This is a genomic window from Chitinophaga sp. XS-30, assembly GCF_008086345.1.
Taxonomy (GTDB): Bacteria; Bacteroidota; Bacteroidia; order Chitinophagales; family Chitinophagaceae; genus Chitinophaga.
The window spans coordinates 4,210,018-4,671,390 of record NZ_CP043006.1; the positions used below are offsets into that span (position 1 = coordinate 4,210,018).

The following is a 461,373-nucleotide window of genomic DNA, read 5'->3' on the forward strand; positions in this document are numbered from 1 at the left end:
TTCGGGCAGCGCGAAGCCGCGGTGGAAAAGGCGGCCGCTCAATACAAGCTGGCTGGCAGCCAGTACAACGATGCCCTTTTCCGGCAACAGTATGCCGTTATCTCCGCTTACCTGGATGCCGTGTACCTGTTCAAACTGATGCAAAGCAGCAAGGGAAATATCGAACGCAGTAAAACAGGATTGGAGCAATCCCTCGTGCTGGCAAAAGAAGGGTTGCGCCCCGGCATAGATACCGCCCAGTTCCAGTCCGCACTCGCCCAGGCGGAAATAGACCTGCTGACCCTGCAAAGGAAATACTTTGAGCAGCTGACGGAACTGGCAAGGCTCACCGGCGTTCCGGACCAGCCGAAAGCATGGCTGCTGGCGGATACATTCCTGGTTCATGACCTGCCGGCACTCCCGGATACCAGTGTTGCCGCAGCGATGCATCCTTTGTACCAGGTCTACCAGGACAAACTGGACGTCAGCGAGGCGGCACTGAAAGCGGTGCAGCGGGAATGGCGGCCGAAACTGGACATCTGGGCCAATGCCTATGCGCGCGGCTCTGGCGTTGCCGCGGACGGAACGGTGAACAAGGCAGACGGATGGTCGCTCTCCCGCAATAATTATGGCGCCGGCATACAACTCAGCTTTCCCGTGCTCGGTTTTTCGCGAACCGGCCTGCGCAAAAAACAGTACCAATCCCTCCTGCGCTCAGACGAAGCGCAACTGGAACAGGTCAAACTTGATCTGCAGCAACAGCGGAACAATGCCGCTTTCAACTTCGATCAGCAACTTGGCATTGCGCAACACTCGCTGGTACAGACACGTACCGCGCAGTTCGCCTATACCGGCCTGCGGCTGAGCTATGAGAACGGCCTGACGGATTTCACCCGGCTGATGCAGGGACAGTATGAATTGCTGAAAGCCGAGAGCTTCCAGGCCGGCGCCTTCGTTCAGGCATGGCGTGCGCTGCTGGATATATCGGTGGCCAATGGCAACCTGGACGTTTTTATTGACAACCTGAAACAATGATATGAAGCTGATCATCGCAGCATTACGGCATCCTGTTACAATATTGGTCGCGGTAATAGCCATACTTTTTTTCTCCTTTCTGTCTATCCGCAATGCAAAGGTGGATATCTTCCCGAAGCTGGGTTTGCCGGTGGTGTATGTAGCACAGCCTTACGGCGGTCTTTCTCCGGAGCAGATGGAAGGCTTTGTGACCTCTTATTATGAATACCATTTTCTGTATATCACCGGTGTGAAATATGTGGAATCGAAAAGTATTCAGGGCGCTGCCATTATCAAGATAGAATTTAACGAAGGTACCGACATGAGTCAGGCCATGGCGGAAGTTGTGGGATATGTGAACCGCTCCCGCGCATTCATGCCGCCGGGAACGGTACCGCCTTTTGTCACCCGCTTTGATGCCGGCAGCGTGCCGGTAGGCCAGCTGGTATTCAGTTCAGATACCCGTTCCCTGAGCGAGATATCGGATCTTGCCTTATTCCGTGTGCGGCCGATGTTCTCCACGCTCCCCGGCGTGTCTGCCCCGCCGCCATTTGGCGGCAACCAGAAGACGGTGCTCGTGACGGTTGACCCCGAAAAACTCCGTGGCCACAACCTTTCGCCGGACCAGGTAGTGCAGTCGCTCGTGAAATTCAACAGCATTGCCCCGGCGGGGAATGTGCGCATTGGCGACACTACTTACATCACGCCGCAGAACAGCATGATCGAAACATTGGAAGACCTGCAGGATATACCGCTTCATCTTGGCACGGGCCCTTCCGTGTATGTAAAGGATATTGCCACGGTAAGTCTTGGTGCGGATGTAACAACGAGCTATGCGCTGATCAACGGCAAACGCTCCGTGTACATTCCGGTAACCAAACGGGCCGATGCCTCCACCTGGGATGTGGTACAGCGTGTAAAAGCGGCGTTGCCGGACATGCAGGCATCCATTCCGGAAGACATTAAGGTCACTTACGCTTTCGATCAATCGGGTTACGTGATCAATTCCCTCAAAAGCCTTTTATTCGAAGGCGGTCTCGGCGCCATCCTCACCGGCCTGATGGTACTGCTTTTCCTGGGCGACCGCAGGAGCGCGCTTATCGTGATCATGACCATTCCGCTGGCGCTGTTATCCTCTGCAACATTGCTATACCTCACCGGGCAAACGATCAATATCATGACGCTCGGCGGCCTGGCTTTATCGGTAGGCATTCTGGTGGATGAAGCCACAGTAACCATTGAAAACATCCACCGGCACATGGAAAGCGGTAAAAGCAGGGCGAGAGCCATTGCCGATGCCACCCGCGAGATCGCGGGGCCTAAACTGCTGATCCTGCTGAGCATCCTGGCTGTATTTGTACCGGCGCTGTTCATGAACGGCGTGCCGAGAGCGATGTTCATGCCGCTGTCTCTCGCCGTAGGTTTTGCGATGATCGCATCCTTCCTGTTATCACAGACCTTTGTGCCCGTCGTCTCCAACTGGATGCTGAAAGATCATCTGCCAAAGGAAAACAGGAACGGCTTCTTTGAAAAGATAAAAGCACGTTATCATACAACGGGGCTGCGTTCGGCCGCGAGATTCAGGGTCTTTACAGCACTGTTCCTGCTCATTTCGGCTGGACTGGTGGTGTTGCTGCTTTCTGCTACCGGAACGGAGCTCTTTCCGCCGGCAGACAGCGGGCAAACGCAGGTGCGCCTTCGCATGCCGGTAGGCACGCGCTTTGAAAGAACGGAAGACGCTACGCGAAAACTTCTTCAGCTATGCGACAGCATTGCCGGAAAAGGCAACACCGAAATATCCTCCACTTTCATCGGCACGCAGCCTTCCAGCTACCCGGTCAACTATATTCATTTATGGACGGGCGGTCCACATGAATCCGTTACCCGCATCAAAATAAAAAGAGGCATTGTCCCCATCACTGCCTTTAAAGAAAAATTGCGGGAGGCTGTCGGCAAGAACATGCCAGGCGTAAAGATATCCTTTGAGCCGGGAGATATTGTGGAACAGGTATTGAACCTGGGCAGCACGAACCCCGTTGAAATAGCCGTCATCAACCGCAACCTGGAAGCCGGCAGAAAAACAGCCGTCGAACTGGTAAAAAAATTGTCCGCCATCCCTGCCCTGCGCGACATTCAAATAGCCACTCCGCTGGATTATCCGGCCATCAGGCTGGAAGTGGACCGCGTAAAAGCAGGGCAGCTGGGCATCACCAGCGAACAGATCGCCAGAGCCACCACAACGGCCACATCCTCCAGCCGTTTTACCGCACCCAGTTACTGGCTGGATAAAGTGACCGGTACCGCTTACCAGGTACAGGTGCAATACCCTGAATACCGGATGAACAGTACCGCGCAGCTGGAAGCCATTCCTGTTTCCGGCGGCGCAGGCACCACTCATTATCTCAGTGAAGTGGCTTCCTGGAAATACGCCACCATGCCCGGGGAATATGACCGGCTGAACCAGCAACGATATATTACCGTAACGGCCAATGTACACCGGGAAGATCTCGGCGGTGTTTTCAAACAGGTAGATCAGGCCATTGGCAGCCTCGGCAAACTTCCGAACGGCGCAAGGATCGTCATGCGCGGCCAACCGGAGCTGCTGCGGCAAACGCTCACGAGCCTGCAGTTTGGCCTGCTGATCGCCGTAGTGGTGATCTTCCTCGTGATGGCCGTGTACTTCCAGTCGTTCCGCGTAGCGCTGACCACATTGTCCGTAATCCCCGCGGTGATTGCCGGCTCCCTTTTGCTGCTGCTCGTCAGCGGCCACTCATTGAACATTCAGTCCTACATGGGCACCATTATGGCAGTGGGCGTAGCCATCGCAAATGCGGTGCTTTATATTACCCATGCGGAACAAAACCGGAAAACGGGGATCGCCGGCGCGCACATGCAGGCGGCGGAAGCAAGGCTCAGGCCTATTCTGATGACAAGTCTGGCTATGATAGCAGGCATGATGCCGATGGCGCTGGGCATCGGAGAAGGCGGGGACCAGACCGCCCCCCTGGGTGTAGCCGTGATCGGCGGGCTGTTATTTTCAGCGATCAGTGTATTGTTCTTTCTTCCTCATGTTTACCAGCTGCTGACCGGCAGAAGGTCTTACCAGTCCGTGTCCCTTGACCCGGATGATGAAAACAGCAAAACTTATGACAAACAATAATATGCGCGTTATTTCGATACTATCAGCCGCCATCTTCCTGGTTTCCTGTGACAGCGGCAGCAAAAGCCCGGCTTCAGAAACGCCGGGAACCGACACTGTTCCCGCCTTCATCCTGAAAGCGGACACCGCCAGGAAAACAGTGGAACTGCCTGCAGAACTGCTTCCCTATGAACAGGCTGTGCTGTTTGCAAGAGTGGAAGGTTTTGTACGATCGATGAAAGCAGACCTTGGTGATAATGTAAAAAAGGGACAGGTGCTGGCGGTCATCGAAGCACCGGAAGTCTCCAGCCGCTTCGCGGAATCCGAAGCCACCCTGCTTTCGGCCAAAGCGAAATGGGCTTCCAGCCGGGACAATTTCGAGCGGCTGTACCGGGCGTCAAAGGCGGAGACACCGGGTATCGTTGCCCCGGCGGACCTGGAGCGCAGCCGTCAGCAAATGCTGGCAGACAGCGCCGGCTACGAAGCAGCGGCCAGGCAATCACAGGCATACAAAGCCGTATCCGGCTACCTGCATATCACCGCGCCGTTCGACGGCGTGATCACCGCGCGCAACGCTGATCCCGGAACGCTAGTGGGAAGCGGCGCAATGCTGTTCACCATCCAGAACAACCGCACACTGCGCCTGAGGGCGGCGGTGCCGGAAGTGTATGTGAACACCGCAGCATCGCTGAAGGAAGTTGCTTTTACCGTAGATGCCTGGCCCACACAACAATTCACGGCAACATTAACCCGTAAATCCGGCGCCATAGATCCGGCCACACGCACAGAGCTGTGGGAATTTAAAGTGGACAACAGCCGCCAGCTGCTGAAGGCCGGCGCTTTTGCATACGTGAAGATCAGCATGGAGCGCCAGGGAATATCTTATGTGGTGCCAGCCCCGGCCATTGCCACCACCCAGGAACGGAAGTTCGTGATCGTAGTAAAGCATGGCGAAGCGCAATGGGTGGACGTGCGGCAGGGCATGGTCACCAATAAGGGCGTGGAAGTATTTGGCAACCTGAACGAAGGAGATACCGTGCTGGTGAAAGGTACCGATGAACGGAAACCCGGTACGTCCGCTCACTGGAAGGTACAACGATAATACACTCCAGGCACTCCATCGTTTGTTAGCCCATCCCGCTGCTGCCCCTTTCAAATAGTCAACCAAATTGTCAATCTTTTGTTAATTTCCTGATACCCCTTACAATTTGTCATAAATAATGTGTCATTTTGCGACCGAATGAACGTTCAATTGACAACATCGGCAGCTACCGAAAAGAAGCAGGCCATTTTTGAAAGCACCCTGAAGCTGATCCGTGAATTCGGCTTCCACGGCACTCCCGTCAGCCAGATAGCGCAACATGCCGGCGTGGCCACCGGCACCATTTATCATTACTTCGCCTCCAAGGATGAACTGATCATAGCACTTTTCCGTTATAGTAAGCAAAAGATACATGACGCCACTTTCCGGGACCATAACCCGAATGATACTTACCGCGACCGGTTTGTCAGCATCTGGATCAATCTGGTGAATTATTATAGCCGCTTCCCCGAAGTGCTGAGCTTTTTTGAGCAGTTCTACTCCTCCCCCTTTGTCCGCGAGATCTTTACGGACGAAACCATGTGTTTCCAGGATGAAGTATCGCTTTTCCTCAAAGAAGGCATCAACAGCGGGCATATCAAGCAGCTGGACATCAATATTATCAGCGCTGCGTTCCTCGGAACGGTGATTGCCACGGCCAAAAGAAGCAATAACCCCATGTTCAGGTTCAATGAGGAAGACCTCCGGAACATGGTAGGCATCATCTGGGACGGGATTAAAAAATAGGAACGATTACTTTATAGGAAACCGGCGTGATTAAAATTATCATTGAACAGACAGGGGAATGATCATTTTAATCATCGAAGGCTGACCCGTAAAAAATAAATATGAACAGATGAAATAGCATTCCATCTGACCCGAAAAAAATAAATGTCAACAGATGAAATAACATTCCATCTGACCCGTAAAAAATAAATATGAACAGATGAATATCAGGAGTTTATTTCTCACCGGCTTATTCATGGCCGCTTCGTTAACCATGCATGCGCAGGAGCAACAGCCTTCCACCGGCCTGCCGCCAAAGGCAAGCCTTGAGCAGTGTATTGATTTTGCGCTGCGTAACAAGGCGAATGTAAAACAGGCGGCCATTGACCAGGAGATCGGCGAACGGGATATCGCCTCTGCCCTCTCCGGCTGGTTCCCGCAGATCGGCGCAACCGGTACTTACAACAACAATATCATCATACCCACCGCCGTGATCGGAGACCAGGTGATCCAGATGGGGCAAAGGAACGTAGCCGCGCTCGTATTGCAGGCGGATCAGCAGATCGTCAATCCTGCACTGCTGCAGGCATCCAAAGCCGCCAAATACGTGCGGCTGCAAAATGAGCAGAACACGGAAAATACGAAGATCAACACGATCGTTGAGGTCAGCAAAGCGTATTATGATATCCTGACCAGTGAAGAGCAGCTCTCCATCATCAAAGAGAACATCGCCCGGATCACCAAACAGCTGCAGGATGCAAAGGCGCGTTATGAGACCGGGATCGTGGACAAGACCGATTTTAAACGTGCGCAGATCACACTCAGCAATTCCAATGCAGACCTGAAGCGCACCGCGGCGATATTGAAGTATAAATACGCATACCTGAAGGAAGTGGTGGGCCTTTCCCCGGAAGCCCCGTTAACACTGTCGTTCGACAACACCTCCATGGAAAGCGAGATATCGCTGGATACCACCGTGGCATTTGACTACCGCAACAGGATAGAATACCGGCAGTTGCAGACACAGCGGCAGCTGCAGGGGATCAACACGCAATATAATAAATGGACGTACCTGCCTTCTCTCTCTGCCTTTTATAATTATGCCTGGGACTACCGGAACAACAGCTTTTCGAAATTGCTGGATGTGGATTATCCCCGCTCCGTTTTCGGCCTCACGCTGAACGTACCGATATTCCAGGGAATGAAACGGACACAGGAGATCCGCAAGTCGCAATTAATGGAAGAGCGGATAGACTGGGACCTGGTCAATCTCCGCAACCAGATCAATTCCCAGTACGAGATGGCGATGGCCACTTATAAAGCCAACCTGAACGACTGGGTGACCGCCCGGGAGAACGTGGAGCTTTCGAAAGAAGTGTACAACACCATCAAGCTGCAATATGACGAAGGCATAAAAACTTACCTGGACCTGATGACGGCGGAAACGGACCTCCGCACCACGCAGGTCAACTATCTGAATGCGCTCTATGCGGTACTGTCCGGCAAGCTGGATGTACAGCGTGCAGTAGGCACCATTCAAACAGCGCGATAAAGCAAGAACATTATACGAACAACCCGTTGAGATAATTACCATGAAGAGTATCAACATTGCAACATTTATCCTCCTCGGCGCCAGTGCAGCCGTATCCTGCGGAGGCAGCCAGCAACAGCAGCGCCCCGCCCAGCAGGCTATTCCCGTATCCACCGGCAAGGCCGCGGAACAATTCGTGACCGGCGCCAGCAGTTATCCCGGCAGTGTGGTACCGCTGAACCAGACGGACCTCCGCGCGGAAGTCAGCGGTTATATCACCGGTATTTTTGTGGCGGACGGCGCTACGGTCTCCAAAGGCCAGCGGCTTTACGAAATAGATCGTACCCGTTATGCCGCGGCACAGGAACAGGCCCGCTCTGCGCTGGCCATCGCAGAATCCAACCTGGCCAGGGTGAAGCGCGACCTGGAACGCTACCGAAAGCTGGCCGAGCAGGACGCCATTGCCAAACAAACGCTGGATTACGCGGAAACCGATCTGAGCAATGCAGAAGCCCAGGCCCTTTCTGCCCGCGCAGCACTCACCACCGCCACCACGGACCTTAACCGTTCCGTGATCATTGCGCCGTTCAACGGTACCATCGGGATGTCCCAGGTACGCATGGGCGCATTGGTCAGCGCAGGGAACACCCTCATCAACAGCATTTCCACCACCAATCCTATTGCGGTGGACTTCCCGGTCAACGAACAGGAGATCCAACGTTTTCTTGCCCTGCAAAAAAGCCCGGCAGTGGAAAAGGACTCCCTGATCACACTGGTGTTGCCCGGCGGAGCGCCGTACCCCGCACCCGGCAGGATATCCGCGCTGGACCGCGCGGTAGACCCCGGTACCGGCACCATCACCGTCCGCGCCACATTCGCCAATCCCGATGGACTGCTGAGGGCCGGAATGAACACCACCGTACGCATCCTCAGCCACTCCCCGGAGAAACAACTGGTCATCCCCTACAAAGCGGTAACGGAACAGCTGGGCCAGTCATCCGTGTACGTGGTATCCGACAGCAGCACGGCGGAACAGCGTACTGTTGTATTAGGGCAAAAGACAGGTGATAAAGTAGTAGTGGCCAGCGGGCTGTCCAATGGCGAGACCATCATTACAGACGGGCTGATCAACATCAGGAACGGCGCCAAAGTAGCGCCCCAACCGCAGCAACAACCCAAGCCCTGAAAGAAGACTTGAGCATTTGAATACGAACAGGAACTTTTCACATTGCACGACATATGATATCAGAAGTATTTATAAGAAGGCCGGTTACCTCCATCGTTATATCCATACTGATCGTACTGATAGGGGCAATTGCCATTACCACGCTGCCGATCAGCCAGTACCCGAACATTGCGCCGCCTACCGTAACGGTTAGCGCCACGTACACGGGTGCGGATGCGCAGACCGTGGAGCAAACGGTGACAACGCTCATAGAAAGCCAGATCAACGGTACGCCGGGCATGACTTACATGTCATCCAACAGTACCTCCGACGGCCGTTCCGCTATTACCGTGACCTTTGATGTGGGCACAGATATAGACATTGCGACACTGGACGTACAGAACCGGGTAGGCATTGCCGAGCCGGCACTGCCCGAAGCGGTAAGGCGTCTTGGTGTTACCACCCGGAAGGCCAATACAGACGTATTGATGATGGTAGCGCTGGTATCCCCCAACGGCACCCGCGACCAGAAGTTCCTCGCCAACTACGTGAACCTTTATGTGCGCGATGCATTGATGCGCGTGAAAGGTGTGGGTGATGTGACCGCGTTCGGCCAGCCATTCAGCATGCGTGTATGGCTCGATGCCACGAAGCTCTCTTCGCTGGGGCTCACACCGGCCGACGTCAATACCGCCATCCAGGAACAGAATACCCGGATCCCCGGCGGCAGCGTGGGCGCCAGGCCGCAGACCTCCTCGCAGGTCTTCGAGTTCCCCGTGATCCTCGACGGCGACCTGAACACAGAAGAACAGTTCAACGAGATCGTTGTCAAAACCAATGCAGACGGTTCTATCGTGTACCTGAAAGACGTAGCCCGTGTGGAGCTGGGTGAGTTCGCTTACAACATCACCAGCAAGGTAAACGCCCAGACCTCTTCCGCGATGATGATCGCGCAAACCCCCGGGGGCAACGCCGTGGAAACAGCTGAAGGCCTCTACGCCGCGCTGGAAAGACTGAAAGCACAGTTTCCCAGTGATGTGGACTACGTGGTAGCATATGAAACCGTATCCGTGGTAAAGGCATCGATCAACGCCGTACTGCATACCCTGATAGAAGCACTGATACTGGTGACCGTAGTGGTATTCCTCTTCCTCCAAAGCTGGAGGGCTACGCTCATTCCCATACTCGCCATCCCGGTATCGATCATCGGTACCTTCATTCTGTTCAACCTCTTCGGCTTTTCCATCAACAACCTCACGATGCTGGCGTTTGTACTGGCCATCGGGATTGTTGTGGATGATGCGATCGTGGTGGTGGAAGCCGTACAGCACTACATCGACCACGACAAACTAAGTGCGCCCGAAGCTACCCGGCGGGCGATGAAGGAGATCACGGCGCCGGTGATCGCCATTGCGCTGATCCTTGCGGCGGTATTCGTTCCGGTGGGCTTCATCCCCGGCATGGTGGGCCAGTTGTACCAGCAGTTCGCCATCACCATTGCTGTGTCCGTACTGCTGTCCGCTTTCATCGCATTGTCCCTCACCCCGGCATTGTGCTCCATCCTGCTCAAGCCGTCCACATTAGGCGCCAACACCAAAGGCTTCAACAGGTTCTTCTATAAGTTCAATGTGTGGTTCGACAAAGTGACGAGGCGTTATTCCAAAGGCGTGAAATGGTCTATCAAACGCGCGCCATTGCTGATCATTCTGCTGATCTGCATCTACGCCGGCACGTTCGGGCTGTTCTCCGCCAAGCCTTCAGGTTTCATACCCAATGAGGATGCGGGCATCTTCATCGCCGGGGTGACCCTGCCGGAAGGCTCCTCCTCCATCCGCACCACGCAGGTGATGGACGAGATCACGGCAGACCTGCAGAAGGATTACCCTGAACTGAAGAATATCAGCGCCATCTCGGGCATCAACCTGCTCAACCGTTCCTTCAAGCCGAATGCAGGCACCTTCTTTGTGCAGCTGCACTCCTGGGAGGAAAGGACCCGTACCGTCAACGAGATACTGGCGGGCATCCAGGGAAAATACCGGGGATACCAGAAAGCATCCATCCTCGCCGTTTCTCCGCCGGCCATTCCCGGTCTTGGTGTAAGCGGCGGCTTCTCCATGCAGATACTGGACCAGCAGGGCGGCGATATCAAAACGTTCGAAGCAGCCGTAGGCAAGTTCCTCATGACCGTGAACCAGCGCCCCGAGATAGGTATGGCCTACACGCTTTTCAATTCCAAAACGCCTAACTACCTGGTGGAAGTCAACCGGGACCAGGCGAAGAGAATGGGCGTGTCCATCGGCAGTGTGTACAGCACCATTTCCGGCTACCTGGGCAACAGTTACGTGAACGACTTTACGAAGTACGGCCGTAACTTCCGCGTGGTGACGATGGCGGACACCTCCTACCGTATGGATATCAGCGACATCAATAAACTCTATGTCAAAAATATGCAGGGCAATCCTGTTCCGCTCAGCGCACTGGTCACGCACAGGATGATCGAGAACCCATCCATCGTGAACCACTTCAACATCTTCCGTTCCATTGAGGTCGGCGGCAGCGCCGCACCGGGGTACAGCAGCGGTGATGCTTTGAGGGCGCTGGAAGAAACGGCGGCGGAAACACTTGGCGCAGGTTATACCTACGAGTTCGCCGGCCTTTCCCTGCAGGAAAAAGAATCCGGCAATGCTACCCTGATGATCTTTGCCATCTGTATTATTTTCGTATTCCTGCTGCTGGCCGCATTGTATGAAAGCTGGTCGGTCCCCTTCTCCATCCTGCTCTCCGTACCATTGGGTATCTTTGGCGCGATCCTGACGCTGACTTTCCTGCCGAAGCTGGATAATAATATCTACGCGCAGATCGGGCTGATCACCATCATCGGTCTTGCTGCGAAGAATGCCATCCTGATCGTGGAATTTGCGAAAGAACGTGTGGATATGGGCATGGAACTGATGAAGGCTACCATGGAAGCGGTGAAGCTCAGGCTGAGACCGATCGTGATGACCTCGCTGGCGTTCATTCTCGGTATTATGCCGCTGATGTTCTCCGGCGGCGCAGGCGCCATCTCCCGGCAAACCATTGGCTGGACGGTGTTCGGGGGTATGCTGATCGCCACCCTGTTTGCCATCTTTATTGTGCCGGTGCTGTTTGTGCTGATCACAAGGATAGCATACGGCAAGAAAAAGCTGGCCGCGCTTACCGCCAATTACCGGCCGGAAGAGCACCAGGATATCCTGCATGCGGACCCCGACGAGGACTGACCGTTATGGTAATGTATACGAAGCCCCCAGGTATGATACCCGGGGGCTTTCTATTTTTACCTGACCATGATCGAAGCTCATTTGTATCTTCCTAAAGCTTCCTCATCACTTTCACCAACATATCCGCAATGATCCTGTTGCCTTTATCCGAGGGATGAAGACCATCGTAGGTGATATCGATGGCTTCCTGGGGATAAGGGTATTCCGCTGTTTCAGGATCAAAAGGAACGCCGATAAAATCCGGATAACGATAATCCCGGTATGCTCCGGTTGACGGGTCTTTCAGCCGTTTGAACTTCACCAGGTCCTTCAGGGACATCCTTTTTTGGTGGTAAAGATCGATCAGTCTGACATCTTCATGCCTTGCGATCATTTTTACCGCTTCGGCAAATTGGGCCAGCGACTGTCCGTTCTTTTCCTTATACGAACCCCAGGCGTTGTTCTTCATGTTCTGCAAATACACAAAGTCCACCCGTTGCATGGGCGTGATGAGTATGATCGCCGCGCCCTCATTCAGTGTACGGACCTTGTTGATGATCGTGCGGTAAGCACCATAAAAAGTGCCATTACCCGTATTGCCGAGATAGTCCTGGAAAGTCCCCAGCGGCAGACCCGCCCACCAGTCGTTCGTTCCGAGAAAAACGGAATAGACATCTGCTTTTTCCAGCCCGAGGTTTTCGATCTCCTTTGCCACCCGTACCGCCGTCCAGCCATTATGCCCCTGGTTGGTGTAACGGATATGCTTCAGTTTACCGGTAACACGGCTGAGGTACCCTTCGGTTACGCGATGGCCGGTCTCATCAGGATGATCGTTCAGATAAGTGATCGAATCCCCGATGGCCGTCCAGGACAACTGGCGCGGTGCGAAGGAGGTGAATGCAAGGATGATCCCCAGGAGGATGAGCAGTTTATTCATGTTCGGTTGATTGGCGATAATTCCCGTAAATATATAGTTATCTCTCCAATCCCGCACCCCGTCTGATCGCTATTTCCACAGGAGAAAAATCATCTCCCTCCCGGAAAACATCAAACTCCCCCCGTGCGGCAAGCGGCGGCTGTGCCAGAAAGCGGGGATGCCTGCCATGATGAGGCTGCGCCGCGTGTGCCATGAAAGGATGACATAAATACACCGTACCGGCCCTGCCTGTTGCCAGCGCTTCCGGACGCCCGGCCGAAACATCCAGCTTTTCCGCCAGCTCCATGAAGGACAATCCGGCTTCCCCCGCCGGCAACAACAGTTTCGCCACATCGAGGTGTGATCCTTTCCGTAAACGCGTAGGCGCATCATCCGCTTCCACATCAGAGAAAAGAAATAACATCAGCAGCGCACGGCCTCTGGATCTTATATTGGACCTCCAGGCGAAAAAATCATCCGGGTCCTCTCCCGGAAAACTCACATCCACATGCCAGCCCGTATCCCCCGGGTCCTCCGCAGCGGGAAAACGGACCGGAAAAGTACCCATCGTAAAACGGGGAAACCAGGTACCGGCGCCAGCCAGCTGGTCATAAGCGGACAGCAGCAGGGGCGTATTCGCGGCCTCGCGGAATGGCTCCTGCGCATACTGCCCGAGCCGTATCACCGGTTGCGTCCATGTAGCGGGATCATCGGGATCGCAGCCCGTATCCTTCCATAATATTTCCCGGCATTGGTTCGCCAGTGTAGTTGAAAATGCATTGTCCAGACGAACATAACCATCCTGCACAAATTGCTGAATTTGCGCGTTATTCAGTTTTTCCACGATTGTAGTTTTTTTGCTTTAAGAAAAAGAAGTATCGTCTCCGGTAGCCGGAGAGAGCGTGTCAGAACGACAAGAGAGGATGTATTAAAGCATTACTGTGAATGTCATGGTTCCTTTTGTGAGAATCTGGGGCGAAAATAAGTATTTTGGGGATAAAATTATCCCTTTATGTCAACGGAACGATTCATCAAGCTGATTCCCCTGCTCACCGTGGTGTTGTTCAGCATCTATCTGCTACTGGTAACAGGCCTTACAGAAGTTATGCTAATGAAAAGCCATATTGTAGGGCTGGTAACGCTGGGCATTGTGATCATTATACAGTTGATACACCGCGAAGCGGGATATTATGCCACCCTTTTTATGAATGCGATGGGTGCGGCCTGTATTGCCGCTTTTACACCGACGGTGTACACGATCCGGTTGTTTATTATAATTAAAATTGACTGGATCTGCCTGCTGCTGCTGATCCAATCCGTCATTGTACACCGGCAGCTGGTAGCAGGGATATTCAGGGAATACACAAAAAAATAACCTCACATCACTTTCTCCTCCACCTTTACCTCCATCCTGTTCAGCACCACCGGCCCAAAATGGCTGGCAAATGCCACATCCGCGGCATCCCGCCCGTAAGCCACATTGATCCTGTTGCCTTTCGGTTCGGTCTGGGTGGCATCGAAACAATACCAGCGGCCCTCAAGATATGCCTCAAACCAGGCATGCAGGTCCATCGGCTTCAGCCCATACAGGTAACCGGTGACCATCCTGGCCGGAATATCCAGCGCCCGGCAAAGCGAAATGCCCAGATGCGCAAAATCCCGGCACACGCCTGTTTTTGTAGACAGGATATCCCATGCCGATGTGGAACTGTTCGTAGTGCCGTACTGGTAGCGGATATTGGAATGCACCCATTGCCGGATCGCTTCCACCTGGGGATACCCCTGTTTGAAGTCTTTGGTGATCTCCGCGGCCAGGTCCGCCATTTTATCCGACTCGCAATACCGGCTCGGCAAAAGGTAATGAAGCATAAAATCGGGCAGGTATTCGATAGCGGTCCATCCGGCATTGTGATCTACTTCGATGGTGGGCATGCAATCGGCCAGCACACTGCTTTCGATCCTGAAATTCCCTTCCGGCAGCACGATGCGCTGACAGAGATTGCCGTAGTTATCCGTAAATTCCGTCATTGTCCGGAACGGACTGGTATGCAGCTCCTCTTTGATGACGAACTGCCCTACTCCGCTTCTCGCTCTTAACATGAATGTAGTGGGTACCTGGGTTGTGCAGGTAAAATCGAGCAGGCAGGAAGCTTGAATGAGCATGCTGCAAATTAGGGAATTAAAATTTAAATATCTTTATGCTGAATAAAGCAGAACGGACCATGAACTTTACACTGGAAAAAATACCCGAACGCACGAAAAAGCCCCGCACTTACGGGCTTACGATGATCACAGACAAAGGCCTCAGCCTGCAGGAGACGAAGAACTTCATGTCCGCCGCGGCGCCGCATGTGGATATGGTGAAGCTGGCCTTTGGCACAGCCTATGTGACCCCCAATCTCGGGGAGAAGATCAAGATATACCAATCCCACAATATTCCTGTTTTTTTCGGCGGACTGCTGTTTGAGGCATTCCTGATCCGCAACCAGTTTGATGACTATGTGAAGACCATCAGGGAATACGGCATCAGCCATATGGAAGTATCAGACGGTTCGCTGGACATCCCGCATGCCGAAAAATGCGGATATATCGAGAAACTGGCGAAGATCGGCACCGTGCTGAGCGAAGTAGGGTCGAAAGACAAAGACCGCGAACACATCACCCCGCCTTATAAATGGATCGAGCTGATGAAGGCAGAACTGGAAGCCGGCGCCGAATACATTGTGGCCGAAGCCCGGGAAAGCGGCACCGTTGGGCTTTACCGGGATTCCGGAGAAGTGCGGGAAGGACTGGTGCAGGAAATACTGACGCAGATACCGGGAGAAAAGATCATCTGGGAAGCACCACTCAAAAGCCAGCAGCTGTACTTCCTGGAACTGACCGGCTGCAATGCCAATCTGGGCAATATAGCCCCCAACGAGATCATTTCCCTGGAAGCCATGCGCGTTGGATTGCGCGGCGACAGCTTTCATTTTTATCTCGATGGGGAATAGATCCCTATCATGAAATGCATACTTTTCCTGCCGCCGGTAGTGCCCGGCGAAGAAAGGACCGTAACCGCCGGCGGCACGGAACACATTAAATATTTCCTATCTTGAGCCGGAAACGGACAACTGAACGTGATCAGCATTATCATTCCCACACTTCATGAAGCGCCGAACATCGCCCGCTGCCTGCAAAGGCTGCATGCAGGCGATGCTGCGTTGATAAGGGAGATCATTGTGGTAGACGCGTCCAGCAAAGACGATACTGCCGGCATAGCCAGGGCAAACGGCGCAAAAGTGGCGGTTGTAGCGGCAAGGAGCCGCGCCTTTCAGATGAATGCCGGCGCGGCGATGGCAACAGGCGATATCCTCTATTTTGTGCATGCGGACGTATTGCCCCCCACTTCCTTTGCCGGAGATATCATGCAGGCAATCAATGAAGGCGCGGAAATGGGGCGGTTCCGCTTCCGGTTCGATTCACCCCGGCTGATGCTGAAGATCAATTCCTGGTTTACGCGTTTCGACCGGACCTGGGTCAGCGGAGGGGATGAAACATTGTTCATCCGCAGGGATGTTTTCGGGCAGCATGGCGGATACAACGAACGATTCATTATCATGGAAGAATACGATCTTGTAGCCAGGGCCAGGAAAACGGCGAAATATACCGTGATACAGAAAGATGTGCTGGTATCCGCCCGCAAATACGAGCATAACAGCTGGTGGGCCGTGCAGCGCGCCAATCTGACCGCTTTCCGGATGTTCAGGCAGGGTGCGGAACCCGCGGCCATCAAACAGGTTTACCACCGGATGATCCGTCATCCCAAAGACATTTGAATGGAATTCTATACTGATAAAGTGGTCTGGATCACAGGGGCTTCTTCCGGCATTGGTGCGGAACTGGCCATCCAGCTTTCAAAACAGCAGGCTGCGCTCATTCTCAGCGCCCGCAACCAGGAAGCCCTGCAGGAGATACAACGCCACTGCCTGCAATACACCACCCGCTGTACCGTACTTCCGGCAGACCTGACGGATGCGGCGCATCTGGACGGACTGGTGCAACAGGCGCTGCAAACCTACGGGCACATCGACATCCTGATCAACAATGCCGGTATCACGCAACGGGCCTTTGCGGAAGATACCTCGCCGGAAGTGGACCGCCGCATTATGGAGATCAATTTCTTCAGTCCCGTTAACCTCACAAAATTGCTGCTGCCGCACTTCAGGGCCAGGAAAACCGGGCAGGTAGCCGTTCTCAGCAGCATGGCCGGACTAATGGGCTTTCCGCAGCGTACTGCTTACGCCGCGGCCAAGCATGCATTGAAAGGATATTTTGAAACGCTGCAGGTAGAACACTCCATCCCCGGCTTTTATGCCACCATCGTCAGCCCCGGACGCATTCAGACGCCAATCTCCCTCAACGCCCTTACCGCCTCCGGCAAACCGCATAACAAGATGGACGCCGGCCAGCAGAACGGCATCCCCGTGACCGTATGCGCGCAAAAAATACTCCGCGCCATCGCCAGGCAGCAGCATCACATCGTTATCGCCCGCAGTGAACGGATACTCTGGTGGTTCCACAAATGGTGCCCGCCGCTGTATTACCGCATCGCCAGAAAAGCAGGATTGAAAGAGGGGTAAGACAAAACAGTTTGTCCTCCACTTTCAAACATATCTTCCCGGACCAATGGCCGGGAGCACGGAATAAACGATCTTCGGGAAAACCGCCGGATGACGCGTGCCGTACATAGCTATATGAAGATGACAGTTGCATTATGCCTGTTGCTATTCCAGGCAAATGAACGCCCCCCATTTGATCAAATCAACAAAACCAATTCGGAAATGAGCCTGGTGGAAATTTCGCAGGAACTGCTGTATGCGGCAAGAACCGGCGAGCCGGTAGATACATTCACCCATATCCTTAAAAACATTCATGAAAAAGCACTGGAACAACTGCAATCGGACGAGCAGAAAAAGGCATTCTGGATAAATATCTATAACGCCTATACGCAGATCATCCTGCGTGATGAGCCGGAACAGTATAGCAACCGCAACCGGTTCTTCAGAAGCAAACAGATCGCCATTGCCGGCCATATGCTGAGCCTTGATGATGTGGAACATGATCTGCTCCGCCGCTCGAAGATAAAATGGAGCCTCGGCTACCTGAACAAGCCATTTCCTTCCCGCTTCGAAAAAAGGAACCGGGTGAAGAAACTCGACTGGCGCATTCATTTCGCGCTGAACTGCGGGGCAAAGAGCTGTCCCCCTATCGCCTACTACAAACCGGAGGGACTTGGCCGGCAGCTTGATATTGCTACTACCGTGTACCTGAGAGGGGAATGCAACTGGCGGCCGGAGGACAATATTGTGGAAGTTCCCGCCATCATGGGCTGGTTCCGGCGCGATTTTGGCGGCAAAGACAGTATGCGCACATTGCTGAAGCTCATGGAGATCATCCCTCCGGCCAGCAAGCCGGCAATCAGGTTCAAAGCTTACGATTGGGAATTGTTCCTGCAAAACTATAAAAGCGAATAAACATGGCTAATCATTACTACGATGCAGCAGACCTGCAAAAATTCACCGCCATTGGCGAATATCAGCAAGAGCTGGCAGATAAATTCTTTGGCTGGTATGGCGAAGTATTCAAAGACAGCGCGCTTACTGCAAAGGAGAAATCCCTGATCGCGCTGGCGGTGTCCCACGCGGTGCAATGTCCGTATTGCATCGATGCCTACAGCGCTGACGCCTTTGAAAAGGGATGGAGCGAAACGCAAATGATGGAAGCCGTTCATGTGGCCGCTGCCATCAAAGGCGGCGCCGCGCTGGTACACGGCGTGCAGATGATGAATAAAACCAAAGCCATTTCGATGTAGGCCTGACCCGTAAATGAAATGCATGAAATCACTGAAAGCGCTTCATCATCAATTGGCCAGCTCCACCGCACAGATCGCGGTGCTGGAGAACGGTACGGACCATACCCTGCCGCTGTTCAGCGACAAGCTCAGGGCAGAAGAGCTTTACCCGCTCCGCCCTTCGGAGATCACCATATTCCAGGTGAACGTGGGCAAGATGTGCAACCAGGTCTGCAAACACTGCCATGTAGATGCGGGGCCGGACAGGAAGGAGATCATGACCCGGGAAACCATGCAGCTTTGTCTGGATGTACTGGCAGCAAACCCTTCCCTGCAAACGGTAGACCTCACCGGCGGCGCTCCCGAGCTGAATCCGGATTTCCGCTGGTTTGTGGAGAACATCCGGCAACTCGGCCGGCATGTGATCGTACGTTGCAATCTCACCATCATTTTGTCCAACAAACGGTTCTTTGATCTGCCGCAATTCTTCCGGGAACACCGCATAGAAGTGGTCTCTTCCCTGCCCTATTTCACGCAGGACAGAACAGACCGCCAGCGCGGGGATGGTGTATTTGATGCCTCCATCCGGGCGCTGCAGCTGCTCAACGAAGCCGGGTACGGCATGCCGGATACCGGGCTGCAGCTGAATCTCGTCTATAATCCCGCCGGAGCCTTCCTGCCCCCTGCGCAGGAAACCCTGGAAAAAGAATACAAAACGGAGCTGCTCAAACGCTTCGGCATATCATTCAACCAGTTGTACGCCATCACCAACATGCCCATCAGCCGGTACCTGGATTATCTGGTGGTTTCCGGCAATTATGAGCAGTATATGGACAAGCTGGTGCGGGCATTCAATCCCGCCGCGGCGCACAGCGTCATGTGCCGCAACACGATCTCCGTGGGCTGGGACGGACAGCTGTATGACTGCGATTTCAACCAGATGCTCGACCTGGAAGTAGCCTGTGAAAACTCCCGCCACCTTTCCACATGGAATATGGCAGCACTGCAGCATCGGGAGATCGTCGTCAACCAGCATTGCTACGGATGTACTGCCGGCGCCGGTTCCAGCTGCGGCGGCACGGTAACCAAATAAATCATATGCACAAAAAAGCGCTGATCATTTTCGTTCGCCATCCCGTCCTCGGCAGGGTAAAGACCCGTATAGCCGCCACATTGGGAGAAGAAACGGCTCTTGCCGTCTACAGGGAGCTGCTGGTGCATACTGCTGCCATCACCCGGCCTGTACAGGCAGACAAGTTTGTTTTTTATGCGGATGGAACTCAGGAGAACGATCTGTGGGATGCTGCTGTTTACCAAAAGAGAGCACAGGCTGACGGAGATCTGGGAGAAAGGATGCAACAGGCTTTCCGGGAGCTTTTTGCAGCAGGGTACCAGCATATCGCCATCATCGGCAGCGATTGTTTTGCACTGGGTACGGCTGTTATTGACACTGCGTTTTCATCACTCCAATCCTCCCGGGTAGTGGCCGGCCCATCTACCGACGGCGGGTATTACCTGCTGGGAATGCGGGCCTTCGCCCCTTCCCTTTTTGAAAATAAAAGATGGAGCACCGGCAGCGTCATGAGTGACACCCTGCAAAGCGTGCAGGCCCTGGGATGGGATTATACGCTGCTGCCCACCCTGAGCGATGTGGACGAAGCCACTGATATTCCGGCGGAACTGAGGAAGAAGCTGCTTCTCTGAAAAAAACACGATGCATCGTTATCGCGAAACAACCAAAGATGTGTGCCGTTAAGCAGCGGACAACGGCGGATGCCAGCCTGACACTACCGGGGTGCGTGCAAAACGGCCCGGCAGGATTTTGCGCGGGAAACATGATAATATCCATGAATTGCTATATATTGACTGCGTAGAAATATGTGCGATCAGATTAAGCTAAATCCTTTCATTTGCTGTATGCATTCGTAAAAATCCTGTCACGCCTCGCCCTGAAGCTTTTTTGCCGGCAGGTTACCTTCAGTGACAGGGCATTGCTGAAAAGCGAGGGGCCGTTGATCCTGGCCTGCAATCATCCCAATTCATTTTTTGATGCCATTCTGCTCGGCAGTCTGTTTGAGCGGCCGGTACATTTCCTCGCGCGCGGGGATGCCTTCCGCAAGCCGCTGGTGCGCAAGTTCCTATCTGCCCTCCGGATGATCCCGATCTACCGGCTGAGCGAAGGCCGGGAATACCTCGCCCTGAACGACAGCACTTTCGAGCGCTGTCAGGATGTGCTGCTGCAGGGCGGTATTCTGCTGATATTCTCCGAAGGGCTTTGCAAGAACCAATGGGACCTCCGGCCATTGAAGAAAGGCACGGCCAGGATCGCGCTGGAGGCATGGAAGAATCCAATCCTGGCCAGGAACTGTGCGGTGCTGCCGGTGGGACTGAATTACAATTCCTTCTCCGGATTCGGAAAAAGGATACTGGTGCATTTCGGGGAAAAGATCAGGGAAGAAGACATACCAGCGACGCTTTCCATGAGCGAACGCATACTTCATTTCAACACCTTGCTGACCGCGCAGCTGCAGCACAGTGTGCTTTCCGCCCACGGTAATGATGAGCTGGCACAGATGCTGATCAGCAATCATACCCGTATACCCGGCTCCAGCCATACGATAACATCGCTGAAAGACATACAGGCCAGAATATCACCGCACCAGGCGGAAAAGGTCGTGGCACAGCTGAAACCTCCGGCGCTTTCCCCTGCCAATACCGCCTCTTTTGCGGCGGACCTGGCAGGGATCATTTTACTGCTGTTGCCCGCCGCCGCAGGGTGGATACTCCATATCCCCTGCTATCTTTTGGTAAAACGGTTTGTGGTACAAAAAACAAACGGAACCGTTTTTTACGATTCCGTGCTGTTTGGCTTGCTGTTGCTTACCTATCCTTTATACTGGATGCTTTTGAATATTGCGGGAATGATATGGCTGGATCACTGGTATGTGCTGCTTTTCATTCCTTTTCTGGCCTGGACCACATTAATCTGGCTGGATTGCCTGAACCGCAGTGTCAACTTCCTCCGGTTGTACTCCCGGGAAGACGGCCGCGCTTTCGTTAACGTATTTTATTCAGCGCCATCATCCCGATAACCCAGTCCGGCAGCCGTTTATCGCCTTTTTCCTTTCTCTTTTTAAGATTGAGATACCAGCCGAATTTTTTCAGCACAGGTACCTTATGAGTTTCCACCAGTTCTATCAGGGTACCGTCCGGGTCTTCCACATAGCAGAACCGTCCTGCTGCCTCCCCCATATCGAACGAGTTGGCGCTATCTACGGTAAAACAGTATCCTGCCTTCGTGGAATCGGATTTCAGGCCATCCATATCCAGTGCATCGAAACAGATATGAATGAAGCCGCAATCTCCCCAGTAGCGGTTATCATAGATCTTTTGCGGACTGATCACCGTATTCTGGATCAGTTCTATCTGTACGGCGCCGAGCAATTTGCTGAACGCCCCTTTGTTGGCCACCTGTTTTTTCAGCAGCACACGCTTGCAGGTTTCGCCGGAGGCCTGTCCCTGGGGAACATCCTGCATGGGCGCCTCCCCGCTGTAGACCACTTCGTCGATCCCCAGCACGGACCGGTAGAAGTGCAGGGCCTTGTCCATATCACTCACCCCGATCACCGCGCCAACCACGCCGCCGCAGATGCCTTTATCGGTCTTGAACCATTCATCGCCTTCTACGATATTGAAATGATTGCCGTAGGGGTCCGTCAGCCAGAAATGAGGGCGATCGTCGGGAGAAGTATAGATATCGGAAAGCTGCACATTACTCAATGAGCTGAAATATTTATGCGCCGTTGGCACGTTCCGGGATTTGATCTTTACGGCAAAAATGCCCAGATCTCCCAACCGGGGAAGCACGGCCCTGGTAACAGGCTCTCTGGAAGTGAACTGCCATATCTCGAATCCACCGCCACCGGCCATGTTGAGTGACAGGATCGCATGTCTGTGGTGTACTTCTGTGCCGGTGTAACGGGTCATCAGAGCAGCCGCAGCCTTATCTTCAAAGATCAGTACATCCATCCCGAAAAGGACTTTGTAAAGATGTTTCGCTTCACAGGCATCTTTCACACCAATGCCCACCTGTTGAATACCAGTAATAAATTTCCCCATATGCTTTAAAGATAACAGAAAAAAATTACCAGCAAAACAAAATAAAAAGCGATTTATACTGTTCCCGGAACATTCCCGCCGCGTTGCGCCAGGCGTAATGCCACAAGCTGCATTTCCTTCTGCTTGCCTTTCAGCCGGATAGTGCCCAGCGTTTGCACCGCATAATGCGCCGTCAGCCGTAGTTCCGCCATCAGGTCAGCCGATACGATCACTTCTTCATTGAACTCCCTGCACATGCTCTGGATACGGGAGGTCGTGTTCAGTACATCACCGGAATAGGTGATATCCCGCTTGATGATGCCTATTTCACCGGCCACCACTTTTCCGCAGTGGATGCCGGCCTTGAAGGAAGGCGCCAGGCCGTATTCCGCTTTGTACTTTCCCTCCAGCTGCCGCAGGCGCTCCTTTATATCAAAGAAACACCGGATACACCGGATGTTATCGATGCCATTACCGTACTTCCAGGCCACGATCACCTCATCACCCACATACTGGTATATCTCCCCTTTGCTGTCCAGGATAGGATTGGTGATATCGGAAAAAAGGTCTTTGAGAAAGGCATGATACTTTTTATCACCCAGCTGTTCGGCAATGGTCGTGGAGGAATTGAGGTCGAGGAACATGAATATCCTGCGCTCCTCCCTGGGCGTGCTGTATTTTCCGCGGAGGAAATTCCAGAATACGCCCTGCCCGAACTTGCTGTTGATCTGCAGGAACAATTGTGTGATGGCCAGTATCACGGCCCAAACGAGACTGTTCTTGAAAAGGCGGTACATATCCGGCTCTTCCATGAAGGCCCGCATCACGATGTTCACCAGGAAAACCACGCCGGCAAATGACAACATCACCACCATTACCGTTGCGCCATAAGAGCTGTCCCGGAAGCGGACGTTCACATAAAAAACAAGGAGACTACCGCCCACCAGCGCACCGATGAGGCCAGTGCCCATATTCATCAGCACAGACACCAGAAAAGAATAGCCGGGCGCAGGCCCGGCCGAATGATTGGTATGCAACACAAAGTGTTCGTACACAGCAATAATAAATCCCGCTATCAGCCAGGTGGCGATGACAATGGAAAGTTGCCTGAATTTATAAACAGTACTTCTCTTCATGGATCAAGGTTCTGCCTTAAATTAAAGAAAAATGCGGACAGGCAACATTTCTTGAACGTCAGATCAGCTTCAGCACCTCTTCGCCTATAGCCGCCGTACCGAGTATTTTATCGGCGGGCGTCTGGCTGTTGGCAATGTCCCGCGTGCGGAAACCAGCTTTGAGCACCTGGTCCACCGCATTGATCACAGCATCCGATTCCGCTTTCAGGCCGAAGGAAATATCCAGCAGCAGGGCGGCGGACAGGATGGATGCCAGCGGATTGGCAACGCCTTTGCCGGTAATATCATGCGCAGAACCGTGAATAGGCTCATATACGCCCGTACCGTCACCGATCGATGCGGAAGCGAGCATGCCCATGGAACCGGCGATCTGGGACGCTTCGTCCGTCAGGATATCGCCAAAGAGATTGGCGGTCACCACCACATCAAAACGGCGGGGATCTTTGATCAGCAGCATGGCGGTAGCATCTACGAACTGATGTTCTACCTCCACATCAGGGTATTCCAGCGCAACCTTCTGCACCACTTCCCGCCAGAGCCGGGAGGTTTCGATCACATTGGCCTTGTCTACCGAGCACAGCTTTTTGCGCCTGGTCCTTGCGGCATCAAATGCCTTGCGGGCGATGCGCTCTACTTCATAACGGCTGTATTCTGCAATATCGTAAGCGGTATCACCATCGTTCTTCCTGCCTTTTTCACCAAAATAAATATCACCGGTCAGCTCCCGGAAGAAAAGGATGTCCGCGCCTTTCAGTATCTCCGGTTTGATGCTGGAAGCGTCCAGCAGCTCATCGAACAGTTTGATGGGGCGGAGGTTGGCATACAGGCCAAGTTCTTTCCGCATTCTGAGCAAACCCTGCTCCGGCCGTACTTTGGCGGAGGGATCGTTATCGTATTTCGGATGGCCTACCGCACCGAACAGCACGGCATCGGACTTCCTCATTTTCTCGAGGGACTCATCCGGCAGGGGATTTCCCGTAGCCTCAATGGCAACATGCCCGATCAATGCTTCATCATACGTAAAGGTATGCCCGAACTTTGCCGCTATCCTGTCCAGCACTTTTTTGCCGACTGCGGTTACTTCCTGTCCAATTCCGTCTCCCGGAACAATTAAAATATGTTTGCTTGCCATAAAGGTGTATTAGATGAGATTCAACATTTTTTGTGTGGCCTTGATCGCCGAAACGGTCTGATCACTGTCCAGCCCCCTTGTTTTGAATTCCTTGCCGGAAAAGCTCCAGGTGATGATGGTTTCGCACAAGGCATCGCTTTTGCCGCCGGGCGGTATGCGCACCGCATAATCCGCCAGCAGGGGCAATTCCTGTTTCCTTCTTTTGTACACCTTTTTCAGGGCGTTCATAAAGGCGTCATATTGACCGTCTCCCGGGGCATGTTCCTCAAACAGTTCTCCCTGCACGGAGATCTTTATCGTCACGGAAGGCTGGAGGTTTTTGGAATGGGTGAGCACGTAATCCTGTATCTGCACTTTTTCGTCGAAGCGGCTGCTGTCCAGAATATCGGAGATAATGTAAGGCAGGTCCGCCTGGGTCACCATTTCCTTGCGGTCGCCCAGTTCAATGATCCGTTGTGTGACCTTTTTCAGATCAGGTTCGGAAAGCTGGATGCCCAGCTGCTGCAGGTTATTTTCGATATTGGCCTTGCCGCTGGTTTTGCCCAGGGCGTATTTGCGCTGGCGCCCGAAACGCTCGGGCATCAGATCGCTGAAATAGAGCTTGTTCTTTTTATCGCCATCCGCATGGATGCCGGCCGTTTGCGTGAATACGTTCTCTCCCACCACGGGCTTGTTGGCCGGTATGCGGAAGCCGGAGAAGGTTTCTACAAGCTTGCTCACATGATAGAGCGATTTTTCGGCCACGGCGGTCTTCACTTCCGGCATAAAATCATGCAGCACAGCGATGGCGCTGGCCAGCGGCGCATTCCCTGCCCTTTCTCCCATCCCGTTGATGGTCAAGTGAATGCCATGCGCACCGGCTTTTACGCCTTCCAGCACATTGGCGGTACCAAGATCGTAATCGTTATGCGCATGAAAATCGAAATGCAGTGCAGGATAGCGCTGTACGATGGCGGTAACGTATTCCTGCACTTCAGAAGGCACCAGCACACCGAGGGTATCCGGCAGCATGACCCTTTTAACGGGTTGCTGCTGCAGGAAATCCAGGTATTGGAATACATAATCCCGGGAATGGCGCATACCATTGCTCCAGTCCTCCAGGTAAACATTGCATTCCAGTCCTTTTTTCTGCGCAAGGACGATCACTGCGGCCACTTCCTCGAAATGCTGCTCGGGTTTTTTCTTCAGCTGATGCGTCAGGTGGTTGAGCGAACCTTTGGTGAGGAGATTCATGACCTTTGCACCGGCCTTCTGCATCCATTCTACGGAAACGGCGCCATCCACAAAGGTGAGCACCTCTACCCTGTTCAGGAAACCCTTGGCTTTGGCCCATTTGGTAATGGCCTTTACCGCGGCAAATTCTCCTTCGGACACACGGGCGGAGGCTATTTCAATGCGGTCTACCTTTACTTCGGTGAGTAAAAGCTGGGCAATGGTCAGTTTTTCTAACGGAGAAAAAGAAACGCCGCTGGTCTGCTCACCATCGCGGAGCGTGGTATCCATGATCTCTACATAACGCTGGACTGGCATAGTCTTGAAGGCTGTTTTAATACAAACTCTTTGCGGCGAATGACTGTATCTCGTCTTTCATCGCCTGGAGATAATCGATATCGTCAAAACCGTTTGTGAGGTTATGTTTTTTGTAGCTGTTGATATCGAATGATTCGCTTTCTCCTGTTGCCAGGATGGTGATCTTTTGTTCCGGCAGGTTCACTTCCAGTTCCGTAGCCGGATCGGCCTCGATGGCCGTGGAGATCTTGTCCAGGAACGCCGGGCTGACGGTAACGGGCAGTATGCCGATGTTCAGGGAATTATTCTTGAAGATATCCGCAAAGAAGCTGGACACGACGCAACGGAACCCGTAGTCGTATATCGCCCAGGCTGCGTGCTCCCGGCTGCTGCCGCTGCCGAAATTCTTGCCGCCCACCAGTATTTTGCCGGAATAGATGGGATTATTGAGCACAAAATCGGGCTTGGGAGTGCCGTCCGTATTATACCGCCAGTCGCGGAACAGGTTGTCCCCAAAGCCTTTGCGTTCGGTTGCTTTCAGAAAGCGCGCGGGGATGATCTGGTCGGTGTCCACATTCTCGATGGGCATCGGAACAGCGGAGCTTTTTAAAATCGTGAATTTATCGTAAGCCATGATGAGTTGATCGTTTTTATGAATTTTCAGATATCGGGGCGTTGGAAACCGCCCGCATTTCCGGTTGGTGCCTGTTGCCTGCCGGTGTTCCAAGCCCGGCCTGCCGCCATGCAGCCGGATCAGTCCGCCAGCAGCACCCGTGGGTCCGTTACCACACCGGTTACGGCTGCAGCTGCGGCTACGAGGGGGCTTGCCAGCATCGTCCGGGAGCCGGGGCCCTGGCGGCCTTCGAAGTTCCGGTTGCTGGTGCTCACCGCGTATTTGCCTGCGGGTATCTTGTCGTCATTCATAGCGAGACAAGCGGAACAACCCGGTTGGCGGAGCTGGAAACCCGCCTCTGTCAATATATCCAGTATGCCTTCTTCCTTGATCTGCTGTTCCACGATATGCGAGCCGGGCACGATCCAGGCCGTAACATGGTCCGCCTTTTTCCGGCCTTTAACGATAGCGGCAAAAGCGCGGAAGTCCTCAATACGGCCATTGGTACAGCTGCCGATAAATACGTAGTCTACTTTCTTGCCCAGCATTCCTTCTTTTTCGTGAAAACCCATGTATTCCAGGGACTTTTCGTAGCTGGCTTTGCTGCCGCCGGTGTCGGCCGCAACAGGGATGTGTTGGGTGATGCCCATGCCCATACCTGGATTGGTGCCGTAGGTGATCATGGGTTCTATATCTGCCGCGTTGTAGTTGTATTCGATGTCGAAAACCGCGCCTTCATCCGTCTTCAGCGTTTTCCAGTAAGCCAGCGCTTTATCCCAGGCTTCGCCCTTCGGCGCTTTATCACGACCTTTAATATAAGCGAAGGTGGTTTCGTCCGGAGCGATCATACCGCCACGGGCGCCCATTTCAATGCTCATATTGCACACGGTCATACGGCCTTCCATGCTCATGTTCCTGAACACTTCACCCGCGAATTCCACAAAGTATCCTGTGGCGCCTGCCGCTGTGAGTTGCGAGATGATGTACAGCACCACATCTTTGGATGTAACACCTTTATCCAGCTGGCCATTCACATTGATGCGCATTTTCTTAGGCTTGGGCTGCATGATGCATTGGGAGGACAGCACCATTTCCACTTCAGAGGTGCCGATACCAAATGCGATAGCGCCAAAAGCGCCATGGGTGGAGGTATGTGAGTCCCCGCAAACAATGGTCATACCCGGGAGGGTGATGCCGTTCTCCGGGCCTACCACATGTACAATGCCGTTCTTGGGATTACCCAGCCCCCAGTGGGAGATGCCGTATTTGGCGGAATTGGTTTCCAGGGCTTTCAGCTGATTGGCGGAAAGCGGGTCCTGCACCGGTAAGTGCTGGTTGATGGTAGGTGTATTGTGATCGGCCGTAGCAAATGTTTTCTCGGGGAACATCACCTTCACCTTCCTGTTCTCTAACCCCAGAAATGCTACAGGGCTCGTTACTTCGTGGATAAAATGCCGGTCGATAAAAAACACATCTGGTCCGTCTTCAATTTTCCTGACCACATGCGCATCCCATACTTTGTCAAATAATGTAGTGGGTATTTTGCTCATTTTTTCATAATTTAAAAGGTAATGGCAAAATTCTTAAAATTTGTCCATAAATTCTGCTTTTTTGTCTGATTTTTTCTAATATGGCAGTCGAAAGACGGTTAATATTGGTATGTAATTGATTATCAACAAATTACACTAAAGACAATAAAAAAGCAGCGGGGATACCGCTGCTTGTTATGTGTAAATAAAGATGTGGTTATATCAGGACGGGCATCAGTCGATCAGCTCCAGTTCCTTCAGTTTTGCCACCGCTTCTATCAGCATGGCCCCGCTCAGTTGTGTGGAGAGGTCTGTTGTTGTCAGCGGCACCGTCCACCGGGTGCCGAAGAGTATCTGCGGTCTCGATGTGCCCTGCAGCCACAGGGTTTCAGCATTCAGCTTGAGAAAATTGACGAATTTCGCCTGGTCTGTGCTGTTCAGGAAACCATCTGTGATCAGCAACATCATATACCGCACCAGGATACCTTTGAACAGGCCGCCATCTCCCCCGCCTTCATCTTTCAGCACATTTCCCTGTGTCATATCGCCGGTGAGGGAATTGTTGGCGGTCTTCAGCGCATCATTGAGGTAGACGTTCTCCCCTGTGATCTTGTACAACTCGATACCGGCGCCGATGTACACCCCCTGGTTGTAGGTGAATTTCCAGTCTTTATTGGTCCCGGTACCATCCAGCCCGTCCCATACCAGGCCGGTAACCGGGTCTACGAGGTAGGTCTTTTGCCACTGGTAGATCCGTTTGGCCCAGTCGAGGTCCGCAGGGTCCTGGTTAAGCTGGTACATTCGTGCCGCAATAATGGCGGCAGGAGCATTGGCGGGGGTATTCTTATTTCCCCGGTCTTTGTTCCAATAGATACCGCCGCCCCAGGTTTCATCCCAGCCGCCTTTGATATCCGTCCACAATTGCTCCGCCACTGTCTTGAATTTTGCGTCGCTGGTGGTTTCATAGGCACGCAGGCAGGAGAGCGCCATCCATTCCATATCATCATAAAAATGATTGACATAGGTATTGCCGTTCTTTGCTTTCATGCCATCCAGCAACTCATCCATCCGGGTCCTGACCTGCGGGTCGTTTGTCCGTTGGTACGCGTCTACCAGCACATCCAGCACATGGGCATTGCGCCAGTAGTGAAAATCGGTCTTTCCTGCGCTGTTCTCGTTATAGTATTTGCCCGACTGGTTATAAAAATTAGCGATCAGGGAAGTGTAGGATGAATCCGCTATCGCGGGCCAATTGTACACGTAAGCTGTTTTCCCCGCACCCGGTCCCGGGCCATCGTCCACCGGTTCCTTGAGACAGGAGCTCAGCGAGGCGGTCAGCGCCAGTGCAAATGATACGTTCTTGAATAAACCCTTCATGCGTCAGTTATTTTATGATTACTTCATGCGTGTAGTTCTTGTCTGCCTGGAAGTACACTTTTACGTCGCAGGCCTTTGTATCCACTTCGGTCATGAACTTGTAGCAGTAGTTCCAGCGGTCGTTATTCGTGATAGGCTTCAGTTCCCAAAAAGACAATGGTGTGGCGCTGGTGGGACGGCTGTTATCCGCATTGGAGCTGCCTACCCATTCCTGGCCATCCACGCCTTCCGCATCCTTCACGTTCAGGCGGAACTTGTACCGTTCATCGCGGCCCCAGGACTCCTGTCTGAAGGTGATCACCTTGTCATGGAAAGCCCAGGTGCTGTTGCCTTCATAGGCAAGGTCGTACATGATCTCGTCATTGGGCGCAAACCACAGGCCGATGCCGGTGATCTCGGTGGCGGTGACCGTAGCATTGTTGAAGTCCAGCCGCAGGCGGTACACTTTGGTGCCGCCGCTGTGGGTGCTTTCACCGTTTTCTCTCAGCAGCGCCCCTTCCATGTAGAAGGTGTTGGGCGTACCGGTATTACGGTCAATGAACTGGAATGTACCGTCTTTCAGGGAAGTATAGATCTCGAAAACGCCGGCGGTGAGGGCTTTCATTTTTTGTGCGTTGGCGAGGTCTGCTCCCGCTTCGGTCGCTTCACCGGTCAGGAAAACGTCCACCGGAATTTCAGCAAAGCCGTTTGGCCGCTCTACTTCGATGGTACGGGTTTCCTTGGAAGCCTGGATATTGAATCCTTTCGAAGCATATACCGCCCATTTCAGCTTGCCGATGCCGAGAGCCGGGATGCCCGCTTTACCGGCCATGCTGTTCAGGTCCTTGTGCGAAAGGGTCAGTTTGTTCTGAATGCCGCCGCCGTCTGACGCGATCCTGGCCACCGGCTCGGAGAAATCGCCATCGGCTTCATCGAACACCACTTCATACAAAACGAGGGAACCGTCTTCCGCCCGTGCCTGCTCCCATTCAAAGCTAACCGTAGCGCTGGTGGCAGGTTGCAGCTTGGTGTATTTATCATTTACCGGTGCGGTGAGCTTTTCCACCGGCATGATATTCGTATTCAGTTTATAATCGTCTCTTTTACAACCGGCGAAAATGGCAGGCAGAGCGATGAGGAATGCAGCTATATATCTTTTCATAACAGTGAGTTTAAGATTGATGGATTATTGCCAATCCGGATTCTGGCCCAGGTTTTTATTCTGATCGCGTTCAAACGTAGGCACCGGCCACAGGTAATGTTTCGGATCTTCAAACCGCCGGCTTTCCACGATGATATAGCCATCCGGGTCTTTGTTAAAGGCGCCGGAGCTGACTTTAATGCCTCTCACCGGCCGGTTCATCACCTCATCGGAGATCTTCCAGCGGCGGATATCAAAAGCACGCACGCTTTCAAATGCCAGTTCAGACCGTCTTTCCCGGCGTACGATCGCTCTCATCTGCGGCTGCGTGGCCGTAGGGAATACGGTAGCGCCGGCATCCGTAAAACCGGCCCGGATGCGCAGTGCACGGATGGTCTTGTTCCAGATATCCGCATTCATTTCGTTCAATTCTGTCATTGCTTCCGCATACATCAGCAATACTTCCGCGTAGCGGATCATCGGGAGGTTGAGCCCGGAGTTGTAATTCGGCGTTGTGGGATCGTAGTGCTTCCTGAAATAGTAACCGGTAGGCGAAGCGCCCTGATCGTCCACGCTGTTGGTGGAGGGAACGGAGCCGGGCTGGGTAAGGATGGTCTGTACCTGGCCTTCAAAATCGGTGATGGTGGAGCCGTGATGCAGGATGGTGGCCCTGAAACGAGGGTCCCTGTTCACATACGGATCGTTCTCGTTATACCCTGAACCGCTTTCGCGGATGGCTTTTCCGTTCATCATGATATAGTCGTCCACCAGGTCCTGCGTGGGCACCAGCGTGCTTCGCAGCAGGGCTACGGTCTGCGGGAGAAAGCTGCGTTGCGTGCCGAATGTTCTGCCACCGCCATACTGCAGGTCCAGGATCACTTCGTTATTGAATTCATTGGCTACGGTGAACAGGTTGGCGTAATTGCCCAGGAGACCGTAGGTGCCGTTCTCTGTAGAATTGACCAGCAACTCGCATTCCTTTTTCACTTCTCCCCACTCTCCTTTTTTGAGGCGGACCTTTGCGCTGAGCGCGATGGCGGCGCCACGGGTGATACGGCCCCTGTCCTTCTCGGCATACTGGGTATTCACGGGCAGGTCGCTCCGGATATCTGACAGCTCATCCAGTATAAAATCCAGCACGGAGCTTTGGGCCGTGCGGGCGATGGACCTGGATTCATCTACAGAGATCAGCGTAGTGAAAAACGGCACATCACCGAACCAGTCGGTCAGCTCAAAGTAGGAATATGCGCGGATGAACCGGGCTTCTGCGATGATGCGGCGTTTCAATGTTTCATTGATCACCGGCACCTTGTCTATATTCTCCAGTACGATGTGACATTTACGGATGGCGCCGTAGCGGTATGACCATTCGCTGCTCACCCGTTGATTGGCGGGATCATAGCTGCCTCCTGCCACAAGCGACACGCCGCTGAATCCGGTTCCGGCCACATAAGCATTATCGCTCAGGGCTTCGTTGCCGAAATAATAGAAGTCGTTGGACATGTTCTCATAACAACTGGCGAGGGCATCAAGCGCATCCTGCTCATCCCTCCAGTAAGCCTCTTCAGTGAACTCCCGCGTGTTCGGCTGATCCAGCTTGCGGCAGCTGAACAGTGCGGAGGTGCAACATATTATCAGGAATAATTTTTTCATAATTCACTTGTTTATCAGAATTTGATATCCAGCCCGAATGCAAACGTGGCTGCATTGGGATAGTTACGGCCTGCAATGGCGTTATAGTTGGAAAACCCGAGCTTGTCGTCATACTGCGTGAACTCCGGATCAACACCCAGTTCCCGGAAACGGCGGGGGGTGAAGGTCAGCAGGTTCTGGCTGGTGAAATACAGCCTGGCGCCCTGCAGGTTCACTGCGCTGGTAACGGATCTGGGCAATGAATATCCAAGTTGGAGATTCTTCAGCCGCAGATACTTCGTATCAAACATCCAGTAATCTGAATAAGCAAAGTTGTTGGCGTTTGCGGTACCGATGGTCAGGCGCGGATAGGTGGCATCGGGATTGGTCGGCGTCCAGCGATCGATATGTTGTACGAAAGCATGGTCTTCATTATTATGAAATGCTTCCACAATATCCCCGCGAAGGAACTGGGAGCGTTTGCCTACGCCCTGCCAGAACATGGTGAAATCGAAATTCTTCCAGGTGGCGTTGTAAGTAAATCCGAATGTATAACGGGGGAATGGATTGCCGAACACAAAACGGTCATCCGCATCGATCACCCCATCTTCATTCCTGTCGATATAACGAATATCTCCGGGCTGTACCTGCTGGTTGTTCGCGAAAGGCACTTTCGGCGCATTCTTGATATCGTCCAGGTTCTGATAAAGCCCGTTGGATTTGTATCCGAAGTAGGATGCAATAGGGAAGCCTTCGCGGATGATATAAGAATAGTCGGAACCACGGATGGACTCCTGGCCGAACCGGATCACCCGGTTGAGGTTATCGGAAAGATTGGCGCCGATGCTGTGGTTAACAGCACCGGTCTTTGTACGCCATGATACCGCCAGTTCCCAGCCCTGATTTTCCACTTCGCCCACATTCTGCAGGCTGGAACCGATGCCGGCAGTGCCCGGCACCACCTGGAAGAGGTAAATGCCGGTGGTGCGTTTGTTGAAGTAGTCGAAAGACACCTGCAGCCTGTTGTTCAGGAAATCCGCATCCACCCCGTAGTTGCTCATCGTGGAAATTTCCCATTCCAGCTGTTCGTTGAAAGCTGTGAAGTCTGCACCGGGATTGGCGGTGTTGTTGAACGGATATTTGTTGGGGTTCAGGGTCACCCTGGCGAGGTAGTTGAAACCGCCGATGTTGGAGTTGCCCACCTGACCCCAGGAATAGCGAAATTTCACATTGCCGAAGCGGTCCCGGAAGCCCTGCAGAAAATCTTCATCCGTTACGCGCCAGCCGAGTGAAAAGGCCGGGAAGAACTGCCAGCGATGGCCGGGGGCCAGCTTGGAAGACCCGTCGTAACGCCAGGTGAATTCCGCCAGATATTTGTCGTTATACACATAGTTCACCCTGCCGAAAAGGGAATTCAGTGCATAGAGATTGGGATTTCTGATATCGTTGTATTCTCCGATGGTGGCATAATCCAGCGTACCATCCGGCCGGGGGATATATCCGCCGCCAATGCTCCAGTCGGGATCCAGGTTGGTAACGCCATGCCGCCTGGCCATCAGGCCATAGTTCTCATTCATGGCATCGCTCCTGGCCCCAACCTGACCTTTTACATAATGCCTGCCGAAAGTGTTTTCATACTCGGCTGTGGCAAAAACGTTGGTGGTCAGGTCTTTGTATTCGGAGATGGTTTGCGAGTTGTAAATGGGTGGATTGGCCGTGGTATAATACGGCGCATAAGTGTATTTATTTGTACGGTTGTTATCGTTCGTGATCGAGTAAGTGCCGGAGGCATTGAGGTTGATGGTAAAATGCTCCAGCGGGGTGATGGCAATGTTGAGCCCGCCCAGCAGGTTATCCCTTTCACGGCGGTTGTAGCCGCCATATTCCAGCTGTGCGATCACATTATTGCTGTTCAGCGCCGGTACTACATAGTTGCCGAGCGAATCCTTCACCGGGTAGATCCGCGGTGTACGCATGGCATCTCGCATCAGCAGACCGATATCCGCCTGCTGGCGGTTGAAATAGGATTTTGTGTAGGCCATATTCACATCCACACGTACAAATTTGCTGACCTCTACGGACATGTTCGCGCGGGCGTTGTAGCGTTTGTAGTTGAAGTCCGCATTGGAAAGGTAGCTGTTCTCCAGCATGTTCCCCTGGTTCACATATCCCAGGGAGAGCAGGTAGCTGCTGCTTTTCCCGCCGCCGGTGAGGTTGATGTTGTGGTTCTGCTGCGGCGTGAATTTGCGCAGCATTTCTCTCAGATATGCCGGCTCGGAGCCCCGTTGCTGCCAGTGGGCGATCTCCTGCGGGGAGAACTGGGGCGTTTTGCCGGAGTTCACCAGCGCTTCGTTCTTCAGCGTCATATATTCCCATCCTTCTACCTGCCGGGGTAAGGAAGTGGGCATTTGCCAGCCATAGAGACCGTTGTATTGCACAGCTGGCTTTTCATCTTTTTTACCTTTTTTGGTAGTGATATAGATGACGCCATTAGCCGCCTGAGAGCCGTAGATAGCGGAGGACGCTGCATCTTTGAGCACAGAGATGCTTTCTACATCGTAGGGATTGAGGTTTTGCAGGCCTTCGTTGCTGGCCTGCACGCCATCGATGATGATAAGCGGGCCATTGCCGGTGAGACTGCCCACTCCGCGGATGTTCAGCGTGAGCGCGGCGCCTGGTTCGGCCGTAGCCTGCTGCAGGGTGAGGTTGGGGGCGGTGCCTTGCAATGCCTGGAACATATTGGCCACCGGGCGGCCTTCAATATCTTTGGTGGAGATGGTACTGATCGCCGCGGTCACATGACCTTTTCGCTGGGAGCCGTAAGCGGTGATCACCACTTCGCTCAGTTCTTTGGAATCCGTACTGAGCAGAATGGTGAGGGTAGTGCGGCCATTGATAGGTACGGTGGCCGGTTGAAAGCCCACGGATGTGCAAATGAGCGTATCATTTGCCCGGTCCGCCGGGATGCGCAGGGTAAAATGCCCTGTTTCGGTGGTGACAGTGCCGATATTGGAGGCACTTTGCAGGCGAACGTTTACTCCGGGAATGCCCTCACCGTTATCACTCACTACCCGACCGTTAATGGTCACGTTCTCCTGCTGTGAATAAACGGCGGCGAACACGTTTCCCTGTTTCAGGATGATCTTGTTGTTGATCAGTTCAAAGCGGATATCCAGTGGGGACAGGATCATCTCCAGTATCTCTTCCAGTTTCTTTTCCCTGACGTTCAGGGAAACTTTCCGGGATGCGCTGATCTCATCATTCGAATATACAAACACATACTGTGTCTGCTGCTCGATCTTTTCCAGCACATCCACCAGCTTTTCATTTTTAACCAGCAGGCTGATGCGGTTCTCAAGCGGTTTCCTGGTATCCTTTGCCTGTTGTTCCGGCTCCGGGCGCTGTATGTTGGAGGCATAGGCCTTTTGCGCTTTAAGATCCAGCATGCACAGAAAGGTCATGCAAAGGATCATTGGAAGGGACAACGAACGGAAAGGCCCCATCAATTGCAATGGTCTTTCTTTCATAACGTTGTGAAAATTGGTTGTTAAATACTGATTGCTACTTTTGATATACTATAGTCGTGATTACTCGCTGATCAGCAGAAGACTGTCCGTGATCGTGTATTTGAACGATTTTGATTTTGCCAGGTAGTACATGATCTCCTGAAGGTTATTATTCTGAAATGCGCCGGTCATCCGGTATTGACGTGGTTTATCCGAGTTGAAGGTTACTTTTTTGCCGAAGGTCCTTTCCAGTTCGCGGCAGATATCTTCCAGGGAAACATCCCTGAACACCAGCCGTCCTTCCGTCCAGGCTTTGTCATCTGCTCCCGAGGTCGCTTCTTTCACAATGTTATCGACCGTGTGACGGAACGTTACTTTTTCATCAGGCGTGATATAAAAGGTATCAGGCAAGTGGTCCGCATCCCCGTATTTGGGAATAAAGGCCACTTTACCGGTGGTCACGGAGGTTTGCACCGGCTCATCGTCATACGCACGAACATTGAAGGAAGTACCGAGCACTTTTACCATACCTTTCGCCAGATGCACGATGAACGGCCGGTCTGCACTTCCGGCCACGTTAAAAAAAGCTTCCCCGCTGAGGTACACTTCCCGGCTGGCTTTGCCGAAGACTTCGGGATAGGTGAGTTTGCTGTCCGCGTTCAGCCATATTTTGCTGCCATCCGCCAATTCAATGACGGCGCGGGTAGCCTTTCCATTCTCCCTTTTGAGCCATAGCGCAGTGTCTGAAGCCGCTGAAGCCGTTTGCCCCGTACCGGCGTGCCTGCCCGGCCAGAATACGGTCAATGCCACCGCTATTCCCGCGAGCGCAGCAGCTGCGGCTGTCCATTTCCACCACCGGTTACGCTGGTTCAGCGGCGCCTCCTCCGGGCGCCGGAGCTTCTGCAGTGTACGTTGCAGCGCCAGCTCCGTGTCTGCCGGCGTATGCTGGGCAGATTCCCGGAAATACTGCTGCATGAGCAGGTACCGGCTTTGCAGGACCTCATGTTGCTGCAACAGCTCATCCAGCTGCTGCAGTTCGGCAGCGCTGGCCTCACCCGCCAGTTTCCGGGCGGCTAAAGTGATGAATAGTTCTTCGTTGGACATCATAACAAGCCGTTGTAACAGGAAGGACAGGCAAAAAGGAAAAAATACTTACAAGCGCGAAAAAAAAGTTCAGGAAGAAAGTGAAAGACCGGGAGGTTCATCCCCGCAGGGTATTCATTAAAAGGAGCAATGGATAGTGCTTTCAGTAGAAGAAAGGCAGCAGGGAGAGCAATATCAGGAATGGCGGCTCCATCTTCCCGGGCCGGGCTTTTTTGGGCCGGTAATGACCGATCGCCTCATTCAGCCGCCGGATGGCGCGGAACAGCTGGGTCTCTACCGTACGGGGAGAAATATTGAGGATAGCGGCTACATCCCGGTATTTAAAACCCTCCTCCCGGATAAGCCGGAATACTTTCCGGCATTGGTCCGGCAGACGGTTCACTTCGATATCCAGCTTCAGGAGCATTTCCTTCCATTCCATCTCCTTTTCCGGATCCAGGGAAGTGCTCAGCTCGGCAAGCCCGTTATCGATCGGGGTGATGCGTAAGGTGGAATATTGTTCAAGGTAATTGAGCGAATGATTTTTGACGGCTACAAAGAGATAAACCTCCAGATTCTCCACCTGCATCAATTCAGCACGGCGATTCCATATCTTCACAAATACATCGGATACGATCTCTTCGGCGGCTTCCGGGGATTGCACATACTGAATGCAAAAACGGAGCAGGCGGTCATACAAAAGCCGGAACAGGTCGGCAAACGCCTGCTCATTTTCGTAACGTGCAATTTGCAGTTGCAACTCCTTTATGTGCGAATTATTCTCTATCATTTCCCATAACCCCGTTGCCGGCAGATGAACTGCCTCGTTATCAGGACAGGTAATCCGGCAAAATTACCTACAAAAGGTAAAAAAAAATCCTGATACGGGCGGAAAGGGAGCTTTTCCGGCCCCGGAAACCGTCTACTCCCCTATTACAGCGTTAATTGCCCCAAGCAGAGAGTTGTCATCCCGGCTGTCTTGTTTCAGTTCCCATATCATCACGCCGCCGGCTTTTTTGCCCAGCGCCAGTTTAACCTTTTGCCGGATCGTAGCGGGACCGTTATAATAGATCCTGCCACCGCCGGGCACGGCAATCTCGTCCCCATTTTCAGCACCCGGGAATTGGGTGATCAGGTCTTTGTAGTGAATGCTTGCCGGTGCGTTGGTCCCGAATCCGTATCCGTAGAACGGCAGCCCGATGAACAGTTTTTCGGCTGACAGCCCGCGGGTGATGTGGAAGTAACGGAAGTCCGTTTCCGCCATTTCAAAGGGCGAATGCGGTCCCGGGTTGGCAGGGTTCCAGGGGCCGGTTTTGTCGTACGACATGATATTGATGAAATCGTACAATGCGAGTGTGGCGTCCGGTATCTTGTGCGCGTTCCAGGAAGCCAGGGCTGCCGTCATGAGCTTTCCCTTTGCCTTCAAAGCGGCGCCCAGGGCGTTTACAAAACCCGCGTAGTGTTCATTGATCAGGTCATTCTCCAAGTCCACGTCCACCCCATCGAAGTTGTGTTTATCCATGAGGGCGGTGATGCCCGATATCAGCATTCCGCTGTTTGCCGGCGTGATCATCGCAGCCAGATGCGCAGGCGGCTCTCCGCCGCCGATGGAAATGAATACCCGTACCTGCCGTTCATGCGCTTTTTTCACGAGCTGATGTACATTGTCATTGACGAAGAATTGTCCCGATGCATCCGGGTTCATAAAAGCAAGGTTGAGGTCAGTGATCTTTGACAGATCGATGGATTCCGCATCCGCCACCCAGTTATTATGGCTCATGAGATAGCCGAGGACGCGGAGTTTGGCAGGTCTGTCCGGCGATGGGGATGATCTTTTGCTGCAGGCGAGGGAAATGGCGGAGAAAAGGGCACAGTAAAGCAGCAATGAAAACTTGTTCATAGTGTTGATTTGGAATGTTGATGTGAATAAGCTGAGCGGAAGAAACGAACAGGGTATCTCCCATCTCTCCATACAGCTACTGCGGGGTACACAATAACGCCTGCCCCGGGAGATCACGGGCGGAAATCGGGTAGCGCAGAAAAGTATGGATTTTGATTAATGAGAGCGAAACGAAGGTATGAATAGATTCGGGGATAAACAACAAATTGTAAATCCTGGAAAAAAATATTTTATATTGGATAATTATTAATGTTATCCTGTTTTACCCATGAAAAAAAGTTTCTCTACTTGTTATCCCTCCCTTGGTATTCCAAAATTTTACTGCCCTGCAGAACCTTTTCCGCAACTTGCTACCAACAACATCAATTAATCTCTTCTACTAAATAATCCAGAGAGTAACAATCCTTGATATATGCAACACAGAATCTATCTTTTGACCCTCACGCTATTGCTGACCGGCAAATGGTGTTTGTTTGGCCAATCTTACATCAACAACCAGCTTGACCCGGTTCAGTCCGATGCGAACTTTTCGATCTCGGGAGACGGCCGGGCCTCAAGGTTTCTTACCGCGGCTGGCACACATGAGTTGGGGACTCCGCATATTGGTCTAAATATGGGCAGTTTCTCTACCGGATCACGGCGTTGGAATATAGGGCTATTGGGAACAGAGAATGGTAACAATAGCGGTTCAAATTTCGCGATATGGGGATATGGCGATGCGGGCGCTAATGCATTCCTGCACACGTCGCTGACGATACAAAGGGCAACGGGATATATCGGTATCGGCGCAATCACACCCGCTGCGAGACTGCATATAGTCAATGGCCAACAACAGATACTGCTGGCGACAGGAACTAGTACTTCCGGTTACAACCTGAATATAGGTGTAAATGACGACGGTGTCAATCTGTCCAATAACTCTTCCGTTAGAGGGTTCAATTTCAAAAATTTCACCGGCACGCTGATGACCATCCTGGCAAACGGGAAAGTCGGTATCGGCACCACTAATCCAGGCCAGCACAGGTTAGCCGTAGAAGGCTCCATCGGCGCAAGGAAGGTAAAAGTGACACAGGGCACCTGGGCGGACCATGTATTTGCCCCTGACTACAATCTTCCCTCCCTTCAGGAGGTTGAAAAATACATCCTGGAACACCGGCATCTGCAGCATATACCCAGTGAGCAGGAAGTAAAAGAAAATGGACTAGACCTCGGTGAGATGAACAGCAAACTGCTGCAGAAAATAGAGGAACTCACCCTCTACCTGATAGCGCAGCAAAAAATTAACGATCAACAGTCTAAACGGATCGAAAAGCTGGAACAGCTTATTACAGAAAAAAATAACCACTAACTTTTATTACTGATGAAACATTTACTTTCTTCCATTTTATGGTTTATTACAACTATGCCGGTATTTGCCGCAGAAGTAACCGGATCATTTGTTGTGAATGGCGACACGGATAAATTCTACCCGGTAACATTCCTTGATGCAGGTTTTACGGCAAACGCCGCAACGGAACTGGAAATAGGCAGATCAAGCGTACACATGGATAATTCCTGGCACGGCGCGCTCATTGCAAAATTCAGGTTCCATACTTACAACTGGGGAAATGCAGTCAACTTTATTGATGCCGATCTCCGCCAGAATAACGTGCCCAATGCCACCAACAAGATATTCATTGCCGGATGGAAAGATGCGACATTATCAAACAGCACAGCGCGCATCATCATCTGGCTCAGAGGTGGACAGACTACTTATCATTATAAAGCCAACTATACCGTCACTCCCGTTGTGTACGATGGTGTGCAGAACCCGCTCCCCTTCCAGGAGCCAAACGGCCCTGCCATCACGTTTAAAACGGCCGCAGACACGAGTGTAAACACTACCGGCCTGAACTATAATCATACCATATACGCCAATGGCGTCGGACTCAACTATTTTGCCGGGAATATCGGCATCGGCACAAAAAACACCGGTACGCACAAGCTGGCTGTTGAAGGTACCATTGGCGCCAGAAAAGTAAAAGTGCAACAGGGCACCTGGGCTGATTTTGTATTCTCACCTGAACATGCATTACCATCGTTGTACGAGGTCGAAAAACATATCAACGCACACCGGCATTTGCAGGGAATACCTTCGGAAGCGGAAGTGAAACGTGAAGGCATTGATCTCGGCGAAATGGACAAACTATTACTGCAAAAGATAGAGGAACTGACCTTGTATATGATCGAATTAAAAAAAGAGAACGATCTTTTGAAAAGGAGGCTGGACAGCCTTTCGCTTGCAAAATAAAGCCTGCTGTATGTAAGCGGTCCATTGCCTTTTCAATTTACAAATTTGTTTGTGTGTATTGGTGAAAAAAAAATTTGCAACAGTTTGGGATGAATATACTTTCGATGTAAATTGCAACTCATTGTTTGTTGATTCAACTCAATCATATGCATCTTGACAAATATGATTATATAGCCGACCATACCTGTGGAAGCTTCACTTTTGAAAGCAACGGCCCACGCGGATCCATCAAAAAGATTGTCAACTATCAGGAAGCGTTTTCGTTTCCGGATGGCAAACCGGTGATCAATCTGGGATTCGGCAACTGGTATGAAGCAGAAGGCAAAGTAGATGATTATGCTATATCCAATAACCGGGACAGGGATAAGATCCTGGCAACAGTTGCATCTACCATTATTGCATACACAGATGTACACGGGAAAGTACCGGTGTATGCGCAGGGAAATACACCGGCAAAAACAAGGCTCTATCAAATGGGGATCAATGCAAATTTGCGGGAGATAGAAAATTTGTTCCGGATATTCGGGCTTAAGGAAGGACGCTGGATGAAATTTGAATCCGGAATTAATTACGATGCATTTTTAGTTGTCAGAAAATAGTTTTAGTTTTGAAAAAATAAAAAGGAGGTCTTTATGTTTTCACGGATTTTCAAGAAAGAAAAGAAACAACATGAAGTAAAGATCAGCAGCGCTGTAAGAGATTATAGCAAAGAACCTTACTTCGTAAAGAAAGCGGAAGCTGCCAGAGCGGTTTTATCCCGTTCCGTTTTCCCAAAAGATTTGCTAACCACCTGACCTGACTTATTTCATTCTCAAAATCCTCCGGATCATCCGGGGGATTTTTTGTTAGTGCCGGGTGTTCGTCAAAATAGCCCGGATTCAAATTTTCGGTTCCTCATAGCAACTCTTTCTGATCCGACCGCTGTTTTGCTTTGCAAGGCCCCGGACGGCCCGGCGGCGCATGCATGTCTGGCATGTAAAAATTGGTCGTATCAGTAGAGAATTTTGCCGGAAATCATGATGATGGCAGTTCCACCCTGATCTCTGTGCCTTCGTTCATCCGGCTGTCTACAATGATCTCCCCTTTATGCATGCGGATGATATTGTTCGTCAACGGCAGGCCGATGCCATATCCTTTGAAGGACTGGGTATTGGACGCACGAAAAAAGGGCGAAAATATATAGGGCAGATCTTCTGAAGGAATACCGATCCCCCTGTCCCGCACAATGATGATATTCTTTGAGTTGGTTGCCGCCAGCGCCAGTGAAACCGGGCTGTTGCTGGAATATTTCACGGCATTGCTGACAATATTGCTCAGCGCCAGTTCCAGTAACTGGAAGTTGCCGGGGATGCTCATTTTTTCTTCTTCTTCAGGGAAAAGACTGTAATCGATCTCTACTTTATTCTCCGGTGTGATCCGGTCTATCATATGTTTGACAGAAAAGAGCAATTCGTCGGTACGCACCATTCCCCAATCCTGCTTCTTGCCGTCAAAACCCGTTTGCGCCAGATGCAGGAGGCTCCGGGTAATATGTTCCAGGCGTTCGGCCTCACGGAGCATGTTACGGATGGAAACCTGGTAGCTTCCGCAATCCCGCTCTTTCGTCAGCGCCAGTTCTGCTTCTCCGATGATGGCGGTCAGCGGCGTGCTCAACTCATGAGATGCATTACTCACAAAGTTGTTCTGTGTTTCAAATGCCGTTTCAAGCCGGTCCAGCATATTATTGAAAGTAGCTGCCAGCTCGCTCATCTCATCCTGACCGGCGTTCGCTTCCACCCGCATGTGCAGATTCCCGGAGCTGATATTCTTTACCTGGTCCATGATCCGGTGAATGGGCTTGAGGATATAGTGGGAAAAAAACAGGCCCGCGCCGATGATCACAGTGGCGGCAATGATAAAGCATACCAGCAATATTCTTCGCAGCTCGGCCATATATTGCGCGCGATACTCATTGACCGCGGATACGATCACAATATAATTGCCGTCCGTATGGGCATAAAGAATGCCTTCATAAAAACGTTCTCCTTTCCGCAGGGTTTCCTGGCCATTGCGGATAATGCTTTCATAGAAACGTTGCGGGAGATCAAGTTCGGGATGTGGTCTCAGGCTGCCGGATGGCTTGACGGGAATGATGTACTCCTGCTCTGAAGGCAGTTTTTCCAGATGACGGTCCCGGATGTAATTATAGGCCAGCGTATCTGTGCCTATTGGCGGAAAGGCGGCGTGGGCGGTCAGGTAGGCGCGTATCTCCAGACGTTTGTAAAAGTCCTCGAATGAATGCTGGTTGGCGAGATAATACACAAAAAAACTCATGCCTGTGATGATCGACACGGTCAGCAGCGCAAAGAGCAGCATGATCTTGTTACTGATTTTCATCTGTCAGCGTTTCCTTCAACATATAGCCATGTCCCACTACGGTATGAAGCAGTTCCGGCTCGTTATTCCTGTTTATTTTCTTCCGGAGGTAATTCACGTACACATCCACAACTTTGGTGTTCATATTAAAATCGATGCCCCAGACGTGCTCCAGTATCTCTACCCGGGATAATACCTTGCGGGGATTTCGCAGAAGGTATTCCAGCAGCCGGTATTCTGTGGCCGTCAGCATAATATTCCGGCCACTCCTGGCAGCCTGCTTCGTATCAGTATTCAGTTCCAGCTCCGCCAACCGCAGAATATTGCCCGGATGCGGTACGGGCTGACCATTGTATGCCGGCGCCTGCCTTCTCATCAGCGAACGGATACGCGCTTCCAGTTCCTGGAATTTGAAAGGCTTGGTCAGGTAGTCATCCGCGCCACTATCCAGCCCCACTACAACATTCTCCGTGGTCCCCAGAGCGGTCAGCATCAGTATCGGCACACGCACGCCTTCGGACCGGAGTTGCCGGCAGACCTCAATGCCATTCCTGCCCGGCAACATCACATCTAGGATGATAAGACCGAAGTTATTCTTCCTCGCCATGTCCAGCCCAATTACCCCATCCGGTGCAACGCTGATCTCGTAGCCGGATTCGGTTAATCCCCTGGAAATAACGGACACCACCGCCGGTTCATCTTCTATTAGTAATATTCTCATATGAATCAATCTGTTCAAAATTAAGTGCAGAAGAGGAGAAAAAGACTTGAAAAGACATTCTCTTACCGGATTTTAACCTTTTTTAACCAATATTCTAACCATTTTTCAGCAAAACCCTAACCTTCCATTTACCAGCTCTTAACCCCACACCAATAGTTTTGCCTTAAAATTAAATCGCTCATGAAAAACATTCTTGTACCCACAGATCTTTCCATCCGCTCTTTAAGTTATTTACACAGCTTGGCAGAACAGCATAATGAGGAGCTTAATATCACGCTGATGCATGCCCTCAAGCTGCCTGACTCTATCCTTGATTTCTGGGTCTTCTCCAGGTCTCCAAAACATTATGCTCTCGTGAGCAATGAATTCCGGGAAGCCTGCGAAGTCATGAAAAATAAATACTCCGGCGTGATCAACACCCTGCAGGTAGAATTCTTTTATGGCACCACCACCCCGGCATTACGCAACTTCCTGAAAGCGCACGAGATCCACGAAATAGCGCTGCCGGAAGGATTGCGTTACCAATGCCCCTGCAATGACAGCTACAATCCTGACCGGCTCATCAAAAAATGCAAGCTGCCGGTAAAGCACCTGAAAATGACCGTTCAAAAACAGGTGATCACCGCAGCGACCTCTATTTCCGAATTGCTGGTGGAACAACACTGAAGTTATGCCCTCAACTGAGGCATACGCAGGCCCACCTTCCTTGCAACATTAAACCCATTGGCTATGCTACTGAAGAAAGGAATACCGCTGAATTATATATTCGGCAAGATCAAGTACGAAATACTGGCTGTAACAGTTTACACATTGATCATTAATGTACTGTACTACCAGTATGGGCTGAAGAATATTTCCATTCCCCTTGCGGTACCCATGGTGCTGGGTACAGTCCTGTCCCTCCTGCTGGCGTTCCGCTCCAACCAGGCATATGACAGGTGGTGGGAGGCGCGCACGATCTGGGGAGCCATTGTGAATGATTCCCGTACACTGGTCCGGCAACTCACGTCCATGATGGATAATACCAACGAATCAGAGGAGACCAGGCATTTCCGGGACCAGTTCGTCAAAAGACAGATAGCATGGAATTACGCCCTCGGGCAATCGCTCAGGAAAAAGGACCCGTTAAAAGGACTGGACCGGCTGCTCTCCCGCCGGGAACTGAATTACCTGGCTAAATTCGACAACATTCCGGCAGGTTTGCTGCAGATGCACAGCCGCGACCTGAAATATGCACTGCAGCATGAATGGGTGAATCCGTATCAGCAGGTGGAGCTGGACCGGACCCTGACGCGCCTTTGCGATTCGATGGGACGGTGCGAAAGGATCAAAAACACGATTTTCCCGGCTACCTACAGCCTGTACACCCACTTTGCCGTTATATTCTTCATTCTGCTGCTGCCCTTCGCCCTGATCGATTTGCTGGGAATTGTGGAGGTTCCGCTGGTTGCTGCGATCTCCGCCTCCTTTTTGCTGATCGAGAAAATGGCCATCAATCTGCAGGACCCATTCGAGAACAAACCCACAGATACGCCCATGACGGCCATTGCCAGAAGAGTGGAACGCGACTTGTTACAGATGATGGAAGAAACGCAATTGCCGGAGGAAGAAATCCCTCAAATGGACAGTCAGGCGTACTATGTACTGTGATTTTATCCAAAACTTTGTTAAAACCGCTATAAAATGCCGCCGTTTAAACATATATAATATTCGATTATATGAAGTTTACCCACAATACATCCGGAAGTTTTCATAAAGCGAAATACATTGTCCTCAAGACGGCCAGCCGGGATAACATATAACACGAAAAAGGGACGGCACAGATCATATATAATGGATAATTTCATGCGAAACCGGAATTATTCACATGATATTTATCATGTTACTATCTTTGCCAAAATGTAAATTTGTATCAGCACCAAAACGATAACATATGAAACGAATACTCCTCTCCATTTCCGTGGTATCGCTTACCCTTCTTAGCTTTCAGACATTTGCGCAAAGCGGCGTGTACCTGAGCGCGGAAGACTTTGAGAATGCAAAGCTCAGTCATACAGCACACAAGATCAGCGCGTACGTGCCTTTACGTTATTCCAAAGTAAAAGTGAATACACCAGGTGAAACCCTGTTGCTGGACAAAAGTGAGATCTTTGGTTTCCGCGATGAAAAACAGCGCGATTACCGCTTCATCAACAATCACGCATACCTCATCCTGGATCACAAGTATTTTCATGTGTACAGCCGCGAGGTAGAGGTGTCAAAAGGTAAAGGGCGCATCAAGGAAACGAAGTATTATTTTAGTACTAACGCTGGCGCGGATATTCTTCCGTTGACAATCGCCAATCTGAAAAGAGCGTTTCCCGAACACAAGCGTTTTCACGATCTGCTGGACCTGCAGTTCAGGCATGATCCTGAGCTGGTATGGTATGATCAGCATGCGCAGCAGTTCAAGGTGAAGTCTATCTTCGAGCAATCGATATAGGGCAAACACAGGACGCCGGCTGCATAGACAGTAACAAATTTTTAAACGGGTGTATCAAACTTGATACGCCCGTTGTCCATTTATGCCTGTCCGTTTACGTGATCTTCAGTCCTTTTCCCTTCTAACCCTCACCGCGAAGGCCTCCACCGGGTTCCGCATCAGCACCTGCTCCACATCCTGGCGGGAGAATCCGTTTCGCAGCAACAGCGGAATGAATGCATTGAATATTTCGGTATAAGGACGATAAGGCCCTCCGCCCGGGTCGCCCACGTAATACCAGCCACTGTCTTGCGACAGCAATACTTTATGCAGCAGGCGATGCGCTTTCATATATCCCAGAAAGCGGAGGTATTGGTCGTGATTGTCAGTTTTCAAAGCATCGAACTCTACCCAGGCGCCGGCTTCCGTCATTTCCCGGAAGATGGAAAAATCCGTTTCATTCTGGGCATGTATCCAAACGAATGCGGCCGGGGCAACCCCGTGCCCCCGGATGATCTGCAATTCTTCCCGCGCCGCAGCGCCATCACCGGAATGCACGGCAATCGTAAGACCGGTTTTCAGATGTGCCATAGCGCCCGCGTGTATGAGCTTTTGCTGCACTGCCGTTAGCGGGCCTTTATCTGCCGCCAGCTTGATAAATCCGGGACGCACGGCAGTGCCTTCAATACCTTCTTCGTATTCCCGCACCCAGCGTGCGGAAAGCTGCTCCGCCGTTTCGGCGTACGCGTGGGCCGGCAGATGTTTTTCTTTACTGGCACCGTAATAGCCGGTGTTGGTGACCAGTTGGAGGCTTGCGCCGTTGGCAAGGCGCTGCAACAGTTGCACATCCCGCCCGAGGTAGGCCGGGGTACACTCGAACATGGTTGCACATCCCGCCTTTCGGAGATCGTCCAGAAAAGGCAGGGCAGTGCGGTACACTTCCTCCGCATCATACCGGTCTTTACTGATCTTTCCGGCTTCAATAAAATCCACCATCACATGCTCATGCGTGAGGCAATAGCCAAGGCTGGATGCCGGTATCCATCCATTCACCCCCATGATGCGGAGCTTTGGCCTGGCGGCGTTTGCCAGAGAAGGCAACAGCAGCAGGGAAGCGAGGGACTGTAGGAAGGCTCTGCGATTTTTCATGCTGCTCCGAAGGTACAAAAATCAGCCGGGCCATGCCAGTCACCCGGCCCATTCCGCCATCTGCCGCCCAATACCCGACATGCGTACTTTTACGCTTGACACGATGTCGTGCAATACATAACTTCGTTGATATCGTTATTACAGACCCCTATTGTCAATCCCCATACCTGATTCATAACCCCCAAAAAAATCCACATGAAACAGCTAAAAACGCTGATGTACGTGCGTGCTGAAAACAACGGAGCCTTTGACGGCTCAGTACATGGCTCGCAGGTAACACTGAGCGGCAGCATTGCCCGCGCAGAAACAGAGAACCAGTTCCTTGTAAAGAAAGGCTTTATCAACATGGGCCGTATCCCGGAAGTGGAAAAGAGCGGCACATTCACACTGGAAGCCATTGTGATCCCGGATGCGGTAAAAGGCAGCCGGCAGAACATCATCGAATCCCAGTCCCCTCCCGCCGCGCTTTTCATTGATGCCAAGGGGCTGCTTACCGGCAGTGTGCATATCAAAGGCAGCGGCTGGAAGAGCCTCGCCGCCAAAACCGCACTCACTGCGGGGAAAACGCACCGCGTCAGGTTCTCCCGCGATGAGGCGGGCAAACTCGCCCTGGAGGTAAATGACAAAGCCGTGGCCTCGCTGAAGGTGACCGGCACGCTCGAACCCGTAGGCAAGCTGGGCTTCAGGGCGGGTGCGGGAATGGACGGCAGAAGCTACCAGTTCAAAGGCAAGATCGGTGACATCATCATCCGCGAAGGGGCCTTCACTTCAGCGGCCTGGAACACCCGCGTCAAGGCTGCAAAAACGCTGGAAACAAAGATCAAAGCAAAGATCGGCCTCAATGCCATCGTCAACGTGATCGCCAGTCTGGATGAAAGCAGGGCCCGTCTGCAGCCGGTCAAAGAGATCATGAACGCAGCCGGTGTGGAAAAGATCAGCGACCTGTCCACCCTTCAGATCAAAGTACCGACCTCCATCCCCAAAGGGAAAGTGCTGATCGCGCCGAGGAAACAGAAAGAAGTGAAAGTGAACTGGGGCAAGCTTGCCACCAGCTTTACGCAATTGACCGCGGCACAGAAGAAACAGCATCTTGCCCGTTACCTGCCGAACCGGAACAGTACGGCGGTACTAAAAACGGCTACGGCCGCTGCACCTGCTCCCTTAACCCCTTCGCGGCCGGTTGGCACCATCAATGCCACGGGCCTTTCCAGCCGGCTGGATGCGTTGACGGTACTTAACAGAACAGGTGTGCGGCTCTCCCGCGAAGCGATCAGCACCAGCCCGACCATAGAAGCATTCCGCAGCAACATCAGCCTGAACGAGGTCGTGCAGTTGACGGGAACAGGTTTAAAGCTGAACAACAAAGAAACTTTCCTGAAGCAGATTGCGGCCTTCAAGCCGGAGGCCTGGCCTTCGCTAACGGAAAATGTGCGGCCGCTCATGCTGCGCACGCTGCCGGTGAACACTTCCGTGATCATTGCGGGCGTGCTGGACCTTACCAATACACAGGTGATCATAGAGCCCGACGTGGAAAAACTTTATATCATTGCCGAGCGGGTGATCTGCGGCAGCAATGCGAATATCACCTGGCGCAGGCCGGGCGGCTCCACCCCTCCCCGGCTGGATGATCCCGGCCTGAACGGCCGCGGATGGAACGGCATCCATACCAAATCCGGTTCCCGTCACGGGCTGGATGGTGAAAACGGCAGAGCCGGAGCCTCCGGCATCAGTGGCGCAGCCGGCCGCAATGCTCCTGCCCTGGAAATGTGGGTAAAAGATCTCACCAACATCCCCAATATCGATCTGAACGGTGAAAACGGCATCAAAGGTGGTACCGGCCAGCGAGGTGGCAGCGGCGGCGATGGCGCCGATGGCAGCGGCGGAAAACGCGCCTGGTTCTTTGGATGGCATTGCGTGAGCGACCCGGGAGACGGCGGAAACGGTGGCAATGGCGGGCGTGGCGGTGATGGCGGACGTGGCGGCAATGGCGGTCACGGCGGCGGCATCACCATCGGCGTGCTGGACGGCACATTGGCCACTACCGTCACCAATAACGCCTTCCGCCTGAAGAACCAGGGCGGCCAGCGCGGGCGCGGCGGCAATGGCGGCAGTGGCGGACGCGGAGGCAGCGGAGGACGCAGCGGCAACGGAGAAACCTGCCGGGATGCCCGCAACGGCGTGAGCGGCGCACAGGGCCAACCCGGCGCCACCGGCGCCGACGCAGCACTGGCAGGCCAGGACGCCGAAAACCGTTTCTTCCAGTTCTCCGAAGATGCCTGGGAAGAACTGCTGACCCGTCCGTTCATCACGGAGATCAACCCTTCCGAAGTATTCCCCGGCAACAACATCACACTGCGAGGCACACAGTTCGCGAATAACGACCGGGTGATCATCGATGGCGTAGCCACGCTGGTACCTGTCATCAATCCGGACGAAAGCATCACTGTTACCGTACCTTCCAATATCGCAGGAGGGCAGAAATCAGTGTACGTCAGGCGGGCATCGGACGGCACTGAAAGCAACCGTGTGCCGCTCCGCATCAAGCCGCAACTGGATACGCTGCCTGCCGCACTCGCACCGGCCACGGATATCACCATCAGCGGCAAGGCATTTCTGGCGGGCGCATCCGTGCTGGTGAACGGCGCTGCCATTCCGGCTTCCAGCGTTACACCCACCCAGATCATTTTCCTGATGCCCGGCACCGGCGGAACCGGCAGCAGCGGCGGCAGCGTAAGCGTACAGGTGAGGAATCCCGATGGGATGGTGAGCAATAGCAGGACAGCCACCAAACCCCGGGTGCTGGAAATACCCTTCACCTACGGCATCCATAATCTGCCTTTCAATAACTTCAAAGACGGCATACCCAGCTGGGGAACGTTTGAAGATACTTTCGGCGCGGCCGAGGTCTGGCATGAATTGCTGGACCCGGTATTCGGGCATCCGGTACTGACCGCTGCCTATTATGTTTTCTATGAGCATTTTCTTAAGGGTCAGGACAATGGCGGGCTGGCTACCGGTTTCTGTACTTCCCTCGCCAGCCTGGTGGCCGATAAACTGTGGAAAGGCGAAACGAATGCCATTACCACCACCAAAGCCAGTGTGCATAAAATGCTCACCGCCATACACGGCAAACTGCTGAGCCGCGAAAGCCTGATCCACTTCCACGACCAGAGCCGGGAGGGCACGGCGCGGGTAGAGCAAACGGCCAGAGAGATCGAAAGGGCTTTCCTGACGGGTTGTGACCGCAATGTGGCCCCGCTCCTGTTCTTCATCCCCTCCGGCGCCATTTGGGATGCGGGGTATATCGATGGGCTGAGCGATTCACACTGCATCATGCCTTACCGTTTTATCTATCCCGCAGGCCATCCCGGCCCGCAGCTCAGTCCTGACGGCTCTACCACCATTGGCTCGCTGGATGGTGTGCAGCTGTTCTGCTGGGATTGCAATCATGCCGATAATCCCAACTGCCGCCTGCAGTTCCGGATGGATGGCGGTGTATTGCATTATGATTATTTCAATGGCGGCGCCGGTGTTAAATTCAGCAGCAGCGATGGTATCACCCTGGGCCAGATGAGCAACGGCGATTATATGCTGTCCGATCACGACCTGCCCTTCGGTGGCCCGTTCGGCCTGACCAGCTTTATCATTGACTTCCTGTTAAGCCCGGCGGATATCGAGATACTGGACGAAAACGGCCTCCGAGCAGGAAATTTCAACAACAGGATATACAGCGAGATCCCCGGCTCACATCCCTGCTACCTGTTGCCCGGGGCGTATCTGTTGCCTGTCAACAGAAGTTACACCCGCCACATCGTTGGCAATGGCGCAGGGAACTACACGTTCAACAGCATCATGCCGGATGGCACAACGATCAAGCTGGAGAATGTGCAAACACAACCCGGCCACAGAGATTCGCTGATGGTGAATGCCGATGCTTCGCAGATCCGTTTTGCGCCACATATGGAGAAGGAATTTACGGTAACATTCTCCCGCCTGGTCGGCAACCAGATGCGGTCGCTGGCGATCAGCGGCGTTGGCGGCGGTCCCGGTACGGAAACGGACATCACCGTAGCGCCGGACCTCAGCCTTTTCCGTCTCGGCAACCGAAGCTCGTTGAAGAATGTACAGGTGCAGGCGTTTTCGATTAACCGGACGAGCAATACGCCGGTCAATAAAAAAGTAAATGTGAGCCTGCCCAAGGATCACGACCTGGTGGTATCTGTGGGGAACTGGAATACCGTGAATTTGCAGGCCGAAGCTTTGGAATTTTAGGGATATTGTGAATTGAAGGGGGCTGTCTCAAAAGTAATTTTACCCGTTTTTATCCGGGTACCTGATGGAAAGTATTTTCGTCTACGCGATTCTCCAGCCGATCAAATTACTTTTGAGACAGCTCCCTGTTTTTTATGCCGGTTTTACAGCAGCCGCTCCAGGACTCCTTTACGTTTGACGATGTTTTTGTAGTCCCACTGGATCAGCCGCGATTTCTCCAGCCAGCGCTTCAGGTCGTCCGTATCGATCTGGCTTTCATCGGTGTAACGCGCTTCGGCAGCCTTGAAAGATCCTTCGGGGAGGAGGCCTTCTTCGTCAAAGGATTGGCCGCTCCAGAATAACAATCTGACACTGTCTTTCAGTTTGCTATAGCCAACGATCGGGTTGCCGTTCAAAAACCAGACAGGGTGCCGGTGCCAGATCTTGCTTTCCGCTTCAGACAAATGTTTATCGATCTCCTGCGCCAGTTTTTGGCAGATTACCTTGTCTGTGTTGGATTGGGAGTCGTTGTAGGATTTTATTTCTTTATTCATTGGCTTCAATTTTAGTATTCATAAAGTGGTTTAAAAATAAATTGAAAAAACCAGTCTGCTTTGTACATCTAACCTAAGAAAAATAGTGCGTTCCCCCTCAACTCTGCTGACATAAATGTATCCGGTACATCTATTATATAAAAAAGAACCGGAATTTTCCCACATCACTATAGGATTATCTTTATTTAAACTTACATATACGCTGTAATTTCCGACATCATTATTTTATATATTTGACCAGTAATCAGGTTGGCGAACCAAAATCTATGAGAGTACTACCAGATACCACAGACGAAGCATTATGCGCGATGATCCGTGATGGAGATCAAGCGGCTTTCAGTATTTTATACGATAGGTACCGCAACCAGGTCTATGGTTATGCGTTGAAGCTCTGCTGCTCACCGGAAGTAGCGCTGGACGCAGTGCAGGAGGTATTCATGAAGATATGGGTCCGTCACGAAGCGCTGGACCCATCACGCCATCTGAAGGCCTATCTGTTCCGATCCGCCCGGAACTATGTGTTCGACTATCTGAAAAAGGCCGTCCATGACGAGAAATTCCGTAAATGGTTCCTGCATATTTACGAAGAGGGCCTTAACCTCTCCGAACACCAGCTTTATACCAAACAACTTGAGCATCTGCAGATGAATGCAATATCGTGCCTGCCTGCCCAGCGGCAATTGATCTACAAAATGAGCAAGATGGATGGCCTCAGCAATCAGGAAATCGCGGGGCGTCTCGGTATCTCCGTTAACACCGTCCGGGACCAGCTGGTAAAGGCCTCCCGTTTCGTCAGGGGATATCTCCTGCGGTATGCTGATATTGCCGTACTACTGGCTGTTTTCCGTATTCTTTAACTACTGCCGGAAAAAAAAGTTAGCCCCGGATCGTCCTGACTGTTTCTTCAATCGTATTGTTATATATCAGCTCAACCCAATGTCGGAGGATCAAAACGAAATAAAAAAAATATTCATCAGGCTGGCAGATGGAAAAAGTACGCCGGAGGAGCGTGCGCAGTTGCTTGCATACCTGCAGCATCAGCCTTCCCTCAATGCCATTCCCACTGTGGAGGAGCTACCGCCTGACGAAAGCTGGCCGGTTATGCCTGATTGGGCCGCGGAAGCTGTATTGACCTCTATTCTTAACCTCCCGGTCACCACCCCGGTAATCCCGCTCTGGAAACGGACCTGGATAAAGATTGCGGCAGCCGTCATACCCGTGGCCGGTATTGCCTTGCTCGTGACATTGCAATACAACCGGAAAAACAATCTCAGACATTATTCAAACAGTTCCAGGGCAGTACAGACCATCCAATTGGGAGACGGCACAGTGATCAGCCTGAACCAACGGGCCCGTCTTTCTGTAAACACCAGCAACCGCGAAGTGTGGTTACAGGGCGAGGCGTTCTTTTCTGTTAAACAACAGGCTGCAAAACCCTTCATTGTGCATGCATCGGGTTCGCTTGACGTCACCGTGCTCGGCACTGCATTTAATGTGAATGCAAAGGATGAAAAAACACAGGTAGTACTGAATTCGGGAAGTATAAAAGTTGACGCCGGAGAACAAACCATGATCTTGCAACCTGGCGAAATGGCGGACTATAACACTTCCACACAGAGGCTCTCCAGGCAAAAGGCGGATACCCTGCTTTACACTTCCTGGAAATACGATCTGATTGCTTTCAGGGGAGACCCTTTGAGCGTTGTCATGCAAAAACTCGGAGAACAATATGGACATGAAGTGGTGTTTGATTATCCTGATGCAGCTAACCTGCCTTTTACCGGGTACCTTGCATCTAACGATCTGCAGCAGGCATTGACAACGCTTGAACAAACTTTCGCGCTCAATATTCAATTACAAAATAACCGGTTATACGTCAAGAAATAGCATCCTTCCAATATTCAAAACTTCAACTATGAGAAAATCAAGATCAGTCTTTTTTCGGCTGATACCAGCTATTGCATGGCTGTTGTTCCTGCAGTTGCCGGCTGCCCGGTCAGGCGCCGGCGGCGTACTCAACACACAGCCGGCGACCGTATCACTTGTGTCGGTCATCAATGAGCTGGAAAGCCGATTCGATGTCCGTTTCAACTACAACACCGAACTACTGAAAGGAAAACAGATTACGGCGCCGGACAAACGAGCATTCAAAGCAGCGAATATTGAAACGGTGCTGAACAAGTACATCCAGCCGCTGGGCCTTGTTTGCCAAAGGATCGCCGGCAGGTTGTATGTTGTCAAATCAGAGCAGCAGGAAGCCGCCGGGCTGCCCCGGTATCTATCAGCAGAAACGCAGCAAATACCTGTAAAGGGAATTGTGAAAGACTCAGCGGGTAACGTATTACCGGGTGTGAGCATACATATAAAGGGCAGTTCCAAAGGAACCACCACCGATGCCAATGGCCGTTTCAACCTGGAGTTGGTCAATGACGGCGATGTGCTGGTCTTCAGCCTGATCGGGTACACTACAGTTGAACATACGGTAAGCGGCCAACAGCCCGTCGAAATCACATTGATGGAGTCTGCCATCTCACTGGATCAGTTCGTAGTCACAGCACTGGGAATCAGGCGGCAGGAAAAAGCGCTTGGTTATGCTGTGCAAAAGGTACAAGGCGATGCCGTACAAACGGTGAAAGGGGTGGATGTAGCCACCTCGCTAACCGGACAGGTGTCAGGGCTTGTGGTCAAAAATTCGACCGAGTTCTTTGCCCGGCCCACAATAGAGCTGCGGGGTGAAAGTGCTTTGCTGGTGATAGATGGCGTACCCTATGGCAACACCAACCTCCGGGATCTCCCGACAGACGACATCGAAAGCATGGATATCCTCAAAGGGCCCACTGCATCAGCATTATACGGCTCCAGGGCCGCGGGGGGCGTAATCCTCATTACCACAAAAAAGGGGGCTGGACGCGGGCTTGCTGTAGCTGTCAATAGTAACACGATGTTGCAAAACGGTTTCCTGGCCATTCCAAAAACACAAAGCGCTTACGGCCGCGGACAGAACGGAGAGATTGACAATGATTACGTATGGGGGCCAAGACTTGGCATAGGTAAAACCGCGCGTGACTGGAACCCGGAAACCAAACAATTTGAAGACGACCGACCTCTCAATTCCATCGGAAAGGATAACCTGCGGAATTTCATGGAGCCTGGCGTGATCACCAACAATAATATCAACGTATCCCAAAGCGGCCAGTACGGCAGTTTCCGGGCTTCACTGAACCATATATACAATAAAGGCCAGTTTCCCAATGCGAAGCTGAACATGTTCAACTTCACACTGGGTGGAGAACTAAAGGCCACCGATAAATTCACGCTGGAAAGCCATGTGGGCATCAGCAGAAGAACAGCACCGCAAATCTGGGGCTCCGGATATGGCAACCAGGGCTATATTTATCAGCTTACAATGTGGACCGGACCGGAATATGATATCCGACAGTACCGTGACTACTGGAAAGTACCTTACCAGACACAAAACTGGATGTACACCAACTGGTACGACAATCCTTATCTCATTGCCTACGAAAAGCTCAACGGTATTCAGCAAAGTACGGTGAACGCCAGCCTTACTGCCAACTACAAATTCACACCAGAACTGAATTTGCTGCTGCGAATCGGTTATGATGTGTATGATAACAAGGAGACCTTTTCCAACCCGACTGCCAATATCTATTCCACCCGCGGAGGCTGGAATGCGCGAGGGCTTTACCGGATCGACAAGGACTATGGCTGGAGTACAAATGATGATATCATGCTGAGCTACCAGAAAAAAGTGAGCGACTTCACCATCGACCTCATGGCCGGGAGCACCATCTATTATTGGGTAGATGAAAGCCTTTCCGCCGCCACCAGGAATGGACTGACCTCTCCCACTTTCTACTCACTCGCCGGTTCCGTTGAACCGCCCACGATCACACCGGGTTACGCCAGAAGGCAAGTAAACAGTCTCTATGGCAGGGCCGCCATCGGCTGGAGAAACGCCGTGTTCGTTGAAGCAACAGGCCGCAACGACTGGAACTCCGCGCAGCCGGAAGAGAACCGGGATTACTTTTATCCATCTATCGGCTCCAGCATCGTCTTGTCAGAACTAATTGAAATGCCGGCTTTCGCTGATATGTGGAAGATCCGGGGCTCCTGGGCAACATTCAAAACTCCCGCCGATGTCTATGCCATCAACCGCCTGTATTCTACCACCACTTCCGCATGGAATACGTTAAACTCGGCCAGCTATCCCGGCAACCTGCTGGGAGCAAGTCTGCTGCCCAGCTCGCAACGCACCTGGGAGATCGGTACCGCTGCTTATCTTTTCAAAAAACGCCTGAATCTGGACATAACATATTTCAACAAGTATTACTACAATCGTCAGATATCCGTTTCCATCCCCAACTCCTCCGGATTTTCCAGCACATTGGTCAATACTGACGAAACATATGTCCGTAAAGGAATAGAGATCACCCTCTCGGGGTCGGTAATCAAAAAACGGAAATTTGAATGGGTATCCACTATCAATTTTTCCAACCAGCATCGCTATTATAAAAACCTGGATTCCGTGTACTCCGCAAAAAGTCCCTGGGTAAAAAAGGGAGAACGGCTCGACGCTTATACCGACTACTATTGGCTGAGAGATCCACAGGGTAATGTAATTCACAATAACGGCTATCCCGTTGAAAGCGACTATGTAATGAAATACGGATACAGGGACCCCAACTTCAGCTTTGGTTTTATCAACACGTTCCAGTTCGGGAATTTTATGATGGGATTGAATATTGACGGGCGTATTGGCGGTTTGATGTATAACTATATCAACGACAAGATGTTTGATACCGGAACACATCCTGACACAGACAATTCCTGGCGTTACGATGAAGTGGTGAACGGGAAAACAAACTATGTCGGCAACGGCGTAAAGGTTACTTCCGGAAGCGTTACTTATGACAACTTTGGTAACATAGTTAGCGATACGCGCAAATACGAGACGAATGATACGGAGGTTTCTTATCAGGATTATACGCAGAACTTCCGGGCGGGTGATTATGGCGTGCAAAAGAAATCTTTTGTCAAGGTCCGTGAAATGTCTTTAGGATACCGGATCCCAGCTAGTGTGCTCGGCAAATTCCTCATCAGGAATGCATCTGTTTCCATCACCGCGCAGAACCTCTTTCTGTTTACGAAATTCAGGTTCTCTGATCCGGATGTGGACGATGAAAACCTCAACTCGCCCTCGCAACGGATGATCGGCATTAACTTCAAGGCAGGGTTTTGATCAGCATCATTTTATCAAAACATTACAACATGAAACATACAAAGCTCAAATATATTTTATCGATCCCGCTGGCGATGGCGATTGGGTCAGGATGTTCGAAGTTTAACGAGATCAATACCAATCCCAACAAGACCACACAAGTTACGTCTGCCATGCTGGCCACCAACATAATCCTGAGCATAACAAAGAACAGTATCGGCAGTACAAAAGGATTCATGCAACCATACCTGCTTGGTAAATACCTCACCTGGGGTGAGGGACAGGAAAATCTGCAATACAACAGGCTTGGAAGAAGCAGTTTTGACCGCCTGACCTTATTACGGAATGTTCCGCCTATGATAGCGGCTGCGCAAAATGAAGGCCAGCAACGGTCCTTTAAAGCGCTGGGACATTTCGTACGGGCGTGGCAGTTCTTCCACACCACCATGCAGGTAGGTGACATCCCATACACAGAGGCCGTAAAAGGAGAAACCGATAATATCATCCAGCCGCGCTACGACACGCAAAAAGAAGTATTTATGGGCATCATTAACGAACTGGATAGCGCCAACAATCTCTTTGCGCAAGGCGCCGACTTTTCCGGGGACCCTGTTTACAACGGAAAAGCCGATAACTGGCGGAGGCTGGCCAACAGTTTTCAGTTGCATGTGCTGATGAATCTGCACCGAAAAACAGGAGATGCCGATCTGGATGTAATAAACCGCTTCCGGGAGATCGCAACCAACCGTCCGCTGATGCGCAGCTACGAAGATAATTTCGCGCTGGCCTATAATGCGACGGCCGGCCAGAACTATCCCTGGTCCGATGTGCCGGCGGGTTCAGGAAATTCTTTTGTAAAATCAAACTACACCATGCTTTCAGCTACCCTCATCGACCCGATGAAGGCAATGAACGATCGCCGGCTCTTTTATTACGCCAAGCCCTCTCCCGTTAAAATTGCGGGAGGCATGCAGCCATCCGACTGGAACGCATACCGCGGTGCAGAACCCTCAGATGCATTCCCTGTGCTGCAGGATATGCGCGTGTCAAAAGATTACTCAGACCTGAATAACCGGTACGTAAACCTCGTGAATGCCGAACCGGTGAGCGTATTTAGCTACCAGGAGCAGCAATTCATCCTGTCAGAAGCCGCTGTCCGCGGATGGATAACGGGAACACCTGCGCAGGAATACTACGCCGCCGGCATTACCAACGCTATGAAATTCACGGCGGCATATACGCCCGATCTCACCGACTATCATCACAACATGAAGATCGATGATGCATATATACAGGACTATATTACGGCCAACACCCTGACCGGCAGCGAACAGAACCAACTGAAGCAGATCATCACGCAAAAGTATATCGCCGGATTTCTGCAGGGATGCAATTACAATGCCTGGTATGAACAACGGCGTACGGGATATCCGGAGTTCGTGCTGAATTCCAGTACCAACCTGAATACTCCCACCACGCAATTCCCCTTACGGTGGCTTTATCCTTCCAACGAACTGAGCTATAATACCAAAAATCTTGATCAGGCCATCCAGCGGCAATTCAGCGAAGGTGATAACGTGAACGGGGTGATGTGGATATTGAAAGACTGATAAATTATCAAGGCAGTCCCGGTGAGATTGTTGTGACTTAGATTCCGTCGTAGACATTGTATGACAGGAGGGTGATGAAGATCAACAAGCGACCTGTCTCTCATCACTGTAAAGCAAAGGTTGTCCGGGATATCCGGATAACCTTTGCTTTACAATTTCTTCCTTCTTTCACCGACTATACAATATCCTGCCGTTGCTCCCCTGGTTTATGATACCCGGCGACATTACCTATCTTATCAACCCCATCACCTCCTCACCCCTCCACTCCACCACCGGCTCAAAATCCCCGCTATTCATATACCGCTCCAGACTGTACCTGAACTGCCTCGCCGCATGCCGTTTATCCAGATCGCGCTCCAGATCTATCGAGGTAAGCAACAACTTCCCCCTGCTCACTTTCACCTCGATCACATTCGCCATCTTCCGGTTCCTGAAGAAATTATCGATTACCCGCACTACCGGCGTCACCTCCGGCAGCGAATCAATGATCATGGTCTTTGACGATGTGATAAGGTCCCACCATTGCCAGTCGCTGTAGAACGCCGTGGGGAAATGCCGGAATGCCGGATGGGTGGGATCACAAAGTATCCCCATTGTACCGGGTTGCGCCGGAAAATGCACAGGGCTCCAGAACACCGGCGCAAAACGGCCCTCCACGCCTTTCAGCACCAAGGTATCAGGATTGAGCAATACGTTCTTCCCCTGCTCCAGCAACCGTAATGCTTCTGTCACGGAACGCGTATATATCGCATCCCTTGGCGAAACAGCTGATGCGTGCCCGGCAATTTCGCCTGGTATATCGGTGGCATGCGCGGCTCTCATCGCAGGCACCTTAGCCGGATACACCCAGATGCTCCAGCGATTGCGGTAGCCCGTCCCTTTCAGCGATAGGGTAATGGTGAGCGCTTTGGCTGTTTTAACGTCTTTTAGATCGAAAGAAAATGTGCCGAGCGTTTGTCCGTTACCGATAGCGATCTGCTGAGGGGGCAATTCACCTCCGGCGAGCTGTCTGCTGGACTGATCATGCACAGCCCATATCGCCGTACTGTTCAGTAGTGCACCTTTGCTGAAGTTGGCGACCTCTGCCGCTGCTACGAAGGTTTCTGCATTGGTATAAACAGCTTTGTCAAAGCGCAGCAGCGGTACAACAGCACCGCAATATCGCCTGTGCTCTTCCGCAGCAACCAGCCCTTTACTATCCCAGAACGCATCCAGTATGCCAATCAGGGCTGTACCCTGGCCGGGGAAATCATGCAGGTCCAGCAGCTGAAAGCCGCTCATGCCCTTTGTTTTCAGCGCCCTTTCGATCTCTTCCTTATAGAGATTGGCGGCAAATTTTCCGCTGGCCATAAGATACTGTTCCGCCAGCGGCAACAGCCCTTTCCTTTCCAGGTCTTTACGTATAGCCTTGAAGTTTAGCGGCTCCAGCACACCGGTGTATTTGCTGATCTCTTCCATATTCGGGAACACGGAATACTGACCGATCTCATGGGTAATGAGCGGCACGGGAAGACTGTCGGTCGCCCTGGTATAATCCGTGATGAAATCCGGGGGAATGGTATTGAAGATACCCTGCCCGCGCACCCATCCTTTTTTGGTGTATTGGGTAATAAAAAAGTCGTCTTCCGGCTCTGGCCAGCGGCCATGATCACGCTGAAATGAAAAAGAAGTGGTGGTATAAAGATGACGCGGGTCCTGCTTTTTGAGGCGGGTCACCATAGCCGACAGCCAGGAAAAATCACCTTCGAGTTCGTTCCCCATCGACCAGAAACAAAAGGAAGGATGATTGCCGTATTCACGGATGATGTGTTGCGCTTCGGCGGCCAGCCAGGCATTCATGCTTTCATCCTGACCAGCATTTTTGTTCCAGAAAGGCAACTCTATCTGCAGATAAAAACCCATCGAATCGGCCACCGCGAATGCGGCTTCCGGTGGGCACCAGGAATGGAAACGCAGATGATTCAGTCCGTATGCTTTTGCCGATGCAAATACTTTCTCCCATCCCTTGTGGTCCATGGGCGGATAACCCGTCAGCGGGAAAATGTTGCATTCCAGTGTGCCGCGCAGGAATATGCGGCGGCCGTTCAGCTGCAGCAATCCTTTATCATTTGTGAGCGACCGCATCCCGAAAGTAGTATTGCGGGTATCCGCCACCCCGGATGTCAGTGTAGCCCTCAACGTGTACAGGCAGGGATCGAACTCATCCCACAGTCCCGCATCTTTCAATGGAATATCCAGTTCCTGTACAGCCGCTCCGGTCTTGATGTTCACCGGCATCTCCCTGGCATATACCCGCCTGTTGTCCCGGCCTGTTACAATGACCTTCAGCCGTGTCTGCTTTGCCCGGCCCGAGACATTCCGGAACGAGATCACGGCCCTGGCCTTATTGCCTTTCACATCGGGATACACCTGCAACTGTTCGATAAACACCGGCTCCCTGGCGCTCAGCTCCATGCGGCCGATCACGCCATTCCAGATGATCTGTGTGCCGTTCGTATAGGCATGCGCCATATCCCTTGTGCTCATATCGTATCGCTTGCGGTTGTCTATGCGGATAACAAGTTTATGCCGGCCCGGTGTCAGTAGCTTCCCCAGATCGTAACGATGCGGCGCGATCAGGCTCTCCTGTGTTCCGGCTTCCTGTCCATCCACCCAGATCCGTGTATCCCATAATACCCGCTCCAGTAAAAGCTCAATATATTTCCCTTTCCAACCGGCAGGTATCACCACATCCTTACTGTACCAGGCCGGACCGATGTATGAATGCCGGCGCGTCAGCATCAGCAACACTGCTTTATTGACCGATTCATCGTTCAAGGAAGATGCCGCACCGATGCCGGCATCGTCCAGCGTACCGGGCAGGGTAATGCTCCCGGCAAAATCCTGCAGGAACCATTGTTGCTGAATACCGGTATCCTGCGGGTCCAGCCGGTACTGCCAGCGGCCTGCCAGCGAAAGCGTTTGTGCAGACGCGGAAACCGGCAGAAGGAAAAATATTCCCAACAGCAGGAAATACCATTTTTCCGCTATGGACAATGTGTGTAATGTGCTTATCAGTCTTGATTGCATGATATCGTTTAATGTCCGGTTAATTGATGTTCCAACTGCTCTAAAGTCTGCCCCTTTGTTTCTTTCACTTTACTGCGAATGAACAGGAACCCGAGCGCACATATCCCCGCATACAGATAAAATGGCCCGTATGTGCCAAGCTCCTCCGCCAGCACAGGGAACGTAAATACCAGGATGAAATATGCGCCCCAGAGTGCGAGCACCGCAATGGAAGAGGCCACTCCCCTGATCCTGTTAGGGAATATTTCCGATATCAGCACCCAGGTAACAGGCGCGAGGGATGTGGCATACATAGCGATCGCCAGCAGCACAAAAAAGGATATCCATCCTGTTGCTGCCTGGTTGCGCAGCAGGAATGCCAGCACAATGTACACGACCGACAACCCCAGTGAGCCTGCCAGCATCAACGGCCGCCTCCCCAGTTTATCTACCTGCCACATGGCTACCAGCGTGAATACCAGGTTAACGATACCGATGAAAATGGTCTCGGATAGCTGCGTATTCAGGTCCGCCCCTACAGATGCAAATATGGTGGAGGTATAATTGAATACGATATTGATGCCGCAAAGCTGTTGAAATACGGCCAGCGTTATACCCACAATTACAGCGGGGCGAACGGCCTTTTCGAATACCGCACGGTACGACTGGCTCAGGGTGCCTTTCAAGGATGCCGTGATGTCACTGAAAGAGGCCCGTACAAACTGTTCATCCCCGATCCTCCGCAGGGTACGCTCCGCCTCTTCCGTTCTTCCCCGGCCGATCAACCAGCGCGGGCTTTCCGGCAGCCAGGCTACGCCCAGCAGGAAGAGCAGCGAAGGCACCGCACCAAGACCGAACATCCAGCGCCAGGCTTCATCTCCCTTGTCCGCCAACGTGTAATTCACCAGGTTCGTAACGAGAATACCGGTAACGATCGTTAGCTGATTGATGGACACATTACGGCCCCGCACATGCGCAGGCGATATTTCCGCGATGTAGAGCGGGCTGAGGATAGATGCCATACCTACGCCTATACCGGCGGCAAACCGCATGATCACAAAAACGGTTAGCCCGGAAGAGAGGGCCATGCCTGTTGAGGAGATGGTGAAGATCAGCGCTGCCAGCATCAGCCCGGGTTTGCGCCCGTAACGGTCCGCCATTTTACCGGCAGCCAGGCATCCCACCATACAGCCTAATGCCAGGGAACCGGTAAGGAATCCTTCCCACCATGCGCTCAATGCAAAGGTGATCCGCAGGAAAGGCAGTGCGCCGGAGATCACCGCGAAATCGAATCCAAAAAGATAACCGCCCAATGCGGAGATGAATGATATGCCGGTGATATAGCTGTAATTGAATTGCTGAGCCATGATCTGATCTTATAGGAACCATTATAGAAAGCCGTCAGCGATCAGCTGATGATCCTTTTATCATTGATAAGTGCCGGTCAGCGTTACGATGGACTTTCCCGGAATGCCGATATCGTTTACCATACATTGTGTTCGCTTCAGACTGCGGGTGGCATCTGTTGTGTACTGCGCAAAAGTACTGCCCAGCGGGCCTTCCAGCTGGAGGTTCTTTTCTTTCGATTCCGGGTTCACGATCACGACCACCAGCTGTTTCGCGGCCTCATCCTTATAAGCGGAAACCATCAGCGTGGCGGCGGCAACGGCGGGATCGTTGTTGCCCTCAATAGTCGTCTCCACCCGCTGCATACCGGGGCGGATGAACCTGGCGTAGTTGCCGAATGCCCACAGCTGGCGGGAGTCCAGCACAATACCATCTGTTTTGCAACCACGTACATTGATATTACCGGCGGGATCATTGATGTACACGAGTGCATCGCTGTAGTTATACGGACCGATGGCCAGCCACCATTGCCAGGAGGTCATATTGGCGATCACCAGATCATGATGCAGCACTTTGGCCACATAAAGACCGTATTCGATACCGGTATTGCGCGGCGAGCCGTTGTACCGGCCGCAGATATCGCCAAGTATGCCAAACTCCGTCTGCCAGGCCTCCAGCGAAGCATCTACCTGTTTGATCCTGTTCAGTAATTGTGTGCGGACGTTGATGAGGTTATTGTCCGGACAGGTGGTGAAGTAACTGTGCCCGCTGATGATATGCGCCACATTGGCCTGATCGCCCACATAATTTGCGGAAGCCGGGCTGAAGAACTGGCTGATCTGATCTCCCCGGTTATCCGTATTCCGGCCGTACAGAAAATCCAGCTGTCCCGCTTCACCGATCACGACTTTGGCGCCTGTTCCGGCCAGTTGCTGCGATAGCAGCCGGGTTAACGCCGCCACCTCGTCATTGGCAGCCGGCGTGCCTTCCTGGGATGCCTTTGTTGCCGTGCCCCAGGCCCATTGCGGCTCGTTCACTGGACTGATATAATCGAAACCGAAGTGTCTGGTGACGGTCGCCATAAAACCGGCATATGCATCCATTTTCCCTTCCTGCAGATTGAGCCTGGTGCCGCCCGAACTATTGAAAGCCTTGCCGTTCTTCGTCAGATGCACCGGCGCGGAGTTCGAAAATCCCAACGTGTACTTCACGCCTCTCTGCTTTGCGGCCTGCAGGAACCATTGCGCGCCCTGCTGTTTCGACCAGTCGTAGCTTCCATCAGCCTGCTGAAAACATTCCTCTCTGCGCCATTCATCGGTGATGCGGCTGGCATCACCCTGCTCAAAGCTCCCGGCGCCGATGTTAAAGCGCCAGAGCGACAGGCCGATCCCTTTCGGCGTGCCATCCGCCGTTGTGTCCATACTGAACAACAGGTCAGCTACCCGGTCTTTCTTTTGTACATCCTCCCATTTACCAATGAATTTGGCAGACCAGCAATCCGAAGCGCCGAAACTGTGGATCGTCTGCTTTGTTTTACCGGGGTGAATGGTGATTTTTGCAGGGGCGGTCTGCCCGCTGGTATCCACCCCGGGATAAATGCTGGGCGAAGGCTCGGGCGGAGGCGCGGCCGTCCCCCTCCCCTGGCTGGCGGACAAAATGGCGAAGCAGATAGCTGAAATGGGCAATAAATTCATCGTTCATTTTCTTTAAAAGTATCCGTAATGCTTTTCCACGGCTCCTTCTGCGAGGAGTATGCGGCTGACCGGCACAGGCCCTGGCAACATGAATATCCGGACTAAAACTATAACCTTTGTTTTGCAATTCCAGCGTATTGTTCAATTCTCTTTCTAGCTTTGCACATGCTTCGTAAAAAAGAAGGGTTTGAAGGCCAGCGCGCCATCGTATTGCCCGGCAAGATCATATCGGACCTCTGTGAGGATAACCCCGTCACCGGTGGATTATTTGTGACGGACATCGGGTATTATCCCAAAGCGAAATATCACTTCCGGCAGCGCCTGCAGGGGATAGACCAGCATATCCTGATCTATTGCCAGGAAGGCAAAGGCACGGCACAGATCGGCAGGCAGCGGTATTCCCTGCAGCCGGATACTTTCGTGATCATCCCCGCGGGCAGTACTCACAGTTACGCAGCCGACGAGAACGACTCCTGGACCATCTACTGGACGCATTTCAAAGGGCCTGCCGCCAAAGCGATCGCGGAAGCGGTAAAACGCCAGTACAACGGTTATCAGGGGGTTATTACCTTTCAGCAAAAAAGGATAGACCTGTTCGAGGATATTTATGCCAGCCTGGAAAGAGGTTACGGGAACGATAATATTTCCTATGCCAATATGTGCCTGTGGCATTACCTGTCCACTTTCCTGTATGACGACAAATTCAATCTTTCCGGGAAAAAGACCAGCTCCGATGCTGTGGAGTTATCTATCAGCTACATGCAGCAACAGTTGTCGCAGATGCTTTCGCTCGAAAACATCGCCCGTTCCGTCAACCTCTCCGTATCTCACTATTCCTATGTTTTCCGGAAGAAGACCGGCTTCTCCCCAATGGAGTACTTCAATCATCTGAAAGTGCAGAAGGCCTGCCAGTACCTGATCTTTACAGACCTGCGGGTGAAAGAGATCGCGTACAAGCTGGGCATGGACGATCCTTATTATTTTTCAAGGATGTTCAATAAACTGATGGGCATGTCCCCCAACCATTACCGGGCAAAACGGGAAACATAAAAGATAAAACCCTTCGGGTATTTTATTAATTTTGACCGCCAGGGATCAACCATCATACTGCGGGGGAGGCAGGAATTCTGTAATGCACGACATCAAAGGCCAGGACACAACACTTTTGCACCTGCTCTCACAGGGAGATGAAACCGCTTTTCGCCGTCTTTTCGATACCTATCATCAGTTCATTTATTCTTTTGCACTGCGGATGACCGATTCCGAGGCGATTTCGCGGGATGTGGTGCAGGATGTGTTCGTCAAAATATGGCTGAACAGGCAGGAACTCACTGCCATACAGCACCTGCCGGGATATATCAACCGCCTTACCCGTAACCATGTGCTGAACGGCATGAAAAGAAAAGCCATGGAAACCGGCCTGCTGAAAGACCTCGGCGCACCCTTTTCCGCCACCCATCATGATCCGGAGGAACAAGCGCAGTTCCGTGAGCTGGAAACCCTGCTTGCCAAGGCTATCAACCTCCTGCCGGAGCGCCAGCAACAGGTGTACAGGCTCAGCCGCCAGGATGGGCTGAAGCACGAGGAGATTGCCGCACAACTCCGGATTTCCCGGGAAACCGTCAAAAAACATATCATGGCCGCACTGCTCCATATCCGGAATTACCTCCGGGATAACGGCCGTGCATTGCTATGGCCGGGCATTCTGCTATACGGATGCTGCTCCTGAAATTTTTCTTTGCCCCCACTACCCCTTTCCGCTTTCCCGATTGTCAATCATATAACCGGTCAATTTTTTACTATGCCATCAGCCAGATTAAATTATCTGCTTCACAGATATTATGATAAAACCTGTACACCTGCTGAAAAAGCGGAGCTGCTGACCGCCATCGGCAGTGGCCTCCAGGATGAGCCGGCAGCTGAACTGCTGGATGAATTGCTTACTGAGCATATGCCCGATAGCAACACTTCCGCTGAACAGGCGGACCAGCTGTATGCGGACATCCTGGCTGCCGTACAGCCCCGGAAGAAAAACGTTACCATCCAGCGGTCATGGTGGGCCGCCGCCGCTGCTGTGCTATTGCTCGCAGGCGCCGTGGCGCTCTGGCCGGGATCGCTCCCCCGGAAGCATTTTGCCGTGAAACCATCCACGGATGTAGCTCCCGGCAAAAGCAAAGCTGTGCTCACACTGGCGGACGGCTCGCTTGTAACGCTGGACAGCGCCATCGGGCAGGATATTCAACAGGAAGCCGCCACCGCCCGCCAGCAGAACGGGCAACTGGTATATGAACCTGACGCCACCGCAACCGCTATCATCCAATACAATACCCTCACTACGCCCCGTGGCGGGCAATTCCGGCTGGTACTGCCGGACGGCACGCAGGTATGGCTGAATGCCGCATCCTCCATCCATTATCCCACCGTATTTACCGGAAAAGAAAGAACAGTCACCATCACCGGAGAAGCCTACTTCGAAGTCACCAAAAATGCCGGTATGCCGTTCCGGGTAAATACTTCCGGCGGCACAATGGTGGAAGTGCTGGGCACCCGCTTCAATATCAATGCTTATGCAGATGAAGACGCGATACGCACCACCCTGGCTGAAGGCGCCGTAAAGGTCAGCAGCGGGAACGAACAGGTGATATTGCAACCTGGCCAGCAGGCGCAGGTAACAGGCAGGCAGATACAGGTTCTCCGGCCGGACATGGCGCAGGTGCTGGCCTGGAAGAACGGCATTTTCAATTTCGAGAACAGCAGTCTTGAAGAAGTGATGCGGCAACTCTCCCGCTGGTATGATGTGGAAGTGGTGTACAAAGGCCGGATACCGGACCGGGTTTTCGGCGGAGAACTGCAGCGCAGCCTGCCATTGTCCCAGGTACTGGAAGTGCTGCGGGACATGAAGCTGAATGTACAGCTGACAGCAGAGAGAAGGATTGAAGTAATGCCATAAAAAACCGTTCCGGTTGCAGCCGGAACGGCGGATCATGGCCGATCAACATAAGACAAGTCTGGGCAGACTATTTATTTAATCAACCATTAACTCTTGCGAAAGTATGCAAATTAATGCTCTTTGTAAAGGCCGGCCTTTGTGCGGCCTGGTGTCAACCAAAATTGTGCGTGTCATGCGTTTAACCGCTTATTTAATGCTCACCTTTTGTATGCATGTATCGGCGAAAGGCGTTTCTCAAACCGTGACCTTCAGTGGCAGTAATGTGCCCTTGAAACAGGTGTTTGCGGAGATAAAGGAACAGACGGGCTATCTCGTGTTCTATGACCGGGAGGCCCTTGTTCATGCCAAACCGGTTACGCTGCGGGTGAAGGACGCCCCGCTGCAGTCGTTTTTACAACAATTGCTGGCCGGGCAGATGCTGGATTTTTCGATCAGGGAGAAGAATATCATCCTCCGGAAAAAAGATATGCCGGTAGCGTCCGTTATCATGCGGGTGGATATCACCGGGGTGGTCGTGGATAAGAACGGCGCTTTGCTGCCCGGGGCCCTCATCCGGGTAAAAAATACCAAAAAGGCCATTTTCTCGGACGGTGATGGCAAATTCGTGATCAATGCGGAAGAAGGCGATGTATTGGAGATCACTTTTCTTGGATTTGAGAAAAAGGAAGTGCCCGTGGGTTCCCTGAAAATTATGCGGATCGTACTGGAACCTGCCGTTAGCGCGCTTGACGAAGCTGTGGTACAGGCATATGGCCGTACGTCCAAAAGGACCAATACCGGGAATATCGACAAGGTCAACGGAAAGGAAATAGAACAAACACCGGTGAACAACCCTATCGCCGCCTTGCAGGGCCGCGTTCCGGGAGTGGTGATCACACAGGCCTCCGGTGTGCCGGGCGGCGGATTCAAAGTGCAGATCAGGGGCAATACACAGGTAGACCCCAACGTAGGAGCCAGCGATGAGCCGCTCTATATTGTGGATGGCATTCCCCTCGCCAGCGGCGAGAACCGCCTTAACCGCATCAGCTCCGCCATCAATGGTTCCAGCGTAACGGACGGGCTGAGTGCATTGGGAACCATCAACACCGCAGACATCGAGAGCATCGAAATTCTGAAAGATGCGGACGCCACCGCCATCTACGGCAGCCGCGGCGCCAGCGGCGTTGTGCTCATCACCACCCGCAGAGGAAAATCCGGGCAGACCAGCGTGAACGCCAACTTCTCCACCGGCTTCAGCAAAGCGCCGATGCCTGACCTGTTGAATACGCAGCAATATGTTGCCATGCGCAAGGAAGCCTTTGCGAACGACAACCTTGCGATGACCAATTCCAATGCCTATGATATTCTCCTCTGGGATACCACACGCGATAATAACCTGGCCAAACAGCTGATCGGCGGAACCGCCCGTATGACCAACGGGCAGATCGCCATCTCCGGCGGCACGGACAGAACACAGTATCGCGTCAGCACCGGTTATACCCGTGAAACAGATGTATTCCCCGGCGAAATGCCGAATGAAAGGTTCATGGGCAATTTCAGCCTGAATACCCGTTCCGATAATCAGAAATTCAATGCTGCCATTACCGGAAGTTATACATCCAGCATCAACCGCACGGCGGGTGCGGATCTTTCCAGCAAGCTCAACCTCCCGCCCAACTTCCTGCTGTACGATTCCCTCGGCAACCTTGCCTGGAACGAAGGTGGTGTAACGGCGGTGGATAATCCGCTCGCCGCCCTGCAGAAAAAATACCGGGCCCGTACGGATAACCTGAATGCCAACGCCATGTTGTCCTACCGCGTATTACCGGACCTGGTGATCCGCAGCAGCTTCGGGTATAACAGCATCAAGGTGGATGAACTGAGAATAGATCCGATTGCTTCCCAAAACCCGGCCAAAGCGAATGCTACCGGCTCCACCAGTTTCGGGAAGAACAATTTCCAGAGCTGGATCATAGAGCCGCAGGCAGAATATTTCCGCAACATCGGCAAGGGCAGGCTGAATGCGCTGGCAGGCGGCACCATTCAAAACCAATGGAACGAAGGGTATAATTTTTCTGTAAATGATTATACGAGCGATGAATTCCTGGGTTCCCTGACCGGCATCACCGGCATCTCTTTCGCAAATCCTTCCAGCAATCTCAACCAGTATAAATACGCTGCCTTCTTTGGCCGTATCAATTACAACCACGATAACAAATACATCCTCAATCTCACCGGCAGGCGGGACGGATCCAGCCGTTTCGGGCCCGAGTTCCGTTTTTCCAACTTCGCCGCTGCCGGCGCTGCATGGCTGTTTACCAGTGAGCCGTTCATGCAGTTCCTGCCCGCGCTCAGTTTTGGCAAGCTGCGCGCCAGCTACGGCGTTACGGGGAATGACAAGATCGGCGATTATAAATACCTGGACGCCTATACGGCAAATGCGTTCTATCCAAACTACCAGGACTCCGCAGCTTTTGTTCCCTCGGGGCTTTTTAAACCGGACCTGCACTGGGAAAGGAACGTGAAGCTGGAATTTGCACTGGAACTGGGCTTCATGAAAGACAGGTTGCTGGTATCCGCGGCCTGGTATAAGAACCGTACCAGCGATCCGCTGGTGAACTATCCCCTTCCGCAAACAACCGGCTTCTCCGGCATCTCCGCCAATCTGAACGGTGTGCTGGTAGATAATAAAGGCGTTGAGCTGATGGTGACCAGCCAGAATATCCGTAAAAAGGACCTTAACTGGACGACCAGCTTCAACATTACGGTTCCGGACAACAAGCTCATCGCCTATCCCGGGCTTGCCCAATCCAGCCACGCCAACAGGTACGAGATCGGCAAATCGCTTAACCTGGTGCGGATTGCGCGTTTTACCGGTATCGATCAGCAAACGGGCCTCTGGATGATCGAAGATGTGGACAAGGATAACCGTTTTACCACTGCCGGCGATTTCCAGTCACTGTTTGATACCGATCCGGAATTTTATGGCGGGCTGGATAACAATATCCGTTACAAAGGGCTGCAGGTGAGTTTCCTGCTGCAATTCACTCGCCAGATGGGAAAGAACTGGATGGCCTCCCAGGCCACTTCCGGGTTCCAGACCATGACGGTGGGCGGTATGCAGAACCTTCCTTCGGAGGTGCTTACCCGCTGGCAGCAAGAGGGCGATATTACCCGCATCCAGAAGTTCACCACCCGCAGCTCCACATCCACCTCGCTGACGGGTAACTATGCCGCCAATTATTCCGATCTGGGTTATATGGACGCAGCGTATCTCCGGCTGAAAAATGCATCCATCTCTTACTTCCTGCCGGAGCGCTGGATAAAACGGGCGAAAATGACGCAGGCCAGGATATATGCCCAGGGGCAAAACCTGCTGACCTTTACACCGGTTAAAGGCACAGACCCCGAGACGGTATATCTTTTCAGGCTGCCGCCATTGCGCACGGTGACTTTTGGGGTACAACTTTATTTATAAACTATTTCAATCTTCATATATGAAAAGTCTTAACAGGCTCTTTATTATACTCATCGCAGGAACGGCAATAACAGGCTGCCGCAAGTTTGTGGACGTTCCGCTGCCCATTACGCAGCTCAGCACCGAATCCGCTTTTTCCACCGATGCAAAGGCCAATTCCGCCATGCGGGGCATTTACGCCGGCCTGGTATCCGGCTGGGTAGCCAGTCCGTTTACCGGCGCTATGACGGGAAACCTGGGCCTCAGCGCTGACGAACTGGAAAAAACTTCGCTGACCGGGGAGTTCCCGCTTTTCTTCGAGAATAATCTGAATGCCTCTATGAACACGATCAACGGTGCATTATGGGGCTCTTTTTACAGCACTATCTACCAGGCAAACAATGCGATTACGCATATCGGCAACTCAAAGGGCATCGCCCCGGCGAACAAGGAATTCCTGACAGGCGAAGCGCATTTCCTTCGTGCGTTGGCCTATTTCTACCTGGTGAATATGTACGACTCTGTGCCACTGACCACAACAGCAGATTACCGCACCAATGGACTGCTGTTCCGTGAATCTCCCGAAAAGGTCTATGAACAGATCCGGCAAGACCTCCGCTACGCACAGGAAAAGGCCGGCAACCAGCATACCGGTACCGGCTTTCGGGCAAGAGGCAACCAATGGACAGCGACTGCCCTATTGGCGAGAGTACAATTGTACACCGGGAATTGGGAAGAAGCGGAAGCCGAAGCCACAAAAGTCATTAACGCAGGATTCTACAAAATGGGGCCGCTGGAAGAAACATTCCTTGCCACTTCCGGCGAAGTTATTCTCCAACTGGGCAATGCCGGCGCCAATTTATATACTTCGGAAGGCAGTGCCATCACCAGCTCGCAAGTCAATCCCACTTACCGTTTCAGTACCTGGCTCGATGCCGCCTTTGAGCCCGGGGACCTTCGTACGGATGCCTGGACCCGGGTGGGTGCAAATGGCTTCCGCGGCCCCGCGAAATACAAAACTTTTTCCAACACGCAGGCCAACGCCAAAAAAGAAGGCACCGTAGTGCTTCGCCTCGCAGAGCAATACCTCATCCGCGCAGAAGCCCGCGCCATGCAGGATGATCTCTCCGGCGCCATCGCCGATGTGGATACCGTTCGTAGCCGGGCCGGACTGCCCCTGTTATCCGACATCAGTCCGGATATCGCCAAAGAACCGCTGCTGGCCGCCATCATGAAAGAAAGAATGACGGAACTGTTCGCCGAATTCGGGCACCGCTGGTTCGATGTGAAACGAACCGGTCAGGCGGATATCATCTTTGGCGCCCGTAAACCCGGCTGGCGGACGGAAGCCGCGCTGTTTCCTATTCCGTTCAAAGACAGGCAATTCAACCCTAACCTTGGTCAGAACCCGGGTTACGAATAATCCATAAAAACACCGTATGAAAAAATATCTGTTATACTTATGTGCCGCAGCGCCGCTTTGCGCTTCCGCACAGGAAAATTTTCACATCAAAGGGAAGATCTCGGGCTGGAAAGGAAAAGACAGCGTGTTCATCAATTATATGGATGATCAAAAACAACTGTCGGATTCAACGGTAGCCATCAACGGACGGTTCGAGTTCCGCGGCGTTGTAACGCAACCAACGCTGGCTTACATCAGGCTTGAAAAACCCATCCTGCGGACCCAGCGGAAAGATTCGCGGAAATTTTACCTGGAGGATGGCCTTATCTCCATCACCGGCAAGGATTCCATTCGTTATGCCACTGTAAAGGGCACAAAGGTCAACCAGGATGCTGAGCATCTGGAGAAACAAACTTCACCTGTGCTGAGCAGGCTGGTTGAGCTGAGAATGAGCGCCGCACGCACGCCTAGGGAAGCGCAGCAGACCGATGCATTCAAAGGCCTGCAGAACGAATATTCCGCACTGCTCGATTCCATGCACAATGTGCGCGTCCGGTTCATCCGCGAACATCCAGGCTCGCATATCTCCGTTGAAACACTGGCCCAGATAGCCGGGGCCCAGATCGATTATGCGAAAATATCGCCTTTGTACAACCTGCTGGATGAAGACATCCGCAACACCCCCACCGGCCAGGAACTGGCGGAGCGGCTGGCTATGGCAAAGAAGATACAGATCGGCAGCGTTATGCCTTCCTTCTCTTCACTGGATACCGCCCGCAATCCCCTCAACCTGCAGGAAGTGGTGAAAAGCGGAAAACTTACGCTGGTGGATTTCTGGGCCAGCTGGTGCGGCCCCTGCCGCGCGGAGAACCCGAATGTTGTGAAGGCCTTCAATGCCTTCCACGAAAAAGGCTTCAATATCATCAGCGTTTCGCTGGATGACAATGCGGACTACTGGAAACGGGCGATCATCAAAGACGGTATGCCCTGGTACCACGTATCCGGCCTGCAGAAATGGCAGGAACCCGTAGCACAGCTATTTGGCATCAACGCGGTACCGGACAATTTCCTGCTGGATGAAAACGGTAAAGTGATCGCCAGAGGATTACGGGGCCAGGCACTGTACGACAGGGTAATGGCGGAGATCAATAAATAATCTGTTTCCCATCGCTGTATATAGATGAGGTTGTCCGGATACCCCGGGCAACCTCCTTTTTTCACGCTTGCAATGGTTTATATGATACCTCATGCTTCGGGGTCTTTCCCTTTCGACCCCACCACATAATTTCCCGCCTCCGGATTGAACGATTTCATCAACCGGTTCCAGGAATTGATCTGGGCCACCGCTACAGAGAGCAGCGCGATCTCCTGTTTGGTAAAATGCAGAAGCAATTCATCATGCAGCCCCTCCCCGTCATCTCCTTCCGGCATCCTGGTCAGCCTTTCCGCAAAAGCCAGTACGGCCCGTTCCACCGGTGAATAGTATGGCGCTTCCCGCCAGGCCGGAAGAGAGATCAGCCGCAACGGGTCTTCCCCGGCATGTACCGCTTCCTTGAAATGCATATCCAGGCAATACACACAGCCGTTGATCTGGGACACGCGTACCCGCATCAGATCAAGCAACAGGTGATCAAGGCCAGACTTGTCAATATACGTCTGCACCGTTCTCATGGCCTGCATCAGGCCGTCCGGGTATTCCCGGTAATTGATCCTTTCCATGGTTTCGAAAATTATTTGCGTATAAAGACAAACAAGCGGTGCGAAACGTGACAGGTTCCGGGATTTTTTTTACAGAGATTTTCTCATATCCTGCAATCATCATAATGCTTTTGCAAAGTGCGCAGCTTATCCGGGTTACGGACGATATAGAGTTCCGAGATGCGGTCGCCCGCAAAGGTGAATATCTGGCAGCTGACCAGCTGATCTCCGATGAAAATGAAGAATGCAGGCTGATGATTGATCATGCTGATCGTTATAGCTGCATCGGCATAAAATTTCCTGAATATGCCCAGCTGCATGGCCATAACGGATTTCCTTCCGCATACCGGGTATTTGCTGGCGGTTACTTTTCCGCCGCCATCGGCCTTCAGCACCACATCTTCATACAACATCCGTTCAAGCCGGGTTACATCGCCCTGCCGGATCACCTCCAGGTACTTTTGCATATCCGCGGCGCTTGCATCCTGCCTGTCTGCATTCCGTTCCAGCGCCAGCTGCTTTTTTGCGCGGCTCAGTATCTTGCGGGAATGTTCTGCGGTGATATCAAGCACAGCGGCTATTTCCGCATGCTCATAGTCGAATGCCTCTTTTAAAATGAATACCGCGCGTTGCCGGGCATCCAGCTTTTCCAGCAGCACCATGAGGGAATAGGACAATACATCTTTACGGTCAAGCATTGTGTCCGCGCGCTCCGTGGCTACCGGCTCGGGCAACCATTCCCCATAATAGGCGGCGCGCAATTTCTGCTGCCTGTGCTTGCGGTTAACGGACAGGTTGATGACCGTGCGGATGAGGTAAGCTTTTGGCTCACGTATATCTTCTTCATCCAGGCGCATGAATTGCAGGTATGCATCCTGTACAATATCTTTTGCTTCTTCGAGTGAACCGAGAATATTATAAGCGTAAGTGGTGAGCAAGGCTCTGAGTGGTTCCATCTTTCACACAGGTTTGATTTCCTGTTCGCATGTTAAAAATCGGGTAGAAGATACGATGCTAATTTTTATTCATCATATCCGGCTTTGATGATCCTTACGGTAACATGCAGCTGCCCGATATGCCGCATCGTATGTTCCGCAGCATGCACCAGCAACCCGATAACGGTAGATGGCAACTGCTTCCGGCCAACTCCGCGAAAATCCGTCAGTATGCTTTCATCTGTTCCCGAAAGTTGCGCCAATGCTGCATCTACCTGAATACGAAAACGCATGACCAGATTTTCAACTGTAAGTGCAGGTTGAGATGCAACACCTTCCAGCCGTAATAACTCCAGTTGTACTGCAGACAAGGCTTCCCCGCGTGCATAGGTAAACACCCTGTCCACCACACCGGAAAGATGCTGCAAGTGAAAGGCAGGGGAAGCCACACCTGACGGCTGTTGCCAAAGCCATGCATCTGCGAATCCTCCCATCAACGCTTCCAACTCTTCTCTTGCCTGCAACAGTGCATGGGCCACGGGCTGAAGTAACGGCGGGATACCTGGTACCGGCCCTCTCTGCCAGACTTCCGGCAGTGATGCGCGTGATGCCATTTCGTTTTTCATCATAAGATAAAGATAAGCAATACCGATCTGCAAAATCACAGGCTGGCTTATACAACGCTTACGCACCCTGCTTATTAAGCTTACTTTAACATTTCCTCCAGGTTACATCTTCCCCGCAACCGGCATAAAGAGAAAACTTACCCTATGCGCTCTCTTTTCTATTACCTGGCCGTACCGGCCATACTGCTCTCGGCATGCCAGTCCGGAGCAGTGAACGAAACCGCACAAACCACAACAGCCTACGCCGAAGCGGCAGATTCCATCGCATTCCCGAATGATATGGCCCTGCTGCATTCCCCATCCAGGAAGCGGGTAAGATCTGCCGATGTCCGTTGCCGGGTCAACAACGTATTACAGGCTACTTCCCTGCTGGAACATACCGTCAGCGGCATGAACGGCATGATCGTGGAAAGCAGCATCCGGAACGAATACGGCGCAACGCGGGATATGCCTTATACCCGGGATTCCCTCAAACGCGTCAGGCTTTACACACCCACCGCCAGCCTTACACTGCGGATACCGGTGAGCGGCCTCGATTCCGTTGTGCATCTCCTTACGGGAACGGCCGCCTTCATTGAATACCGCACACTCCGGGAACAGGACAAGACGCTGGACTATCTCTCCAATGCCTTGCGGAACAACGAAACACCCGCAACGGTGAAACCGGACAAGAAAAATACGGCGCTTGACATTGCCACGTATGAGGATATACGAAAAGACAGGAAGATCGACCGGCAGATCGCCAACCTTGGCATACAGGACGACACGCACTACGCCACTTTCAGCGTGGAGCTGTTCCAGCCGGCTGCGGCGGATGTAGTAACAATCGTTCATCCGGGCCAGATCATCCGGCCGGCTTTCGGGAAGGAATTCAGTTCCGCACTCCTCAACGGTCTGGATGTCTGCCGGAGCATCCTCCTGTTCTTCGTGCGTTTATGGCCTTTCCTCCTGCTGCTCCTTGCCGGATGGATAGGGTACAAGAAGCTGAAAAACCTGCGGTTCTGATGCCATTCATCCGCCTATGCCTATTTTTGCGGGGCGGATGGGGTCTAACAGCTTCACCATAAAATAATGCGCCCGATTTCTCTTCTTTATCAATATTTTATATATTTATTGCCACTATCCAATTCAAACCGTGTATTTATGAAGGTATCAACTATTGCATTCCCTAGCGTGTTCGAATCCGCATTCGGCAACAATGAAAATTCCTCCAAAGACCTGTTGAACGGCTTAAAGATCAAAAAGGACGAAAAATGGTATCTGGTGGGCAACCTCGCCAAGAGAGGCGGGATCAACCCGGGCAGGATCACCAACGCATCCCCTTCGGAGGAGGATTATGAGATACTGTTCAAAGCTGCCCTGCTGAATACGCTGGATAAAGTGCAGCAGCCCATCTCCATTACCATGGGATTCCCGTTCTCTACCTACAATGTTTACAAAACAGCCGCAGAGCAGTTCCTGAATAAAAGGCACTTCCTGGTGGATTATGATACGCAGACGTTCAATAACAACGGCGCTTTCAAAAAAGGCATGTTCGATATTGAAAAGTTTGAGGTGATCCCCGAGATCGTAGGCGGCATTATTGGCCTGAAAAAAACGACCAACAATCCTAATCTGGACAATTTCATTGCCGTGAGCTTCGGTTTCGGCACCGTGGAAGGCGGCATGGCTACCGGCGATGGTCTGGTGCACCGTACCTGTTTCAGCTCCCACGGCATCCGCTACGCGATCAATAACCTCACCCGGGAACTGAACCAGAAGTATTACCTGGAAATGAAGAATGAGCACCAGGTAGATGATGCTTTCATGAAAGGCTCGATCTTCACCAACCGTAAACGGATAGACCTGCGGGAAATGCGCAAAACGGTGCTTACCCAATATTACCGGGAAGTGATCTCTCCGCTGATGCGCAGCTATTTTACAGATCTCGATTATGAGAACTGCGAAAAGATCTACCTGATGGGTGGCGGTGCGCACTACAAAGAATTGACGGATGCCTTTATCGAGGAGTTCCGCGATTTCATTCCCGTGGAAGTAGCGCCGGAACCTGAAAAGCTGATCAGTATCGGTTATCTTTACAATTCACTGCGGATATCCGACAACAAGGCTGCCAGAAGCGTTGGGCTGGATCTCGGTAATTCCAGTTCCATCATTTCCATTTTCGAAAACGATACCCATACTACTACAATCCAATAACGTGTCGATCTTCAATTTTTTAAAGGGACAGGGCCCGGCAAAAAGCTTCGTTTTGCCCAGGGAAGTGACGGTGAGCGGCGGTCTTGAAGCGGCCATTCCCGGGCGTATTGAAGGCCGGGTGAATGGCGATGTGCGCTCCACGGGCCAGATCGTCATCGGGGAAGAGGCCGTTGTACGGGGGCATGTATATGCCCCGGATGTGATCATATGGGGCAAGGTGCAGGGCGATGTGCAGGTGACCAACAAAGCTGTGATCTGCGACAAGGCGCATGTAAAAGGTGATGTAACTGCCATGACGATGGAAATCAGGGAAGGCGCCGTGATCGAGGGCGCCATCCGCAAAGATGTACTGCATCCCCCGGCGGAAATCCCCGGGGAACCTAAACCCGATCCCGAGGAAACCCGTGAACCGGAATCAGACGGGCAGGTGAACACCTGGTTCTGACGTATTCCCGGGTCTTTGCAAGACCCAAGGTCAGGGTTTTACAAACGGCTTGCCGGAAGCCTGCATACAGCCATACAGCCTGCCGCAACACTATTTCCTTTCCACACTTTCAATCCCCAGCACCTTTGCTTCGAACTGCCGCGGTATCCGCACCGTAATACCTTTTTCCAGCAAGTCCTGCCCGTTGTATTCCCCGAAAACAGAACCGGTTTCCGGATCAAACAATCTGTAGCGGTGCAACGCATTCACCAAAGGCATCGCAAACGTCCGGCTGGTATCCAGCGATCCGTTGCGGTAAAAGAACAGCACGCCGCCGTCTTTTTCCCGGTTGAACTTGTAACAACCGTCCCAGTTGCCGGTACCGGCCCGCGGGAACACATCAGAAGTCTGCGAAAAACGGGTGAACTGGTATCGCGCATCCATCATTTTAAACCAGGCATTCCATTTGGCATACCAGCTTTTCAGCTCAGGCGTCAGCTTTCTCGCGTCACCTACAATGATCGGTTTACCGGATGCCAGTGAAAGGAAGGTATAACGGGAAAAATCCGTGTCGATCAACTGATTGCCGATCAGGTTGGTGGCCGCGGGTATGACCTTTGCCCGGTCGTAGCACATCTGGCGGATCTTGATCGGCCCCAATGGCGGATCTTCGTTGTAATTCGTCAGCCAGTCGTAATCCGCGTGCTGTATCAGGGCAAAATCATTGATGTAGTACTCTCCCCAGACCTCGTAGGTACAGTCTATCAGCAGATCCGGGAACTCGGCATGCAGAGAATCAAATATCCGCATGGCGTTCTCATAGGCAGCGTAGTAGGAGCTTTCCCGGTCAGGGGCGCCTTTCTTCGCGCCATAATCCCCTTTGCGCGCATAATCCAGCACATAGGCGGAATTGATAATGGCAAAGTCCAGCTTCAGATATGCCAGCCGGTTCTCCCTTACCAGCGCTTTCATTCGTTGCAGGATATGGTCTGCATACCCTGTCGATAAAGACATGGTGCAATGTTCATTGGAATTCACGTGCAGGTAAGTGGGTTTCCCCGCTTTGTCGAGCACCGCCCATTCCGGATGCTCCTTGAACACCCTGCTTTCCCTGCTCACGGTAGCCAGGCTCAGCCAGAGGCCGGGCTTCATGCCTTTTTCGATGATATGGTCGCATACCGGTTTCAACCCGTCGGGAAATTTTACGGGATGCGCTTCCCAATCCCCATGGCGGGCCTGCCAGCCGTCATCGATAATGAACAGGTCGGTCCCTGATCCGGACAAACCATCCGCCAGCTTTCGCACCAGTGTATCGCTGATCTTTGTAAAGAAGGGCCGCCAGGTGTTGTAAAAAGAAAAAGGTATTTCATCCCGTTTGAACAGCTTGACTCCCAGCCGGGTGCGGACGAAATCGGCAAAATGCCCCTCGAACGCATCTTCCCATTTATCCGATTTAACCATGCAGATGAAGGCTTTCGGGCTGGTAAAACGTTCTCCCGGCGCCAGCCATTTTTTAAAGGGATAGGGATGACCGATCTCGTTCATCCCGATGGAAACCCGGAGGTTATGCCGGAAGACCTCCGTTTTTTTCAGCACGCTGGGCGCCTCATTCCCCAGAATGAAGCCTTCACGGTCGTAAGTATGGTACACCATTACCGCAGCATCGTGGTGGTTCCCGTCATAAGGCCGCCAGGTGAGGTGGGTGCCGTATTCGGAAATGATGTCCGTCATCTGCTGGCTGATGGGCTCCAGGTTCAGCCGTTCCACTTCCAGGTCCGTGATGGCCACCGGTTTTTGCGTGTTATTGGTGATGATGAGCTGTTTGCGGATAACCGGCAGTTCGTCATACAACTCGTACACCAGTTCCACGGATACCTGTTCGCCCTTCATCAGGACGCGCAGCTCCTGAGCGCTGTCCGGTCTCCGGTGCAGGGATTTGCGGGTAACAATAAAGGTAGCATCTGTGCCGCTGACGCTTCTGCCGTCCACAGCAAAATAAAATTCTTCGGACCCCGACCGGTTATAGTTGCGGCCGGACAGCTTATTCACAAAAACCGCCGTATGGAACCCGTTACGGTCGATAACGAATTGCCTTTGCAGGAAGCGGTTGCCGATCATCGTGGAATCCTGCGCCGTAGCGCTTGCCATAATAACCTGAACAATACATAACAGCAGTACCGGTTTTTTCATTATTCCTGATTATATTAAGCGGGGCTGGCCGGACAGGCCGGTGGAGACTCGCGGATCAATACTTTTCCTCCACACCTGCCCGGGACAGCCCCCCGTTCCGATAATATTGTCATCCTGCTGCCTGCTGGCAGAAAGAGAAAACCTGCGCATCGGAAAACCCGTTCCGATAATATTGTCGCCCTGCTGCCCCGCATCCCCTACGCGGGGAAAAACGAAACCGCCGCAACTTGTCAAGCCAGCGCTTCCTTTCGTGTAATTCCCCTGTCGCCGGAATACCTTACATTTAACTTACGGTATGAACATCCTTAAAAAGATCATCGACTGGCGGCTGCACCATGTGCTGTTCTGGATCGCATTCTTTGTGGTATGGATGGCCCTGCGGATAGATGATTATCCTGACCTGCAGCCCACCGTCCTCGCCGGCCTGCTGAAAGTACTTTCCCTGGCTGCCGCCGTATATTTTACCAATTACATCCTCATCCCCCGTTTCCTCTACACCCGCCGTTACGCCGCATTCGCCCTGAGTTTCACAGTGCTTGTCCTGTTAACGGGTTTTATCGTTATCCGGCTGCTGCACCTCATTCTGCTCCCCTATGCCTCCAGCATCACCCACTGGCCCAATGCCACTTTCCGGGCGCAGGTGTATGATGTGTATATTCCGCTGTTCTTCATGGTGGGCGCTGCTGCCGGAATAAAATTCTATATCGATCAATTGCGGACCTTACACCGCCTGCAAAGCGCACTGAGGGCCGGTGCAGAGCAGGAACTGCAGTTCCTCCGCTCCCAGATCAACCCCCATTCGCTTTTCAATTCCCTGAACACCATCTACTTCCTGATTGATAAAGAGAACCGCCCGGCCCGCGAAACACTGATGAAATTCTCCGAGTTGCTCCGCTATCAGCTGTACGACTGCAATACGGAACAGATCGATATTGAAAAGGAAATACAATACCTGGAAAACTATGTAGCCATACAAAGGCTCCGCCACGATGAGCAATATACCATACAATTCAGCACCGGTGCGGAAGTGAAGGGCTTTCCCATAGCGCCGTTGCTGCTCATCCCTTTTGTGGAGAATGCATTCAAGCACCTCTCCACCCACCATCACAGCGCCGTTCGTATCAGGATGGAGAAACAGGGACAGCAGTTCCGCTTCTCCGTGTTCAATACCACGGAAGAGAAAGCAGCGCCTTCTCCCGGTGGTATAGGACTGGCCAATGTAAAACGGAGGCTGGAGCTGCTGTATCCGGACAAACATGATCTTCAGATCGCGATCAATGATAGCACCTGTAATGTTCAACTAACCATCAATATATGATGAATATCCGCTGTCTCATTGTGGATGACGAGCCACTTGCCCGCAAAGGGCTGAAAGAATATATCGGTGATGTGGATTTCCTGGAGCTGGCCGGGGAATGCGACAGCGCCCCCAAAGCTGCGGCTATTTTGCAGTCACAGCAAATAGATCTGATGTTCCTGGACATCCAGATGCCAAGGATGACGGGCCTGGCATTCCTGCGCACACTGCCCGCGCCGCCGCTGGTGGTGCTGACAACGGCCCATCCTGATTATGCGCTGGAAGGCTTTGAGCTGGACGTGCTCGATTATCTTCTGAAACCCGTGCCATTCGAACGTTTCCTGAAAGCGGTACTGAAAGCCAAAGCACAGCTCAATCTCCGGCAGAAAGGCCAGGCGGACTGGTTTTTCATCAAATGCGATAACAAGCTGGAAAAGATCGCCTTCAGCGATGTGCTGTATGCGGAAGCCCTGCAGAACTATGTGGCTATACACACCACCTCCCGGAAATTCATCACCTACCTGACATTCAAAGGCGTGGAAGATTATCTGCCGGGCGAACGATTCGTAAAAGTGCACAAATCCTTCATTGTGGCCGTGGAGAAAATAGACAGCATCGAAGGGAATGAACTGCTGGTGAACGGGCACCACATCCCCGTCAGCCGTAACCTGAAAGACGAAGTAATGCAGAAGATATTGAATAACCGGTACCTGAAAAGGTAAATCACATCAACCCTTCAGCCGGCGGCGGCTTTTATTGAACAGCATCAGCCCCTTGTCCACTCCTTTCCGCAGCTGCGCCTGTTCTTCCTCAGGCAGTGCCAGTATATCGGTACAGGCTTCGCTGCAACAGCCGTTGTATTTTGCCGCACATTTTTCGCATTGAATGAACAGCAGGTGGCAGCCTTCGTTGGCACAATTGGTATGGGTGTCACAAGGCTCGCCGCACTGGTGGCACTGGCTGATAATATCTTCACTGATTCGCTCCCCGAGACGTTCGTCGAATACGAAGTTCTTGCCGCGGAACTTGTTGGGCAGCCCCCATTCCTTAGCTTTGTTGGCATACCCGATAATGCCGCCTTCGAGATGAAAAACGTTACGGAAACCTCTGTGCAGCATATAGGCCGAGGCTTTTTCACAGCGGATGCCACCGGTGCAGTACATGATGATATTCTTGTCCTTGTAAGGCTCCATCATCTCCGCAGCCATAGGCAGCTGCTCGCGGAAGGTATCCGAAGGCACTTCCTGCGCACGCTCAAAATGCCCCACCTCAAACTCGTAGTGGTTCCGCATATCGATGATCACCGTATCCGGGTCTTCTGCCAGTTTGTTGAACTCCCTGGCATTCACATACCTCCCGCGGTTGTCCATATCGAACGAAGGATCGGTAATCCCGTCCGCCACGATCTTCTCCCTCACTTTGATCCGCAGTACCCAGAACGATTTGCCGTTGTCGTCCACCGCAATGTTCAATCGCACACCGTTGAGAAACGGAATGGAATACAGGTGTTGCTTAAACGCCTCAAAATGATGCTCGGGAATACTGGCCTGCGCGTTGATACCTTCGTGCGCTACGTAAATACGGCCGAAAACCTGTAATTGAAACAGTGCCTGGTACAGCTCATCACGAAAAAGCTGTGGGTCTGCTATTTTGGCGTACTGGTAGAAGGATACCGTTACCCGCCTGAATGTTTCCGCTGCCAACCGGGCTTTCAGCTCGGTGGCAGACAATCTGTTATGTAATACCATGTTGAAATTTTAAGGACCAACGCCGGTGGAACAAAATTTCTGTCACACTAATTTGTGACATGACGCCGCAAATGTACATAAAATACTTATCCACAGCTGAAGCAAACCCGATCATCTTCATTAATATATTGAGAATCAAAACAAATTAGGGGTAATTTATATTTATATGCCTTGTGGGTGTGAACAACCATTGAAAATTGTGGCACGGAATTGGAAAATACGGTTTTACAAGAGGACAGTACCCCGTGAGGAATGAATTGTCACTAACCCTAAATAGGACCTATATGAATATTTATGTTTATTACTTCTTTGCCATTGTGATCGGTTTATGGGCATACCGCCTGTGCGTTTATTTTTTTGGAAGTGACAATACCAAAAAGGCAAGAAGTTATAGAAGACGAGGATAGCATTATCCGGCAAGCAAAAAACAGGGCTGTACGATCATCATCCGTACAGCCTTTGTATTTTATTCGATCCTGAACGCACCGCCGATGATCCCGCCGAAGCCTACCCTTACTCCTACACGCGTGGGCAGCTGACTCTGATACCCTGCTACCACATCCACCCTTATCATCTTGAAAATGTTCTCCAATCCAGCTGATATCTCCACGTAATTATTGTCGCGGTTCACATAAAAAGCGTTGGAACCTGCTACAAGATGCCATTTCAGGCGGTTGAACAAGGGTATCTTGTTCGTGAGCAGGCCATTGAAATGATGCTCTACATTGGCTGTGGCATACAATTTTGCTGATGTGCTGTACTGGTAATAAGGCGCCACCTGAAAACTGTTGAGATAGCGGATGTTATAGAAAGTCCTGTTGCCATTGAAATGCTGAAGGTCGGGGATGCTGACAGCACGGTCGTTCAGGAAACCGCCGGCGGACAGGTTATAGCGCAGCTCACCGAACAGTTTGAAATTCATGTTGTCCCGCATCGATACTTTCCATTTGTCGAAATCAGCATCCAGGAAACCTTTGGTGTACATCACCGAAAACGTGGGGTATTTTGAGCCTATGGCTACGCGGCTGCGGGGATATTCAATGAACCGCTGCCCCGGCTGGTAACTGAGTGAAACGCTGGTGGTCAGCACCTGTTCCCGTTCAAAAGGTAAAGCGGCCAGCTCTTCGGGATGATTGGGGCTAAATATCTTCTTTTCATTTTTGAACAAAACAAAGTCCGTGGTATTCTCCACCGGTATGCGGTCCTCATACAGCGCATTCACACTGAGGCGCAGGGTACTGGGGAACTGGCGGTGAAAACCCAGGCTGCCGAACCAGTTCTCATACAGCTTCATGTAATTCTCTTTCACCAGCAGGGTATAAAGGGAATTGGTCACCGGCCCGATCGGCCCTTCCCTGTTGAACTGCGATATTCTTTTACCACCGCCAACCGTCCATATATTGCCATTGTTCCTACCCCGTCTGCTACCGCCGTAGGTCAGAAACGTGTATGCATTCAGGTGAGTATTGCTGAAGCCGTAGCGAACGACATTGCTCATCTGGAGCCTTTTATTGCCCGGCAGGCTGAAGGTCAGCGAGGGCTGCAGGTTTACGGCCAGCCCTTCCACGGTGTTGTAACTCAGCGCACTGATCAGTGACCGCATGGAAAAGGAATGTGAGGCGATCACCGTATCCCGCTTGAAATACCAGTTATGCCCCCAGGTGTTCATCAGGATGTCCGTCACCTTCACCTTTTGCGGTTTACGGCGCAGGGAATCCAGGTGATAGCGGGAGCGGCTGGAATCCCGCTGGACCTTTGCCGTTGAATCCTTTACCCGGAAGTCCCGCAACTCCTCTTTTTCCAGCGGCATGGGACGAATGCTGTCCCAATATCGCAAGTCCCGCTCATTCACATCCTTCTGGTATTTGATCACTACTTTCCCGAAATATCCTTTGGGGAAAACAGGTTGCAGGTCATAGTTGGAATATACATTGACGAAATTGCCTGCCAGATCGAAGCCGAACTTTTTCAGCACAGCATAGACCACCTGGTCTTTCGTCCGCCAGACCTCTTTGTTCACCGGTACATGCGTTTGCCTGATGATCAGGGTATCCGCCAGCTCCAGCTGATATTCCTTCGTCAGCATAAGATCTGTGCTGTGGATGCGCCAATCTTCGTCGGTAATATAAATGTACCCGGCAAAGAGCGGTTCATATTTGCGACGGGGCATCACTTTGATCTTGTGCACCATTTTTCCGTCTTCCATGAATGAGCCTTCCAGGCGGTAGCGGTAATATGCCAGGGCATTCTCCGAGATGGGGGAAATAAACCCGCGCGGCCCTATCTGCGAGGTTACCGCTTCCACATTATTGTCATAAAAACTGATCGTAACCGGGATACTGAAACCCAGCCCTCCCCCGCTTTGCCTGGATGAGATCACATCCAGCTTCGTATCCGGTTCGCGGTGCGATATTTTTGTGACGGATTCTGATAACATGATGATGCCTTTGCCGGTGGAATCCACGCCCATGTCCTCCCGGTCTATCTTCTGACCAAAGAATTTCGTGGGCGTGCTGCGCAGCTTGAACTGGCTTTTGATATAGGCGTCCGCGGTATAGGCCTTCACCTGGTGCTGATAGAAGCTTCTTTTTTTGATGGCCTCCCGGATAATGGCATAAGCGGGGTCTTCCCCTCCGGACTTCACCACTACTTCCCGGATCTGCATGCTGACCGGTTCCATGGCGAACGATACCTCCTGTTCCGCATCCGCTACCTTCACCGTTTTTTCCGCCTTCCGGTAGCCCATGTACTGGCAGATGATGGTATGCTCGCCGGCCGGCAGCTCCAGCTGGTAAACGCCGTTCGCATTGGCGGTGGTACCGTTGGTGGTGCCTTTGATCATGACGGTGGCGTAGGGCAGCGCTTCACCTTTATTGTTGGTAATAAGACCTTTGATGACGCCGGCCTGGGTTTCAACGGCCAGCACAATGGAGAGGGAAAGGAGTAGAATTTTTACCATATATCAAATATAGCAGCCTCCTTTGCAGATTATATGGTTTTTGATGGTTTTAAAGGAACTTTAACAGAGTATGCTCATGCACGCCCAACTTTCTTTCTCCGCAACATACTGGCGGACAACGCGCTCAGCGCGCCCACAATACCGCCCAGCACGGCAGTGATCATCACCATCGCGAAGGGGGAAGCAGACTGAAGAATAAGTTTGCTCATGCGGGTGGCAAGAATGTGATCGTTGCGCAGGTCCATCACTCCCGCCATCATGCCCCACAACAACGCAATACCCAGGAAGCCGCTGAAGAATGCTTTTCCCGGCGTTTGCGGCAACAACAGGGCAATGGCAAATGCGGCGAGCGCAATGCTCCACCAGTCCAGGAACAGCCCCAGGAGGTAAGCGAGGGCCGCAGTGAGTATGAGGGTCAGAAAGAAACGCATATCTGCATGTAAAGGGTTACGAATTGATTTACTGCCAAGTCCGGCGCTGCCGGGAACTCCGGTCTTCCTGACGCCGCCTGCACATTTTCGTGGTCTCAGGATGACATCCCGTCCGCATTCAACAGCTTTTCGCGGCGGCTCTACGCCTTGCTGGCTTCCAGCGCCTGTTCAATATCCGCAATGATATCGCCGACATGTTCCAGTCCCACTGATATCCTGATCAAACCCGGAGTGATCCCCACATTCAGCCTTTCTGCCTCGCTCAGTTTGGCATGCGTGGTGGATGCGGGATGAGAAGCGATACTGCGGCTGTCTCCCAGGTTGGCCGTCAGGCTCAGCAGCTCCAGCTGGTCCAGGAAACGCCGGCCTCTTTCCAGCCCGCCGCTGATCCCGAAACAAACGATCCCGCCACCTGCGGTCATCTGCTCCTTTGCAATGGCATGTTGCGGATGACTGGTCAGCCAGGGATATTTCACCCATTCCAGGTGAGGGTTGCCTTCAAGGGCTTTAGCCAGTGATAATGCGCTTTCGGAATGACGGGCCATGCGGATGTGCAGCGTTTCCAGGCTTCTGCTCAGCACCCAGGCATTAAAGGGTGACAGCGAAGGGCCGGTGCTGCGGCAAAAGGCATACACTTCATCCACCAGTTCTTTGCGCCCCAGCACAATACCGCCCAGTACACGTCCCTGCCCATCGATCCATTTCGTGGCGGAATGGGTTACCAGGTCCGCCCCCAACGCCAGCGGTTTTTGCAGTACCGGAGTGGCAAAGCAATTGTCCACGTTCAGGATGATCTTATGCTTCTTTGCAATAGCTGACAATGCCGTCAGATCTATCACATCCAGCCCGGGATTGGAAGGCGTTTCCACGAAGATCATCTTTGTATTGGGCTTTATCAGCGCTTCGATGGTCTCCGGTTTCGTCATATCGAAATAGGTATGTTCAATGCCCCATTTCGGTAAGAACTTTGTGATAACGGTATGCGTAGAACCGAAGATAGATTGGGAAGACAACAGATGGTCCCCCGTTTTCAGGAATGCCATGAAGCTGCCGAATACGGCGCTCATGCCTGAAGCGGTGGCAAAACCGGCTTCGGCGCCTTCAAGGGCGCACATCCGCTGAATGAACTCCTCTACAGTGGGGTTGCTGAAACGGGTATAGATAAAAGCATCGGTTTCATCCGCAAAAGCGGCGCGCATGGCCTCGGAATCTTCGTAGCAAAAGCTGGAAGTGAGGTACATCGGCGCGCTGTGCTCCATATGCGAAGTGCGTTCGGACTGGATCCTGACTGCTTGTGTTTCCGGGTGGTATGTTGGCTTGTTCGTTCTTTGTTTCATCTGTTTATCCTCATTTTTACGGGTGGATGGAGCCTGCGGTTTGCCGGCTTCATCTGCGGTATAAATCTGTATGATCCGTCGCTTTATGCAGGCAGACGGGATCAGCTATTGAGCTTCACCTCCCAGGTCAATTGGGTTTTGCCCTGACGGAGTGTTTCTGCCACTGAACAATATTTGTTCATGGACAGTTCCACCGCCCGCGATGCTTTATCAGCATCAACATTCCCGCTGATATAAAAAACGATGTGCGCTTTTTCCCATAAAGATGGCTCCTTCCCTTTCTCCCGCTCCGCTTCTATCTCGATGCGGAAGTCCGTGACCTCCTGGCGCTGCTTCTTGAGGATCATCACCACGTCTATCGCCGAGCAGCCGCCAAGGCCCATGAGCAGCATCTGCATGGGGCGTACGCCATTGTTCTTGCCACCGTTCTCCACGGAGGAATCCATTAATACTTTGTGGCCCTGTTCGTCCACAGCTTCCATATTAAACCCGTCGTCAATTCTTTGTAAGGCGATCTTCATAATGCAGTGATGTTAAAAATAATATTCAAAGATATGGCATATAGCGGAAAAACCCGAACCTGACGAACGGCATTCGTAATCCGGGATTTGTAAATCGTCCGCGACTTTTGTAGGTTTGCGCAAAATTCAGAACGGAGTTGTCATTGCATATCCACCACAGCCACCAGCCTTTCCATCTTGAGTCCGGCGAAGTTCTTCCGGGGCTTGACATTGCTTATCATACTTACGGTACGCTCAATAAACACGGCGATAACGTGGTCTGGATCTGTCATGCCCTGACGGCTAATTCGGATGTGGCCGACTGGTGGCAGGGCCTGATCGGTGACGGCCGGGTTGTTGATCCGGCAAAGCACTTCATTGTCTGCGCCAATGTCATTGGCTCCTGCTACGGTTCCTCCGGACCGCTGACCGTCAATCCCGAAACCGGGCAGCCCTACTACCGGAATTTCCCGCAGGTGACCATCAGGGACATTGTGCATGCCCACATCCTGCTCCGCAAACACCTGAACATCGAGCGCATTCACCTCCTTGTGGGCGGGTCCATGGGGGGATACCAGGTGCTGGAATGGGCGCTGATGGAAGCGGAACGCATCGGCCGCCTCTTCCTGTTATGTACCGGCGCCGCTGAAAGCGCATGGGGCATTGGCGTACATACCGCCCAGCGCCTCGCCCTGGAAGCAGACCCTACCTGGGAAGAGCCCCGCCCGGACGCCGGCGCCAAAGGCCTCAAAGCCGCCCGGGCCATCGGCATGCTCACCTACCGCAACTACCAGACCTTTGTGCGCATGCAAACCGATCCCGACAAAGAGAAAACGGATAACTTCAAAGCATCTTCCTATATCCTTTACCAGGGCGATAAACTCGTGAAGCGTTTCAATGCCCAAAGCTACTGGCTGCTCACCAAAGCCATGGACAGCCACAACATCGCCAGAGGACGGCATGAAGAGGTCGCCATCACCCTCCGCCAGATCGAACAGCCCACGCTCCTGATCGGCATTGCCAGCGATATCCTTTGCCCGCCCGAAGAGCAGCTGACCCTTGCCGAACATATGCATAATACCATCTATCATGAAATAGATTCTCCGTACGGCCACGACGGTTTCCTCATCGAATTTGAAAAGATCGGACGCATCCTGGAAGACTTCCTGTCAAAACCATAAACACCAGCCAAATAACCTGCAATCAATTGCATTTCAGACAATTGACAGAAAACTTTTCGGAATCCCAAAAAACCCTTAACTTCTCTGTATAATTTGAACAGGCCCTGAACAATATGCTTATTTAAAAAAAACAATATCCGAAGTCAGCCAGAATTCCTCATTAAATTCTCACATTATGAAAAGTACTTTACCAAAGTATTGTTGGCTCATCGTATTGCTCTTAGCTTCATGGCAATCTGTGCTGGCACAAAATCAAACCACGATCAACGGAACGGTAGTTGACGCTACTACCACGCAGCCCCTGCCGGGTGTATCGGTATCTATCAAAGGCGCTACAGCGGGCGCCATCACTGCCGCAGACGGGAGCTTCAGGATCAATACCTCCCGCTCCCTGCCCCTGACCCTCACCTTCTCGTACATTGGTTATTCCCCCCGGGAAGTCACGGTGTCCGATGCCTCGGCAAGCGTCAACGTCCAGCTGTCCTCCACCGAAATACTCGGGCAGGAAGTAGTGGTATCCGCCAGCCGCGTACCGGAAAGCATCCTCCAGTCTCCCGTTTCCATTGAGAAGCTGGACAGTCGCGCTATCAAAGCCACCCCCGCGCCCACTTTCTACGATGCACTGGCCAATATGAAAGGCGTGGAGCTCAGCACCCAGAGCCTTACCTTCAAATCCGTCAACACCCGCGGCTTCAACAGCAACGGGAATACCCGCATGCTGCAACTGATAGACGGAATGGACAACCAGGCTCCGGGGCTTAACTTCTCCGTAGGCAATATCGTAGGGATCACCGAACTGGATATGGATAATGTGGAGTTGCTGCCGGGAGCCGCCTCAGCCCTGTACGGCCCCAACGCCCTGAACGGCATCCTCCTGCTGAACAGCAAAAGCCCCTTCCAGCACCAGGGCCTCAGCGCCAATATCAAAACCGGCATCCTGAACGAATCCGGCCGAAGCTCCTCCTCCACCGGCTATTACGATGTCAATGTCCGCTATGCCAAAGCCTTCAACGATAAATTCGCCTTCAAGGTGAACCTGGGATATATCAAAGCGGACGACTGGCAGGCGTATGACGACCGGGACCAGAGCGTGCTCAACGGCTACAACCTCAAATCCGGCAGCCGCAGCGCTAATCCGGGTTATAACGGGGTGAACATCTACGGTGATGAGACCAATGTGAATATGTTCGGCAGCCTGAGACCCGTGGCCCTCAATCCCGCCCCGGGCAATCCGCTCGGCCAGGGTATCGCACAGTTCTCCGCCCAGACGGGAATACCGGCCGCAACAGTCTTCGGCGCATTTATGCCGGACAGTGCCAGCACCTTCGTATCCCGTACAGGTTATGAAGAACGCGCGCTGGCCGATTACGATACCAAAAACCTCAAGGCAAATGTGGCCCTTCACTATAAATTCAACAGCAACCTGGAACTGCTCGCCCAGGGCAGCTACGGTACCGGTACTACCGTGTACACCGGGGCAGACCGGTATTCCATCAAGAATTTCCGGATGGGCCAGTACAAACTGGAACTGAGAAGCGATAATTTTTATGTGAGGGCCTATACCACCCAGGAGCGCTCCGGCGATTCCTACGCCATCGGCACCCTTGGCGCTGGCATCAATGAAGCCTGGAAGCCCAGCACCACCTGGTTCCAGGAATACTTCGGCGCTTACGCCGGTGCAGCATTCCCCGCTTTCGTGACCGCATTCCAGCAGGGTGTGGGCGGCGGACAGAACCCGCAGGAAGCATTTGCCGCGGCCGCAGCCGCCATCAAAGGCAACTCCCCCGCCTACCATGAGGCCGCCAGGGATGTGGCCGATCAGGGCCGCCTCATACCCGGGACCGCAGCATTCAACACCGCTGCACAAACGGTAAAAGATAAACCCATCCCCGGAGATGCCAATGGCGTTGGCGCCAAGTTCCTGGACAAAACCAACCTGTACCAGGCGGAGTTCATGTATAACTTCAAGAACCAGATCGATTTCATGGAGCTGATGATCGGCGGCAACTACAGGGTCTTTGCGCTCAATTCGGAAAAGACCATCTTTGCCGTGGATGATAACGGCGATGAATTCCGGGTCAACGAATTCGGCGGTTACCTCCAGGTGGGTAAAAGAGTACTGAACGATCAGTTGAAGCTGACCGGCGCATTGCGGTACGACAAGAACGAGAATTTCGAAGGCCAGTTCAGCCCCCGCCTGTCCGCCGTGTACACCTTCCTCAAAACGCATAATATCCGCGCCTCTTATCAGACCGGTTTCCGCATCCCGCATTGCCAAGACCAGTATATCGATCTGAGAACGCCCCAGGCAAGGCTGCTCGGCGGCCTGCCCTTCCTGCGCGAACGGTACGGTCTGAACGATGTGCCCGTATTCACGCTGGAATCCGTACAGGCCGGTGCGCCACAAGCCTATACTTTCCGGGAGTTCAAACCGGAAAAGATCATCGCCTTTGAAATTGGCTACAAGGCCCTGATAGCCAACAAACTGATGATAGACGCTTATGTGTACACCAACACCTTCCGGAATTTCAACGGTTCCCAGGTACTCATCAAATCCACCACACAGGAAGTATTTTCCATCCCGGTCAATTACGACCAGGATATCAAATCATGGGGATGGGCACTGGGCCTCGATTATAACCTGCCGCAGCAGTTCGTGGTGGGTGGAAATGTGTCCTACAACGAGTTAAGCAACCAGGAAGACCTCGGCAACTTCCAGGCCATGTACAACACGCCCAAGGTGCGGTATAACCTGTATGTAGCCAACCGGAATATTGCCCGTTCCAACTTCAGCGCCAATGTCACCTGGCGCTGGCAGGACAGCTTCATCTGGTCTTCTTCCTTCGTAGGGCCGGTTGTACGGGCGCTGAACCTCGGCGAAATACCCGCCTTCGGCACGCTGGACGCCCAGGTGAGCAAATTCTTCCCGCAGCCGAAAGTAACCGTGAAGATCGGCGGCTCCAACCTGCTGCAGAACGCTTACGTGCAATCATGGGGCAACCCCACCGTAGGCGCGCAGTGGTACGCCTCCATCGGCTACAATCTCTAAGTTTTCAGTCTTTGCCATAAATAGCGAAAGCCCCCGGAAATTCCGGAGGCTTTCTTATTTTGTTGTAACCCTCATGATCAACTCATGGGTATCTTTGGTCAGACGTTGAAACGGAAATGCATCACATCACCATCACTCACTACGTATTCCTTGCCTTCGATCCTTAAACGGCCGTTATCTCTTGCAGCAGCTTCCGATCCGTACTTCACAAAATCGTCGTAAGAGATCACCTCCGCCTTGATAAAACCTTTCTCGAAATCCGTATGGATCACACTGGCTGCCTGCGGCGCTTTCCAGCCCTGGTGGATCGTCCATGCCCTTACTTCCTGCACCCCGGCAGTGAAATAAGTGATCAGGTCCAGCAGCTTGTAAGTAGAACGGATCAGGCGGTGCAGGCCCGGTTCTTTCAAGCCGTATTCTCCGAGGAACATTTCCTTGTCCTCCGCATCTTCCAGCTCCGTGATCTGCGCTTCAATGGAATTGTTCATCACGATCACTTCCGCATGCTCTGCTTTTGCAGCGGCGGTCAGCGCTTCGGAGAATTTGTTGCCGGTATGCAGTGAGGCTTCATCTACATTCGCTACATACAATACCGGTTTTTCCGTCAGCAGAAAGAGATCGGCAATAGCTGTGCGCTCTTCTTTGGACAGCGCCAGTTCGCGGATGTTCTTCCCTTGTTCCAGATGCTCCTGGCAGCGTTTCAGTATCTCGAACTCCGCTTTTGCCTTGGGATCGCCACCGGTGCGGGCCATCTTTTCCGTACGCGCCACTTTCTTCTCCACACTTTCGAGGTCCTTCAGCTGCAGCTCGGTATCAATGATCTCCTTGTCGCCCACCGGGTTGATGGGGCCTTCTTCACGGAGAATATTATCATCTTCAAAACAGCGGATCACATGTACGATGGCATCCACTTCGCGGATGTTGGCGAGGAATTTGTTGCCCAGACCCTCCCCTTTGCTGGCGCCTTTAACAAGACCGGCAATATCCACGAACTCGATGGTGGTAGGCACCGTGCGGTTAGGCTTTACCAGTTCTTCCAGCTTCGATATCCGCGCGTCCGGCACATCTACGAGGCCAACATTCGGTTCGATCGTGCAAAAGCGATAATTGCTCGCCTGTGCTTTGGCGCTGTTAGAGACAGCATTAAATAATGTGGACTTCCCTACGTTCGGCAATCCTACAATTCCTGCTTGCAAAGCCATTTCTTAAAAAAATTTGCGCAAAGATAGTGCAATTCAGCGAGTAAAGCGTGTTAAAATTTACTATTTTGGGCGCCGGAACCAGTGCAAAGGGCTAATCCGCTGATCCGTAAGGCATAAAAGCGGGAGCGGAACAACTACATTCAAACCGATAATCATTCAAGATGGCATTAAACTACGTCTGGATCAGCTTTTTTGTGATAGCATTTATAGTGGCGCTGTACCAGCTCATCTTCGAAGGCAATACCGAGGTCTTCGCCAAAATGATGACCAGCACCTTCGAGAACAGCAAGACCGGCGCAGAGATCGCCATCGGGCTGACCGGGGTGATGACCCTCTGGCTCGGTATCATGAAGATCGGTGAAAAGGCAGGAATGATCGAAAAATTCGCAAAGTTCGTCAATCCCCTGTTTTCCAGGCTCTTTCCCCAGGTGCCCAAAAAAGCGCCGGCCATGGGCTCCGTAGTGATGAACTTCTCCGCGAACATGCTGGGGCTGGATAATGCCGCTACACCACTCGGGCTCAAAGCCATGAAAGAACTGCAGGAACTTAATCCGCAGAAAGATACCGCCAGCAACCCGCAGATCATGTTCCTGGTGCTGAATACCGCGGGGCTGACCATCATTCCCACCAGTGTAATGGCCGTACGCCTGGCCATGGGCGCGGCCAATCCGGCCGACATCTTCATTCCCACCATGATCGGTACATTCATCTCCTTCATGTCCGGCATGATCGCCGTGGCCGCTTACCAGCGCATCAACCTCTTCCGGTTGCCGGTGCTTGTTTTCATCGGCGGTTTCCTGCTGCTGATGTACGGCCTTTATGCCTGGATGCATACCATGCCTTCGGAAGATATCGCCACTTACACCGCCATGATCGGCGGCCTGATCATCTTCTCCGTGATCATCCTGTTCCTCGTTGCCGGGGCCAGGCGGAAGATCAATGTATATGAAGCATTCATAGACGGCGCCAAAGAAGGCTTCACCACCGCCGTGATGATCATCCCTTACCTCGTAGCCATACTGGTAGGCATCGGCGTGTTCCGCGTAACAGGCTGCCTCGATTTCATCACCAATGGCATCGCGCTGCTGGTAGGATGGATGGGACTGAACACTGACTTTGTGCCGGCATTACCGGTAGGGATCATGAAAACCTTCAGCGGCGGCGGCGCACGCGGCCTGATGATAGACCTGATGAAGCCGGAGAACTACGGGCCGGATTCCTTCGTGGGCCGCCTGGCCTGTATCATGCAGGGTTCCACGGAAACCACTTTCTATGTGCTGGCGCTTTACTTCGGGTCCGTCAACATCAAAAAAACGCGGCATGCCCTGGCATGCGGACTGATCGCAGACGTTGTGGGCGTTATTGCCGCCATCATCATCGGGTATATTTTCTTCCACTAACCTTAGTACACAACAATAATGCAGCGAAAACCATTACATGAAGACTGGATTGCGGTGATCATCGCATTTCTCAGCATCGGGCTGATATGCCTGGGCTTGCATCCCTCCATGCCTAAATTCAACTGGAACAGCAGCGATACCCTGATGGCGAAACTGGGCAGTTCCGACAATCTCTATCATGCCGGGGGCCTCTTCCTCTGGGTGCTCGGCAGCCTGCTGCTGGCCGGCCTGCTGAGCAGGAAACGCTTTGATGTGCGTATCGTCACGGGGCTGATCGCCGTCATGGCGATCTCCATGTTCGCGCAGGTATTCACCGGCAATGCCGTGATCAAAGACCTTGGGATAGAGATCGTATTGTTCAGCCTCCTGCTGGGGCTTTTCATCAGCAATGTGATCGGCCTGCCGGAATGGTTGCGGCCGGTGCTGCAAACGGAGCTTTTCATCAAGATCGGGCTGGTGATGCTCGGCGCGGGCATTATTTTCCAGGAGCTGGTAAAAGGCGGCGGCCTGGGCGTATTGCAATCCGTGGTAGTAGTGTTCACCGTCTGGTATTTCACGTTCTGGCTGTGCAAACAGTTCCGGCTGGATGATGAATTCAGGATGATGATCTCCAGCGCCGTGTCCATCTGCGGCGTATCCGCAGCCATCGCCACTTCAGGAGCCATTGAAGGGGATAATAAAAAACTCTCGCATGTGATCTCGCTGGTATTGATCGTGGCTATCCCCATGATGATCTTCATGCCCTATATCGCCAAATGGATGGATATGTCCCCCGCAGTGGCCGGCGCCTGGCTGGGCGGCACTATAGATACCTCCGGCGCTGTTGTGGCCGCCGGTACCATGCTTGGGGACGAAGCCCTGAAATACGCCACACTGGTGAAGTTCTCCCAGAACGTATTGCTCGGCCTCGCCGCATTCTTCATTTCCGTATGGTGGACCTATTCCAAAAAAGAGACCAACCAGCCGAAACCCGGCCTCCGCACCATCTGGGACCGCTTTCCAAAGTTCGTGCTGGGCTTCATCATCGTCTCGCTCGTTTTCTCTTTCCTCCTGCCTTCCACACTGGTAGCCTCCGTAAAAGGCAATATCAAGGACCTGCAGACCTGTTTCTTTGCCATCGCATTTGCCTGCATCGGCCTGGAAACGAAGTTCACCGACATTTTCAGGATGGAGAACGGCCGTCCGGCCATGGCCTTTATCATCGCCCAGGTTTTCAATATCCTTGTGACGCTGGGGATGGCTTACCTGGTATTTGGTCATTTGTAAGTGACAAGGGGTTGTCTCAACAGTAACCTGACGGGCTTGAGAATCGCGCAAACGAAAATTCTCTCCATCAGGCACCCGGATAAAACCGGGTGAATTACTGTTGAACACACCCCTTGCCCATTTACAGACAGATCATTGCTTCCCTTACTGATCCCACCACAATTTCTGGTTCAGGTTCGTTACCGGCGGCACATTGGCCGAGTTGCGGCTGGTTTCGGTGCTCGGGTACGCCACTCTCCGGATAAAATCAGGCAGCAGTGCGCCCACGGGCAACCCGAAGTTCATGTACTGATAGTCGAAGCGGCGTGCATCCGCCCAAGCCTCCGGGTGAAGGAACATGGCCACATACTTCTCTTTCATGATCAGCGCCAGGGTGATATTGTTCTCTCCCACCGATACCGCGGCGTTATTGATGTAAGCGGATTTCTCCGGTCCGGGAACGCCGAGTTTATCCATATGCGCGGCAATGCCGGCAAGATATGCATCATACGCATTCTTCATGCTGCCTGCACGGAAATGCGCTTCTGCCGCAATGAACTTTGCTTCCGCAAAGGTGGCGATCTGCAGGGGCGCACCGGCTTTTGAATAGAACCCGTCCAGTGAAAGATAACATTCCTCATCATCCGTTCCGGTACCGATCCTGCCCTGACCATTCGGCGTACCGCGGTAATCGCCAAACTGAGTAAGGTCTGTAATGTACGGCAGGCGCGGGTCGAGCATACCGAAGTCGGTACCATCCATCGCATTGACGAACTGCTCGCTGAGCCAGCCATCCAGTGAATTCCGGCTGTTGTTCACTGCGGCAGCATTCCAGGGGCTGAGTGTCTGGAACGCCGTCAGCTGTGCATCATGGCCGTTGCCGGTGTAGCTGGCGGAAAGAGCGGTCAGAATATTCGTGGCATTGTAGGTCGCTTTGCGGGAATAATGATTCAGCAAGCGGGCTTTAACAAGGTTCGCGGTACGCTTCCAGGCATCCAGATCGCCGCCGTGTATCAGGTCCTGCGCAGGTTTCAGCACCAGTTTGGAATCCGTTTTATTCAGCTCCGCAATACCATCGTCCAGCAGTTGCAGAGCGGCGTTATATACTTCTTCCTGAGTGTCGTACGGCGGTGTGAGGGTTTCGGGATCTGTAGAGCTAGCTACAAAAGCCTTGCTGTAGGGAATATCTCCCCAGAGATCGGTAGCCATCTGCAGGTTCATGGCCATCATGATCTGCGCTACGCCCAGATGCTGACTGGATCCCTTCGCTTTCGCCAGCGCGATCATGTCATAAAGGTCCGTCATGTTGTTGTAGAGATTATACCAGGTGGTGCCGTAATCCACTTCGTCGTACACATCGGATCCACTGGCTACACTGGGCGAGGCCAGGTGCTGCACGAAGTAGGATGTCATATTGCCGGTGCGGTACACATTATACCCGGTATTATAGCTGGTACTGGCCAGCAGGCCATCGATGGGCGGCTCTACTGCCTGGTTGGGATTGGTGTTGACGTCCAGGTAGTCCTTACAGCCCGTCATCGCCAGCAATCCGGTCAAACATAATATACTAAGGATGTTCTTTTTCATAATCAGCATGTTTAGAACGAAACATTAAGGGTGGCCAGATAGCTTCTCACAGCGGGATAGGTAAATCCTGCAAAGGCAACGGTGTTGCTGCTTGCGCTGAAGGAGCTGGATTCAGGGTCGTAGCCGGTATATTTTGTGCTCAGCCAGAGGTTATTGCCGGTGAGCGTAAGCGTCACATCCCGGAGGAACCCTGTTCCGGACACCAGCGCGGAGGGCAGTGAATAAGACAGGCTCACATTCCGCAAACGGATCCAGGAGGCGTCTTCCACAAAATTTTCCGTTACCCTGCGGTACACCGTGCGGTAATAGCCCTCATTGTAGTTCCGGCCTTCATGGATATCCTGCCCGAGGTACACCGGAATATTATTAGGCGTGCCATCTGCAAATACCCCATTGAAAGTAGTGACGGTATTACGGTTCTCTGTGAATTTAGCAATGCCGAAGGCGGCCATGAAATTCGAGAACTGGTTGTATTTCTCCACACCCTGGCGGGTATCGAACATAAAGGAAAGATTGAACTGTTTGTAGCGCAGGTTATTGGTAATGCTGCCGATCCATTTGGGCAAGCCGTTGCCCAGGTATTTCTGACCGGCATTGTACACGGGGAAACCGCGGAGGTCGCCTGTCTGTGCGATCAGCAATGGCCTGCTGTGATCGATCATAATGCTTTCATCCCTGTCTGACCCGAAGTAGCGGCTGTAATGTGAACCGAAAATAGCACCTGCGGGATACCCGACGATATACTTCTGGGTAGCGGTGGAGCCGGTGTATCCAAAGTGGGTATTGACCACGATCTCATCCATCCCTTCGCGGATCGCCAGTACTTTGTTGCGATTGGCGGAGTAGTTGACCCGCACATCCCAGCTGAAATTCCGCGTAGATACGGGAGTGCCGTTCAGCGACAGCTCTACGCCCTTGTTACCAATAGAACCGGCATTAGTATAGAACTGTTCCGAACCGCTCGGCAACGGCAGGTACACCGGGATCAGGAGATCTTTGCTTTTAGAGGTGTACCAGGTGAAGTCCACTCCTATCCTGTTCTTCAGGAACTTCAGTTCCACGCCGGTTTCAAAGGAGGTAGTGAACTCCGGCTTCAGGTTGGGATCGCCCAGCAGGTCCTGCCGCGTCCAGCCGATGACACTGCCGATGGGTGTGGCCAGCGTACCATACCCGGCCGCTGTTTTGTAAGGCTGGGCATCCTTGCCTATCCTTGCCCATGATGCCCGCAGTTTACCATAGTCCAGCCAGGATGTTTTCAGATGCTCGGAAAAGATGTAACCGAGACTGGCGGATGGATAAAAGAAAGAGCGGTTTTCCATGGGCAGTGAAGAAGACCAGTCGTTACGCCCGGTAAGGGAAAGGTATAACCAGTCGTCCCAGGACAGGGTCCAGTCCCCGAAAAGGCCGATGATGCGGTAGTCTTCCAGGTATTGCGATCCTCTTACCAGCTTGGCGTTCTGCAGCACGAACAGCGTCGGGATGTCCAGCGTATCGCCGGTGGTAGAGGTACGTTTCAGTTTATTATCATACAGGTCGTGCCCAACCTTCAGATCGGAATGCAGCTTTGACGTGATCTTGTTTTTAAAGTTCAGCATCAGGGTGGAGTTCAGGATACGGTTATTGAGATTGTACTCATTGATAAAACCGAACCTGTTATCGCCATAGACCAGCTCATCCGGCACACCCAGGCGACCGGGTGCGGTATGGGTACGGGCATCGTTATACCAGTCCGCACCAATGCGGTAGTTGATATCAAGCCAGCTTACGGGAGAATACACAAAATTGGTGCTGGCGATGATGCGGTTCACATTGTCTTCGAACTGGTTGGAATACAGGCCGTATATGGGATTGCTGGTGGTGCCGTAGGAAAGCATGGTGCCGTCCGGCTTCAGGAAATCCTTCACATCGTGCGCAGGCGCCCAATAGGTCAGCTGCTCATTAAAACGGTCTGCATTGGCGCGCAGCCCCCCGGAGTTGATATAGTTGAGCGTAGCATTCAGCCGGAATTGCGGACTGAAGCGCAACTCTCCGTTCACACGGGCGGAATAGTTCTTGTAATCGGAAAAAGGCATGACGCCATCCTGGTTGAACTGTGAAAAAGACGCTGCGAACAATGCCTTTTCCGTTCCGCCGCTGAGATTGATGGAGTTCCTGAACTGGCTGCCCTGTTCATAACCGCGTTTGTAATGATGAAACAGCTTTGCCGGATGGTCCGGGTCCAGCTGACGGGCCTCGTCCACTGTAGGGCCCCAGGTAGGCCAGAAATTGACGGGATCGTAAACGCCTTTGAAACCCTGGGTGTAGGTGGACTGGACATCGGGAAATTTGTTCACTTCATCGATGCCGTAGGAGCTGGTATAACTGATACGCACCTGTCCCGCTTTGCCGGATTTGGTAGTGATCACCACCGCGCCTCCGGCCGCGCGGAGGCCATACAAGGCTGTGGCAGCGCCACCGCGGAGGATGGAGATGCTTTCGATGTCGTCTGGATTGATGTCGCTGGCGCGGTTGCCCATACCACGGATGCTGTTGGGATCGCCGGTAGTGTAAGTGCTGTTGTCCATCGGCACGCCGTCTATGACAAAGAGCGCCTGAGCGCTGCGGCCGGCATCGAGGGAGTTGATGCCGCGGATGACGATGCTGGCACCCTGGCCCGGCGCTCCGCCGCCTGCGGAGATCTGTACGCCCGCCACTTTGCCCTGCAGGGCATTGACGACATTGCTTTGCCGGGCGGTCACCAGTTCCTCGCCGCTAACATCCTGCACGGCATAACCGAGGGCGCGCTTTTCCCGGCGGATACCCAGCGCGGTCACTACTACACCCTCCAGGTTGCGGGTGTCCAGCTCCAGCTGCACGTTCAGCGTACCTGCACCTGACGGCAGCTCTTTGGTGAGGTACCCGACATAACTGAAAACAATAATGGCATCGGCGCTGTTTACCGTGATCCGGTAATTGCCTGATGCATCTGTGGTGGTACCGGTGGAAGTACCTTTGACCTGTACGGTCACTCCGGGTAGCGGAGCATCATTTTCGCTGGCTGTTACTTTTCCCGAAACAGTGCGTTGCTGCGCAAACAACAGTTGGGGCAAAAGCAGGCAGCACGTTACGATCAAATGGTAGAATCGTTTCATGTGCAGAAATTTAGATACTTGGTTGCGTAATTGGGTTGCAGCCTTAATTTAACGCATCCGTACCGTACATTCTAGCACTATATTATTCCACAGCAGTAACGGTTTGACCCGTCAAGATTGTCTCGCATCGTACTTTTCCACTTTTTCCTCCATGGTCACATCGCTGTTTTTGCGTATCTGCATTTTGATGTACACGAGCACCTGTTCGGCGCCGGCATCAAAGCAAACTTCCTGGGCTTTTTTTGCTACCGCCATCAGTTCATCGTATGTTCCTTCCATCACTGTTTCAAAAGGGCATACCCGGTATTTCACACCGGAGTTGTGTATAACGGCAATGGCTTCGTCCACTACGGCATATGCCCTGTCTGAGGACACCTGGGGAACGATCTGCAGGGCGAGGTTGATGGTATGCTGATGCATGGTTATTCCGTTTTTTTTGTTTTCAATCTTACTTCGTAGAGGTCGTGACGCATGTCTTTCAATGTTTGTACGCTGCCGAATGCATGCAGTTCTTTCAGCAATACCAGGTCCACATCCGCCACCACGATCATTTCAGTATTGGGTGTGGCATCGGCCTTGATGCCGGTGACCGGGAAGGCAAAATCCGAAGGCGTGAACACGGCGGACTGGGCATATTGCAGGTCCATATTATTAACGCGCGGCAGATTGCCAACGCATCCGGCGATAGCCACATAACATTCATTTTCGATGGCACGGGCCTGGGCACAGAAACGCACACGGTTGTAGCCGTTCTGCGTGTCCGTCAGGAAAGGCACGAACAGTATCTGCATGCCCTGCTGCGCCAGGATGCGGGAAAGTTCGGGGAACTCCACATCATAGCAGATCAGGATGCCGATCTTTCCGCAATCCGTATCGAACACCCGGATGTCGCTGCCTCCTTTCATGCCCCAGGAATACACTTCGCTGGGCGTGGGATGGATCTTTGTGAAATGGTCCCAGGTACCGTCCCTGCGGCAGATGTAGCTGACGTTATACAGCTGTTCATCGATCACGATGGGCATGCTGCCGGAGATGATATTCACGTTGTAGGAAACGGCCAGGCGGGAAAATTCCTCGCGCAGCTGATCGGTGTATGTAGCGAGACCGCGAATGGCCGCCGCCGGGTCCAGCTGGTTGAACTCCAGCATCAGCGGTGCATTGAAAAATTCCGGAAATACCACGAAGTCCGCTTCATAATCGCTTACCGCATCCACAAAGAACTCCACTTGCTGCAACAGACCGGCCATACCGCTGTAGGTACGCATCTGCCATTGCACCAGGCCGATGCGGACGGTGGATTTGTTGTAGCGGATGGTATCCCTGTCTTTCTCATAATAGATATTGAACCATTGCAGCAGGGTGGCAAAACCTTTACTGGCGGCATCATTCGGCAGATAGTTGCGCAGTACTTTTTTTACGATGAAGTCGTTCGAGAACTGGAAAGTAAGCGTAGGGTCGTAGATCTCTTTGTCATGCACTTTCTCGATATATTCCCGCGGCGTCATTTTATCCGAGAATTTCTCGTAGTTCGGGATGCGGCCACCGGCAACGATGCCTTCCAGGTTGAGATGTTCGCACAAGGCCTTCCGGGCGTCGTATAACCGGCGGGCAAGGCGTTTGCCGCGGAAATCCGGGTTCACAAACACTTCAATACCGTAGAGCGTGTCTCCTTTGGGGTTATGGGTATTGAAGGTGTAGTAGCCGGTGATCTGTTCGTAAGTGTGATCGTCACCGAATTTTTCATAGTCCACGATGATCGCCAGGGCGCAGCCCACTACTTTCCCGTTAACGGTCACGGCTATCTGTCCCTCCGGGAAAAGGTCTATCAGCCGCTGGATGGTGCCCTCGCGCCAGTAGTTCCCCGGCATATCCGAGTATGCGGATACCATGGACTCTTTCAGATCTAAGTAATCTTCCGCCGTCAGGAGGCGGACATCTATTGTTTCTTCTGCCATTCTACGCTGTTTAAAAAAGATAAAACATGTTGTACAGCGTAAAAGTTAAGTAAAAAAGGTGAATCAGGGAGATTTCACTTTGGTGGCCAGGCAATTGTATTCATCCAGCGCCTGGAAAGTGAAGTCTCCCAGGGAAGCCAGCTTGTCGTTGACCGTATTGTCGTTCTCATATCTTTCGAAGATGATGCGGAGGTTGGCGGCCTCGCTGATGAAGTTCCGCGCGCCTTCCAGCACTTCGGTTTCCATCCCTTCCACATCCAGTTTTACGATGATATTGCCGGCGGGCTCCAGCTGGATCCGGGAGATCAGGTCATCGAGCCTTTCTATGCGAATATCCCCTTCGCCACTCTCCCGGTCGATATAACTGGAACTGGTCACGGTTTGCATGATGTTGAACTTCACGTTTTCCGTTTTGCTGCCGAGGCCGCAATTGAAGACGGTGATGCGGTCTCCCAGTTCATTCAGGCTGATATTGGTATGGATCGCTTCATAGTTCACCGGTTCAAAAGCGATGCATTTTACGCCTTTGCGGGCCAGCCATATGCTGTATTCACCAATGCAGGCGCCGATATCCATGAATACATCCAGGTTGCCGTTATCCGTTTCCCGCTTCAGGTAGTCACGGATCTTTTTCTCATAGGCGTAGTTCACGAACTGAAAATCCGTTGTGCCGCTTCTGATGCGGAATTTCCCCAATGCGCTGGTAGCGTCCCAGCATTCATGGGTGGGCTTGTTGAAGAATACGAAACGAAGCGAGGCGCGGAGTGATTTCCAGTCGGCATAGCGGATGTACTCGCTGAAATAGCCGAGGTATTTGCCATATTTGGCAAGATTTGTCCATGAGGGGTAGTATGCTTTGTCTTTCATGACCTTGAGATGTGAACGTGAAACGATCAGGTCATTCAGAGGAAATGGTAAAGGGAGCTGACGGGGCTTGAACAGTCTGTTGATTTCTTCAATCCAAATATAAAGAATTGTCTTTAAATTTGCTATTTCTATCAAACATTTATTAATCGCCGCCAGCAGCCACACCGGTCAATTATGATCATTCAGAACAGAGACTTTGTTATTATCGGCCTTCAGCAATGGTACACCCCAATAGGCAGCAACTGTAAAAATATTGCTCTTCAGCTTGCCAGGCATAACCGGGTATTATACGTCAACTCCCCGCTGGACAGAAAAACGATCCTGCAGTCGAAAAATGACCCCAATGTCGTGTATCATCTCCGCGCCATAAAAGGCGAAGTGCCGGATATTGTGCCCATTGGTGAAAATCTCTGGAACCTTTATCCATCCTCGATCCTGGAGTCGATCAACTGGATACCGTTCACATCGGTATTTTCCTGGTTCAACAGGCAGAACAACAAAAAATTCGCTGCGGACATCCGGCTGGCTATCAATAAAATGGGGTTCAGGGATGTGATCATTTTCAATGATAATGACATGTTCCGTGGATTTCACATGAAAGCGCTGCTGAAGCCGGAAACCTATGTGTATTACAGCCGGGATTACCTGCTTGGCGTGGATTACTGGAAAAAGCACGGCAGCCGTCTGGAGCCGCAGCATATTGCCGGGGCGGATGTGGCAGTAGCCAATTCACTCTACCTGGCCGATATGTTAAAGCAGTACAATCCCCGCAGTTACTATGTAGGCCAGGGCTGTGACCTTTCCCTTTTTAATGCTGATGAGAAGCATCCGCTTCCGGCGGACCTGGCGCATGTGCAAGGCCCGGTTATCGGCTATGTAGGCGCATTGAACACCTTGCGGCTGGATCTTCGCATCCTGGAAAATATAGCCAGGGAGCGCAGTGAATGGAGCCTTGTGCTGGTGGGGCCGGAAGACGAGGCTTTTCGCAGCAGCTCCCTCCATCAGTTGCCCAACGTACACTTCCTGGGCCGTAAGGAAGTAAATGAGCTTCCGTCCTACATCCAGGCATTTGACGTCTGCCTTAACCCCCAGTTGGTCAACCCGGTCACTATTGGCAATTACCCGTTGAAGATCGATGAATACCTGGCCATGGGTAAGCCGACCGTAGCGACCAACACTAAAACGATGAGCCTGTTCAAGGACTATGTGTATCTGGCAGATCAGCCGGAGGAATATGTTGGGTTGATAGAAAAAGCATTGCATGAAGGCCCTGATCTAAAAAAGGCAGAACGGATCCGCTTTGCCCGTTCCCATAGTTGGGAAAATTCAGTGGCAGGTATTTATGAGGCCATTCATTCATACGAATCCAGATGAGTTTCAAAGAAAAGATAAAACAGAATGCCCGGCTCAAACAACTGGCGCTTCGCCTGTTGATGCCGGAGAACCAGGCACGCCCGCGCTTGTGGGTACGCTGGTTCGTGAACCCGTTCTACCATCATAAAGGTAAAGGCTCGCTGATCCGTCGCAGGACCAGGATAGATGTGCTGCCGTTCAATCCCTTTGTGTTAGGCGCCCATTCTACGATCGAAGATTTTGCTACCGTGAACAATGGTATGGGAGGTGTCTTCATTGGAGAACATGTACGCGTGGGGATCGGTAATGTGCTGATTGGCCCGGTAAGGATCGGAAATCATGTGATCATTGCACAAAACGTTGTTATGTCAGGACTGAACCACGGCTATCAGGATCCGGATATGCCCATTTCATTGCAACCCTGCGAAACAGCAGAGATCAATATTGAAGCGGATTGCTGGATCGGTGCGAATGCCGTGATCACCGCCGGAGTCAGCATAGGAAAACATTCCGTTGTAGCAGGCGGCAGTGTAGTCACCCGGGATGTTCCCCCATTTTCCATTGTTGCCGGCAATCCCGCCAGGATCATTAAACAATTCGATCCCGGAAGCAATACCTGGAAAAAAGTCTGATTTTCACTGTTATTATCTGATCTTCAATATCTTCCTGCTCCAGCGGAAACCGTTTTCCCCGCGGAGCTCAAGGATAAAGTAGCCATTCGGCAAATTGCTGATATCTACCTGGTGCCGGGACTGGCCGCCTTCTGGATAAGTGGCAAGAGACTTCAATTCTCCATTCATATTATATACAGAGATCTGCAGTTTTCCTTCGATCCGGAAATTGATATCCACATACACCACATTAGACGCCGGCGTCGGGAATGCCGTAATTGTGTCGGCCTTCACCTGGTTATCACCCAGTACGATAACTTCAAATGCAGCGCTGCCTGTAGCTCCATCGTCATCGGTCACCGTCAGTTCAAACATATAGTTACCCGCTTCCGTCAGGTTGATGATACGCGTTGCGGAAAGGCCGGGATTGACGATGGAAACCCGGGCGGGACCGGATAATTGTTTCCAGGCATAGCCTTGTATAACCCCATCAGGATCACTGGAATTCCTGCCGTCCACTTCCACAAAATCATTGGGCAGCTGCAATTCCTTTTCATATTCCACGACCGCTACCGGTGGTTTGTTTTCAACAGGTTCACCAGGGAGAACGGTAACGGTGACCTGAGCGGAATCTTTGGCTCCATCTGAATCTGTTACCGTCAGCCTGAAAATATATACGCCTTCAACAAGGTGGGAAACGGTATTGATCGCTGCGGAGGAATTCGAGAACTGGAAACCCGAGGGGCCCGAGATCTTCGTCCATTGATATGCTGTGATCGTACCATCAGGATCACTGGAAGATGCCCCGGTCAATGTCAGGGTATTGATCGGTAATGTAATGGTCTTGTTCTCTCCAGCATTCGCTACCGGAGGTTTATTGGCAGGCAACTCCTCGGGCAGAACGGTAATGGTCACCCTGGCGGAATCTTCCATTCCCGCGGGGTCAGTCACCAGCAGTTGGAACACGTATACGCCTGCCACCATCTGGGTAACTGTATTGACAGCAGCAGCAGCATTGGAGAACTTCACATCAGACGGGCCGGTGACCTTCAGCCACCAATACGTCAGTGCATCGCCATCCGGATCGGATGAAGAAGAACCATCCAGCACAGTGGAATTTTGCGGGAGCGTAATGGTAACATTGCTGCCCGCTATAGCCTTGGGTATGTTATTTCCGCTGACATTAACAACTACGCTCACCGTTGCGGTATCAGCATCGCCGCTGTCATCTTTAACGACAAGCCTGAAATTATATACGCCACTCTGCAGGTTGCTTACTTCGGTTGAGGCTGCCGAGGGATTGGCTATATCTGCCGTGCCTCCGCTCAGTTTGGTCCAGGTGTAAGAAACGATCTCTCCGTCTTCGTCTGCAGAGGATCCCCCGTTTAGTGTTACCGTATTTTGCGGCAACGTGATGGCTATACTACTGCCGGCATCGGCTACCGGAGCTTTGTTAGGTGCCGGATTTACTTTAACGGCCACCTGGTCTGTTGCAGTCAGCCCTTCATTATCAGCAACCGTCAACTCAAAAATATAGTCGCCCGCCGCAAGACCGCTGACATTTGTTTTGGCTGATGAAGCGCTGGCGATGCTTTCCCCGGCCGGCCCGCTGACTTTTTTCCAGGCATAAGAAGCGATCTCTCCGTCTTCATCCGCAGAGGATTCCCCATTGAGTGTTATCGTATTTTGCGGTAATGTAATGGTTATATTGCTGCCGGCATCGGCTACCGGAGCTTTGTTGGGCGCAGGATTTACCTTAACGGCCACCCGGTCAGTTGCAGTCAGCCCTTCATTATCGGAAACCGTCAACTCAAAAATATAGTCGCCCGCCTCAAGGCCGCTGACATTTGTTTTGGCAGATGAAGCGCTGGCAATGCTTTCCCCGGCCGGCCCGCTGACTTTTTTCCAGGCATAGGAAGCAATACTCCCTCCGGGATCGGAAGATCCGGAGCCATCCAGTTGAATGGCGGTGACAGGGAGGGTTATCGTCATATCATTCCCTGCATCTGCAATTGGCGGTGTATTGCCAGCTGAAGTACGCTGCTCAAAAGCACCCACATCGTACTTCCCTTCCTGCGGCCGCGCTACATTATCGTAATCCGTCAGCAATTCCAGATCCTGCATATCCCTGCCAGTATTTACAGCCGGAGATTCCGCTTTCAGATGAAAATCCCCGCCTGCGGCATTTACAAGTCCCGCCGCATCCCCTGTACTGAATTGCAGATTATTGCCGGATTCCAGCAATATTGCCTGGTCTCCTCTGATATAAAGGCCTTTGGACGGATAGTCATAAGCCGTTCCGTTAACAATGCTCAGGTTATTATAAACTTTATGTGCGAGTGTGGTGCGGTAGGCAAATATCTTGACGGAATTTCTGCCAGCGTCCGTATTTGAGATCGTATTGTTATAAATGTAGGCGGTGGGGGCCGGAAAAAGCGAGGCATCCACACCAGCGGGTATTTTGTCCGATACGCTGATCCCTTCATAGGTGATATTTTCAACAACGTTATTATACACCTTGTTAACGCCGCTGCCAAAAATATTAATGCCCGGCATATAACCGCCGGACACATAATTATTATAAACGCTCACACTGCTCCCGCTGCCTATCAGCAATCCATAGCCATGAGCATCATTTTTATTCAGCCCGTAATTGACCAGCCTGTTGTTATACAATTTATTATTGCCATTCCTGGTCATGCTGATCTGAATGCCGTCACTGCCTATATTCTCCAGGTCGTTATCATATACTTCCAGGTTCTCGATCCAGTGAGACCGGAGATTGGTACAAGTACCGTCGTCCCAGAAATAATGGGTATTACCGATATAAAACCCTTCCCATTGGGCATTCCTTGCTTTAACATGGTGTATTTTGACATTCCGCATTACAAAGCTCCCTTCCAGGTATTCGGGTTTGTCGCATGACTGCAGCGTCTTGGCCTGCAGCAGAATGCCGCCATCGTGGATAAACACATGATGAATATCAAAATCAGTACTTCCGCTTCCCAACGTCATGCCAAATATCTTTGCGCCGGTCACGTTCGTACCATTCAGGTCAAAACCGTATTCCACGCCGGCGGCACCGTTTCCGGCGATCTCTATGAATTTGCAGGAGGAAAGGCTCCAGACCGAAGCGGTACCCTGGTTTTTTATGCCCAGTTTCACCAGCCCGCCGCAATTGGTGATCACTATCGGTTTCTCCTGCGTGCCCGCGAGATTGCCAAAATGAATATACTCATATTCACCGGCCGGGATACACAGCGTGTCCCCCGGGCTTACATTTAAAGTTTCCTGTACTTTGGGGTAATAAATTTCCATTCTACCGTTGGCCGAATTGGATACCGGCACCACGATCCTTTTGCCTGCAGCTACCGGCGGCGGTACCGGATCATTCGAGCCCGGCTCCCGGTCTGCGGTATATTGCAACATCCATTCGTACACATTCATCCCGTTTTCCCGGTAGTTGGGATCGTATGCCTTCGTCCATGCATCATGACCATAGGCATCAAAAATTGTGACGCGTGCCAGCGGGTTGGGTGCGGGCTGAGAAGCATTGATCATATTTACCCAATCGATAGAAAATTGGGCTTTAGTTGCCGGATTATCATCATACTTGTTGTGCAGCGCCCATACGGGGATATTGCTGGAAGCGATACTTGCAGCCAATGCCGTTGTGGGCTGGTACGCACCGCAGACAGGCACTGCCGCGGCGTATTTCACCGCATTTTCCTTGCTCTCGGATATCGCGCCCCAGGTTACGCCTCCACCCATGCTAAGGCCCGTAACATACACTCGGTTCATGTCTATCCGCAAATCCTTCGCCAGGTATTCGATCAGCCGGATGGCGTCAATAGAACCGGGCCAGGTTTTAAATTGCGGTGAGATGACAATGAAAGCATGTTGCTGACCGTTCACCGTAAAAGATTCAGGGAACTTACCCTGACTGATCAGCTTGGGGATGCCGTTTGCCAGCACCGCTGAGAGCGGTTTTCCTCCATTCTGCAATTCCCCGACGCCGTGAATAAAAACGATCACCGGATACTTCTTTGTACCGGTTTCGTATCCTGCGGGAAGATACCGGTAATACCCGGCAATATTTGATAGCGTGCTTTCGTTGAGGGTTACGGGTACCTGCTGCTGCCCTGATCCCAACAAGGGCAAGGATAGGAATAAAACTAATATATGCAGCACACGTAGTTTAGGCACGATTTTATACAACGATAATTGGTTCTTCATGGTTTTGATATGGTATGGTATCGCTCGTAAAACTAAAACTGGAAACTTTCGATTGCATATGAATTTGATTCAATAAAATCAATAAGTAATATGCATCTATACAAAGAAAACAAAATTTCAGTAACAAATAGTAAAAAAATAGAATATTTATTATATCTATTCATAAAGTATTGGGAAATTACATACATATAAAACTATTTATCAAATAGTTATTCAGAAAAAAGAAACCCCGATTTTATAAGAATTCACGTAAAATTATATTTACTTTGCGCAGGCAAAATTACCTGCCCGCCCCTTGCTGTCTTCTTTTTATGAAAGATTTATTTCTTTAATGTGACCAGTTGTTTTAAAATGAGCCATGGCTTTTAAGTTTTTATCAGTTTTCAATAACAGGCATTTTCACTCACTGACAGGCAACCTGGTTACCGCCTTCTTTAATGTTTTATCCTTTGCATTATTAGTCAGGATATTATCACTGGATGCATTCGGAGAATGGGTGATCTTCCTCGGTACGTATAATGTGCTGGACCAGGTACGCACGGCATTGCTGCAGTCCGGCATCATTAAATTCTACGCAGGCGTGGATGAAGATACGGCCAAACAGGTGGCTGGCGCTGCATGGTATCTCTCCCTGGTAGTGACGGCCATCTTCGTTGTGGCATCGTTCGCTGTATATTTTATCGGGTACAATTATTTTGAATCCACCTGGCATTTCTTTATCCGCTGGATCGGGCTGCTGACCTTATTTTCCCTGCCTTTCAACTTCGCAACCTGGGTGCTGCAGGCCAGCCACCGTTTCAACAAGATCGTGCATATCCGCATACTGCAGAATGGCTCTTTCCTGGCTTTCCTGATTGCCCTGTACCTGCTGGAACAGGTGTCGCTGGAAAACGTCTTGTATGCCTATGCACTGTCGTTGATACTGGCCAGTGCCTACAGCCTGGTTTTCCGGTGGACGCTTATTCGCAGCATGGCTTTCCGCACAAAAACACAGGTACTTGAACTATACCGTTTCGGCAGGCTGATCGTGGGCAGCATGCTCTCCTCTTCGCTGCTGAACTATTCGGATAACATGATCATCCGGGCCATGATCAGTCCTGCTGCCGTGGCGATTTACAGCATACCGCAGAAGTTCATGGAAGTGATAGAGATCATCCTCCGCAGCTTCGTGGCTACCGCGCAGCCAACCATTTCTGCCGCCGCCAACCGGAAGGACTGGCCGGAAGTTGCCAGGGCATTTGCACGCTACACGGGTATTGTAACGATAATGATCGTTCCGTTCATATTCCTGTTATTCATTTTTACCAAACCGCTCATCCTGATATTGGCTGAAGAGCAATACCTGAACGCCACCATACTGGTGAGGATCATCCTGCTATCGGCCATTCTTTTTCCGATCGACCGCTTTATCGGCGTTACACTGGACATGATCAACAAGCCGCAGGTGAACTTTTACAAGAACCTGCTGAAACTGATCCTCAATATCATACTGGACGTTACACTGGTGTGGGCTTACACTGATGTCAGCGCGGTGGCGGTCGCGTCTGTTCTCAACCTCATATTTGCAGTGGCGTTCGGCTACTATTTCCTCCGCAAATACATCCATATAGAATTTAAACAGATACTTGTTGCCGGCTGGCAGGATATCAAAATGCTGATCGGGAAAAAATTATTCAAATGAAAATAGCGTTCGTTATTCTTTGCCACAAAAATCCCGGGCAACTGGAGCGCCTGCTTTTACGTCTGCAGCATCCACGTATCGATTGCTACATACATCTGGATGGAAAATCCAGCCTGAGTGAATGGGAAACGAAGATCAATCTGCCCCGCGTCCGTTTCATCCGGGACAGGGTTAAAGTCACCTGGGCGGGCTACGGTACAATAGCTGCAGCTTTTAAAGGAATTGAAGCCGTACTCGCATCAGAAGAACCTTATGCGTCCATTCATCTCATCAGTGCGCAGGACTATCCACTCGTCAGTGCCGGAGAACTGTACGATTTTTTTGCGGCCAATGCCGGTAAAGAATACCTGGACATTCTCACGCCTGCCGAGCTGAAAAGGGTCATCTCCAAGATCACACAATATCATTTTGAAGATCTGCGCATACCGGGGAAATACCGGCTGACCAAGCTAGTCAATCAAATATTGCCCGCGCGCAAACACCCGCTGGGGATGGAGGTTTTTGGCGGCTCCCTCTGGTGGAGCCTCACCCGGGAGTGTGCTGCTTACTGCCTTGACTTTGTCCGCCGCCATCCTGCGCTGGTGCGTTTTTATAAATATACCTGGGGGGGAGATGAATTTATCTTTCAGACGATCATCATGAACAGTCCCTTTCGCGAACAGGTGGTGCAGGACAATCTGCGTTATATCGACTGGTCTGAAGGAAATGCCAACCCCCGGACCTTCACCATCGAGTATTACGATACTTTAATGCATTCGGGTAAGCTGCTGGCCCGGAAATTCGATCTCGACAAAGCGCCTCTGCTGCTGGACAAAATCGATGCCGCGCTGGACCATGCATAAAAAAGCCGGCAGCGTCTCCGCTATCCGGCTGAAATATCACGTTGGCATGGCGATGGCAGGAATATTACTCCGCCTTCTTCTTCCACAAGGTATTGAATCCGCCTGTAAAGCTGTAGGGAAGTATTTCCGCTACCTGGCAATCCAGCGTCTGCAGGAATTTGATCCTTTTGGAGAAAAGAGAGAAAGGGAACACATCTTCAATAAAATTGGTCTTGGCAAAGCGGATGATCTTGAAATTATTGTTTCCCGCGAGTTGCAACAGGTCACTTTTGGTAAAGAACTGAACATGGTCCAGGTTATCTGCCTGTGACTGTGCTGTAGTGCCTTTAAAGCCAAGAGCGTTCTTGATCTTGTTAATGAATTTCCAGACCCTGGGATTATTGCGGGCCTTCAGCATTGGTTTTGTAACGAACATTTCACGCGGGCCTTTGCCATTAGGTACCGTTACCACCAGCAGGCCATCGTCTTTCAACGATGCGTAGATGGTTTTGAGCAGACCACCGGGATGGTCCAGGTGTTCCAGCACTTCGCTACAGATCACGGCATCATATCTTTCGCCCTGCGCAGTCAGTGCTTCGGCGCTGATGGCCTCAAAGCGAACATTGGGGTACTTGTTGCGGGAACGCGCTACATCTATGGTCTTGTCACTGATATCTATCCCCAGCACATCATATCCAAACTGACCCAGATGGCGGCTGATCACGCCATTTCCACAACCTACGTCCAGTACACGCCCGTTTGCGGGAATTTCCTTCTGCAGGCTGTCGGTTATAAAATTCAAACGCTTGATATCGGCAATACGATCGTATTCGTAAGTAATCGCAGTTTGTGTCATATCTAAATTTAGTGTTGAAATCATGTTGTTCTTGCTTTTTGATAAACGTCTTCGATCTGTCGCGTCATCTTATCTACGCTGAAGTTTTCTCTTACCGTTGCATTGGCGTTGTTGCCAAGCTGCTGTCGTAATGAAGGGTCCTTTGCCAGCCTCACCAATGCGGCGGACAATGCTGGAATATCATTGGCTGTCACCAGCACGCCGTTCTCTTCATGTTTCACCGCTTCCCGCGTTCCATCCACATCACTGGCGACTACTGCTTTTGCCATAGCCATGGCCTCCAGCACTCCAATCGGGAATCCTTCCCACAGGGAGGGTAAGCAGTAAATATCCACTGACTGCAGCACAGCCGGCACATCCTGGCGGAACTTGTCGAATATCACCCGGTCCTCTACACCCAGGTCTTTGGCTAGCGCTACTGCATCCGCTTTCAGTTCCCCGTCCCCTATCATCAGCAAGGTCAGTTCCGGTGCATCCTTCGCCGCCATGGCCAATGCCCTGATCATATTCAGCGGGGCTTTTTGCAGGGTCATTCTGGCAATGTAACCGATCACCACCTGGCTGTCAGGTATGCCATATGCTCTTCTTACACTGTCAAATGCTTTAGAACGATCAAATTTACGCAAGTTCACGCCATTCCGGATCACCACTGCATCAAATCCGCCAAAAGCACTGATCCCGGTCTGCCGGTTGGATTCCGAAACACAGATATTCGCTTTCGTTCTGCCGGTGATAAATTTTTCAGCCGTTATACGCGCTTTTTTCATTAACGGGTTAAGCCCTTCATGAAAAGACCAGCCGTGAACGGTATAGATCACCGGCAGTTTCAGCCGGCGCGCCGGCCAGAGAATATTGGTGCCGGCTCTTGTGCCATGCATATGCACCAGGTCTATCTGCTTATCTATGATGAACTGCTTCACTTTTTTCCAGACAGCGAGATCGAATGCTTTCTCACTGGCGATCACGTGCACAGGGATATCCAGTTGCTCCAATGCGGTGATCATCGGGCCATCCGTGAAAGACAGTACTACAGGATCATATTTGGTACGGTCCAGCGTTGCGACCAGATCCAGTACATGCGTTTCTCCACCGCCGATCTTGCCCTGGCGGATAGCCTGCAAAACCTTTATTTTTCCATTCTGCTGCATATGAGCCTATAGTTTTTCGATCCAGCGGTCATACCAAAGCTGGAACACCAATATATTCCAGAGTTTCTGGTAACTTATCTTCTCCCCTGCCAGATAGCGTTTCAACAGCTGCTGCACATGCGCGGCATTGAAAAGTCCGGTCCTTTCCAGGCGTTCGGGAGACATGAAATACTGCATCCTGTCCGTCAGGTCTTCCCGGAACCATTCCTGCAAAGGAGCTATGAACGGCCGTTTCGGGCGATCCATCAGGGACTTGGGGATGTATTTATGTACAATAGATTTGAGTATATATTTGTTGACGCCGTCCTTTACCTTGATGGAAGCCGGCACCTGTGCAAGGTATTCCACGAGGCGATGATCCAGCATCGGCTCACGGCCTTCTATACTCACAGACATTGTAGCCCGGTCTACTTTTACCAGGTTATTATCTACCAGGAAGGTTTTATAGTCAATAGCCAGCAGACGGTTCAGCGGGTCATTCATGTCCGCCAACTCACCGTTGAGGTCAAAATTGGTACGATATCCTTCCGTTTTTCTTCCCATGTAATAGCTGGCTTCACTTTCGGTAAGATACTGGCTGATGTACTTCAGCGCTTCCTGCGGTTTACCGGATCCCCAGATCAGCTTCATTTTCTCATACCGGGAAGCAAAGTTGTACTTTTTATTAAAGAATGGGATAAGTTCGGGATTTACCAGACCCATACCATAGCTGAGCATGCTTTGCACACTTTTCGGGAAACGGCTGGTGAAACGCAATGCCTGGTTAAACTTGTTGTAACCGGAAAACACTTCGTCACCGCCATCGGCCGACAGTGCCACTTTCACCTCCTTGCTGGCCAGCCTGCTGACAAGTGTTGTAGGCACAATAGAATTATCAGCGAATGGTTCATCATATATCTCGGGAAGCGATTCCATGACATTCCTCGCATCATCAGGCCCAACGATCCATTCGTGGTGATCGGTCCCCAGATGCCGCGCGATCTTTCTTGCTTCTGCGGACTCATCCCATTGCTGCTCTTTAAAGCCTATCGTAAAGGTTTTGATACGGCTGCCGGAATCTTTCTGCAGAATGGCAGCAACGCTGGCACTATCGTATCCACCACTCAGGAATACCCCTACCGGCACATCTGCTACCATACGGTAGTTATATGCGCTTTTCATCAGCGCTTCAGTCTCTTCCAACACCTTATGTTCGGGTATCTGCAACAGCGGCTTGCGGTATGCATCCAATACGTCCCAATAAGTATGCTCCTGCACACTGGCGGATGGGAGTTGCACCCTCAGCAACCGGCCCGGAGGAAGTTTGTGGGTATTTCGGTAGATCGTAAATGGCGCGGGAATATAGCTGTATTGCAGAAAAAGGGATAAGCTGTTCTCATCTATATCTTTACGGAAAGCGGGGTGTTCGCAAATGCCTTTCAGCTCGGAAGCAAACAGCAATACCTGTTCGTGCCAGTAATAGTACAAGGGTTTTACTCCCGCTCTGTCGCGACAGAGCAGCAGGCTGCGTTTTTCCCGGTCGTAGATCACAAAGGCAAACATGCCGATGCAACGATCCAGAATGGCTTCCCCCCATGCATCGTATCCTTTCAGCAGTACTTCCGTATCTGATCCCGACTGGAAAGTATAACCAAGTTCTTCCAGTTCTTTCCTGATGGATTTGAAATTATACACTTCGCCATTAAAAATGATGCTGTAATGCCTGAAGTGCATTGGTTGGTGACCGGAAGCGGAAAGGTCCTGGATGGAAAGGCGGCGCTGCCCCAGCCCTATAACGGCTGATGCATCTTCATATGTTTCGTATCCGGCATCATCAGGACCACGATGCAGCATGGCATCGGTCATCCTGCGCAGGATGCCTGCATCTGTTTTTTTGGTAAAATCGATAAACCCGGCTATACCACACATGCGTTAACTTTTTTAAGGTGTTTCAGATTCCAGAAAATACCGTTCCAGAATGCTTTCAGGTGAACTTTCTCCTTTTTCAGCATGAACTGCAGGGTATTTTTGGGTATTGTAAACAGTACAAGATAAGCCATAAAAAACGCCCGTGAAGGGAGTTTTACGTTACGGCGCATGAACAATATCCTGTTACGGGTAATATAATATGTCTTCAACGGGCTGTTCTTGCCGGTTGTCATGGATTCTTTGTGATAGATCAGGGATTTGTACTGGTAATATACCTTGTATCCATGTCTTTTGAATTGTTCGCACCAGTCGAATTCCTCATAATACAGGAAATACACTTCAGGCATCAGTCCAACCTTTTCCAGCGCCCGGGCCGATATCATCATTCCTCCTCCATGCGCATAATGTGTTTCGGATACTGCGTCATACTGGCCCTGATCGGGTTCCCGGCATCCAATCATACTATTCCTTCCGGTGAACATATCCACCTGCCGGTAACCGGCGTATTCGATCGTTCCCGGCTGGAAAAAGTAATGAAACTTGGGGCTGGCCACACCGGCATCCGGATAGTCCCTGAATACTTCCAGCAGTCCTTCTATCAGGCCGTCGGTAAATTCAGTATCATTATTGACAAGAAAAAGATATTCTCCTTTCGCGGCTTTGATGCCAAGGTTATTACCTCCGGCGAATCCTCTGTTCTCCTCACTTTTGATCAGTTGCACACCGGCATATCCCTTCAACGCGTCGGTGGGATCTTCCTTCGATGCATTATCCACTACGATCACCTCCATGTTCGGATAACTGTTCTGCTGCAGCGATGCCATCAATTCACAAGTCACAGCGGTGTTATTGTAATTAACGGTGATGATGGAAACCAGCGGGTAATATGGGCTATTCTCTGGTTGCATTTAATAGTGGATTATCGATCGCTGTTTTGGTATGTTTCGTGTGTATGAAGGTCTTGTTCGCGCCTTTCAGACGGAACAGCAGCAGTACCATGATCCCCATTGCCCGCGGCAGGCTTAGCATAGCCGTGAGCAGATATTTGGAAAAGAACTTCCGGGGGATGGGCAGCAGCAGACTGACTCCGTTCAGCACCAGCGCCGCCAGCCACCATGTTAAAGGGATTTCCAGGTAGCGGAAAAGCAGCAGGTAAATGAAGGTGCCGCCCAGCAATGCTGCCAGCAGCAACATACGCGGCAATAACAGGTTCTGGCAGACGGCAAGATTGAAATAATCAAGGTTGCCGCGGAAAAGCGCCTTCCATCCCCTTGTCCAGTATGTACGCAGATATACGAACTGGCTGGACATCCAGCGCTTGCGCTGGTTGCTGAATGTGGCGGAGCTTTCTACCTTCTCGTCGAAAATATGCGCATCCTCAAGGTAGTAAATCGAATACCCGCGGGAAACGACCAGCAGCTGCAATACCTTGTCAAAACCTCCGGTGGCATCAATTTCCTTCATAATATCCCGGATGAGCGGGAAATGAAAGGCCATGCCCGAACCGATCACGGAAGAGGACAGTCCCAGCGAATTGGCGCCTTTGCGGTATATATGATTGGCAATGATCTCGTTGGCAGCATCCAGCACGGCAAACGGCGTATCCAGGTTCTTGGCTACCCTTTGCGCCTGGATGACATATTCCCCATTCTGATAAGCTTTGTTGATTTTCAGCAGAAAATCCGGCTCCAGTACATTATCAGCGTCACAGATCAGGGCGATATCATATTCTTTCTGCAATTGGGCGAATGCGGCATTGAGGGACCGCGCCTTGGTGCTTTTGTCAAATGACACGCTGATAGCCCGGATGCCGGATGCTTCCAGCGAAGTCAGGGTCTCCGGCTGCAGAGAGTCCGCAATGACAACAAGTTCGTATTTGTCTTCAGGATAATTTAAAGCTGCATAGCTCGTTGCGGTGGAGAGAATAATGCTGTCCTCTTTGTATGCAGGTACCAGGATAACAATCCTGCCATAGGTGGCTTCAGTGAGTAATTCGGTCTTCTTTCTTCTTTTAACACTGCCAGCAATGGCAAAAATCAAATTAAACAGTACGCATCCGGCTAAGTAGGTAAAAATTATCGCTTCAATAATAACTGACATTACACATTATCTTTTTGGATCAATGCCAATGGCGTATTCACCATTAGCCAAAGGTCCATGGAAAAGGAGTACTTCTGGGCGTAGTTGATGTCCAGATCAATTCGCTCCTGGGCTGACATTTCCTTGTTACCTCTTTTGCTGACCTGCCACAAACCGGTAATACCGGCGGGCGCCAGAAATCTTTCCGCACACTGATCGGTTACCAGCGTAGTAGCTTCATACAATGGAAGCGGACGGTTACCTACAATGGACATGTCTCCCTTCAATACATTATAGAGCTGAGGTATCTCATCCAGACTGGTGTTCCGGAGGAATTTGCCGAAACGCGTAATACGGGGATCGTTAGAAACCTTGTAAAATACCGGCCCATTGGAATCAGCAGAATACTGGTTCAGATGCTTCAGCTTGTCCAGCTGCTTGTCCGCATCCGCTACCATGGTACGGAACTTGTAAAACTTGAATACCTTGTAGTTTTTTCCTGCGCGGCGACCAGCATAGAATACAGGACCACGGGACTCCAGCTTCACGGCAGCGGCGATCACTATCAGCAATGGAGACAGCGCCACAAGCGCCAGGCCGGATACAAGTACATCGAACGAGCGTTTGCCAATGTTCCCAAGGCGTTTCTTTTGATAACCTGCTTTCAATTGGCGGGCATTGAAGGCGCTCAGTTGCTTGAACTTGTTTACAAAACCGATCTTCCTGTTCAGCAGACCGAAGGTTTCATCAGTAATAATATCATCAATAAAGCCAAATTGTTTTATAACGGATTTGATATTCTCGTTAATAGATTCCGGATGGATGAAAAAAGGTAAGGAAAGCAATGCCTTGTTGGATGCAAAATACTTTTTCCATTCTGTCAGCACGGCCTCAAGATCTTCGCCTGCCTTGCAGATAATGGCTGCAGGAGCGCGGTGATGGATATTGAGCAATTGTCCGATGACAAGCTGAACGTCTTTTACGGTTGGTACGATCACATACCTGAAATCCGTTTTGTTGGAAGGAACCGATGCTCCCGAAACACCCACAAGTAAAACAAATCGCTCTCCCGGCATAATATCAAGCCGGTTGCGGGAGTCCTGAACAACGGTATCTTCTTTAGCGTCTGCAGCGCAAACTAAAACAGGTGTAGATGTCTCCATATTGCAGCGTATTAGTGTATTGGTTTTTGAGCCTAATCAAACAATAGTAAAAAAGATCCTTAACCTGCTATCGTCAGGGCAGGATTCAGTATCCGGGAAACAGTCCCCATCAACGTCATGGGATCAAACGGCTTTTGGGAAACAGACTGCACATTTGCATACTTCACAGGTAGAGCGTTAAGATTTTCGAGATTGAAACCTGAAATAACAACTACCGGAATATCCTGGTATAGATAACTGCCGGATAAAAAGTCAAGCAGTTCTTCTCCATTGATGTTCGGCATCTCCATATCTGTAATGATCAGATCTGCTTTATTCCCGCTCGAAAGCCATTGCATTGCAGCAAGTCCGTCAGATGCTGACACTACGCTGTATTGCTTTGAAAAAATTGCTTCCAGTAACATCCTCAGTGGCAAGCTATCGTCAATAATTAAAATTTTCTTTTTCATCCTTTATTAATTTTCAGTTTATCCGTTAGGGCAAACAGGCGATCGCCAGTGAGCCGGTTAAATGTTTAAAATTGAGGTATGTATTCATTGAAAAATACGCACCAGGTTTTAAACGGATAAGGTCCAAAAATTACACGGTAGCTTTTCAGGGGATGATGGCAGAATACTTGGAATGGTCGATGTATTAACCGATTTGTACTGTAAACATATGTATAATGTGTTTACAATCGTAATAGCTGGAACAAAAGTAAAACATTCTCCGGAATACATTTATTTTTTTTGTGAATGGTTTGATTTGACCCGTAAAAGGAGGAAAATTTAGCATAAACGAAAATTAGCTCTGTAAAATCACCCAAAACCGGGTAAAACGATGTCCACCGGTTGCATATGACCGAAATTGTAATAATTTTGTGCGCGGTTTATACCCCTTTATCAAATACATCTGCATGGAATCCTGGTTTTTTTTCATTTTCTGGATAAGCCTGTTCATACTTTTTTACAGCTATATCGGCTACGGTATATTATTATATATAGTCATCCGGGTGAAAAGGCTTTTTTTCCCGTCCGGATCGGAAAACCAGGAAGAAGTATCTTTTAGGCCTAAAGTCACTTTTATGGTGGCAGCTTATAATGAAGCGTCATTTATCCGGGAAAAGATTGCCAACACCCTGGCACTTGATTATCCGGCAGACCTGCTGGAGATCATTTTTGTAACGGACGGCAGCACAGATGGAACGGACGCGATTATTGCGGATTATCCGCAGATCCGTGTGCTGCATGAGCCGGCGCGGAAGGGGAAAACCGTTGCGATCAACAGGGCCATGAGCTTTGCCACTGCCCCGTATGTGATCTTCTCCGATGCCAATACGCTGTTGAACAAGGATGCGGTCAGCCGGCTGATCTCCTGGTTCCGGGATCCGGCTACCGGTGCGGTAGCCGGAGAGAAGAAAGTGATTGCAGCGGCTGATGATGCGGAGGGCATGGGGGAAGGCGCTTACTGGAAATACGAGTCTCTCCTGAAGAAATGGGATGCAGAGCTTTACAGCGTAATGGGCGCCGCCGGAGAACTGTTTGCCATCCGTACGGAGCTTTATGAGCCGATTCCTGCGGATACCATACTGGATGATTTTGTGATCTCCTTCGGTGTGAATATGCGGGGATATAAAGTAAAGTACGCACCGGATGCATACGCCATGGAAACGCCCTCTGCTTCCCTCGGGGAAGAATATAAGCGGAAAGTGAGGATCAGTGCGGGGGGATTTCAGTCCATGGGGATGCTGCTGCCGCTTTTTAACGTCTTCCGGTATCCCAGGATCACCTGGCAGTATGTTTCCCACCGGGTGCTCCGCTGGACGCTTGCACCATTATGCCTGCCGCTCGCCCTCCTCTCCAATATTGCCCTGGTCTGGCTTCAGGCCGGCAACCTCTACACACTTGTACTGGGCCTTCAACTTGCCTTTTATATCGCATCGGCTGCCGGATATATCCTCGCCAGGAAAGGTATCAAGGTGCCCTACTGCTATATCCCTTTTTATTTCCTTTTCATGAATATTGCCGTGTATCACGGCTTTTCCCGCTTCCTGAAAAAACGCCAGTCAGCCGTTTGGGAAAGGTCTGAGCGCAGGATCAATTTTTCCTGACCACCCGTTTTCAGCCATTCACCGCCTAAATACCGCAGTTCATGAACCAAAACATGCTGTTAACAAAAAAAACGTAACTCATATTACTTTCTTTATTTATTTTCGCACATCATAAGGAGAATTGTTTGTCATTTTCAGCAAAAACAGTTCTCATCCCTAACCACTTCCTTCTTAAAACCAACAGCAGCTGCGGATTCAACTCCAAAGAACTGCGTATTTTTTTTCCATTCCTCTGAACTTCTCGCGATCCGATCGCTTTTATGACATGACTTTTCATGTCCTGACGTTGGTTTATTACATACATCTACTATATATACAATTTTATTCATTCGTCTATGAAACGATTTTTACACCTCCTGCTTTTGCTCCCGTTATGGCTGCTGTCTGGTACTGCCGGGGCGCAAACTACCCTTGATCCAAGCGATCCTATCGTCATCTACAACTCCAGCAATCCCCCTGTTGAGCCGCAATGGGGTACGATCGGCAAGTGGGTAAAGACCAACAGGATGAGCTGGACGACGACCTCTTACAAGGCGTACATCTACAAGGGTATGTGTTTCCGGCTTAAATTCCCGAAAACGTACCAGCATGGTGTGTCCGATGGAAAAAAGTATCCTGTCTACCTGTTCTTTCACGGGCTGGGTGAGAAAGGAACGATCTATGACAATGAATTCCAGTTGTTGCACGGCGGCAAGAAATTCAGCGACCTGGTGGATAACGGCACCTTTGATGGTTTCCTGATCTACCCGCAAAGTAAAGGCCTCTGGGGCAACAGTGAGTATGATAACGTGAAGGAACTGCTGGATTCCATGGCTACCTTTACGAAAGCAGACCTGGACCGTGTGTATGTAAACGGTCTTTCGTCAGGCGGACAGGGAACATGGGCATGGACTATGCGTTATCCCCAGCTGACCGCGGCGTCTTTACCCATGAGTGCTGCATCCCTGGATTACATCAACAGCATCAATACTTATAAATTCCTGCCCATGTGGCTGTTCCAGGGTGGCCAGGATGGCAACCCTGCCCCTTATACTACAGACCAGGTAGTGGCAGCCATCAATAACGCGGGAGGTAATCTGAAGTTCTCCTTCTATCCAACTGCCACACACGACAGCTGGACCCGTGCATGGCAGGAAGCGGACTTTGTACCCTTCATGCTCCGGGCCAACAGGCTCAAACCCTGGCCGCTGCATGGCGACAGCCTGATCTGCCCCGGTACAAGCGTAACGATCGGTATTTCTCCAGGCTTTTCAAATTATGAATGGCGGAAAGATGGCGTAGCCATCCCCGGCAATACCAACCAGGTTGTGGTAAACACTCCCGGGGCATACAGCGTCAGAGCGCTCTCCAATCATGGATGGACCGGCTGGTCTCCCGTTCCGCTGAACATTGCCTACAAGCCCAATACATCGGCACCGGTAATCACTACCTCCGGGCTCGCATCGAATGTAATACCGGCGCCAGACGGCAGTACCAGTGTTAATCTGACTGTACCCGCAGGCCTTGAACAATATGAATGGAAACGGGCGGGGTATGCACCTGTGATCGGCACAGGTAACAGCATTACTGCTTCTACTCCCGGAAAATATACCGTTCGTGTACTCGCAGCAGACTCCTGCATCAGCGAATCCTCCGATACCTTCCTTATCGTGAATGCCAATGGTATCAACGGTCCTGATGCTATCAGCGGACTGATCGTTTCAGGTTTCACCCAAACATCTGTCACCCTCAGTTGGGCACAAAGCCAGGCGCCTGCGCATAATGAGAAATTCTTTGAAGTGTACCGCGGTACACAGCCCGGCGGGCCTTATGTACTTGTTGCCAAAGTAGCTGCGGATGCAACCGGTTATACAGATGAAGGCCTGTTTCCCGACAGCAGCTACTATTACAAGGTACGCCCGGTAAATGATAATGCCGCTGCGCCGGTATCCGCAGAGGTTAAAGGCACCACTACGGCTGATAATGCTACTCCTGCAGCGCCAACCGGTCTTGCCGCCAGCTATATCACCACCAACTCATTCATCATTTCCTGGAATGCTGCAACAGATGATGCCGGTATCGGCGGATATGATGTTTATGTGAATGGCGCGTTGCAAGACTCTACAGGCGCAGCTACGCTCCGGGACACCATTACCGGCCTTACTGCCAACACGCCCAATACCGTGTACATTAAAGCGAAAGACGTTACCGGCAAAGTATCTACTGCCAGCAGTCAGCTGACTGTAGTGACCAAACGCGGGCAACTCGCCTATAAATATTATAAATACTCAGGAACCTGGAACAGTCTTCCTAACTTTGCGAACCTCACTCCTACTGAGACCGGAAGGTCGGCTACTCCCGATATTTCAGCAAGGCCGAACGGCGTGACCACCAAGTATGGCTTCCTGTGGACAGGATATATTCACATTCCGGTTGCCGGCACCTATATTTTTGAAACCAACTCAGATGACGGCAGCAAGTTGTATTTCAATATGCCCTACAGCCACAGCGCCACCGCTACCGTTAATAACGACGGAAATCATGGCGCTCAGTACCGCAGCGGTACAGTGACCGTAGCAGAGGCCGGGGTGTACCCGATCGCCGTTACCTTCTACCAGGGCACCGGAGGCCACTCTCTGGGTGTGTACTGGACCAATGCAGCGGTAGGTGCAACCACCCGCCAGCTCATTCCTGCCCAGTATTACATGGATGACCCGGGCGTAACCGGCACCAACCCGGCAGCCCCCACTACACTCGCTGCCAGCACTGTGAACCACAGCAAGATCAGTCTGACGTGGACGGATAATAGCAACAATGAAACCGGTTTCGAGATCTACCGCGGCCTGAGTGCAGCCGGAACATTCGAAATCGTTGCTACTGCCGCCGCCAATGCAACAGCATTTACAGATTCATTGCTGGATGCGTCCACAACTTACTATTATAAAGTACGGGCTATCGGAGCCGCCGGCGAATCCGCCTACGGCAATACGGCCAATGCAACAACGAACCCGCTGCCTACGCCTCCGGCAACACCCTTCAACCTTTCCGCTACCCCGCTGTCTGTTTCTGCCATCAGCCTTACATGGTCTGATACCGCAAACAACGAAAGCGGATTTGAAATATATCGCAGTTTTGCTCCAAGTGGCTTCACCCTCCTCCATACAATAGGTGCCGTAACCAACGGAACAGGAGCTTACACAGACTCCACCCTGGTAGCCAACACCCTGGCCTACTACCGGATCCGTGCAATAGGGGAAGGCGGAACTTCCGGCTATGCTGCGTACGACAGTGCGAGAACGCTGACCAATCCCCCTGTAATATCCCCCATCAGCAGCCAGACCGTACGGTATGGTACAACGGTGAATATACCGGTGGTAGCAACGGATGAAGATAATGATCCGATCACGTACAGCCTCCTGAACGCACCTGCCTTCATATCTGTATCAGCAGCTCCGGGAAACGTTCACCTGGTGGTGTCTCCGGCTTCCAATGAGCAGGGCACTTATAATAATATCGGTGTGATTGCCAAGGACATCTATGATGGTGCAGATACTGCATATTTCGATCTTGTGGTGAATGACAATTATGCGCCCGTGATCACTCCGATGGAAGCGTTCAATGTGAATGAAGGTGCTTCCGATACCGTGAAGATCACGGTAACAGATCAGAACCCGGGTGAATCCTTTACCTGGTCTGCGATCGACCTGCCTGCTTTCGTAACGCTCTCCAGCCAGAACGATACAGCGTTGCTGGTTATTGAGCCTGGCTACAGCGCATCCGGTACTTATAATATAAAAGTTGGCGTAACTGATAACCGCGGCGGGATAACAGAGCATACCTTTACATTGAATGTAACGGACATGCCTACACCGGATTATAAATTGTTCCTGAACTTCCGGTTGAACCAGGATGCACCGGCGCCGTGGAACAATATTGCGGACAAGGTGACCAACAATCTCCTCAACGAAAACGGTGAAGTGACGACTGTTGGCCTCGAATTCACCGACTGGTGGTGGGCTGCAGGTGTAGAAGGCGCTACAACTTACAATAACAGTGGTGTTTACCCGGATGCTGTGATCAGCCAGTATATCTACTTCGGTACACTGGAAGGCTTCTTTAGCGGAGCTACTACGATGAACGGCAAGCTGACCGGCCTGGAAACAAACCGGCCGTACAGCATCAGGTTCTTCTCCAGCAGCAAATGGTGGGCCCCGCAACCGGATAACGGCAGTACGGTATTTACCATCAACGGTGTAAGCAAAACACTGTATGCACATAATAACAGTTCCAACACTGTCATCTTTGAAAATCTGATGGCTGATACCAACGGCGAGATCAGCTTTGTGCTGAGCCTCCCTCCCGGCGGCCAGGTAGGATATCTGAATGCCATGGAAGTGAATGCCGGTGGTGCTGGCACACCGCCTGTGAACCGTAAACCGGAGATCACCGCCATCGCAGATAAATCCGTACAATCCGGCACTACGACCTCCATCCCGATCAGCGCGACCGATCCGGACGGAGATGTACTCACTTACAGCACCGAAAACCTTCCGTCGTTCGTTACGCTGGTACAGTCTCAGGGTAACGTATCCCTGACCGTAGCACCGGGTCTGACCGATGAGGGTGTTTATAATGATATCCGTGTGATCGCCACCGATGCGGGTAGCCTGAGCGACACTGCCAGCTTTAATCTGGAAGTAACCAGCGCCCCGCCGCCGACAGCGGACTATAAACTGATGCTGAATTTCAGGCTGAATGCAGATGCTCCTGCCCCCTGGAACAACATTGCTGAAAAGGAGACCAATGACCTGAAAGACGAGGATGGCAATACCACAAGTGTGTCGCTTATATTCGACTCATGGTGGTGGGCATCCGGTGTTGAAGGCGCCACAACCTACAATAACAGCGGCGTGTATCCGGATGCGGTGATCAGCCAGTATATGTATTTCGGCTCACTGCCGGGATTCTTCAACGGTGCCCTTACCATGCCGGGCAAACTCACCGGGCTGGATGCCACCAAATCTTACAGCATCAAATTCTTCTCCAGCAGCAAATGGTGGGCGCCACAGCCGGATAATGGAAGCACCATATTTACCATTAACGGTGTAAGCAAAACGCTGTACTCACACAACAACAGCACCAATACAGTAGAATTCACCAACCTGACACCTGATACGAACGGCGAGATATCCTTCGTACTCAGCCTTCCGGAAGGCGGCCAGGTAGGCTACCTGAATGCCATGGAGGTGACAGCGGGAGAAGGTGGTCCGGTTGAACCGCCGGTAAACCGGGCCCCTGTGATCAGCGCTATCGGCAACCAGGCTGTACAGGCTGGCACTACCGGCAGCATCCAGATCAGCGCTACCGACCCTGATGGCGACATGCTCACTTACAGCACCGAAAATCTTCCGTCATTCGTAACCCTGGTGCAATCTCAGGGGAACGTGTCTCTCAGTGTGGCACCTGGCCTGGCCGATGAAGGCGTTTATTCCGGTCTCCGCGTGATTGCCAAAGATCAGGGCGACCTGGCTGACACAGCAACGTTCGACCTTGAGATCACCGGTACACCGCCACCTGCGCCGGATTATAAACTGATGCTCAATTTCAGGCTGAATGCAGATGCTCCTGCCCCCTGGAACAATATCGCTGAAAAAGTGACCAATAACCTGAAAGACGATCAGGGGCAGACCACCGGGGTATCGCTGGTATTTGACTCATGGTGGTGGGCTGCCGGCATTGAAGGCGCCACAACCTATAATAACAGCGGCGTGTACCCGGATGCAGTCATCAGCCAGTACATGTACTTCGGCTCACTGCCAGGGTTCTTCAATGGCGCACTCACCATGCCGGGCAAACTTACCGGTCTGGATGCAGCTAAAACTTACAGCATCAAATTCTTCTCCAGCAGCAAGTGGTGGGCGCCGCAACCGGATAACGGAAGCACAGTATTCACCATCGGTGGAGTAAGCCAGACGCTTTACGCCCATAACAACAGCGCCAATACCATTGAGTTTACAGACCTGGTGCCGGATGAGAACGGCGAGATATCCTTCGTACTCAGCCTGCCGGAAGGCGGCCAGGTAGGTTATCTGAATGCCATGGAAGTGAATGCTACCTCCGGCGAACAACTGGATAATAATGCCCTGATGATCAGCAGCCCCACACAGGCAACAAAAGCTGATCCGCTGTCCGCAGAAAACGACGGTATCCGGATGCTCGCCTACCCGAATCCGTTCTCGAACCTCCTGGCAGTGGATGTAGAGCTGAAACGGGCTGGCAATGTGAAACTGGAGATCGTGGATATGACCGGCAGACTGGTGTACACGGAAAACAGGTCAGATATGCCTGCAGGCAAATCTACCATCCGCTTGACCACCGGTTCATACATTCACGCTTCAGGCATCTACCTGCTGAGGCTTGTGCAGGCTGACGGCACTGCAAAAACGATCAAAATACTCAGAAAATAGAATCGGTCTTTTGAAGGACTAAAGGGTTGCATCAGATCTGATGCAACCCTTTTTCTTTATCAGGGCCCTTAACTGTTCCCATTGGTTTCTTCACTACTCGCCCTTTTCACCATTTTCACTGCCTAAATACCCGCGTTCCCTAAATATTTCAGGTATTTCGCATGGATTAATTTTTTTTTAGGTCGTATTGATATAAATTTGCATTTTAAACCGAATATACTTTTGCCCTGCATGCTGCCATGCAGATGAGAGATAGTTATTGACGAATTGGATCATTTTCCCAAAGGTATCTTCCCGGTTTGTTTTGGCTCTTGACTTTTTTCAACTATTTTTGCTTTTCGAAATAACCTCATCCTTCAAAAAACCAGGCATGACCACCGGATATCCCATTCCGGCCTTGCTTTCATTATTTTTTACCATTCCTCTGAACTTCTAACCGGTACCGGTAAGTGCCCCGGAATTTTGTATTCCCTGTCACACACGGGTATCCTGATGTAACACCGGAAAGCCGGATACATCTATTAATGATCTGGATTTCCAGATTTTTTTTGAAAGATATAGTTAATAAAAAATTATAAATAGTATGGATATAACATATTTCATAAAGGCCCTGCTGAAGAAAAAGTGGTGGATCATTCTGAGTACATTCGGCGCTATTGCGGCAGCTTTTGTATTCACAATGGGCAGGCCTAAATTGTATGTTTCTTCTGCACAGATGTCTACCAGTTTCACCACAAACGATCAGATCAAACTGAGAGAGGAGAACGTCAATCTGTTTGAAGCCGATGTGAAATTCGACAACGTGATCCAAACTATCAACTCACCGCTTGTCATAGGTCTTCTGTCCTGTAATTTGCTGATACATGACCTCACATCCAACAAACCGTTCACTCATCTTACGGAGAAAGAACTGAACTCCGACGCATATCGCAGGGCCAATAAAGAAGCTATGCTGACCATTTGCCAGCAGAAGCTGGATTCCTTGCAGATGCTTACCTCCTACAACGAAGATGAAAGAAGGGTATTAGAATACATGAAGTTATATCGCTATGACTATGAGTCTATCCGGAAGAAGCTATATGTCGGCCGCCTGCAGCGGACTGACTATATAGATATCGTGTACCGTTCAGAGAATCCTGAGCTCTCGGCTCATGTTGTGAATACGCTTTACCATGAATTTATCCGTTTTCACCGTAGTTCGCGTACCGAGCGGTCCGTTGAAAATATCGGAACTTTCCAGTCATTGGTAGAACAAAAAAAGCTGGAACTTGATGCAAAGGTAGAAGCGCTGCGAATGTATAAATCCTCGGAAGGTCTGCTGAATGTGGAAGCGGCCAGCGGCAACGAGTGGGACCTTATCAAGCAATTTGAAAAGGCCCTGTATGATGAAAGGGCAAACAAGAATACTATAGAAGCCGCACTGGGAAATATAAATGATCAGATGAAGCAGATCGCGGGCGGACAGACCATATATAATAACCAAAACAGCGAGATCATTTCCCTTCGCAAACAGATCAATGAGCTGAACGATGAATATATTCGCGGAGGTTCCAAAGACGATGATCTGAATCTTAGAATAAAGAACCTGCGGGCTGAACTTCAGAAAAAACTCATCAGTGTGTCTGTCCCTACAGGTAAGGCCGTAACACGGGAAGAACTGGAGCAGCAACGCGCTTCTTTACAGGCAGAGCTCAATGCTTCCAGGCAAAATGAGCAAAGCCTGGAAATGAAGATACGTACCCTCAGATACTCCGTTGGTTCTTACGCCAACAAGGAAGCCACGGTAACCTCACTTCAGCAGGAAGTAGAACTTGCGCAGGACGAGTACAACAAGCTGAAAGAAAAACTGAATTCAGCCCTGGACAACCGTTCAGTACAGCAGGATGACTTCCGCCAGACGCTTAAAGGGCAACCGGCATTCAAGCCCGAATCCTCCAAGCGCGTCATCATCATGGGCATGGCCGGTATTTCTGTACTGATGCTTTCATCCCTGCTGTTCCTTTTCCTGGAATTTACAGATTCTTCCATCAAATCTCCCTCCATATTCGGCAAACATGTAGCCCTGAAACTGATCAACACGATCAATCATGCCGATCTTCACAAATACAGCATTCTGGAGGTGCTGCAGAAAAGAGTAGATGATGATGAGCAATTGAAAAAAAGACAGAACATTTTCCGCGAGTTGATGCGCAAGCTGCGTTTCGAGATCGAGCACAGCGGTCGCAAGATATTCCTGCTTACCAGTACCAAGCCGCAGCAGGGAAAGACCACACTTACCCAGGCCCTGGCTTATAGCCTCAGCCTTAGCAACAAGCGTGTATTGGTCATCGATACCAACTTTTGCAATAACGATATCACCGTGCAAATGGAAGCCAAGCCTTTGCTGGAATCTTTTTCCGTTCCACCAAGCGAATTCAGCTATGAAAAGATCAGGGATATTGTTACTACTTACGCGATCGATAATATTGAGGTAATTGGCTGCAAGGGTGGGGATTATACACCTTCCGAGATACTTCCCCCGAATCACCTGCTGAATTACCTGGACGAACTGAAAGCACATTATGATTTTATTTTACTGGAAGGAGCACCGTTAAATGACTATACCGATAGCAAGGAACTTTCTGAATATGTAGAAGGAGTAGTTGCCATATTTTCATCCAAGGCTTCCCTCAACCAAATAGATAAGGATTCTATCGAATTCCTTCACCAACTGGGTGATAAATTCATAGGGGCCGTATTGAACAATGTGCGGGAAGACTTCCTGGAGCATTAATCCCCAAAAAAAACTATTGTGAACGTCCAACATGAGCTCAAAAATTTATTCCACATTGGCCCGAGAGTAAAAGATGACCGATACGCATGGATTGACTATGCCAAAGGCATCGCTATTATTCTGGTGGTGTACAGGCATGCCGCCTATGGTCTGATATCCAGTGAGATAGTCGTCAAGCCCTGGGTAATCGACCTGAACAACGCCTTATATAGTTTTCGTATGCCGCTGTTTTTTTTACTTTCAGGATTGTTCTTTAACAGAAGCCTGCTGAAACGCAGCCCAAAGAACTATGCTATTGCAAAGGTAAATACCCTCCTGTACCCCTACCTGCTGTGGGCCGTCATCCAGATCACCCTGCAGATATTATCTGGCGGCGGTTATGCAAATGCAGACAGGAGCAGTGCTGATTACCTCAACATATTTGTGCAGCCCCGCAAGCTGGATCAGCTCTGGTACCTGTTCGCGCTGTTCAATGTATCCATGCTCTATCTGCTCACAACGGTTGTGCTGAAGACCAAAGGGAAATGGCAGTTGCTGATTGGTCTGGTGTTGCTGGGCATCGCCCCTTTTCTGAAAAACATCAGTACATTCTATGACATTGCGTTGCACTATATCTTCTTTTCCATCGGCAGCGTATGCGCGGATTTCTTCTTCAGTGAAAGGTCCAGGGGACAACTTTCTTCCTTTTCCTCTTTGCTGTTGCTGTTGCCGCTGTTTGTTGTTTCGCAGTACTATTTCCTGCGTTATCCGGAAATGAACCTCTACCTGTACGCTTTTGTAGCCATCGCCGGCAGTATTTTCACGATCGTGCTGTCATTTATACTGTCAAAATACCAGGTAATGGACTTCCTGCAGATGCTGGGGCACTATTCACTTTATATCTACCTGATACATGTGTCTGTAGGGGCTTTCATAAGGTATCAGCTGATAAACATCGACTGGTTCAGGGAACATACGACCGTTTTCCTCATTGTAATGATCATTACAACCATCCTGTTATCAATATTGCTCTACAGGGTGCTGACAATGATCGGAATGCAATTCCTGTTTAAAGGCAGTTTCAGGGAAGTAAAACATACATCAGTTATAAATAATCAACAAGCATGAAAAAAGAGGAGAAGAAAGTGATCAATGAGAAGTTACATCAGGGACTCATCCTTTTTTTTATAGCGATGACCATCGGGATGATCATTTTTAAAATCATGTTTCTGTAAACGAAGTTCGAATGCAAACCGGCACAAAAAATATCTGGCAGATACTGGGAATTATCGCCTGGGTACTCTTAATCCCGGCGATAACCTATGTGGCCACTATTGACTACAAGATGAGCCTTGTGCTGTTTGGCGGCATCATCGGAACAGCGATGGTGGTTGCTACCCTGCTGAATTTCCGGTTGGGGTATTTTATGCTGCTGACATTCGGCCTGACGGTCAGGGTGGTGGAACGGATGTCCGGCATGGAATTAAGTATTGGCGTACCCATGGATCTCCTCCTGTTTGTGGTACTGATAGGCAGCCTGATCAACAATAAAGACAAAAGCATGTCCAAAGTGGATTTTTTCCGGGATCCGCTGCTCATCACATTCTACGTGTATATTGCCTATCTGCTGATCCAGTTTTTCAACCCCAACATCTTTCAGCGTACGGGGTGGACCACCTTTATGCGGGTATTCATGCGCAATATGCTGTTCATTTATGTGACCATGAAAATGATCCGGTCCATGAACGATGTAAAGCTGTTCTTCAAGTTCTGGCTTATCATCTCCACGCTGGCCGCACTGTATGGCTGTATTCAGCAATGGTTCGGGTTAATGCCTTTCGAAAAAAACTACATCGCCCTTTACCCTGAAAAGTTCAAGACAGTGGTGATCCTTACCGGCATACGCATCTTCTCCTTCATGTCCGACCCTGCGGTGTTTGGCCTGTTGATGGCTTGCGGCATCATCATCTGCGTGATTCTGCTCACGGCAAAAAAGACGGTTATCAGTCTACCGGTGAAGCTGATGCTGTTGGTCTCCCTTTTCCTCCATATGATGTCACTCGGTTATTCCGGCACCCGTACCGGATATGTTATGGTACCAATGGGACTGCTGATATTCTTCCTGGCCAACCTTCACCGGCGCAATACCGTTATCATGGCCGTAGTATTCGGTATGTTTGCGGTGCTGGTCCTTTACGGGCCGTTTTATGGCAGCCCGACGATCGTTCGGGTGAGAACAGCTTTTGTGGGGTCGGAAGACGCCTCGCTGAATGTAAGGGATATCAACAGGCACCGGATACAGCCATATATCTATACGCATCCGATCGGTGGCGGCGTGCTCACCTCGGGAGAAGAAGGCAAAACCTATAACCCGGGCCATGTGCTGGCCGGGTTCCCTCCTGACAGCGGCTACCTGAGGGTGGCACTGGAAATGGGCTGGATAGGCATCATCATCGTCGGTATCAATACATTCCTGGTATTGCAATATGCCGTCGTCAATTACTTCAGGAGCAAAACGGAACTGGACGGATTGCTCCTCATCAGCATAGCAGCCGTAGTTTTCTCCATGGCAGTCGGCCAATATGCGCAGGAAGCCGCCGGGCTGATCGAATCTGCATTCCTGCTGAATGCGCTTACGGGAATTTCTATCAAACTAAAATATCTACAATTAAATAACAAACAATGAAAAAAGAACTCCTTACACTACTGTTAATTGGTCTGGGATTCGTATCCCAGGCGCAAAGAACCGATACGACCATACTGATGGTCCTGCCTGCTGATCAGCCAACCGTGGCAAGATTAAAAGTAAAGCTGGTTGAGCTGGCCCTCAACAATCCTGACATGAGGGTCCATGATCTGAAAAAGCTGGCTGCAAAATATGAGGCCAATCGCGCCAAAGCGGAATGGTTGAACCATTTTGTGGCTTCCGGCAACCTGAATGAGTTCACCATCAAGAACGGCAACAACAATACATTCTTTCCGCGCTACAATTTCGGCGTATCCGTTCCGCTTGGCAATTTCATCGGTATCCCCAATGCTGTTAAAATGGCAAAAACCAATGGAAAGATTGCTGAAGAGCAGAAAAAGAGTGACGCCCTGGAGTTGAAGGCCATGGTATTGGAAGCTTATGAGGAATACGCCGCTAACAAACAGCTGCTTGAACTTCAGCTGCCCCTGCTGGAAGATGCGCTCAATACATTCCGCCAGACAGAAGAGCAATTTTCCAACGGAGCAGCGGGTGTTACCGTGGAAAATTACAACGCCACCTACAGGCAATACAATACAGAAATGGTACGTAAGGTGGAACTGGAAAGAAACCTCCGCAAGTCAAAGATCACACTGGAAGGCATGATCGGCATGACCCTGGAAGAGGTGCTGCTGCAATTATAAGCACATGAAAAAATATCCGTTACTGACGGCATCAGGTTTACTGATCATATTATGCGGTATCATATTGTGGCAGATGCAGGGATACACGCAGGGCGTTTTCTCATACCCGCTGGATGATACTTTCATCCATATGAGCATTGCGAAGAACCTTGCTTTGAACGGCACCTGGGGCATTAATGCCGGCACGTTCAGTTCCACTTCTTCTTCCCCGCTGTACACGCTGCTGCTGGCTTTATTCTTCAAGGCCGGCTGGTTCCCCGATATGCTGCCGTTCTGCCTGAACCTCCTTTTCGGACTATTGACACTTCATGCAGCCAACAGGTTGCTGGCCTATTGCGGAATTGCTGATGGGCACAGGTTATGGATATTGGCTGCGGCCGTACTACTGACCCCAATACCTGTGCTTGTGTTTTCAGGGATGGAACATATGTTGCATTGCTGGATCGTTTTGCAGCTGATGCTGCATACACTGCAGTTGCTGGCAGGCAACGGTAATATCAAAAAAGCTGCAACGGTAGCAATACTTGGAGCGCTGGCCGTGATGGCGCGTTTTGAATCACTTTTCCTGGCAGGCGCCATCGTACTGCTCCTGGTATATTACCGGCATTGGGCTAAAGCGGGTTTGTTGCTGCTGGTCTCGCTGCTTCCCGTCAGCCTGTTCGGCTGGTGGTCCATACAGCAGGGCGGATATTTTTTCCCCAACTCTGTGCTGCTTAAAGGGAGTAACCTGTCCGGCGGGATACAGCAACTAAAAGCATCCGCGCAGGAAATACTGGTATTCAAACTGATGTACGGCAATAATACGCTGGCCAATCTTTTCAATCCGAAATTTGCGCCGACCGGCGCCTCTTCCCTCTCCGGCACTACCCTGCTCAGGCTGATCATTCTTCTGCCAGTACTGGCCCTTTTTACAGGTTCGCAAAAGGAGGCGGCATCCCCCCTTCGTAAAATACAGCACCTGGCTTTCATCGTTGTTACCGGCGCGGTCATGCATCTGGCTTTTGCCTCTGTGGGCTGGCTTTACCGGTATGAAGCCTATCTTTTGCTGCTGGGTATTCTAACGGCAGGGGCCTTTACCGCATTACAATACCAGCACATCAAAAACTGGTTCTCCGCCCAATGGCTCCCGGGCAAGTTCATGCTGGCCCTTCTCATCTTCTTTATCGCTACCCCCTTCCTCCTCAGGGCTGTCTCCGCCGGTGCGATGCTGCTCCCGGCCAGCAGAAATATCTACGAGCAGCAATACCAGATGGGTGCTTTCCTTCGGCAGCATTATCATCATACATCCATTGCGGTTAATGACATTGGCGCTGTCAGCTATTACGGCAACAATCAAATTATTGATCTCTGGGGCCTGGGGGACAATGAAGTTGCCGGGAATAGGCTGCGGCATGCATATACGCCCGATTATCTCCATCAGCTTACGCAAAACCGGCATGCCCGGATCGCTATAGTGTACGAAGAATGGTTTGAACCGGAATTATTGAACCGGTGGACAAAAATAGCCACCTGGCAGATCAGGGATAACGTGATCTGTGGCGGGGATACCGTCACTTTTTACGCTATTGATCCCGCAGAAGCCTCCGCACTGAGGGACCATCTTCAGGCATTCAGCCGCCAACTGCCGCCGAGGGTCATCGTAAAATTTTACAATTAGTCAAGATATGAAACTAGTCACCTTTTTACTTCTTTTGGGATTGCCGGCCTTCGCGCAGCAACAGGCCAATCTCACCCCGTTCCAACCCATAAAGGTCAGAACAACTCCCTGGCATGAGTTGCCGGCATTGCTCTATCTCCCGGATGAAAATGTTACAGGGAAAAAATATCCGCTCATTATTTGCCTCCATGGAAGAAGCATTGCCGGAAAAGACCTTTCCAAGATATTCCGGGAAGGTGTTACCAAGCAAATGCATGCCGGCAAGAAAATCGACGCCATAAATAAAGTGGACGGCAAAAAATATAAATTCATCGTACTGGCTCCTCTCGCGGAAAGCTGGTCACTCGGCCCCGAGCATCTGGAAAGTGTGCTGGATGACGTGGTCAAACGATATCCGATAGACCGTTCAAGGGTGTACATAACCGGTTATAGCGCCGGGGGATGGTCTGTTGGAATGGCCGTAACACACCCCAGCCTGGCCAGGAAGATCGCCGCAGCCATCAATATGTCACCGGCGACTATCGACGAAAAAAATCTGAAAAGCTTCAAAGTTGCGGCTGATGCCAATGTACACACCTGGTACTTTGGCGGAAAGGAAGAACCCGTGTTCCTGGGGAATTCCAGGTTGTATGCAGACAGCACCAATAAATACAAGCAAGGATTGTCCAAACTGACCGTGGGTGATCACGGCCATTGCTGCTGGTCACAATACTTTAATCCCGCTTGGCGGGAGAATGGTTTCTCCATCTATGAATGGCTGCTGCAATACAGCAAACCGGCATTATTGAAATAATGTGTCCCGGTTAAAAATGGAAAGAGCCGCGCTAAACAGTGCGGCTCTTTCATTATGATGATCTTCCGGTTGTTACATTCATCACAACCCAAACGCCGCCTTCACCTTTTCCACATAATCCAGCTTCTCCCAGGTAAACAGCTCCACTTCAACTTTCTTCTCCGTTTTCTTTCCGGCGTTGAACACCTTCGTTACCACCTTGCTCTCCCGGCCCATATGGCCATAAGCCGCTGTTTCCCCATACATCGGGTTACGCAGTTTCAGGCGCTGTTCGATCGCATAAGGGCGAAGATCAAAGATCTCCTCCACTTTCCGGGCAATCTCGCCATCGTTCATCTTCACCCGCGCGGTGCCGTAAGTATCTACGAACACACCGCAGGGCTTGGCTACACCGATAGCATAGGATACCTGTACCAGCACTTCATCGCAAACACCGGCAGCTACCAGGTTCTTCGCAATGTGACGGGTGGCGTATGCCGCGGAACGGTCTACTTTCGAAGGATCTTTACCGGAGAATGCACCACCGCCGTGCGCGCCTTTACCACCGTAGGTATCTACAATGATCTTGCGGCCGGTGAGGCCGGTGTCGCCATGCGGACCGCCGATCACGAACTTCCCTGTGGGGTTGATGTGATAGGTGATCTTGTCCGTAAACAGGCTTTGCAGTTCAGGCTTCAGCTGCGCTTTCACGCGGGGGATCAGGATGTTGATCATATCCTGCTTGATCTTGTCCAGCATCTCCTTGTCATCCGCAAAATCATCGTGCTGGGTAGAGATCACGATGGTGTCGATGCGTACAGGTTTGTTATCGTCGCTGTATTCGATCGTTACCTGGGATTTGGCATCCGGGCGCAGGTAGCTGATATCTTTATTTTCGCGGCGGAGGGCGGCCAGCTCAATGAGCAGCTTGTGGGCCAGGTCCAGCGCCAGCGGCATATAGTTTTCGGTTTCACGGGTGGCATAGCCGAACATCATACCCTGGTCGCCCGCACCCTGCTCTTCAGGATTTTTACGGTCAACGCCCTGGTTGATATCGGGGGACTGCTCATGGATCGCGGAGAAGATACCGCAGGAATTGGCTTCGAACATATACTCGCTCTTGGTATATCCGATCTTGCGGATCACCTCACGGGCAATGTCCTGCACATCAAGGTAAGCTTCAGATTTTACTTCGCCTGCCAGTACCACCTGCCCGGTAGTAACGAGTGTTTCGCAGGCTACTTTGGATGAAATGTCGTATGCAAGGAAATTGTCGATGAGGGCGTCTGATATCTGGTCGGCAACTTTGTCAGGGTGGCCCTCAGAAACGGACTCTGAGGTAAATAAGTAAGGCATAAAACGTCGATTCTGATGATTATAGTTGAGTGTAAATGATTCTGAGTTTCACATTTGCCGGCGGGGTGGCATTGCCGCCGCCTGCTTTCACACCGCGCATATCAATGCTGTACCTGCCGGAGATGGCTTCCAGCTTGAACACTGAATTTTCCAGCTTCTTGTCGACAATGAACTGCATATGCCGTGCAATATTAAACTTATATTGAACAACTTTGATCCCTCCGGGTAAATCAATGACAGTTTTATTACCGCCGTAGTAAGCCAGATCGGGGTTGTTGGGATTACCGTAGTCAACAATATAGCCCAGGCTGTCGTGCGTGATATATCTCCACAGGAAGAGCCGGTCCGGCTCCGTAAATATCGTGCTGGGTGTTGTGCCCGTAGATATCTGGGTTACGACCAGTTCGGCCTTGTTGATAATGGCCTTCGGGAAGTTCTCCAGGTCCGGGATGCGGAGCTGGGCGAAAATGCCGGGTGCTTCCTGCAGGAAGATCTGGTTCTCTCCCATCGGTTTGTCCGTATTGAGATACGGCGCCACTTCGGAACCGGTATAATTCCGGGTGAAGAAGTTGGCATGTGCACTGGAATATTGCTGGAAAGGGAAATTCGCGGTCAGGGAATCGTCCGTGGAGTTCCTGTAGTACACCGTCAGGCGGGTATCGCCGCTGTTGAGGTTCGGGAACAGCATGGTCTTGCCATTGATCGTGTCCGGTACAATAGCGAAGCCTTTCAGGTACACCCGGAATGCGGAGTCAGACAGGAAAGCTGCATCCGCACGCTGTTGCAGCAATTCGTTCCCGAATGCATTGCTGAGCTTGAAGCGCAGCTGCGGGGGATATTTTACGCCGTAGATGGACAGGGAGTCCTTCGGGTACACGGGATATATATTCTGATCTGCCAGCAGTTCAGCGGGATTATAACTTAAAGGACGGGTATAGCTGTAATTGGAATCGATCTTGAAATCAGGTTCATTCATCCGGTACACCTTGTAATTGACCGGGGCATTTTCCCCATACCAGATCGTGTCGCACCCCACATACAATACCACGGAATCCAGCACATGGCCGGTACCCGCGAAAGTGAACTCATTGGAAGAAAGCCCTACCTGGGTGTACAGAAAGCCGTGGGATTTGCCGAACACCGGGTCATGGGTGATGCTGCCCATGGTTGCCCTGTAATTGCCCTGGCCGGTGCGGATGCTGGAATCTGCCCTGTACACACTGGAAGTGATCAGGGTATTGATAGTGGTGTCCTTTACATTTACTTTATCGGCATCGGGAATAAGATCCTTCCCCAGAATAGTTGATTCATTACAACCCGAAAGGGCATACAATACTGTCGAAAATACAGCTACACAGCCAAGGTTCCTGAAATTGATCTTCACTTAATTAAATTGAAAAGTAAAAACTTGATATTTAAAGCTATGCCTCAAAAATAAAAAGTTAAAAATAAGCAGTAATAACCAGTAACTGTAATGTTGCCAAGTTTTTACGTCTGATTTTAACTTTTTACCGCTGATTTTTAACGTTTACTTTGCTCCTAATAATTGTTGATAAAGTTGCAGGTAGTCTGCCAGATCTTCATTCTCTTTTCTATACGGTACCAGTATCTTGCCTTTTTCCGCTTTCAGTTCCTCCACCAGTTTCTTGTCCGCTTTGTCACTGGCCAGTACAACGGCATCGGCATATTTGCTGGCGCCCTTGTTGAGAGCGGCATTGGTGCCGTCTTTATACAGCTCCAGGTCTTTTTCCTTGATCTGGTTGCTGATGATCGCTTTTTTCACAAAGGAAGCGCCCAGTTTCTCCTTGAAAGAAGCCGGCTCCAGGGAGAAGACGGTTTTGGAATGGGCAAATACAGGCTCCTTTTTATAGGCTGTTTTAAGATAAAGGGGTATCAGAGAGGTCATCCAGCCGCTGCAGTGAATGATGTCCGGCGGCCAGCCAAATTTCTTCACGGTTTCCAGGGCGCCCTTGCAAAAGAACACCTCACGGGCGGCATTGTCATCATAAAACTTGCCGTCATCGTCATGGAAAACCGCTTTCCGCTTGAAATAATCTTCATTGTCCAGGAAATACACCTGCAATCGTGCATTCGGTAAAGAAGCCACTTTAATGATAAGCGGGTAATCGTCCCCGTCTATCACAATATTGATACCCGATAAACGGACCACCTCATGCAAACGGTGCCGCCGTTCGTTAATGCTTCCAAACCTTGGCATGATAACCCTCACTTCCAAACCTGCCTCATTAGATCTGATCGCCATCTTGTTGACCATCGCCGCATAATCACTCAGTTCCAGGTACGGCGACATCTCTTGGGCGATAAAAAGAATTCTTTTCTTTGTGGACATTTAATGCTGATTATTAATGCAGTTATTTTTAATTTGGCTTGCAAAACTACGAAATTTTTAGGTTAAAAGGGCCAATTTGTCACTTTTAACATCCTTTTAAGCATACCTTTATGTATCTATTTAAAGAAATTGCCCGTCTGCAGGAGGCTTTGGAACAGGAAAAAACGGCAGGCAGGCGGATCGGTTTCGTGCCAACCATGGGCGCCCTGCATGAAGGGCATATTTCCCTTATCCGTACCGCCCGATCCGTCTCCGATATCGTCGTCTGCAGTATTTTTGTAAATCCTACACAATTTAACGACCCGAAAGATTTCGAGTTATATCCCGTTACCATTAAAGAAGATATACTCAAACTGACCGGCGCCGGCACCGATATCCTTTTCCTCCCCTCCGTGAACGAAATGTACCCTGAAGGCGTGAACGCAAAGCACCGGTATTACGACTTCGGTTATCTGGAAACCGTGCTTGAGGGTGCCTACCGCCCCAACCACTTCCAGGGGGTGGGCGTCATTGTACACAAACTGCTGGAGGCCGTACAGCCGGACGATCTGTTCATGGGGCAGAAAGATTATCAGCAATGCATGATTATCAAGCGATTATTGGAGTTAACGGCAATTCCGTCTAAATTACACATTTGCCCCACCCTGCGGGAAGAAGACGGCCTGGCCATGAGCAGCCGGAATATGCGCCTCGATCCCCGGGCACGGCAGATCGCCGCACAGATCAGCCAAACATTGCGCTACGTAAAGCAAAATGTCAGGTCCATCCCCTTTCCTGACCTGAAGCAGAATGCTGCCAAACAACTGCAAAATGCTGGTTATCAGGTTGATTACATAGAAATTGCTAATGCGGACGACCTTGCATTGCTGAACGAACCGGTTGCGGGGGAAATGGTGGCGCTGGCGGCCGCCAAACTGGGAGAAATACGGCTGATCGATAATATGATCATCGCCAAACCGTAGTATACCCATGGTATAACCATAGCATAGCCATAGCATAACCGTAGCATACCCATGGATCCCCCCGGGGTCTGCTGCCCCGGCTGTCAACAAAATGATAAATACGGGCGGGCGGCCTTTCTGTTAATTAAAATTCCTCTACCTTTGCGGACTACACCAGAAATATGTTGATCGAAGTACTCAAATCAAAGATTCACAGGGCGGTAATTACGGAGGCCAATCTGAACTATGTGGGCAGCATCACGATAGACGAGGACCTGATGGATGCGGCCAATCTCATACAAAATGAAAAAGTGCAGGTGGTGAACGTAAATAACGGCGAACGCCTGGAGACCTATATCATTAAAGGTAAACGGGGCTCCGGCGTTATATGCATGAACGGCCCTGCCGCCCGGCTGGTTGCCGTAGGGGATATTGTGATCATCATATCCTATGCCACCATGGATTTCGAGGAAGCCAAACAACATACTCCCATAGCCGTTTTCCCGAAGGAAGGCAACAAACTGTAAACCCAGCCATTACCGCTCATGCCAAAAGCGCTCAAAAACATTCTCAAATTCCTGGCTTTTCTGAGCATTGGCCTTTTCATGATCTGGCTTGCCGTCAAAGACATGACGCCCGAACAGTTCCAGGATGTGAAACGTGCTTTCCTGAGCGGCAATTACTGGCTGGTGGTCCCCGCTTTCATTATCGGCATCGGCAGCCACCTTTCCCGGGCCCTCCGCTGGAAAATACTCATTGCTACCCAGGGGCACCGGCCCGGTACCCTGAACACCTTCTTTGCCGTCATGGTAGGTTATCTCGTGAATATGGGCGTACCGCGCCTGGGTGAGATCGCCCGCTGCGGCGTGCTCGCCAATTACGAAAAGATACCGGCGGACAAGCTGATCGGCACCATGATCGCGGAACGGGCGCTCGATCTCGTTTGCCTTATGCTGGTATTCCTGCTTTGCCTGGTGTTGCAGCTGGACCTGGTGACCGGTTACCTCTCCACAGAGGTCTGGCCCTCCCTGCAAACCAAGCTCGCCAACGCGGATGCCGGGCAATGGCTGATCATACTGGCCATCGCCGCCGCCGTCATCGGCATCATCATCTTCCTGTTCAAAAGATTTGCCGCTTCAAAAGCTGCTATCAAGGTCAGGGCCCTGATGAGAGGGGTGTGGGACGGCTTTTCCTCCATCGGCAAAATGGATCGCCGGAACCTGGGATGGTTCATTTTCCACACCGTCTGCATCTGGTTCCAGTACCTGGCCATGTTATATGTGGGCTTCCTCTGCCTCCCCGCCACCCGCGAACTGGGTTTTACCGCGGCGCTGACGGTGCTGGTGCTCGGCAGTGTAGCCATGATCGTTAGCCCCGGCGGCATCGGCGTGTACCCCTTCCTCATTCAGAAGACCCTGCTCCTTTATAATATCCCCGAAACCACCGGCGTTGCCTTCGGCTGGATCATATGGGGCGCACAAACGCTGCTGATCTGCATCCTGGGCCTCCTCTCCTTCATCTGGCTGCCTATTCACAACAAAAAGTCGTAATTTAATATTAAGTTAACACAGGCAATTAGCCCGGCGCACGCTTTTTTCTAACTTTTGTGATCGTATCCCTATGCCAACAGGGATACATGTTAAATCATGTGATATGACTATGGACCAGAATGCCCTCGCTATAAAGCCGGTGAAAGAAAAAAAAGCTCCGGTGAAAAGAGTGACCAAACAGCAACCCACGATAAAAAAGAGAAAGACCATAGTTCGCGACATCAGCTGGCTGTCCTTCAACGCCCGCGTATTACAGGAAGCAGCGGATACGACCGTTCCCCTGCTCGAAAGGATCCGCTTCCTCGGCATCTTCTCCAATAATCTCGATGAATTCTTCCGGGTACGGGTAGCTACCCTCAAACGCATGAGCAGCGTGGGCCGCACCGTCAGAATGCACCTGGAGGAGAATGCAGACCAGATACTGGAAGACATTCAGAATACCGTGATCAGCCAGCAGCAGGAGTTCAACCGCATCTGGAAAGAAATAGAAGACGAACTGAAACGGGAAAAGATACACCTCCTCACCGAAAAGCAACTGAACCGCGATCAGCAAAAATTCGTGACCGGCTATTTCAATGAGGAAGTGCGCACCAATATCATCCCCCTGATGATCGAAAGCATTCCGCAAATGCCCTATCTGCGGGACAAGTCGATCTACCTGGCGGTAGTGCTCGCACGGGCGGACAATTCCATCCGCCAGAAGTTTGCGCTGATAGAGATACCCACTTCCACCCTGCCCCGCTTCATTATCCTGCCTTCGAAGGAGCATGAGCATGCCATCATTCTGCTGGAAGATGTGATCCGCTTCAACCTGCCGCATATCTTCTCCTATTTCGGATACGACAAGTTTTCCGCTCATATCATCAAGGTAACGCGGGATGCTGAGCTGGATATTGACAATGATGTTGCCACCAGCCTCATTCACCAGATCGAAAAAGGCCTGAAGGCCCGCCGCAAAGGCAAGCCTGTACGCTTTATTTACGATCAGCAGATCGATGCCCTGCTGCTCGAATACCTCATGCGCCGCATGGGGTTGTCAAAAAAGGATAACCTGATCCCCGGCGGCCGGATCCACAACTTCAAAGACTTTATCAATTTCCCGGAACAGGTGTTCACCCGCGAACGCACCCGCCGTAAAACCTTTATCCATCCGCTTTTCCAGAACGCCCCCAGTGTCATGCAGGTCGTTGCCCAGCAGGATGTGATGCTGCACTTCCCCTACCACGCTTTCGATACCATCATCGACCTGCTCCGTGAAGCGGCCATGGACCCGAACGTGACCACCATCAAGATCACCGCATACCGGCTGGCAAAGAACAGCCGCATCATCAACGCCCTGGTCAATGCCGTGCGCAACGGCAAACAGGTGGTGGTAGTGCTGGAGCTCCGTGCCCGTTTCGACGAGGAAGCCAATCTGAAATGGAAGGAAAGACTGGAAGAAGAAGGCGTTAAAGTGCTCTACGGCATCCCCGGCATGAAAGTACATGCCAAGCTCTGTGTGATCAAAAAGCGCCTCGGCAACACTACCGTGCAATACGGTTTCGTCAGCACCGGCAACCTCAATGAAAGAACAGCCCGCATTTACGGCGATCATTGCCTGCTGACCACCAACCGCAATATTATGGCGGATATCAACCGCATCTTTTCCTACCTCGAGAACAGTCGTCACGACGAAAAACTGCTGCATGCCTGCAAAACCCTTGTGGTAAGCCCTTTCAACATGCGCAAACATTTTCTGAAGATGATAGACCGCGAGATACGCCATGCCAGCCATAAAAAACCCGCCTCCATCATCCTGAAAATGAACTCGCTGTCCGATGAAGAACTGATCGGCAAACTGTACGACGCGGCGAGGGCCGGCGTGGAAGTAAAGCTGGTCATACGCGGCATCTGCTGCGCCTATACGGAAAATAAAAAATGGAAAAAGGATATTGAAGCGATCAGTATTGTAGATGAATACCTGGAGCATGCCAGAGTGTTCATTTTCCATAATAACGGCCACGAAAAGGTCTATATCGCGTCTTCCGACTGGATGGTGCGCAATCTGGACCATCGCGTGGAAGCGGCCGTGTCCATTGAAACGCCCTCCATCAAACAGGAACTGATAGAGATACTCAATATACAGCTGAACAGCAACGTAAAAGTGCGGGTGCTGGACAATGAGCAGCAGAATGCATACAAGCATTCCAGCGGCAGGAAGAGCCGGGCGCAGGTGGAAATATATAAATACCTTCACGAAAAAACATACCTTTGACCTCATTACGGATTGGTCATTTTCCGTAACAAATCATACACAATCCGTATTTGAGTTATGAAGCTGGCAGCAATAGACATCGGTTCCAACGCCGCACGTTTGTTAATATCTGACGCATCTCCCAAATCCAACGGGGAAATGGATTTCACGAAGGTGAACCTGGTACGTGTACCATTGCGTTTAGGCATGGACGTGTTTTCCGGCGGCAGCATTTCCGAAAAACGCGCCGAAAGCCTTATGAACACCATCAAAGCATATAAACTGCTGCTGGATGTATATGAAGTAAAATACCTCAAAGCCGCAGCCACCTCCGCTATGCGCGATGCCAGCAACGGGCTTCAGATACTGGAAAAAGTGAAACAGGAAACCGGCATCGACATACAGGTCATCACCGGACAGGAAGAAGCCTCCTACATCTACGAGAACCATGTGGCGGAGAACCTTGACAAAACCAGAAGTTATTTATATATAGATGTTGGCGGCGGCAGCACGGAACTGACCCTGTTCAGCGGCAACCGGCTCGTATTCAAGGAATCCTTCAACATCGGCACTATCCGGCTGCTGCAGGGGATGGTAACCGAGCAGCACTGGCAGCAGATGAAAGACTTCCTGAAACAGCAGCTGCGCACCTCGGGGTCGCAACAGGTCATCGCCATCGGCTCCGGCGGCAACATCAACAAAATATTCTCCCTCTCCAAAAGAAAAGAAGGAAAACCCCTCTCCTTCGATCTGCTGAAAGACTATTATAAAGAGTTCAGCAGCTTCACTGTGGAAGAACGCATTCATCTCTACCACCTCCGGGAAGACCGGGCGGATGTGATCGTTCCCGCGCTCCAGATATATGTAAATGTCATGCGCTGGACGGATATTGAAGAGATCTATGTTCCGAAGATCGGCCTGGCAGACGGCCTCGTCCGCTCCCTCTACAAGGAGATCAAAAGCTGAAGTCCGGCCTGCGGCCAATTACCGCCCGTGTAAAAAACGGCAAACCGCAGCAGATTATCACTTAATCCTTTACTTTTACCCTTTATTTCAATTCCTTACTTTTCAATTTCCGATAATGTCTGCTGTTAATAAAGAGATCAAGCGCATTACCACACACATCCTGCAAAAGATGAAAACCGACGGTGAACGGATATCCATGCTCACCGCCTATGATTTTTCCATGGCCAGGATACTGGATGATGCCGGGGTGGATATCCTGCTTGTGGGCGACTCCGCCTCCAACGTCATGGCCGGCCACGAAACCACGCTGCCCATTACGCTGGACCAGATGATCTATCACGCCGCGTCCGTTGTACGCGCCATCCGCCGCAGTTTTGTAGTGGTAGACCTTCCCTTCGGCTCCTATCAGGGGAACTCCAAGGAAGCCCTCAGCTCCACCATCCGCATCATGAAGGAAACCGGCGCACACGGCATCAAGATAGAAGGCGGTGAAGAGGTCATCGAATCCGTGAAACGGATCATTTCCGCAGGCGTACCGGTAATGGGCCACCTGGGCCTCACCCCCCAGTCCATTTACAAATTCGGCACCTACGCCGTACGCGCCACAGAAGATGTGGAAGCGCAGAAACTGCTGGCAGACGCCAAACTGCTGCAGGAAGCAGGCGCATTCGCTATCGTGCTCGAAAAAATACCCGCCCTCCTGGCCAAACAGGTAGCGGAACAACTGACCATTCCCACCATCGGCATCGGCGCGGGCAAGTATGTGGACGGACAGGTGCTGGTCATGCACGACATGCTCGGCATCAACAAGGAATTCAAGCCCCGCTTCCTCCGCAGGTACCTGAACCTCTACGATGATATCTACAAGGCCACCCAGCAGTACATCCACGATGTCAAAAGACGGGATTTCCCTAACGACCAGGAACAATATTGATACCGCTGAGCGGGAGTTTTAACAAAATTCAATGCGTTAAACTCCCGTTTCACTTTTCGAAAAACCTTATATTCGCTGTAATGAACGCATTGTTGAACATACAGCTTTCACTCCTCTCTTTCCTGCGCAGCACCTGCTCGCATGTGCCATGATGGTCCTCTGTCCGCCAACCATATTCGCATCACATCTCCAAACCATCAAAAAAGCAACATGACAGCACTGGAAACAGTATTGGATGGCCTCATGAGCCGTTACAGGGAACGCGTACCCGATGTGGGCGCCATTATAGATGCCATGATAGCAGAAGGCATTATCGGCAAGGCACAGGATATAGAGAACGACCATATCGCCTTCCGCACACTTGGCGTGGAGCATCTGGGCATTTCGTCCCTCGAAAAGATATTCCTGCATTACGGCTATACGAAACGGGAGTATTACAACTTCCCGGAAAAGAAACTGGATGCTTACTGGTATGCGCCTCCCTCGGAATCTTACCCACGCATCTTCATCAGCGAACTGCGTGTAAAAGACCTGAGCGAAACCGCGCAACAGATCATCCGCAGTTATACCGCCGAAGTAAAACAGGACCCCGTGGACGGTCTGGACCTGAACAACGGCGAAGCGGTGGATATTTTCCTGCACAGCGCGCTCTGGCGCACCCCCACGCTGCAGGACTACCGGACGCTGGCCGCCGAAAGCGAATATGCCGCCTGGGTGATCTACAACCGGTATTACCTCAACCACTTCACTGTAAGCGTCCATAATCTCCCACCGGGATATAATACCATTGCGGACTTCAATGCCTTCCTGGAGAAAAAGGGCTTCCGCCTCAATGATGCCGGAGGGAAGATCAAGACCAGTCCGGATAACGGCCTGCTCCAGAGCAGCACCATAGCCCGCATGATACCGGCCGCTTTCGCCAATAACGAAACAGACAGGATCGCCGGATCATATGTGGAGTTTGCGGAACGCAGGGTATTGCCGCAGTTTGCGCATCTCCCCGCTTCGGAGATCAAAAGGGCGCACCGGCGGGAAGGATTTGAAGCGAACAATGCCGACAAGATATTTGAAAGCACCTACTCGGCGCAGACAGGGAAGCAATAGGTCCGCGCTTTTGACGCTAGTGCGGCAGCTTGTCCTTCAGCCATCCATACGCCCAGGTGCCGGCAATGGCGCTGAAAAGGGTAATGATCACCACCGTGAACCCGCTGCCTACCTGTGCGAACAGCGGCCCGGGGCAGGCGCCTGTAATCGCCCAGCCCAATCCGAATATCAGTCCGCCGAAAATATTGCCTTTGGTGAATACCTTTTTCGGGATCACAATGGGATCGCCGCCAAGCGTGCGGAGATGCAGTTTCCGGATCAGCAGTACGCCCAGCGCACCCGTCAGCACCGCACTGCCGATCACGCCGTACATATGAAAGGATTCCAGGCGGAACATTTCCTGTATGCGGAACCAGGAGATCACTTCCGATTTAACGAGGATGATGCCGAAAAGGGCGCCCATCAGGAGGTATTTCAGGTTTTTCATAACAGCAGCCATTTCATCAGGTGAGGTAGAATTAAATTGGTCATGATAAAACCTCCGGCCATAAAACAGACGGTGGCTACCAGGGAAGGCCATTGCAGCGTGGACAGCCCCATGATGGAATGGCCCGAGGTGCATCCCCCGGCATAACGGGTGCCAAAGCCCACCAGGAACCCGCCCAGCACAAAGAACAACAGGCCGGCGGGACTGGCCACACGGCCCCAGTTGAAGATATCGCCCGGCATCAGTTCATCAAATTCCCTGACGCCCGCAGCCTTCAGTGCTGCGATAGTAGAGGGGTCCAGCTGTACCGGCTGACCATTGTGAAAAAAGGCCAGGGTGATGACCGCTCCGAGGCAGATGCCGCCCACAAAAAATAAATTCCAGCTTTCTTTTTTCCAGTCATACTGAAAAAAAGGAATTTTGCCGGGGAAACAGGCCGCGCAGATATGCCGGAGAGAGGACGATATGCCCAGGGCCTTGTTGCCAATGATCAGCAACAGCGGCACCGAAAGCCCGATCAACGGCCCTGCGACATACCAGGGCCAGGGTTGGTGGAGGAAATTCATCTTTAAATTTACTAATTATCGGCATGGCCCGGTAATTGACAAATAAAACAGCTATGCAAAACATCCTGAAACAGTTCAACATCAACGCCGTTAACAGCGGAGCATCCACCGGCACACAATGGCTGTCCGGCGGCGGGAACCAGATCGTATCCTCTTCCCCGGTGGACGGGAAGGACATTGCCGCTGTGCGCACCGCCAGCCGGGCCGATTATAATGCCGTAGTGAGCAAGGCCGGTGAAGCTTTCCTGGCCTGGCGCCAGTGGCCGGCGCCGCACCGGGGGGAAGTTGTGCGCCAGGTAGGCGACGCGCTCCGCGCCAACAAGGAAGCGCTGGGCAAACTCGTATCTTACGAAATGGGCAAAAGCCTGCAGGAAGGATATGGCGAAGTACAGGAGATGATCGACATCTGCGATTTTGCCGTTGGGCTCAGCCGGCAGCTGCACGGGCTCACCATGCACTCGGAAAGGCCCGGCCACCGGATGTATGAGCAGTGGCACCCCCTGGGTATCACCGGCATCATCTCCGCTTTTAACTTCCCGGTAGCCGTATGGAGCTGGAACGCTATGCTGGCCTGGGTATGCGGCAACGTCTGCATCTGGAAGCCCTCTGAAAAAACACCGCTTACGGCTATTGCCTGCCAGCATATCACTGCAAAGGTATTTGAAGCGAACGGCGTGCCCGAAGGTGTGAGCAACCTCATCATCGGGGAACGCGAAGCCGGGGCCTGGCTGGCAGAAGATACCCGCATCCCGCTGGTTTCCGCCACCGGCTCCACCCGTATGGGCAAGAGCGTAGGCGCTGCCGTAGGAGCGCGCCTGGGCAGGTCTTTACTGGAACTCGGCGGCAACAACGCCATCATTATTTCCCGGGAAGCGGACCTGGATATGAGCCTTATCGGCTGCGTATTCGGCGCCGTAGGCACTGCCGGGCAGCGCTGCACCTCCACCCGCCGCCTCATTATCCACGACAGTGTGTATGATGCCTTCAAAGAAAGGCTGGTGAAAGCGTACGGCCAGCTGCGCATCGGTGATCCGCTGGACGAACAAAACCATGTGGGGCCGTTGATCGATAAACACGCCGTACAGGCTTACCTGGAATCTATCGAAAAATGCAAGGCCGAAGGCGGCACCTTCGTGGTAGAAGGCGGTGTGCTGGAAGGCAAAGGTTATGAATCCGGCTGCTACGTGAAACCCGCGATAGCAGAGGTGGAGAACAGCTACAGCATCGTACAGCACGAAACATTTGCACCCATCCTCTACCTGATGAAATATAACACGCTGGAAGAAGCGATTGCGCTGCAGAACGGTGTACCACAGGGGCTTTCCTCCGCTATCATGACGCTGAACCTGCGGGAAGCAGAGCAATTCCTTTCCGCAAACGGCTCCGACTGCGGTATTGCCAATGTGAATATCGGTACGTCCGGTGCGGAGATCGGCGGTGCTTTCGGCGGAGAAAAGGAAACGGGAGGCGGTCGTGAAAGCGGCTCTGATGCATGGAAAGCGTATATGCGAAGGCAGACGAACACCATCAATTACACGACAAAATTGCCATTAGCACAGGGAATAAAGTTTGACCTGTAACAGTTGCAGGAGAATTAGCGGGGTTGGAGAACCCCGCTTTTTCGTTAAACGGAAACCATGCTTATGAGAGAGTGCCAATGGCACTCTCTGGTATAAATATTACACTTTTTTTTGGAAATTCATATTCAACTTTTGTGCTACTGCCTCCCCGATCCACCAGACGTTCACGAGCAACACTTCATTAAAGGTGCCATTCCCCTTCCGGAGCGCCTTTTCGCGGATACCCAGCATGCCTGCCATGATCTTTATGCTCTCTGCCGGCGCACAGATCACTACGGCCTTTCCCTTGTGTTTTTCCATCATAACATCCAGGATGTGTTTCATGACATCCGGCGCTTCAACGGTAGCATCCCGGAAATACTCCACCTTGCGGCCCTGGGCGCTGGCAAGGGGTTGCACCGTTTCTATCAGGCAATGGCGATACGGAACATACACCGCAGCTACTTCCGTATCGGCAAGAAATGCCTGCAGCGCAAGCGCCTGCTCCCGGCCGGTGGGACTAAGCGCTTCCCCTGCGGTTTCGGCGCAGTGAATAAAAAAGAATGTGGTGGCGGAACTCTCCCGCGGAACAAGGCCCGCAGGCTTTTGTACGACTGTGGATGGCAACCCATCCGCTGTGCTCCACATGAGCAGCAGGAATAAAAGAATTCTAGACATGGCGGAAATTTAATATGTGAAAAAATAGAATGGTCAGATCGTGAAACTTATGTTAAAGGCTGGGCGGATAACGATTTTAAACGGAACTTTGCCCCTTTTTCCCGGAGATTGGTTGATGGGCTCGATCAGGAGACTGGTTGACGGGTCAGTTAAAAGTACGGGATAATCAGCATGCCATCGGGAGTTTATGACAAATGGTGCAGGAAGAGGCTGAAGCTGCGGAGCTGGACAAGTAAGGGCCGCCATTTTTTCTAGTGCAGCCAGACCAATGGTCACCGTGCTACGCCGCTCACCACATCAAAACGCCTGTTATAACGCATTTATCATATTTTTAACCAATTGTGGTATCTGAATTGTAATCTATAGGAAAATTATACAAAAATGAGATTCATCTGCAGAGAGCTGGCAGTTGTTGCATGTGTACTAATCTTGACGTCTGCACAAAGTTTTGGCCAACAAAGAGCCCCTGTTCCGAAGAACTGGCAATTGCTGAGTTATGATACGGACAGTGTTTACGGGATTGGTGTGGAAAAAGCATACCGCGAGCTGTTGAAAGGCAAAAAAAGCCAGACGGTGATCGTTGCGGTACTGGATTCAGGGATCGATACCACGCATGAGGACCTGAAACCCGTGCTTTGGCATAATCCCCGCGAAATCCCGGGCAATAACATTGATGATGACGGAAATGGATATGTGGATGATGTGTACGGCTGGAACTTCCTCGGCGCCAAGGATGGCAGCAGCGTGAAAGAAGATTCCGATGAGGCTACCCGCGAATATTTCCGCATGAAGAAAAAGTATGTGGACCCGGATTCCGCCCTCGCGCCGGACAGCAAGGAGCTTGCGTACTGGAACCGCCTGAAGGACCGCATCGAACGCCCATCATCCCAGAACAAATCCAACTACAAAATGATGCTCAAGGTGCAGGAAAACCTCCTGCAATGCGAAGCCATCCTCTCCGAATACCTGAAAACGACCGATTTCAGCCTGAAGCAGCTGGACACCATCCGCAGCAATGACCAGGACGTGATGCTGGCCAAAAGCTTTGCCCTGCGCCTCCTCAACAGCACCGGCGAAGAAGGCATGACCTACCAGGCCCTGAAAACCGACCTGGCCGAATACATCAAGGACCTGAAACGCAAGGCCGATTTCTCCGGGCAGGAACCGAAGGACAAACGCGCCACCATCGTTGGCGACAACCTGAATGATATCAACGACAAATATTATGGCAATGCCGATGTAATGGGTCAGTTCGCCACACACGGCACGCACGTTTCCGGTATCATCGCCGCCGCACGCGGTAATGAACTGGGTATCGACGGTGTGGCGGATAATGTGCGCATTATGACCGTAAAAGTAGTGCCGGAAGGTGACGAGCGGGATAAAGACGTGGCCCTTGGTATCCGTTATGCGGTAGACAATGGTGCGCAGATCATCAACATGAGCTTCGGCAAAGGCTTCTCTCCGCAAAAAGAGTGGGTAGACGACGCTATCCGTTATGCAGAGGAAAAAGGCGTGCTGCTGGTGCATGCGGCCGGTAACGACGGCGCGAACAATGACGAAGTGGAAAACTTCCCGAAAGATACTTATAACGATGGCAGGGAAGCCAATAACCTGATCACCGTAGGCGCGCTCGGCAATGGCCGCACCGGCAGCAAAATAGCCGGTTTTTCCAACTATGGTAAAAAGGAAGTGGATGTATTCGCGCCGGGTGTGCAGATCTACTCCACCATCCCCGGCGGCAATAAATACAACAATGCCAGCGGCACCAGTATGGCTTCTCCGGTAGTAGCCGGTGCAGCGGCGCTCATACTCTCCTATTACCCGGACCTGAGTGCGCGCCAGCTGAAGGAGATCATTGAAAAAACCGCTTCTCCCCTGCCGGAAAACCTGGTGAACAAACCCGGTGCGAAAGATGAAACGATCGATTTTTCGGAGCTATCTACTTCCGGCGGTATGGTGAATGTGTATGAAGCGCTGAAGCTCGCCGCAAAAACGAGAGGCGAAAACGCCAGGGAAAACCGGAGAAAAGCCCGGTTGGCTCCTGCGGCGAGAGACTAGTCAATATGCACAGCAGCATAAAAAAACAGGTTGTATTCATAGCTGATACAACCTGTTTTTTTTATTGTCTATAAGGATGGCTCGCCGCCCGCAGCGCTGCCGGATCATTTTATCAGCCGCAGATTCACCGGGTACCGGTAATGCGTACCTTTATTCGCACTGACCGCCGCAATGATGGAAAAGATCACATTCAGCAGCCATACGAGCTGCATCAGGCCAAGCAGTGAAAACACCCTGTAGCCCACATTGGGAACATCAAAAAAGTCCGGCCCGCTGAACATCCGGCCGAAAGACCAGAAGCCCCATTGGATGCCGTTAATGATGGCAATGGCCACTTGTATGATGCTGACCGTGATCTGGAAATTCAGGGCTTCTTTCCCTTCTTTCTCCATAAAAGGGGATTCGTTACGCCGGATCAGCCAGATGACCAGTGCGCCGATGATATTGCCGACCATGGAGATCAGTACCTGGCCGATGATGCCGCCAAGGTGCACCAGTGCTCCCCAGGTGCGGTCATCTTTCATTTGTTGCTGCTGCTGAAATTGCTCAAATTGTTCCTTGTCCATCAGGTATGGTATTTAGGGTGAGGATTCGGGGTAAAAAGGTAAAACCACCCGGCACAGCTTATAAGCCGGATTCTGTATCCCGGTTTGCACCGGAACTGCTATCATTTATCTGCGACGCCCATCACTGAACGCCTGTATCTGCCTACCCTCGGTCATCGGACGGGCCGCCCTCGAACGACCGTTTACATGGCATTTCAGCACGCAAGGTTTACCCGCCATACCAGTTGCCTGGCACAGCCGTGGGCGCTTACCCCACATTTTCACCCTTACCCGCCGAAGCGGGCGGTTATTTTCTGTGGCACTGTCTGTTACCCCGCCGTAACGGGGCACCCACCCGTTAGGTGGTGCGTTGCCCTGTGCTGTCCGGACTTTCCTGCCTTCCGTTGCCGGAAAGCCGATAGCACAGCTGTACCGGGTGGTTTTACCAGAGGGCAAAGTTACTTAAAAAATATCTCCGTGGCCCCATAACCATAGAACGGGTGGTACTGGTTCACAAAGTACTTCACCTCCGGCACCGTTTTCAGTATCTCGTGCACTTCATCACGCAGTTTCCCGGAGCCTACGCCATGGATCACGATCATGCCGGGCTGGTGCTGGGCTATCGCCAGATCGAGATAATGCTGGAACTCATTGAGCTGTATGCCAAGCATCTCCAGGTTGCTCAGTCCCTTCCAGTCGTCCGTCAGTTTCTCAATATGCAGGTCTATTTCATACTTGGCGGTTACGGGCGTGGTCTCCTTGACGGAAAGATGGGATGTGAGGGCGGAAAGTTTCTTCAGGTCCTGCGGACTGAAGCCGTAAGCATCCTTTTCCTCGCGCAGGGGGTATTTGTCGAATAAGGTATAATCGATCGTGGCTTTTTGTTTCTGCTGCAATTCACCCAGTTGCTGGAACAACTGTCTGGCCTTTATCTTCCACGTTTTATGATAGGACGCGGCCAGTTTCAGGTCCGCCTCCTGCGGCACGAACGTGAACTCAAAGCGGGGATTGTCATTCAGCTGGTCGAACTGCAGGTCCGCCAGGTAAGTATGCTGAAATGGATGCACTTCCTGCTTCAGCTCCAGGAAAAGGGAATTGTTCAGCCATATCTCAAAATGATAGCTGTAACTGCTGCGGGTCTCATTAAGGAGATGAAATTTCAGGGTAGATACCACATCATCCATCCCGTCGAACTCAAATACCGGCAGCATACTGAGAAACATGCCTTTTTCGGGCTTATTTACGGGTGCTGGCTTCTCCCTGCGTATTTCCTCTCCGGGCGTTCTTTTGGCCGGGATCGGGGTCTTTTTCTGCGAGAAACGGTGAAAATAGGGAAAGTCTATCTGGTCCAGATACACCGGGAAGCTGGTACCATTGATCTCCACCATCACCATGTTGTCATTGATGATATCCACTACCGTGCCTTCCTCTTTGGAATGCAGCAGCAGGATCCTGTCGCCTGTTTGATACTTCATAACAGGCAAAAATACAACATGGCTGGCTTATCCCGGCGTTTTCTCCGGGTGACGGCGCATATATTCGTCGACCGACAGCTTTCCGCTGCCTTCCACGAGAAAGAACAGCAAGAGGAAAAGCACGAGAATGGACAACGCCAGCTCCGAATGCACGGAGAACAGCTGCGTGGGGGAATTGATAAAGAATACGGCGCCGAGGAGAATGGGAATATTGGCGATGATGGCCACACGGGTCAGCAGGCCGATGGCAATGAGCAGACCACCCAGGCTGTGTGCGAACACGATGATATGCGCCAGCCAGAAAGACAATGCGGTCAGGAAAGGCTGTTCTGTGATGCGCACCTTCAGGAGGTCGATATTTTGTACAAACTGTATGCCTTTCCACATCAGGATCAGCCCGAGTAGCATTCTCAGCCCGTCTATCCATTTGGGATGATGCGTTTCACCCCAACGGTCAATGCGTTGCAGGAGGTTCATAACATAAGTTTTAAAATGATCAAAGAACTGTACTACCTGTAAGGTACGAAAAAAGAAAGGGAATACCGGATCCGGCATTCCCTTTAATATCATTTGCATTTTTTAAGTCAGGTCAGTGAAGCGATGGCTTGTTAGTGTAGCCCATTTCTTTAAGTAACTTATTGGCCCGGGCTACTTTTTCCGGAAAAGAAGTTTCTCTGAATTCTGTACGTACAGTAACCGGATAAGCTTCTTTCAATTTTGAAGTTCGATTTTTAAACAGTTTCATCGTACCTAAATTTTAATCAAAATTATTTTCTTTTTACCAGAAAACCTAAAAAATTTCCTTCAGCTTCCGGATCAAATATTGATTCCAGCGGTTCGTTATTTACAGTCTGAAAAGCAATGATCTGGAAGCTGAAGGAAAACCGTTCATGATACCTTTTCAGGATTAGCTGATAAACATTCGTTCGCTGCGGAGAGCTGCCCGAAAAAAATAGCGATGCATTCGGATGTGCATGCAGAAATTTTTCCATGACTTCAATAACGGTAGAAAACACACGCGGCATATCGCCGTTATTCGTTTCCGCTTCATCGTCTATCGTGCCATCTGGCAGCAGGTCTCCAAACGCGAAGTTATATATGCCCGGGACTTCCAGCGGAAATATTTCCACTCCCTTTTTAATGGCTCCTTTGGCGCCAATGCTTTCAAACTCGTATTTGGTCAGGCCTTTCGCCTGAATTTTGTACGGGCTAACGTTCAATGTATTCATTTTTTGGTTAGCTGCAATTTAGATAATTATTTCAAACAGAAAATTTTAAAAAAACCGTCCGGAAATTTCCGGACGGCGCTGTTTATTTTTATAAAATAATTGAAATACTACGATCGCTGCGGAGCCAGCTTGCTCTTCCAATACCCATACAGGAAATACACGATCAACCCTCCGCCCATCCAGCAGAAAAATACCAGCCAGCTTTTCACGGGGATCTCTATCATCAGGTACAGGCAACACAACATCCCCAGTACGGGTATCAGCGAATAACGTTTGATAAAGGTCATCACCGCAATGAAAGCGCCGAGCACCAGAAAAATATTGAACAGGATATGCTCATGATCGAATTTTCGGAAATCAACTTTCTCCCGGAAGAAATAACAGAATACGATAAACAGTACCGGAATGATGAAGCGCCCGTTGATATAAGGCAGATTGAACCGCTTCGTGCTTTTGTCCACCGGCGGCAGCAATAACACGCCGCCGCATACCAGCACAAATGCAAAGAGGGTACCGATGCTGGTCAGATCGGTCACAATACCGCTTTCCACGAACAGCGAAGGGATCGCTACAATGAAACCGGTAACAATGGTGGAGAAACCCGGGGTCTGGTATTTAGGGTGCACTTTGGCGAAACGCTTCGGCAGCAGGCCATCCCGGCTCATACTCATCCAGATGCGGGGCTGCCCGATCTGGAACACCAGGATCACACTGGTAGCGGCCACAACGGCGCTGATGGAGATCACGTAACCGATCTCTTCCATATTCAGCATCTCGAATACATAAGCCAGCGGATCGGATACATGGTTGAATTCCGAGTAATGCACCATACCGGTGATCACGAGGGTGATCACCACATATATGATCGTACAGATGATGAGGGAATAGATCATGGCGCGCGGCATATCCCGTTGCGGGTTAGCGCTTTCCTCTGCGGTGGTGGAAATGGCGTCAAAGCCGATGTAAGCGAAGAACACCGCCGATACGCCTTTCAGCACCCCTTCGAATTTATTGGGCATAAAGGGCGTCCAGTTATCCGTATTGATATAGAACACACCGATGGCGATCACCACCAGCAGCACAATGATCTTTAATCCCACCATGGCATTGGCGCTGCGTTTGCTTTCGCGGATGCCGATATAGGCTACAATGGTGACGAGCACCACGATCAGGAATGCCGGGATGTTCATGATCACGCGCCAGTTGCCGAGCAGAGGGGCGGTTGACCAGGCGGTAACGTCCGCTCCCGCGCTGAACTGCGCTTTCGCCGTCTGGTAGTCCGTTGTCAGCCATGCCGGCAGATGAATGTTCATGCCTTCCAGCACATTATTGAAATAACTGCTCCAGGAAATGGCCACTACGATATTGCCGATGGAATATTCGAGGATAAGCGCCCATCCGATGATCCATGCGGCCAGTTCGCCAAAGGTCACATACGAATAGGTATAAGCGCTGCCGGCAACGGGCACACGGGAAGCAAATTCAGCATAACACAGGGCGGTGAACCCGCAGGTAACCGCGGTGAGCAAAAAGAGAAAGATCACGCCGGGACCGCCGTTATAGGCTGCCTGCCCGATGGTGGAGAAGATGCCGGCGCCGATCACGGCGGCTACGCCCATCAATGTAAGATCACGTACATTCAGGACCTTTTTTAATCCGGAGCTGCCATGTGCATCAGCATCACGGGTTTTGGCCTCCTGCAGGATGTTGGTCAGGGATTTTTTCCTGAAAAGCGAGTTAGACATTCGTTGATTTTAGGTCAATAAGTACGCTAATTTACAAGATATCGGGGAATGGGGCGAAGACTTACCGTTTAAACCGGAATTTCCTGATGCGCGCCGCTCTTGTTTCCCGCAAAGTGGTATCAGGTTCCGCCCCCGGCCGGTCCGCTTTCGGCACGGCAATACGTTGCGCGCTGTAGATGCCGGAATGCCCGCTGAAATAATACGCGGTAAAACAGGCGATCGCATAATAGAGGAGATTGTCTGCGCCGAACAATTCCACACCCATGATAGTACAGGCGATAGGGGTATTGGTAGCGCCGGCAAATACGGCAATAAAGCCCAGGCCTGCCATCAGGTCCACCGGGGCGCCACCCAGCACTGCCAGGGTATTGCCGAGCGCAGCGCCAATGAAGAAAAGCGGGGTGACCTCTCCGCCTTTGAATCCCATGCCTAGTGTAACGGCCGTGAACAGAAGTTTCCAGAACCAGCTGAATGTTCCGGCTCCGCCTTCCCGGAAGGAGGAAAGGATAGACACTGCAGCGGGATCAGGATTGGAGACGCCCAGGCTGAGGTAATCCTGCGTGCCGGTAAGCCAGGTCAGTGCGATGACGATGAGGCCCCCGGTAGCCGGGACCATCCATTTCACCTTTATCCACTTATTGCTGTAATCCTTGATGGTATGGGAAAGCTCGGCAAACATATAGCTGGCCAGTCCGAAGCATACACCGGCGATAACCACTTTCAGCAGCAGCAACAGATCGAAATGCAGAAAAGAGAACAACATCTCTCCTTCCAGGAGTTTGCCGATCTGGTAGTGCGTATGGTGCGCCCCCCAGGCGGAACAGGTAATATCCGCCAGTACGCTGGCCATGAGGCAGGGCAACAATGCATTATGCCGGATGCGGCCAAGTGCTATCACCTCCAGGGCAAAAATGGCGCCCGTCACCGGTGTGCCGAAGACGGCACCGAAACCCGCGGCAATCCCGGTCATCAGCAGCAGCTTCACATCTTCCGGCGCCAGTTTCAGCTTCTTCGCAAAGAATTGCGCCATGCTGCCTCCTATCTGTACAGCCGTACCTTCCCGGCCTGCGGATCCGCCGAACAAATGGGTGATCACCGTCGTGAACAGCACCAAAGGGGCCATCCGTACCGGAATGCCTCCGCCTGGCTGATGGATCTCGTCCATGATGAGGTTGTTGCCCCCTTCGGAATTCTTGCCGGTGTACCGGTACAACAGGTAAATAAAGATACCGGCCAGCGGCAGAAAGTATAGCAGCCAGGGATGAACGAACCGCAGGTTGATGGCTTCATCCAGCAGCCAGAGAAAAAGCGCCACCAGTGAACCGGCGGTAATGGCTACGGGTAGCACCAGCAGGGTCCATTTCAGCAAGTGGGACGCAATAAAAAATTGTTCAAAGGAGTTCTTGAGCCTGTTCATACCTACAAATCGGGATAGATATTAATATACGTTATTAATACTTTGTAGGCGCCATCAGCTCTGTTCAGGAGCGGTTGTGACAGGAAGACACCATTTCCTGTAATTCATATGTCGCACAAAAATAGTCTTTTTTCCAGTTTTTCATAGCGCCGGGCAGAGCGATCCTTCATCCGCCCGGCGGTTTACGGTCAATGCTGCCTTGTGAGCAGATAATCCGCCAGTTCACGCAAGGGCTCCTTGCGTTTTGACAGTACGGCAATATCATCCAGGTGTTCGAAAGCGGCGTTGCAGAAACGTTCTTTTTCCTTCTCCGCCCAGGTATCTACTTTGCAATCGTGGAAGACCTGCAGCACTTCAGCGATCTTGTTTTCCGGGTTGCGTTCCATCAACTCGTGCAGATGTTTCTTCTGCGCGGGAGTGCACAGCTCCAGGGCTTTGAGCAGCAGGAAGGTCTTTTTGTTGATGAGGATATCGCCCCCCTGTTGTTTCCCGAATTTTTCAGGATCTCCGAACGCATCGAGATAGTCGTCCTGTATCTGGAAGGCAATGCCCACGTTCTTGCCGAATTCATAAAGATGCCCCTGGTTCCCTTCACTGCCGCCGCCGATGATAGCGCCCATTTGCAGGCTGCCGGCCAGCAGCACCGATGTTTTCAGCGCGATCATATTTACATAATCCGCATAATTCACCTGTTCCGGCGACATCTGTTCCAGGTCCATATCCAGTTGCTGGCCTTCGCAGACCTCCCGGGCCGCTTTATTGAAAACGGCCGTGATCTTATGCTGGAGACGCAGCTGTATCTTGTTGAGGTAGTCGTAGCAGTGGATCAGCATCACATCTCCGGCCAGGATGGCGGCGGAATCGCTGTATTTGGTGTGTACGGTAGGGTTGCCCCGGCGGAGAGGCGCCTTGTCCATAATATCATCATGAATAAGCGTGAAATTATGGAACAGTTCCACCGCATTGGCGGCATGGTAAGCATCCGGATGTATTTCGTCAAACAATTCATTTCCCAGCAATGTCAACACCGGTCTTATCCTTTTACCGCCGATCCCCAGGATGTACTGGGCGGGATCGTAGAGGTTCGCGGGAAAATCCGGGAATTGTCTTTTGCCAAACTGTTGTTCGAATTTCTCTGATAGCGCTTTAAATGAATGCATGACGGATATTTTGTTACTTCTTTTTCCTGGTTTTGGGTTTCCCCCTGTGCTCCGGTGCGGAGCCGCGGGATCTTGTGCCTGTGCGGGAGGCAGGTTTGGATGGCCTTGCCGCCGATGCGCGCCGGGGTACGGAACCATCTGCCGCGCCGCCGTCCACAAGGTCGTAATCCAGCTGGCGTTTGGCGAGGTTAGCGGCTACCACGCGGATCATCACCTTGTCGCCTATACGGTATTTTTTTCCTGTCTGCTGACCGATCAATGCGTATTCCGATTCCGAATGTATAAAATCTTCGGCAAGGTTGTGCAGGCTCACCAGCCCTTCACATTTGGCGTCCACGGTTTCCACCCAGAAGCCGAAATGCGCCACACCGCTGACCACGCCTTCAAATTCCTCACCGAGGAACTGCTGCATGTATTCCACCTGTTTGTATTTGTTGCCCGCACGTTCCGCTTCCATGGCCTTGCGCTCCATGTCCGAAGAATGCTTGCAGCGGTTTTCCAGCAGCTTGTCGATCTTCACTTCATCGGCCAGGCATTGGGCTAGTATGCGGTGCACCAGCACATCGGGATAACGCCGGATGGGTGAAGTGAAATGGCTGTAATGCATGAATCCCAGGCCGTAGTGACCGATATTCTCCGTGGTGTACACCGCTTTGGCCATCGTACGGATGCCCAGTGTTTCCAGTACATGCTGCTCGGGTTTGCCCTGCACCAGCTGCAACATGGTATTGAATGACCGCGCGATGGATTCCGGTGTGTTCACATCGAATTTATACCCGAACTTGTTGGCGAACACGGCGAACACATGCATCTTTTCCTCATCCGGTGTATTATGCACGCGGTAAGGGAATGGCACCGGCTGTTTGTTCACCCGCTGCTTCGATGCATATTCCGCTACCGTGCGGTTAGCCAGCAGCATAAACTCTTCGATCAACTGGTGCGCTTCCTTGCTTTCCTTGATGGTTACCCCAATGGGCTTCCCGCTGGCATCCAGCTGAAAGCGCACTTCCTGCGAGGAAAAATTGATGGCTCCTTCACTGAAACGTTTGCTGCGCATGGTCTGCGCCATTTTGTTGAGCAGCAACACTTCCTGGTCATACGGTCCCTCTCCCGCTTCTATCACTTCCTGCACTTCTTCGTAGGTAAAACGATGTGCGGAATGGATAACGGTCCGGCCCAGCCAGAATTGCTTCACTTCCGCCTGTTCATTCATCTGGAAAACGGCGGAGAAGGTGAGCTTGTCCTCATGCGGCCTTAGCGAGCAAAGCTCGTTGGAGATCTTCTCCGGCAGCATGGGCAGCACGCGGTCCGGCAAATACACGGATGTGGCGCGTTTCTCCGCTTCCTTGTCCAGCGCCGTAGCCGGCAATACGTAGTGGCTTACATCGGCGATGTGCACCCCTACTTCATATAAACCGTTCTTCAGTTTACGGATGGAGAGCGCATCATCGAAGTCCTTGGCGTCAACGGGGTCTATCGTAAAGGTGAGTATCTTGCGGAAGTCTTTCCGTTTTTTGATCTCCGCAGCGGTGATCTTCTCTTTGATGGCGGCCAGTTCCGTCATCACATCTTCGGGGAAATGGAGCGGGAAGCCGCTTTCGATGAGGATCTCCTTCATCGCCAGGTCATTCGTATCCGTAGCGTCCAGTATTTCCACGATCTCGCCGACGGGCTTGCGGGACTTTTCCCCCCATGCCACGATCTTCACTACGGCCTTGTCGCCATCTTTCGCCTCTTTCAATGAATTTTCCGGGATGTAGATATCAGGCACGAAGGCGCCTTTCTCCGGCACGAGGAAAGCGAAGTTCTTGTTCAGTTGTATGGTGCCGGTAAATTCGGTTTTTCTTCTCTTCAGCACATCGGCTACAAATCCCTCCATACGCGCGGTCCGGCGGGCGGGCGGGATCACATTCACCAGCACCTCGTCGCCATCCAGGGCGGTATTGAGGTTTTTCTGCTTGACGATGATATCGCTGGCCAGACCTTCCACGGCTACATATGCCATACCCGAACGGGTGATGTCCACGATGCCTTTGTAGGTCTTTTTCTGGCTGCTGTCTTTTTTGGGTTTCTTCTTTTTTGTCATGGTTTGTTTTTTGGGTGGCGGCGCACATTTGTTCAGCTTATTCATTCTCAGCCGCTAACATGGCATCTGCAACGTAATCAAAAATATAACTATTAAATGAATCTGCTCCATCAAAGAGGAACCGCACTTCTACCGGCATAACGGCAATGGGCAGCTGCATGGCTGCAATGCTGTCTTTCAGCAGATGGAGGCGAACGGCGTCCTTTTCGGTGGTAATGATATGTTTTGCCCCGCCGTCCATATGGTCCAGCTCCATTTTGATCTTGTCCAGGTCTTGCTGTGTATAATAGTAATGGTCCGGGAAGGAAAGCAGGTGAACATTTGCGTAGTGTTGCAGCAAATGATGTACCAAAGGTTCCGGCCGGGCGATCCCGCATACGACCAGGATGCTTGCGCCCGGGGGCGGCGGGGCCATATCCGGTTGCAGCATGCCGTAAGGCTGACCGTACTGCAGGCAGGTAAAGAACAGGCGCTGGTGGGGATAGGGCGCTATCTCCCGGTAAATGGCCTCCTGCTCCTGTGTGGATAGCTCCGGCGGGCATTTGGATACAATGATGCCGTCCGCCCGGTAATATCCATTCCTGCCTTCCCGCAAACGCCCGAAAGGCACCACATGGTCCCGTGTAAAAAGGCGGCTGTAGTCCGTCACCATCAGGTTGAGGCCGGGTTTGATGGAACGGTGCTGAAATGCATCATCCAGGAGAATGACCTGTGTTTCCGGGCGGTCGCCCAGCAACTGGGGCACGGCCAGCATCCTTTCTTCGCCAACACATACCGTGATGTCCGGGAACTTCTGGTGGAACTGCATAGGCTCATCCCCGATGTCTGCCGAAGTGCTGTCCGCCTTCGCCAGCAGGAAACCCCGGGTACGCCGGTTATACCCGCGGCTTAGCGTAGCCACGCGGTATGCCGCTTTCAGCAGGCGTATCAGGTATTCCACATGAGGGGTTTTGCCGGTCCCGCCAACGGAAAGATTGCCTACGGCGATCACCGGCAGATCAAATTCCACGGCTGTGAGCATACCGTTATCGTATAAACGGTTGCGTATCCATAATACCAGTCCGTATAACAGGGAAAAAGGATATAAAAGATAATTCAGATAACGCCACACAGGCTTGATATTTTAAATGATGAATGTTGATGTTGACATGCTGCTGCAAGGCCTGCGGCCGCCTGTCCGCATTACCTGGCTGCCGGCATTTTGCTGTAATGAACTGCCGGCATATGACGGGAGCCCTCAGAAATACCAGGTCCGCTGTGGCGTAACCACCATATCCAGCGGCACATCTCCGGCATACACATCCTCAATGGCCGGCAGCGGCGGGAACAGGCATAACCCTATTTTCCTGACATTGGCCCGGCATTGCCGGAGGAAGGTGTCATACATGCCTTTGCCATATCCCACACGGTGGCCCTGTTCATCGAAGGCCAGCATCGGTACGAATACCAGGTCTATTTCCTCCGGTGCTACCAGTCTGCCGCTCTCCGGCTCCGGAATGCCGAGGGAGTTGTGCACCAGGCTGGTACCGGCTTCCCAAAGATAGTGCTGCATATTGCCCGTGGCCAGGTAGGAACGGGACAATACCAGTTGCATGCCCGGGTATCTTTCCCTCAGCCAGTCCGCCAGCGGCCATGTATCGATTTCTTTTTTTGCCATAATGGGCAGGAAGAGATGCGCTACATTTACATCCTCCAGCGGCAGTTGCCGGCATTGCTCCAGCAGGGCGGCATTCAGCTCAGCTGCCGTTTCTTCCGGAAGGGACTGCCGTTTGGCAAGATAGGCTTTTCGTATATCCTTTTTAGTGACCATCAGGCAGACAGGCATTGCAATAAAGCAGGCTGCAACAATTCCGCCTGCATGGTAACAAATTCGCGGGTCACCCTGCGCACGCGCGGAATGCGCGCGATGCGGGGATACTGGCTCCAGGACACGATATCATCTTCATTCGTATGATGGTCTCCGCTGAAGATCCAGCCAACCACCGGAACTGCGGCCTGCTTCAGGGCCATGGCCGTCAGCAGGCAATGGTTGATGCTGCCGAGATAGTTTTGCGCAACGATGATCACCCTGGCTTCCAGCGCCCTGATCAGATCGATCATGAACACCTTTTTGCCGAGCGGCACCATGAGGCCACCGGCACCTTCTATGACCAGCGGAACATCAGGCTGCTGCAGTTCTTTCGCCCGCTGTACGATCTTGTCTTCCTGCAAAGTGATCCCTTCCCTGGCAGCGGCCAGATGCGGGGATGCCGGCATGCGGAGCCGGTACAGTTCATCCCTGACATGACTGCCGTCACTGAGCAGCGAGCGCACGGTCTGCGTATCCGTTGCATCCTGCAGGCCTGCCTGTACGGGCTTCCAGTAATTAGCGCCCAATGCTTCCGTAACACAGGCTGAAGCGATCGTTTTCCCCACGCCTGTGCCGATACCGGTGATGAAGATGTTATTCATAGAAGCAAATATAAACCATCATTCAACCAATTACCTTAATTTCGTTACCCAAGCATCAAGATTATGAAGTATTGCGAAAATATACTGGAAACGATCGGGCACACGCCGCTCGTGAAACTGCACCGGGTAACGGCGGAACTGCCGTGCACCGTACTCGCCAAAGTGGAATTCTTCAACCCCGGCAATTCGATCAAAGACCGTATGGCCATCAAAATGGTGGAAGAAGCGGAAAAACAGGGACTGCTGAAACCCGGCGGCACCATCATCGAAGGCACATCAGGCAATACCGGTATGGGACTGGCGCTGGCCGCCGTGATCAAAGGATATAAATGCATCTTCACCACAACAGACAAACAGTCGAAAGAAAAAGTGGACATCCTGAAAGCTGTTGGCGCCGAAGTGATCGTATGCCCTACGAATGTGCTGCCGGAAGATCCGAAGTCGTACTACTCCGTATCCCGCAGGCTGAGCAAGGAGGTACCGAATTCATTTTACGTCAATCAATATGATAACCTCGCCAACCGCGATGCCCATTATGAGCAGACCGGCCCGGAAATATGGGAACAGACAGACGGAAAGGTCACCCATCTCGTTGTAGCTACCGGCACCGGCGGCACCATCACCGGCACCGGCAGATACCTGAAAGAAAAGAATCCCGCCATCCAGGTATGGGCAATAGACAGCTATGGCTCCCTGCTGAAAAAATTTCATGAAACAGGTGAGCTGGATATGAATGAAGTATATCCTTATATCACGGAAGGCATCGGGGAAGATTTCGTACCGCAGAATTACGACATGAGCGTGATAGATCACTTTGAAAAAGTGACCGATAAGGATGGGGCCGTTATGGCCAGGCGCATCGCCAAGGAAGAAGGCATCTTCGTGGGATACTCTGCCGGTTCGGCCATAGCGGGACTGCAGCAGCTGAAGAGCCGGCTCAAACCGGAGGACGTGGTGGTAGTGGTCTTCCACGATCACGGCAGCCGTTATGTGGGAAAAGTATATAATGATCAGTGGATGATGGAACGCGGGTTCCTGGATGTGAAAACGGTGAAAGACATTGTGAACAGCCGCCGTAACCTTCCGCTGGTCACCATTGCACCGGAAGAGACCGTCAGCGGCGCCATCGCCAAAATGAAGAAATTCGATATAGAGCACCTGCCCGTAACCGCCAATGGTGAATACATCGGCGCTATTTCCGAAGGCGGCCTGTTCAGCAAACTGATCGATCAGCCGGAGCTGAAAGAAGCGCCCGTTAAAGCGGTGATGCATAAAACCTTTCCCCTCGTGTCCATGGATACGCCCATCGAGAAGCTCACCATGTACATCAACAAGGAAAACGGTGCCGTGCTCACACAGGATGAAAGCGGCAATGCGCATATCGTCACGAAATACGACATCATCCAGGCATTGGGAAGCTGACCATGTTATTTACAGATCAATTAGGCAGAAGCGTGGAGATCCCCTCTCCTCCCCGGCGCATTGTATCCGTAGTGCCGTCGCAGACCGAGCTGCTGTATGACCTGGGCGTCAGCGTAACGGGCATCACCAAATTCTGTGTGCATCCTGAAAGCTGGTTCCGGAGCATTACCCGCATCGGTGGTACGAAGCAGCTCAATATCGAAAAGATCATTTCCCTGCAGCCGGATCTCATCATTGCCAACAAGGAGGAAAATGAAAAAGCGCAGATAGAAGCCCTCGCCGCAAAATTCCCCGTCTGGATCAGCGATATCCAGAACCTGGGAGATGCCTGCAATATGATCCTTTCGCTGGGAAACATCCTGCAAAAAACATCCGAAGCCCTGTCCATAACATCCCGCATCAAAGAAGGGTTCGCGCGGCTGCAGCCCCCATCTCTGGCTATCCCTGCGGCGTACTTCATCTGGCGGAACCCATGGATGATAGCGGGCGGGGATACCTTTATTCATGAAATGATGCATGCCTGCGGTTTCCGCAATGTATTTGAAGACATGCCCCGCTACCCTGTTATTTCCCTCGCACAACTGGCAGCCAGCGGATGCCGGCTGGTACTGCTGTCCAGCGAGCCTTACCCCTTCTGTGAAAAACACATCGCAGAAGTGCGGGAGTATCTGCCGGATGCGGACATCAGGCTGGTGGATGGCGAGATGTTCTCCTGGTATGGCAGCAGATTGCTGCATGCGCCGGAATATTTCCGGGAACTGATGGTATCGTTACAACACTGATTCCCCCGGACCCGCCGCCGCCCGCTTCCACCAGGCTGTTATCCCCTTCCGCGCGGTTTCCTGCCGCTACGCCGCAGGAACGAGGCAACCCCGAAAGATACCGCTCCGTAATACTTGCAAACAAACCACTCAATTTATGGAAAGAAGAGATTTTTTGTCCAACATGGGCATAACGCTTGTTATTGCCTGTGCGGGCGGGATAGCGGCTTGCAGCAAAGGCGGGGACACCCCGGAACCTGCACCGAATCCAAACCCGAATCCCAACCCGAATCCCGGTGGGGCCCGGCTTACCGTCAACCTGAATTCGCAGATCCCGAATATCGGCGACTACATTATCAGCAGCGGCGTGGTATTGATCAGGCTTGCCGCAGGCAATGTACCGGCATCCTTTTCGGCGCTCACCAGTACTTGTACCCATGAAGGCTGCACCCTGTCCAACTACGCCTCCGCAACACAAAAGATAGAATGCGGCAGTTCCTGCGGGCATGGCAGCCGTTTCAATACGGATGGCACCGTGAGCAACGGCCCTGCCACCGGTGCATTGACAAAATATACGGTGGAGATCAGCGGCACTACCCTGACGGTGAAATAAATCCCTCATTAAACAACAACAAATAAAACCAGTGCTTTTTTAGCCATAGCAACCGTTTGCAGGCCATATTCCTGTAAATTTTTCAAAAAAGATGCATCTACGCCGCAAAATCTTGCAAAATTGCAAAATTTGAATTCCCTATATTTGCTTTCCTTAAATCAAAACAGAAACATATCATTTATGGGAAAGTACAAAGCCGGCGTATTATTCGGTGAAGAGCTGGAAGCGCTCTACAATGATGCCAAAGAAAATGAATTTGCTATGCCTGCGGTAAACGTGGTAGGCACTGACTCCGCGAATGCAGTGCTCGAAACAGCCGCCAAGGTTAATTCTCCGGTGATCATCCAGTTTTCTAATGGCGGCGCCCAATTCTTCGCTGGTAAAGGAATGCCCAATGATAAACTGCAGGCGAACATCTCCGGCGGTATCTCCGGCGCGAAGCACATACACGAAGTTGCAAAATATTATGGTGTGCCGGTGATCCTGCATACGGACCATGCCGCCAAAAAATGGCTGCCCTGGATCGACGGTCTGCTGGATGCCGGTGAAACCTTCATGAAAGAAAAAGGCCAGCCCCTGTACAGCTCTCATATGCTGGACCTTTCAGAAGAGCCCATCCATGAGAACATCGCAACTTCCAAAGCTTACTTTGAAAGAATGAACAAGCTCGGTATGAGCATCGAGATAGAACTGGGTGTTACCGGCGGTGAAGAAGACGGTGTGGATAATTCCGGTGTAGAGAACTCCCTGCTGTACACACAGCCGGAAGATGTAGCCTATGCTTACGAACAACTCTCTCAGGTAAGCTCCCGCTTCACCGTGGCCGCAGCTTTCGGTAATGTGCATGGCGTGTACAGCCCGGGTAATGTTGAACTGCGCCCCGAGATACTGAAAAACAGCCAGGAATTCATCGAGCAAAAATTCGGCACCGCCAAAAAACCGGTGTATTATGTATTCCACGGCGGCTCCGGCTCTCCGAAGAACCAGATCAACGAGACCCTCGGTTACGGCGTTATCAAAATGAACATCGATACCGATATGCAATGGGCATTCTGGGAAGGCGTGCTGAAATACTATAAAAAGAACGAAGCATACCTCCAGGCTCAGCTCGGCAATCCTGAAGGAGAGAACAAGCCTAACAAAAAATACTATGATCCGCGCGTATGGCTGCGCAAAGGCGAAGAAACCTTCGTAGAGCGCCTGACGGAAGCATTCAACGACCTGAACTGCATCAACCGCAACGCATAAGCGATTCACATTTTTCTACAGAACGAGAGGATGTATCTGCATGGTGCATCCTCTCTTTTATTGCAGGTATATAACATCGGAACAAACATATCCATGGAGCTGTATGCATGGTGCATCCTCTCTTCTATTGCAGACATATAGCATCCGTCCAGCTGCTTCAACAAGTCCGCACCGCCGCCGGTCAAGTCCATTCAGCCTTGTCATTCCCCGTACCATTGTCCTTCTTTTTCCCTTTGTAAGCAGTCGGGGAAACCCCCAGTTTGCTTTTGAACACCGTGGAGAAATAAGCCGGTGAGGAAAACCCCGTCTTGTACGCCACTTCCGCTACAGAAATATCTTCGTGCTGCAGGCAGTACCGCGCCTTCTGTAAACGGGTGTTCAGGATGTATTCGTTGATATTGGTACCCATCAGCGCCTTCACCTTCCGGTACAGCTGCACTTTGGAGATGTTCATCTGACGGTAGATATCTTCAATGGAAAAATCTTCATTGCCGATGTTGTTCTCAACAATGGAGGTGAACTCCGAAACGAAGCGCAGCTCTGTTTTCCGGGACACCGCGCTGCGCAGGCCCGCCGGAACATCCGCCGTAAAATGCTCCTTCAGATGGCTACGGTTGGCCATGAGGCTGTTCAGCGTATGTTGCAATATTTTGAAATCAAAAGGTTTGACGATATAAGCATCCGCTTTGTTCTGCAGCCCCTCCACCTGCTGGTCCGGCGTGACCCGCGCGGTCAGCAGCACCACGGGTATGTGCGCCGTTCTGACATCCGCCTTGATCTCTTTCAGCAGCGCATGCCCGTCCTTTACCGGCATCATCACATCACAGATGATGCCGTCAGGCAGATACTCGAAGGCCATTTGCAGACCCTGTTGACCGTTCTCCGCTTCCAGCACTTCATAGTCGTGAGACAGCCGCAGGCGGATAAAGCTCCGCAGCTCCGGGTTGTCTTCCACCAGCAGGATCACGAACCGCCTGTTACCGGCAACCGGCTCCAACTGTTCATCCGGCACGGGCAGCAGGTCCGCGGTATAAAATTGCGGCTCCTCTCTCGCGGAAGACCCGCTCAGTTCCTCCGGCCGGAAATGATCTTTCCCAAGTGGAATGGTGACCGTGAAGATGGTGCCCCTGTTCTTTCCGCTGCTGGCGGTAATGGAGCCGTGATGCAGCTGCACCAGCTCCTTGCAGAGCGCCAGGCCCAGTCCGGAGCCCTTATGATTGTTCACATCCCCCTGGTAAAAAGTATCAAAAGCATGCTGCATCACCTCGGCGGACATGCCGATGCCGGTATCCTGCACCTGTATCACCGCCTCCCCGCCGCGTTTCTCCAGCTTGATGAGCACCGCACCCTGGTCCGGCGTGAATTTGAAGGCATTGGACATCAGATTGAACAATACCTTGTCCATCATCCCGCTGTCCATCCACACCGGCAGGCTTCTTTCCGATGTCACCAAGCGGCAGTCCATCCCCCTCTTGCGGGCGGTCTGCTGGAAGATCTCCACGATCTCGTGGCAGAACAATACCAGGTCGTTTTCCGATGCCCGCACCTGCATTTTGGAAAACTCCAGCTTGCGGAAATCCATGAGCTGGTTCACCAGGTGCAGCAGCCGGTTGGCATTCCGCCGGACGAGCGACAATTGCTGCCGGTCCCCACCCTGCAACCGCGAATGCTGCAGCATTTCATCCAGTGGTCCGGTGATGAGCGTGAGCGGTGTTCTGATCTCGTGAGAAATATTGGTGAAGAAACTGATGCGGGCCTCGTTCGCTTCCGCCGCCGCCGCGCTCATTTCCATCAGCTGCCGGCTCTGGCGGCTGATCTCTTCATTCTGCAGGGCCAGCTTGCGGTTGATCTGTTTATTGAGATTGCGGGAATACCACAGCAGCCCGGCAAAGAACACCGCGGCGCAGAGCGTGATGCCCAGCACGTACAACATCGTGCGCTGGCTTTTATAGACCCGCAGCTGCTCCGCGATCATACCCTGCTGCAGCTCTATATCCTTTTGCTGGTTGAAAATCTTGTCGGATTGCAGTTGCATCATCCGCACATTGGTGGAATCTACTACGAGGGTCTGCAGAAAAGTTTCTTTAGGCAGCAATGCCTTGTTCATTATGCTGATGGCATTGCGGATGGCTTCTGTGCCGCCGGTGGGATACAACAGGGAGGCATTCAGCTGTTTGCCGGAAACCATTTCCAGACCAGCGCCCTTTCCCGGCAGTGCATCCACGCCAATGATCTTCATATCGTGCGCCCCCGCCCGGATGGCCGCATGCCGCGCACCCAGCGCCATCACATCGTTATGGGCAAACACCAGGTCCGCCTCCCGCAGGAGGTTGCCGGTATTGCCCAGCGCGGATTCCGACTTCTGCATCACCCAGTCCCCATGCACCTGCTCCAGCAACCGGATACCGGGATGGCGGCTGATACCGTCGCTGAACCCGCGTTTCCGTTCAATGGCCGGAGAAGAAGCCGGCAGACCGATCACCTCTATCACCTTCCCTTTGCCTTTGAGCAGCGCCGCCACATATTCCCCGGCGATCCGGCCGATCTCATAATTGTCCGCCCCGATATAATTGGTATAACTGGTGGATGCGATCTTCCTGTCCACCACAATAACGGGAATCCCCTGGTTGTACACTTCCTCCACCACGGGCGTAAGCGGACTGGCCTCATTCGGGGAAATGATCAGCAGGTCGATCCCCTCCGCCAGCAGCTCCTTCACCTGCCGGATCTGCAACTGGCTGTTATCGTCGGCCTGTTTATAGATCAGCTCAATATCCGGATGAAAGGATAATTCCCGCTGCATTTCCGCCAGCATGGACTTTCGCCAGTGATCCGCATCACCGCACTGCGAGAAACCTATCCTGAAATGCCGGATTTTGGCTGGCTGACCACAACCCGCGGCGAAAGCGGACAGGATCAATACCACAAGTACCGTCCGGCTCAAAAAGTGAGGAATACACCTGGACGCGCTCATGACTGTATCAGTTTTGTTATCCAATGTAGCGTTTTTCGCCAATCCCCGGATAAAATATGCTGCCACAATACCGCATAAATGACACGGAATTGAAAAAACCGGAAACCATATCTAAAACAGTTTTTGAATGATGATTATCTACACTATCTATTTATTTGGAAAATAATATATTGAAACATTTCAAAAATGATACGATTTCAAAAGTGATTGAAACAGGTATTTAGCCCAAAAAATAGAAAGGCTTGTAAGTTGAGTGAAATTCCACACGATATATGAATAGCAAAGTTTTCTTCTGGAGCATTACGGTAGCCCTTGGCGGTTTTCTCTTTGGTTTTGATACAGCAGTTATTTCCGGTGCGGAGCAATCCATACAAAGATATTGGCAGCTGGACGGGTTCCAGCACGGGCTCACGGTGTCTATCGCCCTCATCGGCACGATCATCGGCTCCATGTTCGGCAGTATCCCTTCAGAGCGGTTGGGCCGGAAGAAGACCTTGATCGGTATTGCGGTATTATATCTCTTTTCTTCTTTTGGCACAGCGCTGGCGACCGATTGGTACGTGTTCCTTGTATTCCGTTTCCTTGGCGGCGTTGGCGTGGGGGCCTCATCCGTTACGGCGCCGGTGTATATATCAGAGATCTCCCCGGCGGCATCCCGGGGCAAGCTGGTGGCGCTTTTCCAGTTCAACATCGTTTTCGGCATCCTCGTGTCCTACCTCTCCAATTACCTGATCGGGCAGGAAGGCGAATCATCCTGGCGGTGGATGCTGGGCGTGCAGGCCGCTCCTTCCCTGCTCTTCCTGGTACTGCTGCGTTTTGTTCCGGAAAGCCCCCGCTGGCTGATGATCCGGAAAGGCGATTTTGCACAGGCGGAGCGGATATTCCGGGTGATCAATCCGTCGGGATTTGAAAAAGAAATGCAGATGATCCGGCAGGATATCAGCACCCATGGCGCCAGTGGCCAGGAAACCCTTTTTTCCCGGAAGAACCGTTTCCCGGTTTTTCTGGCCATCGTTTTTGCCGTTTTCAACCAGGTATCGGGGATCAATGCCATCATCTATTATGCACCGCGGATATTCGAGATGACGGGGCTCGGCAAGCAATCCGCCTTGCTCTCCAGCGTAGGCATCGGTTTCGTGAATTTCATCTTTACCCTGCTGGCGCTCAATTTCATCGATCGTTTCGGCAGGAGAACGCTGATGCTGATCGGCTCCCTGGGATTGATCGTAACACTGGGGCTGGTATCGCGTGCATTTTACCTCGATGATTTTTCCGGCCTGGCGGTTACCATTTTCCTGCTGGTGTACATCGCCTTCTTTGCTTTTTCGCAGGGTGCGGTGATATGGGTGTTCATTTCGGAGATATTCCCGAACCAGGTACGGGCCAAAGGTCAAACGCTCGGCAGCATGACGCACTGGATAATGGCCGCTGTGATCGCGTTCGCATTTCCCATGCTGACAGAAAACCTCGGCGGCGGGAATACTTTCCTGTTCTTCTGCATCATGATGGTATTGCAATTGATATTCGTCTGGAAGATCATGCCGGAAACAAAAGGCAAATCGCTGGAACAACTGGAAGGCACACTCGTTATGCATTAATATAAATACCGGACATTATGAAAATTCCACCGTCTATTCCACGCCACAGTATCGTTTGCTACGGTGAGGTCCTGTGGGACCTGCTTCCCTCCGGGCCTCAGCCGGGCGGGGCGCCTATGAATGTCGCCTATCATCTGCACAAACTGCACTGCCATCCGGCCATGATCAGTCGTGTCGGGAATGATGACCGCGGCCGGGAGCTGCTGGAATATCTCCGCGGCAAAGGCGTTTGCACGGACTACATCCAGATTGACGATACCGTGCCCACCGGCATCGTCAATGCGCAGCAGCAGGCTAACGGAGACATGACCTATGACATCGTTTTCCCCGCCGCATGGGACCATATCGTGGCGGATGATATCAACATCAGGCTGGTGGAGCAGGCGGAATACTTTGTATTCGGCAGCCTGGCCTGCCGTCATCCCGCATCCCGGAACACCCTGTTCTCCCTGTTGAAAAAGGCGCGGACCAAAGTGCTGGACATCAATCTGCGCGCACCTTTTTATGATCAGGAACTTATCAGCCAGCTGCTTGCGGAAGCAGATATTCTCAAACTGAACAGCGATGAGCTGGAACTGGTGAGCAACTGGTACGCCGCCCCCGCAGACACCACCGCCCGTCTCGCCTTCCTGCGGGAAAAATTCCGCATTCCCGTCATCATCCTCACCATGGGCGCGAACGGCGCCATCCTGGATATGGGCGGCAAAACCTATACCCATCCGGGTTACAGAACGACGGTGGTGGATACCGTAGGCAGCGGTGATGCCTTCCTGGCCGCCACCCTTTCCATGATGCCCGGCAATGCCCGGCCCGAAGAAATACTGGATTTTGCCAACCGGCTCGCCGCCACTATTACCACGTACAAAGGCGCCTGCCCCGATTATGATACAACAGCAGCAGATGCACTGAAAGCATAATTAATACTTATAAAACCACGTAGTTATGAAATACTGTCTGACAATTTTTGCCATTCTGCTCACAGGGCTGACCAGCCTTGCCCAGCAGAAAAAAGTGACGGGCACCGTCACGGAAAAAAGCACCGGCACTCCGCTACCCGGTGTGAGCGTACAGGCAACCGGCAGCACGGTGATCAGCGACAGCGCCGGCCATTTCTCCATACCGGCGGCAGTCAATGAAGTGCTGACCTTCACCTACATCGGCATGAAACCAGCCATGGTTAAAGTACCGGCCAGCGGAAACATACAAGTGGCCATGGATAAAGATGCCAGCGACCTGAATGAAGTAGTCGTAACCGGCTACCAGGCGCAGAAAAAGGCCGACCTTACCGGCGCCGTGTCCGTAGTGGATGTGGAAGCCATCCGCGACGTTCCCCTCGGCAATCCCGTTAAAGCCCTGCAGGGCCGTGTGCCGGGCGTTTTCATCACAAGTGACGGTTCTCCCTCCGGCGGCGCTACGGTACGTATCCGCGGCGTAGGCACACTCGGCAATAATGATCCGTTGTATGTTATCGACGGCGTTCCCACCAAAAGAGGGCTGCAGGAGCTCAACCAGGACGATATCGCTTCCATCCAGGTATTGAAAGATGCTTCTTCCGCCACCATCTACGGCTCCCGCGCCGCTAACGGCGTGATCATCGTGACCACCAAAAGAGCGCAAAAAGGCTTTACAAGAGTGGATTTTGACGCCTCCACATCCCTGCAATACTATGCCGCCAAACAGAAAACACTCGATGCGGACGGCCGAGGAAAGGCTTACTGGCAAGCGGCGGTGAATGACAGGAGCAATCCCAACAACAACCAGATCTATCAATACGACTGGAACGGCGATTATGATAATCCCGTGCTGAACAGCATCATCTATCCGGATTTCATTGATGCCGCGGAAACCATGCGCCCGGCCAATACTTACTGGTACGACGAGATCGCGCAGACCTCCGTGATCCAGCAATACAACCTCTCCGTCAGCACCGGCGGGGAAAGAGGCAGCTCCCTGTTCTCCCTCGGCTATTACGATAACAAAGGCGTGGTGCGGACATCCAACAACAAAAAGATCACGGCAAGGCTGAACTCGGATTACAGTTTCTTTAAGAACAAGCTAAAGGTTGGCGAGAACCTGAACTTCTCCTACATCCGCAATACGCTCATTCCCATCGGCGACATCCTGTTCACCTCCCTGGTGCAGCAGCCGATTGTACCGGTACACAGTGTAGACGGCGGATGGGGCGGCCCCGCACCGGGCATGACGGACCGCCACAATCCCGTTCGCCTTATTGAAGACAACCAGCAGAACCGCAATCATTTCTACCGGATATTCGGCAATGTGTATGCGGAGCTGGACATCATTCCCGGCCTGCATTTCAGAACGAGCCTGGGGATCGACTACAACGGCAACTATCAGCGTACACTGCGCAAATCCTACGTCTCCGGCTTCCTCTCCGATCCCTCCAACCAAACCTCCACCAACCAGGGCTATGATGGCAACTGGCTCTGGCAGAACACGCTCAACTACAAACTGGACCGCGGGCAGCATCGCTTTGAGCTGCTGGCCGGGCATGAGCAGATCCGGTATATGAGCCAGTCGTTCTTCGCCAGCAGGCAGGGATATGCGCTGGAGAATATTGATTACGCATATATCGATGCCGGCTCCTCCAATAAAGACAATGGCGGTAATGGTTCCGGCTACGCCCTGTTATCATTCTTCGGCAAGGTGAACTATGCTTATGCCGACCGTTATCTGGCCTCCGTTACTCTACGCCGGGACGGTTCTTCCCGTTTCGGCAGGGAGTACCGCTATGGCATGTTCCCCGCTTTCTCCGCCGGATGGCGCATCAGCGAGGAAGCATTCATGAAAGACCTGTCTGTGATCTCCGACCTGAAATTCCGGTACGGATGGGGACGGTCCGGCAACCAGGAGATCAACAACAACGCCACCTATGGCCTCTATGCTTCGATCTACGGCATTGATCCCACCTGGGCGTTCGACAATGGCAGCGCCTATGATATCAACGGCAGCGGATCAGGACAATTGCCCTCCGGTTTTACCAGGATACAGCAGGGGAACGATTCCCTGAAATGGGAAGGCACCAAAGAATCCAATTTCGGGATAGACTTCGGGTTGTTCGGCAACAAACTGACCGGTTCGGTGGACTATTTCGTCAAACAAACATCCGATATCCTCATCAGTCCGGGTTACCTCGCCGTACAGGGAGAAGGCGGCAACTACTGGTTCAATGGCGCATCCATGGAAAACAAGGGATTGGAAGCCCTGCTATCCTACAGCGGCAATATTTCCAGGGGCCTGGCTTTCACTGTCACCGGCAACTTTTCCACCTACCGCAACAAGGTCACTTATTTGCCCGACCAGGTGCTGACCTCCTATCCCGGCAACGGAACGGACAAGACCATCCTCGGTCGCTCCATCAACTCTTCTTTCGGGTATATCGCGGACGGGCTGTTCACCACACAAAAGGAAGTGGATGAATCACCCGCACAGACCGGAAAAGGACTGGGCAGGATACGGTACCGCGATCTCAATGGCGATAACATCATTGACGACAGGGACCGCGACTATATCGCAGACGGCAACCCGGATTTCATATACGGGCTGAATGTGGAACTGTCATGGAAGAATTTCGACCTGAGCTTTTTCCTGCAGGGAGTGCAGGGCATACAGGTGTACAACGATTTCAAGACCTTTACCGATTTTTCCTCCCTGTGGGTAGGCAGCAACTGGGGCGAGAGAACGCTTGATGCCTGGACGCCGGCCAATTCATCCTCTACCATACCGGCGCTCACGCTGGTGAACAGGAACAATGAGGGAAGGGCCTCCACCTATTTTTATGAGGACGGATCATACCTGAAACTGCGGAACATCCAGCTGGGTTACAATCTGCGCCACGCTTTGCGGAACACGCCCATACAAAATGCGCGGGTATTCCTGCAGGGGAGCAATCTGCTGACCATCAAGAGCAAAGGATTCACCGCCGCGGACCCCGAAGCTCCCGGCCACTCCTTTCCCATCCCAGCCATCGTTACGGCAGGCTTCAACATTTCGCTCTGATCTGTACACACCATTAAAAAACTGACAAATGAAAAATCTCGTCATACTCCTTCTGATAACGTTCCTGTTCACGCCATCCTGCAAGGATGTGCTGGACCAGACGCCGCAGGGCGTAGTGTCGGACGATGATCTGAACACGCCGGAAAATATCGACAAAATGGTCATCGCCGCCTATTCCGCACTGGGCAACGACCATTACACATCCCCCTACACCAGCCTCTGGGCCTACGGCAGCATCCGCGGGGGAGACGCATACAAAGGCGGGGACGGTCCGGGTGACCTCAGCGAGTTCCACCTGCTGGAAACCTTTTCCCTCAATCGTGTGGACAATGGCCTGACCGATGAGTTGTGGTTTCGTTTATACGTAGGCGTAGGCAGGGTGAACGATGCATTAAGACGCCTCAACGCCATCGACCCCGCCAGCTACCCGCAACGGGAAACCCGGCAGGGAGAAATGCGCTTCCTGCGCGGGCATTTCTACTTCCTGCTGAAGATCCTTTTCAAATACACCCCTTATATCGATGAAAATGCGGAAAGAACGGCCTATGATACCATTTCCAACAGGGCGCTTTCCAATGATGCGCTCTGGACAAAAATTGCGGACGACTTCCGGGCAGCCGTTGCACAACTGCCGCCAAGTCAGCCCGAGATCGGCCGCGCCAGCCAGTCCTCCGCCAAAGCCTACCTCGCCAAAACCTTGTTGTATCAAGCGTATGAACAGAATGAAAAAAATGAAGTGACCGCCATCAACACGGCGAAACTGGAAGAGGTCAACAAACTCTGCGATGAGATCATTACCACACAAAAATACCGGCTCAACGATGACTATGGCGACAACTTCCTGACGCAATCCGAGAACAGCCGGGAATCCGTATTCGCCATCCAGTATTCGAAAGACGACGGCACACCGAAAGGCCGGCTGGATTACGGCCATGCACTGAACTATCCCATGAACCAGGAATTCGGCTGCTGCGGGTTCCATGTGCCCAGCCACGACCTGATCAACTCCTTCAAAACAGATGCGAACGGCCTGCCCATGTTCGATCATTATAACGATGTGGATGTAGCGGAATCCGGCGATTACCAGACCGGCACCTTCGATCCCCGGCTGGACCATACGGTAGCCATCCCGGGCAAACCGTTCAAATACGATCCCCTGTTCGTGTTCCAGCGCTCCTGGGCCCGCGCGCCGGAGGTCTATGACGCATTCGCCAGCCTGAAAGAAGCGGTATCACCGGATGATCCTTCCTTCCAGAAGATCCCGCCCTTCATGTCCAGCTCCAAGAACTGGGATATCATCCGGTTCAGCGACGTAATGCTCTTCAAAGCCGAAGCCCTCATAGAACTGGGCAGGCATCTGGAAGCGCTCCCGCTGATCAACGACCTCCGCACCCGTTCCGCAAACAGTACGGCCAGGCTCAGAAAAGCGGATGATACACCGGTATCCAATTACAGCGTAGCCACCTACCAGCCGGGCGTCAACTGCACCTGGACGCAGCCCTTTGCCCGCCAGGCACTGCGCTGGGAGCGCCGCCTGGAACTGGCCACCGAAGGATATCATTTCTTCGACCTGGTAAGATGGGGCATTGCCGCTGAATATATCAATCACTATTTTACCATCGAAAAAAACAGGTCCGCCCATCTCAGCGATGCCGCATTCCGGAAGAACAGGGACGAATACCTCCCCGTTCCGTTAAACCAGATCAACTACAGCCGCGGGTTGTATAAACAGAATAACGGATGGTAAAAGATATCAGAACACTAACGACTAAATTACATGTCATGAAGACAATATGGACCGGAATATTATGCCTGTGCCTCCTTGTACAGGCCGCCAGCGCACAACAATTCAGCAGCACCTTCAAAGCCTCTAAAAAGTGGCTGGTGCTGCCGGTAAAGAACGGCGCGCCGAAAAAGAACGTGGAATTGTGGATAGACGGGGAACACGAGCGCTGGTTTGACATAGAACTGGCGGACGGCGAGCCGGACTGGCTGGCATACCTCGATATCAGCGCCTGGAAAGGCATGGACATTGAGCTGCGGGTAGACAAGCTGGGCAAGGATTCCAAAGCCTTCTCCCCCATCCGGCAAAGCGATGAAGACCGGAATGAAGGGGAACTGTACAAGGAAAAACTGCGCGGGCAGTTCCATTTCTCTCCCAAACGGGGATGGACGAACGACCCCAACGGCATGGTGTATTACAACGGGGAGTACCATCTCTTTTTCCAGCACAACCCCTACGGCGTGAAATGGGGGAATATGCACTGGGGGCATGCGGTCAGCAAAGACCTTGTGCATTGGAAAGAACTTGGCATAGCGTTGTATCCTGACAAATTCGGGCCGATGTTCAGCGGCGGCGCGGTGGTAGACAGCAATAACACCAGCGGTTTCGGGAAACCCGGTCAACCTCCGATGGTCATGTATTTCACCGGCGCCAGGTCCTGGGGCCAGGGCCTGGCCTGGAGCACAGATGGCCGGAACTTCTCCAAAATGGACCGCACCGTGGTGCACCGGATCAATAAAGACAACCGCGATCCCAAAGTGATCTGGCATGCGCCCACAAACAAATGGGTGATGGTGCTTTATGTGGAGCGGGATAACGGTCAGCACAGCATGCAATTCCTCACCTCCCCGGATATGAAAAAGTGGACAAAAAGCAGTGTGACGATGGGTGGTACCGGCGATGACCGTTATCTCTTCGAATGCCCCGAGTTCTTCGAACTGCCCGTAGAAGGGCAACCGTCGGAGAAAAAATGGGTGCTCACCGGCGCCAACAGCCAATATGCGATCGGCACATTCGATGGTTCCACATTCACCCCGGAAGCGGAAAGGCTGAATGGCCAGCTCGGGCGCGATTTCTATGCCTCCCAGACCTTCAGCGACCAGCCGGAAGGCCGCCGCATCGAAATAGGCTGGTGGCGTACGCATACGGACAAAGGCGCATCAAGCTTCAACCAGGCCATGAGCATTCCCCTGGAGCTGAAGCTTGTGCGTACCGCCCAGGGCCTGCGGCTCACGCGTACGCCCGTGAAAGAACTGGAGTCCCTGCGCAACAAAACTTACCTTATCAGCGCCCGCAGATTGAAAGCCGGTAGCGCCAATCCGTTTTCGGACATCCATGAAGAACTGCTGGAGATCAGAACATCGATCCAGCCCGGCAACGCCAGCCAGGTAACCCTGGATATCAATGGCCTCCCTGTGGTGTACGATGTAGCGAAACAGCAATTGCAGATAGACGGCGTAACGGCACCGGCTCCCCTCGTGAACGGCAGCCTGTCCCTGATCATTTATGCTGACCGCATTGGCGTAGAGGTGTTTACGGCGGATGGATTGCTATTCATGCCGGTAAATGTGAATATCGATGCCGCAAAACGCGCCCTTTCGCTCTCCGTAAGCGGCGGAACGGCCAAACTGGGCAAAACGGCCGTGTATGGACTGAAAAGTATCTGGTAAACAAATTGCCAAAGAGCTTGCCGGGGTAAATGACTGTTGCGGATCAACTGTCGTTTACCCCGGTCTTTTTTCACCCTGCCCCACGATTTACGGTTAATTTTAATTTTATCGTATCTTGCATCATTATTCTTTAATCTAATTTTAGCACAAACACTAGTATGAGCTGGTTTAAGCGAATCAAACAAGGCATTCAGACCACTACCAGTGAGAAGAAGGAAGCGCCGGACGGTTTATGGCACAAATGCCCGAATTGCAAGAAGACGACGACAATGAAAGACCTGAAAGCCAATTTGTACGTCTGCGACAAATGCAACTTTCATAACCGGATCAATTCACCTGAGTATTTCGAGATCATCTTTGACAATAATGAATTCGAGGAGCTGTTCACCAACATCTATCCGAAAGACGAACTTGGCTTCAATGACCTGAAACCCTATGGCGCCAGGCTGAAAGAAGCGCAGAAGAAATCCGGCCTTACGGATGCAATGCGCGTAGGGGCTGGTGATGTGAACGGGAAAGGATTGGTTGTGGCCTGTATGGATTTTAACTTCATCGGCGGCTCTATGGGTTCCGTTGTGGGCGAGAAAATCGCGCGGAGCATCGATCATTGTATCGCCAACAAGGTTGGCCTGATGATCATCTCCAAATCCGGCGGAGCCAGGATGATGGAAAGCGCCTTTTCACTGATGCAAATGGCTAAAACATCCGCCAAGCTCACGCAACTGGCCGCAGCGCGACTTCCGTATATTTCGTTGATGACAGACCCCACCACCGGCGGTGTAACAGCATCTTACGCTATGCTGGGCGATATCAATACCGCAGAACCGGGCGCCCTCATTGGCTTCGCAGGCCCGCGCGTTATCAAGGAAACAATTAAAAAAGACCTCCCCGAAGGCTTCCAAAGCGCAGAATTCCTGCTGGAACATGGGTTCCTGGACTTCATCGTGGACCGTAAAGACCTGAAGAACAGGATCAGCACATTGCTGGAGTTGTTTGAAAAGTAAAAACGGGACATTTTACCTTTTACTTTTCCACATGGCAGAATTAAAGAACAGATCGGCTTATTTCGAGTTTGCGATAGAAGATAAATATATCGCCGGGATGGTATTGACCGGTACCGAGATCAAATCCGTCCGCGGCGGAAGAGTGAGTTTTAACGACAGCTTCTGCTATTTCTCCAAAGGAGAGCTATTCGTCAAAAGCCTTCATATCGCTGAATATTCCCACGGCACCTACGCCAATCACGATCCCCTCCGGGAACGCAAGCTGCTCCTGCAAAGGAAAGAGCTGAAGAAAATGGAGAAAAAGATCCAGGAACGCGGATACACCATCGTACCGCTGCGCATTTTCGTCACGGAAAAAGGATTGGCCAAAATGGAGATCGGTATCGGCAAGGGTAAAAAACTGCATGACAAACGCGATTCCATCAAGCAACGGGAAGTGGATCGGGAGCTTCGGCGGAATTACAAGATCTGACCGGGGGGTAATACGACTCTCCCACCTGTTTGGGAGTACGTTACGCTCAAGCCCGGCCGGATGATGTCATGCCCCACGCTGCATGCTATTCCGTCACGCATCGCGAATAGCCCCAATACTGAATATATTATCTATATTCGCAATCAATTAATCGCTTATGTTGCGCTATTTACCTATCCTGTTTGCTATCGTCCTGTTTTCCTGTAAATCAGGGGAAAAGCTCTACAACCAGGGCAAGTTTGATGCAGCCGTTGAGTCCTTCGTAAAGAAGCTACAGCGCCGGCCACAGGACGCCACTTCGCTCAGCTTGTTACCAAAAGCCTACGAAGCCGCCATGGACTACCATGAAGGAAGGGCCAGGCAGGCACTGGCTTCCAACAATGACCTGAAATGGGAATCCGTGCGCCGGGAATACCGCTCCATGCAGTCCCTGTACGATATCATCCGCAGTTCCCCTGCCGCCAATGCCGTTGTAAAACCGAAAGATTATTCCGCCGCCATTTCCGGCGCGCAGGAAAATGCAGCGGAAGCACGGTATGCCCGGGGAATACAACTGCTCGATGAAGGCTCAAGGCAAGGCGCCAGGGAGGCTTACAGTGAATTCGACGCCGCACTGCGCCTCGCTCCCAACTACAAAGATGCCCGGCAACTGCGCGACCAGGCCTACCAGATGGCCCTCATCAATGTAGTGGTCAGCGAAATAGATGTGCGCTCCCCATACTTCCAGTTCTCCGCAGACCAGTTCAGGGACGCACTGGTGCGCAACCTGGAACAGCGCCGCATCAACAATTTCGTAAAGTTTTATGATGAACGTTATGTTCGTGGGGACAGGGACTTCCGGGCGGACCAGTACATGGAAATGCGCTTTTATGATTTTATTGTGGGCCAGACGTATGTAGACCGTTCCCAGCGGGAGGTTTCCAAAAGCATTCCCGTTGCCGGCAACAAAAAGGATAGTATTGTGTACATCACCGTGAAAGCCACACTTTTCATCACCCGTAAAACCGTGGCCTCCAGCGGTGTGCTGGACTACCGCATCACCGATGTGGAGAATAACCGCACACTGCGGCAGGACAGGGTGCCGGGCAATTTCACCTGGCAGAACCAGTTCGGTACTTTCCGCGGCGATGAAAGAGCCCTCAGCGATGAAGATAAACGCCTGATAGGCGGCCGCGATATTCCGCCCCCACCGCCGCAGGAGCTGTTCCTGGAGCTGACAAGACCGATATACGACAGGCTGGCCACCGATCTGCAGAGCTTTTACAGCCGCTATTAACCTTTTGGCCGCTTTATTGTTATAAAACCTAAAACCGATCTCACCATGAAAAGATGTTTCCCCGTATTCGCCGCGCTGGCAACGTTTATATTCTCCGCCTGCGCCTCCTCCAATAAAACCGCCGCCAATAACGATGCGGACCTTTTCAGAACATGGCAGCTGATAGAGCTGGATGGGCAGGCGATAGACACGACTAAGCTGAACCGCCCGGCGCAACTGACCTTTGAACAGGCGGAACAGCGCGTGTTCGGCTCCGCCGGCTGCAATTCCATGACGGGAAAATATACCCTTGAAGCACCGGATAAACTCAGCTTCTCTCCTATGGCCGCCACAAAGATGGCCTGTCCGGATATGAGCGTGGAAATGAAGTTTCAGGAGATCATCGGAAAAGTAAATACCTGGAGCGTTGCGGAAGGATTCCTGATATTGAGCCAGGACGATACGCCGCTGGCGAAATTCGCGGCAAAATAAACCCCTGAAACCAAAATGCGTTGCATTTATCCGGATGCAGTACTAAAATCCTTTATCAGATCGCCTGGTGATGGTGCCAGAGTTTTGAGTAGATCGCATTGTTCTGCAACAGCTGGCTGTGCGTACCTTCCTCCGCCATCACCCCTTCCTGTAATACCACGATCTTGTCCGCATTGACCACCGTGCTCAGCCGGTGAGCGATCACGAGGATGGTCTTGCCTTTATCCCGCAATTGCTGCATCACTTCCTGTACGTATTGATCGGAAACGGAATCCAGGGAAGAAGTAGCTTCATCGAGTATGAGAATGTCCGGATCACGGTACAGCGCCCTTGCAATAGCCAGCCGTTGACGCTGGCCGCCAGAGAGGTTTACGCCATGTTCGCCCAGCATCGTGTTAAAACCCTCAGGCAGTTTCTCTATAAAATGGAGTATCCCCAATTGCGCCGATATCTGCAATACCTTTTGCATATCCGGCTCAAATTCGCCCACGGCGATATTCTCCAGCACCGTTCCCGCAAACAGGTCAATCTGCTGCGGCACAACGCTCACCTGTCTGCGCAGGCTCTCGTGTTCTATATACCGGATATCCAGGTTGCCGATCATGATGCTGCCTTCCTGCAACGGGTAGATATTCTGCAACAATGCCATCAGCGTGGATTTCCCCGAACCGCTCTCTCCCACGATCGCCGTGATCTTCCCTTTGCGGATCTGCAGGGAGAAGCGCCGGAATACTTCCACCCGGGTGCCATAACGGAAGGATACGTTCTGAAAAACGATATCTCCCGCCAGTTCCGGACCAAGCTTCACTTTGTTGCCCGTTTCCTCCTGCGCCAGGTCCATGATCTCGAACAGGCGGTCTGCCGCTATCAACGCATCCTGCAAGCTGCGGTTGGCGCCGATAAGGCTCATGGCCGGGCCGGTGAAATAGCCGATAAGCGCGTAAAAGCTCAGCAATTCACCCGGACTGAGCTGCCGGTCCATCACAAAATAGGAGCCGGCCCACAGCAGGATCACCACAAAAGCGCTGGTAATAAAACTGCTGGCATTCCCGATATAGAGGTTAGCCACGGATGAGGAGAAGATCGTTTTCAGCAACCGTACAAAGCGGCTCTCGGTTTTGATATTGGCATATTCCTCCAATCCGAAACGTTTGATGGTGGCTGCAGCATTCAGTGATTCCACCAGCTGGCTCCCCAGTTCCGCATTATCTTCCATCAGCTTGCGCTGCATCCTCTTGTTGATCTGGTTGCTGATGCGGTAAACGATCCCGTACACCGGCAATATGGCCAGTACGATCAGCGCCAGCTTCCAGTAATAAGTGAACATCAGGGCGAAAGAGAACAATACGATGAACACGTTCACCACCAGCCCGATAGCTACATCGTTGATGAATACACGAATTTTAACGGCATCGCCTATACGGGAAGTGATCTCCCCTACCCGCATGGTATCAAAGAATTGCTGCGGCAGCCGCAGGAGATGCTTGTAATATCCGAGGATCAGCCGCGCATCGATCTGCTGGCCGGTTTTCAATGCAAAGATGCTTTTCCAGTGCCCGATGAAGAACTGCAGCACCAGGATCAGCAACATAATGGTACCCAACAGGTTCAGCAGGTTGCCATTCCCTTCCACCAGCACATTGTCGATGATCTTCTGCACATAGATGGAGGTGGAGAGACCGAGGACGGTATAGATCATGGCGCCGAACAGGGCCTGCAATACCACGGAGCGGTGCGGCCTCAGCAGGAACCAGAAGCGTTGCAGGTGGGACACTTTTTCGTTACCTGCCTGAAAAGCCTCATCCGGCATCAGCAGGATCAGCACATTGGTCCACATAGCCGAAAACTGCGCATGCGGCATTTTATGGTACAGACCGTCTGCGGGGTCCATGATCACCACATGCGTTTTGGTCACCTTGCAGATCACCACGAAATGGTGCAGTTTTTCCTGTACGATCACATGTGCGATGGCGGGCTTGGGTATGTTAAAAAGCGCTTCGAACGGGCCTTTCACACCTTTTGCCTGAAAGCCGATCTTGTTGGCGGCTTCTATTACGCCCAGCACATTGGTGCCTTTGCTGTCCGTTGCCGCCAGCTGACGGATTCGGGCGACGGGCAGTTGCAGGTTATAAAATGCGGCTACGGATGCGAGGCATGCAGCCCCGCAATCGCTGATATCCCGCTGGCGTACACGGACGCTTTTCTTTAATCTGATGGTTGCGGACATGGGTTAGTTTTTACCGGAAGTATTGGGATTGATCCAGTCGTCAGTTCTATCATATAACAGTTGAAAAAGGCTGCGTTTCGTGAGAATGAACCGGGCCTGCAGTGTCATGCCCTTCTTGATATTCCCTTTGATGCCGCCGGCGGTGCGCACTTCCGTTCCGGCGAACTGGCAGCGGACCCTGAAAACAGGCTGGTCATTCACCAGGGTGAAATCATTATCCACATGCTCCACCGTTCCGTCTACCACGCCCCACTCATTATAGTTGAAGGCATCCACCTGGAATTTAACGGGCATGCCTGCACGCAGGTAACCGATATCTTTGGGGGAAACGAGGCATTCTGCAACAAGATTGGAATCCGGCGAAATAATGCCCATCAGTTCACCTACCTGCACAAAACCTCCGGCATATTTGCCGCTGAACTGATGCAGCGTGCCGCTTACCGGGGCTTTGATCAGGTTCCATTCCTTCTGCTTTTCCAGTTGTGCCGCATCGGCCTGCAGGCGGCTGCTCTCCATCCTGTAACGGCTCAGCTCTTCCTGCCAGGCGCTACGCTGCTGCTGTATGGCAGAGCGGTACATCGCCACGCTTTTATCATAGTCGTATTCCTTATCCCGCAGCTCTTTCTCTGCAATCACTTTATCGGCATACAATTTCCGGTACATGTTCAGGTCGCTTTCCAGCTTGCGCATGGTCGCCTGCTGTTCGTTCAGCGAAGCTACAAAACGGCTGTATTGCTGCTGATACAGGGCAGATTGCAGTCCGCCACCGCTACCGCCGGCAGCGAGGCGGGTAAGATCGTTGATATAGGCATTCCGCTGATCCAGCTCAAAGGAGGTCTGCATCAGTTTGCTGTTGCTGATATCGGCTTGCAGCCGCAGGAGCAGCTGGTCTTTTTTGACGTATTGCCCTTCCTGCACCAGCACTTCTTCTATCGTACCGGCCACGAGGCTGCGCAGTTCGTTCTTCTCCGTTACAGGCCTGACGATGCCGGCGGATTTGACGGAAACATCCACTTTGATAAAGGGTAAGGCCAGCAGGCTGAGCAGCACTGCGAGCAGGACGGTTGCATAGATCACCTGCGTTCTGACCTTTACACGGGGCAGCCATGTAAATGCAGAATGCTCAATGACCTCCACAGGAAATAGTTGAGGCATGGGCAAATTTTTCTCTATGAAAAATGATGCCTTAACGGTTCAAACGGGCTAAAAACAATTGCTTAAAGACGACGAGGTAATTTACGATTTTTTCTGATATTAGTCCCCTCTTTCATATCCTTCATCCACCAGCAGGGAACCGCCATCTGCAGCGGCGGTGGCCAGCTCATCGCAGCGGTTGTTCTCCGGATTGGTGGCATGGCCTTTCACCCACTGGAATTTGATGCGGTGTTTTTTATAGAGCGGAACGAAACGTTCCCAGAGGTCGCGGTTCTTTTTATCCTTGAAATTTATTTTGATCCAGTTCCACAGCCAGCCCTTTTCAACGGAATTGACCACATACTGGCTGTCCGTATAAATAGTGATGGAGAGGCCTTCTTTTGTCAGCGCTTCCAGCGCCTCGATCACCGCCAGCAGTTCCATGCGGTTATTCGTGGTCATCCGGTAGCCCTGTGACAGTTCCTTGCGCACCTTCCCCCAAATCAATACCACACCATATCCACCTCTGCCCGGGTTTCCTCGCGCAGCGCCATCTGTATAAATGATCAGTTGCTGATTTGTCAATCCCAATTCGTTTAAGGCTGCAAAAATAATGGAGAATTCCGAAGTGCCAAGTGAAAATGGTTTTCTGTACCGATTTACATGTTTTGCATAAGCTGATGACGTCACCATACCAAAATGATGCAGCGTCAGGTGTTGAGACATGACTGCTTTCCCCGCAGTTCCACCGTTTTTCAAGTACGGGAAAGCTGTTTACAACGCCCAATAATGGCATCAGGCACCTAAACCTGGAAAACGCCGGTGCTGAACGTCTCTTCCACCGGCGCCTGATTGACCGCTTTAAGGCATTCCGCTACAACCTGGCGTGTCTGCGCCGGGTCAATGATCTCGTCCACCCACAGCCTTGCTGCGGCATAATACGGCGTGGTCTGCGCATTGTATCTATCCGTGATGTCTTTCAGGAGCTTCGCTTCCACTTCTGGAGAAATGGTTTCTCCCCTGGCCTTGAGCGAGGCAACCTGTATCTGCAGCAGTGTTTTTGCGGCCTGTTCTCCGCCCATTACGGCGATCTTGGCATTCGGCCAGGCGAAGATGAAACGGGGATCATAGGCTTTGCCGCACATGGCGTAATTGCCCGCGCCGTAAGAATTACCGGTGATGATGGTGATCTTGGGCACGATGGAATTGGCGACGGCATTAACCAGCTTGGCGCCATCCTTGATGATGCCTGCATGTTCGCTCCGGCTGCCCACCATGAACCCGGTTACATCCTGCAGAAAAAGCAGGGGTATTTTTTTCTGATTGCAGTTCATGATGAAACGGGCGGCCTTGTCCGCACTGTCATTATAGATCACGCCGCCCATCTGCATTTCGCCTTTGCGGTTCTTCACCATTTTCCGCTGATTGGCCACGATGCCAACGGCCCATCCTTCGATGCGCGCATACCCGCAGAGCATGGTCTTCCCATATTCTTCCTTATACTCGTCAAATACGGAACCATCTACCAGTCTTTCAATGATCTCGCGGACATCATAGGATTTGGTACTGTCCGCCGGAACGATGCCGTATAATTCTTCCGGGGATTTCTGCGGCGCCACGGGGGTAATATGATCGAAACCTGCCTGGGGTTTATGCCCCAGTCTCGCTACGATGTCCCTGATCCCGTCAAGGCAGGCTTTGTCATCTTTGAATTTATAATCGGCTACGCCGGATATCTCGGTATGCGTGGTGGCGCCGCCCAGGGTTTCCGCATCCACATCTTCGCCGATGGCAGCCTTTACCAGGTAGGGCCCGGCCAGGAAAATGGAGCCGTTGCCTTCCACCATCAGCACTTCATCGCTCATCACCGGCAGATATGCACCGCCGGCTACGCAGCTGCCCATCACCGCAGCGATCTGGGTGATGCCCATGGCACTCATGCGGGCATTATTGCGGAAAATGCGGCCAAAATGCTCTTTATCGGGAAATATCTCGTCCTGCATCGGCAGATATACACCGGCGCTGTCTACCAGGTAGATGACAGGTAAATGATTCTCCATGGCTATTTCCTGCAGGCGCAGGTTCTTTTTGCCGGTAAGCGGGAACCAGGCCCCGGCTTTCACCGTCATATCATTCGCCACGATCACGCACTGGCGGCCGCTCACATAACCTATTCCCGCAACCGTTCCGGCGGCGGGGCAACCACCATGTTCAGCATACATTTCATAGGCGGCAAATGCGCCAATTTCCAGGAAATGTGAATTTTTATCGATCAGGTAGCCAATACGCTCCCTGGGGGTTAATTTGCCGCGCTGGCGCAGCTTTTCAATGCTTTTTTTACCGCCGCCCTGTTCGATCACCGCCAGCCGTTGTTTCATGGTGCTGACCAACCTGCGCATGATATCTTCATTTTTGTTAAATTCCAGTTGCTGTTGCTCCATAAAGTGGTATTTATTTGGCTAAAAATACGGGAAAATGAGGGAATGGCCTGCTAATTGTAAAAGGATCATGAGGTAGTGAACCGTATCCAAAAAACTTTGCTATATGTCTACATTAGTTGTATTATCGGAATCATTGCAGCATATCTATCATGGCCAGCCCTGGCTGGATGTTACGCTGCTGGAACATCTGCAGGAAACGGACGCGGAACAGGCGACCGTACGCGCAGGGGAATCCCACAACATATGGGAGTTGGTCAATCACCTTATTTTCTGGCATCTGAATGTTACCCGCAAGCTGAAAGGGGAAAAACCCGAGCAGGAAGGCGACCTTCCTGATTTCTATCTGCCCGAGAACCACGGGGAAAATAACTGGCAGGCCACACTGCACCGCCTGGAGCACTCCATTACGCAAATGGTGGAAACAATCCGTAACTTCCCGGAGGAAAAGCTGTTCACAACCGTCCCGGAAACCCAGCATAACGCATATTATTATATTCTGGGGGTCCTGCAACATATTGCCTATCACCTGGGGCAGATCGTACTGCTGCGCAAGCATGTGGTGAAATGAGATAAAAATAGCGACGCCGCTGGACAGCGGCGCCGGGTCATAGGAAATGGTTAAAAGTGCCGATGATGGCATCAGAATGCTAATATAATACAATATCCCTTTCATGCAACCACTATCTGTTTCCCGTGACCGTATTTACTCCATCGATGTATTGAGAGGCCTGGTTATGATACTCATGGCACTGGACCATGTGCGGGACTTTTTTCATCAGCCGGCCATGACGGAAGACCCGCTCAACGTAGACACTACTTTCCCCCTCCTGTACATCACCCGGTGGATCACACACTTCTGCGCCCCGGTGTTCGTCTTCCTCTCCGGCCTTTCCGTGTGCCTCATGCAGGAAAGAAAAACCACGAAGCAGATCAGCGGTTTCCTGCTGAAACGCGGCTTATGGCTCATCCTGGTGGAGATCACATTGGTATCTTTCGCATTGAGCTTCAACCCCATGATGAATGTTATGATATTGCAGGTGATATGGGCGATCGGGATATGTTTCGTATGCCTGTCCCTGTTAGTATTCCTGCCCTGGCAGGCGATCCTCGGGCTGGGCGTGCTGATCATCTGCTCCCATAATCTCCTGGATTACATCGAAGCGAAACCGGGCTTTCAGCCGGGCCTGGGATGGCAATTGCTGCACCAGACCCGTTACACCTTTTTCGAGTATTTGCCCGGGCACGGGTTCATCGTCATCTATCCCTTCCTGCCCTGGTTGGGCATTATGCTGGCCGGATATGGCCTGGGCCGGATCTTCCGGCCGGATGTCAGCGCCGCACAACGGAAACGGATACTCGTTGTTGCCGGTATATCGATGATTGCGGTATTCATTGCCGTACGGCTGCTGAATGGCTACGGCGATCCGGGCACCTGGGAAACCCATCCGCACTGGGTCGCCACCCTCGGAGATTTCATGAACGTGCAGAAATATCCGCCTTCCCTGCTGTACACCTGCGCCACCATCGGCCCCGCCCTCTTGCTGCTCGCCTGGATGGAAGGCCGGAAAAGCGCGGCCATGGATGTCGCTAAAGTATATGGCAGCGTACCTTTCTTTTATTACATCCTGCATTTCTATATCATTCACCTGCTTTGCGTGATCCTGTTCTTTGCTTCCGGCTACGGGGCGGATGATATTGTAAGCCCGCAAACGCTTTTCCTTTTCAGGCCACCCACTTTCGGTTATCCGCTATGGGTCGCTTACCTCATCTGGATCGGCATCGTAGCATTGCTTTATCCCTTGTGCAAACGATATGCGGCTTATAAACGGACGCACCGGCACTGGTGGCTCAGCTATCTTTAACGCAGCTTCAGCTCGTACCTTTTTTGGCTATATTTGCCGGGTACCATCTTTAAATGTTACTGTATGAAAAAGGCTATCCAACACATCCTGCAGGGCAGGGAAAAACGCATCACCGAAGATGAAACTGTGATACAACCGCTACCCCATAAAGACTTCAGATTTGCCAATCCCTTCATCGTGCTGCATCACATCGGCCCGGAAACCATTCCCGCGGGATCGGCGATGCGCATTCACCCGCACCCGCACCGCGGCTTCTCCCCGGTGTCTTTTTTCATTCAGGGCGCGGGATATCATATGGACAATGCCGGACATTCCGGCACCATAGAAGCGGGCGGCATTCAATGGATGTTCGCGGGAAAAGGACTGCTGCACAGCGAAGGCCCCACCAAAGAAATACTGGAAAAAGGCGGCGTACAAGAGATGATACAGATATGGGTGAATGTGCCGAAAGCCCACAAATGGGATGAACCTTACTACCAGTCCGCCTCCAAAGAGCAATTACCCAGAGTACTGGAACAGGATGGTGTGGAGCTGCGGCTGGCCAGCGGCGAATACGAAGGCAAGAGAAGCCCGATGAAAAGCTTTACCCCTGTGATCGCCATCAACGGCGCCATCGAAAAAGGAAAAACCGTGAGCATAACGGCCACTCCCGGCTATCAGGCATTGCTGTACGTGTCCAAAGGGAGCTTCCTCGTGAATGGACAGGAAACGGCGCAAATGCATCAGCTGGTGGTGTTTGAGAAAGAGCATGACGAGATCGTTATCACTGCAAATGAAGATTCGGCTATCCTGTACCTTTCCGCCGAACCGATCGATGAACCGGTGGCCGCGAAAGATAATTTTGTTATGAATACCCCCGAAGAAGTGGAACAGGCAATGGCGGATTACAGGAACGGGGTGTTCGGAACGCTTGAATACTGATCATGAATATACCTTTGTTTGAAAAACTGGCGGAAGAGGAACTGATCTCCGCCGGTTCCCTCGAAAAAGTAAAGACCGCTGCCGGCAGAAAGCTTTTTTCGGTGCACTGGGAGTTGAAAACCATGTTGTACCTCGGCGTACTGCTGCTTAGCGGCGGACTGGGCGTCCTGGTGTATGAAAATATCGATACCATCGGCCATCAGGTCATACTGTTTGCCATAGCCCTCCTCTGTATGGGCAGTTTTTACTACAGCAACCGGCACAGGCAACCTTTTAGCTGGACGAAAACATACTCCCCGCATGCCTTTGCGGACTACGCCATATTGCTGGGATGCCTGCTGTTCGTGACCTTTATCACCTACCTGCAGGCGCAATACGAAGTATTCGGTACCCGGTACGGGGCCGCCACTTTCATCCCGATGGTGGTACTGTTATTCAGCGCCTATTATTATGACCACCTGGGCGTGCTCAGCCTCGGCATCACGAACTTTGCCGCCTGGATGGGAGTGGCTATCACGCCCTACCGCATCTTTTCACAGAACGATTTCTCCAGTGAGCGCCTGATATACACCGGGATGCTGCTTGGTGTGATACTGTTGGCGGCAGCATTTATCAGCGAATACAGATCATTAAAAAAACACTTTGCATTTACTTACAGCAACTTCGGGACGCATATTCTTTTTATTGCCGTGCTGTCCGCCCTGTTCTCGTTTGAACGCAGTATGGCCCTCTGGTCTGCTGTGCTGGCGGGTGTTTGTGCCTTCGTGTACTTTCAGGCGCTGCGTTACCGTTCGTTCTACTTTATGCTGATCATGGTGTTGTATGCCTACACCGGCCTTAGCTATCTCGTATTGCGGCTCTTCGAACCGGTAGAAGGGTACTTTACCATCTGCATGTTATATTTCCTGACCTCCTCCGTCAGTGTAATTCTGCTGCTGATCCGTTTAAACCAAAAGCTCCGTCACAAATGATCGCATATAACAGGAAAGACCTCGACAATCGGCTGATACTGCGGGATGTGGATGCGGCATGGCAAAAAAAATGCATCACCGAAGAAGAACGGCGGGCGGTGCGGGCGGCTTACCCCGTAAAGCTTTACACCCCGAACCCGTTCATCCGCATCGGGCTTTTCATCGGCACAATAGTAGCGGCGCTCGGCGCTTTCGGGCTTTTCCTGGCCGGCACGCACGACGAGGACGTACTAACAATGCTGATCTTCTTTTTTTCCATCGTTTATTATGCGATGCTGGAAATGTTCGTGCAGCACAAGCATCATTTTAGGTCCGGCGTGGATGATGCGCTGATCTGGCTGAGCGGCATATACTTCATTACCGGTTTTCTGGCCGCCACCGAGCTGGATCTTGACGAAATATGGATATATCTGCTCGTGCTGCTCACCGGCACTTGTTTTACGCTGCGTTTCGTGAATATGCTGACCGGCGCGGCGGCGTTCATCGGGTTGACCGGAATGGTGCTTTATACCGCCGTCCGGCTTGGCAGCACAGCCCAGGCGTTCGTTCCTTTTTTCATTATGGGCCTTTCCCTCATGGTGTACCTGGCATCCGCCAGGCTGCTGAAACAGCAGCGATTCCGGCATTACTTTCCCTGCCTGGAACTATTATCCCTTCTCGCATTGATCATGCTGTATGCCGGAGGCAATTATTTCGTGGTCAGGGAGCTTGGCTCCGCGATGTTTGGAATGGAAATGAGGCTGGAATGGCTGTTCTGGCTATTTACCGCGGCCATTCCGGTGATCTATCTTTATCTTGGTATCCGGCGTAAAAATGCGATGCTGCTGAGAACAGGGTTGCTGCTCATGGCAGTGGCCGCTTTTACGATACGCCACTATCATCAGATACTTTCTCCTGAGTTGGCGATGGTATCTGGCGGGGCCGCCATGATCGCGGTGGCATGGTATCTCACCCGTTATCTCCGCGAGCCGAAACAAGGCTTTACAAAGGAAAGTGACGATGAACCGGAAGCCATTGAAAAACTACAGATAGAATCGCTGGTGATCGCCGAAACCCTGCAGGACGCTCCACAACCGCCGAAAGGTTTCAGGTTTGGCGGTGGTACCGGAGGCGGGGCCGGTGCAGGCGGAGATTTTTGATCCTATCATTATTCTAATACCAAGAGGTAAATTATCCTATATTATTTATACCTGAATTGTAAGGACATTTGTGCTGACAAAATAAAACGACGAACATGGACCTTCAATTAAAAGGAAAGACCGCTCTTGTAAGCGGATCAACACAGGGCATCGGGTTTGCGATCGCGAAAAGGCTGCTGGAAGAAGGCGCTGCGGTCATCATTAACGGCCGGACCGAAGCCAGGATCAACGAGTCGATAGCAAAACTCCAAAAGGCCGTACCGGGCGCTGATATTTCCGGCGTGGCCGCTGATTTTGCGAAAGCAGAGGAAGTAACCGCCCTGCTGGAAAAAGTACCGGAAGTGGATATTCTCATCAATAACGCCGGGATCTTTGAGCCGAAACCTTTTGCGGAGATCACCGATGAAGAATGGATGCGTTTCTTCGAGATCAATGTACTGAGCGGGGTACGGCTTTCCCGGCACTATTTCCCGAAAATGCTTGCCCGGAACCGGGGAAGGATCATTTTCATTTCCAGTGAATCCGCCATCATGACGCCTGATGAAATGATACACTATGGCATGACCAAAACAGCGCAGCTGGCGGTGAGCAGAGGTCTTGCCGAACTGACAAAAAATACAGCCGTTACCGTTAACAGTTTACTGCCCGGTCCTACCAAATCGGAAGGCGTAGATGAATTTGTGCGCCAGCTGGCCGAAAAACAAAATATCACACCGGCAGAAGCTGAAACGGACTTCTTCAAGACTATGCGCCCGTCCTCCCTCATCCAGCGGTTTGCGGACGTTTCGGAGATCGCGAACCTCGCGGCCTATCTGGCAAGCCCGCTTTCCGCTGCCACCAATGGCGCTGCGCTGCGGGCAGACGGAGGCCTGGTACGGTCCATCTACTGATTTCCCATCCTTCCCGCTATGCGGGCCAACACTTTACATCATGTACATCAAATTAAAGGCGCTGCTCCTGACGGGAGCGGTGTGCCTGCTCATGACCTCATCCGCCGCCGCACAGGAGCGGCTGTCAAGGATCGACAGCATGATCCTTCGTCATATGCGCGCCCAACATATCCCCGGCGCTTCCGCACTGGTCATCCACCATGGCAGGATCATCTATAATAAACAATTCGGTTATGCGGACCCGGCATCCGGCAGACGGATGCAGCAACAGGACATCTTCCGCATCGCTTCACAAAGCAAAGCCATTACCAGCCTGGCGGCCATGATGCTGTGGGAGGAAGGGAAGTTCCTGCTGGACGATCCCCTGTCCAGATACCTCCCTGCATTCGCCCAACCGCAGGTACTGGCTACCTTCAACGAGCGTGACAGCAGTTACACCACCCGCCCGGCCAGCCGGGAGATCAGGATACGCGACCTGCTGCGGCACACCTCCGGTATCGCATACGCCGCGGTATTCAGCGATCCCGTCATGCAGGCAATTTACCGGAAAGCAGGTGTGCCAAGTGGTATCGGTACTACTGCATCCACGCTCAAAGAAAAAATGGCGCTGCTGGCCACACTTCCCCTGCAGCATGATCCCGGCACTGCTTTTACATACGGACTGAATACCGATCTTCTGGGATATCTCATTGAAATATGGAGCGGGCAGCCGCTGGATGTCTTCCTGCAACAGCGCATCTTCGACCCGCTGGAGATGAAGGATACCCATTTTCATCTGCCTGCAGAGAAGCATCACCGGCTGGCCGCCCTGTATGAAACGGCGCATGACCAACTCCGGGAGGTGGATCATCCAATTTACGAAGGTGTTGATCCGCTTTTCCCTACCCTGCGCGGCACTTACCTCTCGGGCGGCGCCGGCCTCAGTGCTACTATTGGCGACTATGCGCGATTCCTGCAGTTCATGATGAACAAAGGCGTGTACAAAGGCAAACGGCTGATCAGTCCGGCTACAGCTGCGCTGATGCTTACGAATCAGCTGACAGCGGATGTCCGGATCTCGCCTGATCCTCCGCAACCGGAAGACTTTGGCTTCAGCCTCGGCGGCTATGCCCTGGAAACGGCAAAGAACGATTACCTTTCCCCCGCAGCCGTCGGCGCATTCGGATGGGGCGGCGCTTTCAACACCCATGGATGGGCCGATCCGGCCAATGAGCTGGTGGCCGTATTGTTCACGCAGGAATACCTTTCGCCCTGGTTCAGCATAGGAGAAGAATTTAAAGTATTGGTGTACCAGGCGCTGGTTCCGTAAAAAGAGTTTGATCATCCGGGCATTCTTCGTATTTTCTGCAAATTTTATTTGCCATATGAAACGATTTTCCCTGATGCTCCTGGTCTGCAGTACACTCGCATTGTTATCCTACACCACCGCCAAAAAGAAAAAGGTGATCTTCTTCGGCGATTCCATAACCGCGGCCGGTGTGCAGCCGGAGGGTTATATCAGCCAGATGAAGCACAAAGACGGCGCGGAAAGCTACGAGCTGATTGGCGCCGGCATTGGCGGCAACAAGGTGTATGACCTCTACCTGCGGATGGAAGAGGATGTGCTGGCTAAAAAGCCGGATATCGTGGTGATCTACATCGGGGTGAATGATGTATGGCACAAAACTTCTTCCGGCACCGGTACGGACTATGATAAATTCGGGAAGTTCTACCGTGCGCTGATCAAAAAACTGCAGGCGCAAAAGGCCAAAGTGATCCTTTGCACGCCCGCTGTGATCGGTGAAAAGAAAGATGGCGGCAATGCGCAGGATGCGGATCTGGACAAATACAGCGCCGGTATCCGCGAGATCGCTGCTGAGCTGAAGCTGCCGCTGGTGGATCTCCGCAAATTATTCATTGAATATAATGCTGCCCATAATCCTGAAAACAAAGAGAAAGGCATACTGACTTCCGATGGTGTTCACCTGAACAAGGAAGGGAATGCACAGGTGGCTGCTACGATGTGGGAAGCTATCCGGACATTGTAGTCCGGGGCAAGTTATTCACCCACAGGTCCCGCAGCGGGTTTGATTACCGGCTGCGGGAAGCAATGTTCACTTCGCCGGTATTGCCAGCACTTCACCTGTTTTTACCGGCACCCCGAAATCGGGCGTACCGTCTTTTTTCCAGGTGAATGACTGCATGCGCGGTGAGCGTTTTCCTCCGCAACCGTCTCCGGGATTGGCATTGGCATGGTATAATATCCAGTTTTCCTTACCGTTGGGAGACTGGAAAAAGGAATTATGTCCGGGTGCATACACGCCGTTTTCTTTTGATGAGCGGAACAGCGGCTGCGGTGTTTTTTTCCAGGCGGAAGCATGCAGCAGGTTCTTTCCGCCGGTGAAAGTAAGCAGCCCCAGGGCATAGAAATCCGTCCAGCAGCCACTTGCGGAGAACACGATGAACAGTTTCTTCCCGTTCATCAGGGCCTGCGGCCCCTCGTTCACGATCACTTTCTGGCCGCTTTTTTCCCATTCATGCGTGGGTGCGGATATCATTACCCTTTCGCCTTCAATGGTCCAGGGGTTTTTCATTTTAGCGATATAGATATTCTGGCTGGTATTCACATCTCCCTCCCAGCCGGACCAGATCATGTACAGCTGCCTGCGGTATTCGAACACATTTCCGTCAATCGCCCATTTGTCTGTAGCGGCAGCTACTTTGCCTTTGAAGGTCCATGTACCTTCCAGCGGGTCCGGCGAATCATTTTCGATCACATACATGCGATGGTTATGGTTGTTCCCGTCATCGGCCGCAAAATACACATACCATTTGCCGCGCAGGAAATGTATTTCCGGCGCCCAGACTTCTTTCCCGAATGCGGAATCGCGCGGCGGGGTGTACACCACTTTGTGCGGGGCTGTTTTCAGGTCCGCCAGGCTGGCGGTTTTCCAGAGCTCTATGCTGCGCCCGTTGGTATGGGTGTAGTAATAATATCCATCCTTATAAAAGGAGAAAGGGTCGGCACCCGAAGGCAGCAAAGGGTTCGTGAAGGTACTTTGGGCATGTGCGCAGAGGCCTGCGAGCAGCAGAAGGCTGCATAATAATCGACGTTGCATCCCGCAATATAAACATCCCGGCCTATTTATGCAATGCCGATGCTGCGAACGGGTGGGGAAGCCAAACAGTGCAACCTCCTCTTCCGCCTGTGCTCTCCGGGTTGCTATAAACGGGCGTTTTATTTATACGGCAGAAGCAGACGGTGATATTTTCCCGTAGCCGCTCCGTTTTCCGGCGGACTTTTACTATATTGAGGGTTCACCAAAACCTTTCTGGATGCTCCCTGCGCTACTTTCCGGTTTTATATTCGCGATACTGATCCTGCTTTTCGGAAAACAGGTCCGTGGAAAGTCAGCTATGGCAGTTACCCTTCTTCCCCTTGGCCTGTTCACCTATTTCCTGTTCCTGCTACCGGAAATCGCGAACGGCAATGCCCTGTTATTCAGCTATCCCTGGATCCCGTCCATGGGCATTAATCTGGACTTCAAAGTGGACGGCCTCTCACTGCTGTTCAGCCTGCTGATCACAGGGATCGGGGCGCTCGTGTTCTTTTATGCATCTTATTACCTGAAGGGGCATCGTTACCTGGACCGGTTTTACTGTTATCTCTGCATATTCATGGCGGCCATGCTGGGGGTCGTGCTGTCAGACAATGTGATCCTGCTGTTTGTATTCTGGGAACTGACCAGCATCAGCTCATTTTTCCTGATCGGTTTCAACAACGATGATCCCGCATCCCGGAAGAGTTCCATCATGGCGCTGGCCATTACCGGCGGTGGCGGGTTTCTGCTGATGGCGGGCTTTATCCTGCTCGGCAGCATCAGCCATACCTATTCCATCCGGGAAATGCTGACTTCATCCGCAGTGCTGAAGGAAAACGCCGCCTATGGATGGATATTGGTGTTGCTGTTCGCCGGCGCTTTCACCAAATCCGCGCAGTTCCCTTTTCATTTCTGGCTGCCGGGCGCTATGAAGGCCCCTACGCCTGTTTCCGCCTACCTGCATTCTGCAACCATGGTGAAGGCCGGTATTTATCTGCTGGCCCGCTTCACACCCGTGCTTGGCTCCCATCCTGCCTGGAACAACACGTTGCTGATCACCGGCGGTATCACCATGTTATACAGCGCCTTTCATGCCATATTCCGTACCGATCTTAAAGGCATCCTTGCCTATTCCACCATTTCCGCACTGGGCATGCTTGTGTTCCTGCTGGGCGCAGGCAGCGAACAAGCCATGCTGGCCGTTGCCGTATTTATCATTGTGCATGCCCTGTACAAAGCGGCCCTGTTCCTCACGGCCGGGATACTGGACCATGAGACCGGTACCCGGGATGTTACACAACTAAGCGGCTTGCGTAAAGTGATGATGCCGGTGGCCATCGCCGGTTTGCTGGCAGCTTTGTCAAGCGCCGGGCTGCCGGGGACCTTCGGTTTTATTGGAAAAGACCTGATTTATGAGACCACATTGCATGCAGGCACGCTCAACATATGGTTGACCGCTGCCGCTGTACTGACCAATATACTACTGCTGTACGCAGGTTTTCTTGCCGGCATCAAACCTTTCAGCGGCGATCTTCCGGAAGCCTTCAAAGCGGTTCACCTGCCGGACATGCGTCTCTGGGCGCCTCCGCTGCTGCTGGCGGTACTTGGGCTGGCCTATGGCATCATTCCCGCGCTGACGGATACTTCCCTGGTGCAACCGGTCGTGCAGGCGCTGTCGCCCGGTGCAGCCGTCACCCCGTTGAAAATATGGCACGGTTTCAACACCATCTTGCTACTCAGCGGCATTACGCTCGCCGGCGGCATTGGATTGTACTATTACCGGCAACCTTCGGCCCGCAGGCAGCAGGCGCTGCAACGGTATGATTTCATCAGCCCGGAAACATTGTTATTGAAAAGCGCCGGGAAGTTTGACGTTTTCAGCCACTGGTACACCAACAAGCTGCACAACGGGTATCTGCGTTCCTATGTCAATGTCATTGTCATATTCATGAGCGGCCTGCTTGGCTATAAGCTGATCACCGGGGTGAATATCTATCTGGACCTCAGCAATCTTTCCCGGATCACCATGTACGATGTAACCATCTTCTGCATCATCATTGCCGCAATCTGGAAAACGATCTCCACTTCCTCCCGCATTACAGCCGTGGCCTCCATGAGCATTGTCGGCTATTGCATATGCCTGCTGTTCGTGATCTACAGTGCGCCGGACCTTGCCATGACGCAATTCACCATCGACACATTAACGGTCGTGCTGTTTGTACTGGTGCTTTTCCGGTTGCCGCGTTTCCTGCGCATCAATGACACGAGGGTTGTGGTGCGGGACAGCATCGTGTCCATCATATTCGGTTCCCTGATCGCCATCATTGCGCTGGAAGTGATGAACGAACCCACCAACAAGGAAACCAGCCGGTACTATGCAGAGAATGCCTATTTGCTGGCCAAGGGAAAGAATGTGGTGAATGTAATGCTGGTGGACTTCCGGGGCTTTGATACATTGATAGAGATCACCGTGCTGGTCATTGCCGCACTGGGGGTGTACAGTCTGCTGAAATTAAGGGTCAGCTCAACAGAAAAAGAATAGCGTATGAAAAGTGTCATTTTAAGAACAGCTTCCAACTACCTGCTGCCATTGCTGCTGTTATTCTCCGTATTCATCCTGCTGCGGGGGCACTACTCCCCGGGAGGCGGGTTCGTAGGCGGATTGATGGCATCCATAGCTTTTGTGCTGCATGCGTTTGCGAATAAACTGGAAAATACGCGAAAGCTGCTGCGGTTTCCTCCGGGATCATTTATTCCGGTGGGGCTGGCCATTGGCTTCCTGAGCGGCCTGGCGCCGGTGTTCGTGGGCAAGCCCTTCCTGACGGCCTTGTGGTTTGACACACCGGTGCTTATTGTAGGCCTGGTTGGCACACCTTTATTCTTTGACATCGGGGTATTCTTTGTGGTGATCGGCATTACGCTGACCATCCTTTTCAATATCTCGGAAAACATCCTGTAGTATGGAGTTATTACTGATTATACTGATCGGCGTACTGTATGCTACCGGCATCTTCATGATGCTGCGGCGCAGCATGGTTAAACTGCTGATCGGGCTGATACTGCTGGGCAATGGTGCCAATATGCTGATCTTCGTGCTCGGAGGCATTACCATGGGCAAACCGCCCATCATTGGAGACAGTGAAAAAATACTGAGCGGCGTCTATGCCGATCCTATTCCCCAGGCGCTGATCCTCACCGCTATCGTGATCAGTTTCGGCCTGCAGGCCTTTGCCATTGTATTGCTGAAAAGAGTGTATGTATTAATTGAAACAGATGACATGAACGATCTCAACACACCGGATACAGACATATGACAGACAACAGCATTATACTACCCGTCCTCTCACATCTCTTTACAGCTATCCTGCTGATATTTTTCTGGCGTAAGGTAAGGATACAGCAGATCATCAGTGTTGCGGGAAATCTGCTCATTCTTGGCCTCAGCATCGGGTTATTCGTCAAAACATGGCGCAGCGGCTTTCTCACCATGCAGGCCGGCGACTGGCAGGCGCCCTTCGGGATCACTTTTGTTGCGGACGTTTTCAGCAGCACCATGATATTGCTGGCCGGTATTGCCGGGCTGGCGGCAAGCATATATTCAACCGTGGGCATTAGCCGCCACCGCATACAATACGGCTATTTTCCCATCTTTCATTTCCTGCTGCTGGGGCTGAACGGCGCTTTCCTGACCGGCGATATCTTCAACCTCTACGTCTGGTTCGAAGTAGTGATCATCTCTTCCTTTGTGCTGATGACACTGGGCGGCAGAAAGCCGCAGATAGAAGGCGCTATCAAATATGTTACCCTGAACCTCCTGGCTTCCGTGATGTTCCTTACCGCCATTGCGATCTTGTACGGCCTTACGGGCAGTCTCAATATGGCTGACCTTTCGCTGAAGCTGGCGAAGATAGACAACCGCGGTCTTGTGAACATCACCGGCCTCCTGTTCTTCCTGGGCTTCGGCATCAAATCTGCCGTATTCCCTTTATATTTCTGGCTACCGTCTTCCTATCATACCCCGCCATCGGCCATAGCAGCGATTTTCGGCGGACTGTTGACCAAGGTAGGCATATACGCGCTATTGAGGGTATTCACGCTGATCTTCATCCCGGATGAATTTACCGCAACCATGTTTACCATCATTGCTGCAGCCACACTGCTGACGGGAGCATTCGGAGCGTTCATCAAACGTAACATCCGCAAAATGTTCTCCTACCTGATCGTCTGCCATATCGGCTTTCTGCTGGGCGGGCTGGGCATGCATACCGATGTGGCGCTGGCCGGTACGGTTTTCTACCTTATTCACGACATTATCGTTAAAACCAACATGTTCCTTGCGGCCGGACTGATCTACAAGATCAGCGGCACCAACAATATGGAAAAACTGGGAGGGTTGTATGCGGACTATCCCAAGCTTTCACTGCTGATTGCCGTGGTATTGTTCTCCATGGTGGGCATACCGCCGCTGTCCGGTTTCTGGCCCAAAATCTATCTGTTCCAGGCCAGTTTTGCTACCGGCAACTGGTATCTGCTCACGGCCATGATCATCGCCAGCTTTATTACGCTGTTCGTGATCGCCCGTTTATGGGCGGATGCATTCTGGAGAAAGAAGCCTGCTACGGAAGCCGCGGTAACGGACGACTTTGCGGAAATGCCCTGGTATAAGCGTTCGCTCCTCGTGGCACCGGTGATATTTCTTGCGGCGATATCGCTGTACATCGGCTTCGGAGCGGAGCATATCATGATCCTCTCCCAACGCATTGCAACAGATCTGAAAGACACGGCGCCCTACATCAAAGCAGTGCTGGGGCGTGAAATCATTAACTTCTAACAGTGGATTATGGTCAAGCAGTTTTTAATGAATATCATGTTGACCTTTATATGGGTGGCGCTCACAGGGCAGCTGATGTTCTTTAATTTTGTACTCGGTTTCGTACTGAGTTACCTGATACTCTGGATCGTGGTGCAGGAAAACGATGGAAAACGGTATTACAGCCGGGTTCCGGCCGTAATCATTTTTATATTGTATTTCCTGTACGAGTTTCTGAAGGCAAATATCCAGGTAGCGTATGACGTAGTCACCCCCCGGTACTTCATGAAACCGGGAATTGTAAAGTATCCGATGGATGCAAAATCCGATCTGGAGATCACCATCTTCACCAACCTGATATCGCTGACGCCCGGCACACTGATACTGGATGTGAGCGACGACAAGAAAGTGGTGTACATCCATGTTATGTACCTGACCGACAGGGAGGATTTTATCCGACATATCAAGAACGGGATGGAGAAAAAACTTTTAGACATTTTACGATGAGCCTGAACGACTATCTTTTTTATGTGATCATGCCAATACTCTGTCTTTCGATCGTGCTGGTGGCGTTCCGTTTCTTCAAGGGACCAAGCATCGCGGACAGGGTCATTGCGCTGGACCTGCTGATCAGCATCGGCATCGGCATTATTACCGTTTACAGTATTTTCACAAGCCAGTCCACTTTCCTTGATGATGCGATGATACTGGCGCTGATCGCATTCCTGGGCACGGTGGCTTTTTCCTATTATCTTGAAAAAAAGGAGGAGAAATGAACGATATCATCATCATGACGCTGTGTACGATCGCTTCCCTGGTGATCCTCATCGCCGCAATCGGGATCGTACGGATGCCTGATTTTTACCTGCGCCTTTCCGTCACCATCAAAGCGGCCACTTTGGGCATTGGCCTGCTGCTGGCTGCAGCGGCGGTATTTTTCGGTGATATTTCCGTGAATACCAAGGCCATCGCCATCGTATTCTTCCTGCTGCTGACCACACCGGTGGCCGGGCATATGATCAGCAGGGCGGCACATTTCATCGGGGTAAAGCTCTGGAAGGGATCGGTGCTGGACGAACTGAAGGGAAAATATGATCGTACCACACACGGCCTCGAAAGCCGCGACACGCCCGGGCGGAATAACCCCGGCAGCGAGGACCATCCCGGACCTGAACAGCAACCTGACGTTTAGCAAACATCAAACATGCATATTAAAACCATCACAAAAAGCCTGATCCTGGCAACCATTATGATCACCGGAAATGAAGCCGCGGCACAAGCACCCGCAACCGACAATCCTTTTTTGAAAACATATACGACGCCGTTCGGCGTACCGCCTTTCGATCTCATCCGGCCGGAGCACATTCTGCCGGCTTTTGAAGAAGGCATGACAGCGCAGAACCGGCTTATTGCGACTATCCGCACGCAGCAAACCGCTCCCACATTCGCCGGCACCATTTTGGCACTGGAAAAAAGCGGCGCACTGTTGCGGAAGGTCAGCACCGTGTTCTACAATCTCACATCAGCCAATACCAACCCGGAACTGGAAAGCATCTCCCGGCAACTGGCGCCCAAAATGGCGCAGCACCATGACGATATTTACCTGGATACCGTGCTCTTCCAGCTGATCAAAACTGTACACGATCATCCCGGCAACCTCAATCCTGAACAAAAACGGCTGCTGGAAAAAACCTACAAATCCTTCGTGCGAAGCGGCGCCAGTCTGAATACGGACAAGCAGGCCCGGATGCGGGAGATCAATAAAGAGCTGTCCCTGCTCACCGTGCGCTTTGGGCAGAACCTGCTGGCGGAGACGAACAGTTTTGAGCTGATCGTGGACCGGGAAGAAGATCTTGCAGGCTTGCCTGCTTCCCTGAAAGACGCCGCGGCGATATCCGCCCGGGAAGCCGGAAAACCGGGGAAATGGCGCTTCACCCTGCACAATGCCAGTGTGATGCCTTTCCTGCAATATTCCGCCAACCGGAGCTTGCGGGAGATCATGTACAAGGCATATACCAACCGTTGCAACCAGGATAACGACAAGGATAACAAGGAGATCGTGGCAAGGCTGGCCGCGCTCCGGGGGGATAAGGCTGCCCTGCTGGGATATGACAGCCATGCGGACTTCATCCTGGAAGAGAATATGGCCAAAACGCCTGCAAAAGCCAATGAACTGCTGAACCGCCTGTGGACCGCTGCCCTGCCGGTGGCAAAAGAAGAAGCGGCCGCCATGCAGGAAGTGATGGACCGGGAAGGGAAAAACGAACAACTGCAGGCCTGGGACTGGTTCTATTACGCGGACAAAGTGCGGAAAGAAAAGTACAGTTACGATGCGGAAACGCTACGCCCCTATTTCAAACTGGAAAATGTGCGCGACGGCATTTTTACAGTAGCGAAAAAGCTGTATGGGCTGACCTTTTCCGTCATCAAAGATATTCCCCGGTATCATGAAGATGTAATCGCTTACGAAGTGAAGGAAGCCGATGGAAAACACATCGGTGTAATATATATGGATTTCTTTCCCCGGGCCTCCAAACGCGGCGGCGCCTGGATGACTTCCTACCGCAAACAGGCGGAAGGCGTGTCTCCCGTGGTATCCATCGTCTGCAATTTTTCAAAGCCCGCAGGTGACCAGCCTGCATTGCTCACGCCTGATGAAGTGGAGACCTTCTTCCATGAATTCGGACATGCCCTGCACGGCCTGTTGTCCGCCGTAACCTATGAAACCCTGTCCGGCACCTCCGTGCCGCGCGATTTTGTGGAACTACCCTCACAGATCATGGGGCATTGGGCCTTTGAGCCGGAAGTACTGCAATTTTATGCCAAACACCATGCAACCGGGGAGGTCATCCCGACAGAACTGGTGGATAAAATGAAACGCGCGTCCAAATTCAACCAGGGCTTCGCCACCGTGGAATACCTGGCCGCTTCCCTGCTGGATATGGCATACCACACGCTTCCGGCGGGACAAAAAATTGATCCGCTCAGCTTTGAGCAAACACAAATGGCGCAGCTCGGGCTGATCGGCCAGATCGCGCCCCGGTACAGGAGCACTTACTTTCAGCATATTTTCTCCGGTGGATATTCCGCCGGGTATTACAGCTACATCTGGTCTGAAGTGCTGGACAGCGACGCATTTGCCGCATTCAAGGAAACCGGGGACATATTCGATCCGGAAACCGCGCGGTCGTTCCGCAGGAATGTGTTGGAAAAAGGCGATACGGACGACCCGATGAATCTCTACAAAGCTTTCCGGACAAGGGAACCCGAGGTAAAGTTCCTGCTGAAGAACCGGGGACTGGACAAATAGTCCTTAAAAGAAACTGACAGCGGCGGCTGTCTCAAAAGCAATTTTTATTCGTGTGCCTGATAGAGATATTTTTCGTTTACGCGCCCGTCAAATTGCTTTTGAGACAACTCCGCCGTCTATATGCATTTCCAACGTCCGGTTGAATTTCCTAAGGAATTACAGATACTCCAGCAGCTGTGTGTCCAGCAACAGTCCTTCACTCGGCCTCCTGGCCTTTTTCACGGCTACGCCGCCGTCTTTCCCGAAAATAAAGAAGGTGGGATAACTTCTCATCTTCTCTCCGGGCAACAGTTCCTCCCAGATATGTTCAATGCGGTCGTTCGGCATGCGCACATGCTCCCCGGTGATGTTATTGACCTGCACATATTCCCGCCATTTCCCGTCGGCATCATCCTTGTCATTGCTGAGGTAGAGGAACACAATGTCGTTACCGTCCAATCGCGCCTTCAAATCAGGTACATAACCCATTTCTACCTTGCAGGGGCCGCACCAGGTGCCCCACACATCGAGATACACCACTTTCCCTTTGTACGGCGCCAGCAGTTGACGGAGAGAAGATATCTGCGCATAGTCTTTGCGAATGATGATATGGGGATTACGCTTGCCTTCTTCAAGCTGTGCTTCCAGCCGGGCGATCAGCCTGCTGCCATCCGCAGCCTCCGTACCGTCCGCAAAATGTGTTGTAAGGAGCTGCAGCAGCTGGCGGGCCATCGACAGCTCTTTCATATTGCCGTAGTAGGTCAGCCGGTTGGACAACAGGCGCTCGTACTGCGCAGCCGGCAATTTTTTCTTCCCCACCAGCATGGTGACCATCTCGTCCCCAAAACTGTTCGCCAGTTTCATCAGGGAATCGAAAGGCAAGCCTGCCGCTTCCTCCAGCAGCAGCTGCCCCCTTTCCTTATCCTTCCTGTATATCTTCCCGATCTTTATCATTTCATGCTTCGCGTACGCTGATAAAAAATACCCGGCATACGGGCTGCTTTCCATATCCTGCATGGAGGGAAGACCCGTCATCGACATCAGTGTATCCGCCCAGGCCTGTTCCGCCGGGTTCTTTGTATAACTGTTCAGCACCATCGAAAATTCATCCATATTCAGCGAATAATAATACCTGATATGCGTCATGAGCGATTTGCCGATGATCTTTGGCAACCGGGCATCAGCAACAATGCCGCGCAGGCTGTCCGCTTCCCGGAGAATGGATGGCAAGAGTACGTTCAGCAGGGAGTCCTCCCCCATCTTTCCATATGGATTCCCGGAAGAGAATTCTTTCATGAAAAACGGGCGCGGCGGAAAGAAAGCATGTATCATCATATTCTCTGTTGCTCCCTTGCCCTTGTACTTCATGGTACCGGGCAGATCACCTGCATCGAAGGTGACATGCAGCGGCCTGCCGGGACTAAGCAGCAGTTGTTGCTTCTTTTTGTTGTAATGCAGGGTAACGAATACCGGGGCGTTCTGAGGGAGACTGAAGGAAAAAGTGCCTTCAGGGCCTATTTTGCTGTATATGGAATTTTCCCGCTGATACCAGACATCCCGGGAGATGTTCAGTTCCGCTTCTCCATCTACGGCCCCGTTGATCTTCCCCGTCAGGATGGATTGCGCAAAACCCGCATACGCGCCGCACAAAACCAGGATACATAACAAATATTTTTTCATTGCAGATCATTTCCTGCAAGAATAAAACACCTGCGCTCATGCAGATGCCGGATGTGACCAATGCACCGGAAAATGTGACGAACAGCCGTTCCTGTCTGTATTTTAGCTAACCCCAATAAAGAAGGGGCGCTGAAAAAACCCGGCGCCCCTTCCAAAAGAAAATTTATCTGCTACAACCTGATCAACCGCAAACTCTCCGTCTCCCTGTCCCCTTCCAGCTTCAGGATATACATGCCGCTCTGCAGGAAACCAAGATCCAGGTCAAGCCTTGCCTGTCCGGATGATATATTCCACCTGCGCACCATTTTCCCCTGCATATCGAGCAATGTGGCCGTTTTGTAAACACCAGCGCTCATTTCCACTACTGCCATACTGTTCACCGGGTTAGGATACAGGCGTGCTCCGATGATGCCTTTTGTTTCCTGCGGTTTCGCAAAGGCCATACCACCGGCATTCAGACTGTCCGGCGCACAGTTATCGATGCTGAACCAGTTGAATTTGAAAGTTCCGGAATGCACATGTATGCCCGTATAACTCAGTGCCGGCAAAGTGATGGTATCCGTAATGGTTTGCCATGCCCCGCCGGTGGACGGTATGTCGATGGTGCCGAAAACCATGCCGCTGTGGCCCACACGGATCTGCGCGGGAGCTGTTGTAGACACGCGGAAGCTGATGTTGTACAAACCGGGTACCGGTACGTTCAGCGTATTGTAAGCAAAGTAGTCATTCACCCAAAGCCCGGCGTAATTTTGTCCGCCGCCGATATCCGTGCATGGTTGCAGGTATGGGCCGGGAGCCTTCGCGCTGGCCGTTTCCGCTTCGTATTTGTCGTTCACGGTGCAGGCATTGGCCACCACGTTCACGCCGGCAGTGCCGCTGATGGAATCCGCTGCAGCGGTGACCGTATAAGTACCGGAGGTAAGCCCCGCCGTGAGCAGGCCGCCGGAAGTGATGGTATTTCCAGTGCCGCTCACACTCCAGGTCACTGCTGGCAGCACCATGGTGTTGCTGTCCGCATCATACCCGGTGGCTGTGAATTGCAGATATCCCCCAGCGGCTACATTGGCGGAATCCGGTGTTACCTCGATACGGGTCAGCACCTGCGGTTCATCCGCACAGTTGTCTATGCTGAACCAGTTGAATTTAAAGGAGCCGGACATTACATGTATGCCGGTATAGGTCAATGCCGGCAGCGTGATGGTATCACTGACGGTTTTCCATACACCGCCGGTGGAGGGGATGCTGATGGTGCCGAATGTATATCCGCTATGCCCGATCTTCACCGAAGCGGCGGCAGTGGATAATACCCGCAGGCTGATGCGGTACCTGCCGGCAACGGGAACGTTCAGGGTATTGTAGGCGAACCATTTGCCGGTGTTCAGTCCGGCGAAATTCTGGCCGCCGCCAATATCTGTACAGGTTTCCAGGTAAGGTCCGGAAGCATGGTTGGATGAGCTTTCCGCTTCATGTTTATTGTTGACCGTACAGGTGTAACCGGTGGTGACCGACGCTGTGCCACTCACCGTATCCGCTGTTGCCGTCACGGTGTAGGTACCCGGATCGTTTCCGGCGGTCAATATCCCGCCGGTGGAAATAGTGTTGCCGGAGCCAGATACTCCCCATACAATAGCCGGGGGGGCAGACATCACGCTGTCAAACTGGTCGTATGCCGTTGCCGTGAATTGCTGTGAAGCGTTCAGCGGGACCATGATGGTGTCCGGGCTGATCGCGATACGCGTAAGCACAGGCACCGGCGTTACTTCTGCTATAGCCGTTCCCGTTATACATTCTGCTGTTGCTGAAATGGTGTAGGTACCAGTTACGGCGCCGGAGGTGAACAGACCTGCGGCATCGATCTCGTTGGCGGCGCCGGTCACGGACCATACCGGTGTGATGGATACCAGGTTGCTGTCCGCATCATATCCCTTTGCGGTGAATTGCCGGGTATTTCCGGCAACAAGTTTCACGCTGTCCGGCGTAATGTCTATCCGTGCGAGGGCGATATCTTCAGCATCCACGATCTCCAGCCAGTTGAAGTTCCAGCCGGAAGCATTGGCCCAGATGCGGATAGTTTGCTGCCCGGCTTCCAGGTGTATTGGCGCGGAGGCTACGGATATCCAGTTCTGCCAGCCGCCGCTGGCCGGAAGGGCTACCGTGGCAAGGGTCGCTGTGTCCAGCTGCACTTTCAGGCTGGTGTTGTAGCTGACGGCCACCCGGAAACGCAGGCGGTAATCGCCGGCAGACGGTACATCAATATCATACTCCATCCAGGTACCGGCGCCGATGTAACTTACATTCAGCACGCCGCTGGTATCCTGTGTGGCTTCCGTGCAGCATACATTGCCATTATCAAAATCCTCGGCTTCTATCCTGGCCGGCACCGGTTTATAGTTCACCGGCCGCACGTTGAAGTTCGTGGAACCGGATACGGTCACGGAATCTACAGTAGCCGTAGCCGTTACCACCCCCGAGGTTTGCAGCGTAGCCAGACCGGCGGAGTCGATCGTATTACCCGCTCCGGTGATGCTCCAGACCGGCGTTATGGGCATGTCGTGCTCATTCTGGTCAAAGGCTTTCGCGGTGTATTGCTGTGTTTTGCCCGGCACAAAGGACAGGTCTTTGGGCGTTACCACTACGGAATCCAGCACCGGTGTACCGAGGCCTTTCTGATATACCCGTACATAGTCCACCATCATACTGTCCGGCCAGTCCGCTTCAAATATGGAGCCGCCCATACCGCCGCCGATGGCTACGTTCAGGATGACATGGAATTTCTGATCGAAGGGCCAGTCTTTCCAGTCCGTTTGCGGATTGGCGTAGGTGTACACATGTATGCTGTCATAAGAGAACCGCAGGGAATCCGGGCTCCATTCCACCGCATAAAGGTGATAATTGTCCGCTGCGTCGGGGATGCTGCGCGAGCCGCTGAGGTGGCCGCCGTTCATCCAGTTATTATTTTGCGTATGCACCGTGGATAATACGTTCCCGTAGTTATTCCCCACATGTTCCATGATATCTATCTCGCCGCTGCGGGGCCAGCCGCCGTATGCGCTCGTAGTTGGCATCAGCCAGATAGCAGGCCAGGAGCCGCGGGCGCGGGGCAACTTGGCCAAAACTTCCACTTTGCCGTACAGGAAATCCATTTTCCCCTGCGAGATCATTCTTCCGGATGACCAGGGTTCGTTGGGGTTGCCGTCAGGAAAATCCTTCTTTCCTTTGATGATGAGCTTGCCGTTCTCCACACGGATGTTGTCGTGCGTAGTATCTGTGTACACCTGCTGTTCGCCGTTGATCCAGCCTTTGGGGCGCGGGTCCACCGTCCATTTGCTGCGGTCAGGCAGGCCATCTACATTGAATTCATCCTGATAGATCATCGTCCAAGCCGGATTCCCTTCAAATACCACATTCCCTTTCGCCAGATACATAGCGGTATTGGGATTTTGCAGTTCAGCGCTGTCTATCTGCAATTGCAATACAGTTCGGGAATAGTTGGCCGGGGAATTGCCGCTGAGCGTGATGGTGGCAATGCTGTCATTTACCCGGTGAACGCTGTCTATCGAAACCCCTTGCGGCAGATTGAGGGCCGTCCAGTTAGCGGTATTCAGTGTGGACGAAAAAATATCCCCGTTCACTTTCGCCTGCAAAACAGTGCCATGCTCCTGCCCCATTGCCACAGTGGTATTGGTCAGCGTAATGCCGGTGGGATTGGGCGCCTGCACCAGGTCGAAATACAAGGTACCGGCGGCCTTTTGGCCATCGATATAATGTATGCCGATGTAATTCAGGTCTGTGCGGTGGCTGACGCTCTGGAAATTGAAGGTGGCTTCTTCCCAGCGGTTGATCTGGCTGACCTTGTAGGTGAAGTACACCGCTTTCGTATAGTCGCTGCCGGGTTGAAGCTTGAATAATATCTCATCTTTCGTAGACGCATACACGAGCATTTTGAACACGCTGTTCGCCGTGAGATCAAAGGGCTGCAGCATGCTGCAATTGGCGCTCATGTACTCGAAGCAGCTGGTGTCTTTGATGAACCGGGCTACATGGGAGCTGGTGTTAAGGCCGGATGGCTGGGGGTTTGGCACATTGAACTGTACGCCGCCGGTAGCGCCCGCTCCGGCGTAATAGGTCCATCTGCCGGAGCAAAGGCCATTGCCTTCCATATCGTCCAGCAGGAGAAATTGCGCGTTCAGCCGGCCGGAGATCAGCAGACAGCACAACACAAAGAGTGTGGTAAACTTGTTTTTCATAACGTGTCATTTTTATACGTGGATAGTGTTCTCTCTTCGATCAGCTGCGGAAAATAACGACTGTCCCAAAAGCGCGCCGGGCATTTCCGTCCGGAGAATATTTGAGACAGCCGTGCTGTTTACAAATTCGGATTCACCAGGGCATCCGCACCGGGTATCGGCATCCAGTAATGCTGTTGGGTAATGGGGCCGGCCGGCTTCAGGTCGTCCGCATGTTTGTTCGCATTGGCTTCGGCCACCATATCCAGCCGTACCAGGTCGAACCAGCGGTTCCATTCCCCGGCGAATTCCCAGGCCCTTTCATCGATCACCGCTTTGATAAAATCGTCCGTACCAAGGCCAGGAGTCAGGTCGCCCAGCCCTGCACGAAAGCGAACGGCATTGACCGCATTGTAAGCCTCCGTATCTGGCGCCGCGGAAGACCTTGCCTGCGCTTCCGCATAGATGAGCAGCACATGCGCATAGCGGATCATCAGCACGGGGCTGTTGGACATATAAACAGCCGGATTGCCGGTCTGTACCCGGAACTTTTTATAGTACGGATGTTTGGTGGCAAGGTTCTGCCAGGGGATCGGCGTGGTAGTACCGGGTTTGATGAACGCCGTGGAAAACGTGGCATCCTTGCGCGATCCGGCCGGGAAATCGTTATAAAAATTCAGCTCCGGGAAAAAGTCGCTCCAGCCTGCCTCTTCATCAGGCATACCGGACACGCCGTAGAATGAATTGTAAGTGATCCAGTTGCCGCGGGTGAACAGGGTGAATACATCTTCCGATGTGCCGCCGGTGAATATCCGCAGAAAGCCATCCTGGTACAGATCGAATGCATAGATACCCTTGTTGTCGATCACCTCTTTCGCTTTAGCCGCAGCCAGTGCATATTTCGATGCATCGTTGACAGGCCATCCGCCCTGGGTGAGATACACATCCGCCAGCAATGCCTTCACCGATCCTTTGTTGGGCCTGCCGGGATGACGTTTAGTATTGGGCACCCACGCTTCCGCTTTGGCCAGGTCTTCTTCTATCAGTTTGTACACATCAGCGGGCGGGCTTTTTTGCAGGTTCAGGTATTCCTCCGAATATTTCTCGGAAGGGATGATCGGAATATCGCCCCAGTAGCGGGTCAGCCAGTAGTAACATAAGGCGCGCAAAAAACAGGCTTCGCCTACGATCTCCTGTATCTTCACCTCTTCTCCGTCCTGCACGGCGGTATAGTTGTTGATGATATTGGTCGTGGACTGAATGGTTTTGTAACAGCCGCGCCAGAGGGGGATCATGCGGCTGTTCAGCGATGATACATTGAACCGGTCAAACTCCCGGAACTCCTCCTTGTTGGAACCGGGATGCGTGGTCAGATCGTCCGCGCCCATGCACATGGCGATCTGGGACACCGTTACGAAACCGCTTTCAAAACCAACCATCAGGCTGCTGTAAGCGCCGCTGAGCGCCGATTCCAGACCAGCCATATTGCTCAGGCCCGTTGTGCCCACCACCAGGCCGCGGGGATCTTCCGTGAGCTGCTTGCTGCAACCGGCAGCAAGGGAAACAAGCAGTATAAAAAGTATCTTTTTCATCGAATATCTTTTACATGGATTTTAGAAACTCACCGTTACGCCGCCGGTAATAGCTTTGGTATTGGGATAAGAACCGTAATCGATCCCCTGGCGGATATCACCGGCAGATGAACTGGCTTCCGGATCGATACCGGAGTAACCGGTGATCGTGAACAGGTTCGTTGCACCAAGGAATACCTTTACGCCAACCGTATTCCAGATCTTTGACTTCGGGATGTCGTAAGACAGGCTGATGTTCTTCAGCCGCAGGAAATCCGCTTTTTCCAGAAAGCGGGTGGACTGGGTAAAGTTGCGGTTCGTGGTGCTGAAGGCCGGAATGTCCGATGTTTCGTTCACCCCCGGAATGTACCGGTCTTTGATATCCACCAGCGTGGCTTCCCTCGCATCACCACCGTGGTACATAGCTGCGGCATTGTTGTAGTTCAGCTTGTCGAAACCAAACAATCCCTGAAAGAAAACATTCAGCGAAAAGGCGCCATAACGCAGGGTGTTGTTCCAGCCGAAGGAGGTTTTGGGAATGCCGGAACCGATCACGCCGTAATCATCCGCATCGATGGCATTGTTGCCGTCTTTGTCCAGGTACCGGGAATCCCCCGGCACCGCGCCGTATTCCGCAGCGGCAGCTGCTTCTGAAGGTTTCCAGGTGCCGAGATAAGTAAGGCCCCATATAGCGCCGAGCGACTGCCCGGGCATGATCACAAATTCGGATTGCGGGGACATGCCGCCACCGATCTTCCGGTTGTTCGGGTCGAAGATCATTTCCTTTCCGGAACCGATGGATACCACGCTGTTCTCCAGGAACGAGACGTTCAGCCAGGTATTCCAGTTCAGCTTCCCCTTGTCTATCACCACCGCGTCTACAGAAAACTCCCAGCCCTTGTTCTGCACTGATCCTACATTGCGGGTAATGGTATTGCCGCCGAGGTAAAACGGCAGGGTTTCATTCAGCAACAGGTCTCGCGTATCTTTTACAAAGTAATCGGCCGTGAAGTTGATCCTGCCGTTCAGCAGCCCCGCTTCCAGACCAAAGTTTTTCTGCGCTGTGGTTTCCCATTTCAGGTCTGGATTCCCGATATTGCCCAGCACAATGCCCGTAACATGGGAGTTGTTGCTGAAGGAGGCATTGCGTGACGCATAGGCGGAGAAAGTGCTGTACGGCCCAACCGCCTCGCTGCCGGTGAGGCCCCAGCTGCCACGCAGCTTCAGGTTGCTGAATATATGAAGGTCACGGATGAAAGGCTCTTCAGACAATACCCATCCTGCGGAAAAAGAAGGAAAATAGCTGAACCTGTTGAGATCGGAAAATTTGGAAGAACCATCCCGGCGGATGGCGGCAGAGGCCAGGTACTTATCCCTGTATCCGTAATTCACACGGCCTACGAGGGAAAACAGCCCCCACCTGGAATAACCGGAGCCTGGCGTACCGGGTGTGCCTTGCGTGAGGTTATTCCATTGCAGGGATTCGTAAGATAAATTGGAGGCCCCGGCGGAAACGTAGTTGTAGGTGGACTGCTGGTATTCCACTACCGCCGTCACATCCAGGCTATGCGCCTTGTTGAATATTTTCCTGTAGTTCAGCGTATTGGTGTTCTGCAGACGGACCTCTTTGTTGGAACGGTAGCTGGCGGATGCCACATTGTTATTGATGGCTTTGCCGGTAAAGCTTTTGTTCTCATAACCAAGATAATTGGCGCCGTACTGTATGCTGAAGGAAAGCCCCGGCAGCATGTCTTCATAACGGAACCCGCCGATCATATTGGCCATCATGCGATCCGTTGCCACGATCCCTTCGGTGGTGATGGCCACGGGGTTGTTGAATGCGGAGCCAACCGGGTCCTGCAACGTGTAACCGCCGACTGCGTTCCTCACCGGCACGGTAGGCGACCAGGTGATCGCCTGTGCCAGCGGGCTGATGGTTCCATCGGCAGGGATATCCACATTCTGAGCGGCACTGTAAGAGCCGGTGATATTCAGGAAGGTGGAAATTTTTTTGGATAGTTGCGAGTTGATATTGGAACGTAGAGTGTAACGCTTGTAAGATGAGTTGTTGATCACTCCTTCCTGGTCCAGGTAGTTACCGGAGATGAAGTAACCCGTTTTGTCGTTCCCGCCGTTGAGGCTCAGCATATATTCCTGCCCGAGTGCGTTGCGGAATATCTCATCCTGCCAGTCCGTTCCGCCATTGGCGCGGAATGATGCGATCTGCTCTGCTGTAAAGGGCGCGGTAGTACCAACTGCCGCGGCATGTTCATTGGCTACCTGGGCATAGTCGCCTGCATTCAGCAGATCCATTTTTTTAATGACCTGTGAGGATGACAGGCGGGTGGTGAAATTCACCTTCAGCCCGTCTTTGCTGCCTTTCTTGGTGGTCACGATCACCACACCGTTAGCGCCACGGCTGCCATAGATCGCGGTAGCGGAAGCGTCTTTCAGTATCTGGATGGAAGCGATATCATCGGGATTGATGGCGAAGAATTCCGCGCCGATAAAGCCATCCACAACATAAAGCGGGCCGTTATCGCCGTTGATGGAATTGGAACCGCGGATGCGGATGCGCACACTGCCGCCGGGAGCGCCGGTGGAATTGGTCACCTGCACACCGGCAGCCCTGCCCTGCAATACCTGGTCGAACCGGTTCACCGGCTGCTCTTCGAACTGTTTGGAAGATATAGTGGTAATGGCATTGGTGAGGGTGGATTTGCGTTGTTCGCCATAACCTACCACGACCAGCTCATTCATCCTGGAGGCGGAGGCTTGCAGCGTTACGGTGATCTCTCTCCTCCCGGCAAGCGCGATCTCCTGCCGGTCAAAACCAATGGAAGATATTACCAGTATCGCGTTGGCATCGGCCACCGTGATGAGGAAATTTCCCTGTTCATTGGTCACTACGCCTTTGGAAGTGCCTTTCACCTGGATGGTAACACCGGGTAACGGTTCTCCTTTTTCATCTTTCACGGTGCCGCTTATTTCGGTGTCCGCCGTCCGGTGATCTGCACCGGCAAGCGTTCTCCGTTTTACCACAATGATCCTGTCCGTGATGACATAGGTCAGCGGCTGGTTCCTGAAACACAGGTCCAGCGCCTCCTGCAGCGGAATATCTTTAACGTTCAGGCTGATGGTACGGGCATGGGATAATTGTTCATCCGTGTAGAGGAAAGTATAGCCGGTCTGTTTTCCGATCTCGGCAAATACCTTGCCCAGGGAGATGTTCTGTTTAGAAAGGGTAACTGTTTGTGCACGTCCCGCTGCATGTACCTGCAGGAGGGAAATGGTCATCAAAAGCACCGTTAATTTCATGATCAGTAACGTTTTTTCTAATAATCGTGGAAAATCCTGCCCCGTGGCGGCACGCGCTGGCCCGCCTTGGGAAAAAAGCCTTAAATGCATACATTTGCATGGTTTGGGTAAATAATGAAAATTGCCGAAAACGATTGTCAATTATGGACCTGAGCATCAGCCGGGAGCGGTACGAACGCTTCCGGTTTTTTCATGTCCGGATACTTCCTGTCAGGGACTCATGATTGTTGGTTATCCGATTTTTTATGGTGATACGATAATCTGTTTTCCTTTGACCTCGAAATGCACTTCCCCCGTCATTTCCAGCATCTGCAGCACTTCGGATACATTCACATTACGAGGGATAACGCCCCTGAAGTGCGCCTGTACAGGTGAGCGGTACACGACTTCCACATCATACCATCTCGCGATCATCCGCATTGCCGATTGCAGGTCGTTGCCGCCGAAATGCAGCAGGCCGTTCTTCCATGCCACGGCTTCCGCGGTATTCACCTGTTCCTGCATATGCAGGACGCCGGTGCTTTTCAGGAGGCTAGCACCCTGTCCGGGAGACAGGCGGTAGCGGCTGTTCCCATGGCTGACGCGCACCGCCCCTTCCAGCAGGGTGGTATTCACCCGGGCTTCGTCTTCATACGCCATGATATTGAAATGTGTGCCCAGCACGGCTACATCCATATCATTCACTTTCACGAAAAAGGGCTTGTCTTGTTTAGCGACTTCAAAATAGGCCTCGCCGGTAAGCGACACCTCGCGGGCATCCCCGGAGAAATGCGCGGGATAACGCAGGCTGCTGGAGGCGTTGAGCCATACCCTGCTGCCATCGGACAACGTAACACTGAACTGTCCGCCGCGGGGTGTGGCAATAGTATTGTAGATCAACGGAGCTTTTTCATCCGGAGCGGAAGATTCATAGGCCAGTTGGCCATTGCCCTGCATCTGCAATATGGTATTGCCTTGTGACGCCAGTGTACCGCTCGCCGTACTGTCCAGCGGTATTTGCGTACCATCGGCGAGGGTCAGCATGGCTTTATTGCCACCGGGAACCACATCGTTTTTGATCTCCTGTTTTACCGTATGCGTTTGTGCAGGGCGATCGTCCCGCATCAGCCAGAAAGTGCCGGCAGCGCCGGTCAGTAACACCGCAGCGGCAACCCATCCCCAGTAACGGCGGCGCATGGGTACAACCTTAGCGGGGCGGTCTGATGCGAGAATGCGGCCGGCGATCTCATCCCAATGTGCCGGATCGGTATTACCGGGAACGGGCGGCGGAAGCAGGGATTCCACCTGCAAGGCTACTTCACCCGTTTCGTCTTCTGCCATCAGACGGGTCAGCTCTTCCAGTTCGGCATCCGTAGCGGTATGCTGTACAGCCCTGCCAACGAGGTATGCCAGGCGGTCTTGTAAGGTCAATGTATTATCCTTTAAGTGTTCAAGAACGTGGTACTTTCAAAACGCGGACTTGTATCAGTACAGGAGGTCCATATACACAGACGCGCAAGCGGGAAATCAGGACCTATAGGAAAGGAAAAAAGTTGGGCTTTCAGGAAAGGTGCTGCATAACCTGAATGGTTCAGCAGGAACGGTGGCGGGTTGGAAACGGAAATTTCCCCGCCCTCAAAAAAGCTCCTGCATAACATGCAGGGCCAGCAGGAACAACGGTAGATAATGCCCTGCCTGTTCTATCCGTTCGCGGATGCTTTTAAGGGACCGGACGAGGGAGTTTTTGACGGTATTGGGGGAAAGTCCCAACTCCAGCGCTATTTCAGGGATCTTCAGGCCTTTTTCGCGGCTGAGCAGGTAGATGCGTTTTGCCTGCGCCGGTAATTGCTGCACCGCCTCTGCAATGCTTTTGACGATGGCATGATAGATCACCTCTTCTTCCGTAGTACTGCCCGTCTCCTCCCGGAGGGAAATAGCGTCCAGGGCTTTGTGATGCACGGCCTGGCGGCGCAGCCAGCTGAAAGACTGGTGGAAGACGATACGCAGTATCCAGGAACGGGGGTTTTCGATACCCGGCAGCTTGTCCCGGCTGATCCAGAGACGAAGGAAAGTTTCCTGAATGATATCGTCAGCAACCGCCGCGGTTTTGGTGAGATGCATGATAACAGGCTGCAGCTGTGGGGCATACGACTGGAAAAGTTGCCGGAAGGCTGTTTCATCGCCCTCCGCAATCATCCGGAACAGTTCTCTATCATTATAAGCGGGATCGTGCACCTTGTCTCCTCTGAACGTAAAGTTGGTTGATTAGGAATATCCGGCTAATGTAATAAAAATATGTCTTTCAGTGCCTGCTTTGCTGCGTAGTAACCGCAGAGGCCGTGCACACCACCGCCGGGCGGGGTTGATGAGGAGCAGAGATACAGCCCTTTGGCGGACGTCCGGTAGGGAGAGGCACGGAGCGCAGGCCGGGTGAACAACTGTGTGATATCCATTACGCCGCCGTTGATATCCCCCCCGGCATAATTCGGATTATACGCTTCCATATCTTCGGTATTCATAACATGCCGGGCCAGGATGCGTTCCCGGAACCCGGGGGCAAAGCGCTCCACCTGCAATTCTATCGCTTCGGTCATATCCTTTTTGGAGCCTCTCGGCACATGACAATATGCCCATGCGGTATGTTTACCCGCGGGCGCACGCGAAGGATCGAGCTTGCTGGGCTGCGCATAGAGGACGAAAGGGCGCTCGGGGTGCCGGCCATCCCAAACCATTTGCTCCGCTACGGCAATTTCCTCAATGGTATTGCCGAGGTGCACCGTTCCCGCCAGCCTGCAGGCTGCGTTGGTAAAAGGCGCGGGATCATCCAGCGCCCAGTCTATCTTGAACACGCCCATTCCGTAACGGTAACGTTCCAGCTGCCAGCGATAGAAGGCGGTAAGCTTATACCCTGCGATCTTCAGCAACTGCCGTGGAGTGATATCAAATAATACCGCTTTGGCGGATGGTAATTGCCGGAGGTCTTTTACATAAAATCCGGTTTCGATCTTTCCTCCCAGAGAGCGGAAATGTTCTGCCATGGCATCTGCAATACATTGCGAACCGCCTTTGACCACGGGCCATCCGTACAAATGCCCCGCCAGCATCAGCACCATGGCCGTTGCCGCAGTGGCGGCGTTGGACAGCGGTTGCATGCTGTGGGCCGCCATGCCGGCCCACAGGCCCCTGGCTTCCCGGGATTTGAATTCATCGGCAACAGCGAGGGAAGAGCGCAACGCCACCCAGCCGAAGCGCGCCATTTCTATCGGATATGCGGGTAAACGAAGCGGCGCCAGCACATCTCCGGCAATGCGGGGCCAGTTTCGTTCCAGCCGCTCAAACAAACGGAAATAGGCAGTTCCGTCGCCATCCAGACCAGAGGCGGTTGCCGTGAGGGAACGATGCAGACAGGCCGCATGGCCATCGTCGAAAGGATGTACAGCCGGCAGCGATGGCTGGATGCATTCCAGTCCATATCTGCCCAGATCAAGCCGTTGAAAAAAAGGAGACATGGCCAGCATCGGGTGTACGGCCGAGCACACATCATGCAGGAACCCCGGCAGTGTAAAAGAAGCGGTGCGCATCCCTCCCCCTATCGTATCCTTCCCTTCCAGCAACAAAACAGCAAGACCGCGCTGTTGCAGGGTGATGGCAGCGGCAAGACCATTAGGCCCGGATCCTACGACGATCGCATCATAATCTGTATGCATCCGTTAACGGTTATACGGATATTCCCCTCATCCCGCCGGAGACATTTCATCAGCGGAAGTAGCAGAATATCCGGCTTTAAGCACTGAAAAAATCTCAAACAACAGCAGGATCACTGCTGTTTCCCCGATTCTGGAACAGAAAATTACGGAATAATCGCGGTTCCTCCGCCAGGATAATCACATTACCGTTAACGGCAGCTGGTATACCGCGCTGCTGGCGGGAAAGCGCCGGTCAAAATGGTGCAGGAATAAAGTATTACAATGAAACGGCTGCGGCTACACGTTTCAGCTGTTCGCCCATCTCCTCCGTTATCTGTTCCGGCCTGAATTTCACATCCTTTACCGGCGCCTGGAACAGGAAACGGTACCAAACCAGCGAACCGAGGTAACAACCTGCGGTGTTCGCATGGTTGGCATCAAACCGCAATGTGCCGTTTGCCCAGCGATACCCCACATGCAGGGAATTTTTCTGTTCCGGCAATGCGGGAGCTACGGGGTTATCAAAATTATAAGCACTGTCTTTTTTATACGCCCACACCGGATCACCATTCATCATCCAGAAAGCATCTCCAACGGGGATCACCCGCACTTCCAACTCATTGGCTATCGTGTGGTAGGCAGCCCTGGAATGATTGTACATCTCCTGTGCATGGGCCGCCCGCTCTTTGCGATTGATCTTTCCGAAACCTTTGGCATCGGTACGGTAAGCCCAGGTCTGATGCAAAACAATGGTGGCATCCGGCTGCAGGGATTTGATCAGATCATACAATTTTTTCGCATAAGGACGATAAGTATCCGGATCGCCGGAAAGCAGGGAATACTGCTGCATGGTCACCACATCCCATTTCCCCTCCGCCAGCATTTCCTTTAACGACCGGCCTTTGTAGGCTCTGCTGGCTTCTTCGGTGGTGTCTGCCAGCCGCCAGTGCCTTTCCAGGGAGCAGCCGCCAAGCTCCGCGCGCCCGATCTCCAATTCATAACCTCCCTCCTCCGCCAGCACCGGCAGGTAAGTTGCGGCATTCCCCGAGAAACTGTTCCCGATAATAAAAAGGCGAAGCTTTTTCGTTTGCCCGTGAGCGGTGGACAATAAACATACACATACGAACAGGAGTAGCGCTCTGCATCTTGATAACATCATGATCTGTTTTTCTTTTGAAACGGCTTAAATTATCATTAATGCGGCAATAATCCAAATGAAGCCAGGCGCTGGCCGGTCAAACTGCATCCTAAGGCATGACATTTGCTGCTTATTCCTTATGCCGGACTACAGAAAAAAAGACCTCCCTGTATGGGAGATACGCCGCTTCCTCGAACCCGGGCCGGTCGTACTGGTCAGCTCCGCCTGGAAAGGCCGCCGGAACATCATGGCGATGGGCTGGCATACGGTAATGGAGTTCTCCCCTTCCCGTATCGGTTGCTTTATCACCGCCGCCAATCACAGCTACGAAATGATCCGCAAAAGCCGGGAATGCGTCATTAATATTCCAACGGCCGACCTGATCAGCCAGGTGATCCGGATCGGCAACACCACGGGCAGCGAAGTGGACAAATTCGAGTTGACCGGCCTGACCCCGCAGCCAGCCGAAAAAGTGGATGCCCCATTGATAAAAGAGTGTTATGCCAATTTTGAATGCAAGGTCACAGACACCAGCCTGTTAAAGAAATACAGCTTCTTCATCCTGGAAGTAGTGAAAGCCCACGCCGCCACATCTCCGAAATACCCGCGTACGCTGCATTACCGGGGAGATGGCGTTTTCATGATATCAGGGGAAAATGTTAATCACCGCAGAAAATTCCGGAAGGAAAATCTCTGACCACTGCCAGTTAACACTGTATTAATATGCGAATGTTTTCTTTGTGGAAAGGATTCATTTAAGCTGGTCATGACTCAACAGGAAATCAACACAAAAATCCGGCAATGGCTGCAGGGCGATGATAGCGCCTTTGAATGTATCTTCCATCAATATTATCCGCGTGTCACTGCCTACTATCATAAATATATGCAGGACCATACCTTCTCCGAAGATATGACCATGGAGGTGCTGGTAAAGGTCTGGCGCAACCGCCATGTTATCCGTACAGCCAGCCTGTTCGAAAATTACCTCTTCACTATCGCCAGGAACCACCTCATCAATGCATGGCGGAAAAAGATCGATACCCTCCTTTCTCTTGATACCGCCTCGGGATATGCTGATGCCCGCGAAACCGATACCCTGCTCTACAAGGAACTGGAAACGGAGTACAAGCAAGGGCTTTCCGTACTGCCTGAACAAAGGCGCCGGATATTTCTCATGCACCGCGAAGAAAACCTGAGTTACCGCGAAATTGCGGCCCGGCTGCACATCTCTCCCAAAACCGTTGAAAACCAGATATCCGCTACCCTCAAACTGCTTCGTACCCGCCTGGCGGAGCACCTCACGTCCATTCTCCTGTAAGCCGCTGTATTACCAAATTGTTACCGCATGGGGGTTACCTGCCCGGGTGGTGTATACCCTGGTAAGAACGGTATAGAACATTATGCAGCATAAATCAGTTGACACCGCGCTGTTGCGACAATATTTTGAGGGCAAATGCAACAGGGAGCAATTAAAGACCATCAGGCAATACCTGGAAGATCCCGCCTACAGTGCTTCGCTGGAGGAATTCATGCAACAGCACTGGCAGGAGGATAGTGGAGCAAATGCGGACCCGCTGCCTTTGCAGGCCAGGTACCGGCAATTCAGGGATATTGTCAGCGAGCTGGACATCACCAACAACCAAAAGCCTGCCGCCAAAACCCGTTCGCTGCGTGCTCCATGGCGTTTTGCCGCGGCCGCGATACTCATTGGCCTGCTGATCGCCGCAGGTATAAGCCTGTGGTATGCGCCTGATCTGCACAAAACACAAAATAATACCGCGTGGGTGGACATGAAGAATGAAGCCGGTAAAAGGACCTCTTTCATGCTGCCGGACAGCTCGCTGGTTTTTCTCAATGCGGCCAGTCACTTACGGTACAATACGGAGTATGGCAAAACCAATCGTGAACTGCTGCTGGAAGGCGAAGCATATTTCGTTGTGGCGCCCGGCGGAGAACATCCCTTTGCGGTAAAAACCGGCAGCCTCACCACGATAGACATCAGCACGGAGTTCAATATCCGGCACTTCGGCAACCAGGCGGATATTGAAGTCACCGTAGCCAAAGGCAGTGTAAAGGTCATGAATGATTCGCGCGACCTCGCAGTGCTGCATCATCGCGAACAGCTGAAATTCGACTCACAGCGGCACCAATTCTCCACGGCCCTGCTGGCAAATGATCTGGAAGAAGTCGGCGGATGGCGGAATGGCATTCTTGCTTTCAGAAAAAGTTCGCTGCGCGATGTGGCCGCTGAGCTGGAAAGATATTATGGCGTACAGATCATCTTCGATCGCCCGGAAGTTTCGGCCATGCTGCTGACCACCACTTTGCACAATGCCACTTTGGAAGAAGCGATGGATATCATCTCGTTCACAACAGGACTGAAAATAACGCTTGAAAGTGCAGCCAGACTGAGGATATGGTAAAAAAAATCCGCAACGCCAAACGTTACGGACCCTTCAATCATTTTTAAACAGCCGCCGGAACGGCAAATTCAACAAGCGGCTATCTGATAACAATCAAAGATTAAAAGTATGCAAAAAAAACGAATCGGGGGGCTCATTCCGCTTAAAATGAGCCTGGCTGTCATGTTATGCTGCAGCCTGCTGTTATGCTGCAGTCCGTACATCCTGGCGCAGGACGCCGGCAAAAGGATCTCTGTTGACTACAAAAACACACCGCTTGAAGAGGTCTGTAACGAACTGGAGAAAAAAACCGGATTCTATTTTTCCTACCCTGAAAACGTACTGTCCGCCTATGGCAAAAAGATTACACTATCCATGAACAATGTAACGCTGCCGGCTGTGCTGGATCAGCTTTTCCGGAACAGTTCCCTTAATTATGTGATCAGGGATAAAATGATCTATCTCTCCGGTAAGGCAGCGGAGCAAAACGCTGCGGGTCAGCATACGCTCACCGGTACAGTAACGGATGAAGAGTCGGGCGATCCCGTGATCGGCGCCAGCATCAGGGTGGGCAACACCGGCGGCACACAGACCGATGCGAACGGGCGCTTCGCACTGCGTACACCACCGGGCAAATACAATATCGTCATCAGTTCCATCGGTTATATCACAAAGTACCTTCCGGCTGCTGTTCCTGTGAATGGCACTGCGGCACTGACCGTAAAGATGGTGGCGGACAAAAGCAAGCTGAACGAAGTGGTGGTTACCGCGCTGGGCATATCCAGGGAAAAGAAGAAACTGGGATATGCCATGCAGGAGATCAAAGGCGAGGATATCAGCATGTCCAAAAGCGCCAATATGCTGAGCGGACTGCTTGGTAAAGTGGCCGGCCTGAACATGACGCAGGCCTCCACCGGTATTGCCAATTCCGTTCGTGTGGTATTACGCGGGGAATCATCGCTCAACATCAACAAAAACCAGGCGCTGGTGGTGGTAGACGGTATCCCGATCAACAACAACGCCGGAACGGCGGCATCCAATGATCTGCCGGTGGATTACGGTAGCGGCGGCGCGGAGATCAATCCGGACGATATTGCTTCCATTACCATTCTTAAAGGACCGAATGCTGCAGCCCTGTATGGTTCCCGTGCGGCAAGCGGCGCATTGATCATCAAAACAAAAAAAGCATCAGACAGCAAAAAACTGGGTATCAGTTTCCGCTCCACGGCGGTATTCGACAAAGTGCTCAAGCTGCCGGATTTCCAGAATGAATATGGCGGCGGTACAGGTGTAGGGCTGGATTACTATTCTTACGGCGATGGCCCTGACGGTCCCAATACCTCCAACTCCGGGCATAACTGGGGCGCGCCCTTTGAAGGACAGGAATTTGTGCAATACGGCTCTCCCCGTGATGAACAGGGCAACCGCATCAGGATACCCTGGGTGGCCCGTCCGGATAATGTAAAGGACTTTTACGAAACCGGGCAATCGTTCAGCAACACCATTTCCCTGCACAAAACCGGCGACATCGGCGGGTTCAGGGCTTCCTACGGCAATTTTAACCAGAAAGGGATCATGCCGAACACCGAGCTGCACCGTCATCAATTCAATGTGAATTCTACGGTGAACATTTCTCCCAGGCTGACCTTCAACTCCAATATCAATTACATCAACAGTTACAGCGACAATCTGCCGGTGGTGGGTTATGGCAGCGGATCACCTACCTATAATTTCATCTGGTTCGAGCGCAATGCGGATATCAACTGGTTCCGGAACTATTGGGTGAAAGGCCAGGAAGGCACAAAACAGGATTACTACTTCACCTGGGGAGACAATCCGTATATGACCATGTATGAGCAGTTGAACAACTTCAAGCGTAACCGCCTTTTCGGGAATGCTTACCTGAACTATGCGATCACCGACAGGCTGAGCCTGATGATGCGCACGGGGATCGACTACTCCGGCGATATCCGCATGTCCAGGCGCCCCATCGGATCGGTGGTGGCCATCAATGGCCTGGTGCGCCGTCAGGATTACACCTATTTCGAACGCAACTCGGACTTCCTGCTCAGCTACGAAGGCGATACCTTCCTGAAGGATTTCAAATGGAATGCCAGCTTCGGCGGGAACAACATGCAGATCAATACCTTCAACAACACCACAACCGCCAACGGTCTTGTTGTGCCGAACGTATATAATCTCGGCAATGCCAGTTCAAGACCGGCCATTTCCGAAACCAATACCCTGAAATCGGTGAACAGCCTGTATATGGTAGCAGACCTGGATTTCAGGAACCAGGTATTCCTGCAGGTGACGGGGCGCAACGACTGGTCCAGCACCCTGCCCGCTTCCAACCGCTCCTACTTCTATCCCTCCGTTTCCTTAAGCGCTATAGCTTCGGACATCCTGAAGCTCAACAACAACTGGCTGGATTTCTGGAAGCTGAGAACCTCCTATGCCTCCGTAGGTAACGATACCGATCCTTACCAGACGAGCGCTTATTACGAATACAGCACCCTGCCGGGTAATGTAACGCTACCTTCCACCTTGCCCAATGCCGATCTGAAACCGGAGATCACCACTTCTTTCGAGATCGGGACGGACCTGAAGCTGTTCCACAACCGGCTTGGCATTGAAGTGACCTATTACGCTACCGAAAGCCGCAACCAGATACTCAGAAGCCCGCTGGCCATATCATCCGGTTATTCGGCCCAGGTGATGAATGCCGGCAAGATCACCAACAAGGGGGTGGAACTGGCATTGCAGGTCACCCCGGTAAAAAGGGCGCTGACATGGGATGTGATGCTGACGGCTTCTACGAACCGCAGCAAGGTGGTGGAACTGACAGAAGGTGTGAACAGCTACATCCTGGCCACTGCACAGAATGCCACCGTTGAAGCGCGCGTAGGCGGTGAAATGGGAGACATCTACGGCGTAGGTTTTCTCCGTAATGAGGAAGGGAAAATCGTGTACCGGAACGGCGTGCCTGTTTTCAGCAGCCAGACCATGAAGATCGGCAACTATAATCCCGATCTGATTGCCGGTATCCGCAACAGCTTCCGCTACAAGGCATTCAACTTCTCTTTCCTTTTTGATGGACGCTTTGGCGGAACGATCTATTCCTATTCCCATTCCGCCGGTTCCGAAGCAGGCAGCCTGACCAATACGCTGCCGGGCAGGAAAGAAGGTATTGTGGGCGATGGCGTGGTATTGCAGACCGATGGCAAATGGGCCCCCAACACACAGAACGTTGCCGCCTACACGTATTATCGCGCTTACTACAAAAGGCCGAACGTGGAAGCCAACTCATTCGATGCTACGTTCTTTAAACTGCGGGAAGTAGTGGCCGGCTATGCATTGCCCGCCAAGCTGCTGGCCCGGGGGCCTTTCCAGTCCGCCCAGTTCAGCCTCACCGGCCGTAACCTGCTGCTGTTCGCCAAAGCGCCTGGAATTGATCCGGAAACCGCATTCGTGACCGGCGGCACCATCCTTCCCGGAATTGAAAATGCCCAGATACCTTCCACCAGGAGCTTTGGCGCCGATCTCAAACTCACCTTCTAAACTGTTCAGCATGAAAAAGATAATTACCATCAGCCTGGTCATCTGCGCATTGTCGGCCTGCAAAAAGTTCGACAATACGAACCCGAATGTTCCGGTTGACGTCAATCCCGGCGTTGTATTGCCGCAAATATTCTATAACATCTCCAATACGCTCACCTGGTCCGCCTTTGAGCTTAACAACGAGCTGATCCAGTACACCTGCCAGAGCAATACTTTCACGGAAGTACAACGCTTCAAGCTGGAACCTTCCAATTCCAATACCGTGTGGGCACTGTACAGCCGTGTGCGGGATATTGACAATATCATCGCGCTTAGCGAAAAAACAGAGGGGCTTGAGAATTATAAAGCCATCGCGCAGATCACGAGAGCATTCATCTTCTCCATTCTGACGGATACGTACGGCAATATCCCCTACTCCCGGGCCGGACTGGCATTGCAGCAGAAAGTGTTTGATCCGGCTTACGATCTGCAGCAGGACATCTATCCAGACCTGATCAGGAAACTGGAGGAAGCTGCCGCCATGATAGACGAATCGAAAGGACTGCCTTTCAGCGGCGATGCGATCTACAAAGGCAATATGCTCCGTTGGCGCAAATTCGCCAACAGCCTGCAGCTCCGCCTGCTGATGCGGATATCCGCCAAACAGGGAACGGGCGCTGCGGCAAAAATAACGACCATGCTGTCCGCTCCGGCTGCGTATCCCCTGATAACAACAAATGATGACAATGCGCTGTACCACTACACTGGCAGCCTGCCCGATGTGCTGCCTGTTTCCCTCGCCAACCTGCAGGATTTCACCTTCAAATACAAATCCGTCAGCGCCTTCATCGTGGATTCACTGAGCAAGTTCAACGACAGCAGGTTGTTCCAGTTCGCGCGGCCTACCAACGCCTCCGCTGGCACCGCCAACCCGCAATACGTCGGCCTGCCTAACGGGCTTCCTGTGGCGGAATCCGCCAACTACAACGGCGGCCAGAATTTCCAGTCCTACATCGGCACCCGCTTCCAGGTGAGCACGGAGCCGGGCATCTGGATGACTGCGGCGGAAGTAGCCTTCCTGAAGGCGGAAGCAGCGCTGAAAGGGTACTATACCGCGGACGCCAGACAATTGTATGAGGATGGGATCAGAACATCGTTCCAGTACTGGAACGCCCCATTCGACGAATCCTATCTCAGCCAGCCGGGCGTAAGCTTTGACGGCCAGTTGCCCAAAGTGTACCTGCAAAAATACTTTGCGCTGTTCTTCTGCGGCATGGAAGCCTGGGCGGAATACAGGAGAACGGGATACCCGCTGCTGGTTCCCGGCCCCACAAATGTCAACGATGGCAAAATACCATCCCGCCTGGCCTATCCGCTCGAAGAGCAATCGCTGAACAGCATTCACTACAAGGAAGCGATCAACCTCATCGGGGGAGACGACATCAATGGAAAAATGTGGTGGCAACCATAAATCATCACCGGGGCTGTACCAAATCCGGGCATATCGATGGAGAGCATCTTCCTTACGCCATTCTCCGGCATATCCAATCGATTTTGGTACGGCCCCTTTTTAAACGGACATGAAAAAGATCATCATCAATATCACTGTTTTACTCTGCTGCGGCATGATGGCCCATGCGCAGTCCACAACAGACAACGCCGCCATAGACAATGAGCTGCTGGCCCCTTTCCGTAACTGGACCACCACTGAACTCGTAAAAGGCGGCAGGATAGATGCCATCCGCCAGCTGGAAGGCCCCGTGATGCTTTGCGCCACAAGAGGCCTCAACCGCGGCAAACTGTTCATCAGCAACGACCATGGCAATACCTGGCGTTTCCTGGCCCGGCCCACGGATGCGGAGATCACCTGCATTGCGGAAACCGGGCGGAGGAACGAGTTTTACATACTCACCGGAAAGGCCGAGGTCTTCGGCACACAGGACGGCGGCAAATCCTGGCAGCGCCTCATCAGGCTCACCGAACAGCAGAACAGCCAACGGTACACATCCGCCTACGCTATCATGCACACCGGGAACGGTACGCTGCTGGCCACGGATACCGATGAAAAAGGCGGGCACATCTACCGCTCTACAGATAAAGGCCGCAGCTGGAACGATATGGGAGCCGTTGCAAAGAAAGCCCTCTACCGGCTGGAAAAAACCGGCAACGGCATTGTTGTGAACGGATGGGACGGCACCATCTATAAAAGCACGGACGACGGGATTACCTGGAACCGGAAACAGCAGCTGGCGGATACCCCGCTGTTTGCCACGGAATATATGGGAATGGGAAAATTACTGCAGGCCGATCAGGCCGGGGACCTGTATTACAGTACCAACCTCGGCGATACCTGGAAACGTACCGGCAACCTCACAGATGCCGCCGATGATTTCGTGAATGCCGGTTATGGCGCCGTGTACTATTCTACGTACACCGGCAAACGGGAGGTGTATGTTTCCATCGACTTCGGCAGATCGTGGCGGAGCATCGGGAAAGTGCCTACCGGTGTGGAAGGCGACTGGCTGGACCATGGCATCCGGACGGAAACGGCTGATTCCATATTCATCGTAGCCGGCACCGCCAAAGGTTTTATCATCAGAAATGCGATCAGCAAACAATGGCTGTCTGCAACGATCGACCACTTTAACCGGAAAGACCTTTCGGTCGGCGCAAAGGTATTGCCCCTCTCCGCTTTGATGACCGGCTATCTGACCGACCCGCTGGCGTTGAACGAACCGGAAGATATTTTGTATCATGAAGGATTTGCGTATATCCCTTGCCGTGATGGCAACAACGTGGCGATCATTGACTGCCGTGATCCCCGGAAACCGGTGCTTGCCGCCAGCCTCCGTGATGAATCGATATCAGACGCCTTCAGCGTTGCCATAAAAGATCATTACCTGTATGTGCTGTCCATGACCAATCACTGCGTCAGCGTATTCAACATCAAAGATCCCGCGCATCCGCAGAAGACCGCTGCCATCAGTGTTGGCGGGAAGGGCAGCTACCTGTCCACCTACGATTCCGACTATACACGCCTGCGCAAGATCTGCATTGAAGGCAACTATGCCTATGTTACGCACAGTTCCGAAAGCAAAGTGTATATCCTGGATATCAGCCGCCCGGAACGCCCCCTGATCGTCAGCAGTTTTCATACCGGTGACGGCGCGTTCGCAGCACTTGCCAGGAACAATGTGCTCTATCTCGCCGGGTACGGGCCTGGTTCATCGGTCATTGCCGTGGATGTGAGCGACAAGGCGAAACCGGTCATTAAAAACCGTGTACTGGATACTACCCTGCTGAAAGGCACCTGCGCGCTGGCACTGTCCGGCAACAAACTGTACGTCACCGCCTACAATGCCAACACCTTCTGGACGATGGATGTGACGGCACCGTTTGCGTTGCAAACCGACAGCTATATCAAACATCCCGGCATGAAAGGCCCGGGCAGGGTGGCGATAAAAGGCAGGATGGCCTATGTATTGAATTCCACCAACCATTCGGTGGCGGCTATTGATGTATCAGATCCCCGGAAGCCGGAAGTGAAGTTCTACCTGCAGGACCCATTGTTGAGGACCGTGTACGGGATAGCGATTGATGGCGATTATCTGTACCTGGCCGGGCGGCAGGCAAGCAGTTTTGTGGTGGTGGACCTGCGGAAGGTGGCTGCGGCGCTTGCGGTGCAATAGATTGTTAAAATACCTGGTTCCCGCCATGTCTGCAGCGAAGCAATTGCTCCTGGTTGACTGGCGGGAAATGGGTCTATAATGACATTTGACGGGAAACAGTCTTGATAAATGTCAAGACTCCCCTTGTCGCAATACCCCCGAAACCTGGCCGGAATACCCTACCCCTGTGTTACGGAATACCCTACCTTTGACTATCAGTGATCAAGATTTGTCTAACCTTAAAAACTAAGAACAATGTCAGCCGTCAATCCTTATTTAACATTCACAGACAACTGCGAAGAAGCGTTCAAATTTTACCAGTCCGTTTTCGGCGGGGAATTTCCCGGCGGTATCATGCGCTTCGGAGAAAGCCCCGAAGAATTTCAGGGCGGGGAAGGCGAAAAAAACAAAGTCATGCATGTTGCGCTTCCCATCGGGAAAAACACCGTGCTGATGGGCAGCGATTCTCCGGCCGGAACCGGAGCGGTGGTAAAAGGCACCAATTTTTCTATCGCTTTCAGCCCGGATAGTGAAGAAGAGGCTACCCGGGTATTCAACGGGCTGGCTGCAGGGGGGCAGGTGACTATGCCGCTGGACAAGGTATTCTGGGGTGCATTTTTTGGTATGCTGACGGATAAGTTCGGTGTGCACTGGATGGTGAATTACGATGCCAACAATCCCGCCTGACAAAAAGAGGAGGCGGGTGCCGACCTGTTAAATACCGGCTCTTCAATGCGCATGCCCATCCTTTTCAAAACGGCCGGTACGCTCTTTTATCCTGATCCGGTACACCACCGGCTTAAGCTCGTGAGGTTGCTCATCGGGATTGGCCAGCTCCCTGCTCATTCCCTGCACGCCGGCTGTTTCGCTGGCCTGGATATGCATCAGTCGGCCTACCAGGAACTTCATGGCATAATACCGCTCTTTGGGGTCTGTAACTTCTTCATACTTCCCCCATAAAACAACGCTCTGCCAGTTCCTCCCGCTCTCGATATGATCCACCTGAAAACATATTTCCGGGTTTTTACGCATCATTTTTATCTTCATTCCTTCCGCAGAATGGGCGACCAGGTAAGTGCCGTTGTAGGCATAGCTGACGGGAACGATATACACCTTTTCCCCGTCATAACAGCCGATGCGGCCGGTAGAACCGGATTCCAGCAATTGATCGATATTTTCTTCTGAAAGTACTCCCAACATGATCGTGTAATTTAATGTGAACAATTATATCCATTTTATCAATGGCAATTCCTGTGGATAGGCCAGATCAGGATGCCTGGGCATTACCCGGAAGCTGTACGTATAGGAGCCTGAAAGCGGCAGGGGCAACCGGCATTCAAAGGTCGCCCGGCTTCCGCTCACTTCCGTTACGGTCAATTCCCGTACCAGGGCATACCCATCTTCCTGATCTTTGGCAGCGAACACTACTTCCAGCCGGATATCTTCTGTTGTCAGCTCTCCTGTATATAAAACAATTTTTGCGATGAACAGTTCTCCGAGGCCTTCCACCAGGTGATCCGCTACGGGCTGCTCTATTGACATGACATGTATCTGCTTCCATACGGCAATCATCTTTTTCTTCCATGCGGACAGCGCTTTCGGTATTTCATATTCACCTTCCTGCAGCCGTACATGGCGCATGTGCAGTTTCCGGTAGTATCGGTCATAGTCCTCCACTACCCTGTTCATATCATAGGCAGGCGTTATGGCAGTAAATGCAGCGCTTATCCTGCCCGTCCAGCCCAGGGGTATCCCTGCCTCGTTCCGGTCAAAAAAAAGCGGGATGATCTCGCTTTCCAACAGATTGTACAGTACGGTTGCATCTTCCCGGTCCTGCACACCGGCATTATCGTAAATATTGTCGCTTTTCAGGGTCCATCCTCCGCTCCCTTCCGCAACATCCGCCCACCAGCCATCCTCCGTACTGCAATGTAAAACGCCATTCATGGCGGCTTTCATACCGCTTGTGCCGGAAGCCTCCTTACCCGGCCACGGTGTATTCAGCCACAGATCAACGCCCTGTACCATACCGGCTGCCAGCTCCATGTCATAGTCTTCCAGGAACAGCACTTTATCTTTCAGTTCGGGATGGCGGGAGGCAGCGATGATCGTTTTGAGGATGGCGCCGCCTGCATCATCACGGGGATGCGCTTTACCGGCAACGATGACCCTCACCGGCCGGTCTTTCCGGTTGACGATCGCTGCCAGCCGCTGCAGGTCCGAAAACAGCAGGTCCGCACGTTTATAAGGCGCCGCCCTGCGGGCAAAACCAATGAACAAGGCATGCTCATCCAGCCGGACCGGTTTCTCCATCACAGCACCGGGTTTTACCTCGGCATAACGCCTCCACCTGTTACGGATCATTCCTGTGAATTGTTTTTTCAGCGATTTCCGGACAGACCAGATCATATCATCAGAGATGCTGCCAACGGTTCTTTGCTGCGGATCATACCAACCCGTTTCCTGCCATTGGCGATGCATCCATGTGGGCGCATGTACGCCGTTCTTCACGCAGCCGATATGCAGTTCCTCCGGCCTGAAGTCCTTCCACAAGGGGTTCAGCAATCTGCCTGATACTTTTCGATGCAGTTCGCTCACGGCGTTGATCTCCCCCGAAAGCCTTGCTGCCAGGTAAAACATCGAGAACTGTTCCTCCCGGTCATTCGCATTCAGCTTGCCTAATCCCATCAGGCGGCCCCAGCCCACGTTGAAATCCCCCGCGAGGTATGATAGATAAGCGCGAAGCAACTCTTCGCTGAACATATCCATGGCTGCCTTTACGGAGGTATGGGTGGTGAATAATGTGGTGGCTTTTATGATCTCCAGCGCGGCATCAAAACTCAGATGGGAAGTATGCATGATCGCATTTATCCTTTCAAAACCGGTGAATGCAGCATGGCCCTCGTTGATATGATAGATATCCGGACGGATACCTATTTGCGTGAGCATCCTTACCCCGCCGATACCCAGTACTATCTCCTGCTTCAGCCGCATTTCCGGGTCCCCGCCGTAGAGTTGCGCGGAAATAAGCCTGTCTTCCGCCTGGTTATTCTCCACGTTGGTATCCAGCAGATAGAGGGGAACCCTGCCCACATCGGCTTTCCAGACTGCTGCATGGACCGTGCGTCCCGGAAATGCCAGCGGGATCAACAGTATATTTCCCGCTGTATCGCGTACCTGCGATAAAGGCAAACCTTCGGGATCCTGCATTTCGGCAACAGCTACCTGTTCGCCCTGCTGCGATAACTTCTGCCGGAAATATCCCTGCCTGTAAAACAATCCTACGGCTACAAGGTTCCTGTTTTGATCACTTGCTGCTTTCAGATAATCCCCGGCCAGGATGCCCAGCCCTCCCGCATATTGCTTCAGGCAGCCGGATATGCCATACTCCATGCAGAAATAGGCCGCGAGCGGAGCATCGGTTTTTGTCGTATCCATGTACCCGTCATATGCTTTTGCCACTGCTGTCAGGCGGTTTAAAAAACGATCGTCATCCGCCAGTTGCTGCAAAGCAGGAAAGGTCATATTATCCAGCAACGCTACGGGATTATGTCCGCTTTTTTCCCAGCCCACCGGGTCCATATCAGTAAACAGCGCAACAGCTTCCGGGTTCCAGGACCACCAGAAATTATGGCCGATCCTTTTCAGCACCTGCAGATTGGCCGGTAATTCCGGTTGAATATGGATGCTTCTCCATATCGCTCTTTCTTCCTGTTTCGCCTGCAATACCGGTAAGGGCTCCACCTGTGGCTTGGTACGGAAAAGCGCCTCCCGTTGCAGGCTTTTCTGCAATGCAAAATCGTAGGCCAGCTGATACCGGTAAAACAGCTGCGGCCACAGGAACGCACGGCTGATCTCCGCCGCGGCATCCCGGTGCTGTAGCTCTTCCTCAGGTGTCTGCGCAGCAACTCTCCGGATGATACCGGCAATATCCTGGCTCACTTTTCTTTCGTTGTCGTCATTACGGTCTACCACATAGATCCCTTTTCCGGTAAAAGCGGAGGAATGCGCTACCGCAATCCCGAAGCCGGAAACATTGGTGGTAACGGCCGGGATGTGGAAAGCCAGGCTCTCCATGGGGGTATAGCCCCAGGGTTCATAATAGGATGGAAAAATGGCGAGATCGAACCCGATCAGGATATCATAGTAAAACATATTGAAAATACCGTCATTCCCGTCCAGGTACGTTGGCACAAACATTAAGGTCACCGCGCTGCCGGGGCGGTTATCCAGCCGGCATTGCCGGATGCGGTTCAGTATGGGGTCCGTGTCCGCTCCCAGCAAATTGTGCGTCAGCACCTCCCCGGTTGCAGGATGGAAAAAATCGGGATGAAGCAGTTGATCTTCCAGCGCCTTTCTGGGACCAGTGTGATGGGCCGGCACAAATATAACGGCCAGAATATGTTTCGCCGGCAACTCTCCTTCATTCAGCTTCGCCAGGCTGTCGATAAATACATCGATACCTTTGTTGCGGAATTCATAACGGCCGCTTTTGATTACCAGCAGACTGTTCTCCGGAACCGGCTGCCTCGTCAACGCTGCAGCCACTTCCATAACTTTCTTCCGCGCAGCCGCCCGCATGACGGGAAACTGCACCGCATCCGGCACAAATGAAGCGTCAAACCCGTTCGGTGTAATGAAATCGGGGTGTTTACCCAGAAACTTTTCACATTCCCGGCCGGTGAGATCGCTGACGCAGGTAAAGCAGTCCGCCGTAGCCGCAGCTGTTTTTTCCAGTGAATGCTTGGCCACTACTTTGTATTCCCTGGCAGCCCGGTCAGGATCAAACGTATCGAACCGGCTGTAAAAAGGCTGCCCGTTTCCGGCAATAGTGCGGCCTAACACAGTGGCATGGGTGGTGAAAACGGTAGCGATCTGGGGGACATGCTCTTCAAGATAAAGCACGCCGGCCCCGGTCATCCATTCATGAAAATGTGCCAGTATCTTGTCCGTTGCATTCAGATAATGTTCATAAAAACAATGGATGACCCTTGCAGCAGCATAACCGAAGATAGCGGGTTCTATATAGTCCCATTGGCCGGTCAGCGAATCCACATGAAATTTCGTCCACAAGTCCCCGAGAATGGTATTCTTTTGCTGGAACAGCGGTGTAAAATCGATCAGTATTACGAGCGGTGCCCCGGGAATATTCCATCGCCCTGTACGGATCGGCAGCCCTTCCTGTTGCATATGGGCTTTCAGCCCGGCGAAAATTTCTTTGTCTTCCGCAAATTCCGGGTTGCTGCCGGTACCGGTATGCAGGTCCGGCCCGATCATCACCTGCCTGTCTCCCCATTCCGCCTGCATCAATCCCGCTTTTGTGCTAAGCACCGTATGGATGCCGCCTACCTTGTTGCACACTTCCCAGCTTACTTCAAAATGATGATCAGGCTTCAATCGTATAACGTTCATGGACTTTTGTTTTTTGACGGTCGGGACATTGCGCTATCCGCAATGTGAAATCGGCCAGCACATTCATATAATTCATGAAGGCCTGGAACGGATGGTTATATGGACTAAGCTGCCGGTGGAGCGCACCATCACCAAGGTGCCTGGTTGACATATAATAAAAATGGTCGCTGGCCTGCAGGTAAAGCCAGTCGCGTTGCAGCTGCGGGTCATCACAGGCGTGCACTTTTTTCTCCAGCGCATACAGGGATTCAAATGCGTCCTGCTGCAGATCATTACCCAGCCATTCCTGCAGTAGTCCCTCCGCAGGAATTACCGCTGCCGGTAACGGTTCGGCGGCGGCGGCCGCTTCGGATACCGTAGCGAAACGCCACCCGGGTATAGTGAGCATTTCCGCGGGCAGGGCTTTCAGGAAATCGAATATCCCGGAAGCTGCCGGATGGCGTTCACCAAAAGTGGTGTAGTCGAGGGACAGGTTCACCACTTCATCCTCCTGCGGCATGGCCTGCAGCCACTCCCTGAATTTACCGGCTGTCAGCGGCCATTCCCGCCATTCTTCATCGGAGAAGCGGTTGGCAATGTCTCCGCTAAGGCTGCCATGCTGCAGCAGCATTCTCATTTCCGGCAGCCCGGGGTTACTATGGGCGCGCCCGGCATTCAGACCAGGCAAGGCCGTGGTTAACATGGTACGGAATCCCAAACCGGCCGCGGCTTCAGCAATAACATTCCCCGGAGCCAGATCCGTGTTGCAGAACGCCGTGGGCCTTTGTCCGAACAAATGTGCAATGGCATCAGCATGTGCCGTCAGTTGACGGGTAACTTCCCGCCGGCTTTTAAGCCCTGCCAGGGAATGGCCATAGGGCAAAGCCAGGAACTCCACACAACCGGTATCCGCCAGCGCTCTGAAACTGGCCGCCACTTCAGGCATATATTCCTGGAATTGATCCAGCGCCAGCCCTGAAACAGAAAAGCTGACACGGAACTGTTCGCCATACTGGCGGATCAGATCGAGCAATATCCTGTTCGCAGGCAGATAGGCATTCCGGGCCGCCCGGGCCAGCGCATCCCGGTTGGCTGTTTCATCAAAATAATGGTTATCCTCCCCGATATGCAGGAAGGAAAACGGCCTGAGCCGGTATGGCTGATGTACCTGGAAATGCAGGCAGATATTTTTCATGGGTTCTTCTTTTTTTATGATGATAGCTACTCCGGGCTACTGATGTTTCTCATCCATCACCCGCTGATATAATTCCCTGATAACGTTGCCTTGCTTCTCCCACCGGAGGTTTGCCACCTCTCTCCTGCTTTCCCTGGACAGCATCCGGGAAAGGCCGTTGTAACTGGCAAGTGAATAAATGGATTCGGCCAGGGCGTCCGTATCCCACCAGTCTGTTTTCAGCGCATATTGTAAAACTTCCTGTACACCGGACTGCTTTGTGACGATAACAGGCACACCTGCTTTGATGGCTTCCAGCGGCACGATGCCGAAAGGCTCCGAAACAGATGGCATCACAAAAACATCACTCGCAGCCAACAGCTTATCGCGCTGCGTTGCATCCAGGAAACCGGTAAAATGTATATAGCGGGATATTCTTAATCGCGCAGCTTTTTCGATCATGGCAAACATCATATCCCCGCTGCCCGCCATAATGAAACGGAAGCCTTTGTCTTTCGCCAGTATCTTTGCGGCCGCATCTATAAAATGTCCGGGGCCTTTCTGATAGGTGATCCTGCCTATAAAAGACACGATCTTTTCCCGGAAGGGGGCTTTGCGTCTCTCAGGCAACACGGTGGCCGTTTCCAGCGCATTGTGGATCGTTTCCACTTTCTCCGGGTCAATAAAATATCTGTCGATGATCGTCCGGCGGGTCAGCTCGCTTACCGCAATGATCCGGTCTGCCTGCAGCATGCCCTGCCGTTCAGTTTCATATACCTGCATATTGATATTTTCGCCGGAGCGGTCGAATTCCGTAGCATGTACATGTACAACCAGCGGTTTTCCGCTGACCTCCTTGGCCATGATACCCGCAGGAAAGGAAAGCCAATCGTGCGCATGGATGATATCATGTGCATTCCCCCTGGCAATGGCCGTAGCCACCAGGGCATACTGCCAGACCTCTTTCATCAGGTCTTTGCCATACCCGCCCGTGAACGGATAACGGACAGGTGAAGTTGTCGTAGCTTTTGCCTGCAGCAGTTCCGTTCTGGCCTCGCTGTACCGGCAGAATTCCTCCGGCCCCAGATAAGGGATAACAGGACAATTCACCTCAAAAAAAGTCATCGCTTCCCGGAACTTCGCGTTCTCCTGTTGCGGGGCCGACAAGGGTACATCCGCAGCACCGAGCACTTTGATGCTGCCCTGTTCTTCATCACCATTTGCTTTTGGTATGACAAACAGCACATCTACATCATTGGCCGTCAGACCTTGTGTGATTCCCTGACAGGCGGTACCAAGGCCGCCGGAAATATGCGGGGGAAATTCCCACCCGAACATGAGCACTTTCATGGATATTTATTTGTGAACTGTTAACTGAAAACGCCGGTATCCTTTTTTCAACCGTTCCACGGTATCTGCCAGGCGAAGCAATTCGGCCACGCTCCATGCCTGGGACACCGCTCCGCCTGACCGGTGGGGTGCATCCCCGTCACAAACCTCCGCAACAGTATGCAGGCAATACTCTTGCAGAGCCGGCTCCATTCCCTGAAAGATCGCCTCCAGCAGGGGCAATGCCGTCTCCTGGTACACCCGTGCGTATGCATCAGCAAAATGGCCGAGCAACCAGGGCCATACGGTTCCCTGGTGGTAGGCGTGATCTCTTGTGCGCTGATCCCCGCCGTATGCCCCGCGATACCTTTCATCCGAAGGTGATAAAGTGCGGAGACCGCGGGGGGTGAGCAACTCTTTCCTCACTTTGTTCAATACACTCTCCTGCATGGCGGGAGTTAACGGGGAATAAGGCAGGGAAACTGCAAATACCTGGTTGGGGCGGACAGACCAGTCCTGCATCGTTCCAAAGACGTTATCCGCCAGATATTTCCTGTCCTCGTTCCAGTAAACAGCAACAAAAGAGGCCCTGATCTTCTCCGGCCAGGCCTCCCATTCCCGCACAAAGCCTTTATCTCCTGCGAGTGCTGCTGCTTCCAGGCAGAAACAGACGGCATTGTACCAAAGCGCATTGATCTCCACCGGCTTCCCTGCTCTCGGTGTAACCGGCACACCATCAACGACTGCATCCATCCAGGTCAGCGCATATCCTTCGGCGGCAGCGGATATCAACCCGTCATCATCCGCCCCGATATTGAACATGGTTCCCTGCCGGTAATGATAAAGGATGGATGCCAGCATATCCCCGTACGTTTCCCAAACAGCAGCGGCACCCTGCCCTGCGGCATATTGCTGTATGGCATATACCAGCCAGAGCGATGCATCAGCAGTGTTATAAAGGGCCGCTTCCCCAATCCCTGCATTGGGCAGCAACCCGCCTTTCAGCCGGGCTGCCAGGGTACTGACCACCGCCCGGAAAGTACCGGTATCGCCATCGGTCAATGTGAGACCGGGCAACGAAATACAGGTATCCCTCGCCCAGGAACCGAACCAGTAGTAACCGGCTTTTATGACCATTTCATCGCCCATTTTTACCAGGAAATGCCGGCGGGCGCGCAGCAGATGTTCTTTCAGGCCGGAAGGCTTTGCCGTTTCCGGGACCATGCTGTTGAACGCTTCCCGGAACCCGGAAGGGTCTTCTTCCTGCAGACCGGCGGACAGGATGATCGTTTCTCCCCGCGCCAATTTCAGCTCAAAGAAACCCGGAGCGTTCAAATCCTCATGAAAGGTATATCCCCGGTCACGTTCCAGCGGATATTCCACATTATAAAACCATTCCGGGGAAGCAAAGAACACGCTGCCACCGGACAGCTGAAGGTACAGCGGGGTATAAACGGGGTACCGGATCTGCACGCCGGAAGCAGCGGACTGTACGGCAGGGTGCAGATGCCCGTTAAAACCGCCGACATGATGTTTGTTCCGGAACGCCAGCAAAGGCAGCAATCTGAGGGTAACCGGACCGGGCGCCTCCAGGAGGGTATAGCGGATCATTAACCGGTTCTTCTCATCTTCCAATGCCAACGCTTTCCTGAACAAACAGCCGTTTGCTTCATACGTCCATTCTAAAACACGGCCTGCAGTAAACCCGCGGATATACCGGAAACCTTCGGGATAATAGGCTCCGGGATAACGATGAGCGCCAAAGTGGTAAACTTCCCCATTACAGGACAAGGTTTCTTCCAAAGCTGACAACAGCACATGCTCCTCCCCGTCTATCTGCGGCTGCGGTACTACGAGCAAGCCATGATACTTGCGGGTATTGCAGCCGCAGACCGATGAGGCGGTGTAAGCCCCTTCCCTCGCCACCTGCAGGTATTCAAGACTGGTGGAGGAGGAAGGGTCCTGCATGAATGCACTGTTGTAGCGGTCCTTTATCATGGCGTTACAACCAGTTCGTCTTTAACATCCAGAACGCCCGGAGCAGACCATACCGCCCGTTCCACTTCCTCCCGTTCGCTCCAGGAGCGCACATTTCCTTTCAAGGTTACATGGCCGCCATCCATCTGCACATCAATGCCTTCGGATTCGACATTTGCGCGCCGGGAAAGCGCCTTTTTGATCCTGTCTCTGACAATGGAAGGCGCAATTACGGGACGGATGCTGAGCAGATTACGGACACCTTTTACGCCAAGCAGGTCCTTGACGGCATTTGTCACAGATTCGCGCTGAAACCCCCATTCCACTTCACCTTCGATCGTCAGCCATCCGTCGTCTACCTTTATCCTGATCTTCTCTTCCGGCACAAAGCTGTTCCACTTCAATGCATTCAATACTGCTTCGGCAATATCAGCATCATTCCTTTTTTCACCGGTGGAAAGCCTGACTTCGAGGTCTACCGCTACGGCACGTACGCCCTTTACTCTTTTGGCAGCGTTCTCCGCAGCGAGTTTTTGGCTGTAGTTGGCGATGGTGCCGCTAAGGGTAACGATACCATCCTTTACGGCAACGCCAACGCCGGAAGCTTCCAGGGATGGTTCCCATTGTAGTTCTTCCATCACGTCTTTCTGCAATTGGATATCTGTTTTTTTCATGTCTTTGGATTTAAAAGTTAAAATGGAGATTGCTCTCAAATTTACCTCGCTGACAAGGAGTATTACAATGACCGTCATCCCTCCTGAAGATGATCCCGGTCAGTGACGACAATCAACGACATCCACATCTGCCGTCATTTTTCTCCGCCTGCTATTGCACTAGCTTGCTGATGTTATCAACTTTCTCCAACTCCCAAAAAGCATCATAGATGAAAAAGATCCTCTATATCACCGATGCGGTGAAACTGAATATCCAGCGGCTGGATTTCGCCTGCTTCCTCTGTAATCTCACGGATTCGAAGCTGACCGGTGTGTTCCTTGAAAACCGGGAACACGAGACCCGCTCCCCGGCTTTTATCAGGGAAAAGGCCATCTCGGGGGAAATCGCTGATTCTCCCGAACAACTCAAGGAAACGCTCAGCAGAGAACATATCCGCGAGTTCAAAGACGCCTGTGAATTAAGAGGCGTTAACTGTGCTATTCACCAGGATGCGGGAGCGCCGCTTCATGAGGTCATTTCCGAAAGCCGGTATGCGGATGTGCTGGTGATTGACAGTTCCACTTCTTTCACTGAAAACCGGGAATGCCCGCCAACAAAATTCGTCCAGGAAGTGCTTGCCGCTGCGGAATGCCCGGTAGTACTGCCACCGGATAGCTTTGACGGTATAGACGAGATCATTTTCACTTACGATGGCAGCCCCTCTTCCATATTTGCCATCAAACAATTCGCTTACCTGTTCCCGGAAATGGAAGACAGAAAAGTCATCGTTTTCGATGTGGTCCCTCCCGGAAAAAAGATCGGGAAGAGCCAGCATAAACTGCAGGAATGGCTGAACACCCATTACAGCCGTAACGAGATCCTGATCAGGGAAGATGAGCGCACCCGCGCACAGCTACTCGAATACCTGCTGGGCCGCAAGAACGCCTTTGTGGTCATGGGGGCATTCGGCAGAGGCCTGATATCCGGCATGCTCTCTCCGAGCCATGCAGACCCGGTAGTAAAGATCATCTCACTGCCCATATTCATCACACACCGCTAAAACCATTGACATGAAAAAAATACTGCTCGCTTTCGATGGAGAACAGTTCTCCCGGGGCGCCTTCGAATTTGCCCGCCGTATGAATGACATGCAGCCTGTTATGCTGATCGGCGTATTTCTTCCGCATCTGGACCTCTCCGTCAGCTGGACCTATGCCACCGCCGGCTCGGCATCCTCCATTCCCCTGCTGGAAAAAACGGCCGGAAAGACCGTTGCAAAGAACATCCTGAAATTTGAACAGGAATGCAACCACTACGGTATAAAGCACCGGGTCCATAAATATCCTTATGACCTCGCCATCCCCGAACTGCGGAAAGAGACCCGGTTTGCTGACCTGCTGATATTGGGCAGCGAAAAATTCTATGAGAACTTCGGGATGGAAACACCGAATGAATACCTGCGCATGACCGTACAGGATGCGGAATGCCCGGTCGTACTGGTGCCGGAGAAATTCACCTTCCCGGAGAGCATTGTACTATCTTACGACGGCAGCGATGATTCCACACACGCGATCAGAAGTTTCACCTGCCTGTTCCCCGGGCTCACCCAAAAGCAGGCCGTCATGGTGTACCTGGCTGCTTCGGAAAACGAAGAAATGCCGGATAAGGATTATGCGGAAGAACTGGTGTCCAGCCATTTTTCCAACCTCAGCATCAAAGTGCTGCCCAGGCGCTCCGGCAAGCACCTCAACACCTGGTTATCCGAACTGAAACACCCGATGCTCGTCAGCGGGTCATATGGCCGTTCGGACCTTTCCATGATGTTCCGGAAGAGTTTCGTCACGCAGGTCATCAATGACCATAAATTACCTATATTCATTGCTCACCGTTAAACGGACCAGGGTCAGCCGGTCCGCTAACCGCGGTCATCAACTGTAGCCCGGCCATCTCTTAGCTTTGTAAAACAAAACCCTTCGCGCATGAAAAAGATCGTTGGCGTTATAGACGCACTCAACTTCACTCCCTCCCAGCTGGATGGATTCGATTATATCACACGGGAGGCCGGAGGCAAGCTTACCCTTGTTTTCATGGAAAACATCCTGGCTACCCAGTTGCCGCTGACCGGTTTGCATGCTGACGGCGTGTACACAGACCTGCGGACCAACGCCGAGCTGGCTGCGGATGTAGCCAAAAGAAAAGAAGAAAACCTGGTAAAGCTGATCCATGCCTGCCGGGAACGGGATATGGAGCCGGATATGCATGAGACCACCGGTATTCCCATACTGAAGATCATAGCTGAAAGCAGGTTTGCGGACCTGCTGCTGATCAGTCACAATACTTCTTTTGCCACGCTGTTCGACAGCAATCCCACCCGGTTCGTCAAGGATGCGCTGGCGGAAGCGGAATGCCCGGTCATTGTCATTCCGGAAAAACTGAACCCCGCCAGGGAAGTAATATTCGCCTATAACGGCACCAGCTCTTCCATGTATGCGATCCGGCAGTTTACACAGTTATTTCCCGGTATGCGGGACATACCCGTTCAGGTTATTTACGTAGTGGAAGGCGGAGCCAAAGAGCTGCCGCATGAGAAATTGCTGAAAAACTACCTGGAAATACACTACGACGAAGTAAAATACACCGTGCTCAACGGCGAGCCCAGGGCTGAATTCCTGGCGCAGCTGATGCACCGGAGAGACTGCCTGGTCACCTATGGCGCATATGGCCGCAGCCGGATGTCCCGGTTCTTCCACCGCAGCGAGGCGGAAAACGTATTGAGAACCGTGAACATCCCGGTATTTATCACACATCCTTAAACAGCTATTCATGAAAAACATCCTGGTTCCCACAGACTTTTCCGCTGCTGCCGAAAGGGCTTTCAGGGCAGCTTTCGAGATCGCTTCGCAAAGCGGCGGCAACATCACCCTCTATCATTCCCTGATTCCGCTGGAAAGCGTCTTTATTGAAACCGATGAAAAACGGCGGCAATACAACAGGCAGACAAAGGCCAACGTCCGCAAGCGCATGCGGAGGCTGATAAATAAGGTGGCGGGAGGATCGGAGGTGGAGATATCAACGGTCATCAGCCATCTGCCTGTGATATCCAGTGTGCTGGAATATGGGCAGGATAATGATATCGACCTGATCATCATGGGTACCCAGGGAGCCAGCGGATTGAAAAAAGTGGTCCTCGGCAGCATAGCGGCGGCTGTTGCCGGAAAAAGCAATATTCCCGTACTCCTCGTTCCTGAAAATGCCGTCTGGCAAAAGCCTGGCCATATTGTTTTCGCAACCGGCTGCCGCGAAGCGGATGAAAACGCCACCGCCTATATTCTGCAATTCGCCAAAATATACCGTGCAACAGTAGAGGCCGTGCATCTGTACAAAGACGATCCGGACAACACTGAAAAAGAAAAAAAGGATTTTACGCTTTATAAAAGCTACCTGCAAAAGACCTTCGGGAAAACCAACCTGAAGTTCCGCCTGATCAAAACCGCTTCTGTCAAAAGTTCCATCGAAATGCTGGATACATCTGTGCCTTATGATATGATGGCGATGGTCCGCCGCAGGAAAACCCTGCTGGAACGCTTCTTCCTGACCAACCTTACCAGGAATATGGCCTGCGTGACCAGTAAACCTCTGCTCATTGTACCGGAAACCATAAAAAGCAAAAAGGCGGGCGCATGATCCCGATGTTCATGATCATTGCCGGTTTCCTGACCTGTTCCGCACTGATTGTCGTCTGCGGTTCCCAGCTCTCCAGGTATGGAGACATTATTGCTGAACTGACCGGCGTAGGCAAGGCTATGTTCGGGTTGGTGGTGATGGCTGCAGTTACCTCTTTGCCGGAACTGTTCACCGGCATCAGTTCAATCTTCATCGTAGATGCACCGAATATTGCTGTGGGAGACATTATGGGCAGCTGTGCCTTCAACCTGCTTATCCTCGCTGTGCTCGACTATTTTGTTCCCGGAAAGCCGCTCTCCTCCGTTGTCACTAAAAAGCACCTGCTGGCCGGGTTCTCCGGCATCTTCCTCATCTCCTTGTCTATTCTCGCCATGCTGTTCAGTGAAGCGTTCCCGATGATCGGCTGGTTCAGCAGTGCTTCAGTTCTGCTGATCGTTCTCTATCTTGTATTTACCTGGCTGATGTACAAGAGCGGTCATCAGCAGGATGTCAAGATCGTTACACCACCACCGTCAGACAATACCGGCATCTCCCTGCGCAAAGCGGTAAAAATGTACGTGCTGCTTGCATCCCTGGTGATCACCGGAGCCATCGCCCTGCCATTCTTTGCAGACATGCTTGCCGAACGGACCGGCGCCAACAAGTCCTTTGTCGGAACGTTGCTGGTAGCAGCCACAACTTCCCTCCCCGAACTGGTCACCTCCATCAGCGCTGTGAGGCGCGGCAGCATAGATATGGCGGTAGGCAATGTGCTTGGCAGCAATATCTTCAATATGTTCATTCTCGGGCTGGATGACCTGATGTACGTCAAAGGTCCCCTGCTTTCGCTCATCAATCCCATCCATGCGCTGAGCGGTCTGGTAACCTTGCTGATGACCGCCATCGCGGGCGTCGGCATCATTTACAGCACCCCGGCCAAACGTTTTGTATTGGGGATAGATGCGATCATCCTGATCCTGCTGTATAGCCTGCTGATGACCGCTTTGTACACGATGGGATGACAGGGGAACAACATTCTGATGAATACCGCTTGTAATTGAGGAACTATGTTTGCCCGCAAAACGGCTGTCAGGGGAGTATTACCCGTCCCGGACAGGATATTTGTCGCATTACCCCCCATATAATGTCACATTTGTACAATTTTATATGGCACTCGTTCATTTAAATTTGTGTCATCAAAATATTATATGGAAGCAACAACAAACACAGCGCCTCATATTCCCTCCAGTTCGTTCTGGAAAGAGTTGGGGAATGCCATCCGGGGTACGGAAGCTGACTATACGCAGATCAGCATCAGGAAAGCTATCTTCCTGCTGGCCATACCCATGATCCTTGAACTGGTGATGGAATCTGCCTTTGCGGTAGTGGACATATATTTCGTGGGCCGCCTTGGCCCGTCCGCCGTGGCAACGGTGGGGCTGACGGAAACTTACCTGTTCCTTTTATATTCCATTGCGATGGGGCTTTCCATGGCGGTGACCGCTATCATTGCCAGGAGGATCGGGGAAAAGAAAGGGGCAGACGCAGGGGCTTCGGCCGTTCAGTCTATTTTCCTCGCCATCCTGTCTTCCATTCCTTTCGCCATCGGCGGCATTTTCTTCGCAAAAGAATTGCTGACCCTGATGGGGGCTGACCAGTGGAGCATAGACCACGGCTACCGGTACACACAATGGATGCTCGGCGGTAATGGCGTGATCATGCTGTTATTCGTGATCAATGCCATCTTCCGGGGAGCCGGAGACGCGGCCATTGCCATGCGCGTGCTATGGATCGCCAATGGCATCAATATTATCCTGGACCCGATACTTATCTTCGGATGGGGCCCGTTCCCCGCCATGGGTATAGAAGGTGCCGCCATCGCCACTAACGTCGGCAGGGGGATTGGTGTTGCCACACAGCTGTGGCTGCTCTTCAAAGGCGGGAAACACATCCGTGTAACACTCGCCCAGCTTTACTGGGATGCAAAAACCATCATGAACATTATCCGCACATCACTGGGCGGTGTAGGGCAAATGATCGTGGGCATGACCTCCTGGATCTTCCTGATGCGGATCATGGCCGATGTGGGCAGCGAAGCCGTAGCAGGCTCCACCATCGCCCTGCGTATCATGATGTTCACCATGATGCCGGCATGGGGATTATCAAACGCCGCCGCAACACTGGTCGGCCAGAACCTCGGCGCCGGTGCGCCGGACCGCGCGGAGGCCTCCATCTGGAAGATCGGCGTTTATAATATGATCTTCCTGGTTGGTGTTTCCTTTGTGTATTTCTTCTTCCCCCAGTCGCTGATGAGCATTTTCACGGACGATGCGAAAGTAATAGCCATCGGCGGGGAATGGCTGCGCATACTCTCCTACTCCTATTTTGTGTACGGATGGTGGATGGTATCAGTACAGGCCTTTAACGGTGCCGGTGATACCAAAACACCCACCAAGATCAATGTGGTGTTCTTCTGGCTGATACAAATACCGCTATGCTACTTCCTCGCGATCAAACTTGGGTGGGAACATTCAGGGGTATTCTGGGGCGTGTTCATATCGGAGACCTCCGTAGGTATATTCACGCTCTGGCTGTTCACGAGGGGAAAATGGAAAACCGCTATGGTATAATATAAAGTTGACTTTATACAAAACGGCGGGAAAACAGCGCACCGAATGGTCTGTTTTCCCGCCGTTTTATTTTTGTCATGCATCTAAGCCAGCTTCTTCAGCAGCTTCATCCCGAAGCCGGGCCCTTCCGATACTTTCAGTTTCCCATTTACGATCCTGTAGCCGCTGAAATCCACATCATCCGTAACACAGGTCACGCCTTCTATCGTGACCACATTTCCCAGCCCGGCCGCAAGATGCGCCGTATAGTTCGTTTTCAGGAAAGTGCCCCAGGCATGGGGACTGGCTAAAGTTTTATTGCGGATAAGCTCGGGCATCAACCTTACCCAGCTGGAGAATCCGTAACCGTAGGTATCCGGCAGATACACATCCAGAATACCTTCTTTGCCCAGCTGCATGCACAACTCATGGTCCGGCTGATATTCCCCATCCGCATACAGCGTTTGCCGGTAACCGTTATCATTCATCCATTTGCGGAAGTCCCGGGCCAAACCGGCTTCCTCATGGAATGGTTCCTCAAACCATACGAGCGGCACATCTTTCAGCCCTGTCATGAAGGCCTTTGCGTCATCCAGACTGTAGCCGTTGTTGGCATCGACCAATACACCGGTATCCTTACCAAACGCTGCCTGGATCCTGTTCACAATGTCAATATCCGTTTGCAGGCCTTTGTCGTGCGGGTACCATTTAAAACCGCGGCCGATCTTCACCTTCAACTGGCGGTACCCGTAGTCATAGTCCCAACGGCAATTTTCCATTACTTTATCAAGGCCGGCCGGGTTGCCGGAAGGTTCCAGTTCATCTAGGTAGATCATCCCGCTATACACCGGTGTTTCAAGGTCTCCTTTAGCGCCCAGCAGCTGGTACACCGGTTTATTCAGGACAACGCCGCAGAGATCGAACAGGGCTATGTCTGCATGCCGCGGCGTAGCCGCCAGGATGCCATTTTGCGGGTCTATGAGTGCAGACAGCGGTTTACCCACAATAGCCGAGGCTTCTTCCTGATTACGAAAACCGGTTTGTCCCCATCCGGTGGCGCCTTTATCCGTCACGATCTGCAGCACCCTTTCCCGGTGGTGCTGACCATGTACATCCAGCTTGGCGTTCTTGCCTACGAGTCTTGGCCAGTGGAAGTTCACCTCGCCCATATGCACAGCAGCTATTTTGTGGGCATTCAGCTCCGGATAGCGTTCTGCTACGCCCAAAGCGGTCTCCGGGCTTATAGCGCGGCCGGCAAAAAGGCTTTCAGGCAACAAGGCCGTACCAAGGCCGGCGAGAGATACAGATCTGATGAAATGCTTTCTGTTCATAACAGTGGGTTATATGTTTTTGATATGGAAATAATAGGGTGTCATGTGTGTTCGCACACCAAAATAGTAAAAAGGCGGTCAATAACAAACCTGTATTACTCCTTTCGGCAATCACGGAAGCGGGGGAAGTTGACATGGTGCCGGAAAGGCGCTGACGGCCGGTAAGACCAGGGTCACCCGCCCGCATGCGTCAGGCGGGCGACCCTGGTGATTTTCAAAACATGCTACCTTTCCGCAGTCACCAGTGACAATCTGGGCACTGTCTCCAATTGGTCAGCATACTGAAAACGGTACCGGCTGGTTTCGTGGTTGCTCCAGTCGATGTTCGCCCGCATGATTGCCCTCAAGCCCTCTACATACCGGATTATCTCCAGGTTGGTCTTTTCTTCGAAATCCGGCAGCGTGGCTGTCAAGCGGATAAACCGGCGGACTTGCTGGTCATGGATCCCGATGGTCCTGGCAATTGCCCTGGGCATCGATAATCGTTTTTCATGCGCCAGTATGGTCACCAGGTTGTGGTATTCTCCCATCTCGCGTTCCTTGGCGAGTGAAAAGAGGTCATTGGCCCAGCAGACGGTATTACGGCAAATCTCCGTCAGCTCCACCAGCACCGGGTGTTGCCAGGCAGTATCCGGCAAGGTGATCCGGTCGATCATCTCTATACAATCCGTTGCTACATTCGCCGCTCCAATGTATTGCCGGCGGCTCATGTAATCCTCCAACGGAGGCCAGACGCCGGCCTCAATGTTCTTGTGCTGCCAGAGCGCCGCATGGAAAATGCGCCACAGGCTTTTTTTGTATTTTTCTATCCATTGGGGCGTTCCCAGTTTAAGAATCCTTTCCCAAAGGTCCGCCAGTGCAGCAAAAACCGGTTCATTGCTCCCGTGGCCCACAGCGGGGTCGTTTAAAATGGCGACGAAGATCTGGGAGAATTTCTCTACGGAGCCGCTGTCATGGCCGCCGGATACCATGGCATCATTTTGATCCAGAAAATCATCTACCAGAAACAACAGCGTGTTCAGATCGGAATAAGCGCAAAGCGTTTCCAAGTCTGCATTCGGGAACATCCGGGCCACCATATAGGCATACCCCTGATTCCGGTAAAGCCGGATCTGCTCTTCAGATTGCAACAGCCTGAACCGGCGGATCCACCTCACGGTATGATCATCCGCCGCAATGACGTGACTGTTAATACGGGATGGAAAGGGGCAGTAAAGCCGCCTGGGCAGGATAATAGATTCCATAAATAATAATTTAAGGTTACTGAATAAAATAGATAGTTGAATATAGAGATAGGCGCTGAGAAAAGGGAGGATGCGCGGGGCTTGCGGGTAATATAAAAAAAATGCCTGCATCGATAATGCAGGCATCAAAAAAGTTTATGCTCTTATAAATAATTAACAATCAAATGATAATACATAAAACGGATGACAGATTACCGTCCGTATTTTTCCAGAATGTGGCTGATGGTATCCACGCGCAGCGGCTTTACAACGTATGCTTTTGCTCCCAGTTCCATAGCCTTTTGCTGGTCTGCGTTCAGGAAGCTGCCGGTAACGAAGACCACCGGGATATTGTTTAATACGGGATGTTGCTGAAATGACTGCAGCAATGCTTTGCCGTTGGTGTCGGGTAAAGACATATCCATCAGAATGAGGTCGGGCGGATTACCCACGGCGCTCTCCAGACCTGTTTTCCCAGTCTCCGCAATAACAACAGTGCAACCCATCTTGCTCAGCACCCTGGCATAATACCGGTTGCCTATGCTGTCATCGTCAATGATCAGAACTTTTACCGGATGCGGAAGCGAAGGAACATTGGGCAAAGCTGTTGCGGGTACAGCCGCCGCCGCCTCCAGGGGGAACCGGGCCGTGAACCGGGAGCCTTGGCCCAATTCGCTTTCAGCGGTCAGTCCACCGCCTAATCTTTCGGTCAGCTTTTTAGCGATGTGCATACCCAGGCCGGTACCTTGGGGATTGCCTGTACCGCTGCTGTAAAAGGGTATAAATACCTTATCCAGGGTAGACTGGTCCATACCGATGCCGTTATCGCTGATCGCTATCCACCAATCCTGCTTATTGCAGCCAACCGCAATCCGGATCGCGGAACACTCCTTTGAAAATTTGACGGCATTGCTGATCAGGTTATTGACGATCTGCGTAACCTGTACACGGGCAAAATTGATTTCATCAGGCACCTGTGCTTCCACGTTCAGTTCAAAGGTGATCTGCTTGAATGATGCCTGATAGGAAAACATGTGGCTTATGTCTTCCAGCCAGCCCCTGACCTGCATCCGCTCAATTTTTGGCGGGAGTATCCTGCCTGTTTCAATTTTGGCCAGTTCCAGAACGTTGTTAATGATTTCTAAAGAAAGGTTCACCGAGTGGCCAATACTGCTATGCATTTTCCGGAGGTCCTCTCCTTTTATGCTTTCATCATCCAACAGCTGGCTGATGGCATAGAGCGCATTAAGGGGCGCCCGCAGCTCATGGGTGGTTTCGTTGACATACACCGTTTTGTAGGCGCTGGCCTTCGCCAGTTTCTTATTCAATCTCCTGAGTTTGGCATTCGCTTTTGCGGACCTGTCCATCAGCATATTGTTGAGCTGCAGATAGAACAGGAGCACCACAACATTCAGTCCGATCACGGTTGTCCAGGTAGCTACCCGGAACACGGGATAGAGGCTGGATGAGATTTCCAGCGGAGGGAAAAAATGCAGATGCGTATTAAGTTCAATCCCCACCAGCGCCGTAACGGAACAGGCTATGCAGGCCATCAGAAGCCTGGTTTCACTTTTTTTGAAGATCAGCAAAGGTGCTCCGATCAGGTATCCCGCCATATGCGTGGCGTCAATGACCGTGCGAAGCATGATCCCGAAGATCAGGGTGGCCATGCAAAAGGTAAGATGCCAGATCAAAGCGGCATAAAAGTACTTCCGCTGATGGTTGAGCCAGATCACGCTGACAAACATGGCCGTTTCAGGAACTGCCGGATACAGTATCGCGGTTCTTCCGGAAAAGATGGTCAATCCCCCACCGAAAAAAAATACCAGTGATGCGGCAATCAGGCTTGAAATATTGATTATCCTGGTCCTTTTGTTACGCAGGGAGTCACCGGGAACAACGCCCGCATTGACAAGGAAATATACCTGCCTTCGACAAAATGCCGCAAATGTTTGGACAGCTAACGAAGGACGGATCATAAGGGTTGTAGGTTGTTTGGCTGGGCCGTAAAATACGTCTTTTATCTATTGAACAAGGGCGTCAATTGTTAATCATTTGTAAATGAAATGCCGTATTTGAACATCCATATTGACGATATTCCGGGTTTGGTATCTGAAGTTCGTTGATTTACAATAGAAATGTCAATTTTGGAATCTTCATCACCAACTGGTTTGAATAAAAGATGCCTTAATCCAGGTGCTCATGATTCCCCGGAGGTTTTACCGATGCGCTGGTTGTAGCATAAGGATTGGCTGCGATACCAAACTGCCGCAGGATCAGCTGCGTGGGGATACCTAATGGGCTGCACCCATGAGTCTCGCCAAACTATCTATATGATCTGGCTTTTAGCAGCAGAAGTAAATAATGGCGGCTACAACCAGTCCTACTTCAATTCAAGTCGGAAATTCTACACGCACCTGCCTAACGCGTTAAAGCTTATCGGGGCCGACAAATTCGCAGACTTGACTAAACAGGCAAATATGATTTTTGAAAAAAGAAATCACGAAACTATCAGCCAATCAGATGACGGCGACCCGTTGAATAAGCTTGACGATGAATTCTTCGAACTATACAAAACGGAAGATTTGCAACAAATGCAAGCAGCGTATATTCGGAAACATAAAGCAGCATTTATTGATAAATGATTGTTGACGGAAAATGCAGCCCCAAAAAACTCTGGTTTTGCCCCACAGAACAGCGTCTTCTAAAGTCAGGCTGATCTGCTACAGGTATTTACCCATTACTCCTTTCCCGGAATTTCTTGCGCTGAAACAAAAGCAATCCTGCATCCTTCAATAGCGAAAGCCGAATTTGGCATAACTAAAAAAGGCCGGAGAACAAATCTCCGGCCTTTCTCTTGTCCCCAGAACAGGAATCGAACCTGCACTCCGTTGCCGAAACAAGATTTTGAGTCTAGCGCGTCTACCAATTCCGCCATCTGGGGGGACGCGATCACGATGAAGACACCTGATCGCGGGACGCAAATGTAGATAATCTTTGTAAAATCCGCAATAAATATTTCTGCTTGTAGTGAAACTCTTTCAGCTGCTCCCATTCCGTCGCCGTCATGGTTTCCTCATGCCCGTTTTCCAGCAGAGACCGTATCTCAGCGGCCAGTTCTTCCTGCATCCCGGTGACCTGCCGCCGGAACTTCGCTATGCCCCCGGCCGAGGGGTTCAGTTCCAGTTGCACCAGATGCTCATTCAGCGTCAGCATCTCCATCATGAACAGGTGTGGTAATGGCTGCCGCTCCTCTGCGGTCAGCAGTTCCCGGCGGTCCAGCATCGCTTCCACCATCGCTATTTCCTTCATCGTTTGCACTTATTTTGCTAAACAGCAAATTTACAGTAATGTTGCAGCATTCGTTAATGATATCCAAAAACTTATGACTGCGCAGCTCATACAAATCGGACTGATCAGGGAAGAAAAGATTCCGCTGGATAACCGCGTTGCATTCACGCCCCTGCAATGCAAATGGATCATGACGCATTACCCGGGCATCAGGATCACCGTGCAACCCTCCCCTCACCGCAGTTATAAAGATGAGGAATATGAAGCGGCTGGCATCCCCGTTCAGGAAAACCTCTCCCATTGCAGCATCCTGATGGGCATCAAGGAGGTGCCGCCGGAACAACTGATCCCGGGCAAAACATACCTCTTTTTCTCCCATACGAAGAAACAGCAGCCCCAGAACCAGCCTATGCTGCAGGCCATCCTGGAAAAAGAGATCACCCTCATAGATTATGAATGTCTCGTGCATGAGGACGGGCAGCGGATACTGGGCTTCGGGTTCTTTGCCGGAGTGGTGGGCGCACATAACGGTCTGCTGGAATACGGACGGAGAACGGGCTTGTTTGATTTCAAACGGGTGCATGAATGCCACGATTTCCAGGAGCTGATCACCCACTATTTCGGCGTGAAGCTGCCGCCGCTGAAGATCGTGGCCACCGGCTCGGGAAGGGTTACCGCAGGTATCCTGGAAGTGATGGGCCTGCTGGCGATCAAATACATCCCGCCGGAAGAATTCCTCTTCAATGAATACGCTTACCCCGTCTACACACAGCTGAAAGCTGGGGAACTGTATCTTCGTAAAACAGACAAAACCTACAGCCGGGAGGACTTCCATGCCAACCCTGCGCAATACGACTGCAAATTCCTCCCCTATGTGACGAGCAGCGACATCCTCATGAACGGCATCTACTGGGAAAAGGATATCGAGCCGCTTTTTACCTGGAGCGATCTCACCAAGGACAACTTCCGCATCCGCGTCATCGCCGACATTACGGATGACAAACACGGCTCCATTCCCTGCAACCTGGGCGATGGCACCATCGAAAACCCCTCCTACGGCGTCAACCGTTACACCCAAAAGAAAACGGCCCCGTACGAAGAAGATTCGGTGACTATGATGTGCGTGGGCAACCTGCCCAATGAACTGCCGCGGGATGCTTCGCAGTTCTTTGGCGACCAGCTGATGAAATATGTGTTCGATGAATTGCTGAAAGAAAAAAGCCCCATGATAGAAAAGGCCACCATCACCCGCAATGGCAGGCTTACGGAACGGTATGCCTACCTGCAGGAGTATGCTACAGGTTCAGGTAGTAAGGCTTCAGTAGTTGAATGAATGCAGGGGTATATTGACGTCGATCGTCATATATCGTCAGCTCCTGCCGCTGTGTTGCCGCGGATAAAGCCCGTGCAAAGATGCCAACCGCGCGGAAATACGCACGCCCCGGCGCCTGCCTGACCTCCAGCAATTCCTGCGGCACAAAGCCCGCCGCCTCCGCCAGCCCCCGGAACCGCTGAAACCCCTCATACGGCAGCAATACCGAAAAACGGCCGTCCGCCGATAACAGGCGGGATATCGCGGCCAGCAAAGCCTCATAATCCAGCGAAACGGCATGCATAGCGGCATTCCGCTGGTCATCCGGACTTTTCAGCGCATTCTCGTAAAAAGGAGGATTGGTTATGATGAAGGAATAGGAAAAGTCCGGACGATAATCCCGCACATCTTCACGGATCAGCTGCAGCCGCTCCTTCCAGGGGGAGGCTTCAAAATTCTGCTGTGCCTGCGCCGCTGCACCGGCATCCAGTTCGATCGCATCTATCAGGGCCACAGATGCTGAATCATCCGTGCCACCGGTACCGATCATACCATCTCCGCCGGGCATCGCTTCCCCCACTCCCTGCGCCAGCATCAGGCTCAGCAACCCCGTTCCGGCGCCAATATCCAGCACACGGCCGGGCCTGCCCGCATGCAAAGCGGTAAATGCGCCCTGTATGCAGGCATCCGTACACACCTTCATGGCACTGCCTTGTTGGTACACGGTGAACTGTTTAAATCTGAAATAGCTGTTTCCCATGATCACAATGCTGTCACTAGGCCGGGCAGACGCATATCGCTATGCGATGATGCCGGCTGATGCCGCTGCAGGGAAAGCCATCCCTTTCGCCGGTCAGCAATATCCGTCTACCTGTCTCAATTTTTTCCAAAATGAGCTTTTTAATAGTGATGGTTTTATTCAAAAGCTGCGCGTGCGCTGGGAATAACGTCCAGCGGGCTGAATGCGCCGGCGAGATATTTATAATGCGCGGCCATGGCGATCATCGCCGCATTGTCCGTACAATACTCGAAGGCAGGGATGTACACATTCCATTGATGTTGCGCGCCATAGGCCTGCAGGGCGTTCCGGAGGCCGGAGTTCGCGCTTACGCCACCCGCTACGCATAACTCCCTGATGCCGGTTTCGCGGGAAGCTTTTACCAGCTTGTTCATCAGGATAGTGATGATGCGGTGCTGAATGGAAGCGCAGATATCGCGGAGATTCGTTTCCACAAAATCCGCCTGCCTGGCCTTGTTCTCCTGCAAGAAGTAAAGAATGGCGGTTTTCAGGCCGCTGAAGCTGAAGTTCAGGCCCGGTATCTGCGGCTCGGGGAAGCGGAACCGTTCAGGATTTCCTTCTTTCGCGTACTTGTCTATCAGCGGGCCGCCGGGATACGGTAGGCCCAGCAGTTTTGCACTTTTATCGAATGCCTCTCCCGCCGCATCATCCAGCGTTTCGCCGATCACTTTCATTTGCAGCGGGCTTTCGCATAATACGATCTGTGTATGGCCACCGGAAACGGTGAGGCAGAGGAAAGGGAATGCCGGTTTGGGATCATCGATGAAATTGGCGAGCACATGGGCCTGCATATGATGTATGCCGATGAGCGGGACATCCAGGGCAAGGGCCATCGACTTTGCGAAACAGCTGCCGACCAGCAGTGAACCGATCAGGCCGGGCGATTGTGTAAAGGCAATGGCGCTAAGGTCTTTCTTGTTGACGCCGGATCTGCGCAGCGCCAGGTCCACCACCGGCACAATATTCTCCTGGTGCGCACGGGAGGCCAGCTCGGGCACTACACCACCGTATTGCTCATGCACCGTCTGGTTGGCAATGATGTTGGACAGCACTTTCCCGTCCACGATCACGGCGGCGCTGGTTTCGTCACAGGAAGATTCAATAGCTAGAATAGAGATCGGCATAATGGGCGCAAAATTACTAATTGCTGCGGATGGCAACAACAGGGTCGAGCCGGCTGGCGGAAAATGCCGGTATAAATCCGGCGATAATACCCACTACTGCGGAGATGCTCAACCCCAGGATAATATTCCCGGTGGACATGGCGATCTCGAAGCTGCTGAACAGATTCCCGGCTATCAGAGTGCCGATATAAACGATCAGCAGGCCGATAGAACCGCCGATCAGGCAGAGCAGGATGGCTTCCAGCAGGAATTCCAGCAAAATAATGGAAGGCCTGGCGCCGACCGCCTTTTTGAGGCCGATGATATTGGTCCGCTCCTTCACGGTCACGAACATGATATTGGCAATACCGAAACCGCCTACGATCAGCGCAAATATGGCGATCACCGCCCCGCCCAGGTTGATATTCCCGAAGATGCTCTCCAGCTCGTCCTGCGCCGTGGTGATCTCGTTCAGTGCAAAGTCATTCTCCTCGGTGGGCCTTAACCGGTGGATCGCCCGCATGGCCCCGGTCAGATCGTCTTTCAACTGCCCCACGGACACATCCGGCCTGGCGCGGACCATAAAGAACGGTTCCGCATAACGGCGTTCATCCACGATCGTACGGGCGAAGAGATAAGGCAGCAGTATGGTATTGTCATTGATCACCCCGCCCATAAGGCTTTCGCCCTTTTTCTTCAGCAGGCCCACTACCTTGCAGTTACGGCCGGCAAAACGCACCACTTTGCCCAGCGCCGCCTCCGGCGTCAGGAACAGCCCTTCCCATATATTGGCGCCCAGCACGATCACATTGCTGCCCTGCAGGAGTTCATTCGGACTGAAATAACGGCCCATCGCAATATCCACCGCCTGCATCTTTTCCAGGTCCATCGTTACCGCCAGCATTTCCGCGCCCTCCATATAATCTACACCGTATTCGATCTTGCGGCCGCCGGAAGAAAAAACAAAGGTCACCGCATCTGAAGTGGATACTTTGTCCTTGATCTGCTTCATCTCTGAATATTTCGGCTGCGGACGGTTGATATACCGCCACCATTCCCCGTCTCCCCCGTCCCAGGGCCACTTCTGAAGGTAGATGACATTGGTGCCGAGGGATTTCAGATCGTTGCGGATATTGGATTCCATACTGTCCGTCACCGTCAGCACCGCAATGATGCAGAAAATACCGATGGAGATGCCCAGCAGGGACAGAGAGGTGCGCAGCTTGTTGACCCGCAGTTCCTGCAGGGCCATTTTCAGACTGCTCCATAAAATCTTCAGCGTAGAAAGCATATTCCAAATTTAGTATATAAAGTAACGCGCACCATCGTGTTTGTGACCGCCGGTCAATTTTCTATGACCGCCAGCCAGGGGAAGGCTGGATAAATGGATGGCAGGATGCATGGCGAAGGCCGGATAAAAATGTACCTTTGCCCCCATTTATGACCGAAATGAAATACGCGAACGAGATCAACAAAAGGAAATCCTTTGCCATTATCGCCCACCCCGATGCGGGTAAGACTACCCTGACGGAAAAATTCCTCCTGTTCGGCGGCGCTATCCAGACGGCCGGCGCGGTAAAGTCCAACAAGATCAAGAAACATACGACCTCCGACTTCATGGAAATTGAGCGCCAGCGGGGTATCTCCGTGGCTACTTCCGTGATGACCTTCGAATACCGCGATATTCTTGTGAACTTGCTGGATACCCCCGGTCACAAGGACTTTGCGGAAGACACCTACCGCACCCTCACCGCAGTGGACAGTGTGGTACTGGTGATCGACTGCGTAAAAGGTGTGGAAGAGCAGACCAAGAAACTGATGGAGGTCTGCCGCATGCGGGATACGCCGGTGATCATTTTTGTGAACAAGCTGGACCGGGATGGCAAAAATCCTTTCGACCTGCTGGATGAACTGGAAGAACTGCTCAATATCCGCGTTCGCCCCCTCAGCTGGCCCATCAGCATGGGCAAGGATTTCAAGGGCGTGTATAACCTGTACGACAAGAGTTTTGTGAGCTTTGCCGCCAACCGGAAAGCCACGGATGAAGATATCGTTCCCATGCCGGACCTCACCAGTCCACAAGTGGATGAACTGTTCAATACCACCGATGCTGCGCAACTGCGGAATGACGTGGAACTGATCGAAGGGGTGTACGACCCGTTTGACAAACAGCCTTACCTCGAAGGCAAACTCGCGCCGGTGTTCTTCGGCAGTGCGGTGAACAACTTCGGGGTGAAGGACCTGCTGGATACCTTCGTGGAGATCGCTCCGGTGCCGCGGGACCGGGAGGCCAGTACGCGGACGGTGAAAGTGGGAGAAGACAAATTCTCGGGCTTCATCTTCAAGATACACGCCAACCTCGATCCCCGTCACCGGGACAGGATCGCGTTCCTGCGCGTATGTTCCGGCAAGTTCGAGCGGAACAAATATTTCCATCATGTGCGGCTGGACAAGGATGTGCGTTTCGCCAATCCCTATAACTTCCTGGCCCGGGAAAAGAATATCATCGACGATGCTTACCCCGGCGATGTGGTGGGGCTTTTCGATACCGGCAACTTCAAGATCGGAGATACGCTCACGGAAGGCGAGAACTTTTATTTTACCGGCATCCCCAGCTTCTCACCCGAGCTGTTCAAGGAACTGGTGAACAAGGACCCGATGAAGACCAAACAGCTGGAAAAAGGCATCAGCCAGCTGACGGACGAGGGCGTGGCGCAGCTGTTCACCCAGCACAACGGCAACCGCAAGATCATCGGCTGTGTGGGCGACCTGCAGTTTGAAGTGATCCAGTACCGTTTGCTCCAGGAGTACGGCGCTTCCTGCCAGTTCAATAGCCTGCCGTTCTATAAAGCCTGCTGGATCACGGGACCAAAACAGAAGCTGGAAGATTTTATCCGCTTCAAGAGCGCCAATGTGGTAGAGGATAAAGACGGGCACCTGGTGTACCTCGCCCAGTCGGAATGGTATCTTAATACAGAACGCGCCAATAACCCCGATATCGAATTCCATTTCACATCGGAAATTCACAAGTAAACCTGTATGACACCGGGCGCTCAGGATCTGCCGGTCTGCAACAAGCGAAGCATGTTTGTCATTGCATCTGTTGCAGCAGGGATGAATACCGTCACTGTTGTCAAAAACGGGCGATGGTCTTCCAGGAATTGTCTGTACTGGTGGCCTGCAGTTCCTGGATCAGCGGCAGGTCCCATGCTTCGGTAAGCCGCGTACCATCACAGTTGTAGATCTGGCAAAACAGGCAGGATTGTATCTCCAGCTGAATATTCAGGTAGTCCCGCCCTTCGTGCCTGCGAAGATTCACGGTTCCGGTATGGTTCCTGCCTTTTGCGCTGTTGACGCTGTCCTTCAGCCAGGCCAGATTCTTCACGGGGTCTTCAATGCCGCAGGCGGTAACGTTCGATCTCTTTTTCTTGCAGGCCGCAAAAGCGAGGATGCAGATAAGGGGCAACAGATATTTGGCTGATTTCATAACATAAGGATTTCCAGTGTAACGGACAGAAAAATGCCAATGTTACACCAACAGGTACGGCGCCCTGAAAAAGGCGCCGTTTTCTTGTACGACCAACTCAATTATTGCGTGATAAATAAAGAAAAGTTTGTCTTCAAATTCCGCATCAAAGATATCGCCCTCGCCCGCTGCCGGTTTATGTATTCGGAAAATTGATTTGCGCAATGCGGAAAAAAGGATTTTTTTGCCTAATTTGGAGGAACCAATTATCCATACTCCATATGAAGGACCACCCCAAAACAGGCGCCGGAACAAAGCCGGCACCGATTTATCGTTATTAAAACTGATTCATATGGATTCCGAACAAGATGATGTACGAAAAGCGCGGCAGTCCGTGACGGGTGGCTGGTTCTATGAACCTACGACCAGCGCCGGAAGAAGCGAGAAATACCATGCCGAAATGGGCAAAAAGGTCTGGGATGGTTATCTTGACCATTACCGGGCAACGGCAGACAACGGCGGTACGGTCATCGGCGGTACGGTACTGGTGATCGCCTTGCTGGCTACCTTCTTTTTCCTCGATCTTTCCCCGGATATCAGGCGGTATTTTGTGATCGGCTTCAAAGTGCTGGCCGGCATTGCATCGGGCGTTGTTTGCTTCAGCCTCGGCCGCATGCTCCGGCTGAACGGGCAGTTCAGGATACTGCTTTCCGTGCTGGTAGCCGCTGCTGCGGTGTTGCTATTGCTGTAGGGAGCGCAGCTGCTCCGGCCGCATGCCCGGCACGTCCCGGCATGAAAAACCGCCCCTGTGCGGAGGCGGCTTCCCATACTATAAAAATATGCTTACAGGCTTACCACAGCCCCTTCCCCATAGATCTGCTGCTTGTATTTCAGGGAGGGAGATGGAAGGAATGGCCCCAGGTTCAGCTGCGCCCATTTTTCATCGATCGCTTTGATGGTAGCATCATCCGCTACGATGATATTCGGCCAGTCCCGCTGAAAATCATCAAAGGCTTTTGTTTTAAGCGTCCCGTCCAGCCCCATGCAGGCGGTCACTTTATCCGGGTTGCGGGACGAGGGGCGCTCCGCCGGGATGTTGTCCCGCTTCGGATCGAGGTTATTGCAGAAGCGCCAGAGGGCGGAAGGCAGATCCTGCGCATCCACCGTATGCTCTACGTACAGCACCATTTTCACGCCTTCCATGCCAGGCTGCGCCGCTACCTGCGGATGCAGTTCCCGCACATGGTGCTTGCGGCTTTTCTCCACGGCAACGATGATGCAGGGTATCCCCTCTTTCAGCAACGAGGCATTCACTCCCCTGATCTCCGGGAAAGCGGCCATGAGTGAAGCGGCCTGTACTTCGGGTGTAAAAATGCTGTTGTCAAACCGTTCATCGATCTCTTCTTCCAGCTTCGCTGTTCCGTCTATGCACATTTTGCCGCCAAAGCCCATGCGGGAGCAGGAATGGTCCAGCACATCCATCGGGCCCTGGCTGAAATAGATATCCGTTGCGGGGTTGAGGTGACGGAAGGCATATTGCGCCAGCGCTTTATAATCCGTGATGCTTGTACCGGTATCTGTTACGACGAGTATTTTGTTGAACATCATCTGCCCGGCTCCCCACATCGCATTCATCACCTTCTGCGCCTGACCGGCATAATCTTTCTGTATCTGTGCGGTCACCAGGTTGTGAAAGACGCCTTCCACGGGCATGTCCATATCCACGATCTCCGGCACCAGGGTCATTTTGATGGGCGCGAGGAAGATACGTTCCGTGGCCTTGCCGATCCAGGCATCTTCCTGCGGGGGAATACCCACGATGGTGGAGGGGTACACGGCGTCTTTTCGGTGGGTGATAGCGGTGACGTGGAAACGCGGGTACCAGTCGGCCAGCGAATAGTAACCGGTATGATCGCCGAAAGGCCCTTCCCAGATCAGCTCTTCTCCGGGATCGACATATCCTTCTATGACAAAATCCGCATCCGCAGGCACTTCCAGATCGGGCTGCGAAATGCATTTCACCAGCTCCACCTTTTTCCTGCGCAGGAAACCGGCCAGCATATATTCATCCACATTCTCGGGCAAAGGCGCGGTAGCGGAATAGGTGTACACCGGGTCGCCGCCCAGCACTACCGCTACGGGCATCCGTTTATTCAGTTTCTTGTATTCGGAAAAATGTTTGGCGGATACTTTATGTTTATGCCAGTGCATGCCGGTCATATCCTTTTCAAATACCTGCATCCTGTACATCCCCACGTTGCGGGAACCGGTATGCGGGTCTTTTGTATGGATCACCGGCAGCGTGATGAAAGGCCCGCCATCCTGCGGCCAGCAGGTCATCACCGGCAGCTTTCCAAGATCGGGCGTGGCCATGACCACCTCCTGGCAACTGCCGCGCCCGGATACTACCTTGGGCATCCAGGATGCGAACTGCCCCAGCTTCGGCAACATGGACAGCTTGTCCAGTATCCCTTCCTTGGGTTTTGACAGCATTTTAAAAAGCCCTTCAATTTCCCGGGCCACATCATCCAGCTCCTGCACGCCCAACGCCATGCACATCCTGCGGTAACTGCCCATCGAATTGATCAGCACAGGGAAATCATATCCGGTGTTCTCGAACAGGAGGGCTTTGCCCCCGTCCGGGGACTTGCTGATCCTGTCCGCGATCTCGGCTATTTCCAATGCCGGGTTTACATAGGTGCTGATGCGCACCAGTTCCCCTGCTTTTTCCAGTGTATCTATAAAATGCCTGAGGTGCTTGTATGCCATGATTGTGCTTTCGTTCAGGCCACAAAAGTACGTTGGATAAAGGAGATAAAAAAAGGTCCGGAGAACCGGGGCCGGACTTGATCGCGATAGCGAAATCATTGAACAGCATTGGCACAAAAAAAGATTGCCCGCAAAAACGGACAACCTTTACTTTTTCTATTAGGACTTGATTGGGGGATGATGCCGTTCTGAAAGCAACCATCGTGCCAAAACAAGTTTACATGCGCGGGCAACGGGAAAAATTCGTGGGGCGGCCGCTGCTGCCTCCGCCGATGCGGTACATGATCGTAAACCCGGTGAAGATGTACCAGTCCTTATACTTTGCAGAACCACGCTGGGCGCCATCCAGCGGATAGTTCGGATTGGGGATCACCTTATCCCCGTTCGTCTCGTCCCCGCGGTAGGAAAAGTCCACCGCAGCCTGCCCGCGTTCCGCCAGCAAAGTATTCTGATCCACATAGGTGGTGCTCACATCATCCAGGTAATCCGTGAAGGTTGCGCGCAGCCCGGTTTCTATACCCAGCGTCAGCTTCTCTGTAAAAATGTATTTGAAACCCACGCCGAAAGGAATAGACACCTGATGCAGGGCGTACTGGTTACCTCTTTCAGGATACTGTGGAAGCCCCTGCCCTTCCGTGCTCAGGCGACGCAAAGCGATCTTGTTGCCCAGGGAATCCCGCGTGGTGGGATAAAAACTGAACAAAGACACCCCGGCAAAAATGTAGGGTGTAAAACCTTTATCATCGATATCCAGGATATTCAGTTCCGCACCCAGCTGTCCTTCCCAGATGGGGGAACGGAAAGAAAGGTTGCGGGCTACCAGGGCCAGGCTTTCATTGGTGCTGTCCGCCCCGGCGATCATGCCAAAGCTGAAGCCGCCGCGCAGGGTCAGGAAGCGGTTCATGTCCTTCTTCACCATCAATCCTACCATGGGCCGGGTGTACCGAAAGTCAACCCGTTTTTCGTTCAGGTCTCCGCTGTAATTACTGATCCCGCCGATAAGGCCAACATGCCAATCCTGAGCATACGTGAAGATCGGGGTTGAAAGCATTAAAACAAATCCAAGGATCTTTTTCAATGTGTATGGTTTTAATAGGTTACCGATCATAGAACGCACCAGGCACGTCAAATAGTATCACCAGTCATTATGATCGGGGACTAAATTATACATTTTTCCTCTTTATTACAATTATAAAGATATGATAATAAAAGCCTTTAGCGCCGCTGATGTGCATAAACCCTTATTTTTGTGGCGGGTATGATATTTGAGAAGCATAGGAATTGCCGAAACATAAAACCGAATTAATACGTGAGTGTCCCCCGCCGGAAAAAGATCGTTCGATGGATCGTTGGTAGTTTATTAACCTTGCTGTTACTGCCCGTTTTCCTGTTATTGTTGCTGCAACTCCCTGTAGCTCAGAATTTCCTGCGTACCAGGGCTGTATCTTACCTGCAGGGGCAGCTGAAGACCGATGTAAAAATAGGCGGACTGCGGGTCACCTGGCTGAATGCGATCCGGCTGGATGATGTGTTCGTAGGCGATACCCGCAAAGACACCCTTCTTTCCAGCCATCAGCTTTCCGTCCGTTTCAACCTCTTTGCCCTGTTCAGCAACGAGCTGCATGTAAAGTCACTGCACTGGGAGGACGCCCTGGTCAATGTGTACCGGCCGGCAACGGACTCCGCATTCAATTACCAGTTCATTATCGATGCATTCAGCTCCCCTTCCGCAACGGAAGACACGGTGATAGCAGAATCCGGCACTACCCTGCAATACCGGATCGGCAATGTTGCCCTGCGGCGTATCACCCTCCGTTTCAATGACACACTCGGCGGCATGCTTGCCCATGTGCAGCTGAAGGAGCTGGAACTCAGCCCGGACGATCTGCAGCCCGGAGACGGCAAATATCACATCAAGCATCTCCTGCTGGATGGCCTGCAAGCCAGCATCCAGCAATTATACCGCGTCCGCCCGGAAGAAGATGAACCGGAAGACACCACCGCCACACCGCTGGACCTCTATGCCCGGGAGCTGGTGATCCGCAACAGTCAATGGTCCTACAGCGATGAATCCGGAGGCTTGTCCACCAACGGGCAGATCGGTTCGCTGGAATTGAGAAAGGCGCAATTCGATCTGCTGCAGACCTTCATTTCCGCCGATGCGCTGATTGTAAAGCAAACCACCGCCAGCCTCGATTTCCGGCAGGCGATGGATACCCTCGTTGTGGCGGCAGACACCCTGCCCGGCGCGCCCAATACCTGGAAAGTGCTCGCTAAAAAATTACAGGTGGAGGGGCTGGACTTTGCCATGAACGACCACCTGACGCCGAAGATACCCTATGCGAACGCGCTGGACTACAGTCACCTCGGCATCCGGGAGCTGTTCCTCGATGCGGAAGACCTCAGTTATAGTGCCGACAGTGCCTTCGCAACGATCAACGCCGGTTCCATGCAGGAGCAAAGCGGCCTGGTATTGAAGGAGCTGAAAGGCAAAGCATTGTACACCAACAGCGAAGCACAGCTGTCAGACTTCCTGCTGCGAACAGGCCGCAGCCGCATAGATGCGGACGTTCACCTGCGGACGGAATCCTGGGCCACTTTATCCGGTCAGCTGCCCCTGCTGCAGATCGATGCGGACGTACGTCCGTCCACGTTAGCAATGGAAGAAGCCCTGTATTTTGTGCCGGATATGCGCAACGACCCTTCGCTGGCTCCACTGTGGAAAAAACAGCTCAGTCTGCATGGACAAATTGGCGGTAACCTGGCGTTGCTGGACATTCCCGGCATGGAGGTCAAAGACAATGATCAGAACTATCTGTATATAAAAGGGAAAGCCTACCAGGTGACCGATGCGGAACGTATGGGCGCCGATCTGGTGACCATTAAAGTGCAGAGCAGCGACCGGGGCGTCCGTTCCTGGCTGCCCGCCAATACCCTACCCGCCTCCATGCAATTGCCCCAAAGGATGGCCATCAACGGCAGCATCCGGGGCGGCATGCAGCAACTCCGGCCAGACCTTCAGCTGAGTACGGAACTTGGCAATGCTCACCTCAAAGGGGCATTGGAAGATTTCTCCGACATGCAAAAGATCCGTTACGATGCCGCCCTGCAGATCGACGGCCTGCAAATAGGCCGCCTCCTGGGAGATACCACTATGGGCAGCCTCACCGGCAACCTCACCGCAAAAGGGCAAGGCACAGATCCCGGGACGATGCGCGCCAACGCCTCGGCAGGGATAACATCGTTTACCTATAACCGTTATACCTATCACGGCATTCAAATGGATGCCCAGGTGGAAAACAATGCCTACAGCGCAAAAGGCGCCATCAATGATTCCAGCGCCAAAGCCAATTTCGCGGTATCCGGCAAACTGGATACGCTGAACCCCGCCATCACGGCCAAAGTAGATCTGGACAAGCTGGACCTCTACGCCACAAATTTCACCACCTCTCCCATGACCCTCCGGTCATGCCTCGATGCGAAGCTGGACAACCTGGCGCCGCGCAAGCTGAGCGGGTATGCCGCCGTACACAAGATCCAGCTGATGGATGAAAAAGAGATGTACGCGATGGACAGCATCCTGCTGAAAGCAGGGATAGAAGAAGGGCTGCAAAAGATCAGCCTGACCGGTCCGTTCGGCTTTATCAGCGCCTCGGGGGATTTCAACTACCAGACCTTCGCCGCCGCCGCGGGAGACCTTGTGACCCGTCACCTCGAAGCCAAAGGCGCCGCAACAGCCACCGCCGCTCCAGCGGAAAGCCAGTGGCTGGAATTTTCCGGCAGCCTCTCCATACCCAAATCATTACGCAAGCTGCTCCCCGATGTAGAACTGCCGGAACCGCTAACACTGCGGGGGCGGTTGCATACGGACAGCAGCCTGCTCAGCGCCAGGTTCGCCCTGCCGCGGATGCGGATAGATTCTTTTGAAGTAGATACCCTGCTGGTGGATGTTACCGCGGATACCGCGCAGATGGCTGCGAACGTCGTGCTTGGCCGGATGTACCATCCGCAGATACCGCTGCAACGCACGGAGTTGAATGCAAAAGCCAATGACGGCGTGGTGGACTGGGGCCTCGTCATGGGCAACCGCAACGAATCACCGAAATACGATCTCGGCGGGCTGATCAGCTTCCTGCCGGACGACAGCCTGCTGATCTCGCTGAAAGAAAAGCTCGTGCTGAACCGGCAGCCCTGGTCACCCGCCGGGGATAACCGGCTGCTGATACAGCACGGCGATGTGGCATTTGCAGACATCGGTATACAACAGGGCGCACAGGCGCTCCGGATCACCAGCAATGGCGCGGCCGAAGGACAAGCTTTGCCTGACCTGACGCTGAGCCTGAAAGACTTCCGCCTGAACACCATCACCAGCCTGATAGAAAAAGATACCGCGCTGGCGGAAGGTACAAGCAATGGCAGCATCGTGATCACCAACCTGGCAGGCTCCCCGCTGATAGACGGCAAACTGACGATAGACAGCCTCGCCGTGATGGGCTCAAAGCTCGGGCAGCTGGTGCTCAATGCCAATACCACGGCAGAAAAGGCCGTTCAGCTCGATGCCACGATAAAGGGTAATGATAACGACCTCCGGCTGCAGGGCACCTATGCGGAGGTGATGGACTTCCGGCTGGACATCACCCGGCTGACCATGCAAAGCGTAGAGCCGTTCACGTTCGGGAACGTCACCGCCATGAGCGGCCATCTTTCCGGCAACGCCACTGTAAAAGGCACTACAGACCAACCCGAGATCCGCGGCAGCATGCATTTTGAGAAAGTAAAAGGCAGAGTGACCGCTATCAACAGCATCATTCAGCTGCCATCCGAAGATCTGGCGCTGGACGACCGGGGCATACAGTTCAACAATTTCGTGATCGCGGACAGCAGCGGGAATGAAGCCGTGCTGAACGGGCAGATACTGACCAGGGACCTCACCCGGTTCCAGCTGAACCTGGACCTGAATGCGGAGAATTTCCAGGCGCTGGGGCCTGCCACGAACGACCCCGATCAGTTTTATTACGGGCCGGCCTTTGTGGATGTACGGGCGCGCATCCGTGGTTCGCTGGACCTGCCGCGGGTGGAGATGAACCTGAAGATGCGGGAGAAATCCAGCGTCACCGTGATGATACCCGAAGAAGAACCCGGCATCGCCAGCCGCGAAGGCGTCATCGAGTTTTTCGATCCCGCCACGATGTACGATACCACTTTCCGGGTGAAGGCAGATACCGGCCGCAGCAGGAGCTCGGGGATCAAGGGATTTGTGTTTTCAGGGGATATTGAAGTAACGCCCCAGTCCACCCTCAAACTTATTATAGACCAGTCCAACGGCGATTTCCTGGAAGTGAAAGGCAATGCCACCCTCAATCTGACGATGGACCCCAGCAGCAAGATGAGCCTCACGGGGCGCTACGAAATAGACGAAGGGAAATATGCCATGTCGCTCAACCAGCTGATCAAACGGGAATTTGCCATCGAGAAAGGCAGCACCATTATCTGGAATGGCGATCCGCTCAGCGCCGATGTGAACATCACCGCCAAATATGATGTGAATGCCGTAGCGGCAGACCTGGTGGCCGACCAGATCAGCAGCTCCGATGCCACCCGCGGGCGCTTCAACCAGAAAGTGCCCGTAGAGGTTTTCCTGAAGATCACCGGGGAACTGATGAAACCCGAGATCGCCTTTGAGCTGGATATGCCTGAAAAAGACCAGGGTGCATTGAACGGCATGGTGTACACCCGCATCAAACAGATCAACCAGGTGGAATCAGAGCTGAATAAACAGGTCATGGGGCTGCTGGTGCTGAATCGCTTCATCTCCGAAAATCCGTTCGATCAGCTGGATACCAAGGCCACCAGCGGTGTGGGAGACATGGCCCGGCGGAGTGTGAGCAAACTCGTCTCCCAGCAGCTGAACAATCTGGCCGGGAGTCTCATTAAAGGCTTTGATGTGAATTTCGACCTGGAAAGCTCGGATGCCTATACAGATGCAGGGGACCGGCAGGAAAGCACTAATTTGAAAGTGGATGTATCCAAGCGGTTGTTCAGCGACCGGCTGATCGTTAGCGTAGGCTCCAATATCGGCATATCCGGCGCGCAAACGCAGGGGCAGCAGGCCAGTTCCGTGATCGGTGACGTATCCGCGGAATACATGCTCACACCCGATGGCCGGTACCGCCTCCGGGCCTACCAGCGCAACCACACGGAAACCGTGGTACAGGGCCAGATCGTGGAAACCGGGCTGACCTTTATGATCGTCATGGATTACAACGAATTCCGGGAAATATTCAGCAAATCAAAAAAAGAAGCCCGCCGGCAAAGGCTGCGGGAGGAAACCAGGTAACAGTTTATGATCAGAACCCTGCAACACATATTGATCCTTGCATCCGGCGCCCTGTTGCTGAGCGCCTGCTCCACCACCCGCACCGTGCCGGAGGGTGACAGGCTGTACACCGGCGCAACGATCAAATGGGACGACAAGAAGCCGAAGGACTACAGCGAACTGGAATCCGGCATGGAAGACCGCATACGCCCCAATCCGAACAGAAAATTCCTGGGCATGCCCATCAAGCTATGGTTGTACAATCTCGGCAACGAGCCCAAAGGCAAGGGGCTCAACCACCTGCTGCGCAATAAATGGGGGGAAGCACCTGTATTGCTGAGCCAGTTCAAAGGCCAGCATACGGAAGACATCCTGACCAGCTATATCGAAGATAACGGCTATTTTCAGTCTGAAGTGGATCATGAGATCAACAACAAAGGCAGCAAAAAAGCCAGTGTAAAATTCACCGTAACCCCGCATCACCGCTATACGATCCGCCGGGTACGGTTCGATACCGATACCGGCCTGCTGGGGAAACATATCATGCAAACCACCGGCGGGACCATCCTGAAGCCGGACGATAATTACAGCCTGGACAAGATCAAGGAAGAACGGGAAAGGATACACGATTATCTGAAAGAGAACGGTTTCTATTATTTCACGCCGGATTACCTGCTCGTAAAAGTGGATAGTACCCTGAAAGGCAAAGTAGACCTTTACCTCGCCATCAAAAAAACTACTCCCCCCGTAGCGCTGCGGCAATTCTATATGAAAAGCGTAACGCTCTATACGAACTACGATCTGGCAGAGGACAGCATACAACGGGGCAATGAGGGCATACAGTATCAGAACTTCAAGATCATCGACCCGGATTCCCTGTACAAGCCCATTGTATTTGACCGTTCCGTGTTCCTGCAGAACGACAGCCTCTACCGGCTCAGTTCGCATAACATCACGCTGCAGCGGCTGGTGAACCTGGGTACCTTCAAGTTCGTGCGGGCCAACTTCCGTCCCGCGCGGGACAGCAGCCTGCTCTATGCCAATTTCTTCCTCACCCCCTACCCTAAACGATCTTTGCAATTCGAAGTGTCCGGCACGTCCAAATCCAACAGCTTCGTGGGTTCGCAGGTAAAGATATCTGCACGCAACAGAAATTTCCAGCACCGGGCCAATCTGCTGGAGGTCAATCTGGGCGGAGGTTTTGAAACACAGGTCGGCGGCAAGACCACCCAGCTCTCCACCAATGCATACAGCCTGAATGCCGAGGTAGCGCTAACCCTGCCCAGGTTCTTTACACCCGTCATCAAATTCAACCCGCGGACGCCCTATGTTCCGCGCACCCGCTTCAGTGTAGGATATGAGCTACTGAGCAGGCCCAACCTGTATAACCTCAATGCATTCAACATGCAGTATGGTTATATCTGGAAACAGACGCGCTATCTCGATCATGCGCTGTACCCGGTGGCGATCACCTATGTGCTGCCATCGAAGGAATCCGATGAATTCCAGCAGCAGAAGGAACAAGACCCGGCCCTGGCGCAATCCGTATCGAAGCAGTTCATCCTCGGCAGCAACTACACCATAACGTTCAATAACCAGTCCGTTGAAAAATACCACAGCTTCTACGCCAGCTTCAATGCCGATATAGCCGGCAACCTGGCCGGCCTGCTGGCAAAGAAGCAACCGGACGGCACAAAACGGGTATTCAATAACGACTTCTCGCAATACCTGCGTTTCAATATCGAGGGACGGCATTATTTCAAGCTGTCTGAAAAATGGCGCTGGGTGAACAGGTTATATGCCGGCTACGGTTACGCCTATGGGAAAACGCCGCTCGGCATTCCGCCCACCCTGCCCTTTGTGAAACAGTTCTTTTCCGGGGGCAGCAACAGCATCCGCGCTTTCCGCGCCCGTACGCTCGGGCCCGGCTCGTATCATGAAAGCGTCAATGATTCCACTAACCTGCTGCTGGCCAATGCTGCGGGAGACATCAAACTGGAAGGCAACTCCGAACTGCGGTTCAAGCCCGCCAGCCTGCTGGAGATCGCCGCATTCATAGACGCCGGCAACATCTGGCTGGGGCAGTCCGAAGACCCGCGCAAGGCTTTCAGCTTCAGCCGGTTTTCCAAAGAACTGGCCGTTGGCGCCGGGCTGGGCCTGCGGATAGACGCTTCCATTCTGCTCGTGCGCTTCGACCTCGCTTTTCCGCTCCGCAAGCCCTGGCTGCCGGAAGGCGAGCGCTGGGTGATGAAGCAGATAAATTTCGGGGACGGCGCCTGGCGGAAGGAGAACCTCATCCTGAATATCGCCATCGGTTATCCGTTCTAAATTATACATATATTTATTTTGTTATTTTAATTAAAGTTTTAATATATTTGCATCCAGTGCGGATGCCTGTTCCCAAAGATCTCAAGAGAGAAAACCGCTCCGGTCATGAGTTTTTGGTGTCAGGCCTTTTTTAACCAAGCCTGATAACCATAAAACGTTATGCATGAAACGATTTTTACCCTATAAGATGAAAACCCTGATCCCTGCATGGGCTTTCCGTGCAGGGCAGGTACTATCCCTGTTGCTGCTCCTTTCCACTAAAACACATGCGGCATTCCTGATCCCTACGGAGCTGAACCTCAACGCGAACCAGATTCATGAAAGCAATGCCATCGGCACCGTGATCGGCCTGTTCAGCACGAATGCAGACGCAGGCGTATGCACCTATTCGCTCGTGACCGGGGAAGGCGATGAAGACAATGGGGCCTTTATTACAGCCGGAAACACACTCAAGGCCGCGATGGTTTTCGATTATGAGACAAAGCACAGTTATACCATCAGAGTGCGGGTAACGAATGAAGACGGGGAATTTATGGAGAGGCCGTTTTCCATCCAGATCATCGATGTGTACGAGATCACGAACAGCATTGAAGCCAGCAATTTGGTAACGCCTAACGGGGATGGGAAGAACGACACCTGGATCGTACGCAACCTGCCGCCGCATGGTAATAATGAGGTAAGGATAGTGGATCGCTCCGGCCGCGTAGTGTATTACCGGAAGAACTATCAAAACGACTGGAACGGCACCACCAGCAACGGCACCCCGCTTGCGGAAGGCGTATATCTCTACGTGATCGATTTCGGAGCAGGGCTGAATCCCTTCAAAGGCACCATCACACTGATCAGAGACAGACACTAAAAATTTCCCTGTACCTATTGAACCTATCCCGATGAAAAGAATCTTTACCCTATTGACCATATTGCTGCCGGTATTGGCCGAAGCGCAGCATTTCGGCAACAGCAGCGCCCAGCAGGACCCGATGCCCGCCGTGTACTTCCAGAACCAGTTCCTCGCCAATCCCGCAATGGCCGGGCTTGATTCCGGGCTGAACATCAATGTCGGCTACAGAAAGCAGTGGACGGACGTGCCTGATGGTCCCGTTACGACCCTGTTCACCGGCGATTACCGCGTAAACCCGAGAATGTCCGCCGGCCTCACCGTGTACAGCGACCGGGCCGGTGTGCTCAACCATACCCGCGTAGGCGCTACCTATGCCTATCACCTGCCGCTGAATGAAGAGAAAAACGAGTATCTCCATCTTGGATTAACATTGGGCCTTGACAATAAACGCATTCAGCGCAACAAGATCATTGGCGACCAGGATGATCCTTCCGTAGACGCCTACAACCGCCGCGACAATTATTTTGAGACCGACTTCGGTATGGCCTATACGAATAAACAGCTGACCATACAGGCCGCACTGCCCAACCTGGCCAGTACTTTTCAGAACAAGCAGGGCGTGGAAAGCCGCAATACCACCATGGCCTACGCCGCTGTTTCGTACAAGTTCGGCACGCACAGCGAACAGGTCACTTCCTGGGAACCCAAAGTAGCCATACGGGGCGTGAGAGGTTATAAAAGTATTGTGGATATAGGCGCCAACGTTAGTCTCGCCCGCAACTTCGCCAACGTATTCGCCATGTACCATACCAGCAACAGCGTGACCGCTGGGATAGGGTTCCATTTCAAGAACACTGTAGAAGTGCAGATGAGCTATACCTCGCAGACGGCTGGAGTGAAAACGAATGTGGACGGGAATTTTGGGGTCAATGTGAGTATCCGGTTGTTCAAGTAGTGTTAAATTTTAAAGCACCTGCGGCGCCTGCGTATCTATCCACGGGTAGAACGGCACCAGCGAACCGGGTTCCAGGCTTCCCGCGTCCGTAGCATGGCAAATGATACCATCTGCATGCGCCGCCGAAACGATGTTGCCCGATGCGTGCAATCCACGCACCCGCAGACCATTTTTATGCAGCAGCACAGCCGGCACATATTCATCCAGCGCCGTCACCGCCGTGCGCTGATCCGTGTACGGCAACCACCAGGGTTTGACCGGTGAAAGATTCCAACAGGCCCGGATATATGTTTCAAGGAAAAGTTTACTCCCCGTTTGTACGGCAAAAGGGTGCGCGGAAAAAAGCAGCACCCTGGTTTTAGTAGGACTGTAGCCGAACCAGAGCGGTTTGCAGGGATTGGCCCTGACGCGGTGAAACACCTGTTCCACACCGCATTCCAGCAACACTTTTTTAATGGCGCTGGTGTTGCTGTCCGTCATTCCCCCGCTGATCACGAGCAGGTCCGCATCCAGCGAAGCTGCAACAAGCTCCTGCAATGCCGTTCCCTCTTCCGGTGCAAGGAAGCCCGGTTCCGGACTGATGCCGTATTGCTGCAGCATGCCCCTGATGGTGTAACTGTTGGCATCGCGGAGCTGGTCCAGCCCCACCGGAGCGCCCAGCAGGCGCAATTCCTTGCCCGCCGAGATGATCACCACCCGTGGCGGGCGATGCACTTTCACGGAAGCGACACCGAAAGATGCCAGCAGAGCCAGATGCTGAAAGTGGATGCGTGTACCGGCCTCCAGCACCTTTTGGCCCTCCATGGCGTCTTCTCCTTTATGGAAAATGTTCTGGTATACCCGGAGGTTCCCGTTTGAAAAAGTTACTTGTCCTTTTTGTTCCTGCGCGTCTTCTGTTCCGATGACGATATCAGCTTCCGGCGGGAGGATGCCCCCTGCAGGAACTTTTACGGCATGGTCAGGTGGAAGGTTGTCTCCCTGACGGATGGTGTTATAAAAAGGGTATTGTTTCCGGCCGGATGCATCGTAATCCGAAAAACGAATGGCAAACCCGTCTCTCATAGCGCGGTGAAAAGGCGGATAGTCGCGGTCAGCCGTGACAGCTTCGGCCAAAACCCGGCCGATGGATTGCTCAAGTGGTACGCTTTCTGTTCCCCAACTGGTTCTGCAAGCCGCAATCTGTTGCATGGCGGCGGTTACACTGATCATGTGTCTCGGCGTTTTTATGGGAAAAAGACCAGAACAGGATATATTAAATATAATACTATTCTTGTTTTTCTTTGCACAAAATACGTTAAAACGGATATTATTTGCGGGAAAATGTGGTTTTAGTTCATTCCATTCGATAAAAAGATAGAAATGTGCTTTTTAAACTCACTTATTCTGATCAGTTATTTTCTTCAGGGAATCGATCTCTTTTTTCATTTCGATCATATAAAGGGTTAGTTCTTCAACTTTCTTCAGCAGTATGCTATTCATTTCCCCCAGATCCTGTCCATTTTGTTCGACCTCCCGGGCCGGGGGGATTTCCGGCAGATGCCGGTGTTTTTTGATGAAGGCCTCCACATCGTTCAGCGGTGCCAATTTATACTCCGGGTGAAAGACATAATCCGGCCATGCCGAAAAGGATTTCACTTTTATTTTGGTAAAGACGGCATCTCCGTTCACTGCCAGTTTGTACCCTTTGGTATCTTTTGTGCCGATCCCGATGTTCTGCGTCAGCGGATGAATAAACAATCCATCACGATTCAGCATATCGGCAACGCTTGGCAGCCATGTCTGATCTTCCAATACGGAAAGGTAAGGCAATGCCAGGTACACTTCTATGTTGTTGCCTTTTAATCCCATGGAAAACACGTTGGTGGTCAGGGAAGTAGTCCGCGAGGTATTGATGACCTGATCGATATAATACCAACCATTGGGTCCCGCATCTGCCGTTGCTTTCAACAAGGTGTAGCCACCCCAATAAATATTTGCCAATCCGGCATCCGTACCGAAGCTTACAGATTCTCCGGCTACGATCTTTACCCAGGCCCGCAAACGCAATTTGGAGGTCAGCACATTCCTTTCAAAAGGGAAATACATCATGGTGCTTGCTCCGGTATTATCCCCCGTGATCTTCAGTATTTTGCCGCCGGGATAGTTTAACCACCCGTCAGCCAGTCCACCCCTGTAAACCCTCGGGCCTTTGTTGTAGACACCGTACCAATAGGGGTTCTGCTGCGTAGCGACATCCACCGTTGCCGCGGCGCCTGCGGGAGCTGAAGGAAGATAAGGCCCTTCAAATCCTTTCGTATAAGGGTGCATGGCAGTGAGTGTCAAATTACCGGAAACCGAAAAACCGGCCGGTACAACACCATCCAGAATATCCATGTATGAGTTGCGGATCAGGTTGGGCGACAGGGAATTTTGGGCGAACAATACAGTGAATGTGTGCATGCACAGGAGTGTCGTAATAAATATCCGTTTCATTATTGTATAGATTTATTCGTTGCGGCATTTTCAATTTTCCCCAACCGTTTTTCCAGATCGTCATACCGTTCTTTCATCTGCCTGTTTTCCTTTTCTATGTCGATGAGATACAGCGTTAATTCCTCTATTTTTTGCAAGAGTTTTTTGTTCATGTCACCAAGATCGATACCATCACTGATCACTTCTTCTTCCGAGGGAATGTCCGGCAAATGTTGATGGGATTTGATGTAGCGTTCCACTTCAGCCAGGGACGGAAGCGGATATCCCGGCTGGAAAACGAAATCCGCCCAGGTGCTTTGCGTGACTTTTACCTTGCGTGCGCCGATGGTGCCTTCCACTGCTAATTTGTACGTACCGGGGTAATTGGTGCCGATGCCGACACTGCCGCCCCCGTTCGTCATCAGGATGTTCCCGGAGGAGCCGGAATTCATATATATATTTTTATTCGTGCCATTTGGATTGGTTTCCAGATCCAGATACCCTTCGTTACTGCCGCGTATTTTACCTGCGGTTGCACCGCCGAAATAGGTCCAGTGATTATAAGCGTTCCCCAATATTGCGGCAGCGATCTCTCCGTTGGCTTGTGTAACAGCGCTGGCTACATGCAATCCGGCTACCGGGCTCCCTGCGCCGATCCCCACCCTTCCGGCAAAAACATTCTGGTATGGCACGAGTACGGAAGCCGTGGCAGTGCCCGACAGCGCTTCATCTGCAACCGTCCAACCCTGGAAGTTGGCGGCAGTTTCGGCTGTCATGCCTTGGGCAAATGCCTTTATGGAAAAACGCTGGTAGTAATCTTTACTGTTGATAAAAATAACCACTTTACCACCTTCGTTAGCGAGGTAAATGGGCGGTGTGTAAGCACCGTATGAGGAGAGCTTCGCATTTGTGAAAGCTCCGTTGTAGATGTAGTAGGTCAGCAGCAGGCCGATAGGATTTGCTGTGCCGTAATTATATCCTTCAAAGATCAGCGTCGGCATCTGGCTGGAATTGGTGAAAGGCATGTTCGTTTTGATCTTTACACCGTTTACAGGGGTGTTGTTCAGGTTATAGGTCAGGATATCGTAATGCTGGGCCTGGGTTTTTACGGTGATCATCGCGATCAGCAGCAGGAGGATGGGTATTCTGAGCATAAGGATAAATTTTCGGGTTATGTTGATGTTTAGGTTATGCTGATGTTCGGGCTATGTTTGGTTTCGGGTGATGTTGTTAATGTTTAGCCTATTTTGCTTCCTGTCGGGATTCCAGCGCTTTAATGAAAGCCTAAACTCCTGGTTTCCGAGTAACCTTCTATCCAGTCATACTGAAAATTACTATTTGACAGGAACAACAGACCCTTTTTGTTCCTTTCCGTCGTTACACTGACCTGTGCTTTACACATCAAACCAAACATACCAGCAAATAATATGCAAAGAATATACTTTATAACTACCTTTTCTCTCTGTAACCTTGGGGTCTCCTTTAGTGAAGCCCAAATGCTAATCTGTTGATTTAAAGTACTTTCCCCATGTTGAGCTCTCCCAAAATCGTTTGTCATCCAAGTTAAAATCATGAGCATACTTTCCGTCTGCATTCCTCAGAGTGGAGAACTCGTTAAAATACTGCTGCATTAAATAATTAACTGCTTCCTTTTCATTATAAAAATTTGACACACTGAAAGGGCGCATCCATTTCAAATTAAAGGTATCCTTCTGCCGTATACCAATATAGCAATAAGAATCATAATACCATGAATGCTTTTGATTAGGCACTAATTGTCTATGAACTGGATTTTTTGTCACAACAAAAATTGACACTTTATTATACTCTTTATTATAAAGGATTGTATCAATTTTTAATACTGTGGAATCAAAATACTCTTTACTGTAAAATGAATATTTATGTTCATTCAAAAAATCTTGAAGCTGTCTAGATATGACCGTTTTATCTGCCGAATACATACTTGGTCTGACAGGTACATTATTCAAAAAGTCACTGGGAGTTCTTCGTTTTTCCCCAACTCCTGTTCCATAATTGCATGATCCGGTAAGCACCCCGAATATAATTGTAGTAATAATAGCTAATCTTGAAATTGCTTTCATATTTACCACTATTGTTTAACCCATTTGTTACCATCCCATTTATAAGTACCTTCTGATAGCTTCGAGACCTCATTTAAAAATGTAAAGATTGAATGATCTGTACTGGTACCTGTATTGGTAGAAACATCTCCTTCTCCCATTCCTTTTTGTGTTTCATTGGCAAGCCACCCCATACCTTTTACATTTTTGTTATTCTTATGAATAAACTGCATTGTTTTAATATCCGAATCTGCTGTTAATTCTCCGGCCTGATAAGGATCAAAATCCGCAACCAAAGTTATTCTGACATGATACTCCAACTTATTTTCCTTTATATATTCTTTTAGTGCCTTTACCAGTCCTTTACCAAACGCACCTCCCATACTATGAGTGACAATCTTGATTGTTTCAATAATATTACCATTCTTATCCCTAGCCAGGCTCTCTATTATCTGTTTTGCATCTGCTTTTCCAAATTGATAGCCATACCACTCGCGACCAGCGGCTGTTGCAGAAGCCCTCTTGTCCTCCCCGATAGGATGCCATCCTCCTATTGAGCCATCATAGTATTTTGCATGCGTATCCCCTAATTGGGCCATAACTGCACCATCAAACGATCTATTCCGATTCTCATAAACAGGACTGTACCATTGCTCTCCGTATTTTGACCCCGAATACCTTTCTCCAACCTTTACCCGTTCCGTTGTCTGCCAATAGCTGCTCCCCGGGGCCGAAAAACCAAAATGATTCCCATTTACAAAAATGACAAGATTCCCATCGGGATCAACTGCATTTGTAGGTTGATTTAAAGCGTAGACATATGATGAAGTTGCAAAATACAATTCTGCTTTATTGTCTATCTTATGCCAACGCCCAATCTGCTGATCATAAAATCTCGCTCCATAGTCATACCACTCTAAGCCTCCACCATTGCTGAACTCCTTGTTCTGTAACTCCTTCCCGTTGTACAAGAACTTATTCTCTAATCTGTTGGGAGCTTTGGTAGATATCCCCGCCATTGTCAACCCAAACGGATAATAATGCGTCTCCTCCAACACCGGCCCCGGCATGCTCATCACCATCACCTCATCAAAGTAAACATCCTGCGGCGTCTCATTGCTTGTGTAAACATACAAAAATCCGCTCTTTTGGATCACCATCTTGTCCTGCCCCAACACCTGCACCTCATCCGGCTGTGCCTGCACCTGCCGCACCCCGCTGTTCTCATCCACCATATTGAAACGGTCATCGAACAGCACAAAGTTCAGGTAAGCCTTCGGCCGCTGTCCGTTCGGGTCTTTGCCCGGGTCCTGCTCCTTCAGCCGCTGGTAGTCGTTGTTGAAAAAACCTTCGCTGAACGGGGAGGCATTGTCGCTGAGGGCCGATGTTTTGTCTGCCGCACTCGCGCCACCGGGGGCGAACGCCCGCACCAGCGCTGCCGCCATATCTGCCGCTGGCGCCAGCGGCTGTTTCCGGTCAACAGGACCGGTGGATTTGTAAAACGCTTTGGCGCCGATCGCGATCGTGTCGCCGGCCATTACCCGCAGCACCAGCGAGGGGCCGATCTTCTTGTCAGGGTCATTGCCGTTGAGCTTTGCCACAAATTCATTCTTGCTGGTGGTCTTTTCCTCTTCCGGGTAACCGGAGGCCGCGCGCTGCGGCTCGCATCGATATTGCTGAACAACGCATTCTCTTTGGCGGCGCTTTCCGTTTCCATGCTCGCCATGTACATCGAAAAGTCCGTCTGCTCCGTCAGCACCAGCCGCACATTGCCCAAGTGATCCTTTTCAAAGTAATCGTAGTGGTAGGTCAACGGCTGACCGGTTTGGAACACCGCCCGGATACGGCCCTCCTCATGGCTTACGAACTGCAGGGTATCCCGCTCGTACACCAGCCCGCCCATGTAGTCCGTGGTGGTCACCTTCGCCGGGGAAACTGTTTGATCCGTCACCGTCTTGCGCAACTTTGCTCCCGTGGCGTCATAGGTGTAGGCGATCGTGCCCTTCCCTGTGATCGTGATCAGCTGCGGCAGGTTCAGGTGGTTGTAGGTGATCGAGGCAATATCCTTGTTCTTGTCCTGTTTCAGGTTCCCGTTACCGTCATAGGTGTAGTCGAAGTCCGTTGCGGGGGAGGCATTGTTGGAGCTGTTGTTGCGGCGGTTCTTTGAAGTCGCCCAGCGTCGTGCTGATATCGTTCACACTGTCCCGCACGAAGCGCAGCTGGTTGGTGTTCGTGGTGTACTCATACCGCAGCTGGTCGATCACCGCGGGAACATTGTTCTTGTGCCCGCTCTGCTTCATCTTCAGGATGTTCCCGTTAGCGTCATAGTTCACATGCGGCACCGAGAAATCCATCACATTGCTTTGCCAGCTCCCGTAGCTGGTGGTGCTGTTCTGCTGGGTGAACTGGGCCGATTGCAGCCGGTTGCTCATATCGTAGCGGTAACCGTAGGAGCGCTGGTATTTGTCTGTCCGCTCTTCCACTGATCCCGCGATGTTGCCGTTGTACTGGTTCTCCGTAAGCCATGGTCATAGCTCAGCTCCTGGCCGAACCAGCGGCCGGTGCCGCTGGGTGACAGTACAAAGTCCTTGTTGATGCTCTTCAGCCAGCCCCGGATGTTGTATTCATAAGCCAGCTGGTCGATATAGGTGGTGCCATTGTCCGCTGAGCCGAGCTTTTTGGTTTTCAGCTGCCCCAGCTCGTCATATTCCATTTTGGCCACGATCCGTTCCATTGTGGTATTGTCGTTGAGCTGTTTGCGCACTTCCGTCAGCCGCCCGGCATGGTCGTACTGGTGTTTGGTCAGCACCCGGGTGGCGGGGATCGTGCCGCTGGCCGGGTTTTTATGGTGGTGGTAGCTGCTCAGCACTTTCCCGGAGAAATCGTACCGGGTGGTGACCACCTCTTCTCCATGCTGCAGGTTGTCGGACAGGGTCTGGATCACCCGGCCTTTGGCATCGTACCGCAGGGTGGTCGTCAGCCACTGGTCAGTCCCCAGCACCCGTACTCCGTCCGGTTACCATACCCCGGGTCATGGGGCTGGCGATCAGCGGTTCGGGGTATTGGGCAGCTACCCGGGGGAGTTTGCCGGTATCGGCCGCCGTGTAGGCTTTGGCCCCGGTGTAGGTATAATCATCGTAATACGTATAGGTCAGCGGCTCGTAGCCGGTGATATCAGGCAAAGGGTTGGTCACCGTCACCGTGGTGGTACCGGTGGTCAGCGTGGGGTCGATCTCGGCCAGGAACTCCGCCCCGGTCTCGCTCTCGAAGCCATCCTGGAAGGTGATGCTGTTGCGCGCCTTGTAGCTGGTGATGCCCGCAACCCGCTGGCCCAGCACCAGGTCCGTTGGACCCGGCACCGCATAGCTCTGGCTGCTGCTGCCGGTGGCCGTGTTCATCGTGTCTTGCAGCTGGGCTCTTGTGGCATTGGAGGAATACAGCGCCGTCATCACCGGGCGGTTCAGCCCGTCATAGAAGGTCACCAGCCATTCTTTCGTGGGCGCTTTGGCCCGCTGGGCGGAGTCCTGGGTGAACACCAGCCGGTCACGGTTGTCATAGACCATTTGCACCGGCCCTGCGCCCGGTACCCGTTTTTCGATCATCCGCTGCCGGTGGTCGTACTGGTACTGAAAGCAAAGGCCTGCCGCTACCGTGGACACGTTCCAGTTGCTGTTGATCCGTTCTACCGCCAGCGGCGGGATCACGAAGCGCAGGTTGTTCAGATCGTCATACACGTAATAGGTGCAGAGCCAGCCTGCATGGGCGGTGCCCGGACTGGCGGCCAGTTGTACTTTCTTCAGCACTACCTGTCCTTCCTTGTCTTTGTACTCCACCACCTTGCCGCCGCGCTCGTCTGTGGTCACATTCTTGTAGAGCTGTCCTGCGCCATAGGTAGCCGTGGAGGTCGGGATCGTGCCGGAGGTGGGCATCGTCCAGATCCGCACCGAGTCCGCTGCGGTGTTGACCAGGTAGTCCATTTTCACCGGGCGGTTGCCACCTTCCTTGGCCCAGCTGTTGCCGGGGGCGTAGGTACTCAGCACCCGGTTCAGGGGTGAGGCTTCATAGTCCGTCCGGCTGTAGTATATCGTGTCCCCCATCAACCCGGGGTGCAGTGATGTTTTATTATTGTAAAAAGCCGCCTGTCCGGCGAAAGGCGAGGTCTTGAACAGCCCATCGCTCATATTGCCGCTCTGCGGCACATAAGGCAAATATTGGAACTGTTCCCGCCCGAAGGCGTCATACACCACCGGCGCCACCAGGTCACGCCCGGCAGGGCTGATGCCTTTGCTCACCGTTTGCAAGGGGCGGCCAAGGCCATCGAAATATTGGGTGGACTGTTTTACGTCGGCTACCGGATTGGCGGTGGAGATCACCGCAACAGGGTCGGTCATCGGCTTGCTCGGTTCCCAGGTCCGGATGTAGTTGAGCGTCGGGTTTGTATAGGCCGAGGGCTGCGTTACCGGGGTAGCTGAAGGGCGGGCGGGGCCGCCGGGCGTTTGGGAATAAACGATCAAATTAAGTATAGCCAATAAAGTAGTAAGCAGCCATTGAAGAATACAATAACTAATTTTGTGCATATAAGAAAATTAAATCACTAATATGAATTAAAATACACCAATTCACTATTTCGCTTCTAGCAGAAAAATCCTCTTTCACAATAAGCGCTACTTTAGTTTTTTTAGTTTATCGGGACTTGATATTGATACCCATACTGCTTCAGGATACTCCCATTCAAATCTTTCACAAGCCGGAGTCTGCCAAACCCATCATACTCATAATACGTTATCTGATTATTAACGTCACATTGACTCGTTATACCTACTAGCGGGTCGAAGGTATAAGTTGACATCTGTGAATTCGCTGGATAGAAACGTAGTTCATCTATCTGTCCAGCTACGTTAATTGTATATGCATTGTTGTTTACTATAACATCCTGTTGTTGATAACTCCAACTACTGCCATTCTTAACCCAGTAGCTTAGAATATAGCTACCATTAGTCAGATTTGCGAGAGAGCGGGTATAGCCACCCACCCTGCTCTTTCTCCCTGTTTGGCTATCGTTCAGGCTACTATTCCCTTCAGTAGTCTCAAAGGATGTATGAAACATGTCTTTACGCATGGCGTTAACTACTTCCGCAATAGGATAAATTGCGATATCATCCCACAGATAAGACAGCTCATAATCGTCTGCTTTCTGCTGACGAAGAATATTCCCAACCTCGTCATACTCTAAAAAAGATACACGACTTCTATATCTCGGGTCCATATGAAAAACTCCCGCAGATACATAGCTCGTTGTAAAGGAAGTATAGGGAACAGGATTAACTAATTCTAACGCGTACACCTCGTCTACCATTGACTGATTCTCTTTATAAGTAGTAATCGTACCACCTACTACATATAAATCTCCATTTGGCCTTTTCTCTATAAACAATTTTTCTATCGGCATAGTCACCATATTCCCTTGTATGAGTTGCTGCATCCATACCGGCATTTGTGCTGAAGAATAATCTACAGGATAAGTAATTTTTGTTATTGACTGTTCACCTTTGCTTGTAGATACTTCGACCGTTTTTGGCATCATATTTACGGCATTGTAAGTATTGACGGTATTTCTTTGAAGAAACCCCTGCGTTGCCACCTCCCCCACAACGGACTCTTCCAGCTGAGAAATACCACTGATTGTAGGATAAGCGACCGTTACCGGTATTTTAGACTTCTGAATCGAGTCCAGTCCAAATAACAGACTCCATTCTGATTCGTTATCCCATATGATATTAGTAGAAAAACCAGTTTTCAATCCTAGTTGAGCATTCGTTACGAGCGGATCAGTTATAGAAGAATATGTGTATGAATTTAAGGTACTACGCACAAGTTCCAAAGCCTGATTGTATTTTCCGTACATGTCTGAAATCTCAACATTCCCCCTCGTCCAATCCTTCAAAGTATAAGGAAATGGAAATACAGGAATTATATCATCAGGCGCAAACGAATAATTGTAAGTTGTCCTGCCATTTACGCTGCTATCACCTTCATGTACAATCACACAGCGATACGCTATATAACTTCCTCCGGATGTAAGTAGGGGATAATTCCCGGAAGAACTTCGTCGTAAATAATTTACAGTATATCTTCTGGCTATAGGAGGTACGTTCTCATGCGCCGGCTCTATAGAATTAAACTCTACGGTGAAATCACTTTCAAACGAATTAGACCAGGGCCCGATAAAGGATCCGGACGCATTCCCATCTTCCTCATTCACATATTCAAAACTCCTGACCCTGTCATTACTATGGCTAATACCATCATAATCCACTATCTTTTTGATTCGGAGCCCACCTGCCAACACAGTTTGGTTTACTGGTGATATTGGGTCACCAACCCAGGAAATTTCATAGTAAAAATTGCGAAAATCCACTCCACTCTGTATAAAATTGGCTGTCGTCCGGTAGGTACCATTAGGTAAATAAAGTGTATTGGAATAGTAAGTATCCTGTTCATAGTTTGGACTAACATCCTTAGATACTGTTCCAGGAGTCAGACCAATTATTTTTAAGTCCGCACAACGCAAACCTGGATAGTCGTAATAATCGTTATAATCCACCATGCAACCCAGCAAACCAAAAGACAGATTTATGTATGCACCTCCAGCAACCCTGTTAATCACAAACTCTTTCTCATAATATGTTTGCGTCCCTACCTGATCACCCGACAAATAAGCATATTGATAGTTCTGTGGTGGTGGACCATATGCCCCAGACACCTTGTTATTCTCAAAATAAAAGTCGGTATAACCGCCTGTAGGGTATGTTATTTTCTTTATCACACCATACTTTGTATAAGTGGCATTCGGCATTCTGTCATATCCAGAGCCCATCACCACAGTCGAGCCCATCATCAGTTGTGGTACTAAACTTGCATTACCCACCGCGCCATTATAGTATCCCCAGTAGTCTTGAGAGAATGACCTTCTGTCTGGAAAATTATCATTTTCGTTTTCATAGTCAAAAACATATGGATCCAGTTGCTCAAGAATACCTCCATTTTCAGTTTCTTCACGAATGGACTTAAGTTTTAAGCGGACCTTTTCGGCCTGAATATTATCATTGCAAACCGCAGGCAGCCCCGGGCCACCGAAATATCCATACTGGAGTGTAAATCGTTTTTTCAGCACCCCATTATAGTCAAATAACTCAACCTTATCCAATACCTTTTCTCCTATAAGATCACAACGGTTTGTGTTGGATATAAATAGAACATACCCCCCACGGAAATTGATTCTGCTTAACTTCCGTGAATTGATAGAAATTTCTGAATAACAATCCTGATCCTGCGGAGCAGGATAGTCCCCATAATAACTACCGGAGGAACTCAACCCTATATAATAAGTACTCGAATTTGCGGTGCGAAAAGAAGAAGTAGCATTGTTATTGTACTCGTATTCGATAAGATCTGAACTAGTTCTATTTTCTACCTTCTTGAGGTACCAAGAAGATATGTTATACTCCGGGTTATCGGGACCTCCCGTATTGCAGTAGGTTTGAACATTTGTATATTCCTTTTCAGTAAAATAATAGGTGTTTCCACTTTCTGTCTTTATCGTGAAACCCTCATTCGGAATATAATTAATTACAAGATTACTTTTGGTAATGGTATGAAATTTCTCCGTTTCCTGATTGTAATAGAACTTCCCTGAATAGTTATCGAAACTAAAATAGAAGATGTCTGGCTCCGTATCAAACTGGCCTCTCCCTGCATCTATTAATTTATATCGAATGGATAAACTGTAGTTTGGATCGTCACGATGCTCATCAAGAAACTTTACGGTCATTACAGGATCGAGAAAACCATATTCGTCCGGCAGTCCCCTTACCGAGCGCGATATTGCTCCACCTGCGTTTAATGACCACCCAGTACCTGTCCATGAAGCGACGTCAGACACCTTCATCCCAGAAGCATGATAAGCCATAGAAACTCCGCATTTCAAATCACCAGTACCTATTTCAAAAAAAGGGATGGAAACACTCGGCAGCCCTGTAAATTGGCCAACCGGCACATCGCCAAATTTCCCCAAAGATGCAGCATTTGGAGAGACGGGAACTATCTTCATTGTACCAAGATTCTGATCCCCAGCTTGTTGCCCATAAAGCGAGGCCTTAATAGTTGTCAGCATGAAAGATAAAATGACAAATATCCGCCAGCACTGACCAAATAAATTGAATTGTAACATAGAAGAAATATTAGTACATTAAATTTTAGTGTTGAATATTTATAATACAAACGATCAGATTGACATTAGACAAGTATCCCGAATAATGTATCACTGGGTTTTGAGATAACCCAATTCTGCTAACTGTTCAATACGCCGCCCCTGTTCTGCAACCTTCTTATTCAACTCAATAATATACAACATCTGCTCCTCCACCTTCTGCAACAACCGCCTGTTCATCTCCCCCAGATCCACACCATCCGCCGCCACTTCCTTTGCCGATGGAATATCCGGCAGATGTTTATGTTTCTTGACAAATGCCTCCACCTCCTGCAACGAAGGCAACTGATAATCCGGCTCAAACACGAAGTCTGCCCAGTTGGTCTGCTGCGTCACCTTGACCTTTCGTGCCCCTATGGTTCCTTCCACCGCGAGTTTGTAGGAGCCTGGAGTTGCCGTGCCAATGCCTACGTTGCCATTCCCGAGAATGGTCATTCTACGTGTATAGCTGCCGTCTGTACTGGTGACAAAATCAATCATTGTCCCCAATGAACCTTCATCTGCTATGATACTGATGCCTGCAGCACCTTTCCCGGCTTTCGGGTTGCGCCAGCTGAGTGCAGGGTCATCAAAGAGATTCGCACCAAGGAACACCCGATGCCTGGTATCCGATGTCTGCACAATCCCCCCATACCCAACTCCCATGGGGTCTCCCAGAAAAATGGAAGAATGATCCCCTTTATTGATATGTAGCCCCTGGTTATTTGCGCCAGCGAACAATGTCGGAGAGCCAATGCCCAGACTACCACTAAAATAACTGGCGGTAGTACCATTAAAATAAGCGGCACTACTGGTGGACATTCCCTGTACATTCACATAACCGTCTATCGCTGTTTTAAAGCTGTGCGCGGGACCGCCTGGCTCCTGGTAGGGCAGGGCATTCTCTACGCCGTCATATACCATGGGGGTAACGGCTGCATTGGCATTGTAATAGTATGTGGTTCCACCTCCCCTCATCCAGATGATGATCCTCCCGGAAGAACTGGCCACTGTTGCATCCCGCCAGCCACCGATAAACAACTTTATCGTAGGATTACTGGGGTTGGCCTGCCGTATATCGGCATCGAGAAAACTCGAACCATTTCCCCATCCGGTAACGTGATACCTGAATTTCGAAATAATTGAGCCACGCCAAAGGCTGTCGGTATGAACATTTGTACGGCCAATTTCCAGTTCGGTGGCAATATTGCTGCTCCTGGCGCCATCATAGAACGTCACCGGGTAAAATTTGTCAACGTCTCCATCCACAAAGATCGACCCGGTAACCTGAGCTTTGAGGCCATCGCCGAAAAACAGGAACAGGAACAAACAAATCAAATATCTCATAGGTTACTTATTTTCTGTTTCATTATTTTCAGGCGTCTGCTCCAGTGCTTTCAGGCGCTCATTCAGATCAATCACATGCAGGGTCAGCTCCTCTATTTTTTGTAACAGTTTTTTATTCATCTCTCCGAGATCAATTCCATCCGCCAATACCTCTGCCTCCGATGGTATTCCGGGCAAATGCTGATGCTCCCTGATATAATCCGACAACTCCTGCAAAGTGGGCAACGCATAACCCGGCTTGAACACAAAATCAGCCCAGGTTTGCTGCGTTACTTTTACTTTCCGGGCGCCGATTATTCCTTCTACTGCCAGTTTGTAGTTATAGGGATTGGATGTTCCAAGTGCCAGGTTCCCTTTTTCATCGAACATCATTTTATGCTGCGTTCCACCACCATATGCCTTCGCCATAAAAACGATCCGTCCGCCGGATAAGGCGGGATAGGTAGGATTACCGGCGTTCTCCGCCCATATGCCGGCTATTTGCCGGTGCGCGTCTGACTGGTTGAGGGTGTTGGTGAAGTAAAGCGCGCCTACTTTTGTACCGTTCGTGCTTCCTGCGGGGCGGCTGAGTTCCAATACCGGCATGTTATCTGCATGAATGGAGACCACCCTGTCCGACGCATTATAGGTAGTAAAAGTGTTTTGATTGATGTTGTGGAGCGATCCGGGCGTAATAGTCCCGATCCCCACATTGCCATTGGGCCTGAAAGTCATCCAGGGTGATGCATATGGAGAAAAAGCAGTGGTATTGCCACCGATGTAGGCGTATTGCATAATTGAATCAATCCCATAGGTCCCAAATGCAAGAAGCTTACCCGTTCCTCCATAGGAAAGACTGAATTCTCTTGCCCAGCCACCAGCGAAATTAATATCAATATTCACTCCATAAGGATACGGCCCAGGGTCAGTAACCCTCAAATTCCCGCCACTTACATGAAGTCGCTGCGAAGGTGCGTTTGTTCCAATGCCTACATTCCCTGTAGTCGGAAAAACATTCTGCGCCCGCAAAGGCATCGCAAAAAGGCCAACAAAGCCGAGCAACAAAACAAATTTCATAAGGTATAAATTATCCAGGTTAAAAACTGTACCCTAACCTGAACTTGATCGGGTCGGTACGAGGGATCTGCTGATTGGCCAGAAAATCATACAACAGGATGATATTCCCTTTCAGCTTATTATTGATCTTGTATTTTTTGCTGATACCGAGCAGGGCGCTACGGCTCCACATCGTTACATTCGACAACTGCCGCATATTCTCGAACGGCGTATTATAGTTGAACTCGAAACCTCCATTCACAAAAAAAGTACCTTTCAGCTTGTAATCGGCAAAAGACCGCAACCCCACACCCTGATGGGATATACGGATATTATCAAATCCGGTGCCCAGGCCCAGCTTATAAGCGGCACCAAGACCAACGCTACCGTTCTTGTCGAATTTATAGGCAGCCTGCCCTCCTATGTCCCCCGTTGTAGGAAAGAACTGGGAAGACCGTTGAAATTGCACATTTGTGCCAAACTCCAGCCGTTGCAGAAAGCTTTTTGTCTTCATTTCCTTCGGCTTAAAATCGGGCATATCACCGGCATTGTCCAGATCCGGGAAGTTCTTTTTCAACTCCTCGAACTGTGAACGGGCGGCTTCCATCTGCTGGGCAATAGCCTGCCGCGCATTAGGGCCTCCACTGCCCAGTCTTTGCTGCAGCATCTGGTCCACCTGCGCCCGGGTTTGCAGTCCCTCCAGGCTTTGTTCCAGGTTTGCCCCGTTGCCGGAGGAAAGATTAAAAAGACTGGCCAGCTGGGAGTTCCGGCTGATAAAATCCTTATATGCCGGTACTTTCTTCAGCAATTCCATGGCCTTGGCCTCGGCTTTCTTTTTATCCTTGAATACGGATTTATATTCGTTGATCTGCTGGGCGTAGTAATAGGCTTCCTTGTTGATCTTCTGCAGATCCTTTGTCATATTCGTGTACTGGCTTAGCTGTGCCTTTAGCTGCTGCTTTCGCTCCCGGATATAGTTCTTCACCTGCTCCGCCTGCTGCAGTTTTGATTGCAGCTGCTTTACGCTTTCCATCGACTTGCCGAGCTTGCCTTGTATGTCCTTCGTTTTGCCCAGCAATTCCTTCGATTCTTTCAGAAAGCCCAAAGAGTTTTGCAAGGTATCCAGGTACCCGAAATATTGTCCGCCCAGAACCTTTTGATATTTGTCTGTTTTGCCCTTGAGCTTTGATTTGAGGTTCCCCAATGAGTCAATCGATCGCGTGAAGATATTCTTTGCCGCCAGCGAATCTACTTTAGCCAGTTTGCTTTGCAACTTTTTCTCCTGTTTGAGCATGCGGTCCAGCGCTTTGGCAGTCCGTTTATCCAGTTGCTGCTCAAAATGCCGGGTCTTCTGACCAACCTGGGCGATGTATTTTTCCGGAACCTGCTGTACGCGGGCTACAATGCTATCCTGTGCAAAACCGGGGATGGATAATGCAAACAAAAGGAAGAAGGTTAAAAACGGGTTACGGGTCATTTATTCAGGTATAGATCAGATAATTGATACTAAAAATAGACAAATATTCAGAATATCCTATTCCTCCATTACCTTTTTCTTCTCTTTACCTTTCATCTTGCGGATCACTTTATCTTCATGGATCATATCCAGGTACATCAGGCCGTTGATATGGTGCAAGGTGCAGGACAAATAATAGCTGCAATTTTCGCCGATGATATAATCCAGCGTCATGGTATCCTTGGCAAGGCGCAGTTTCTTCTGCGGCTCTCCGAACAGTGCAGCCAGATCCCTTTCCGTGCAAGAACGTTTTAAGGGAAGCTGCAGCACACTCAGCGCTTTTTCCGCCAGCCCTGCGTCGTCTTTTGTAAAATCAAGGGAAATCGCTCTCGTTTCATCAGGATTGGAGATCAGCCGGAGACAGGTGTTAAAACCGGAAAGCTCCCCTATCCATTGCTCACCCATAAACTCGTAGTTATCGATCTCCCTGATATCGGCACCGGCGTAAAAATCGCTTAGCCGGATGTGATGAAAATCCTGGTACGTGATAATGTCCATAGTATAGTAACTTGATATTGTTTAATAATCGGCGCACTGAAGCCATGGAGAGCTGCCGCGGAAATGGAATATCAGGGATGCATCCAGGGTTTTGAGCCGCATAGGTTTTCTCGGTCTTTCAATAACCGTAACATAAATATATGGCTATTTCTTACATTTTCTAATGCGTGGGGAAAATAATGGGTATGAAGGAGTTATAGGAATTTCCCGACTATGCATTTCAATAATTTATTATAAAAATAAATAATTCATAATGATGTAAATTTCAAATCATCAGTGTATATCTTTTGAAATACAAATGCCCGAACTTTCGCCCGGGCATTCAAATATCATAAGAAAAACCTAAAACCCATCTCCCCCCATCTCTCCTTCTCCTCCACTATCCCCACCTCGCTTCCGCTTGAATATATTCGTATCCATCTTCCCGAACCTCCAGCTCACATTCAGCCGCAACTCCCGCGAAACACGCTTCCGGTAACGCTCGGATTCTGAAAACGTAGTACGCGTATAACTCAGGTCCCGGTCCCAGTTAAAGATATCATTCAGCCCCAGCGACACGGAAAAGTTCTTTTTTTCAAAGAAATCCTTCTTGATAGCAACATCGATCTGGTATTCCGGTGCATCCTCTCCCTGCGGCTCAATACGCTTTGACTCATATTCTCCGGTTACCTGCAGCGTGAGGTTCCACGGCAGCTTCGTATTGCTGTTGATCTTGCCGAACCATACAAAACCCGCATTGCTCAGGTCTTCCGCATCGATCTTCGTTTGCGCGAAATTCACGTTCGTGGTTACATCCCAGTTCTTCGTCAGCTGGTTCCGCATGGTCACTTCCAGACCATAGGAATTACGAACGGATGCATTGATCGGGTATCTCAATACCACATTACGTTCCTGACCATCGAGATTCAATACCGTATCTACAAAAAAGTCAGTAATGGCATTAGGTGTGTTACGGTAATAAATGGATGCCAGTACACTGTGCTTGCGTTCGAAGTCCTTCAGATAAGACAATTCAAAGGAATTGGTGAACTCGGGCTGCAGCGTAGGGTTACCGCGACTGGCTGAATTCGCATTGTATTCGATGTTCGGCAGCAGGTCCCGGAACCAGGGGCGGCGGATACGGCGGCTGTAATTCAGCTGCAGCTCATGATCGCCTTTGAATTTCTGGGTCAGAAAGATGCTGGGGAACAGGCTGATCGGATAATCTATCTTGTAATTGGCGTCTTTCACATTACGCAGTTCACCACTGTAGAATGACTGCTCCGCACGCAAACCGGTCTGGAAACCAAAGTTCCCGAACGCCCCGGTATAACTGAGGTATGCTGCGTTGATCTGCTCCGTATAGTGGTAGTCGTTAGACAATGCCGAATCATACAAAAAAGCCCCGCTGTCGAAATCCCGGCCATAAGTACTGAGCACATTATTGAAGGTGCGGGAGTTCGTCCGCAGGCCGGCTTCTATCTTGGATTTTTCGGTAAGCGGGTTAACGAAATCGATCTGGCCGGTGTAGTATGACGTATTACCGTTCCCGTTAGCATAGCGCAGCTCGGGCTGTATCGGCGAGCTGATCGGCTGGTGCTGCATATCGAAGTATTGCAGATTATAATCATCCCGGTTCTCGCTATTGGCGCGGTTATAGGTAAAGTCGGCCGTCAGTTCCCGCCCTTCTTTTGAAAACGTGCGCTTATACCCCACCTGCGTGCTGTAGTTGCGGAACTGGCGTTTGCTATCGTTCCGCCCCTCGGCGTATCTTACACGGTTCTGATGCTCGTCCAGTTCGTAGATCGTTTGTGCGTTAAGGTTATTAAAGTCTCCGGCGGTGATCCCCTGCGACAGCGTAACGGTATTCCGGTTATCGATAAACCAGTCGAACCCGATGCGCCCGGACTGGAACTTGCGGCCAAACTCACCATCCTGGTACTGGTCCATATAAGTGGTGGTGTCGTCAGACAGGTTCTTACGGAACATATTGGATGTCATGGGCGATCTCCGGTCGCGGAGATTATAATTCATGAAAAGATTGATCTTGCCTTCGCGGACACTGAGGTCTACTCCTGCATTGGAGCTCCTGGTGGTGGAAATACCGGCATTGACGAGGCCGTTGACGCCTGTTTTGCGATTCTTCTTCAGCACAATGTTCAGGATACCGCTCATCCCTTCTGCATCATATTTCGCAGACGGGTTGGTCACCACCTCCACGGAAGCAATAGCGTCCGCAGGTATCTGGTCCAGCGTAAGTGTGCTTGGGCGGCCATCGATAAAAATAGTGGGACTGCCGTTCCGCACGGAAACATTCCCGTCGATATCCACATTAACGGACGGCACCTGGCGCAAAACGTCGGTAGCCGTTCCCCCGATACTTGCGAGGTTCTTGTCCACATTGAACACCCGCTTATCGATCTCCATGGTAAAGGCCGGCTTTTCTCCTACCACCTCTACCGTTTCAAGCGCGGTAGCCGAGGTTTTCAGTCTGATATTGCCCACATCTGTGGAGCGTTTTACAGACACTGCCTGGAAATACGTTTCATAGCCGATGAAATATATTTTCAGGATGTAGTTACCCGGTTTAAGTTGGCGAAAATCGAAATCCCCGTTGGGTTTGGACAGCATTCCCGTCAAAACCACCGAGTCCGGATTCAGTAAAGCAACAGATGCATATTCTACAGGTTTCCCCGTCCGGTCGTCCAATAATTTCCCTAACAATTCAGCCTGGGCCTCTCCTTGTTGTGCCTTGATGTGGATACTGATTCCCATGATCCATCCCAGCAGCAAAATGACAATTTTCCTCATGTTAACTTTTACACAAATTGATATACGATGCGGTTAAAAGTAAGCATTAATGCTACAGCGTGTAATAATAAATGGATGGATGGTTAAACGGCTGCTATAATAACAATTTAATACCCGGGAAGGTTACTGCTGAAAGCCAAAAAACCTTAAATTGCCTTGCTATTTTAAATGCTATACCCATGAAAACAGTACTTGCTATTTTATCAGCCGCATTGCTGATGCAAACGGCTGCGGCACAAGATCCCGTGTATGACAAAAACACAGATACCAGTTCCCCCCGGAAAACGGTCAGCCTGAAGAAATACGGTTATAACGATCCCCGCCTGGAAAAGGTCACTGCTATTGAAGTTTTGCCCGTCCAGTGGGACACAACAAGACTGGGATTTGTACAGGTAGGCCTCGCCAACAAAAAAATAGAGGCGAGACCCGCGACTTCCCACCGGCATTTCCTGCAGGATTACATTAACAACCAGTATGGAACGCAGCTGAAACCCGGTGGTGCCCATCTGTTATGGGCCGTAAAGGATCTCCGGATCAATGAAAAAACATTTGCCATGAATGAAAGGGGCTATGCCAGGCTGAAAGCGGATGCTTATATCTCTGCAGACGGGCAGCAATACACCCTGATCGCGGCGTTCGACACCATAGTAATGCGAAATGGCATGGAGGTCACCTCCCGGCATGATGAAAATATTGCCCGGGTGATCCATTTGCTGTTGAAAACCTCGCTGGATGAAGGATTGCCCCTGCTTGAGACAACCATTGCCTCCCTTCCGAAAGAAGCCGTGATCTCCTCCCAGTTGTCCGCCCTCCGGATGCCCATCCTGGAAGATCAGTTTTATATGGAAGGGGTTTATATGTCCTACGAGGAATTCAAGGCCAACAAACCGTCCATCACGGCCTTCCACGCGGAAAAGACTAAAAAGGAATTCTCCCTGTACACCCTGGATGACCAAAACAACAAAGTCCCCATTAACAACGCCTGGGGCTTCTGCACCAAGGCCGAACTGTACAAGATCGATAACAACAACATCGTTCCCCTGGAAAAAAGCGGGAACGGGTTTATCATCTCCAAATACCTCGAAGACGCCCAACGCCGTAATAAAGCCATATTCATGAACGCTGTGTTCGGAGGCGTCACCGGCGCTGCTATTGCTGCCGGCGCCACACAGGTCTACCTCGTACGGTCCGTCCCCTATATCACCAAACAACAGCCGGAAGCTACCGCGCTGGACATGCTGACGGGAGAATTGACGCTCTAGTAAATCTCCCGGGCAAAACCGGCCAACAGGCCACATCAACCAATGACCTCCGCCCCGGATAACCGGCAATTCACCGGATGCCGGAAATACACCGGGCCTTATAAAAGGAAAAGGATGAACGGAAAGCGGCCCCGGGCAGACGTTTGCGCCAGCTTTTACCGGTAACGGAAAATAGTATCGACCGGTAAGAAAAAAACATCACTATCTATCCAGATAAAAATAAATTTGCAAATACTGAACACTGTTCATTATATTTGCTGCGTAAACATTTTAACATGGGCATTTCTGACAGAAAGGAAAGAGAGAAACAGGAAATGAAGCGCCTGATCATTGACGCTTCCATGCGCATGTTCCTCGAAGAGGGATATGAGAAGACCTCCATCCGCAATATCGCGGACAAGATCGAGTACAGTCCGGGTACGATATACCTGTATTATAAAGATAAAGACGAGCTCCTGCACGAAGTGCAAAAGGAAGCATTCGACAGGCTGCACCAGAATTTGCTGGAAAAAGCGCCCAGCAAAAGCCCCTGGAAACGCCTGGAACAGATCACTACGGCCTATCTCGAATTCGGGCATGCGCAACCGGACCTGTACGACCTCATGTTCATCATCCGGGCGCCGATGAATAAAGCGGAAGAAAGCGGCTGGAAGAACGGGAAAGCCTGCTTCAGCTACCTGCTGGACTGTGTGCAGGAATGCATCGATAAAAAACTCCTCCGCTTCTCCGATCCGGGCATCGCAGCTCTCTCCATCTGGTCCATGTGCCATGGCCTGGTATCACTGAACGTACGGTGCCGGATGAAAGTAATGGAACAGGATGAAGCGGCTGTCATCAAAATGATAGCACTGGCTGTGCAGGAATACCTGCGGTTCATCAAAGCATAAAACAACTGACAACCACGGATACACGTTTCCCTGGTTGTTTTTTTTGATCTTGTTACTAAACAATGTTCATTATGTTATCAAGGATTATTATTCTATTAGTGTTTACAAACATCACCCTGTATAGTCAGGCGCAGCCTTCGCAGCTGGATGGGTATATACAGGAGGCCTTCGCCCGAAACCAGGCCATCCGGCGCCAGCACTTCCAGTTGGACAAAAGCATGTATGCCCTGAAAGAAGCCAGGGCCTTTTTTCTGCCGCAGGCCGGTTTTGCGGCCAGCTACACCAAGGCCGGCGGCGGCAGAACAATTGACATTCCGATAGGCGACCTGATGAACCCGGTATATTCCACGCTGAACGAGTTGACCAACAGCCATCAGTTCCCGCAGCTGGATAACCAGGCCATCCAGCTTACGCCGGACAATTTTTATGATGCGAGACTGCGCACTTCCCTCCCGCTGATCAATACCGAAATATGGTACGCCAAAAAGATCCGGCAGGAAGATATCACCCGGCAGCAAGCCGTTCTCAATGTGTACAAACGCCAGCTGGTAAAAGATGTTAAAACAGCCTACTACCAGTACTATCAGGCGTCGCAGGCCGTGGAGATCTATATCGCCGCCCTTGAACTGGTGCAGGAGAATATCCGGGTCAACAACAGCATGCTGAAGAACGGCATCCGCAACAGTACTTCCCTTACCCGTGCCCAGGCGGAAGCCGAGCGTACGGATGCCTTGCTGACACAGGCCAGGAACGGACAGAAAAACGCAAAGGCATGGTTCAACTTCCTGCTGAACCGTCCGGCGGAAGACAGCATTCAGACAGACAACCTGGCAATTGGTGATCCGCAGATGGTCACCCCAACGGATATACGCTACCGCGAAGAGCTGGTGCAACTGGAAAAGACCCGCAACATGGCCATGCTGCAGCAAAAAATGCAGCATGCGGCTTTCGTTCCCAAGGTCAATACTTTCCTCGATCTCGGCTCCCAGGGATTCAACTTTGCATTCAACAACAATACCCGGTACTACATCTGGGGACTTAACCTGCAATGGGACCTGTTTACCGGCGGGCAGCGCCGCTACCGTACACTGCAGGCTGCCGCAGATGTTTCTATGGCGCAAACAGCATACGACGAGCACATGCAGGCTATGATGCTGGAACTTACCCGTGCCGTTAACGACCATCACACGGCCCGGGCAGCATTTTCCAGCGCCCGGACACAGCTGCAGCTTTCCGAAAAGTACTACCGCGACCAGCTGAAGGTGTACAAAGAAGGACAGCTCCTGTACATCGAACTGCTGGATGCCCAGAACCAGCTGACCAATGCCCGCCTGCAACTGGCGCAGGCTTATGCGGCAGCACAGGTTTCCGCAGCGGAAGTTGAACGCGCCCAGGCCGGATACCCGTTAGCGAACACCCGATAATGCACATGGCAATCATCAAACGAAGTTCGATGATACCCGTAACAAAATAATTATGTCGCCATCAAACGAAGTTCGATGACACCCGTAACAAAATAATTATGCCGTCATCAAACGAAGTTCGATGACACCCGTAACAAAATAATTAAGTGGTCATCAAAGATTTCACCTACCCGTAAAGCATAAACTTCAACATATGAAAACGAACTTCTTCCACATTCCCATGCTGCTCCTGGCCCTGCCCGTGCTGATCAGCGCCTGCGGCTCCGGTTCCGCCGCATCGAAAATACCGGCACAGGCCGCAATCCCCGTAAAACTCCTGCCGCTGAACACCGGCGCAGCACAGGCCGCAATCCCGGTATCAGGCACTTTTACAACAGATGATGAAGTGCTGCTGTCCTTCAAAACCGGCGGCATCATCCAGCGCATCCTGGTCAAGGAAGGCGATGCCATCAGGCAGGGACAGACCGTGGCCGTCCTCAATCCTGTTGAGATAGATGCCCAGGTGCAGCAGGCACAACTGGCCTTTGAAAAAGCGCAGCGGGACCATCAGCGCGCAACCAATCTGTATAACGACAGCGTAGCCACGCTGGAACAGTTGCAAAACGCCCGGACCGCCAAAGAAATCGCCCATCAGCAGTTGCGCACCGCGCAATTTAACCGCAACCATAGCGTCATCACTGCTCCCCGGAATGGCTACGTGCTAAGAAAACTTGCCGCGGAAGGGCAACTGGTACAACCGGGCACACCGGTACTCCAAACCAATGGCGCCGGAGCCGGCAACTGGATGTTGCGCGCCAGTGTAAGCAACACGGAATGGGCCGCCATCCGGTTGCAGGATACGGCATCGGTGGAAGTGGAATCTGCACCCGGACGAACCTTCAGCGGCAGGGTCTCCCGGCGGTCCGAAGGAACAGACCCGGCCACCGGCGCTTTTACCATCGATATCAAACTGGATGGTACAAAACCCGCCAACATAGCCTACGGCTTGTTCGGCAAAGCGGTGATAAACTCCCGCAATACTTCCGCCGCAGGAACATGGCGGATCCCTTATGATGCCCTGCTGGATGGTGACAGCGGATCGGGCTACGTATTCGTCACCAATGACGGTAAAACGGCGCGGAAAGTAAAAGTAACTGTAGCGGGAATGGAGAAAGATAAAGTCATCATCAGCCAGGGCCTCGAAGATGCCGGCCGGCTGATCATCTCCGGAAGCGCCTATCTGACGGATGGCAGCAGCATCCGCGTGATGCCAGACAGCAGCATTCCTTCAACCGGTAAACAACAAGCACCACTCCATCCCTAAAACCTGCCAGATGAAAATTTCAGCATACGCCGTAAAGAACTACCAGTTCACCCTGGTGATCTTTATCATGATCATTGCACTGGGCATCACCACCATCCTCAATATGCCCCGCTCGGAAGACCCGGAAATGCATGCGCCCACCTATACGGTGATCGCGGTCTATCCCGGCACCAGCCCGAAAGATATGGAAGAGCTCATTGTAGACCCGCTCGAAAAAGAGATCTTCGGCCTGGAAAATATCCTGCGCATCCGCACCCAGATCAGCGACGGACTGGCCACCATGCGGGTGGACTATACCTACAGCAGCGATGTGGACGAAAAATACCAGGAACTGGTGAGCGTTGTCAACAACAAACGGCGCGACCTCCCCGCAGATAACATCAGCATCGATATACAAAAATTCCAGCCTTCGGATGTGAATATCATGCAGATCGCACTGATATCAGAAAACGCTCCCCGGGACCTGCTGAAATTCCATGCGGAAAAGCTCCAGGAAAAACTGGAAAGGCTTGCCCCGCTGAAAAAAGTGGACATCTACGGCCTGCCGGAACAACAGGTCCGCGCCGAACTGAACCTGGAAAAAATGGCGCAGATGAACCTGCCGGTCAATAATGTGATCAGCAGCCTGCAGAATGAAACCCTCAGCATCCCCGGCGGCAGCATCGATGCGGGGAACAGGACCTTCAACATCAAGACCAGCGGCAACTTCCATTCCCTGCAGGAGATCGCCAACACCATCGTGTACACCGGCAACGGCCGCAACGTGTACCTGAAAGATATTGCAAAAGTGTACTACGGCTACGCCGATGAAACCTATCTGACACGGCTGAACGGCTTCCGCTGCGTATTCGTGGCCGCCGCGCAGAAAGAAGGGGAAAACATCAGCAAAACACAACAGCTATACAAACCCGTTATCGATGAATTCAAACGCACATTGCCCGCAAATATCGACATGGTGCAGCATTTCGATCAGGCGGAAAATGTGAACAGGCGGCTGGGCAGCCTGGGGATCGACTTTATCATCGCCATCATGCTGGTAGCGATCACCCTGCTGCCGCTGGGGTTCCGGCAGGCCGTGATCGTTATGATCTCCATTCCGCTATCGCTTGCCATCGGTATCATTTTATTGCAATTCTTCGGCTATAATCTCAACCAGCTGAGTATTGTAGGACTGGTTGTGGCACTGGGCCTGCTGGTGGATGACAGCATTGTGGTGGTGGAAAATATCGAACGCTGGATGCTGCAGGGGTATAGCGCCACGGAGGCCACGCTGAAAGCCACGAAGCAGATCGGGATGGCCGTAGTGGGATGCACCGTTACCCTGATCATCGCGTTCATGCCGCTGGTCTTCATGCCCGAAGGCTCCGGGGACTTTATCCGCAGCCTGCCATTGGCCGTGATCTTCTGCGTACTGGCGTCCATGGTGGTATCACTCACCATCATCCCCTTCCTTACCAGCAAAATACTGAAACCGCATACCGGGCATCCGGATGGCAACATCTTCATGCGCGGCCTTAAAAAGCTCATCAGCGGGAGTTATGCACGGCTGCTGGACAAGGCCCTGCAAAGGCCCGTGCTCACCATTGTGTCCACAGTCATCATCTTCGGCGCGGCCATGTATATATTTCAGCTCATCGGCTTCAGTCTCTTCCCGCCTTCCGAAAAACCGCAGTTCCTGATCAATATCACTACTCCGCCCCAATCCAGCATCGCCTATACCAACAGCGTGGCGAAGGATATAGAAAAGGCCCTGCAGCAGGAAAACGCCGTAAAATACTTTGCCACCAATGTAGGTAAGGGCAATCCCCGCATCTATTACAATGTTGTGCAGGAAAACGAGCATAGCGATTTTGCACAGATCTTCGTACAGCTGGACGAACACACCAGTCCAACCGGCAAACTGGCGTTAATAGAAAAACTCCGCAGCGCCTGGACGCCCTACCCCGGCGCCAAAGTGGAGGTCAAGAATTTCGAGCAGGGACCGCCGGTGGTAGCACCGGTGGAAGTACGGCTTTTCGGGGACGATCTGGATACCCTGCGGCGGCTGGCCGGGCAGGTGGACCTGCTGCTCCGGCAAACGCCCGGCACCATCTACGTGGATAACCCGGTAGATCTCCTCAAAAGCGATATACGTGTGGATATTATGCCCGAAAAAGCGCAACAGCTGGGCGTTCCCTTCGTTCAGATAGACCGTACGGTACGCCTGGCCGTAGCGGGACTGTCGCTGGGCAGATACACCGATCATAACACGAACGACTACACTATACTACTGACCCGGGAGCATGATGGCAGGCCTACGCTCGATGCTTTCAACAATCTGTATGTGAACAGCCTGCAGGGCAAGGCCATCCCATTGTCACAGGTGGCTACGCTGAAAATGGAGACCTCGCCGGTGAACATCAATCACCAGGAAAAAAGAAGGGTCGTGTCCGTGAAAGCATTCTTGCAGCAGGGGTTCCTGGCCAACCGGGTAATTGATGATGTAGTGGCGGACATGAACAGCATGCAGCTGCCTGCGGGGTACAGCTATGAAATGGGCGGGGAGGTGGAATCCCGGCAGCAATCCTTCGGTGGTTTTCTTAATGTCATCATTGTTACGGCATTCCTGTTCATAGCTGTACTGATCCTGGAATTCCGGACCTTCAAAAGCACGCTGATCATTCTTTCCGTTATCCCCCTTGGGATCGTGGGCGCAGCCACCGCATTGTGGATCACCGGCAATTCGCTTTCCTTCGTGGCGATCATCGGCCTGATCGCGCTGGCCGGCATTGAAGTGAAGAATACGATCCTGCTGGTGGATTTCACCAACCAGCTGCGGGAACAGGGTAAAAGTCTGGATGAAGCGATACGCGAAGCCGGGGAAGTACGTTTTCTACCAATCGTGCTGACCTCGCTTACCGCCATCGGCGGGTTAATACCGATCGCTATTTCAGATAATCCGCTGATAGCGCCGCTGGCAATCGTACTGATCGGCGGGCTGATCAGCTCTACGCTTTTGTCAAGAGTGGTTACACCGGTGGTTTACAAACTTATTCCACCAAAAGTGCAGGTGTACTGATATGCCGGATCCCGTAATAACCGTAAAAATGCTGAAAATGAAATGCGCATTCACTCCCCCTTCGTCAACAGCCGGATTGCCGGCAGGGAACAAACCCAGAGCCGGGCCACTGCAGGCATGCTAATTTGCCGCGGAGGCGCCGGCATATATCTGCTCGATCTCGTTTTTATATTTGTCCATGATCACCTTGCGCCGCAGGCTCAGCTTCGGCGTCATCTCGCCGGTTTCCACGCCCCATTCCTGCGGCAGCAGCGCAAATTTCTTGATCTGTTCCACATGGTTGAAGGAACTGTTGTAACGCTCCACCACTTTTTCATACATGGCGATCACTTCCGGTTTCTTTATGGCCTCTTCGTTGGTGGTGAACGGGATGTTCTGCTGCCCCATCCATCTGCGCAGCATATTGAAAGAAGGTACGATCAGTGCGGAAACGAATTTCCTTTCCGAGCCGATGACCATCAGCTGTTCGATGAACGGGCTTTCCTTGCATTTGTTCTCTATCGGCTGCGGGGCCACGTATTTGCCGCCGCTGGTCTTGAACAGCTCCTTCTTGCGATCGGTGATCTTGAGGAATTTCCCGTTGATGAGCTGCCCGATGTCACCGGTATGCAGCCATCCGTCAATGATCGTTTCCGCTGTAAGGTCCGGCCGCTTGTAATATCCCTTCATCATGGAAGGCCCTTTTACGCAGATCTCCCCGTCCTCCGTGAACTTCAGTTCCACGCCTTCGATCAACGGGCCGGTAGTGCCGAACATGGTATTGCCCGGAGGATACCGGCGGTTCACACTGATAACGGGGCTGTTCTCCGTGGGGCCATACCCTTCATACACCGGTATTTTCGCGGAGCTGAATATCCGCAGCAGGTTTTCCTGGCAGGCGGCGCCGCCGGTAACGATAAAGCTGATATTACCGCCAAGCGCTTCGCGCCATTTGGAAAAAATGAGTTTGTTGGCCAGCGCCAGCTGGAGATTGTACCAGAAACCTCCGCTGATATTATTGTCGTATTTCTTGCCGAGCGCCACGGCCCAGAAGAACAGGCCGCGTTTGACGCCTTTCAGTTCATTGCCTTTGCTCATGATCTTTTCATACACCTTCTCCAGCAACCGCGGAACTGTAGTAAATCCATCGGGACGTACTTCCCGCAGGTTGTCCGCGATCTTGTCCAGGCTCTCGGCATAATACGTGCTGATACCGCTGAACAGGTAGATATATGTACACATTTTCTCGAAGATGTGATTCAGCGGCAGAAAGCTCAGCACTTTCTGATCCGGCGCATCCGGGAACGGGAAGCTGTTCTTGGAAAAGAACACATTGCTGACAATGTTCCGGTGCGTGAGCATCACACCCTTGGGCGTACCGGTGGTGCCGGAAGTATAGATGATCGTGGCGAGATGTTCATCGCTGATGCCGGCCTTGATGGTTTCCACCTGCTGCAGCAATTCGTCGGTAGCCAGTGCGGTAACCTTGCTCCAGTGGTCGGCGCCGGGTATCTCGTCGAAAGTATAAATATGCTGCAGGGAGGGGATATCTTTTTGCAGCTCCCGTATCTTTTCCAGCATCTCCACGCTGCTGACGAACATGTATTTCACCGCGGCGTTATTAAGAATGAATTTGATCTCCAGCGGATTGGTCGTTGGATACAAAGGCACCAGTACCGCACCGGTCTGCTGTACAGCGAGATCGGCAAATACCCATTCAGGGCGGTTATTGGAGATGATGCCGATCTTGTCTGCCCCTTCGGGCGAGAAATCATTCCCGCTGACACCGAGGCTTAACAGCCCCGCGCTAAGGCGATTGACGATTCGCTGCACTTCCTGCGTACTGTAAGGTTTCCAGTTACCATCCACTTTGGATACCAGCATGTCCGGTTTCGGGAATTGCTGTAACTGATAATTAACCGCATCAAATAATCGTTTTGGCTGTACATTCATATGTGTTAAATTAATAAAAAAATACAGATATTCAAATTGGCATTGATTTCCAATCCCCAAATGCCTAATAGTCATCAAATAGCGCCAAGTTGTCACCCGATTTAGTCTTTCCCCGCTTCATTTCTTCGTACCTTTGTGGCGCTCAATTGAAATCCAGTTAACCCACATATTTGTTAATCTTACTTAACTGATTATTTAATTATATACGGATACACGCCAACCCGAGCCGTTGGCATGTTATTTCGATTCTATCACTTAAAACCTGAATGATGATTTTAGCTACAGACCTGGACGGAACTTTTTTAGGAGGAAGCAATCAACACAAAGAACAGTTATACAGTATGATCCGGGACAATGAGGATTTCCGGCTGATATTCGTGACCGGGCGTGGGGTTGAAAGCGTATTGCCTTTATTGAATGACCCCGTTATTCCCAGGCCTGATTACATTATTTGCGATGTTGGCGCCACCGTACTGGATGGTGTTACACTCGAGCCTATTCAACCTATACAGAACAATATCGAGATCAAATGGCCCGGCAAAGAGGCTGTTATGAAAATGCTGGAGGATGTTAAGGGCATCCGCTTGCAGGCTGTGCCGCAGCAGCGGAGATGCTCCTTCTTTTTTGATGATGACAGGATCAGGGAAAAAGTAGCGCGCCTGGAAAAGGAACTGGGCTGCGATATCATCCTGTCCGCCAACAAATTCCTGGACGTGCTGCCTGCCGATGTAAACAAAGGCTCCACACTCCGGAAGCTCTGCGACCTGTTAAGGGTCCCGCAGCAGGACGTGCTGGTAGCCGGCGATACCCTGAATGACCTTTCCCTTTATGGTGTTGGTTTCAAAGGTGTGGTTGTTGGTGAAGCCGAACCTGCGCTGACGGAAGCCACCAATCGCCTGAATGATGTATTCCAGGCTGATACCGCAGGAGCGGGGGGCATCCTTGAAGCACTGAACCATTTTGACGACTTCAAATCTTTTTATCAGAAAAAGAGCGTTCCGAAAAAAGTGAGCAACGAATCTACCCAGCTCGTCATGCTCTATCACCGCTTTCCTTTCGAAACGGTGGAAGAGAATGGCAAAATGGTCAGACGCTCACCCAAAAGCCCGAACGGCATCCTCCCTACCCTCACCAACTTCTTCAAAACGAACAGGCCGGGATTATGGATCGCATGGCAGGAAAAACAAAACGAAGATCAAAACGCAGAAAACTTTTATATCGATCAGGAACTTTACCCGCACCTGCAGGCCAGCCCTGTTTTAATGGACAAGGAAGACATCGACATCTTTTATAAACTCTTTTCCAAAGAAGCATTCTGGCCGGCTATCTTTTCTTTCATCGAAAAGGTGCAGTTCAATCACGAGCACTGGGAACACTATCTGAAGATCAACAGGCGTTTCGCGGAAAAAGCGGCGGCGGAAGCAGAACCCAATGCCATGGTGTGGATACATGACTACAATCTGTGGATGGTACCGGGCTACCTGCGCCAGCTGCGGCCGGACCTTACCATTGGCTTCTTCCATCACACCGCATTTCCTGCCGCCAACACTTTCAATATCATCCCCTGGCGCGCAGAGATCATCGGCAGCCTGCTCCAGTGCGATTACATCAGCTTCCACATCCCCCGTTACGTGGAGAACTTTGTGGATGTTGTACAAAGCCTGATGCCGGTAACCGTTACCGAAAGGATCAGCTGCTCCCCCCGCTTCCTCACCTACAGCACCGCCATGGGCATAGGCTCCATGGCCCGGGAAATAGATACCGGCAGGCGCAAGGTAAGACTGGGCGCCAATCCCGTTGGTGTGCATGTGGACTATATCAGCGAACTGATGGAGAAAGAAGAGACCAAAGAAATGATCGCCGAACTGAAAAAAAATACCTCTGGTAAAAAAACCATTATCAGCATCGAACGGCTGGACTATGTGAAAGGACCGCTGGAAAAGATCAAAGCATTCGGGCAGTTCCTCGATGAACATCCCGCATTGCACGGTAAAGTGGAACTGATCAACATCTGCACCCCGCCTGCCAAAGGCATGAAGATATATGAACAGATACAGCATGAACTGGAACAGGCCATCGGACAGATCAACGGGCGGTACTCCCGCATCGATTGGGTACCGATACACTTTTTCTTCCGCTCCTTCACCTTTGAAGAAGTACTGGCCTACTACGCCATTTCAGACGTAGCCTGGATCACACCGCTGCGCGACGGGCTGAACCTCGTGGCGAAAGAATACATCGCCGTACAGGGGCAGAACCCCGAATCCGAAGGCGCCCTCGTGCTCTCCGAATTCGCAGGCGCATCCGTGGAAATGGCGGACGCCATCCTCACCAATCCATACGATAACAAATCCATGATGGAAAGCCTCCTGCGGGCACTGGTGATGAACAAACAGGAAAGACAGATCAGAATGCAACGCATGTACCAGAATATCAATCATTACAACATCGAATTCTGGGCGGACGAGTTCATGGACGAATTAAAAAAATCCGGGGTTTAACCCGGATTTTTTTATTCCCTGAACAGAAAAACTACGCGGCCATTACAAGGGCGCTGAGCAATCCGAATATGAAAGCCAACGCATAGAATGACAGCATCACGATCGTTAATATACCTACGAACTTGAAACAGGACTTCAGATTCGAAAAAGACTTCGCCAGTTCCTCCTGGTTGGAAGAACGTAAAGCCACCTGCATCTTTTTGGCGAAATTATACAGATAGAAATACGGGAAAAATATCAGCAGGGCAAACAACAGGTAAATCACCGTCACCAATCCACCCGACATCACAGGCATTCCGCCGCCCATAACATTACCGTAATATGTCATAATGGTACCGGCGAACAGTGATACGATCACCATAATGCCCACCATAACAAATCCCACAATAGACAGGAACTTCGCCCATTTGGCGGTTTCGCCAAGGTAGCCCGTCACTTCATGGTCTACCTGCAATTCAAATAAACTTTGGTGTTGATTTTCCATATAGTGTTAGTTTGAGCATGAAATTATCATTTTTTACAATATCTTGTATGTAGATTCTCAAAATATATCCCAAAATTCACTCCTTCCCGCTGTTCTGTAATTTTATGCTAATATTGCAGGCTGTAACAGCCGGAATCTGCGTTTCATGGAAAAGAAAGCCTTTTTGCTGATCATTCTTTGCTTGCTATGGCGACTGGTCAATGCGCAATCCCCGCATTACCAGTTCATGCGTTTAGGCATCAATGAAGGGCTTTCCAATAACCAGGTCAATACCATCTTCAAAGACAGTACCGGGTTCATGTGGTTCGGCACCGCATCCGGCCTGAACCGCTACGACGGGCACAACTTCCTGACCTTCCTGTATTCCCAGCGGGACAGCGCTACACTTTCCGACAATTTCATTGTTGGCGTTATGGCCGGGCCGGGCGGAAAACTCTGGATCAGCACCCGGCGGGGATTCAATATATACGACCCCGTTAGCGGCAGCTTTTCGCGCAACATATCCGCCGCCCTGGGCAATCTCGGCATCCCCGGGGACACGGTGCGCAACATCTTTCACGATAAAGCCGGCGCCTACTGGTTCCTCCACCGGGATTCCGGCCTGTATAAAGTGGATGGTTCCACTACTGTGCAATATGCCCATGGTCAGCGCATACTGGCAATGGAACAGGGTCCCGATGGCCACTACTGGCTGCTGGACGCCAGCGGCCAGCTCGAAAAAATGGACGCGCGCAGCAAACAGATCATCTACCGGCATCCGGAAAAACTGGCTACCCGCAATGATCCCCTGCCGGATTTCATCCTGTTCCCGGATAAGGACGGCGACCTGTGGATCTCCGGAAAGAACCTGGCGAACGGCCTGCAATACTTCAATGCAGCCACCCGCACCCTTACGCACATTCACCAGTCCACACCCGGCCTGGCGCTGAACAACAACATCGTCACCGGCATCACCCAGGACAACAACGGCCTCATCTGGGTGGGAACAGATCATGGCGGCATCAATATCATCGACAAGCAGAAAAAAACCGCCCGCTACATCACCAACATCAGCGAAGACAACAAAAGCCTGAGCCAGAACAGCATCACATCGCTGTATAAAGATAACACCGGCATTATCTGGACGGGCACCTATAAAAAAGGGATCAACTATTACCATGAGCACATCGTCAAGTTCCCGCTTTACCAGTACCGGCCCTTTTCGGCCAACAGCCTGCCTTTCGATGATGTGAACCGCTTTGTGGAAGATGCGGCCGGCAATCTCTGGATCGGCACGAACGGCGGCGGGCTGATCTATTATAACCGCAGCACGAATACCTTTTCCCGGTATCTGCATGAACCCGGCAATCCCAACAGCCTCAGCGCAAATGTGATCGTCAGCCTGTGGATCGACCACCGCCAGCAACTCTGGATCGGCACTTATTTCGGCGGGCTGGACCGCTTTGACGGCAAACGTTTTGTGCATTACCGCAACAACCCCGCCGATACCGGCAGCCTGGCCGATAACAGCGTGTGGGAGATCATGGAAGACCGGGAGCATAACCTCTGGATAGGAACGCTGAGCGGCGGGCTGGACAAGCTGGGGCCCGAACGCGAACGTTTTGAGCACTTCCCGCCGAAAGCCCCCAACTCCGTCAATTCCAAATACATCGCCGCGATCCTGGAAGACCACCAGGGCAACCTCTGGATCGGCACCTCCGAAGGGCTGGATGTCAGGAACGGCCGCACCGGCAAATTCACCCACTACGGTTTTGATGCCAGCAACCCCGCAAGCCTCAGTCACGATGACGTGATCTGCCTCTTCCAGGACAGCCGGCAGCGCATCTGGGCCGGCACAAGGGAAGGCCTTAATCTTTTTGACCCCGCCACCGGCGGTTTCCGCGTTTTCCGCCGGGAAGACGGCCTGCCGGACAATACCATATTGAACATCCTGGAAGACAATGACAGCACCCTCTGGATGAGCACCACCAACGGCATCAGCAACATGCGCGATACCCTCTTCAAGAATTATGATGTATCGGACGGACTGCAGGGCAATGAATTCAACCAGAACGCCGCATTACGCACCAGCAGGGGCGAACTGATCTTCGGCGGCGGCAACGGCTTCAACCTCTTTTATCCGCATGCCATTCCCTGGAACCGCAACATCCCGCCGGTAGTACTCACTGATCTGCAGATATTCAATAAAAGCATCCGCCCCGGCGAAAAGCTCAACGGCCGCGTACTGCTCTCCTCCGCCCTCTCACGCACCCGGGAGATCGTGCTGAAGCACCGGGAAAATGTGTTCTCCATAGAATTTGCGGCGCTGAACTACTTTCATCCTGAAAAGAACCGCTACGCTTACAAACTGGAAGGCTTCAACAAAGAATGGCTGTACACGGACGAACGGCAGCGGAAAGCCATCTTTACCAACCTGAACGCGGGAGATTACATTTTCCGCGTAAAAGCCTCCAATAATGACGATATCTGGAACGATACCGGCGTTACGTTGCACATCAAAGTGCTGCCGCCCTTCTGGAAATCCCCGCTGGCCTTCGGGTTGTACGCCCTGCTGATCCTCGGCGCCCTGCTGCTGGCCCGGAAGATCGTGCTGGAAAGGGAACGCCTCAAATACCGCATGGCGCAGGAACAACAGGAAGCCGCGCGCATGCGTGAGCTGGACAATATGAAGATCCGTTTCTTCACCAATATCAGCCACGAGTTCCGCACGCCGCTGAGCCTCATCATCACCCCGCTGGAAAAGATCATCAAAACCACTGGTGACGGCGGCATCAAAGGCCAGCTGGAGCTTGTACAACGCAATGCCCGCCGCCTGCTCAACCTCGTGAACCAGTTGCTCGATTTCCGGAAGATGGAGGTGCAGGAGATCAAACTCCATCTGAATGAAGGGGATATCATCGCCTACCTCCGTGAACTGGCCTATTCGTTCTCCGATCTTTCCGAAAAGAAACACATCCGCCTCTCCTTTTCCAGCCAGGTGAGGGAGCTGCACATGCGGTACGATGCGGACAAAATGGAAAAGATCATGTTCAACCTCCTCTCCAACGCCTTCAAGTTCACACCGGAAGACGGGCAGATATCCGTAGACATCAGCGTATCCGGCAATGAACTGGAAATACAGGTGAAGGATACCGGCATAGGCATACCGCTGGAAAAACAGGAGCACATCTTTGAACGTTTCTTCCAGCACGACCTGCCTTCCTCCGTGGTCAATCCCGGCAGCGGCATCGGGCTTTCCATTACAAAAGAATTCGTAAAACTGCACGGCGGCAGTATTGCGGTAGACAGCGCCCCTGAAATGGGCAGTTGTTTTACCATCCGGCTGCCCATCGACAGCGAAGCCGCCCCGCTTATCCAGACGGCAACCGTGCAGGAGGAGATCAAATCATCGGCGGAAAAGCCCCGGCCCCTCCATGCACCGGCGAAAGGGAAAAAACCCGTGCTGCTGCTGGTGGAAGACAACGAGGATTTCCGTTTCTATCTGAAAGATAACCTTGGGCTTTATTTCCACATCCTGGAAGCAGAGAACGGCGCAGCGGGATGGCAGATCCTTGCACAGACCGTTCCGGATGTGATCGTCAGCGATGTGGCCATGCCGGAGATGGACGGGCTGGAGCTTTGCCGCAGGGTCCGCGGCAACCACCGCACAGCCCATGTGCCGGTAATACTGCTTACTGCAAGGGCGGCCGAACAGGAGCAGCTGGAAGCCCTCGAACTGGGCGCATCGGACTACATCACCAAGCCTTTCAATTTCGAAGTGCTGCTGTCCCGCATCCGCAATACCATTGCAGGACAGGCTTCCCTCCGCAAAAGCTACGAGCAGCACATCGCCATACATCCCGAAGAGATCGCCATATCTTCAGCGGATGAGCAATTCATACAGCAGGCCATGCAGATCGTGGAAAAGAATATCCCGAATGCGGACTTCTCCGTGGAAGAGCTGAGCCGCGCACTTTTCATGAGCCGGGTATCCGTGTACAAGAAAATACTGGCCCTCACCGGCAAAACACCCATTGAATTCATCCGCACCATGCGCCTGCAACGCGCCGCGCAACTCCTGGAGAAAAGCCGGATGACCGTGGCCGAGGTTGCCTATGAAACCGGCTTCAACAACCCCAAATACTTTACGAGGTACTTCAAGGCAGCGTTCAATGTGCTGCCTTCCGCCTATGCCGCCGGAAAGAGAAGCGATCTTTAACAAATCACACCCCTTAAATAAAGAAACCCACCCCATCGCATCACGCGGCAATGGATAATTTTGCCGTACTATGTTTAAAAAGAACTACAGGAAAAGCAACAAGATGTACCTGGTCATGGAAATATGCCTGATCGGGCTGATCACACTGGCGCTCATCCTTATATTGTCGCTTTGACAATTAACTATTGATTATCTGCATGTTAGCGGAACCATGCTTAACATTTTGCACCCTTCGGAGAATCATTTACATACCATCCGGCTTCCGGCGGTTAACATTTTAACCCCGATTCATACACAATACCGTACCTCCGCTCTCCCGGGAGGCTGCTACATTTGTTAAAACTGATTTTTTTCCACGACAGCCGAAATCGTTATGAACCTGATCAAGATTCCACTGGTATTACTTTGCTTTTTTACATTATCTGCTTTCGCCGGACAGGTAGAAAGAATGGATGATGGACTGCTGGTCCGCATCAAACAACCCGCTCCCGGCAGCGCCCGGCACGTAAGGTTACAGGTGGTGAGCGACCGCATCATTCACGTAAGCGCCGGTGCCGGTGACACCCTTTCTGTCACCCCGAGCCTGATGGTGACCGTTTCCGGCAGAGACAATATAAAATGGGACGCTATCGAGAATGATAAAGAAGTAATATTGACAACAACCGCGCTGTCCGTTACCGTTACATTACACAGCGGACAGGTGGTGTTTCGCGACAAAGCCGGCAATATCATCCTGCAGGAGGCATCCGGCGGGGGCAAGGCCTTTCATCCTGTTACCTACGGCAACAAGCCGTTATACCGCATCCGCCAGCTATTTGAATCGCCTGAAGATGAGGCTTTCTACGGGCTGGGCCAGCACCAGACGGGACTGATGAACTACAAGAACAAAGATGTGGACCTCACCCAGTACAATTCCGTAGCCGCAGTACCATTCGTGGTCTCCAGTCGCAACTACGGCATCCTGTGGGACAATTATTCCATCACCCGCTTCGGGGACGACCGGCCGCACCAGCAGCTCTCCGGCCTGACGGGGAAAGACGGAAAACCGGGACTGACGGCCACTTATGCCGACCGGAAAGATCCGGCAAAGATCTACGTGCAGCAATCCGAATCGAAGATCGATTACGAGTTCCTCCACGCCCTTCGGCGCATCCCGGCGGCCTTTCCGATGGACAAGGGCAAGGTGACCTGGGAAGGGCACATCACTTCAAACGAAGACGGCGCGCATAAATTCTACGCCAGCACTTCCGGTTATATTAAAATATGGCTGGACGGCCAGCTGGTGCTGGACAGGTGGCGTGAAGGATGGAATCCCGGCCCCTCCGTATTTACCGCGGACTTTTCCAAAGGCAGCAAAAAAGCCATCCGCGTGGAATGGATACCGGAATCATCCCAGGCCTTTGTATCCCTGAAATGGCTGACGCCCACTCCTGCAGCCCTGCGCGACAAGTTATGCTTCAGTTCCGAAGCGGGAGAAAAGATCGATTATTATTTCATGTACGGGGAGAATATGGATGAGGTGATCAGCGGCTACCGCCAGGTGACGGGCAAAGCCACCATGCTCCCCAAATGGGCCATGGGCTTCTGGCAAAGCCGCGAACGCTACAAAACACAGGAGGAGATCCTGCAGACCGTGGCGGAATTCCGGAAGAGACGGATACCGCTGGACAATATTGTGCTGGACTGGTCTTACTGGAAAGAAGACGCCTGGGGCAGCCAGGAATTTGATCCCGCCCGTTTCCCGGACCCCAAAGGCATGATCGCGCAGCTGCATCATAAATACAACACACATTTCATGATATCCGTCTGGCCCAAGTTCTACGAAGGCATTGACACCTATAAAATGTTCGAGGAAAAGAACTGGCTGTACCCGCAGAATATCATTAACCGGCAACGGGACTGGATAGGGAAAGGCTATGTATCCACTTTCTACGATGCCTTTCAGCCGGATGCACGAAAACTCTTCTGGAACATCGTTGATCAAAAACTCTTCAAGCTGGGAGTAGATGCCTGGTGGCTGGATGCCACCGAGCCGGACATCCTCTCCAATGCCTCTATCGAAGAACGGAAACAGCTGATGAACCCCACCGCTATCGGTCCAGCTGAACAATACTTCAACACGTATTCCCTCCTGAATGCCAAAGGCATTTATGAAGGCCAGCGCGCCACGAAGCCGGACCAGCGGGTATATATCCTCACCCGCAACGCCAACGCCGGTATCCAGCGTTATGCCGCGGCTGCCTGGAGCGGGGATATCGCCGCCCGTTTCGATGAACTGGAACGCCAGATCCCCGCCGGCCTCAACCTCTGCCTGTCCGGTTTACCCTGGTGGACAACGGATATCGGCGGCTTCTTCGTAGAAGACAAATACGATCAGCCCGATCCCGAAGGCGAAGACCTTAAAGAATGGCAGGAACTGAACACCCGCTGGTACCAGTACGGCGCCTTCTGCCCCCTGTTCCGCGCACATGGGCAATATCCCTACCGGGAAGTGTTCAATATCGCACCGGAAGAAAGCGAAGTGTACCAGTCCATCGTGTACTATAACCGGTTGCGGTATAAACTGATGCCCTACATCTATTCCCTTGCCGGTAAAACTTACCATAACGACTATACGGTAATGCGTGCCTTGCCCATGGATTTCCCGGCCGATACCGCTGTGCGGGATATTGCGGACCAGTTCATGTTCGGCCCGAGCCTGCTGGTGAACCCGGTGTATCATTACCAGGCCCGCGAGCGCAAGCTATACCTGCCCTCCGGCAACGGCTGGTACGATTTCTATACCGCCGTTTACCTTCCGGGGGGGCAGCATATCACTGCGCCCGCACCATTGGAGCGGATGCCGCTTTATGTGAAAGAAGGATCTATCCTGCCTTTTGGGCCGGATATCCAGTACACTGCCGAAAAGCCGGCCGATACCATCAGCCTGTATGTGTACACCGGCAGAGACGCTTCCTTCCGGTTGTATGAAGATGAAAATATCAATTACGGATATGAAGAAGGCCGTTTCCTCAACATTCCCGTCCGCTGGCAGGAAGGCTCCCGTACGCTGACCATCGGGGCGCAGGAAGGCAGCTTCCCGGGCATGCTGAAAAAACGCTGGTTCCGCATCGTGTACATCAACCCGGGCGAAGCAGCGGAAAAGGATGGCGGCATGATCACTTATACCGGAAAAGCACAAACGAAAACTTTGAAAGATTAACATTTTTCATAACGTCACGAGGATAAACAAGGAATTGAAAACAGTGAACATTTTATTATCACGTTAAAGAACAAACAAAAAGAAACCTGAATTTCCCAACCCACGTTGCTTACAAATTCGCTAAACATGAAACTACTGTACAACAAATTATGTGTGCTCCTGACAGCGCTGACCCTGCCGCTCTGCATAATGGCTGCGGGCGCTTACGGCCAGTCCCTTACCGGCAAGGTAGTGGACGCCGAAGACAATACGCCCTTACCCGGCGTATCCATTCAGGTAAAAGGCACTACCAAAGGCACTGCCACCATCTCCGATGGCTCGTTCCGCCTGGATGTTGCGGCTACGGACGTCCTGGTCATCTCCTTCATGGGCTACGCCAGTCAGGAAGTACCTGTTAACGGGCAATCCAGCCTCACCATCCGCCTCCGGCCCTCCGCTACCGGGCTGGATGAACTGGTGGTAGTCGGTTACGGCACCCAGAAAAAGAAACTGCTGACCGGCGCTACCGTACAGGTAGACAGCAAAGATCTCGTGAGGAATCATACCCTCGGCGTTGAACAGGCACTGCAAGGGCAGGCCGCCGGTGTGCAGATCACCTCCAATTCCGGACAGCCCGGCGATGCCATGAAATTCAATATTCGCGGTATCGGCACCAACGGCAATTCCCAACCCCTGTTCATTGTGGACGGGTTCCCAACGGATGACATCTCTTACCTGAACCCGGCGGACATCGCCACCATCGACATCCTCAAAGATGCCGCGTCCACAGCCATCTACGGTACCCGCGCGGCCAACGGCCTCGTGATGATCACCACGAAGCGAGGGAACGCCGGCGGCATGCGTGCAACCTTTGATGCCTCCTTTGGCTGGCAGAACCCGGCCAAGAAGCTGGACCTGCTCACCGGTGAACAATATGGTATCATCGTTAATGAAGCGGCCATCAATTCCGGCAGAGCACCCATTTATACATTGGAACAGATCAAACAACTCGGCAGGGGAACAGACTGGCAGGCGGCGGCAACCAACAGCAACGCGCCTATCCAGAACTACAGCCTCGGCCTGGCAGGTGGAAACAACACCTCCACCTTTTCCTCATCCCTCTCCTACCAGGCGCAGGACGGCGTGATAGGCATAAGGGGCAACTCGAAGTTCTCCCGCATCACCTTCCGCATCAACTCGGAACACCGTCTCTATAAAGATATTTTCAAAGTTGGCCAGAACCTCACCTACTCCCGTGCCGATCAAAGCGGCATCGGCACCGGCAACATCTACAACAACTCCATCCGTGGCCTCCTGAACACCAGTCCCACTTTTCCGGTATTCGATTCCACCGGCAAATACGGGAAGTCATCGCTGAGCGCGGACGAAGCCAATCCAATTGGCATGATGGACTACAACAATAACAACAAACGGATAGCGGACAGGATACTCGGCAATGTGTACCTGGATGCGGCCATTCTGAAACATCTCCGCTTCCGTACGGACATCGGGGTAGATATCGCGTTCGTTACCGACAATTCATTCGTACCGGTCTATGAACTGGCCACGAATAACACCAATCCCAATTCCTACGCCACCATGGGCGCATACCGGAATTTTACCTGGAACTGGGAAAATACGCTCACCTGGCAGCAGAACTTCGGCAAACATGACCTCACGGTGCTGGCCGGTACCACGGCCCGGAAATTCAACGGCTTTAACGTCAGCGGCAGAAAGGAAGACCTGATCATCCCGGACTTCGATCATGCCATCATCGATAACGGCACGAACGACCTTACCCAGAAGACCTACGGCGCCCGCTCCGTGCATATCCTGCAATCTTACTTCGGAAGGGTGAACTACAGCTTTGATGATAAATACATCCTCTCCGCCACCCTGCGCACAGATGGCTCCACCCGGTTCGGTACCAATAACCGGTACGGCACCTTCCCCGCATTCTCCGCAGGCTGGATCGTTACCAACGAGGATTTCATGGATATCAGCTGGCTGGACCATTTCAAGGTCCGCGGCGGATGGGGACAGAACGGCAATGACCGCATCGGTGATTTCGCCTACCTGGCCACTGTCAGCTCCGCCTGGCGCTCCTACTATTTCGGCAACGGCTCCGATGTGCCCAAGTCCGTAGGCGCCTCGCCGGACAAAATACCCAATCCCGATCTCCGCTGGGAAGCCTCGCAGCAAACCGACATCGGGTTTGACGCTACGCTCTTCAACAGCCTGAACATCACCTTCGACTGGTATAACAAAACCACGAAAGACTGGCTGGTAGCACCGCCCATTCCGGATATCGTTGGCACCGGCGCTCCCTATATCAACGGTGGAAAGATCGTGAACAAAGGCATAGAGATCGCTGCCAACTATACCCACAAGTTCGGTGAGCTGAGCATCGGCATCGGCGGCAACATCTCGTTCAACCGGAACAAGGTGCTGGAAGTCCCCAACCAGGAAGGCATCCTTCATCCTGAATATAACAACGTACTGTCTTCCAACATGGATGAATATTACCTCGCGCAGAACGGATTCCCCATCGGTTATTTCTTCGGCCTGAAAACCGCCGGTATCTTCCAGAACCAGCAGGAAATAGACAGCTACCGCTCCAAAGACGGCAACCCGATACAACCTTCCGCCCAACCCGGCGATGTGCGTTTTGTTGACCTGAATGAGGACGGGGTGATTGACCGGAACGACAAGACCATGGTAGGCAACCCGAACCCGCAACAGACGTATGGCATCAATCTGAATGCCGATTGGAAAGGTTTTGACATTGCCATACTGCTCACCGGCGTGGGCGGCAACCAGATCGTAGACGGCACCCGTTCTTACGACCGTTTCTATAATAACTTCACCACCGCCGTATTTGACCGGTGGACCGGCGAAGGCACCTCCAATTACCTGCCCCGTTTAACCATGGGTGACGAAGCAAACGGCAACTGGAGCAAATTTTCCGACCTCTATGTGCGCAACGGCTCATTCATGCGGATCAAGAGCGTAAATATCGGGCATGACTTCAAAAGATCGATCGGCAAAAGGCTGCCGGTACAACAGTTACGGCTATACGTTTCCGGCCTGAACCTTTATACGTTCACCCACTACCGCGGTCTCGACCCGGAAGTAGGGTTCGGTGTAGATCCCTGGTCTTCCGGCACGGACCTGGGCTACTATCCTCAACCCAGGACGCTCCTGGTAGGTCTTAATGTCAAATTCTAATGCTATTGGTATGGATGAAACAACACTTCATCCCGCCTGTAAAAATTAAACATGAACAGATGACACTGAATATTATACATCCAATCAGGCAGCGCGGCATCATGCGGACATTCGCAGCAGCACTTTTGATCAGCCTGACCGCTTCCTGCGGGAAAGGTTTCCTGGACATCGGCCCGATCGACCAGAAAACAGAAGAAGATTTCTATAAAACGCCGCAAGACGCTATGGAGGCCTTGGTAGCCGCTTACAGCGTATTGAACATGGACGGATACGGCAATATCGCCCTCACGTCGGAGATCGCGTCGGACAACTGTTTCGGCGGCGGCGGCAATGGTGACGGCGGTATGCGGCAATGGGACCGCTTTGACAACTATAACGACCACAATGCTGCGGCCTGGAAGAAATACTATACGGGCATTTACCGGGCGAATATATTCCTGCAAAAGGTTGATAACGTGGATTTCGGTAATGATGAGGACACTAAAAAACGCCTCATCGCCGAAGCACACTTCCTCCGTGCTTATTACTACTTCGACCTGGTAAGGATGTTCGGCAATGTGCCGCTGATCACCGCACCGCTGGAACCGGGCAACTACAATATTCCCCAGGCTGACCCTGCCGAAGTGTACAAACTGATCGCGGAAGACCTGAAGATAGCGGCAGCCGATCTCTCCGACCGCAGGTATGCCGACATACCGCCCGCCGAGCAGGGCCGCGCCACCCGATGGGCCGCCAAAGCATTGCTGGGAAAGGTTTTCCTTTATTACACCGGCTATTACAGCAAACCGGATATCGAAGGCGTATTCACTAAACAGGAGGCCATTGCCGCCATCGATGATGTGATCATGAACAGCGGGCACGGGCTGGTGGAAAAATATTTCAACCTCTGGAGAGCTTCCGCCGAAACGGGCGGCTTTGCCGGGCAGAACAATACAGAAGCCGTATTTGCCATCCAGTACACGCACCTGGGGCTGAAGAACTGGGACCAGCAAAACGGCAACCGCATGCAGGTCATGATCGGTATCCGTAGCCAGGTGCTGCTCCCCTACTACAAAGGCTGGGGCGCCGCGACGGTGAACCCGAAGCTTTGGGATGCCTTCGCTGCCGGTGATACCCGCAGGTCCGCTTCCATCATCTCCATACAGGACGAGGGGCTGGCCGGGTCATATGCAGTAGGTGACCAGTATCAATACACCGGCTACTTCATGAAAAAGAATACGCCGCTGGATGAAAATAAACCCGAGGACCTGGGTGGTGATTTCCAGCTCGACAATTACGACAACTATGTGGTGATCCGTTTTGCGGATGTGCTGCTCATGGGCGCTGAGCTGAACCTCAATACAGACCTTGGCAAAGCCCAGGATTACTACAACCGGGTGCGCGACCGCGCCTTCGGCGACCAGTTGCACCGCATCACGCTGACCGGCGATGCCGCGGGGCTTAAACATATTATGGACGAAAGGAGATTTGAATTGTCCATGGAAGGGCACCGGTACTGGGACCTCCTGCGCCAGGGAATGGCAACGGCAAAGGCCGCACTGGATAATGTGTCCGCCAACTCCGTATTCAATGTCACCTTCCGCCCGGAAACAGGGGGGCTGCTGGCGATCCCGCAGACACAGATCGGACTGTCCAACGGCAGCCTGGTACAAAACAACGGCTGGAACTAGTCATCACATCTGATCATTGCACACATCAAATTTTAACAGATGAAAAGATTATCAATATACCTTTCTTCCTTCCTTCTCCTGTTCGCCGCTGCCTGCGATCCGAAGGAAGACCGCATTGAGCTGGATGCTCCCATCGCTGCCGCTGACCTGAAATTCACGGTTACCCAAACGGCGGGGTACGACAATGAGATCACCATGGAAAGCCTGACACCGGGCGTCATCCCCTTCTGGGATTTTGGTTTCGGTATTTCCAATGAAACCAAAGCTGTTACCATCATTCCGTTTGCCGGCGAACACCTGATCAAATATTACGCTTATTCAAAAGGCGGGCCTACGGTGGATTCCACCACTGTTACCGTATCCGCTAACGATCCGAACTATTTTTCCAGCCCCATGTGGAACCTGCTGACCAATGATGTGGCGGGAAAAACATGGGTATGGGCGCCGGACAACCCGCATGGATGCATGACAGGCGGCGGCAGTTTTGATGATATCGGCCCGGGCTGGTGGAAAGACGCACTGGACCAGAATGCGATCAATGACAAAATGATCTTCGATCTTGACGGCTCCTATAATTTCGTGCTGATCACGCCAACGAAAACAACGCCCGGCAAATTCAAGCTGGATGTAAGCAGAAAAAAACTCAGCATCATCGGCAGCGACATCAGCAAAGGTCAGAACTGGGAATACGATATCATTACCCTGAACGAAAATGAACTGGTGTTAGCCGCCACGCATATTGAAAGCTGGGGCGGATTCCGGAACTTCTATTATTTCAAGAGAGAGGGATTTCAATACTGATCGCGCTATTTTGAAAGTCGAATTATTTTGAAACGGGCCGGCGTAACATTGTTATGCCGGCCCGTTTTTTATTGATCTCACGCTATGGTTGCAGCGATGTATTCATCAATAAGATGAAGCCACAATGATCGCTTTGAGATTGAAACCGCCGGTGTCCGCCCTTACACGGAAGGTATGGCTGCCTTTTTTCAGCGGTACCGTTCCGGCGTCCAACAGTTGCCATTGCCTGTCGCCTCCCGTAGCGGGAACCGGTAAAGCCGGGCCTGCGGGTTTACCATCCGCCAGCACAGTCGCCTTTCCGCCGGTGCTGTCTGCCGCTACCTGCAGCTGCAAACGGTAATTTCCATCATTGGGCACATCCAGCGTGTATTGCAGCCATTCGCCGGTTTCGATATGCGTAACAAAATATTCGTTCCCTTCCCTGCCGATATCCACACCATCGTTCCGGTACATCCGGCCACGGTTGCCGCCCTGCATCGCGGGGTTGGATACCCGGTAATTGGCTGTATCGGTATCGTAATATGCTACTCCATTGATACCGAGATCATAATCCACTGCCGGAATGACGCCGGGAGTATGTGTTTTGAAAGGGATAGCGGTAGTATCATAGGGTTGCCGCAACATCGCATCGATCACATCCCGGTGATAAATATTGTTTTCGAATCGCGTATCGGCGGCCAGCTGCATCAACGCCTGCCAGGCCATAGCCTCCCCGGGTTTGGGGCCGTTATTGCTCCAGTAGCGGAGGATCTGATCGTATCCTTCATTGCTCTTTATTTCGAGCGGATTGTTGCTGCCCAGTTTTTTCAACGGCCACCAGGCCCAGCCGATGTTATGATCTTCCAGCAAACGGATGGCCTGCGTGAACCATACATTGGAATTTTCTCCCGTTTCGCCCAGCCATACGGGAATGTTGTATTGGTTCCGGTAATCAAGGATATGCTGTATGGAGGCAACGGTATTGAAATTCCAGTATTTGTGGAAGCTGAGCACCATATTCCCGTCCCAGGGCGGCAGAATGCCTTTATAGTTATTGCCCCAGCCGTTCCCTTCGATAATGATGATATGATTATTGTCCACCTCCCGGATCGCTTTGGTGATCTCCATCATCAGCTCCTTCAGCGGTTCGTTCTTTTGTTCCTTCAGGCCGTTTTTATCATTTTCCGGGTCTTCAAAACCGAAGTTGGGTTCATTGATGATGTCGTACCCGCCGATCCACGATTCATCTCCATACCGTTCCGCGATCTTCCGCCACAGCGCCACCGTTTTTTGCTGATGCGCTTCGTTCTCCCAGAGGGAAGGCTTGCTGCCATCCCGGTCTGATATGTTGAGGTCGTTCCCCTGCCCTCCCGGGGCGGCATGCAGGTCGAGAATAAGATACATTTCATTGGCCCTGCACCAGGCCAGGAGGCTGTCCGTCATGGCAAACCCCGTCTCCAGCCAGGTATGTTTCCCGGCTACCGGCTCCTTATCCACAGGCAGGGTGTACAGGTTAAAATGCATGGGCAGGCGAACGGAATTGAAACCCCAGGCTTTCATGGCATCAATGTCCGCTTTGGTTGTATGGTTGGCCAGCCAGGCATCATAAAAGGCTTCCGTTTTCTCTTCGCCTACAAGCGCTTCCATCCGTTGACGGATCTTGTGTTGCTGGCCTTCCCGGTTCACCCGCAGCATATACCCCTCCTGCAGCATCCAGCCGCCAAGGCCTATGCCCCGCAGCAATACGTTCTCTCCCTTTTCATTAACGATCTTTTCGCCGGATGTCTTGAGAAATCCCTGCGCAAATAACTGTACGGGCAACAACAGGATAAGGAACAAAATTTTCATAGTGGAAATTTAAGATGCAAAGATCAAAATAACAATTTCATGCGGAATTTTCCCGGAAAGATAAAGATGCGGCATAAATGGTGTATTTTTTGCCGCAATATGCGCATGAAGATCATCCTGGCGGCCTTATTAACATTCCTCTCCTGCCTTTGCCGGGCGCAGGATACGCTGCCTGCCGTATCCGTTTACGGTTATCCCGGTTCCCGGCTTTTCTCCCGTGTACCCGCCTCCGTTAGTGTGGTGGACAGTAACATGATCAGGTATCAGCCGGGCATCTCCGTAATGAATAGCGTGCCCGGCGTGCGCCTGGAAGAACGTTCACCCGGCAGCTACCGCCTTTCGTTGCGCGGCAGCCTGCTCCGTTCCCCCTATGGTGTGCGGAACGTAAAAGTTTATCTGGACCAGTTCCCGCTGACCGATGCGGGCGGCAATACCTATCTGAATGCCATCGGCATGCCGGGAGTGGACAGGATGGAGATCCTGAAAGGCCCGGACGGCAGCCTTTTCGGCGCTAATTCCGGAGGTGTGGTGCTGCTGCAGCAGGAGCATTCCGGCAGATCGGAAGCGGGCGTATCCGGCGGATCTTTCGGGTTGTTCTCACAATACATCACCCTGCGGCCCGTACTTGGCAAGCACAAGCTCCGCCTCACCCAATCCTGGCAGCAGGCAGACGGTTACCGCGAGAACACGCGGCTTCGCCAGGGCTATGTGCAACTCAGCGATAACTGGCAGTATTCGGAAAAGAATACCCTGCAGGCATTTGCATTTTACAGTGATCTGGGATACCGCACACCCGGAGGCCTTACCCTGGACCAATTCAGGGCCGATCCCCGCAAGGCCCGTTCGGGGGCTGTGGATCAGCAGGCCGGCATCTATAACAAAATGCTTTTCGGTGGTCTCTCTCATACCGCCGCTATTACCCCGCAGCTGGAACATGTGATCGCCGTAACGGCATCGGCAGTGGATTTTGAGAACCCTTTCCTGACGAATTATGAAACCCGGAAGGAAAAGACCTGGGGCGTACGCACATACCTCTCCTGGCAGGGCGCTGCCCGCCGCTGGGAAAACAACCTGGGACTGGAATGGCAGCAGACCACCGCGGATATCCACAACTACGATAACAATGCCGGAGAAAAAGGCCCCTTGCAGGCCGCAGCGGATATCCTGAGCGACCAACATTTCTTCTTCAACCGCTTCCGGGCGGACCTGGCTGACAAACTCACGCTGGAAGCCGCCCTCAGCCTGAACTTTTACAGCTACAATTTCCGCGATAGCGCAAAGATCAAAAAACACTTCGATCCGCAATGGATGCCCCGGCTGGCCCTCAGCTACCAGCTGCATGAATCCGTAGTGCTGCGAGCCACCGTCAGCCGCGGTTATTCCCCGCCCACCACCGCCGAAGTACGCCCGGCGGACAACCAGATCTATGACAACCTGCAACCGGAAAGCGGCTGGAACTATGAGGCCGGTATAAGGCTGGCCGACCGTACGCAACGTTTTCGTGCAGACGTATCCGTATTCCACTACCGCCTGCGGAACGCCATTGTGCGCCAGGTGAATGCCGGCGGCGCAGAGTTCTTTACCAACGCCGGCGGCACCCGCCAGACGGGCCTGGAATCGCAGCTCACTTTCCGTTTGTTTAAAAAAGAACATGACGGTTTCTTCCGGAACCTTACTCTCAATAACAGCTTTACCCTGAACCTCTTCCGCTTCAATAACGGCAACGACCTCACCGGTGTGCCGAAACAGGTGCTGACCACCGGTATGCAAACGCAATTGCCCGCAGGGCTGTACTTTTTCGCACAGCACCATTTCACTTCAGCGCTGCCATTGAATGACGCCAACACGGTGTACAACGAATCATACCATGTAGTGATGCTGAGAGCCGGATGGGCATTCCGGGCCTTTGAACTGTATGCCGCGGTGGACAACCTGCTGAATGAAAGGTACAGTCCCGGCAGTGATATCAATGCGTTCGGGAACCGTTACTATAATGCCGCAGCGATGCGGAATTTGGTGGCGGGGGTAAAGGTGAGGTGGTAAAATCAGAAAGTAGTAAATTAGTGCCTGAGTTAACCTGTTATCCCGGGAATGACTACTAAAAAATCATTCAAACTAACATCTATGAAAAAAATCAGATTATCCCTTTTCCTTGCATTACTGATGCAAATTCCCTGTATGTTATCGGCTCAGACTGCTGACACCAGCGTTTCCGCCAATCTTACATCCACTGGCTGGTACAGGATCGCCGTCAATGGGCCGATGGTATCAAATGGTACAGGTGGCAACCGCGCGGCAGCAAGGTTTATTCTGCGGGACCAAACCAGTAGTTGGCACCAGACCATAGAATTTATGGCCTCTGTGCACTATGGAAATATTCCCAGCATCGTTGTCATGAATAATAGCTACTTTTCCCCAACACCCGCCTTCAGCAGGATAAGGATCGTAGAGGGAAATACCTATGACGGCGCTGCACTTGAAGTATATGTTTCCTCCCCAACCTCTACGGCAGCCGCATTTCTCAAAGACAACATACAGGCAAGCGGGTGGACCATTGTGCCGTGGATAAAAGTAACCGGCTCAACAGGGGATCAGGATGGCATACCCGCAGGCTTTGTTGCAAGAGTCATAAATACCACCAGCCTCACCACCGGCTTCACCACTTCAAATGGCAGCGTGCATCAGTTCAATAACGGGAAGATCAATATCAATAACCCGGAACTAGATATCGGTACACTAAATATTGCTACCAATGGAAGTTATGAGCTGGCTTTCTCCGGCAGCAACTCGGCGAATATCTACTCAACAGGTGATATGTACCTGCTAACCGCAGCAGGCAAAAGTTTACACCTGGGCTCTAATGCCATCAACAGCAGAGTTTTGCTGGACGCAAACGGCAACCTCGGCATCGGCACCACAGACACCAAAGGATATAAACTGGCCGTAAACGGCAACGCCATCTTCACAAAAGTAAAGGTCAAACCATTTGCAGGATGGCCGGATTATGTATTTGAGGAGAACTATCCCCTGCCCAGCCTGCAGGAACTCGCCGGTTTTATACAATCGAACAAACATCTGCCCGGAATCCCGTCTGCTGCTGACATAGCGAATAACGGACAGGATATAGGCGAACTGAATATGCAACTATTGAAAAAAATAGAAGAACTGACGCTTTACCTCCTGGATCACAACAAAAAAATTGATCTGCTGCAGCAAAAAGTGGAATCCCTGGAAAAGGAAAATCAGTCTCTAAGATCATGCTTTGAACAATAAACGCGAAGCGGCAACAGGATGATGTATACCGCCCCTGCTTTCAACACAGGAGACGGTATACTGATCAAGCTATCACACTACCTACACCCAAAGCATTCTGCACCACACCGCACAACAGGTTCCCAACCAGAATACCTTAGTATTATATCCGATAAGGATACAGGTATCCGTATTACTGCCGGGCAAGGGAATAAGGCGCCGGGAAACGGAACTCCCAAGTACCCATTTATCAATGTTCCTTTCTCCTCGTACGTTGTTGTACCATCCATGAAACCGGTATTCATAATCACAATTGGTAGCATTGGGATCATTGTCCATCCGGTATTCTCCATAGTATCCCTGTCCTCCAACAGAGGAAATCACCGGCGCGTACGTTGGCCAGCCGGGGTTTGAGCAGGGAGCGGCGATGGTTACCTCACGCGCTTCGCTACCACCTGCAGGAGCCGCACTCTCTCCCAGGATAGCATAATCCCTGCCATTTAAAATTTCATTTGCCATGGTATTCATTTCTGCATCGCTGACCTTGTTCACCGGCTGCCCATGCCTTTCGAGCGACAGCCTGTTCAATGCGATCCTGAAATTGCCTACCGCAACTGCCTGTTGCCGCAGCAGGGTTTCTGATTCGGGAATGTCTTTCAGTTCCCGTTCCGTTTTCAACAACAGAAATTCTTCCAGTTCTGCTGAAGACAGCGCCTTGTAAGATTCGGTAACAATCCTTGCACCTTCATCGGTTGCCTGCTCATACATTTTACTCCAAAGCTCCGCTCCTTTTAATGAAGCTGTTTCTACTACCTGAGCGGAAAGAGGTGCCCTATCGTTCTTTTTGCAGGAACTGGCACCAAAGACAAGGGCCAATGCAATAAGCATAATGTAACCGGGAAAAAAACGGGTAACGCAATCGCTGGGAAGATGTGTTTTTCTTTTCATCGGAAAAGTTTTAAATGATTAAACAATATGTATGAAATGTAGGCCTACGCAAATGGGTTGTGTTTGCCTCCCTTTTCTATGGCACACAGATAGCCATGCGCAGATGTATGATGCGCAGCAAGGGATTGCGGGTAAAGCAATATAATCGGGCCAGTCTACCGCTGCGGGTTACCTTTTCGAAGGGATATCAGCGGCTGTTTTGTCTTTGTTCAGCTAATTAACAGGGTTCTTTCCGATGATTCTTTATAGTTAGGTCATATAAACAAATGATTGATGAATACCGGCTATGTTTTACCAGAACCGCCAGTAGATATAACACCAGGCTAACACATACAGCACCAGCCAGAATTTGACCTGCTTCCACCAGGGGCGTTTCCTGCCATCGTCTCCCACACCTTTCAGCCATGACGCTTTCCAGAGGAAAGGGGCCGTTTGCTCCGGCGAAGGCGCGGGCGTAAACAGGGATACCAGGGCGATCAGCAGCATGGTCAGCGCCTGTGCAATGGCGCCTGTGTACAGCCAATGCAGTTCAATACCGGCGGCATAAAGCGCTGCAGCAAGACCGGCCTGAATGGCAACTCCACCGGCAAGACCGGCAATAGCGCCGTAATAACTTGTTCTCTTCCAGAACAGGCCCATCAGCAACACGGAGATGAATGGTGTAGCCATATAGGTCACGCCCGTCTGGAAATATCTGAATAACCCAACGTTGGCCACCAAAGGCGCTATGGCTGTAGCAATCAGCAGGGCGGCACCACCGGATACCTGCCCGGTGATGATCAGTTCCCTGTCTCCCGCATCTTTTCTCAGAAAACGTTTGTACACGTCCAGCGAAAAGATGGTGGCTACCGAATTGGCCAGCGCGCTGACGGTGGACATCACGGCGGCAAAAAAGCCGGCGAGGATCACACCTTTCAGGCCCGAAGGCGCAAAGAGCTGCAATGCCAGCGGAAACGCGCGGTCCTGATCATCCGGCAACAGCGAAGGGCCTTCCTTCATCACATCCAGCCAGTGATAGACGATCAGGCCGATCAAACAGGTCACCAGCGGACGTACGAGGTTGATGAAACCGGAGAAGATGACGCCCATCATGCCGTCCCATGTGCTTCTTGCGGAGAGGATACGCTGTATCATCACCTGGTTGGAAGACTGGTAGAACAGGAACACACCGAAAGAGGCCAGTACCAGTCCGGCAAAAGGCGCCTCTGTGTCAGACGGCGGACGGTAAAGGTGAAAGCGTTCCGGTGATGCGGATACCATGGCATCCCATCCGCCCGGAATATTGTTCAGCGCCACGAAATAGAAGATCACACCACCTCCGATCAGCATCACGCATTGAATGGCATCCGTCCACATCACGGAACTTAACCCGCCCAGCAGCGTATAACTGGCTGTTATCAGCACGATCCCCGCTACCACATAACCGGCGGGCCAGCCGGTCAGCTCACTGATGGTAAGGCTGCCGCCGTAGATCACCGGCGGGAGGAATACGAATACATACCCGATGAGGATCACCAGGCTGTAAATGTTCCCGCAGGCAGGGCCGAACCTTTTGTTCAGCAGATCAGGCACCGTCATGATCTTGTTGCGCAGGTACAAGGGAATGAAGAACACCATCATCAGCAGATAAGTAGGCAGCGCCCACCATTCCCAGTTGGCAATAGCCAGCCCCCCTTTATACGTGGCCCCGATGGTGCCTACGATCTGTTCGCTGGATACACTGGTAGCCACAAAGGCTGCACCGATGAGATACCAGGGCATATTACCGGAGGCCAGGAAATAACCTTCCGCCGTTCGCTTTACCCGCTTTGCCGCCACCAGGCCAATGATCACGATCAATAAAGTTTCCGCTATGACGATCAGTACATCGAGAAGCGAAAGCTGAAATTTTTCCATTGATTTATTTTTACTGCGGATATTCCGATCATGGGAACAACCGCCATTGTTGTACATGCAAAGCGCCCGAACCCGGCGCTATCAAATGCTTTCCGCCAAGCGTCTCCAGTTCCATAAAACCGGCGCAGACAAAAACTTCCACGTTACATCCGTTATCGGTACAATCACCAGCCGCAACTTTATCCGGACTTTGAATGACCAGCGTCCCCTGCGGCTGTATCGCCGCCAGCCTGGGAAAGGCTTCATACCATCCGGTTTTCCCGCTGAAATCTCCCGGTTGCACCGTCATCTGTCCCCCAACCACCTGCCAATTCAAGAGATCGGTTCCCGGCCAGCAGTGAATGTTCTGCGCTGTGCAACCGGCCATCATCTTTGCCGCACGCGGCACACAGGTGATCGCCCATAATGCGCCTTCCCATGCAGCATCTCCTTCGTTTTCCAGTATATGCTGAATATCGAATCCCTCTTCTCCGGCGGCCGCAGCGATCAACAGGGACAAGCGAAGACCGTTTGGCCTTTGCGGCGCCCTGATCAACAATTTATCCTGCGCAATTTCCACAGCACAGGGAGCATTGTCAGGATAATAACTTTCATCATTCTCCGGCGCTGTACTGAAACGGTGCCCACCGTATATACGCCAGTCCCCCACCCCGAAATCCGTTTTATCCTCATGCAGCAGATTATCTCCGTTCCTGTAGCGGAGCGACAATATTCTCGGGCCTGCGGAAATACCCGCGATCAACTCGCAATTACCGGCGCTGTATTTCACGGCTTCCCAGCTCCCCCATTTTGTCCGGTTGATGATCATGGCAATATCCTGCTGGTCAGTCCGCGCTGAAATGCATCCATGCGGGTAAACCCTTCCGCGTAGCGGCATCCGGCAGCAAGGCCACGGAACCTCGCCTGTACTTCTATCATATCGGAGAGGTTTGTTGCCGCGAGTTCCTGCATGGCGTTGAACTGGCTTTTATGACAGGCGAGCATCTGCTGCTTGATATCGAACACATCGGTGATATCCACATACTCGGTGGGCATAAAACCGATCCCGCCAAGATTGTCCATGAAATAGACCTGTGATGTGGCGAAACGGCAGGCCGGCAGCTTTTGCCCGGGAATAAACGGCAAGCCTTTCTGAAAATAGGCATCAAAGACCAGCTGCCCCACATACCGGTGATCAGGATGATAATCGTTCGGGGAATGGGTGAAGATCACATCCGGATCTGCTTCGCGCAGGATATCGATCATGATATGCCGTTGCTCCTTGTCCGGAAAAACATGTTCATCCATCACGGCGCTCCAGATCAGTTCCGCACCGATGATGGCTGCCGATGCACGGCTTTCCGCTTCCCGGATGCGGCCCAGCTCATCCGGCGCTATGAGCGCATCGCCCATATTCCCGCTGGTGAAAATGGCCATAGTCACCCGGTGCCCGGCCCGGGCATAGCGCGCAAGTGTGCCGGCGCACAGTATTTCTATGTCGTCAGGATGCGCGGCGATACAAAGTATATTCATCATCGGGAAACATTAAAGTACACCATAACGATTGTACACTGCTCTCAGGGAATCGCCGTTCAGCAGATCGGCCCTGGACTGGTTCTCTTTTTCCACTTTTTCTTTCGCCATCTCCAGCACCTGGTCTTCCACTTCGCGGGGCACTACCACTACACCATCGAAGTCAGCGAATATCAGCTCCCCGGGGCGAACGATCACATCTCCGCAACGCACAGGCACATCATATGCCATTACCCTTCCCCTGCCGAGGCTGTCAAGCGGACGAATGCCGCCGTAGAAAACCGGGAATTTCATGTCGATGATCTTGCGGCAATCCCTCACCATACTGTCGCATATACAACCTACGGCGCCGTTACGCTTGGCAATGGTGCTCATCAGCTCACCCCAGGGCGCATTGGTGCCGGCAAAATCCGTTGAATGCACAACAACATCACCGGGACCGAGGGAATCCACCGCTTCGATCTCCAGGTTGTAAGGATCATCTTCAATATAATCCATCTCCATCCAGTGCAGTGTTCTGGCCCTGCCCACCATAATGCTGTTGTCGGCATCGAGCGGCCTCAGGCGCTGGTGCATGGCCTGGTTCCGGTAGCCGAGCGAATCCAGCACATCACATACGATCGGCACATACAACTGCGCTTTCATCCATTCAAATTTTTCCTTGTCCATTGATAACTTGGGTTTTGATTCCATGTCAGAATTTTTTTCAGGTTGATGATCAAACATTGGCTGACCAGTTAAAAGGTTGCATCCGTTCCGGGATCACGCACCGGTCCCCGATGCCGTGCTGCCTGCAGAACCATTGAAATACAACCGGGTTTTCGGCGTTGAGCGCCATCATATCATAATGGTTCGGCAATACATATCGCGGGTTGACAGCTGCTGCAAATATGGCGGCCTGCTCGGGGCCGGGATTGTTCCATTTGCCATTGATGGGCACCAGCATCACTTCCGGCGCTTCCGGCGCAGATGCCAGCACCAGGGGATGAAATTGTGTATCGCTGGTGTGATAAACACTTCTTCCGTTTCCGAATTGCAGGAGATAACCGGTGGTATCCGGCACATCGGGACCGGTGGGCAGCGCATACACGCCCGTGACCTCCAATCCCTGCTGCTGCCATGTTTCGGCAGAATTCACCACCACAATACGGTCTTCCGGCACACCGAGGTCCGGCAGCTTCATGGCGGCCAGCCTGGGTGCGATGAACCAGGTATCGTTTTTCCTGCGGTAGGCGGCAATGGTCTCCGGGTCAAGATGGTCCAGGTGATCATGCGTGATGATGTAGATATCCGCATGCAGGTTTTCCGGGGCCATCACCGGCGGATACAGCCGCGGGAATTCCGGCGCACTTTCCGCCACCGCATCGGAGAGATAAGGATCGATCACAACGGTCAGCCCTCCGCACCGGATCACATAACCAGCCTGACCGAGCCACCATATGGCGGCATCTCCGGGTAAAAGGGAATAGCTTTCGATCGTTTGCATATTGTTTTACAGGTTGATACAGAATTTTTTTACGGCGGCTTCATTGATCTCGATACCGAGACCGTTACCCTGCGGAACGGGAATGAATCCTTCCGCATCCATCTGCACAGGGTTGCGGATCACTTCCCTTAACATCGGGTTATCGCTGACGTTATATTCCAGGAAGAGCGATCTGGGCAGCACTGCGTTCACATGCAGGCTTGCGGCGGTCAGCAGGTCGGTCAGCCAGGCATGGGGACAAACATCGATCCCTGCGTACTCCGCTTCCCATATGATCTTCCTGGCCTGGGTGAAGCCACCGCAGCGGGAGAGATCAGGCTGCGCCACATCAATGCATCCCCTGCGGATCAGTTCCCGGAAGCCCCAGCCGGTAGCCTCCTGTTCTCCTGCCGCCAGCCTTGTTTTCACACCGGCGGCTTTTACACGGGCATAAGCATCGTAGGCTTCCGGATGCAGGAAATCCTCCAGCCAAAAGATGTTGTAAGGTTCCAGCGCTTTGCACAGCTCAATGGCATCGTACGCGCTGCGTTCCACCATCCAGCCGGGATCGACCATCAGATCGATATCCGGGCCCAGCGCTTCACGTGCTGCGGCCACGAGCTTAACATCCCGCCGGAAATCCTGTCCGAATACCCCCCATCCGAACTTGACCGCCGTAAAACCGCGCTTCATATAAAATTCGCAGGCGCGCTTCATGTCATCCGGCGTGGAACGGAACAGTGTGGAGGCATAAGCACGTATTTTGTCCCGCCGCGCACCACCGAGCAGCTTATGCACCGGGCGGCCGATCGCTTTACCCATGATATCGTGGCAGGCGATATCGAAACCGGACAATACCTGGATGGCCACGCCCCTTCTGCCATAGTAGATCGATCCGCGGTAGATCTTGTCCCACAAGCGCTCTACATCAAAGGGATCTTCGCCAATGACAAGCGTACGCAATCCTTCAAATACGCCCATACCGCTTTCCGGTGCGTTCACTACCGCCTCACCCACATGCGGGGCGGTTTCCACATCAGACCAGCCGGTGATCCCTTCGTCCGTGCTGACCTTGATCAGCAGGCAATGCTTCACACCCCTGGCCTCATCGCTGCCCTCAGGCAGTGTGATCTCAAAAGGCGATTGCAGGATAAAGGCTTCAACATTCGTAATTTTCATCAGTTCATTTTTATTCTTTTCGGGCCTGATGGAATTGCATTTCATCAGTTCATTTTTATTCTCTTTACGGGTCTGATGGGATTGTCATTTCATCAGTTCATTTTTATCTTACAAGTCTGATGGGATTGTCATTTCATCAGTTCATTTTTATTCATCAAACATCAACGCTACTTTCAATGCGCGGTCATGCCCGTCACGGGCCAGCGCGATCGCTTTTTCCCATTCCCGGAACGGCAACCGGTGCGTGACCAGCTCATGCAGCGCCAGCGAAGCATCATCCAGGCATTCCAGCGCTTCTCCCATCCTGTTCTCATCGTTGCAAGCTCCTGCGATCTCCAGTTCTTTGATGTGCAGGGTAAACATATCCAGCGGATAAGGTTCCGTGCTGCTGGCGAAGACCACCAATCTTCCCCGCGGACGCAGCGCCTTTATGCAGGCATCCGCAGCGGCCGGGGCATTGACGGCGAGTATCGCCACATCAGCCGATTGCGGCAGCGCCTCATGCAGTCGTTCCACATGGGGGATGCTGTTCAGCCGGAAAGGTTCCCGGCCCGTCACCATCACCCGGCCGGCGCCGGCCCTTGTTGCCAGCCGCGCGATGATATTGCCGAAGGGCCCATCACCTGCGACGAGCACTGTACGGCCGCGGATATCTCCCGCTCTGGCTATCGCCTGCAGGCAAACGGCTACCGGTTCCATCAGCGCGCCGAGATGAAAAGGAATATGATCCGGCAAAACGGCTACGCGGTCTGCACGCTGCACAAAATATTCCGCAAAACAGCCATCCCGGTCTATGCCCAGATGCCCCATCGCGGAACAGATATGCGCAAATCCCCGGAGGCATTCGCCGCATTTCCCGCACGGCACTACAGGGTGTGCCGCTACTCTCGTTCCCGCAGGGAACCCGGTGACGTTCGCTCCCGCCTGTACTACCGTTCCTGCACCTTCATGTCCCATTATCTTAGGATACCGGATGCCGAAAGGATTGTACTGTATATCATGCAGATCTGAGGTGCAGATCGTGGCCGCACCTGTCCGTATCAGCACTTCATCAGGCCCCGGCACAGGCACCGGCAGTTCCGCCAGCCCCGGTTTGTTGAGGCCCTGCAACTGCAATCCCTGCATATGTGATGGTATCCCCGTCATGTTTTTTTTGTGGATGGATGAGATAATCCGAGCAATCGCAACGCATCGCGCTGTATGATCTGCCCGATAACATCTTCCGGTATAGCCGGCAGCCCGCTGTTGCCTACCACATCATTCAAAGCCTTTACACCGGCAATGGAATCCGCCGTGGTGGTGAACGGAAAATCCGATCCGAACAGCACTTTTTCCGTTGCCTTGTATTCCACCAGCAGGCGCATGGAATTGTAAAACTGCCAGGGCCGGTAATAGAGGGCTGACAAGTCCGCATACACATTTTCATGCCGGCGGATCACGGCGATGGTCTCCCCTTCCCAGGGATGCCCCAGATGTGCCAGTATCATTTTCAGGCCGGGGAAATCAACCGCCACCGCATCAAAGTGAACGGGACGCGAATATTCCAGCCTTGTGCCGCTAACAAAGGATGTACCGGCATGAAAAAGGATGGGCAGGCCATGTTTATCGCAATACCGGTAGATGTCGTAATACCGCGGGTCCTGCGGATGCACGTTCTGGTATAATGGCGCCAGCTTCACCCCAACCGCTCCCAGTTGCTGATGACACTTTTCCAGTTCTCCCATGTAGTCCGGCGCAGCGGGATCAATGGAGGCAAAGAACAGCAGCCGCTCCGGCGCCCGTGCCACATGCGCGGCTACCAGGTCATTCGGAATATGCCATCCGGTTGCGGAGGCCTGCAGACCAAACACAACCGCTACATCTGCAGCTTTTGTCGTTTCCAGGTGGCGCGCTTCCACATCGCCCCAGATGGCGGGATCTATCCGGCATCTGGCCAGATCGGCCTGCAGCGAAGGGCCGAAATGTGCATCGGCACGAAAAATATGGGTATGTATATCAACGATCATAGTTCCGGTAATTTAACACAAATCGGACGGCGCTGCTATTCGAGCGACCAGTAATGCACCGCCCAGGGCTCCAGCCGCACCGTCAGCTGCTGCGTACCGGCGGCAACCTTGATGAACGGATCGGGACGCAAACGCTGGTTCTCTTCCAGACCGGCGCCTGTAGCATCCAGCACAATATGCCGCACCCGCATGTCCTTCGGCAGATCTTCCAGCTTCAGCGATACCATTACCGGCCGGTCGGAAAAATTCCACAACATCATATTGTGCATCTGCAGCTGCGGATCATGCGTGGCAAAGCCATGCACTTTGCCGTTGGAAGACTTCAGCTCCAGCCTTTCCCCGGCCATCCTCGACAATAATTTGAAAGTATAATACGCCGGCCTGATCTGGTTCTGATAATCGATCAGCCCGCTGAACTGCGCCTGCCGGTTCCACCAGCGCGTCATAAATGCCGCACCGCCGGGTGAAAATATCTTCGCGAATGTTTCGTAAGACACGTACCAATCCTTTATCTGGTAGTAACACGACCAGTCCAGCCCCGCATCCTTCATCTGCCATACCGTTTCCGCCACATAACAAGGCTGAAAACGCGGGTCAAGCGGAGGGTTGAAAAGGTCCATATTCCACTCGTTCATGATCGTTTCCGGATGCAGGCCCGGATGCTTTGCGATCAATGCTTTCACATAATCTATCTGTTCCCGGATCACTTCGGGACTGTTATTGTAATGATGCCAGGAAACGAAGTGCAGCGGCAGCTTTTTAGCGGCGCATACCTTCAGCAGTTCCGGCAGGATGGGTGATTTATACCAGGCCAGCGCCGGGCCGCCAACTTTCGCTTTCGGGTCCGCCCGCAGGATGGCCGCAACCGTATGCTCATAGTACCGCGCATAACTTTCCGGCTTGAAACGGTAAGGCGTTCCGCCATCCTCTCCGATATCCACTTCATTGCCCACTTCCCAATAAGTGATACCGGCATTGCGGTCCAGGAAATGTTTCACCACATCAAACACGAATTGCTCCCAGGCTTTGTAATCGTTCGGTTCCACAATATCCTGGTCCACGACCGGAAAGAACAATTTCGGTTTCAGGCAGAAGCTCATGAACGGTTTTGCGCCGGTCTGCAAAATGGAGTTGACCATGCTGTCCAGCGTGCGGAAATGATACTTCCCCTTTTCGGGTATCACGTTGTAATATTCACTCACAAACAGCCGGATAACGCCCGGATGCAAGGCCCTGATCTCTGTGATGCGCCCGGACAGCATCGGCTCGTCGGACAATCCCCCCTGGCCAAGCGCCATGCGCTCCATATGCATAGGCCCTGTGGTTTTGCCAAATCCTACCGTGACATCCGCGTTCTGCGCGGAAACGTGGACAACGGGTAAAAACAAAGCAACTAATAATATTGTGGTTCTTATTTTCAACATATCTCCATTAATATTTTGCGGAAATAATAAACTTCGTTCCCTCCGGCGCCGGTATCCGGATAAATTCTTTCGTGCTGTCGAAATCTTTCCTGTCGCGCCCGTTTATGGTAACGGAGCGGATAGGCTTGCTATCCGGGTGACGGAAACGGATGATGAGCATACCGGGTTGTTTTCTCCCGGAAAGCTCCAGCGAAGCGCTGATCTCATTTTTCGCAGCATGACTGTTGATGGTCAGATCGATCGGGCCGAACCAGGTCGGCGCCTTGCGCACTTCGATCTGCTTTCCATCTTCGAGCCAGCGCCGCGGAATGGCTTGCCCGATCAGCAGGCTGTCCGCCCCGGGCTCGGTAATGAGCATATTCCGCAACAGCTCGAACCAGGCCCCGTCGGTACTGGGCGGGCCGTAGTATTGTCCCCATGCCCAGCGATGCTCCAACGAGGTCAGCTGCCCGTGCGAAAAACCGCAAGCCATCAGGCTATAGAATGCGCGGATAGCGGCTTTGGGCTCATCCCGCCGTAAATAGGCGGTGGCCTGCTGCACGTACACAGGCTCATTGGCTGCGCCCAGGTTCTTTAAAAATAAGTTATCTTCATGATCATGCAACATGGCAGTAGTCATCCAGTTGCCGGCATCAATGACCCCGAGCCTGGACAGGTGCAGCGGGCCGCAATCCACATCCGAAGGATACCATTCCTCCATCAGCCGCCGCGGCGTCATGGCATCCGTAGGCACAAAGTTGATCCAGGTGCCATCTTCCAGCTGCACAACGGGCGACTGCACACTGCTGCGGGCGAATTCTTTCACTACGGCTTCTTTCATACCAGCGGCGATCCGGGCTACGCTATCCGCACGGGGATGCCCGTACACCGCCAATGCTTTGGCAAACAGTTCCAGTCCGCCCACATAGTACGCCTGGGTGAAAGCCCATTCCCGGTTATCATGCGTAAGATCGTTCAAGGGGCCGCGTATCAGTCCTGTTGCATGCGTTCCCGAGTCGGCAACGGCTACCTGCCGCAGGCACCAGTCAAGTGTTTTCAAAGCATCCGGCAACAGGGCTTCAAAATGTTCCCGGTTGGCGGACAGCAGATAATTTTGCGCGATGGCGTACAACTGCGCGGGGGAATACACGCCCCAGTTGGCGAAACCGCCTATCCTGCCATCCGGTTGCTGCTGGCTGCGGAACATAGCTGCAAACTCGTCATGCGCTACCTGGTTGTATCCCCGCAGGCCGTATATCATATAATCCACGTACACGGACTGGTTTACCGGCCAGTCCGCGTTCCGCTGACCGTAAGCGGTATTGGCATAAGGCAGGTCCATATGCGGCTGGCCGTTATCTGCAATGGTGTGGCGCGGCAGTATCAGCGAGTGCCAGAGGCTGGCGCGGATCAGCTGGTTCACCGGTTCCTCCGGTACTTTGAATAACGCGCCGCGACCAAGCCAGTTTTCCCAGTATGCGGTCACCTGCTGTTTTGCAGTGGCGAAATCCAGTGTTTGCAGGCGTTCCGCGGCAGATGCCGGAAATGCGGGTGAAGGTAATTTTACAATGATCTCCTCCACGGCGCCATCGCGCAGTGTACCCGATACCGTTAGTACCGCCTGTTCTCCTTTTTTAACGGGAACAGGCTGTTCTGCATGAACGCTGAGCTCATCAGGCATCTGCAGCAGCAGCAGGATGTCGCCGGTACTTTTATCGGCAACCGCGTAATCTTCTTTTATCCGCACCACTTCCAGCTTTCTTCCTTCCGCTTCATTGTGCAGGGAGAAACCGAAGCTGAAAGCGCCTGGCTTCCCGGAGAGTTTTACTTTGCTGAGCATCACGCCCGGCAGATATCCGCGGATCACTGCAGCGGGGTCCGCCATCGGTGCGGCGAACTGTGTTATTTCCGCCAGTTGTCCGTCTTTTTCAAGCTGCGTGATGATCACCGGAAGGCCGTTCTCAATATGCTGGTGCTTCCAGGTGCTTCCCTCCCGGTGAAGATCCAGCCGGAATTTATGCGGTGAAGCGAAGTCCGGGCGCACATTGCCCCATCTGTCCACCGCGAATTTGTAGATGGCGCCATGCGCAGGGGCCGTTACGGTCAGATGCCCGGTCGTCCCCAGCCATCTGGTCTGCCAGGAGGCCGTCCATTCCCGGGGATTACCGATATCTTCCCAGCTTTCCCGGAAGGCTTCGAGGGATGCATCGGGACTGCTTTCCACTTTATCCAGTATGCGCTGTCCCTTCAGCGAAGCAAGATGTTTTTTGAAACTTGCCGGTTTATTGGCAAGGGTGATGAACACATCCTGTTCGGGCAGCCACATGGCGCCATGACGCAGGAGTTGTTCGAGCGCAATGGAAAACCCTTCTGTACCTGCTTTGTTGAGCTGTACAGTAAGTATTGGTGCATCCGGCTGTTTCCAGGGATCGGTTTTCAGGCGTTTCGACTGACCCGCAGATCCATGCGTCATCAGGTATCCCCACATAGCATCGTCGTTAATGGTGCTGGCATCCTTATGCCGGGCCAGTTTCCTCGGGGGGCGCTGTCGGAACAGGCCAGCTGATATCTGCTACCAGGGCATCCACATCGCCGCCACCAGCATGCAGCAGGGATTCCGCTCCGATCACATCATTCTGTTCCGTTCCCGCGCCGGCCAGTCCTGTTATCTCCAGGCCCGGGGAAGCCCCCTTCAATATCACCGTGCGGCTATGCCGCTGTGGCGCTTTATGACCGAATGCTATTTTTATTTTCAGCTTTCCGGGAGCGCCGCCATGATCGTTTGCAACCGCAAGTTGCGACAAACATATACAGGCGATGCATCCTGAGATGATCCATGATACGGTCATTCGTTTACTTTTTCTTCCGGTCATCATCTCTTTTTCAGTTAAGCCGGCATTAATCATAATGCGGATTTTGTTCAAGTTTACTGTTTTTGTCCCTGGCAGACTGCGGTATCGGCAAAAAGTAATTCTTCTCCGGATAGAACACCCGCATGCCGCCACCCGCAGGCACTACGGTGTACACCGGGTTACCGCCCACGAGATCTATTTTGATGGCATGCAGCGGGCCGTTCAGTTTCACTTCCGCCAGTCTCAGGCGCAGCAGGTCAGGCAGGCGTTTTTCTTCAAATGCCAGCTCCACCCTTCTTTCCTGGTGAATGGCTATGCGCATCTCGTCCTTCGTCAGCCCGTCAGGCAGCGGGCCGAGATCCGAGCGTTGCCTGATATCATTTATGGCCGAGTACACAGTTTCATCAGGCCCGGAAGATTCATTTTTTGCTTCCGCATATCCCAGCAATATCTCCGCATACCGGAAGATGATCCAGTTGGCGCTGTTCCCGTTATTTTGCGCACTGGCATATTTCGGATTGATGCCTTTTCGGATGTAGTAGCCGGTGCGGGTGGATATGCTGCTGTTGTTAAGATCCGTGGCATTCGGGCTGCCAACGCCCTGTTTCATGATCATGATATCTCCCAGCCATTCTGAGCCATCATATACAATAGATTGATAGAATCTTTTTTCGCGGTTGACGTAAGGGTTCTGCGGATCATAACCTGATGCCGGATCTGTGATCGGAAGGCCATTGGCCATGAAATATTCATCCACAAGGTCCTGCGTCGGGTCCACATGCCCCCAGCCGGTAAGGCCGCCCCTCACGAAACGGGGGCCGATGTGGCCATCCCTGAAATTGGCGAGCGAGGTGCCGCCGAGATGCTGCCTGGCGAAGATGACCTCGATATTATTGTTATTCTCTTCAAAGAACAAGGTATTGTAATCCGGGAACAGGTCATAATGCTCCAGGTCGATGATCTTTTTAAAAGTGGTCGCCGCCAGGTCCCAGCGGGCCGGATCATTGGCAGGGTTATGCAATGCCCCGGCATTGAACAGCTCGCACCATCCTTTCAGCGCCAGCACGGCACCCCTGGTTACCCTTCCGGATTCCGCGGTTAGCGGCAGCGCCGGCTCTATTGCGGCGCATTCGGCGGTAATGAAATCAAAGGTTTCCTGGGAAGTATTGCGGGGGCGGAACACTTCATCCCCCTGCTCATTCTGGTTGAGCACATCGGTAATGATGGGCACACCGCCATGGTACATCCACAGGATCGAATAAAAATAAGCGCGCAGGAAACGGGCTTCCGCCAATCTCAGTGCCTTCCAGTCATCCGGCAGGGCTGACGCTGTTACCTTTTCGATGAACAGGTTCGCCTTCCGGATATTCACGTATTGCCCCCAGCGGTTGGGCGCGTTGCTAGGTGTGTAGATCGATGGGCCATAGATATTGGTGCTGACCCTGCCGGCCTGGCCGTTCATGGAATTATCGGAAAAATTTTCCCATGGATCACCGGTTTCCAATGTAGGCACTGAGGCATATACATCATTCAGGAACAGGTCCGCATTCCCCGTGGTGGACCACAATGTGGCATCGGACACCTGGTCCTTCGGCGCCACGTCCAGGAACTTGCTGCAGGATGACAGCGTGAGCAGGGAGAAAAATATGATGAACGCCCGGAGCGATATTCGCAGAAATTGCATATTCATACCAGATAGTTTTTCGCTTTTAGAAAGTAATGTTGGCGCCAACGGAGAAGGCTTTCTGATTCGGATATCCCCAGCTGTTATTCGGGATCCAGGAATTGTTCGGCCCTATTTCCGGATCATAGTATATCATATCTGTGATGGTGAAAATATTTTGCCCGGACAGGAATATCCTGGCCTGTTGCAGCCTGATCTTTTTCATGATGGCGGAAGGAATGTTATAGGCCAGTGTGGCACTTTTAAGGCGCAGGTAGCTGGCATTTCCCATCCAGAAGGAAGAAGTCTGTGAGTTGTTCACCGTAGGCGCCGAGGTCAGCCGCGGATTGGCGGCATCTGTGTTTTCCGGTGTCCAGTAATCGAAATTATGCACATACGGCAGCATGGTTTCCCAGAACGGCATGATGGATGAGCCATGATAATACCAGTTGGAGCGTGCCGTTCCCTGGAACAGCAGGTCCAGGGAAAATCCCTTGTACCGCACTGCCGGCGAGAAGCCGTACATTATCCGCGGTGCGGCAGCAGGGTCGCCGATGGCGGTGAGATCATCATCATTGATACGGCCATCCCCGTTCAGGTCCTCATACCGGATATCACCCGGTTGTACTGCCCCCCAGGGCTGCGTGGCGATGCCGGATTTCAGGTTGCCCGTCCCGTCAAAATCCGACTCCTGGAAATACCCCAGCGCTTTGAACCCGAACTGGGTGCCGAGCGGCCTGCCGGTGATCCGGCGATTGGGGTTGTTGTAGGTGGTGGGAGTTTCGAAGACCTGCAACAGTTTGTTTTTGGCGTAAGTCATATTTGCGCCCAGCGATACTTCCAGGTCCTCCGAGAAACGATACGCTGAACTGATCATGAAATCAAAACCCCGGTTATCCATAATACCGGCATTCACCTGGCTGAGACCGATCCCGTATTCCGCCGGTACGATCACATCAGGGTTCACGAGCATATTGGAACGTTTCTCATAAAAATAATCCGCTTCGATATTCAGCAGTCCGCCCCACAAACCCACTTCCAGACCAATATCGGTTTTCTTCGCACGTTCCCAGGTGATGTAGGGATTCGGCTCCGCGCGTTCGCGGATGCCTTGCACCGCCGCATTCCCCAACACATAGTTCGTGCCCAGCACATTGTAGGTGCTCATGTACTGAAAAGGACTGCCGGCTAAAGCCCCCACTTCGCCGTAGGATGCGCGTACCTTCAGATTGTCCAGCCAGGCCAGCCGGCCCTTCAGGAAATTCTCTTCAGACAGGCGCCAGCCCACGGAGAATGCCGGGAAAAATCCATAGCGTTCGTCCGGCGGGAAATAATAACTGCCGTCATAACGGCCGCTGGCTTCAAGCATATATTTGTGCGCATAGTCATACGCCACACGGTACACGAGGCCCACCTGGCGCCCCTGGCTGGAAATACCCCGGGTGCTCATATCCGCCTGGCTGGAACTGCCCTGGTTGATCTCGTCTATCGTCAGGTTATAATTTCTTCTTTCCGCGCCGAGCGTGCTGTAATCATTGCTCTTCGCTTCAAACAGCGCCAGTGCGGTAACATGATGTTTCCCGAAGCTCCGCGCATAATCCAGCCCCGCCTGGTAGGTCAACTGGTATTCGAGGGTATAATCCTGCCGCAGGGAAGGCTTGGTAGCTCCCCAGATACCGTCTACGATCACATAAGGTGTTTGTGATTTATCCAGACTGGCCCGCTGAATGGGAAGCGACCATATTTTGTTCATGCTGTGCGAAGGATCGTACGCGATCGTACCCCTGGCCTTCAGGCCGGGAAGGAACGGCAGCTGCTGCTCTACGGAGACCTGTGTGAAAATCGCGGTCGTATTGTATTTCTGATAACCGCTGCTGAAGAGGCTGCCGGTCAGGAAAGTGCCATACATGCCATTGCTGAACTTCAGCGGTCCATACAGCGGATGCAGGTAACCGATCAGCTCGAATATCCGCCCGGTAGAGGTAGCGGGATAAAGATCTTTCTGGTGCCGGCCGTTCAGGTTGAACGATACTTTCGTGGTATTGGTGACATTCGCGTCAAGGTTCAGGGTGAGGTTGAACCGCCGCGTATTGGTCGTCGCCCACATCCCCTCCTGCAACTGGTATCCCAGGGCTGCGTAGTATTTCACTTTTTCCGCGCCGCCGGAGATCTCGATATTATGATTGGTAAGAATAGCATTTCTGTTGGTGATAGAGCCCCAGATGTCTTTGAACGTAGGATAAGCGTCCGGATCCGAACCGTCCTGGAACTTTTGCAGCTCTTCGGCAGAATAGGGTTCGTCCAATCCTTCATTCACCGCCGCCGCATTCCGTAATGTGGCATACTGGTAGGAATTGACGAACTCCGGCAACACTACTGGGTTCTGGAAGCCTACATACCCGTTGTAGGTAAGCGTGGGCGCGCCTGTACTGCCGCGTTTGGTGGTCACCAGAATTACACCGTTCGCACCCGCCACACCATACGGCGCCACGGCGGCGGCATCTTTCAGCACGGTGAAGGACTCGATGGAATTGGGGTCCAGCTGCTGAAATGCCCTGGGAATACCATCCACGATCATCAGTGGCTGGCTGTTGCCCGTGGAGGAAATACCGCGGATATAAATGTTCGCGCCATCCCTGCCCGGCTCACCGGAACCTTGTTTAACGATAACGCCAGGCACCCTGCCACCGAGGCCGTTGCTGAGGTTGGCAATCGGCGTGGAGGCGACCTCTTTGCCCTTGAGGGTGGAGATCGCGGCGGTAACGGATGCTTTCCGGGCAGTGCCGTAACCGACCACCACCACATCATTCAGCGTGCTGCCGGCGGATGGTTCCATAATGATCTCATAACGCCGCTGGTCCCCGATGACCCGGCTCTGCTTTTCAAAACCGATATAAGAGAATATCAGCTCCTGCCCCCTCTCCGCCTGGATCGTAAACTCCCCGGCTTCATTGGTGGTAGTGCCCTGATTGGTCCCTTTTATCAGAACCGTTACATTCGGCAAGGCTATCTTGCCATCGGTAACGAGGCCGCTTATTGCGACCTTGTCCTGCGCCATCGCGCCAACAATAAAAAAAACCTGCGCCAGCAATGCCAGCACACCTTTTTTTACTGGTCCCAATTTTAATACCCTTAAGATCATAGTAATTGTTTTGCGAATTTTGGTTGCCGCGGAACACCTCCGCGAAATTTTGGTTGCTGTTGGATTGATACCCAAAAGTAATTTCATCCTTCACTGAATCCCTGCACAATCTTGTTCATTCCATCACCTATTTTGTTTTTCTTACGGTAGCCCAATCCGGCAATAACAAAAACTGTCCGATTTTGATATTTCCATCCTCTATTTTGTACCATTCAGCAGAAATTGCTTGCCAATGACTACAAATACGTGTATATTCAGAGCATGAAACCACACTTCAAGCCCATACCGTCAGCATCCAATTTATTCAAGGTTGAACTGCAGGAAAGCAACAAGGAGTTTGATTATCCGTGGCATTATCATCCGGAACTGGAGATCACCTATATCCTCAGCAATCAAGGCGTTCGCTACGTAGGCAACAGCACCGAAAATTTTTACAGCGATGACCTGGTGCTGCTGGGCGCAAACCTTCCTCATACCTGGCATAGCACCGCCGAAGCCGGACAATCTTCCACCGCGATAGTGATCTATCTCAAAGAAGGCTTCCTGGAAAAAACATGGATGCAAAGCATAGAATTTACGGCCATCTGCAACCTGTTCGCCGCAATGAACAAAGGAATAGTGGTCGATACCGCCAAAGCCAGGCAGCTGAAACCGAAATTCCTGCAATTGCTGGAAGCGCCTCCTTTTGATAAAATGGTGCTGCTGCTGCAGATACTGCAGGAACTGGCCAGCAATACAGCGTACCGCTTCCTTTGCGAACAGGAATTCAACTGCGCATTGAACCATACGGACAAAGCCCGGATCAATACCGTGTACGACTATATCCAGGACCACTACCAGCAACAGATATCCCTCGCCGATATTGCCTCCAAAGTAAACATGAGCGAGGAATATTTTTCCCGTTTTTTCAGCAGAACGATGAAGAAGCCCTTTTTTGAATTCCTCAACGAATACAAGATCAACAGGGCCTGTAAACTGCTGCTGGAAACGGATATGCAGATCAGCGAAGTATGTTACGCATCCGGGTTCGAAAGTGTGTCCTTCTTCTACCGGCAATTCAAGAAATTCAAAAAATGCCAGCCGAGAACATTCCGGCAGAACTACCAGAAAGTAGCGGAACTCCCTTCGGAAAAATATGCCTATGCGCAATAGTTGGCATAATTACTGCGACAGATACACCAAAAAAGCTAGATCATGGATATCATCATTCAGTCATTAGGTTTTAAGGCAGGCGAAGCATTGGAAAATTTTATCAGGGAAAAACTGGATACCGTTAAAAGTGACCGTATTATCAGGGCCAATGTGGGGCTTTACCTGGGCGCTGATTCCAATCCGGAGAACAACTACTGCGAGATCAGGCTGGAAGTGCCGGGGAACGATCTGTTCGTTAAAAAGAACAGCCCGCATTTCGAGACCGCGGTAACGGAATGTGTGGAAGTGCTGAAGCAGCAGGTCAACAAGGAAAAAGAAAAATATACGGACAGCAGGCAGGCCGATGCGGAAAAAATACAGGATGCCTTGATGGAAGGCTCAACGCAGGATGAGGATACAGATCTCGAAGATGTCGTAAAATAATTGTCCATTCAACGTTGCCCCGTAAACAAGGGCTGACCCGGAAGCAAACTTCACAGGTCAGCCCTTCATCATTTTTATACCGGCTACGGTCATCTCTTCTTCGAAACGGGGCATTAATTTTCCAGCCCGCAGCTCCACGCGCCCCCGCCTGCCTGTGCCGCCTGTCAGCCGGGGGCCCGTCATACTTTTTCCAGCCTGCGGCAAGCTATTCTGCACCGATACCGGTTTTTTCTTCCGGTTCTCGTCAAATTTTACTTTATTTATGCCCGACAACAATCAGCCTGCTTAGAACAACAACATGGAAAAGATCATCACCGCTATCAACGATATCGTTTGGAGCAATGCATTTATTATCCTCTGCCTGGCTACAGGCGTTTACTTCTCGGTCATCACCCGCTTTTTACAGGTAAGGTTCTTCAAAGACATGATACGGCTGCTTTTCCGTGGCAAGGCATCAGATAAGGGCGTATCCTCCTTTCAGGCATTTGCCATCGCGATATCCGGACGGGTGGGCACGGGCAATATCGCCGGAGTGGCTACGGCCATCGCCATGGGCGGTCCGGGCGCCGTATTCTGGATGTGGCTGATCGCCTTCCTGGGAGCTGCTTCCGCATTTATTGAAGCAACACTTGGACAGATCTATAAACAGGTAAAAGACGGGCAATACCGTGGCGGCCCTGCCTACTATATTGAAAAAGGGCTGGGCGTGAAATGGTATGCGGCCGTGTTTGCCGTGGCCACAATATTAAGCACCGCGCTTTTCCTGCCCGGCGTTCAGAGCAACAGCATCGCGCAAAGCGCATTCAATGCCTTTAATATACCCGTAGCCGTTACCGGAGGCGCCGTCACGTTGCTGCTGGCGCTGATCATTTTCGGCGGCGTAAAGCGTATCGGAAAGGTAGCCGAGCTGGTGGTGCCGTTCATGGCTGCCGGGTACATCCTGATGGCGGTCATTATTATTGCCATCAATATCAGCGACGTGCCGGCGGTCTTCTCCCTGATCTTCCGTTCTGCCTTTAACCTGGAAGCCACATTTTCCGGTGTATTCGGTTCGGCTATCGCCTGGGGCGTAAAAAGAGGCATCTATTCCAATGAAGCCGGGCAAGGCACCGCCCCGCATGCCGCGGCCGCTGCGGAAGTGAAACATCCCGTGGAACAGGGGCTGGTACAGTCGTTTTCCGTGTATGTAGACACCCTTTTCGTTTGTACCGCCACTGCCCTGATGATCCTTTTCACCGGCCAATACAATGTGGTAAACCCCGAAGGCGGATTTATCATAGAGCATCTTCCCGGCGTGAAAGCCGGCCCGGCCTTTACCCAGGCAGCTGTAGGCGTTCACTTCCCCACCGTGGGAGCGAGCTTCGTTGCCCTGTCGCTGCTGTTCTTCGCCTTCACGACCATCATGGCCTATTACTATATTGCGGAGACCAACCTTACCTATCTCAGTAAAAAAGGCAATAACCGGTTGATGGTGTGGGGATTACGCGCACTGATACTACTGGCCACCTTTTACGGTTCCATTAAAACAGCAGAGTTGGCCTGGACCATGGGTGACATCGGCGTGGGCGTTATGGCCTGGCTGAATATCATCGCCATTCTGCTCCTGCAGCGCCCGGCCCTGAAAGCCCTCAGGGATTACCAGGCCCAGAAGAAAGCCGGCAAACAGCCGGTATTTCGGCCAAAGGAACTGGGGATCAGGAATGCGGATGAGTGGGAGAACATGAATTAATCCGGTGATGATCCGGCCATGGTTGCGCAATAGATGCATTCATCAATAAGCAGCCGTAAAACGCCGGCCGATATGCTTCGGCTGCTCCAGTTCGTCCGCAATAACTACCGCCACATCTTCCACGGAGAGGATGCTTCTGCCTTCCGCATTGAAAACGGGGGTCTCCAGTTCGATCCTGTAGCTGCCTTTTCGCTCACCGGATGTACCCTGGTGCATTTCGATAGCAGGGCTGAAAAAGGTCCAGTCCAGCTCCTTTTCCTCTTTCAGGATGGTGAGATAGTCCCGCGCGGCAGTAGCGCCGGTTTTGTATTCCGCCGGGAACTGAGGGCTGTCCACCAGCTGTTGGCCGTCAATATACAGGCTGCCCGCGCCGCCGATCACGATGAAACGCTTCACGCCGGAGGTTTTCAAGGCGGACTGGATCGCTTTTGAGCCTTCCAGGAAATCAATGTAAAGGTTGGGGTTCGTCCATCCCGCATTGTAGGCGCTCACCACAGCATCACTGCCCTGCAGCAAGGCCGGCAGCTCATCGGAAAATACATCCCCTTTCACTACGCTCACCTTGTCATCCTGCACGGTGACCTTTTCCGGATGGCGGACAATTACTTTCACTTCGTGCCCGCGGGCAGACAGTTCCTTCAAAATGGCTGCGCCTACAAAACCGGCGCCGATCAATGCTACTTTCATATGTTCCTATTTAAATTTTCCGGGTTATATGAAGCCGCTGATGATTGTTTTAATCCCGCCGGCTTCATGAGTATATGTTTCAAGTCTGCAACTGTACTGTATTCTATTACAGTTTAAGGCAAAAAAAATCAGAACTTCTGCACGAAATCAGCCAGGGTAGTTTTTCCCAACTGGTCAACGAGTGTCTGTTCCGCTTTATCATATAACTGTTCGATATGCTTGTTGATCTGCTGGCCTACGGCGCAATCCGGATTGGGGGTATTGGAACGGCCCAGCAGGGGCGCCTGCCGCACAGCGTTGTAAATATCCGCCAGCAGGATATCTTTCGGAGATTTTGCCAGCATGGCGCCTCCCCCCTTTCCTTCCCTGCTTTGCACCAGGCCATGCTGACGCAGATTGCTCAGCTCCTTGCGCACCAGCACAGGGTTGATATTGATGCTGCCGGCGATGTATTCGGAGGACAATATCTCCTCTTTCAGATACGCCAGCAGCGTTAATATGTGTATCGCCGTCGCAAACCTCACATTCCCCATACTGTAACATTATTTATTACAGTACAAAGATAGGGAAATATTTTAACCCTGCAAATATTACCAGGTTTCACCAACAGCTTTGCGCCGGTGGGAATTTTTTCCATAGCTGAGTATAATTTTACGCACCAACTGCGCTTTCGGGGAGAGGCCCATTCACCCTTATTCCCTCAAACGTTCATCTGTATAGGTGATCTCTGTCCGGTTATGCGGAACCGGTACACCCGCCTCATCCACGCTGACGAAAACGATCTTGTCTATCGTGAGGATGGTTTTATGGGTGATCTTGTTGCGGACCTGGCAGGTGAGGGTCAGGGAGGTCCGGCCAAAATGCACGGCCTTGATGCCCAGTTCTACAATATCGCCCTGGCGGGCGGAATTGATGAAATTGATCTCTGACATGTATTTGGTGACACAGCGGTTGGTTCCTAACTGGATGATCGCATAAATAGCCGCTTCTTCATCTATCCACCGAAGCAGGCTGCCGCCGAATAAAGTACCATGTGCATTGAGATCTCCAGGTTTGACCCATTTACGTGTGTAGAAATTCATTCAAAAGCAGGTTTATGGCCGAAAAATAAAAAAATTGCCCAAATATCCGAAACAGCATATTCTCCGCTGGCTTAATTCTTGTCTATAATCCCGAATAAAACCATCCGTATGAACAGTCAGGTTATAATTACACGCGGCAATATGGAGTATCTGGTCCAAATGGACATTGAACGTCAGCCCAACGCCATCGTTTATCATGTGAGGCCCCACCGGCATCTATGGGAACAGCTCCCCCAGGCTTTCGACATTATCAAACCGGACCACAGCGATCAGCCCATGTACAATGAACAGGGCCTGACGGGCCTTGGCAAGGAGATCGTAGGGCAGATATGGGAGCAGCTCCGGCTGGCGGAAGCGCAAAGTGCGGAAATCGCCTGATCGGTTCCTGGCAGGCATTGTGTGGGCCGCCACGGCGGGCGGAAACCGCTGCTGCCGGTATGCCTGACCGAGTTCCTGGCGGGAATATGAGGCCATCACTGCTGGCGGAAGCCGCTGCTGCCGGTATGCCTGACCGGGTTCTGGCAGGAATATGAGAGCCGCCACTGCGGCCGGAAACCGCTGCCGACAAGCCTGATCAGCCCTTCCGGCTGAAGAAATGATGCATGAACAATAGCTGGTATTCCACAGCATTCGGCCAGTAGTCCCAGTTATGGGCGCCGGGCCTGGTGTAATATTCATGCGGGATATTACGCAGCAACAACTGCTGATGCAGGTTTTCATTCACTTCATAAAAGAAATCCTCCGTTCCGCAATCGATGATGATGGACAAAGCCCCCGGCACAAGCAGGTGCAGCATGTTGATCACCGTATATTTTTCCCAGCGTTCCGGCTCATCGGCATACTTGCCCAGACGTTTGGCCATATCCCATTTCAGGGGAAAAGGCCGGATGTCCACCCCCCCGCTCATACTGCCGGCCACACCAAACACATCCTGATGGCGGAAAGCGAGGTAAAGCGCACCGTGGCCGCCCATGCTCAGGCCGGTGATGCCCCGCCCACGTTTGTCTTTCAGCGTTTTATAACGTGCATCCACCCATTTTACCAGTTCCTCCGAAACATAGGTCTCGTAACGGAAAGCCGGGTCCGCCGGACTGTCCCAATACCAGCTGCCGATACCCCCATCCGGACAAACGATCATCATACCGTAGGTATCCGCGGCTTTCGCAATATCCGGGGCTTTGGTGATCCAGTTCGCATAGTTGCCGCCATATCCATGCAACAGATATACTACCGGCCAGTTGTCCCGGCTATCGTACTGCTCCGGTTTAACAATAACGGCCCTGATATTCTTTTTCATGGCCGCGCTCCAGGTGGTTACGGTATCTACGCCGGCGGCGCTGGCAGTGCCTGCTGCCAGGATCAGCAGCAGGGCAAGGAGACGGGTGCTTTTGAGCATGATGTATTTTTTTTCGGGGTTAATGATACAAAAAATCATCGGTTACTGCATACCCGGCAATCTGCGGGGTCGTGTGCATCCAGACCGCGATTTTTACAATTTAACCCCTTAACCCTACGGTCCACCGGATATTTCATGGCCGCCAAAGCAAACCGCCTCACATTTGCCCCATGTACCCAAACAACAGGCTCATGAAATTTCCGATTATGCTGATCATGCTCACTATTGTGCTGTTCCGGTTCGTTTTCGCTGCGAAGCCGGACAATAATGCCTTCAAACTGGTAAAACATGAGGATAACATATTCCTCTACGAAAGATGGATCAACACCGGGAAAGGCGAAAAGGTCAGGGAAATAAAAGCCGTGTTCCTGGTTCGCGCCGCAAAGGAAAACATTATCCGGGTATTGAAAGACGAGACAAGGGGCAAAACCTGGAACGTAAATGCCCGGGATTACCAGGTGATGCTTACGGCAGACGAGAACCGCTGGGTCAGCTACATCCGGTATGATATCCCCTGGCCTTTCGATGACCAGGACTGCTGCCTGGCATTTCAACTGAGCGGGAACGAAGTGTTCTTTGAAAGCATCTCCCACCGCGCTTTTCCGGAGAATGGCAATATGACGCGCATTACTGGCACCCGCGGCAAGTGGGTATTGGAAGATATGCATTCCGGGAATGTAAAGATCACCTACCTGGTGACAACAGACCGCAGCAAAAAGATCCCCCGGTGGGTATCCGACCCCATTGTGCATAGCAACCTCGTTAAAACGATGGTGAAATTCAGGCATTTCGCGGAACAATAAACCCATCCCGCTCCGATATTAAACATAAAGCCTATATTTTCAACGAATAGGCTTACATTTGACGTACCTAAAATATACGTCTAATGGACAACCTGTTACATCCCGCCGCAGTCTGGTTTCTCATAGGTTTCCTGCTCCTCCTGCTGGAATTTGCTTTACCCGGCCTGATCCTCTTCTTTTTCGGGGTCGGGGCCTGGATCGTGGCCATACTGGTGCTTCTGTTCGACCTTCCCATCAATGCACAATTGATCATATTCCTGGTCAGCTCTTCGCTATCCGTGCTTTTTTTCAGAAAATGGGTAAAAAATCTCCTGTGGTCGCGAAAGAAATCCTCCGAGTTGATCGATGATGAGTTCATTGGCAAAACGGCTATGGCGGAAACAGCCATTACTCCCGGTCACAATGGGAAAGTGAACTTTAAAGGCAGCAGCTGGAGCGCCCGTTCAGAAGATATGATCGCCGCAGGAGAAACCGTGATGATCACCGGCAATGAAAGCATCCTGTTAATCGTAAAATCAACAAAAGCAATATGAGCACTACTACTATTATTCTGATCATTCTGGTCCTTTTCCTGCTGGTAGCCTTCATGTCTACCTTCAAGGTGGTACCGCAACGGTCGGTATTCATCGTCGAGCGACTGGGAAAGTACAGCCGTTCGCTGGAAGCGGGCTTCCATATCCTGATCCCCTTCATTGACAGGATAGCATACAAGCAGAACCTGAAAGAGCAGGCCATTGATGTTGCCTCGCAGATATGTATCACGAAAGATAACATCGCGGTGGAAGTGGATGGCATCCTCTATCTCCAGGTCATCGACCCGCAAAAGGCCTCGTACGGGATCGATAATTACCGCTTTGCGGTGATCCAGATCTCGCAGACCACCATGCGTAGCATTATCGGCAAGATGGAGCTGGACAAGACCTTTGAGGAAAGGGAAACGGTGAACGGCGCCATCGTGGAAGCGGTGGACAAAGCCAGCGACTCCTGGGGCATCAAGGTATCCCGTTATGAAGTAAAGAACATCTCGCCCCCCCAGAGCATTAAAGATGCCATGGAAAAGCAGATGCGCGCAGAAAGGGAAAAGAGGGCCCTCATCGCCGAATCTGAAGGCGACAAGCAGGCCAAGATCAACCGGGCGGAAGGTGATAAGCAGGAAATGATCGCCCGCTCCGAAGGTGAGAAACAAAGGAAGATCAATGAAGCCAGCGGTACCGCCTCCGAGATCGAACTGATCGCCCGGGCAACCGCCATCGGTATCCGGGAGATCGCCCATTCCATTAATGAAGAAGGCGGCATGAACGCTGTGAACCTCCGCATCGCGGAACAATACCTGACCGAATTCGGCAAGCTGGCCAAAGTGAACAACTCCATGATCGTACCGGCAGACCTTTCCGATATAGCAGGTGTGATCTCCAGCATCACTTCCGTGCTGAACAAAACCAAGGTAGATCTCCCGTAATCAGATAAGCAAAAGGTATAATGTATTTAAAATCCGCTGTGGCAGCCGCTGCAGCGGATTTTTTCATATTCCGGGCTGATGCAGGTCATCTTCCCGGTTGACGGAGGTTGGCCTTACCCCCCTTTTCACCCAAACGTGTTAACACGACACTCATTCCTTCCGCTTACCGTCATCATTTTCTGCCGCCGCCCGCGAATCTATTTTTGCATCAGTAACGATCAAAGAAAGGAAGCACGACACCACGACCACTCCGACGAAATTTCCTCGCTAACATATCCACAACATTTTTATCCACTGCATGGCCGCAAGCGGAACAGCTTTCCCATGCCGAAAAAAACAAACCGTACATGAAAAATCCGTACTTGAAAAGCCTGGCCCCTGCATTGCTGTTGCTGATAGCAAGCTGCTCAAAAGAACCACTGACCGAATTTGAACCGGCCAAAGCGCCTGTGACCATTGCGTTGAAAGATTCCGTTTTCACGTTCGACAATCCGGTAGACAAGGCGCTGCTGCTGGAGTTGATCAATGATGTGAGAAGCAAAGGCTGCAACTGTGGGGACACCTTCATGGCCCCCGCCCCGGCAGTGACCTGGAACGAAAAACTGGAAAAAGCCGCCTGGCTGCACAACAAAGAAATGAGTGACAGCAGCTACGTCAGCCATACCGGCAAAAACGGCAGCAGCGCAGGTGACCGCATCAGGAAGATGGGGTACAATTATAAAGCCTACCGGGAAAACATCGCCTTCGGCATCCTCACCGAGCGGACGATCATCAAAGGCTGGATGGGCAGTGTAACGCACTGCATGGCGATGATGGACCCGGATATGAAAGAAACCGGCATCGCCAAATACCAGAACTTCTGGACGCAGGAACTGGCGCTCCACTACTAACTATTTCCGCAGGCACATTCGTTCTGTCAATCCCTGTACCTTTTGAAAAACCTGCAGGAATGTGCCTGTTTTTTTGCTCCCTCAAAATCACGTATTAATACCTGTCCCTTTCTCCTGTATTCCCCTTAATTTTATATCCGACACCCCAAATCTGACCATCTCTTGTATCTTCCTGCCTACCCCAAAACATTCCGGGCAGGGACCGTCATTTTTATTAGTTACCTCAAAAAAAAACAAAAATGGAAAAACTGAAGATCCCCAATCAGCCGGCACGGCAGCTCACGGAGTTGCAGTATGGGCGGCAAACATTTCTGCTCAGCAAAGTCTTTCCCCAGCTTGCAAAAGCCGCGAGCATCACGCACTGGGAAGAAATTACCTGCGTGGGCTATGACCCTGAAAAAGGAAAGCTGGAGGCCATCGTCAGCATCAAACAGGCCTCCGGTTACAGCGGTGGGCTCTGTACTACCGGTTCAAAGGAATATGTACGTTTCTTTGTGGATTTTAAAGATGGCAGCGGGTTCCAGGACATGGGATATTCCAGCTTCAAAGTGGCCGACATCTCTGAAGCGCCTCCCGGCCCGCAGCATCCGTTAAAATACATGACACATCTGTTCATCGACGATGAAAAATACCGGAAGATACTCACCTGCAAAACGGCAGTGATCCCCACGGTACGGGCGGTTTTATCCTGGAACATCATCCCTTCCATCGACCCGGATGCCATCCCGCATTACGGGAATGTCAGGGAAGCGAACATCCAGCTGAAACGCCGCCGCCGTTTTATCTGGGGCGATATTTTCGATGCCCTCCAGGTAAAGGAGAAACCGGATTTCCTGGCCCACATCAACCTGAAAGAGGAAGTGAACATACCCATTCCCCCCATTCCGCCGCTGGCCGTGCTTTATAAGGAATACCAAAAGGCAAAAGTGCCTGACCACAGGACCTTCTTCACCACTATCGCACCGATGATATCCAATGGCAAAAAATTCAGCGCCGTCAGCAGCTACAATCTGTTCGAAGTACAAAAGCTCAAGATCGATGTAAAAGCCATCACCGACCTGATCCTGAAACCTGTAGGCCAGGCGGATGTGAGCTTCGAAGAACTGATGTGCGTTGGGTTGAATACCCCGCTGGACACCCTCGGCGCCGTGATCAAAATTAAAAAGTCCAGCGGCTTCAGCGGAGACCTCTGCACCAATGGCTCCAAAGAACATGTAGCCTTCTGGGCGGACTGGGACAATAACGGCACCTTCGATACCTATCTTGGCACATCCAGCGTTACCGTGCATGATATCAGCAACATGCCGGCGGATGGGCTGTATTATAATGTGGACCTACCGGTCAACCTGGCAAGACGTGTGCGCACCTGTGCCCAGCCCAATATCATCCGCATCCGCGCAGTGCTTTCCTGGCAGTCGCTTCCCTCCACTACTGATCCGAACGACCTGAACACCTGGGGCAACCGCATTGATGCTGTTGTGCAGATCCGTCCAAGCCAGGGTGCGCATGTGGAAGCAGAATTGACGCATGTGGGCGGTGTGGACCGTGACCTGATAGATCCCGTGACCTTCCTCGTCAATTCGGATACCACCAATCCCACCTCCCATAACAACCGTCCATATGGCGGATGGGTGCGTTTCAACGGCATCATCAACCGCAACGGGTTCAATGGAGTTATCAAATACAAGATCGAATATAAAAAGTATGGCGCTGCAGACAGTACGTATGCCGCTGTTTCCACTTCGGAAACTTTTGAGATGATCGATTTCACCCCGGACCCCAACCTGGAGTTCAGCGATCCCCAGTCCCCGGCAGACGGCTGGTTCATCTACAAGGAAAACCCTGCGATCGGCCTGTATAACCAGACGCACTACCTCGCAGGATGGAGCACAGACGGCCTGACGGATGGCATTTACACCATCCGGTTCACCCATACGGACGCCTTTGGTGTTGAACAGGTGGCAGACCTCTTTTCGCTGATCGTCAACAATACCCACATGTCTATCAGCACCACCGCCAACACATCGGTAGACCTCACGAAGAGCCTGGACCTGGTGATTGACGGCGGAGACTGCCATTGTTACGATAAAACGGCTGCCAATCACATTGTCAGCGGTCATTTAAGGGCAGTGCATCCCTACTTCGCGCTGTGGACGTTGAATCTCCAGCCCGCTTCGCATACGCACGGCACAGTGCCCACCCCGCGGCACCGCTACTACGACGCCCTGCCGGATGCCGGGGATGTGGGCAACCTGGCGGACAATAGTGATGACGGGGATGAAAATACCCCCTGGAGCGTGGATGTATCCGGTATGGACAATTGCGGATACACGGTCAGCCTGACTGCCCGCAGCCGCGTGATCCGGAACAGCTCTACCACATTCCCGTGGTATGGTGAAAAAGCTGTAGGTTTCTCCGTAACGGATAAATGCCCGAATGCATAAATGAAGAAGCCGGGGCGGTGACTGCCCCGGCTTCTATTGTTGTTCCGTTTATAAAAAGGCCCGTTTTTTTTAGTTCGGATAAACCGCTAAATTTATCCCTTTAAAGACGGTCTTATGAAAAACACATGCTGGCTGATCCTTTTATTTCTCCTGCCAACGGCCCTGTTCGCCCAGCAGGCGGATGCCATTACCGGCACCTGGCTTAACGAGGAAAAAGATGCAAAGGTGCAGGTCTACCGCAACGGTAATAACTACTACGGTAAGCTGGTCTGGATAAAAGATGCATATGAAGATGACGGTAAAACACTCCGTAAAGACAGCAAGAACCCGGATGCCGCGCTGAGGAACAGAAATCTCATCAACCTCGTTATCCTCCGCAATTTTGTATTTGATGACGGCGAATGGACGGACGGGAAGATATATGATCCTAAAAGCGGCAAGACCTATAGCAGCAAAATGAAGTTGCAGGGAAATACACTGGAGATACGCGGCTATGTGGGCATCTCCATGTTCGGGCGCACAACGGTATGGACAAAAGCGAACTGATTTGATCTGCTCCTTCGCTGTTGTACAAGCGATCCGGCTATGGCACTACCGTGATGTCAAGTTCATTCACCTGCTCCAGACCGCTCATGCCACCCGCCTGGTACACCGCATGGTACTTTCCGGGCGCTGAAAGATCATAACCTTTCAGCAGATCAATATCTACCGTAGCACTATCACCTGCCGGCACCTGGATGTAAGCTTCCGCAGGCGGCGGCATCACCCGCTTGGCCATAGCTCCCCGGTATAATACTTCCTCTCCGTTGCTGTTCCTGACATCCAGGAAAGCCGCGATAAATCCCTCGAATGGCGTATGCCATTTACAGAACTCCAATGCCTTTGCTGACCGGTTATATACCGTAAATGTCAGCATAACCGGCTCTCCCGCTTTCACGGAAGGCGGAACGGACATAACGGTTTGCAGCGTTTCCGTTGCGGCCGGGATGTCTGGTGTATTTGCGCTTGTATCCGCGCTTGTATTCTTATGGGTATTCGTACAGGCTGAAAGCGCCAGCAGGCCGGAGGCCATCACAATGATCAGATTTCTCATCAGGTTTAAATTATGGCGGCAAATTAAAACTTTTGTATTATATGCGCCGCAAAATAAAGCCTGCAAAAAATGCTTACCTTCGCCCCCATTCTCAAGAATTATCATGAAACTGGACGAACTATTACAACAAAGAAGCGCCGGCAGCTGCGAGTTATGCCAATCCGGCGATGCACTAACTGCCTATGAAGTGCAGCCACAGTCCTACAGCAACGAGGACAATACCATCCTGATCTGCGATAAATGCCGCATGCAGATCGAAAGGAAAGCGGAGCTGGACAGCACTCACTGGAAAGGGCTGTCTGATACCATGTGGAGCGAGGTGCCGGGGATAAAAGTAGTGTCCTGGCGGATGTTGCATCGTCTGAAACACGAAAGCTGGGCCATGGATAATCTGGATATGATGTATCTGGATGATGACACATTGGCCTGGGCCAAAGCTACCGGCGATCATGACAATGACGCTGCAGTTGAGCTGCACCGCGATTGCAACGGGAACGTACTGCAGAACGGCGATACCGTGGTGCTGACCAAATCCCTGGATGTGAAAGGTTCTACCCTGAACGCGAAGATGGGCACTGTGGTAAAACATATCCGCCTGGTGGAAGACAATACGGAGCAGATCGAAGGAAAAATAGAAGGCCAGGTGATCGTTATCCTCACAAAATATGTGCGGAAGCAGGGATAAGATCGCAACGGAAGTTCACTAAAGAGAGGGTGTATCATAACATGCCCTGATAGCGATCAACAGCACGGTCTGCTGAAAGTACCATAAAAGAGGGCGCATCACACCTGTGAACAGCATATTCCTCAACGAATTTGAGCGGAAAGTACCATAAACAGGAGGGTGCATCGGTTATGATGCACCCTCCTGTTTATAGTACGGTTCAATTTACCATATCTTCTTCGCCAGCACTTTGCCGGTTACCGCATAAGCTTCCGATATCCTTTCACCGGTATCATAATCATTACCCCAGAAGCTTCTGCCCGGGGCCTTTTCCACGGTTAGTCTAGCTACCACTTTGTTCCGGTTCTCCGTTTCCACAATGAGCAATTCACCATCGATGTAGGCATTCTTTTTCATAACGCCAACATTAAAGCCCGGCTCAACAAAAGAGGTATTGAAAATGATGGTGTATTTGGCCTTCTCATTGACCGTCACCTCACCGGTTTTAGCCAGCAGCTCGTTGAACTTCGGTTCAAAACGGTTTTCGCGGTCTGCCACCCAGGCCTTTGCCCAGGTATCTCCGCGGCCGGACTCTTTCTTGTTCAGCTCTTCCGTTCTTTTCTTTACATAATCTTCCTCTTTGTCAAATTTCCCGACACTCATTTTCTCGTACGTGAACTCCGTATTGATCTCCCTGACATTCTTCAGGGCGGCGAGGCTGCCGCCTGTTACTTTGATCTTCTGGGCATAGGCGCTTCCGCTGAATAACGCCACGGCGGAAAGCATTAAAAAAATGGGGCGTAAAACATTCATATTAATTCTGGTTTAAGTTTATAATATCGTGCAAAATAGGCATTTGCCGGAAAAGAATAAAGTCATTTCAATTTTTCTTTCATAATGCGCATTTCTGATTTCAAACATTCACACTTACCACCATCAGCAGCATATATCACCCCGGAATATTCCATCCTTCTCAAATTTTATTTTGATTTATAAAACAATAAATCTTAACTTGGTCATCATATTTATAAGTGTCATTGTGACAATAATTTAAAATTCCACGTAACAAAACCACTTTCTTTTATAAATGCCGATAGCATTACAGTGACTAGAAATAATTTATGCAGAAGGGCATACACTATGTAAATAACGCTAACTATAACATTAAAATAAAAGGGAAATAGTAATGTGCACGGTCCGTCAACCACTGTGCCGGAAAAGGATATGTGATACTCCCGCCCTGTCTCCGGGTAACTGATCATTATTGCATAAAACATTTATCAAACCAAAAAAATGAACTGGTCCTTCAGCCTTCCACCTTGAGTATTTGCAAACAGGAGCTTTCTGTCTGCATATCCCTTAAATAATTCCACCAGCACAGAAACCGCCATAACAGCGCCTGTTCACATTTACCATTTAACCTGATTATAAATTCCTCGTGTATGAAAAAATTTAAACGTTATGCCGGCGGCATGCTCAGTGCCGTTGCGCTATCCCTTCTTCTTTTTCCCCTGGATGCATTTTCCCAAAACAACGAGATCACCGTACGCGGTAAAGTAAGTTCAGACTCCTCGGTGCTGGAAAGTGTGACCATCACACTGAAATCCGATGGCAGAAAAAATGCCATGACTGATGCCAAAGGAATGTTCTCCATTAAAGTGCCGGCAGATGGTGTACTGGTATTTTCCATGGTCGGATTTGAAAGACGCGAAGTCAATATAAACGGCCAAAGCACAATTAATGTGCTTATGACAATAAAAAACAACGATCTCAATGAGGTGACCATCACCGGCTTCGGCGGTACGCAGAAGAAGGCCAGCATGGTCAGTGCCATTACAACGGTTAACGTAAAGGAGTTAAAAGGTCCCACCGGCAACCTCACAAATATGCTGGCCGGCAGGATCGCGGGTATGATCTCCTTTCAGCAGAGCGGAGAGCCCGGTCTTGGCACCAATAACTCTACCTTCTATATCCGTGGCCTGTCTACTTTCGGCACCGGCAAGCAGGACCCGCTGATACTCATAGACGGCGTGGAATCCTCTCCTACGGATATGGCCAGGCTGCAGCCGGATGATATTTCCGACTTCTCCGTGCTCAAAGATGCCGCCGCGGCATCGGTGTACGGCGCCCGCGGCGCCAACGGCGTTGTACTGATCAATACCAAATCCGGTAAGGAAGGTACTGCCAAATTCAGTTTCAGGGCCGAGAACAGGGTATCCACCAACACCAGGAACTTCAAACTGGCGGATAACATCACCTATATGAAACTCGCCAACGAAGCTGCCCTGACAAGGTCTCCAACCGCCGTGCAACCCTACACGCAGAACAAGATCAACCACACCATAGCGGGCGACGATCCTGTACTTTATCCCAACAATAACTGGCTGGACCAGCTTATCAAACGCTATACGGCCAACCAGGGTTACAACCTGAATATCAGCGGGGGAGGCCCAAAAACAAGGTATTATGTCGCCGGTACATACAACCTGGATAATGGTGTACTGAAAGTGGACCCGGTCAACGATTTCAACAACAACATCAAACTGGCCAACTATTCCGTCCGCACCAACATCAATATAGATGTCACCAATACTACGGAGCTGATCGTAAGAATGTACGGGCAATTTGATGATTACAGGGGGCCGATCGAAGGCGGCTCCAGGATATTCGAGAACCTCATGCGGTCCAACCCCGTAATGTTCCCGGCCGTATATCCCCAATCCAAACTGCCGTATATCACCCATCCGCTGTTCGGCTCAAACCCTACGGTCAACAACGGGGCGCTGACTTCCACCCTGTATGTGAATCCCTATGCGGAAATGGTCAAAGGATACAAGGTTTACAAAACATCCAACATCCAGCCGCAGCTGGAAATAAAGCAAAACCTCAACTTCCTCACCACCGGGCTCAGCATGCGGGCCATGGGTTACCTGAGAAGGTTTTCCCGGTACGAGGTATCCAGGAATTACAATCCGTTCTACTACAGGGCTATCATCGATCCCACTACACAGAACTATAACCTGAGCGCGCTCAATGATGGCTCTGCCACATCCCTGGGCCTCGTTGGCACCGAATACCTCGGCTATTCGGAAGGCCCGAAGGAACTGGATTCCAGGCTCTGGCTGGAAGGCTCGCTGAACTACAATCATACTTTCAATGTCAAACATACGGTAGGCGGTATGCTCATCTCCTACATATCGAGCTACGAATCGGGGAATGCAGGCAGTGTAACAGCATCCCTCCCCCAGCGGAACCAGGGGCTCTCCGGCAGATTTACCTATGCGTATGACGACCGGTACCTGGTGGAGCTGAACTTCGGCTACAACGGTTCTGAACGCTTCGCACAAAAGAAGCGCTACGGGTTCTTCCCCTCCGCGGGATTAGGTTACCGCATCTCCAACGAGCCTTTCTTTTCCCCATTGAAATCCGTTATTACCGATCTCAAGCTGCGAGCGACCTATGGCATTGTGGGTAATGACCAGATCGGGGATGTGGATGACCGCTTTTTCTATCTCTCCAATGTGAATATGAATGACGATGGATTCTCCGCCAGCTTCGGAAAAAACGATGGCGTAGGCACTTATTCCCGGCCTGGCGTTTCCATCCTCAGATATGCCAACCCCAACATCACCTGGGAACAATCCAGGCAGATCAATCTCGGTATCGACCTGAAACTGTTCTACGATTTTGATATGACGGTAGATGTCTACCGGCAATACCGGTCACAGATACTTCAGCCCAAGACCTACGTCGAATCAGCCTATGGCCTCTCCGTCATCCCTTCTTCCAACTACGGAAAGGCGGAGACACAGGGCATAGACATTGCAGCCAAATACCAGCACTCCTTTTCGAAAGACCTCTGGGTCAATCTGCGGGGCACATTCACGTATGCTACCAGCAAAAGAACGCTGACCGATGAGGTGCAGTATCCGGCTTCCCTCGCCTACCTCTCTACAACCGGGCATTCGTTAAGCCAGGCCTGGGGCTATATTGCAGAACGCCTTTTCGTGGACCAGAAGGAAGTATCCAATTCCCCCATGCAGTTCGGTGATCCGGGCCTGATGGCAGGAGATATCAAGTACCGGGACATCAATGGCGATGATGTCATCAACAGCGATGACCGGGTACCGATCGGATACCCGCAGCAACCGGAGATCATCTACGGCTTCGGCGCTTCCATGGGCTACAAAAGATTCGATTTCAGCTTCTATTTCCAGGGATCTGCCCGTTCCACCTTTTTCATTGATCCGGTGGCCATTCAACCCTTCTTTCAGGATGGCGGCTACCAGACCAATCTGTTGCAGGCGATCAGTGAGAGCCATTGGTCCACCGAGAACCAGGACATCTACGCCTTCTGGCCACGCCTCAGCACCTGGAGAGTTTCGCCCAACAACATGACCTCCACCTGGTGGATGCGCAACGGCAGCTTCCTGCGCCTGAAGAGTGTGGATATGGGGTACACCTTCCGCGATTTTAAACGGGCGGGCCTGAAATCACCCCGGCTTTACTTCTCCGCCAACAATCTCTTTATCATCAGCAAATTCAAGCTCTGGGATGTGGAGATGGGAGGAAACGGCCTCAACTATCCGGTACAATCGGTGTACAGCATGGGCGCACAGCTGAACTTCTAATTCCTGAACAAACTTATTACGACAATGCGATCAAATCATATAACCGACAGCCGCAAAAGCCTCCTGGTATTACTCATGGCAGTAATGTCCTCCGGTCTTTTTGCCTGCAAGAAATACCTGGACGTGGTACCGGATAACGTGGCCACGCTTGAAAACGCATTCAAACTGCGTGTGGAAGCCGAAAAATTCCTGTTCACCTGCTACTCCTTCCTCCCGAAGAACGGCGATGGCTGGTACAATGCCGCCATGACCTCCGCGGATGAGATATGGTACCCGCAAAACGATCAGGCGCACTGGCATGCCGCATTCCGGATCGCTCAGGGCCAGCAGAATGCAGACGCTCCGCTGTTCGATGAATGGGCTGGTGTACGCAAAGGCGGGAACGGCAATACCCGCTTCGATCATCAGAAACTGTGGGTAGGCATCCGCAACTGCAATATCTTCCTGGAGAACATGCGTGATATGACCAAGGTGCCGGATATCACGCCCACGGAACGCTCCGTATGGATAGGGGAAGTGACCTTTCTGAAGGCCTACTACCTGTTCTACATGATGCGGATGTACGGCCCCATCCCGCTGATAAAAGAAAACATTCCCATCGATGCGGAAATTGAGAGCACTATGTCCACCCGCATGCCGGTAGACTCCTGCACCAACTATATCTCACGGTTGCTGGACGAAGCGGCAGAAGTGCTGCCGGAAAGGATCATGGATGAGAACACCATGCTGGGACGGGCCACGAAACCCATCGCACTCGCCATCAAGGCCAGGTTGTGGATCATGGCCGCCAGCCCTCTCTTCAACGGCAACCCGGATTATGCCAACTTCAAGGACAAGGAAGGCGTAGCCTTGTTCAATCCTTCATTTGATCCCGATAAATGGGTAAAGGCCAGAGACGCGGCAAAAGCAGCGATCGAATCCGCGGAAATGAATGGCTTCGCTCTGTACAAGTACCAGAATGATGTGCACAGGTTAAGTGATACCATGAAGACCCAGTTGAATATCCGGAATGCCGTAACCCAACGCTGGGGAATAGAACATGTATGGGCCAACTCCCTGATGTACTTCGTGAACCAGGCGCTGTGCATGCCGCCGATGGAAAGGGGTTCCAACACCGACCGCTTTGCCCTGCAGGGAGTATGGGCGCCGCCGATCAAGATCGCCAAAATGTTCTATACAAGCAACGGCGTGCCTATTGAAGAAGACAAAACCCTGAACTTTTCGAATTATGAGCAACTCAGAACAGCTACCGCGGCGGACAGATTTTACATCGAACCGAATTTTGTGACCGCCCGCCTCAACTTCGACAGGGAACCGCGGTTTTATGCGGACCTCGGCTTCGATGGCGGTATCTGGTATCAGAAAGACGGGAACGCAACCGGCAGCGATGTGAACACGTTCTACGTGAGGGCCAAGAACAGCGAAAGAGCCGGTGTAGGCCACTTTACGAACTGGAGTGAAACAGGCTATTTCATCAAGAAGCTGGTACACTGGGAATCCACCACCGCCGGTACCGCCGCGCCAACCTGGAAAACCTATCCCTGGCCGGAAGTAAGGCTGGCAGACCTTTACCTGTTATACGCAGAAGCGCTGAATGAAGTGGAAGCCGGATCGGCAACAGCTATCGAGTATGTGGACAAAGTGCGGGAACGGGCAGGGCTGAAAGGCGTTGTGGAATCATGGTCCGCCTACTCCAACAATCCCACCAAATACACTACGCAGGAGGGCCTGCGCAGTATCATTCACCGGGAAAGGTCGATTGAGCTGGTATTTGAAGGTCAGCGGTTCTGGGACCTCCGCAGATGGAAAGAAGCGGCCACGGAACTGAACAAGGATATCACCGGCTGGAGCATCATCGGCAAAACAGCTGAATCGTACTATAACGAAAGAGTAATATTCAGTCAGAAGTTCGTGGCACCGCGCGACTATTTCTGGCCGATCGGCAACTACGACACCAGGAGGAATCTCAATCTCGTAGAAAATCCAGGATGGTAAATGCTCCACATCAAAAAAAGAAGAAAACCATGAGAAAATATATCGCTAGTTATACGTTAATGCTTGCCTCCCTGTCGCTCCTGACGGCCTGTATGCGGGACTATGACACACATATGCCGGCCACGGACAGTAAGGACCAGCCTTTGCAGGTAAGCAATATCAAGGTGGAGAACCAGGCCGGCAAGGCTGTGCTCACCTACACGGTGCCGAATGATCCGAACCTGCTCTACGTAAAGGCTTCCTATACCCTTTCAACGGGCAAACAGGCGGAGGTAAAAGCATCCTATCATTCCAATACGCTGGTCGTGGATGGATTTGCGGATACGCTGGAACATGAGATCAGTGTCTATTCCGTGAGCCGCAGCGAAGTGGCCTCAGCGCCGGTGACCGTGAAGATCAGGCCGCTGGAGGCGCCGATCTGGAAGGTATTCAAAAGCATCAATGTACTGGCTGCTTTTGGGGGTTACAACATGACCGCCAGTAACGAAACCCGGGCAGATCTGTCCATTCTCGTGCTGAAAAAGAACGCATTCAACGAGTACGAAACGGACATCAATATGAGCGTTTATACCAACACGGACATCATCGAATCCAAGATCCGCGGGCTGGATACGCTGGACTACACATTCGGCTTCCTGGTGACCGACAAATGGGGGAATACCACGGACACGCTTTACCAGACCTTCAAACCGTTGTATGAAACAGAATTCCCCCCGGCCAGCTTTGCTACCTTCAACTTGCCGGGAGACGCCCCCCAGGTAACGAACGGCGCAGCGCTGCAATACATCTGGGACGGGCAGCTGGGCTGGCCCTGGACAAGCTTCACCAACCAGGTGCCCGGTGGCAGCGGCCCGCATACCATCACATTTGATATGGGAACAACAGGCAAGGTCAGCCGTGTATGGATACGTCCTTACCCGGAAGGCTCCCGGTATTATTACCTCACCACCATGAAACGTTTTGAGATATATGGCTCCACCGCTCCCTCGCTTAGCGGGGAACTGGACGCCAGCTGGATACTGCTGGGGAGTTATACGGTCGTAAAACCTTCCGGCCTGCCCTACGGCACGGACAATACGGAAGATCAGACCACAGCTGCCGCGGGATTTAACTGGGAGGCAGACCTGCTTGCCCCTAAAGTGCGCTATATGAGAATAAGATGCCTGGAGAACTTTGCCGGTGGCACCGCACAAAGCATCAATGAACTTAAAGTATATGGTGATCCCCGGTGATCCGCTATTCCATGTCTGAAAAAATCAATAAAATGATCCATCAACATTATAAAAGCATTTTCACTGTATGGATATTGCCGCTGGTGATATCGATAACAGCTTTGTCCTGCTCGAAAATGGACGATTACAAAAAATACACCGCCAGCGGGGAGATCACTTACATCGGCAAGGTGGATTCACTGGAAATCAGGTCCGGCTACAACAGGGTGCAGATCCGGGGGTTGTTTATTGCTGATCCGAAGATCAGCTCCTGCCGGATCTACCGGGATGACCGCGTCGACTCTATCACGGTAACCGTTAAACGAACAAACGGTGTTGATACGCTGGACCTGATCATTGACGGGCTGAGTGAAGGTGCCCATACCTTCGAAGTGGTGACGTTCGACGCCTCCGGGAACCGCTCCGTTGCCGCGACCGGCTCCTGCAATGTATATGGAGAACGGTATGTGGACGGGCTCCTCAACCGGCCGATAGCCAGCGGTGTGCTGAACGAAAGCGGCGATGCCACGATCACCTGGGGAGATTTTGACGTCTCTGGCGGGGCGCTCGGCACACAGCATACCTATACTGATGAAAATGACAACCAGGTTTCTCTGTTCACGCCCGCAGATCAGGTCAGCACCGTTATGGCCGGTTACAAAAGCGGCACCACATTCACTTACAGAACGGCCTACCTGCCGGACAGCACCTGCATAGATACCCTGTACGCATCTTTGCAGACTACAGGTGTAAAAACCGATATCACTGCGGCATATATCAAAAATGCAGGCCCTCCCATTCTTGCCGCCAGCAGCGGAGGCAGATGGGGCATCCCGGCAGACTGGACGGTGAGTGATGATGTAAAGAACGCCGACGGATACGGCGGACTGGATGCCGGCTCATGGCTGCCCGGAGCCGCACTTTCCATAGAAGCAGGATGGGGATTGCCGGAAGTGCCCAACGGAAAGATCTATCAGACCGTCACCTTACCGGCAGGAAAATACGCTTTGGAAGTTACGACAGGCGACTGCTCCGATGGCGGCCCGCAGAAATATATTACCGTAGCCGAAGGTGTTACCCTTCCGGATATCGATAATACGCCGGATATGGCTTTGAAGCATATGGGCATGGTCAAATTCGCACTGAACAAGCTGGAGTTCGAGCTGACAGAAGAAACGGAAGTTTCCATCGGTGTGCAGGCGAAGCTGCCGGACACCGGCACATTTCTGAAAGTATTCCAGGTCAGGCTCTTCAGTCTGCCGGATTGATAAAAGAACATGGCTCCGGGTTTTGCAGTACGAAACTGTGACCGGAGCCATTATCATATCGCAGGGAATAGCTGCCTTTCACTGAAAAAAGGCAAGATTTGTTCTCCGAATTTATGACCTCCTCACCGGAAGAACGTTATTCAAGTTTATTGAAAAAAAGGCCTGATTTAATCCAAAGGGTTCCCCTCTATCAACTTGCCAGCTATCCTGGAATTACCTCTGAATCGTTAAGCAGAATAAAAAAAAAGAATAGCGAAGCTACAACTTCCCCCAAGCCATAGGCAAGGCAAAACCATATCTATTTTATTGCGGTATAATTCATATGCCGGCGATAACAAGTTAGGATAAACCAGCCTCAATCCGGCGGTAGTGAATGAGAGCGGCCTGCTTGCTTATCTGCATTCGTGCCGTATTATTCAGTTGTTCCTTCCGGATAATCGTTGCCGTTTTGCAATCGGCCATGTCAGGCCTTCCGCAAAATTACCCCGCGCTGTATATTGCATTTCTTACCTTAAGTTAAGAAATGCAATATCTTGTTTTATCTAGTTTTGTCATCACAACGGAAATCAAAAAAACGGAACAGATGAAAAAGACATTTTTAACTACCCTGACAACATTCCTCGCAATTGCTTTTGCATTTATTTCCTGCAAAAAAGATGACACGCCGGATGAACCGCGAAAAAACAGCAGATCAGTGAAATACGAGATCACGGGCAATTACACGGGCAAACTGAATATCGTTACAAACAGCAATATCGGAACAATGGATTCCTACAACGACATTTCAGTTCCATGGACTAAAGAACTTACCTATCCGAACAATGTGATATTCGTTGGCATCGGGGGCAATTCATCTACTGCAGGGGTAGCCGGTCAAACAGTTACCCTCAAAGTATATTCGGGCGGGAATTTAATTTACACGAAAATCGTAACGACGGATGCCAATGGACTGATAGGGCTTCCAACTTATGCTTTTACTTTTCAGTGAAATTTAACCGCCTGACACCGAAAATACAGATTGAGGCTTAATAAAGGTCATTCATTCTGTCTGCTTGCCCGGACGCGCACTAACCATATAAGCATCAGCAAATACACCAATACTTCAACAGGAAGGAACGAAGTGCTTCTATAATTCATGGCCCAGTACCCATTACTGGAAAAAAAACAAAGGAGGTGTATGCCCATATACAAGGCGTTAACGCCGAAAGCCCCTCTTATAAATAAGTTATCGCTTCGGCCTCCACTAAAAAAGTTGAAGTAAATACAACTGGACAATATTAGAGCAACGGCCATAGGAAACCCAAGGTGGCGTATAAGATCATTATACTCGTACAATTGCTCCCATGCGGCGCCATCGACATTAGGACCATACGTTGTCATTATCATGATTGGCACCTCATTCTGCAGCTTAAAAAAAGCAATTGACAGTAAACACATCTTTAATAAAAAAAATAGGAAGACTCCCAGAAAAGCGGCAATGGCCGAAATGGGAGAAGCAGCGTAACAGTACATAGTAATAACCAAAAAAGGGTATAAAATTGCAATGGAGCAAAGCAGCGTCAATAATGTTGAAAACAGGCATAATAGCGAAGATGCCGAAAATAGAATCGAGCTTATCGAATTTTCCTCTACAGGATGTTCACTAAATGCATATCCTTTGAGCAATAGTGCCAAAATATAAATAAATACGATACATGCTGCTATAAGAAACGAGGTTCGGGAAGGAAGGCTTTCTTTCATACCTGGCTTTTAGGGATAAATTAAATATACAAAATCGGCTCCGCTTTCAAGCCCCTCACGCAAATACATGCTGTCACCCGGAGGCCTCAAGGTTTTAGTGCCGTGGGTGACCAAAACCTTTTTGCGGCTGGCCCATTTCGAATCAGCACCCCTCCCACCCCCTGCAACTCACTCCAAAAAGATGGTTACCCTATAACGATTTCAGGTGCCAACCTTTAATCACAATGTAAAAAGTGAGCAATTATTTATGTCAGCATATCCAATTTCTGACAAATATGCACTTAATTTACACTCCTTTTATTCAAAAAGCTGCTATCCGTTATTGCCAGTTGGCTAATCACTTGTGGCATCCCGGTGCGGAAATCATTCCGCAAAGAATGGTGTAATTACCAATATTAAGCAAGTGTTTTATATTGGAAACCAGCTAATTGAATACTTGCAGGATTTTTGTTATTATATCAATTCATGATTTACAAATTTATGTATGAAGCCACATCCTCCAACAATAGTACGTTTTGCTCCGAAGGAGAGTGACGGTTTCTATGATACGGTTAAAGCCAGGGCTCGTGCCTATTTCGAGCGGAAAAATATTTCGCCCTATGCCAATTCCGGTATGTGGATCAAAACAGCTTCCATGCTGTTACTCTATTTCGGGCCATATGCTGCCATACTGGCGGGCCTTGGTACCGGCAATGCCTGGTTGTTCCTGGGCCTGTGGGTCTTGATGGGACTGGGGATGAGCGGTATTGGTACATCTGTAATGCACGACGCCAACCATGGCACTTATTCCGCCAATAAGAGGGTCAACAAGCTGATCAGTTATACGTTGGAAATGATAGGAGGTTATACGGTAAACTGGAAAATCCAGCATAATATATTGCATCATACCTATACCAACCTGTCCGGGCTGGATGAAGATATAGATACCATGGGGCTTATACGGCTGTCACCCAACCAACCCCTGAAATGGTACCATCGCTATCAACATTTGTATGCATGGTTCTTTTACATGATCATGACCCTGTATTGGATGACCGCAAAAGATTTTCTCCAGGTAGTGCGGTATAAAAAAAGCAACTTGTTGGTAAAAGAGCGAATTTCGCTGAAACAGGCAATGTGGCACATCGGTATGTATAAAGCGTTGTATTATGCCTATATAATAGTACTCCCCATATTATTTTCAGGAATGCCCTGGTATTATATAATTGCAGGTTTCGTACTGATGCACTTTACAGGCGGCCTCCTGCTTTCCTGTATTTTCCAGCCGGCGCATATTATGGAAACCTCCGATTTTGCGGTACCGCATCATGCGGATGGGAAACAGAAGGTGGAAAACTCCTGGGCTGTGCACGAGATTGAGAATACGACCAACTTCGCGCCACGCAATCATGTACTTTCCTGGTTTGCCGGAGGGCTTAATTTCCAGATAGAGCATCACCTGTTTACGAACGTATGCCATGTACACTATCGAAAGTTGGCGCCGATCGTTAAACAAACGGCAAAAGAATTTAACTTGCCGTATAATGAGCAGCGCACCTTCCGGAAAGCGCTGCAGACACATGCTATTATGCTTAAAAAACTGGGGCAGGGATATTCCCGGTCCTCTGTCTAGAGAAGCGTTCATCAATTTGCAAACACAAAATCTGTTCAGATGAGTACTTCGACTGTAATAACCGGCACTGGCAGCTATATTCCTGCTACCGTCAAACACAACCGGGAATTTGCTATCAACGATTTTTATACTGATGACCAGCAGCGTATTCCTACTGCTGCCGGAGAAATAATAGAGAAATTCCAGAAAATCACCGGCATCATCCAACGCCGATATGCACCGGAAGACATGAGCTCGTCTGATATGGCCTGCCTTGCGGCAAAAGGCGCCATTGCGGATGCGGGGGTTGATCCTGAAGACATCGACTATATCATCGTTGCCCACAATTTTGGTAATGTTATCAAACATACCATTCAAATGGACGCAGTGCCTTCCCTTGCTTCCCGCGTAAAACATGCGCTTGGCATCAGCAATCCGGCCTGTGTGCCCTATGACGTTCTTTTTGGCTGTCCGGGTTGGCTGCAGGGCCTGATACAGGCGGACCTGTATTTCCGGGCAGGTGCAGGGAAGCGTTGCCTGGTTATCGGAACGGAAACGCTGAGCCGTGTGATTGATGTGTACGACCGTGATAGTATGATCTTCAGCGATGGTGCCGGGGCATGTATCGCAGAAGCAAGAGAAAACAGCATTTCCGGCATCCTCGGAAGCAGCGTTCAATCATATGCCATAGACGAGTTGCAGTATATCGATATGGGAAAATCCAACTTTCCGGGAGCCGATGCACGGATCCGGTACCTCAAAATGCAGGGACGGAAAGTCTACGAGTTCGCATTGAAACATGTTCCTGCGGCAATTAAAGATTGTCTGGATAAATCAGGAGTTCAACTGAAAGATGTAAGCAAAATATTCATACATCAGGCCAATGAAAAGATGGACGAAGCAATAGTCAAAGCATTGTACGCGCTTGATCATCTGGCTGTGATACCGGAAGACATAATGCCTATGAATATACATGAACTGGGCAACAGCTCCGTTGCTACGATCCCTACGTTATTCGATATGGTCCGGAAAGGGCTGCTCCCGCAACATAAATTAACTGCAGGCGACATTGTGGTGTTCGCATCCGTTGGCGCGGGGATGAACATCAATGCTGTCTGTTACAGGATATAGGAAGCCATTCCATAGCGACATATCGGAATTGGCAATCAGCCCCTGATTTATCAAAACCGGGAAGCGCCGCAGGTGCATGCAATTTACTATTCGGCGGAGGCAGGGCCTAACAGTTCTTCCAGTTTACTGAACAGTTTTTCACCGCGGAGGTTCTTGCCTACGACAACGCCATCCGGCCCTATGAGCACGTTGGAAGGGATAGAGCGGATACCGTACAACTTGCCAGCGGCATTATCTGCAGTACGTAGCCATTCGCCTCACCCGGGTTCTACACGGGTGCTGATGGTAAAGCGGCCGGATGCAGTAACAGCAGAATCCCTCGTCGGAGCGGCGAGTGATGTTAAATAGACAGTCTGACCGGCAGGCAGGCCTTTGTTTTGCATTTACCATTAAAATAAGAGATTTAAACGAATTAATCGATTTTAAATGATTGGGAATATGCCTCATACAATTCACGGAAAGCCCACGCTTCGTCCCTGCAAAAGGCCGCAACCATTACTGATTACGACCTTTAAAGCTTGTCGGGACGACTAGATTCAAGCTATAACAGGCGTGTTAACACTTCCGGTTCCCCAAATCGTTAAACTCCGCCTCATTGCTATAACAGTTTATGCCGGTTATAATCCGGATACCTCTATCCATTTTGCCGTACTTGCTGAAGTGGTGTTGAAAATGGCGTCTTCGCCACTCTCACTGTCTGTGATGGAAAAATTGACGAGCAACTTTCCTGAAACAATAGTTAATCTCGAACGTGGAATAGCCATCTCCACTACATAACCTTCATCCGTATCGGAGTGCTGTGAAATAGTACCCTGGTACGTTGCCCTGATGTTTGCCTGTGGATTTCCGGCAACCCAGCCGCCGTTATATCCATTGGTGGATCTCAGTCCGTCGTGTGAAACAATGAACCGTCTGGCGCCGTTGGTCAGCATATCGTTACTGGTGGGCTGCATGGTCAGCAATGTTGCGAAATCTTCAGCGGCAATTTTTTCGTCCAGCACCTCCAGCAGGAAATACACACTGTCGCTATTCTGGGCGACTCTGAGCGTTGCCTGTGCCTGGGATCTATCCCCTACGAAGAGTGCCTCGCCCGTATTTGCCCACTCCGAACTGTTTCCATCTACCTGTATGGTTTGAGAGGCAGCCTGAATGCGGTGATTCAGGATGAACTTCGCAACCTTTATCACACCACTGGATGGATTTGGAAAAGCCCCAATGATCTGGTGACTGTTCTCCAGCTCTAAAGATCCCCAATATCCACCCGTCAGGGGCGCGTATTCAGCCCCAAAGTTGCGGGCGGATGTATCGCCCATCCGCATCTGAAATGCAGAACTGCGGTTGTAGGAAAGCACGGTTTCTCCGGACGGGAATTGCCTGATATACGGAGCAGCACCCTGGAAAGCCATGTCGTTGCGGTCTGCCGGTCCTTCCTGGTTCACGTTAAGATGCGTCCATGTACCGTCTGTTCCGGAGTATGCGAGTGATATGTAGTAACCGTTGCCCGTATTAGCTTCCATCGCGGCGGCCAGTTCGTTCCTGTTATTGAGCTTGATGACAGCTGGCATCTGGTTATTGAAGAATGTTACCCCGTTATGGGTGTACTGCGTCCGCAACACATAGTAAGGAGCGGAACCGAAAGCGGGCGACCAGGTATTGCCGTTATCACCGGATTCGACCATTGCCGTACCGGTATCCGTTCCTACAACCCCTGTACGGGCGGCATCGGTAAAATAACAATGTATTTCACCGGAAGGCAACTGCAACAGGTATGGTTCCCAGTTCACACCCTGATATATCTCTATGGGAGCGCTCCAGGTAACGCCATTATCTGTGCTCCGCCGCAGCGCAATGCCGGCATCAAGCGGTTTTTGCCGATACCCTGAATTGGCCCGGAAAGAAGCCACCACCAGGATGTCCCCATTGGCAAGTACCAGGGCATCGCCGTTCGCGAACCGGCGCTGATTGGCCTGTCCGTCCTGATCAATGATGTTATAATTCTGATAAATATCGCCCTGTGGTGTCCACGTTGTCAGGTCTGGACTAGTGGCGTAGCGTACGCTCGCGCTTACCTGATTGTTATGGTAAAACATGATGTAGCTGCCATTAGCGAGTTTTTTTACGCGAGGATAGTTTGGAGCAGTGACCCCAAGAGAAGATTGTCCTAAACTGACATAACTTCTGTAGTTCATTTTTAAAGACGACCGCGCGGTAGATGCAGCATGGGAGTTGATGACCGCTGTGCCTTGATTAAGGTCCTGGATGGGCGTGATCTGTAGCGTCTGGAGCTTTAGTTTTTCCGGACCATTATCTTTTTCTGAGGTCGTTCCTTTTTTGCAGGACACAGACAGTAAAGATACCATTGCCAGCAGAGCGCAGGTTCTGGTTGCGTTGTTTTTTACATTCATGGCTAAACTTTTGGGATGTTATAGATGTCGTACCCTTTGTAAGTTTTACAGGTACGGGATTTCCGGACTTCGCATAAATCAATCGATTGCAATAATTTAAGACAATGACCCCTTCATCATTCGGATGTGGTCTAATGACCGCCATCCGTGAGGAATCCGCTACAGCGGCATCTTCACTTTAAATTTCAAGATTTGCTACCGGGAAAACTGACAAACCAGTGGTTTCCGCACGGCTGCTACGCTTTTTGAAAGTTGATTGATTACTTGTAGAATTGCTATCTGGTTAACACATTTCTCTTCACAACGTGGTTAATTAAACATACCAAGAAATAAAATAAATTAAAAATAGGTTATTAAGAATGTTTTTCTTATCATAAGAAAATACGATCCTTGAGCCCGGACTTGTGCGCTGGTTATCAATATGAAATTGTATCGTCAGCATCATTGGCAGCCTAAACAAATGATATGCTGTGCGCGGAAATATAATTGGCGGGGATATAGATGACGGATATCAAGGCCGTGCTTTGCCACCTGAGCTATACATTGATCTTCTCATTTGTTCAAAGGCTGTGGTGATGATCGCGATTCCATCTGTAGTGATGAAGTTTCATCGGATTTTCGCATCCTATCTGTTCCAGCAGCTGCTGCAATTGTGTTTTTAAAATAGAAATGGTATGATGCCCTCCTTGCTTTCCAAGCGCAGCAACACCATACATGAATGTTCTTCCCATAAATGTGAATTCTGCTCCGCTGGCTATTGCTCTTGCAACATCAGGACCGGAACGGATGCCACTATCCATCATGATCTTGATTTGCCCCTTGTACTTTTTTGCTATCGCCGCAAGCGCCCCAACGGAAGATTGCCCTGCATCTAACTGCCGCCCACCGTGATTGGATACAATGATACCATCCAATCCCAAACGGATCGCCATCGCCGTATCCTCCTCGCCGGCAACTCCTTTCAATACCAGTTTGCCTTTCCACATATCCCGGATAGCCTTGATCTTTTCTTCATTCAGCCGGCCGGAAAAGGTCTTGTTCATGTACAAACCAAGCTGTTTCATGTTCAGGCCTTCCGGCATATAAGGCTTCATGGTAGCAAATGCCGGCTGCCCGTGCAGCAATGTCCTGATAGCCCATTCAGGCCTTCCCATGATCTGAAAAATGTTGTTCATCGTCATCCGTGGAGGCATCGCCAAGCCATTTCTTATGTCTCTCGGACGGTAACCGAACGTTGGAACATCGCAAAGAATAACCAATACAGAACAACCTGCCGATTTTGCCCTGTTGATAATATCATCTCTCATTTTATCTTCCGCGGGATGATACAACTGAAACCATGAACGACCTTCCGTTATTTCACAGATCCGTTCAATTGACGAAGTAGTAACTGTGCTTAATATAAAGGGAATATTATGCTCAAATGAAGCTCTGGCAAGTATTTCGGGTGCATTGGGCCACATCAGGCCCTGTAAACCAACCGGAGCAATACCAAAAGGAGCATCATAGATGTGACCGAACAATTCAGTCCTCATCTCCGAACCGGCATGTTTGGCCAGATACAAGGGCTTTAATTCTACATCACGAAGTTCAGCGGTATTCTTATAAAGATTAACATCTTCATTACATCCGCCATCAAGGTATTCGAAAGCAAAGCGGGGAATTTTCCTTTTTGCTCTGTTTCTGAGATCATCTATCGATGGATAGCGGCTGTTGTACTCCCATTTCATAATTTGTTCCTGAAAAAATTGATAGTAGAAAGATGGAATGATGTGATTTGTAACGTCAGGCCGGTTCATGCTGAAATATTCAAAATCATTCAGAAATGACCGGCCTGGCAGCTTGGGAAATTATACTGCTTCGATGGGAGCAGCATTTGATTTCCTCTTCCGCATCCAGAATAAAAGAATGGTGAACAGGACTATGAGTATCAGTGGGAATATCATCATCTTTAAAAGAGTAGCCTGGCCTGCAGCCAGCTCGATGGCATCCCCCTCTAATCCCCTCATTGTGGCTCTTTCTCTTGCTTTGTCGATCCATCCTCCAATGATCGGCTGCCAGATGGAAGTGGAAAACATACCAAATGCACCTACTACGGACATGCCGATAGCGCCGCTTAATGGAATTTTTTCTGCTGTAAATCCAATCATATTAGGCCAGAAATAGCATACACCCATAGCAAAAAATACCGCGGCAACGTACGCCATCGCTCCTGTCTGTGTGCTGAAAAGAAAGATGCCCAACGCGGTGAAGATGGCAGAACCGAGCAGAACGCCGGTTTGATCAAACTTGTGAACAAAATCTCCTCCGAAGTATCTGCCAACAGCCATCAACCCTGTAATGAGCGCCAGGATCACCATGGGTTCGGCGCCGCTTTTAGCCAGCATAAGCTGTACCCATTGAGTAGGGCCGAATTCAGAAATGGCCGTCAATGTCATGCAGGCGCAGATGAAAAGAAAAAGCGGCGAGAGCATTGTTTTCAGATTCACACTAAGGGAAGCGCTTCCCACTTTGGGTTTCGGAAATACCTGCCCATAGAAGAAGATAGCATAGATCACCGTGGGAATCAGGATCATCCATATCTGGACCTGCCAACTCCAACCCATGCTGGTCATGAAGAGGGATATTAAACTTCCCAATACGATCCCTCCGGGAAACCACATGTGAAAACGGTTAAGCAAAGTGTTCATCAGTTTTCCGCTGTAGGCCGATGCGATCATCGGGTTGCATGCCGCCTCCGTACATCCATTGCCAAGTCCTATCAGCAAAGTTGAAATCAGCAGACCTGCGTATCCTCCTGAATAGATCGTAAGTATGATCCCGAGGGTGTGGGCAAAAAAAGCGAAGATCATGATCTTCTTGGGCCCGATGCTGCTATAGAAGATGCCCCCCAGTACCATGGAGATCGGAAAACCCAAAAACCACATCTGGTTGATAAAACCGAGCTGGGTTGCAGAGAGGTTAAATGTCTGTCCTAATTGCGGGAGAATGCCCGCTCTTATACTAAAAGAAAAAGCAGTTGTGATTAATGCAAAACAACTGCCATAAAAAAGCCTTTTGCTGTTCTGGTCATTCATAATGTAGGAATTGTTAAATTGAATAGAAAAAAGATCACTTCTTTTTACTTGTTTGATGTTCAAAAAATCAGCTTATAACGGTCCCCCGAAAATAAGGCCGGCGATTAAGATATGAAAAACATCTTAAATTTTAGAAGTAATGACAAAAAACTCCTTTTCTTGTACAGCTACATCATTTCTCATCACAATAACGATCGTGGCGTGCCCCATAAGGTACGCCACGATCGGCGAGTCCCGCGCCCTGCCGTACAGCGCGTGTACCGAATGCATGCCTTGCTGAATAAGGGCCCGCTCGCTAATGCCAATTGCCTTGAGCACTGGTTTAATCACCCTGCGGTTCAACATGCGGTCATCAACGGAAAGGCCGTGGGTGATGGAAATACCAGATCATCCGGATGCTTGCCGTTTACCTGATGTGCGAGTAACAATCGGAGCATCGGAAGATACCTTGCCAAGTGTGTATTCGTTCGCTTTTAAAGGGAAAACCGGCTTACGTTTATAAGGCGGGTAGCCGTTCAGCGATGTGTCAAATTCGCCATTGAGCATATCGGGCTTAATCTCAAGTACCTTGATGGTTGCGAACGGCAAATTCTATGGGTGTAGGGATGTGGTAAATTCAAGCTGCAACGATCTTTATTGTATCGCCTACGTCCTGTCGGGACAATTTACGAACTATTTTTTTGATTATCTACGAAACTGCTACTCCCAGATACTACATAAACATGTGAAATTCAATCAGTAAGTATAGGTAATAAAGGATATAGATTGTGATTGGGGACTGCAAACCAAACTGTGTCAATTGGTGGCAGGTTGAACTGAAAACATGAAAAGAACGCTAAACCGGGGCTATGGAAAACCATAAAACAAAAAAAGGCCACCATTGCTGATGGCCTAAACTTTCTAGCGACAACTCCGGGTTTCTATAGCTGTATTAATTAAACACTTTAATTGACAACGAATAATTGCTAAAGCCATCGGCGAAGAAATTAACCCCCATTTCATTCATCAATAAGATTTCATGATCATTCTGGAACTGGCATTTCACATACTGATGATTAGTGCTAAGAATGATTGATTTCTCCAGGTCTATGCTTCTGCTTAATGTGCCTAAATATTTGCCTGCTGAAATTCTTGTCCAGTTGATAGTTAGCTCTAACGAATTCTCGACAATCGTGCTTTGCGGTGCCTCTGTGTTAGACTGATTCAGGATAGCATAGTAGGATAGTGCTTTAGAACAGATGAATGTAGTTTTCGTCACTTCGGATGCCTGCAGTTCGCCGTCTTTATTGACATCAGTTCCTGTTTCTATTCTGTACCCGCCGCTACTACAGTTGTCTCCATTAGGCTCGGCACTAACATTAATCAAAGTGGCAGGCTCATTGCTATCAATACCATTACAGATATATGAAGTGTTAGTCACTTCAAAGTCCTCTAAGATATCATTGTTGTTCTTATCTATACCACTTTCGACCTTATAGCCACCATTAGAACAATTGGTCCCTGCTGTTTCTGCAGTCGTCCTTATTATGCTGTTGAAACCCTGCGGACCCTGCTCCTTGTTACAAAAGAGGTTGCTTGAAACTAAGGCAACAAACATGAAAAGATGTAGTAATTTGTGAAATTTCATAGATACTTATGCGAGTTTATTATCTGTATGGATTTGTTAAATAGGATAACGAAAATACGGCAACATTTCTTCATTTCCAACAAAAAAGGCCGCAACCATTACTGATTACGACCTTTAAAGCTTGTCGGGACGACTAGATTCGAACTAGCGACCCCTTGCACCCCATGCAAGTGCGCTACCGGGCTGCGCTACGTCCCGAAAACCGGTATTACAGGAATTACCCTGCAATTATTTTAAACAATATTATAAGAACTTTTTTGTCGGGATGACTGGATTCGAACTACAGCTATCCGATATGCTAATATTTGTAGCGAGATCGGGAGTTGAACCCCAACTCCAGTACCGCGTACGGGAGTCGAACCCCATCACCATCGCTCTAACGACGGGATGCAAAAGTAAACATTAATTTCATTTTTAAAAAAATTTTAACGGGCTTTCTCCTAATTTCTATTCACATACCACCATTCCCCGGATACATCTCAAAGCATAAATGCTTACATTTGCCCCTGATTGGGACTAAACAAAAGATCACTTTATCTGCATGCACATTTTACTCAAAAGCGCCAGGATTGTAGCACCTCTCTCCCCCCTTCACGGGCAAATTCAGGATATTCTCATCACGGACGGCGTCATTGCCGATATTTCCGACAGCATCACGGCCAAAGATGCGCAGGTCATCCAGGGTGATAACCTGCACGTTTCCGCCGGATGGATGGACGTTTTTGCCCATTTTTGCGACCCGGGGCAGGAATACAAGGAAGATCTTGGCAGCGGTACCGAAGCAGCCGCAAAAGGGGGCTTCACGGCGGTCATGATCGTACCGAACACCCAACCTGCACTGCATACCAAAACGCAGATCGAATATGTGCTGAGCAAAACCCGCTACGGCGCAGTGAACGTACTGCCCATCGGCGCCATCAGCAAAAACCTGGAAGGCGCCTCCCTGGCGGAGATGTACGAAATGCGGCAGACCGGCGCCCTGGCTTTCTCTGACGGCCTCAAACCGGTGCAGTCTTCCGGCATCCTGCTCAAAGCACTCCAATATGTAAAAGCTTTTTCCGGCACCATCATACAAATACCGGATGATACCAGCATCTCCGGCCATGGCCTCATGCATGAAGGGATATATTCCACCCAGCTGGGCATGCCGGGCAAACCGGCCATCGCCGAGGAGATCATGCTGCGGCGGGATATTGAACTCGCCAAATACACGGATTCCAGCATTCACTTCACCGGCGTCAGCACCCGACAAAGCATCGAGCTGATCGCCGCCGCCAAGGCACAGGGACTCAAAGTGACCTGCTCCGTTACACCTTATCACCTGCTGTTCACCGAAGCGGACCTGATGACGTACGACAGCTTTCTCAAAGTGAACCCTCCCCTGAGAAGTCAGGATGATGTGGATGCACTGCGCGATGCGGTCAGGAGCGGTACGGTGGATTGTATCGCCACCCATCACCAGCCGCAGGACTGGGATGCCAAACAGGTGGAATTCGAATATGCAAAACATGGCATGATAGGCCTGGAAAGCTGCTTCGGCGCTTTACGCACCGCCATGCCGGACCTGAGCCTCGAAAGACTGACGGAACTGCTCGGCGCCGCTCCCAGGCACATCTTCGGCCTCCCCGCCATCACCCTGGAAAAAGGCGCACCGGCCAACCTGACCTGTTTTGAACCGGATGCGGAATACACTTTTTCAGACAAGGATATCGCTTCCAAAAGCCGGAACACGCCTTTCCTGGGCAAAACACTCAAAGGCAGGGCCATCGCCGTCATCAATAACAAACAAGTGCATCGTTCATGAAAACCAAAAACCATATCTGGTTCGGGCTGTTGGCGGCTGGCCTGATCATCGTGCTGTTCCTGATCCAGTATTTTAACAATATCCCGTTCGGCCATGCGGCTTTCAAATGGGCGCCGATCGGCATCATCGTAACCATGGTGATCCTCTCCGCTTTCCGGTATGGCAGATTGTTCGAAGCGCCTTCTTTCGGAGAGCTTTTCAGCAACGGATTCAGAACAACAGCGGTAACTGTCGTAATTTTTGCTATCTTTTTTGTCGTATTCGTACAGCTGTTCCCGGAATACAAGGACAAATTCGTTGCCGAAGTGGTGGCTGCCGGCCCGAATGCCGCATCCACTGCCGATCGTGAGAAGGATATTGCAATGCTGAAAGACAATCTCATTGTATCCGCCCTCGCCGGTTCCCTGATCAATTACCTGATCCCCGGCATGCTGGCGGCCTTGCTGGGCGCTGCGCTGGTAAAAAAGAAATAAACTGATGAATAACCTGGACATATCCGTTATCGTTCCCTTAAAAAACGAAGAAGAATCACTGCCGGAACTGGCGGCCTGGATCGCCCGCGTCATGGAGGAAAACAAGTACATGTATGAAGTGTGGATGGTGGACGATGGCAGTACCGACCTCTCCTGGGACGTGATCCGCCGGCTTTCCGTTGAAAACCCCTGCATCAAAGGCATCAAATTCCAGCGCAACTACGGCAAATCCGCTGCCCTCAATGAAGGTTTCCGCAAAGCCCAGGGCAATGTGGTCATCACCATGGACGCAGACCTGCAGGACAGTCCCGATGAGATTCCCGGCCTCTACAATATGATCATGCAAGACGGGTATGACCTCGTCAGCGGATGGAAGAAAGTGCGGTACGACAATACCCTCACCAAGAATATCCCCTCCAAGCTCTTTAACTGGGCCACCGTAAAAATGAGCGGCATCAAGCTGCACGACTTCAACTGCGGTCTCAAATCCTACCGTAAAAAAGTGGTGAAAACCATTGAAGTGTACGGCGAAATGCACCGCTACATTCCCGTGCTGGCCAAGTGGAGCGGTTTCCGGAAGATCGGGGAAAAAGTGGTGGAACACCGCAAACGCAAATACGGCACAACCAAGTTTGGGCTGGAACGCTTTGTGAACGGTTTTCTGGACCTGGCTTCCATTATGTTCGTCGGCAAATTCGGGAAAAGGCCGATGCATTTCTTCGGCGCACTGGGCTCCCTGTTCTTCCTGTCGGGTTTCGTCATCTCGGCCTATCTTACTTTCGCGAAATTTTTCTACCTGCAATACAAAATGACAGAGCGCCCGATATTTTTTCTGGCCCTCCTGCTGCTCATCATCGGTTCCCAGCTGTTCCTGACCGGTTTTCTGGCGGAAATGGTGGCCCGTAATGCACCGGAGCGCAATTCCTATCTCGTGGAAGAAATACTGGAAAATCCAAACAGATGACCGCGCTGCTGCATAAAAAGATCGTGATCATAGGCCCGGCCCATCCCTTACGGGGCGGGCTGGCTGCTTTTAATGAACGCCTCGCCCGTGAACTGATCGCGCAGGGCAACGACGTCAGCCTGCACACCTTTTCCTATCAATACCCCGGCTTCCTGTTCCCGGGCAAAACGCAATATGCTGACAGTCCCGCACCGGCGGACCTGCACATCAGCAGAACCGTGCATTCCCTCAACCCGCTCAACTGGCGCAAAACAGGCAAAGCCATCGCCCGGGAAAAACCGGATATCGTCATCATCGCCTACTGGCTGCCATTCATGGCGCCCAGCCTGGGCAGCATCGCCCGGTTCATCCGCAAAAACGGCGCAACAAAGATCATCGGCCTGGTCCATAACCTCTTCCCGCACGAAAAACGCCCGGGAGACGCCATGCTTACCGGCTATTTCGTGAAACAATGCCATGCCTTCATCACCCTCAGCCGCGAAGTGGAAGCAGACATCCGCAAACTCACCGATAAACCTGTTGTCTACGCCCCGCACCCGGTCTATGACCATTTCGGGGATGCGATTCCCACTCTCAGTGCCAAACAGCACCTCGCCTGGGACGCCAACAAAAAACATTTGCTCTTCTTCGGCTTCATACGCCGCTACAAAGGGCTGGACCTCCTGCTGGAAGCTCTCGCGGATGAAAGGATCAAAGCCATAAAGAACCTGGAACTGGTGGTAGCCGGGGAGTTTTATGAGGACAAACAGCAATACACCACAATGATCACCCGCCTCGGGCTGCAGGACAGGGTGAAGATCTATTCCGACTTCATCCCCGATAATGAGGTGAAATACTATTTTTCCGCGGCGGACCTGGTGGTGCAACCCTACCGGACCGCCACACAAAGCGGCATCTCCCAGATGGCCTATCATTTTGAAAAGCCGATGCTGGTCACTGCCGTGGGCGGACTGCCCGAGATCGTGCCGGATGGAAAGGCGGGATATGTGGCCGCACCTCAACCGGATGCCATCGCAGACAATATCCTGCGCTTTCTCGCACAACCGGAAGGCGTTTTCACTACCTTTATCCGGGAACAGAAAACGCTGTACTCCTGGGCCTATTTTACATCAAGGCTGGGCACAGTTGCACAATAATCCCGGCGTTTTATTGTTATACCTGAACTATGAAGCTTGTTATTGTTATAATGCTGCTGACCATTGCCATCCCGGATGCCGTTGCGCAACGGCTCTCCCCCTCCGACCGGGCGAATCTGGACGTTGCGCAGGATTCCCTGCGCGCTATGAGCTATGATGTGATCCATGGAAAAACGGAAAGCGTGCGCCAGGAACGTAACGATGCATTCATTCCCGCACTGGTGGCTGCCCTCAAAACAGCCCACTCCTTCCAGTACCGGTTCGATTCCATCCTCACCATGGCGAAAGTTTATCCGAAAGACAGCAGCTTCCGCATTTTTACCTGGCCGCTGGAAAGCGATAACGGCACTTTCCGCCACTACGGCGTTATCCAGATGAATACGAAAGATGGTGCGCTGAAGCTGTTTCCCCTGTTCGACAACTCGGATTTTTCCCGCAACACAGATACCATTACCGATCATAAAGGCTGGCTGGGATGCCTGTACTACAACATCATACAGCGCCATTACTTCAATGCAGAATATTACACGCTCTTCGGATGGGATGCCAACTCGCAGACCAGTCAGAAAAAAATAGCGGAGATGCTGACGTTCAAAAACGGAGCGCCCGTATTCGGCGGCCCGTATTTCAGCTTCGCGGAAGATACCGTGCGCAAGCCTACCCGCAACCGCTTCATCATGGAATATAAAAAGGATGCAACGGCCACGCTTAACTACGATCCGGAAATGGATATCATCATCTTCGACCATCTCATCTCCGAAAGCGGCGAAGATCAAAAGAAGCACACTTATGTGCCGGACCTTGACTATGAGGGATTTAAATGGAAAGCCGGCAAATGGGTCCATATCGAAAAGGTATTCCACGACGCCCTGCAACTGGGCAAATTCCCCATAGGGGAACCGATGGACAAAAGGAAGATCGATCTCACCAATCCCCGGACGCTTGAGGAATTGCAGGCGGAGGAAGCAGAAAAGAAAGGGAGGAAGAAAAAACGGAATCAATAACTTCTTATGCATCCCCGGTTTGAGTTGAACATCAAGGAGCCGAAAAAGAAATTCGACCCGCTACCGCTGATCATTTTTCTATTCGTTTTCCTGACCGGTTTATACATTACGCGGCAGAACCTTCTCCATACGCTTATAGGCACAGCTTTGATCATAGCCATATCTCTACTTGCCAACATCCTAGCCCCTTCGCATTTTATCACCCAAATTATTATGGACAAGGATCTGATCACGGTGACCTACCTCGCTAAAGGCCGATCAAAAATCCTAAGCGGCCGGCAAAAAGATTTTATGTTTACCCGTCATACCAGCAGGCGCAAGTACCTGGAAATCCGGTACAGGAGCAGAACAGTGATCCGGCAGGATATTTCGGATGAATGGACGATTGAGCTGATGGACCAGCTATGCCGCGAAGCCCGGAAAAAACGGGCATAAAAAAGAGCGTACCACCGTTGATACGCTCTTTCTATTCAAATCAGATCAATCATTATTCAGGGCTTTCAAATCTCCCCAACAAACTAAAACAGTTCTCCCTGCAAGTTCCCGTCTTCTTCCGGCTCCGCTTCCTCATCTTCCGTCAACAGTTCGGCACTGATGAAATCATCCCCTGCGATCTTGTTCCCCACTGTTCTCCAGCCGGTCACTTCAATCGTTTCATGCAGCGCGATCTCTTCCTCCTGCGGATCGCGTTTCTTCCCGGTTTTGACTAACACCACAGGTTCCGCCTGTGTGGTCACCAGCTCCAGGTAATTATCCGCGCCTTCTTTGATGAAGAGGAACTTGTTATTCAGCGTTTGCGTTTCAATTTTGAAACGTTTCACATTGAACTGCTTTTTATCCGCATCGTAATAGATGGCGGTCACGATCCGTTCAGGGTTGAATTTCTCGATATATACGGCATCGTTGGATTCGTAGCGGTTCGTCAGCTCATAATTGGTCAGTTCGTAAGTACCGTTCTTATAGAACACCAGTATTTTATCCTCTCCTTCAAAGCTGCCGACGAACAGGCCGCGCTGTTCCGTGTTCAGCCTGCCTACCGTATCATCGTACCATATTTTGATGCCGGACAGGGTGGACACGCCCTTTTCCTTGAATTTCACACTGCGGATGGGGTACTTCGTTACCACATTCCCCATGGAGCTGCGGCCTTTTATCGGGATGGTCTCGAAATAGAAATCAAATTCCTTTTTCTTGGCGGCACAGTTCGGGCTGAGGCGCACAGACACTACTTCGGCCTCTCCATTGGGATTGGCGGAGAAATAATGCACTTTGGAATTCTTCTCCCCTTTTGTCAGATCATATTCCTTATCCCGCGTGATACCGGTAACGTTAAAGCGTTTAGCGAGACTGTAACCGGTCTTGGCATCCACATAGACCATATTATAGGTCATGCGCTCATCACCTTTGCGGAAGATGTCCACATGAATGATGTCTTTGCCTACAAAGGTCTTGTCTGCCACCTTGGTCACCAGCATTTTGCCATCGCGGCGGAAGATGATGATATTGTCCAGATCGGAGCAATCGGCTACGAACTCGTCCTTTTTCAGGGAAGTTCCGATGAAGCCGTCCGCCTTGTTTACATAAAGTTTGGTATTGGCAATGGCTACTTGCTGCACCTGGATGGTGTCGAAGGTCTTGATCTCTGTTTTGCGCTCGCGGCCTTTGCCGTATTTCTTCAGCAGGCCTTCGTAATAGCTGATGGTAAAGTCCACCAGGTTGGCGAGGTCGTGTTTTACCTGTTTGATATCGGCATCAATACCCTTGATCTGTTCCGCCAGTTCATTGATATCGAGCCGGTAGATACGGCGTACGGGCTTCTCCGTGAGTTTCAGGATATCTTCCCGGGCGATGGCTCTTTTCAGCTGTTTCTTGTAAGGGTCGAATCCCTTATCGATCGCCGCCAGCACTGCTTCCCAGTCCTTATGCTTCTGTTCCAGCTCCTTGTATATCCCTTTTTCGAAGAAGATCTTTTCCAGCGAGGTGTAATGCCATTTTTCCTCCAGTTCCGCCAGCTTGATCTCCAGCTCTTTTTTCAGGAGCTCTTTCGTGTAGTCGGTGGCGTATCTCAGCAGATCGGAGGCGCCGATGAAACGGGGCTTGTCCTCTACGATCACGCAGACATTCGGGGAAATGGACACTTCACAGTCCGTAAAGGCATAGAGGGCGTCAATAGTGATGTCCGGCGAAATACCGGGCGCCAGCTGCACTTCTATCTCTACATCCTTCGCCGTATTGTCCACTACTTTTTTGATCCTGATCTTGCCGTTGTCATTGGCTTTGACGATGGATTCCATCAGGCCGGTAGTGGTGACGCCATATGGCACGTCTTTGATCAGCAGGGTCTTTTTATCTTTTTCCTCGATGTGGGCCCGCACCCGCACTTTTCCACCGCGGCGGCCGTCGTTGTAACCGGCCACATCGATCATGCCTCCGGTTATAAAGTCGGGATACAATTCGAATTTCTTTCCGCGCAGGTGTTTGATGGACGCGTCTATGAGTTCCTGGAAGTTATGCGGCAATATTTTGGTGCTGAGCCCTACGGCAATGCCTTCCGCTCCCTGTGCCAGCAGCAGCGGGAACTTCATGGGCAGAAAGAGCGGTTCGTTCTTGCGGCCGTCGTAGCTGAGCTGCCACTGTGTGGTCTTTGCGTTAAAAGCTACTTCCAGTGCGAATTTCGACAGGCGCGCCTCTATATAACGCGCGGCTGCGGCATCATCGCCCGTACGCACATCGCCCCAGTTGCCCTGGGTCTCTATCAGCAGGTCCTTTTGCCCCAGGTTTACGATCGCATCGCTGATGGAAGCATCGCCATGCGGGTGGTACTGCATCGTTTGCCCGATCACGTTAGCGACCTTGTTAAAGCGGCCGTCGTCCATTTCTTTCATGGCATGCATGATACGGCGCTGTACGGGTTTCAGCCCGTCTTCCACTCCCGGCACCGCGCGCTCAAGAATAACGTAGGAGGCATAGTCCAGGAACCAGTCCTTGTACTTCTCATCCACATGCTCTGTGCTGTGCAGCGATTCGTCTGGTGATCCGTTTATATTGCTCATAGTATAAATTACCTGGTTTTAATATTCAGCTCGTTCATCAGGTCTTTCCGCCAAACCCTTATGGAATCGATCTTTACGTCATCCAATGTGTTCAGTTCAATGAAAGAGCAGTCTGTTATGGCTTCCAGCTCATGCCAGATCCGGATGGGTATCTCTACCCTTGCCGGCGCTTCGATGACATCGGTACGCAGCTGGTCTTCATCCAGCGGGCACCAGTGTATAGCGGCTTTTCCGCTCAGCAGGTACATGATCTCGGGATTCTTGTAGTCACTTTTCCCTTCATGGTAATGCTGTCCGCTGGAGGAACCGGCGTTGCGGTAGCAGAGGATAAAATTCCCGGTACGGAACGTCTGCCAGTCGAAATTCCGGCCCCGTTCGTCCTCGCCTCTCAGTTCCAGTGGTGTGATGATGATCTCTGCCATAGCTATTCATTTTCTGCCGCGGGTGGGGTTTCCCCGCCGCCCGGCAGCTTTACTTCAAAATCCCGCATTGTTTTCAGTTCTCCCCTGCTTTCCACCTTTCCTTCCCGTATGAGTTCCTTCAACCGCCAGGAAAGGTACTGGTCCATCACCGGGTATTTGAATTTGCCGATGGCCAGCGCGATCACTTTATGCGCTTTCTGGAATTCCTTTGTGAGCTGCTGCAGCAGGTCCTTATCATAATAAGATGCGGCTTCGCCTCTGATCTTCTTACCGCCTTCCAGCATTCTCACGCCGGCGTTCTCGTTCATCATCCGCCGCCACTCTTCACCATCCAGCTCAAACTCGGCTAGGGATACCTCACGCGCCAGCTTTTTGGCCTTCAGGAATTCCTTCGGTAATATCTGGTGCAGATGTGTGGGATAGAACACCGCATTTTTTTCATTAAGGAACGGAAGATTGTTGAGGTAGATGAGGTGAATGCGGCCGGAGAAGCGGTCCAGCTGACTGATCAGCCAGTAATATCCGCACACATCGCAGGCATTCTGCCCTGCCCATATCCAGGCTTCCAGCTCTTCTTCTTCCCGCAGCCTTCCTTTCAGGGAACGTACGGGATCTTCCGGTGCGGCCTGTTCTTCGCCTTCAGCGAGCACCGGCTGCGGCACTTCCTGCATCATGTTCCACCAGTCCCGCCGGCCGCTGCGCCCTTCCGGCGTATCCAGGATGAACAGCGGGCCTACGGCCAGGTCGTCTTCGAAACACAATATCTCTCCTTCCATTTGCGGGTCCAGTTCAAACGCTGCTTTGAGGTTAGCTGCGGATGATTGCCCGAATACAATATGCAATATCATAGATGACATGTTGAAGGAAAACTGCTTTCCTTCATTTTTTATGTTTAAAAGTCTCAGCTTTCCGCGGGCGCTTCGGTCAGGTCTTTTTCGTACCGCAGGTTATTGATGATAAAATCCTGCCGCTGCTGCGTGTTCTTGCCCATATAATATTCCAGCAGCTTGGCTACCGGCATGTCCAGCGAAGGAATGATCGGCGCCTTGCGCATATCTTCTCCGATGAACTGCCCGAATTCGTCCGGCGATATCTCTCCCAATCCTTTGAACCGGGTAATTTCCGGTTTGCTGCCCAGCTTTTTCACTGCTTTCTGTTTTTCCTCTTCGCTGTAACAGTAGATGGTCTGCTGTTTGTTGCGCACCCGGAATAAGGGCGTTTCGAGGATATAAATATGGCCATTCTTCACGAGGTCCGGGAAGAATTGCAGGAAGAAGGTGAGCATCAGCAGGCGGATATGCATCCCGTCCACATCCGCATCGGTGGCAATCACGATATTGTTGTACCGGAGACCTTCCAGTCCTTCTTCAATATTGAGGGCATGCTGCAGCAGGTTGAACTCTTCATTCTCGTACACCACTTTTTTGGTGAGACCGTAACAGTTCAGCGGTTTTCCACGGAGGCTGAATACCGCTTGCGTTTCCACATTGCGGGATTTGGTGATGGAACCGCTTGCGGAATCCCCTTCCGTGATGAAGATGGTCGTTTCCTTCTGCCGGGTGGCCATATCTTCCTTCGCTTTTCCCGTGTATTCCTCATTCATATGAATGCGGCAGTCCCGCAGCTTCTTGTTATGCAGATTGGCTTTTTTGGCGCGTTCATTGGCCAGTTTTTTAATGCCGGCCAGCTCTTTTCTTTTCCCGCTCGCTTTGTTCGATGCGTTTCTTCAGCGCATCCGCCACCGCCGTGTTCTTGTGCAGGTAGTCATCCAGCTGTTTGGACAGGAATTCCAGCACAAAGGCTTTCATGGACTGCCCACCTTCGGTTACGGCGAGAGAGCCGAGTTTGGTCTTGGTCTGGCTCTCAAACACCGGTTCCTGCACCCGCACGGCAATTGCCGCACAGATAGAGGCCCTGATGTCCGTAGCCTCATAGTCTTTTTTATAGAAGTCCCTTATGGTTTTCACGAAGGCTTCCCGGAAAGCGCCCAGATGGGTGCCGCCCTGAGTGGTATGCTGGCCGTTCACGAAGGAATAATATTCTTCTCCGTACTGGTTCTCGTGGGTAATGGCCACCTCTATATCTTCTCCCCTGAGGTGGATGATCGGGTAACGCAGGTCGTCAGGATTGGTTTTGCGCTGCAAAAGGTCCAGCAACCCGTTTTTGGAAATATACTTCTGGCCGTTGAAGCTGATCGTCAGCCCGGCGTTCAGGAAACAATAGTTCCAGATCTGGTTCTCCAGGAAGTCCGGAATAAAGTGATAGTTCTTGAAAACGGTATCGTCCGGGGTAAAGGTGACCAGGGTGCCGTTGGGCTCGCTGGTGGGTACCTCTTTATGCTCTTTTAACAATATTCCCCGTTCGAACTCGGCCACTTTTGCCTTGCCCTCCCGGAAGGAGCTTACCTTGAAATAGCTGGAAAGGGCGTTCACCGCCTTGGTACCCACACCGTTCAACCCTACCGACTTCTGGAAGGCTTTACTGTCGTATTTCGCGCCGGTGTTGATCTTGCTCACCACATCCACCACCTTGCCCAGCGGAATGCCCCGGCCAAAGTCCCGCACCGTCACGCTGTGCTCGGATACTTTGATATCGATCTGTTTTCCGAAACCCATCATATGCTCATCGATGCAGTTATCCACCACCTCCTTGATCAGTATATAGATACCGTCGTCCATACTGCTGCCATCCCCCAGCTTGCCGATGTACATGCCCGGACGCAGCCGGATATGCTCCCGCCAGTCCAGCGAACGGATGGAATCTTCGGTATAGGCATTGAAAAGGTCTTTGTTATCCGCCATAATCTTTCTGTTAATCACTTGATGTTGAAACCCTTGGGCCTGCAACTTACTAAATCTTTTAGCAAAACCCGGTCGTTGGCAAAAATAAAGGATTAGCACAATATCCCAAGTAGATTTTATGCACCATACTTATATTATTGAAAATGAAATGTTTGAATATGCAAATTCACATCCCAACGCTTTACACATTAAAATTATGCGGTACAAGCGAATATTTTTTTATTTAAATATTCTTTCATTTAACTTAATTATCTATATTTACATCAAGCTTGATTGAAAAACACGAAAAACCTTATATCTATGAAGACGCTGTTTTTTACATTGGTCATATCTGTGCTGATCATTGCGGTTATTGTAAGCTTGCTGATCAATCAGGAAGAAAAAAATATGTACCGTTTCAAAGACCTCTGCATTCGTCTTGTTCAAAAATTCGACTCCTGGCAAATGATGCGTTGAGGGTTTCCGTAATTATTCTATACTGATCAACCTTGAAAAACTATCTGAAAACCTGATAAAATCCTATACCTATGAAAACCGGCCTGATGTTTAAACTGGCATGCCTTTGTATTGCTTCCATTGTACTGATGGCGCACTTTGTACGCAGGTATATGCAAAGAACGAGTGTGCGCTCAGCGCAATAGCGATCTCCGGCATCCCCGGTGCACGAGCGAGGCACACCGGAGAGCAAACAGCATTTTGATCCGTCCGGTGGGCGGATCATTTTTTTATGCCTGCAGGGCCGTACAGGGCATAAAAAAGAGGAACCGCATTCCTGCAGTTCCTCCGTTCCATATCAACAAATTAACGATTGAAATACTTGTTAACGGCGTCTGTACGGCTGCGTACATGCAGCTTTTCGTAGATGTTATGCACGTGCCTGCGCACCGTTTCAATGCTGATGAAGAGATTACCGGCTATTTCTTTGTACAGGAAGCCTTTCGACAACTGGTCCAGTATCTCCTTTTCCCGGGAGGTCAGCGCTTCCAGGGCGGGGTTGGGTTTTGCCTGTTTCTGAAAATAGGCCACAACTCTTCTGGCTATCTGGGAACTCATGGGAGAGCCGCCGTCATGCAATTCGCGGATAGCGTCCAGCAGATCGCCCGGCGAGGTCTTCTTCAGAATATAACCGCTTGCGCCGCCCTCCAGTGCCATGAAGATCTTGTCGTCATCTTCATACACCGTCAGCATCATGAACTGCATATCGGGAAATTCCGCCTTTAACCGCGTAATACACTCGATACCGTTCATTCCCGGCAGGTTAAAATCCATCAACACCACATTGGGTAACAACTGTGGAATCTTTTCCAACGCATTTTCCGCATTGTTGAAAGCGCCAATACAAGCATATCCTTCCGACCCATTGATCAACAGCTCCATGGCAGACCGGATGTCGTGATTGTCTTCAACAATAGCCACAGAGATGATATCCATGCTATTTTGCAGCTTTTTTTTCGAATATACCATCATTTGAATTTAATAACATCACACGTAGATGTTATGCATTTCAAAATTAACTCAATTTAACGGGATATCTAGGAAAACTGTCGTACCATTTTGGGAGATGATGTCTACCTGGCCTCCGACCTGCTGCATTCTTTTCTCGATATTCTTCAGCCCGTTGCCGAACAGGCGTACCTTTTCAGGATCAAAACCCTTGCCATTATCTTTGATCATGATGGTCATGTTCCGGAATACTTTTACTTCAATGGTGACCTCGGTGGCCTGGGAATGTTTCATCACGTTATGCAGGGATTCCTTTACGGCGAGATAAATGTGCCGTCTTGTGCCGCCGCTGAGCTTTACATTGGGAATGTTCTCGGGTATGATGAAATGATGCTGTATGCGGGCATGCTCCAGAAAATCCGCCGCAAAGCTGCGCATATAGGCGATCAGGTTAGCCAGTGAATCGTTGGAGGAGTTCATTGCCCAGATGATCTCGCTCATCTTGTCCACCAGCTCTCCCGCTGCTTCCGATATCCTTTCTATCTCTTTCGTCTGCCCGGTATCCTTGATCTTCCGTTTGGCGATCTCGCTCAGCAACCTGATGGTGGATAGCCCTGACCCCAGATCGTCGTGCATATCGCTGGATATCCGCGCCCGTTCCTGGTCTACCGCCTGCTCCTTTTCCAGCTTGAGCTTTTCATTGCGGATCTTGTAATCCAGGTAAAGCGCGGAAAAATAATACGCAATACCCAGTACCAGCAGCAACAACAGGAACCGGAACCATAACGATTGCCAGAAGGGTATTTTGATGACGATCTCCAGTGTTACGGGAACGGTATTCCACACTTCATCATTATTACATGCCTTGACCTTGAAGATATAATGACCGGGGGGAAGGTTCGTGTAACGGGCGAGCGTCTGGCTACCGGCCTGCAGCCAGTCCTCATCCACACCATCCAGCATGTACTGCACCTTGTTCTTGAGCGGATTGGTGAACTCCAGCGGTACATATTCTATCGCAATGGTATTCTGATTGTACGGCAGCTCCACTTTATGCAGCAGCGATATGGCGGTGTCCGACTGATATGGTTTGTCCAGCACCTCCAGCCGTTTGATGACCACCTTCGGCGTATAAGGGTTGTTCATGAAGTTGCGGGGATAAAACCCGGTGACGCCTCTTATCCCCCCAAAGAACAATTCTCCGTCCATCGACTTGAAATAGGCGCCGGTATTGAATTCATTGGATTGCAGGCCATCCTCGAAATTATAGGTGACCAGGTTATCCGAATTCTGCTTGATCTGGGTAATGCCTTTGTTATGACTTACCCAGATATCATCTTTATCATCCAGCAGCACCGCATATACATAGTCATTGACCATGCCCGTATAGTCGTAACTGTTGTAGTGCCTGACCACTTCGTATTTTTCATTCAGTATCAGCAGGCCTTTGGTAGTGGCTACCAGCAGTTGTTTGTGCGCGTTCTTGTTGATGGATTTCACTTCCACATCTTTAGGCGGCAGCGGGATCTTCTCCCAGCTGCTGCTTTCTGCGGCGCGGCCATACAAACCGGCTTTCGTTCCCACATACTGGTTGCCCCAGAAATCCTCATAGAAACAGGTGAGGTTCTCTCCCGGGAAATGCCGGACGATATCGGCTTTATACCCTTTGTCCGCATCAGAGAACATCAGCAGGTATTCCCCGTAATTAAAATACACCTCGCCATTGGGTCTTTTGCTGACAAAGGGATATTCGTCATCCTGCTCCGGCAGGCCCAGCGCCTTCATTTTGGCCGTAAGGTCCCGGAAGCGCTCGGTCTGTACGTTGAACAATCCAATGCCGCCATCCTTGAAGTGGAACCAGAGGGATTCATAATTTTCCCGGCAGATGCTGTGCAGGTCGTTGTTGGGAAAAAGGCCGGGAGATTCCACATTGGTGATCTTTTTCAGGAAACGCCCTCCCTTTTCATAGATATCCAGCCCGTCCTGCCAGAGCCCTACGTACAAACGGCCGTCATCATGCTTGTACACGGCTTTCACGATGTTGTGCGTGATGCGCGGCGAACGGTACAGCGAGAATACTTTTTTATTGGGTGAGTACTTCTTCAGCCCGTCCCCGTCCGTACCCACCCACATGTTATCGGCGGCATCGCGGTAGAGGGAGATCACGCGGTTGAAAGAATTGTTCTCGAAAGTATTGAAGCTGACAATGTGATTGACGATCTCGTGATTGCGCAGGCTGTACACGACAACGCCGTTATTCCCGCCGATCCAGGCATTCCCTTTATGATCCAGTTCTATCACGGATGGCTGGAAGTTTTCGTGCTGGTCGTTATACAACTCAACCGGCAGGTCCGTATAACTGTTCTTCTTTATATCGAAGATGCTGATATGCCCTTCACTGGCCAGCAGCAGGGAATCCGGGCCCAGCAGCTTTATGACGGGATTCTTTCCGAGCGTAGGCAGGCAATAGGTTGTCAGCCGCGTGGTGTGAATATCCATCTTCACCAATTGCTCCCGCTCGAAAGCCATCCAGATGTGATCGCCCTGTTTTACGACTGTTGCCGGCCGGAGCCTGCGCTTTTCGAAATCAGGCGGATAGAGGATGATCTTTTTCAGCTCGTAGGTGATATTGTCGAGAATATACAATCCTTTCATCGGCCGCCACAGCCAGAGGGTCTGCGTGGCCTCATCTTCCCCGAGGACGTGGAATTTCTGCACGAAATCCCGCTCCTCCTCGTTTACATAGGTGGTGTCCTGAAAAACATGGCGAAAAGAGTTCTTGTATTGGCCATACAGGCTGATGCCGGTATTGTGGACCACGAGCAACTGCTTGCGGCTGTCCTTATAAAATTCGTAATCCCGGCCGCCATGCAGGCCGAAGCTTTTGACCACCGCGCGGCCCTGCTGGGAAGCGGAACTGTACAAAATGCGCTCTACGGGTTTGGAATCGGATCTGTTGGGACTGGGGATCTGCCGGTATTCGTTGAACACATAACCGTCAAAACGATTGACACCGTCGAAGGTGGATATCCATAAAAATCCTTCTTCGTCCTGTATCAGACTGTATATGCTACTCTGGGAAAGCCCTTTGTCCACATCATAGGCATCGAAATTATAACTCCGCTCCTGTGCGGAAACAGAACTGACAATGGCGAGTGACCATAGGATTAAAAACAGGCCTGTCTGTTTGAATGAACCCATTAAACTGTTAAATGGTTTAAGCACGTTTGCAGCACCCTGCAAATATATCATTCAAACTTACACTTTTTAATGATTTTGTATTTTTCTTATTTATTATTGCTTCAAATATTGCGAAATATGAAACACATTATAACCTTTTATATCCTGTTCCATGCCCTGGCCGTACAGGCCCAAACTTACCGGATAAAAGCGCTGGTGTCCGCCCCGGTATCCAGCATCCGGGGGCTGAGCGTGGTGAATGATTCCGTGATATGGATCTCCGGCACGGAGGGTAAAGTGGGCAAAAGCACGGACGGGGGGAAACATTGGGAATGGTTCACCGTTCCGGGTTGCGACAGCTGCGATTTCCGGGATATAGAGGCTTTCAGCGGAGACAGGGCGGTGATCATGGGCATTGCCGAACCGGCCAGGATATACCTGACAAATGATGGCGGGCGCAGCTGGAAACAGGTATATTTTAACGATACCAGGGGGATTTTTCTGGACGGGATGGATTTCCTGGATCACCAAAAAGGGGTAATCATCGGGGACGCGATCGATGGTATTTTCACCATTCTGGGAACGAATGACGGCGGGGAAACCTGGCAGTCCCTCAAAGGGCCTGCCGCCCGGGAAGGGGAAGCCAGTTTTGCCGCCAGCGGCACCACCATCAGGATGCTCGGCAGGAAGTCCTTTGCCATTTGCAGCGGCGGCAGCGCCAGCCGTTTCTTCCGGTACGATGGCCACTCCTGGAAGGTCTCTCCCATTCCCGCAGCACAGGGCGCGCCCTCCAGGGGGATATTCTCTTTCGCCTTCCGGAACGGGAAACAGGGCGTTGCCGTAGGGGGTGACTACCTGGTGATGGATGCCAGGGAAGGGAACTGCCTGCTGACCAATGACGGCGGCCGCAGCTGGAAAGCCCCGGCCACCCCGCCCCGGGGTTACCGCAGCGCCGTGGAATACCTGGATGGCAACAGGGTGCTTTGCACCGGGCCAACGGGTACCGATATGTCTGCCGACGGCGGCCTCACCTGGGCGCCGGTAAGCAATGAGGGATTCCATGCCGCCAGGAAAGCGAAAAATGGCAGCAGGGTATTCCTCGCCGGCAGCAAAGGCCGCATCGCCGTGCTGGAAACCGCGGAATAGCTCCTTTCCGGGATACAAAAAGGCGCCCTGGAAAGGAGCGCCGATTTTCTTTTACAACACATATTGTATCACAACCGAAACAATAGGTTAAAGCAAAAAGTACATTATATGGAAGTTAATCTTTCTTACTGCAATATTTCCGGCAACTTCGCCAATGCGTCATATTTTTTTGTAAAAGACGGGATAACTCCGGCTATCGTATTAAAAAAATACAAACAACCGGGGATTTTTTGATTAATTTAGTTGATACATGGCCTTCGGGCCATCCTATTATTCATTGTTATAAGAAACAGATCGGCGCGATGCAAGTGGCAACAACATCGGGTAAGTACTCGGTAAAATACTACCCGGATAATATTCAATCGTGGAAAAAGGAAGGGAACTATTTTTATTTCTATACCTCTACCACCGTCCTGGAGCTCAGGGTCATTTCTGACAAGATCGTCCGTTTCCGTTATGCGGCGGACGGGCAATTCCAGCGGGACTTTTCATACGCGGTCAGTGAGAAACTGGAAGAATCTCCCGAATTCTTCGATATCCGCGAATGGGCGGACACTTTCGAGATCATTACCACCGTCATCCGGGTATTCGTAGCCCGGGAAAACCTGCGGATCACCATCACGGATATAGACGGGCGCATCATCAATCAGGATGAAACCGGCTTTCACTGGCAGTACTATCTGCAAAAAGGCGGCAAGATCGTCTACTGCACCAAACTGATACAGGATGGTGAATCCTTTTACGGACTGGGTGACAAGCCTACGGAACTGAACCTCCGCGGCAAACGCATGGAGAATTACGGCACGGATTCTTACGGTTATACCAAAGATACAGACCCGCTTTACCGCAACATCCCCTTTTATTACGGCCTTCACAACGGCATCGGTTACGGTATCTTCTTCGATAATACCTTCCGTACCCTTTTTGATTTCGGGCATGAGCGGGATGATGTGTCCAGCTTCTGGGCGCGAGGCGGGGAAATGAACTATTATTTCATTTACGGCCCGGCATTATTGCAGGTAGCGGAATCATATGCCCGCATTACCGGCACAGCAGAGCTGCCGCCCCTCTGGGCACTGGGTTATCACCAATGCCGCTGGAGCTATTTCCCGGATACGAAGGTCAAAGAGATCGCGCAAACCTTCCGGGACCGCAAGATCCCCTGCGATGCGCTTTATCTCGATATCGATTATATGGAAGGCTTTCGCTGCTTCACCTGGAGCAAAGACAGCTTCCCCGATCCCAAAGGCCTGCTGAAAAGCTTGTCGGACGATGGATTCAAAACCGTGGTGATCATCGACCCGGGCATCAAGGTAGACCCGGATTACCCGGTCTACCAGGAGATCACGCAGAAAGGCTTTGCCTGCAAGCGGGCGGACGGCGCCTATATGGAAGGCGATGTATGGCCGGGGAAATGCGTATTCCCGGATTTCACCGACCCCAAAGTACGGGAATGGTGGAGCGGGCTTTTCCAGGACCTGACCGCAACAGGCGTCCGTGGTGTATGGAACGATATGAACGAACCTGCCGTATTCGAGCTCGGTACTTTTCCCGAAGATGTGCGGCACGACTATGATGGCGAGAACGTCAGCCACCGCAAGGCGCATAACGTGTACGGCCATCTCATGAGCAAAGCCACCGCAGCGGGTTTGAAGAAACACCTCATGCCGCAGCGGCCCTTCGTGATCACCCGTTCCGCCTATTCCGGCACCCAGCGCTGGAGCTCTGTATGGACCGGCGACAACATCGCATCCTGGGAACATCTCTGGCTGGCTTCCGTACAATGCCAGCGCCTTTCCGTTTCCGGCCTCTCCTTTGCCGGCAGCGATATTGGCGGGTTCATCGGCGAACCGGATGGCGAACTGTACACCCGCTGGATACAACTCGGCGCGTTCCATCCGCTGATGCGCACCCACTCCGCCAGCAATGAAACCGGCTTCAACCAGGAGCCGTGGAGCTTCGGCCCTGAATTCGAGGCCGTGGTGAAAGCATTCATACAGCTGCGCTACCGCCTGCTGCCCTACATCTACACCACCTTCTGGCAATATGCCGCTTACGGCACTCCCATGCTTCGTCCGTTGGCTTTCGTAGCCCAGCAGGATGAACATACGCATGACCTCAACCACGAGTTCATGATGGGTGACAGCCTGCTCATCAGCCACGTCAGCGAAGCCGGCATGAAAGAAAAAGAAGTGTACCTGCCCGAAGGCACCTGGTATTACTATTTTTCCGATAAACTATACACCGGCGGGCAAACGGTGACCATCCCCACGCCCCTTTCCGAAATGCCGTTGTTCGTAAAAGGCGGGGCCGTAGTACCGCAGTATCCTGACATGCAGTACGTCGGCGAATTCAGGATCATGGAAATGATCCAGCAGGTATATTTCGCCGAAGGCACCACCCACAGCATCCTCTACGAAGATGCAGGCGACCATTACGCTTACAAGACCGGCCAATACAACCTCGTGCGCTTCAAACAAAGCTCGGAACCACAATTATTCCGGCTGAAGAAAAAGTTCGTGGGCAAGTACAATGCAGATTATACCCATCACCGCATTCGTGTGCACGGCCTGCCCTTCCAGCCGAAAGAGTATGTGCTGGACGGCGTGGTAATGCCGCTGAAACCGGAAGATACCGTGAATGGCGTGGTGGAACTGCTGCTGTTAAGGAAATTTGAGGAATTGGTGATACGGTAAGAAAACAAAAAATTCACATAGCCGGGGTATCGTAGGATGCTCCGGCTATTTTCATACGGAAATACCGCAAAACAGGATGAACATAGGCTAAAATCAACTTCTACCACATAAAAGCCTGGAAAAACGATCGAAGAATTGATCAAATAATCCAACAATTCTGCGAGTTTCGTAAATTCATTCCAAACACCGCGATCATGAACGACACCCCTGTCTTCTCCCACGCAGAACCTGTTCTCGCTGTGCACGACATACCTGAAACCATCCGGTACTGGCAGCAGATACTTCGCTTTCCTTCGCAATGGAGCTGGGGCGATCCGCCCAACATCGGCGGTGTTTCCTGGCAAAATGCGTACATCCAGTTCCTGTGCGACCCTGCGCTAGCGGCGGCATCAAAAGGCAATAACGTCTGGATACGGCTTCAGCACATCGATGCATTGTACCACCTGCACCAGGAGCACAAGGCTGAGATCGTTACGCCGCTGGAAGTGCATTCCTACGGCATGGCGCAGTACACGGTCCGGGAGATCAACGGATATTATATCCATTTTGCAGCGCCTGCCGTGAAGCGGAAAAAAAGTGAAAACTCACTGCCTTCTTCGGTACGCATCACCGGAAGAACTCCTTCCGTACGGGAATACCTCGATCTTTTGCATAGCCTGGGCAACACGCCGTTGCTGACGGAAGAGATGGCAGCAAAACGCCTTGCCGCGGCCGTGCATGGTGCCATAGCGGAAGATACCGAAAACGGAAAAACGATCGGCTGCGCCCTGCTCCTCGGAGACCATGCCAGCTACTATTATGTGAAAGATGTAATGGTGCACCCCGACTGGCAGGGCAGGCGCGTGGGAACAGCGATCATGCAGGAATTGAATCGCTGGCTGGACTATGAAGGAGCGGACAAGGCCCTTGTATCGCTGATCACAGGGGAAACACTGGAGCCCTTTTACCTGCAATCAGGCTTCACGAAAGCATTCAGCATGTACCGGTATATCAACCGCCGTGAAAAAAAACATTAGGCAATACCCGCACATGAAATGAATACAGGCAGATAACCGATTCGCGATCTTTTTGTTCGTATCTTCCCCCCCCTGATCCCGGAACAATATGATCTACAGGGAATTCAAACCACATCCGCTACTGGCGCCCTACATTGAATGTTACTGGAAAGCCGATGCCGACAAACCGCCTTTCCGTGATACGGAATCGCTTATCCCTGACGGCACTATCGAGCTGATGTTCAATTTCGGAGACGACTACGCACAGATAAAGAACGGCGCAAAAGAAACGGTGAAAGGCTCCCATATCATCGGTATCCGCAAGCAGGCGCTGCAGATATCGCAAACCAGCCGGCAGCATATATTCTCCATCCGCTTCCGCCCCGGAGGCTCCTACCCTTTCTTTCATATTCCCGCACACCTTTTTGCCAACGGCTTCTGGGGCATTGGCGAGCTGGCCGGCAGGGACTACCGGGAACTGGAAGAACGGCTGTACGAAGCGAAAGCCGATCATGAACGGGTAACTATCACGGACCGGTTCCTCCTCTCCCGCCTGCATCAGGAAAATGATGATTACGACTTTGCCGTCCGCTCCTCCAGATGGCTGCTGCAAAACCCTGAATCCTCCATTGCCGAAGCCTGCAGGCTCTTTGGCACGCACTACAAGCAACTGGAGCGGAAATTCAGCCAGGTGATCGGTGTTACGCCCACTGAGCTGCTGAAGATCCAACGGTTCAACCGGGCTATCCTCACCATGTACAGCTGCCAGTACCGCTCTCTCACCGATGTGGCGTACGCCTGCGGCTATTATGACCAATCCCATTTCATCCGCGAGTTCCGGCAGCTGTCGGGACTTTCTCCCCGGCAGTTCCTGAAAGAACAGTTCACTATCGTGCAGGTGATACAACCTGTGCTGGCAGAGCGGCTGTCGAAATCGTACAATTTATAATGCAGGCGATTCTACAGTTTTGCATAAAAAAAGTATGGAAACAAAACAAACCGGACTGATCCCCTATCTGCATTTCGAAGGTAATTGCGAGGAAGCGCTGAATTATTATGCCGGTATCCTCGGCGGTACTGTCGAGATCCGGAGCCGTTATGACAATCCGGCCATGAATGCACCGGAGGCCTACCGTGAAAAGGTATTGCACGGGCGGCTGCATTTCAGTGGTCTGTCCATTTACACCAGCGATGTATTCCCCGGGCAGAAGGCGCAAGGGTCCAGCGGAGATGTTGCGCTGTCCCTGACTTTCCCGGACGAGCAAACCGCCCAACAGGTATTTGATCAGCTGGCGAAGGGAGGAAAAACAAGGCGTACCTTTCGCAAAACAGTTCTGGGGAGAATGGCATGGTAACCTGACGGACCGGTATGGCATCCGCTGGATGGTGAATTGCTAACGCAACGCTCAGGCCAGCGTACCGCCGTTAACTTCCTGTATGGCCGCGTTCAGGTGTTTGGTATCATATAACAGCAGGCGTTTCAAAACGCCATGCAATATCCTTGCTTCTACAGGCTTGCGCAGATAACCGTCCAATCCCATCTGCATATACTCCTGTTCCTGCTCACTGAAAGCATCGGAAGATACCGCTACCACAGGAATATGGCGGAGCTGCTCATCACTGCGGAGGAGACCGAACACCTCGCGGCCACCCATAACCGGCATGTGCAGGTCCATCAGCACCACGTCCGGCCTCATGCTGCGCACAAGCGCGAGGCCTTCCAGGCCGTTTTTGGCAACACCGATATGCACGATGCCGATACGGTGCAGAAAATGCCTGAGGATCATATGGTCCACATCACTGTCGTCCATCACTACCACTTTGGTCTCTTCGGGCAGCGGCTCCAGGGCTTCCTTGTGTTGGCAATCGCTGTCTGTACTGACGGTCAGTGGCAACGAGATCAGGAAATGAGTGCCTTCCCCTTTCAGGCTGCTTACCTGGATGGAACCACCGAGCGCCTCCACCTTGCGTTTCGCAATGGCCAGGCCAAGCCCGCTGCCGCCGAATTCCCGGTACACCTCCCGGCTGGCCTGCTCAAAAGGCAGGAAAATGGATTCCAGCTGCTGTTCAGACATTCCCACGCCTTCATCACATACCTGGATGAACATATTCTGGCCGTTATGGAAACATCGCAGGCGGATGTTCTTTTCGGCAGGAGTGAATTTGATGGAATTGGAAAGCACGTTGTTGATGATCTGGGTGAGCATGACCCTGTCCGTCACAATAAGATCAGGGAAACGCTGATCGATCTCCAGGTGCAATACTACGGACCTTGAACTGGCAACACTCTGGAAGATCCCTACGGTATTCCGCAAATGATCCCTGAGGGAAAATGTTTCGGGCTTAACCTCGTCACTTTTGCCGGCTTCTATTTTCGCCAGATCCAGCACATGGTTCAGGGTTTCCAGGATATTGCGGCTGGAGGCGTTCATACTCCGCGCCATCTGCCTCGTTTGCAGGTCTGCTTCCGACTTGCTGAGTATGTTGCTCAGCATTTCGCTGATCCCGATAATAGCATTGAGCGGGGTGCGGATCTCGTGGCTCAGCTCACTGATAAACGCTGTCTTCGCGGTACTGGCTTTAACCAGTTCGGCTGTACGCTGCTCTACCAGCTTTTCCAGATGCTGGCTGTACTCTTCCAGCTGCCTGCGCTGCTTTTCATTCTCGTTCCGGCTTTTGGTGAGGGATAGATTCCTGCTGCGGAGGGTGCGCAGCAATTCCATAATGTTCCCCTGGTAAAGGCTGATGGCCAGATAATTCAGGTACAATACAACGGGCATCACCATCCAGCGGTAAATGTTCTGTGTGACCTCGGAAAGCGGCAGCGCTTCTACCAGCCCGAAATAATAAATGAACTCCAGCATTACCAGGCATACGATAGGCATGGCCACACAGATGAAACGCGGCAGCTTCTCCTCCGGCCGCCAGATCAGCAGGGCTACACTCATCAGGAAAACCGCCAGCAGCTGCACTTCCGTAACCCGGCCGAGAATACTGCCGTAATAGAGGATAATGGCAATGAATATAGCATGGATGCCGATGCGCGACGCATTGTAGCGCCGCTTGCTGTTCAGCCATATCATCGCAAAAAAAGCTGGGCAAAAGACCAGCACCGCGGGTATAAGAATGTATAGCGAATGCAGCAAAAGATAAAAAGCTATGCCATAAACTGTCACCAGTATGCCTGTAGCAAAGCTGACAATGTTCACCACTTTCACCCTCCTGGCCTCTTCTTTGTCCGGGAGCTGCAGTGTACCTGTTTTGAAAATCTGCTGTAATGTTGCGCGAATGCTTTGGGATACCATGCCGGGAATTAATTCAGGTTTAATTAAACAAACATTTTCATGCTGACTTGTCCTGATACGCTATCACTGGTTCATTGGGACTCAATTATCAAGGGAGGGGATGCTGATTGAGCGCCATCTGTTAAACCGATACCAAAGGGTCTGGTATATGATAAGGACAAATTGCTATTATAAGATACAGGAAATCAGTTTAAAGGGTGAATGAAAAGGGGGAATTCAGTCTTTTCTCTTCTTCCCCGGGCCGGACTGTTGTTCATGAGGCAGGGGGGCGGATTTTGCGCGGCGCGGATCACTGATCACGGAACCAGTCACCTCACCGCGGTCATAGGTCTCCCGCATCACCCTCCCATCCTCATCGTATATCCTCCATTCTCCATGGCGGACAGAATTGCCTTTGCGCACGATCTCTGTAAAGGTCTCTTCATTGGTGACCGGATCTATTACAATAACCGTATCTTTCTGGCCTTCAATATCTATCGCCAGCATCATGCCAGTAGCACTGATCTTTCCATCGGGATAAAAATATTTGCACATGCCGTCCAGCGCACCGTTGCGGAAGGTTTCCTCCGCCAGCAGATCGCCATTGACCGTATATTTCCGCCAGATGCCTTCTTTTCTGTTGTTCTTGTAAACGCCTTCCCAATTGTAACCAGGCTCCCCGCGGATAGACCCCACCTGCTCGACCCAGGGCCCCTGCTTTCTTTTTTTATCGTCGGTACGGTTAGCGGCCTGCTGCGCCGAAACGGCCAGCACGGTACATAACATGGTAATGAGCAAACAGGTTTTTTTCACAGGGATATGTATTTTGGTTCTCATCACAATGTAAGCATTTCAGCTAACAAAAAAGCCCCACTAAGCGGGGCTTTTTTGTATTGACCGGAGAAGTATTATTTTGATAGTGTGATCGTCGGCAATTTGGTTTCCTTGCCCCGTTCTACCATTACATCATTGACCGTTGTGTCGTTATACCCGTTGCCGCCATTCACGAATACGCTGTAAGTGCCCGGTTGCAAGCCTCTTACCTTGAACTCCCCGTGCCGGCCCGGTATGGCGAACAGTGAATCGGTACTATTATACACGGTTACAACGGATTGCGCGTCTTTCGGCAGGATCTTTCCTGACACTGCACCGGTCTGCCGCACGGTCCATACATGGATAACGGGTTTCAGGATGAACCTGCCCCTGCTGACCTGGATGATGGAACGCTGCACATCGAAGTCCAGCCACAGCTGCAGGTTATCAGGCGATATCTCGTCCCATTCATTATGCCTCACCTTGATCACGATCTTTACCTGCCCGTTCAGCGATTTCAGCGGATAGCTGATACTGTCTTTTACCAGTGAGTTATCCGGGCCTAAGGTAATACGGATCTTCCTGATGCGCCCCTGGCGGACGTTACCGGTAGCGAGACTGGTGTCCACGCCATTCCGGAGGGCTAACAGGTCATATACACCGGGGCGGATACCGAGGGAATCCCAAACCTCGCAGTCATCGTCATCACCACGGCGGTCTTCCCACCAGCCGCAGCGGTCGCGGTCATCCCAGCGATCGTCATCATCATCTCTTTCGCTCCCGCAGGTGTCTACCAATACTTCCACCTTCCGGATATCGATCCATACTTCATCGAACAGACCGGGATCATCGGTCAACATAAGGCTTACTCTTTGCTGCCCTTCCGGAATGTCCGGTTCAGCGGAATTGTTTTTACTGCATGCATAAATGATCAGGGAGAGGGCGCCCAATAGCAATAGCGGCAAGCCCATTTTGCGGAACATGTTTTTCATAAAGACTGGTTTTAAAGATGTTAGCTGGATCTGTTGATGGTTAAAAGCTGTTGCTGTACAAGCTGGTAAATCCTATGCCTGGCGATTGGATTTAGATATGGTGAACCCGGGGAAGGTTTAAATGCTTTAGAATTTATTCATCTGTTCTTGTTTATGCTTTATGGATGCAAATGGAACTTTTGATGATCTGCCGGATTCATAACGCAGGAATATGGCTATTTGGTATGCAGCAATCTTCATTCCAAATCCTTCAGGAACAGTCGGGAACAGTAAAAATGGGTTAGATGCTTTTGAGGATGGCGGCGCCAAGGGGTGGAAGCCGGAGGATAATATCGTAAGGCTTTCCATGCCGGCCTTCTTTCGGCTTGATGGTGCCTTTATTGACAACGCCGCTGCCGTGCCAGGCGGGCGCATCGCTGTTCAATATCTCTTTGAAGCTGTGTTTCCAGGGGATGCCAACGAGATAGTCTTCCCGGGGAACGGGGGTCATGTTCAGCGCTACGAGTATCACCTCGCCGTCAAGGCCCTTGCGGGCGAATACCATAATGCTGTTCTCTTGGTCCGCCAGATGCACCCATTCAAAACAGTTGGGATCAAACTGGTTGGCGAACAGCGCCGGTTCCGAGGTGTACAAATGATTCAGCGCCTTTACGTATTGCTGCAGGCTGGCATGGGTGGGGTGCTTCAGCAGGTCCCAGTTCAGCTCCGATTTGTAGTTCCATTCCTTGGTATCGCCGAACTCCCCTCCCATGAACAGGAGCTTTGTACCGGGATGGGTGAACATATAGCTGTACATCAGGCGCAGGTTGGCGAACTTCTGCCAGTCGTCGCCGGGCATTTTGTAGATGAGCGGGGATTTGCCGTGCACTACCTCATCGTGGCTCAGGGGCAGCATGAAATTTTCGCTGAATGCGTACATGATGCTGAACGTGATCTGGTTATGGTACCATTTGCGGAAGTAGGGATCTTTTTTGAAGTAATCCAGGGTATCGTTCATCCAGCCCATCATCCATTTCATGCCAAAGCCCAGCCCGCCCATGAATACGGGGCGGGATACGCCGTAAAAGGAAGTGGATTCCTCTGCGATGGTCTGTACATCGGGGAAGCGCTCGTATATGGTGGTATTCAGGTGTTTTAAAAAAGAAATAGCCTCCAGGTTCTCATTGCCGCCATGTTCATTCGGCTCCCAGGAACCGGCCTTGCGGGAGTAGTCGAGGTGTATCATCGAGGCTACGGCATCCACCCGCAAGCCGTCTATGTGGAATTTGTCCAGCCAGAACAGGGCGTTGCTGAGGAGGAACGACCTTACTTCGTTGCGGGCGTAATTGAAGACATAGCTGTTCCAGTCCGGGTGAAAGCCTTTGCGCATATCCGCATATTCATAGGTATGGGTGCCATCGAAGCGGTAAAGGCCGTGATCATCGTACGGGAAATGGGAAGGCACCCAGTCCAGTATCACCCCTATTCCTGCGTGATGGAAGGCATCCACCATGGCCATGAACTCCTGCGGTGTACCGTAACGGGAGGTGGGCGCGTAGAAACCGGTGAGCTGATATCCCCATGACCCGTCAAAAGGATGCTCCATGATGGGCATCAGCTCAATATGGGTAAAGCCCATTTCTTTCACATAAGGCACCAGCATGGCCGTGATCTCCTTGTAGGAATAGAATACTTCGTGGTTGTTCAGGTCTGGCCGCCGCCAGGAACCCAGATGCACCTCATAAACTGAAAAAGGGCTTTGGAGCGTGCTTTTGGCGCCGCGGCTTTTCATCCAGGCGCTATCTTTCCATTTATATTTCAGATTGGTGGTAACGGAAGCGGTTTTGGGGCGTACTTCCCAAAAGTTGGCAAAAGGGTCGCCTTTGCGCAGTTCCTCCCCGGAATTGGAGCGGATGAAGTATTTATAGAGCTGTTGTTCCTGTACATGAGGGATGAACCCTTCCCAGATGCCGGATTTGTCCCAGCGCGGAAAAAGGGTGTGGCTGTAGCCATTCCATCCGTTGAAGTCCCCGATGACGGATACGAAAGCTGCATTGGGGGCCCAGACGGCAAAGTAAGTGCCTTCCACGCCTTCATAGCTGACGGTATGGGAGCCGAACTTTTCGTACAGGCGATCATGTATCCCTGCCTGGAACAGTTCGATGTCCCGGACGGAAAACAAGGAAAAAGGCTCTACGGATTTCAGTGGGCGGAAGGGCTCTTCGTCACGTGGAATGATATTTTTTTTGCTTTGGGTCGTCATACCTTGGCTGTCCGGCTTTTTTCCAAGATAAATAATAACCCGCAAACTTATCGCCTGCGGGTTAAAATAAATTATCTGCTGTAGAAATTATCGCTTGCTTCTGAAGCTGCCGCTGCCTGCTTTGGAAAACTCGCGGCGGGGACGGAAACCTCCATCTTCGCTGCCAGACCATGTTTTCTTGCGGGGAGCATCGCCGCTAAAGGTGCGGGATTTGCGTTTATCACCATCCTGGGAGGTCTCAATTCTTACGGAACGGCCGTTGTAATCCAGCTTTTTGAAGCTCTGCTGAACTTTTTCCACCACATCGTTTTCCACCTCAAAGAAGGAATACACGCCTTTCAGATCAATACGGCCGATCTTGTTGCCACGCAGACCGGTGCTGTCGCACAGGAAGCGCAACATGTCGCCACGGGTAAAGTTGTCCACGGAACCGAGGTTGATGAACAGGCGGGTGAACTTGCCGGAGCTGCGGGTGCGCATGGAGTTTTCGTCACCACGGCGGTCTTCCTTCACATTCAGGTCCGGGGCATCCTGGTAGTATGCCAGGAATTCGTTGAATTCGAGGGAAGCGAAGCGGCGGATCAGGTCTTCCTTGGTCAGGTCCGCAAACTCTTCGTATATGCGTGTCATATAAGGATCGATCTGCTCTTCGTTCACTTCCACGTTATGTACTTTATGCACCAGGGCAAAAAGCTGTTTTTCGCAAACGGCAAATCCGTCCGGCACTTCTGCTTTCACGAATTTTTTACCGAGCACGCGCTCGATCTGGCGGATCTTTCCGATATCCCTGCCACTGATAATAGCGATGGAAATACCGGATTTGCCGGCGCGGGCGGTACGGCCGCTACGGTGGGTGTAGTTCTCCACATCATCCGGCAGTTCGTAGTTGATCACATGCGTTACATTGTCCACATCAATACCACGGGCGGCCACATCGGTGGCTACCAGCACCTGGATCGATTTTTCCCGGAACCGTTTCATCACTTTGTCACGCTGCTGCTGGGTGAGGTCGCCATGCAGGGCATCTGCATTATAGCCGTCCTTGATCAGCGATTCCGCGATCTCCTGCGATTCAATTTTGGTACGGGTGAAGATGATGCCGAATATCTCGGGATTGAAGTCCACGATACGTTTCAGCGCAGCATATTTATCACGGGGGCGTACCACGTAGTATTCATGTTCGATGTTGACGTTGCCGCTGTTCTTGCTGCCTACGGTCAGTTCGAAAGGATCGTCCATGTATTTCTGGGCGATACGGCGTACTTCTGCCGGCATAGTCGCGGAGAACAACCAGGTGGTCTTTTCCTGAGGCGTATTGGAGAGGATGCTGTTGATATCCTCCTGGAAGCCCATGTTCAGCATTTCATCCGCTTCATCCAGGATGGCATAACGCACATTGTCGAAGTTGATGGCGCCACGCTCGATGATATCCAGCAGGCGGCCGGGAGTAGCTACCACAATGTGGGCGCCGCGTTTCAGCTCACGTAATTGCAGGCCGATGGCGGTACCACCGTAGACCGCTACGATGCTGATGTCCCCGAGATATTTGGAAAAATTCTTGAGGTCGTTGGTGATCTGGAGACATAATTCCCGCGTAGGGCAGAGAATAAGGCTCTGCGGCTGGCGGATCTTCATATCCAGCTGGTGAAGTAATGGCAGGCCGAAGGCTGCGGTTTTACCGGTACCGGTTTGTGCCAGGCCCACAAAATCACGGTCGCCGCCGAGCAGCACCGGGATAGCTTTTTCCTGGATGGGGGTAGGATTCACAAAGCCGAGGTCTGTGACTGCTTTCAGCAAAGTTTCCTGAAGTCCTAATGATTCAAATGTTGTCATAAATTTTTTTCGGTGGCCCGCTGGTTTTTAAAACAGGCCGGGTGATCAATAAGCCGGTTTGTAATCAAACCAGCACTCCTTCCAGGTCATAGTCGAACGCCCTGGTAATTTTAACCTGTACAAAATCGCCGGGTTTCAACTTCCTGTCTGTGTTAATGATCACCTCATTATCCACCTCCACCGAATCGAACTCCGTACGGCCCAGGTAACGGCCGGATTCTTTTTTATCAACGATTACTTTAAATACTTTACCTATTTTTTCCTGGTTCTTTTCCAGGGAAATTTCCTGCTGTGTTTCCATGATATCCTGTGCGCGCCGTTCTTTTTCCTCAGCGGGGACATCGTCTTCCAGCGCATAAGCGCCGGTGTTCTCCTCATGGCTGTAGGTGAACACGCCCACCCTGTCGAACCGCACTTCTTCCAGGAAGCGTTTCACATCTTCCACATCTTCCAGGCTTTCTCCCGGAAAACCCGCTATCAGCGTAGTACGCAGACAAATGCCCGGCACTTTTTCGCGGATGGTGGTCACCAGGTCGAAGATCTCCTTGCGGGTGATCTGCCGTTTCATGGCCTTGAGCATCGGGTCCGCAATATGTTGCAGGGGCATATCCAGGTAGTTGCAGATATTATCCCTTTCCCGCATCACGTCCAGTATTTCCAGCGGGAATTTAGTGGGATAGGCATAGTGCAGCCTGATCCATTCCAGCCCTTTCACATCCGCCAACGCATGCAGCAATTCAGGCAGACGGCGCTGCTTGTACAGGTCCAGGCCATAATAGGTCAGTTCCTGCGCAATGAGCATGATCTCCTTTACCCCGCTTTTCACCAGCTTTTCCGCTTCCGCCACCACCGCTTCGATGGGTTTGGATACGTGCTGGCCGCGCATCAGCGGGATTGCGCAGAATGCGCAGGTGCGGTTGCAGCCTTCCGATATTTTCAGGTATGCATAGTGCGAGGGTGTACTGAGCAAACGCTCCCCGACCAATTCGGTCTTGTAATCCGCATCAAAACGTTTCAGGATAAGGGGAAGCTCCATGGTACCAAACCAGGCGTCCACACCGGGTATCTCCGATTCCAGGTCCCCGCGGTAACGTTCGCTCAGGCAGCCCGTAACGAACACTTTATCCAGCCGGCCCCTTTCCTTCAATTCCACCTGCTCAAGGATCGTATTGATGGATTCTTCTTTTGCCTTGTCGATAAATCCACAGGTATTTACGACCACGATGTTATGATCGCGCCGGGTATTCTCATGTACTACATCGATGTCATTGGCTTTGAGCTGTCCGCTTAATACCTCGGAGTCAACCATGTTCTTGGAACAGCCCAGCGTGATGATATTTACCTTGTCTTTCTTTAAAGTTCTTGTCTTCAAACAGCAATTTTTTAAGAATCCCCTTTTCCGGGATTTGCCACGAAGACACGCAGACACGCTTTGATTTTACAGCAGGCAAGCTGTTTTGAGTGACTATGAGTCTTGGTGGGAAGGTGCAAAGCTAACAATAAATATTGAGATTATTAGTATTTACAATTATTTAACACCTGTTTTTCAGGCCAGATGGCGTTTCATAGCCCTTTCTGCGCGTTGATTGGCCACCTTCCGCTTGTATTGATACCACCATTCCGGCGCCACTTTAATGAGGAGGTTATTCATGCTCCGCAGGCCGGCGATGTGGTACAGGCCGTTGAGCTTGCCGGTCAGGCTCTGGTCCAGGGCACGGAGGCTCATGGCGAAACCGCCGTCCATATACTCCATATGGTGCCAGTAGCCGCCGGGCATGAACATGGTATCCCCATGCTCCAGGATGGTCGTGTACCCGCGGGCGTACCGGAGCGCCGGGAAGCCGTTCTCATCCAGTTGCTCGGCCCAGTTCACGAAACTGGCCGCGCTTTCCACGGTCATGGGCATCCGGTAGATCAAGTCCGACTGGCTATTTTCCAGCAGCAATACCCTTTTCCGGCCGATGAACTGGGTGTGGAAGATGTGGCTCAGGTCGATGTCGTAATGCATATGCGCCACGGAGCCTGCCCCGCCGACAAAGAGCATGGGGTATTTTTTGAGGAAGCCCCTGGCAAGGAAGTCCGGCCAGGTAAAATCATTGACCAGCTGCGGTGCGTGCTGGAAGAGATTGAACAGGAAGATGCGCAGCTTCACCGGGCCCTGCTGCACCATATCCAGATAGTCCCTGAAAGGGATATACTCATCCGCCCCGTTCACCAGCGTTCTGGCGCCTGCCCGCTCGTTATTGTAAACCCCTACGGTGGTATCACCCACGATGGATTTGAAATAGTCCCAGGTCCATTTTTCGCAAGCGGGCCAGGTTTTCGACAATCCTGTAATGATCAAGGGTTTACGGGGTTCATAATACTGGGTCCTGAAATCTTCTGCGGATATGCTGTCAACTCGATCTATGGATTGCACTTGCATAAAGACGAATTGTTATATGGGAAAAACAATTTAACATTCAAATTTAAGCAATTGCATGATTCATCGCGCAGGGTGTAAAAGGTTGAAAATTTGGGGGTTAACGGGTGTTTTGAGGCGGCTGCCGGCCGGCGCTGATCCTTTCCATTTCGGCTGTCATCCGTTTATTGGTGGCTATAAGGGAGTCGATCTGTTTTTGCTGGGCGATGGTGTACAGCATCAGTTCTTCTATCTTCTGGAGGAGTTTCCGGTCCATTTCGCCGAGATCGATGCCTTGTTCTTTTACTTCCTGCCCGGAGGGAATGCCGGGTAAATGCTGACGGGTTTTGATGTGCTGCTCTACTTCGGTCAGGGAAGGCAGTGCGTAACCTTCCTGGAAAACGTAGTCCGGCCAGCTGCCGTAGGCTTTTACTTTTACTTTGGTGAAAAGGCCGCTGCCGTTGACGGCGAGTTTGTGGCCGTGGGTGGTGGTGGTGCCGATGCCCACGCTGCCGTCTGCTTTGACCATCATGAGGTTGGTGCCGTAACTGTTGACGGCGAGGACGTTGTTGTTTAAGAGCTTTGAAGCGTACTTACTTCTGCCCTCCAACACAACGGCTGCAAAAGACACATCACCCCCACTTGGCACAACGTCTTCTGCTTCTCCTTGTACAAAGATTCCCAAAACTCTTCCAGGTGTCAGACTTCTTCCCTGAATGCCAGGATAATACGAGCCGGTTGCGGATGTCCCATTAGATATATTCAAAAAGGCATCAGCAGGAGGAACATCCCCAAACGTAAACTTGGCGATATTGAGGTTTGATTGGGAATGGGCGTGTAGTGAGGCCCATGGGTTGGTTGTTCCGGCGCCAAGCCGGCCCTGTATGCCTACAGGGTAGAGTGTTTGCAAGAGCTGCACATTCGTAACGTTTTCATCAGCCACCAGTAGAAAAGCGTCATTCTGCGTGTAACCCGTAAAAGAGAAAGAATAAATCGAAGGACCGTTGGCAATTTCCAGGGCCATATAGCTGGTTCCATTATAGACTAATGTGACCAACCTCGCAGGTTCGCTATAGCTGACAATACTACCCGTGTTATAATTATATGCTGATGCCGTATTAACTTCTACCGTCCACTTTCTATTTCCAGCACCAACCGCCCCTCTTACTCCACTAATTTTTCCCATCACGAAATGGTCTGCCAGCAATGTGCCGGTGTAAATCTGATGGAGTAACATATAATTAGGACCTTGTGCATCCTGTGTTACCCCAGCTATGCCCCTATTCACATAATAATTCCGACCATTGTCCACCACATGCAACTTACTCGCCGGCGAACTCGTTCCAATACCAACATTCCCGGAAGGGGTGGGAAAGACATTCTGGGCAGAAGCGCCCATTGCGGCTAACACAAATACGGCCACAAACAAACAAGATACTTTCATAGATAATCGGGTTTACAATTTGCCGACAAAATAATTCATCTTCCGTTATAAACAAAAATGCCTGCCAGGATTCCGGCAGGCAATTCTCTATAAAAAGTTACGGTCAATCATTCAAACTGAACAGCGAATCCACAAACTCCTGTTTGTCAAATACCTGCAGATCCTCCATTTTCTCCCCGATACCGATATATTTCACCGGGATCTTGAACTGGTTGGCAATCGCCAGCACCACCCCGCCTTTGGCCGTGCCATCCAGCTTGGTGATGGCCAGTGAGGTCACTTCTGTGGCGGCCGTGAACTGTTTGGCCTGCTCCACTGCGTTTTGCCCGGTAGAACCATCCAGTACCAGCAACACTTCATGCGGCGCGTCAGGGATCACTTTGTTCATCACCCTTTTGATCTTGCTCAGCTCATCCATCAGGTGCAGTTTATTATGGAGGCGGCCGGCCGTATCAATAATAATAACGTCTGTGCCTTTCGAAACCCCGCTTTGCACGGTATCAAAGGCAACAGCGGCGGGATCGGAGCCCATTTGCTGTTTCACGATGGGCACTCCCACCCGGTCGCTCCAGATGGTCAGCTGGTCCACCGCGGCAGCGCGGAAGGTGTCCGCCGCGCCCAGCATCACATTTTTGCCTGCTTTCTTGAAATTATAGGCGAGTTTGCCGATGGTGGTCGTTTTCCCCACGCCGTTCACGCCCACAACCATGATCACATAGGGCTTTTTACCTTCCGGTACATCAAAATCCCGGAAACCACTGTCCGGCGCATCTACCAGCAACGCTGCAATCTCTTCTTTCAATATCCGGTTGAGTTCACTGGTATTCAGGTACTTATCTTTCGCCACACGGTCCTCTATCCGGTTAATGATACGGACGGTCGTATCCACGCCAACATCAGCGGCTACAAGCGCCTCTTCAAGATTATCCAGTACTTCGGCGTCTACGGTGGATTTGCCGGCAACAGCGCGGCTGATGCGGGAGAGGAAACCTTCTTTTGTCTTCTGCAGCCCCTGATCCAGACTTTCTTTCTTTTCACGGGAAAAGAGCTTATCGAAAAAACCCATGGGAATCAATTACAATTGTCAATATGGTCACAAAAATAAGGCATAAACGCAAAAAGCCGTCCGCCACAGCGAACAGCTTTCGTGCAGTATGATTAGTAAAGCCGAATTACTTTTTGAAAAACTCCGCAACAGTATCCTTGTGGATGATCTGCCCCTTGAAGGTATAAGCACCGCTTTTGGGAGAACGCTCAGCCCTGATCACTTTCGTCCACACTTTAGATTCTGCAGCCGCCTTGGTATCTTTTACTTTCGAGTTTTTTGAAGTTTGTTTTGCCATTGTATAAATGTTAATCGTTAATTGTAAAGTGTCAATCGTCAAGAGCTAATCGTAATTGAAAGCTGCACGATTAACTACCAGGCAATTAAAACTGACCTTATTTAATTTCTTTGTGCACCGTCACCTTCCTCAGGATAGGGTTGTACTTTTTCAGCTCCAGGCGCTCCGGAGTGTTTTTCTTGTTCTTGTTGCTGATGTAGCGGGAAGTTCCCGGCTGTCCGGAGTTCTTGTGCTCCGTACATTCCAGAATAACCTGTACCCTGTTACCTTTCTTTGCCATTTTGTATGCTTATTAAGATGATCCTTAATGAATTAGATACCTTTAGTGCCTGCAGCGCGCAGATCTTTCACTACTGCGTAAAGGCCTCTTTTGTTGATCGTTCTCAGACCATCGGCAGACACTTTCAATGTGATCCAACGATCTTCCTCCGCCAAAAAGAAGCGTTTGGTTTGCAGATTAGGCAGAAACCTTCTCTTTGTCTTGATGTTCGAAAAAGATACGTGATGACCCGTAATTGGTTTTTTCCCTGTCACCTGACATACTCTTGCCATGTTCTAAAAAATTTTGGACTGCAAAAGTCGCATTAATTTATGTAATTATCAAATTATACCGTCTGTTTTTATTCACACTGCCGGACCACTGTCCATTTTTTTGGACAAACGCTTCCTCAAAGCAATACCCCCAGGCTCCTGATAACCGCACCCAGCCTCACCGCATCCAGTATCCGCTGCTCTGCGGTACCATGTTTCAGCAGGGCCTCTTCATGCGAAGTTACGCACATTTCGCATCCGTTCAATGCGGACACCACCAGGCTCAACAGTTCAAAGAACTCCTTTCCGGTCACCGGGTTGGTCATAATGCTCATCCGGATACCGGCCGGAGCCGTCTGGTAGAACCCTTTGCCCACAAAATGGCGGAAACGGTAAAATACGTTATTGGCATTCATCAGGGAGGTGCAGCTCACCACTTCGGCCACTTCCTTATCCGTTGCTCCGGCAGCCAGGGCCAATTGCTCCAGCCCCTGCTGCAGCACGGGCACCTTTTCATTGACCGCAACGGCCAAGCCCAGCAGATAAGCTTCCTTCTTCTGCAGCGTAGCGGCTTCCAGAGCATTGGTCACATTGATCTTCAGGTCTTTCAGATAGCGGGCATCTGTGGCGGCCAGGGCCTGCAGCTTCGCCGGCGCTTCCGGAACGGTTATCCCTACTGTCTGCAGCACCTGCTGCGCGGTATCTTGCGTTGTATTACTTGCGAACACGATAATAAATTGAAAATGAAAAATGGGAACCTGTAAAAATCAACAGCCAAAAGCAAAAACAGCGGCCCATTCGCTTCTGCACAACATCTTCCGCCCTGCCCTTACTTTTGACTGTTCAGTGCCTTGGTTATGCATTCAGCGTAGCCTCGCCTTTCTGCCAGTTGCAGGGGCACAGTTCATCTGTTTGCAGCGCGTCCATTACACGGAGCACTTCCTTCACGTTACGGCCTACAGAGAGGTCATAAACGGAAGTCCAGCGTACGATGCCCTGCGGGTCAACCACGAAAGTTGCGCGGTAAGCGATCTTTTCTTCTGCTTCGAGGATACCGAGCTCTGCTGCGAGGCTCTTGGAAGTGTCTGCCAGCATGGGGAACTGCAGGCCGCGGAGGTCGTCATGATCTTTCCTCCAGGCGAGGTGCACAAATTCCGAATCAGTAGAAGCGCCGATCAGGATAGCATCGCGGTCAGCGAAATCCTGATAGTGCTTGTTGAATTCCGCAATCTCGGTGGGACAAACGAAGGTGAAGTCCTTCGGCCACCAGAACATCACCATCCATTTACCGGAAGCCTTGATCTCCTCGGAGGTGATGTCATAAAACTCCTTGCCTTTTTCGATAGAAACTACTGCCTTTTTTGCGAACGCCGGGAACTCCGCCCCTACTGATAATACTGCATTTTTCATGATACTTATGTCGATTTATTGATTTAATGCTATGCTAATTCGTAAAGCCGCCGCAAAGTTCATCTTCCGGCCGATATAAATCAAATAGATTTCTCAACAGTCCATATAAAATTTATCTATACTATTTTCTTTTTTGATAGAGACCATGTCATTCAAACCCAATACCAGCAATAATCCGGCATTTCCGGAGCATTCCAGGGGTAAAAATCATGGCTGTTTTTAACAAATCCCCGTAACCTTTTGGCACGTTATTTAGTTATATAGTTAGCAAGAATTAAAACGACAGGAAATGAAACTCAGAAATGTACTTTTAGCGATCCTTACGGTTGGCCTTGCTTTGATTCCGTTTATCAAAAACAGCATCAACAAACAAGATGAATTTGACGCTACGCAGGATTTATTCATCTAGTTTCGGCAAGTCATGATGACCCGAATGAAGGGCTGCCCCGAAATTTGCAACATGACTGCAGCGGGTTCCATTGGACCGTATCTGACATATGCCGGCCAAAGGCTGGTATAGGATATTGTTTTGTCCCTCCTCCCGAAGGCTCCCTCCAGGAGCGCAAATAACGCGCTCTTCTCACCAACACACGGCTATACGCCGGTTAAATACTGCTTACGTTTACACCATCCTCACTGGTTAGTCCCTTTGGCCTTATCCTCAAAAGGACTAAAGGATTGACACCACTAGACGCTACCCATACGTGGTAAAGGTTGTGATAAATGGTAAAAAGGGCCATCATCCGCTCATGGCAGGTAGATAAAGTACCTATGAAGTACTGTTAAGGCACTGTTGAAGTACCCATAAGCCACATCTATAAAAAGATACTTTATCTGTGCAATGACAGTATACCAGATTTGCTTTGACCTGTCATCTCCCCCCTGTTGTAAAACGGGCTGCTACTCCCTCATTCAGGGCCGGTCATGCCCTATGCTCAGGTCGTTTCATTGATCATATCCATCAAATTCCTCACGCCCAGCATCTTGGCGGACGTGTAGCCCTCCGCATAAGGCACCCCTACCATTTTGCCAAGCATTTTAGCCCGGTACAGCACGCTGTCGAAGAATTCCGGGGAGGAGATATAGGTTTGCGGCTCATGGTCTTTTTCCGCCATAAACTGGCTTTTAAAGCACCTGATCGCTTCCATCTTCTTTTCGATCACGGCGGTGATATCCACCACAAAATCGGGCTGATGGAACCGATCCTGCAGAAAATGGTAGACCTGTTTAGGGCGCCATGCCTGCTGAGGCTGACCATTATCGGACGTTTCGATCTTTCTCAAACCCGCCATAAAGCAGCTGTCGGTAATCAGACGGGCCGCCCGGCCATGGTCGGGATGCCGGTCATCTACCGCATTCGCCAGTACGATCTCCGGCCTGAACTTGCGGATCGCACGGATCACGGCCAGCTGGTCTTCCCGCGTATTCTGAAAAAAACCGTCCGCCAGGCCGAGGTTTTCCCTGACCTCCAGGCCCATCAGCGTGCAGGCGTCCTGCGCTTCCTGTAACCGCCCTTCGGGTGTTCCGCGGGTGCCAAGTTCTCCCCTGGTAAGGTCTACAATACCTGTTTTCAGCCCTTGCTGCGCATGTATCATTAAAGTGCCGGCGCAGGACAATTCTACATCATCCGGGTGCGCGGCGATCGCCAGTATATCCAGTTTCATATTGCTCGGAATTTTGCTCCGCGAAGTTCGGTTATATGGAAGGATGTTCCAAATGTGAAGGGGGAATTGTCAATAGAACCGGCTGTACAGCTCTATTTCCTGTACGATCATCTCTATATCCCGGTCGTCCTGCGAGTTGAATTCGCTTTTGAGGTTCCCGCCGAAGAAGAAGGCTACGGTCTGGTAAACACGGGCATTGAAGCCGCCTTTCAATTCCTTGATGATCTCGTAACAGTTCTCGCCGGTTTCCCGGTGAATGAGCTTCATCAATACCTTGCCCTGGTAAACGGAGAGGTTCTCGAGCTTGTCGCCGAACTCTGCTTTCAGCAGTTTTTCCTTGTTGGCAAGATAGGCTTTACGCTGTTTTTTATTGGGGATGGCTTCCAGTTCCTGGCCCACATCTTTCAGCACCCGGGAGGCGGAACGGGCGTAGGGATAGGTCACATAAACGGCATTCCGGAGGCGTGTCCACCGCTGGCGCTGTTTCCGGAGGCGCTTCGGCAGCTTGTCCACCACCTCCACAATGGGCAATGTAATGGAGGGCATCAGTTCAGATCCGTTCAGCGCCATCCTTACCGCAACGGTGTCTGTAGCTGTCCGCTGTTGGGCGGAAGCTGCATATGCCAGGCACAGGATGCACAAAACGGCGATGATCGGAATGCGAAACACGGAATAGACGGTTTATGATACAAGATACGAATTAGTTCTGATTACGGGAGACCGCTTTCCACCACTGCGTAATGGCCGTTTCAACGGAAGGGATATCCTTTGAAGTGAGGCTGGACCCGATGACGTGAGCGCCCGCATTCGGGATGGGCACCGCACTTTTCAGACTGTCCGGCGTTCCCAGCTGCCGGTGCATATCCAGGATGGCGGAAACTTTGACGGTCGGGTCCTGCTCCTGCTCGTTCTTGTAATAATACAGGTTCAGCACTGGCTGATGCACTTTGGCAAAGGTTTCCGGCGTCATGGTGTTCACCACCAGGTTCTCCAGTTCTACAACGGCCTCCAGGCGGTATTTCGTGTACCAGTATTTCGCTTTTTCAGGATTTTCAGGAATGTATTCGAAGTATTTTCCGCCCCTTACCAGCCGGGCGATCTCCAGCCCCCAGGGCTCGTCCACCATGGCGATCATGGCTTCATTGATGGAAATATTGGGAGATAAATTGATGATGGCGGCCACATCTCCCGGATACTCCGCAGCCAGCGCCAGCGCCAGGGTGCCGCCGGTGGAAGTGCCCATCAGGATGACCTTCTCCCCCAGCGCTTTGCCGATCGCCAGCGCTTCCTTCGCATCCCGCAGCAGGCCGCTGGCGGTCATGCCCAGCAACGCTTCCGAAGTATCTATCCCATGCTGGTCCAGCCTCGCCAGGTAAAGATTATAACCGAACTGCCGGGCAAAGTCCATATGTACAGGATCGCCTTCTTTCCGGCTGGCGGAAAATCCGTGCAGGTACACTACGCTGTAAGGGGTTTTGCGCTGCAGGGAGTCCATCCAGATGATACGGGCTTCATTTTCGGGCTTGAGTTGATGGCGGGCTTCTTTCTGCAGTATATATTGCTCCAGCGCGGCCGGGGCGGACGGCACCTCGGGCAAGGGGCCTTCCAGCACAGGTGCGGAGGGCTTCGGGCCCAGGAAGTAAATGGTGACCAGCAATGCGATCAGCACAAAAAAAGTACGGAGAAAACGACGCATAGGTCAATAGGATTTGAGGGCTAATATAGGGATTAAATCCGGTCCGGCTGAAAGGAAAGACCGCTCAGCCGGACCGGCCACATGTTCCGCGGGTATGAACGATGCAGTTAACGCCTGATACGCTTGACGATGCTCATGGCAAAGCCTATGGTCATGATCAGGATACCGATCCACAGCACATTGATATACGGGAATACCAATGCTTTCAGCACCACATAGTCCATCGGTTCACGGCTTTCCTTGATCTCCAGTTCTACTTTATTCTCGCTCGGCAGTATTTTGGTGAACCGCACGGCCAGGGAGAGCGGCGCCAGGGTATCCGGCACATTGCTCTGGAAGCTGCTGTCCCGGATAAAATATACCGGCTGCAGGTTGAAGTCGCCGTTTTCACGGGTATGCACATACAGGTCCGCCCCTACCGCAATATCCCCCGGTTCCGGACGGTAGTTTTTGCTCACCGGCTGCGTTTTCAGTGCGGTAAGCACCATAAAGCCCTTGGAGAAGAAGATGGTATCGCCCTGTTTTACGGTATGCGGTGTGTATGGCAGGCTGTCCGTCACCACATCTTTCCGCGGCACGGCCGTTATATAAGTAAAGATGTCTTTTGTCAGGTAGTGCTTGGAATCCGGGTTGGGTGTGATCCCTTCCTGCCCCCTGATGTTCAGGTAAGCATCCGGGTAGAGGGTAAACCGTTCGGTGGCCTCGTCTTCCAGCCTGTCTTTCTTCTCGTATTCCATGATAAAGAAGGTCTTTTCCTTATCCACCACGTCTATGGAATCGCCTTTGTAGGTCACAAAATACGGTCCCATCTGCACGGGCAGCCCTTTGGGCAGCATGAGGTTCTCGCGGGCATTCTGACCGCTTTCCTTCGTGAAATAACCGGTCAGCACCCCCATATTGTCGATGGACAGCACCTGTTTTTTGGAGGAGGAGATAAGGATACCGAGCAGCACCAGCCCGAAGCCGATGTGAGCAACGGAACCGCCGGCTGCTTTCAGCTTCCCTTTCAGGCCGGTGAAGATATAGCCGAGGTTGGCCACTACCGCGTACACGCTGGCGAACAGCATCAGGTAAATGGCTACCAGGAAGCCCGCGCCATATTCCAGGTAATTGATCCTGCCGATCCACCCGATCAGCACGGTAATGCCCAGGGCGATCAGCGTGGGCCATGCCAGTTTGTTCAGCACGGTGCCTTTGGGCGTATCCTTGTATTTCAGGTATTGTACAACGGCTGTCAGCAACCCGATGATGGACGCGATCCATATCTGCACCTGGTTATAGTGGAAGGTGACATCCCCGGGGGTGGCAAAATCATCCAGGTTGAAGAGCTTTTTCAGGCCGAACAGGCCGAGCAGCTGGTTCCACACAGGGATGGAGGTACTGAAGGTGATCTGTACGGCGGACACCAGCAGGATGAGGGAACCGACGAACAGCCAGAACTCGCGGGAATACGTGCTTTCTTCCTTGTTGATCTTCGGAATTTCCCGGTTCCGGCGTATCAGCACCCAGAAGGCGGGGATGGCGAATACGGCCATGGAGATCAGCAATTGTCCGCTCATGCCCATATCCGTAAAGGAATGCACGGACGTTTGCCCCAGCACACCGCTCTTTGTCAGGAAGGAGGAATACAGGATGAGGGTATAGGAAATAATGAAGAAAAAGAAGGTGGAACGGAGGGCATGGCCGGAGTGGCGGAACGCCAGCATGGTATGCACACCGGCTACCAGCGTGAGCCAGGGTACGAGAGAGGCGTTCTCTACCGGGTCCCAGGCCCAGTAACCGCCGAAGGTAAGGGATTCGTAAGCCCAGGCAGCACCCATCATGATACCGGTGCCCAGCATCATGGCGGCAAACAATGCCCATGGCATGGCGGGCTTGGTCCATTCGCCGTACTGACGGGTCCATAATCCGGCCATGGCGTATGCAAAAGGCACCAGCACGGAGGCGAAACCGAGGAACAGCACGGGCGGGTGGATGACCATCCAGTAGTTCTTCAGCAGCTCATTGAGGCCGTTACCATCTACGAATTGTTTGAATTGCAGGTAGTTGGGGTTCTGGAACACCGGAGATTCCGGGGAATCCTGCCGCATGAGCAGGAAAGGGTTGCTGCCAATGCGGTGCTCGAAACCGGGCAGGTCGATATAAATCCCCAGCAGCATAGAGCCCATCATTACCTGTGAAAAGGCGATCACGGCCATTACCGGGGCTTCCCATTTTTTGGAGGTATGCACCAGCACAAGGCCCAGCACACTCTGCCAGACGCTCCACAGCAGAAAACTGCCTTCCTGCCCTTCCCAGAAACAGCTGAACAGGTATTTGACCTCCAGGTCCCGGGAGGAGTGCTGCCAAGCATATTTATACTCAAACAGGTGATTGGCAATAATATAATACAGGATACCAAATACGGCGAAAATGGAGGCCGACTGCACATAAAAGGCCCAACGGCCCATCCTGCGCCAGGATTCCTTGCCCGGCTCCGCCGTTGCCTTCACGCTGCAGTAATAAGATACTGTGGCTACCAGGGAAGCTACAAATGCCAGAATGCTGAAAAAATGTCCAAGTTGTCCGGGTAATAAATGCTCCCCTATGTAATTGATCTGTTCCAAGTTAAAGCCGTAAGAAAGTTTATGAAAATCCGGTTTGCCGCTGTTCAAATAATAAATGTAAGCCCGCCATCAGCGGGCTTACATACGAACGATATACAGTTATTGTTTAAACAAGGTGAACCATTAAATATTTTCCGCGACGCTGTTGGCCGTCTGCTGATCCTTGTATTTGGAGGGGCATTTCATCAGTATCTGGCTGCAGTGAAACTCGGAGCCCTTCATTTTCCCCGTCAGTACCAGTTCCGTGGATTTTTCGAAATCTGTGGGACGGGTGCCGTTGAAGATCACTTTGGTCACCTCACCGCTTTTGTCTTTCATGTAAAAACTGAAGTAATTGGCATCGGTCACGGGATCGTAGATCACTTCCTTGCTCTTGTCCAGCGCACCGATCACCTTGATCTCCTTCCCTTCTTTCTGCCTGGCCGTAGCGAAGGTCTCGTAGGTACTGAAATCACCCACCAGCATTACCATGCCGGCCACACATGCTGCGATCACCACCAGTAGAATTATACTTGTTTTCTTCATCCTTACCAGAATATTAATGTACAAATGTAGCCAAAAAATGAATGGAGGGTACTGATATTCGTCAGGTTTCCCCCCTTCCGGAACCGATTTTTACCATTACCTTTGCGGCGAAATAAGCAAAGTAATGATTTATCATGGCTGATCTATCGAATTTTGATCCCAACTCGCCGGGGCTGCTCTCGAATAACATTTTCGGACTTCCCTTCAGTGAGGAAGAGGCCCGGCTGGTACTGCTGCCGGTGCCATGGGAAGTGACGGTGTCGTATAATAATGGTACAGCCCGCGGCCCGGAACATATTTTCAAAGCCTCCCGGCAGGTAGACCTTTACGATGCGGATGTGGAAGATGGCTGGAAACAGGGCTTTTACATGCGCGAAAGCGACCGGCAACTGCTGTTGCGCAGCGACTACCTCCGCAAGGAAGCCGAGCTTTACCTGAAATTCCTCAGCGAAGGCGGCGATGTGAACGATAATGAATTTCTCCGCCGCTCCCTCGATGATGTGAACAAAGGCACGGAGAAAATGAACGACTGGGTGTATAACCAGACCAGCGAGTTGCTGCAGCAGGGTAAACTGGTGGGCCTCGTAGGTGGAGATCACAGCACACCTCTCGGATATTTCAAGGCCATTGGCGAGCACCGCGGCGATTACGGCATATTGCAGATAGATGCGCATTGCGACCTCCGGGAAAGCTACGAAGGGTTCAGATATTCCCACGCTTCCATCATGTATAATGCCCTCCATGAAGTACCGCAGCTTAAAAAGCTTGTACAGGTGGGCATACGCGATTACTGCGAAGCCGAACTGGAATATATCCGCAACAGCAATGGCCGCGTGGAAACCTTCTTCGATCAGCACATCAAGGAAAAAATGTTTGAAGGCGAAACCTGGAAAAGCATCTGCGACAGCATCGTGGAAAAACTGCCGGAACAGGTCTACATCAGCTTTGATATCGACGGGCTGGACCCGAAGCTTTGTCCGCATACCGGCACCCCGGTTGCCGGCGGGCTGGAAGGGCCGCAGGTCTTCTATCTCTTCCGCAAGGTGGTGGAGAGCGGCCGCAGGCTTATCGGCTTCGACCTGAATGAAGTGAGCGCAGGCCACGATGAATGGGATGCCAATGTGGGCGCCCGCATGCTTTTCAAATTGTGTAACCTGATGGTGAAATAAGCATATGTACAGATTCCGCATATTACATCCGAACGCTATGACAAGGCTGCGCCTGCAACCCGTAATGCACGGTATGGCGGGGCTGCTCTTCCTGTTCAATGTGATCGGCGCATACAAAATGAAGGAACCAAACTGGCTGATCGTAGCGCTGTTCATGATCATGAGCCTGGCCAGCATCACCTTTCCCTTTATGATGCGCCGCATCCGCAAGTTCGGGGAAGCCAATTCTCTGCTGCGCACGCTGCAGGCCTTCACCCTCCTGAGCGGCAGCCTTTATTTTTTATCCCATATGCAGCCTGTGGTCGGCGGCACCCTGTTACTTGCCGGCCTCGGCATGGCTTATATCGGCTACGCCGAATACCGCATTCTGCAACCCGCTTTTGTGCGGATAGACGAGCACGGCATCACCCTGCCCACACTCTTCTCCACCCGTCATATCAGATGGAATGAAATGAATAACGTAGTTTTGCGGAACGACCTGTTTACGCTGGACTTCAGAAATAACAGGCTCCTGCAGCTCGAAGTACTGGATGAAATATCCCCTTTGCAGGCGGCGGACATGAACACTTTTTTTCAACAACGCACCAACTAGATGAACGTTTCTCCATATTTGATGTATTCAGACGGTAAAGGGAATATTTTCGAGGATACCTCCCTCTATGTTACCGGCCGCAGCGGCTGGGACGCATTGCCCATACCGGATGATGAATGGATAGCACTGCCGGATGGTGGCCAGCTGTATGAGCTGCCCGGCCGGCGCGGGATAGGGATAGATGTGGAAACCGGGGAAATGCGCCTTTGCGAAAAAGGCTGGGCCGTGGCTGCCTTCATTCCGCCTGCGCACACCGGCTTTTATATCGCCGCATACGAAACCGCGCCAGACGCCCCCACCCTTCCGCTGTTCTGCTACACCGCCGCGGGATGGTTCGACGACAAATTCTATGTTCCCGCCCAACGCATCGAACAGGATATCCGCCAGGAATGCGCCGGATTCGATGATAAAAAAGTGAAAGGCGGCGTAAAGGAAATGCTGTCCGCCTACCCGCACAACCGCCTCGTCAAACACCTGGCGGAGAATTGTGCGCTGACCTATCACTGCCCCGCTGCCCGGAATTATTTCATGGGCCGCTGGGAATGCCCGATCCCTTCATCACCCGCATGCAATGCCAACTGCATCGGCTGCATCTCCTTCCAGCCGGAAGACGAGCACATCGTTTCCAATCAGGACAGGCTGACCTTCAAGCCAACGGCCGCAGAGATCGTGGAGTTCACCGTTCCTCACCTGGAAACCGCACCTTATCCCATCGTGAGTTATGGCCAGGGCTGCGAAGGCGAGCCGTTGCTGATGTGGGAGACCATCCGCGAATCCATCATCGAGATCCGCAAACACACCGCCAAGGGAAGCATCAATATCAACACCAACGGCAGCAAACCCAATGCCGTACGCGAGCTTTGCCGGGCAGGGCTGAACAGCATCCGGGTAAGTCTCAACTCCGTACGGGAGAAGATCTACACCCCCTACTACCGGCCCAACAACTACCAGTTCAGCGATCTGGCAGAAAGCATAAAGATCGTCCGCGAACACGGCGGATGGGCATCCATCAATTATTTTGTATTTCCCGGCATGACGGACAGTGTGGAAGAATACGAAGCCCTGCGCACTTTCATCCGCGAAACCGGCCTGAACATGATCCAGTGGCGGAACTTCAATATTGATCCCGACTGGTACCTCGGTAAAATTGGCGTAACGGAAACCGGTGAATGCCTGGGCATGAAACAGATGATGGAATTGATCCGGGAAGAATTCCCCGACCTGAAATATGGTTATTTCAACCCTCCGATGGAACGCATCAACGGCAATTACGAGCTGGATTTCGCCCATTTCTAAAAGAAATGTTATCATTCAGGCCACCACTAGAGACCTGACAAAAAAACATTATCTTTGGTTACAAGATGGCAGATCAAAAAAAAGAAAAGAATCTTAAGGCGCTCGGCATTACAGTTGCCGTGCATGCGTTGGTGTTGGTAGCATTGCTGATGATCAGCTTTTCTGCGCCGCCACCGTTGCCCGATCAGGATCTTGGCATGGAAGTCAATCTTGGCACTTCAGATGACGGTATGGGTGATGAACAACCGTTGAATCCCAATCCGCCAGCCGCCAGCCGGCCGATACCCGCACCGGCTCCCCCAACGCCTTCCCAGGCGCAGGAAGCCGGAAACACCCGGGAACTGGCCACCCAGAACGAAGAAGATGCGCCGGAAGTGGCACAACCAGTCAAGCCTGTTGCCAAACCTAAAGAGATCGCCAAAACCATCGAGACCAAAACAGCAAAAACAACAGCCAAACCCAAAGCGGAAACTCCTCCCACACCACCGGCGCCGCAGAAACCGAAAGCCGTATTCACCGGCGGTTCCTCTACCAGCGCCAACAGCGGTAATAACGCCAACGGTTCCAATAATTCCACCGGAGAAGGGAATACAGGAAAGCCGGGAGACCGCGGCGTACTGGACGGAGACCCTAATGCCAGCGGCTACACCGGCACACCGGGCAGCGGCAGGGGCGCATCGGATTTCCGGCTGAGAGGGCGTAACCTGGTCAACCGGCCGGACGCTTCCTGGGACGGCAATGAGACCGGGTATGTGGCCATCAACATTAAAGTAAACAGGGAAGGTAAAGTAATAAGCGCCACCTATACACTGAAAAATTCTACCATTAACAATCCACAGGCTATACGCATTGCGAGGGAAGCGGCATTGAAGATCAGGTACAATGCCAGCACTGAGGCCCCGGAAGAACAGTTCGGCACCATCCGCTTCTATTTCAAACCGCAGTAAAAGAAGAATAATACGCGGTTTTTCCCGTTTATATTACTAACCGTAGCCGATTCTATGTTCCAACGCTCAAAGAAGTGCTTTCTGTTGATAGCGGGATCACTGGCCGTTGCTGCTGCACAGGCGCAGATCTTTCCGGGATATCACACCAGCCAGTATGCAGGCATTCACGCCGTGCCCTTCAATCCCGCGAGTGCAGCGGGTAGCCGTTACCGTTGGGATGTGAATATCGTCGGCGCTGACGTCCGGGCCGGCAATACCTATTATAAAGTTGACAAAGCCGCGCTGCTCTCCAGCGATACCCTCCGCAAATTCGCAGACTATTTTCCGGATACCAGCGCTACCCGCAGACAATATGGATGGGGAAGCGCCGACCTGATGCTGCCCTCCGGGCTTTATGCCATCGACGAGCGGCAATCCGTCGCATTCACCTGGCGGCTGCGTGGCGCCGCTAACGGCGGCGGCATGGAAACTTCTACCGCCAACTTTTTTGCTGTCAACTATCCCGATCCCCGTTATTTCGACCGTACCATCGCTGAAAAATATACGGCCGCCTTCGGCCATTCCTGGAATGAGTTCGGCCTCAGCTATGCCAGGGTCATTAAAGATTATGGCGATCATCGCTGGAAAGCCGGCATCACCCTGAAATACCTTGCCGGCCAGGCCGCGGGGTATGCGGTGGGGCGGGACGGCGCTTTTGTATATAACGATGATGGCAGTGTAGACATCAACAGCGGCAAGGCTGCCTATGCCTGGAATGAGGAACTGTCTACCGTGGAGGACAACGACTGGATGTCGCTCTACAGCCCCTTCCAGAATCCCGGCATCGGTGCGGATATAGGGATTATCTATGAATGGCGCCCCGACTCCGATGGCTTCGGTTCCCGGTATGAAGACGGCACCTGGAACCCCGATGCAGATACCTGGAAGGCGCGTTTCGGCATTTCTATCGTGGACATCGGCGGCATCAGCTACCAAAAAGCGGCGACAAGTGCGGACCTGAACCTGGTGGCCGAGCATCTCGACCGCCGCCTGCTCAACCGGCAGCGCGGGGAAACCATCGATCAATACGCCCAACGGGTGAGCGGATATTTTACCCGGGAAGAAACCGATGACCGGTTCTTCATGAACCTGCCCACCTCCGTTAACCTGATGGGTGATTATAATTTCAACGACCGCTTTTTTATCAGCGCCAGCGCCACCATCGGCCTGTTAAGCGGCACCACGAATGATAACAAAACGCATGCGCTGACGCAGCTCCTGATCACCCCGCGGTACGAAACCCGTCACATCGGGGCATACGTGCCCATTTCCGTGAACCGCTTCGGCCAGGCGGACGCAGGCCTGGGCTTGCGGCTGGGACCGCTGGTGCTTGGCTCCGCCACACTTTTCAGCAACCTTGCAAGAAGCCGCGTGGATCATGCGGACGCTTTCGTAGCTTTGCGCGTAATTCCCATCCGCTTCTCCAAATGGAGCTGGGATAAGGGCGGCGACGGCATCTTCCGCAAACGGAAGAATAATCTCGGTTGCCCTCCTATGTAAGCGCAAGGCAACATGAACTACCAACAAACCATCGAATATCTCTACAGCCGCCTGCCCATGTTCAGCAAAGTAGGCGGGGCCGCTCTCAAGACGGGCCTGAACAATATCCGCAGCCTTTGCAGCACGCTGGGCAACCCGGAAACACAATTCCATACCATCCATATCGCCGGAACTAACGGAAAAGGCTCTACGAGCCATATGCTGAGCGCCATACTGCAGCAGGCCGGCTATAAAACCGGGCTGTACACCTCCCCTCACCTGTATGATTTCCGGGAACGCATCCGGGTAAATGGCAGGATGATCCCGGAAAACACCGTTACGGATTTCGTACAACGGATACAGCCGGAGATCCCCCGTATTGATCCCTCCTTCTTTGAGGTTACGGTGGCCATGGCCTTTGAGCATTTCGCGGCGGAGAAAGTGGATATCGCCATTATCGAGACCGGCATGGGCGGGCGGCTGGACAGTACCAATATCATCACTCCCCTGCTCTCCATCATCACCAATATCAGCTTCGATCACATGCAGTTCCTGGGGAATACCCTGTCGCTGATCGCCGCGGAAAAAGCCGGGATCATCAAACCGGGCATACCGGTGATCATCAGTGAAACGCAGGCGGAAACAACACTGGTATTCCGGGAAACGGCTGCACAGCAACAGGCTGCCATCTATTTTGCCGATCAGCATTTCAGGATCACAGCCAACGTGCCGGATATGGAAACCCTGCAATTGACGGTACAGGAAACGCAGACCGGCGAAACCCGTTCCTATACGCTGGACCTGCCGGGCCACTATCAGCAGAAGAATCTGCCCGGCGTACTGCAGGCGGTGCAGCTGCTGCGATTGCAGGGCTGGCGGATCAGTGAAGCACAACTGACCGCAGCGCTTCGCCAGGTCAAGCGCCTTACCGGTATGGGCGGGCGCTGGGAAGTGATCGGCCGGCAACCGTATGTTGTACTGGATGTGGCGCACAATGAGGCCGGCATACGCATGCTCCTGGAACAGCTCTCAAGAATGCCGTACAAAAAGCTGCATGTGGTGACCGGTTTTGTAAAGGACAAAGATGTACCGGCATCCCTGGCGCTGCTGCCCACTGATGCCGTTTATTATTTCACGAAAGCCCAGATCCCCCGTGCGATGGACGAGCTGCAGCTCCTTGAGCTTGGCGGCCAGGCGGGCTTGAAGGGCAGCGCCTACCCCAATGTTCCGGAAGCCTATGCCGCAGCCAGCGCAAAAGCGGAAGCGGACGACCTGATCCTCGTATGCGGCAGTTTCTTTATTGTAGGCGATATGCCCCGTCAGGAAAGGGATTGAAGTGAGCGGTATTTTTGCAGGGCAAAAAATATGCAGCTGACGTGCAGGCTCTGCATGAAGCGGTTATCCCGCAATAATTTTTCCACTTCTTCCACATCGGTCAGCACCAGTTCTATTTCCTCATTCTCATCCAGCTCCTGTTCCTGCACCTTCTTTCCGCCAACGGCCAGGAACATATGGGTAAGGTTCGTACTGGTAGAGGGGTTATGTGATACAGCGCCGAGATGGTAGACCTCCGGGAAAGCGTAACCGGTTTCCTCCAGCAGTTCCCTTTTCACGGCAACTTCAGGATCGGCATCTGTTTTATCCATAACGCCGCCGGGTATTTCCAGGAGCGTTTTCCCGAGGGCGTGCCGGTATTGTTTCACCAGTATGGCCTTTCCGTCAGCGGTGATAGCCAGCGCATTCACCCAGTCAGGGTACTCCAGCACAAAATACGGGTCAACGATCGTGCCATTGGGGGTCTCACATTTGTCGCGGCGCAGGGTGAGCCATGGCTCTACCCTGTAGAGGTATTCCGATTCCAGTAGTTTCCAGTCCATGTATGATGATTGATTGTTTACTTCCATCCTTCCCGTTCTTTCAGCCGCTCGATGTGCGCATGGTGATGCAGGCCATGCCAGGCGTAATTGGCCAGGTGTTTTGACAAGGTGTATGAGGCCTGATTTTCGGGATGAAAAAAGGTGAGGTCCCAGTCCCGCGCCTCCATATGCTCATACACCGCTACCCAGCGGGTGTGCAGCGCATGCAGGAGGGTGACGGATATGTTCACGGGGGTATGTTGCACATCAGGCAACTCCGCCCAGGAGGCTTCCCGGTATGGTTTGATGGTTGGATTATCTTCCGTGAGGGCCAGTTTGAGGCGGATGAAACCGTTCATATGGGAGTCCGCCAGATGATGAACGACCTGGGCGACCGTCCAGCCGCCTGGCCTGTAGGGTGTTTCCAGTTGATGGGCGTCAAGGTCCTGTACAGCCAGTTCTATCAGCGAGGGCAGATACCGGATGTCGTTGATAAAACGTTTGCGCATTTCAGCGTTGATAATTGCAGGCGCTTCAAACCGGCCGATGGGATAACGAAGATCTTCCATATCCGTAAATATTGAGTGTTTGCTATTCTTCCCGCAGGTCCTTCCCCGTCAGCTGAATGAACACATCCTCGAGGTTGGCCGGCTTCACTTCCTTTTTGCGTTCGAAACCGCCGGCTACGAGCTGGTCGATCAGCGCATCGGGAGAATCCAGTGCAATAACGCGGCCGCTGTCCACGATCGCACAGCGGTCGCACAAAAACTCCGCTTCATCCATATAATGGGTGGTGATCACAACGGTGGTCCCTTGTTCTTTTACCTGCTGGATCAGCGTCCAGAGGTTGCGGCGCGCCTGGGGGTCCAGTCCCGTTGTCGGCTCATCCAGGAAAATGATCCTGGGTTTGTTGATCAGGGTGGTAGCAATGGAAAAACGTTGCTTCTGGCCGCCGGACAAAGCTTTGAACTTCGCCGTGGCCTTGTCTTCCAGGTTGAATTCCTTCAGCAGCTCGCGGGCATTCACCGGCTGGTTGTACAGTCCCCCGAACAGTTCCACCAGTTCCAGCAGGTTCAGCCCGGGGTAATATCCGGAGGATTGCAGCTGTACCCCGATGATCTTTTTAATGGCTCCGGGGTCTTCATCCAGGTTGATGCCATCCACGATCACCGTCCCGGAGGTCTTCTGCCGCAGGGTTTCAATGATCTCCAGGGTAGTGGATTTCCCGGCGCCATTGGGACCGAGCAGGCCAAATACCTCATTTTCATACACATCGAAGCTGATCCCTTTCACCGCCGTGAAATCGCCGTACTGTTTCACCAGGTCTTTCACCTCTATGATCTTCCGTTTTTCCATGTCGCCAATTTACGGCAAAAAAATTTTGGGGAAGAAGGGAAAATGTACACGCTATGCGCTGGCTCAACCGTTCAATAAATGCTCGTTGCGCAATCACCCGGAAAACCTTGTCCCTGTTTGCAGATGGCCCATTTTGCAAAAAAGGGGTACCCGCACATGGATACCCCTTTTTCGATAAATGTAAATTTTGTGACCGGATCAGCTATTTGGATGCCGCCGGTTTGTTGATGAAGATCTGGGTGAAATAGGTAATATTCCCTTTCCCCTTTGCCGTACCGATGCCGATCATGTTAAAGTTGCCCAGCATGTTCTTGCGGTGGCCGGGGCTTTTGATCCATCCGTTCACCACAGCTTCGGCGTTCAGGTTGCCGTAGGCCACATTCTCCGCGGCAGCGCTTACACGGCCCAGCTTTTTGGAGATATCGTCGATACGGCTTTCAAAACCATCATGGCCGAATGCGCTGCGGCCATTGGCCATGGACCTGCTGTGTCCGCGCGCTTCCGTATTCAGCACTTCATTCATCACCAGGGCGGCGAGGCCTTTGGATTTACGGTACTTGTTAACGTAGTAAAGAATGTCCTCTTCCATATTGCCGGATGATCTCACCGTACCGGTGGCTGCGCCGCTCACCGGTTTGCTGCAGGCCAGCGCCTGGGAGGATAAAAATACGGCGACGGATAGTACAAGGATCTGGTAAAATTTCTTCTCTCTGAACATGTTTCTAAAAACGGTTTATTAAAGGATAAAATTGTGCGAACCAATATCGCGCCAGATTTTACCGGATGACAGCCTGCACCGTTTCGATCATGTTCTTTGAGCCGATGAATACGGGGATGCGCTGATGCAGCTCCGTGGGTTTGATATCGAGCAATCGCCTTTCGCTGTCTGCAATAGCGAGCCCTCCCGCTTTTTCCATGAGGAAGGACATCGGGTTGCATTCATAGCATAACCGCAGGCGGCCCTGGCTGTATTTTCCGAACGCCGGGTACATGAAAATGCCGCCCTGTATGAGGGTGCGGTGGATCTCGGAGACCATGCAGCCCACGAAACGGTGGCGGTACACCTTTCCTTTATTATCCTTTGCCATGAACAACTGGATGGCTTCCCGGGTCTTTTCGTCGTACAAATGGTAGTAGCCCATGTTCACTGAGAAAATATCACTGTCTTCCGGCACCTTCAGGTTGGGGTGCGACAGGCAGAACTCGCCGATGCTGGGGTCCAGCGTAAAGCCCTGCACGCTCCGCCGGGTGGCGTACACCAGCATGGTGGAAGAGCCGTAGATGATGTAACCGGCAGCGATCTGGCGGTTGCCGGGCTGCAGGAAGTCCTCCAGCTCGCAGGGCGTGCCATTGGGCGTCAATCTGCGGTAAACGGAGAAAATGGTGCCGATAGAAACATTCACATCAATATTGCCCGAGCCGTCCAGCGGGTCTATCAGCACAACATATTTTGAATTTTTGGAATGTTCGTCAGTAAAAGGGATAAATTCTTCATTCTCTTCGGACGCAACACCACAGCAATAGATGCTGGTTCCCAGTGAGTTGATCAGCTGGTCATTGGCAAATTCATCCAGTTTTTTAACAGATTCTCCCTGTACATTGGTTTTGCCGGCTTCGCCGAGAATATCCGCAATACCGGCTTTGTTCACTTCTACATTCACTCTCTTTGAGGCCAGTCCGATATCCCGCAAAAGGCCTGATAGCTGGCCGGTTGCACCGGGGTAATTACGCAGTTCCTGGATAGTGAACTCGTCCAGGGTCATCACTCGTTGGTTCAGTTTCATAAACGTCAGGTTTTGGTGTTGGTTTGGGTGGGCTAAATTAAGGGAATCGCCTCTATTTCAAGGGAATTGTCATTTTCTGCGAGATAGATTTTAAAACAAATCTAAAGTTGCCGTACTTTGCCGAACGATTTTTTAACAGAAGAGGATTTCCTTTATGAAAGTTTTCAAATTTGGCGGCGCAAGTTTAGAAACCATTGAGCGCATTCAACAAGTAGGCAAAATCATCCAGTCCTGCTCAGATGACCAGCTTCTCGTAGTGATCTCTGCCATGGGAAAAACCACCAATGAACTGGAAAAGGTGGCGCAGAACTACTTTTTGCGTAAACGGGAGATCGCCGCTCAACTGTTATACAATATAGAACAATACCACCTCCAGGTGGCGGAGCAACTGCTCGGCACAAGGGAACATAACCTGTTCATCCAGCTGCAGCAGTTCTTTACGGAAGCGGAATGGACCCTGGGTGAAAAACCGCTCCGGCCATATGATTACTATTATGATCAGATAGTGGGACTGGGGGAACTGCTCAGCACCGCTATCGTCAGTGCTTACTTTAACCAGACCGGCATTACCAATGTATGGCTGGACGTACGCGATGTGTTCCGCACAGATGATACGTTCAGGGACGCGAATATCGATTGGGAGGTAACGCAGCGGCAGGTAAATGAAAAAGTGCTTCCCCTCTTCAATACCGCCAATATCGTCATTGCACAGGGCTTCATCGGCAGTACGGACCAGAATGAAAGCGTCACCCTCGGCCGTGAGGGCAGTGACTTTTCCGCCGCCGTATTCGCCAATCTGCTGAATGCTGAGAGCCAGACCATCTGGAAGGATGTGGAAGGCCTAAAAAATGCCGACCCCAAGCTCTTCCCCAATACGATCAATATTCCCGAGATCAGTTTCGGAGAAGTGATAGAAATGGCCTACTATGGCGCGCAGGTTATCCATCCGAAAACGATCAAACCGCTGCAGAACAAACAAATACCGCTATACGTTAAATGTTTCCTGAATAAAGACCTCCCCGGCACCGTGATCCGCGAAGATGCGGACCATCGCTCCCTGCCGCCTATCATCGTGCTGAAAAAGAACCAGGTGCTGATTACCATCACCTCCCGTGATTTTGCCTTTATCACGGAAGACAAGATCAGTGAGATCTATGATATCTTCCATGCCAAAAAGATCAAGATCAATCTCACCCAGAACGGCGCGATCAGTTTTTCCTGCTGTATCGATAATAACCCGGAAAAAATAGAGCTGCTGATCAAAGTCCTGCATGAAGGGTTCAGGATCTCCTATAATGAGGGACTGGAACTGCTCACCGTCCGTCATTATAAAAACGGTTTGCTGGATGAGTTGACCAATGGGCGGAAAATACTGCTGGAGCAGCGGTCTGACAGTACCGTGCAAATGGTGGTGAAATGATCGGTTGCATTGCTAAGCCTTCGTCGGCGCCTTCAGTTCATAAGGCCGGTTAAACAACTCCTGCGATACCTTGAAATGATCCGAAAGCTTTCTGATGATCTCTTTTGACAGCCCCCGGCGGTAATTCAAAACATCTGAAACAAGGCTGGTACTGATGCCCAGCAACTTTGAAAGATCAACAGATTTGAGATGATGATCTTTCATGAGGTACCGCAACACACCAATGGGATCTTCGTCTGAAAAAGTATTGTTCTCATCATCCCACCTGGCGATCAGCCACTCTAACAGCTCAATGGCATCGCGGTGATGGACGCTTTTCTTGTTGACCATTACCAGCTCTTCCAGCATTTTGCAGTACTGGTTGTACTGGCGTACGGATTTGATGATCTTGAATTTCAGTGGTTCCATATCAGTAAACACTAATTTTATATTGCTTATTATCCAGGCAAAGCCTGGTGTACCCGGCATGCGTGCCGATCCAGCAGATGAATAAATGAACTTCCCTTTCTCCGAATACATAATGGCATATCATCCTGTAATTATTCCCGCCGATATCAAACACTACCCTGTTACTGCCATTTCCCAGCAGATCGGCAGAGCCGAATGTATCAATGATATCTTCGGGCCTTTGCCAGACTGCCCGCCGTATGATAGACAACCACGCCCTGAAGGGCGCCCTGGCGGAAGGATGTACTCTCTTGAACTCTTCAATGGTCTGCTTCTTAATCAAATGGATCTTCATCCTGATCGACTTTTACAAAGTTAATAAAAAGTTCGCAAAATGCGTACTATTTTTTTTTAAATTACATTTCCTAAAAGTCTACATGGAGTAAATAAGGTGGGATGGGCGATCGAATTTACATCATTCAAATGAAAAAGGAGCGGAAGTGCTCCGCCCCTTTTCATTTATTATTTTCAATTGGTATTACTTGACCCTTACAGGATCGGCCGGTTTCGGCACTGGTTTGTATGCTTTTGTTTTCAGCTCTTCCAGCAGCACCTGCACACCTTTTTCAAGCTGCGGGTCCCGCCCGGCGATCACTTCAGCCGGTGTCTGTTCCACATCAATATCAGCAGGCGTACCCTGGTTCTCTATGATCCAGTTCCCTTTTGTATCATAGATGCCGAAGCTTGGCGATGTTACATACCCCCCATCGATCAGTGACGGATAACCACTGATACCTACAAGGATGCCCATCGTACGTTTACCGATCAGCTTGCCCAATTTTTTCTGGCTGAACATCCAGGGCATCATATCCCCGCCGGAGCCGGCATATTCATTGATCAGCATAGCTTTGGGCCCGTAGATGCTATTCCCAGGTGTTGTAAAGCTGCGGCCATCCCGCACACCCCAATAGCTTAACACTTCCCTGTTCAGGATATCGATCACATAATCAGCCACTGAACCGCCGCCATTATAACGCTCATCCAGCAGCAATGCCTGCTTGTCGGCCTGTGCGAAGAAATAACGGTTGAAGAATGTATATCCTTCAAACCCGGTATTCAGCATGAACACATACGCGATCTTCCCGTTGCTCAGCTGATCTACCTTTTTCCGGTTATCCTCAATCCAGTTGATCTTGCGTAATTCGTATTCCTTCTGCATATCTACCGGCTGCACGATGATCTCCCTGGCGCCATTTTCTGTCGGAGAGCTGTTCACCTGCAGCACCACCTGCCTGTTTACCTGGTTCTGCAGCAGGCTGAAAATACTCATGTTGCCGTCAAGCGGCGTACCATTTACGGCAAGGATATAATCCCCTTCCTTCACATCTACTCCGGGTACCGCCAGCGGCGCTTTCAGCTGAGGGTTCCAGGAAAGGGCGCTGTAGATCTTTTTGATACGGTATTTATCATTACTGATCTCGAAATCGGCGCCCAGCAGTCCGCCCGAAACATTGGGACCGGCAGGAATATCGCCTGCGCCTACATAGTTATGCCCTACCACCATTTCGCTCATCATTTCATTGAGCAGGTAATTGAGGTCGGCGCGGTTGCTGACATGCGGCAGCAGGGCCGCATATCTTTTCTTGTTGGCATTCCAGTCCACCCCGTGCATATTCTTTACATAGAAGAAGTCGCTTTCGATCTTGTACACCTCGTCAAAGATCTGGTTCCATTCCGCTACGGGATCCACATACAGGCTGACATTGGACACATCAACTTTTCCATCGCCGGATGAAGGCTTGCGTTCGGTGCCTACGATCTGGTAACCGCCCTGGGACGCCAGCAGTATCTTCTTCCCGTCCGCACTGATAATATATCCGTTGGCTTTGGTGAAGGTTTCTGCTTTACGCTCTTTGAAGTCGTAATAACGCACTTCTCCATCCACCATATAAAAAAGCTTGTCCTTCACGCTGCCGTCTACGGCTCTGTAATTATCCGCCGGCAACGGCAGGGCGATGATGCGCTGCTGAATGCCATCGAGGTCTATCTTCACGTCTTTCGATGCCGTTTCTTTCGCCTTGGTGGTATCCTTTTTCTTTTCCGGATCTTCTTTTATGGTTTCCTCATCGCTTTCCGGGGTAAAGATGGTGGGCGTGCTTTTGGCCAGCAGCACGGCATACAGACTGGAGGATACTTTCCGCTCATAGGTTTGCATATGCAGCCCGCTGATAGCCATGCCGCTGTTGGTGCTGGAAGGGAAGAAAATATACTTGCCGTCCGCGCTGAACGACGGATCACCGGCATTGCTCATTTCATCGGTTATGGCTACGGATCTGCCGGATTCAAGGCTGTACAGATATACGGCATCGTAACCGTTGGGGGCCGCTTTCAGGTAAGTGAGCCATTTGGAGTCCGGGGACCAGGAGGGCGCAAATACATTGGAATTGCCGGAGGGTATGGATGCATTGCTGTTCCTGTCCACCAGTACGGTTTTCTTTGTATTCACATCTACATAGTAGAGGTTGAAATGCGCATCGCTGTAGAAGAGCTTTTTGCTGTCCGGGGACCAGGCAGGCGAAAAATAATAGACGGTTTTGCCCAGTTCTATCTCCACCGGCTCCTTCATGGCCTTCTGGTCACGGAGGATGAGCTTGTAATTGCCATCCTTGTCCGATATGTAGGATATCCATTTACCATCGGGCGACCAGGCCGGATCGCGTTCATGCGTACCGGGGGAATTGGAGATATTGCGCACGTCGCCTTTTTCTTTTGGAATGGAAAATATCTCCCCTCTTCCCTGCACCAGCATGCGCATGCCGGTAGGCGAAATGTTCACCCGCTCGAAATTGGTGATCTTCTCATAATGCGGGCGTTTATATGGAATATCCGCACGGATGCTGATGGCCAGGTCTGTTACCGCACCATTGGCCGGGTCCAGCAGATGAATGGTAGCCCCCTGCTCGAAGGCCAGCGTTTTACCATCACTGGTGAGTGTTTTTACGTCATCATCCTTATACTTCGTGATCTGGCTGACCTGCTTCGTTTCAGTATCGTACCGGAAGATATTCATGGTATGATTACGGTCACTCAGGAAATAAACGCTTTTGCCCACCCATACCGGGCGCACATTGTTAGCATTCGCCGGCGGGATCTCTTCGATCTGCCAGGTAGCATTGTTGAATATCCAGATCTTGGGCATATAGCCGCCACGGTATCTTTTGAAGGGACGGTATATGGTCGTGCCCTCCGTCGGGTCCGGATTCTTGATGTATGCGGTGAATTTCCCGTCCGGGGAAACAGCACCCTGCGTAGCTTCGGGTATTCTGGCATGTACTGCTGGCAGGCCGCCTTTTACGCTTACGCTGTAAAGTTGTGTTGTTCTGCCCGTGGTGGATTCCGCTGCGGAAGAGAAAAGAATATGCTCATTATCCACCCAGCCCCTTACCAGCTCACGCGCGGGATGCCAGGTGATGCGGCGGGGATCGCCTCCCTCAACAGAAATGATGTACACATCTGAATTGCCGTCATAGTTGCCGGTGAAGGCGATCCATTTGCCATCCGGCGAAAAGTAAGGATCCTGCTCAAAAGCAGGGTTGACGGTCAGCCTCAAAGGCGAAGACCCGTCCCGGTCAGCGATCCAGATATCACCCGCGTACATGAAGGCGATATGTTTTTCACTGACGGCAGGATTTCTTAAAAGCTTTGTCTGTGTCTGCGCCTGAAGGGAGAAGGGGCCAATGGCAATCATCACTCCAATGGACAGGCTGAATAAATTCTTCATCATAAGCGGTCGCGGGTTGTTTTTTAGTTAACTGCGGGATCAGCAGTACTGCAAAATATGCCAAAAACAGAAAAACCAAGCGACCGCCTGTAAAATATTATAGGAATGGCAGGTAACGGCGAACGGACGGTATGCCGGAAGGCACCCCGCAGGGCGCCTTCGACATGCAAACACACTATGAAACCTAAGCGATAAAAGGATCTACGATTGCCAATACCTGTTCCTTTGTCAGCGGCTCATCGAAGCTCTCTGATGCGGCATTCGCATTGATAGTCTGCCCGTTGATGTTGATGATATCGATGCCGGCCTGTGTGGTCAGTTCCTCTCCGTCGTAGCTGGCCTGCACCGCCGCCCCGATCCCTCCGGTATCTTTGCCGGTGATCCAGGGTTTGATGGCGGAGTCGTTATTGCGATTCCGGCGCATGTAACGGATATGCGCCGCATGGCGGGCTTCCACGGAGTGGATATTAAGCGCTGCCGTCAGCACCGCATTGTTAGATATCAGATTTCCCGCCTGGCCTTTATAAGCCCTAACACCGGTGTCCTCAAAGGTCTGTGCAACGGCCAGGAACAGGTCATAATTAGTGAACACATCCTTGAAAGGGCCGTTGTTGCTGCCATTGCCGGCGGAAAAATCGAATGTGGGCATAGGAGCTGGCGTACCCTGCAATGCGGTGATCGTGTCCTGCAGCAGCTTCACATGAGCTACCTCATGATCGCGAATGGTGGCGATAGCTCCCGCCGGAGGGCCCGAGGGGACAAGGTTGGGTGCCGCTGCCGCCATTTTGTAGAACTCGGCCTCCAGATGCTCCAATGTCAGCGCAAACTGCAGCACTCCCACAACAGTGGATGCAGATTGGCCATATGCCTTTTTGAACATGCCGCCAAGAGCAAGCGGAACAGCGGCCAGGGCCAGTTTCCCGCCGAGCTTCGCAAAGGTCTTCATGGCTTCCCTTCTCGAATCGAGGCGGTCGTACACCTCGGGATCAACCTTTTCCAGTTCTGTAATGATATGATGAATATTCATGGTCTCTTTTTTAAATTATGAAGTTGGGAGATCTCTGGCGTTCAGTTTGGATTTAAGAAATCCGGAGGCGGCAGACAATACAACATTCGGAGGATTGGATTTATCCAGTCCGTTCATATCCACTACGGTATTGTCAGCAAAGGACCCGTTGCTGATCAGATCGCGGATCAGCGCGGCATGACGGGCTTCCACGGAAACGATCTTTCCGGCCAGCAAAAGGTATTGCGGGTCCGTGATCAGCTGACCGGCGCCATTGTATGCGCTCACACCGAGATCCTCGAATACCTTTGCCGTGCCTAACACACTATCGCGGCTACTGAAATTGACAGATGAAAAATTCACCTCCAGCGCAGGGATAGCGCTCGTTCCCAATGCATTCTTGAAGAATTCGCGATGAGCGATCTCATGATCCCGGATATCCGTCAGCATGGCCTGTTCCGCCGCAGTCACGCCGCTGTAGAGTGACATGACCACCTGTGTGTAAAACGCCGCTTCCAGCTGTTCCAGCGCATAAGCATAATTCAGGATACCGATATCACCTTTACCAAGATAGATGCCGCCATCGCTGCTATCGTCTTTTGAACAACCGGCAATAGTGGCCACTGCGGCCGTGCCGGCAAACATAGCGAGAAATTTTCTGCGCTGCAGGCCTTTCGGAGAAAGCAAAGCATCTCCACCTTGCTCTTTTGGAGCAATTAATTCATTTGCCATATGGTGAGATTTTTTTCGGGTTTAAAGAAGCGGAGCAAATATGCGTCCTCTCTCATGTACGACGAGAGGAGAGCAATTGGTTTTCAATCAACAAAAAAAAATGAACAGCTATGGCGGGTACTCAGATCATGGTTAACATCATTTCCCGGATCACTGCAATTAACCCGGATGGATATACGCCCAGCAGCAGTAATAATAACATCAACGCAGACAAGGCAAACATTCCAAAGAAAGGAAGACCGGCGCGGGGAACAGCTGCTCCTGTTTCGGGCAATGGCCGGAACATCACCGCGATCATACGGATATAATAAAAAAGGCCGATCACACTGTTGATGACCAGTATGATCAACAGCAGCCACAATCCCGCATCTACGCCTGCGGCGATAATATAGAACTTCCCGATAAAACCTGCAGTGAGCGGAATACCGGCCAGCGACAACAACATTCCCGTGAAAATGGTAGCCAGCCAGGGATGCCGCCAGAAAAGGCCGGAAAAATCTTCGAGCAATTCCGCATCCCTGACCTTGTCGGACAGCAGGGCCAAAACCCCGAACGCTCCTATACTGGTAATTACATAAGCCACCAGGTAAAAAATCACGGCCTCCTGCCCTGCATGCTGGCCGGCCAGGAAGGCGATAAGAATATAGCCCATATGTGCAATGGAAGAATACGCCAGCAGACGCTTTACATTTTGTTGCAGGAGCGCCAGCCAGTTGCCTGCAAACATGCTTGCCATGGCAATGATCGCAAACACCCACCATAATATCGTGTATTCATATCCGTTAATATCCCTGTAAAACCGCATCAGCAGCACCAGCATACTGCCTTTGGAAACGGTGGCGATATAGGCGGCTACCGGAAGCGGTGAACCTTCATAGATATCCGGCGTCCACATATGGAAAGGAACAATACCCAGTTTAAAGCCCACTCCTATCAGCATCAGCCCGAAACCTGCCACCACACTTGCCGGTACATCTCCTGCTGTTTCCAGAAAAGCTCCGATGCCGGTAAAATCCATCCTCCCCGTATGCGCATACACCAGCGCCATGCCAAAGAGCAGGAAAGCGGAAGACAGTGCTGCCAGCAACAGGTATTTAATACCGGCCTCATCTGACCGTTCCCGTTTGCGCAGATAAGCGATCATTCCATACAAGCTGATGCTCATTGTTTCCAGGCCCAGGAACAGGGAGATGAAATGCTGGCTGATCACCAGTACCAGACCGCCTACCGTGGCCAGCAACAGCAGGATATAATATTCCTCCTTGCGCTCCTCCCGCTGCTCGAAATAACGGAAGGAAAGGAACAACACACTCAATCCCGCCACAAGGATCAATCCGGTATTGAACATCGCAAAAGCATCGATCACGAACAGCGGCGCAATGATATGCGGGGACACATCCGGCTGCAGGAACAACGCCACAAATGCCAGCATGAATGCCAGCACGGAAAAGGCATGCATAATACGGTGGTTCCGCCTGATGGCGACCAATAACATCGCGATCACCGCGGATCCGCTGATGACCAGCAAAGGCAATATGTTTAAAAGATCGGATGTTGACATCATGCTATCTTTTTACTTGACGGGATAAATAGCCACATTTGAGTATGGCGCGGGCTTCAGCAGCACAACAGCCGGAATGGAAGGCTTTACCATACGGATCACCGGTTGGGGATACACACCCAGCCAGATGATGACCACTATCAGCGGCACGAGCATCAGGGCCTCCCTCGCTGAAAGGTCCGGCAGTTTATACTCCCGCCAGGAGACCCCGAAAAAGACCTTCTGCATGATCCGCAGGGAATAGATCGTGGCTACCACCAGCCCCACCGTAGCTGCCACGGTGATCCAGGGCGCGGACTGCCAGCTGCCGGCCAGAATGAGGAACTCCGCAATGAAATTGCCCAGTCCCGGCAACCCCAGCGATGCCATAACGAACACCATAGACACCACCCCCAGTCCCGGCAATGCCGGCCAGAGGCCGCCCATTTTTTCCAGCTCCCGGGTATGCAGCCGTTCATACAAAGCCCCGGCTATCATAAACAATGCACCGGTACTGATACCGTGCGTGATCATTTGCATCACCACGCCCTGGTAAGCCATTTCATTGAATGCAAAAGCCCCCAGCAGCACAAACCCCATGTGGCTGACACTGGTGTACGCCACCAGCCGTTTTAGGTCCGTCTGCGCAAAAGCCAGCTTGCCCCCGTACAAAATGCCCACTGCGCCCAGCAGCATGATCCAGGGAGCAAAGTATTGGGACGCTTCGGGAAACATCGGAATAACGAAGCGCAGGATACCATAAGCGCCGGTCTTCAGCAGCAACCCGGCCAGTATCACGGAACCTGCTGTTGGCGCTTCCGTATGCGCATCCGGCAACCAGGTATGGAAGGGAAATGCCGGCAGCTTCACAATGAACGCGGTCAGGAAGCCCAGCATCAGCCAGCGGCCTGCATCCTGCTCCATCGGGGTATCCAGCAGGGCGAAATAAGAAAAAGTGTATTCGTTAGTGTTATGTGCATGTACGAAATAAAGCCCCAGTATAGCCAGCAGCATCAGCAATCCGCCGGCTTGCGTAAAGATGAAGAATTTGAAGGCTGCATACATCCGGTTGGCGTGCCCCCAGATACCGATCAGGAAATACATGGGAATCAGCATCACTTCCCAGAAAAAGTAAAAAAGGAACAGGTCGGTCGTCAGAAAAACACCGGTGATGCCCGCCAGCACAAATAATAAATTGAAATGGAAGAAACCGGTCTTTTCCCTGATCTCTTTCCAGGAAACCAGCACGGAAAGCGCACCGAGAAAGAAAGTGAGCAATAACATCAGGAGGCTGAGCCCATCCAGCGCCAGAGAAAAGCTGATCCCGAAACGTGGCATCCATGCACGTTCGAACGTGAAGAGCCAGGAGCCTCCCGTTCCATCCGCCTGCCACCAGAGCGCCGCCGCCATGATCAATTCAGCTGTCATCACCAGCAACGCGATCCACCGCGGCAACACCTTGCTCCATGCCGCAGCCATCCAGGCTGCAAACGCGCCGATCACCGGAAGAAGGATGAACAATAAAAGGACCATGCGTTATCGGTTTATGGTTTACACAAATTCGCGCCAGATGATCACAGACAGGATCACGACTGCGCCCATCACAATACCCATGACATACCACCGGAGCATACCGTTCTGCGTGGCAGACATCATCCGGTGCAAACTTTTCGTTACTGATGCGATGCCGGTGTACAACCGGTCAACAATATCTTTTTTATTGATGCGGGACAGCAGCACAAAGGGCCTGACGAACATCCGGTCATAAGCCACATCAAAGCCCCAGCCATCTTTCCAGAACTGCTTCAGGCCATCTGCGAAGGGAACATGCAGGAACCTCCACACCAGGAAAATACCAAGGAACGACAGCGCTGCCGCCACTCCCTGCGATGCCCACTCCATCGCCACAGAGCCGCCTGATTCCACAGCCGGGAGTACGGGAGACAGGAAATCACTGAGCAGGGTCACATGCCCGAGGGTATGGGGCAGTTCTATAAATCCCGCTACGGTGGACAGTATGGCAAGCATATATAAAGGCACCATCATGTTATTGCCGGGATGATGATGCACATGTGTTTTTTCCGCGCCATAAAACACCAGGAATACCATCCTGAAAGTGTACATCGCCGTAATGAATGCACCGGTGATGGCGGCGATCCAGTACCAGGTGCCGCCCAGCGGAGAAGTCCATGCCAGCCATACGATCTGGTCTTTACTGTAAAAGCCGGCGGTAACGAACGGGATGGCAGCCAGCGAGGCCGCACCGATGAGGAACACCACAAAAACGCCCGGCAGTGCTTTCCGCAATCCGCCCATTTTGAACATATCCTGCTCATGATGCAGGGCCACGATGATAGCGCCTGCTCCCATAAACAGCAACGCCTTGAAGAAGGCATGCGTGATAAAATGGAAAATAGCGGCGGACCAGGCCCCTACACCCAGCGCCAGGAACATATACCCGATCTGGCTGATGGTGGAGTAGGCCAGCACTCTTTTGATATCCGTCTGCACCAGCGCGCTGCACCCTGCCATCAACAGGGTGACGGCGCCAATGACCGCCACCGTGGCCTGCGCGGCCGGGGACAGGGTAAAAAGCACATTCGTGCGGGCGATCAGGTACACCCCGGCGGTCACCATTGTGGCCGCGTGGATCAGCGCACTCACCGGTGTGGGACCGGCCATAGCATCAGGCAGCCAGGTTTGTAAAGGCAATTGCGCCGATTTGCCGACGGCTCCGCCGATCAGCAGAAAGGCAATGGTCACCACCGTTGCGTCACCGGTGGACCATAGCGCAGGAGCGCGCTCCAGGATAGCGGACAGTTGCAGGGTCTGCGTATGCTGCACCAGCAGGAACAGTGCGATAGCCATAGCGGTATCGCCTACACGGGTAACGATGAATGCCTTCCGCGCCGCGGCGCCGTTTGCCGGGTCTTTATACCAGAAACCGATGAGCAGGTAACTGCAAATGCCCACGCCCTCCCATCCGAAATACAGCAACAGCAAATTATCCGCCAGCACCAGCATCAGCATGGCGCCGACAAAAAGGTTCATACAAGCGAAAAAACGCGCAAAATCAGGGTCGCCGGACATGTAGCCGGTGGAATATACGTGAATGAGAAATCCTACAAACGTGATCACGAAGGTGAAAGCGAGGGACAAAGCATCCAGGTGCAGGGTGATGCCGATATTCAATTCGCCCACGGACAGCCAGGTCCACAACGGCAAGGTAAACGACTCCTGCCCCATCAGCTGAAATCCGGCAATGACCGTGATCAGCGCCGCAATGCCCACACTGCCGCAGCCGATGACTGACACACCTGCCTTGCCGATCCTTCGGGAGAAAAGGATCAGTATCAATGCGCCCAGAAAGGGCAATGCCGGTATCAGATAGATCCATTGCATAAGGTCTGTTTTTAATTATCCCCGCATCCTGCTGGCCTCATCACTATCAAGCGTTTTTAACTGGTGATACAATTGCAGGATCAATGCCAGTCCCACGGATACTTCCGCCGCAGCCATCGCCAGAATGAACATGAACATCAGCTGGCCCTCCGGCTGCCCCCAGCGGGACCCGGCGACCACAAATGCCAGCCCGGCCGCATTCAGCATGATCTCCACGGAGATCAGCATAAAAATGATATTCCGACGGATGAGCATGCTGATCAATCCGAGCGTGAACAATATTCCTGCAAGGATCAACCCTGCTGTTGTAGCGGACATCATGCGTCTGAAGTTTTTTCGAGGAAACGATGGGTGATCTTTTTCTTCTGCCTGCCAAGATGATAAGCTCCCACGATGCCTGCCATGAGCAGCATCCCTGTCAGTTCCACAGCGAGGATATAAGGGCCGAAAAGGCTTTGCCCAACGGCCTTCGGGTCCACCGTAATGATCTCGTCCACCCGCTCCTGCGGCTGAAGTATCAGGTATGCCAGTTCCGCCAGCAACACCACGCATAAGAGGGAGGGCCCGATCCATATCTTCGGCGTCAGCCACAACTTTTCATCGCTTGCCGTCTGCGCGCCCAGGTTCAGCATCATCACAAAAAATATGATCAGCACCATGATGGCGCCCGCATAAACGATCACCTCCAGGGCCGCCATAAAAGGCGCGCCATACAGGTAAAATATCACCGCTACGCTTAACAGCGACACGATCAGGTACAGCAGCGCATGCATGATATTATACCGGGTGATCACCATCAGGGTGGATATCACGGCTATCGCGGCGGTTATATAGAATGCAGGTCCCATATACGATAATTTATGGCAGCAGGCTTTTGATGTCTACCGGCGGCTCTTCTCCGGCGGCCTCACCTTTATCTTTGCCGCTGATGCTCATACCCGCCACCTTGTAATAATTATATCCGGGGTATTTCCCCTCGCTGTTGATCAGCAGATCTTCCTTTTCATATACCAGGTTCTGCCGGTTGTACTCTGCCATTTCGAAATCCGGCAGCAGCTGAATGGCGTAAGTGGGACAGGCCTCTTCGCAGAAACCGCAGAAAATGCAACGGGAAAAGTTGATGCGGAAAAAGGAAGGATACCTGCGGCCATCCGGCCCTTCGGCTGCCTGCAGCGAAATACAGTCCACCGGGCAGGCCGCGGCGCAGAGATAACACCCTACACAGCGTTCTCCTCCATCCGGGTCGCGCGTCAGCGCAATACGCCCGCGCCAGCGCGCCGGCAAAGGCGCTTTTTCTTCCGGGTACTGGTAGGTCTCCCGTTTATGGAACGTATGCAGAAATACCAGCCACATGCTTCTGATCAAACTGAACATCGCAATTATTTTAAGATGAGTATAATGGCTGCCGTTACCAGCAGATTCAATAAGGATAAGGGGAACAGCACCTTCCATCCGTATTCCATCAGCTGGTCATAACGCGGCCGGGGCATGCTGGCCCGTAGCAGGATGAAGAGACTGATGAATACAAAAGTTTTCATGATAAACCAGATCACGCCGGGAAGGAAGGACGGGCCCAGCCATCCGCCGAAATAAAGCGTCACGATCATGGAAGATACCAGCGTAATGCCCAGGTACTCCCCGATGAAGAACATGCCGAACTTCATTCCGGAGTATTCCGCGTGAAAACCTGCTACCAGCTCACTTTCCGCTTCGGGAATATCAAATGGCAGCCGGTGCGTTTCCGCTACGCCGGCGATGAGGAAAATGACAAAGCCGAGGAACTGGGGAATGATGTACCACATGCCTCTTTGCGCTTCCACGATCTCCCGCAGGTTGAAGCTGCCGCTGAGCAGCACCACGCCCATCAGTGCCAGGCCCATGAACACTTCATAGCTGATCATCTGCGAAGCGCCGCGCATGGCGCCCAGCAGGGAATATTTATTATTGGAGGCCCATCCGCCCAATACAACGCTATAGACGCCGATAGACGACATGGCCAGGAAGAACAGCAGCCCTATGTTGAAATCCGCTACCAGCACATTCGGGCCAAAAGGGATCACCGCAAAGCTCATCAGCACACTGGCGACCACTACCGCCGGAGCGAAAACGAACACTACCTTGTCTGCAAACGGCGGTATCCAGTCCTCCTTGAAGAACAGCTTAAGCGTATCCGCCAGTACAATGAACAAGCCGAAAGGTCCCGCGCGGTTGGGGCCGTAGCGGTCCTGCCACAGCGCCAGCATCCGGCGTTCCAGCCAAATCAGGCCGGCGGCGGTGTTGAGCAATACGAACAACACGCCTCCGATGACCCACCAATAATTTACTGCCTGTTGCATAAGCCTGTGATTTAAAAAGTTTCTGTCGTAATACGGCTGAAGCGGATGCATTGCGGCATGTCCACAAGCTGCGCGCCCGGCACACCGGCGTTAAGCGCAGCAATCCCCCGCGGCAGCCAGTTGTTCGCTTCCGCTGCCAGCGTATAAGTATGGCCATCCACTTCAAAATTCACCCAGACGCCGGGAGAGATGCCCCATTGATGCAAATCCTCCGGGTTCAGCCAGATCACGAAAGGCTCCGGCGAATTGGCGGCTATGCCGCTGGTGAACATGCTCAGCTCATCTGATCCGAAAATGTGATATACCGGCATCAGATGTACATGGCCCGGCATCGGAACAAATGGTTCCGGCGCTTCCGTGAAGAAGGGGATACGCCCGTTGACGTGCGCCTCCAGCAGTCGTTTTCCCGGATCACCACCGTGCAGCGCCCCGCCTATTTCCGCCTGGAATTTGTTGATCGACTGCACCGAGTTCCAGCCTGGCGACCAGAAGAAGGGGATCAGCGGGGATGGTGGTTCTCCGCGGAAACCTTCCATGGTAAAGGACAACGGGGTATCCACATCATCCGGAGGCTTCGGCTCGCTGACGTTCTCATCTGCCAGTATAGCAGTGCGGCCGCTGTAGCGGTGCGGCTCCCGGGGTATCTTCTGACCGGCCATGCGGAAATCCGCGGACGGCGCCAGCGCTTCTATCCGTGCCAGTGACGGAATGGCTACCGTCATCGCCCAAACGATATCATCGAGATTGTCCAGCCCGTTCAGTCTGTGTATGCCGGCTTTCGCCGCGATCTGCAGGAACCAGCGCCAGCTTTCCTGTATCTCTCCCTTTGGCACAAATACCTGGTAATACCGCTGTGCACGCCCTTCATTGTTCACAATGGTGCCGTCTGCTTCCGCGAAAGTGCCGGCCGGCAATATCACCGTGGCTTTTTCCGCGGTGGGATTATACAAGTGATCTACTACGATCACTTCTTTCGCCAGTTGCAGCAATTCATCCACGATATGTTTATCCGCCCGGCGATACAGATCATTCTCCAGGATAACCAGTGTATCCGCATCGCCATTGCGTAAAACTGCCAGCGCGGAATCCAGGCGATGGCCGCCGAGCATTTCCAGCCCGAGGCTGTTGCATTCCGGCACGGTAAGGCTCAGCATCGGTTGTTTGCCTTTCTTATGCAATGCCCAGCTGATGTTGGCCGCCGCTTTCATGTAGGCGTCGTTACCGCTGCCATAACCGGCGATAACGAGCGGACGGTCTGCTGCTTCCAGCGCCTGTGCGATCTGTTCCACAAGCAACGCCTCTTCCGCTGTCAGCCCGCTAACAGCCGGCATTTCGGCGCCTATCTTATGGCTCACGGCAAAGGCTATACGGGCCAGATTGTCGGGAGCCCCGCGTAGTGTCTTTGTAGCCAGTTCGTCCAGCTTTGTGGGGAAAGTATGGAGAATAAAAAGCGGTCCATTTCTGTCCTGTACCGCTTCGCGCACCGCGGCATCCTGCCATTCGGCTATATGCGCGGTCTGTTTGGCGTCTTTCAGCGGTTCCTGCCGTACGGCCTGGCGAACAGCCAATGCCAGCATGGGCGCGGTATTGGTTATATCTTCCCCGAGGATCAGCACCATATCCGCCTTCTCTGTCTCATGCAGGGAGGGCGTACGTACCGGGCCATCGCGCAGTATCTTCAATGCCAGCGCTGTATGGTCATGCTCCATATCAGACATGCCGATGTAAAAATGTTCGGCGCCGACCAGCTGCCGGAGTGCAAAATTGGACTCCAGGCTTGCGCGCGGCGAACCGATACCAATGGCCTTCCCGCTCCGCAGCTTGTTGGCCACCTGTTCCACCATCCATTCTACTGACGCTGTTCCGTTGGTATGCGGCCTGATGGCCGGGTGATGGATACGTTGCGGGCTGTTTACGAACTCGTAGCCGTAACGCCCCCTGTCGCACAGGAAATAACCATTCACTTCGCCGTTATAGCGGCTGGTGATCTGGCGGATGGTGCCATACCGCTCTCCGGCGATGGTATTACAGCCAAGGGAACAGCCCTGGCATACGGATGGAGCGGAGGTCATGTCCCATTTACGGGTATAATGCGACTTTAGTGTTTTATCGGTGAATACACCGGTAGGGCAAACTTCCGCCAGGTTTCCGCTGAATTCACTTTCCAGCTTTCCGGGCTGCTGACGGCCGAAATACACATGGTTATTCGCCGCAAATACATCGAGGTCTTTCCCCCCGGCATAATCTTTATAAAATCTGACACAGCGGTAACACTGTATACAGCGGTTCATTTCATGATTGAGGAAAGGGCCCAGGTCCTGGTTACGATAAGTTCGCTTGGTAAAGCGGTAATCGCGATAATTATGACCGGTCATTACCGTCATGTCCTGCAGATGGCAGGAGCCGCCTTCATCACAAACGGCACAATCGTGGGGATGGTTGGTCATCAGCCAGCCGATGACATGCCCGCGGAATGCGGTGGCCTCACTATCGCTGACGGATATACGTACATTGTCACGGACCGGCTCCATACAGCTCATCATGATCCTGCCTTTCTTGTCATCCTCGTCCCTGAACACTTTGATGGCGCACTGCCGGCAGGCGCCTACAGAGCCAAGCGAAGGGTGCCAGCAGAAATACGGCAGGTTAATACCGAGCTGCAGGCAGGCTTCCAGGAGGTTTCTGCCCTCCTTTACCGTGTAGGCCTTGTTGTCAATGTATATGGTCGCCATAAGGACATTTTTTTTCTTTGATATGTCTTTCGAAATCGTCCCGGAAATATTTCAGCGCGCTTTGCAGCGGCTCCATCGCGCCGGGCGCCAATGCGCAAAAAGTATTGCCCGGCCCCAGCAGTGCCGCATGCGATGCCAGCAGCGCCAGATCTTCATCCCTCCCCTGCCCCTGCTCTATTGCCCATAGCAGCTTCTCCGTCCACGGCAGCCCCTCGCGGCAGGGCGTGCAGAACCCGCAGGATTCCTGCGCAAAGAAATGTTCCAGGTTATGCACAAAGCCAACGGGACAGGTCCTGTCGTCCAGCACCACCATCGTGCCTGTACCAAGGCGGCTGCCTGCCGCCGCAACACCGGCAAAATCCATTTTCACCTCCATATGCTCCTCCACCAGGAAATCTGTAGATGCCCCTCCCGGCAGTGCACCCCGGAAACGGTAGCCGTTCTTCATCCCTCCGGCATGTTCTTCTATCAGTTCACGCACCGTAACGCCCATCGGCAATTCCCAGGCCCCGGGTTTGTTCACCTTGCCGCTGACGCCGTATATCTTTGTTCCACCGTCAGCGGTATGGCTGAGAGACTGGAACCACATGGCCCCTTTGTTGATGATATGCGGGATGCAGGAAAGCGTTTCCACATTATTGACGATGGTAGGTTTGCCGAACAGGCCGCTCACCTGGGGGAACGGAGGCTTCGCACGCGGTGTGGCGCGTTTGCCTTCCAGCGAATTGAGCAGCGCGGTTTCCTCTCCGCACATGTACCGGCCAACGCCGGTGTGCAGGTGCATTTCCAGGGAATAACCGCTGCCCAGGATGTCCTGGCCCAGGTAACCGGCCTCATAGGCCTCTGCAATGGCCTTGCGGACCTCCGCGGCGGCAGTCTTGTATGCCCAGCGAAGGAAGACGAAGGATTCGGTGGCCTGGATGGCAAACGCTGATACGATCATTCCCTCTATCAGCTGATGGGGATTGCCTTCCAGCAGCCAGCGGTCCTTGAAGGTACCCGGCTCCATTTCATCCGCGTTGGCCACAAGGTATTTGGGGCCGCTTACGTCCATCGGCACAAAACTCCATTTCATACCTGTGCTGAAACCCGCTCCACCGCGACCTTTCAGGTTAGACTCCTTCACTACTGCCGTGACTTCCTGCGGTGTCATATGTCTGATCGCCTTGCGCGCCGCCTGGTAACCGCCGACTGCTTCGTATTGCCGGAGGCCCAATGGAGGAAAGGTGATATGTTGTGTGAGCGGTCGTTCCATATCAGGTATATTTTGCAAGGATGTTTTCGAGGGCATCCGGCGCCAGGTCCCGGTACAGATCATTGTCCACCATCAGGGCGGGCGCATGGTCGCAGGTACCGAGGCAGGGGTTGGGAAGCAGGGTGAAACGGCCGTCCGGTGTGGTCTGGCCGTATTGTATGTTCAGCAGGTTAACCAGCTGGCGGTGCAGGTCGCGGAATCCCATCACATAACAGCTGATGCTGTCGCACAGGAGAATGATATGCCTGCCCACCGGCTGCCGGAAGATCAGGTTATAGAAAGTGGCTACGCTGTCCACTTCCTCCGGGCTCATTTCCAGTATATCCGCCACATCGCGGATACCTTCATCGGACACCCATCTGCGGTGTTGCTGTACGATCTTCAACGCTTCTATGCAGGCAGCCTTTTTCAGCGGCACCTGCCGTATCTCCTTTTCGATCTGTTCCTTTTCTGATGTGGTCAGCATGTTATTACAATTTTTATCTGTCGATATCGGCCAGCACATAATCCATAGCGCCGAGTATAGATAACAGGTCGGCTACGGTGTAACCGCGACTGATATATGGTATCATTTGCATATGCGCGAACGACGGTGTGCGCACCCTCACACGATACGGAGAAGTATTGCCGTCGCTGGTGAGGTAATAGCTGTTCCAGCCTTTTGTGGCTTCGGTGACGATCATGGCTTCGCCCGGAGGGATCACCGGCCCCCAGCTGACATTCAGGAAGTGGTGAATGAGCGTTTCGATGTCCTGCATCGTGTACTGTTTCAGCGGCGGGGTGGCGAGGGGATGATCGGATTTATAAGGGCCCGCGGGCATGTTGTTCAGGCATTGCTCAATGATGCGCAGGCTTTGCCACATTTCGTTCACCCGTACCACGGCACGGTCGTAGCAGTCGCCATTTTGCGCTACGGGGATGTCGAATGCATACTGTTCATATCCGCTGTATGGGCGTTTTTTACGCATATCCCATTCCAGCCCGCAGGCCCTCAGCCCGGGTCCGGTCACACCCCAGTCGATCGCCTCTTCGAGGGTGTACACACCGATGCCTACGGTACGCGCTTTGAACAGTGCATTGCGCATCACCATTTTGTCGTATTCCTTCAGTTTTTTCGGGAAATAGCTGATGAAATTGCGGACAAGCGTGTCCCAGCCATTCGGCAGGTCCTGGGCTACACCACCGATGCGGAACCAGTTGGGATGCATACGACCGCCGCAGATGGCTTCTATGATCCCGAAGATCTTCTCCCGGTCCGTGAACATATAAAAAACGGGCGATAACTGCCCGACGTCCTGCGCAAAAGTACCATACCAAACCAGGTGGCTGGCGATACGAAAAAGCTCGCACAGCATTACCCTGATTGTTTGCGCACGTTCAGGGACCTGAATTCCGGCGAGCTTTTCCACCGTGAGCAGGTAAGCAAGATTATTGTTGACGCCGCCCAGGTAATCTATTCTGTCCGTATAAGGAATGTAAGTATGCCATGATTGCCGTTCCCCCATCTTTTCCGCACCCCTGTGGTGGAATCCGATGTCCGGAACGGCGTCCACAATGTCCTCCCCGTCGAGTTGCAGGATGATGCGCAGCACACCGTGGGTTCCGGGGTGTTGCGGGCCTATGTTAAGGAACATGAAATCGGCATCATCGCTCTGGCGTTTCAGGCCCCATTCTTCCGGGGAGAACTGCAGGGCCTCGTGCTCCCTGTCCATTTTTTCATCGAATAACCGGAAAGGGCCCATTTCCGTGGCCCTTGCGGGATGCTCTTTCCGGAGGGGATGCCCCTGCCAGGTAACCGGCATGAGTATCCGTTTCAGCAGCGGATGCCCTTCGAAGCTGATGCCGAACATGTCGTACACTTCGCGTTCGTACCAATTGGCGCAGGGCCAGAGGTGGGTGATACTGGGAACCGCCGGATAGTCGCCGCGCAGGGCCACTTTCAGGCGGATGAATGCATTCTGTTCAAAGGAGAAGAGATGATAAACGAGTGTGAAATCTCCCGTGCCGTTGTACTTGCTTTTTATGGCGCGTTCATCAATAGCCGTGAGGTCATAGAGCATGCGGTACGGCTGTTCTGTTTCGGAGCGCAGGAATTCCAGCACGGCAATGATCTTTCCCAATGGCGTCCAGATCGTGGGCGTCTCATCCCGGGTGAGTTGTTCGTGGAATATATTCTCACCGAACCGGGAGCAGAGGGTGTTAAAGATACCTGCGGGCATGATTACAGTTTTATACTGTGTTCTCAATGCGCCATGCTGTAGAACTTTTCCCTTGCTTACATGAGCTTCTGTACCAGTTTATATTCTCTCTTCAGGTTCCTGTAGCCGGATGATCTCTTCATCCCGCAACACAAGATACGGTGTTTGCCTGCCGGATTTCTGCACCGGGTGAGGTTTCAGGAACTTTTGCCGGAAACGTTCGGCCGCCTCATGCAATATGGTGCGGCCATGACCGAAACAGGCTATATCAAAATCAAATGTCGATAATCTTTCCAGGGTATGCATCGCTTCCCGCTCCTGCTCATAAAATATGGAATACCCGAGACCGAATACATTCATGGCGGCGTCCGCCGCAAAGAGCACATTCCGCTGCCCCGGCACAAAAAATGCCAGCTGTCCCGCACTATGTCCTGGCGCATGTATCACATGAATACCACCTGCCATCGGTAACCAGTCCCCATCTGCCAGTACTTCATCCACTTCCACGGGAGTAACGCTGCCCGGCGTATTCCTGATAAAAAGGCGATACATCATTTTATGTACGAATCCCGGGAAATATGGCACATCCGGTTTCGGCACGTCTCCCTGTTGCAGCAGCTGCACTTCAGCAGCATGCATGTATATTTTTGCGCCTGTTACCCTTTTCAGTTCCGCTGCGTTGCCGCTGTGGTCCGGATGACTGTGCGTTAAAAGGATGTGGCGAATGTCCCGTACATCACGCCCTATCCGCGTCACAGCATCCATTAAAAGCCCGGCCTGGCCGGGAGCACCGGTATCTACCAGCGTCAGTTCCTCATCCTCGATAACGAAGGCATTCACACGCCCTAACGATATCTCATATACGTTTGCAGTGATCCTTTTTACTTTCATCCGCTTACTTTTTTTTCACGGTCGGATGGAGTCCCTGGATGTTTAAATAATCATCCCCTGTGTACTAATGATTATTCTAAACATACTGGCTTCATTCCCTTTTGTTGAACATTCAAAAATGAAAGTACCTATATTTCGTCTGTTGTTTTGAAATCAGTCATCTGCTCGCTTTTCCCTGTTCATATCCCGCATCGATATCTTCTCCGGTTTGATAACGCCCTGTTCCCCGATCACCCAGCTCAGGGGGCGTTTCTCCTTGCCCACTGACTGTTGCAACAACACCAGTCCATGCATGAAAGCATCCGGTCTGGGCGGGCAGCCCGGTACATATACATCTACGGGCAGGAACTTATCCACTCCCTGCACAACGCTGTAGATATCGTACATACCGCCGGAGTTCGCGCAGGAACCCATAGAGATCACCCAGCGCGGTTCCATCATCTGTTCATACAACCGTTTGATGATGGGGGCCATTTTGATGAATACTGTTCCGGCAATCACCATCACATCCGCCTCTCTGGGCGTACCACGGATCACCTCCGCACCAAAGCGCGCCAGATCATATTTCGGCGTCATACCGGTAGCCATTTCCACAAAACAGCAGGACAGGCCGAAATGGAAGGGCCACATCGAGTTCTTTCTGCCCCAGGCCACCAGCCGTTCTACCGAAGTAAGCATTACACTCTGCCCCATTGTTTCCTCAATAGAGAAATGCCCGTTCCTGTCCGGCGCTGCATCTTTAGGTTCCGTGAGCCACCACTTCATGCTGTTGTTTTTTCTGGATGGAAAATGTTCCCTGTTGCCTGCGCATCTTTCTGTAGGCCCTGAGTATTTTCTTTCCGTCCGGACCGAAGTCCAGCGCACCATTGCGCCATTCGTATATCAGTACAACGAGGAGTATGAAAATGAAAACGGATGCGCCGATGAAGCCGGCCCAGCCCAGTTCGCCAAACGCGATGGCCCATGAGATCACGAATACGGTCTCAATATCAAATATCACAAACAACATGGCTACGAGGTAAAACTGCGAGGGGAAACGCAATCGCGCAGAGCCCGTGGAGATAATACCGGACTCGTACGCTTCACCGGTGGAACGCTCTTTATGACGCTCTCCCAATACGTAGGACAGGCCAAGAATAGCAAACACCAGCACCATTATGATGGAGGCAAATACAAGGAAGGGCCAGATCGGGCTCATGGCAAAACATTTTATTGTTCAGATCTGTAAATCCTTAACTGTGGCATGTTTTATTGCATATCCAAACTATCTTTCCAATACGCGGCATAACTGAGCGGTCCGGTCAGATCTGACAATAAAACAATTTAACGGGTCGTTGATGTTGTGGAATGGCCAGGCTAGTGGTGAGTGCCGTGAATATAACATTCGAGGTTTTCAATAATGTTCTTCTGCTCGTCGATGATGTACTTTACGACATCTCCAATAGATATCAGTCCGATCAGTGATCCTTCATCATCTACCACAGGCAGATGCCGGATCCTTTTATCGGTCATTTTAAACATGCATGCTTCGATCGTTTCATCTTCGGTGACGGTGATCGGGTGTTCCGTCATAATTTCGCGGATAGTGGTTTCTTTGGATGCGCGGCCTTTGAGGATGACTCTGCGTGCATAATCACGCTCTGAAAAAATACCGAGGAATTTATTGTTCTCTACAACGACCAATGCGCCAATATTCCTGTCTACTAAAAGTTTCAGGGCCTCGTACACCGTGCTGTCCGGATGTACGGAATAGACTGCGTTTCCTTTGCCCACCAAGACATTACTGACTCTTCCCATGGTAAGCTAATTTTGCGTTGACGTAATAATATGAAAAACCTACTTTAAGTTAGCTTTTTTTGGCAATAAAAGCAAAAGATAAAAGGGAAAAAGAAGATGTAGCAACAGCTAATTCCCTTTTCCCTTTTATGTGATGTGTTTATATCTGATGTTTTTTACTCCACTGTAAGTTTCTTCATCAGAGATTGCCTTTCTTCAGTTCTTTAACAGCATGATCAGCCGCCCTTGCCGTTAATGCCATATAAGTGAGCGAGGGGTTTACGCAGGAAGCGGACGTCATGGCAGAACCATCTGTAACGAAAACGTTCTTCGCGGCGTGTACCTGGTTGAATGCGTTGAGCACGGAGGTTTTGGGATCGCGGCCCATTCTGGCGGTGCCCATTTCGTGAATGGCCATACCGGGCCAGGAGCCGTTATCATAGGTTCTCACATTCTTTATCCCGGCAGCTTCCAGCATTTCGGCTGCATCGCTGGCCATATCCTTCCGCATTTTCGCTTCATTCTCCTTGAACTCTGCATTGAAACGCAGCACGGGCTGCCCCCAGGCATCTTTTACGGAATCATCAAGGGTAACGTAGTTATCTTCATAGGGCAGGCATTCTCCGAAGCCGCCAAGGCCCATGCTCCACTGCCCGGGCTCTGTCAGCATCTCCTTGAAGTCTTTCCCTACACCCATTTCGGCCACACCTCTGCCCCATCCGCCACGGCTGGCGCCGCCCTGGTAACCGAAACCACGGAGATAGTCCCGTTTATCGGAGCCGATGTTGCGGTATCTCGGCACATAGATGCCATTCGCACGGCGGCCATAAATATATTTATCGTCATACCCTTCCGCGATGCCGGAAGCGCCGGTACGGAAATGGTGATCCATCAGGTATTTTCCCAATACCCCGCTATCGTTGCCGAACCCGTTGGGGAAACGTTTGGATACGGAATTGAGCAGCACGAAGGTTGAGCCAAGTGTGGAACCGTTCACAAAGATGATCTTTGCGAAATACTCTACTGTTTGCTTTGTATGCTTGTCGATCACCCGTACACCGGTGGCCTTGCCTTTTTCCTCATCGTAGATCAGGGAATTCACGATGGAATCAGGGCGGAGGGTGAGGTTGCCGGTTGCCACGGCCGCAGGCAGCGTGGATGACTGCGTACTGAAATAGGCGCCGAAGGGGCAGCCCCTGCTGCAGAGGTTCCTGAACTGGCATTTGGTACGGCCGGGCAGATCCTGCGTGATGTTGGCCACGCGGCCTATCGTCATTTTCCTTCCTTTAAAGGCAGATTCTATGCGGGACTTTACATCCTTTTCCACACAGTTCATATCCATGGGTGGCATGAACTGGCCGTCAGGCAATTGCGGAAGACCTTCATTCTGACCGCTGATCCCGGCAAATTTTTCCACATAATCATACCACGGTGCAATGTCCGCGTAACGGATAGGCCAGTCTACCGCGATCCCGTCCTTTGCATTGGCAGTGAAATCAATATCCGAAAGGCGATAACTCTGGCGCCCCCACATAATGGATTTTCCGCCAACAATATCCGGACGGTACCAGTCGAAACGTTTGTCTTCTTTATACGGGCTCTGGCTGTCGTTGATCCAGTATTTTTCGTTGTGTTCGCTGTAGGGATAGTCACGGCTCAGCTTGTCGTGCGTCTTGCGTTGTTCCTGGGTGATCTTGCCGCGGTGTTTGAATTCCCAGGGGTCCATGGTGGCGGTTTCATATTTACCGTGCTCGAGGTTCTTGCCACGGTCCAGCATCAACACTTTCAATCCTTTTTCCGTAAGTTCCTTTGCTGCCCAGCCGCCGCTTACGCCGGAGCCGATGACGATGGCGTCATAGGTGTTCTGGTCCTGTGCTTTTATATTAAGGTTCATTATTATACTTGTTAAAAGATGATGAAGAGATGGTTTACGCCCAGGCACGATCGCCTTTTTTGTAGGGGACGCAACCGTCGAATCTGCCGGGAACGGCCACATAGCGGAGCGCCTGCGTGGCGCCGGGTTCGGAGGTAAAGTATCCGAGCAATGTCAGTTCCTTCATGTACTGGAAGTAATGAGCCGGATCATCTTTCTGTTTGTTCTCCCGCTTGTTGTAGGCGATCCTTTCCTTATCTATCGCCGTTAGCAGTTCTGTACGCTGCTCCGGGGTGATATCAAGGTAGCTTTTACCGGAGAACATCTTCCCGCTTTCTTCATTGACCTTATTCAACCCGTCTACAAATACCTGCTGCGCCTTTTCGTCATAGCAATCATTCACCATAACCAGGATGAATTCATCTACTTTGGCTGCTTTGGCGCCGGGAGTGGAAGTTTCCGGGATGATCGTTTCAGCGATCTCCGCCAGCAAAGCTTTTGTTTCAGGTGTTTGTAATGTGTAATTCTTAGTACCGGAGGTACAGCCTTCGAGTGCGGCTAACGTGGAAGCGGAAAGCGCTGTTCCCATAAGGATAGCGACATTCCTGATGGCATCTCTTCTATTCATAAACGTAAATTGATTTGACCTTCCCTGAAAGTTTCGAAAAAAAACCGAGATTCCAAAATTTTTTGGCTTTGAGGAGCAAGAATGTGTAAAATTAACGCAATGTTGGGGTTGGCAATAAAAAAG

General features: G+C 51.8%; 355 protein-coding genes, 2 tRNA genes, 1 other RNA gene and 1 riboswitch (1 of these 359 only partly in view). Of the genes, 164 read left to right on the forward strand and 194 right to left on the reverse strand.

The genetic code is table 11. From position 1 onward, the window contains the following. The 7 genes from FW415_RS17150 to FW415_RS17180 form a co-directional block, all read left to right on the forward strand. Window positions 1-1,014 carry the 3' portion of a TolC family protein gene (locus FW415_RS17150; RefSeq protein ID WP_148387502.1) on the forward strand. The gene continues 378 nt to the left of window position 1, outside the view, so only the last 1,014 of its 1,392 coding nucleotides appear in the window; its start codon lies beyond the left edge, outside the window; the stop codon is at window positions 1,012-1,014. Window position 1,015: 1 nt separating this feature from the next. Continuing rightward, a complete protein-coding gene (locus FW415_RS17155; protein WP_148387505.1) occupies window positions 1,016-4,153 on the forward strand; it encodes an efflux RND transporter permease subunit in 3,138 nt (1,045 codons plus the stop codon). After that, on the forward strand, window positions 4,140-5,234 hold the full coding sequence (locus FW415_RS17160) for an efflux RND transporter periplasmic adaptor subunit (RefSeq protein WP_168208855.1): 1,095 nt from the start codon (window positions 4,140-4,142) through the stop codon (window positions 5,232-5,234). The genes FW415_RS17155 and FW415_RS17160 overlap by 14 nt, the downstream gene beginning before the upstream one ends. A 138-nt stretch (window positions 5,235-5,372) precedes the next feature. Beyond that, entirely contained in the window at window positions 5,373-5,960 is a 588-nt protein-coding gene (locus FW415_RS17165; protein WP_148387509.1) for a TetR/AcrR family transcriptional regulator, read from the forward strand. A gap of 199 nt (window positions 5,961-6,159) precedes the next feature. After that, entirely contained in the window at window positions 6,160-7,491 is a 1,332-nt protein-coding gene (locus tag FW415_RS17170) for a TolC family protein (RefSeq protein ID WP_148387511.1), read from the forward strand. A gap of 40 nt (window positions 7,492-7,531) precedes the next feature. After that, the gene (locus FW415_RS17175; protein ID WP_148387513.1) at window positions 7,532-8,656 is read left to right on the forward strand and encodes an efflux RND transporter periplasmic adaptor subunit; all 1,125 of its coding nucleotides are present in this window, start codon (window positions 7,532-7,534) and stop codon (window positions 8,654-8,656) included. Window positions 8,657-8,709: 53 nt separating this feature from the next. Next, window positions 8,710-11,895 (forward strand): efflux RND transporter permease subunit, encoded by a 3,186-nt coding sequence (locus tag FW415_RS17180; RefSeq protein ID WP_148387516.1) that lies wholly within the window; start codon window positions 8,710-8,712, stop codon window positions 11,893-11,895. Window positions 11,896-11,986: 91 nt separating this feature from the next. On the opposite strand, the gene FW415_RS17185 is transcribed toward FW415_RS17180, so the two are convergent. Together FW415_RS17185 and FW415_RS17190 are read right to left on the reverse strand one after the other, a co-directional pair. Continuing rightward, entirely contained in the window at window positions 11,987-12,811 is an 825-nt protein-coding gene (locus FW415_RS17185; RefSeq protein WP_148387518.1) for an SGNH/GDSL hydrolase family protein, read from the reverse strand. A 37-nt stretch (window positions 12,812-12,848) separates the two neighbouring features. Continuing rightward, entirely contained in the window at window positions 12,849-13,634 is a 786-nt protein-coding gene (locus FW415_RS17190; RefSeq protein ID WP_210420723.1) for a hypothetical protein, read from the reverse strand. A 168-nt stretch (window positions 13,635-13,802) separates the two neighbouring features. Here FW415_RS17190 and FW415_RS17195 point away from each other — a divergent pair, with 168 nt between their 5' ends. Further along, window positions 13,803-14,165: a hypothetical protein gene (locus FW415_RS17195; RefSeq protein ID WP_148387522.1), complete on the forward strand. Its 363-nt coding sequence runs from the start codon at window positions 13,803-13,805 to the stop codon at window positions 14,163-14,165. A gap of 2 nt (window positions 14,166-14,167) precedes the next feature. On the opposite strand, the gene FW415_RS17200 is transcribed toward FW415_RS17195, so the two are convergent. Further along, on the reverse strand, window positions 14,168-14,953 hold the full coding sequence (locus FW415_RS17200; protein WP_148387524.1) for a transglutaminase family protein: 786 nt from the start codon (window positions 14,951-14,953) through the stop codon (window positions 14,168-14,170). A gap of 59 nt (window positions 14,954-15,012) precedes the next feature. Here FW415_RS17200 and FW415_RS17205 point away from each other — a divergent pair, with 59 nt between their 5' ends. The 8 genes from FW415_RS17205 (at window position 15,013) to FW415_RS17240 (ending at window position 21,715) form a co-directional block, all read left to right on the forward strand. Further along, a complete protein-coding gene (locus FW415_RS17205) occupies window positions 15,013-15,783 on the forward strand; it encodes a phosphosulfolactate synthase (protein ID WP_148389975.1) in 771 nt (256 codons plus the stop codon). Between the two features lie 126 nt (window positions 15,784-15,909). Then, a complete protein-coding gene (locus tag FW415_RS17210; protein WP_168208856.1) occupies window positions 15,910-16,608 on the forward strand; it encodes a TIGR04283 family arsenosugar biosynthesis glycosyltransferase in 699 nt (232 codons plus the stop codon). Then, window positions 16,609-17,412: an SDR family oxidoreductase gene (locus FW415_RS17215; RefSeq protein ID WP_148387528.1), complete on the forward strand. Its 804-nt coding sequence runs from the start codon at window positions 16,609-16,611 to the stop codon at window positions 17,410-17,412. Between the two features lie 201 nt (window positions 17,413-17,613). Beyond that, entirely contained in the window at window positions 17,614-18,306 is a 693-nt protein-coding gene (locus FW415_RS17220; RefSeq protein WP_168208857.1) for a DUF547 domain-containing protein, read from the forward strand. A gap of 2 nt (window positions 18,307-18,308) precedes the next feature. Continuing rightward, complete coding sequence (locus tag FW415_RS17225; RefSeq protein WP_148387532.1) at window positions 18,309-18,644, forward strand: arsenosugar biosynthesis-associated peroxidase-like protein; 336 nt, start codon at window positions 18,309-18,311, stop codon at window positions 18,642-18,644. Between the two features lie 13 nt (window positions 18,645-18,657). After that, window positions 18,658-19,716 (forward strand): arsenosugar biosynthesis radical SAM (seleno)protein ArsS, encoded by a 1,059-nt coding sequence (gene arsS, locus FW415_RS17230; protein WP_371416997.1) that lies wholly within the window; start codon window positions 18,658-18,660, stop codon window positions 19,714-19,716. 5 nt (window positions 19,717-19,721) lie between these two features. Then, entirely contained in the window at window positions 19,722-20,327 is a 606-nt protein-coding gene (locus tag FW415_RS17235; protein ID WP_148387536.1) for a TIGR04282 family arsenosugar biosynthesis glycosyltransferase, read from the forward strand. 206 nt (window positions 20,328-20,533) lie between these two features. Then, window positions 20,534-21,715, forward strand: coding sequence for a 1-acyl-sn-glycerol-3-phosphate acyltransferase (locus tag FW415_RS17240; protein WP_148387538.1), 1,182 nt, complete (start codon window positions 20,534-20,536; stop codon window positions 21,713-21,715). Here FW415_RS17240 and FW415_RS17245 read toward each other — a convergent pair. The 13 genes from FW415_RS17245 to FW415_RS17305 all read right to left on the reverse strand — a co-directional run bounded on the left by FW415_RS17245 (window position 21,681) and on the right by FW415_RS17305 (window position 39,258). Then, window positions 21,681-22,742, reverse strand: coding sequence for a VOC family protein (locus FW415_RS17245; RefSeq protein WP_148387540.1), 1,062 nt, complete (start codon window positions 22,740-22,742; stop codon window positions 21,681-21,683). The two genes, FW415_RS17240 and FW415_RS17245, sit on opposite strands and share 35 nt — an antisense overlap. 53 nt (window positions 22,743-22,795) lie before the next feature. Beyond that, window positions 22,796-23,857, reverse strand: a complete 1,062-nt coding sequence (locus FW415_RS17250) for an adenylate/guanylate cyclase domain-containing protein (RefSeq protein ID WP_148387542.1) — start codon at window positions 23,855-23,857, stop codon at window positions 22,796-22,798. Window positions 23,858-23,915: 58 nt separating this feature from the next. Next, entirely contained in the window at window positions 23,916-24,989 is a 1,074-nt protein-coding gene (gene leuB, locus FW415_RS17255) for a 3-isopropylmalate dehydrogenase (RefSeq protein ID WP_148387544.1), read from the reverse strand. 9 nt (window positions 24,990-24,998) lie between these two features. Then, window positions 24,999-26,519, reverse strand: a complete 1,521-nt coding sequence (locus FW415_RS17260; protein ID WP_148387546.1) for an alpha-isopropylmalate synthase regulatory domain-containing protein — start codon at window positions 26,517-26,519, stop codon at window positions 24,999-25,001. Window positions 26,520-26,535: 16 nt separating this feature from the next. Beyond that, entirely contained in the window at window positions 26,536-27,132 is a 597-nt protein-coding gene (gene leuD / locus FW415_RS17265) for a 3-isopropylmalate dehydratase small subunit (RefSeq protein WP_148387549.1), read from the reverse strand. 119 nt (window positions 27,133-27,251) lie between these two features. After that, window positions 27,252-28,661: a 3-isopropylmalate dehydratase large subunit gene (gene leuC / locus FW415_RS17270; protein WP_148387552.1), complete on the reverse strand. Its 1,410-nt coding sequence runs from the start codon at window positions 28,659-28,661 to the stop codon at window positions 27,252-27,254. 213 nt (window positions 28,662-28,874) lie between these two features. Then, a complete protein-coding gene (locus FW415_RS17275; RefSeq protein ID WP_148387554.1) occupies window positions 28,875-30,017 on the reverse strand; it encodes a glycoside hydrolase family 76 protein in 1,143 nt (380 codons plus the stop codon). Between the two features lie 7 nt (window positions 30,018-30,024). Next, window positions 30,025-31,158, reverse strand: a complete 1,134-nt coding sequence (locus FW415_RS17280; RefSeq protein WP_148387557.1) for a SusE domain-containing protein — start codon at window positions 31,156-31,158, stop codon at window positions 30,025-30,027. A 24-nt stretch (window positions 31,159-31,182) separates the two neighbouring features. Further along, the gene (locus FW415_RS17285) at window positions 31,183-32,790 is read right to left on the reverse strand and encodes a RagB/SusD family nutrient uptake outer membrane protein (protein WP_148387559.1); all 1,608 of its coding nucleotides are present in this window, start codon (window positions 32,788-32,790) and stop codon (window positions 31,183-31,185) included. 14 nt (window positions 32,791-32,804) lie between these two features. Continuing rightward, window positions 32,805-36,296, reverse strand: a complete 3,492-nt coding sequence (locus FW415_RS17290; protein WP_148387561.1) for a TonB-dependent receptor — start codon at window positions 36,294-36,296, stop codon at window positions 32,805-32,807. 60 nt (window positions 36,297-36,356) lie between these two features. Continuing rightward, the gene (locus tag FW415_RS17295; RefSeq protein ID WP_148387563.1) at window positions 36,357-37,382 is read right to left on the reverse strand and encodes a FecR family protein; all 1,026 of its coding nucleotides are present in this window, start codon (window positions 37,380-37,382) and stop codon (window positions 36,357-36,359) included. 139 nt (window positions 37,383-37,521) lie between these two features. Next, window positions 37,522-38,118, reverse strand: coding sequence for an RNA polymerase sigma-70 factor (locus tag FW415_RS17300; RefSeq protein WP_168208858.1), 597 nt, complete (start codon window positions 38,116-38,118; stop codon window positions 37,522-37,524). A 162-nt stretch (window positions 38,119-38,280) separates the two neighbouring features. Further along, window positions 38,281-39,258, reverse strand: coding sequence for a glycosyl hydrolase family 18 protein (locus FW415_RS17305; protein ID WP_168208859.1), 978 nt, complete (start codon window positions 39,256-39,258; stop codon window positions 38,281-38,283). A gap of 412 nt (window positions 39,259-39,670) precedes the next feature. Here FW415_RS17305 and FW415_RS17310 point away from each other — a divergent pair, with 412 nt between their 5' ends. The 3 genes from FW415_RS17310 to FW415_RS17320 all read left to right on the forward strand — a co-directional run bounded on the left by FW415_RS17310 (window position 39,671) and on the right by FW415_RS17320 (window position 42,147). After that, the gene (locus tag FW415_RS17310) at window positions 39,671-40,606 is read left to right on the forward strand and encodes a tail fiber protein (RefSeq protein ID WP_148387569.1); all 936 of its coding nucleotides are present in this window, start codon (window positions 39,671-39,673) and stop codon (window positions 40,604-40,606) included. Window positions 40,607-40,618: 12 nt separating this feature from the next. Beyond that, complete coding sequence (locus FW415_RS17315; RefSeq protein ID WP_148387571.1) at window positions 40,619-41,548, forward strand: hypothetical protein; 930 nt, start codon at window positions 40,619-40,621, stop codon at window positions 41,546-41,548. A 146-nt stretch (window positions 41,549-41,694) separates the two neighbouring features. Continuing rightward, window positions 41,695-42,147, forward strand: coding sequence for a hypothetical protein (locus FW415_RS17320; RefSeq protein WP_148387573.1), 453 nt, complete (start codon window positions 41,695-41,697; stop codon window positions 42,145-42,147). Window positions 42,148-42,562: 415 nt separating this feature from the next. On the opposite strand, the gene FW415_RS17325 is transcribed toward FW415_RS17320, so the two are convergent. Both FW415_RS17325 and FW415_RS17330 read right to left on the reverse strand, forming a co-directional pair. After that, entirely contained in the window at window positions 42,563-43,924 is a 1,362-nt protein-coding gene (locus FW415_RS17325) for a HAMP domain-containing sensor histidine kinase (RefSeq protein ID WP_148387575.1), read from the reverse strand. Further along, complete coding sequence (locus FW415_RS17330) at window positions 43,911-44,624, reverse strand: response regulator transcription factor (protein ID WP_148387578.1); 714 nt, start codon at window positions 44,622-44,624, stop codon at window positions 43,911-43,913. The genes FW415_RS17325 and FW415_RS17330 overlap by 14 nt, the downstream gene beginning before the upstream one ends. 180 nt (window positions 44,625-44,804) lie before the next feature. Between FW415_RS17330 and FW415_RS17335 the strand changes: the two genes are divergently transcribed. The 3 genes from FW415_RS17335 to FW415_RS17345 all read left to right on the forward strand — a co-directional run bounded on the left by FW415_RS17335 (window position 44,805) and on the right by FW415_RS17345 (window position 47,106). Further along, complete coding sequence (locus tag FW415_RS17335; RefSeq protein WP_148387581.1) at window positions 44,805-45,290, forward strand: hypothetical protein; 486 nt, start codon at window positions 44,805-44,807, stop codon at window positions 45,288-45,290. 63 nt (window positions 45,291-45,353) lie between these two features. Continuing rightward, window positions 45,354-46,274: a bestrophin family protein gene (locus FW415_RS17340; RefSeq protein ID WP_148387583.1), complete on the forward strand. Its 921-nt coding sequence runs from the start codon at window positions 45,354-45,356 to the stop codon at window positions 46,272-46,274. Window positions 46,275-46,557: 283 nt separating this feature from the next. Then, window positions 46,558-47,106 (forward strand): hypothetical protein, encoded by a 549-nt coding sequence (locus tag FW415_RS17345; protein WP_148387585.1) that lies wholly within the window; start codon window positions 46,558-46,560, stop codon window positions 47,104-47,106. A gap of 105 nt (window positions 47,107-47,211) precedes the next feature. Here the strand turns inward: FW415_RS17345 and FW415_RS17350 are convergent, their stop codons facing one another. Next, the gene (locus FW415_RS17350) at window positions 47,212-48,234 is read right to left on the reverse strand and encodes a phosphotriesterase (protein ID WP_148387587.1); all 1,023 of its coding nucleotides are present in this window, start codon (window positions 48,232-48,234) and stop codon (window positions 47,212-47,214) included. 195 nt (window positions 48,235-48,429) lie between these two features. Between FW415_RS17350 and FW415_RS25575 the strand changes: the two genes are divergently transcribed. Further along, window positions 48,430-52,506 (forward strand): IPT/TIG domain-containing protein, encoded by a 4,077-nt coding sequence (locus tag FW415_RS25575; RefSeq protein WP_148387590.1) that lies wholly within the window; start codon window positions 48,430-48,432, stop codon window positions 52,504-52,506. Window positions 52,507-52,649: 143 nt separating this feature from the next. On the opposite strand, the gene FW415_RS17360 is transcribed toward FW415_RS25575, so the two are convergent. Next, window positions 52,650-53,039: a DUF1801 domain-containing protein gene (locus FW415_RS17360; protein ID WP_148387592.1), complete on the reverse strand. Its 390-nt coding sequence runs from the start codon at window positions 53,037-53,039 to the stop codon at window positions 52,650-52,652. Between the two features lie 266 nt (window positions 53,040-53,305). Here FW415_RS17360 and FW415_RS17365 point away from each other — a divergent pair, with 266 nt between their 5' ends. The 4 genes from FW415_RS17365 to FW415_RS17380 all read left to right on the forward strand — a co-directional run bounded on the left by FW415_RS17365 (window position 53,306) and on the right by FW415_RS17380 (window position 59,891). Then, window positions 53,306-53,896 (forward strand): RNA polymerase sigma factor, encoded by a 591-nt coding sequence (locus FW415_RS17365; protein ID WP_148387594.1) that lies wholly within the window; start codon window positions 53,306-53,308, stop codon window positions 53,894-53,896. Window positions 53,897-53,975: 79 nt separating this feature from the next. Then, window positions 53,976-54,926 carry a FecR family protein gene (locus FW415_RS17370; RefSeq protein WP_168208860.1) on the forward strand — a complete coding sequence of 317 codons (951 nt, stop codon included), beginning with the start codon at window positions 53,976-53,978 and terminating at the stop codon, window positions 54,924-54,926. A 28-nt stretch (window positions 54,927-54,954) separates the two neighbouring features. Continuing rightward, complete coding sequence (locus tag FW415_RS17375) at window positions 54,955-58,302, forward strand: SusC/RagA family TonB-linked outer membrane protein (protein ID WP_148387598.1); 3,348 nt, start codon at window positions 54,955-54,957, stop codon at window positions 58,300-58,302. Window positions 58,303-58,331: 29 nt separating this feature from the next. Next, window positions 58,332-59,891: a SusD/RagB family nutrient-binding outer membrane lipoprotein gene (locus tag FW415_RS17380; RefSeq protein ID WP_148387600.1), complete on the forward strand. Its 1,560-nt coding sequence runs from the start codon at window positions 58,332-58,334 to the stop codon at window positions 59,889-59,891. Between the two features lie 228 nt (window positions 59,892-60,119). Here the strand turns inward: FW415_RS17380 and FW415_RS17385 are convergent, their stop codons facing one another. Genes FW415_RS17385 through FW415_RS17395 form a run of 3 tightly spaced genes read right to left on the reverse strand, consistent with a single transcriptional unit; the run spans window position 60,120 to window position 65,980 of the window. Continuing rightward, entirely contained in the window at window positions 60,120-62,960 is a 2,841-nt protein-coding gene (locus FW415_RS17385) for a glycoside hydrolase family 2 protein (protein ID WP_148387602.1), read from the reverse strand. A gap of 8 nt (window positions 62,961-62,968) precedes the next feature. Then, a complete protein-coding gene (locus FW415_RS17390) occupies window positions 62,969-64,306 on the reverse strand; it encodes a sugar porter family MFS transporter (RefSeq protein WP_148387605.1) in 1,338 nt (445 codons plus the stop codon). A gap of 60 nt (window positions 64,307-64,366) precedes the next feature. Further along, window positions 64,367-65,980 carry a glycoside hydrolase gene (locus tag FW415_RS17395; RefSeq protein ID WP_148387607.1) on the reverse strand — a complete coding sequence of 538 codons (1,614 nt, stop codon included), beginning with the start codon at window positions 65,978-65,980 and terminating at the stop codon, window positions 64,367-64,369. A 165-nt stretch (window positions 65,981-66,145) separates the two neighbouring features. Here FW415_RS17395 and FW415_RS17400 point away from each other — a divergent pair, with 165 nt between their 5' ends. From FW415_RS17400 to FW415_RS17425, 6 genes are all read left to right on the forward strand, one after another. After that, entirely contained in the window at window positions 66,146-67,030 is an 885-nt protein-coding gene (locus FW415_RS17400; protein WP_246858783.1) for an AraC family transcriptional regulator, read from the forward strand. Window positions 67,031-67,112: 82 nt separating this feature from the next. Continuing rightward, on the forward strand, window positions 67,113-67,709 hold the full coding sequence (locus FW415_RS17405; RefSeq protein ID WP_148387611.1) for an RNA polymerase sigma factor: 597 nt from the start codon (window positions 67,113-67,115) through the stop codon (window positions 67,707-67,709). A gap of 72 nt (window positions 67,710-67,781) precedes the next feature. Next, window positions 67,782-68,930, forward strand: a complete 1,149-nt coding sequence (locus FW415_RS17410; RefSeq protein ID WP_148387613.1) for a FecR family protein — start codon at window positions 67,782-67,784, stop codon at window positions 68,928-68,930. A 172-nt stretch (window positions 68,931-69,102) separates the two neighbouring features. Beyond that, entirely contained in the window at window positions 69,103-72,387 is a 3,285-nt protein-coding gene (locus FW415_RS17415) for a SusC/RagA family TonB-linked outer membrane protein (RefSeq protein ID WP_168208861.1), read from the forward strand. Between the two features lie 19 nt (window positions 72,388-72,406). Next, window positions 72,407-73,789: a RagB/SusD family nutrient uptake outer membrane protein gene (locus FW415_RS17420; RefSeq protein ID WP_148387617.1), complete on the forward strand. Its 1,383-nt coding sequence runs from the start codon at window positions 72,407-72,409 to the stop codon at window positions 73,787-73,789. A 16-nt stretch (window positions 73,790-73,805) separates the two neighbouring features. Then, entirely contained in the window at window positions 73,806-74,924 is a 1,119-nt protein-coding gene (locus FW415_RS17425; RefSeq protein ID WP_148387620.1) for a TlpA disulfide reductase family protein, read from the forward strand. A gap of 89 nt (window positions 74,925-75,013) precedes the next feature. Here FW415_RS17425 and FW415_RS17430 read toward each other — a convergent pair whose 3' ends face one another. The 3 genes from FW415_RS17430 to FW415_RS17440 form a co-directional block, all read right to left on the reverse strand. Next, window positions 75,014-75,487 (reverse strand): carboxymuconolactone decarboxylase family protein, encoded by a 474-nt coding sequence (locus tag FW415_RS17430; RefSeq protein ID WP_148387622.1) that lies wholly within the window; start codon window positions 75,485-75,487, stop codon window positions 75,014-75,016. Window positions 75,488-75,570: 83 nt separating this feature from the next. Next, window positions 75,571-76,422: a sigma-70 family RNA polymerase sigma factor gene (locus tag FW415_RS17435; protein ID WP_148387624.1), complete on the reverse strand. Its 852-nt coding sequence runs from the start codon at window positions 76,420-76,422 to the stop codon at window positions 75,571-75,573. A 65-nt stretch (window positions 76,423-76,487) separates the two neighbouring features. Continuing rightward, window positions 76,488-77,030 (reverse strand): DinB family protein, encoded by a 543-nt coding sequence (locus FW415_RS17440; protein ID WP_246858784.1) that lies wholly within the window; start codon window positions 77,028-77,030, stop codon window positions 76,488-76,490. Between the two features lie 141 nt (window positions 77,031-77,171). On the opposite strand from FW415_RS17440, the gene FW415_RS17445 reads away from it, so the two are divergent. The 3 genes from FW415_RS17445 to FW415_RS17450 all read left to right on the forward strand — a co-directional run bounded on the left by FW415_RS17445 (window position 77,172) and on the right by FW415_RS17450 (window position 79,668). After that, window positions 77,172-78,032, forward strand: a complete 861-nt coding sequence (locus FW415_RS17445; protein ID WP_148387626.1) for a DUF4349 domain-containing protein — start codon at window positions 77,172-77,174, stop codon at window positions 78,030-78,032. 138 nt (window positions 78,033-78,170) lie between these two features. Further along, the gene (locus FW415_RS25035; RefSeq protein WP_168208862.1) at window positions 78,171-79,223 is read left to right on the forward strand and encodes a ParM/StbA family protein; all 1,053 of its coding nucleotides are present in this window, start codon (window positions 78,171-78,173) and stop codon (window positions 79,221-79,223) included. Between the two features lies 1 nt (window position 79,224). Further along, window positions 79,225-79,668 (forward strand): polymer-forming cytoskeletal protein, encoded by a 444-nt coding sequence (locus tag FW415_RS17450; RefSeq protein ID WP_168208863.1) that lies wholly within the window; start codon window positions 79,225-79,227, stop codon window positions 79,666-79,668. 90 nt (window positions 79,669-79,758) lie between these two features. Here the strand turns inward: FW415_RS17450 and FW415_RS17455 are convergent, their stop codons facing one another. Then, entirely contained in the window at window positions 79,759-81,837 is a 2,079-nt protein-coding gene (locus FW415_RS17455; protein ID WP_148387631.1) for a glycoside hydrolase family 36 protein, read from the reverse strand. 295 nt (window positions 81,838-82,132) lie between these two features. On the opposite strand from FW415_RS17455, the gene FW415_RS17460 reads away from it, so the two are divergent. Then, entirely contained in the window at window positions 82,133-83,155 is a 1,023-nt protein-coding gene (locus tag FW415_RS17460) for a sensor histidine kinase (protein ID WP_148387633.1), read from the forward strand. Further along, window positions 83,152-83,856 carry a LytTR family DNA-binding domain-containing protein gene (locus FW415_RS17465; protein WP_246858785.1) on the forward strand — a complete coding sequence of 235 codons (705 nt, stop codon included), beginning with the start codon at window positions 83,152-83,154 and terminating at the stop codon, window positions 83,854-83,856. The genes FW415_RS17460 and FW415_RS17465 overlap by 4 nt, the downstream gene beginning before the upstream one ends. A gap of 6 nt (window positions 83,857-83,862) precedes the next feature. On the opposite strand, the gene FW415_RS17470 is transcribed toward FW415_RS17465, so the two are convergent. The 5 genes from FW415_RS17470 to FW415_RS17490 form a co-directional block, all read right to left on the reverse strand. Continuing rightward, entirely contained in the window at window positions 83,863-84,882 is a 1,020-nt protein-coding gene (locus tag FW415_RS17470; RefSeq protein ID WP_148387635.1) for a rhodanese-related sulfurtransferase, read from the reverse strand. 466 nt (window positions 84,883-85,348) lie between these two features. Then, window positions 85,349-87,841 (reverse strand): DUF5686 and carboxypeptidase regulatory-like domain-containing protein, encoded by a 2,493-nt coding sequence (locus FW415_RS17475; RefSeq protein ID WP_148387638.1) that lies wholly within the window; start codon window positions 87,839-87,841, stop codon window positions 85,349-85,351. Window positions 87,842-87,915: 74 nt separating this feature from the next. Further along, a complete protein-coding gene (locus tag FW415_RS17480) occupies window positions 87,916-88,272 on the reverse strand; it encodes a hypothetical protein (protein WP_148387640.1) in 357 nt (118 codons plus the stop codon). Window positions 88,273-88,412: 140 nt separating this feature from the next. Continuing rightward, complete coding sequence (locus FW415_RS17485; protein ID WP_148387642.1) at window positions 88,413-89,609, reverse strand: PLP-dependent aspartate aminotransferase family protein; 1,197 nt, start codon at window positions 89,607-89,609, stop codon at window positions 88,413-88,415. Window positions 89,610-89,710: 101 nt separating this feature from the next. Next, window positions 89,711-90,130 carry an OsmC family protein gene (locus FW415_RS17490; RefSeq protein ID WP_148387644.1) on the reverse strand — a complete coding sequence of 140 codons (420 nt, stop codon included), beginning with the start codon at window positions 90,128-90,130 and terminating at the stop codon, window positions 89,711-89,713. A 137-nt stretch (window positions 90,131-90,267) separates the two neighbouring features. Here FW415_RS17490 and metX point away from each other — a divergent pair, with 137 nt between their 5' ends. Both metX and FW415_RS17500 read left to right on the forward strand, forming a co-directional pair. Next, the gene (gene metX, locus FW415_RS17495) at window positions 90,268-91,290 is read left to right on the forward strand and encodes a homoserine O-acetyltransferase (protein ID WP_246858786.1); all 1,023 of its coding nucleotides are present in this window, start codon (window positions 90,268-90,270) and stop codon (window positions 91,288-91,290) included. A 175-nt stretch (window positions 91,291-91,465) separates the two neighbouring features. Next, entirely contained in the window at window positions 91,466-94,339 is a 2,874-nt protein-coding gene (locus FW415_RS17500; protein WP_148387646.1) for a TonB-dependent receptor, read from the forward strand. A 98-nt stretch (window positions 94,340-94,437) separates the two neighbouring features. On the opposite strand, the gene ychF is transcribed toward FW415_RS17500, so the two are convergent. Next, entirely contained in the window at window positions 94,438-95,541 is a 1,104-nt protein-coding gene (gene ychF, locus FW415_RS17505) for a redox-regulated ATPase YchF (protein ID WP_148387649.1), read from the reverse strand. Window positions 95,542-95,702: 161 nt separating this feature from the next. Here ychF and FW415_RS17510 point away from each other — a divergent pair, with 161 nt between their 5' ends. Beyond that, a complete protein-coding gene (locus FW415_RS17510; protein WP_148387651.1) occupies window positions 95,703-96,941 on the forward strand; it encodes a nucleoside recognition domain-containing protein in 1,239 nt (412 codons plus the stop codon). 18 nt (window positions 96,942-96,959) lie between these two features. After that, window positions 96,960-98,207: a YeiH family protein gene (locus FW415_RS17515; protein ID WP_148387653.1), complete on the forward strand. Its 1,248-nt coding sequence runs from the start codon at window positions 96,960-96,962 to the stop codon at window positions 98,205-98,207. A 144-nt stretch (window positions 98,208-98,351) separates the two neighbouring features. Here the strand turns inward: FW415_RS17515 and FW415_RS17520 are convergent, their stop codons facing one another. The 5 genes from FW415_RS17520 to FW415_RS17540 form a co-directional block, all read right to left on the reverse strand. After that, window positions 98,352-99,773, reverse strand: coding sequence for a SusD/RagB family nutrient-binding outer membrane lipoprotein (locus tag FW415_RS17520; RefSeq protein ID WP_148387655.1), 1,422 nt, complete (start codon window positions 99,771-99,773; stop codon window positions 98,352-98,354). A gap of 11 nt (window positions 99,774-99,784) precedes the next feature. After that, window positions 99,785-102,904, reverse strand: coding sequence for a SusC/RagA family TonB-linked outer membrane protein (locus FW415_RS17525; RefSeq protein WP_148387660.1), 3,120 nt, complete (start codon window positions 102,902-102,904; stop codon window positions 99,785-99,787). A gap of 111 nt (window positions 102,905-103,015) precedes the next feature. Then, window positions 103,016-103,324, reverse strand: coding sequence for a thiamine-binding protein (locus FW415_RS17530; protein ID WP_148387662.1), 309 nt, complete (start codon window positions 103,322-103,324; stop codon window positions 103,016-103,018). 2 nt (window positions 103,325-103,326) lie between these two features. Continuing rightward, the gene (locus FW415_RS17535) at window positions 103,327-104,859 is read right to left on the reverse strand and encodes a bifunctional GNAT family N-acetyltransferase/carbon-nitrogen hydrolase family protein (protein ID WP_148387664.1); all 1,533 of its coding nucleotides are present in this window, start codon (window positions 104,857-104,859) and stop codon (window positions 103,327-103,329) included. Between the two features lie 63 nt (window positions 104,860-104,922). Beyond that, window positions 104,923-105,726, reverse strand: coding sequence for an FkbM family methyltransferase (locus tag FW415_RS17540; RefSeq protein ID WP_148387666.1), 804 nt, complete (start codon window positions 105,724-105,726; stop codon window positions 104,923-104,925). A 174-nt stretch (window positions 105,727-105,900) separates the two neighbouring features. On the opposite strand from FW415_RS17540, the gene FW415_RS17545 reads away from it, so the two are divergent. Both FW415_RS17545 and FW415_RS25635 read left to right on the forward strand, forming a co-directional pair. Then, window positions 105,901-107,100 carry a glycosyltransferase gene (locus FW415_RS17545; RefSeq protein WP_168208864.1) on the forward strand — a complete coding sequence of 400 codons (1,200 nt, stop codon included), beginning with the start codon at window positions 105,901-105,903 and terminating at the stop codon, window positions 107,098-107,100. Beyond that, on the forward strand, window positions 107,097-107,711 hold the full coding sequence (locus tag FW415_RS25635; protein WP_148387670.1) for a DapH/DapD/GlmU-related protein: 615 nt from the start codon (window positions 107,097-107,099) through the stop codon (window positions 107,709-107,711). Before FW415_RS17545 ends, FW415_RS25635 begins: the two co-directional genes overlap by 4 nt. A 12-nt stretch (window positions 107,712-107,723) precedes the next feature. On the opposite strand, the gene FW415_RS17555 is transcribed toward FW415_RS25635, so the two are convergent. Beyond that, window positions 107,724-111,845, reverse strand: coding sequence for a PKD domain-containing protein (locus tag FW415_RS17555; RefSeq protein WP_168208865.1), 4,122 nt, complete (start codon window positions 111,843-111,845; stop codon window positions 107,724-107,726). Window positions 111,846-112,284: 439 nt separating this feature from the next. On the opposite strand from FW415_RS17555, the gene FW415_RS17560 reads away from it, so the two are divergent. Together FW415_RS17560 and FW415_RS17565 are read left to right on the forward strand one after the other, a co-directional pair. Continuing rightward, window positions 112,285-113,607 carry a lipopolysaccharide biosynthesis protein gene (locus tag FW415_RS17560; protein ID WP_148387675.1) on the forward strand — a complete coding sequence of 441 codons (1,323 nt, stop codon included), beginning with the start codon at window positions 112,285-112,287 and terminating at the stop codon, window positions 113,605-113,607. Next, the gene (locus FW415_RS17565; RefSeq protein WP_148387678.1) at window positions 113,604-114,449 is read left to right on the forward strand and encodes a beta-1,6-N-acetylglucosaminyltransferase; all 846 of its coding nucleotides are present in this window, start codon (window positions 113,604-113,606) and stop codon (window positions 114,447-114,449) included. Before FW415_RS17560 ends, FW415_RS17565 begins: the two co-directional genes overlap by 4 nt. Window positions 114,450-114,513: 64 nt before the next feature. Here FW415_RS17565 and FW415_RS17570 read toward each other — a convergent pair whose 3' ends face one another. The 7 genes from FW415_RS17570 to FW415_RS17600 are packed head-to-tail and all read right to left on the reverse strand — an operon-like array spanning window position 114,514 to window position 122,031. Continuing rightward, entirely contained in the window at window positions 114,514-115,284 is a 771-nt protein-coding gene (locus FW415_RS17570) for a bifunctional 2-polyprenyl-6-hydroxyphenol methylase/3-demethylubiquinol 3-O-methyltransferase UbiG (protein ID WP_168208866.1), read from the reverse strand. Between the two features lie 20 nt (window positions 115,285-115,304). Beyond that, complete coding sequence (locus FW415_RS17575) at window positions 115,305-116,432, reverse strand: glycosyltransferase (protein ID WP_148387682.1); 1,128 nt, start codon at window positions 116,430-116,432, stop codon at window positions 115,305-115,307. Between the two features lie 6 nt (window positions 116,433-116,438). After that, window positions 116,439-118,340 (reverse strand): asparagine synthase (glutamine-hydrolyzing), encoded by a 1,902-nt coding sequence (gene asnB / locus FW415_RS17580; protein ID WP_148387684.1) that lies wholly within the window; start codon window positions 118,338-118,340, stop codon window positions 116,439-116,441. After that, on the reverse strand, window positions 118,328-119,248 hold the full coding sequence (locus FW415_RS17585; RefSeq protein WP_148387686.1) for a glycosyltransferase family 2 protein: 921 nt from the start codon (window positions 119,246-119,248) through the stop codon (window positions 118,328-118,330). The genes asnB and FW415_RS17585 overlap by 13 nt, the downstream gene beginning before the upstream one ends. After that, window positions 119,232-120,440, reverse strand: a complete 1,209-nt coding sequence (locus FW415_RS17590) for a glycosyltransferase family 2 protein (protein ID WP_148387689.1) — start codon at window positions 120,438-120,440, stop codon at window positions 119,232-119,234. Before FW415_RS17590 ends, FW415_RS17585 begins: the two co-directional genes overlap by 17 nt. Then, on the reverse strand, window positions 120,440-121,582 hold the full coding sequence (locus FW415_RS17595) for a sugar transferase (RefSeq protein ID WP_246858787.1): 1,143 nt from the start codon (window positions 121,580-121,582) through the stop codon (window positions 120,440-120,442). Before FW415_RS17595 ends, FW415_RS17590 begins: the two co-directional genes overlap by 1 nt. 59 nt (window positions 121,583-121,641) lie before the next feature. After that, window positions 121,642-122,031: a response regulator gene (locus FW415_RS17600; protein ID WP_148387691.1), complete on the reverse strand. Its 390-nt coding sequence runs from the start codon at window positions 122,029-122,031 to the stop codon at window positions 121,642-121,644. Between the two features lie 446 nt (window positions 122,032-122,477). Here FW415_RS17600 and FW415_RS17605 point away from each other — a divergent pair, with 446 nt between their 5' ends. From FW415_RS17605 to FW415_RS17640, 8 genes are all read left to right on the forward strand, one after another. After that, on the forward strand, window positions 122,478-123,671 hold the full coding sequence (locus tag FW415_RS17605; protein ID WP_148387693.1) for a glycosyltransferase family 2 protein: 1,194 nt from the start codon (window positions 122,478-122,480) through the stop codon (window positions 123,669-123,671). Window positions 123,672-124,006: 335 nt separating this feature from the next. Next, on the forward strand, window positions 124,007-130,117 hold the full coding sequence (locus tag FW415_RS17610) for a putative Ig domain-containing protein (protein ID WP_148387695.1): 6,111 nt from the start codon (window positions 124,007-124,009) through the stop codon (window positions 130,115-130,117). 583 nt (window positions 130,118-130,700) lie between these two features. Continuing rightward, the gene (locus FW415_RS17615; RefSeq protein ID WP_148387698.1) at window positions 130,701-132,890 is read left to right on the forward strand and encodes an exopolysaccharide transport family protein; all 2,190 of its coding nucleotides are present in this window, start codon (window positions 130,701-130,703) and stop codon (window positions 132,888-132,890) included. A gap of 18 nt (window positions 132,891-132,908) precedes the next feature. Beyond that, window positions 132,909-133,997 carry an acyltransferase gene (locus FW415_RS17620; protein ID WP_168208867.1) on the forward strand — a complete coding sequence of 363 codons (1,089 nt, stop codon included), beginning with the start codon at window positions 132,909-132,911 and terminating at the stop codon, window positions 133,995-133,997. A gap of 118 nt (window positions 133,998-134,115) precedes the next feature. Then, window positions 134,116-135,555, forward strand: a complete 1,440-nt coding sequence (locus FW415_RS17625) for an O-antigen ligase family protein (protein WP_148387702.1) — start codon at window positions 134,116-134,118, stop codon at window positions 135,553-135,555. Next, the gene (locus tag FW415_RS17630; RefSeq protein ID WP_148387705.1) at window positions 135,552-136,259 is read left to right on the forward strand and encodes a TolC family protein; all 708 of its coding nucleotides are present in this window, start codon (window positions 135,552-135,554) and stop codon (window positions 136,257-136,259) included. The genes FW415_RS17625 and FW415_RS17630 overlap by 4 nt, the downstream gene beginning before the upstream one ends. Window positions 136,260-136,263: 4 nt before the next feature. Next, window positions 136,264-137,916 (forward strand): hypothetical protein, encoded by a 1,653-nt coding sequence (locus FW415_RS17635; protein ID WP_148387707.1) that lies wholly within the window; start codon window positions 136,264-136,266, stop codon window positions 137,914-137,916. Between the two features lie 7 nt (window positions 137,917-137,923). Beyond that, window positions 137,924-138,709 (forward strand): prolyl oligopeptidase family serine peptidase, encoded by a 786-nt coding sequence (locus FW415_RS17640; protein WP_148387710.1) that lies wholly within the window; start codon window positions 137,924-137,926, stop codon window positions 138,707-138,709. An 81-nt stretch (window positions 138,710-138,790) separates the two neighbouring features. Here the strand turns inward: FW415_RS17640 and metK are convergent, their stop codons facing one another. The 3 genes from metK to FW415_RS17655 form a co-directional block, all read right to left on the reverse strand. Further along, on the reverse strand, window positions 138,791-140,044 hold the full coding sequence (gene metK, locus FW415_RS17645) for a methionine adenosyltransferase (protein ID WP_148387712.1): 1,254 nt from the start codon (window positions 140,042-140,044) through the stop codon (window positions 138,791-138,793). A gap of 19 nt (window positions 140,045-140,063) precedes the next feature. Beyond that, the gene (locus tag FW415_RS17650; RefSeq protein ID WP_148387714.1) at window positions 140,064-141,428 is read right to left on the reverse strand and encodes a DUF4270 family protein; all 1,365 of its coding nucleotides are present in this window, start codon (window positions 141,426-141,428) and stop codon (window positions 140,064-140,066) included. 144 nt (window positions 141,429-141,572) lie between these two features. Then, window positions 141,573-142,394, reverse strand: a complete 822-nt coding sequence (locus FW415_RS17655) for a glycogen/starch synthase (protein WP_148387717.1) — start codon at window positions 142,392-142,394, stop codon at window positions 141,573-141,575. Window positions 142,395-142,504: 110 nt separating this feature from the next. Here FW415_RS17655 and panC point away from each other — a divergent pair, with 110 nt between their 5' ends. The 7 genes from panC (at window position 142,505) to FW415_RS17690 (ending at window position 150,122) form a co-directional block, all read left to right on the forward strand. Further along, complete coding sequence (gene panC, locus FW415_RS17660; protein ID WP_148387719.1) at window positions 142,505-143,356, forward strand: pantoate--beta-alanine ligase; 852 nt, start codon at window positions 142,505-142,507, stop codon at window positions 143,354-143,356. A 161-nt stretch (window positions 143,357-143,517) separates the two neighbouring features. Next, entirely contained in the window at window positions 143,518-143,862 is a 345-nt protein-coding gene (panD, locus tag FW415_RS17665) for an aspartate 1-decarboxylase (RefSeq protein ID WP_148387721.1), read from the forward strand. An 18-nt stretch (window positions 143,863-143,880) separates the two neighbouring features. Continuing rightward, a complete protein-coding gene (locus tag FW415_RS17670) occupies window positions 143,881-144,885 on the forward strand; it encodes a lysylphosphatidylglycerol synthase transmembrane domain-containing protein (protein WP_148387723.1) in 1,005 nt (334 codons plus the stop codon). Window positions 144,886-144,988: 103 nt separating this feature from the next. Continuing rightward, a complete protein-coding gene (gene ppk1, locus FW415_RS17675; protein WP_246858789.1) occupies window positions 144,989-147,139 on the forward strand; it encodes a polyphosphate kinase 1 in 2,151 nt (716 codons plus the stop codon). A 57-nt stretch (window positions 147,140-147,196) separates the two neighbouring features. Further along, window positions 147,197-148,084 carry an exopolyphosphatase gene (locus tag FW415_RS17680; RefSeq protein WP_148387725.1) on the forward strand — a complete coding sequence of 296 codons (888 nt, stop codon included), beginning with the start codon at window positions 147,197-147,199 and terminating at the stop codon, window positions 148,082-148,084. A 115-nt stretch (window positions 148,085-148,199) separates the two neighbouring features. Next, window positions 148,200-149,018, forward strand: a complete 819-nt coding sequence (gene panB, locus FW415_RS17685) for a 3-methyl-2-oxobutanoate hydroxymethyltransferase (RefSeq protein ID WP_148387727.1) — start codon at window positions 148,200-148,202, stop codon at window positions 149,016-149,018. A gap of 210 nt (window positions 149,019-149,228) precedes the next feature. Next, window positions 149,229-150,122: a DUF1338 domain-containing protein gene (locus FW415_RS17690; RefSeq protein WP_148387729.1), complete on the forward strand. Its 894-nt coding sequence runs from the start codon at window positions 149,229-149,231 to the stop codon at window positions 150,120-150,122. Window positions 150,123-150,138: 16 nt separating this feature from the next. Here FW415_RS17690 and FW415_RS17695 read toward each other — a convergent pair whose 3' ends face one another. Both FW415_RS17695 and FW415_RS17700 read right to left on the reverse strand, forming a co-directional pair. Further along, window positions 150,139-150,549, reverse strand: coding sequence for a DUF6691 family protein (locus FW415_RS17695; RefSeq protein ID WP_246858790.1), 411 nt, complete (start codon window positions 150,547-150,549; stop codon window positions 150,139-150,141). Beyond that, window positions 150,546-151,115 (reverse strand): YeeE/YedE family protein, encoded by a 570-nt coding sequence (locus tag FW415_RS17700; protein ID WP_148387734.1) that lies wholly within the window; start codon window positions 151,113-151,115, stop codon window positions 150,546-150,548. The genes FW415_RS17695 and FW415_RS17700 overlap by 4 nt, the downstream gene beginning before the upstream one ends. A gap of 53 nt (window positions 151,116-151,168) precedes the next feature. Between FW415_RS17700 and FW415_RS17705 the strand changes: the two genes are divergently transcribed. Then, window positions 151,169-152,695, forward strand: coding sequence for an aldehyde dehydrogenase family protein (locus FW415_RS17705; protein WP_148387736.1), 1,527 nt, complete (start codon window positions 151,169-151,171; stop codon window positions 152,693-152,695). A gap of 99 nt (window positions 152,696-152,794) precedes the next feature. Here the strand turns inward: FW415_RS17705 and FW415_RS17710 are convergent, their stop codons facing one another. After that, window positions 152,795-153,352, reverse strand: a complete 558-nt coding sequence (locus tag FW415_RS17710) for a histidine phosphatase family protein (protein ID WP_148387739.1) — start codon at window positions 153,350-153,352, stop codon at window positions 152,795-152,797. 429 nt (window positions 153,353-153,781) lie between these two features. Between FW415_RS17710 and FW415_RS17715 the strand changes: the two genes are divergently transcribed. Further along, on the forward strand, window positions 153,782-155,413 hold the full coding sequence (locus FW415_RS17715) for a S8 family peptidase (RefSeq protein ID WP_210420725.1): 1,632 nt from the start codon (window positions 153,782-153,784) through the stop codon (window positions 155,411-155,413). A 104-nt stretch (window positions 155,414-155,517) separates the two neighbouring features. Here the strand turns inward: FW415_RS17715 and FW415_RS17720 are convergent, their stop codons facing one another. The 13 genes from FW415_RS17720 to bioD all read right to left on the reverse strand — a co-directional run bounded on the left by FW415_RS17720 (window position 155,518) and on the right by bioD (window position 167,521). Further along, window positions 155,518-155,979, reverse strand: a complete 462-nt coding sequence (locus FW415_RS17720) for a DUF4870 domain-containing protein (protein ID WP_148387743.1) — start codon at window positions 155,977-155,979, stop codon at window positions 155,518-155,520. A gap of 45 nt (window positions 155,980-156,024) precedes the next feature. Further along, window positions 156,025-156,393, reverse strand: an RNA gene (gene rnpB / locus FW415_RS17725) — RNase P RNA component class A. A gap of 23 nt (window positions 156,394-156,416) precedes the next feature. Further along, entirely contained in the window at window positions 156,417-157,433 is a 1,017-nt protein-coding gene (locus FW415_RS17730) for a Smr/MutS family protein (RefSeq protein ID WP_148387745.1), read from the reverse strand. Between the two features lie 27 nt (window positions 157,434-157,460). Continuing rightward, the gene (locus FW415_RS17735; protein ID WP_148387748.1) at window positions 157,461-157,910 is read right to left on the reverse strand and encodes a DoxX family protein; all 450 of its coding nucleotides are present in this window, start codon (window positions 157,908-157,910) and stop codon (window positions 157,461-157,463) included. A 112-nt stretch (window positions 157,911-158,022) separates the two neighbouring features. After that, entirely contained in the window at window positions 158,023-158,178 is a 156-nt protein-coding gene (locus tag FW415_RS25040; protein WP_168208868.1) for a hypothetical protein, read from the reverse strand. A gap of 22 nt (window positions 158,179-158,200) precedes the next feature. Beyond that, on the reverse strand, window positions 158,201-158,662 hold the full coding sequence (locus tag FW415_RS17740; protein ID WP_148387749.1) for a hypothetical protein: 462 nt from the start codon (window positions 158,660-158,662) through the stop codon (window positions 158,201-158,203). A 107-nt stretch (window positions 158,663-158,769) separates the two neighbouring features. After that, on the reverse strand, window positions 158,770-160,407 hold the full coding sequence (locus tag FW415_RS17745; protein ID WP_148387752.1) for an amino acid permease: 1,638 nt from the start codon (window positions 160,405-160,407) through the stop codon (window positions 158,770-158,772). Window positions 160,408-160,468: 61 nt separating this feature from the next. Then, the gene (locus tag FW415_RS17750) at window positions 160,469-161,824 is read right to left on the reverse strand and encodes a voltage-gated chloride channel family protein (RefSeq protein ID WP_148387754.1); all 1,356 of its coding nucleotides are present in this window, start codon (window positions 161,822-161,824) and stop codon (window positions 160,469-160,471) included. A 38-nt stretch (window positions 161,825-161,862) separates the two neighbouring features. Next, a riboswitch (Fluoride riboswitch) is annotated at window positions 161,863-161,931 on the reverse strand. A gap of 81 nt (window positions 161,932-162,012) precedes the next feature. Continuing rightward, window positions 162,013-162,984, reverse strand: coding sequence for a polyprenyl synthetase family protein (locus FW415_RS17755; RefSeq protein ID WP_148387756.1), 972 nt, complete (start codon window positions 162,982-162,984; stop codon window positions 162,013-162,015). 13 nt (window positions 162,985-162,997) lie between these two features. After that, complete coding sequence (rnr, locus tag FW415_RS17760) at window positions 162,998-165,070, reverse strand: ribonuclease R (protein WP_148387759.1); 2,073 nt, start codon at window positions 165,068-165,070, stop codon at window positions 162,998-163,000. 37 nt (window positions 165,071-165,107) lie between these two features. Further along, complete coding sequence (gene lpxK / locus FW415_RS17765) at window positions 165,108-166,181, reverse strand: tetraacyldisaccharide 4'-kinase (RefSeq protein ID WP_148387761.1); 1,074 nt, start codon at window positions 166,179-166,181, stop codon at window positions 165,108-165,110. 126 nt (window positions 166,182-166,307) lie between these two features. Continuing rightward, window positions 166,308-166,880, reverse strand: a complete 573-nt coding sequence (locus tag FW415_RS17770; protein WP_168208869.1) for a 5-formyltetrahydrofolate cyclo-ligase — start codon at window positions 166,878-166,880, stop codon at window positions 166,308-166,310. Continuing rightward, window positions 166,880-167,521, reverse strand: coding sequence for a dethiobiotin synthase (gene bioD, locus FW415_RS17775; RefSeq protein WP_148387765.1), 642 nt, complete (start codon window positions 167,519-167,521; stop codon window positions 166,880-166,882). Before bioD ends, FW415_RS17770 begins: the two co-directional genes overlap by 1 nt. Before the next feature lie 63 nt (window positions 167,522-167,584). Here bioD and FW415_RS17780 point away from each other — a divergent pair, with 63 nt between their 5' ends. From FW415_RS17780 to fbaA, 4 genes are all read left to right on the forward strand, one after another. Then, on the forward strand, window positions 167,585-168,943 hold the full coding sequence (locus tag FW415_RS17780) for a pyridoxal-phosphate dependent enzyme (RefSeq protein ID WP_148387767.1): 1,359 nt from the start codon (window positions 167,585-167,587) through the stop codon (window positions 168,941-168,943). A 2-nt stretch (window positions 168,944-168,945) separates the two neighbouring features. Beyond that, window positions 168,946-169,725, forward strand: coding sequence for a helical backbone metal receptor (locus FW415_RS17785; protein WP_148387770.1), 780 nt, complete (start codon window positions 168,946-168,948; stop codon window positions 169,723-169,725). A 136-nt stretch (window positions 169,726-169,861) separates the two neighbouring features. Then, window positions 169,862-170,317 (forward strand): ubiquinol-cytochrome c reductase iron-sulfur subunit, encoded by a 456-nt coding sequence (locus FW415_RS17790; RefSeq protein ID WP_148387772.1) that lies wholly within the window; start codon window positions 169,862-169,864, stop codon window positions 170,315-170,317. Between the two features lie 180 nt (window positions 170,318-170,497). After that, entirely contained in the window at window positions 170,498-171,565 is a 1,068-nt protein-coding gene (fbaA, locus tag FW415_RS17795; protein WP_148387774.1) for a class II fructose-bisphosphate aldolase, read from the forward strand. A gap of 181 nt (window positions 171,566-171,746) precedes the next feature. On the opposite strand, the gene FW415_RS17800 is transcribed toward fbaA, so the two are convergent. Continuing rightward, entirely contained in the window at window positions 171,747-174,509 is a 2,763-nt protein-coding gene (locus tag FW415_RS17800) for a substrate-binding domain-containing protein (RefSeq protein ID WP_246858791.1), read from the reverse strand. 302 nt (window positions 174,510-174,811) lie between these two features. On the opposite strand from FW415_RS17800, the gene FW415_RS17805 reads away from it, so the two are divergent. The 9 genes from FW415_RS17805 to FW415_RS17845 all read left to right on the forward strand — a co-directional run bounded on the left by FW415_RS17805 (window position 174,812) and on the right by FW415_RS17845 (window position 186,833). Further along, window positions 174,812-176,137 carry a sugar porter family MFS transporter gene (locus FW415_RS17805; protein WP_148387779.1) on the forward strand — a complete coding sequence of 442 codons (1,326 nt, stop codon included), beginning with the start codon at window positions 174,812-174,814 and terminating at the stop codon, window positions 176,135-176,137. A gap of 17 nt (window positions 176,138-176,154) precedes the next feature. Next, window positions 176,155-177,054 carry a carbohydrate kinase gene (locus FW415_RS17810; protein ID WP_246858792.1) on the forward strand — a complete coding sequence of 300 codons (900 nt, stop codon included), beginning with the start codon at window positions 176,155-176,157 and terminating at the stop codon, window positions 177,052-177,054. A gap of 25 nt (window positions 177,055-177,079) precedes the next feature. Beyond that, a complete protein-coding gene (locus FW415_RS17815) occupies window positions 177,080-180,157 on the forward strand; it encodes a TonB-dependent receptor (protein WP_148387782.1) in 3,078 nt (1,025 codons plus the stop codon). Between the two features lie 28 nt (window positions 180,158-180,185). Beyond that, window positions 180,186-181,904: a RagB/SusD family nutrient uptake outer membrane protein gene (locus FW415_RS17820; protein WP_148387784.1), complete on the forward strand. Its 1,719-nt coding sequence runs from the start codon at window positions 180,186-180,188 to the stop codon at window positions 181,902-181,904. 35 nt (window positions 181,905-181,939) lie between these two features. Next, entirely contained in the window at window positions 181,940-183,610 is a 1,671-nt protein-coding gene (locus FW415_RS17825; protein WP_168208870.1) for a glycoside hydrolase family 32 protein, read from the forward strand. Window positions 183,611-183,768: 158 nt separating this feature from the next. Next, window positions 183,769-184,614: an acetyl-CoA carboxylase, carboxyltransferase subunit beta gene (gene accD / locus FW415_RS17830; RefSeq protein ID WP_148387788.1), complete on the forward strand. Its 846-nt coding sequence runs from the start codon at window positions 183,769-183,771 to the stop codon at window positions 184,612-184,614. Window positions 184,615-184,645: 31 nt separating this feature from the next. Beyond that, window positions 184,646-185,086: an SsrA-binding protein SmpB gene (gene smpB, locus FW415_RS17835; protein WP_148387790.1), complete on the forward strand. Its 441-nt coding sequence runs from the start codon at window positions 184,646-184,648 to the stop codon at window positions 185,084-185,086. A 157-nt stretch (window positions 185,087-185,243) separates the two neighbouring features. Next, complete coding sequence (locus FW415_RS17840) at window positions 185,244-186,362, forward strand: hypothetical protein (protein WP_148387792.1); 1,119 nt, start codon at window positions 185,244-185,246, stop codon at window positions 186,360-186,362. 45 nt (window positions 186,363-186,407) lie between these two features. After that, a complete protein-coding gene (locus FW415_RS17845; RefSeq protein ID WP_148387794.1) occupies window positions 186,408-186,833 on the forward strand; it encodes an META domain-containing protein in 426 nt (141 codons plus the stop codon). Window positions 186,834-186,888: 55 nt separating this feature from the next. Here FW415_RS17845 and FW415_RS17850 read toward each other — a convergent pair whose 3' ends face one another. The 4 genes from FW415_RS17850 to FW415_RS17865 all read right to left on the reverse strand — a co-directional run bounded on the left by FW415_RS17850 (window position 186,889) and on the right by FW415_RS17865 (window position 192,635). Then, window positions 186,889-189,060 carry a peptidase domain-containing ABC transporter gene (locus tag FW415_RS17850; RefSeq protein ID WP_148387796.1) on the reverse strand — a complete coding sequence of 724 codons (2,172 nt, stop codon included), beginning with the start codon at window positions 189,058-189,060 and terminating at the stop codon, window positions 186,889-186,891. Window positions 189,061-189,063: 3 nt separating this feature from the next. Beyond that, window positions 189,064-190,215 carry an HlyD family secretion protein gene (locus tag FW415_RS17855; RefSeq protein WP_148387798.1) on the reverse strand — a complete coding sequence of 384 codons (1,152 nt, stop codon included), beginning with the start codon at window positions 190,213-190,215 and terminating at the stop codon, window positions 189,064-189,066. A gap of 99 nt (window positions 190,216-190,314) precedes the next feature. Next, on the reverse strand, window positions 190,315-190,779 hold the full coding sequence (gene rnhA, locus FW415_RS17860; protein WP_246858793.1) for a ribonuclease HI: 465 nt from the start codon (window positions 190,777-190,779) through the stop codon (window positions 190,315-190,317). Window positions 190,780-190,997: 218 nt separating this feature from the next. Beyond that, complete coding sequence (locus FW415_RS17865) at window positions 190,998-192,635, reverse strand: acyl-CoA carboxylase subunit beta (RefSeq protein WP_148387800.1); 1,638 nt, start codon at window positions 192,633-192,635, stop codon at window positions 190,998-191,000. A 103-nt stretch (window positions 192,636-192,738) separates the two neighbouring features. Between FW415_RS17865 and FW415_RS17870 the strand changes: the two genes are divergently transcribed. The 8 genes from FW415_RS17870 to FW415_RS17905 all read left to right on the forward strand — a co-directional run bounded on the left by FW415_RS17870 (window position 192,739) and on the right by FW415_RS17905 (window position 200,445). Further along, window positions 192,739-193,203, forward strand: coding sequence for a DinB family protein (locus tag FW415_RS17870; RefSeq protein ID WP_148387802.1), 465 nt, complete (start codon window positions 192,739-192,741; stop codon window positions 193,201-193,203). Between the two features lie 103 nt (window positions 193,204-193,306). Continuing rightward, complete coding sequence (locus FW415_RS17875) at window positions 193,307-194,497, forward strand: DUF1624 domain-containing protein (protein WP_148387805.1); 1,191 nt, start codon at window positions 193,307-193,309, stop codon at window positions 194,495-194,497. A gap of 63 nt (window positions 194,498-194,560) precedes the next feature. Continuing rightward, entirely contained in the window at window positions 194,561-195,418 is an 858-nt protein-coding gene (locus FW415_RS17880; RefSeq protein WP_148387807.1) for a pirin family protein, read from the forward strand. A gap of 2 nt (window positions 195,419-195,420) precedes the next feature. Then, the gene (locus tag FW415_RS17885; protein WP_148387809.1) at window positions 195,421-196,389 is read left to right on the forward strand and encodes a DUF2157 domain-containing protein; all 969 of its coding nucleotides are present in this window, start codon (window positions 195,421-195,423) and stop codon (window positions 196,387-196,389) included. After that, complete coding sequence (locus FW415_RS17890; protein WP_148387811.1) at window positions 196,386-197,528, forward strand: hypothetical protein; 1,143 nt, start codon at window positions 196,386-196,388, stop codon at window positions 197,526-197,528. The genes FW415_RS17885 and FW415_RS17890 overlap by 4 nt, the downstream gene beginning before the upstream one ends. Before the next feature lie 95 nt (window positions 197,529-197,623). After that, window positions 197,624-198,418 (forward strand): SDR family NAD(P)-dependent oxidoreductase, encoded by a 795-nt coding sequence (locus FW415_RS17895; RefSeq protein ID WP_148387814.1) that lies wholly within the window; start codon window positions 197,624-197,626, stop codon window positions 198,416-198,418. A 40-nt stretch (window positions 198,419-198,458) separates the two neighbouring features. Beyond that, a complete protein-coding gene (locus FW415_RS17900; protein WP_168208871.1) occupies window positions 198,459-199,727 on the forward strand; it encodes a serine hydrolase in 1,269 nt (422 codons plus the stop codon). 55 nt (window positions 199,728-199,782) lie between these two features. After that, window positions 199,783-200,445 carry an SGNH/GDSL hydrolase family protein gene (locus FW415_RS17905; RefSeq protein WP_148387819.1) on the forward strand — a complete coding sequence of 221 codons (663 nt, stop codon included), beginning with the start codon at window positions 199,783-199,785 and terminating at the stop codon, window positions 200,443-200,445. A 66-nt stretch (window positions 200,446-200,511) separates the two neighbouring features. Here the strand turns inward: FW415_RS17905 and FW415_RS17910 are convergent, their stop codons facing one another. After that, window positions 200,512-201,516, reverse strand: coding sequence for a family 43 glycosylhydrolase (locus tag FW415_RS17910; RefSeq protein ID WP_148387821.1), 1,005 nt, complete (start codon window positions 201,514-201,516; stop codon window positions 200,512-200,514). 217 nt (window positions 201,517-201,733) lie between these two features. Between FW415_RS17910 and FW415_RS17915 the strand changes: the two genes are divergently transcribed. The 8 genes from FW415_RS17915 to FW415_RS17950 are packed head-to-tail and all read left to right on the forward strand — an operon-like array spanning window position 201,734 to window position 209,618. Further along, window positions 201,734-204,040 carry a putative monovalent cation/H+ antiporter subunit A gene (locus FW415_RS17915; protein ID WP_148387824.1) on the forward strand — a complete coding sequence of 769 codons (2,307 nt, stop codon included), beginning with the start codon at window positions 201,734-201,736 and terminating at the stop codon, window positions 204,038-204,040. A gap of 3 nt (window positions 204,041-204,043) precedes the next feature. Beyond that, window positions 204,044-204,457, forward strand: a complete 414-nt coding sequence (locus FW415_RS17920; protein ID WP_148387826.1) for a Na+/H+ antiporter subunit B — start codon at window positions 204,044-204,046, stop codon at window positions 204,455-204,457. Between the two features lies 1 nt (window position 204,458). After that, window positions 204,459-204,812 (forward strand): Na+/H+ antiporter subunit C, encoded by a 354-nt coding sequence (locus FW415_RS17925; RefSeq protein ID WP_148387828.1) that lies wholly within the window; start codon window positions 204,459-204,461, stop codon window positions 204,810-204,812. Next, entirely contained in the window at window positions 204,809-206,329 is a 1,521-nt protein-coding gene (locus tag FW415_RS17930; RefSeq protein WP_148387830.1) for a proton-conducting transporter membrane subunit, read from the forward strand. Before FW415_RS17925 ends, FW415_RS17930 begins: the two co-directional genes overlap by 4 nt. Before the next feature lie 27 nt (window positions 206,330-206,356). Next, window positions 206,357-206,815, forward strand: a complete 459-nt coding sequence (locus FW415_RS17935; protein ID WP_210420726.1) for a Na+/H+ antiporter subunit E — start codon at window positions 206,357-206,359, stop codon at window positions 206,813-206,815. Then, entirely contained in the window at window positions 206,812-207,084 is a 273-nt protein-coding gene (locus FW415_RS17940) for a cation:proton antiporter (protein WP_148387833.1), read from the forward strand. The genes FW415_RS17935 and FW415_RS17940 overlap by 4 nt, the downstream gene beginning before the upstream one ends. Then, window positions 207,081-207,500 carry a monovalent cation/H(+) antiporter subunit G gene (gene mnhG / locus FW415_RS17945; protein WP_148387835.1) on the forward strand — a complete coding sequence of 140 codons (420 nt, stop codon included), beginning with the start codon at window positions 207,081-207,083 and terminating at the stop codon, window positions 207,498-207,500. Before FW415_RS17940 ends, mnhG begins: the two co-directional genes overlap by 4 nt. A 12-nt stretch (window positions 207,501-207,512) precedes the next feature. Then, entirely contained in the window at window positions 207,513-209,618 is a 2,106-nt protein-coding gene (locus FW415_RS17950) for a M3 family metallopeptidase (protein ID WP_148387837.1), read from the forward strand. A 156-nt stretch (window positions 209,619-209,774) separates the two neighbouring features. On the opposite strand, the gene FW415_RS17955 is transcribed toward FW415_RS17950, so the two are convergent. From FW415_RS17955 to FW415_RS17990, 8 genes are all read right to left on the reverse strand, one after another. Next, window positions 209,775-211,277 carry a TlpA disulfide reductase family protein gene (locus tag FW415_RS17955; protein WP_148387839.1) on the reverse strand — a complete coding sequence of 501 codons (1,503 nt, stop codon included), beginning with the start codon at window positions 211,275-211,277 and terminating at the stop codon, window positions 209,775-209,777. A 170-nt stretch (window positions 211,278-211,447) separates the two neighbouring features. Beyond that, window positions 211,448-215,524, reverse strand: a complete 4,077-nt coding sequence (locus FW415_RS17960) for a carbohydrate-binding protein (RefSeq protein ID WP_148387841.1) — start codon at window positions 215,522-215,524, stop codon at window positions 211,448-211,450. A 119-nt stretch (window positions 215,525-215,643) separates the two neighbouring features. Continuing rightward, on the reverse strand, window positions 215,644-217,095 hold the full coding sequence (locus FW415_RS17965; RefSeq protein WP_148387843.1) for a RagB/SusD family nutrient uptake outer membrane protein: 1,452 nt from the start codon (window positions 217,093-217,095) through the stop codon (window positions 215,644-215,646). Window positions 217,096-217,116: 21 nt separating this feature from the next. After that, on the reverse strand, window positions 217,117-220,392 hold the full coding sequence (locus tag FW415_RS17970) for a TonB-dependent receptor (RefSeq protein ID WP_168208872.1): 3,276 nt from the start codon (window positions 220,390-220,392) through the stop codon (window positions 217,117-217,119). A 243-nt stretch (window positions 220,393-220,635) separates the two neighbouring features. Further along, the gene (locus FW415_RS17975) at window positions 220,636-221,802 is read right to left on the reverse strand and encodes a FecR family protein (protein ID WP_148387847.1); all 1,167 of its coding nucleotides are present in this window, start codon (window positions 221,800-221,802) and stop codon (window positions 220,636-220,638) included. A 204-nt stretch (window positions 221,803-222,006) separates the two neighbouring features. After that, window positions 222,007-222,567: an RNA polymerase sigma factor gene (locus tag FW415_RS17980; protein WP_148387849.1), complete on the reverse strand. Its 561-nt coding sequence runs from the start codon at window positions 222,565-222,567 to the stop codon at window positions 222,007-222,009. An 83-nt stretch (window positions 222,568-222,650) separates the two neighbouring features. Beyond that, entirely contained in the window at window positions 222,651-224,078 is a 1,428-nt protein-coding gene (locus FW415_RS17985) for an NAD(P)/FAD-dependent oxidoreductase (protein ID WP_148387851.1), read from the reverse strand. Window positions 224,079-224,334: 256 nt separating this feature from the next. Next, a complete protein-coding gene (locus tag FW415_RS17990; protein ID WP_148387853.1) occupies window positions 224,335-225,216 on the reverse strand; it encodes a DUF4886 domain-containing protein in 882 nt (293 codons plus the stop codon). A gap of 118 nt (window positions 225,217-225,334) precedes the next feature. Between FW415_RS17990 and FW415_RS17995 the strand changes: the two genes are divergently transcribed. From FW415_RS17995 to FW415_RS18025, 7 genes are all read left to right on the forward strand, one after another. Beyond that, complete coding sequence (locus FW415_RS17995; RefSeq protein ID WP_148387855.1) at window positions 225,335-225,892, forward strand: flavin reductase family protein; 558 nt, start codon at window positions 225,335-225,337, stop codon at window positions 225,890-225,892. A 69-nt stretch (window positions 225,893-225,961) separates the two neighbouring features. Next, on the forward strand, window positions 225,962-226,513 hold the full coding sequence (locus tag FW415_RS18000) for an RNA polymerase sigma-70 factor (protein ID WP_148387857.1): 552 nt from the start codon (window positions 225,962-225,964) through the stop codon (window positions 226,511-226,513). A gap of 82 nt (window positions 226,514-226,595) precedes the next feature. Further along, window positions 226,596-227,618, forward strand: a complete 1,023-nt coding sequence (locus tag FW415_RS18005) for a FecR family protein (RefSeq protein WP_148387859.1) — start codon at window positions 226,596-226,598, stop codon at window positions 227,616-227,618. A 108-nt stretch (window positions 227,619-227,726) separates the two neighbouring features. Continuing rightward, complete coding sequence (locus FW415_RS18010; RefSeq protein ID WP_148387861.1) at window positions 227,727-231,158, forward strand: SusC/RagA family TonB-linked outer membrane protein; 3,432 nt, start codon at window positions 227,727-227,729, stop codon at window positions 231,156-231,158. A 10-nt stretch (window positions 231,159-231,168) separates the two neighbouring features. Then, on the forward strand, window positions 231,169-232,608 hold the full coding sequence (locus FW415_RS18015) for a SusD/RagB family nutrient-binding outer membrane lipoprotein (protein ID WP_168208873.1): 1,440 nt from the start codon (window positions 231,169-231,171) through the stop codon (window positions 232,606-232,608). A gap of 109 nt (window positions 232,609-232,717) precedes the next feature. Beyond that, window positions 232,718-234,826 carry a hypothetical protein gene (locus tag FW415_RS18020; RefSeq protein WP_148387864.1) on the forward strand — a complete coding sequence of 703 codons (2,109 nt, stop codon included), beginning with the start codon at window positions 232,718-232,720 and terminating at the stop codon, window positions 234,824-234,826. A 234-nt stretch (window positions 234,827-235,060) separates the two neighbouring features. Further along, window positions 235,061-235,492, forward strand: a complete 432-nt coding sequence (locus FW415_RS18025; protein WP_148387866.1) for a VOC family protein — start codon at window positions 235,061-235,063, stop codon at window positions 235,490-235,492. A 42-nt stretch (window positions 235,493-235,534) separates the two neighbouring features. On the opposite strand, the gene FW415_RS18030 is transcribed toward FW415_RS18025, so the two are convergent. The 6 genes from FW415_RS18030 to FW415_RS18055 are packed head-to-tail and all read right to left on the reverse strand — an operon-like array spanning window position 235,535 to window position 245,350. Continuing rightward, window positions 235,535-236,005 carry a pyridoxamine 5'-phosphate oxidase family protein gene (locus tag FW415_RS18030; RefSeq protein WP_148387868.1) on the reverse strand — a complete coding sequence of 157 codons (471 nt, stop codon included), beginning with the start codon at window positions 236,003-236,005 and terminating at the stop codon, window positions 235,535-235,537. Window positions 236,006-236,029: 24 nt separating this feature from the next. Further along, entirely contained in the window at window positions 236,030-240,217 is a 4,188-nt protein-coding gene (gene glgP / locus FW415_RS18035; RefSeq protein ID WP_148387870.1) for an alpha-glucan family phosphorylase, read from the reverse strand. After that, window positions 240,192-241,391 (reverse strand): glycoside hydrolase family 57 protein, encoded by a 1,200-nt coding sequence (locus FW415_RS18040; protein ID WP_148387872.1) that lies wholly within the window; start codon window positions 241,389-241,391, stop codon window positions 240,192-240,194. Before FW415_RS18040 ends, glgP begins: the two co-directional genes overlap by 26 nt. A 36-nt stretch (window positions 241,392-241,427) precedes the next feature. Next, window positions 241,428-242,720, reverse strand: coding sequence for a glycosyltransferase (locus FW415_RS18045; RefSeq protein ID WP_148387874.1), 1,293 nt, complete (start codon window positions 242,718-242,720; stop codon window positions 241,428-241,430). Between the two features lie 6 nt (window positions 242,721-242,726). Continuing rightward, window positions 242,727-244,697: an amylo-alpha-1,6-glucosidase gene (locus tag FW415_RS18050; protein ID WP_148387876.1), complete on the reverse strand. Its 1,971-nt coding sequence runs from the start codon at window positions 244,695-244,697 to the stop codon at window positions 242,727-242,729. Beyond that, a complete protein-coding gene (locus FW415_RS18055) occupies window positions 244,694-245,350 on the reverse strand; it encodes a BON domain-containing protein (protein WP_148387878.1) in 657 nt (218 codons plus the stop codon). The genes FW415_RS18050 and FW415_RS18055 overlap by 4 nt, the downstream gene beginning before the upstream one ends. 209 nt (window positions 245,351-245,559) lie before the next feature. Here FW415_RS18055 and FW415_RS18060 point away from each other — a divergent pair, with 209 nt between their 5' ends. The 6 genes from FW415_RS18060 to FW415_RS18085 all read left to right on the forward strand — a co-directional run bounded on the left by FW415_RS18060 (window position 245,560) and on the right by FW415_RS18085 (window position 251,623). Beyond that, a complete protein-coding gene (locus tag FW415_RS18060) occupies window positions 245,560-246,390 on the forward strand; it encodes a universal stress protein (protein WP_148387880.1) in 831 nt (276 codons plus the stop codon). A 10-nt stretch (window positions 246,391-246,400) separates the two neighbouring features. Then, window positions 246,401-247,222, forward strand: a complete 822-nt coding sequence (locus FW415_RS18065) for a hypothetical protein (protein WP_148387882.1) — start codon at window positions 246,401-246,403, stop codon at window positions 247,220-247,222. Between the two features lie 87 nt (window positions 247,223-247,309). Next, the gene (locus tag FW415_RS18070; RefSeq protein WP_148387883.1) at window positions 247,310-248,143 is read left to right on the forward strand and encodes a universal stress protein; all 834 of its coding nucleotides are present in this window, start codon (window positions 247,310-247,312) and stop codon (window positions 248,141-248,143) included. Between the two features lie 10 nt (window positions 248,144-248,153). Beyond that, complete coding sequence (locus tag FW415_RS18075; protein ID WP_148387885.1) at window positions 248,154-249,014, forward strand: universal stress protein; 861 nt, start codon at window positions 248,154-248,156, stop codon at window positions 249,012-249,014. Then, on the forward strand, window positions 249,011-250,015 hold the full coding sequence (locus FW415_RS18080) for a sodium:calcium antiporter (RefSeq protein WP_148387887.1): 1,005 nt from the start codon (window positions 249,011-249,013) through the stop codon (window positions 250,013-250,015). The genes FW415_RS18075 and FW415_RS18080 overlap by 4 nt, the downstream gene beginning before the upstream one ends. A gap of 186 nt (window positions 250,016-250,201) precedes the next feature. After that, window positions 250,202-251,623: an MATE family efflux transporter gene (locus FW415_RS18085; RefSeq protein ID WP_148387889.1), complete on the forward strand. Its 1,422-nt coding sequence runs from the start codon at window positions 250,202-250,204 to the stop codon at window positions 251,621-251,623. Between the two features lie 83 nt (window positions 251,624-251,706). On the opposite strand, the gene FW415_RS18090 is transcribed toward FW415_RS18085, so the two are convergent. The 3 genes from FW415_RS18090 to FW415_RS18100 all read right to left on the reverse strand — a co-directional run bounded on the left by FW415_RS18090 (window position 251,707) and on the right by FW415_RS18100 (window position 255,961). After that, window positions 251,707-252,933 carry a mandelate racemase/muconate lactonizing enzyme family protein gene (locus FW415_RS18090; RefSeq protein ID WP_148387891.1) on the reverse strand — a complete coding sequence of 409 codons (1,227 nt, stop codon included), beginning with the start codon at window positions 252,931-252,933 and terminating at the stop codon, window positions 251,707-251,709. A gap of 224 nt (window positions 252,934-253,157) precedes the next feature. Then, window positions 253,158-254,177: a hypothetical protein gene (locus FW415_RS18095; protein ID WP_148387893.1), complete on the reverse strand. Its 1,020-nt coding sequence runs from the start codon at window positions 254,175-254,177 to the stop codon at window positions 253,158-253,160. Between the two features lie 191 nt (window positions 254,178-254,368). Then, window positions 254,369-255,961: a hybrid sensor histidine kinase/response regulator gene (locus tag FW415_RS18100; RefSeq protein ID WP_168208874.1), complete on the reverse strand. Its 1,593-nt coding sequence runs from the start codon at window positions 255,959-255,961 to the stop codon at window positions 254,369-254,371. A gap of 492 nt (window positions 255,962-256,453) precedes the next feature. On the opposite strand from FW415_RS18100, the gene FW415_RS18105 reads away from it, so the two are divergent. Then, the gene (locus tag FW415_RS18105; protein ID WP_148387897.1) at window positions 256,454-256,801 is read left to right on the forward strand and encodes a DUF4375 domain-containing protein; all 348 of its coding nucleotides are present in this window, start codon (window positions 256,454-256,456) and stop codon (window positions 256,799-256,801) included. 215 nt (window positions 256,802-257,016) lie between these two features. Here the strand turns inward: FW415_RS18105 and FW415_RS18110 are convergent. Together FW415_RS18110 and FW415_RS18115 are read right to left on the reverse strand one after the other, a co-directional pair. Continuing rightward, window positions 257,017-257,100, reverse strand: a tRNA-Leu gene (locus tag FW415_RS18110). Between the two features lie 8 nt (window positions 257,101-257,108). Next, on the reverse strand, window positions 257,109-257,468 hold the full coding sequence (locus FW415_RS18115) for an iron-sulfur cluster co-chaperone HscB C-terminal domain-containing protein (RefSeq protein ID WP_148387899.1): 360 nt from the start codon (window positions 257,466-257,468) through the stop codon (window positions 257,109-257,111). Window positions 257,469-257,541: 73 nt separating this feature from the next. On the opposite strand from FW415_RS18115, the gene FW415_RS18120 reads away from it, so the two are divergent. Further along, entirely contained in the window at window positions 257,542-258,780 is a 1,239-nt protein-coding gene (locus FW415_RS18120; RefSeq protein WP_148387901.1) for an NAD(P)-dependent oxidoreductase, read from the forward strand. On the opposite strand, the gene FW415_RS18125 is transcribed toward FW415_RS18120, so the two are convergent. Continuing rightward, complete coding sequence (locus FW415_RS18125) at window positions 258,743-259,483, reverse strand: tRNA1(Val) (adenine(37)-N6)-methyltransferase (protein WP_168208875.1); 741 nt, start codon at window positions 259,481-259,483, stop codon at window positions 258,743-258,745. The two genes, FW415_RS18120 and FW415_RS18125, sit on opposite strands and share 38 nt — an antisense overlap. Window positions 259,484-259,517: 34 nt before the next feature. Here FW415_RS18125 and FW415_RS18130 point away from each other — a divergent pair, with 34 nt between their 5' ends. Next, on the forward strand, window positions 259,518-259,706 hold the full coding sequence (locus tag FW415_RS18130; protein WP_148387905.1) for a hypothetical protein: 189 nt from the start codon (window positions 259,518-259,520) through the stop codon (window positions 259,704-259,706). On the opposite strand, the gene tsaD is transcribed toward FW415_RS18130, so the two are convergent. Then, window positions 259,675-260,682, reverse strand: a complete 1,008-nt coding sequence (gene tsaD / locus FW415_RS18135; protein WP_210420729.1) for a tRNA (adenosine(37)-N6)-threonylcarbamoyltransferase complex transferase subunit TsaD — start codon at window positions 260,680-260,682, stop codon at window positions 259,675-259,677. The genes FW415_RS18130 and tsaD overlap by 32 nt on opposite strands. Window positions 260,683-260,698: 16 nt before the next feature. Further along, the gene (locus FW415_RS18140) at window positions 260,699-261,952 is read right to left on the reverse strand and encodes an ABC transporter permease (protein WP_148387907.1); all 1,254 of its coding nucleotides are present in this window, start codon (window positions 261,950-261,952) and stop codon (window positions 260,699-260,701) included. Window positions 261,953-262,101: 149 nt separating this feature from the next. Between FW415_RS18140 and FW415_RS18145 the strand changes: the two genes are divergently transcribed. Then, on the forward strand, window positions 262,102-263,694 hold the full coding sequence (locus tag FW415_RS18145) for a peptide chain release factor 3 (RefSeq protein ID WP_246858794.1): 1,593 nt from the start codon (window positions 262,102-262,104) through the stop codon (window positions 263,692-263,694). Window positions 263,695-263,794: 100 nt separating this feature from the next. On the opposite strand, the gene FW415_RS18150 is transcribed toward FW415_RS18145, so the two are convergent. Next, window positions 263,795-264,148 carry a hypothetical protein gene (locus FW415_RS18150; protein WP_148387909.1) on the reverse strand — a complete coding sequence of 118 codons (354 nt, stop codon included), beginning with the start codon at window positions 264,146-264,148 and terminating at the stop codon, window positions 263,795-263,797. Between the two features lie 331 nt (window positions 264,149-264,479). Here FW415_RS18150 and FW415_RS18155 point away from each other — a divergent pair, with 331 nt between their 5' ends. Then, entirely contained in the window at window positions 264,480-264,878 is a 399-nt protein-coding gene (locus FW415_RS18155) for a hypothetical protein (protein ID WP_148387911.1), read from the forward strand. A 92-nt stretch (window positions 264,879-264,970) separates the two neighbouring features. Here the strand turns inward: FW415_RS18155 and FW415_RS18160 are convergent, their stop codons facing one another. Both FW415_RS18160 and FW415_RS18165 read right to left on the reverse strand, forming a co-directional pair. Then, window positions 264,971-266,896: a menaquinone biosynthesis decarboxylase gene (locus FW415_RS18160; RefSeq protein WP_148387913.1), complete on the reverse strand. Its 1,926-nt coding sequence runs from the start codon at window positions 266,894-266,896 to the stop codon at window positions 264,971-264,973. Between the two features lie 217 nt (window positions 266,897-267,113). After that, window positions 267,114-267,974 (reverse strand): DUF6089 family protein, encoded by an 861-nt coding sequence (locus FW415_RS18165; RefSeq protein WP_148387915.1) that lies wholly within the window; start codon window positions 267,972-267,974, stop codon window positions 267,114-267,116. Window positions 267,975-268,205: 231 nt separating this feature from the next. On the opposite strand from FW415_RS18165, the gene FW415_RS18170 reads away from it, so the two are divergent. The 4 genes from FW415_RS18170 (at window position 268,206) to FW415_RS18185 (ending at window position 277,336) form a co-directional block, all read left to right on the forward strand. Further along, window positions 268,206-273,233, forward strand: coding sequence for a translocation/assembly module TamB (locus FW415_RS18170; RefSeq protein ID WP_148387917.1), 5,028 nt, complete (start codon window positions 268,206-268,208; stop codon window positions 273,231-273,233). Between the two features lie 6 nt (window positions 273,234-273,239). Next, window positions 273,240-275,540, forward strand: a complete 2,301-nt coding sequence (locus FW415_RS18175) for a BamA/TamA family outer membrane protein (protein WP_148387919.1) — start codon at window positions 273,240-273,242, stop codon at window positions 275,538-275,540. A 163-nt stretch (window positions 275,541-275,703) separates the two neighbouring features. Next, window positions 275,704-276,399 carry a gliding motility-associated C-terminal domain-containing protein gene (locus FW415_RS18180; protein ID WP_148387920.1) on the forward strand — a complete coding sequence of 232 codons (696 nt, stop codon included), beginning with the start codon at window positions 275,704-275,706 and terminating at the stop codon, window positions 276,397-276,399. A 31-nt stretch (window positions 276,400-276,430) separates the two neighbouring features. After that, the gene (locus FW415_RS18185) at window positions 276,431-277,336 is read left to right on the forward strand and encodes a PorP/SprF family type IX secretion system membrane protein (RefSeq protein ID WP_148387922.1); all 906 of its coding nucleotides are present in this window, start codon (window positions 276,431-276,433) and stop codon (window positions 277,334-277,336) included. A gap of 9 nt (window positions 277,337-277,345) precedes the next feature. On the opposite strand, the gene FW415_RS18190 is transcribed toward FW415_RS18185, so the two are convergent. The 15 genes from FW415_RS18190 to FW415_RS18260 form a co-directional block, all read right to left on the reverse strand. Beyond that, complete coding sequence (locus tag FW415_RS18190; RefSeq protein WP_148387924.1) at window positions 277,346-278,545, reverse strand: molybdopterin molybdotransferase MoeA; 1,200 nt, start codon at window positions 278,543-278,545, stop codon at window positions 277,346-277,348. Between the two features lie 165 nt (window positions 278,546-278,710). After that, on the reverse strand, window positions 278,711-279,808 hold the full coding sequence (locus FW415_RS18195; RefSeq protein ID WP_148387926.1) for a hypothetical protein: 1,098 nt from the start codon (window positions 279,806-279,808) through the stop codon (window positions 278,711-278,713). Beyond that, window positions 279,808-280,941: a hypothetical protein gene (locus FW415_RS18200; protein ID WP_148387928.1), complete on the reverse strand. Its 1,134-nt coding sequence runs from the start codon at window positions 280,939-280,941 to the stop codon at window positions 279,808-279,810. Before FW415_RS18200 ends, FW415_RS18195 begins: the two co-directional genes overlap by 1 nt. Before the next feature lie 345 nt (window positions 280,942-281,286). Then, window positions 281,287-281,889 carry a hypothetical protein gene (locus tag FW415_RS18205; protein WP_148387930.1) on the reverse strand — a complete coding sequence of 201 codons (603 nt, stop codon included), beginning with the start codon at window positions 281,887-281,889 and terminating at the stop codon, window positions 281,287-281,289. 8 nt (window positions 281,890-281,897) lie between these two features. Next, window positions 281,898-283,469 (reverse strand): RHS repeat domain-containing protein, encoded by a 1,572-nt coding sequence (locus FW415_RS18210; protein WP_210420730.1) that lies wholly within the window; start codon window positions 283,467-283,469, stop codon window positions 281,898-281,900. Beyond that, a complete protein-coding gene (locus tag FW415_RS18215; RefSeq protein WP_148387932.1) occupies window positions 283,406-283,819 on the reverse strand; it encodes a hypothetical protein in 414 nt (137 codons plus the stop codon). The genes FW415_RS18210 and FW415_RS18215 overlap by 64 nt, the downstream gene beginning before the upstream one ends. Before the next feature lie 148 nt (window positions 283,820-283,967). Then, window positions 283,968-284,351 carry a hypothetical protein gene (locus FW415_RS18220; protein ID WP_148387934.1) on the reverse strand — a complete coding sequence of 128 codons (384 nt, stop codon included), beginning with the start codon at window positions 284,349-284,351 and terminating at the stop codon, window positions 283,968-283,970. Further along, on the reverse strand, window positions 284,297-284,869 hold the full coding sequence (locus tag FW415_RS18225; RefSeq protein WP_148387936.1) for a hypothetical protein: 573 nt from the start codon (window positions 284,867-284,869) through the stop codon (window positions 284,297-284,299). Before FW415_RS18225 ends, FW415_RS18220 begins: the two co-directional genes overlap by 55 nt. Beyond that, window positions 284,856-286,445: a DUF6443 domain-containing protein gene (locus FW415_RS18230; RefSeq protein ID WP_148387938.1), complete on the reverse strand. Its 1,590-nt coding sequence runs from the start codon at window positions 286,443-286,445 to the stop codon at window positions 284,856-284,858. The genes FW415_RS18225 and FW415_RS18230 overlap by 14 nt, the downstream gene beginning before the upstream one ends. A gap of 101 nt (window positions 286,446-286,546) precedes the next feature. Then, window positions 286,547-290,098 carry a hypothetical protein gene (locus tag FW415_RS18235; RefSeq protein WP_148387940.1) on the reverse strand — a complete coding sequence of 1,184 codons (3,552 nt, stop codon included), beginning with the start codon at window positions 290,096-290,098 and terminating at the stop codon, window positions 286,547-286,549. 90 nt (window positions 290,099-290,188) lie between these two features. After that, window positions 290,189-291,463 carry a tail fiber protein gene (locus FW415_RS18240; protein WP_148387942.1) on the reverse strand — a complete coding sequence of 425 codons (1,275 nt, stop codon included), beginning with the start codon at window positions 291,461-291,463 and terminating at the stop codon, window positions 290,189-290,191. Between the two features lie 3 nt (window positions 291,464-291,466). After that, entirely contained in the window at window positions 291,467-292,237 is a 771-nt protein-coding gene (locus tag FW415_RS25190; RefSeq protein WP_210420731.1) for a hypothetical protein, read from the reverse strand. A gap of 301 nt (window positions 292,238-292,538) precedes the next feature. Further along, window positions 292,539-293,942: a hypothetical protein gene (locus FW415_RS18250; RefSeq protein ID WP_246858795.1), complete on the reverse strand. Its 1,404-nt coding sequence runs from the start codon at window positions 293,940-293,942 to the stop codon at window positions 292,539-292,541. 90 nt (window positions 293,943-294,032) lie between these two features. Further along, window positions 294,033-294,512, reverse strand: coding sequence for a hypothetical protein (locus FW415_RS18255; RefSeq protein WP_148387945.1), 480 nt, complete (start codon window positions 294,510-294,512; stop codon window positions 294,033-294,035). A gap of 342 nt (window positions 294,513-294,854) precedes the next feature. Further along, window positions 294,855-297,302 (reverse strand): outer membrane beta-barrel family protein, encoded by a 2,448-nt coding sequence (locus FW415_RS18260; protein ID WP_148387946.1) that lies wholly within the window; start codon window positions 297,300-297,302, stop codon window positions 294,855-294,857. A gap of 179 nt (window positions 297,303-297,481) precedes the next feature. On the opposite strand from FW415_RS18260, the gene FW415_RS18265 reads away from it, so the two are divergent. The 5 genes from FW415_RS18265 (at window position 297,482) to FW415_RS18285 (ending at window position 305,236) form a co-directional block, all read left to right on the forward strand. Continuing rightward, window positions 297,482-298,564 carry a hypothetical protein gene (locus FW415_RS18265; protein WP_148387947.1) on the forward strand — a complete coding sequence of 361 codons (1,083 nt, stop codon included), beginning with the start codon at window positions 297,482-297,484 and terminating at the stop codon, window positions 298,562-298,564. Window positions 298,565-298,839: 275 nt separating this feature from the next. Further along, window positions 298,840-299,451 carry a TetR/AcrR family transcriptional regulator gene (locus FW415_RS18270; protein WP_148387948.1) on the forward strand — a complete coding sequence of 204 codons (612 nt, stop codon included), beginning with the start codon at window positions 298,840-298,842 and terminating at the stop codon, window positions 299,449-299,451. A 98-nt stretch (window positions 299,452-299,549) separates the two neighbouring features. Beyond that, window positions 299,550-300,875, forward strand: coding sequence for a TolC family protein (locus FW415_RS18275; protein ID WP_168208876.1), 1,326 nt, complete (start codon window positions 299,550-299,552; stop codon window positions 300,873-300,875). Window positions 300,876-301,068: 193 nt separating this feature from the next. Further along, window positions 301,069-302,178, forward strand: a complete 1,110-nt coding sequence (locus tag FW415_RS18280) for an efflux RND transporter periplasmic adaptor subunit (protein WP_148387950.1) — start codon at window positions 301,069-301,071, stop codon at window positions 302,176-302,178. A gap of 10 nt (window positions 302,179-302,188) precedes the next feature. Continuing rightward, window positions 302,189-305,236: an efflux RND transporter permease subunit gene (locus tag FW415_RS18285; protein ID WP_148387951.1), complete on the forward strand. Its 3,048-nt coding sequence runs from the start codon at window positions 302,189-302,191 to the stop codon at window positions 305,234-305,236. 120 nt (window positions 305,237-305,356) lie between these two features. Here the strand turns inward: FW415_RS18285 and FW415_RS18290 are convergent, their stop codons facing one another. Next, the gene (locus FW415_RS18290) at window positions 305,357-307,168 is read right to left on the reverse strand and encodes a long-chain fatty acid--CoA ligase (protein WP_148387952.1); all 1,812 of its coding nucleotides are present in this window, start codon (window positions 307,166-307,168) and stop codon (window positions 305,357-305,359) included. A gap of 266 nt (window positions 307,169-307,434) precedes the next feature. On the opposite strand from FW415_RS18290, the gene ggpS reads away from it, so the two are divergent. Beyond that, on the forward strand, window positions 307,435-309,669 hold the full coding sequence (gene ggpS / locus FW415_RS18295; RefSeq protein ID WP_210420732.1) for a glucosylglycerol-phosphate synthase: 2,235 nt from the start codon (window positions 307,435-307,437) through the stop codon (window positions 309,667-309,669). 31 nt (window positions 309,670-309,700) lie between these two features. Here the strand turns inward: ggpS and FW415_RS18300 are convergent, their stop codons facing one another. Further along, window positions 309,701-310,153, reverse strand: a complete 453-nt coding sequence (locus FW415_RS18300) for a DUF5362 family protein (protein WP_148387953.1) — start codon at window positions 310,151-310,153, stop codon at window positions 309,701-309,703. Between the two features lie 145 nt (window positions 310,154-310,298). On the opposite strand from FW415_RS18300, the gene FW415_RS18305 reads away from it, so the two are divergent. From FW415_RS18305 to FW415_RS18325, 5 genes are all read left to right on the forward strand, one after another. Further along, window positions 310,299-314,351 (forward strand): two-component regulator propeller domain-containing protein, encoded by a 4,053-nt coding sequence (locus tag FW415_RS18305; protein ID WP_210420733.1) that lies wholly within the window; start codon window positions 310,299-310,301, stop codon window positions 314,349-314,351. A 373-nt stretch (window positions 314,352-314,724) separates the two neighbouring features. After that, complete coding sequence (locus FW415_RS18310; RefSeq protein WP_148387954.1) at window positions 314,725-317,553, forward strand: TIM-barrel domain-containing protein; 2,829 nt, start codon at window positions 314,725-314,727, stop codon at window positions 317,551-317,553. A 126-nt stretch (window positions 317,554-317,679) separates the two neighbouring features. Continuing rightward, on the forward strand, window positions 317,680-320,760 hold the full coding sequence (locus FW415_RS18315; RefSeq protein ID WP_148387956.1) for a TonB-dependent receptor: 3,081 nt from the start codon (window positions 317,680-317,682) through the stop codon (window positions 320,758-320,760). 59 nt (window positions 320,761-320,819) lie between these two features. Next, window positions 320,820-322,430, forward strand: coding sequence for a RagB/SusD family nutrient uptake outer membrane protein (locus FW415_RS18320; protein WP_168208877.1), 1,611 nt, complete (start codon window positions 320,820-320,822; stop codon window positions 322,428-322,430). A 39-nt stretch (window positions 322,431-322,469) separates the two neighbouring features. Then, entirely contained in the window at window positions 322,470-323,231 is a 762-nt protein-coding gene (locus FW415_RS18325) for a hypothetical protein (protein ID WP_148387960.1), read from the forward strand. A gap of 105 nt (window positions 323,232-323,336) precedes the next feature. Here FW415_RS18325 and FW415_RS18330 read toward each other — a convergent pair whose 3' ends face one another. Next, window positions 323,337-325,058: a cellulase family glycosylhydrolase gene (locus tag FW415_RS18330; RefSeq protein ID WP_148387962.1), complete on the reverse strand. Its 1,722-nt coding sequence runs from the start codon at window positions 325,056-325,058 to the stop codon at window positions 323,337-323,339. Between the two features lie 105 nt (window positions 325,059-325,163). Here FW415_RS18330 and FW415_RS18335 point away from each other — a divergent pair, with 105 nt between their 5' ends. Both FW415_RS18335 and FW415_RS18340 read left to right on the forward strand, forming a co-directional pair. Then, the gene (locus FW415_RS18335) at window positions 325,164-327,101 is read left to right on the forward strand and encodes a TonB-dependent receptor domain-containing protein (protein ID WP_168208878.1); all 1,938 of its coding nucleotides are present in this window, start codon (window positions 325,164-325,166) and stop codon (window positions 327,099-327,101) included. Window positions 327,102-327,236: 135 nt separating this feature from the next. Beyond that, the gene (locus tag FW415_RS18340; protein ID WP_148387966.1) at window positions 327,237-328,331 is read left to right on the forward strand and encodes a hypothetical protein; all 1,095 of its coding nucleotides are present in this window, start codon (window positions 327,237-327,239) and stop codon (window positions 328,329-328,331) included. Between the two features lie 81 nt (window positions 328,332-328,412). Here FW415_RS18340 and FW415_RS18345 read toward each other — a convergent pair whose 3' ends face one another. The 14 genes from FW415_RS18345 to FW415_RS18410 form a co-directional block, all read right to left on the reverse strand. Then, window positions 328,413-329,258, reverse strand: coding sequence for a hypothetical protein (locus FW415_RS18345; RefSeq protein ID WP_148387968.1), 846 nt, complete (start codon window positions 329,256-329,258; stop codon window positions 328,413-328,415). A gap of 291 nt (window positions 329,259-329,549) precedes the next feature. Beyond that, entirely contained in the window at window positions 329,550-331,154 is a 1,605-nt protein-coding gene (locus FW415_RS18350) for an SLC5 family protein (RefSeq protein WP_168208879.1), read from the reverse strand. Window positions 331,155-331,182: 28 nt separating this feature from the next. Next, entirely contained in the window at window positions 331,183-331,962 is a 780-nt protein-coding gene (locus FW415_RS18355) for a hypothetical protein (protein ID WP_148387972.1), read from the reverse strand. Continuing rightward, window positions 331,959-332,669 (reverse strand): PIG-L deacetylase family protein, encoded by a 711-nt coding sequence (locus FW415_RS18360; RefSeq protein ID WP_148387974.1) that lies wholly within the window; start codon window positions 332,667-332,669, stop codon window positions 331,959-331,961. Before FW415_RS18360 ends, FW415_RS18355 begins: the two co-directional genes overlap by 4 nt. Before the next feature lie 9 nt (window positions 332,670-332,678). Then, window positions 332,679-333,359, reverse strand: a complete 681-nt coding sequence (locus FW415_RS18365) for an RraA family protein (RefSeq protein WP_210420734.1) — start codon at window positions 333,357-333,359, stop codon at window positions 332,679-332,681. Window positions 333,360-333,384: 25 nt separating this feature from the next. After that, complete coding sequence (locus tag FW415_RS18370; RefSeq protein WP_148387978.1) at window positions 333,385-334,152, reverse strand: MBL fold metallo-hydrolase; 768 nt, start codon at window positions 334,150-334,152, stop codon at window positions 333,385-333,387. 6 nt (window positions 334,153-334,158) lie between these two features. Beyond that, entirely contained in the window at window positions 334,159-335,310 is a 1,152-nt protein-coding gene (locus FW415_RS18375) for a mandelate racemase/muconate lactonizing enzyme family protein (RefSeq protein ID WP_168208880.1), read from the reverse strand. Between the two features lie 147 nt (window positions 335,311-335,457). Further along, on the reverse strand, window positions 335,458-336,456 hold the full coding sequence (locus FW415_RS18380) for a zinc-binding dehydrogenase (RefSeq protein WP_148387982.1): 999 nt from the start codon (window positions 336,454-336,456) through the stop codon (window positions 335,458-335,460). Then, window positions 336,453-337,316 (reverse strand): amidohydrolase family protein, encoded by an 864-nt coding sequence (locus tag FW415_RS18385; protein ID WP_148387984.1) that lies wholly within the window; start codon window positions 337,314-337,316, stop codon window positions 336,453-336,455. Before FW415_RS18385 ends, FW415_RS18380 begins: the two co-directional genes overlap by 4 nt. Before the next feature lie 35 nt (window positions 337,317-337,351). Next, window positions 337,352-338,629, reverse strand: coding sequence for a hypothetical protein (locus tag FW415_RS18390; RefSeq protein WP_246858796.1), 1,278 nt, complete (start codon window positions 338,627-338,629; stop codon window positions 337,352-337,354). A gap of 118 nt (window positions 338,630-338,747) precedes the next feature. Next, window positions 338,748-341,207 (reverse strand): hypothetical protein, encoded by a 2,460-nt coding sequence (locus FW415_RS18395; RefSeq protein WP_148387986.1) that lies wholly within the window; start codon window positions 341,205-341,207, stop codon window positions 338,748-338,750. A 28-nt stretch (window positions 341,208-341,235) separates the two neighbouring features. After that, window positions 341,236-341,568, reverse strand: coding sequence for a hypothetical protein (locus FW415_RS18400; protein WP_148387988.1), 333 nt, complete (start codon window positions 341,566-341,568; stop codon window positions 341,236-341,238). A gap of 49 nt (window positions 341,569-341,617) precedes the next feature. Then, complete coding sequence (locus FW415_RS18405) at window positions 341,618-343,261, reverse strand: RagB/SusD family nutrient uptake outer membrane protein (protein ID WP_148387990.1); 1,644 nt, start codon at window positions 343,259-343,261, stop codon at window positions 341,618-341,620. A gap of 19 nt (window positions 343,262-343,280) precedes the next feature. Then, window positions 343,281-346,355 carry a TonB-dependent receptor gene (locus FW415_RS18410; protein ID WP_168208881.1) on the reverse strand — a complete coding sequence of 1,025 codons (3,075 nt, stop codon included), beginning with the start codon at window positions 346,353-346,355 and terminating at the stop codon, window positions 343,281-343,283. Between the two features lie 282 nt (window positions 346,356-346,637). Here FW415_RS18410 and FW415_RS18415 point away from each other — a divergent pair, with 282 nt between their 5' ends. Together FW415_RS18415 and FW415_RS18420 are read left to right on the forward strand one after the other, a co-directional pair. Continuing rightward, window positions 346,638-347,528 carry an AraC family transcriptional regulator gene (locus FW415_RS18415; RefSeq protein ID WP_148387994.1) on the forward strand — a complete coding sequence of 297 codons (891 nt, stop codon included), beginning with the start codon at window positions 346,638-346,640 and terminating at the stop codon, window positions 347,526-347,528. A gap of 42 nt (window positions 347,529-347,570) precedes the next feature. Further along, window positions 347,571-347,951, forward strand: coding sequence for an HPF/RaiA family ribosome-associated protein (locus tag FW415_RS18420; RefSeq protein ID WP_148387996.1), 381 nt, complete (start codon window positions 347,571-347,573; stop codon window positions 347,949-347,951). A gap of 57 nt (window positions 347,952-348,008) precedes the next feature. Here the strand turns inward: FW415_RS18420 and FW415_RS25045 are convergent, their stop codons facing one another. Next, window positions 348,009-348,167, reverse strand: a complete 159-nt coding sequence (locus tag FW415_RS25045) for a hypothetical protein (RefSeq protein WP_168208882.1) — start codon at window positions 348,165-348,167, stop codon at window positions 348,009-348,011. Between the two features lie 82 nt (window positions 348,168-348,249). Here FW415_RS25045 and FW415_RS18425 point away from each other — a divergent pair, with 82 nt between their 5' ends. Further along, window positions 348,250-349,680, forward strand: a complete 1,431-nt coding sequence (locus FW415_RS18425) for a sodium:alanine symporter family protein (RefSeq protein WP_148387998.1) — start codon at window positions 348,250-348,252, stop codon at window positions 349,678-349,680. 42 nt (window positions 349,681-349,722) lie between these two features. Here FW415_RS18425 and FW415_RS18430 read toward each other — a convergent pair whose 3' ends face one another. The 3 genes from FW415_RS18430 to FW415_RS18440 form a co-directional block, all read right to left on the reverse strand. Beyond that, complete coding sequence (locus FW415_RS18430) at window positions 349,723-350,367, reverse strand: NAD(P)-dependent oxidoreductase (RefSeq protein WP_148388000.1); 645 nt, start codon at window positions 350,365-350,367, stop codon at window positions 349,723-349,725. Window positions 350,368-350,495: 128 nt separating this feature from the next. Continuing rightward, window positions 350,496-350,900: an Rrf2 family transcriptional regulator gene (locus FW415_RS18435; protein WP_148388002.1), complete on the reverse strand. Its 405-nt coding sequence runs from the start codon at window positions 350,898-350,900 to the stop codon at window positions 350,496-350,498. A 159-nt stretch (window positions 350,901-351,059) separates the two neighbouring features. Beyond that, window positions 351,060-351,449 carry an acyl-CoA thioesterase gene (locus tag FW415_RS18440; RefSeq protein WP_148388004.1) on the reverse strand — a complete coding sequence of 130 codons (390 nt, stop codon included), beginning with the start codon at window positions 351,447-351,449 and terminating at the stop codon, window positions 351,060-351,062. 108 nt (window positions 351,450-351,557) lie between these two features. Between FW415_RS18440 and FW415_RS18445 the strand changes: the two genes are divergently transcribed. Beyond that, window positions 351,558-351,827, forward strand: coding sequence for a hypothetical protein (locus FW415_RS18445; RefSeq protein ID WP_168208883.1), 270 nt, complete (start codon window positions 351,558-351,560; stop codon window positions 351,825-351,827). A gap of 196 nt (window positions 351,828-352,023) precedes the next feature. On the opposite strand, the gene FW415_RS18450 is transcribed toward FW415_RS18445, so the two are convergent. Continuing rightward, window positions 352,024-352,845, reverse strand: a complete 822-nt coding sequence (locus tag FW415_RS18450; protein ID WP_148388008.1) for an alpha/beta hydrolase family protein — start codon at window positions 352,843-352,845, stop codon at window positions 352,024-352,026. Window positions 352,846-353,036: 191 nt separating this feature from the next. On the opposite strand from FW415_RS18450, the gene FW415_RS18455 reads away from it, so the two are divergent. The 6 genes from FW415_RS18455 (at window position 353,037) to FW415_RS18480 (ending at window position 358,987) form a co-directional block, all read left to right on the forward strand. Continuing rightward, window positions 353,037-353,648, forward strand: coding sequence for a hypothetical protein (locus tag FW415_RS18455; protein ID WP_148388010.1), 612 nt, complete (start codon window positions 353,037-353,039; stop codon window positions 353,646-353,648). A gap of 83 nt (window positions 353,649-353,731) precedes the next feature. Next, complete coding sequence (locus FW415_RS18460; protein ID WP_148388012.1) at window positions 353,732-354,181, forward strand: NfeD family protein; 450 nt, start codon at window positions 353,732-353,734, stop codon at window positions 354,179-354,181. Beyond that, window positions 354,178-355,107, forward strand: coding sequence for an SPFH domain-containing protein (locus FW415_RS18465; RefSeq protein WP_148388015.1), 930 nt, complete (start codon window positions 354,178-354,180; stop codon window positions 355,105-355,107). Before FW415_RS18460 ends, FW415_RS18465 begins: the two co-directional genes overlap by 4 nt. 347 nt (window positions 355,108-355,454) lie before the next feature. Further along, window positions 355,455-355,997, forward strand: coding sequence for a CAP domain-containing protein (locus FW415_RS18470; RefSeq protein WP_148388017.1), 543 nt, complete (start codon window positions 355,455-355,457; stop codon window positions 355,995-355,997). Between the two features lie 239 nt (window positions 355,998-356,236). Next, entirely contained in the window at window positions 356,237-358,441 is a 2,205-nt protein-coding gene (locus FW415_RS18475; protein WP_148388019.1) for a hypothetical protein, read from the forward strand. A gap of 114 nt (window positions 358,442-358,555) precedes the next feature. Continuing rightward, entirely contained in the window at window positions 358,556-358,987 is a 432-nt protein-coding gene (locus FW415_RS18480; protein ID WP_148388021.1) for a DUF2147 domain-containing protein, read from the forward strand. 37 nt (window positions 358,988-359,024) lie between these two features. Here the strand turns inward: FW415_RS18480 and FW415_RS18485 are convergent, their stop codons facing one another. Then, complete coding sequence (locus tag FW415_RS18485) at window positions 359,025-359,534, reverse strand: protease (RefSeq protein ID WP_148388023.1); 510 nt, start codon at window positions 359,532-359,534, stop codon at window positions 359,025-359,027. Window positions 359,535-359,637: 103 nt separating this feature from the next. Between FW415_RS18485 and FW415_RS18490 the strand changes: the two genes are divergently transcribed. Then, complete coding sequence (locus FW415_RS18490; RefSeq protein ID WP_148388024.1) at window positions 359,638-360,219, forward strand: alkylphosphonate utilization protein; 582 nt, start codon at window positions 359,638-359,640, stop codon at window positions 360,217-360,219. A gap of 204 nt (window positions 360,220-360,423) precedes the next feature. Here the strand turns inward: FW415_RS18490 and FW415_RS18495 are convergent, their stop codons facing one another. Further along, window positions 360,424-361,011, reverse strand: coding sequence for a hypothetical protein (locus FW415_RS18495; protein ID WP_246858797.1), 588 nt, complete (start codon window positions 361,009-361,011; stop codon window positions 360,424-360,426). 629 nt (window positions 361,012-361,640) lie between these two features. Between FW415_RS18495 and FW415_RS18500 the strand changes: the two genes are divergently transcribed. From FW415_RS18500 to FW415_RS18535, 7 genes are all read left to right on the forward strand, one after another. Further along, entirely contained in the window at window positions 361,641-364,829 is a 3,189-nt protein-coding gene (locus FW415_RS18500; RefSeq protein ID WP_246858798.1) for a TonB-dependent receptor, read from the forward strand. A gap of 24 nt (window positions 364,830-364,853) precedes the next feature. Continuing rightward, window positions 364,854-366,824, forward strand: coding sequence for a RagB/SusD family nutrient uptake outer membrane protein (locus FW415_RS18505; RefSeq protein WP_148388026.1), 1,971 nt, complete (start codon window positions 364,854-364,856; stop codon window positions 366,822-366,824). Between the two features lie 29 nt (window positions 366,825-366,853). Then, complete coding sequence (locus tag FW415_RS18510; protein ID WP_168208884.1) at window positions 366,854-368,056, forward strand: DUF4959 domain-containing protein; 1,203 nt, start codon at window positions 366,854-366,856, stop codon at window positions 368,054-368,056. A gap of 32 nt (window positions 368,057-368,088) precedes the next feature. Beyond that, window positions 368,089-369,303, forward strand: coding sequence for a DUF4998 domain-containing protein (locus FW415_RS18515; protein ID WP_168208885.1), 1,215 nt, complete (start codon window positions 368,089-368,091; stop codon window positions 369,301-369,303). A 583-nt stretch (window positions 369,304-369,886) separates the two neighbouring features. Next, entirely contained in the window at window positions 369,887-370,291 is a 405-nt protein-coding gene (locus tag FW415_RS18525) for a hypothetical protein (RefSeq protein WP_148388034.1), read from the forward strand. Between the two features lie 1,236 nt (window positions 370,292-371,527). Continuing rightward, complete coding sequence (locus FW415_RS18530; protein WP_210420735.1) at window positions 371,528-372,655, forward strand: acyl-CoA desaturase; 1,128 nt, start codon at window positions 371,528-371,530, stop codon at window positions 372,653-372,655. Between the two features lie 39 nt (window positions 372,656-372,694). Then, window positions 372,695-373,765: a 3-oxoacyl-ACP synthase III family protein gene (locus FW415_RS18535; protein WP_148388036.1), complete on the forward strand. Its 1,071-nt coding sequence runs from the start codon at window positions 372,695-372,697 to the stop codon at window positions 373,763-373,765. Between the two features lie 86 nt (window positions 373,766-373,851). On the opposite strand, the gene FW415_RS25585 is transcribed toward FW415_RS18535, so the two are convergent. From FW415_RS25585 to FW415_RS18560, 6 genes are all read right to left on the reverse strand, one after another. Beyond that, window positions 373,852-373,983: a hypothetical protein gene (locus FW415_RS25585; RefSeq protein WP_256378884.1), complete on the reverse strand. Its 132-nt coding sequence runs from the start codon at window positions 373,981-373,983 to the stop codon at window positions 373,852-373,854. Window positions 373,984-374,382: 399 nt separating this feature from the next. Next, window positions 374,383-376,170: a hypothetical protein gene (locus FW415_RS18540; RefSeq protein ID WP_148388038.1), complete on the reverse strand. Its 1,788-nt coding sequence runs from the start codon at window positions 376,168-376,170 to the stop codon at window positions 374,383-374,385. Between the two features lie 560 nt (window positions 376,171-376,730). Next, on the reverse strand, window positions 376,731-377,969 hold the full coding sequence (locus tag FW415_RS18545; RefSeq protein ID WP_246858799.1) for an alpha-hydroxy acid oxidase: 1,239 nt from the start codon (window positions 377,967-377,969) through the stop codon (window positions 376,731-376,733). Window positions 377,970-378,020: 51 nt separating this feature from the next. Beyond that, window positions 378,021-379,310, reverse strand: a complete 1,290-nt coding sequence (locus FW415_RS18550) for a sugar MFS transporter (protein WP_246858800.1) — start codon at window positions 379,308-379,310, stop codon at window positions 378,021-378,023. 868 nt (window positions 379,311-380,178) lie between these two features. Beyond that, a complete protein-coding gene (locus FW415_RS18555) occupies window positions 380,179-380,874 on the reverse strand; it encodes a hypothetical protein (protein ID WP_148388040.1) in 696 nt (231 codons plus the stop codon). A 124-nt stretch (window positions 380,875-380,998) separates the two neighbouring features. Next, window positions 380,999-381,072, reverse strand: a tRNA-Pro gene (locus FW415_RS18560). A gap of 343 nt (window positions 381,073-381,415) precedes the next feature. Between FW415_RS18560 and FW415_RS18565 the strand changes: the two genes are divergently transcribed. The 6 genes from FW415_RS18565 to FW415_RS18590 all read left to right on the forward strand — a co-directional run bounded on the left by FW415_RS18565 (window position 381,416) and on the right by FW415_RS18590 (window position 386,690). Continuing rightward, window positions 381,416-382,678 carry a dihydroorotase gene (locus FW415_RS18565; protein ID WP_148388042.1) on the forward strand — a complete coding sequence of 421 codons (1,263 nt, stop codon included), beginning with the start codon at window positions 381,416-381,418 and terminating at the stop codon, window positions 382,676-382,678. Next, on the forward strand, window positions 382,675-383,151 hold the full coding sequence (locus FW415_RS18570) for a DUF4199 family protein (protein WP_148388044.1): 477 nt from the start codon (window positions 382,675-382,677) through the stop codon (window positions 383,149-383,151). Before FW415_RS18565 ends, FW415_RS18570 begins: the two co-directional genes overlap by 4 nt. A 4-nt stretch (window positions 383,152-383,155) precedes the next feature. Next, the gene (locus FW415_RS18575; RefSeq protein WP_246858801.1) at window positions 383,156-384,115 is read left to right on the forward strand and encodes a glycosyltransferase family 2 protein; all 960 of its coding nucleotides are present in this window, start codon (window positions 383,156-383,158) and stop codon (window positions 384,113-384,115) included. Further along, window positions 384,112-385,251: a glycosyltransferase gene (locus FW415_RS18580; RefSeq protein ID WP_148388046.1), complete on the forward strand. Its 1,140-nt coding sequence runs from the start codon at window positions 384,112-384,114 to the stop codon at window positions 385,249-385,251. Before FW415_RS18575 ends, FW415_RS18580 begins: the two co-directional genes overlap by 4 nt. Before the next feature lie 29 nt (window positions 385,252-385,280). Then, window positions 385,281-386,255 (forward strand): hypothetical protein, encoded by a 975-nt coding sequence (locus tag FW415_RS18585; RefSeq protein WP_148388048.1) that lies wholly within the window; start codon window positions 385,281-385,283, stop codon window positions 386,253-386,255. A 213-nt stretch (window positions 386,256-386,468) separates the two neighbouring features. Continuing rightward, window positions 386,469-386,690 carry a hypothetical protein gene (locus FW415_RS18590; RefSeq protein WP_148388052.1) on the forward strand — a complete coding sequence of 74 codons (222 nt, stop codon included), beginning with the start codon at window positions 386,469-386,471 and terminating at the stop codon, window positions 386,688-386,690. 83 nt (window positions 386,691-386,773) lie between these two features. On the opposite strand, the gene FW415_RS18595 is transcribed toward FW415_RS18590, so the two are convergent. The 5 genes from FW415_RS18595 to FW415_RS25595 all read right to left on the reverse strand — a co-directional run bounded on the left by FW415_RS18595 (window position 386,774) and on the right by FW415_RS25595 (window position 392,531). After that, window positions 386,774-389,308: a DNA gyrase/topoisomerase IV subunit A gene (locus FW415_RS18595; protein WP_148388054.1), complete on the reverse strand. Its 2,535-nt coding sequence runs from the start codon at window positions 389,306-389,308 to the stop codon at window positions 386,774-386,776. 8 nt (window positions 389,309-389,316) lie between these two features. Next, entirely contained in the window at window positions 389,317-389,730 is a 414-nt protein-coding gene (locus tag FW415_RS18600; protein ID WP_148388056.1) for a hypothetical protein, read from the reverse strand. A 2-nt stretch (window positions 389,731-389,732) separates the two neighbouring features. Further along, window positions 389,733-390,578, reverse strand: coding sequence for a DUF1835 domain-containing protein (locus tag FW415_RS18605; protein ID WP_168208886.1), 846 nt, complete (start codon window positions 390,576-390,578; stop codon window positions 389,733-389,735). Window positions 390,579-390,631: 53 nt separating this feature from the next. Then, on the reverse strand, window positions 390,632-391,333 hold the full coding sequence (locus FW415_RS25590; RefSeq protein ID WP_256378885.1) for a toprim domain-containing protein: 702 nt from the start codon (window positions 391,331-391,333) through the stop codon (window positions 390,632-390,634). Window positions 391,334-391,403: 70 nt separating this feature from the next. Next, the gene (locus FW415_RS25595) at window positions 391,404-392,531 is read right to left on the reverse strand and encodes an ATP-binding protein (RefSeq protein ID WP_256378886.1); all 1,128 of its coding nucleotides are present in this window, start codon (window positions 392,529-392,531) and stop codon (window positions 391,404-391,406) included. A 300-nt stretch (window positions 392,532-392,831) separates the two neighbouring features. Here FW415_RS25595 and FW415_RS25050 point away from each other — a divergent pair, with 300 nt between their 5' ends. Further along, window positions 392,832-392,987 carry a hypothetical protein gene (locus FW415_RS25050; RefSeq protein ID WP_168208887.1) on the forward strand — a complete coding sequence of 52 codons (156 nt, stop codon included), beginning with the start codon at window positions 392,832-392,834 and terminating at the stop codon, window positions 392,985-392,987. Between the two features lie 345 nt (window positions 392,988-393,332). On the opposite strand, the gene FW415_RS18615 is transcribed toward FW415_RS25050, so the two are convergent. Both FW415_RS18615 and FW415_RS18620 read right to left on the reverse strand, forming a co-directional pair. Further along, complete coding sequence (locus FW415_RS18615; protein WP_246858802.1) at window positions 393,333-393,962, reverse strand: response regulator transcription factor; 630 nt, start codon at window positions 393,960-393,962, stop codon at window positions 393,333-393,335. An 84-nt stretch (window positions 393,963-394,046) separates the two neighbouring features. Continuing rightward, window positions 394,047-397,175, reverse strand: coding sequence for a triple tyrosine motif-containing protein (locus FW415_RS18620; protein WP_168208888.1), 3,129 nt, complete (start codon window positions 397,173-397,175; stop codon window positions 394,047-394,049). Window positions 397,176-397,292: 117 nt separating this feature from the next. Here FW415_RS18620 and FW415_RS18625 point away from each other — a divergent pair, with 117 nt between their 5' ends. From FW415_RS18625 to FW415_RS18645, 5 genes are all read left to right on the forward strand, one after another. Continuing rightward, the gene (locus tag FW415_RS18625; RefSeq protein ID WP_148388064.1) at window positions 397,293-398,300 is read left to right on the forward strand and encodes a YCF48-related protein; all 1,008 of its coding nucleotides are present in this window, start codon (window positions 397,293-397,295) and stop codon (window positions 398,298-398,300) included. 302 nt (window positions 398,301-398,602) lie between these two features. Beyond that, a complete protein-coding gene (locus tag FW415_RS18630; protein WP_148388066.1) occupies window positions 398,603-400,996 on the forward strand; it encodes a glycoside hydrolase family 31 protein in 2,394 nt (797 codons plus the stop codon). 194 nt (window positions 400,997-401,190) lie between these two features. Continuing rightward, entirely contained in the window at window positions 401,191-402,012 is an 822-nt protein-coding gene (locus FW415_RS18635) for a GNAT family N-acetyltransferase (RefSeq protein WP_148388068.1), read from the forward strand. An 88-nt stretch (window positions 402,013-402,100) separates the two neighbouring features. Continuing rightward, window positions 402,101-402,940 (forward strand): helix-turn-helix domain-containing protein, encoded by an 840-nt coding sequence (locus FW415_RS18640; RefSeq protein WP_148388069.1) that lies wholly within the window; start codon window positions 402,101-402,103, stop codon window positions 402,938-402,940. A gap of 34 nt (window positions 402,941-402,974) precedes the next feature. After that, the gene (locus tag FW415_RS18645) at window positions 402,975-403,346 is read left to right on the forward strand and encodes a VOC family protein (protein ID WP_148388071.1); all 372 of its coding nucleotides are present in this window, start codon (window positions 402,975-402,977) and stop codon (window positions 403,344-403,346) included. A 51-nt stretch (window positions 403,347-403,397) separates the two neighbouring features. Here FW415_RS18645 and FW415_RS18650 read toward each other — a convergent pair whose 3' ends face one another. From FW415_RS18650 to FW415_RS18740, 19 genes are all read right to left on the reverse strand, one after another. Next, window positions 403,398-405,296: an ATP-binding protein gene (locus FW415_RS18650; RefSeq protein WP_148388073.1), complete on the reverse strand. Its 1,899-nt coding sequence runs from the start codon at window positions 405,294-405,296 to the stop codon at window positions 403,398-403,400. Window positions 405,297-405,512: 216 nt separating this feature from the next. After that, entirely contained in the window at window positions 405,513-406,088 is a 576-nt protein-coding gene (locus tag FW415_RS18655; RefSeq protein WP_168208889.1) for a toxin-antitoxin system YwqK family antitoxin, read from the reverse strand. A 95-nt stretch (window positions 406,089-406,183) separates the two neighbouring features. Further along, window positions 406,184-407,080, reverse strand: a complete 897-nt coding sequence (locus FW415_RS18660) for a DUF4382 domain-containing protein (RefSeq protein ID WP_148388078.1) — start codon at window positions 407,078-407,080, stop codon at window positions 406,184-406,186. Window positions 407,081-407,360: 280 nt separating this feature from the next. Further along, the gene (glgB, locus tag FW415_RS18665; RefSeq protein WP_148388080.1) at window positions 407,361-409,322 is read right to left on the reverse strand and encodes a 1,4-alpha-glucan branching protein GlgB; all 1,962 of its coding nucleotides are present in this window, start codon (window positions 409,320-409,322) and stop codon (window positions 407,361-407,363) included. An 87-nt stretch (window positions 409,323-409,409) separates the two neighbouring features. After that, window positions 409,410-411,155 carry a DEAD/DEAH box helicase gene (locus FW415_RS18670; protein WP_148388082.1) on the reverse strand — a complete coding sequence of 582 codons (1,746 nt, stop codon included), beginning with the start codon at window positions 411,153-411,155 and terminating at the stop codon, window positions 409,410-409,412. Between the two features lie 64 nt (window positions 411,156-411,219). After that, entirely contained in the window at window positions 411,220-412,527 is a 1,308-nt protein-coding gene (rimO, locus tag FW415_RS18675; protein WP_148388084.1) for a 30S ribosomal protein S12 methylthiotransferase RimO, read from the reverse strand. A 174-nt stretch (window positions 412,528-412,701) separates the two neighbouring features. Continuing rightward, window positions 412,702-413,580, reverse strand: a complete 879-nt coding sequence (locus tag FW415_RS18680) for a cupin-like domain-containing protein (protein WP_148388086.1) — start codon at window positions 413,578-413,580, stop codon at window positions 412,702-412,704. 97 nt (window positions 413,581-413,677) lie between these two features. Then, entirely contained in the window at window positions 413,678-415,000 is a 1,323-nt protein-coding gene (locus tag FW415_RS18685) for a hypothetical protein (protein WP_148388088.1), read from the reverse strand. 103 nt (window positions 415,001-415,103) lie between these two features. After that, complete coding sequence (gene ftsY, locus FW415_RS18690; RefSeq protein WP_148388090.1) at window positions 415,104-416,066, reverse strand: signal recognition particle-docking protein FtsY; 963 nt, start codon at window positions 416,064-416,066, stop codon at window positions 415,104-415,106. Window positions 416,067-416,172: 106 nt separating this feature from the next. Beyond that, on the reverse strand, window positions 416,173-416,343 hold the full coding sequence (locus tag FW415_RS18695; RefSeq protein ID WP_148388092.1) for a DUF4295 family protein: 171 nt from the start codon (window positions 416,341-416,343) through the stop codon (window positions 416,173-416,175). Between the two features lie 97 nt (window positions 416,344-416,440). After that, a complete protein-coding gene (gene rpmG / locus FW415_RS18700) occupies window positions 416,441-416,623 on the reverse strand; it encodes a 50S ribosomal protein L33 (protein WP_074238941.1) in 183 nt (60 codons plus the stop codon). A 32-nt stretch (window positions 416,624-416,655) separates the two neighbouring features. Further along, window positions 416,656-416,895: a 50S ribosomal protein L28 gene (rpmB, locus tag FW415_RS18705; RefSeq protein WP_148388095.1), complete on the reverse strand. Its 240-nt coding sequence runs from the start codon at window positions 416,893-416,895 to the stop codon at window positions 416,656-416,658. Window positions 416,896-417,011: 116 nt separating this feature from the next. Next, complete coding sequence (locus FW415_RS18710; protein ID WP_148388097.1) at window positions 417,012-417,602, reverse strand: carboxymuconolactone decarboxylase family protein; 591 nt, start codon at window positions 417,600-417,602, stop codon at window positions 417,012-417,014. 127 nt (window positions 417,603-417,729) lie between these two features. Continuing rightward, window positions 417,730-418,284: a peroxiredoxin gene (locus FW415_RS18715; protein ID WP_148388099.1), complete on the reverse strand. Its 555-nt coding sequence runs from the start codon at window positions 418,282-418,284 to the stop codon at window positions 417,730-417,732. Window positions 418,285-419,219: 935 nt separating this feature from the next. Next, window positions 419,220-419,948 carry a bacillithiol biosynthesis deacetylase BshB1 gene (gene bshB1, locus FW415_RS18720; RefSeq protein WP_148388101.1) on the reverse strand — a complete coding sequence of 243 codons (729 nt, stop codon included), beginning with the start codon at window positions 419,946-419,948 and terminating at the stop codon, window positions 419,220-419,222. 69 nt (window positions 419,949-420,017) lie between these two features. Beyond that, window positions 420,018-420,617, reverse strand: coding sequence for a DUF4294 domain-containing protein (locus FW415_RS18725; RefSeq protein WP_246858803.1), 600 nt, complete (start codon window positions 420,615-420,617; stop codon window positions 420,018-420,020). A gap of 31 nt (window positions 420,618-420,648) precedes the next feature. Then, complete coding sequence (locus FW415_RS18730) at window positions 420,649-421,644, reverse strand: carboxylesterase (RefSeq protein WP_148388104.1); 996 nt, start codon at window positions 421,642-421,644, stop codon at window positions 420,649-420,651. A 107-nt stretch (window positions 421,645-421,751) separates the two neighbouring features. Then, complete coding sequence (ccsA, locus tag FW415_RS18735) at window positions 421,752-424,250, reverse strand: cytochrome c biogenesis protein CcsA (protein ID WP_246858804.1); 2,499 nt, start codon at window positions 424,248-424,250, stop codon at window positions 421,752-421,754. Between the two features lie 123 nt (window positions 424,251-424,373). Then, window positions 424,374-424,775 (reverse strand): cytochrome c maturation protein CcmE, encoded by a 402-nt coding sequence (locus FW415_RS18740; protein WP_148388106.1) that lies wholly within the window; start codon window positions 424,773-424,775, stop codon window positions 424,374-424,376. Between the two features lie 134 nt (window positions 424,776-424,909). Here FW415_RS18740 and FW415_RS18745 point away from each other — a divergent pair, with 134 nt between their 5' ends. From FW415_RS18745 to FW415_RS18770, 6 genes are all read left to right on the forward strand, one after another. Beyond that, complete coding sequence (locus tag FW415_RS18745; RefSeq protein WP_148388108.1) at window positions 424,910-425,944, forward strand: agmatinase family protein; 1,035 nt, start codon at window positions 424,910-424,912, stop codon at window positions 425,942-425,944. Window positions 425,945-425,981: 37 nt separating this feature from the next. Next, a complete protein-coding gene (locus FW415_RS18750) occupies window positions 425,982-426,536 on the forward strand; it encodes a hypothetical protein (protein WP_148388110.1) in 555 nt (184 codons plus the stop codon). Beyond that, a complete protein-coding gene (locus FW415_RS18755) occupies window positions 426,537-427,832 on the forward strand; it encodes a radical SAM protein (RefSeq protein ID WP_148388112.1) in 1,296 nt (431 codons plus the stop codon). 65 nt (window positions 427,833-427,897) lie between these two features. Further along, window positions 427,898-428,779 carry a hypothetical protein gene (locus tag FW415_RS18760; RefSeq protein WP_148388114.1) on the forward strand — a complete coding sequence of 294 codons (882 nt, stop codon included), beginning with the start codon at window positions 427,898-427,900 and terminating at the stop codon, window positions 428,777-428,779. 54 nt (window positions 428,780-428,833) lie between these two features. Then, the gene (locus FW415_RS18765) at window positions 428,834-430,318 is read left to right on the forward strand and encodes a DUF5723 family protein (RefSeq protein WP_148388116.1); all 1,485 of its coding nucleotides are present in this window, start codon (window positions 428,834-428,836) and stop codon (window positions 430,316-430,318) included. A gap of 12 nt (window positions 430,319-430,330) precedes the next feature. Continuing rightward, window positions 430,331-431,632 (forward strand): folylpolyglutamate synthase/dihydrofolate synthase family protein, encoded by a 1,302-nt coding sequence (locus tag FW415_RS18770; protein ID WP_148388118.1) that lies wholly within the window; start codon window positions 430,331-430,333, stop codon window positions 431,630-431,632. Here the strand turns inward: FW415_RS18770 and FW415_RS18775 are convergent. The 5 genes from FW415_RS18775 to fbp form a co-directional block, all read right to left on the reverse strand. Further along, window positions 431,617-432,174, reverse strand: coding sequence for an NUDIX hydrolase (locus FW415_RS18775; RefSeq protein ID WP_148388121.1), 558 nt, complete (start codon window positions 432,172-432,174; stop codon window positions 431,617-431,619). The genes FW415_RS18770 and FW415_RS18775 overlap by 16 nt on opposite strands. A 17-nt stretch (window positions 432,175-432,191) precedes the next feature. Further along, window positions 432,192-432,722 (reverse strand): YfiT family bacillithiol transferase, encoded by a 531-nt coding sequence (locus FW415_RS18780; RefSeq protein ID WP_148388123.1) that lies wholly within the window; start codon window positions 432,720-432,722, stop codon window positions 432,192-432,194. Between the two features lie 22 nt (window positions 432,723-432,744). Further along, entirely contained in the window at window positions 432,745-433,509 is a 765-nt protein-coding gene (locus FW415_RS18785) for an ABC transporter ATP-binding protein (RefSeq protein ID WP_148388126.1), read from the reverse strand. A 202-nt stretch (window positions 433,510-433,711) separates the two neighbouring features. Continuing rightward, a complete protein-coding gene (locus FW415_RS18790) occupies window positions 433,712-434,227 on the reverse strand; it encodes a CAP domain-containing protein (RefSeq protein WP_148388129.1) in 516 nt (171 codons plus the stop codon). Between the two features lie 58 nt (window positions 434,228-434,285). Further along, on the reverse strand, window positions 434,286-435,293 hold the full coding sequence (fbp, locus tag FW415_RS18795; protein WP_168208890.1) for a class 1 fructose-bisphosphatase: 1,008 nt from the start codon (window positions 435,291-435,293) through the stop codon (window positions 434,286-434,288). A 154-nt stretch (window positions 435,294-435,447) separates the two neighbouring features. On the opposite strand from fbp, the gene FW415_RS18800 reads away from it, so the two are divergent. Beyond that, window positions 435,448-436,713, forward strand: a complete 1,266-nt coding sequence (locus tag FW415_RS18800; RefSeq protein WP_148388131.1) for an aspartate kinase — start codon at window positions 435,448-435,450, stop codon at window positions 436,711-436,713. Window positions 436,714-436,725: 12 nt separating this feature from the next. Here FW415_RS18800 and FW415_RS18805 read toward each other — a convergent pair whose 3' ends face one another. From FW415_RS18805 to FW415_RS18910, 22 genes are all read right to left on the reverse strand, one after another. Beyond that, entirely contained in the window at window positions 436,726-437,121 is a 396-nt protein-coding gene (locus tag FW415_RS18805) for a type II toxin-antitoxin system HigA family antitoxin (RefSeq protein ID WP_168208891.1), read from the reverse strand. Window position 437,122: 1 nt separating this feature from the next. Then, window positions 437,123-437,455 (reverse strand): type II toxin-antitoxin system HigB family toxin, encoded by a 333-nt coding sequence (locus tag FW415_RS18810; protein WP_148388135.1) that lies wholly within the window; start codon window positions 437,453-437,455, stop codon window positions 437,123-437,125. 183 nt (window positions 437,456-437,638) lie between these two features. Then, window positions 437,639-440,884 carry a S41 family peptidase gene (locus FW415_RS18815; RefSeq protein ID WP_148388137.1) on the reverse strand — a complete coding sequence of 1,082 codons (3,246 nt, stop codon included), beginning with the start codon at window positions 440,882-440,884 and terminating at the stop codon, window positions 437,639-437,641. A gap of 181 nt (window positions 440,885-441,065) precedes the next feature. Next, the gene (locus FW415_RS18820) at window positions 441,066-441,908 is read right to left on the reverse strand and encodes a ferritin-like domain-containing protein (RefSeq protein ID WP_148388139.1); all 843 of its coding nucleotides are present in this window, start codon (window positions 441,906-441,908) and stop codon (window positions 441,066-441,068) included. A 15-nt stretch (window positions 441,909-441,923) separates the two neighbouring features. Next, window positions 441,924-442,619, reverse strand: coding sequence for a ferritin-like domain-containing protein (locus tag FW415_RS18825; RefSeq protein ID WP_148388141.1), 696 nt, complete (start codon window positions 442,617-442,619; stop codon window positions 441,924-441,926). A gap of 121 nt (window positions 442,620-442,740) precedes the next feature. Beyond that, the gene (locus FW415_RS18830; protein ID WP_246858805.1) at window positions 442,741-444,183 is read right to left on the reverse strand and encodes an NADH-quinone oxidoreductase subunit N; all 1,443 of its coding nucleotides are present in this window, start codon (window positions 444,181-444,183) and stop codon (window positions 442,741-442,743) included. 9 nt (window positions 444,184-444,192) lie between these two features. Then, window positions 444,193-445,692 carry a NuoM family protein gene (locus tag FW415_RS18835; RefSeq protein ID WP_148388143.1) on the reverse strand — a complete coding sequence of 500 codons (1,500 nt, stop codon included), beginning with the start codon at window positions 445,690-445,692 and terminating at the stop codon, window positions 444,193-444,195. Between the two features lie 18 nt (window positions 445,693-445,710). Next, on the reverse strand, window positions 445,711-447,561 hold the full coding sequence (gene nuoL, locus FW415_RS18840; RefSeq protein WP_148388145.1) for an NADH-quinone oxidoreductase subunit L: 1,851 nt from the start codon (window positions 447,559-447,561) through the stop codon (window positions 445,711-445,713). Between the two features lie 15 nt (window positions 447,562-447,576). Continuing rightward, complete coding sequence (gene nuoK / locus FW415_RS18845; RefSeq protein ID WP_148388147.1) at window positions 447,577-447,882, reverse strand: NADH-quinone oxidoreductase subunit NuoK; 306 nt, start codon at window positions 447,880-447,882, stop codon at window positions 447,577-447,579. Then, complete coding sequence (nuoJ, locus tag FW415_RS18850) at window positions 447,879-448,409, reverse strand: NADH-quinone oxidoreductase subunit J (protein WP_148388149.1); 531 nt, start codon at window positions 448,407-448,409, stop codon at window positions 447,879-447,881. The genes nuoK and nuoJ overlap by 4 nt, the downstream gene beginning before the upstream one ends. Before the next feature lie 10 nt (window positions 448,410-448,419). Further along, window positions 448,420-448,935: an NADH-quinone oxidoreductase subunit NuoI gene (gene nuoI / locus FW415_RS18855; protein WP_148388151.1), complete on the reverse strand. Its 516-nt coding sequence runs from the start codon at window positions 448,933-448,935 to the stop codon at window positions 448,420-448,422. A 5-nt stretch (window positions 448,936-448,940) separates the two neighbouring features. After that, complete coding sequence (nuoH, locus tag FW415_RS18860) at window positions 448,941-449,897, reverse strand: NADH-quinone oxidoreductase subunit NuoH (RefSeq protein WP_148388153.1); 957 nt, start codon at window positions 449,895-449,897, stop codon at window positions 448,941-448,943. An 11-nt stretch (window positions 449,898-449,908) separates the two neighbouring features. After that, window positions 449,909-452,629 (reverse strand): NADH-quinone oxidoreductase subunit NuoG, encoded by a 2,721-nt coding sequence (gene nuoG, locus FW415_RS18865; protein WP_148388155.1) that lies wholly within the window; start codon window positions 452,627-452,629, stop codon window positions 449,909-449,911. Continuing rightward, a complete protein-coding gene (gene nuoF / locus FW415_RS18870; RefSeq protein ID WP_148388157.1) occupies window positions 452,610-453,884 on the reverse strand; it encodes an NADH-quinone oxidoreductase subunit NuoF in 1,275 nt (424 codons plus the stop codon). Before nuoF ends, nuoG begins: the two co-directional genes overlap by 20 nt. A gap of 1 nt (window position 453,885) precedes the next feature. Next, entirely contained in the window at window positions 453,886-454,350 is a 465-nt protein-coding gene (nuoE, locus tag FW415_RS18875) for an NADH-quinone oxidoreductase subunit NuoE (RefSeq protein WP_148388159.1), read from the reverse strand. Between the two features lie 13 nt (window positions 454,351-454,363). Then, the gene (gene nuoC, locus FW415_RS18880) at window positions 454,364-456,103 is read right to left on the reverse strand and encodes an NADH-quinone oxidoreductase subunit C/D (protein WP_148388160.1); all 1,740 of its coding nucleotides are present in this window, start codon (window positions 456,101-456,103) and stop codon (window positions 454,364-454,366) included. A gap of 78 nt (window positions 456,104-456,181) precedes the next feature. Next, window positions 456,182-456,973, reverse strand: a complete 792-nt coding sequence (locus FW415_RS18885) for an MBL fold metallo-hydrolase (protein WP_148388162.1) — start codon at window positions 456,971-456,973, stop codon at window positions 456,182-456,184. 153 nt (window positions 456,974-457,126) lie between these two features. After that, on the reverse strand, window positions 457,127-457,738 hold the full coding sequence (locus FW415_RS18890) for an NADH-quinone oxidoreductase subunit B (RefSeq protein ID WP_148388164.1): 612 nt from the start codon (window positions 457,736-457,738) through the stop codon (window positions 457,127-457,129). Next, entirely contained in the window at window positions 457,713-458,171 is a 459-nt protein-coding gene (locus tag FW415_RS18895; protein WP_148388166.1) for an NADH-quinone oxidoreductase subunit A, read from the reverse strand. Before FW415_RS18895 ends, FW415_RS18890 begins: the two co-directional genes overlap by 26 nt. Before the next feature lie 158 nt (window positions 458,172-458,329). Continuing rightward, a complete protein-coding gene (locus FW415_RS18900; protein WP_148388167.1) occupies window positions 458,330-458,770 on the reverse strand; it encodes a CBS domain-containing protein in 441 nt (146 codons plus the stop codon). 178 nt (window positions 458,771-458,948) lie between these two features. Then, window positions 458,949-460,643 (reverse strand): GMC oxidoreductase, encoded by a 1,695-nt coding sequence (locus FW415_RS18905; protein WP_210420736.1) that lies wholly within the window; start codon window positions 460,641-460,643, stop codon window positions 458,949-458,951. A 34-nt stretch (window positions 460,644-460,677) separates the two neighbouring features. After that, window positions 460,678-461,250: a gluconate 2-dehydrogenase subunit 3 family protein gene (locus FW415_RS18910; protein WP_148388170.1), complete on the reverse strand. Its 573-nt coding sequence runs from the start codon at window positions 461,248-461,250 to the stop codon at window positions 460,678-460,680. Window positions 461,251-461,373: the final 123 nt, after the last annotated feature.

Coding starts and splice junctions, on each gene's coding strand:
- FW415_RS18640 (WP_148388069.1), top strand. CDS start 402,101: ATGATCTACAGGGAATTCAAACCACATCCGCTACTGGCGCCCTACATT.
- FW415_RS17395 (WP_148387607.1), bottom strand. CDS start 65,980: ATGAATTTATTGCCCATTTCAGCTATCTGCTTCGCCATTTTGTCCGCC.
- FW415_RS17380 (WP_148387600.1), top strand. CDS start 58,332: ATGAAACATACAAAGCTCAAATATATTTTATCGATCCCGCTGGCGATG.
- FW415_RS18190 (WP_148387924.1), bottom strand. CDS start 278,545: ATGATCAGTGTAACCGCCGCCATGCAACAGATTGCGGCTTGCAGAACC.
- FW415_RS18400 (WP_148387988.1), bottom strand. CDS start 341,568: ATGACCGTATCATGGATCATCTCAGGATGCATCGCCTGTATATGTTTG.
- FW415_RS17920 (WP_148387826.1), top strand. CDS start 204,044: ATGAAAAGTGTCATTTTAAGAACAGCTTCCAACTACCTGCTGCCATTG.
- FW415_RS17165 (WP_148387509.1), top strand. CDS start 5,373: ATGAACGTTCAATTGACAACATCGGCAGCTACCGAAAAGAAGCAGGCC.
- FW415_RS18345 (WP_148387968.1), bottom strand. CDS start 329,258: ATGAAAAGAAAAACACATCTTCCCAGCGATTGCGTTACCCGTTTTTTT.
- FW415_RS18230 (WP_148387938.1), bottom strand. CDS start 286,445: ATGCACAAAATTAGTTATTGTATTCTTCAATGGCTGCTTACTACTTTA.
- FW415_RS25575 (WP_148387590.1), top strand. CDS start 48,430: ATGAAACAGCTAAAAACGCTGATGTACGTGCGTGCTGAAAACAACGGA.
- FW415_RS17845 (WP_148387794.1), top strand. CDS start 186,408: ATGAAAAGATGTTTCCCCGTATTCGCCGCGCTGGCAACGTTTATATTC.
- FW415_RS17235 (WP_148387536.1), top strand. CDS start 19,722: ATGCACAAAAAAGCGCTGATCATTTTCGTTCGCCATCCCGTCCTCGGC.
- FW415_RS18350 (WP_168208879.1), bottom strand. CDS start 331,154: ATGGAAAAATTTCAGCTTTCGCTTCTCGATGTACTGATCGTCATAGCG.
- FW415_RS18540 (WP_148388038.1), bottom strand. CDS start 376,170: ATGAATGTAAAAAACAACGCAACCAGAACCTGCGCTCTGCTGGCAATG.
- bshB1 (WP_148388101.1), bottom strand. CDS start 419,948: ATGAAACTGGATATACTGGCGATCGCCGCGCACCCGGATGATGTAGAA.
- FW415_RS17445 (WP_148387626.1), top strand. CDS start 77,172: ATGCGCTCTCTTTTCTATTACCTGGCCGTACCGGCCATACTGCTCTCG.
- FW415_RS17420 (WP_148387617.1), top strand. CDS start 72,407: ATGAAAAGTCTTAACAGGCTCTTTATTATACTCATCGCAGGAACGGCA.
- FW415_RS18360 (WP_148387974.1), bottom strand. CDS start 332,669: ATGATGAATATACTTTGTATCGCCGCGCATCCTGACGACATAGAAATA.
- FW415_RS18895 (WP_148388166.1), bottom strand. CDS start 458,171: ATGAGCCCGATCTGGCCCTTCCTTGTATTTGCCTCCATCATAATGGTG.
- FW415_RS17180 (WP_148387516.1), top strand. CDS start 8,710: ATGATATCAGAAGTATTTATAAGAAGGCCGGTTACCTCCATCGTTATA.
- nuoH (WP_148388153.1), bottom strand. CDS start 449,897: ATGCAACAGGCAGTAAATTATTGGTGGGTCATCGGAGGCGTGTTGTTC.
- FW415_RS18585 (WP_148388048.1), top strand. CDS start 385,281: ATGAAGCTTGTTATTGTTATAATGCTGCTGACCATTGCCATCCCGGAT.
- FW415_RS17960 (WP_148387841.1), bottom strand. CDS start 215,524: ATGAAAAACAAGTTTACCACACTCTTTGTGTTGTGCTGTCTGCTGATC.
- FW415_RS17310 (WP_148387569.1), top strand. CDS start 39,671: ATGCAACACAGAATCTATCTTTTGACCCTCACGCTATTGCTGACCGGC.
- FW415_RS17970 (WP_168208872.1), bottom strand. CDS start 220,392: ATGAAATTAACGGTGCTTTTGATGACCATTTCCCTCCTGCAGGTACAT.
- FW415_RS17375 (WP_148387598.1), top strand. CDS start 54,955: ATGAGAAAATCAAGATCAGTCTTTTTTCGGCTGATACCAGCTATTGCA.
- FW415_RS18715 (WP_148388099.1), bottom strand. CDS start 418,284: ATGAAAAATGCAGTATTATCAGTAGGGGCGGAGTTCCCGGCGTTCGCA.
- FW415_RS25050 (WP_168208887.1), top strand. CDS start 392,832: ATGAAGACGCTGTTTTTTACATTGGTCATATCTGTGCTGATCATTGCG.
- FW415_RS18075 (WP_148387885.1), top strand. CDS start 248,154: ATGAAAAACATCCTGGTTCCCACAGACTTTTCCGCTGCTGCCGAAAGG.
- ychF (WP_148387649.1), bottom strand. CDS start 95,541: ATGGCTTTGCAAGCAGGAATTGTAGGATTGCCGAACGTAGGGAAGTCC.
- FW415_RS18010 (WP_148387861.1), top strand. CDS start 227,727: ATGCAAAAAAAACGAATCGGGGGGCTCATTCCGCTTAAAATGAGCCTG.
- FW415_RS18290 (WP_148387952.1), bottom strand. CDS start 307,168: ATGAATGTACAGCCAAAACGATTATTTGATGCGGTTAATTATCAGTTA.
- FW415_RS18440 (WP_148388004.1), bottom strand. CDS start 351,449: ATGAATTTCTACACACGTAAATGGGTCAAACCTGGAGATCTCAATGCA.
- FW415_RS17700 (WP_148387734.1), bottom strand. CDS start 151,115: ATGAATTTCCTCCACCAACCCTGGCCCTGGTATGTCGCAGGGCCGTTG.
- FW415_RS17385 (WP_148387602.1), bottom strand. CDS start 62,960: ATGCAATCAAGACTGATAAGCACATTACACACATTGTCCATAGCGGAA.
- FW415_RS17400 (WP_246858783.1), top strand. CDS start 66,146: ATGCTTCGTAAAAAAGAAGGGTTTGAAGGCCAGCGCGCCATCGTATTG.
- FW415_RS18285 (WP_148387951.1), top strand. CDS start 302,189: ATGAAAATTTCAGCATACGCCGTAAAGAACTACCAGTTCACCCTGGTG.
- FW415_RS17780 (WP_148387767.1), top strand. CDS start 167,585: ATGAAGTATTGCGAAAATATACTGGAAACGATCGGGCACACGCCGCTC.
- FW415_RS18320 (WP_168208877.1), top strand. CDS start 320,820: ATGACACTGAATATTATACATCCAATCAGGCAGCGCGGCATCATGCGG.
- FW415_RS18535 (WP_148388036.1), top strand. CDS start 372,695: ATGAGTACTTCGACTGTAATAACCGGCACTGGCAGCTATATTCCTGCT.
- FW415_RS17160 (WP_168208855.1), top strand. CDS start 4,140: ATGACAAACAATAATATGCGCGTTATTTCGATACTATCAGCCGCCATC.
- FW415_RS18505 (WP_148388026.1), top strand. CDS start 364,854: ATGCGATCAAATCATATAACCGACAGCCGCAAAAGCCTCCTGGTATTA.
- FW415_RS17415 (WP_168208861.1), top strand. CDS start 69,103: ATGCGTTTAACCGCTTATTTAATGCTCACCTTTTGTATGCATGTATCG.
- FW415_RS17225 (WP_148387532.1), top strand. CDS start 18,309: ATGGCTAATCATTACTACGATGCAGCAGACCTGCAAAAATTCACCGCC.
- FW415_RS18835 (WP_148388143.1), bottom strand. CDS start 445,692: ATGGTCCTTTTATTGTTCATCCTTCTTCCGGTGATCGGCGCGTTTGCA.
- FW415_RS17610 (WP_148387695.1), top strand. CDS start 124,007: ATGAAACGATTTTTACACCTCCTGCTTTTGCTCCCGTTATGGCTGCTG.
- FW415_RS17880 (WP_148387807.1), top strand. CDS start 194,561: ATGAAAAAGGCTATCCAACACATCCTGCAGGGCAGGGAAAAACGCATC.
- leuB (WP_148387544.1), bottom strand. CDS start 24,989: ATGGCAAGCAAACATATTTTAATTGTTCCGGGAGACGGAATTGGACAG.
- glgB (WP_148388080.1), bottom strand. CDS start 409,322: ATGACGACCCAAAGCAAAAAAAATATCATTCCACGTGACGAAGAGCCC.
- FW415_RS17170 (WP_148387511.1), top strand. CDS start 6,160: ATGAATATCAGGAGTTTATTTCTCACCGGCTTATTCATGGCCGCTTCG.
- FW415_RS17615 (WP_148387698.1), top strand. CDS start 130,701: ATGGATATAACATATTTCATAAAGGCCCTGCTGAAGAAAAAGTGGTGG.
- FW415_RS18770 (WP_148388118.1), top strand. CDS start 430,331: ATGAACTACCAACAAACCATCGAATATCTCTACAGCCGCCTGCCCATG.
- FW415_RS18555 (WP_148388040.1), bottom strand. CDS start 380,874: ATGAAATTTCACAAATTACTACATCTTTTCATGTTTGTTGCCTTAGTT.
- FW415_RS17430 (WP_148387622.1), bottom strand. CDS start 75,487: ATGGAAAGGATCAATTACCGGGAATACCCGGACGGCCTGATGCAGGCC.
- FW415_RS17565 (WP_148387678.1), top strand. CDS start 113,604: ATGAAAATAGCGTTCGTTATTCTTTGCCACAAAAATCCCGGGCAACTG.
- FW415_RS17930 (WP_148387830.1), top strand. CDS start 204,809: ATGACAGACAACAGCATTATACTACCCGTCCTCTCACATCTCTTTACA.
- FW415_RS25040 (WP_168208868.1), bottom strand. CDS start 158,178: ATGAAACTGTTTAAAAATCGAACTTCAAAATTGAAAGAAGCTTATCCG.
- FW415_RS17510 (WP_148387651.1), top strand. CDS start 95,703: ATGGCATTAAACTACGTCTGGATCAGCTTTTTTGTGATAGCATTTATA.
- FW415_RS25190 (WP_210420731.1), bottom strand. CDS start 292,237: ATGCAATACGCCTACATCGGTGGCAATACCACTGCTTTTTCTCCATAT.
- FW415_RS18780 (WP_148388123.1), bottom strand. CDS start 432,722: ATGGAAGATCTTCGTTATCCCATCGGCCGGTTTGAAGCGCCTGCAATT.
- FW415_RS18815 (WP_148388137.1), bottom strand. CDS start 440,884: ATGATGAAGAATTTATTCAGCCTGTCCATTGGAGTGATGATTGCCATT.
- FW415_RS18430 (WP_148388000.1), bottom strand. CDS start 350,367: ATGAAAGTAGCATTGATCGGCGCCGGTTTTGTAGGCGCAGCCATTTTG.
- FW415_RS17695 (WP_246858790.1), bottom strand. CDS start 150,549: ATGAAAAACCTGAAATACCTCCTGATGGGCGCCCTTTTCGGCATCATC.
- FW415_RS17965 (WP_148387843.1), bottom strand. CDS start 217,095: ATGAAAAAGATACTTTTTATACTGCTTGTTTCCCTTGCTGCCGGTTGC.
- FW415_RS17215 (WP_148387528.1), top strand. CDS start 16,609: ATGGAATTCTATACTGATAAAGTGGTCTGGATCACAGGGGCTTCTTCC.
- nuoC (WP_148388160.1), bottom strand. CDS start 456,103: ATGCCCGCAGGTATCTTTAACACCCTCTGCTCCCGGTTCGGTGAGAAT.
- FW415_RS18160 (WP_148387913.1), bottom strand. CDS start 266,896: ATGGCATACAAGCACCTCAGGCATTTTATAGATACACTGGAAAAAGCA.
- FW415_RS18395 (WP_148387986.1), bottom strand. CDS start 341,207: ATGTGGGGATACCTGATGACGCATGGATCTGCGGGTCAGTCGAAACGC.
- FW415_RS18385 (WP_148387984.1), bottom strand. CDS start 337,316: ATGATCGTTGATATACATACCCATATTTTTCGTGCCGATGCACATTTC.
- FW415_RS17535 (WP_148387664.1), bottom strand. CDS start 104,859: ATGGCAGAAGAAACAATAGATGTCCGCCTCCTGACGGCGGAAGATTAC.
- FW415_RS18525 (WP_148388034.1), top strand. CDS start 369,887: ATGAAAAAGACATTTTTAACTACCCTGACAACATTCCTCGCAATTGCT.
- FW415_RS18080 (WP_148387887.1), top strand. CDS start 249,011: ATGATCCCGATGTTCATGATCATTGCCGGTTTCCTGACCTGTTCCGCA.
- FW415_RS18255 (WP_148387945.1), bottom strand. CDS start 294,512: ATGGACATTATCACGTACCAGGATTTTCATCACATCCGGCTAAGCGAT.
- FW415_RS17720 (WP_148387743.1), bottom strand. CDS start 155,979: ATGGACAAGGAACAATTTGAGCAATTTCAGCAGCAGCAACAAATGAAA.
- FW415_RS17575 (WP_148387682.1), bottom strand. CDS start 116,432: ATGCAGCAGAATGGAAAAATAAAGGTTTTGCAGGCTATCCGCCAGGGC.
- FW415_RS17545 (WP_168208864.1), top strand. CDS start 105,901: ATGATCATTCAGAACAGAGACTTTGTTATTATCGGCCTTCAGCAATGG.
- FW415_RS18620 (WP_168208888.1), bottom strand. CDS start 397,175: ATGGGTTCATTCAAACAGACAGGCCTGTTTTTAATCCTATGGTCACTC.
- FW415_RS18495 (WP_246858797.1), bottom strand. CDS start 361,011: ATGAATGTTTTACGCCCCATTTTTTTAATGCTTTCCGCCGTGGCGTTA.
- FW415_RS17315 (WP_148387571.1), top strand. CDS start 40,619: ATGAAACATTTACTTTCTTCCATTTTATGGTTTATTACAACTATGCCG.
- FW415_RS17625 (WP_148387702.1), top strand. CDS start 134,116: ATGCAAACCGGCACAAAAAATATCTGGCAGATACTGGGAATTATCGCC.
- FW415_RS18605 (WP_168208886.1), bottom strand. CDS start 390,578: ATGATATTGCATATTGTATTCGGGCAATCATCCGCAGCTAACCTCAAA.
- FW415_RS17595 (WP_246858787.1), bottom strand. CDS start 121,582: ATGGAGACATCTACACCTGTTTTAGTTTGCGCTGCAGACGCTAAAGAA.
- FW415_RS17915 (WP_148387824.1), top strand. CDS start 201,734: ATGCTCCCTGCGCTACTTTCCGGTTTTATATTCGCGATACTGATCCTG.
- FW415_RS17500 (WP_148387646.1), top strand. CDS start 91,466: ATGAAAAGTACTTTACCAAAGTATTGTTGGCTCATCGTATTGCTCTTA.
- FW415_RS18480 (WP_148388021.1), top strand. CDS start 358,556: ATGAAAAACACATGCTGGCTGATCCTTTTATTTCTCCTGCCAACGGCC.
- FW415_RS17690 (WP_148387729.1), top strand. CDS start 149,229: ATGACAGCACTGGAAACAGTATTGGATGGCCTCATGAGCCGTTACAGG.
- FW415_RS18575 (WP_246858801.1), top strand. CDS start 383,156: ATGAATAACCTGGACATATCCGTTATCGTTCCCTTAAAAAACGAAGAA.
- nuoE (WP_148388159.1), bottom strand. CDS start 454,350: ATGCTGACCACATCAGAAAAGGAACAGATCGAAAAGGAGATACGGCAG.
- FW415_RS18355 (WP_148387972.1), bottom strand. CDS start 331,962: ATGATCATCAACCGGACAAAATGGGGGAGCTGGGAAGCCGTGAAATAC.
- FW415_RS17885 (WP_148387809.1), top strand. CDS start 195,421: ATGAATATACCTTTGTTTGAAAAACTGGCGGAAGAGGAACTGATCTCC.
- FW415_RS18000 (WP_148387857.1), top strand. CDS start 225,962: ATGACTCAACAGGAAATCAACACAAAAATCCGGCAATGGCTGCAGGGC.
- FW415_RS18140 (WP_148387907.1), bottom strand. CDS start 261,952: ATGCTTTCTACGCTGAAGATTTTATGGAGCAGTCTGAAAATGGCCCTG.
- fbaA (WP_148387774.1), top strand. CDS start 170,498: ATGGGAAAGTACAAAGCCGGCGTATTATTCGGTGAAGAGCTGGAAGCG.
- FW415_RS17910 (WP_148387821.1), bottom strand. CDS start 201,516: ATGCAACGTCGATTATTATGCAGCCTTCTGCTGCTCGCAGGCCTCTGC.
- nuoG (WP_148388155.1), bottom strand. CDS start 452,629: ATGGCGACCATATACATTGACAACAAGGCCTACACGGTAAAGGAGGGC.
- mnhG (WP_148387835.1), top strand. CDS start 207,081: ATGAACGATATCATCATCATGACGCTGTGTACGATCGCTTCCCTGGTG.
- FW415_RS18745 (WP_148388108.1), top strand. CDS start 424,910: ATGGCTGATCTATCGAATTTTGATCCCAACTCGCCGGGGCTGCTCTCG.
- FW415_RS18180 (WP_148387920.1), top strand. CDS start 275,704: ATGAAACGATTTTTACCCTATAAGATGAAAACCCTGATCCCTGCATGG.
- FW415_RS17200 (WP_148387524.1), bottom strand. CDS start 14,953: ATGCTCATTCAAGCTTCCTGCCTGCTCGATTTTACCTGCACAACCCAG.
- FW415_RS25595 (WP_256378886.1), bottom strand. CDS start 392,531: ATGGCGGATAACAAAGACCTTTTCAATGCCTATACCGAAGATTCCATC.
- FW415_RS18695 (WP_148388092.1), bottom strand. CDS start 416,343: ATGGCAAAACAAACTTCAAAAAACTCGAAAGTAAAAGATACCAAGGCG.
- FW415_RS17345 (WP_148387585.1), top strand. CDS start 46,558: ATGAAACGAATACTCCTCTCCATTTCCGTGGTATCGCTTACCCTTCTT.
- FW415_RS18330 (WP_148387962.1), bottom strand. CDS start 325,058: ATGAAAATTTTGTTCCTTATCCTGTTGTTGCCCGTACAGTTATTTGCG.
- FW415_RS18340 (WP_148387966.1), top strand. CDS start 327,237: ATGTTATCGGCTCAGACTGCTGACACCAGCGTTTCCGCCAATCTTACA.
- FW415_RS17485 (WP_148387642.1), bottom strand. CDS start 89,609: ATGAAACAAAGAACGAACAAGCCAACATACCACCCGGAAACACAAGCA.
- FW415_RS18590 (WP_148388052.1), top strand. CDS start 386,469: ATGGACAAGGATCTGATCACGGTGACCTACCTCGCTAAAGGCCGATCA.
- FW415_RS18185 (WP_148387922.1), top strand. CDS start 276,431: ATGAAAAGAATCTTTACCCTATTGACCATATTGCTGCCGGTATTGGCC.
- FW415_RS18545 (WP_246858799.1), bottom strand. CDS start 377,969: ATGAACCGGCCTGACGTTACAAATCACATCATTCCATCTTTCTACTAT.
- FW415_RS17480 (WP_148387640.1), bottom strand. CDS start 88,272: ATGCGTTTCTTTCTGACCCTCATACTCACTGCGGCCCTCGCTTACCTC.
- FW415_RS18040 (WP_148387872.1), bottom strand. CDS start 241,391: ATGAAAAATATCTGCCTGCATTTCCAGGTACATCAGCCATACCGGCTC.
- FW415_RS17755 (WP_148387756.1), bottom strand. CDS start 162,984: ATGCATTCATTTAAAGCGCTATCAGAGAAATTCGAACAACAGTTTGGC.
- FW415_RS18475 (WP_148388019.1), top strand. CDS start 356,237: ATGGAAAAACTGAAGATCCCCAATCAGCCGGCACGGCAGCTCACGGAG.
- FW415_RS18465 (WP_148388015.1), top strand. CDS start 354,178: ATGAGCACTACTACTATTATTCTGATCATTCTGGTCCTTTTCCTGCTG.
- FW415_RS17335 (WP_148387581.1), top strand. CDS start 44,805: ATGAAAAACATTCTTGTACCCACAGATCTTTCCATCCGCTCTTTAAGT.
- FW415_RS17670 (WP_148387723.1), top strand. CDS start 143,881: ATGCCAAAAGCGCTCAAAAACATTCTCAAATTCCTGGCTTTTCTGAGC.
- FW415_RS18775 (WP_148388121.1), bottom strand. CDS start 432,174: ATGGACTGGAAACTACTGGAATCGGAATACCTCTACAGGGTAGAGCCA.
- FW415_RS18635 (WP_148388068.1), top strand. CDS start 401,191: ATGAACGACACCCCTGTCTTCTCCCACGCAGAACCTGTTCTCGCTGTG.
- FW415_RS17515 (WP_148387653.1), top strand. CDS start 96,960: ATGCAGCGAAAACCATTACATGAAGACTGGATTGCGGTGATCATCGCA.
- FW415_RS18175 (WP_148387919.1), top strand. CDS start 273,240: ATGATCAGAACCCTGCAACACATATTGATCCTTGCATCCGGCGCCCTG.
- FW415_RS17925 (WP_148387828.1), top strand. CDS start 204,459: ATGGAGTTATTACTGATTATACTGATCGGCGTACTGTATGCTACCGGC.
- FW415_RS18105 (WP_148387897.1), top strand. CDS start 256,454: ATGGGCTGCACCCATGAGTCTCGCCAAACTATCTATATGATCTGGCTT.
- FW415_RS17250 (WP_148387542.1), bottom strand. CDS start 23,857: ATGAAGAGAAGTACTGTTTATAAATTCAGGCAACTTTCCATTGTCATC.
- FW415_RS18030 (WP_148387868.1), bottom strand. CDS start 236,005: ATGTTGGGAGTACTTTCAGAAGAAAATATCGATCAATTGCTGGAATCC.
- FW415_RS17940 (WP_148387833.1), top strand. CDS start 206,812: ATGAGCCTGAACGACTATCTTTTTTATGTGATCATGCCAATACTCTGT.
- FW415_RS17360 (WP_148387592.1), bottom strand. CDS start 53,039: ATGAATAAAGAAATAAAATCCTACAACGACTCCCAATCCAACACAGAC.
- FW415_RS17195 (WP_148387522.1), top strand. CDS start 13,803: ATGTCAACGGAACGATTCATCAAGCTGATTCCCCTGCTCACCGTGGTG.
- FW415_RS18195 (WP_148387926.1), bottom strand. CDS start 279,808: ATGAAACGGATATTTATTACGACACTCCTGTGCATGCACACATTCACT.
- FW415_RS17950 (WP_148387837.1), top strand. CDS start 207,513: ATGCATATTAAAACCATCACAAAAAGCCTGATCCTGGCAACCATTATG.
- FW415_RS18500 (WP_246858798.1), top strand. CDS start 361,641: ATGAAAAAATTTAAACGTTATGCCGGCGGCATGCTCAGTGCCGTTGCG.
- FW415_RS17655 (WP_148387717.1), bottom strand. CDS start 142,394: ATGTCCACAAAGAAAAGAATTCTTTTTATCGCCCAAGAGATGTCGCCG.
- FW415_RS18600 (WP_148388056.1), bottom strand. CDS start 389,730: ATGGCAGAGATCATCATCACACCACTGGAACTGAGAGGCGAGGACGAA.
- FW415_RS17905 (WP_148387819.1), top strand. CDS start 199,783: ATGAAACGATTTTCCCTGATGCTCCTGGTCTGCAGTACACTCGCATTG.
- FW415_RS17710 (WP_148387739.1), bottom strand. CDS start 153,352: ATGTCTAGAATTCTTTTATTCCTGCTGCTCATGTGGAGCACAGCGGAT.
- FW415_RS18630 (WP_148388066.1), top strand. CDS start 398,603: ATGCAAGTGGCAACAACATCGGGTAAGTACTCGGTAAAATACTACCCG.
- FW415_RS18420 (WP_148387996.1), top strand. CDS start 347,571: ATGGATATCATCATTCAGTCATTAGGTTTTAAGGCAGGCGAAGCATTG.
- smpB (WP_148387790.1), top strand. CDS start 184,646: ATGGCAGAATTAAAGAACAGATCGGCTTATTTCGAGTTTGCGATAGAA.
- FW415_RS25635 (WP_148387670.1), top strand. CDS start 107,097: ATGAGTTTCAAAGAAAAGATAAAACAGAATGCCCGGCTCAAACAACTG.
- FW415_RS17990 (WP_148387853.1), bottom strand. CDS start 225,216: ATGATGTTATCAAGATGCAGAGCGCTACTCCTGTTCGTATGTGTATGT.
- FW415_RS17540 (WP_148387666.1), bottom strand. CDS start 105,726: ATGAAAGACAAAGCATACTACCCCTCATGGACAAATCTTGCCAAATAT.
- FW415_RS17185 (WP_148387518.1), bottom strand. CDS start 12,811: ATGAATAAACTGCTCATCCTCCTGGGGATCATCCTTGCATTCACCTCC.
- FW415_RS17805 (WP_148387779.1), top strand. CDS start 174,812: ATGAATAGCAAAGTTTTCTTCTGGAGCATTACGGTAGCCCTTGGCGGT.
- FW415_RS18365 (WP_210420734.1), bottom strand. CDS start 333,359: ATGGAATCAAAACCCAAGTTATCAATGGACAAGGAAAAATTTGAATGG.
- FW415_RS18050 (WP_148387876.1), bottom strand. CDS start 244,697: ATGATAAAGGACCGCTACAACAGTGCATTCATGCAGGACCCTTCCTCC.
- FW415_RS17870 (WP_148387802.1), top strand. CDS start 192,739: ATGTCTACATTAGTTGTATTATCGGAATCATTGCAGCATATCTATCAT.
- FW415_RS17455 (WP_148387631.1), bottom strand. CDS start 81,837: ATGAAAAAACCGGTACTGCTGTTATGTATTGTTCAGGTTATTATGGCA.
- FW415_RS18515 (WP_168208885.1), top strand. CDS start 368,089: ATGATCCATCAACATTATAAAAGCATTTTCACTGTATGGATATTGCCG.
- FW415_RS18905 (WP_210420736.1), bottom strand. CDS start 460,643: ATGAACCTTAATATAAAAGCACAGGACCAGAACACCTATGACGCCATC.
- FW415_RS17285 (WP_148387559.1), bottom strand. CDS start 32,790: ATGAAAAAATTATTCCTGATAATATGTTGCACCTCCGCACTGTTCAGC.
- FW415_RS17815 (WP_148387782.1), top strand. CDS start 177,080: ATGAAATACTGTCTGACAATTTTTGCCATTCTGCTCACAGGGCTGACC.
- FW415_RS18305 (WP_210420733.1), top strand. CDS start 310,299: ATGGAAAAGAAAGCCTTTTTGCTGATCATTCTTTGCTTGCTATGGCGA.
- FW415_RS18315 (WP_148387956.1), top strand. CDS start 317,680: ATGAAACTACTGTACAACAAATTATGTGTGCTCCTGACAGCGCTGACC.
- FW415_RS18095 (WP_148387893.1), bottom strand. CDS start 254,177: ATGGAATCTATTATCCTGCCCAGGCGGCTTTACTGCCCCTTTCCATCC.
- FW415_RS18070 (WP_148387883.1), top strand. CDS start 247,310: ATGAAAAAGATCGTTGGCGTTATAGACGCACTCAACTTCACTCCCTCC.
- FW415_RS18625 (WP_148388064.1), top strand. CDS start 397,293: ATGAAACACATTATAACCTTTTATATCCTGTTCCATGCCCTGGCCGTA.
- FW415_RS18750 (WP_148388110.1), top strand. CDS start 425,982: ATGACAAGGCTGCGCCTGCAACCCGTAATGCACGGTATGGCGGGGCTG.
- FW415_RS17340 (WP_148387583.1), top strand. CDS start 45,354: ATGCTACTGAAGAAAGGAATACCGCTGAATTATATATTCGGCAAGATC.
- ppk1 (WP_246858789.1), top strand. CDS start 144,989: ATGACTATGGACCAGAATGCCCTCGCTATAAAGCCGGTGAAAGAAAAA.
- FW415_RS17470 (WP_148387635.1), bottom strand. CDS start 84,882: ATGGTATTACATAACAGATTGTCTGCCACCGAGCTGAAAGCCCGGTTG.
- FW415_RS18485 (WP_148388023.1), bottom strand. CDS start 359,534: ATGAGAAATCTGATCATTGTGATGGCCTCCGGCCTGCTGGCGCTTTCA.
- bioD (WP_148387765.1), bottom strand. CDS start 167,521: ATGAATAACATCTTCATCACCGGTATCGGCACAGGCGTGGGGAAAACG.
- FW415_RS17260 (WP_148387546.1), bottom strand. CDS start 26,519: ATGCCAGTCCAGCGTTATGTAGAGATCATGGATACCACGCTCCGCGAT.
- FW415_RS18370 (WP_148387978.1), bottom strand. CDS start 334,152: ATGCAAACGATCGAAAGCTATTCCCTTTTACCCGGAGATGCCGCCATA.
- FW415_RS17530 (WP_148387662.1), bottom strand. CDS start 103,324: ATGCATCAGCATACCATCAACCTCGCCCTGCAGATCGTTCCCCAGGTG.
- FW415_RS17440 (WP_246858784.1), bottom strand. CDS start 77,030: ATGATGAAAAACGAAATGGCATCACGCGCATCACTGCCGGAAGTCTGG.
- FW415_RS18530 (WP_210420735.1), top strand. CDS start 371,528: ATGAAGCCACATCCTCCAACAATAGTACGTTTTGCTCCGAAGGAGAGT.
- FW415_RS17740 (WP_148387749.1), bottom strand. CDS start 158,662: ATGAATACATTGAACGTTAGCCCGTACAAAATTCAGGCGAAAGGCCTG.
- FW415_RS18800 (WP_148388131.1), top strand. CDS start 435,448: ATGAAAGTTTTCAAATTTGGCGGCGCAAGTTTAGAAACCATTGAGCGC.
- FW415_RS17520 (WP_148387655.1), bottom strand. CDS start 99,773: ATGAAAAAGAACATCCTTAGTATATTATGTTTGACCGGATTGCTGGCG.
- FW415_RS17630 (WP_148387705.1), top strand. CDS start 135,552: ATGAAAAAAGAACTCCTTACACTACTGTTAATTGGTCTGGGATTCGTA.
- accD (WP_148387788.1), top strand. CDS start 183,769: ATGAGCTGGTTTAAGCGAATCAAACAAGGCATTCAGACCACTACCAGT.
- FW415_RS18890 (WP_148388164.1), bottom strand. CDS start 457,738: ATGAAGTGGTGGCTCACGGAACCTAAAGATGCAGCGCCGGACAGGAAC.
- nuoK (WP_148388147.1), bottom strand. CDS start 447,882: ATGATGTCCGCTACAACAGCAGGGTTGATCCTTGCAGGAATATTGTTC.
- FW415_RS18570 (WP_148388044.1), top strand. CDS start 382,675: ATGAAAACCAAAAACCATATCTGGTTCGGGCTGTTGGCGGCTGGCCTG.
- FW415_RS18900 (WP_148388167.1), bottom strand. CDS start 458,770: ATGGGAAGAGTCAGTAATGTCTTGGTGGGCAAAGGAAACGCAGTCTAT.
- FW415_RS17410 (WP_148387613.1), top strand. CDS start 67,782: ATGCCATCAGCCAGATTAAATTATCTGCTTCACAGATATTATGATAAA.
- FW415_RS18310 (WP_148387954.1), top strand. CDS start 314,725: ATGAACCTGATCAAGATTCCACTGGTATTACTTTGCTTTTTTACATTA.
- FW415_RS17640 (WP_148387710.1), top strand. CDS start 137,924: ATGAAACTAGTCACCTTTTTACTTCTTTTGGGATTGCCGGCCTTCGCG.
- FW415_RS17155 (WP_148387505.1), top strand. CDS start 1,016: ATGAAGCTGATCATCGCAGCATTACGGCATCCTGTTACAATATTGGTC.
- FW415_RS18020 (WP_148387864.1), top strand. CDS start 232,718: ATGAAAAAGATCATCATCAATATCACTGTTTTACTCTGCTGCGGCATG.
- FW415_RS18425 (WP_148387998.1), top strand. CDS start 348,250: ATGGAAAAGATCATCACCGCTATCAACGATATCGTTTGGAGCAATGCA.
- ftsY (WP_148388090.1), bottom strand. CDS start 416,066: ATGGGTTTTTTCGATAAGCTCTTTTCCCGTGAAAAGAAAGAAAGTCTG.
- FW415_RS18615 (WP_246858802.1), bottom strand. CDS start 393,962: ATGGATATCATCTCTGTGGCTATTGTTGAAGACAATCACGACATCCGG.
- FW415_RS18130 (WP_148387905.1), top strand. CDS start 259,518: ATGATCACAATGCTGTCACTAGGCCGGGCAGACGCATATCGCTATGCG.
- FW415_RS18660 (WP_148388078.1), bottom strand. CDS start 407,080: ATGAAAAACATGTTCCGCAAAATGGGCTTGCCGCTATTGCTATTGGGC.
- FW415_RS18055 (WP_148387878.1), bottom strand. CDS start 245,350: ATGAAAAAAACAGATATCCAATTGCAGAAAGACGTGATGGAAGAACTA.
- FW415_RS17435 (WP_148387624.1), bottom strand. CDS start 76,422: ATGGAACCACTCAGAGCCTTGCTCACCACTTACGCTTATAATATTCTC.
- FW415_RS17705 (WP_148387736.1), top strand. CDS start 151,169: ATGCAAAACATCCTGAAACAGTTCAACATCAACGCCGTTAACAGCGGA.
- ggpS (WP_210420732.1), top strand. CDS start 307,435: ATGATGATTTTAGCTACAGACCTGGACGGAACTTTTTTAGGAGGAAGC.
- FW415_RS18645 (WP_148388071.1), top strand. CDS start 402,975: ATGGAAACAAAACAAACCGGACTGATCCCCTATCTGCATTTCGAAGGT.
- FW415_RS18260 (WP_148387946.1), bottom strand. CDS start 297,302: ATGAGGAAAATTGTCATTTTGCTGCTGGGATGGATCATGGGAATCAGT.
- FW415_RS17985 (WP_148387851.1), bottom strand. CDS start 224,078: ATGCATACAGATTATGATGCGATCGTCGTAGGATCCGGGCCTAATGGT.
- FW415_RS25035 (WP_168208862.1), top strand. CDS start 78,171: ATGAAGGTATCAACTATTGCATTCCCTAGCGTGTTCGAATCCGCATTC.
- FW415_RS17865 (WP_148387800.1), bottom strand. CDS start 192,635: ATGGAGCAACAGCAACTGGAATTTAACAAAAATGAAGATATCATGCGC.
- rpmB (WP_148388095.1), bottom strand. CDS start 416,895: ATGGCAAGAGTATGTCAGGTGACAGGGAAAAAACCAATTACGGGTCAT.
- FW415_RS18335 (WP_168208878.1), top strand. CDS start 325,164: ATGAAGATCATCCTGGCGGCCTTATTAACATTCCTCTCCTGCCTTTGC.
- FW415_RS25590 (WP_256378885.1), bottom strand. CDS start 391,333: ATGAATGAGGAATACACGGGAAAAGCGAAGGAAGATATGGCCACCCGG.
- panD (WP_148387721.1), top strand. CDS start 143,518: ATGTTGATCGAAGTACTCAAATCAAAGATTCACAGGGCGGTAATTACG.
- FW415_RS18470 (WP_148388017.1), top strand. CDS start 355,455: ATGAAAAATCCGTACTTGAAAAGCCTGGCCCCTGCATTGCTGTTGCTG.
- panC (WP_148387719.1), top strand. CDS start 142,505: ATGTATCTATTTAAAGAAATTGCCCGTCTGCAGGAGGCTTTGGAACAG.
- FW415_RS18085 (WP_148387889.1), top strand. CDS start 250,202: ATGGAAGCAACAACAAACACAGCGCCTCATATTCCCTCCAGTTCGTTC.
- FW415_RS18155 (WP_148387911.1), top strand. CDS start 264,480: ATGGATTCCGAACAAGATGATGTACGAAAAGCGCGGCAGTCCGTGACG.
- FW415_RS18280 (WP_148387950.1), top strand. CDS start 301,069: ATGAAAACGAACTTCTTCCACATTCCCATGCTGCTCCTGGCCCTGCCC.
- FW415_RS18820 (WP_148388139.1), bottom strand. CDS start 441,908: ATGAATATTCATCATATCATTACAGAACTGGAAAAGGTTGATCCCGAG.
- FW415_RS17875 (WP_148387805.1), top strand. CDS start 193,307: ATGCAACCACTATCTGTTTCCCGTGACCGTATTTACTCCATCGATGTA.
- rnr (WP_148387759.1), bottom strand. CDS start 165,070: ATGACAAAAAAGAAGAAACCCAAAAAAGACAGCAGCCAGAAAAAGACC.
- nuoI (WP_148388151.1), bottom strand. CDS start 448,935: ATGTTCAGTTTGATCAGAAGCATGTGGCTGGTATTTCTGCATACGTTC.
- FW415_RS17995 (WP_148387855.1), top strand. CDS start 225,335: ATGCCGGACTACAGAAAAAAAGACCTCCCTGTATGGGAGATACGCCGC.
- FW415_RS17955 (WP_148387839.1), bottom strand. CDS start 211,277: ATGAAAAAATATTTGTTATGTATCCTGGTTTTGTGCGGCGCGTATGCG.
- FW415_RS17490 (WP_148387644.1), bottom strand. CDS start 90,130: ATGAAGATCGCCTTACAAAGAATTGACGACGGGTTTAATATGGAAGCT.
- FW415_RS17935 (WP_210420726.1), top strand. CDS start 206,357: ATGAATATCATGTTGACCTTTATATGGGTGGCGCTCACAGGGCAGCTG.
- FW415_RS17570 (WP_168208866.1), bottom strand. CDS start 115,284: ATGACACAAACTGCGATTACTTACGAATACGATCGTATTGCCGATATC.
- FW415_RS18805 (WP_168208891.1), bottom strand. CDS start 437,121: ATGGAACCACTGAAATTCAAGATCATCAAATCCGTACGCCAGTACAAC.
- FW415_RS18065 (WP_148387882.1), top strand. CDS start 246,401: ATGAAAAAAATACTGCTCGCTTTCGATGGAGAACAGTTCTCCCGGGGC.
- FW415_RS18765 (WP_148388116.1), top strand. CDS start 428,834: ATGTTCCAACGCTCAAAGAAGTGCTTTCTGTTGATAGCGGGATCACTG.
- FW415_RS17245 (WP_148387540.1), bottom strand. CDS start 22,742: ATGGGGAAATTTATTACTGGTATTCAACAGGTGGGCATTGGTGTGAAA.
- FW415_RS18445 (WP_168208883.1), top strand. CDS start 351,558: ATGAACAGTCAGGTTATAATTACACGCGGCAATATGGAGTATCTGGTC.
- FW415_RS18510 (WP_168208884.1), top strand. CDS start 366,854: ATGAGAAAATATATCGCTAGTTATACGTTAATGCTTGCCTCCCTGTCG.
- FW415_RS17390 (WP_148387605.1), bottom strand. CDS start 64,306: ATGGCTCAGCAATTCAATTACAGCTATATCACCGGCATATCATTCATC.
- FW415_RS18405 (WP_148387990.1), bottom strand. CDS start 343,261: ATGAATATGCAATTTCTGCGAATATCGCTCCGGGCGTTCATCATATTT.
- FW415_RS18790 (WP_148388129.1), bottom strand. CDS start 434,227: ATGTTCAGAGAGAAGAAATTTTACCAGATCCTTGTACTATCCGTCGCC.
- FW415_RS18025 (WP_148387866.1), top strand. CDS start 235,061: ATGTCAGCCGTCAATCCTTATTTAACATTCACAGACAACTGCGAAGAA.
- FW415_RS17425 (WP_148387620.1), top strand. CDS start 73,806: ATGAAAAAATATCTGTTATACTTATGTGCCGCAGCGCCGCTTTGCGCT.
- asnB (WP_148387684.1), bottom strand. CDS start 118,340: ATGTGTGGTATAGCCGGGTTTATCGATTTTACCAAAAAAACAGATGCA.
- FW415_RS18685 (WP_148388088.1), bottom strand. CDS start 415,000: ATGAAAGTATCTTGTTTGTTTGTGGCCGTATTTGTGTTAGCCGCAATG.
- FW415_RS17465 (WP_246858785.1), top strand. CDS start 83,152: ATGATGAATATCCGCTGTCTCATTGTGGATGACGAGCCACTTGCCCGC.
- FW415_RS17460 (WP_148387633.1), top strand. CDS start 82,133: ATGAACATCCTTAAAAAGATCATCGACTGGCGGCTGCACCATGTGCTG.
- FW415_RS18235 (WP_148387940.1), bottom strand. CDS start 290,098: ATGTTACAATTCAATTTATTTGGTCAGTGCTGGCGGATATTTGTCATT.
- FW415_RS18120 (WP_148387901.1), top strand. CDS start 257,542: ATGACTGCGCAGCTCATACAAATCGGACTGATCAGGGAAGAAAAGATT.
- panB (WP_148387727.1), top strand. CDS start 148,200: ATGTCTGCTGTTAATAAAGAGATCAAGCGCATTACCACACACATCCTG.
- FW415_RS17840 (WP_148387792.1), top strand. CDS start 185,244: ATGTTGCGCTATTTACCTATCCTGTTTGCTATCGTCCTGTTTTCCTGT.
- FW415_RS18825 (WP_148388141.1), bottom strand. CDS start 442,619: ATGGCAAATGAATTAATTGCTCCAAAAGAGCAAGGTGGAGATGCTTTG.
- FW415_RS17525 (WP_148387660.1), bottom strand. CDS start 102,904: ATGAAACGATTCTACCATTTGATCGTAACGTGCTGCCTGCTTTTGCCC.
- FW415_RS18415 (WP_148387994.1), top strand. CDS start 346,638: ATGAAACCACACTTCAAGCCCATACCGTCAGCATCCAATTTATTCAAG.
- FW415_RS17275 (WP_148387554.1), bottom strand. CDS start 30,017: ATGAAGGGTTTATTCAAGAACGTATCATTTGCACTGGCGCTGACCGCC.
- glgP (WP_148387870.1), bottom strand. CDS start 240,217: ATGAACGTTATACGATTGAAGCCTGATCATCATTTTGAAGTAAGCTGG.
- FW415_RS18460 (WP_148388012.1), top strand. CDS start 353,732: ATGGACAACCTGTTACATCCCGCCGCAGTCTGGTTTCTCATAGGTTTC.
- tsaD (WP_210420729.1), bottom strand. CDS start 260,682: ATGCCGATCTCTATTCTAGCTATTGAATCTTCCTGTGACGAAACCAGC.
- FW415_RS18145 (WP_246858794.1), top strand. CDS start 262,102: ATGACCGAAATGAAATACGCGAACGAGATCAACAAAAGGAAATCCTTT.
- rpmG (WP_074238941.1), bottom strand. CDS start 416,623: ATGGCAAAGAAAGGTAACAGGGTACAGGTTATTCTGGAATGTACGGAG.
- FW415_RS18740 (WP_148388106.1), bottom strand. CDS start 424,775: ATGAAGAAAACAAGTATAATTCTACTGGTGGTGATCGCAGCATGTGTG.
- FW415_RS18785 (WP_148388126.1), bottom strand. CDS start 433,509: ATGGAAAAACGGAAGATCATAGAGGTGAAAGACCTGGTGAAACAGTAC.
- FW415_RS17290 (WP_148387561.1), bottom strand. CDS start 36,296: ATGAAAGAAAGACCATTGCAATTGATGGGGCCTTTCCGTTCGTTGTCC.
- FW415_RS18435 (WP_148388002.1), bottom strand. CDS start 350,900: ATGGGGAATGTGAGGTTTGCGACGGCGATACACATATTAACGCTGCTG.
- FW415_RS18910 (WP_148388170.1), bottom strand. CDS start 461,250: ATGAATAGAAGAGATGCCATCAGGAATGTCGCTATCCTTATGGGAACA.
- FW415_RS17890 (WP_148387811.1), top strand. CDS start 196,386: ATGATCGCATATAACAGGAAAGACCTCGACAATCGGCTGATACTGCGG.
- FW415_RS17600 (WP_148387691.1), bottom strand. CDS start 122,031: ATGAAAAAGAAAATTTTAATTATTGACGATAGCTTGCCACTGAGGATG.
- FW415_RS18060 (WP_148387880.1), top strand. CDS start 245,560: ATGAAAAAGATCCTCTATATCACCGATGCGGTGAAACTGAATATCCAG.
- FW415_RS17850 (WP_148387796.1), bottom strand. CDS start 189,060: ATGTCCGCAACCATCAGATTAAAGAAAAGCGTCCGTGTACGCCAGCGG.
- FW415_RS17305 (WP_168208859.1), bottom strand. CDS start 39,258: ATGAACAAGTTTTCATTGCTGCTTTACTGTGCCCTTTTCTCCGCCATT.
- FW415_RS18670 (WP_148388082.1), bottom strand. CDS start 411,155: ATGACAACATTTGAATCATTAGGACTTCAGGAAACTTTGCTGAAAGCA.
- FW415_RS17325 (WP_148387575.1), bottom strand. CDS start 43,924: ATGAAAATCAGTAACAAGATCATGCTGCTCTTTGCGCTGCTGACCGTG.
- FW415_RS17730 (WP_148387745.1), bottom strand. CDS start 157,433: ATGAAGTATCAAACAGGCGACAGGATCCTGCTGCTGCATTCCAAAGAG.
- FW415_RS18650 (WP_148388073.1), bottom strand. CDS start 405,296: ATGGTATCCCAAAGCATTCGCGCAACATTACAGCAGATTTTCAAAACA.
- FW415_RS17770 (WP_168208869.1), bottom strand. CDS start 166,880: ATGGTCACTAAAAAGGATATACGAAAAGCCTATCTTGCCAAACGGCAG.
- FW415_RS18205 (WP_148387930.1), bottom strand. CDS start 281,889: ATGAAAGCAATTTCAAGATTAGCTATTATTACTACAATTATATTCGGG.
- FW415_RS17560 (WP_148387675.1), top strand. CDS start 112,285: ATGGCTTTTAAGTTTTTATCAGTTTTCAATAACAGGCATTTTCACTCA.
- arsS (WP_371416997.1), top strand. CDS start 18,658: ATGAAATGCATGAAATCACTGAAAGCGCTTCATCATCAATTGGCCAGC.
- FW415_RS18755 (WP_148388112.1), top strand. CDS start 426,537: ATGAACGTTTCTCCATATTTGATGTATTCAGACGGTAAAGGGAATATT.
- FW415_RS18200 (WP_148387928.1), bottom strand. CDS start 280,941: ATGCTCAGAATACCCATCCTCCTGCTGCTGATCGCGATGATCACCGTA.
- FW415_RS17350 (WP_148387587.1), bottom strand. CDS start 48,234: ATGAAAAATCGCAGAGCCTTCCTACAGTCCCTCGCTTCCCTGCTGCTG.
- FW415_RS17475 (WP_148387638.1), bottom strand. CDS start 87,841: ATGGTAAAAATTCTACTCCTTTCCCTCTCCATTGTGCTGGCCGTTGAA.
- FW415_RS17365 (WP_148387594.1), top strand. CDS start 53,306: ATGAGAGTACTACCAGATACCACAGACGAAGCATTATGCGCGATGATC.
- nuoF (WP_148388157.1), bottom strand. CDS start 453,884: ATGGAACGACCGCTCACACAACATATCACCTTTCCTCCATTGGGCCTC.
- FW415_RS18490 (WP_148388024.1), top strand. CDS start 359,638: ATGAAACTGGACGAACTATTACAACAAAGAAGCGCCGGCAGCTGCGAG.
- FW415_RS17895 (WP_148387814.1), top strand. CDS start 197,624: ATGGACCTTCAATTAAAAGGAAAGACCGCTCTTGTAAGCGGATCAACA.
- FW415_RS17790 (WP_148387772.1), top strand. CDS start 169,862: ATGGAAAGAAGAGATTTTTTGTCCAACATGGGCATAACGCTTGTTATT.
- FW415_RS18045 (WP_148387874.1), bottom strand. CDS start 242,720: ATGAAAGTGCTCATGTTCGGGTGGGAATTTCCCCCGCATATTTCCGGC.
- FW415_RS18150 (WP_148387909.1), bottom strand. CDS start 264,148: ATGAAATCAGCCAAATATCTGTTGCCCCTTATCTGCATCCTCGCTTTT.
- FW415_RS17220 (WP_168208857.1), top strand. CDS start 17,614: ATGAGCCTGGTGGAAATTTCGCAGGAACTGCTGTATGCGGCAAGAACC.
- FW415_RS18455 (WP_148388010.1), top strand. CDS start 353,037: ATGAAATTTCCGATTATGCTGATCATGCTCACTATTGTGCTGTTCCGG.
- FW415_RS18680 (WP_148388086.1), bottom strand. CDS start 413,580: ATGCAAGTGCAATCCATAGATCGAGTTGACAGCATATCCGCAGAAGAT.
- FW415_RS17825 (WP_168208870.1), top strand. CDS start 181,940: ATGAAGACAATATGGACCGGAATATTATGCCTGTGCCTCCTTGTACAG.
- FW415_RS17635 (WP_148387707.1), top strand. CDS start 136,264: ATGAAAAAATATCCGTTACTGACGGCATCAGGTTTACTGATCATATTA.
- FW415_RS18300 (WP_148387953.1), bottom strand. CDS start 310,153: ATGGAAAATCAACACCAAAGTTTATTTGAATTGCAGGTAGACCATGAA.
- nuoJ (WP_148388149.1), bottom strand. CDS start 448,409: ATGGGACCTGCATTCTATATAACCGCCGCGATAGCCGTGATATCCACC.
- FW415_RS18760 (WP_148388114.1), top strand. CDS start 427,898: ATGGCAGATCAAAAAAAAGAAAAGAATCTTAAGGCGCTCGGCATTACA.
- FW415_RS18005 (WP_148387859.1), top strand. CDS start 226,596: ATGCAGCATAAATCAGTTGACACCGCGCTGTTGCGACAATATTTTGAG.
- FW415_RS17590 (WP_148387689.1), bottom strand. CDS start 120,440: ATGTCAGTTATTATTGAAGCGATAATTTTTACCTACTTAGCCGGATGC.
- leuD (WP_148387549.1), bottom strand. CDS start 27,132: ATGGCTTACGATAAATTCACGATTTTAAAAAGCTCCGCTGTTCCGATG.
- FW415_RS17900 (WP_168208871.1), top strand. CDS start 198,459: ATGTACATCAAATTAAAGGCGCTGCTCCTGACGGGAGCGGTGTGCCTG.
- FW415_RS18270 (WP_148387948.1), top strand. CDS start 298,840: ATGGGCATTTCTGACAGAAAGGAAAGAGAGAAACAGGAAATGAAGCGC.
- FW415_RS18810 (WP_148388135.1), bottom strand. CDS start 437,455: ATGAAGATCCATTTGATTAAGAAGCAGACCATTGAAGAGTTCAAGAGA.
- FW415_RS18015 (WP_168208873.1), top strand. CDS start 231,169: ATGAAAAAGATAATTACCATCAGCCTGGTCATCTGCGCATTGTCGGCC.
- FW415_RS18325 (WP_148387960.1), top strand. CDS start 322,470: ATGAAAAGATTATCAATATACCTTTCTTCCTTCCTTCTCCTGTTCGCC.
- FW415_RS18240 (WP_148387942.1), bottom strand. CDS start 291,463: ATGAGATATTTGATTTGTTTGTTCCTGTTCCTGTTTTTCGGCGATGGC.
- FW415_RS17745 (WP_148387752.1), bottom strand. CDS start 160,407: ATGTCTAACTCGCTTTTCAGGAAAAAATCCCTGACCAACATCCTGCAG.
- FW415_RS17680 (WP_148387725.1), top strand. CDS start 147,197: ATGAAGCTGGCAGCAATAGACATCGGTTCCAACGCCGCACGTTTGTTA.
- FW415_RS17820 (WP_148387784.1), top strand. CDS start 180,186: ATGAAAAATCTCGTCATACTCCTTCTGATAACGTTCCTGTTCACGCCA.
- FW415_RS18580 (WP_148388046.1), top strand. CDS start 384,112: ATGACCGCGCTGCTGCATAAAAAGATCGTGATCATAGGCCCGGCCCAT.
- FW415_RS17370 (WP_168208860.1), top strand. CDS start 53,976: ATGTCGGAGGATCAAAACGAAATAAAAAAAATATTCATCAGGCTGGCA.
- FW415_RS18595 (WP_148388054.1), bottom strand. CDS start 389,308: ATGAGCAATATAAACGGATCACCAGACGAATCGCTGCACAGCACAGAG.
- FW415_RS18090 (WP_148387891.1), bottom strand. CDS start 252,933: ATGAACAGAAAGCATTTCATCAGATCTGTATCTCTCGCCGGCCTTGGT.
- FW415_RS17750 (WP_148387754.1), bottom strand. CDS start 161,824: ATGAACAGGCTCAAGAACTCCTTTGAACAATTTTTTATTGCGTCCCAC.
- FW415_RS17810 (WP_246858792.1), top strand. CDS start 176,155: ATGAAAATTCCACCGTCTATTCCACGCCACAGTATCGTTTGCTACGGT.
- metK (WP_148387712.1), bottom strand. CDS start 140,044: ATGCCTTACTTATTTACCTCAGAGTCCGTTTCTGAGGGCCACCCTGAC.
- FW415_RS17585 (WP_148387686.1), bottom strand. CDS start 119,248: ATGCAACCAGAGAATAGCCCATATTACCCGCTGGTTTCCATCATCACC.
- FW415_RS17320 (WP_148387573.1), top strand. CDS start 41,695: ATGCATCTTGACAAATATGATTATATAGCCGACCATACCTGTGGAAGC.
- FW415_RS17855 (WP_148387798.1), bottom strand. CDS start 190,215: ATGCCTCAACTATTTCCTGTGGAGGTCATTGAGCATTCTGCATTTACA.
- FW415_RS17405 (WP_148387611.1), top strand. CDS start 67,113: ATGCACGACATCAAAGGCCAGGACACAACACTTTTGCACCTGCTCTCA.
- FW415_RS17295 (WP_148387563.1), bottom strand. CDS start 37,382: ATGATGTCCAACGAAGAACTATTCATCACTTTAGCCGCCCGGAAACTG.
- FW415_RS18450 (WP_148388008.1), bottom strand. CDS start 352,845: ATGCTCAAAAGCACCCGTCTCCTTGCCCTGCTGCTGATCCTGGCAGCA.
- FW415_RS17175 (WP_148387513.1), top strand. CDS start 7,532: ATGAAGAGTATCAACATTGCAACATTTATCCTCCTCGGCGCCAGTGCA.
- nuoL (WP_148388145.1), bottom strand. CDS start 447,561: ATGCAATGGATCTATCTGATACCGGCATTGCCCTTTCTGGGCGCATTG.
- FW415_RS18730 (WP_148388104.1), bottom strand. CDS start 421,644: ATGCGTCGTTTTCTCCGTACTTTTTTTGTGCTGATCGCATTGCTGGTC.
- FW415_RS18265 (WP_148387947.1), top strand. CDS start 297,482: ATGAAAACAGTACTTGCTATTTTATCAGCCGCATTGCTGATGCAAACG.
- leuC (WP_148387552.1), bottom strand. CDS start 28,661: ATGAGCAAAATACCCACTACATTATTTGACAAAGTATGGGATGCGCAT.
- FW415_RS17785 (WP_148387770.1), top strand. CDS start 168,946: ATGTTATTTACAGATCAATTAGGCAGAAGCGTGGAGATCCCCTCTCCT.
- FW415_RS17605 (WP_148387693.1), top strand. CDS start 122,478: ATGGAATCCTGGTTTTTTTTCATTTTCTGGATAAGCCTGTTCATACTT.
- FW415_RS17205 (WP_148389975.1), top strand. CDS start 15,013: ATGAACTTTACACTGGAAAAAATACCCGAACGCACGAAAAAGCCCCGC.
- FW415_RS18375 (WP_168208880.1), bottom strand. CDS start 335,310: ATGAAAATTACGAATGTTGAAGCCTTTATCCTGCAATCGCCTTTTGAG.
- FW415_RS17280 (WP_148387557.1), bottom strand. CDS start 31,158: ATGAAAAGATATATAGCTGCATTCCTCATCGCTCTGCCTGCCATTTTC.
- FW415_RS17735 (WP_148387748.1), bottom strand. CDS start 157,910: ATGAACCTCCTGCAACGCATTGACCGTTGGGGTGAAACGCATCATCCC.
- FW415_RS18380 (WP_148387982.1), bottom strand. CDS start 336,456: ATGACGGGGATACCATCACATATGCAGGGATTGCAGTTGCAGGGCCTC.
- FW415_RS18885 (WP_148388162.1), bottom strand. CDS start 456,973: ATGAAAGTAAAAAGGATCACTGCAAACGTATATGAGATATCGTTAGGG.
- FW415_RS18390 (WP_246858796.1), bottom strand. CDS start 338,629: ATGCATATGGAGCGCATGGCGCTTGGCCAGGGGGGATTGTCCGACGAG.
- FW415_RS18830 (WP_246858805.1), bottom strand. CDS start 444,183: ATGATGTCAACATCCGATCTTTTAAACATATTGCCTTTGCTGGTCATC.
- FW415_RS17330 (WP_148387578.1), bottom strand. CDS start 44,624: ATGAGAATATTACTAATAGAAGATGAACCGGCGGTGGTGTCCGTTATT.
- FW415_RS17980 (WP_148387849.1), bottom strand. CDS start 222,567: ATGATTGCGGAGGGCGATGAAACAGCCTTCCGGCAACTTTTCCAGTCG.
- FW415_RS18115 (WP_148387899.1), bottom strand. CDS start 257,468: ATGAAGGAAATAGCGATGGTGGAAGCGATGCTGGACCGCCGGGAACTG.
- fbp (WP_168208890.1), bottom strand. CDS start 435,293: ATGAAACTGAACCAACGAGTGATGACCCTGGACGAGTTCACTATCCAG.
- FW415_RS18565 (WP_148388042.1), top strand. CDS start 381,416: ATGCACATTTTACTCAAAAGCGCCAGGATTGTAGCACCTCTCTCCCCC.